The 343669-nt window shown below is 42.7% G+C and carries 242 protein-coding genes, 15 tRNA genes, 3 rRNA genes and 3 pseudogenes (1 of these 263 running past the window's edge); 173 read left to right on the top strand and 90 right to left on the bottom strand.

All coding sequences use genetic code 11. The features are described 5' to 3' along the window. The first annotated feature begins 363 nt into the window (after positions 1–363). The 31 genes and pseudogenes from PJIAN_RS10215 (at position 364) to PJIAN_RS10065 (ending at position 57581) form a co-directional block, all read left to right on the top strand. Positions 364–1889, top strand: a 16S ribosomal RNA gene (locus PJIAN_RS10215). Positions 1890–2081: 192 nt separating this feature from the next. Continuing rightward, positions 2082–2155 (top strand) — tRNA-Ile (locus PJIAN_RS10210). A gap of 89 nt (positions 2156–2244) precedes the next feature. Then, positions 2245–2317 (top strand) — tRNA-Ala (locus PJIAN_RS10205). Positions 2318–2630: 313 nt separating this feature from the next. After that, positions 2631–5515, top strand: a 23S ribosomal RNA gene (locus PJIAN_RS10200). Positions 5516–5626: 111 nt separating this feature from the next. Then, positions 5627–5738 (top strand): 5S ribosomal RNA (gene rrf / locus PJIAN_RS10195). The 16S, 23S and 5S rRNA genes sit together here with 2 tRNA genes alongside, the layout of an rRNA operon. Positions 5739–6138: 400 nt before the next feature. After that, the gene (locus PJIAN_RS10190) at positions 6139–7146 is read left to right on the top strand and encodes an efflux RND transporter periplasmic adaptor subunit (protein WP_172795602.1); all 1008 of its coding nucleotides are present in this window, start codon (positions 6139–6141) and stop codon (positions 7144–7146) included. A gap of 5 nt (positions 7147–7151) precedes the next feature. Continuing rightward, complete coding sequence (locus PJIAN_RS10185; RefSeq protein ID WP_068704623.1) at positions 7152–10271, top strand: efflux RND transporter permease subunit; 3120 nt, start codon at positions 7152–7154, stop codon at positions 10269–10271. 41 nt (positions 10272–10312) lie between these two features. Further along, positions 10313–11719 (top strand): TolC family protein, encoded by a 1407-nt coding sequence (locus tag PJIAN_RS10180; protein ID WP_068704621.1) that lies wholly within the window; start codon positions 10313–10315, stop codon positions 11717–11719. Between the two features lie 511 nt (positions 11720–12230). Then, on the top strand, positions 12231–16124 hold the full coding sequence (locus PJIAN_RS10175; RefSeq protein WP_068704618.1) for a hybrid sensor histidine kinase/response regulator transcription factor: 3894 nt from the start codon (positions 12231–12233) through the stop codon (positions 16122–16124). A gap of 646 nt (positions 16125–16770) precedes the next feature. Next, positions 16771–19992, top strand: a complete 3222-nt coding sequence (locus PJIAN_RS10170; RefSeq protein ID WP_236714397.1) for a SusC/RagA family TonB-linked outer membrane protein — start codon at positions 16771–16773, stop codon at positions 19990–19992. Between the two features lie 26 nt (positions 19993–20018). Then, the gene (locus PJIAN_RS10165) at positions 20019–21851 is read left to right on the top strand and encodes a RagB/SusD family nutrient uptake outer membrane protein (RefSeq protein WP_084252365.1); all 1833 of its coding nucleotides are present in this window, start codon (positions 20019–20021) and stop codon (positions 21849–21851) included. Positions 21852–22436: 585 nt separating this feature from the next. Then, positions 22437–23753, top strand: coding sequence for a family 8 glycosyl hydrolase (locus PJIAN_RS10160; protein WP_068704615.1), 1317 nt, complete (start codon positions 22437–22439; stop codon positions 23751–23753). A gap of 105 nt (positions 23754–23858) precedes the next feature. Continuing rightward, positions 23859–24767 (top strand): alpha/beta hydrolase, encoded by a 909-nt coding sequence (locus PJIAN_RS10155; RefSeq protein ID WP_068704613.1) that lies wholly within the window; start codon positions 23859–23861, stop codon positions 24765–24767. Next, on the top strand, positions 24764–25903 hold the full coding sequence (locus PJIAN_RS10150; protein ID WP_068704611.1) for an esterase: 1140 nt from the start codon (positions 24764–24766) through the stop codon (positions 25901–25903). Before PJIAN_RS10155 ends, PJIAN_RS10150 begins: the two co-directional genes overlap by 4 nt. A 143-nt stretch (positions 25904–26046) precedes the next feature. Continuing rightward, a complete protein-coding gene (locus tag PJIAN_RS10145) occupies positions 26047–27201 on the top strand; it encodes an esterase (RefSeq protein WP_068704720.1) in 1155 nt (384 codons plus the stop codon). Between the two features lie 8 nt (positions 27202–27209). Next, positions 27210–28283 (top strand): esterase, encoded by a 1074-nt coding sequence (locus PJIAN_RS10140; RefSeq protein ID WP_068704608.1) that lies wholly within the window; start codon positions 27210–27212, stop codon positions 28281–28283. Positions 28284–28384: 101 nt separating this feature from the next. Next, on the top strand, positions 28385–30304 hold the full coding sequence (locus PJIAN_RS10135; RefSeq protein ID WP_068704606.1) for an alpha/beta hydrolase-fold protein: 1920 nt from the start codon (positions 28385–28387) through the stop codon (positions 30302–30304). A gap of 14 nt (positions 30305–30318) precedes the next feature. Then, positions 30319–32055, top strand: coding sequence for a family 43 glycosylhydrolase (locus PJIAN_RS10130; RefSeq protein ID WP_068704604.1), 1737 nt, complete (start codon positions 30319–30321; stop codon positions 32053–32055). Between the two features lie 216 nt (positions 32056–32271). Then, a complete protein-coding gene (locus tag PJIAN_RS10125; RefSeq protein ID WP_101750749.1) occupies positions 32272–34332 on the top strand; it encodes an alpha-glucuronidase in 2061 nt (686 codons plus the stop codon). A 91-nt stretch (positions 34333–34423) separates the two neighbouring features. Continuing rightward, positions 34424–35236, top strand: a pseudogene (locus PJIAN_RS10120) (sialate O-acetylesterase); the annotation flags it as partial. 100 nt (positions 35237–35336) lie between these two features. Beyond that, positions 35337–36005, top strand: a complete 669-nt coding sequence (locus PJIAN_RS10115) for a hypothetical protein (protein ID WP_153802544.1) — start codon at positions 35337–35339, stop codon at positions 36003–36005. A gap of 34 nt (positions 36006–36039) precedes the next feature. Further along, entirely contained in the window at positions 36040–37989 is a 1950-nt protein-coding gene (locus PJIAN_RS10110; RefSeq protein ID WP_068704595.1) for a family 43 glycosylhydrolase, read from the top strand. Positions 37990–38022: 33 nt separating this feature from the next. Then, the gene (locus tag PJIAN_RS10105; RefSeq protein WP_068704594.1) at positions 38023–39582 is read left to right on the top strand and encodes a carboxylesterase/lipase family protein; all 1560 of its coding nucleotides are present in this window, start codon (positions 38023–38025) and stop codon (positions 39580–39582) included. 9 nt (positions 39583–39591) lie between these two features. Then, positions 39592–40128: a DUF3237 domain-containing protein gene (locus PJIAN_RS10100; RefSeq protein WP_084252364.1), complete on the top strand. Its 537-nt coding sequence runs from the start codon at positions 39592–39594 to the stop codon at positions 40126–40128. Between the two features lie 222 nt (positions 40129–40350). Further along, positions 40351–44223, top strand: coding sequence for a glycoside hydrolase family 3 C-terminal domain-containing protein (locus tag PJIAN_RS10095; protein WP_084252363.1), 3873 nt, complete (start codon positions 40351–40353; stop codon positions 44221–44223). Positions 44224–44371: 148 nt separating this feature from the next. Further along, positions 44372–46312: a glycoside hydrolase family 97 protein gene (locus PJIAN_RS10090; RefSeq protein WP_068704715.1), complete on the top strand. Its 1941-nt coding sequence runs from the start codon at positions 44372–44374 to the stop codon at positions 46310–46312. A 31-nt stretch (positions 46313–46343) separates the two neighbouring features. Then, positions 46344–48962, top strand: coding sequence for a xylan 1,4-beta-xylosidase (gene xyl3A / locus PJIAN_RS10085; protein ID WP_236714396.1), 2619 nt, complete (start codon positions 46344–46346; stop codon positions 48960–48962). A 23-nt stretch (positions 48963–48985) separates the two neighbouring features. Beyond that, a complete protein-coding gene (locus PJIAN_RS10080; protein WP_068704589.1) occupies positions 48986–52150 on the top strand; it encodes a glycoside hydrolase family 2 TIM barrel-domain containing protein in 3165 nt (1054 codons plus the stop codon). 24 nt (positions 52151–52174) lie between these two features. Further along, positions 52175–53551 carry a glycoside hydrolase family 43 protein gene (locus tag PJIAN_RS10075; protein ID WP_068704587.1) on the top strand — a complete coding sequence of 459 codons (1377 nt, stop codon included), beginning with the start codon at positions 52175–52177 and terminating at the stop codon, positions 53549–53551. 33 nt (positions 53552–53584) lie between these two features. Continuing rightward, positions 53585–54970, top strand: coding sequence for a glycoside hydrolase family 43 protein (locus PJIAN_RS10070; RefSeq protein WP_068704585.1), 1386 nt, complete (start codon positions 53585–53587; stop codon positions 54968–54970). 22 nt (positions 54971–54992) lie between these two features. Next, positions 54993–57581 carry a glycoside hydrolase family 31 protein gene (locus PJIAN_RS10065; RefSeq protein WP_068704711.1) on the top strand — a complete coding sequence of 863 codons (2589 nt, stop codon included), beginning with the start codon at positions 54993–54995 and terminating at the stop codon, positions 57579–57581. Positions 57582–57723: 142 nt separating this feature from the next. Here the strand turns inward: PJIAN_RS10065 and PJIAN_RS10060 are convergent, their stop codons facing one another. Further along, positions 57724–60603 carry a helix-turn-helix domain-containing protein gene (locus PJIAN_RS10060; RefSeq protein WP_068704583.1) on the bottom strand — a complete coding sequence of 960 codons (2880 nt, stop codon included), beginning with the start codon at positions 60601–60603 and terminating at the stop codon, positions 57724–57726. A gap of 498 nt (positions 60604–61101) precedes the next feature. On the opposite strand from PJIAN_RS10060, the gene PJIAN_RS10050 reads away from it, so the two are divergent. The 32 genes from PJIAN_RS10050 (at position 61102) to PJIAN_RS09895 (ending at position 115596) form a co-directional block, all read left to right on the top strand. Then, positions 61102–63549, top strand: coding sequence for a glycoside hydrolase family 31 protein (locus PJIAN_RS10050; RefSeq protein WP_068704580.1), 2448 nt, complete (start codon positions 61102–61104; stop codon positions 63547–63549). Positions 63550–63569: 20 nt separating this feature from the next. Next, positions 63570–64964 carry a family 43 glycosylhydrolase gene (locus PJIAN_RS10045; protein WP_068704578.1) on the top strand — a complete coding sequence of 465 codons (1395 nt, stop codon included), beginning with the start codon at positions 63570–63572 and terminating at the stop codon, positions 64962–64964. A gap of 14 nt (positions 64965–64978) precedes the next feature. Next, entirely contained in the window at positions 64979–67960 is a 2982-nt protein-coding gene (locus tag PJIAN_RS10040; protein ID WP_236714395.1) for a glycosyl hydrolase 115 family protein, read from the top strand. Between the two features lie 58 nt (positions 67961–68018). Beyond that, complete coding sequence (locus PJIAN_RS10035; RefSeq protein ID WP_084252362.1) at positions 68019–70415, top strand: alpha-L-fucosidase; 2397 nt, start codon at positions 68019–68021, stop codon at positions 70413–70415. Positions 70416–70644: 229 nt separating this feature from the next. Further along, a complete protein-coding gene (locus PJIAN_RS10030) occupies positions 70645–72435 on the top strand; it encodes an NPCBM/NEW2 domain-containing protein (RefSeq protein ID WP_068704574.1) in 1791 nt (596 codons plus the stop codon). A 196-nt stretch (positions 72436–72631) separates the two neighbouring features. Then, positions 72632–73828: an endo-1,4-beta-xylanase gene (locus PJIAN_RS10025; protein WP_201787356.1), complete on the top strand. Its 1197-nt coding sequence runs from the start codon at positions 72632–72634 to the stop codon at positions 73826–73828. A 319-nt stretch (positions 73829–74147) separates the two neighbouring features. Next, a complete protein-coding gene (locus PJIAN_RS10020) occupies positions 74148–76163 on the top strand; it encodes an NPCBM/NEW2 domain-containing protein (RefSeq protein WP_236714394.1) in 2016 nt (671 codons plus the stop codon). A 43-nt stretch (positions 76164–76206) separates the two neighbouring features. Beyond that, positions 76207–78606: a glycoside hydrolase family 127 protein gene (locus PJIAN_RS10015; RefSeq protein WP_068704568.1), complete on the top strand. Its 2400-nt coding sequence runs from the start codon at positions 76207–76209 to the stop codon at positions 78604–78606. Positions 78607–79067: 461 nt separating this feature from the next. Then, complete coding sequence (locus PJIAN_RS10010; protein WP_068704566.1) at positions 79068–81041, top strand: alpha-L-arabinofuranosidase family protein; 1974 nt, start codon at positions 79068–79070, stop codon at positions 81039–81041. A gap of 8 nt (positions 81042–81049) precedes the next feature. Further along, positions 81050–83149: a glycoside hydrolase family 43 protein gene (locus PJIAN_RS10005; protein ID WP_068704564.1), complete on the top strand. Its 2100-nt coding sequence runs from the start codon at positions 81050–81052 to the stop codon at positions 83147–83149. A 417-nt stretch (positions 83150–83566) separates the two neighbouring features. Then, positions 83567–85123, top strand: a complete 1557-nt coding sequence (locus PJIAN_RS10000; protein ID WP_068704562.1) for a glycoside hydrolase family 43 protein — start codon at positions 83567–83569, stop codon at positions 85121–85123. 41 nt (positions 85124–85164) lie between these two features. Beyond that, positions 85165–86811 (top strand): alpha-galactosidase D, encoded by a 1647-nt coding sequence (locus tag PJIAN_RS09995; protein WP_068704560.1) that lies wholly within the window; start codon positions 85165–85167, stop codon positions 86809–86811. A gap of 25 nt (positions 86812–86836) precedes the next feature. Beyond that, entirely contained in the window at positions 86837–88162 is a 1326-nt protein-coding gene (locus PJIAN_RS09990) for a family 43 glycosylhydrolase (protein WP_068704558.1), read from the top strand. A gap of 52 nt (positions 88163–88214) precedes the next feature. Beyond that, complete coding sequence (locus PJIAN_RS09985; RefSeq protein WP_068704556.1) at positions 88215–89339, top strand: glycoside hydrolase family 43 protein; 1125 nt, start codon at positions 88215–88217, stop codon at positions 89337–89339. A gap of 107 nt (positions 89340–89446) precedes the next feature. Continuing rightward, positions 89447–90568 carry an alpha/beta hydrolase gene (locus PJIAN_RS09980; protein ID WP_068704554.1) on the top strand — a complete coding sequence of 374 codons (1122 nt, stop codon included), beginning with the start codon at positions 89447–89449 and terminating at the stop codon, positions 90566–90568. 164 nt (positions 90569–90732) lie between these two features. After that, a complete protein-coding gene (locus PJIAN_RS09975; RefSeq protein ID WP_068704552.1) occupies positions 90733–91938 on the top strand; it encodes an alpha/beta hydrolase in 1206 nt (401 codons plus the stop codon). A 17-nt stretch (positions 91939–91955) separates the two neighbouring features. After that, positions 91956–93104, top strand: a complete 1149-nt coding sequence (locus PJIAN_RS09970; RefSeq protein WP_068704550.1) for an alpha/beta hydrolase — start codon at positions 91956–91958, stop codon at positions 93102–93104. Between the two features lie 12 nt (positions 93105–93116). Further along, the gene (locus PJIAN_RS09965; protein WP_068704548.1) at positions 93117–94331 is read left to right on the top strand and encodes an alpha/beta hydrolase; all 1215 of its coding nucleotides are present in this window, start codon (positions 93117–93119) and stop codon (positions 94329–94331) included. Between the two features lie 8 nt (positions 94332–94339). Then, complete coding sequence (locus PJIAN_RS09960; protein WP_068704546.1) at positions 94340–95518, top strand: alpha/beta hydrolase-fold protein; 1179 nt, start codon at positions 94340–94342, stop codon at positions 95516–95518. A gap of 220 nt (positions 95519–95738) precedes the next feature. Further along, positions 95739–96893, top strand: a complete 1155-nt coding sequence (locus PJIAN_RS09955) for an alpha/beta hydrolase-fold protein (RefSeq protein WP_068704544.1) — start codon at positions 95739–95741, stop codon at positions 96891–96893. Positions 96894–96902: 9 nt separating this feature from the next. Continuing rightward, positions 96903–98066, top strand: coding sequence for an alpha/beta hydrolase-fold protein (locus PJIAN_RS09950; RefSeq protein WP_068704542.1), 1164 nt, complete (start codon positions 96903–96905; stop codon positions 98064–98066). A 31-nt stretch (positions 98067–98097) separates the two neighbouring features. Then, positions 98098–100581, top strand: a complete 2484-nt coding sequence (locus PJIAN_RS09945) for a glycoside hydrolase family 95 protein (RefSeq protein WP_068704540.1) — start codon at positions 98098–98100, stop codon at positions 100579–100581. 410 nt (positions 100582–100991) lie between these two features. Beyond that, positions 100992–101306 carry a hypothetical protein gene (locus PJIAN_RS14920; RefSeq protein ID WP_153802543.1) on the top strand — a complete coding sequence of 105 codons (315 nt, stop codon included), beginning with the start codon at positions 100992–100994 and terminating at the stop codon, positions 101304–101306. A gap of 43 nt (positions 101307–101349) precedes the next feature. Continuing rightward, positions 101350–102510 (top strand): glycoside hydrolase family 43 protein, encoded by a 1161-nt coding sequence (locus PJIAN_RS09935; protein WP_068704536.1) that lies wholly within the window; start codon positions 101350–101352, stop codon positions 102508–102510. 35 nt (positions 102511–102545) lie between these two features. Next, positions 102546–103745 (top strand): alpha/beta hydrolase-fold protein, encoded by a 1200-nt coding sequence (locus PJIAN_RS09930; protein ID WP_068704534.1) that lies wholly within the window; start codon positions 102546–102548, stop codon positions 103743–103745. 122 nt (positions 103746–103867) lie between these two features. Continuing rightward, the gene (locus tag PJIAN_RS09925; protein WP_068704707.1) at positions 103868–104974 is read left to right on the top strand and encodes a glycoside hydrolase family 43 protein; all 1107 of its coding nucleotides are present in this window, start codon (positions 103868–103870) and stop codon (positions 104972–104974) included. A gap of 47 nt (positions 104975–105021) precedes the next feature. After that, the gene (locus PJIAN_RS09920; RefSeq protein ID WP_068704532.1) at positions 105022–107631 is read left to right on the top strand and encodes a glycoside hydrolase family 9 protein; all 2610 of its coding nucleotides are present in this window, start codon (positions 105022–105024) and stop codon (positions 107629–107631) included. 73 nt (positions 107632–107704) lie between these two features. Further along, on the top strand, positions 107705–109639 hold the full coding sequence (locus tag PJIAN_RS09915; protein WP_068704530.1) for a sialate O-acetylesterase: 1935 nt from the start codon (positions 107705–107707) through the stop codon (positions 109637–109639). 429 nt (positions 109640–110068) lie between these two features. Further along, the gene (locus tag PJIAN_RS09910) at positions 110069–111526 is read left to right on the top strand and encodes an MFS transporter (RefSeq protein WP_068704528.1); all 1458 of its coding nucleotides are present in this window, start codon (positions 110069–110071) and stop codon (positions 111524–111526) included. Between the two features lie 131 nt (positions 111527–111657). Further along, complete coding sequence (locus PJIAN_RS09905) at positions 111658–112779, top strand: endo-1,4-beta-xylanase (RefSeq protein WP_068704526.1); 1122 nt, start codon at positions 111658–111660, stop codon at positions 112777–112779. Positions 112780–112861: 82 nt separating this feature from the next. Then, positions 112862–113833: a glycoside hydrolase family 43 protein gene (locus PJIAN_RS09900; RefSeq protein WP_068704524.1), complete on the top strand. Its 972-nt coding sequence runs from the start codon at positions 112862–112864 to the stop codon at positions 113831–113833. A 425-nt stretch (positions 113834–114258) separates the two neighbouring features. Further along, positions 114259–115596 (top strand): site-specific integrase, encoded by a 1338-nt coding sequence (locus PJIAN_RS09895; RefSeq protein ID WP_068704522.1) that lies wholly within the window; start codon positions 114259–114261, stop codon positions 115594–115596. Between the two features lie 20 nt (positions 115597–115616). Here the strand turns inward: PJIAN_RS09895 and PJIAN_RS09890 are convergent, their stop codons facing one another. After that, positions 115617–116750: a hypothetical protein gene (locus tag PJIAN_RS09890; RefSeq protein ID WP_153802542.1), complete on the bottom strand. Its 1134-nt coding sequence runs from the start codon at positions 116748–116750 to the stop codon at positions 115617–115619. Positions 116751–117033: 283 nt separating this feature from the next. Between PJIAN_RS09890 and PJIAN_RS09885 the strand changes: the two genes are divergently transcribed. The 6 genes from PJIAN_RS09885 (at position 117034) to PJIAN_RS09860 (ending at position 125082) form a co-directional block, all read left to right on the top strand. Beyond that, a complete protein-coding gene (locus PJIAN_RS09885; protein WP_172795600.1) occupies positions 117034–117327 on the top strand; it encodes a helix-turn-helix domain-containing protein in 294 nt (97 codons plus the stop codon). 20 nt (positions 117328–117347) lie between these two features. Further along, a complete protein-coding gene (locus PJIAN_RS09880) occupies positions 117348–118040 on the top strand; it encodes a helix-turn-helix transcriptional regulator (protein WP_068704516.1) in 693 nt (230 codons plus the stop codon). Beyond that, complete coding sequence (locus PJIAN_RS09875) at positions 118024–118923, top strand: ATPase domain-containing protein (RefSeq protein ID WP_068704514.1); 900 nt, start codon at positions 118024–118026, stop codon at positions 118921–118923. Before PJIAN_RS09880 ends, PJIAN_RS09875 begins: the two co-directional genes overlap by 17 nt. 594 nt (positions 118924–119517) lie before the next feature. After that, the gene (locus tag PJIAN_RS09870; RefSeq protein ID WP_172795599.1) at positions 119518–121167 is read left to right on the top strand and encodes an ATP-dependent nuclease; all 1650 of its coding nucleotides are present in this window, start codon (positions 119518–119520) and stop codon (positions 121165–121167) included. A 112-nt stretch (positions 121168–121279) separates the two neighbouring features. Further along, the gene (locus tag PJIAN_RS09865; RefSeq protein WP_068704510.1) at positions 121280–123652 is read left to right on the top strand and encodes a type I restriction-modification system subunit M; all 2373 of its coding nucleotides are present in this window, start codon (positions 121280–121282) and stop codon (positions 123650–123652) included. Then, the gene (locus tag PJIAN_RS09860) at positions 123643–125082 is read left to right on the top strand and encodes a restriction endonuclease subunit S (protein WP_068704508.1); all 1440 of its coding nucleotides are present in this window, start codon (positions 123643–123645) and stop codon (positions 125080–125082) included. The genes PJIAN_RS09865 and PJIAN_RS09860 overlap by 10 nt, the downstream gene beginning before the upstream one ends. On the opposite strand, the pseudogene PJIAN_RS09855 reads toward PJIAN_RS09860, so the two are convergent. The 3 genes and pseudogenes from PJIAN_RS09855 to PJIAN_RS09845 form a co-directional block, all read right to left on the bottom strand. Then, positions 125079–125667: pseudogene (locus PJIAN_RS09855) on the bottom strand (tyrosine-type recombinase/integrase). The gene PJIAN_RS09860 and the pseudogene PJIAN_RS09855 sit on opposite strands and share 4 nt — an antisense overlap. A 112-nt stretch (positions 125668–125779) precedes the next feature. Further along, positions 125780–126091 carry a hypothetical protein gene (locus PJIAN_RS09850; protein WP_153802541.1) on the bottom strand — a complete coding sequence of 104 codons (312 nt, stop codon included), beginning with the start codon at positions 126089–126091 and terminating at the stop codon, positions 125780–125782. A gap of 10 nt (positions 126092–126101) precedes the next feature. After that, positions 126102–126431: an SH3 beta-barrel fold-containing protein gene (locus tag PJIAN_RS09845; protein WP_068704504.1), complete on the bottom strand. Its 330-nt coding sequence runs from the start codon at positions 126429–126431 to the stop codon at positions 126102–126104. 331 nt (positions 126432–126762) lie between these two features. Here PJIAN_RS09845 and PJIAN_RS09840 point away from each other — a divergent pair, with 331 nt between their 5' ends. Next, positions 126763–126999 carry a hypothetical protein gene (locus PJIAN_RS09840; RefSeq protein WP_068704502.1) on the top strand — a complete coding sequence of 79 codons (237 nt, stop codon included), beginning with the start codon at positions 126763–126765 and terminating at the stop codon, positions 126997–126999. Between the two features lie 135 nt (positions 127000–127134). On the opposite strand, the gene PJIAN_RS09835 is transcribed toward PJIAN_RS09840, so the two are convergent. The 7 genes from PJIAN_RS09835 to recA form a co-directional block, all read right to left on the bottom strand. Beyond that, positions 127135–127221: transfer RNA gene (locus PJIAN_RS09835), tRNA-Leu, on the bottom strand. Between the two features lie 9 nt (positions 127222–127230). Further along, positions 127231–127317: transfer RNA gene (locus tag PJIAN_RS09830), tRNA-Leu, on the bottom strand. Positions 127318–127355: 38 nt separating this feature from the next. Beyond that, positions 127356–127431: transfer RNA gene (locus tag PJIAN_RS09825), tRNA-Gly, on the bottom strand. 110 nt (positions 127432–127541) lie between these two features. After that, a complete protein-coding gene (nspC, locus tag PJIAN_RS09820) occupies positions 127542–128678 on the bottom strand; it encodes a carboxynorspermidine decarboxylase (protein WP_068704500.1) in 1137 nt (378 codons plus the stop codon). A 230-nt stretch (positions 128679–128908) separates the two neighbouring features. Then, positions 128909–129310, bottom strand: a complete 402-nt coding sequence (locus PJIAN_RS09815) for an energy transducer TonB (protein ID WP_068704498.1) — start codon at positions 129308–129310, stop codon at positions 128909–128911. 78 nt (positions 129311–129388) lie between these two features. After that, positions 129389–130591 (bottom strand): saccharopine dehydrogenase family protein, encoded by a 1203-nt coding sequence (locus tag PJIAN_RS09810; protein ID WP_068704496.1) that lies wholly within the window; start codon positions 130589–130591, stop codon positions 129389–129391. A gap of 16 nt (positions 130592–130607) precedes the next feature. Further along, complete coding sequence (gene recA / locus PJIAN_RS09805) at positions 130608–131624, bottom strand: recombinase RecA (protein WP_068704494.1); 1017 nt, start codon at positions 131622–131624, stop codon at positions 130608–130610. 231 nt (positions 131625–131855) lie between these two features. On the opposite strand from recA, the gene PJIAN_RS09800 reads away from it, so the two are divergent. Next, positions 131856–132563 carry a rhomboid family intramembrane serine protease gene (locus tag PJIAN_RS09800; RefSeq protein ID WP_068704492.1) on the top strand — a complete coding sequence of 236 codons (708 nt, stop codon included), beginning with the start codon at positions 131856–131858 and terminating at the stop codon, positions 132561–132563. Then, the gene (locus PJIAN_RS09795) at positions 132560–134602 is read left to right on the top strand and encodes a ComEC/Rec2 family competence protein (protein WP_084252360.1); all 2043 of its coding nucleotides are present in this window, start codon (positions 132560–132562) and stop codon (positions 134600–134602) included. The genes PJIAN_RS09800 and PJIAN_RS09795 overlap by 4 nt, the downstream gene beginning before the upstream one ends. A 4-nt stretch (positions 134603–134606) precedes the next feature. On the opposite strand, the gene argH is transcribed toward PJIAN_RS09795, so the two are convergent. The 3 genes from argH to pyrE are packed head-to-tail and all read right to left on the bottom strand — an operon-like array spanning position 134607 to position 137035. Continuing rightward, positions 134607–135947, bottom strand: a complete 1341-nt coding sequence (gene argH / locus PJIAN_RS09790) for an argininosuccinate lyase (protein WP_068704488.1) — start codon at positions 135945–135947, stop codon at positions 134607–134609. A gap of 27 nt (positions 135948–135974) precedes the next feature. Then, the gene (locus PJIAN_RS09785; protein ID WP_068704486.1) at positions 135975–136388 is read right to left on the bottom strand and encodes a hypothetical protein; all 414 of its coding nucleotides are present in this window, start codon (positions 136386–136388) and stop codon (positions 135975–135977) included. A gap of 5 nt (positions 136389–136393) precedes the next feature. Next, a complete protein-coding gene (gene pyrE / locus PJIAN_RS09780) occupies positions 136394–137035 on the bottom strand; it encodes an orotate phosphoribosyltransferase (protein ID WP_068704484.1) in 642 nt (213 codons plus the stop codon). A 262-nt stretch (positions 137036–137297) separates the two neighbouring features. On the opposite strand from pyrE, the gene mnmC2 reads away from it, so the two are divergent. From mnmC2 to rprY, 5 genes are all read left to right on the top strand, one after another. Continuing rightward, positions 137298–137957, top strand: coding sequence for a tRNA (5-methylaminomethyl-2-thiouridine)(34)-methyltransferase MnmC2 (gene mnmC2, locus PJIAN_RS09775; protein WP_068704483.1), 660 nt, complete (start codon positions 137298–137300; stop codon positions 137955–137957). 101 nt (positions 137958–138058) lie between these two features. Next, positions 138059–138589: a HEAT-like fold family protein gene (locus PJIAN_RS09770; RefSeq protein WP_068704481.1), complete on the top strand. Its 531-nt coding sequence runs from the start codon at positions 138059–138061 to the stop codon at positions 138587–138589. Between the two features lie 9 nt (positions 138590–138598). After that, complete coding sequence (uvrA, locus tag PJIAN_RS09765) at positions 138599–141430, top strand: excinuclease ABC subunit UvrA (RefSeq protein ID WP_068704479.1); 2832 nt, start codon at positions 138599–138601, stop codon at positions 141428–141430. A 271-nt stretch (positions 141431–141701) separates the two neighbouring features. Then, positions 141702–143204, top strand: coding sequence for a sensor histidine kinase (locus PJIAN_RS09760; protein WP_084252359.1), 1503 nt, complete (start codon positions 141702–141704; stop codon positions 143202–143204). Positions 143205–143206: 2 nt separating this feature from the next. Then, positions 143207–143908, top strand: coding sequence for a response regulator transcription factor RprY (gene rprY, locus PJIAN_RS09755; RefSeq protein WP_068704475.1), 702 nt, complete (start codon positions 143207–143209; stop codon positions 143906–143908). A gap of 70 nt (positions 143909–143978) precedes the next feature. Here the strand turns inward: rprY and PJIAN_RS09750 are convergent, their stop codons facing one another. From PJIAN_RS09750 to mutY, 7 genes are all read right to left on the bottom strand, one after another. Continuing rightward, positions 143979–144683, bottom strand: a complete 705-nt coding sequence (locus PJIAN_RS09750) for an SAM-dependent methyltransferase (protein WP_068704473.1) — start codon at positions 144681–144683, stop codon at positions 143979–143981. A gap of 124 nt (positions 144684–144807) precedes the next feature. Beyond that, complete coding sequence (gene sufB, locus PJIAN_RS09745) at positions 144808–146250, bottom strand: Fe-S cluster assembly protein SufB (RefSeq protein ID WP_068704471.1); 1443 nt, start codon at positions 146248–146250, stop codon at positions 144808–144810. A gap of 80 nt (positions 146251–146330) precedes the next feature. Continuing rightward, positions 146331–146960, bottom strand: coding sequence for a 4'-phosphopantetheinyl transferase family protein (locus PJIAN_RS09740; RefSeq protein ID WP_153802540.1), 630 nt, complete (start codon positions 146958–146960; stop codon positions 146331–146333). Positions 146961–146973: 13 nt separating this feature from the next. Continuing rightward, positions 146974–147540: a gliding motility lipoprotein GldD gene (gene gldD, locus PJIAN_RS09735; RefSeq protein WP_068704467.1), complete on the bottom strand. Its 567-nt coding sequence runs from the start codon at positions 147538–147540 to the stop codon at positions 146974–146976. Positions 147541–147550: 10 nt separating this feature from the next. Then, the gene (gldE, locus tag PJIAN_RS09730) at positions 147551–148795 is read right to left on the bottom strand and encodes a gliding motility-associated protein GldE (protein WP_084252374.1); all 1245 of its coding nucleotides are present in this window, start codon (positions 148793–148795) and stop codon (positions 147551–147553) included. Between the two features lie 192 nt (positions 148796–148987). Beyond that, positions 148988–149431, bottom strand: a complete 444-nt coding sequence (gene ssb / locus PJIAN_RS09725) for a single-stranded DNA-binding protein (protein WP_068704465.1) — start codon at positions 149429–149431, stop codon at positions 148988–148990. 18 nt (positions 149432–149449) lie between these two features. Continuing rightward, positions 149450–150565 carry an A/G-specific adenine glycosylase gene (gene mutY, locus PJIAN_RS09720; protein WP_068704701.1) on the bottom strand — a complete coding sequence of 372 codons (1116 nt, stop codon included), beginning with the start codon at positions 150563–150565 and terminating at the stop codon, positions 149450–149452. 204 nt (positions 150566–150769) lie between these two features. Between mutY and PJIAN_RS09715 the strand changes: the two genes are divergently transcribed. After that, on the top strand, positions 150770–151042 hold the full coding sequence (locus tag PJIAN_RS09715; RefSeq protein WP_068704463.1) for an HU family DNA-binding protein: 273 nt from the start codon (positions 150770–150772) through the stop codon (positions 151040–151042). A gap of 200 nt (positions 151043–151242) precedes the next feature. Continuing rightward, complete coding sequence (locus tag PJIAN_RS09710) at positions 151243–152817, top strand: Rne/Rng family ribonuclease (RefSeq protein WP_068704461.1); 1575 nt, start codon at positions 151243–151245, stop codon at positions 152815–152817. A 63-nt stretch (positions 152818–152880) separates the two neighbouring features. Here the strand turns inward: PJIAN_RS09710 and PJIAN_RS09705 are convergent, their stop codons facing one another. Continuing rightward, positions 152881–155817, bottom strand: a complete 2937-nt coding sequence (locus tag PJIAN_RS09705; protein WP_068704459.1) for a leucine--tRNA ligase — start codon at positions 155815–155817, stop codon at positions 152881–152883. A gap of 283 nt (positions 155818–156100) precedes the next feature. Between PJIAN_RS09705 and PJIAN_RS09700 the strand changes: the two genes are divergently transcribed. Then, positions 156101–157387: a DEAD/DEAH box helicase gene (locus tag PJIAN_RS09700; protein WP_068704457.1), complete on the top strand. Its 1287-nt coding sequence runs from the start codon at positions 156101–156103 to the stop codon at positions 157385–157387. 108 nt (positions 157388–157495) lie between these two features. Here PJIAN_RS09700 and PJIAN_RS09695 read toward each other — a convergent pair whose 3' ends face one another. Then, positions 157496–158164: a transaldolase family protein gene (locus tag PJIAN_RS09695; protein WP_068704455.1), complete on the bottom strand. Its 669-nt coding sequence runs from the start codon at positions 158162–158164 to the stop codon at positions 157496–157498. A gap of 193 nt (positions 158165–158357) precedes the next feature. Here PJIAN_RS09695 and PJIAN_RS09690 point away from each other — a divergent pair, with 193 nt between their 5' ends. Next, the gene (locus PJIAN_RS09690; RefSeq protein ID WP_068704699.1) at positions 158358–159260 is read left to right on the top strand and encodes a Ppx/GppA phosphatase family protein; all 903 of its coding nucleotides are present in this window, start codon (positions 158358–158360) and stop codon (positions 159258–159260) included. A 25-nt stretch (positions 159261–159285) separates the two neighbouring features. On the opposite strand, the gene PJIAN_RS09685 is transcribed toward PJIAN_RS09690, so the two are convergent. Together PJIAN_RS09685 and PJIAN_RS09680 are read right to left on the bottom strand one after the other, a co-directional pair. Then, positions 159286–159642 carry a DUF4890 domain-containing protein gene (locus tag PJIAN_RS09685; protein WP_068704453.1) on the bottom strand — a complete coding sequence of 119 codons (357 nt, stop codon included), beginning with the start codon at positions 159640–159642 and terminating at the stop codon, positions 159286–159288. A 34-nt stretch (positions 159643–159676) separates the two neighbouring features. After that, a complete protein-coding gene (locus PJIAN_RS09680; protein ID WP_068704451.1) occupies positions 159677–160717 on the bottom strand; it encodes an alpha/beta hydrolase in 1041 nt (346 codons plus the stop codon). Positions 160718–160908: 191 nt separating this feature from the next. Between PJIAN_RS09680 and PJIAN_RS09675 the strand changes: the two genes are divergently transcribed. Further along, positions 160909–161940: a sensor histidine kinase gene (locus PJIAN_RS09675; protein WP_068704449.1), complete on the top strand. Its 1032-nt coding sequence runs from the start codon at positions 160909–160911 to the stop codon at positions 161938–161940. Next, a complete protein-coding gene (locus tag PJIAN_RS09670; protein WP_068704447.1) occupies positions 161937–162641 on the top strand; it encodes a LytR/AlgR family response regulator transcription factor in 705 nt (234 codons plus the stop codon). The genes PJIAN_RS09675 and PJIAN_RS09670 overlap by 4 nt, the downstream gene beginning before the upstream one ends. On the opposite strand, the gene PJIAN_RS09665 is transcribed toward PJIAN_RS09670, so the two are convergent. The 3 genes from PJIAN_RS09665 to PJIAN_RS09655 form a co-directional block, all read right to left on the bottom strand. After that, complete coding sequence (locus tag PJIAN_RS09665) at positions 162621–163163, bottom strand: RNA methyltransferase (RefSeq protein WP_068704445.1); 543 nt, start codon at positions 163161–163163, stop codon at positions 162621–162623. The genes PJIAN_RS09670 and PJIAN_RS09665 overlap by 21 nt on opposite strands. 110 nt (positions 163164–163273) lie before the next feature. Continuing rightward, complete coding sequence (gene metG, locus PJIAN_RS09660) at positions 163274–165412, bottom strand: methionine--tRNA ligase (RefSeq protein ID WP_068704443.1); 2139 nt, start codon at positions 165410–165412, stop codon at positions 163274–163276. Between the two features lie 228 nt (positions 165413–165640). Further along, positions 165641–166846: a C1 family peptidase gene (locus tag PJIAN_RS09655; RefSeq protein WP_068704440.1), complete on the bottom strand. Its 1206-nt coding sequence runs from the start codon at positions 166844–166846 to the stop codon at positions 165641–165643. Positions 166847–167264: 418 nt separating this feature from the next. Between PJIAN_RS09655 and mce the strand changes: the two genes are divergently transcribed. The 5 genes and pseudogenes from mce to PJIAN_RS09630 all read left to right on the top strand — a co-directional run bounded on the left by mce (position 167265) and on the right by PJIAN_RS09630 (position 170809). Beyond that, positions 167265–167678, top strand: coding sequence for a methylmalonyl-CoA epimerase (gene mce, locus PJIAN_RS09650; RefSeq protein ID WP_068704438.1), 414 nt, complete (start codon positions 167265–167267; stop codon positions 167676–167678). A gap of 123 nt (positions 167679–167801) precedes the next feature. Further along, positions 167802–169364, top strand: coding sequence for an acyl-CoA carboxylase subunit beta (locus tag PJIAN_RS09645; protein ID WP_068704436.1), 1563 nt, complete (start codon positions 167802–167804; stop codon positions 169362–169364). 53 nt (positions 169365–169417) lie between these two features. Next, positions 169418–169573: pseudogene (locus PJIAN_RS09640) on the top strand (lamin tail domain-containing protein); the annotation flags it as partial. Positions 169574–169598: 25 nt separating this feature from the next. After that, on the top strand, positions 169599–170018 hold the full coding sequence (locus PJIAN_RS09635; RefSeq protein ID WP_068704432.1) for a biotin/lipoyl-containing protein: 420 nt from the start codon (positions 169599–169601) through the stop codon (positions 170016–170018). A gap of 116 nt (positions 170019–170134) precedes the next feature. Further along, positions 170135–170809 carry a phosphatase PAP2 family protein gene (locus PJIAN_RS09630; protein WP_084252358.1) on the top strand — a complete coding sequence of 225 codons (675 nt, stop codon included), beginning with the start codon at positions 170135–170137 and terminating at the stop codon, positions 170807–170809. Positions 170810–170888: 79 nt separating this feature from the next. Here the strand turns inward: PJIAN_RS09630 and tig are convergent, their stop codons facing one another. The 4 genes from tig to PJIAN_RS09610 form a co-directional block, all read right to left on the bottom strand. Continuing rightward, positions 170889–172232 (bottom strand): trigger factor, encoded by a 1344-nt coding sequence (gene tig, locus PJIAN_RS09625; RefSeq protein WP_068704428.1) that lies wholly within the window; start codon positions 172230–172232, stop codon positions 170889–170891. A 59-nt stretch (positions 172233–172291) separates the two neighbouring features. Then, the gene (locus tag PJIAN_RS09620) at positions 172292–173296 is read right to left on the bottom strand and encodes a beta-ketoacyl-ACP synthase III (protein ID WP_068704426.1); all 1005 of its coding nucleotides are present in this window, start codon (positions 173294–173296) and stop codon (positions 172292–172294) included. Positions 173297–173387: 91 nt separating this feature from the next. After that, positions 173388–173573, bottom strand: a complete 186-nt coding sequence (gene rpmF, locus PJIAN_RS09615) for a 50S ribosomal protein L32 (RefSeq protein WP_068704424.1) — start codon at positions 173571–173573, stop codon at positions 173388–173390. A gap of 11 nt (positions 173574–173584) precedes the next feature. Next, positions 173585–174154: a YceD family protein gene (locus PJIAN_RS09610; RefSeq protein WP_068704422.1), complete on the bottom strand. Its 570-nt coding sequence runs from the start codon at positions 174152–174154 to the stop codon at positions 173585–173587. Between the two features lie 531 nt (positions 174155–174685). Between PJIAN_RS09610 and PJIAN_RS09605 the strand changes: the two genes are divergently transcribed. The 19 genes from PJIAN_RS09605 to PJIAN_RS09515 all read left to right on the top strand — a co-directional run bounded on the left by PJIAN_RS09605 (position 174686) and on the right by PJIAN_RS09515 (position 193092). Continuing rightward, a complete protein-coding gene (locus PJIAN_RS09605) occupies positions 174686–177022 on the top strand; it encodes a TonB-dependent receptor (RefSeq protein WP_084252357.1) in 2337 nt (778 codons plus the stop codon). A 163-nt stretch (positions 177023–177185) separates the two neighbouring features. Then, the gene (gene rpsU, locus PJIAN_RS09600) at positions 177186–177377 is read left to right on the top strand and encodes a 30S ribosomal protein S21 (protein WP_068704419.1); all 192 of its coding nucleotides are present in this window, start codon (positions 177186–177188) and stop codon (positions 177375–177377) included. 55 nt (positions 177378–177432) lie between these two features. After that, positions 177433–178323 carry a tyrosine-type recombinase/integrase gene (locus PJIAN_RS09595; protein ID WP_068704418.1) on the top strand — a complete coding sequence of 297 codons (891 nt, stop codon included), beginning with the start codon at positions 177433–177435 and terminating at the stop codon, positions 178321–178323. A 2-nt stretch (positions 178324–178325) separates the two neighbouring features. Then, positions 178326–178631, top strand: coding sequence for a ribosome hibernation-promoting factor, HPF/YfiA family (gene hpf, locus PJIAN_RS09590; RefSeq protein ID WP_068704417.1), 306 nt, complete (start codon positions 178326–178328; stop codon positions 178629–178631). A 185-nt stretch (positions 178632–178816) separates the two neighbouring features. Further along, positions 178817–178890 (top strand) — tRNA-Thr (locus PJIAN_RS09585). Between the two features lie 103 nt (positions 178891–178993). Beyond that, a tRNA-Tyr gene (locus PJIAN_RS09580) sits at positions 178994–179076 on the top strand. A gap of 68 nt (positions 179077–179144) precedes the next feature. Next, positions 179145–179220 (top strand) — tRNA-Gly (locus tag PJIAN_RS09575). 65 nt (positions 179221–179285) lie between these two features. After that, positions 179286–179357 (top strand) — tRNA-Thr (locus PJIAN_RS09570). A gap of 55 nt (positions 179358–179412) precedes the next feature. Next, a complete protein-coding gene (gene tuf, locus PJIAN_RS09565; RefSeq protein ID WP_068704416.1) occupies positions 179413–180600 on the top strand; it encodes an elongation factor Tu in 1188 nt (395 codons plus the stop codon). Positions 180601–180735: 135 nt separating this feature from the next. Continuing rightward, a tRNA-Trp gene (locus tag PJIAN_RS09560) sits at positions 180736–180808 on the top strand. A gap of 19 nt (positions 180809–180827) precedes the next feature. Further along, a complete protein-coding gene (secE, locus tag PJIAN_RS09555) occupies positions 180828–181022 on the top strand; it encodes a preprotein translocase subunit SecE (protein WP_068704415.1) in 195 nt (64 codons plus the stop codon). Positions 181023–181032: 10 nt separating this feature from the next. Continuing rightward, positions 181033–181578, top strand: coding sequence for a transcription termination/antitermination protein NusG (gene nusG, locus PJIAN_RS09550; protein ID WP_068704410.1), 546 nt, complete (start codon positions 181033–181035; stop codon positions 181576–181578). 51 nt (positions 181579–181629) lie between these two features. Then, on the top strand, positions 181630–182070 hold the full coding sequence (rplK, locus tag PJIAN_RS09545) for a 50S ribosomal protein L11 (RefSeq protein WP_068704408.1): 441 nt from the start codon (positions 181630–181632) through the stop codon (positions 182068–182070). A gap of 18 nt (positions 182071–182088) precedes the next feature. Beyond that, positions 182089–182787 carry a 50S ribosomal protein L1 gene (gene rplA, locus PJIAN_RS09540; RefSeq protein ID WP_068704406.1) on the top strand — a complete coding sequence of 233 codons (699 nt, stop codon included), beginning with the start codon at positions 182089–182091 and terminating at the stop codon, positions 182785–182787. A 14-nt stretch (positions 182788–182801) separates the two neighbouring features. Next, on the top strand, positions 182802–183323 hold the full coding sequence (rplJ, locus tag PJIAN_RS09535; protein WP_068704405.1) for a 50S ribosomal protein L10: 522 nt from the start codon (positions 182802–182804) through the stop codon (positions 183321–183323). A 45-nt stretch (positions 183324–183368) separates the two neighbouring features. After that, on the top strand, positions 183369–183743 hold the full coding sequence (gene rplL, locus PJIAN_RS09530; protein WP_068704403.1) for a 50S ribosomal protein L7/L12: 375 nt from the start codon (positions 183369–183371) through the stop codon (positions 183741–183743). 280 nt (positions 183744–184023) lie between these two features. Beyond that, the gene (rpoB, locus tag PJIAN_RS09525; protein WP_068704401.1) at positions 184024–187836 is read left to right on the top strand and encodes a DNA-directed RNA polymerase subunit beta; all 3813 of its coding nucleotides are present in this window, start codon (positions 184024–184026) and stop codon (positions 187834–187836) included. Between the two features lie 99 nt (positions 187837–187935). Beyond that, the gene (rpoC, locus tag PJIAN_RS09520; protein ID WP_068704399.1) at positions 187936–192210 is read left to right on the top strand and encodes a DNA-directed RNA polymerase subunit beta'; all 4275 of its coding nucleotides are present in this window, start codon (positions 187936–187938) and stop codon (positions 192208–192210) included. 141 nt (positions 192211–192351) lie between these two features. Next, positions 192352–193092, top strand: coding sequence for an MBL fold metallo-hydrolase (locus PJIAN_RS09515; protein ID WP_084252356.1), 741 nt, complete (start codon positions 192352–192354; stop codon positions 193090–193092). Between the two features lie 102 nt (positions 193093–193194). Here the strand turns inward: PJIAN_RS09515 and fusA2 are convergent, their stop codons facing one another. Further along, positions 193195–195354, bottom strand: coding sequence for an elongation factor G2 (gene fusA2 / locus PJIAN_RS09510; RefSeq protein ID WP_068704395.1), 2160 nt, complete (start codon positions 195352–195354; stop codon positions 193195–193197). 262 nt (positions 195355–195616) lie between these two features. Between fusA2 and PJIAN_RS09505 the strand changes: the two genes are divergently transcribed. The 7 genes from PJIAN_RS09505 to PJIAN_RS09475 all read left to right on the top strand — a co-directional run bounded on the left by PJIAN_RS09505 (position 195617) and on the right by PJIAN_RS09475 (position 205022). Continuing rightward, entirely contained in the window at positions 195617–196855 is a 1239-nt protein-coding gene (locus tag PJIAN_RS09505; RefSeq protein ID WP_068704393.1) for a serpin family protein, read from the top strand. A 155-nt stretch (positions 196856–197010) separates the two neighbouring features. Beyond that, positions 197011–197442 (top strand): type II 3-dehydroquinate dehydratase, encoded by a 432-nt coding sequence (gene aroQ / locus PJIAN_RS09500; protein ID WP_068704697.1) that lies wholly within the window; start codon positions 197011–197013, stop codon positions 197440–197442. Between the two features lie 189 nt (positions 197443–197631). After that, complete coding sequence (gene pyk, locus PJIAN_RS09495; protein ID WP_068704391.1) at positions 197632–199080, top strand: pyruvate kinase; 1449 nt, start codon at positions 197632–197634, stop codon at positions 199078–199080. A 161-nt stretch (positions 199081–199241) separates the two neighbouring features. Then, complete coding sequence (locus PJIAN_RS09490) at positions 199242–201674, top strand: TonB-dependent receptor (protein ID WP_068704389.1); 2433 nt, start codon at positions 199242–199244, stop codon at positions 201672–201674. A gap of 126 nt (positions 201675–201800) precedes the next feature. Further along, the gene (locus tag PJIAN_RS09485) at positions 201801–202451 is read left to right on the top strand and encodes a DUF47 domain-containing protein (protein WP_068704387.1); all 651 of its coding nucleotides are present in this window, start codon (positions 201801–201803) and stop codon (positions 202449–202451) included. Between the two features lie 6 nt (positions 202452–202457). Beyond that, positions 202458–203501 carry an inorganic phosphate transporter gene (locus tag PJIAN_RS09480; RefSeq protein WP_068704385.1) on the top strand — a complete coding sequence of 348 codons (1044 nt, stop codon included), beginning with the start codon at positions 202458–202460 and terminating at the stop codon, positions 203499–203501. Between the two features lie 120 nt (positions 203502–203621). Next, on the top strand, positions 203622–205022 hold the full coding sequence (locus tag PJIAN_RS09475) for a DUF5723 family protein (protein ID WP_068704383.1): 1401 nt from the start codon (positions 203622–203624) through the stop codon (positions 205020–205022). Positions 205023–205060: 38 nt separating this feature from the next. Here the strand turns inward: PJIAN_RS09475 and PJIAN_RS09470 are convergent. Continuing rightward, positions 205061–205132 (bottom strand) — tRNA-His (locus tag PJIAN_RS09470). Between the two features lie 114 nt (positions 205133–205246). Between PJIAN_RS09470 and PJIAN_RS09465 the strand changes: the two genes are divergently transcribed. Next, entirely contained in the window at positions 205247–205936 is a 690-nt protein-coding gene (locus PJIAN_RS09465) for a DNA alkylation repair protein (protein ID WP_068704381.1), read from the top strand. A gap of 39 nt (positions 205937–205975) precedes the next feature. Here the strand turns inward: PJIAN_RS09465 and PJIAN_RS09460 are convergent. Beyond that, positions 205976–206048, bottom strand: a tRNA-Met gene (locus tag PJIAN_RS09460). A 312-nt stretch (positions 206049–206360) separates the two neighbouring features. On the opposite strand from PJIAN_RS09460, the gene PJIAN_RS09455 reads away from it, so the two are divergent. The 13 genes from PJIAN_RS09455 (at position 206361) to PJIAN_RS09395 (ending at position 223136) form a co-directional block, all read left to right on the top strand. Then, positions 206361–207170, top strand: a complete 810-nt coding sequence (locus tag PJIAN_RS09455) for a hypothetical protein (protein WP_153802539.1) — start codon at positions 206361–206363, stop codon at positions 207168–207170. Positions 207171–207173: 3 nt separating this feature from the next. Further along, on the top strand, positions 207174–209243 hold the full coding sequence (locus tag PJIAN_RS09450; RefSeq protein WP_153802538.1) for a ComEA family DNA-binding protein: 2070 nt from the start codon (positions 207174–207176) through the stop codon (positions 209241–209243). Between the two features lie 277 nt (positions 209244–209520). After that, positions 209521–210372, top strand: a complete 852-nt coding sequence (gene hisG, locus PJIAN_RS09445; protein ID WP_068704375.1) for an ATP phosphoribosyltransferase — start codon at positions 209521–209523, stop codon at positions 210370–210372. A gap of 31 nt (positions 210373–210403) precedes the next feature. After that, positions 210404–211723 carry a histidinol dehydrogenase gene (gene hisD, locus PJIAN_RS09440; RefSeq protein ID WP_068704373.1) on the top strand — a complete coding sequence of 440 codons (1320 nt, stop codon included), beginning with the start codon at positions 210404–210406 and terminating at the stop codon, positions 211721–211723. Between the two features lie 28 nt (positions 211724–211751). Beyond that, positions 211752–212894, top strand: coding sequence for a GTPase ObgE (obgE, locus tag PJIAN_RS09435; protein ID WP_068704371.1), 1143 nt, complete (start codon positions 211752–211754; stop codon positions 212892–212894). 29 nt (positions 212895–212923) lie between these two features. After that, the gene (locus tag PJIAN_RS15080) at positions 212924–213145 is read left to right on the top strand and encodes a DUF4834 family protein (RefSeq protein WP_068704368.1); all 222 of its coding nucleotides are present in this window, start codon (positions 212924–212926) and stop codon (positions 213143–213145) included. Between the two features lie 11 nt (positions 213146–213156). Then, entirely contained in the window at positions 213157–214155 is a 999-nt protein-coding gene (locus PJIAN_RS09425) for a geranylgeranylglycerol-phosphate geranylgeranyltransferase (RefSeq protein ID WP_068704366.1), read from the top strand. A 22-nt stretch (positions 214156–214177) separates the two neighbouring features. After that, positions 214178–214759 (top strand): Maf-like protein, encoded by a 582-nt coding sequence (locus PJIAN_RS09420; protein ID WP_068704364.1) that lies wholly within the window; start codon positions 214178–214180, stop codon positions 214757–214759. An 81-nt stretch (positions 214760–214840) separates the two neighbouring features. Next, positions 214841–214914 (top strand) — tRNA-Arg (locus tag PJIAN_RS09415). 35 nt (positions 214915–214949) lie between these two features. After that, positions 214950–215369, top strand: a complete 420-nt coding sequence (locus PJIAN_RS09410; protein ID WP_068704362.1) for an SPOR domain-containing protein — start codon at positions 214950–214952, stop codon at positions 215367–215369. 968 nt (positions 215370–216337) lie between these two features. Next, positions 216338–217459: a helix-turn-helix domain-containing protein gene (locus PJIAN_RS09405; RefSeq protein ID WP_068704360.1), complete on the top strand. Its 1122-nt coding sequence runs from the start codon at positions 216338–216340 to the stop codon at positions 217457–217459. Between the two features lie 583 nt (positions 217460–218042). Then, entirely contained in the window at positions 218043–221879 is a 3837-nt protein-coding gene (locus PJIAN_RS09400) for a glycoside hydrolase family 3 C-terminal domain-containing protein (protein ID WP_068704358.1), read from the top strand. Positions 221880–222185: 306 nt separating this feature from the next. Then, complete coding sequence (locus PJIAN_RS09395) at positions 222186–223136, top strand: beta propeller repeat protein (RefSeq protein WP_068704357.1); 951 nt, start codon at positions 222186–222188, stop codon at positions 223134–223136. A gap of 122 nt (positions 223137–223258) precedes the next feature. On the opposite strand, the gene PJIAN_RS09390 is transcribed toward PJIAN_RS09395, so the two are convergent. Continuing rightward, positions 223259–223801, bottom strand: coding sequence for an REP-associated tyrosine transposase (locus PJIAN_RS09390; RefSeq protein WP_068704351.1), 543 nt, complete (start codon positions 223799–223801; stop codon positions 223259–223261). Between the two features lie 17 nt (positions 223802–223818). Here PJIAN_RS09390 and PJIAN_RS09385 point away from each other — a divergent pair, with 17 nt between their 5' ends. Then, complete coding sequence (locus PJIAN_RS09385; protein WP_084252354.1) at positions 223819–224025, top strand: hypothetical protein; 207 nt, start codon at positions 223819–223821, stop codon at positions 224023–224025. A gap of 127 nt (positions 224026–224152) precedes the next feature. Here PJIAN_RS09385 and PJIAN_RS09380 read toward each other — a convergent pair whose 3' ends face one another. The 3 genes from PJIAN_RS09380 to PJIAN_RS09370 form a co-directional block, all read right to left on the bottom strand. Next, on the bottom strand, positions 224153–224695 hold the full coding sequence (locus PJIAN_RS09380; RefSeq protein WP_068704347.1) for an REP-associated tyrosine transposase: 543 nt from the start codon (positions 224693–224695) through the stop codon (positions 224153–224155). 103 nt (positions 224696–224798) lie between these two features. Then, a complete protein-coding gene (locus PJIAN_RS09375; protein ID WP_153802537.1) occupies positions 224799–225380 on the bottom strand; it encodes a hypothetical protein in 582 nt (193 codons plus the stop codon). Positions 225381–225754: 374 nt separating this feature from the next. Next, positions 225755–227776 carry a hypothetical protein gene (locus PJIAN_RS09370; protein ID WP_236714393.1) on the bottom strand — a complete coding sequence of 674 codons (2022 nt, stop codon included), beginning with the start codon at positions 227774–227776 and terminating at the stop codon, positions 225755–225757. 454 nt (positions 227777–228230) lie between these two features. Here PJIAN_RS09370 and PJIAN_RS09365 point away from each other — a divergent pair, with 454 nt between their 5' ends. Further along, positions 228231–230714 carry a glycosyl hydrolase 115 family protein gene (locus tag PJIAN_RS09365; RefSeq protein ID WP_068704339.1) on the top strand — a complete coding sequence of 828 codons (2484 nt, stop codon included), beginning with the start codon at positions 228231–228233 and terminating at the stop codon, positions 230712–230714. 215 nt (positions 230715–230929) lie between these two features. On the opposite strand, the gene PJIAN_RS09360 is transcribed toward PJIAN_RS09365, so the two are convergent. From PJIAN_RS09360 to PJIAN_RS09300, 13 genes are all read right to left on the bottom strand, one after another. Then, entirely contained in the window at positions 230930–232117 is a 1188-nt protein-coding gene (locus PJIAN_RS09360; protein WP_068704336.1) for an AraC family transcriptional regulator, read from the bottom strand. A 659-nt stretch (positions 232118–232776) separates the two neighbouring features. Next, a complete protein-coding gene (locus PJIAN_RS09355; protein ID WP_068704335.1) occupies positions 232777–232986 on the bottom strand; it encodes a hypothetical protein in 210 nt (69 codons plus the stop codon). Between the two features lie 10 nt (positions 232987–232996). After that, positions 232997–234328: a DNA recombination protein RmuC gene (locus PJIAN_RS09350; RefSeq protein ID WP_068704333.1), complete on the bottom strand. Its 1332-nt coding sequence runs from the start codon at positions 234326–234328 to the stop codon at positions 232997–232999. Between the two features lie 22 nt (positions 234329–234350). Next, positions 234351–237461 carry a golvesin C-terminal-like domain-containing protein gene (locus PJIAN_RS09345; RefSeq protein ID WP_084252353.1) on the bottom strand — a complete coding sequence of 1037 codons (3111 nt, stop codon included), beginning with the start codon at positions 237459–237461 and terminating at the stop codon, positions 234351–234353. A 106-nt stretch (positions 237462–237567) separates the two neighbouring features. Beyond that, the gene (locus tag PJIAN_RS09340; RefSeq protein WP_068704330.1) at positions 237568–237993 is read right to left on the bottom strand and encodes an HIT family protein; all 426 of its coding nucleotides are present in this window, start codon (positions 237991–237993) and stop codon (positions 237568–237570) included. Between the two features lie 28 nt (positions 237994–238021). Continuing rightward, positions 238022–238807, bottom strand: a complete 786-nt coding sequence (ygiD, locus tag PJIAN_RS09335; protein ID WP_068704328.1) for a 4,5-DOPA-extradiol-dioxygenase — start codon at positions 238805–238807, stop codon at positions 238022–238024. Between the two features lie 32 nt (positions 238808–238839). After that, positions 238840–239613 (bottom strand): C40 family peptidase, encoded by a 774-nt coding sequence (locus tag PJIAN_RS09330; RefSeq protein ID WP_068704327.1) that lies wholly within the window; start codon positions 239611–239613, stop codon positions 238840–238842. 123 nt (positions 239614–239736) lie between these two features. Next, complete coding sequence (locus PJIAN_RS09325) at positions 239737–240432, bottom strand: YjjG family noncanonical pyrimidine nucleotidase (protein WP_068704326.1); 696 nt, start codon at positions 240430–240432, stop codon at positions 239737–239739. A 44-nt stretch (positions 240433–240476) separates the two neighbouring features. Beyond that, positions 240477–241055: a dephospho-CoA kinase gene (coaE, locus tag PJIAN_RS09320; protein WP_084252352.1), complete on the bottom strand. Its 579-nt coding sequence runs from the start codon at positions 241053–241055 to the stop codon at positions 240477–240479. Between the two features lie 2 nt (positions 241056–241057). After that, positions 241058–242050, bottom strand: a complete 993-nt coding sequence (locus PJIAN_RS09315; RefSeq protein ID WP_068704322.1) for a CdaR family protein — start codon at positions 242048–242050, stop codon at positions 241058–241060. A gap of 12 nt (positions 242051–242062) precedes the next feature. Beyond that, entirely contained in the window at positions 242063–242386 is a 324-nt protein-coding gene (yajC, locus tag PJIAN_RS09310) for a preprotein translocase subunit YajC (RefSeq protein WP_068704320.1), read from the bottom strand. A 42-nt stretch (positions 242387–242428) separates the two neighbouring features. After that, a complete protein-coding gene (nusB, locus tag PJIAN_RS09305) occupies positions 242429–243358 on the bottom strand; it encodes a transcription antitermination factor NusB (protein WP_068704319.1) in 930 nt (309 codons plus the stop codon). Between the two features lie 135 nt (positions 243359–243493). Next, positions 243494–244684: a metallophosphoesterase gene (locus PJIAN_RS09300; RefSeq protein WP_084252351.1), complete on the bottom strand. Its 1191-nt coding sequence runs from the start codon at positions 244682–244684 to the stop codon at positions 243494–243496. Positions 244685–244958: 274 nt separating this feature from the next. Between PJIAN_RS09300 and PJIAN_RS09295 the strand changes: the two genes are divergently transcribed. The 9 genes from PJIAN_RS09295 (at position 244959) to PJIAN_RS09255 (ending at position 254417) form a co-directional block, all read left to right on the top strand. Further along, positions 244959–245570 (top strand): TetR/AcrR family transcriptional regulator, encoded by a 612-nt coding sequence (locus tag PJIAN_RS09295; protein ID WP_068704315.1) that lies wholly within the window; start codon positions 244959–244961, stop codon positions 245568–245570. 97 nt (positions 245571–245667) lie between these two features. Next, positions 245668–245739: transfer RNA gene (locus tag PJIAN_RS09290), tRNA-Arg, on the top strand. A gap of 141 nt (positions 245740–245880) precedes the next feature. Beyond that, positions 245881–246210, top strand: coding sequence for a PAS domain-containing protein (locus tag PJIAN_RS09285; RefSeq protein ID WP_068704313.1), 330 nt, complete (start codon positions 245881–245883; stop codon positions 246208–246210). Between the two features lie 19 nt (positions 246211–246229). Then, the gene (locus PJIAN_RS09280; protein WP_068704311.1) at positions 246230–248242 is read left to right on the top strand and encodes an OPT family oligopeptide transporter; all 2013 of its coding nucleotides are present in this window, start codon (positions 246230–246232) and stop codon (positions 248240–248242) included. Between the two features lie 86 nt (positions 248243–248328). Continuing rightward, on the top strand, positions 248329–249078 hold the full coding sequence (locus PJIAN_RS09275; protein WP_068704308.1) for a 5'-nucleotidase C-terminal domain-containing protein: 750 nt from the start codon (positions 248329–248331) through the stop codon (positions 249076–249078). Then, positions 249065–249877 (top strand): bifunctional metallophosphatase/5'-nucleotidase, encoded by an 813-nt coding sequence (locus PJIAN_RS09270; protein ID WP_084252350.1) that lies wholly within the window; start codon positions 249065–249067, stop codon positions 249875–249877. Before PJIAN_RS09275 ends, PJIAN_RS09270 begins: the two co-directional genes overlap by 14 nt. A gap of 87 nt (positions 249878–249964) precedes the next feature. Continuing rightward, positions 249965–251146 (top strand): pectate lyase, encoded by a 1182-nt coding sequence (gene pelA, locus PJIAN_RS09265; protein WP_084252349.1) that lies wholly within the window; start codon positions 249965–249967, stop codon positions 251144–251146. Between the two features lie 188 nt (positions 251147–251334). Then, complete coding sequence (locus tag PJIAN_RS09260) at positions 251335–252957, top strand: DUF6057 family protein (RefSeq protein ID WP_068704298.1); 1623 nt, start codon at positions 251335–251337, stop codon at positions 252955–252957. 2 nt (positions 252958–252959) lie between these two features. Further along, positions 252960–254417, top strand: a complete 1458-nt coding sequence (locus PJIAN_RS09255) for a TolB family protein (RefSeq protein WP_068704296.1) — start codon at positions 252960–252962, stop codon at positions 254415–254417. A 252-nt stretch (positions 254418–254669) separates the two neighbouring features. Here PJIAN_RS09255 and PJIAN_RS09250 read toward each other — a convergent pair whose 3' ends face one another. The 3 genes from PJIAN_RS09250 to PJIAN_RS09240 form a co-directional block, all read right to left on the bottom strand. After that, the gene (locus tag PJIAN_RS09250) at positions 254670–256376 is read right to left on the bottom strand and encodes a hypothetical protein (protein ID WP_068704294.1); all 1707 of its coding nucleotides are present in this window, start codon (positions 256374–256376) and stop codon (positions 254670–254672) included. A 79-nt stretch (positions 256377–256455) separates the two neighbouring features. After that, positions 256456–257658 (bottom strand): hypothetical protein, encoded by a 1203-nt coding sequence (locus tag PJIAN_RS09245; protein ID WP_068704292.1) that lies wholly within the window; start codon positions 257656–257658, stop codon positions 256456–256458. Positions 257659–257849: 191 nt separating this feature from the next. After that, the gene (locus PJIAN_RS09240; RefSeq protein WP_153802536.1) at positions 257850–258839 is read right to left on the bottom strand and encodes a TolB-like translocation protein; all 990 of its coding nucleotides are present in this window, start codon (positions 258837–258839) and stop codon (positions 257850–257852) included. Positions 258840–259212: 373 nt separating this feature from the next. Here PJIAN_RS09240 and PJIAN_RS09235 point away from each other — a divergent pair, with 373 nt between their 5' ends. Beyond that, positions 259213–261828, top strand: coding sequence for a valine--tRNA ligase (locus tag PJIAN_RS09235; RefSeq protein ID WP_068704695.1), 2616 nt, complete (start codon positions 259213–259215; stop codon positions 261826–261828). Then, positions 261825–262622 (top strand): inositol monophosphatase family protein, encoded by a 798-nt coding sequence (locus PJIAN_RS09230; protein ID WP_439951405.1) that lies wholly within the window; start codon positions 261825–261827, stop codon positions 262620–262622. Before PJIAN_RS09235 ends, PJIAN_RS09230 begins: the two co-directional genes overlap by 4 nt. An 80-nt stretch (positions 262623–262702) precedes the next feature. On the opposite strand, the gene PJIAN_RS09225 is transcribed toward PJIAN_RS09230, so the two are convergent. The 3 genes from PJIAN_RS09225 to radC form a co-directional block, all read right to left on the bottom strand. Next, on the bottom strand, positions 262703–263395 hold the full coding sequence (locus tag PJIAN_RS09225; RefSeq protein ID WP_068704286.1) for a YiaD family glycine zipper/OmpA-like lipoprotein: 693 nt from the start codon (positions 263393–263395) through the stop codon (positions 262703–262705). A gap of 323 nt (positions 263396–263718) precedes the next feature. Continuing rightward, the gene (gene efp / locus PJIAN_RS09220) at positions 263719–264282 is read right to left on the bottom strand and encodes an elongation factor P (protein ID WP_068704284.1); all 564 of its coding nucleotides are present in this window, start codon (positions 264280–264282) and stop codon (positions 263719–263721) included. A 150-nt stretch (positions 264283–264432) separates the two neighbouring features. Beyond that, on the bottom strand, positions 264433–265125 hold the full coding sequence (gene radC, locus PJIAN_RS09215; protein ID WP_068704282.1) for a RadC family protein: 693 nt from the start codon (positions 265123–265125) through the stop codon (positions 264433–264435). Positions 265126–265442: 317 nt separating this feature from the next. Here radC and PJIAN_RS09210 point away from each other — a divergent pair, with 317 nt between their 5' ends. From PJIAN_RS09210 to PJIAN_RS09180, 8 genes are all read left to right on the top strand, one after another. After that, complete coding sequence (locus tag PJIAN_RS09210; protein WP_068704280.1) at positions 265443–266036, top strand: RNA polymerase sigma factor; 594 nt, start codon at positions 265443–265445, stop codon at positions 266034–266036. 68 nt (positions 266037–266104) lie between these two features. Beyond that, positions 266105–266275 carry a hypothetical protein gene (locus PJIAN_RS14915; protein ID WP_153802535.1) on the top strand — a complete coding sequence of 57 codons (171 nt, stop codon included), beginning with the start codon at positions 266105–266107 and terminating at the stop codon, positions 266273–266275. 199 nt (positions 266276–266474) lie between these two features. Continuing rightward, a complete protein-coding gene (gene pepT, locus PJIAN_RS09205) occupies positions 266475–267704 on the top strand; it encodes a peptidase T (protein WP_068704279.1) in 1230 nt (409 codons plus the stop codon). Positions 267705–267746: 42 nt separating this feature from the next. After that, positions 267747–268841, top strand: coding sequence for a glycine cleavage system aminomethyltransferase GcvT (gcvT, locus tag PJIAN_RS09200; protein ID WP_068704693.1), 1095 nt, complete (start codon positions 267747–267749; stop codon positions 268839–268841). A gap of 115 nt (positions 268842–268956) precedes the next feature. Beyond that, a complete protein-coding gene (gene fdxA, locus PJIAN_RS09195) occupies positions 268957–269124 on the top strand; it encodes a 4Fe-4S ferredoxin (RefSeq protein ID WP_068704278.1) in 168 nt (55 codons plus the stop codon). Positions 269125–269195: 71 nt separating this feature from the next. Continuing rightward, on the top strand, positions 269196–269567 hold the full coding sequence (locus PJIAN_RS09190) for a GtrA family protein (protein ID WP_068704691.1): 372 nt from the start codon (positions 269196–269198) through the stop codon (positions 269565–269567). A 62-nt stretch (positions 269568–269629) separates the two neighbouring features. Beyond that, positions 269630–270043 carry an RNA-binding S4 domain-containing protein gene (locus PJIAN_RS09185; RefSeq protein ID WP_068704277.1) on the top strand — a complete coding sequence of 138 codons (414 nt, stop codon included), beginning with the start codon at positions 269630–269632 and terminating at the stop codon, positions 270041–270043. A 99-nt stretch (positions 270044–270142) separates the two neighbouring features. Then, on the top strand, positions 270143–270700 hold the full coding sequence (locus PJIAN_RS09180; RefSeq protein WP_068704275.1) for a DUF4924 family protein: 558 nt from the start codon (positions 270143–270145) through the stop codon (positions 270698–270700). A gap of 227 nt (positions 270701–270927) precedes the next feature. Here the strand turns inward: PJIAN_RS09180 and PJIAN_RS09175 are convergent, their stop codons facing one another. From PJIAN_RS09175 to radA, 20 genes are all read right to left on the bottom strand, one after another. Continuing rightward, positions 270928–271500: a DNA-3-methyladenine glycosylase I gene (locus tag PJIAN_RS09175; RefSeq protein ID WP_068704273.1), complete on the bottom strand. Its 573-nt coding sequence runs from the start codon at positions 271498–271500 to the stop codon at positions 270928–270930. Continuing rightward, positions 271497–272900 (bottom strand): sugar transferase, encoded by a 1404-nt coding sequence (locus PJIAN_RS09170; RefSeq protein ID WP_084252347.1) that lies wholly within the window; start codon positions 272898–272900, stop codon positions 271497–271499. The genes PJIAN_RS09175 and PJIAN_RS09170 overlap by 4 nt, the downstream gene beginning before the upstream one ends. A gap of 646 nt (positions 272901–273546) precedes the next feature. Further along, positions 273547–274203, bottom strand: a complete 657-nt coding sequence (locus PJIAN_RS09165) for a hypothetical protein (protein ID WP_068704270.1) — start codon at positions 274201–274203, stop codon at positions 273547–273549. Between the two features lie 1162 nt (positions 274204–275365). Then, on the bottom strand, positions 275366–276127 hold the full coding sequence (locus tag PJIAN_RS09160; protein WP_068704268.1) for a glycosyltransferase family 2 protein: 762 nt from the start codon (positions 276125–276127) through the stop codon (positions 275366–275368). Between the two features lie 47 nt (positions 276128–276174). Then, entirely contained in the window at positions 276175–277122 is a 948-nt protein-coding gene (locus tag PJIAN_RS09155; RefSeq protein WP_068704265.1) for a UDP-glucuronic acid decarboxylase family protein, read from the bottom strand. Between the two features lie 687 nt (positions 277123–277809). Further along, positions 277810–279231 (bottom strand): UDP-glucose 6-dehydrogenase, encoded by a 1422-nt coding sequence (locus tag PJIAN_RS09150; RefSeq protein WP_068704263.1) that lies wholly within the window; start codon positions 279229–279231, stop codon positions 277810–277812. A gap of 26 nt (positions 279232–279257) precedes the next feature. Then, a complete protein-coding gene (locus PJIAN_RS09145; protein ID WP_068704261.1) occupies positions 279258–280085 on the bottom strand; it encodes a glycosyltransferase family 2 protein in 828 nt (275 codons plus the stop codon). Then, positions 280082–280591: a putative colanic acid biosynthesis acetyltransferase gene (locus PJIAN_RS09140; RefSeq protein WP_236714392.1), complete on the bottom strand. Its 510-nt coding sequence runs from the start codon at positions 280589–280591 to the stop codon at positions 280082–280084. Before PJIAN_RS09140 ends, PJIAN_RS09145 begins: the two co-directional genes overlap by 4 nt. A gap of 221 nt (positions 280592–280812) precedes the next feature. Next, entirely contained in the window at positions 280813–280962 is a 150-nt protein-coding gene (locus PJIAN_RS14800; RefSeq protein ID WP_084252346.1) for a glycosyltransferase, read from the bottom strand. A gap of 24 nt (positions 280963–280986) precedes the next feature. Continuing rightward, positions 280987–282129 carry a glycosyltransferase gene (locus tag PJIAN_RS09135; RefSeq protein ID WP_068704257.1) on the bottom strand — a complete coding sequence of 381 codons (1143 nt, stop codon included), beginning with the start codon at positions 282127–282129 and terminating at the stop codon, positions 280987–280989. After that, positions 282126–283295, bottom strand: coding sequence for a glycosyltransferase family 4 protein (locus PJIAN_RS09130; RefSeq protein ID WP_068704255.1), 1170 nt, complete (start codon positions 283293–283295; stop codon positions 282126–282128). Before PJIAN_RS09130 ends, PJIAN_RS09135 begins: the two co-directional genes overlap by 4 nt. Beyond that, positions 283292–284623: a hypothetical protein gene (locus tag PJIAN_RS09125; RefSeq protein WP_068704251.1), complete on the bottom strand. Its 1332-nt coding sequence runs from the start codon at positions 284621–284623 to the stop codon at positions 283292–283294. Before PJIAN_RS09125 ends, PJIAN_RS09130 begins: the two co-directional genes overlap by 4 nt. Positions 284624–284665: 42 nt before the next feature. Next, entirely contained in the window at positions 284666–285910 is a 1245-nt protein-coding gene (locus tag PJIAN_RS09120; RefSeq protein WP_068704250.1) for a glycosyltransferase family 4 protein, read from the bottom strand. A 12-nt stretch (positions 285911–285922) separates the two neighbouring features. Further along, positions 285923–286516 carry an acyltransferase gene (locus PJIAN_RS09115; RefSeq protein WP_068704249.1) on the bottom strand — a complete coding sequence of 198 codons (594 nt, stop codon included), beginning with the start codon at positions 286514–286516 and terminating at the stop codon, positions 285923–285925. Position 286517: 1 nt separating this feature from the next. Next, on the bottom strand, positions 286518–287630 hold the full coding sequence (locus PJIAN_RS09110; RefSeq protein ID WP_068704248.1) for a glycosyltransferase: 1113 nt from the start codon (positions 287628–287630) through the stop codon (positions 286518–286520). A 9-nt stretch (positions 287631–287639) separates the two neighbouring features. Next, complete coding sequence (locus PJIAN_RS09105; protein ID WP_068704245.1) at positions 287640–288611, bottom strand: hypothetical protein; 972 nt, start codon at positions 288609–288611, stop codon at positions 287640–287642. Further along, complete coding sequence (locus PJIAN_RS09100) at positions 288608–289894, bottom strand: MATE family efflux transporter (RefSeq protein WP_068704244.1); 1287 nt, start codon at positions 289892–289894, stop codon at positions 288608–288610. The genes PJIAN_RS09105 and PJIAN_RS09100 overlap by 4 nt, the downstream gene beginning before the upstream one ends. Before the next feature lie 1465 nt (positions 289895–291359). Then, a complete protein-coding gene (locus PJIAN_RS09095; protein ID WP_068704243.1) occupies positions 291360–293756 on the bottom strand; it encodes a GumC family protein in 2397 nt (798 codons plus the stop codon). 76 nt (positions 293757–293832) lie between these two features. Continuing rightward, the gene (locus PJIAN_RS09090; protein ID WP_068704242.1) at positions 293833–294663 is read right to left on the bottom strand and encodes a polysaccharide biosynthesis/export family protein; all 831 of its coding nucleotides are present in this window, start codon (positions 294661–294663) and stop codon (positions 293833–293835) included. A gap of 720 nt (positions 294664–295383) precedes the next feature. Next, positions 295384–296757, bottom strand: coding sequence for a DNA repair protein RadA (radA, locus tag PJIAN_RS09085; RefSeq protein ID WP_068704241.1), 1374 nt, complete (start codon positions 296755–296757; stop codon positions 295384–295386). A 323-nt stretch (positions 296758–297080) separates the two neighbouring features. Here radA and PJIAN_RS09080 point away from each other — a divergent pair, with 323 nt between their 5' ends. From PJIAN_RS09080 to PJIAN_RS09045, 8 genes are all read left to right on the top strand, one after another. Next, positions 297081–298589: an LptF/LptG family permease gene (locus PJIAN_RS09080; protein WP_068704239.1), complete on the top strand. Its 1509-nt coding sequence runs from the start codon at positions 297081–297083 to the stop codon at positions 298587–298589. Between the two features lie 89 nt (positions 298590–298678). Then, on the top strand, positions 298679–299893 hold the full coding sequence (locus PJIAN_RS09075; protein WP_068704237.1) for a bifunctional 3,4-dihydroxy-2-butanone-4-phosphate synthase/GTP cyclohydrolase II: 1215 nt from the start codon (positions 298679–298681) through the stop codon (positions 299891–299893). Between the two features lie 905 nt (positions 299894–300798). Continuing rightward, positions 300799–303867 carry a SusC/RagA family TonB-linked outer membrane protein gene (locus tag PJIAN_RS09070; RefSeq protein WP_101750740.1) on the top strand — a complete coding sequence of 1023 codons (3069 nt, stop codon included), beginning with the start codon at positions 300799–300801 and terminating at the stop codon, positions 303865–303867. Positions 303868–303881: 14 nt separating this feature from the next. After that, positions 303882–305849, top strand: a complete 1968-nt coding sequence (locus PJIAN_RS09065) for a RagB/SusD family nutrient uptake outer membrane protein (RefSeq protein ID WP_068704232.1) — start codon at positions 303882–303884, stop codon at positions 305847–305849. 40 nt (positions 305850–305889) lie between these two features. Continuing rightward, positions 305890–308739 carry a SusC/RagA family TonB-linked outer membrane protein gene (locus PJIAN_RS09060; RefSeq protein WP_068704230.1) on the top strand — a complete coding sequence of 950 codons (2850 nt, stop codon included), beginning with the start codon at positions 305890–305892 and terminating at the stop codon, positions 308737–308739. A 23-nt stretch (positions 308740–308762) separates the two neighbouring features. Further along, a complete protein-coding gene (locus tag PJIAN_RS09055; protein WP_068704229.1) occupies positions 308763–310553 on the top strand; it encodes a RagB/SusD family nutrient uptake outer membrane protein in 1791 nt (596 codons plus the stop codon). Between the two features lie 36 nt (positions 310554–310589). Further along, positions 310590–311624: a DUF5627 domain-containing protein gene (locus PJIAN_RS09050; protein ID WP_068704227.1), complete on the top strand. Its 1035-nt coding sequence runs from the start codon at positions 310590–310592 to the stop codon at positions 311622–311624. A gap of 23 nt (positions 311625–311647) precedes the next feature. Next, positions 311648–313357, top strand: coding sequence for an endo-1,4-beta-xylanase (locus tag PJIAN_RS09045; RefSeq protein ID WP_068704689.1), 1710 nt, complete (start codon positions 311648–311650; stop codon positions 313355–313357). Between the two features lie 621 nt (positions 313358–313978). Here PJIAN_RS09045 and lgt read toward each other — a convergent pair. The 4 genes from lgt to PJIAN_RS09025 form a co-directional block, all read right to left on the bottom strand. Beyond that, a complete protein-coding gene (lgt, locus tag PJIAN_RS09040) occupies positions 313979–314797 on the bottom strand; it encodes a prolipoprotein diacylglyceryl transferase (protein WP_068704220.1) in 819 nt (272 codons plus the stop codon). 90 nt (positions 314798–314887) lie between these two features. After that, a complete protein-coding gene (nadB, locus tag PJIAN_RS09035) occupies positions 314888–316477 on the bottom strand; it encodes an L-aspartate oxidase (protein WP_068704218.1) in 1590 nt (529 codons plus the stop codon). Positions 316478–316957: 480 nt separating this feature from the next. Beyond that, positions 316958–317341, bottom strand: a complete 384-nt coding sequence (locus tag PJIAN_RS09030) for an NTF2 fold immunity protein (RefSeq protein WP_068704216.1) — start codon at positions 317339–317341, stop codon at positions 316958–316960. A gap of 242 nt (positions 317342–317583) precedes the next feature. Next, positions 317584–317991: a hypothetical protein gene (locus tag PJIAN_RS09025; protein ID WP_068704213.1), complete on the bottom strand. Its 408-nt coding sequence runs from the start codon at positions 317989–317991 to the stop codon at positions 317584–317586. A gap of 321 nt (positions 317992–318312) precedes the next feature. On the opposite strand from PJIAN_RS09025, the gene PJIAN_RS09020 reads away from it, so the two are divergent. The 4 genes from PJIAN_RS09020 to PJIAN_RS09005 all read left to right on the top strand — a co-directional run bounded on the left by PJIAN_RS09020 (position 318313) and on the right by PJIAN_RS09005 (position 322438). After that, positions 318313–318663 carry an MmcQ/YjbR family DNA-binding protein gene (locus PJIAN_RS09020; RefSeq protein ID WP_068704211.1) on the top strand — a complete coding sequence of 117 codons (351 nt, stop codon included), beginning with the start codon at positions 318313–318315 and terminating at the stop codon, positions 318661–318663. Between the two features lie 85 nt (positions 318664–318748). Beyond that, a complete protein-coding gene (locus PJIAN_RS09015; protein WP_068704687.1) occupies positions 318749–320449 on the top strand; it encodes an alpha-amylase family protein in 1701 nt (566 codons plus the stop codon). 87 nt (positions 320450–320536) lie between these two features. Then, positions 320537–320908 (top strand): GxxExxY protein, encoded by a 372-nt coding sequence (locus PJIAN_RS09010; protein ID WP_068704209.1) that lies wholly within the window; start codon positions 320537–320539, stop codon positions 320906–320908. Between the two features lie 105 nt (positions 320909–321013). Beyond that, positions 321014–322438: a glycoside hydrolase family 28 protein gene (locus PJIAN_RS09005; RefSeq protein WP_068704208.1), complete on the top strand. Its 1425-nt coding sequence runs from the start codon at positions 321014–321016 to the stop codon at positions 322436–322438. Positions 322439–322520: 82 nt separating this feature from the next. On the opposite strand, the gene PJIAN_RS09000 is transcribed toward PJIAN_RS09005, so the two are convergent. The 3 genes from PJIAN_RS09000 to PJIAN_RS08990 all read right to left on the bottom strand — a co-directional run bounded on the left by PJIAN_RS09000 (position 322521) and on the right by PJIAN_RS08990 (position 326131). Continuing rightward, on the bottom strand, positions 322521–323996 hold the full coding sequence (locus PJIAN_RS09000; protein ID WP_068704207.1) for a M56 family metallopeptidase: 1476 nt from the start codon (positions 323994–323996) through the stop codon (positions 322521–322523). A 1-nt stretch (position 323997) separates the two neighbouring features. Next, positions 323998–324360: a BlaI/MecI/CopY family transcriptional regulator gene (locus PJIAN_RS08995; RefSeq protein ID WP_068704685.1), complete on the bottom strand. Its 363-nt coding sequence runs from the start codon at positions 324358–324360 to the stop codon at positions 323998–324000. 214 nt (positions 324361–324574) lie between these two features. After that, positions 324575–326131 carry an NAD(P)/FAD-dependent oxidoreductase gene (locus tag PJIAN_RS08990; protein WP_068704206.1) on the bottom strand — a complete coding sequence of 519 codons (1557 nt, stop codon included), beginning with the start codon at positions 326129–326131 and terminating at the stop codon, positions 324575–324577. 272 nt (positions 326132–326403) lie between these two features. Here PJIAN_RS08990 and PJIAN_RS08985 point away from each other — a divergent pair, with 272 nt between their 5' ends. The 9 genes from PJIAN_RS08985 to PJIAN_RS08945 all read left to right on the top strand — a co-directional run bounded on the left by PJIAN_RS08985 (position 326404) and on the right by PJIAN_RS08945 (position 337316). Beyond that, on the top strand, positions 326404–328062 hold the full coding sequence (locus tag PJIAN_RS08985) for a S41 family peptidase (RefSeq protein WP_068704204.1): 1659 nt from the start codon (positions 326404–326406) through the stop codon (positions 328060–328062). A 6-nt stretch (positions 328063–328068) separates the two neighbouring features. Then, complete coding sequence (locus tag PJIAN_RS08980) at positions 328069–329364, top strand: glycosyltransferase family 4 protein (protein ID WP_068704202.1); 1296 nt, start codon at positions 328069–328071, stop codon at positions 329362–329364. Between the two features lie 88 nt (positions 329365–329452). Next, complete coding sequence (gene wecB, locus PJIAN_RS08975) at positions 329453–330568, top strand: non-hydrolyzing UDP-N-acetylglucosamine 2-epimerase (protein WP_068704197.1); 1116 nt, start codon at positions 329453–329455, stop codon at positions 330566–330568. Between the two features lie 15 nt (positions 330569–330583). Continuing rightward, positions 330584–331654 carry a non-hydrolyzing UDP-N-acetylglucosamine 2-epimerase gene (wecB, locus tag PJIAN_RS08970; RefSeq protein WP_068704194.1) on the top strand — a complete coding sequence of 357 codons (1071 nt, stop codon included), beginning with the start codon at positions 330584–330586 and terminating at the stop codon, positions 331652–331654. A 6-nt stretch (positions 331655–331660) separates the two neighbouring features. After that, positions 331661–333064, top strand: a complete 1404-nt coding sequence (gene wzx, locus PJIAN_RS08965) for an O-unit flippase-like protein (protein ID WP_068704191.1) — start codon at positions 331661–331663, stop codon at positions 333062–333064. A 25-nt stretch (positions 333065–333089) separates the two neighbouring features. Beyond that, positions 333090–334019 (top strand): glycosyltransferase family protein, encoded by a 930-nt coding sequence (locus PJIAN_RS08960; RefSeq protein WP_068704189.1) that lies wholly within the window; start codon positions 333090–333092, stop codon positions 334017–334019. Continuing rightward, entirely contained in the window at positions 334016–335041 is a 1026-nt protein-coding gene (locus tag PJIAN_RS08955; protein ID WP_068704188.1) for a glycosyltransferase family 2 protein, read from the top strand. The genes PJIAN_RS08960 and PJIAN_RS08955 overlap by 4 nt, the downstream gene beginning before the upstream one ends. A 14-nt stretch (positions 335042–335055) precedes the next feature. Beyond that, positions 335056–336159, top strand: a complete 1104-nt coding sequence (locus tag PJIAN_RS08950) for a glycosyltransferase family protein (RefSeq protein ID WP_068704187.1) — start codon at positions 335056–335058, stop codon at positions 336157–336159. 5 nt (positions 336160–336164) lie between these two features. Continuing rightward, a complete protein-coding gene (locus PJIAN_RS08945) occupies positions 336165–337316 on the top strand; it encodes a glycosyltransferase family 4 protein (RefSeq protein WP_068704186.1) in 1152 nt (383 codons plus the stop codon). Between the two features lie 2 nt (positions 337317–337318). Here PJIAN_RS08945 and PJIAN_RS08940 read toward each other — a convergent pair whose 3' ends face one another. The 4 genes from PJIAN_RS08940 to mfd form a co-directional block, all read right to left on the bottom strand. Then, a complete protein-coding gene (locus PJIAN_RS08940) occupies positions 337319–338326 on the bottom strand; it encodes a glycosyltransferase family 4 protein (protein WP_068704185.1) in 1008 nt (335 codons plus the stop codon). Further along, positions 338319–338654: a nitrous oxide-stimulated promoter family protein gene (locus PJIAN_RS08935; RefSeq protein WP_068704179.1), complete on the bottom strand. Its 336-nt coding sequence runs from the start codon at positions 338652–338654 to the stop codon at positions 338319–338321. Before PJIAN_RS08935 ends, PJIAN_RS08940 begins: the two co-directional genes overlap by 8 nt. Positions 338655–338662: 8 nt before the next feature. Next, the gene (locus tag PJIAN_RS08930) at positions 338663–339217 is read right to left on the bottom strand and encodes a glutathione peroxidase (RefSeq protein ID WP_068704178.1); all 555 of its coding nucleotides are present in this window, start codon (positions 339215–339217) and stop codon (positions 338663–338665) included. Positions 339218–339294: 77 nt separating this feature from the next. Further along, positions 339295–342636 (bottom strand): transcription-repair coupling factor, encoded by a 3342-nt coding sequence (gene mfd / locus PJIAN_RS08925; RefSeq protein WP_068704177.1) that lies wholly within the window; start codon positions 342634–342636, stop codon positions 339295–339297. 150 nt (positions 342637–342786) lie between these two features. Here mfd and PJIAN_RS08920 point away from each other — a divergent pair. The 3 genes from PJIAN_RS08920 to PJIAN_RS08915 form a co-directional block, all read left to right on the top strand. Next, a tRNA-Glu gene (locus PJIAN_RS08920) sits at positions 342787–342862 on the top strand. Between the two features lie 224 nt (positions 342863–343086). Next, on the top strand, positions 343087–343215 hold the full coding sequence (locus PJIAN_RS15040; RefSeq protein ID WP_262496836.1) for a hypothetical protein: 129 nt from the start codon (positions 343087–343089) through the stop codon (positions 343213–343215). Positions 343216–343326: 111 nt separating this feature from the next. Then, positions 343327–343669: the beginning of a phosphoenolpyruvate carboxykinase (ATP) gene (locus PJIAN_RS08915; RefSeq protein WP_068704176.1), read on the top strand. 485 nt of this gene lie beyond the right edge of the window; the window shows 343 of its 828 coding nt (coding positions 1–343); its start codon is at positions 343327–343329; the stop codon falls past the right edge of the window.

The raw sequence follows: 343669 nt of genomic DNA, 5'->3' as shown, positions 1-343669 counted from the left end.
CAAGTGATTTGGTAATGTCGGAAAAAGGGCGTTACTTTGCATCCGCTTTGAGAGACAAACACGGAGGTGTTTTTAAGGCTTAAAGCTGAGAAAGTTTTGAAAAAAAAGTTGCTGAAAAGTTTGGTAGTTCAAAATAAAGCAGTACCTTTGCAGTCCCTTTCGCTTCTAAAAAAACGAGGGGTCAAAACGAGAGATCTTTGAATATAATTGAAACAACAAAATGTAGTATAAGGAAAGGTTAGTGTGAGAGCTAACCGTCAATTTACTTAAATTACACCTTTAATAAAATAAAGGAAGTCATCTTGAGAAGACACGATAATTAATAGCGATATTAGTTATCACAAGGAACAAAAACTAATTTATACAATGAAGAGTTTGATCCTGGCTCAGGATGAACGCTAGCGACAGGCCTAACACATGCAAGTCGAGGGGCAGCACGAGGTAGCAATACTTTGGTGGCGACCGGCGCACGGGTGCGTAACGCGTATGCAACCTACCTGTAATTGGGGGATAGCCTTCCGAAAGGAAGATTAACACCGCATAAGACAATAGATCCGCATGGATTAGTTGTTAAATATTTATAGATTACGGATGGGCATGCGTCTGATTAGATAGTTGGTAGGGTAACGGCCTACCAAGTCTGCGATCAGTAGGGGTTCTGAGAGGAAGGTCCCCCACACCGGAACTGAGACACGGTCCGGACTCCTACGGGAGGCAGCAGTGAGGAATATTGGTCAATGGGCGAGAGCCTGAACCAGCCAAGTCGCGTGAAGGAAGAATGTCCTATGGATTGTAAACTTCTTTTGTAGGGGGATAAAAAAGAGTACGTGTACTCTCTTGTAGGTACCCTACGAATAAGGATCGGCTAACTCCGTGCCAGCAGCCGCGGTAATACGGAGGATCCAAGCGTTATCCGGATTTATTGGGTTTAAAGGGTGCGTAGGCGGGCTGTTAAGTCAGTGGTGAAAGGTTGACGCTCAACGTTAACATTGCCATTGAAACTGGCGGTCTTGAGTGCAAATGAGGCAGGCGGAATGTGTTGTGTAGCGGTGAAATGCATAGATATGACACAGAACACCAATTGCGAAGGCAGCTTGCTGGAATGTAACTGACGCTGAGGCACGAAAGCGTGGGGATCAAACAGGATTAGATACCCTGGTAGTCCACGCAGTAAACGATGATTACTAGCTGTTAGCGATAGAATGTTAGTGGCTAAGCGAAAGCGATAAGTAATCCACCTGGGGAGTACGTTCGCAAGAATGAAACTCAAAGGAATTGACGGGGGCCCGCACAAGCGGAGGAACATGTGGTTTAATTCGATGATACGCGAGGAACCTTACCCGGGCTTGAAATGCATCTGACGAACTTGGAAACAGGTTTTCTAGCAATAGCAGATGTGTAGGTGCTGCATGGTTGTCGTCAGCTCGTGCCGTGAGGTGTCGGCTTAAGTGCCATAACGAGCGCAACCCTTGTCATTAGTTACTAACAGGTTAAGCTGAGGACTCTAATGAGACTGCCATCGTAAGATGCGAGGAAGGTGGGGATGACGTCAAATCAGCACGGCCCTTACGTCCGGGGCGACACACGTGTTACAATGGAGGGTACAGAGGGTCGCTACCTAGTGATAGGATGCTAATCTCGAAAGCCTTTCGTAGTTCGGATTGGAGTCTGCAACTCGACTCCATGAAGCCGGATTCGCTAGTAATCGCGCATCAGCCATGGCGCGGTGAATACGGTCCCGGGCCTTGTACACACCGCCCGTCAAGCCATGGGAGTTGGGGGTGCCTAAAGATTGTGACCGCAAGGAGCGATTTAGGGCAAAACCAGTGACTGGGGCTAAGTCGTAACAAGGTAGCCGTACCGGAAGGTGTGGCTGGAACACCTCCTTTCTGGAGAGATGACGACGTAAGGCAAGTAAGTGACATACAGGTTAGTTATACATTAAACTTACCTTTACTACATTTGTTATATAATACGAGTTAAAAGTTGAATGTTCAAAGTTGAAAGTTGTAAAACCTTAAACTTTAGACCTTAAACTTGGAACTTGAAAGTAGAGCCTGGAAAGAGGCGCAAGAACAGCCAGTCCTATAGCTCAGTTGGTTAGAGCGCTACACTGATAATGTAGAGGGCGGCAGTTCAACTCTGCCTGGGACTACAAAAAAAACGAGCAAGTGAGAAAGTGAGACGGAGAGCAAGTGAGTTCACCTCACACCTGACCACCTGACTGACTCACCTACTAAATCGGGGGTATAGCTCAGCTGGCTAGAGCATCTGCCTTGCACGCAGAGGGTCAACGGTTCGAATCCGTTATTCTCCACAAAAAATATCATCACAAGCGAGTGATGAGAAGAAAGAACAAACATATTGACAAGAAACTTCAGATCCACAGGGGTGTCAGAAAGTGATAATCTGAGCGGTTATCAAATGAAAAGCGGTTCAACCCCGCAAAGTTTCACCACTGTTAAAGCGGTTAATTAAAAAAAAAACATTATTTATAAATCATTATCAAAAAGGTCTTTGACATATTGGAAAAGTAGAGTGATAACGAGTATAGTTAATTTTAATTAAAGGTAGCGATTCTATAATAATTTAAGAGCGCTTGTTAGTTGGCAACAATTATCCACACGAGAAGAATAGTAAGTTAGAGCGCAGGGTGGATGCCTTGGCTCTCGGAGGCGATGAAGGACGTGATAAGCTGCGATAAGCTACGGGGAGGTGCAAATGACCTTTGATCCGTAGATTTCCGAATGGGGCAACCCAATGCCGTGAAGCGGCATTACTTTCCTAATGGAAGGTGCGAACGCAGGGAACTGAAACATCTAAGTACCTGTAGGAGTAGAAAACAAAAGTGATTCCCTAAGTAGTGGCGAGCGAACGGGGAACAGCCCAAACCAACAGTGTTTCGGCATTGTTGGGGTTGTAGGACCACGACATATGATTGTAAAAGGAACAGGAATCGTAATGGAACTTTGTACCATAGAGGGTGATAGTCCCGTACTGGTAATGTTTACAATTGTTAGTGGTATCCTGAGTAGCGCGGGACACGAGAAATCCTGTGTGAAACTGCCGGGACCATCCGGTAAGGCTAAATACTCCCGAGAGACCGATAGCGAACAAGTACTGTGAAGGAAAGGTGAAAAGCACCTCGAACAGAGGAGTGAAAAAGAACCTGAAACCGTGCGCTTACAAGCGGTTGGAGCATCATTTATGGTGTGACAGCGTGCCTATTGCATAATGAACCTACGAGTTACTTTCACCGGCAAGGTTAAGCCCTTCAGGGGCGAAGCCGAAGCGAAAGCGAGGCTGAATAGGGCGCATTAGTCGGTGGGAGTAGACGCGAAACCAAGTGATCTACCTATGAGCAGGTTGAAGTTCCGGTAACACGGAATGGAGGACCGAACCGGTAAGCGGTGAAAAGCTTTCGGATGACTTGTGGGTAGGGGTGAAAGGCTAATCAAACTTGGAGATAGCTCGTACTCCCCGAAATGCCTTTAGGGGCAGCGTTAATATAGTTTACATGAGGTAGAGCGACTGATTGGATGCGAGGGTTTCACCGCCTATCAAGTCCTGATAAACTCCGAATGCATGTAAATGGTTATTGGCAGTGAGGGCATGGGTGCTAAGGTCCATGTCCGAAAGGAGAAGAATCCAGACCATCAGCTAAGGTCCCCAAATTAATGCTAAGTTGAACTAACGAAGTCAGACTGCAGAGACAGCTAGGATGTTGGCTTGGAAGCAGCCATTCATTTATAGAGTGCGTAACAGCTCACTAGTCGAGCGGTCAGGCATGGATAATAATCGGGCATAAGCATTATACCGAAGCTATGGATTCAATAAGAATGGTAGGGGAGCATTCCTGTACAGCGTCGAAGGTTCTTCGTAAGGAGGATTGGAGCGGCAGGAAAAGCAGATGTAGGTATGAGTAACGATAAGGGAGGCGAGAAACCTCCCCGCCGAAAGACTGAGGGTTCCTGATCAACGCTAATCGGATCAGGGTCAGTCGGGACCTAAGGCATACCCCTTGAGGGGGGAAGTCGATGGAAGAACCGGTTAATATTCCGGTACTACCTTATAGAGTGAAGTGGGGACGAAGAAGTGAAAGTCCGGCCAACTGACGGAATAGTTGGTTAAAGGGTGTAGATATTGAGAGGTGTAGGCAAATCCGCACTTTGAGTCGAACCTGACAGTACAGAGAGCCCTCGGGTGATCTGATAAGGACCTAATCAGGCTTCCAAGAAAATCCGCTAGCGTTAATCTATGAGGTACCCGTACTCTAAACGGACACACGTGGTCAAGTAGAAAATACTGAGGCGCTCGAGTGATTCACAGCTAAGGAACTAGGCAAAATAGCCCCGTATCTTCGGGTGAAGGGGCGCCAGCAGCAATGGTGGCCGCAGAAAATTGGCCCAGTCGACTGTTTAACAAAAACAAAGGGCTTTGCAAAATCGAAAGATGAAGTATAAGGCCTGACACCTGCCCGGTGCTGGAAGGTTAAGAGGAGAAGTCATCGCAAGAGAAGCTTTGAATTGAAGCCCCAGTAAACGGCGGCCGTAACTATAACGGCCCTAAGGTAGCGAAATTCCTTGTCGGCTAAGTTCCGACCTGCACGAATGGTGTAACGATCTGGGCACTGTCTCAGCTGTGAGCTCGGTGAAATTGTAGTATCGGTGAAGATGCCGATTACCCGCAACGGGACGGAAAGACCCCGTGAACCTTTACTGCAACTTTACATTGAATTTGGGTACTTAATGTGTAGGATAGGCCGGAGACTGTGAAGCAGGCGCGCTAGCGCAGGTGGAGTCAACCTTGAAATACGGCCCTTTAATTATTTGAATTCTAACTTCCGGATGGAAGGACACTGTATGGTGGGTAGTTTGACTGGGGTGGTCGCCTCCAAAAGAGTAACGGAGGCTCCCAAAGGTGCGCTCATGGCGATTGGTAACCGCCAGCAGAGTGTAATGGTATAAGCGCGCTTGACTGAGAGACCGACAAGTCGATCAGGTAGGAAACTAGGGCATAGTGATCCGGTGGTTCCGCATGGAAGGGCCATCGCTCAAAGGATAAAAGGTACTCCGGGGATAACAGGCTGATCATTCCCAAGAGCTCAAATCGACGGAATGGTTTGGCACCTCGATGTCGGCTCGTCACATCCCGGGGCTGGAGAAGGTCCCAAGGGTTGGGCTGTTCGCCCATTAAAGTGGCACGCGAGCTGGGGTCAGAACGTCGTGAGACAGTTCGGTCCCTATCTGTTGTGGGCGTAAGAAATTTGAGAAGATCTGACACTAGTACGAGAGGACCGTGTTGGACGAACCTACGGTTTACCGGTTGTTCCGCCAGGGGCTCCGCCGGGTATCCGCGTTCGGGCAGGATAAGCGCTGAAAGCATCTAAGCGCGAAACCAACTTCAAGATGAGATTTCTTCTAAGGGCCGTTGAAGACGACAACGTTGATAGGCTGTAGGTGTAAAGGCAGTAATGTCAAAGCCGAGCAGTACTAATCGCCCGAAACTTTTCTTCTCCTCAAACTCTTATTTATTATAGTAATGCTATCCAATTTAGCTTACGAGTTAACTCTCTTTCCAATACGTCAACAATATACAGTTGAAGACAACCTGAAACTGAAAACTTTTAGGTGGCTATAGCGCTGGGGTTCCACCTCTTCCCATTCCGAACAGAGAAGTTAAGCCCAACTACGCCGATGGTACTGCACACAATGTGGGAGAGTAGGTAGCCGCCACTTTTACAAAACGCTTTGCATCTTATGATGTGAAGCGTTTTTGCGTTTGTGTACCTACTTCCTTCTCTTGAAAGTATAGACTATAACGTTTATGCAAAAAAATACACATTCTGTTTTAAACCTTCTTTTTGTTTTATCATCATAGTTTTTATAGCCTCTTGATCCCGGTCTTTAATGAATTTGTAATAGAATAACTTAAATAAAAGGCGGACACTGTCGTTGAAAAGTTTTACATTTGTCGTATCTATTGGTATAACATAAACACACTATAGCTATGAAACAGTATGGTAACAGGTTGTCATTCATTTTCCTTTCTTTTTTTTTGTTGATTGTAGGACTGTTTTTCTCTTGTCAGAATAAAAAAGCGGATAAAGAGAAAAAAGGACCGTCAAAATACCAGGTTATGCTGGTTACAAGGGGGGATGCAACTGTCAGCACAAGCTTTGCAACGCAAATTGAGAGTGAAAATACTCTTGATATTTATTCTCGAGCAAATGGTTACATTGAACGTATCTATGTTAAAGAAGGGGATAATGTACGAAAAGGAAACCCGATTCTGAAGATCAGTGATGCAGATTACCGTCAGACTGTGAATTCGACTAGAGCGATCTATGACAATGCTCAACTTGAAGTGCGAAAACTGCAACCTTTGGTCGATAAAGGGATTATTAGTCCGTATCAGTTGCAGACTGCGCAAAGCAATCTTCAGGCTGCGAGGGCTGCATATGAAAATGCACGAATCAATTTGGGATATACCGTAATAAAAAGTCCGGTCTCTGGGGTTGTGGGGAGAATAACGCTGAAACCCGGAAGTCTTGTGACGGCGGGACTGGCCGCTCCAATAACAACCGTTGCTAGTAGTGGAGACGTTTTTGCCTATTTTTCTTTTGATGAAAAGAAATTAATCCAATTATGCAATAACTCATCGGGCACTCTGAAGCAGAAAGTTGCTAAAATGCCTCCTGTAGAACTGGTTTTGGCGGATGGACAGAAATATGAGTATAAAGGAAAATTGCAATTGGGAAGTAGTATTGTGGATCAAACTACAGGATCGTTGCAAATGAAAGCAGTTTTCCCAAATCCTCAGGCTTTGCTACATACCGGTACAAGCGGAAAGATCAACGTTCCTTCGTTTTACTCAAATGTGATATTGGTGCCGCAAAAAGCTACTTACGAAATTCAGGATAAAAAAATGGTGTTTGTGGTCGATCCTCATGGGATTATTCATGCAACTAACATTACGGTGGTAAATGCAACATCTGATCAGTACGTCGTGGAAGATGGAGTCAATGTGGGTGATAAAATTGTGGTGGATGGCCTTAATCGTTTGAAAGACGGAGATAAGATTATTCCGATATCAGCACATGATAGAAACAAAGGGGGCAAGAGAACTGTGGCTGCAAAAAATTAGACACAATGGTACAAAAATTTCTGAGTCGTCCGGTTTTATCTACAGTCATCTCTATCCTGATTTGTATTTTAGGGGTACTGGGCTATATAAGTCTTCCGGTGGAACAATTTCCTAATATTGCGCCGCCGATGGTTCGTGTAAGTGCTAATTTTCCGGGGGCAAATGCTCAAACGGTTTTAAGAAGCGTCGTTACACCATTGGAAGAGCAAATTAATGGAGTGGAAGGGATGACCTATATGGTGTCGAATGCTACAAACAACGGTAGCGCTAGCATTAGCGTCTATTTCGATTTGAGTACCGATCCCAATATGGCACAGGTCAACGTCCAAAACCGTGTTTCTGCAGCATTGAGCCAGCTACCTACCACAGTGACACAAAACGGCGTTACTACCCGCAAGATGATGAATAACCAACTTTTGGTTGCATCTCTGTATAGCAATAATCCCAAATTCGATCAGACTTTCCTGCAAAATTATGCTCGTATTAATATAGCTCCAGAGTTGGAGCGTGTTAATGGGGTGGGGCAGGTTAATATTTTTGGCTCACGCAACTATTCTATGCGTATTTGGCTTGACCCTGTGAAAATGGCTTCTTATAAACTGATGCCGAGTGATGTAATCAGTGCAGTTCAGGAACAAAATGTGGAAGCAGCTCCCGGACAATTAGGGTTGAACGGTAATCAACAGTTTCAATATACGCTGACTTATAAAGGAAAGTTTACGGAAGTTCCTGATTACGAAAACATCGTTATAAAGGCAAATGATGATGGGCGGATATTGAAGCTAAAAGACGTTGCTCGCGTAGAACTGGGTGGATATGATTATACCGTCGATACGAAGGTAAACGGGAGAGAAGGCGTTGGTATGTCGGTGTATCAGATGGCCGGATCTAATGCCCGAGACGTAGTAGATGCACTCAAGGCAAAGTTGGAAACTTTATCAAAACGTTTCCCTCCCGGAGTGAAATATGCGATTCCTAATGATGCCAATAAATTTTTAGAGGCATCTATTCATAAGGTAAAACGAACATTTATAGAGGCGTTTATTTTGGTCTTTTTTGTAGTGTTTTTATTCCTTCAGAACTGGAGATCGACGCTTATTCCCGGAATTTCGGCATTAGTTGCAATCATAGGTACATTCTTTGTCCTCAATTTGCTTGGATTTTCACTTAATTTATTGACTCTCTTTGCATTGGTTTTGGCAATCGGAATTGTGGTAGATGATGCTATTGTGGTGGTCGAAGCGGTTCATGCGAAGATGGATCATGACGAGTCGTTATCTACAGTGCAAGCTACGTCCAAAGCTATGGATGAAATATGGAGAGCAATTATCTCGATTACTCTGGTGATGGCTTTCGTATTTATTCCGGTGAGTTTTATGTCGGGGCCTGCCGGAACATTTTATCGTCAATTCGGACTTACGTTGGCTGTTGCAATTACCCTTTCTGCTATTAATGCTTTGACTTTGAGTCCGGTACTTTGCACTTTTTTTATCAAAAGGGCCTCAAATGAAGAAGAAAAAAAGAGTTTTATTTCCCGTTTACATGCAAACTTCAATGTGGCTTTTGACGCTACAGTCTATAAATACAAGAAATCTTTGAGTCTTTTCACAAAGCATCGATGGATTCCTGTTGCTGTAATCGTAACGTTTGCTTTGGGAGCCTATTTGTTGATCAAAATAACACCTACTGCATTTGTGCCTAATGAAGATCAGGGGATGATTAGTGCCGATGTGACTTTGCCGCCGGGAGCTTCTCTTGAGCGTACAAAAAGTGTGATGAAACAAATTGACAGTACGATGAATGTTAGTGATTTGTTTGCTGCACGTATGAGTATTGCTGGTCAAAGTATGTTGAGCGGAACAAACGGTAGTTCGCACGGAATGATGACCTGTTCGCTGGTGCCCTGGGAACAGCGCGGAGATACTTCGACCACGGATGTCATTGAAATGCTTAATAAGAAAACCGGAAAAATAAAGGAAGGGAAAATTATATTCTATGCTCCGCCTCCAATTCGCGGTTTTGGCTCTTCGGATGGATTCGAGGTGCAGGTGGAGGATAAAACAGGTGGAGATATTACCAAGTTTTATCAAGTTGTAAAAGATTTTATGAGTAACCTTTCGGCTCGCCCGGAAATCGATTTTGTTAACTCATCCTTTAATGTGAATTTCCCTCAATATCAATTTGATATACAAGTTGATAAATGTAAAATGGAAGGAGTCGCCATCAACGATGTCTTTCAGGCGCTTCAAGCCTATTACGGAGGTATGATGGTTTCTGATTTCAACCGTTATACTAAATATTGTCGGGTTGTAATGCAGGCTGCACCTGAAGACAGAACAGACCTCAATTCTCTGACCAAGGTGATGGTCCGTAATAAGTCTGGAAAGATGGTGCCGATCACGACACTCATTAACTTTTCAAAAGTGTATCGGCCGGAAACCATTACCCGCTACGATTTGTTTACAGCAGCCACCGTGCAGGGTAAACAAAAAAAAGGTTTTAGCTCGGGTGATGCTATAGCCGCTGTCCGGGAAGAGGCTTCTAAATTACCTGTCGGTTATGAAATAGAGTTTTCAGGCATGTCGCGCGAAGAGATTAAATCTGGAAGTCAGGCGATCTATATTTTTATTCTATGTTTCTTATTTGTATACTTTGTTTTGTGTGCGCAATACGAAAGTTACATGTTGCCTTTGTCTGTGATGTTGTCACTCACTATCGGTGTGTTTGGCGTATTTATGTTTATCAATATATTTGGTATCACCAATAATATTTACGTGCAGGTGTCGCTCATTATGCTGATCGGTCTTTTGGGTAAAAACGGTATCTTGATCGTCGAATTTGCCCGACAGCGGCGTGAACACGGTATGGGCATAGTCGAAGCTGCTATTGAAGGAGCAACTGCTCGCTTACGACCCATTCTGATGACTTCTTTTGCTTTTATTTTTGGAATGATGCCACTGATTCTTGAAACCGGTGCTGGTAGATCGGGGAATAATTCTATTGGAGTGGCAGCAGCTGGCGGTATGCTCATAGGAACCCTTTTCGGGATTTTCGTTATCCCTACCATGTACATTATTTTTGAGAATCTGGATGAAAAGATTCGGAGAAAAAAATGGCGTAATTAGCCGAGCAAGGGAATGATCAAATAAATTTCAATTGACGAAAGATGATGAAAAAGAATATTTATAGTGTGTTTGTTCTCTCTGGAATGATCGCTTTCTGTGCTTGTTCTGTACAAAAATATAACAGTCCCGGAATGGCAGGCTATAAAACGGTATTTCGTGATTCGATAAATGGGGATACCGCTAAAAATAGCGCTGCAATTGCCTGGAAGGATTTTTATGATGATCCGTATTTGCAAAAGTTGATAACTGAAGCTCTTGATAGTAATTTGAATATTCGGATGGCAATTGTAAAACTTAATCAGGCTGCACAGTCGGTAAAGCAAAGCAATGCCGCATTTCTTCCAACACTCAATGCAGGGGTGAGTGGTACTTTGTCCGATAATTCTAAATACGGAAATACAATGCCAGCGGCACATCCTCCATTTACGGATTTGAAATTGTCATTGTCGTCCAGTTGGGAGATCGATGTTTGGAATAAACTTTCAAGTGCTAAAAAGGCACAACAGGCGCTTTATCTGCAGCAACAATCCACAGTTAATGCGGTGAAAACGCAAATTGTTGCTAATGTTGCATCAGCATATTATCAGCTTATTATGCTGGATAAGCAAAAGTTGATAACGAATAGGAGCATTGATAGTTACACCAAATATTTGGAGACAGTTAAGAGCTTAAAAAAGTCAGCTCAAGCCACGGAGGTTGCTGTTTTACAGGCGAAAGCTCAATTAGCTACGGCAAAAGCATATTTGCCTCAGATTGAAGCGTCGATAGCAAATTACGAAAATTACCTTTGTGTGCTTTTGGGCAAAGCTCCTGCTGTTATTGATCGTTCTACCCAAATAGATTTAATGGCTTTCCATAACGAATTGCTGGCTGTGGGTCTTCCTGTTCAACTTTTGAGCAATAGGCCGGATGTGAAGACCGCTGAGCTTGTCTTGCGAGCAGCTCATGAGCAATTTAATGTGGCCACATCGGCCATGTATCCTCAGTTTATTTTATCAGGAGTGGTCGGTTCTGATGCCAAAGGCATTACAAACTGGTTTAATTTACCCAGTTCGTTGTTTTGGAATGCAATTGCAGGTCTTACGCAGCCTGTTTTGAACGGACGAACACTGAAAACTCAAAAAGAGATTGCTCGTTTGCAGGAAGAATCTGCTTTGCTGAATTTCAAACAGAGTTTACTCACAGCTGGAAATGAAGTGTCAAATGCCTTAGCGTCGATTCGATACAGTACGCAGCAGGCTGGATTCCAGAAAGAGCAGGTGGACGCACTGAAGAAGGCATATGAATATTCGCAGGAGTTATTAGTTAATGGATATGCAACATATCTGGAAGTTCTGTCTGCTCAAAATAGTGTCTTGTCGAGCGAATTGGCTCTTTATAACACTTACAATACAATAGTTCAGCAGAAAATTACTTTATATAGGGCGCTCGGCGGCGGATGGCGGTAAATGAATCTGTCGTTCGTCAATTAAAGTATAGTCTTTGAAAAAGACAACGATTGGTTGTTAAAAGAGGATATCTTTTGGGGTATCTTCTTTTTTTTTGTCTGTTGGAAAAGTTAAATATGATATATTTTTTAAGTTTTAGGACGGTGTTTTGAGGTTTGTTATAAAATAGAAATGGCTTTATTTCTGATGTTGTATTATGAAAAATTAACTACCATAAAAGATGTGTTTGTAAAGTGGTGCTTATTGTGTGAATCTAAATTTATATATTTGATAAAATTCCCTATTAATCGATATAGTAGCGTGTGTCTTTCTGTTTTAATTTTAATAATTGGATAGTAGAATATCTATTTTTAGAAGTCTGTGTGCGAATTTTATGAACATTTTTTCAGGATATTGTCTTTCGAATTATATATCTTTGCTTTTGCTATAGGGAAACACATGCTAATTTAAATATTTAATTAGTGTTGCATTGATTCTTTTAGAACTGAACGAATATAAGAAATTCTAGTCAATGAGATTCAGATATATTTTTTTATTTGTAACCATATTTTTCGGCACTGTATCAGCTGCGGATACAAAATTTTATAGCGTTAATTCCATCTACGACATTTCTGTGAGAGAAGCCTATTCCATTTGCAGCGATAAGAATGGATTTGTTTGGGCTTCTGCTAAAACAGGAATATTGAGACTGACGGAGAATGATTGTCGGCTATATAAATTACCATATGATATTGCATTTATTTCGTCAAGATTGCTCTATTCAAACAATGTTCTTTACGTTTGTGCAAATGACGGGCAAATGTTCTATTATAATGCGGTGAAGGATAAGTTTATCCCATTTGTCAATATTAGCAAATTGCTGAATGATAAATTTTTAGTTGTAAATGATATTCAGGCTGATGATAAAGGCGCATTTTGGATTGCAACTAGATTTGGCGGGCTTTACCGATACTACAAACAAAAAATTTCTTTAATTGGGAGGCAGCGAGTTGAGATAAGAGGATTTGCGTGGCATGATAAACGACATCTGATTGTTGGGTATTTCGATAATGTAAGATTATTAGATACAGAAACAGGCACAGATATGCCTTTAGTGAAGTTGGGTAATCCGAATGCTTTGTCGAAATTATATTTTGATAAGAACCAAAATAAACTCTGGATTGGAACTGTGTCAAGTGGTTTATACGAATATGACTTTAATAAACGTATACTTTCTCAGTTTAATGCCAATGTGTTTCCGCACCAACCGGTTTTGGCGATCACCGCCAATTCGGATTCCACTTTGCTTGTGGGTGTCGATGGGCAAGGGATCTGGAAAATAGACCGAAAAAAAGCAAATCGAATAATAGATATTTACAAGGAGGATATTGATAATGCATTCTCTCTTCATGGGGATGGAGTCTACGATATTTTTTGTGATCGCAATAATCGGATTTGGACAGCAACATATAGTGGCGGAATTTCGTTTTTTGATCAAAGACCGTCGCTTGTCACCCAAGTATCACATTTGGTGAATAACGCAAATTCTCTTTGTAATAATTTCATCAACAAAATAATAGAAGATTCAAGAGGTAATATTTGGTTCGCTACCAACAATGGAATTTCGAAGTGGGATGTTCGTTCTAATCGTTGGGCAACCTTTTATCATAACGAGAGAAAACAAGCACAGGTTTTTCTGGCGTTATGCGAGGATAATAAAGGAAACATTTGGGCAGGGACATATGCTTCAGGTGTTTATGTTTTGGACGGAACCTCGGGACGAGAAATAGCTCATTACGGTCAAAATACAGGTAAATCTCCATTTGTCAATAATTTTATTCATGATATTTATAAGGATTCTGATGGAGATCTTTGGATCGGAGGATCAGGAGGAAATATTGCCTGTTATATTGTAAAAGAAAATCGTTTTCGCATTTATCAGGAACAACCAGTGTCTGCGTTTGTTGAATATAAGCGAGGTACGATGTTGTTGGCTTGTTCCTACGGATTATGTTCTTTGGATAAAAAAACGGGAGTTGAAACGATCTTAAAACAGGGATTCTTAGCACAGGGGATGACAATCTCAAACGGAGAGACTTGGGTAGCAACTCGGGGTGATGGCTTGATAAGATTCAATTTGGCGACCAAGAAAATTGAGAAAATTACCACAGCGTCGGGTCTGCCATCTAATTTCATTAATGGTATAATGAAAATTGGCGATTGTTTTTGGATAGGAACAGAAACGGGACTCTGTAAGTTTAATCCTAAAAATTATAGTGTAACCACCTATTCGTCTCATTTGTCCTTAAGTAGGGCTGCTTATAATATTAATGCACAGTGTCAGCTCAGGAACGGAAGCTTGATTTGGGGGACTAATAATGGAGCTGTGATGTTTAGCCCTGCTGCTATTAGAAATGTCGTATCAAAAGCTGGCTTATATTTGCAAGACCTTACCATTTCAGGGGTTTCGATAAAGGATAATCCGAACTTTAAATTGAAGTATCCTTTGGATAGTTTGACCGAAATCAAGTTAAACTATAGTCAGAATACATTTTCACTTGAATTGTTAGCTTTGGGGCAAAATATTTCGGATTCCAAATATTCATATCTGTTGGAGGGTTTTGATAAAACCTGGAGTCAGCCTAATAGCCAAAAAATAATAACCTATACAAACCTCCCTAGTGGAAGCTATGTTCTGAAGATTCGATTGTATGACAATTCAATGGATCACGTCATTACAGAACGATCGATAAACATTCGTATTGTACCTCCTGTGTGGGCAAGATGGTGGTTTGTGATGCTCATGCTTTTGATAGTGGCAGGTGTAATATATGTCTTATCAAGATACTATCTCGAACATATTAAAAAATTACACATAGAAAAGAAGGTTCAATTTTTTGCTAATACAGCTCATGAGATCCGTACTGCACTTACTTTGATAAAAGCGCCTATTGAAGAGCTGAATAAAGATGTTGCGATTTCGGAGGCCGGGAAATATTATCTTCGATTAGCTTCGGAACAATCTAAGCGGTTATCCAAAGTTGTTACTCAAATAATGGATTTCCAAAAACTTGATGTCGGTAAAGAGCATCTCTCACTTTGCGATGTTGATATTGTGAATATGATTCAACTCCAGAAAATGATGTTTGAATCGTATGCTCAATCAAAAAACATTGAACTTATATTCAACACAAATGTACCGGCGTATAATTCAGGAGTTGATGAAACTATGATGGAAAAGGTGCTTGGGAATCTGATTTCAAATGCGATTAAATACTCGCATCCTAAAAGCCGTGTAACCCTGAATCTAAATTGTACCCCGGAGAACTGGTCGTTAGAAGTTATCGATCAGGGAATTGGTATTAGTGAGAAAGCGCAGCAGAGTCTGTTTAATGAATTTTACCGAGGAGACAATGCGGTTAATGCCAAAGTCATTGGATCGGGAATCGGATTAATGATTGCTAAAAACTATGTTTTGTTACATGGCGGTGAAATAAGTTGTTCTAGTAAGGAAAACGTTGGATCTTGCTTTAAAATCGTCATTCCATACAAAGACGTTGAACCTTGCAGTCAGGTAATTAAATTAACGACAAGCCAACAAGAAAACGATTTTTCTATAGAACATTCCGATTTGCCAATTGCAGATCAGCTTCCGGACGACAGCCACAAGAGAATGAAGTTACTTGTAGTGGAAGACAATATCGATCTAAGAAACTTTCTTCTTTTTACCCTTGGAAATGAATTTGAAGTACAAGCAGCTGAGAATGGTCAGATTGCTTGGGAAATAATTCAAAAAGATATTCCAGACTTGGTTGTGTCGGATATTATGATGCCGAATATGGATGGATTTGAGTTATGTTCGTTAATTAAATCAACATTTCAGACATCTCATGTCCCGGTAATTCTACTGACCGCGCTATCAGAACAAGCTGATCAACTTCACGGCTTAGGCTTAGGTGCCGATGATTATCTGACGAAACCATTTGATGTTCCCATTTTGTTGCAACGTATAAAATCAATAGTGCAAAATCGGGAAAATGTTAGGGGGAAAACCCTGAAAATGATTGACGGAGAAGCAGGAGAAGAACAGATTTTTGAAAACAAGAATAATGATCAGTTTGTGAAAAAAGCTTTGTCGGTTGTACGGGCGAATCTTGAAAAAACGGAATTTGGGAAAGACGAATTTGCATCAGCAATGAATGTGAGTGCTTCGCTATTGTATAAAAAATTAAAAACGCTAACCGATCAATCTCCGAACGAATTTATTAAGAGTATCAGGCTCAACTACGCTATAGAACTTTTAAAGTCCAGAAAATATTCAATTACGGAAGTAAGTGAACTTACAGGATTTGCAAGTGCCGGATATTTTAGCACAGTTTTTAAGAAACATTTCGGAAAGTCGCCTACCGATATTTTAGATGCATAGCTTCTTGTATAAATCTAATTGGATTTAGTCGTTATTGGATTGTGTGTCGTTCTTAAGTGATTGAAAATAACGACCTGTGATAACTATGCTGCTTTAACATTTGTTATTCTCAATGTGGGCTTTTATTCAAATTTGAAATATAAATATTCAAATTTGCAAGTTTAATATAATTTAAAATGCCATTTTTGCAACTTGCATATGAAAAAAATGTATGTTGAATGTTTAGTTTTTGTTTTTACTTTTTGATGATTGTGATTTTGGGGCAATGAACTTTTACATTAATTCAATTTTTCCTGTATTTAAATTGAACCATATAAATCGGGGGTTGAGTTTTTTGTTTTGATGACAATGTGAAATTCATGAATGATTAAGATAGATAGCGTATAGGAATGATTATTTATCATGAGTTGTTAACCAAGATTAAATTGAAAAACATGATGTACAATGACAGTTAAGATGTAGCTTTCGCTTGATAGTTAAAGCTATAAAAGCAAGTAGAACCAGTTTATAATACCAGCACCTTAAAGTGGTATAGTTATTAACCTATTTAATTTCTAATGCAATGAAGAAAAATTGTGAGATTTCATCAATTGGTTTCTTTCTAAAATTTAGAACCAAATCGATCCTGAAAAGAATTTGGATTTTAATGATGTTATCCGTGAGCATATGCACGTATGCTCAAAACAAACACGTAATCAAAGGTGTCGTTACCGACTCAAAACAAGAGCCTTTGATTGGAGCCGCCGTTATTGTCAAAGGCAATACCTCGCAAGGAACTGTGACAGATGTAAATGGTCAATTCACCCTTTCTGTTTCAGAGCAAAATCAAACTCTTATTGTTTCGTATATTGGGATGATGCAACAGGAAGTTGCAATTAACTCAAAAAGTCAGAATCTGAAGATTGTTTTATTAGAAGATAAAAAGCAATTGGATGAAGTTGTTGTTGTTGGCTACGGTACAGCAAAAAAGAGTGATATCTCAGGGTCTGTTGCTTCGGTAAGCAAGGACGTGATGATGAAAAAAAGTCCTACTAATATTTTGCAGGGACTACAAGGAGAAGCTGCCGGTGTAATGGTTACATCTCAGGATGGAGCTCCTGACGCCAATGCCGCTATTCGTATTCGTGGTGTGGGCACTATTACAGGTAATGCAAATCCTTTGTATGTAGTTGATGGTGTTCAGGTAGGGACAAATGCAAACTTCGTTAACCCGAGCGATATCGAAAGCATTGAAGTGTTGAAAGATGCTTCTGCAACTGCAATTTATGGTGCTGCCGGTGCTAATGGTGTTATTATGGTTACTACAAAACACGGTTCTGTTGGTGCCACACGTATTACTTTCTCAGCAGATTACGGTATTCAAACCTTAGGTAGTAAATTAAAAGTAGGAGATGCTGACCAATATGCTTTTGATGTTCGTGCAGCTCGTGCTAACGATGGAGCGAACTTAGCCAATCAGATTTTCTCTACAAACTATGACGGCAAGAGAAAAACGATTGATTGGCAAAAAGAAATGACTCGTGTGTCATTAAAGCAGCAATATAATCTCTCTGCTTCCGGAGGTTCGGAAAAAACTCAGTCTAACTTTTCTTTAGGATATTTGAATAACGATGGTATCGTTATCAATACTAACATGAACCGACTCACAGCGCGTGCAAATGTTATTACCAAGGTGGGAAAATTCCTGGAAATAGGTGGGGATATCAATTATGTTCATACAGAGTCGCACGGTAGTAATGCTGGTTTCGGAAACAATGGTAACCTGTCCTCTCTCCGTGATATGGCCTATATGTGTCCGACATTGGATTATGTTACTCCCAGTGGGACTTATGTAAGTCCGAATGTCAGAAATGCCAATGGAACCTATGGAACATCCATCCAAAGTTCAGTTGGATCTTATGATGGTGGTCCGAGTGACAACATGGTAGCCGTGCAGATGGAAAACAACGGTTTGACCAAAACGAATCAGACCCTTGTTAGTGCTTATGCCAATGTTAAATTGTTGAAAGGTTTGACATTCAAATCAATAGCATCTTATAATTTATGGACTTCCGACTATCAGAACTTTTCAGGGAACAAGCAACGCTATATGCCGGATGGCGTAACCAAGGTTGATCTGGCTAATTACGATGCCCGTTATCAATTGTCAATCAGTGGTTCTCAAAGCAATAACCTTGCCATTGAAAACTATATGACCTACAACTGGAAAAATAGTCTCCATAATTTAACATTGATGGCTGGGAACACATTGAGTAAGAGCTTCGGAGACTGGACCTCAGTTTCTGCTACAGATTTCCCTGCAGCTTCGATACGAGACATTAGTTTGACCAGCGATATTACGACAAAAAATGCAAGTGGCGCCTATAATGCAGAAACGAGAGGTATTTCTTATTATGGCCGTGCCATGTACTCGTTCAGAGATCGCTATATTTTGACCGGGACAGTTCGTCGTGATGGTTCTTCAAACTTTGGTTCTTCTAACAGATGGGGAACTTTCCCTTCTGCAGCTGCAGCATGGCGTATTTCAGAAGAAAGTTTCATGAAAAACTTTCCTACAATTACAAACTTGAAACTTCGTTTAGGCTGGGGACAGACTGGTAATCCGGGTAATATAGGCGATAAAGCTACACCAGCATTGACATCCAATACGATTGCTTACTATTATTATCAGCAGAATGGAGTTGCTGGTTTAGGTTCCAAAGCTCAAACCGCAAACGGTTATGCTATCCCATTGGTGGATCCTAATTTGAAATGGGAAACCAACGAACAAACCAATATCGGTCTCGACCTTGGTTTCTTAAAAAATAGCTTGAATATCACCGTAGATTATTTCATCAGAACCTCAAAGGATTTATTATTAGACATGAACATACGTCCCTCGGCTGGATATAGTAGTGTATATACCAACTATGGTGAAATTCAGAACAGGGGTCTTGAATTCAGTGCTAACTATAAGAAACAATTGAATAAGGATTGGAGCATCGGAGCTACCTTGACCGGTTCTACCCTGAAAAACAAAATTGTAAATATCGGAGCTGATATTTTGAATGACAACGAAGGAACTACCAATGACGGGTCTAACGTTGGTGCTGTAGCTGCTGCTTCTGGCGTACACTGGGATGGACACTCTATTTGCCGCAATGGTTATGCTGTAGGTTCATACTACGGTTATCAGGTGGAAGGTATTTTCCAGTCTAAGGCTGAAGTGGATGCTGCCAATGCTGCTGCTAAAGCAAAAGGGCACTCTCAGTATCAGAATGCAAATACTGGTGCCGGGGACTTTAAATACAAAGACCTCAATGGTGACGGGTTCATCGATTCAAACGATATGACCATTTTGGGGAATGGTTTCCCAAAAGTAAACTTCGGTTTGACATTGAATGCTTCTTACAAAAATTTTGATGTTTCAATTTATTCATATGGGGTATTGGGCCAAAAGATCAATTCTTACTCGGCGATGACCTTATCCAGCCTTTACCCGGGTGATAACGGAACAATGCCTAATATTTTGAAATCGTCTTCTGCTCAAATGTGGACTCCTCAAAATCACAGCACAACCTTGCCTAAGATGACTATTTTGGATTATAACTATAATATGCGTGCATCAAGCGCCTGGATTAAAAATGGCGATTTCTTGAAAATCAACACCCTTCAAATTGGTTATAATTTCAGCAAGAACCTGTTGAGACCGTTAAGTATTGAAAGTGCACGTATTAATTTTTCTATTCAGAATTTATTCTGCATTTCATCTTATAACAAGTATGGAGACCCTGAATGTGGTCAAGGAAGCGTACTTTATACCGGTTTGGATACAGGACGTTACCCAAATCCCCGTACTTATTCAGTAGGCTTGAATGTTCAGTTTTAACTGTTTAATTTAAATAGATTAACATTATGAAAAGCATATCAAAAATATTATTTACAGTTGGTAGTTTGTTATTGCTGTTAGGATTAAATTCATGCGGTGATAGCTATTTAAATGTGGACCATTATTCACTTTTACCAGCCGATCAAATGTTCAAATCTGACAAGGATGCTCAAGCAGGTCTTGTTGGTTGCTACGATATGATGCTCCCCGTTTCTGAAACGGATGGAGACTGGGGCTTTAAACCCAACTTGTTCATCGGCGGTCACCCAACCATGGATACACAGGCTACCGGATGGGATAAAGACTGGAATACTCAAAACTGGAATGCTGATACCCCTGAATTATTGAGCGGTTGGAGGCACTGCTATAAGGCAATTTCTCGTTGTAATGACTTTCTTGCAGGTCTTGGAGCTGCAACGAATATTACACCGTCGTTGAAAACTTCACTGGATGGTCAGGCCAGATGTGTTCGTGCATTTTTCTATATGTGGTTGGCAAAAGCTTTTGGTCGTGTACCTATGCTTGCCACGGGAGAAAACTATATTAATTCTCCCCAAAAAGCCCGTGCTAAAACATATACCGAAATGTGGGATTTTATTATAAATGACCTTAAAGCTGCAGTAACAGAACTAGACTGGGATCCATTAAACGGAGAATACGGTCGTTGTACAAAAGGTTTTGCTCTCTCGTATCTTGGGGAAGCTTATATGTGGAAAGCATATCGCGTTCCTGATCAGGCAACTGACAACTATAAACTGGCAGCAGATGCTTTGAAACAAGTAATTGACAGTAAGAAATATGAATTGAATCCTTCATTTACTACGTTGTTTGATCCGGGTGCAGTTTGGACCAAAGAGTGTATCTGGGAAGAAGTTCTCGATCAGGGATCTCAGTGGAACAGTTGGGCAAACCTGACCGATGCTCATGCATGGGTTACCTATTTTACCGCTTGTCCTGCAGCCGGTGGTTGGGGTTCTCTGTATCTTTCCTGGGAATGGTGGAGCTCGTATGAACAAGGCGACAAACGCCGTGATGCTTCAGGTATTACCGGCGCTGTTCCTGGTATCGATCCTAAATGGAAATCGGCTACAACTTATGGCTACAACCCATATTTACAGCAAAGTATTGTAACCGATGACGGTTTGACCTCTCACTACCATTATTATAAGGATGGTGAAGCAGCACCTGCCATCTGGAGTTTGAAATACTGGAGAACTTGTCGTGCCGACTGGAATGCGATGTGGGGCCCTCAACAAATTTATTACAAACGTTATTCAAACGTTTTGTTGGACTACGCAGAATGTCTCTTCCATTTGAACGGTGCTGATGATGCAACAGCATGGGGTTATATCAGCCAGATTCGTGATCGTGCATTCGGGAATCAGGAAGTAGGCAAAAAAGCTACTTTGACGGCTACTTACCTGCCATACTATCAGCAAATCGCAAGTTTCTATATAGGTAAGGGAGACAAGAAAGCCGTTGTGCCAACAGACTATCCGCAACCTTTCAATGAAACAGCTGTGACAGTGCCTGATGCCAAGACCTATTATACTCAGGTTAAATCAGCTAAAAACTTTACTTCTCCTGTATGGCTCGTTGCCCTCGGAATGGAACGTCGTAAAGAGTTCAATGCTGAATGGTGTCTTGCTCAGGATTTAATTCGTTCCGGTTTTATGGAAGATCATATCAATCATGATTATCCTCAAAATCAAGGATATCCTAATACAGATCCAAAAGTTCAGGATGCTTGGCAGACAAACCGTACATTTAACTATGTACCGGCAAAAATGGATATGCCAATTCCGACACAAGAATTGTTGAAAAACCCATTGTGTGATCAGAATGATGCTTATAAATAATTAAGACATTGTTTAGAACATCTATCAGAAATAGTAATGTTTACTTGACGCTTTAAGAAAGAAAGGGAAGATAGCCGTTACAAAGGTTTGGAATGGCTACTCTTTCCTTTCTTTTAATTTGATATTCCGATATCCGACAAAGATCTGTTTTTAATCCTTAGGACAAAGAGAAAAATAAAATTCTGATTGATTTATAGTGCAACCACAGGCTATATATGAAACATAAAATAAAGAGTTCGTGTATAGTCTTGAATGGAGCAGTCAAAGAATAAGTTGAATCGGGAATTGATATTCAATCTATGAAATTGCAGATATAGAGCATTTAGATGTGAATTACGAATAAAACCTTTTGCAATATCTTGACAGGTTATTGATGTGAAAAATTGATGTGTGAAAATTCATATTTTGTGTCCAAGATATAGGTATTAGTTTGGAACTAAGACTGTAGTTTAATTAGAAAGGTTTTTAAAAGAGACCTCTACGTGAGGTAGAGGTCTCTTTATTATTTTTTTGAATAAATGAAACAACGAGCCAAGATGGTTTTATGGCGCGTTTTTATATACTTTTGAAAAACAACAATAAACAATGAAAAAGATTGGATCTCTTATTTTTTTTACGTCCTTGATGTTCGGGATAATGTATGGACAACAGAACACAGTTACTAATTTAAAACAAGAAGTTAAAGATTCCAGAGGAGAAATGACTCCATGGTCTAAAGGAGCCTGGAAAACAGGCAAGTATCGTAATGTGTTTAAGGATGCTGGTTATAAACAGGCAGATATTAACGCCAAATTGGCAAAGGCATATTATGATGTGTTTGAAGGTCCTAATAAAGTTTATTTTGAGGTGGGCGATTCTATGGCCTATGTCTCGGATGTTAAAAATCATGATGCGCGTACAGAAGGTCTTTCGTACGGTATGATGGTTGCTGTGCAACTGAATAAAAAAGACGTTTTCGACCGTATCTGGAGATGGACAAGTAAATGCCTGCAACATCATGGTGGACCCCATGATGCTTATTTTGCATGGAGTGTCGATCCTAAAACTTTGAAACATAACTCAGAGGGATCTGCATCTGATGGTGAACTCTACTTTATAACAGATCTCTTATTTGCCTCCAATCGTTGGGGCAATGATACAGGTATAAATTACTATGCCGAAGCCAGAAAAATTCTTGATGCCATGTGGAGTAAAAATGGTACAGGAGGCGTGAAAAACATTATGAACGTCGAACATAAGCTCATTACTTTTACTCCGGACAATTATGGATATAATTGGACCGATCCTTCCTACAATTTACCTGCTTTTTTTGAAATTTGGGCTGAGTATGGCAAAGACGGGCACGAGCAGTTTTATCGCGATTGTGCCGATTCAGCCAGAGTTTATCTTCATAAGGCATGTCATCCTGTTACAGGGTTGAATGCCGACTACACCGATTTTGACGGCAAAATCCGTTCTACCCGTTGGATGCCGGCGGCTTTCCGATATGATTCCTGGAGAGTGCCGATGAATATTGCGATGGATTATTCCTGGTTTGCCAAAGACAATAAATGGCAACAAGATTACTCCAAAAGAATACAGAACTTTCTGTTTAAAGAAGGACTTGATTCATTTGTGGATCAGTATAATATGGATGGAACCCGTCCTGAGTTTATCTTGCAAGCCGGAGGATTTAAAAAATTACGTCACTCCATAGGCTTTGTTGCTACTGCTGCTGCCGCATCTATTATGGGGACACAGACCAAAAGCTGGAAGTTTGTGGATGCATTGTGGAATGCGAAACTCGAACCCTATGAGGATGGTTATTTTGATCCGTACTACGACGGATTGCTCTATCTGTTTGCTATCATGCACTTAAGTGGTAACTATCAGATAATTAAGCCTCAATTAAATCATAAATAATTATAACAAAATATCACAAAAGCTCTTTGACGGAATAATTGACTTGGTCTTGTTTCCGGCATGAACTTTACCCTTGTTTTTCAAGGGGTTCAATAATATATCCACATGAAAAAAGAATTATTAATCCTATTTGCTTTCATCCTTGTGGCCTTACCGTCGGTAGGTGCACAGGAAATTATTCCGTTATATAATGGAGTCGTTCCTAATTCGAAAACAGCCGAGACTACTTTGGTAAAAGAGAGTTTTGGTAATGGAATGTATCGTAATGTAACCACTCCTACGCTTGAGGTTTTTCTGCCCGAAAAGGGCAAGGAAACCGGAGCCGCAGTCGTTATTTGTCCGGGTGGAGGCTATAGTGTGATTGTGTATAGTGGCGAAGGGGTAATGAATGCCAAAGAGTTGGCCAAAAACGGAGTAGCGGCTTTCGTACTTAAATATCGTTTGCCGGATGATGCCATTATGAACGACAAATCAATCGGACCATTGCAGGATGCGCAACAAGCCATCAAAGTGGTACGTGAAAATGCTGCAAAATGGGGTGTTAATCCAAATAAGATCGGGATCATGGGTTTCTCGGCCGGAGGCCATTTAGCCTCAACTGAAGCAACTCATTTTAAGAAGGCTTTGATCGACAATGCAAACAATACCAGTTTGCGTCCCGATTTTCAAGTAGTTGTATATCCGGTCATTTCGATGCAGGAGAAGTTGACTCATCGCGACTCCCGGACGCAGTTGCTGGGAAATAGTCCCAAACAAGAAACGGTCGATCTGTTTTCTAACGAATTGCAGGTAGATGCAACTGCTCCGCCAGCTTACATTACTCATGCGGCAGATGACAGAACGGTGGATGTGGATAACAGTATTGGCTACTTTGAAGCATTGCGTCATAACAAAGTGCCGGTTGAAATGCACATCTACCCCAAAGGTGGTCATGGGTTTGTTTTCAGACAGCAGGGATGGATGGAACCGCTTCTTAAATGGATCGAAAGTACAACCTCATCTGCTGCAAAATGAAATTGAAACGGAAACACATTACGCGAATGTTGTTGTTAACCACAGCATTCGCGTGTTACGTTGCCTCCAATGCGCAGCAGGCCAGAAGACTTCCTGTCGAAGTAGTCTCTCCTCAAGTAAATCCGGACAACACGGTTGTTTTTCGATTCGTTGCACCACAAGCAAAAGAGGTGAAATTGAGTGCCCAGTTTGATAGATTGGCAGTGCCTATGACGAAAGACTCTTTGGGTGTCTGGAGTGTGACACGTGGTCCGGTGAAGCCCGATATGTATCCTTACTGCTTTATTGTAGACGGAGTTTCGGTAGCCGATCCGATGAATCAGGTGATCTTTCCAAACGAAGGATTCAAGAACAGCATTGTGGAGATAACCGGGAATACTCCGCTGATTCACACAGTGCAGAATGTCCCTCATGGCACGCTATCCTATCGCTATTATTATTCAAAAGAGCTCGGCATACGACCGGTTGTGGTTTATACACCTCCCGGATACGAAAATGATTCAAAAACCAACTATCCGGTACTCTATTTATTGCATGGATCTTCCGATACGGAGGAAACCTGGACAAAGGTAGGACGTGCCAATATTATACTCGACAATCTCATTGCACAAAAGAAAGCGGTGCCAATGATTGTAGTTATGCCTTACGGTAGAGCCTATCCGGTCATTAGTAAATCGGCAGGGAGCTTACGCACCTGGGAAAACCTGCAAGAGTTTAAGAAGGACTTTTTGGGTAATTTGATGCCTTTTGTGGAAAGTAACTATCGCATTAATAAAGAGAAGAATAGCCGGGCTATTGCCGGATTTTCGGGCGGTGGTGGCGAAACGTTGTATCTGGGCTTGAATAATCAGAACCTGTTCAGCTATGTATGTGGTTTCGCTCCGGGCATGATAAAAGAAGAGTTTGACAGAAACAACGCGGTTCCATTTGCCGATCCACAGTTGACGAATAAAAATATCAAACTATTGTGGTTTGGTGTGGGGAAAGAAGATATCACGTTCCGGGTTGTGAACGAGTATATGAAAGTGCTCGACCAAAAAGGAATCCGATATGAATATTTTTCGTCGGAAGGCGGTCATACCTGGATGAACTGCAAACTGTTCTTATCCACCATTATGCCAAAACTATTCAAATAAACGCGAATCACGCAATGAAGTCGTCTTGACTTTTTGCTTTTCGACCTCCAGCCCCCAAAAGGGGCTTTGGCGTTGTGAAATGAATGGAATTTTTCATTTTCATAGGCAAGAGAAGTCAGGATGAGTTCACAAAACTAATATGTATGAAACACTTTGCAAAACTAATATTTCTGTTGTTAGCATTGGGCATTGCGGTTGGTGTGCAATGTCAGCCCCCGCGAGGCCCGCTGGCTTTTCCGTACAGAATCAATGCTGACAAAACGGTCACTTTTCAATATTACTCGCATACGGCTACTGACGTTAAAATTAGTGCTCAATGCGAGAAAGCTCCCGTGAATTTGACGAAGAATGCTTCCGGCATGTGGAGCGTAACCATCGGTCCTGTAAAACCGGATATTTACCCGTACAATTTTATTGTGGATGGAATTCAGGTAATGGATCCTGCCAATGAATACTATTTCCCGAACGAACGCTTCAAAGGAAGTTTGCTCGATGTGCCGGGTGATTCGCCTCTCATCCATTCTATGCAGGATGTCCCTCACGGAACCGTAACCTACGAATATTACCCCTCAGCAGAAGGAACTACCGGTTCGCTGGTTGTGTATACTCCCCCGAGATACGAAAAAAACACCACAAAGAAATATCCTGTTTTTTATCTTATCAGTGGTACAACTGATACCGAAGAGACATTCTTCAAAGTGGGTCGTGCGAATTTGATTCTGGACAATCTTATTGCTCAGGGAAAAGCAAATCCAATGATATTGGTAATGCCCAATGGAAATGTGGCAGCTCAGATAGCAGACCAAAAAGGCGGTTTGAAACCCGGTGATCCCATGGGACGGGAGAGTGCTGAGGCTGTTGTTCGCTCCAAACAATTTGAAGACGATTTGATGAAGAACATCATCCCGTATGTTGAAAAGAACTACCGTGTAGTGGCCAATAGCCAGAATCGTGCAATTGGAGGTTTTTCGCGTGGCGGAGGTCAGACCCTCAGGGCGGCTTTTGGCAACATGGATAAATTCTCGTACGTGTGTGCCTACAGCTCCTACCTGACTCCCCAGGAGATAGAATCGAGTTATAAATACTTGGTTGATAATCCCAAACGGACGAATAAGATGTATAAGCTGCTTTGGGTAAGCGTGGGGAATGAGGACTTTTTGTACAAACAAACGGTTGAGTATATGGACTACCTCAAAGCTAAGAAGATTAATTTCAAGAATCTCATTACCACTGGTGGGCATACCTGGATGAACGTAAAAACTTATCTGGCTGCAACGGCACCATTACTTTTTAAATAAGCACTACGATGAATAAGATACAATTATTAGTTGCCATCCTGTTTCTCTCATTTTCGGCGCAAGCGCAGCGAAATCCTGTTGTCGTTTCACCCGAGGTGCATCCCAATCACAGCGTTACGTTTCGGTTCTCGGCAAAGAATGCGAAACAGGTTTCGCTGGAAGCTCAGTTTCTCAAGGATAAATTGCCGATGCAAAAGGACGCTTCCGGTGTTTGGAGTGTTACGGTAGATCCGGTAAAACCCGATATTTACCCATATTGTTTCTGGGTTGACGATACGCAGGTTACCGATCCGAATAATACCGTCGTATTTGCCAACGAACGTTTCAAATATAGTTTGGTGGATATTCCCGGGGATACACCATTGATTCATTCGCTTCAGAATGTTCCTCATGGAAAAATCAGTTACCGATACTACAATTCCAAAACATTGGGGACTACCCGCCCGCTGGTGATTTATACGCCTCCGGGATTCAATGTGAATGGAAAAACAAAATATCCGGTTCTCTACCTGATTCATGGCGGATCGGATACCGAAGAGACATGGACAAAAGTGGGCAAAGCCAACCTGATTGCCGATAACCTGATAGCTCAGGGCAAAGCCAAACCAATGATTATTGTGATGCCGTATGGCAATGTGCGTCCCAAATCGATGCCCGAGTTTACGCCGGATGTGATGAATGATGTAATTCCTTTTGTGGAAGCGAACTATCCGGTGTTGACCGATAGTCCAAACAGAGCCATTGCCGGTTTTTCGGTTGGCGGCGGCCAAACATTGAATATTGGTCTGACGAATACCGACAAGTTTGCTTACGTATGCGCCTATGCTCCTTATCCGGAAACAGAAGAGTTCAGAAAGAATTTTTCCAATTACGCTCCCGATGCCGAAAAGATGAACAAGCAACTGAAACTTTTTACTCTCAGTGTGGGAACTGAAGATTTTCTGTTCGAGAGTGTCAAAAAGAATATTGCGATGTTTAAAGAAAAGGGGTTGAAGCCAGTATCATATATTGTTGACGGCGGTCATACGTGGATGAATTGCAAACAATATCTGGCCACGACATTGCCGCAGTTGTTCAAGTAACAATTATGCACTCGGAATTTGCCAATGTGTTATCTGAAATTAAACCATTACTGTTTTTTTTAATCTAAACAAAGCTATAACATAATATATTTTTTGTTTCCATGAAAAAGCTTATCTCTTTTTTTATTGTATCACTGATACTTAACTGTACGGCATTTGCTCAAACTGTCGTATCTCCGGCTCCGTTAGGATTTGATGTTGTACAGACGAATATTCCACACGGAAAGATCGATACTATTAGTTACAAATCAAAAACGGTTGGTGCAGTTCGTAAAGCGCTGGTTTATACTCCTCCGGGATATTCTAAAGATAAAAAATATCCGGTTCTGTATTTACTGCATGGAATTGGTGGTGACGAAAAAGAGTGGTTCGAACAGGGACAACCGCAGGTAATTCTTGACAATTTATATGCTCAGAAACGTGTGGAGCCTATGATTGTGGTATTGCCTAACGGACGTGCCATGAAAGACGACCGTGCCGTAGGTAACATTTACGATGGAGTGAAGGTGCAAGCCTTTGCAACTTTCGAGCAGGACTTGTTGAAAGATTTGATTCCTTCTGTCGAAAAAAATTATCCGGCTATCAAAGACAGCCAGCATCGCGCTATTGCCGGGTTGTCGATGGGTGGCGGTCAGTCATTGAATTTTGGACTTGGAAACATGGATAAATTTGCCTGGGTTGGCGGTTTCTCATCAGCACCAAACACAAAGATGCCCAAAGAACTTTTGCCTAATCCTGAATTGGCCAAGCAAAAGCTTCAGTTGCTCTGGATTTCATGTGGCGATAAAGACGGTTTGATTTATAACAGCAAACGCACGCATGATTATTTGGTTGCCAATGGGGTCTCTCACATCTATTATGTTGATCATGGCTACCACGATTTCAAAGTATGGAAGAATAGTTTGTATATGTTTTCGCAGTTGCTGTTCAAACCGGTTGATAAATCGTCTTTCGACAAGATCAGTAATGCCGGTCGTCCCGCAGAGAGCAACATCCGTTCTGCTCAATATCCTCAGATTTTGCCTGACGGTCGCGCTGTGGTTCGTATTAAAGCCCCCGAAGCGCAAAAAGTGCAGCTTGATTTGGGTAAAAAGTATGACATGGTGAAGGGCGCTGGCGGTGTGTGGGAAGCCACAACCGACTCTTTGAGCGAAGGATTTCATTACTATACCATTAATGTAGATGGAGTTGGAGTGTGCGATCCTTCCAGCGAAACATTCTATGGCATGGGCCGTGAGGCCAGCGGAATTGAGGTGCCTTTCCGTGGCGACAGCTATTACGAAACACGGAACGTACCTCACGGTGACATCCGTATCAAACGCTATTATTCTGAAGTTACCAATTCATGGCGTAATTTCTATATGTATACCCCTCCGGGATATGATCAGAATACAAGCGAAAAATATCCGGTGCTTTACATCATGCATGGAGGTGGCGAAGATCAACGCGGCTGGGCTACTCAGGGAAAGACAGACTTGATCATCGATAACCTGATTGCAGAAAAGAAAGCTGTTCCGATGGTTATTGTAATGCCTGATGGAAATCTTCCGGCAGGTAATTTTGGAGAAGAAGGTCTGAAGATGTTTGAAAAAGAGATGAAACAAAGCATCATTCCTTTTGTTGAGAAAAATTACCGGGTAAAAACGGATGCTCAATCGCGTGCTCTTGCCGGCTTGTCGATGGGCGGCCTTCAAACACTTTACATGGGATTGTTTAATACCGACATGTTCGCATATCTGGGAGTTTTTAGCTCGGGTTGGATTCAGAATATGTTTGACGATGTGGCAAACAGACAGTATGAATATCTGCAAAACAATGTAGATAAAGTGAATGCAAACCTGAAAAAGCTCTGGATTTCTCAGGGAGGAAAAGAAGATATAGCATGGCAAAATTGCCAGACGATGCGTGGAAAGCTGGATGCTATGAAAATTAAATATGTTTACAGCGAATATCCCGGTGGACATACCTGGCCTGTTTGGAGAAACAATATCTACAATTTTGCGCAAGTGTTATTCAAATAAACCTTACCTAATCTATGCTACCATTCAGAAAAACATCCGTTATTTTTGCCTGTTTTCTGGGCACCTTTGCTGCATTCGGGCAAAATAAGCCAGTGAGTAAACCTTCTCAGACAACTATTTGCAACCCGATGAACCTGAGTTACCGGTTCTGTCTTGATGCTCCGTCAAGACGTGAGGCTGCCGATCCTACTATGGTTACTTTTAAGAATGAATATTATTTGTTTGCGTCCAAGTCGGGCGGATATTTTCATTCAAAAGATATGATTCATTGGGATTTGATAACGACAAATGATTTGCCGATAGAAGATTATGCACCTACGGCGGTGGTGATGAAAGATACTCTCTATTTCATGGCGTCAAAGAACGATGCTCCATTGACTATCTATAAAACAGGAGATCCCAAATCAGGGAAATGGAGCGTGGCCAATGCCGCTTTCCCTATTGGAATGACAGATCCCGATCTGTTTCTGGATGAAGACGGACGTTTGTATTTCTATTACGGCTGTTCGGATAAAAATCCGATTTATGCCGTTGAACTCGATACCAAAACATTGAATCCCATCGGCCAGCCAGTTGCTTTGTTCAATAGCAACAAGAAAGAGCATGGATGGGAACGTTTCGGCGATTACAATGAAAAGGACGATAGTCCATGGGTAGAAGGAGCGTGGATGACCAAACACAACGGGAAGTACTATTTGCAATATGCGGTTCCCGGAACACAGTTCAAGAGCTATTGCGACGGCGTGTATGTTTCAGACAAACCGCTGGGTCCGTTTACAGTTGCTGCACACAATCCTGTTTCTGCAAAACCGGAAGGATTTGTTGCGGCAGCCGGTCACAGCAGTACGTTTCAGGATATCTATGGCAATTATTGGCATATATCAACCATGACGATTTCTCAAAAACATATGTTTGAACGTCGCTTGGGCTTGTTCCCAACGTTTTTTGACAACGATGGTGTAATGTACGTTAATACCGGATTCGGAGATTTCCCGTATAAAGTGCCCAATAAGAAGATCAGCAGTCCCGAAGAGTTGTTCCCGAAATGGATGCTTCTCTCGTACAACAAACCCGTTGCTGCTTCCTCCGAGTTGCAGGGACATCCGGCACGTTATGCTGCCGATGAGGAGATCAGAACTTACTGGAGTGCCAAAACAGGAAACAAAGGCGAGTGGATTGCCCTGGATTTGCAAAAGCTGAGTACTGTCAATGCCGTGCAGATCAATTTTGCAGAAAATAACACCAAAACCATGGGGCGCAAACCGGGCATTTATTATCAATACCTGCTCGAATATTCTACCGATGGTACAAACTGGAAGCCGCTGGCGGATAAAACCAAAAATACGACGGATGTTCCCCACGATTATATCGAGTTGAAAATGCCGGTGAAGGCGCGTTATGTACGACTGACCAACTATCATATGGCAGACGGTACGTTTGCTTTGGCAGGGTTGCGCGTATTCGGAAATGCCGGAGGAAAAGTTCCGACAACACCCGATAAGGTCGATGCAGTACGCAGCCAAATCGATCGCTGTGTAGTGAAAATGAGCTGGGCTCCTAAACCGGATGTTGTAGGTTACAATGTCAGATACGGAACACAGAAAGATAAATTGTATAGCAACTATCAAATTCTGGGAAAGAACTCTGTTACAATCGGTAATCTAAACAGTAAGCAGAAATACTATTTTGTTGTCGACGCATTCAACGAAAATGGCATTACTAAAGGGGATAAAGTGATAGAGCTGGAATAAAATCTCCCTTATAATTATCCGAATTTAGAACAAAAATGTGGATAATTAGAAATGACAAACAGGATCTTCATCGACCTTTGTATTATAAAGTGCCGATGTCATCCTGTTTCCTTTTAATTGCGCCCAACAGTCGGGCATTGAAGGATTCAACTATAGCTGAATTTGCAGGGAATCCTGTGAAGTAATTACCCTTTTGTTCTAACCATGAAAATTGAGATGATAAAGATTGTATCGAGTTGCTTGATATTGTTTTTTCTTTCCGTGAATTTACAAGCCGAAAATGGCCATTCACTCTGGCTGCGGAGCCAGAGTTCCTCACCCGTTAGTGTTATATGTAGTAAAAAATCGATAGTAACAGAAATTGCAAGGCAAGAGTTACTGAATGGCTGGCAGGGACAACCTGGAGCTTCTATAAAACTTATCGTAAAACAGGATAAACAGGTAAAAGGAGATGGGTATAAATTGACTCCGGAAGGAGTTCAGGCAAATACCGATTTGGGTGTTTTGTATGGGGTGTATGATCTTTTGCGCCACCAGCAAACGGGAGAAACGATTAACCCGGGAATCTTTAATCCGTCATATGAGCGTAGAGTCTTGAACCACTGGGATAATCAGGATGGAACCATTGAAAGAGGATATGCCGGACGTTCGATTTTTTGGAGAAACACCAAAGACTCATTGAATGTCACGGAAGCCGATAAAAAGCTCTGGCGAGAATATGCACGGGCAAATGCATCAGTCGGCATAAATGGGGCTGTACTCAACAATGTGAATGCCAATGCAGATATATTGACAGATGTATATCTGAAGCGCGTTAAGGCAATTGCAGATGAGTTCCGCCCTTATGGTGTGAAGGTCTATTTATCCGCTAAATTTTCAGCTCCGTCTCAGGTTGGAGGCTTAAAAACCTGCGACCCTTTAGATCCTACCGTAATAAAATGGTGGCAGGCCAAAGTGAAGGAAATATACGCAATGATTCCTGATTTTGGCGGCTTTTTGGTGAAAGCCAACAGCGAAGGCCAGCCGGGTCCTCAGGATTACAAGCGAACCCATGCCGATGGCGCAAATATGATGGCAGATGCGCTGAAACCCTATGGTGGAATTGTGATGTGGCGGGCATTTGTCTATAGTGCGTCCGATAACGATCGTGCGAAGCAGGCTTATGAAGAATTTTTGCCGTTGGATGGGCAGTTTCGCGATAATGTAATCATCCAGGTGAAAAATGGGCCGGTTGACTTTCAGCCCCGCGAACCGTTCAGCCCGTTGTTCGGAGCGATGAAGAAGACATCGCTGATGCCGGAGGTTCAGATTACTCAGGAATATTTAGGACATTCCATCCATTTGGTTTTCCTTTCCACCATGTGGGAGGAATTTTTGAAAAGTGAGACCTATCAGGAAGGCGAGGGGAGCACTGTTGCCCGTTGTACGGATGGCAGCCTCTTTCCTCAAAAACATACAGCCATTGCGGGTGTTGCCAATGTGGGGTTAGACGTAAACTGGTGCGGACATCAGTTTGCTCAGTCCAATTGGTACGCTTTCGGTCGATTGGCGTGGGACAATAAACTAACGAGCGACCAAATTGCCGATGAATGGCTTAAGCTCACGTTCAAACGAAATGTAGCAGAAACAACAGATTGGCAGGATAATTTTCTGAAACCTGTAAAGCAGATGATGCTCGACAGTCGGGAAGCTGCCGTAAATTATATGATGCCGCTTGGTTTGCACCACATTATGTCTGCCAATGAGCATTATGGTCCCGGTCCGTGGTGGGCTCCGAAAAGAATGAGAAAAGACTGGACACCACCATATTATCATCAGGCAGATACCGTCGGAGTAGGATTCGACAGAACTCATACCGGTAGTGATGCCGTCAGTCAGTATCACGAACCATTACATACTTTGTTCGACAATATTCAGACTTGTCCTGACGAGTATTTGTTGTGGTTTCATCATGTGCCCTGGAGTTTTAAGATGAAGAATGGCTGCACTTTGTGGAATGAATTGTGTTATCGCTATAACAAAGGCCTACATCAGGTACGTGATTTTCAAAAGATCTGGGATAAGGTGCAACCGTATGTTGACGGAGAACGATTCGTTCAAGTCCAGAGTAAACTTCGGAGCCAAAGCCGGAATGCTCAATTGTGGAAAGATGGTTGTTTGCTTTATTTTCAGCAATTCAGTAAGATGCCGATCCCGTATGAAATCGAACGTCCGGTAAACAATCTGGAATATTTGATACGTAATGATACAACACGCCACCAAAACTACGAACAGTAAAGGGGCTCAAATCAACGATGTACAATTATCGTAAGATGAGTTTTAACAAACGATATATATGTAATTAAACGAAAATATGATCATGAAAAAAATGAAATTCTTTCTATTCTTCGGATTGTTTTTATTAAGCATAAATGGTTTTGCAAAAGATCCGAATTTCTATGTTTTCCTCTGTTTTGGACAATCAAACATGGAAGGTAATGCCCGCATTGAAGCTCAGGACACGATTGTTGATAGCCGTTTTCAGGTGTTGGAAGCAACCGACTGTGCTAATTTGGGACGTACTAAAGGTAAATGGTATCCGGCAGTTCCTCCTTTGTGTCGCTGTAAGACCGGACTCACACCGGCTGATTACTTTGGACGGACTTTAGTTGCAAATCTTCCTGAAAAAGTTAAGATTGGAATTATCAATGTGTCGATAGGCGGCTGCAAAATTGAATTATTTGACAAAGATCATTATCAGTCGTATTTAGCAACAGCTCCCCAATGGATGCTCAATATGGTAAAAGATTATGACGGAAATCCTTACGGACGTTTGGTTGAGATGGCAAAACTGGCTCAAAAAGACGGAGTTATTAAAGGGATTTTGATACATCAGGGCGAGTCGAACACAAACGATACTCTTTGGACTAAAAAAGTAAAGCTCGTTTATGATAACCTGATGAAAGATCTGAAACTGAAGCCTAAAAAAGTTCCTTTGCTGGCAGGCGAATTAGTTAGTGCAGATCAGGGTGGTGCTTGTGCAAGTATGAATGCCATTATAGGCACATTGCCCAAGGTGATCCCCAACTCGTATGTCATATCTTCAGCCGGATGTCCGGCAGCTAAAGACCACCTTCATTTTCTGGCCGAAGGTTACCGTACATTGGGCAAAAGATATGCTATCAAAATGCTTTCACTGCTAGGGTATCCTGTTGCTGATATAAAGTAAACGGTTATTCCGGAATTATTATAATGGATTGACGCTGATGTTATATATACGTAACAATTAAAATGATAACAGTATGAAAATCTTTGCGCTCATTTCTATGCTTTTCATAGGAGCTATACACTTGTGTGCTCAAAATGAATTAATGCTTCAGGCCTCCGATTTGCAGGACAAGGTGTTGCAGGATAGAGGTTTTACCAGTGAAGCTGGAATTGCAGGGACACCTTATGTTAACGAGACGAATACAGAAGGCTCGTTTTACTTATCAAACAAGACGGTAATAAAATCACTTACCCGGTTGAATTGCTATTATGGTAATTTTGAATTTGTAAGTAAAGGCAAAATTCATTTGGTAAATACGGCAGGTATTGATAGCGTAAAGCTTGACGGATCTGTATATGTTTATAGAAGCTTCAGCCCGGATGGGCAAAATCAACCCAAAGCCGTAAAGGTAATTGAGCGAAAGGGATCGAATGGCATTTACGAATACAGACAGGTGGAATACAAGCCAGAAGTGAAGGCCGGTGGTTTTATTGATCCAAAACCGGCATGTTTTGAATGGGTAGATCCGGTCTATTTGTTAGAGGTCAAGGATAAAATTGTTGTGCTGAAAAATGTGAAAAGCGTAACAGATCTGTTTCCAAAGAATGAAGAGGCGATTAAGAAATACATAAAGGAGAATCGTATAAATTTCAATAAGCCGGACAAATTAAAACGCCTTTTAGACTATATCAGTCAGCTTTGATAGCACAAACAATTCAAACATAATTTACATTCCAATGCGCAACTTATTATGCTCTCTTGCAGGAGCCTTACTTTTTTCTTCATTCTCTTGCTTGCAAGCACAATCCGGTTCGGATAAGTCAAATTTTCAACAAGTAAACACGTATGTTAATCCGGTGTTGCCCGGTGACCATCCGGATCCAACACTCTTAAAAGTAGGCGACGATTTTTATCATTGCGGATCGACATTTCACTTTAACCCTTACATGCCCATTTATCACTCCAAAGATTTGGTTCACTGGGAAGTAATCGGAAGAGTGTTGCCGCCGTCCAAAGCTGGTTGGGTCGCAGACCGTCCTTCTGCTGGTATCTGGCAGGGAGCAATTACTTATTTTTATGGCTCATACTGGATTTACTTTTCAGCCGGTGGTCAATGGTTTTGTAAAGCCGATTCACCAACCGGGCCGTGGTCAGATCCGGTTCAGGTAAAATCCAATCCGGAAACCGGACCTTTAGGATACGACAACTCTATCTTTGTGGATGATGACGGCACTCCTTATATGGTGATTAAGAATGGGCAGAAAACAAACCGCATACAAGCGCTTGGACGGGACGGTCAGTTGGCAGGTAAGGTTATTGACCTTGACTGGGTGAATAGAAAGCTCCAATATAGCTGGGCAGAAGGTCCTGTAATGTGCAAACGCAATGGTTATTATTTTTACTTCCCGGCGGGTGATGTTTCCGGAGGTCAATATGTACTGAGATCAAAAGAACTGACTGCCGATTCCACGAAATGGGAACGTCTGGGCGAATTTTTCAAACCAATTTCCGATCCTAATGTTGGCTTTCGTCGCCCCAACCACATGTCGGCACCGTACCAACTGGCAGACGGTACCTGGTGGTGTCTTGCTCAAAGTTACGAGAAATATGATAACGATGACTGGTCGGGAACCGGCCGTCAAACCTCGCTCTACCCTGTTATCTGGGAAGGTGATCGTCCCTGGGGTTTGGCACCTACCACTCAACCTATTGCAAAACCGAAATTGCCACAATCCGGAATTCTTTGGAGAAGCGCACAAAGTGATGACTTTGATGCAGATGTGTTAAGCAATAACTGGCATTTCCTTACAAAGAAGGCAGCAGCAACCTATTCGCTTTCGGCACGAAAAGGGTGGGTGAGACTAACTCCGGATTCAACCCGTACGCATTTGGTACAAAAAGAGACGGATCATTACTATACGGTTGTAACCAAGTTAGATTTGAATGCAATTAATGCTGCATCAAAAGCCGGTATTTACCTTACCAATGGTAATCAGAAAGAAATTGTCAGACTCTATACCGGATTTGATAATGGCAAGAAAATTATCCTAAACTTCAACGCTGAAACGCGTAGCATTGACAACCGGTTTGGTAACGTTGTGTGGTTGAAATTGGTACGTTATGAACACAATCTGACGGCATATTGCAGTGGTGACGGGCGAAACTGGATATCACTCGGAGTTCCCGTTAGTGCAGTTGAATTGGACAAAGTTCAGCCAAATTATAACTCCTGGGTGGGAACAAGTGTCGGTTTGTTTGCAGAAGGAAAACCGGCCGATTTTGACTTCTTCATTTGTAAAGATGGTTATTCGTCTATGCCGGCTATCGGATATAGCAACTATTATGGTGTAGAAAAACAGGTTAAAGGAAATTATAAATGTGTGACTAATACCTCGGTTGACGGAGGATGGTTTATGATATCCGGTGTCGAGCTGGGAAGAGGCACCGTAAAAGCAGTTCAACTGGAGGCCACCTCACAAACAAAAGGTATGATTGAGATTTGGATCGATGACCTGACAACCGGAAAGTTGATTGCAAAAATGCCGGTCAATGTAACAGGTGCAGCAGACTGGAAAACTTTTTCTGTACCGGTGCAACCTGTCTCGGGGCACCATGATGTATTTGTAAAATTCCCTCAGGGGAGTAAAGAACAAATATTCGTAAAAGCATTACAGTTTTCTAAGTGAAATGCGAATTAACCATAAATCATTCAGTAATATATGAAATATTTTTCTTGGATTGCAGCAGCGCTTTTGTTTAGTGCTCAATTCGTATCAGCACAACAACCGGCTCCGGTAAAAACAGACAAAGGCTTGGTTCAGGGCGTTTATGAAAACGGTCTGACGGTTTACAAAGGAATTCCTTTCGCAGCTCCGCCAGTCGGGGATCTTCGCTGGAAAGCTCCTCAGCCGGCAAAAAGCTGGGAAGGCGTAAAGCAAGCAGATAAATTTGCTCCGGCTCCTTTTCAGGGAGGAAACACTCCTTCAGGAAAGAGCGAAGATTGCTTGTATCTGAATGTCTGGACTCCTGCAAAATCGGCAGGTGACAAAATTCCGGTACTGGTATGGATTTACGGAGGCGGATTTAGTTTCGGGTCTACATCAGAACCGGGTTATTCCGGTGAAAAGCTTGCGCAAAAAGGGGTTGTTTTGGTTAGTATTGCCTACCGTGTTGGTCAGCTTGGGTTTATAGCCCATCCAGAATTGAGTGCCGAAAGTCCAGACCACGTTTCGGGCAACTATGGGTTACTCGATCAGATAGCAGCATTGCAATGGGTTAAGAAAAATATTGCAGCCTTTGGCGGCGATCCGAACAAAGTTACCATCTTCGGCGAGTCTGCCGGAGCTATTTCAGTCAGTATGCTTTGTGCATCGCCCCTGACAAAAGGACTTTTTCAGGGAGCAATCTCTCAAAGCGGTGGCTCTTTCGGGCCTACTCGTTTGGTCTCTTTCCCTGGCGAAAACATGCAAACGCTAAAACAGGCGGAAGCCGAAGGCGTGAATTATATGAAGAAAGCCGGCGTGACATCTCTTGCTGAGCTGCGGAAAATTGAAGCCGACAAACTTCCTATGGGATTCGGAATGCCCGGTGGCTGGCCGATTGTGGATGGCTTTGTAATTCCCGACGATCAGTATAAGTTGTACGAAGCCGGCAAATACAACGATGTTCCGGTGCTTATTGGCTATAATTCTGATGAGGGTGCCAGTTTCTCGCACGAAAAAAAGCCTGAAGATTATATTGCAGGAGTAAGAGCCCGTTATGGAAAATTTGCGGACGATCTTATAAAAGCTTATCCTGTGACAGAAAATTCGGTTCCTAAAACTGCCCGCGACTTAGCCCGTGATGCTGCCTTTGGCTGGCATACATGGAGTTGGGCTCGTCTTCAGACAAAAACGGGTAAGTCAAACGCCTTTTTGTACTACTTCGACCAACATCCCGACTATCCTAAAGAATCGCCACAATATGGCTTCGGATCGCCTCACGGACAAGATGTGGCTTACGTGTTTATGCACCTTGATCCATCTAATCCCCAAACTACAAAATCGGATCTTGCAATATCGGAAGCCATGGGGACTTACTGGACAAACTTTGCAAAATATGGGACTCCCAATGCAAAAGGAAGCGTAGAATGGCCAGCATTTAACGAGAATAAACCTTCGGTAATGTATTTGCAACAAACACCTCACGTTGGATCAGTGCCGAGTCTGGAGTCGCTCAAAGTGTTAGACAATTATTTCAAATGGAGAAGAAGCCCGGAAGGTGCAGCCTGGGGAAAATAATTCTGAAAGATGAAAAGACTAATTTATATCGCGGCATTTATTCTGTGTGCTTTTCAATGCATGAATGCGCAAAGCAGCAATTCGGTTAAACCCGATTCTTTGTACAAAGATTTCAAAACCGAATTTATGTGGGAAGCTAAGGTTAAAATTAGCGGCATGATTAATGTCGGTGAAAGCAAAAGAGGGACGAGACGTGTGATTCCTATAACTGGCGGCACTTTCAGCGGTCCGAAAATTAAAGGTGTGGTTTTGCCCGGAGGAGAAGACTGGCAGTTGGTTCGTCCAGATGGCGATACAGAACTGAATGCCCGTTATCTCATGAAAACGGACGACGGATACACTTTTCAGGTTCTTAACCAGGCCTTGATTCATGTAGATGCAGCAACAAAAGCGTTTTACTGCAAATCGGTTTTGGATTTTGAAGTACCCGAGAAAAGTCCGTATAGTTATCTGAATCACGCCATATTTCTGGGTACATTGAGAATGCCGGCATTAAAGCCCGGCGAAGAGCCATATGTAATAATCGGAGTTTATAAGGTTTTGTAAAAAATATTGACGGCAATATCCTTTTAGATTAGCGTCTTGCTTGGTGTTTCGCCTAAACAGTGCGATTGCTTTATTTGCCGAATCTTAGTCTCTTATTGTGGATGAAGAAGGGTGGCGTTTTACGGTTTTGTTATTCATAAAACAGTCCTTCTCTGAGTACTTAAACAAGCAAAAGTCGTGACGACTTGTATAATATTGAAATAACCATCTAATATCTATAAAATGAAACTTTTTTTTGTGTCGTGTAAAGATGAACGCTCCAATCTTTACAGACAAAGTTTTTTAATTCTCTTGTTAGTGTTGATCGGTTTCAATCCCCAAAGTTTTTTGGTAAAAGCCGAAAAGCCGAAGTTACCGATTTATCTCAATACAGCCTATTCTTTTAAAGAACGGGCCACTGATCTTGTTTCCCGAATGACACTGGAAGAAAAACAGAGTCAGTTGGGAAATACCATGCCTCCTATTCCTCGTTTAGGTGTCAAAAAGTATGATGTTTGGGGAGAAGCTCTCCACGGTGTTGCCGGCCGCAATGACAATAGCGGGATGACTTCCACTTCCTTCCCTAATAGTGTTGCCGTGGGCTGCACCTGGGATCCTGAGCTGATTAAACGGGAAACAAACGTTATTGGTAATGAAGCCAGAGGGTTTAACCACAACTATATTTTTACTCTCACATACTGGTCACCCGTGGTGGAACCTACCCGTGATCCACGTTGGGGACGTACCGGAGAAACTTTTGGAGAAGATCCTTTCCTGATTTCGCAAATAAGCAGCGGATTTATCCGCGGTTTGATGGGTGATGATCCGAAGTATTTGAAAGCGGTTCCTTGCGGCAAACACTTCTTTGCCAACAATACGGAGTTTAACCGGCATACGGGAAGTGCCAATATGGATGATCGCGATATGCGTGAATTCTATTTGTATCCTTACAAATCATTAATTGAAAAGGACAAGCTGCCAGCAATTATGACAGCTTATAGTGCTGTGAATGGTGTTCCAATGTCGGCAAGTAAATTTCTGGTTGATTCGATTGCACGTAAAACCTACGGATTGGACGGATATGTAACCGGAGACTGTGATGCGGTGGCCGATATTCTGAACGGTCATCATTATGCAAAATCGAAAGCGGAAGCTGCTGCTATGGGGCTCAAGACAGGTGTCGATTCCGATTGTGGCGGCATATACCAGTCCAGCGCACTGGAAGCGCTAAAGCAGGGATTGATTACCGAAGCCGACATGGACAAGGCGCTGATTAATCTGTTTGCCATCAGAATGAGACTGGGCGAATTCGATCCTCAGAATATTGTTCCGTTTGCTGGTATTCAACCCAACATTATCAACGATCCTTCCCATAACGACCTCGCCTTGGAAGTTGCCACCAAAACTCCGGTATTGCTCAAAAACAATGCCGTAGCGAAGACCAGTAAAAAGGCATTGCCTCTCAATGCTGCAACTATCAAACGCATTGCGGTGCTCGGTCCGCAGGCCGATAAAGTAGAGTTAGGCGATTATTCAGGTGAAATTGAGTCAAAATACAGAATAACTCCGCTCGAAGGCATAAAAAAATACCTTGCGGACAACAACTACACCACGGAAGTGGTTTCTAAAGCCGGTGGAAATACCGAAAAGCGTACAGATTTCTTCATGATGTCCGGATTTTCCACCATCACAACAAACAAAACCGTAAAACAGTTTGATGCAACCAAATTCGATGCTTCTGCTCCCGGTTTGATAGCTACCGAACGCTTTGGCAGTAAATCGATCAAAGGGATAAAAGACGGAGATTGGACCGCTTATAATAACGTGGATATAACCGATGTAGATTCAATTCGGCTGAATATGAATGTCTCTCCGGAAGGAGGAACGATCGAAATTCGTGTCGGATCAGCTACCGGTAATATTTTGGCTTCTAAGAAAATCGAGGGCACACCTCAGGCCAACGGTGGATTCATGGGCTTTGGAGGCAGACCCAAAAATATTCCGGTGAAGATCAATACACTGGGGATCACAGGTTCGCAAACCCTTGTTTTGGTTTATCACGAAGCCGAAGTTCCGGCTACCGATAAAGAAACGCTTGATATGGCAGCTTCGGCCGATGTTGCCTTGGTGTTTGTAGGCACCGATCAGACAACCGGGCGCGAAGAATCCGATCGTTTTTCCATCAATTTGCCGGGTAATCAGAACGAACTGATTAAGGCTATTTCATCTGTCAATCCGAATACAATCGTAGTGATTCAGGGTATGGGCATGGTGGAAGCCGAACAATTTAAAAACAATCCCAATATTGCAGGTCTTATTTTTACCGGATACAATGGTCAGAATCAGGGTGCTGCCATGGCTAAAGTGTTATTTGGTGAAGTAAATCCCGGCGGAAAAACAAGCGTTACCTGGTACAAATCATTGAACGATTTACCCGACTTTAACGATTATACACTGCGCGGCGCTACCGGTAAAAACGGTCGTACTTACATGTATTTCGACAAGGATGTTACCTACGAATTCGGATACGGACTCTCCTATACCACTTTTGCATACAGCAATTTCGGAATCAGCAAAAAAACGATTACTCCAAACGATAAAATTACCATTACTGCCGATGTTAAAAATACAGGAGATGTAGATGGTGATGAGGTAGTTCAGGTGTATGTTAAAACTCCGGAAAGTGCAGCTTCACTCCAAAGACCCATCAAACGCCTCAAAGGATTTAAGAGAGTGACCATTCCGAGAGGTCAAACACAAACTATTTCGATAGATATTGATTGTGCCGACCTTTGGTTCTGGGATGCTGCCAACAAACGGATTACCTTCGATCAGGGCAAATATGTCTTTGAAATTGGCGCTTCTTCCAGAGATATTAAAGGCGAAGTTTCGGCGAACATGAGCGGCACATACAAACCGGTTTTAACCACTGTTGTAGCCGAAGGCGACAAAACTGTTTTGCGTCCGGGCAATACTTTGCAAACCAGTGTGACGGCTTCGATGTCGGACGATAGCTTCTGCAACCTTGCCAAAGCTCAGGTAACCTACAAGAGCAATAACCCTGCGGTTGCCAGCGTTGACAACACCGGTAAAGTAACAGCTCAGAGTGCCGGAGTCGCATCGATCTTCGCTTCTGTAACAGTCGACGGAACCACTGTTTCCAATAGCTATCCGGTAAAAGTTATGCCTGATCTTACACCCAAATCGATCAAAATCAACGGGAAAGAAATTCAGGGCTTTAGCAAAGATGAGAAGGCATATAGTTATTTGCTGAAAAAGAACGCTAAACTGCCGGTAGTCAAAGCAACTGCCTTGGACAATAGCATTTCGGTGGATGTTGAACAGGCTAAAGAGATTCCGGGAACTGCAATTGTTAAGTTTATCGACAACAATACGTTTGAAACCAACACATATTATTTTAACTTTGATGCTGCTTCGGAAGGCGATGATTTCAATGCTGCCTCTGCCGGGAAACAATGGCAGTGGCTCAGAGAAAACGCTGCTAATTACAGCTTTACAAAAGTTCTGGGTTCGCTTACTATTACTACCGAAAAAGGCGATATATCCGAAGGTAGCAATGATGCAAAGAATGTTTTACTCCAAAGTGCAAACAACGACTGGGTGGCCGAAACGAAGCTGGTAGGTTCGAGAGTTCCGTCTCAGCCCGAAAATGCTGGTCTTGTTGCTTATCAGGATGATAACAACTTTGTAAAATTAATGCTTCGTGCGGTAACCAAGACTTCGCGTCAGGGACGTGGCCCCGGAGTACAAGCCGGAACTGTTGATCTGGTGGTAGAAGAGAACGGCATTGCTAAGTCGGCGGCTTCGTTCAACCTCCGAAAGGAGATTACGGGTAGCAACTCGTTGATTTTGAAACTTGAAAAGAACGGCGGCGCTTATACTGCTTATTATTCGCTGGATGGAACTAAGTTCGAGAAACTTGGCACAGCCAAAAGTTTCCTCAAAAACATAAAAGTAGGTTTGATCGCATGTGACGGAGTTATCATCCAAAGTATGAAAAATACATTCTGGTTCGATCCCGATACGACCAAACCTGCAACTCCGTTTGATGTTTCGTTCGACTATTTCCACATCACCAATAGCGGACGAAAATAACGCGATACACGGATAAGCTGAAGACTTGTGCTTTTAGTCAGGCAACCGGCTTTTACATAGATGCTTAAGTCTTTATATTACTCACATGAAACGATCTTGTTACACCGGGATCGTTTCATGTGCATTTAAACAAGAAAATTATATTCACATGAAAAACAGAAAGATTCCTGCTGTTTTACTGGCTTTTGCCTGTATGTTTTGCACTGAAGCATTTGCACAGAATGCAACACTAGTTTCTCCCAATCAAAAGGTTAGCGTTGAACTCTGTAGCCGCCAAAACTCGGATGCCGGGAGCTGGTATCTGAAGGTTTCTTACCAGAACGGAGTAAAACAGACGGAGGTCATTCCGCAAATCAACCTCGGTCTTTTGCGTAGCGATCAGGATTTCTCCAAAGCGCTGAGATTAGTCAGGACGGGCAAACCGGTTTCGATTCATGAAGATTATACGGCAGTGCATGGCAAACGTGCGCATTGCACCAATCAGGCTAATGAATTGACGGTTGCTTTTGAAACGCCGTCGAAAGCGAAATTGAACCTTATAATGAGAGCTTACAACGATGGTGTGGCTTTCCGTTATGAATTTCCCGAGAAATCGGGTTCGTTTGTGGTAAAAGACGAACTTACAGCTTATTCCATACCGGATAGTACGAAGCGATGGCTGGAAAAATTCAATCCGGCCAACGAAGGGCTTTACTCCTCAATGGTAGATGGAAAAGTGCAGCAGGACTGGGGCTATCCGGCTCTGTTCAATACTCCCGACAAATCGTGCTGGTACCTGATTCACGAAGCCGATCTCGACCGTAATTACTGCGGGTCGAAGCTTTCCAACGCCGGAACAGGTACTGAATATAAAATTACTTTCCCCGACCAATGGAACGGACGCGGGAAAGGCGAATCACAACCTACCGTTACCTTGCCCTGGAAATCACCATGGCGTGTGATTGTGGTAGGTAGCCTTGCAGATATTGTAGAATCAACGTTGGTTGACGATGTTTGTCCTCCTTCAGTCGTGACTAAAACCGATTGGATCAAACCCGGAATTGCATCGTGGAACTACTGGTCGGACAACCATGGCACGAAGGACTACAAAACGGTGTGCGAATTTGCTGACTTGGCCGCAGCAATGGGTTGGCCTTATACTTTGCTCGATTGGGAATGGGATGCAATGGGCAATGGCGGCAAGCTGGAAGATGCGCTTAAATACATCAAATCCAAAGGACTTAAGCCGCTGATGTGGTACAACTCCGGCGGAGATCATACCTGGGTGTCGGCTACGCCAAAAGATCGGATGCTGACCCACGAAAACCGCGTGGAAGAGTTTACTAAACTGAAGAACCTGGGAGTAGCAGGGGTGAAAATCGACTTTTTTGAAAGCGAAAAGCAGGACATGATTAAGTATTATCTGGACATTCTGGACGATGCAGCAAAGTTTGGGATGATGGTCTATTTTCATGGTTGCTTAGTGCCGCGCGGTTGGGCGCGCACCTATCCGCACCTGATGACATACGAAGGCGTGCGTGGTGCCGAATGGTACAACAACGGACCCGAATTCACCACGACAGCACCCGAACATAACACAGTATTGCCATTTACCCGCAACGTGGTTGGTGCAATGGATTATACGCCGGTAACGTTTACCAATTCCCAATTCCCTCACACCACGTCCTACGGACACGAGCTGGCATTGAGCGTTGTCTTTGAATCCGGAATAGAACATTTTGCAGACAGACCCGAAGGATATTACGCGTTGCCGGATGCTGCCCGCACTTTCCTGAAAGAGGTGCCGAATACTTGGGACAATACAAAACTGCTTGACGGTTATCCCGGTAAATACATAATTATTGCCCGTCAGAAAGGTAACGACTGGTACATTGGAGGCATCAGTGCCGAGAATATGCGCGAAAAGAGAACAAAGCTGGAATTCGGTTTTCTCCCTGAAGGGGTGAAATATAAGCTGACGTTGATTGCCGATGGCAAACATGATAAAGAGTTCTCTACGCAATATCTTGTGGTAGATAAATCATCATCGGTAGATATCAAGATGCTCCGGAGAGGCGGATTTGTCGCCAGTCTGAGGCCTTTGTTGTGATGCAAATAAATAGATAATTAATTACATATTCATGGAAACAGCAATGTTTAAAACTTTTGGGAAAGGCATTTGTGTATCTGCTTTTCTGTTGTTGTCTGCAACGTCCTGGGGTCAACAGTTGCCCTATCAAAATCCGAACCTGAGTTCCGAAGCACGCGCCAAAGACCTTATTTCGCGATTGACGCTTACCGAAAAAGCGACGCTGATGTGCGATCAGTCGGATGCGATTCCCCGTTTGGGAATTAAGAAATTCAACTGGTGGAGCGAAGCGCTTCATGGGTATGCCAACAACGATAGTGTTACCGTTTTTCCTGAGCCTGTGGGTATGGCGGCTTCGTTCGACGATAAGCTGTTGTACCGTATTTACAATGCTATTTCCGATGAAGGTCGTGCCAAATACAATTTGTGGTTGCAACGGGGCAATGAAAACAAGCGTTTCCTCAGCCTTTCGGTTTGGACCCCGAATGTCAACATTTTCCGTGATCCGCGCTGGGGACGCGGGCAGGAGACTTACGGAGAAGATCCATACCTCACTTCGCGAATGGGCGTGCAGGTGGTGAAGGGTTTGCAAGGGCCTGCCGATGCAAAATACCGCAAATTGCTGGCTTGTGCCAAGCACTATGCTGTGCACTCCGGTCCGGAATGGAGCCGTCACGAACTCAATCTGAACAATGTAAATCCACGCGAATTGTACGAAACCTACCTGCCGGCTTTCAAAGCATTGGTGCAGGATGCCGATGTGTGTCAGGTGATGTGTGCCTACCAGCGTCTGGACGATGAGCCGTGTTGCGGAAACACCCGCCTTTTGCAGCGTATCCTTCGCGATGAGTGGGGATATAAATACATGGTGGTTTCCGATTGTGGTGCCGTAACCGACTTCTTTACCAGTCACAAAGTGTCGTCGGATGCCGTTCATGCCGCATCAAAGGCTGTTTTGGCAGGAACCGACGTAGAGTGTGTCTGGGAAAACTATCCTTTCAAAGACCTTCCGGCCGCTGTCGACAAAGGCTTGATTAAAGAAAACGATATAAACAAAAGCCTGCTTCGTGTACTGACGGGGCGTTTCGATCTGGGTGATTTCGACGATAACTCCATTGTTCCCTGGGCGCAGATACCTGCATCGGTGCTGAACAATCAGGAACATCGCCAACTGGCGTTGGACATGGCCCGCGAAGCAATGACGCTGCTTCAGAATAAAAAGAACCTGTTGCCGTTGTCGAAAACGGGAAAGCAGATTGCCGTAATCGGTCCGAATGCAAATGACAAACCGATGCTTTGGGGTAACTACAACGGAACTCCGGTGCATACCATTTCTATCCTTGACGGGATCAAAACAAAGATCTCGGACAAAAAAATAGTGTATGACAAAGGCTGTGACCTGGTTGAAGATAAAGTAACGCAAAGCTATTTCGATCAGCTCTCGTCCGCTAATAAAAAAGGATTTAAGGTTACCTACTGGAACAATACCGACCGTAGCGGCGATCCCGTTGCTACCGTACAAATCTCCAACCCGATCAAAATGACGACTGCCGGTCAGCACGAGTTTGCGTCGGGCGTAAAACTGGAAGGATTTTCAGGCCTTTTCGAAGCCGAATTTACACCAAAAGTATCGGAAGAATTGGTGTTTAAGGGAGGTGCAACCGGCGATTACGAACTGATTGTAAACGGTCAGTCTCTTCAGAAATATAGCAACTGGCGTACATTGCCTTCGCGTATTCCTTTCAAGGTCGAAGCCGGTAAAACATACAAAATCGAGATCAGATATGCTCAGAAAAACAACTGGCAGGCAAACATTGAACTTGATTTTGGGAAAGAACTCAATGTGGATTATACCAAACTGATTGATAAGCTGAAGGGTGTTGAGACAGTAGTGTTTGTCGGTGGTTTGTCGGGAAGCCTTGAAGGAGAAGAAATGCCGGTGTCGTATCCGGGTTTCAAAGGAGGCGACCGTACCAATATCGATCTTCCGGCTGTTCAGCGTAACTGTCTGAAAGCATTGAAAGACGCCGGTAAGAAAGTGATTTTTGTCAATTGCTCGGGTTCTGCCATTGCGTTGACTCCCGAAACCGAATCGTGCGATGCCATTCTTCAGGCATGGTATCCGGGCGAATCCGGAGGACAGGCTGTTGCCGACGTGCTTTTCGGGGATTACAACCCTTCGGGCAAACTCCCGATTACCTTCTATAAAAGTTCCGACCAGTTGAAGGATTTTGAAGATTATTCGATGAAAGGACGTACTTATCGCTACATGACTGATGCACTCTTTCCTTTTGGTTACGGATTGAGCTATACCAAATTTGCTATTGGCAACGCCACCCTCGACAAAAATACGCTGAGTGCGAACGAAGATGTGAAGGTGACGATTCCGGTTTCCAATACAGGTAAACGTCAGGGAACGGAAATTGTGCAGGTGTATGTTCGTAAGGTGAACGATGTGGAAGGGCCACTCAAAACTTTGAAAGGATTCCAGCGCGTAAGTCTCAACGCCGGACAAAAAACAAATGTTACTATCGATTTGCCCGCCTCTTCTTTTGAATTCTACGACTGGAGCCAACGCAAGATGATGGTTACTCCGGGCGAATATGAAATCTTTTATGGCAATAGCTCGGATGCTAAAGACCTGAAAAAAACTACCGTTGTTGTTCGATAACTAAAATACAAATCAATATAGCTATGTCACGTTTAACGTTAATCTTAGTCTCGTTGTTTCTCTGTTTTTCCGGGACAATTACGACGGCATTTGCCGAAGATCCATTACAGTTGCGGTCGGGGATTGACTATCCTGCCGAAATTGAGAATCCCGAATGTTTGGGTATCAACAAAGAACCTTACCATGCAACCCTGATGCCTTATGGCAATTTGCAGGAGGCGTTGGTAGCCAATCGTCTGGCTTCATCGCAATGCCGCAGTTTGAATGGCAACTGGAAATTCAACTGGGTGCCAACCCCAGACAAACGTCCGAAAGATTTTTACAAAACCGATTTTGATGTTTCGGGCTGGAAAGAGATTCCCGTTCCGTCTAACTGGGAAGTGCATGGATACGGAACTCCGTTTTACCGCAACCTCGGCTATACCATCAAAAAAGACTTTCCACGTGTAATGAGCGAACCCGAAAAATGGTACACTTCCTACAAAGAACGCAACCCGGTAGGAAGCTATCGCCGCGATTTCGAAGTGCCTGCCGAATGGGATGGACGTCGCATTTTTATCACCTTCAATGGGGTGGATTGTGCCTTTTTTATCTGGGTCAACGGAGAAAGAGTGGGTTACAGCGTCAATAGCCGCAATGCAGCCGACTTCGACCTGACAAAATATGTAAAGCCCGGCAAAAATACGCTGGCCGTTGAGGTGTATCAATATAGTTCAGGTACCTGGCTCGAAGATCAGGATATGTTTCGTTTGCACGGAATTTTCCGCGATGTAACGCTTTGGAGTGCGCCACAGGTACACATCCGCGACTTCTTTGTAAAGCAAGATCTCGATAAAGATTATAAAAATGCTACTGTCGAGGTGTTGGCAAAACTGAAGAACTACGGCGATAAAACCGGAAAACCACAAACATTTACCGCTACACTATATGACAAGGCAGGAAACGTTATTGCCAAAGGGAATGCCGTGGGGAAAGCCCTTGCGTCAAAACAGGAAGAACAATTGACGGTAAAATTTACGGTGGACAATCCTGCAAAATGGACTGCCGAAACTCCTAATCTCTACACGATAGTGCTGGGCTGTTCGGAAGGAGAAATTCTTTCGTCCAAAGTCGGGTTCCGCAAGCTCGAAATCAAAGGACGTGTATTTACGGTGAATGGCGTGCCCATCAAACTGAAAGGCGTGAACCGTCACGAACACTGGTCTGACGTGGGACATGCCGTTACCGAGGCACAGATGATCCGCGACCTCGAAGTGATAAAACAGGGCAATTGCAATCACGTGCGTACCAGCCATTATTCTGATAATCCCCGTTGGTATGAGTTGTGCGACGAGTGGGGAATCTGGTTGGTGGCCGAAGCCAATTGCGAATGTCATGGGTATGATGGTCGTTTCGATGAAGAACCGACCATGAAAGCTGCCATTATTGACCGCAACGTTGCTAATGTTGAGAACTTCAAAAACCATCCGTCGGTAATAATCTGGTCGCTCGGAAATGAATGTGGCCGGGTCGGTTCCAATTTTGTTGCCGCCTTAAATACGGTAAAAAGTCTTGACCCTTCGCGTTTTGTGCACTACGAACGTTTTGGAACAGGTAAAAATAATCCAGCCGATTTCGATGGCAGAATGTATGGTACAGCTGCTGATTATGTCGATATGGTAAAAAACTGGGGGTTAACGAAACCTTTGTATATCTGCGAATTTGTTCACGCCATGTTCAACTCAATGGGTTCTCTTGACGAATACTCCAAGGCGTTTGATGAGAATCCCGAAATTTTGGGAGGTGCAATCTGGGAGTTTCAGGATCAGGCATTGTGGAACAAACGTGATCCCAAGCATCCGATATTAGCTTACGGCGGTGGTTTTGGTGAAGCTCCTAACGACCACTATTTCATTCACAAAGGAGTAGTGTCCTTCGATCGTACTACCGAAGGACCCAAAGTGAAACCGCATTATCCGGAAATGAAAAAAGCCTTCCAGTGGATCGATACGGAACTGAGCGATGCGGCTACGGGAGAGATTCGTATAAAAAACAAATACCAGTTTATTTCGCTGAATGGATTTGATGCAACTTGGAGCCTGACCGAAAACGGACAGGAAATTGACAACGGGCAGGTGAAAATGCGTCCTACCTGGAGCAAAGGAGTTTTTCAGGCCATGATTCCATACAAAATAGAACATCCGAAAGCCGGTGCTGAATACTTCCTCTGTATTTCGTACAAACAAAAAGAAAAAACGCTTTGGGCCGACAAAGGTTTTGAAGTAGCTTCTGCTCAGTTTAAGCTTCCGGTCAATACGCTACCTGTAGTAGATGCAAAAGCTACACAGCCTGTAAAACTTGTTCAAACAAAAGATCTCGCAACGATTTCGGGTAATGGCTTTTCTGTTGTTTTTGATAAGAAAACGGGCTTTATGAGCCAGCTCACTAAAAATGGAACCGATCTGTTGGCTTCCGATGGTGCACCCAAACTGCACTTCTGGCGCGCAGCTCACCGTACCGATGATGACTGGGCATTCCGTCAATGGGAGAAATTTGGCGTGAATGCGCTTCAATACTCTCTGGTCGATTTCAAAGCTGAGGTAGTGGATAATGCTTCCGTCAAGGTAATTGCCACCGTTAAGGCCGAAGGCAAAGAAGGTTTCGGGGCTTATCATACGGCAACTTACCTCATCACAGGCGATGGAAAGGTGAAAGTTGATAATAAAATTGAATTCACGGGCTTGCGTATTAATCTGGCAGAGATAGGGGTGCGTATGTTGCTGGATAAGAAACTCGACCGCATGGCTTATTTCGGACGTGGTCCGCAGGAGAATTATGCCGACCGCAAAAGCGCTGCTGATGTTGGTTTGTACGAATTGGCGGTAAACAATCAGTACGAATACGAAAAGCCGATGGAACAGGGCAATCATGAAGAAGTAAGGTGGGCAGAACTGAAAGGTACCGGCATGCCGCGTTTATTGGTGCAAGCCGACGAAAACCTGATGCAGGTGGCTGCATTGCCCTATACCGACGAGCAGATGAATCCGGTAGAATACAAAATTGATCTTCCGGCAAGTTCGGCAACAGTATTCAGAATTTCGACCAAAACAATGGGTGTGGGATCGAACAGTTGTGGTCCAAAACCCCTGGATAAATATTTGATTTGGTCGGATAATACCCGCTTTACCTATAGCCTTCAGTTGAAATAACAAGAATTTATTTTCGAAAAAGATATGTGTAAACTCAAAAATGCCATTATAGCTACTTCGGTAGCTTTGTTGTCGATGACAGCCGCAAAGGCCGACAATCCCATTATTCAAACCAACTATACCGCTGATCCGGCGCCAATGTTGTATGATGGAACGGTTTATCTTTATACATCGCACGATGAGGATAAAACGGTTCGTAATTTTTTTACGATGAACGACTGGAAATGTTATTCTTCGAAAGATATGGTGAACTGGACCGATCGGGGAACTATTTTTTCGTATAAAGGGTTCAGTTGGTCGCGCGGCGATGCCTGGGCAGGACAGTGCATCCCCCGAAATGGCAAGTTCTATTATTATGTTCCTGTTAACATGAAAAACGGAGGGAATGCGATTGGTGTTGCTGTGGCCGACAGCCCTACCGGTCCTTTCAAAGATGCCATCGGAGCACCTCTGCTTATCGGGTACGGCTACATCGACCCGACGGTTTATATCGACGATGACGGTCAGGCTTATCTTTATTGGGGAAATCCCAATTTGTGGCATGTAAAGTTGAACGAGGACATGATATCTTACGACCAGAAATTGGGTATTGTAAAAGAAGACCTGAAAGACGCAAATTTTGGCTATCGCGCCAAGAAAATAGATAACCGCACTGCTGCTTACGAGGAAGGCCCCTGGTTTTTCAAACGCAACGCGAAATATTACATGCTTTATCCGGCAGGTGGTGTCCCTGAACATTTGGCCTATTCTACCAGTAACGGTCCTACCGGTCCGTGGGTATATGGCGATACCATCATGCACGTGATTAAAAACCACGGAGCATTTACCAACCATCCGGGATATATCGAATTCAAAGGTAAATCGTATCTCTTTTATCATGATGGAGGTTTGCCCGGTGGTGGCGGATTCAAACGTTCGGTATGTATCGAGCCGTTCAATTTCAATGCCGACGGCTCTATCCCTTTGATTACCCCGACAAGTAAGGGCGTGGTTGAGAGTGCCGCCAATGTTGACCCGTACCAAAGAACAGAAGCCGAAACTATTGCCTGGTCCGAAGGCCTGAAAACGGCACAAGATCAGCAAAAAGGAGTGTATGTTACCGAAATTAGCAACGGCGACTATATCAAAGTGCGCAGCGTTGATTTTGGTAAAGGGGCAAAAACCTTTCTGGCAAGTGTTGCTGGAAAAGCATCAACAGGAACCATCGAAATCCGCATCGACAGCAAAGATGGTAAATTGCTCGGCACATTACCGGTAAAAACTACCGGCGATGATTTAAGCTGGAAAACGCAGTCGTGCAAGGTGAATGCAGTGAAAGGAGTCCACGATATTTTCTTTGTATTCAAAGGTGGAGATGGAAATCTATTCAATTTCGACTGGTGGAAATTTGTTGCCAAATAAATTATAATCTGATTATTAATCTCTAAGCTTGCGATGAAAAAATATATTGTATTTGCTTTGTTTTTAGTGTTTTTTTGTGGTGTTTCCAAGGCCGAAAACCCGATTATGCAAACTCATTTCGGACCCGATCCGGCGCCAATGGTTTATAACGGCACGGTGTATTCCTATGTGGGCGACGATATTCCTGGAACCGATTTTTATTATATGACCAAATGGCGAGTCCTGTCCACTACCGACATGGTGAACTGGACCGACCACGGTTCTCCAATTTCACTCGAATCGTTCAAATGGGCGCGCGATCGTGCCTGGGCTGCTCAGTGTATCGAACGTAACGGTAAGTTTTACTGGTACATCTGTGCGCAAAGTACCAAAAATGATATGGCAATCGGCGTGGCTGTTTCTGACAGCCCTACCGGCCCGTTCAAAGATGCACTCGGCAAGCCGTTGATTATGAATGGTAGCTGGTCGAACATCGACCCAACCGTATGGATCGACGACGATGGGCAGGCTTATCTTTACTGGGGTAACGGTAGTTTGTTTTACGTAAAACTGAACAAAGATATGATCTCTTATTCCGGAGATATTGTAACAGTTCCGGTTACAGTAGAGTCATTCGGTGGTACGAGAGGAAACAAAAGCGTGGAAAATCCCAACAAAGACATGTATGTGGAAGGTCCCTGGTTCTACAAACGTAACAATCTATATTACATGATGTATGCCGGAATGGGCAAAGGTGGCGAATGTCTTTCTTATTCTACCAGCAATGGACCTACTGGCCCCTGGAAATATCAGGGCAAGATCATGGAAAACCAAAAATTGAACAGCTTCACCAATCATGGTGGTATCATAGATTATAAGGGGAATTCCTACTTGTTCTATCATAGCGGTTTGCTGCCAAACGGTGGAAGTTATGGTCGTGCGGCCTGCGTGGAACAGTTTACCTACAATCCCGATGGTACCATTCCTGCTGTGACTGCAACGAAAGAAGGTCCGAAACCGGTCGGATTTATCGATCCGTACAAACGTCAGGAAGCAGAAACAATGGCCTGGTCGGAAAAATGTACTATCTCTCAAAATGATAAACTTGGAGTTTACGTGTCGTCAACACGCTTGAAAGGCTACATTAAAGTTCGTGAGGTGAACTTTGGAAATCAATCGCCAAAATCCTTTACAGCAACTTTAGCAGCAGGAGTAGACGGTGGGGTTTTGGAAGCCCGTCTCGATAGTGTCGGCGGACCGCTTATTGCTTTTGTTACTCTTCCACGCACAGGAGGTTGGGATAAATTTGTAAGTTTTACCTCCAACCTGAGCAAAGAGGTAACCGGTACGCACGATGTCTATTTCTATTTCAATGGACAGAATATCACAGCCGGACGTGAATTGTTCAATTTCGACTGGTGGAAATTCAACCAAAAATAAGAATCAATTTATTGAGATGACCATGAAGCTAAAAATAATCTTATTAACCGTCCTGCTTCCATTCATTTGTTTTGCTCAGGCAGTAAAAAGTTTCAAGCAAGATAAAAAAGGAGTGATTGTTACTCTAAATGAAGGTACGTTAACTCTTTGTCCGTTGACCGAAAACAGCGTGAGGGTGAAGTTGTGCAAAGGCGCAGAAGACAACTTGCAGGAACTTGTATTTACATCCAATGTTTCCACTCCTGCTTTTAAGATGCAGGAGTCGGCTTCTGCGGTGGAAGTGAAAGTTGCTAAAATAAGTGTCGCTGTAGATAAGCAATCGGGTAAGTTGTCGTTTTTTGATGCTACCGGTAAGCCTTTGGTGAATGAATCGGCAGGTTCCCGCAAGCTAGAGCTTGGCACAATTCAGGGTGAGCCCTGCTTTATGGTCGAACAAACATTTGACTCTCCAGCCAATGAAGCAATATTTGGGTTGGGCCAGTTTCAGGACGGGCATTACAACCTGCGCGGTGTTACCCGTCGTTTGACGCAGGTAAATACACAGATTTCGATTCCGTTTATCTATTCCAGTCGGGGCTACGGTTTGCTATGGCATCAGTACGGTCTCACCGATTTCAATCCTGCCGACAACGCTATTGCCCTGAATAAACAGGAGCAGGTGGCTACCGGCAATCAGGAAGCGGAAGTAACCACGACAGCTGGTACTCAAAAAGTTTCTCAAAACCAATCGCTTTATAATGGAAAGTTCAGCGTTCCCCAGAATGGAGAATACTCGCTATTCCTTGATTTAGGCGATATGGGGAATCGTCATTTTGTCACTATTGACGGTAAACCGGTTGTCGATCAGAGTAATATGTGGCTGCCGCCTACCGTGGGCGCGTTGGTGCAGCTAACAACCGGAGAGCATCAGGTGCAGGTGTTGTGCAAATCCGATAACACGCCGCGTTTGTCGTGGAAAGCGCTGTCAAATACTACTACCTTTCGTTCGCCTGTTGCCAAATCATTGGATTACGTGGTTTTTGCCGGATCGGCTGACGATGTTATAGCAGCTTATCGCAAGCTTTCGGGCAACGCTCCTTTATTTCCCAAATGGGCTTACGGCTTCTGGCAATGTCGCGAACGTTATTCCTCAGGCAAACAATTGGTAGAAACTGTAGAAGAGTTTCGGAAACGCAATTTGCCCGTAGATGTGATTGTGCAGGACTGGCAATATTGGGGCAATAATGGTTGGGGCGTGCCAAAATTCGATGAGAAGAATTACCCGAATCCAAAAGAATTTATTGGAAAACTGCATGATTTGAATGCTCATTTCAATATCTCAATCTGGTCGAATCCCGATAAAAATTCCGATATAGGGAAAGAGTTTGTTGCTAAAAACCGCTTTATCCCGAATACCAAATGGCTGGACTATTTCAATCACGAAACCAGAAAGGATTATTGGAATGTGTTGAAAATAAATATGTTCGATAATGGAGTGGATTCGTGGTGGATGGACGCTGTAGAACCTGAAAACGATGCCTTGAAAGGAGAAAAAACCACTTTTGGTCTTGGTGACTTTTACCGCCTGACTTATCCTTATTTTGTAAGTAAATCGGTGTATGAAGGCCAACGTGCAACATCCGACCAAAAGCGGGTGTGCATCCTGACCCGTTCGGCATATTTGGGGCAGCAACGCTATGGCATCATCAACTGGTCGGGCGATATTGGCGGAACCTGGGACACCTTTAAACGTCAGATTGTAGCCGGATTGAATTATTCCGTCACCGGATTTCCTTACTGGACAACCGATATCGGAGGGTTCTTCCGTCCGGGGCGTTCGCAATATACCGACGAAAAATATCAGGAACTGTTGACCCGTTGGTTTCAATGGGGTGTGTTCAATCCTGTATTCCGCATACACGGCTACATGACCGAAACCGAACCCTGGAGATACGGGCAAAAGGTGGAGGATAACATGCGCAAAGCATTGGATCTGCGCTATAGCCTGATGCCGTACATCTATTCCGAGGCATGGCAAATTACAAAAAATGGTTCCACGCTGATGCGCCCGCTGGTAATGGATTTTTGTAACGATGCTTCCGCTTTGCAGTATCCGTACGAATACATGTTTGGAAAATCATTGCTGGTAGCGCCTGTCACTGAAGCCGGAGCCAAAGAATGGAAGACCTATCTTCCGCAGGCTGCCGCATGGTATGATTTCCGGACAGGAGAGAAACTGGCAGGAGGCAAGGAAACCGTCAGTCAGGTTAGTCTGGATATGATTCCGGTTTACGTGAAAGCCGGTACTATTTTACCCATCGGTCCCAAAGTGCAGTATGCATCCGAGAAAAAGTGGGACGATCTCGAAATCCGGGTTTATCCGGGAACGAACGGCAGTTTTACTTTGTACGAAGATGAAAACGATACATACAATTACGAAAAAGGAGCGTACTCAACCATTCGCTTTGTGTGGAATGACAAAGCCGGAACGCTGACCGTTGAAAGTCGCAAAGGCACTTATCCGGGAATGATAGCAAACCGTCGTTTCCGTATTGTTTTGGTGAACGGCAGTCAGAAAAGTACTAAGACTTTGAATTATTCAGGAAAGCAGATACAATTGAAGTTACAGTAGTAATTGGAAAGAGGGAACGTTATTTCCCTTCATTGAATTTTGAAGCTATAATATGCAGGATCGTATCGTGGTGCGAATTGTCCTGATTGATAATAAAAGCGATGATGCCCTCCGGTTTAAAGAGGGTGTTGTCGCTTTTGTCCTATAGCTCAAACAGTTGTTGCACGATTTCGTCATTGGCATTGTCGCGATAGCGGGCCACAAAGTCCTTGGGCGACATGTTGAAATAGCTCTTAAACGATTTTGAAAAATAGGAAGGTTCTGAGAAGCCCACCTCGTAGGCAACCTCCGAAATGGATGTTTTGTCCTGAATAAGCATCAGTCCCGCTTTTTTCATGCGCACCGACTTTATAAGGTCGTTGGGCGAACTTCCGAATAGCTCCTTGGTACGCCGGTAGAGGTGAACGCGGCTCAAAGCGACTTCATGACTTAGTTCTTCTACCCCGAAATCCGCATCGGAGATGTGGCTCGAAATAGCATCCATCACTCTCTTTTTCCATTTGTCGTCTCCTGAATCGACGGACCTGGAAGGGTCAACCTGCTGCGTTTGTATTACGTTGAGGTAGTTCTCTTTGATACGAAGCATTTCGCCGATAACGGTACGTAAGCGTTTTTTGCTCCGCTGGCGTGTTTGATAGGTTCGGTATTGGCTGTATACGAGCGAAAGGAGAATGATAAAATAACACAGTTTGCTCCACCACGACCAATACCAGGGAGCGTTGATGATCACATCGATAGAGGCTTCGGTGGTTTGCAGGTTTTTCCCTTCGCTGATGCTTTGCACGCGGAGCGTATAGTGCCCCGGAGGCAGCTGGTTGTACACTGCCAGCGGATTGTCGGCAGTGGTGGAGTGCCACACGGATTCGTAACCTTTTAACTGATACACGTAGCGAAGTTGAGAGGACGCTGCATAGTTGGAGGTGGTAAAGCGAATGGAAAAGGAGTTCTGATTATAGGGGAGGGTGATGCGGGTTGCATATCCTATTGCCGCATCAAGAAAGTTGTGCCCGGCATTGAAGTCGTAGGTTATCGGTTTCCCGTTTACATTGAGCGAACTGAAGTGTATCGGATTCCATTCTGTTTTGCTGTTGATGATTGAAACCGGGTTGAAGGTAATAATTCCGTTATCGCCTCCGAATGCGATTGTTCCGTTGGCGTAGCAATATACGGCGTTGCTGTGAAAATCTCCTATTTTCCGGATGTCGTATGAAGCGAACAGGCGCATGCTGCCACTTTTGGGGTCAAACCGTACGATTCCCTTGTTGGTGCTCATCCAGATAGCATTGTCGTTGCCTGCAGCCAGTGCAAGCACCGAAATAGCTTTGTTGTCGGAGTCTAACGAATAGTGCCGGCATGAATTATTTTTGTCATTGTACACAAACAGACCGTTGTTTGTGCCGATATATATTAATCCGTTGCTTTCAAGAAAGGCGCGTACCGAACTGTTGTCGATTGTCTCCAGTCTGTAGTTGTACAGACGATTCGTCTTCGGATCGTAGCAGTCGCAGTTGGAGCTTCCTATCCATAAGCGCCCTTTTGAATCGAGCTTCAGTGCAAATACCCAGGGACTGGCAATTGCGATGTGGCTCATTTCACCCGAACGAAGGTCGATGCGGTTAAGCCCCGTGCCGATGTTGGCGATGTACAACACTTTGCGTGCCGGGTCGCATTCCAGATAGCAGCTGTTTTTGTTGATAATGTCTTTTGTGTCGGGAATCTTTTTTACGGCCCCGCGATCGTAGCAATAGAGCCCGCTTCCATAGGTGGCTATCCATATTTTTCCTGTAGGGTCGGTAACCATATGTTGTATGGCGTTGTTGCAGAAAGAGGGCAGGGGAAGTTGCTGAAGATTATCGTAGCTTTTACCGTAGAAAACGCCATTCCCGTCGGTGCAGACCATGATGTTTCCGTTATTGGCATGGTTAAAAGAGGTGATCGCCGATTGAATAGGGATGGAGGATGTGCCCGTAATTTGCTGAAAATTGAAATTGCCCGATGCCGATGGCACTACCAGCATGCCTTTTTGATAGATGCCAATGTAAAGATTTCCCCAGCGATCTTCAATCATGCTGTGGATTTTGCAATATGCCAGATCGAGCGGCGTATCTTGTATTTTGTAGTCGGTAATGGTATTTTGGGCAAGCTCTATTTTGCCGATGCCATTGCTTTCGCATCCAACCAGCAGCGTACCATCCCTGCGTTGTATCAGGCATTGAGCACTCGTGAATTTGGTAGGTTGCGATGTTAATTTTCTCAATTGACGTTTGCCTTCGTCGAAGACCAAAACCCCATTCCATTTATCGCATATCAGGAGTGTATGAGTCACTCTGTCTTCGAGGAAATCGGTGATTTCCATGTCGGACGATTGAATGCCGAATCCTTTGGAGTTGATTGGTAACGGGCGAAAACTCTTCAGGTCAATCACCTCCAGATTGGAGCCAACGACCCAGAGACGCGATTTGGAATCGATGTAGATGCGTCTTGGTACGATATTTTTCAGAGCTTGTCTGAGAGCGGCGGTGGCTTTCTCTGCCACTTTATGGGTTCGTATGTCGATAATGTAGAAGCCGTCTATTCCGCTGCCGAGCAGCAATTGCTTGCCACCAGGCAAAAGGATGATGTCGGAAATAGTGATTGCTTTCCCTTTTCGGGAGGTATTATCATCTTCGCCTTTTTCCAGACGAATGTGCTCAAAGGTCTCTTTTTCGGGATGAAACAGCTGTAAGCCGCGAGTGGTTCCAACCCAATATTGTCCCAGCGGATCGGTGGTTAAGCGGTAGACGCTGTTGCTTCGCAATCTGTTTTGGCCTCTTGCTTCATAAAAGGCTGTCAGGCCGAATCCGTCAAAACGGGCTAAACCTCCATAGTTGCAAATCCATATATTGCCTTTGCTATCCTGATTCATGAAGATGAACTGACTGCCCGGCAGGCCATCAGCGGAAGTAAACAGTCTTGCTCCCTGTGCCTGTACTTTGGCCAGCACACAGAATAAGAGCAGAGGTAGCAAAAGCTTGTATTTCATCCGTACAAAATTGTTTTTTTAGGTCAGATGGAATTGTGCTTGCGAATTGAAGCGAAGCTAACCCGCATGATGTTGTTCATTCGTGTTTGGTTTCTCAATAAACATGCTCGTTTCATAGTGACCAAAAATTGGAATGCTATTCCTGATGCTACGATAACGTGGATGAAATGGACCAGACAGAAGAAGCCATCCGACTCGTATTTGAGGCTTTCAAAGGTACGGATATATTGGAATAATTCAAGGCGATGAACTGCTGTTTTTAGGTGTTGCCAAAGGCTGAAAATGTGCAATAAATGCGTGTTAATGGTCTGAAATTGAAGAAGTGTAACAAATTCACCACTTTTCTGTAACATAAGTACAAGTGGGCGTCGCAACTAAAATGTACATTTGTGACGTGAAACATAGAGCGGAAAACATGAAAAGCGTCCGGTTTATGTTTTGGATATCGCAAACAATAAAAAGCTTTATATCGATTATTAACTCAAATCTAAAAACGTCATGAAGTGTATTTTCTCTCTGCTATGCTTAGTCATGGTGTCGGTAATGAGTTCCCAAGCTCAAATCTTCCAAAAAACCGACTGGGGTGCAAAAGCCGTCATTAATTCTACCGGAGTTGAGGTCCGGTTTTACTCTCCCTCCATCGTGCGAATACAGAAATGGCCTGCCGGAAGCGATTTCAACAAGCAAAGCCTTTCGGTGACAAAGACCCCTGAAAAAACAAAATTTTCCGTAGCGCAACAGGGTGATCGGCTTTTGTTGAAAAGCAGCAAAATGCTTGTGACGCTGAATCTGAAAGACGGAGCCGTGTCGTTTCAGGATGTTCGCGGCAATGCATTGCTGAATGAGAAGGCTCAGGGCGCATCGTTTACTCCTTTCAACGATGCCGGAACCAGTACATATAGCGTGGGGCAAGAATTTACACTCGATAAAGACGAAGCAATCTATGGCCTGGGCCAGCAGCAGGGTGGTAAAATGTCGCAACGCAATGTGACGCTCCACATGGTGCAGGGCAATACGGACGATTATGTGCCGTTTTTTGTCTCAACCAAAGGATACGGCCTGTTCTGGGATAACTATTCTCCCACCATTTTTGAAGATAAGCCGGAAACTACACTCTTTAAGTCGGATGTAGGCGATGGCATCGACTATTATTTTATGGTTGGCGGAAGTCTCGACGGATCGGTGGCCTGCATGCGCGACCTGACAGGCCAGGCTCCTATGTTTCCATTGTGGACGTTTGGTTTTTGGCAGAGCAAAGAACGATATAAAAGTCAGAACGAACTGGTGGGTGTTGTGAAAAAGTACAGAGAGCTTGGAGTGCCGCTCGATGGTATTATTCAGGACTGGCAATACTGGGGCAATAACTACCTGTGGAATGCCATGGAGTTTCTGAATACGGAATTCCCCGAACCGAAAAAGATGGTAGACGACATCCACAACATGAATGCACACCTGATTATTTCGATCTGGTCGTCGTTCGGCCCGCAAACAAAGCAATACCGCGAGATGCAACCGAAAGGGATGTTGTTGAACTTCGGCACATGGCCACAGTCGGGTATGGAAGCATGGCCGCCCAACCGTGATTATCCGTCGGGCGTACAACCCTATGATCCTTACAACCCGGAAGCTCGTGATATTTACTGGAGATACCTCAATAAAGGACTGTTCTCTCTCGGCATCGACGGTTGGTGGATGGACTCTACCGAGCCTGACCATTTGGATTTCAAACCTTCCGATTTCGATTTGAAAACTTATCTTGGCTCTTTTCGCAAAGTGCGCAACGCGTTTCCGCTGATGGCGGTTGGCGGAGTTTCCGAACATCAGCGAGGCGTAAGTTCCGACAAGCGTGTATTTATTCTTACCCGTTCTGCTTTTGCCGGGCAACAACGCTACGGAGCAAATACCTGGTCGGGAGACGTAAACTCATCCTGGCAATCGCTCCGAAACCAGATTCCTGCCGGTCTTAATTTTTCATTGAGCGGTATCCCTTATTGGAACACTGATATTGGCGGATTCTTTGCCGGTAGCTATAACCGGGGTTGGGGAGATGGAAGCGGAGCTAAAAACCCCTTGTATCAGGAGTTGTATGTAAGATGGCTTCAGTTTGGTACATTCACACCGATGATGCGTTCGCACGGGACTGATGTGCCGCGTGAAATATACAATTTCGGAAAGAAGGGCGAACCGATTTTCGATGCCATTGAGAAATCGATCAACCTGCGCTATGCCATGCTGCCTTATATTTATTCTACTGCATGGAGCGTGACGAAAGATCAGTCGACCATGATGCGTGCGCTGGCAATGGATTTTCAGGATAATAATGTCCGGAACATAAATGATGAATACATGTTCGGGAAATCTATATTGGTTGCACCTGTCGTGCATGCTCAATATACACCCGAAACGATAGTGAAAACAGACGAAAATTCGGGTTGGAATAAAGGAGATAAGAAAGATAATAAAGCCGTTGCAGTGGACTTTACCCAGTCGAAATCGGCAAAAGCATACCTGCCGGCCGGGACATCATGGTTTGATTTCTGGACGAATACAAAATATAACGGAGGACAGGAAATTACGCTGGCCACCACTATCGATAAAATGCCATTGTTCGTCAAAGCCGGAAGCATTATTCCTTTTGGCCCAAAAGTAAAGTTTGCTACAGAGAAAAAATGGGATGACCTTGAAATCCGCGTTTATGAAGGAGCAAACGGCGAGTTCTCTTTGTACGAAGATGAAAACGATAACTACAATTACGAAAAAGGAATTTACTCTACCATTAACTTCAAATGGGATGATAAATCGAAAACCCTGACTATTGCCGATCGCAAAGGAACATTTCCCGGTATGCTTGCAGAACGGAAATTTCACGTAGTGAAAATTGCAGCTAACGGCAATAAGACAGAAAAAGAGGTGGTCTACAAGGATAAAAAAGTGACGGTTAAATAATATCCACAGAAGAAAATCAAATGAACACAACATTGAAGGGTTTCGCATGCTTGTTGGCTTTGTTTTCATGTTTTTATAGCAATGCTCACAACCCTATTATACAAACCAAACATACGGCCGATCCTGCGCCGCTGGCATATAACGACACGGTTTTTCTTTACACAAGTCACGACGAAGATAATGCTGAGCGGTTTGTGATGCAAAACTGGATGTTATACACTTCTACCGATATGGTAAACTGGACTGACAGAGGAATCATTGCAGGTGTTTCAGAACCATATAAAACGTTCAAATGGGCAGATGGTCATAGCGCATGGGCACCTCAATGCGTAGCACGGAACGGCAAATTTTATTTATACTGTCCTACGATTTATCAGGGGAAAATGGCAATTGGAGTAGCAGTATCCAACAGTCCTTATGGCCCCTTTGTTGACGAGCTCGGGAAACCTCTCATCTACCGGTCTAACCCTGGCGATTACGATCCGACAGTGTTTGTGGATGATGACGGCCAGGCTTATATTTATTGGGGAGGAAACGGACCTTGCTATTATGCTAAATTGAAAGAAGATATGATTTCACTTGCAGGAGATATTCAGGTTGCTTCAATTGATTTTACCGGAACTCCGCCTGAAGCTTCATATACCGAAGGTCCGTGGTTGTGGAAGAAAAACAAGCATTATTATCTGGCATGGGCATCGCGTTGTTGTCCTGAAGGAATTGGATACGCTATGAGTGATAGTCCGACAGGCCCATGGAGATGCAAGGGAACGATTATGGATCCGGATCAAAGATCGTCAGGGAATCACCCCGGAATAGTTGATTTCAAAGGCAATTCGTATGTGTTCGGGTTCAATTATGCCATTACGAAACAAACCCTGGCCAAACATTATGAGCGTCGTTCGATATGTGTCGAGAAAATGACTTATAATGCCGACGGGACGATTCAGAAACTGCCGTGGTGGTCAACTACGGGTGTTAAGCAAATAGGCGCATTAGATCCTTACAAGCAAAACGAAGCAGAAACTATGGCTTACAGCGAAGGCGTAAAAACAGATAAATTACCAGTCTGGGAACGCGATGATATTTGGAACAGAGGGAAGAAACTTGGCGATATAATGTTTGTGACATCCATCCATAATGGCGATTACATAGAGGTTCAGGGTGTCGATTTTTCAAAAGGTTGCTCTTCTGTCGATTTAAGAGTCGCATCTCTTTATGGTGGCAAGATAGAAATTCGCTTAGATAAAAAGGATGGCCCGGTCGTTGGCATTGCTGATGTTGCAACTTCGGGAGAAGGTGACGTTTGGAAAACGATTACTGCCAAAGTAAAAAGCATTAAAGGTGTTCACGATCTTTATTTCGTTTTCAAAGGAGAAAAAGACCTGCTCAATTTCGACTGGTGGCAGTTTAAGTAACATCCAAAAATAGTATGATGAAAGGTAACAGTAACCTAACATATCTTTTCGTTCTTGCAGTAATTCTCTTGATTAAATCGTTGTCTGTTAGTGCATCAGATAAGGTCAATTTCAGAACTCCATCTCAATACATTCAACACGTTGCGACATCAAAATCTTTTAAAATTGTGGCTAATGGAGCTGCAGCACAGATTGTTGTCGATCCTGCCGACTGGAAAGGCGTTATACGCGCAGCGAACGACTTGGGCGATGATGTTCGCAAAGTTTCTGGTGTTGCTGCCAACGTTAAGCAAGCAGTAACTCCCGAACCAGGTTCCATAATTATCGGTACGATTGGTAAAAGCCGTGTAATTGACAAACTTATAGCTGATAAGAAAATAGATGTCTCAGATATTAAGGGGCAATGGGAATCATTTCTTATTCAGACAGTGGATGGGAACCTTGTCGTTGCCGGAAGCGACAAACGCGGGACTATTTATGGAATCTACGACATCTCCGAAAAAATAGGAGTATCTCCATGGTATTTCTGGGCTGATGTTCCTGCAAAAAAAAGTAACGCATTATATGTTAAGGGCGGTCGTTACGTGCAGGATTCTCCCAAAGTAAAATATCGAGGTATTTTTATCAACGATGAATCTCCATCTTTCACCGGTTGGTGCAACGCTAAATTTGGCGGTGTCAACTCCAAGATGTATGTAAATATGTTTGAATTGCTTTTACGGTTAAAAGCCAATTACTTGTGGCCAGCCATGTGGGGCAATGCATTTAATGAAGATGATCCAATGAGTCCGGTTTTAGCCGACGAATACGGTATTGTGATGGGAACTTCGCACCACGAACCTATGATGCGGGCTCAAAAGGAATATACCAAACGCAAGGACGAAATCGGCGCTTGGGACTTTATTACAAATAGTGCGAATCTTGAAAAATTTTGGTTTGACGGTCTTAGCCGGAACAAAAATTATGAGAACCTGATTACTATGAGCATGCGTGGTGACGGTGATGTGGCCATGGGAAAAGGGAATGACCTTGAAAATATCAAAACGTTGCAGGATGTAATAAAAAGCCAGCGGGATATTATCCAAAAGGTGTATAATGATGATCCCGCCAATCATCCTCAGTTGTGGGCTATTTTTACCGAAGTTCAGCGCTACTATGATGCAGGCTTCAACGTGCCGGAGGATATTACACTGCTGTTTTGCGACAACAACTGGGGGTATATTCGACGTATTTTGCCTCCAAAAGAAAAGAACAGGAAAGGTGGCGCCGGATTGTATTATCACATCGATATGAATGGAGGGCCAAATAACGACCGTTGGGTTAATACGACCACTATTCCGAAACTTCGTGAGCAGTTCAATCTGGCATACCAAAGCGGACTTGACCGTATATGGATCGTTAACGTAGGCGATTTGAAACCGAAGGAACTTCCTATCGACTTCATTATGCATTTTGCCTGGAATCCAAATGCTTATCCGGCAGACAAAGCATTGGATTATACGATTAACTGGGCTAAAGGTATTTTTGGCGAAGCACATGCCGAAGAAATTGCTGATATTGTTTCTAAGTATTCAAAATACAATCTTTTAAGAAAGGCAGAAGTTCAATCTCCCCAAATATTCAGCTATGTCAACTATAACGAAGCCGACCGAATGCTTAAACTTTGGCGAGATGTAGTGGCAAAAGCCGAAGCGTTGGAAGTGAAAATTGCACCTGAAGCAAAAGATGCTTACTACCAGTTGGTGCTTTATCCCGCCAAGGCTTCTGCCGGCATTGCCGAAATTTATCTTTCAATAGGAAAAAATCATCTCTATGCCAAACAAGGACGGGTTAATGCCAATGATTATGCCCAACGGGCAAGAGATCTTTTCAGTCTCGATAAAGAATTAAGTGATTATTATAACAATCAAATGTCCAACGGTAAGTGGAAAAACATGATGTCCGATATTCATATCGGTTACACTGGTTGGCAAATGCCCCGGGAAAGCAAACTGCCCGAAATGAAGAATGTAGCACCGCTTGCCGAACCAACTTTGGGTGTTGCTGTCGAAGGGTCAGAGGCTGCCTGGCCAGGCGGTGCCGGAAAACCTCAGCTTCCTGTATTTGAAAGACTTAAAAATCAATCATATTATATAGATATCTTCAATAGAGGTGTCGGTTCTTTTCTGTTTGAAGCAAAAACCAATAAGCCCTGGATTAAATTAAATATGACCAAGGGTAAGGTTGAAAAGGATGTGCGACTAATGGTAGATGTTGACTGGAAAACATTGCCCGAAGGCAAATCGGATGGCATTGTTGAAATAAGGAAAGGCAACGAGCTTGTTTCTGTATCGGTTAGTGCAGTAAAAGCAGCCTTGCCCAAAGTAAAAGAGCCTTATTTTGGTAACTTTACGGGTGAATTCACCATTCCTGCTGAGGAATTTAATGTTAGTACCCCGGGCAAAAATGCGAAATGGATTATTTTGCCTGATCTGGGAAAGGGAAAAGCTTGCATGGGTATTTACCCCGTAACCACCCCAAGTACTACAGCAGCTGATGGTCCGAAACTTGAGTATAAAGTATTCCTCCCAACTACAGGAAAAACTACTGTTTGTCTGGGTATCCTCCCAACTCAGGATGTCTATCCACAACGTGGGTTGAGAATCGCTGTTGCATTAGACGATCAGGAGCCGCTGGTATTGGATGCACGAAAAGGGTTTTATGATGAGTTTAAAGAATATACTCCCGAAATTCTGGCCAGATCAACGGTGTTGAAGCCTTATCCTCCACTCAACAAAAAAATTGCGTTAATTGGCGCCGGTCAATTTCGAAGAAATGAGATTTTTGACAATATGCGCTGGCTTGACTTTGAAGTGAATGTAAAAGAACCGGGTATTCATGCCCTGAAAATAATTATGATTGATCCTGAAGTGGTGGTTGAAAAGATCGTAGTAAATCCGGATAATAATCATCCCAGTTATTTCGGTGCACCCTCTATTCAGCATAATGCTAAATAAATCTATTGTTATAGGTGCGTAGATCGCAAGTACGGTCGGTAAAATATATAAACAAATAATGAGGAAACTTCATCACGTTCTTTTAGCTAATAAAATGATTGATATCTTTTTATGCGGAATAAGGTATTCCTTGTTGCTCTTAGCTTTTGTTTGTTCTGCTTTTAGCAATGCTAATGCTGCCAAAAATGTCAAGCTTGAAGCTGAAAAAGCCCGATTAATTGGTGGGGCACAAAAGATAAGCGATAGTTCTGCATCAGGGGGATTCATTGTAGGTTTGGTTAAACCGGATCAGGCTATACAATTTGCGAATCTCCCCAAAGCAAGTAAACTGTCGATAAAATACGCATCGGTTAATGTTGGTATAATAAGCGTAGTGATTGATAATCAGCCTGATGTTAAAGTAAATGTTCATTCGTCCGGAGCTAAATCGGGATCTTTCCTTAACGCAATAATCGATGTGGCCATTCCTTCAGGGGCTAAATTAGAAATTAGGAGTGACTCGTCGGATGTTGCCCTGAGCATTGACTACGTAATGGTTGGTGACGGAGATTTGGGTTTGCCCCCCGATAGTTGGAATTTACCTCCCTTAAAGGCCGCCGATGGCCCTTATAAAGCGGATTGGAAAGAAATCAGTCGTTTGTATACCGTACCGGCTTGGTGGCGTGAGGCAAAATTCGGAGCCTGGTCACATTGGGATCCGCAGTCTATGCCCGAACAGGGCGATTGGTATGCTCGTGGCATGTATATGGAAGGCGACCGGCAATACAACTACCATCTTCAACATTTCGGGCATCCGGCCGAATACGGTTATAAAGACATTTGCCACAATTGGGTGATTGACAAATGGAATCCCGAAGAGCTGATGAATTTATACGTGGAAATGGGTGTGAAATATTTCATGGCAATGGGAGTGCATCACGATAATTTCGATTGCTGGGATTCAAAATATCAACCCTGGAATTCGGTACATGTCGGTCCGAAAACGGACATTGTCGGCACATGGGAACGAATTGCACGACAGCATGGATTGCGTTTTGGTATTGGGTTTCACAATACTCCGGCACGCACCTGGGGCCAGTTTATGACCGTTCGCTACACCAGCGACAAAAAAGGATCGAAACAAGGCGTTCCGTATGATGCTCTTCAAACCATTAGCGATGGAAAAGGCAAATGGTGGGACGGAATGGATCCGGTTGACCTGTACGGACCTGCTCATGATAAAAGCAATCCGTTGCAGTCGCCTTTTGCCAATCAGTTTATGTGGCGGGTCGATGATGCAATTTCAAAATATCATCCCGATATGATCTATTTCGACGAACATGCTGGTGATTCGCAAGTGGATTTAGGGGTAAAGATGGGTCTTGGCTTTCTGGCTCCGACCCTCATCTCCAATTATTACAACAAATCATTGAAATGGAACCACGGGAAAATGGAGGCTGTTGTTAACCTCAAAGGGGTAGGCGGACAGTACAATAGCTTTAAGAACACGCCTGAACTTTTGCCATTTGTTGATCGGGCATTGGTGAAAAGTTCCGAATTTGTTATTGAACCCGAAATAATGGCGTATCCCTTTCAAACAGAAACCAGCATTTCCGACTGGCATTATCAAACGGGGCTGAAGTATATGGATGCGCTGAAAGTAGTTCAGTTGCTGATGGAGAATGTTTCCCGTAACGGCACTATGTTGCTGAATATTACTCAACATGGGCGTGGCGATCTTGATCCTGAAGCAATTCGCATTTGTAAAGATGTCGGTGCGTGGTTGAAAGTGAATGGCGAAGCTGTTTACGGTTCCCGTCCTTACGAAGTATGTGCAGAGAATTCAATCCGGTTCACCCGAAACAACGGTTGTGTTTACGCAACTATTTTGAATTGGAACGATAGCGTTCTTGTGATCAAGTCCCTTCGTTCCGGAGGAAATACGATCGGCAAAGTGACAAAAGTAGAACTTCTCGGTTCGGATGAAAAAATAGATTTCGTTCAGGATGAAAAAGGACTGAAAGTAATCCCTGCCGGAATTGCCCTACCGTTGGTTGGTATAGCCGATACACTTTTGACAAAACGAAGCCGGGTATTGCGCATTACGCACGATAAAGTCTGGTTCAATGATGATGATCCGGGCGTCGCAGCTCCCGGCTGGACTCGAAGCTGTAATCTTACAACCGGAGATTTTAATGATGATTTGACGACAAGTAATACGTCCGGCGATAGTTGGAGCACAACATTTACAGGCTGTAGCGTTTCTGTTATTGCTCCGAAAGAACCGGGTGCAGGGAAGATAGAAGTGCTCATTGATGAGAAAAGCCGGGGAATAATCGACTTGTCAACCAGCGGAGAACGGAAACCTCAGCAGATGGTGTTTGTAGAAAGTAATTTGCCGGCAGGGAAACATTCCATAGAGATCGTTAACAAAGGTGATGGGAGAGTGTCTGTTGATGCGTTGATAATCAGGTGAATGATATGGCGGTGGTTTGAAATGTGCTGTTTGTGTTGAAACTGTCTGTTAGCCGGTGAATTTGAATAAAATTTAGTGTAATTGAGTCAATTACAGATTTATAGAATCAGGCAAAAAGTGTATATTTGTTTCTCTTACGCCAGAAAAGACCAGGGGGAGCTCTACCGCGTCTCAGTAGCTTTCCTCTTGTCTGAATATTAATGAACAATTAGATATAAATTAACGAATTATGAACCTTAGATCATTCAAACTTCTTTGTGTGTTTTTGCTCGCAGGTTGCTGCATTTTACATGCGCAAACAACGCCCAAATACTGGCAATTTGCTGCAACTCCACCACTCGGATGGAACAGTTGGGATTGTTTTGGGACAACCGTTACCGAACAACAGGTGAAGGAACAAGCCGATGCGATGGCTAAATACCTTTTGCCAAGCGGTTATAAATATCTGACCGTAGACATACAATGGTACGAGCCCGAATCAAAAGGGCATGCCTACAAACCGGGAGCAATGCTTACGATGGACGAGTACGGTCGCCTGACTCCGGGTTTGAAGAAGTTTCCCTCCGCAGCCAATGGCAAAGGGTTCAAGCCTCTGGCCGATTATGTTCATTCCAAAGGATTGAAATTCGGTATTCACATCATGCGGGGTATTCCTCGTATAGCGGTCGATAAAAATCTGCCGGTATTGGGAACAAATGTTAAGGCTCAGGATATTGCCGTGAAAAGTTCTACCTGCGCCTGGAATCCTGATATGTACGGGGTGGATGCTACCAAACCGGAAGGACAGGCCTACTATTATTCCATTGTAAAAATGTATGCCGATTGGGGCGTGGACTATATTAAGTGTGACGATATATCACGTCCTTACGACAATGTGCAGAAAGCTGAAATTGAAGCCCTGCGCATGGCTATCGATAAAACCGGTCGTCCCATCGTGTTGAGCTTATCGCCAGGTGCAACGCCGGTGAAGATGGGCGAACACGTTATGAATCATGCCAACATGTGGCGTATTACCGACGATTTTTGGGATCGCTGGGGTGCTTTGCTGGCTATGTTCGAGCGGATGGATGTCTGGACTCCGTATCGCGGCGCCGGCCATTTCCCCGATGCCGACATGCTACCTATCGGACTGATCGAATTCAACCGTCCGACTCATTTCACAAAAGAGGAACAATATACTTTGATGAGCCTTTGGGCTATCGGTCGTTCACCGTTGATTTTTGGAGGCGACATGACAAAGATCGACGCTTTTACCAAAGAAATGCTGACGAACCCCGAAATGTTGAAAGTGAATCAACATAGCAAGAATAACCGTCAGGTATATCGCGATAAGAATCTGATAGTTTGGACTGCTGATGTGCCCGGTAGTAAAGATAAATACGTGGCGCTTTTCAATGCCCAAAGCAAAGGAGACAACATCGATTTTGCTAATGCCGACTATGCCAGTCCGGTAATTGCCGGCAAGGGACGTTCTCAAAAAGTGGAAGTGTCGATAAAAGACGGCAAACGACTGGTGCTTTTTGTGAAAGACGGCGGCAATGGTAACGATTGGGATCATGTGGCCTGGGTCGATCCTGTGCTTCACGGTCCGAAAGGCGATCTGAAACTGACCGATTTGAAGTGGATCAGTGCAACTGCCGGTTGGGGAGCTGCTCAGATAAATAAGGCTTGCGATGGTAAACCATTGCAGGTGAATGGTCAAGCAGTGAATGGCATTGGCACTCATGCCGAATCAACAATTATTTACGACTTGCCGGAAGGGTATGATACCTTCTCTGCAACAGGTTATGTAACTCAGGAAACGGGCTCGGTTGTTTTTGGAGCGCTTGTGGATAAAGGCAAAATAGACCTTCCGGACAAAGCGGATGTGAAGGTTAATTTTCAATCCATTGGCATCAAAGGAAACGCGAGAGTGCGTGACCTTTGGGCGCATAAGGATTTGGGCACTTTTAGCGGAGCATTCAGTCGGGAATTGAAACAACACGGCGCCGGACTTTACCGAATCAGTCCGCTACGTTGATTCCTGAGAGCTGCATTTGTTATTTATCCAGTTAAATAGAAAATGTGCTCTTGAATAAATCTCCAATAGTATTTGAAAAATATCTGTTGTCTTAAACCTTTCTGGATATTGACAATCCACATATGGCGTATATGCTATAATGAGGAACTATTAAATTGAATAGATAAATAATAACCAAATATAAATCTGATAAACTATGATGAGAAAACTTTTTATGGCAGGTTTTATCCTGATCGAGACTTTGGCTGTCTCTGGATATAGCCAGGACAATACATTGTCACAGAAGACTCTAAAGCAAGCATTTGCTGATAAATTTCTTATCGGCTGCGCTGATGATCTGACCTCGAATAACGAGGCCTATCAGGCAAGTATTAAAGCGCAGTACGACATTGTTACGCCGGAAAACTGCATGAAACCGCAGCCAATTCATCCGTCGGAAAATACGTATAATTTCAAAACTACCGATGCCATGGTTGATTGGTGTCAGAAAAACGGATTAAAAGTGTGGGGACATACCCTGGGCTGGCATTCACAAACTCCGGCATGGTTTTTCCAGGCAGTAAATCCGAAAACCGAAGAGGCTCAACCGGCAAGAGGACCGCGAATGAGCTTTGATCCGAAAGCACCGCGCCTCTCGATGGATGAGATGTGGGCACGCAGCATCAAAGGTGAGATGGCAAGTAAAAAAGTTGCGCTGAAACGGTTGGAGAAACATATCAAAACCGTGGTAGGGCGATACAAAGGACGTATCATTGGTTGGGATGTTTTCAACGAGTCCATTGCCGATGGTGGCGACGGTTCGACGGAAAATTTGCGCACTTTCAGTTGGTATAAAGTTGTCGGACCGGAGGTATTGACCAAAGCCTTTCAATGGGCGCATCAGGCCGATCCGAAAGCGAAATTATACTACAACGACTACAACATCGAACAGGGTGCGGTTGAAAACAAAGGAAAACATGCAAGTTCCATGTTGCTGCTGAAACGTCTCCTTAAAGAAGGAGCACCTATCACCGGTGTTGGAATTCAGGGTCACTGGCATTTGGATACCAACCTTGCCGATGTTGAAAAAGCCATTGAAGATTACGCGTCGCTGGGACTAAAGGTTTCTATTACAGAACTTGACGTAACCGCAACAGGCGAGAACAGTGGTGCTTTTAGCGTGAATCAGGGTGCTAAAAAAATCCCGGCTGAGAACTATATTAAACAGGCTGAGGTATATAAGAAATTATTCGAAATATTCATGCGCCATTCCGACGTAATCGAACGTGTAACCTTCTGGGGTTTAAGTGATACCCGTTCATGGCGACGTGGACAGGACGCGCTTTTGTTCGATGGACAATTGAATCCAAAACCAGCTTACAAAGCTGTTATTGAGACAAGTCAAACCAAATAATTTTTGATTTTAGTTTTATAAAACAGCAAACATAAGATGAAACAATAACGAGCTATCGCATCTCAATAGTATTGCCAATTATAGCCTGTTTGTTTTATCTTAGTTGGCTTTGTCCAAAATTTTTCAATGGAAGATGCTTTTGGGAGAAATTGGAAGTTCTGGCAGTAAGATACAACGGAGCAGAGAATTCTGAATATCTTGATGCAATGTAAATCATTTAAAAACTCCTGCAGATAGGAATCCTCAACCAACCGTAAAATCGCACAATCAGACAGAAGCGACAATATATATCAAAACCCATAAATAATCAATCAAAACAATGATGAAGAAACTTTTATATGCCATGGCGTTTTTCTTGTTAACGTTGAGTGTTAACGCTCAAACCGTCTGGCTCGACCAGTTGGATCTTAGTGCAGCCACGCAGGGTTACGGCGTTCCCGGAAAAAATAAATCGTTGGATGGCAAAACGATAACGATTGCGGGAAAAACATTCGAGCGTGGTTTCTCAACTCATTCGGTGAGTTCGTTGTTGGTTTTGCTTGAAGGCAAGGCGGTTAATTTTACTGCTCAGGTGGGGATTGACGATGAGGTTGCCGGCCACGATCCTGCGGTTGAATTTCAACTCTTTGGCGACGGCAAAAAAATATGGACCAGCGGTCTGATGAAACTGGGAGACGCAGCAAAGGCTTGCTCAGTACAACTTACAGGCATAAACAAGCTCGAATTGGTGGTAACCGATGGCGGCAACGGTAATTATTACGACCATGCCGATTGGGCAGATGCCAAATTTGAGGCAAAAGGTGTTACTATTTTCAAAACCTACAATCCGGTAAGCAGCGTTCCGTATATACTCACACCTAAAGCTTCGGACAAACCACGCATTAATAGTGCTGCGGTTTTCGGCGTACGTCCGGGCTCTCCGTTCCAGTATTTTGTTGCCGCAACCGGCGACCGTCCCATGACGTTCTCTGCAAAAGGTCTGCCCGAAGGTCTGAAACTGGACTCCAAAACCGGTATCGTCACCGGCTCGCTTACCAAAGCGGGAACATACGAGGTGATGCTTAGCGCTAAAAATGCAAAGGGAAAAGCAGACAAAAAACTCCGCATTGTTTGTGGCGATCGTATTGCACTCACTCCGCCGATGGGATGGAACAGCTGGAACTGCTTTGCAGGCGAAGTTTCGGCCGATAAGGTGAAACGGGCTGCCGATGCGATGGTAAAAAGCGGTCTTGTCAATCACGGTTGGACATACATTAATATTGATGACTTCTGGCAGAATCACCGCGATTCGAAAGATCAATCGTTGCGGGGTAAATTCCGCGATGAAGCCGGATATATTATTCCAAACGCCCGCTTTGGCGACATGAAACCGCTGGCTGATTATGTTCATGGCCTTGGTCTGAAAATCGGTTTGTATTCCAGCCCAGGCCCATGGACCTGCGGAGGTTGCGCCGGAAGCTATGGTTACGAAAAACAGGATGCCGAAAGCTATGCAAAATGGGGTTTCGACTACCTGAAATACGACTGGTGCAGCTATGGTAACGTGATTGACGGATTGCCTGAAAACGACCCGAACAAAGTGTCTTCTTTGTCGTACAAAGGCGGAAATGAATTGAATACAGCAATCAAACCATATAAAGTGATGGGCGAATACCTTCGTCAGCAACCCCGTGATATTGTGTACAGCTTGTGCCAGTACGGCATGTCGGATGTGTGGAAATGGGGCGACTCGGTGAGTGGCAATTGCTGGCGTACCACCAACGATATTACCGATACATGGGAAAGCGTGAGAAGCATTGCTCTCGATCAGGACAAATCTGCCGCATGGGCAAAACCGGGCAACTGGAACGATCCTGATATGCTGGTAGTAGGTACTGTCGGTTGGGGTAATCCGCATAAAAGCAAGCTGAAACCCGATGAACAATACCTTCACATTAGCCTTTGGAGTCTTTTCTCGTCACCACTTCTTATTGGTTGTGACATGGAAAAACTGGACGATTTCACCTATAGTTTGCTGACGAATGATGAGGTGATTGAAGTAAATCAGGATCCGTTGGGGAAAGAGGCAGTCTGTGTTCAGACGATGGGTGATGTTCGCGTTTACGTGAAAGAGCTCGAAGATGGTAGCAAAGCAGTTGGTTTTTGTAATTTCGGTCTTGATATAGCCCAACTTTCATACAAAGATTTTGCAAAACTCGGAATATCCGGGAAGCAGCTTGTGCGTGATTTGTGGAGACAAAAGAATGTATCCGTAATCAACGCCACGAACGGACAACTTTCGCTGAAAGTGCCTGTGCATGGGGTAGTATTTTATAAGTTTACCCCCGCAAAATAATCCGATTCTACGATAACAGTACTAAAATAAATCGAATTCCGGTATGAACAGACTTTTGAAAAAAACCGTTTTAGCATCATTGCTTTTTTCCTGTTTTTTAGCGGCATCCACCAATGCCTTCGCACAGACAAAACTATATCCCAACGAATTCCCATTGCGGGATGTGACCTTACTTGACGGTCCGTTCAAACACGCCCGCGATTTGAATATTCAGGTCCTGCTGAAATATGATGTTGACCGTCTGTTGGCAGGTTATCGCAAAGAGGCCGGATTGTCGGCGAAAGCGAAAAGTTATGTCAACTGGGACGGCCTGGACGGCCATGTGGGCGGCCATTATCTGTCGGCGTTGGCAATCAACTATGCTGCAACGGGCAATGCAGAATGCAAAAAACGGATGGATTACATGATTGCCGAACTGAAAGCCTGTCAGGATGCGAATACCGCTAAAAATAGCGACTGGGGCAAAGGGTATGTGGGAGCTGTTCCCAACAGCAAAGCCATCTGGAGCACTTTTCAGAAAGGCGATTTTGCGGCTTTTCGTGCGGCATGGGTTCCCTGGTACAATGTGCATAAGATGTATGCCGGACTCCGGGATGCCTGGTTGTATACCGGAAATGAGCAGGCCAAAACAATGTTCCTGAAATTCTGTGACTGGGCAATATCAGTTACCGCGTCACTTTCCGAAGCTCAGATGCAATCGATGCTCGATACCGAGCAGGGAGGGATGAATGAAGTGCTTGCCGATGCTTATCAGATGACCCACGATAAAAAATACCTCACTGCGGCAGAACGTTTTTCGCATAAAATGTTGCTCGATCCGATGTCGCAGAGAAAAGATAATCTGGATAACAAACACGCCAATACGCAAGTCCCGAAAGCAATCGGCTTTCAGCGGATAGGTGAGTTGAGCAATGATGCCGCTTACCTGCAAGCCGGAAAATTCTTTTGGGAAACGGTGACCACGAACCGTACCCTGGCATTCGGAGGCAACAGCCGTCGCGAGTTTTTCCCCAGCGTGGCATCCTGCATCGATTTTGTGAACGATGTGGAAGGTCCCGAATCGTGCAACTCGTACAATATGCTCAAGCTTACCGAAGATCTTTTCCGCCTGCATCCGTCGGCAAACTACGCCGATTATTACGAACGAACCATGTACAACCATATTCTTTCGACGCAACATCCCGATCACGGCGGATATGTCTATTTTACTCCGGCGCGTCCGCGTCACTACCGGGTCTATTCGGCTCCCAACGAAGGCATGTGGTGCTGTGTGGGTAGCGGCATGGAAAACCACGGGAAATACAGCCAGTTTATCTATACCCATCAACACGATTCGTTATTTGTCAACCTGTTTGTGGCTTCGGTGTTGAATTGGAAAGAAAAAGGGCTGAAAATCAAACAAGAGACCAATTTTCCGAATGAAGAAAAGACGAAATTGACGGTTACAGCCGGTAATACCCGTTTCAAGCTGATGATTCGTTATCCTTACTGGGTGGCCGACGGTGCCTTAAAAATCACGGTTAACGGAAAAGCGGTTGCCTATACCGCTCATCCGTCATCGTATGTTGCCGTAGAACGGACATGGAAACAAGGAGATGTGGTAGCGGTTGAACTTCCGATGCACAATTCGGTGGTGCAATTGCCCAACGTGCCTAATTACATAGCATTCATGCACGGCCCGATTGTGCTTGCTGCCAAAACCGGCACGAACGATCTGACCGGATTGGTGGCCGGAGATAGCCGCTGGGGACATATTGCCGGAGGTAAAAAGATGCCGTTGAATGAAGCTCCTGTCATTATTGAAGATGACGAGTCTACTCTGGCCGATAAGATTGTTCCTGTAACCGGAAAACCAATGACCTTCAGCCTGTCTGGTATTAAAATGGCGAATAAGATCGACGCGGTGCTTGAGCCATTCTATAAAATTCACGATGCCCGTTACGAAATGTACTGGATGCGGTTGTCCGACAGTCAGTATCGCTCTTTTGCCGATTCACTTGCTCAGGTAGAACAACAAAAGCTGGCCTTGCAGAAACGTACAGTGGACTTTGTTGCTCCGGGCGAACAACAACCCGAAGCCGACCATTTTATTCAGAAAGAGAATTCCAACACAGGTAACAATCAGGACGAATTTTGGCGCGATGCCCGCGACGGTGGTTATTTCAGCTATCGCTTGAGCACCAATAAAGAATCGAACCTGAGCCTGCTTATCAGATATTGGGGCAATGAAAGGGGGCCGCGCAACTTCGATATTTATATTGATGATGTGAAGCTGACTTCGGAAAATCTCTCCGGCAAATGGAACAGCAACAAGTTCCAGAACGTGGAATATCCGATTCCTGATGCTGCCGTTGCCGGTAAAGACTTTGTGAGAGTCAAGTTTGTCCCTCAACAAAAAAATATGACCGCATCAGTCTATTATATCCGATTGTTGAGAAAATAACCTGATTTTTCGTAGGTCATCACATAGTCAACTTAATGAAGCTGTCTTGATTTTTTATTTCTTGACCCCCAACCCCCAAAATGGGGGCTGTAACTTTATGAAATATACAAAGTTTACTGATTTTACGGGTTAGTTCCTCCCCATTTAGGGTAGGGCTGTTAAGTTCTGTAGTTTTGCCCGTTAGGGCATACATAGCAATAGAAAAAGAATATCGTCATTAGGATTTATTTCCCGTAGGGAATACACAATGAATGTCCTACGGACAATAATGTGCAAACTGAGACAATTTTTCTATTGATAGGAAAGCCCTCTGGGCTACAATTTGTCAGAACTTAACAGCCCTGCCATTTAGGGGAGGTTAGGAGGGGTCAGCAATCAAAATGTAGCAAATAATTCACTTCTATACATATTCTATCAAAAGACAATGGCTTTAATGCCATAAAACAAATTACATTCGATTTATGAATCTAAAATCTCATTCGCTGTTTGCGACAATTATTATTCTCTCGTTCTTCCTGTTTCTCTCGTTTTCTTCGCAGGCGGCCAAAGGGGGTAAAAAAATCAGCTCCGACCTTTTCGGGTTGTTTTTTGAGGACATCAACTATTCTGCCGATGGCGGGTTGTATGCCGAAATGGTACAGAACCGTTCGTTCGAGTATAATCCTACTGAGCAGAAAACATGGAATCCCTTTTCGTATTGGGAATATGTTGCTCCCGGATTTTCGTATGGCAGAATCAATGTGGAAACTACCGCACCCATTCATCCCAACAATCCGCATTACGTGGTTCTGGATGTCGAGCATATCGGACATGAGGCAAAATACACCGGGATTTCGGGGGTCGGAATCAAGAACTCCGGCTTTGAAGGTATGGTGGTAAAGGCGAACGACAAATATGATTTTTCGATGTTTGCCCGCCAACTTGGCAACGAGCCGGTGGCATTTACCATTTGCCTGCAAACATTGAAAGGGAAAATTCTTGCTCAGACAACAGTTTCGGTGGCTGCTTCCGACTGGAAAAAATATAGCGCTACTCTTATTCCTTCGGCGAATTGCGATACAGCTAATCTGGTTATTTTGGCGACTAATGCAGGGAAAGTGGGATTGGATCTGATCTCGTTGTTCCCGGAAAAGACCTTTAAAAACCGTCCGAATGGGATGCGTGCCGATTTGGCGCAGATGCTGGCCGACATGAAGCCGCGCTTTATCCGTTTTCCGGGTGGTTGTCTGGCGCATGGGGACGGATTAGGTAATATGTACCGCTGGAAAAACACCATCGGTCCGCTCGAAACACGCAAGGAGCAACGCAATATCTGGAACTACAATCAAACAGCAGGACTGGGCTATTATGAGTATTTCCGTTTTTGCGAAGACATCGGAGCCAAACCATTGCCCGTTTTGCCGGCAGCTGTAAGTTGTCAGAACTCGGGAGATACTTGGAGGGTTGGCGGAACCGGACAAAAGGCGTTGCCGATGAACGAAATGCAGGAGTACGTTCAGGAAGTGCTGGATCTGATTGAATGGGCTAATGGCCCCGTGACATCCGTTTGGGGTGCCAAACGTGCGGCAGCAGGTCATCCGGCTCCGTTCAATCTCCAGTATATCGGCATTGGTAACGAGGATAAAATTACTCCTGAATTTGAAGAACGTTTCAAAATGATTTTTGCAGCTGTCAAAGCCAAACATCCCGAAGTGACTGTTGTTGGAACGGTAGGCCCGGCTCCCGATGGTGAAGATTTTACCAAGGGTTGGAAATTGGCGGATGACCTGAAAGTTCCTATTGTGGACGAACATTACTATACCAGTCCCGAATGGTTTATTTCTCATCAAAACCGCTATGATTCGTATAAGCGCAATGCAACGGAGGTCTATCTGGGCGAATATGCTTCGTGGGGAAACAAGTTGCGTAACGCGATTGCCGAGGCGGCTTACATGACCTCGCTCGAACGTAATGGCGATGTGGTTCGTATGGCTTCGTATGCTCCCTTGCTGGCCAAGAAAGATTTCACACAGTGGAAAACCGACATGATCTTTTTTAATAATGTAAAAATCAATCCGACTCCCAATTACTATGTGCAAAAGATGTTCTCGGCCAATCAGGGTGATTACTATTTTGACAAGGTGATTTTGAAGGATGAAAAAGATCAAAACCTTGCAGCTTCGTGTGTTCGCGATAGCAAAACCGGCGACATTATAGTGAAAATGGTCAATTTCGGGAACGCTCCGAAACCGATGAAAATTAATCTGGGTAAGTTTGGTAGTATCGCATCACTGGCTGAACAGACTGTTTTGAGCGGAGAGGCCGATGCCGAAAACACACTCGATAACCCGCAAAAAGTGTCTCCGGTGTCATCAACGGTGAAAGTCGGTAAATCATTCAATTATTCAGCTCCGGCCATGTCGTTGACTGTGGTTAGAATCAAAACAAAAAAATAAGTATTGCCATGCACCATAGAAAGAGTCTCATTCTGATCGTTTTGTGTGTTTTTGCCTCCTGTATGTCGTATGCCCAGACGTGGACGGCCGATAATGGCAACGGGACCTACACCAATCCTCTGTTTTACGACGAGTTTTCCGATCCCGATATGATCCGTGTGGGAGACGATTTTTACCTTGCCGGTACCACCATGCATGCCATGCCGGGCGTGGTAGTGATGCACTCCAAAGATTTGGTCAACTGGGAATTCTTAGGTTATTGTTTCAAAAACCTCAATTTGGGAGATGATTTTAATCTCGAAAATGGCAAGGAGGCTTACGGGCAGGGAATTTGGGCGCCGTGTATCCGCTATCACAACGGCATGTTCTACATTTTTACCAATGTGAACAATCATGGAATGCAGGTGTTTATGTCCAAAGATCCGAAAGGGCCGTGGATACATAAACCGCTCAATATCGAGATTTATGATTTGTCCATTCTCTTCGACGAAGACGGGAAGATTTATGCTGTTTACAAATACAATGAGGTGCATTTGGTAGAACTGAAACCAGACTTTAGCGGCATTGTGGATGGTAGTGACAAGATTATTATTCCTGCCGGAAACAACATGGGCGAAGGACATCACATGTACAAAATAAAGGGGAAATATTACATTATCAGTGCCAATTATTCCCCCACAGGGCGGATGCAATGTGCCCGTGCTGATAAGCCTTACGGTCCGTATGAAACTACTGTTATCAGCGCAGAAGAAACTTTCGGGTTTCAGCGGGGATGGCTGACGGACAATGTTGGTCTCGGGTCTAAGGTTCCGGCTCCGGGCTTCAAGTTCCAACTTACACCGGCTGGCAACAACTATTTCGGGGCTGTGCCAATGCATCAGGGTGGTATTGTCGATTTGCCCAATGGCGATTGGTGGGGCTTTTCGATGATCGACTTTATGTCTGTTGGTCGCACCACATGCCTTTCACCGGTTACCTGGCAGGATGGCTGGCCCTATTTTGGGCTTCCGGGCAATTTGGGTCGCTCGCCCCGCACCTGGCTCAAACCGAATGTGGCTGCACAGACAAGTCCTTCGGCTCCTTACCAGCGCAATGACGATTTTTCAGGTCCGGCACTTCAATCCGTTTGGCAATGGAACCACAATCCGGTGGATGCCAAATGGGAGCTTAATAAGAAAAAAGGAGCATTGCGTTTGCATACTTTGCCTGCCAACGATTTTCTCTGGGCAAAAAACACCTTGACTCAACGCGTCATCGGCCCCGAATCGTATGCCACCGCAGTGCTGGATGCAAGTGCTTTGAAGTCGGGTGACTATGCGGGTTTGGCGTATCTGAACATGCCTTATGCCAGTTTGGGTATAGTGAAAAATAACGACGGCTTCGTCCTTCGATTCTACGATCAATACCAAAACAAAACGATTGAAGAAAAACTGACATCAGGAAAGATAAGCCTCCGTGCATCGGGCGATTACGAAAAAGACATTGCTCAGTTCAGCTATAGCGTCGATGGAATGAATTTTACCAATATCGGCGATTCTATCCGGTTGCCCTATCAGTTGAAGACTTTTCAGGGTTCGCGCTATGCTTTATTTGCCTATAATACGCAAGGAAAAGAAGGTGGATATGCCGACTTTGATAACTTCAGGGTGGTGGAACCGCTTGCCGACCGTTCGCACAATATTCCTGTCGGGAAAATCATTACTCTGACTAATTTAGGAACCGACGCTCCGGTATGGGCCAACCCGCACGGTATGATGCATTCAGCCGCCACAGGGTCGAAAGAGGCTCAGGGCAATGGTTGCCAGTTTCGGGTGCACGACCGCGGTAAGGGTAGGGTAGCACTCGAAGCATTGAACGGCACCGGTTTCCTGACTGTTGTGGGAATCGGTATTTCGGGCGATGTGCGGTTGATGAAGCAGGAGTCGGAAGGAAGCCTGTTCCAGTGGCAGGATATGTTGCACAACCAGTGCATGTTGCTGTCGTTGAAAACAAACCGCTATGTAGGTTTGACTCCGGGTACCGGCGAACCGTACGCTGCCGACCGTCCGGGAACACTGCCCAACCGTAAGGATGGAACGGTATTGAGCTGGACAATTGTTGGAGAATAGTTGTTGATAAGATTTGTTATAAAAAAACAGGAGCGCATTTAAACCAAGTGAAAGAAAAGCTATCTAACGAACAAGATGACAATTTGTCCGTTTAAGGTTTATCTGTTTATCAGATCTTAAACGGAAGAGTGATTTTTGCCCCGATCACGTGGGATTTTTGAAGATATAAACCTTTCTACTTACAGCGTATTATCCAAACCGGTTTGGTTGGCATTCATTCTTTGATGTCGGCTGATACACTTTATCGTACCGGGAATTGACTTGTGATGCAATCAGGTTATTGGTTGTTGCTGGTATCGTTCTTTTATACGCTTAATCGAATTTAATTTTAACTGAGCCAATGTGTTTGTAGTAATGCATTGGTCTGATTGGCATCGCATTACGCGATTATTTGTCAATTGATAATATATAATCAAAATGAAAAAAAATATTTTGTTGTTGTTCTCTTTTTTGAGTGTTTCAATGCTTTTTGCTCAGGGAAGTAAAGCCCATAATCCGATCATTTTTGCTGACGTACCCGATATGTCGATGATTCGGGTAGGCGACACTTACTATATGAGTAGCACCACCATGCACATGAATCCCGGGGTGCCTATTATGAAATCGAAGGATCTTGTCAACTGGAAGATGATAGGTTATGCATATTCTACTCTCGGCAGTATGGATGCCCTGGATCTGAATAACGGAAAAAACAATTATGGAAAGGGTTCCTGGGCAAGCTGTATCCGTTACCACAACGGACTTTACTATATTTCAACTTTTGCTCAAACAACGGGCAAGACGTACATTTTTACCACTAAAAATATTGAAAAAGGGCCCTGGACAGAGCATTCGTTCAAACCTTCGTTCCATGACCATTCTCTATTTTTCGACGAAGACGGTCATATCTATCTGGTTTACGGTAGCGGTAAAATTATGATAACCGAATTGAAAGCTGATTTGTCGGGTGTCAAAGAAGAGACCACACGGGTGCTTATTGACAATGCAAGCGCGCCCGGCGGTCCTATCATGCTTCCGGCCGAAGGATCTCAGTTGTTTCAGCACGATGGCAAATGCTATTTGTTCAATATTTGCTGGCCACGCGGCGGAATGCGAACTGTTCTTGTTCATAGAGCCGATAAACTTGCCGGACCCTGGGAAGGCAAAGTCGCTTTTCAGGATCAGGGTGTGGCACAGGGAGGTATGATAGATACCCCTGATGGAAGATGGTTTGCCTATTTGTTTCAGGATCACGGATCGGTAGGTCGTATTCCGTATCTCGTACCCATGAAGTGGGAAAATGGATGGCCGGTGATCGGTGTTAACGGGAAATTGCCGGAATCGCTCGACCTTCCAGCAAGTAAAGGCATCAATCCGGGCATTGTAGCATCCGACGAGTTTACCCGTAAACCCGGCGAACGCGCTTTACCATTGGTTTGGCAGTGGAACCACAATCCCGATAACTCTCTTTGGTCGGTCACCAAACGAAAAGGCTACCTGCGCCTGACTACCGGACGCGTCGATACCCTGTTCGTGCAGGCCAGAAATACGTTGACACAACGTACTTTCGGTCCGGTTTCTACAGGCATCACTGCTATTGATGTGACGAACATGAAAGATGGTGATTTTGCCGGACTTGCTCTGTTGCAGAAAAAGTTCGGACAGGTGGGAGTGAAGGTTGCCAATGGTGTAAAATCAATTGTAATGGTAAACGGTTCGGCACGGATTCCGGTTGAGGCACAATCTGTTCCCTTGACTCAGAAAACAGTCTATCTGAAAGCCGAATGCGATTTCAGGGATAAAACCGATATCGGATATTTCTTCTATAGTCTCGATGGTAAAACATGGCTGCCGATAGGCTCTCAGCTGAAAATGGAGTATTCGATGCCGCACTTTATGGGGTACCGTTTTGGCTTGTTTAATTATTCGACCAAAACTCCGGGTGGTTACGTCGATTTCGACTATTTCCGTATTTCCGATAAGATTTCCAAATAACTCCTTTGTAATCCTGATTGATATACAAACAAAAAACTGTTATGCGAAAATTAAGTCTTGGCCTGGTTGTTTTGTCTTTCTTGCTGGTAACGATGTCGGCGAATTCCAAAGGTAAATCACACACTTCAACTCCGCGTACGCCTTTGATGGGGTGGGCGAGCTGGAACCAGTTCGGAGCAAAAATCGATGAGGCTTTGATAAAACGGCAGGCCGATGCAATGGTTTCATCGGGGCTTGCCGCTGCCGGATTCCGGTATCTCAACATTGATGACGGTTTTTTTAATCTTCGCTATCCTAACGGAACCCTGCGTATCGATTCGATCAAATTTCCTCATGGAATGAAATATCTGGCCGATTATATCCATTCAAAAGGATTGAAAGCCGGGTTTTATAGCGAAGCCGGCGAGAATACCTGCGGGTCGCAGTATAGCGGACAACCCGGAGGTGTTGGCGGCGGACTTTACGGTCACGATCAGCAGGACATCGATCTCTTCTTCAAAACTTGGGGATTTGATTTCCTGAAAGTGGATTATTGCGGCGGCTTGAAGCAAAAACTCGATGAGAAAACCCGCTACACCGCTATTCGTAAAGCAATGAACAATACCGGTCGTATCGATATCAACTTCAACGTTTGCCGCTGGCAATTTCCCGGCACATGGGTGACCACGATTGCCGACTCTTGGCGTATGTCGCAGGATATCAACTTTGTTCCCGGTTCAAAAGCGCGATGGAAAAGTATTATCGGCATTATCAATCAGAATAAATTTCTGGCTCCGTATGCCAGTCCTGGGCATTACAATGACATGGATATGTTGGAGGTGGGACGTGGATTGTCGTTTGAAGAGGATAAAAGCCATTTTGCCATGTGGTGTATTCTCTCTTCACCATTGGCTCTGGGACTCGACATGACCAAAATCAGCGACGAAACCAAATCGATTATTACCAATCCCGAAGTAATTGCCATTAATCAGGATCCGACTGGTTTGCAGGCACATTTGCTGTTCGAAAAAGACAGTGTGCAGGTGTGGGCAAAACATCTCAACGGTCGCCAGAGCAAAGAGTTTGCGGTAGCGCTGCTCAATCTGAAAACAACGCCGACGTCGGCCTCCGTTAGCTGGAAAGATCTTAATATTGTAGGTTCTGCCAAAGTACGAGATCTTTGGGCTCGCACTGATTTGGGAACTATGGAGTCGGAATATACGGCTACCATTCCCGCACATGGCGTGTCGTTGGTGAAGGTGACGGCTCAAAAAACGAAGTTGCAGGAAGTCTTTGAAGCTGAATATGCCTGGATCAATAACTTTAACCTGACGGAGAATAGTGAAATTGTTCCCGATCAGGCAAGGCCGCTGACGGATGCGGCTTGTTCCGGAAGAACCAAAGTAATCAAAATCGGCAACCGTGAAGATAATTACATTGAATTCCGTGATGTGTATGCTGCGTCTGCCGGAAGTTATACGCTCGTTTTGTATTACACTTCCGAAGATACCAAAACCGCAACGCTTTCTGTCAATGGAAAGGCCTTTTCGCTTGCCGGTCTGAATTCGGGCGGAAAAGGTATTGTGGCGAAGAAGTCGCTATCGGTGAAACTGAACAAAGGATATAATGCGATACGGATTTCCAATGCAAAAGGATGGGCTCCTGATATCGACAAAATTGAAATTAACCTGAACAACAATAAATTGTAATAAATTTCTGATAACCATACTACAAATGAAGAACAATAAGATGAAGTTGATTTTTGGCGTTATGCTCGGACTTTTAGCTGTTTCTTTTGTGAACGCTCAAAACCCGATTATCCGCAACCAGTTTAGTGCAGACCCTACAGCACGTGTTTTCAACGGGAAAGTGTACCTCTATCCATCACACGATATACCAACACCTCAGGATAAAAACCTGCGGAAGGATTGGTTTTGTATGGCCGATTACCACGTATTTTCGTCCGATAATCTTACCGATTGGACTGATCATGGGGTGATTGTTACACAAACCAAAGTACCCTGGTTGACCAAGATTAATTACGATATGTGGGCACCCGATTGCGTGTTCAAAAATGGCAAATATTATTTCTACTTCCCGGTTGGCGGAAGAGTTGGCGTAGCTACAGCCGATAAGCCGGAAGGCCCTTATACTGTGCTGGATAAACCAGTTGAGGGTATCCGTGGTATCGACCCTTGCGTGCTTTTGGACAAAGACGGTAAGGCATACATTTTTACGGCAATGGGGCGTATCAGCGTTGCCAAGCTCAAAGATAACATGATTGAAGTGGATGGTCCGGTACAAACTATAGCAAATCTTCCAACCAAAGGCCTGATTGAAGGTCCGTTTGCGATGGAACGTAATGGCAAATATTACCTCACCTATCCCCACGTAGCCAACCAGATTGAACGTCTCGAATATGCCATGAGCGATAGCCCAATGGGTCCCTATCAACCGGTCGGAGTTATCATGGACGAATCACCATCTAACTGCTGGACGAATCACCATTCTATCGTCAATTACAAAAATCAGTGGTATCTTTTCTATCACGACCGCGACTACTCTCCCAAGTTTGACAAAAACCGTTCGGTAAGGGTTGATAGTCTGACCTTTAATGCCGACGGAACCATCAAAAAAGTTATTCCGACGTTCCGTGGTGTAGGTTTGTCGGATGCTACAAAAGAGATCCAACTCGATCGCTACAGCAAAATCAGTGAAAAGGGAGCTTCGATAGCTTTGCTTGATACGGCCGATACATTCAAAGGGTGGAAAACAATTTTCGATGCTCAGGGAGCATGGGTGCAATATAACGCAGTAAACTTTGCTAAGAAAGGAGGCAAATCACTTCAGGTTAGAGCACTTTCTGCAACGGGAGGTTCGCTGCAATTGAAACTTAACGATGTAAATGGAGTCGTTGTTGCCAAAATCAATGTTCCGAAAAGCAGTGCTTGGACAACCATCAAAGTCCCAGTTTCCGCCGTAAAAAAAGGAGTTTATAATTTGTGCGTTGTGTCTCAGGATAGCAAACCAGTAGAAGTTGATTGGATACGGTTCGAATAACGAAGATCGGCTCCGGCTTAGTTAATGTATTGAATCTGTTAATGTATATAGAATGAGGAGTATCAACCTGTTTCTTGTCTTGTTTGTGTTGTCGGTTTCCTGTTTTGCACAGGAAAAGGCGAATGCCGCCATATCCCCAGTCAAAGGGGCGAAGCATATTTTTCGGTATACCAACCCGATAACGCGGGACACGGCAATCTCCATGCGCGACCATTGCATCATTAAAGTGGGAGACAAATGGTATTGTACCGGAACCTCCAACCCTGTTTGGACAGGTCCTAATCCGGGCGTTCGCCTGCTCGAATCCGACGACCTTATCCACTGGAAACAGCATTCGTGGATTATTGATGCTGCTAAGTTGCCGGCCGATTGTCCTTATAACGGACGTTTCTGGGCTCCCGAAATTCATTTTATACAACACAAATACTACCTTACCGTTAATAGCGGAAAGGTGACAAAGGAAGATCCGAAGGGAATGAAGACTCATAGCGTCTGGTTGTTTGTTGCCGATAAGGTGACTGGTCCCTATAAACTTGTCAACGGACCGCTCACTCCGCAGTACAATAACGACGCTACCTTATTTGAAGACGAAGACGGACAGACTTATCTCTATTGCAGCGGCAACGGACTTTTTCAGGCCAGAATTGATTTAAACATCGGCAAACTTATGACTCCTATTCAGAAATTTCTGGATAAAAAGCAACCCGGTTGGCCGGAGTGGATGATAGGAGGTATTGAGGGACCGTTTGTGGTGAAAAAGGAAGGTACCTATTTCATGTTTTTCTCGACATGGACTCGTGGATACGAAGTTGGTTTATTGAAATCGAAATCGCCTCTCGGGCCCTGGGAATTAGCCTCTCCGAATCCGATATTCGGAACCCGAAAAAAAGGATATCGTCCCGAACTGGCTGCTGAAGGAGGATACTCGCATTTGAAATTTCAGGACACGCCCGATCCATATTCCGAGACGGGGCATAATGCGTTGTTTATTGGTCCTGATGGAAATTTATGGAACTCATGCCATTATATGATGTACGAAAAGCGTCCTTATCCCTATTGTCAGACGCTCGAACCGTGGGAGCCGATGCCTCAGATGGGTATCGAACCGGTAACTTATAAAGACGGAATGTTCTACATCCATGAACCAACATGGACGGAGCAGACGGTGGAATATTGAAACCGGATGAGCCCGGTATTTTAGACCATTATTGAAAATTTATCAAACAACAGATTCTTTTCCTGATCAGGAATTGATATGTATTATTATTAATCTAAAAAAACATCATGAAAATCAAAATGTTAGCTGTTGCTTTTGCGACGGTACTTACCAGTAGTTTTTGTTCGGCTCAGGCAAATCAGTCGGCCGTTATCGAAGATTTCAAACCTTCAACATGTAATCAACCGGGACAAATGTACCCGCAGGTAAATTCGCAGGGTTATGCACGTTTTCGCGTTATAGCTCCTAATGCACAAAGCATTGTGGTAAGCCTCGGACTAGGTGGCGCAAAAGGGGGAACTCCGCTTGCAAAAGCCGAAGACGGTTCGTGGATGGGTACAACTGCCGGTCCGATGGATGAAGGTTTCCACTATTATCACCTGACCATCGACGGTGGCGTATTCAACGATCCGGGTGCAATGAATTACTACGGTTCTACCCGTTGGGAAAGCGGTATCGAAATTCCTGCTCACGACAAGGATTTCTATGCGCTCAAAGATGTGCCTCACGGTAACGTACAACAAATTCTGTTCCCTTCAAAAAGCACCAACACTTCACGACGTGCGTTTGTCTATACTCCTGCCGGATACGATAAAAATACAAAGACAAAATATCCTGTATTGTATCTGCAACATGGTTGGGGAGAAGACGAAACAGCCTGGAGCAACCAGGGACATGCCAATCTGATTATGGATAACCTGATTGCCGAAGGTAAAATCAAACCGTTTATCATTGTGATGACTTATGGAATGACTAACGATGCCAAACCTGGCACTATCGGTAGTTTCAGCTATGTTCCGTTCCAGACGGTGCTTGTTGATGAACTGATTCCTTACGTAGATGCTAATTTCCGTACTATTGCTAATAAGGAAAACCGTGCTATGGCAGGTCTTTCGATGGGTGGTATGGAAACGCACGCGATTACACTTGCTCGTCCCGATGTATTTTCTTACTATGCATTGTTAAGTGGAGGTACTTACAATCCTGCAGAACTGAAAGGCAAAGCGAATCCTAAACTTATCTTCATTAGCTGCGGTAGCCGTGAAAACCCCGACATGGTTAAAAAAGCTGCCGTTACTTTGAAAGAAGCCGGTTATAACGCTGTCTCTTTTGTTTCCGAAAATACAGCTCACGAGTTTCTGACATGGCGTCGTAGCCTGAAAGAAGTGGCTCCGCTTCTTTTCAAATAAAACAAGCATCTGATATTTTGCCTGAAAGGCATTATTTTCATAACCGCAGGTCACTGACCTGCGGTGAATGGAAGCTTTCATATAATTACAGCCTGAAAGGTTGGACGAGGAAAGATATCCTATAATCTTTTGAATAATTCAATAACAGTATTAAAAATAAATTCATGAAATACAGATCAATAGCCGTTTTGTTGACGGCGGCATTAACCGGAGGAATTTGCTTGGCTCAGACTGCCGCGGTGGAAGATTTCAAAAAAACTCCTACAACCCAACAGGAGAAGGAATATCCTCAGGTAAACTCGGAGAGAAAGGTTCGCGTTAGTATTCCGGCACCTGAAGCTCAACGAGTACAACTCGATATCGGTGGCGTGAAATATGACCTGAAGAAAGACGAAAAAGGAGTGTGGACAGGCGAGTCTGCTCCGCAGGATGAGGGTTTCCACTATTACCAACTCAATATCGACGGAGCTTCGGTTCCAGATCCGGGAAGCTTGTACTATTACGGAGCAAGTCGTTGGGGAAGTGGTATCGAAATTCCGGCTAAAGATCAGGAGTTTTATGCCGTTAAAAATGTTCCTCATGGCCAGTTGCGCGAAACGCAATACTATTCAAATACAAGCAAAAGCGTTCGTCGTGTTTACATCTATACTCCGCCGGGATATGATAAAGACAGCAAAAAATATCCGGTGTTGTATCTTCAGCACGGTATGGGCGAAAATGAAACAGGTTGGGGAAATCAGGGACACGCAGGTTTCATTATGGACAACCTGATTGCCGAAGGAAAAGCCGTTCCTTTCATTATTGTGATGGAAAACAGCAGTATCAATATGAGCGGAATGCCACGTGGTCCGAGACCAGCCGGCGCTCCACGTCCTGGTGCCGGACAACCCAATGCAGCACCGTCGGCTCCCAGCAATGGTCCCCGAATGGCAGGTCCTGGTGGTGGAATGAACTTTGCCGCCGAATTTGAAAAAATACTTTGCAACGACCTGATTCCGTTTGTAGAATCTAACTTCCGTGTAGTTGGCGATCAGGCACACCGTGCAATGGCCGGGCTCTCCATGGGTGGAATGCAAACGCACTCCATCGTTGTGGCAAACCCCGACAAATTTGCATACGTGGGAATGTTCAGCAGCGGAACATTTGAGCCATCAGAAATCAAAGATATCGAATCGTTTAAGAAGAATACCAAAGTGGTGTTTATGAGCTTTGGTGGTCGTGAAGGTGGTGCTGCCCGTATCGGAGCAGCTGCTGATGCGTGGACAAAAGCAGGCATTAAAGGAGTTTCCTATGTTTCGCCCGAAACTGCTCATGAATGGCAATCATGGAGACGTAGTTTGCACGAATTTGCTCCGCTTCTTTTCAAATAATTCAAGACATTTGGCTCATGAATATCAAACATATTTTTATAGCTTTTGTTGCAGCTGCTTTTTGTCAAATGGCACCGGCTCAGACTGTAGTGGAAGATTTCAAACCGTCGTCGGTTAATCAGCCGGGGAAAATGTTTCCTCAGGTGAACTCCGAAGGACGGGTTCGGGTCAGCATTCCAGCTCCGAATGCACAGAAGGTGCAACTCGATATCGGCGGTGTGAAGTACGACCTGAAAAAAGACGATAAAGGCGTTTGGACCGGTGAATCTGCTCCGCAGGTTGAAGGTTTCCACTATTATCAACTCAATGTGGATGGTGCTTCGGTTCCCGATCCGGGAAGTCTCTATTTTTATGGTGCCAGCCGTTGGGGCAGCGCTATTGAAATTCCAGCACCCGATCAGGATTTTTATGCACAGAAGGATGTGCCCCATGGCTTGGTTAGTCAGAAAATGTACTTTTCAAAAGTTACTAACTCATGGCGTCGTTGCTTTGTGTATACTCCGGCCGAATACGATAAGAATCCGTCGAAACGTTATCCGGTGCTCTATTTGCAGCACGGAAGCGGAGAGGACGAAACCGGCTGGCCTACCCAGGGGAAAGCCAATCTGATTCTCGATAACCTGATTGCTGCAAAAAAGGCAGTTCCTATGATTATCGTCATGGATAATGGTTATGCAACCAAAGCAAATGCAAGCGCGCCAAGCAAAAGTGCTTTCCCGTTTGAAGAGGTGATGATTAATGAAATTATCCCGATGATCGACGCTTCTTTCCGTACGCTTTCCGATCGCGAGCACCGAGCCATGGCCGGTCTGTCGATGGGAGCCAACCAGACTATCACCATTACGATGAATAATCTGGATAAATTCTCTTACATCGCCGGTTTCAGTGGAACTTCCAACTATCCGCGTACCGAAGCCATTGATGTGGAAAAATTTATGGGTGGCAAGTTCAAAGACGGAGCAGCGTTGAATAAGCAGATCAAACTTTTCTGGCTAGGTTTGGGCACGGTAGAACCGGCTCCATTCCCGGGATCGGTGAAAGCTTTTCGTAATATGCTGGAAAAACAAGGCGTGAAATATACCTATTATGAATCTCAGGGCACGGCTCATGAATGGCTTACATGGAGACGTGATTTAAATCAATTTGCAGCGTTACTTTTCAAATAATCTAATAAAACGATGAAGAAAATTGTGATGGCAATGCTAAGTCTGGCTGTCAGTGCCGTTAGCTTTGCGCAAGAAAATAACTATCCGGCCGATACAAAACCGGCTTCGACAAACATTGTCGGACAGGATTATCCGCGCGTCGATTCTCAGCGACGGGTTTATTTCCGTTTTCGTGCTTCGGGAGCACAAACTGTTTCTGTAGGTCTGGGCAATACACCGCTCACCAAAGGTGAAGATGGTTTTTGGACCGGAGTAACAAAACCAGAAGATCCCGGTTTTCATTATTATACCCTGAAAATTGACGGCGTTGAGGTGGCTGATCCTTCAAGCGAATCGTTCTTCGGAGCAGGTAAAATGATGAGCGGTATGGAAATTCCCGAAGATGGTGTTGACTTTTATAACATCAAAAACGTGCCTCACGGTACAGTTAACTCTTTCTGGTACTTTGCCAAGTCTACAGGCGAATACCGTCATGCTTACATTTACACTCCGCCGGGATACGACCAGAATACCAAACAACGTTATCCGGTACTCTACCTGCAACACGGCATGGGAGAAGATCGTCGTGCCTGGTCGACTCAGGGACGTGCCAACTTTATCCTCGACAACCTGATTGCTGAAGGAAAAGCCAAACCGATGATTATTGTGATGGAAGATGGTGGCATTGCTGCCGGTATGGGTGGTGGTCCACGCCGTCCTGCAGGGCCACGGCCTCAGGGTCAGCCGGGAGCTCCGCAAGGTCAGGCTCCGCGTAGTCCTATGGGTGCACCTGCCGGGATGGTCTCTTTCTGGGATGGATTCGGAAAAGTGATGATTGCGGATCTGATTCCGACCATCGATGCAAACTATCGTACACTTTCCGATCGCGAACACCGTGCCATTGCAGGTCTTTCACTTGGAGGTACTCAAACATACGGTATTTCACAGGCTAATCTGGACAAATTCTCGCATATTGGAATCTTTAGCGCTCCATTTGGTTTCCCAGGTGTGGAAACCGGGTACAACGGGTTGTTGCAGAAACCGGCTGAATTTGCCAAATTAGTGAAGGTGTTTTTCGTAAGCATGGGTTCCAAAGAAGGTCCGAATTCCGGCCGTGCCATTCACGAAGCGCTCGACAAAGCCGGCGTGAAGAACGTATATTACGAAGCTCCTGGTACTGCTCACGAATTCCAGACATGGCGCAAGAGCCTGTACGGTTATGCCCAACTTTTGTTTCAGGATAAATAACTGATCCGATGAAAAAAACGATTCTGATCCTTTTGGCTGTTCTGTCGCAGACTGCTTTTGTCTGCTTCGGACAGGAGGCTGATAATTCGAAACCGGCATCAACGAATGTTGTCGGTGCCGATTATCCGCGTGTCGATGCACAGCACCGCGTGCTCTTTCGTATTAATGCACCAAAGGCGACAAGTGTTGTGGTGAGTCTTGGAAATACGGCGCTGACTAAAGGAGAAGATGGTTTCTGGACAGGTAGAACAGAGCCCCAGACTCCCGGATTTCTTTGCTATACGATCAAAATCGACGGTGTTGAACTCAACGATCCTTCGAGCGAAACATTCTATGATGCAGGCCATATTTACAGTTGTATTGAAGTGCCTGAGCAAGGCGTTGACTTTTACGACATAAAAGATGTGCCGCATGGCGATGTTCGCTCGGTTTGGTATAAAGCCAAATCGACCGGTGAAATGCGCCACGCTTATATTTATACTCCGCCGGGATATGACCAGAATGTCAAACAGCGTTATCCGGTTCTCTACCTGTTGCATGGTATGAATCAGGATCGTCGTGCGTGGGAGAGTCAGGGCAGAGCCAATTTTATTCTTGATAATCTCATTGCTCAGGGTAAGGCAAAACCGATGATTCTAGTGATGGAAGACGGAGGCCTTGCCGGAATTAATCTTGCGGCCCGCAGGGCTCAGAGTCCTGCAGGATCTGCTAATGCAGCTCAACGTCTGGGTGGAATGGATCCTTTCTGGAATGCTTTTGCCAAGATTATGATAGAGGATATTATTCCGATGGTCGATACAAGATACCGCACGCTTACCGATCGTGAGCATCGGGCTATTGCAGGTCTTTCTCTCGGCGGTGCTCAAACATATCAGATTTCCGAAACTAATCTCGATAAATTTGCAAGTATCGGTGTTTTTAGTGCCGCTCCTTTTGGCTTTGCTGGTATTGAGAAGGCTTACAATGGTTTGCTTACCCAACCGGATGCTTTTGCTAAGCAAGTTAAGGTATTCTATATCGGTCAGGGTTCGGCAGAGGGACCGAATGCCGGTCGTGCTATTCATGAACAATTACAAAAAAACGGAATAAAGCACGTGTATTACGAAGCTCCGGGTACTGCGCATGTCTTTCAGACCTGGCGTAAATGCCTCTATGGCTTTGCTCCCTTGCTATTTCAGGATAAATAATGCGGATCAGGAGTTGAAATAATTACTAAATATCGGATCATTAACTTGACCGTAGGTCATACATATCAAACAACGTTCAGCGAAGCTAATAGAAAATGTAATTCCCGCATTAATGCAACCCCGTATGGGATTGAACTCTGAGCACGGTATTTATTTTCTATTGATATATAAGTTCTAACGGACTATTTTCCACTTCTGATTCGTATAAATAATTGATTGGATGAGAAAAACGTTTTTATTGTTTTTTGCTGTTCTGTTGCAGACTTCCATTGTCTGCTTCGGACAGCAAGCTGATAATTCGGCACCGGCAGTAACCAATATTGCAGGGGCCGAATATCCGCGTATTTTGCCCGACCTGCGGGTTATGTTTCGGATAAAAGCACCCGAAGCTCAAAAGGTGCAGATCGATTTGGGCAAGAAATATGACATGGAGAAGGGAAGCGATGGTTTCTGGACGGTCACTACCGCTCCGCAGGTTCCCGGTTTTCACTACTACTCTCTGGTGATTGATGGCGTGGCTGTTGCCGATCCGGCAAGCGATACCTTCTTCGGTATGAGTCGAGAAGCAAGCGGCATCGAGATTCCTGAAGCGGGAGTCGATTTTCACCTTATTAAAGATGTGCCTCACGGAACGGTGCAAAGCAAACGCTATTTTTCGTCCAAAACAAACTCGTGGCGCAGAATTTTTGTCTATCTTCCTCCCGGATACGAACAAAATCTGACTAAGAAATATCCGGTGCTTTACCTGCAACACGGAGCCGGTGAGGATGAAACCGGCTGGGTGAAACAGGGTCATCTGGATATTATTATGGATAACCTGATTGCCGAAAAACAGGCCGTTCCGATGATTGTTGTTACTACCAACGAGTATGTTATTCGCAACATAGGAGCGGGTTACAACACCGAATCGACCAACCACTTCATGGATCTTTTCAAAGACGAATTGGTCGACGTGATTATCCCGTTTGTGAACCAAAATTATCGGATTGAGAACGATCGCGAACATCGCGCCATTGCGGGGCTTTCGATGGGCGGCGGCACCTCTTTCCGGATAGGAATGCTGAATCCTGATAAGTTTGCCTGGGTGGGAGCTTTCAGTTCGAGTGCTTTTCGCGGGACAAACGGCAATATCTTTGATGCCGAAAAACAAATTCCCGGCATCTTTACCAATCCCGAAAAATTTAACAAGCAACTGAAACTGCTTTATATCTCCAGCGGAGAGCAGGATCATTCGTACGAGTACACGAAAAAGACCATTGAAACATTTAAGGAGAAGGGTTTTAAACTGGAATACAACTATTTTCCCGGAGCTCACGAATGGCATGTGTGGCGGAAAGCGTTGCACGATTTTGTACCTAAATTATTCAAGAAATAGAAAACGATTATGATCCGGAAATTTATCACAACAGCGGTGCTGTTCTTCATTCTGATGATTTTACTGATCGGCAAGGTTAGTGCGCAAGAGGTGAACCCCGGCAAACCGGCTGCAACCAATATTGCCGGTGTCGAATATCCGCGTATTTTGGACAACCTGAGCGTTGTTTTCAAAATCAAAGCGCCCGACGCTAAAAAGGTGCAGATTGATTTGGGAAAACTGTACGATATGACCAAAGATGATCAGGGTTTCTGGACGGTTACCACAGCGCCTCAGGTTCCCGGTTTTCACTATTATTCGTTGGTGATCGACGGCGTGAAGGTTGTTGATCCTGCCAGCGAAACGTTTTACGGCATGGGGCGCATGGCTAGCGCAATCGATATTCCTGAGAAAGGTGCCGGTTTTTACGAAGTGAAAGATGTTCCGCACGGAGCGCTGAGTTCCAAATACTATTTCTCGAAGGTAACCAACAGCTGGCGCAGGTTGTTTGTCTATACTCCTGCCGGATACGATGTTAATGCAAAGGTAAAATATCCGGTGGTGTACATTCAGCATGGTGGCGGAGAGGACGAACGCGGCTGGGCAGTGCAGGGCAAAACGGATATAATCCTCGACAACCTGATTGCTGAAGGCAAAGCCAAGCCGATGATTGTAGTGATTTCTAACGGAAATGTAACTACAGGTAAAGGTGGAGGCGGGTATAGCAATGCTGCGATGGCTGCTTTCAAAGAAGAAATGACGAAAAATATTGTTCCTTTTATCGATAAAACGTACCGCACGATTGCCGATGCGAACCACCGTGCGTTATGCGGCCTTTCGATGGGTGGCGGGCAGGCTTTTTATGCAGGCTTGGGCAGCCTCGATTGTTTTTCTTCTGTCGGCGTTTTCAGTTCGGGAATCTTTGGTGGCATCGCCAATCCGAACGGGAAAGTGTTTGATGCGGATAAAGAAATTCCGGGTTTGCTGAGCAACTCAACGTCGTTCAATCAAAAATTGAAACTGTTCTACGTCTCTGTGGGCGAACAGGATCCCCGTTTTGAGTTTACAAAAAAGGAGGTGAAGAAATTTCAGGATAGCGGACTGAAGGTGCAGTTTGCCTCATTCCCCGGCGATCACGAGTGGCAGGTTTGGCGTAAATCATTGCACGACTTTGCCTCAAGGGTTTTTAAATGAGTGAAATGGTATAATCAATAAAATATTGAAAATGAGACTCTTTAAAGTAAGTTTTTTAGGTATTGCATTGAGTGTGTGCTTTTCGGTGCAATGGGTACAAGCTCAGCAAAATAAGCTGATTATGTGGTATGAAAAACCTGCCAAACAGTGGGTGGAAGCTCTTCCGGTCGGAAATGGCCGTTTGGGAGCGATGGTTTTTGGAGATCCGGCGAAGGAAACGATTCAGCTGAATGAAAATACCGTCTGGGCCGGGAGTCCCAACCGAAATGACAATCCGAATGCCAAAGCTTCATTGAGCGAAGTCCGGAAACTTATTTTTGAAGGCAAATATAAAGAAGCTCAGGATCTTGTCAATCAAAATTTCATCAGTAAAACTTCGCATGGCATGTCCTATCAGACGGTAGGAAATCTCCGACTGAGTGCTCCGGGCAACAGCAACTACTCCGGTTATTACCGCGAACTTGATTTGGCAAGAGCTGTTACGTCAACACGTTATACCAGGAACGGGGTTAACTTCAAAACGGAAACATTTTCTTCGTTTCCCGATCAGGTAATTGTTGAACGGATTACAGCCGATAAACGGGGCGCTATCAGTTTCACAGCTTCGATGGATCGCCCCACCGGAAGAGACCGCATTCCAACCTGCTCCGTAAAAACCAACGGTAAAAATGAACTGGTGTTGACGGGTATTACCAGCGATCAGGAAACGGTAAAAGGAGGGGTGAAATTTGAAGCAAAGGTGAAGATTCTCACTGATGGCGGTGTTGTATCTGCAACGGATTCGACTTTGAATATTGCCAATGCCAATGTGGTAACAATCTACATTTCCATGGCCAGTAATTTCAATAATTATCATGATATTAGTGCCGATGCCGGTGCGAGAGCGGATGCCTATTTGCAAAAAGCATTGAAAAAAAACTATGCAGAAATACTTAAAGCTCACGTGGCAGACTTTCAGAAATATTTCAACCGTGTAAGTTTCGATCTCGGAACTACCGATGCAGCAAAAAATCCGACGGATGTTCGGTTGGCACAGTTTGCCAAGGGCAACGATCCTCAGTTTGTCGCATTGTATTTCCAGTTTGGCCGCTATTTGCTGATTTCTTCTTCCCGACCCGGCGGTCAGCCCGCTAACCTTCAGGGTATCTGGGCCGATCAGCTGATGCCGGCATGGGACAGCAAATATACAGTGAACATCAATACCGAGATGAACTACTGGCCTTCCGAACCGACTAATCTGACCGAGATGAATGAGCCTCTGATTCAGATGGTGAAAGAGCTTTCGCAAACCGGTCAGCAGACGGCCAAAGATATGTATGGAGCCAATGGTTGGGTTTTGCACCACAATACCGATATCTGGCGTATCAACGGTCCTGTTGATGGTGCATTCTGGGGAATGTGGCCGATGGGAAGCGCATGGATGTCGCAACATCTGTTTTATAAGTACGAATACAGTGGCAACAAGGAATATCTCAAAACGGTTTATCCTGTCATAAAAGGAGCCGCGCAGTTCTTCCTCGATTTTCTGGTAGAAGAACCTAAAACCAAATGGTTGGTGATATCTCCGTCCGTTTCTCCTGAAAATGCCCCGACAGATCACCCCGATTATTCCATCTCGGCAGGAACAACCATGGATAATCAACTGGTATTCGATATTTTCAATATTACCGTAAAGGCGGCAGAAGTGTTGAAAGTTGATAATGAGATGGTGGCAAAAATTAAATCAACAATGAGCCGTCTAGCTCCGATGCAAATCGGTAAATGGGGTCAGTTGCAGGAATGGATGTACGACTGGGACAATCCGAAAGATAATCACCGTCATGTTTCTCATTTATACGGACTATTCCCTTCCGGTCAAATATCGCCTTACAGAACGCCGGCGTTGTTCGAAGCTGCCAAAACGTCTTTGATCGCCCGTGGCGACGAATCTACCGGTTGGTCTATGGGTTGGAAGGTAAACTGGTGGGCGCGCCTGCTCGACGGCAATCATGCCTACAAACTCATTACCGATCAGTTGACTCCTGCTATTCAGTCCGGTGGCAGACAAAAAGGAGGGACTTATCCTAATTTATTCGATTCACACCCGCCTTTCCAGATCGATGGAAATTTTGGCTGTACGTCGGGAATCACAGAAATGTTGATGCAAAGTTACGACGGAGCTATACAGCTGCTGCCTGCATTGCCTACTCTCTGGAAAGATGGAAGTGTAAAAGGCCTCAGAGCAAAGGGTGGTTTTGAAATTGATATTAAATGGGCAAAGGGAGAGCTTGCTGATGCTACCGTAAAAGCATCGATCGATGGTAATTGCCGTCTGAGATCCTACGTTCCGTTAACCGGAGCCGGCCTGAAAAAAGCAAACGGCAACAATCCGAATTCATTTTATGATGTTCCGAACATTATCACGCCTATCGTACATGCGACAACGGCAGCGGTAAAAAGTGAGATGAAGAAAATATATGAGTATGATGTATTGATGAAAAAGGGCGATGTTCTGAAAGTAAAAAAACAGGATTAAGAGCCAAAATGTGATTCCCGCATAACGGGAAATAGATTATAGAAAACCGGGCAAGGTATTCTCTGCAATGCAGTGATACTTTACCGGTTTTCTTGAATAGAGACACCTTATTTTCGATTGAAGGTTCAAAATCGGGAAGCGTTTTTCCTGTCAGGTATCTTCACCTTAAAGTTCGATTTTACGGTTTTGCTGTCGGTAGAACAGTAAGAAAATGGTCGTCGGAATTTGAGCCACAATTTTAAATTGTACAATAACGTCGTCAACCTGTAGTGACGGGCCTGAAAAAAAACAGAACCCTGCGTTATAACGGATTGTTTTTTTACTTACATTTGGTAATTAACATACAATTGTTTTGTTGTAAATACTTGTATGTTGCATATATTCAGCGTTTTAATTAACCTTTAAAATCCATGAAGAAGCTCGTTATTCTTGTCATGCCCGCCGTTTTACCGTCGGTTATGATGGCACAGACTTCGGAAAACACTTCGCAGTCGGTAATTAAAAAACAGCCGATTCCTACAGTAACTATTCCCTCCCAGCTGGGTTCTACAGGATTTGGAATGTCCCAAATCACCAAACCCACCAACGACAATGCTCCTGTTTCGCGTCCGATGAGCGCCAGCGCCTGCAACAGCAATCTCTTTGTTTTTACCGATTTTCTAAGGGGTCAAGCGACTTCCATGCCGCTTGGTTTTTATCTATCAAGTGACCGGCAAACCGCATAATTCCTATCAATAATACAAACTAATTTATTGCAGATACTTTACAATGATACGTTTAAAAAATAACTGGACAGGCATTCTGTTGGTTGCACTGTCGTTTACATCAATTCAGGAAGTCGCTACGGCTCAACAACACGATCAGCCGGAAACCCGGAGTAAAATCGTTCCCGGAGAACAGGCGCCTCCAGCCGATCCGGGGCAACGGAATTTTGGAGGAATGCTCCCTGCAACAGGCGCACCGAGACCAGCCAGACGGCCCATAACGCCGCGTCCCGAACCTAAAATTGAGACGGTGGCACTGGAACAAATCTCCATGAGCGATCCATATATTTTCCCTGACGAAAAGAGCCATACATATTATCTTACCGGAACCGGCGGTCGTTTGTACAAAAGCAAAGATCTGAAAATGTGGACAGGACCCTATTCTATAATCGATCTGTCGGGTACCTGGATGGACGGACTGTTTGTTGCAGCCGCTGAAATTCATCGCATCGGCAATAAATATTATTATGCCGGAACGTGGAGTGATCACAATCATCTGATCGAATATGTACCTCTTCGGTACAATGTGCCTCGCAACCAGACTCAACTGTTGGTGGCCGACTCGCCCGAAGGCCCTTACAAGCCCTTGGTGGCCGATCATGAGTTTTGTCTCGGCCCTGAAAACTGGGATATCATAGACGGAACGCTTTACGAAGAGAACGGCACTGCATACATGGTTTTTGTGCATGAATGGACACAACTTATCGACGGCACAATGGATTACATGCCACTCTCCAAAGATTTGACCCACCGTACCGCCGAGCCTACTACTATGTTTCGCGCCAGTGCAGCACCATGGTCGAAAGAGATGAACAGTATCGGCGAAGCAACATTTGGATTGAAGATGCCCGGTTGGGTGACAGATGGCCCCGAAATGTTCCGCACCAAAACCGGCAAATTGGGCATGTTGTGGTCGAGCTGGGGCGAACACCGGTATGCGCAGGGCATTGCTTATTCAACTTCTGGCAGCATCAAAGGTCCGTGGGTGCACGAGGCAGAGGCATTCAAGGGAGATAACTCCGGTCACGGAATGTTATTTACCACTTTTGAAGGCAAACGATTGTTTATTGTTCATCATGCTGAAGGTAACGGCCCGCGTAAACCCCAGATATGGGAGGTCGACGACTCGGGTGATAAACTTGTTTTGGGTAACAGATACCTTTAATTTATTACTAAATAGAACTTTAATAACTTATAATCATGAAAAAAATAACACTATTAATGGTGGCATTGGTTATGTGTGCCATCGCATCGGCTCAGTTTGCAGGTATTCAACAACGTGGCCCGCAGGAAGAAGCACTTCCCGAAGGTTTCAAACCGAGCGCAACCAATATTTTTCTGGCGCAGTATCCGGCCGTCAATGCTACAACACGTCAGGTGATGTTTCGTGTCAACGCTCCTACAGCTCAAAAAGTACAGATCGATTTGTGCAACAAAAAATATGACATGGTGAAGGACGAAAAAGGCGCATGGACCTGCACTTCCGATCCTCAGGTCGTGGGCTTTCACTACTATGCCGTACTTATCGACGGTGTTCCGGTAATGGATCGCAATACCGATGCCTATTTCGGTAGCAACTGGAAATCGTCGGGTGTAGAGATTCCCGAAGGACCGGAAGGTGATTATTACCGTTTCAATAAAAACATTCCTCACGGACAGATTCGTTCTTTATACTACTGGTCGGAACTTAACGGACTGGAACGTCACGTGAACGTATATGTGCCTGCCGAATACGAACAGAATCCGACCAAGAAATATCCGGTTCTGTACCTGCTTCATGGTTGGGGAGAAGATGAAAACGGATGGTCGAATCAAGGTCACATGGGCAACATTATGGATGGGCTGATCGCAGCTCAAAAGGCTGTTCCAATGATTGTGGTAATGGAAAGCGGCGATATCAAAACCAACCCGGATGTCCGCAAAGCTGCAACCAACGATGTTACTCAAATCTATGTGAAAGACCTGATGCCGTTTATCGAAAAGACATTCCGAACTCAGGCCGATCGTGACCACCGTGCTATGGCAGGTTTGTCGAGAGGCGGAGGTCAGACAACCTCAACCGTATTTCCCAATATGGATAAATTTGCATGGATGGGAACCTTTAGCGGTTTCTTTATGGGTATGAGAATGGGTGGCAACAATGCAGCTCCGGCTCCAGATATGAAAACACAGGTTGAAACTTCATTCAACGGAGTGTTTAAAGATGCTAAGGCTTTCAACGATAAAATGCACCTTCTCTTCATCAGTACCGGGACGGCTGAAAATAGTCCGAAAGCTGCTGTAGATGCACTCAAGGAGCATGGTATTAAGGTGGTTTTCCACGAATCGCAGGGAACTGCCCACGAATGGCTGACCTGGAGACGTGCTCTCAACGAATTTGCCCCCAGATTGTTTAAATAACGTCCATTTCTACAAGCCGGTCGATGGTTGGAGTAAGTTGCATTGAGGACGTAAAAACTCAATCAACTTATTCCTTTTGCAAGCCTCATGCGGCAATCATAAACATCTCAAATCCCAAAATCATGGTAAAGCACTATTCATTCCTTCTTTCGATCGTTTTCTTAAGCATACTCTTTTCTCTTTCCGGTTTTGCACAAGAAACAACTGCTGTTCCGCAGACCGGAATCGTTATCGTTCCCAAGGCTCAAAAGCCATTAAAACAGAAAAAGTTTAACGAGAAAGATCTGGCCGGTTACCTGCTGGTTTATTTCAAAGATCAGGATCAATCGGCCTACATGGCCATCAGTGCCGACGGATACACCTTTACGGATGTGAATGGCGGTAAACCTGTGTTTGTAGGCTCTCAACTGGCCGAACAGAAGGGCGTACGCGATCCGCATATCACACGTGGTCCCGACGGAGCCTTCTATCTGGCAATGACCGATTTGCATATCTTCGGCAAGCGTGCCGGTTATCGCGATACCGAATTTGAACGTCCTGCCGAAAAATACGGATGGGGAAACAACCGGGCGTTGGTACTTATGAAGTCGTACGATCTGATCCATTGGTCACATGCCGATTTTCGCGTTGACAAAGCCTTTCCCGAACTGGGAGATATCGACTGCTCGTGGGCTCCCGAAACCGTTTACGATCCTGTTGCCAAGAAAATGATGGTCTATTTCACGATTCGTTATAACAACAAATCCTGTCATCTCTACTACTCCTATGCCAATTCCGATTTTACCAAACTCGAAACTACACCCAAACAAATTACCGGAATCGATGGGTTGGATGGCGATATCACCAAGGTGGGTAACAACTACCAACTATTTTACGTAAACGATGCCAAAGTTCTACATGCTGTTTCCAATAAAATCAACGGCGATTATAAAGTCGAAGGTGGCCGTATCGATCCCGAAAAGGTATCGACCGAAGCTCCCAACCTCTTTCGCCGTCTTGGAACCGATGCCTACGTGTTGATGTACGATGTCTACGGTGCCCGCCCAAGCAACATGGGTTTCAGCGAAACTACTGATTTTGTTCATTTCAAAAATATCGGTCATTTCAACGAAGGTGAGATGAAAACGACCAATTTCAAAAGCCCCAAACATGGTGCCGTCACTTATCTCACAAAAGCAGAACTGAAAGCCGTGGCCGATCATTGGAAAATAGCTATCGATCTGAAATAAGTAGGGCGGCAGAACGTATTGCACTACCAATTTAATACCATTATCCCATGTATAACACAAGCCATAAACTCAAGAAAATCCTGCATGTTGTGGTTGCTCTGGCACTGTCAACAGCTTTCGGCTATAGTCAGCAGAGCGCCTTTCAACTGAATGATTTGGGCGTATTCAAAAAGCGGGGTGTCGATCTGATGATTTACAACGACTCGTACAATGCAGGCGGATTTTTTGATGAGAAGGTCAACGGGATAGAGATGATACAACATGGTGTGCGTACCGTAACCGGTGGAGCTGTCCGTCTCAGTCCTACGCCCGAACAGTGGGATCTGGTTCCAACGGCATCCGATCGCACTATCGATGCCAAAGGTAATTCGGTCTCGGTCTCCCTTTACTATAAGGAGTATGATTTTACCAGCAAAATTAAGGTGGAAGGCAAAGGCAACGGTTGCCTTATCACCGTTACGCTCGATAAACCTCTACCAGCAAAATTAGCAGGGAAAGCTGGTATGAACATTGAATTTCTGCCGGCTACTTATTTCAAAAAGACTTACCTGATGGATCAGAAAACCGGCATTTGCCCTGTGGTGGCAGCCGGTCCGACGGTAGCCGATGCCTTTTCCGAAAAGATTCCGCAGTTCAACAACCTGTTGACCAACGAACGCTTCGGAGATACCTACGCAAAGGTTGTACCGCTTGCTTCGGGTAAAAAGCTGACCCTTTCACCCGATGATCCTAAATCGTTGGTCTCGGTCGAATCGCTTACAGGCCAGATCAGCCTGCTGGATGGACGCAACCTTGCCCCCAACGGATGGTATGTGGTTCGCGAACTGATTCCTGCCGGCAAAACCGGGACGGTAGTTCAGTGGATGTTTACTCCCAATAGCATTGCCAATTGGGTGAAAGAACCCGTAATATCGCATTCGCAGGTAGGCTATTATCCCGATCAGCAGAAAGTTGCTGTAATTGAAATTGATCCCAACGACAAAGCGCTTGCTACGGCCTCGTTGTACCGCATGAATGAAAACGGCACACAGGAGAAAGTCCTGGATGGCAAACTGGCAAACTGGGGTAAATTCATGCGTTACAATTACCTCCGTTTCGATTTCTCTTCGGTCAAAGAAACGGGCATTTATCAAATCAAATACGGCAACGTCAGTTCCGATCCTTTCCCCATCGGCAAAGATGTGTATGCCAACATCTGGCACCCCACGCTCGATACCTGGTTGCCGGTGCAAATGGATCACATGTTTGTGAAAGAGGCCTACCGGGTATGGCATGGCAATCCGCATCAGGATGATGCGCTACAGGCACCTACAGACACGCTTATTCATGATGGTTACCGCATGGGACACACCACAGAAACCAAATATAAACCTTACGAACATATTCCCGGTTTGAATATAGGAGGTTGGTTCGATGCCGGAGATTTCGATATTCAGACAGGGTCGCACAATACGGTGGTCGGATATCTGGTTAGCGCATGGGAAGATCTGAAACTGAATCACGACGAAACTATGGTGGACAAAGAGCGCAAATATGTGGCCATTCATCATCCCGATGGAGTTCCCGATTTGTTGCAACAGATAGAACACGGAACGCTGGCACTGATGGCTCAGTTCCGTGCATTCGGACACTCCATCCGCGGTATTGTACAACCTCACTTATGGCAGTACGACATGATTGGCGATGCCGGAAATCTTACTGATGGATTGGTCTATAATCCAAACCTGAAACCTTTTCAGAAAGACGGTTTTACCTCCGGAACGATGGACGACCGGTGGGCATTTACCAGCCACAGTCCGATGGGCGATGTCGGTTCGGCCACAGCACTGGCAGCAGCCAGTCGTGCCTTAAAATCGTATAACAACAGGCTCTCTGCCGAATGTTTGGCTACTGCTCAGAAGGTATGGATCGACAATGTTTTGAATAAGCAGGAAACGCCGGTCGAAAACGATATGCCGGATTTTTCTCCGGCATTTATGAGATCGATGTCTGTCGGTCAGGAAGCTACGCTGACGATTGAATTGCTGTTGGCGACCAAAGACAAAAAATATTCCGATTTTCTTGCCAAAATATGGCCGGAAGTGAAAAAGAGTCTCGGTGGAGGTCAGCAGAGTATGTCCTTCGGAGCAAGTTCTCTCCGGACTTTGTTGAAGGCCATTCCTTTCATGGGCGAAGAGTATAAAAACGATTTGAGAACAATTGCCCAAAATACGAAGAGGGAGTTGGATGCATTGATTGATAAAAATCCTTACGGAGTGCCTCTGGGACAGGGTGGATTCTACTCTCCCGGCAGTAATTTCTCCATCGTCGACTGGTCGCTGAATAATGCAAAGCTGTACGAATACTTCCCCGATATTATCAGCAGGGAGTATGCCATCCGCGGATTGAACTATATTTTGGGTTGTCATCCGGCATCCAGCATTTCGTTTGTTTCCGGTGTGGGTGTCAATTCCAAACGGGTGACTTACGGCAACAACCGTGCCGACTTCACCTCTATTCCCGGCGGGATGGTTCCCGGTAACTACCTTATCAAGCCTGACTTCTACGAAAACAAAGAGGACTGGCCTTTTATTTGGTACGAAAATGAAGTTGTGGTCGATGGTTGTGCCGGTTACATTTATCTGGCAGCTCTGGTAGATCATCTGCTGCAGAAATAAATTCGTTTTAGTGAGAACAATACCGAAACGTAGTTCTTCTGTCGTTCTTTTGGTAGATTAAAATGGTAATTAAATGAAATTCAAATTATTAATCCTATCTGTGCTTTTAGCTTCAGTATCCGCTTTTGGAGAGGTAAAGCTTCCTAAACTGATTAGCGACGGAATGGTATTGCAACGAAATGCCAAAGTGAAAATCTGGGGTTGGGCTTCCGGCGGCGAAAAAGTAACGGTGCAGTTTATCGGAGCCACTTATCAAACAACAGCAAATGCTCTTGGAGAGTGGAGTATCATGCTTTCCGACCTTAAAGCGGGCGGTCCGTATACCATGCAAATAGACGGGAATAACTCGATAACAGTGAAGGATATTGCCGTTGGCGATGTGTGGGTGTGCTCCGGACAATCCAATATGGGGCTCTCTATGGGAGCACTGGCCTCGGTCTATCCAGATGATATTGCAAAGTCGGAGAATTCGTTCATACGTCAGTTTTATGTCCCGTCGGGGTACCGTTTCGATGGTCGCGATGTCGATTACAAGTCAGGGCAATGGAAAAGCGCTTCGCCTCAAAACCTGCGTATGTTTACGGCAGCCGGTTACTATTTTGCTTTGAACCTGTACCGGATTTACAAAGTGCCAATCGGATTGATTAATGCCTCGCTGGGAGGATCTTCTGCAGAAGCGTGGATTAGCGAGGAGGCCATCAAATCGTTTCCGAAATATTACGAGGATGCCTTGCGCTTCAAAGATCCCGGGTGGATGAAAAGAATCAATAAACAGGATAACGAGCGGGTTGTGAACTGGAATCACGCATTGCGGCAAAATGATGCAGGTTATAAAAGTGAACCGGCATGGACAGATCCGAAACTTAATACCTCCGACTGGTCTGTCATGCACGTTCCGGGTTATTGGCCGGAAAGTCAATTTGGTGCCGAGAACGGTGTATTCTGGTTTCGACGGGAGGTTGAAGTGCCGGCTTCTATGGCAGGTAAAGCCGCAAATATACGGCTGGGTCGAATCGTGGACGCCGATTCCGTCTTTATCAACGGGCGTTTTATAGGAGGCATTGGATCTCAATATTCGGAGCGAAACTATAAGATACCGGAGGGCGTTCTGCATGAAGGCAGCAATACGATTGTTGTCAGGATAATTAACTACATACGTCACGGAGGTTTTGTCCCCGGCAAAAAATACGAATTGACTACCGGCGGACAAACTATTAATCTGGAAGGCGACTGGAAATATAAAGCCGGTTTTGTTGCTGATCCTCTGGAAGAGCGTTTGTTTACCGGTAAAATTCCGACGGCACTCTTCAACAGTATGCTTGCTCCAATGCTGAATTATCGCATCAAAGGAGTTCTCTGGTATCAGGGCGAATCGAATACCAGCAAGGCATTCGAACATTTTTCGTTGTTCAAAACCTTGATAAGCGATTGGAGGAATCAATGGCAGCAGGGCGATTTTCCCTTTATTTACGCGCAATTGCCCAATTTTGTCGAAGTAAATATCGAGAGTACAAAATATGACTGGGCTTACCTGCGCGAAACCCAGCTCAAAACGCTTTCTGCTGTGCCGAATACAGGTATGGCTGTTAGCATCGACATCGGCGAATGGAACGATATTCATCCGGTGAATAAGAAAGATTTGGGTGCTCGTTTGGCCTTAGCTGCCCGAAAAGTAGCTTACGGAGAGAATAAAATCGTATATTTGGGACCGATTTACCGCACGCTGAAGATTGCAGGTAATCAGGTGATTCTGAGCTTTACTAATACCGGCAGCGGTATGGTTGCAAGGAATGGAAAAACGTTGAATTGTTTTGAAGTTTGCGGAAAAGACGGCAACTATCTTCCTGCCGAGGCTCATATTGTGGGCAATTCTGTTATTGTTAGCAGTAGTAAAGTCTCCCAGCCGGTAGCGGTGCGGTATGCCTGGAGTAACAATCCTGAAGGCGCCAACCTGTACAACAAGGAAGGCCTCCCGGCATCTCCGTTCAGAACAAGTGAGCTGTATTGAAAGTGGTTTCTGGTGGGAATGTAAGTTTGGGCAGAAAGAGGTTGCACCATTCTTTTCTAGGTTGAAAATTATTCAAAATCGAAACTGAATTACTCAAAATAAAAAGCCAGAACCATTATTTTATGGCATTTTTGTAGTCTTTGAGTATTTTGCCTGTTTCCGTTTATTTCGGATGCGATGAGAGAAACCGAATGTTCTGTCTTTGTTAAAGATACGATGCATTGTTCAATGTCTCCATGGAACCTATAGATGAAAATTGTATGGCACTTTTTGAAAAAGACTCTTTAGCAAGGTAAGGGGTATCAAGAATCGGGTTTGACAACCATGCCAGTGTACATGGTAGCTTGTTTGTAGCACAATTTTAGATAGAACAATAATATTCATTTAGCGTTGAATAAAAAACTATATACAAATAATTAAATTAATATCATGGATTTGAAATCTCAGAAAGTGTCTGTATTTGAAAAGATTGGCTATAGTCTTGGTGACTTGGCGGCCAATCTGGTTTTCCAAACTTTGATTACCTATTTAGCGTATTTTTACACGGATATTTATGGCCTGAAAAATACCGATGCGTCAATCATTATGCTTGCTGTAGGCTTAGTTGCAGCATTTATCTTCAATCCGATTATTGGAGCCCTCGCTGACAGAACAAACTCCAAATGGGGTAAATTCAGACCGTGGATTCTGTACACGGCGATTCCTCTCGGGGTTGTGGCATTTTTGGCGTTTTCAACTCCTCACTTTTCCTACAAAGGAAAACTTATTTACGCAGCTGTTACCTATACGTTCCTGTTGTTACTGTATGCTTCCAGCAACTTGCCTTATTCGGCATTGAGCGGTGTGCTAACCGGTGAAATGAGCGAACGAAACAGTATCTCTTCTTACCGGTTTATTGCCGTAATGTTTGCTCAGTTCTTTGTTCAGGTATTTATGTTGCCTATCATAGAATATGCCGGCCACGGAGATAAAGCCGTCGGGATTGAAGCCGTTATGACATGGTTAGCCATTGTGGGTACCGTTATGTTGCTCATAACCTTCTTTACAACCAGAGAACGTATCGTCCCCACAGCAGAGCAAAAATCCTCACTCAAGGAAGACCTTTCCGACCTTACGAAGAACAAGCCATGGTTGATCATGCTTTCATTGACCATTTTGATTTTTGTTACTCTTGCCATGAAGGGCGGATCTTACGTTTATTATTTTAATAATTATGTGGATAAAACGGCTCTGACAAACTTTATCAGTCCTATATTGGCTCTGTTAGGTCATTTGGGAATTAATATTTCGGGTTCCGATCCTGTGGCAACAGGTTTTGGACTGTTCAACGGTGGCGGCATCGTATTCCAGTTGATTGGTATCGGTCTGTCGAAAAAACTTGCTGATAAATATGGTAAACGGGATGTCTATCGTTTTGGTTTGTTCGTCTCTACCATCTTTATCCTGATTTTTTACTTCTTTGCACCAACCAGTGTGGCTTTAATGTTCTGTTCGCAAATTCTGCATGGCTTCTTCTACGGGATTACAGTTCCGGTACTTTGGGCTATGATTGCCGATGTGGCCGACTTTTCAGAGTGGAGAACAAACCGCAGAGCAACTGCAATTATCTTCTCTGCAATGATGGTAGGTCTTAAAGCCGGACTTTCAATTGGAGGTTCATTGGTTACATGGATTCTGCACCTCTACGGATATATTCCTAACGAGAGTGGTGCTGCCGGTCATGCACTTCAACCAGAATCGGTAGCTACCGGTGCCAGAATGCTTGTGAGTGTGTATCCTTCAATTCCCTTCCTGATTGGGGTTGGTTTGCTTTTCTTCTATGCGATTGACAAAAAAATGGAAGTTAAAATTGAAGCAGACCTGAAAGCTCGTCGCGCAGAAAAATAATTGAACAATACAATTCATATTGGTCATTTTATAGAATATATTAATCACGAATTTCGCACTTTTTTAAGGTCTGGAATTCGTGATTGACATAAAATACGATGCCCTAACGTAACCAAAAACAACTGATAACAATGAAAACAAGAACAATTTCCGCTATTATTGCGATGATTATTCTGGTATCGACAAACGTGTCGGCCAGAGAAACTTTAGCCAAAGCTACCAAAGGAAAATTCCTGATGGGTGTAGCGATTAATATGCAACAAGTTAATGGTGTTAATCCGGTTGAATCTGATTTGATAGCGAACGAATTCAGCGCAGTAGTTGCCGAAAATTGCATGAAACCACAACCTACCCATCCTCAGGAAAACAAATATGTTTGGGATGATGCAGATAAATTTGTCGCTTTTGGCGAAAAGAACAAGCAAACCGTTACAGGTCACTGTCTTATCTGGCATTCGCAAATCGGTCGATGGATGTTTGTAAATGATAGCGGCAAAGATGTTTCTCCCGAAGTTTTGAAAGAACGGATGCGTCAGCACATTTATGCTGTTGTAGGCAGATATAAAGGCCGTGTAAAAGGTTGGGATGTTGTGAATGAGGCATTTGAAGATAACGGTACATACCGCAAAAGCAAGTTCTACCAGATTTTGGGCAAAGATTTTATCAAATATGCTTTCCAGTTTGCACACGAAGCCGATCCTAACGCCGAATTATATTACAACGATTATAATGTTGAAACTCCGGCTAAATGTGATGCTATTGTTCAACTGGTAAAAGAACTGAAAGCTGCTGGTTGCCGTATCGATGCCGTAGGTTCGCAATCGCACATGCACATGGTCAATCCAACTCTGGAGGCTACCGAAACAAGCTTTAAGAAACTCAAAGCTGCCGGCGTACATATTTTGATTACCGAATGGGATGTCTCTATTCTTCCAAGTCCTTATGACGGAGCAAATATCTCTGCAAGTTTCAAATATTCAAAAGAGATGGATCCTTACCGTGATGGAGTGCCTGCCGATGTTCAGCAAAAATGGAACAAACGCGTACTGGATATGTTCGGTTTGTTCTTGAAATACAGCGATGTGGTAGATCGTGTAACCGTATGGGGATTGAACGATGCAGGAACGTGGCTCAATGGCTTCCCTATTCGTGGTCGTATGGATTATCCGGTACTCTTCGATCGTAAAAATCAACGTAAGAGCGTAGTGGACGAGATGATTAAAATGGCGCAAAAAACCAAAGTGAAAAAATAATACAATCGGGAGTTGTAACGTGGAATTCTGTTAGCCGATTTATTCAACTCCAGTTGTCCTTTACAATCAAAATTATATATAGATGAAACAGCCGAAATACTTAGTTGAGAATGATTTTATGGCCGATCCGGCGGTGCATGTTTTTGATGGTAAACTCTATATTTATCCGTCACACGACCGTGAATCAGGCATTCCGGAGAATGATAACGGAGATCATTTCGATATGAATGATTATCATGTTTTCTCAACCTCCGATATAGAAACCGAACCGGTAACCGATCATGGCGTTGTGCTGAAAGTAAGCGACATTCTTTGGGCTGGTCGCCAGTTGTGGGATTGTGATGTGGCCTGCAGAAACGGTAAATATTACATGTATTTTCCACTGAAAGACCAAAATGATATTTTCCGTCTGGGTGTTGCTATCGCAGATAAGCCAGAAGGTCCGTTTGTTCCACAGCCCGATCCTATTCGTGGTAGTTATAGCATCGACCCTGCTGTGTTTGAAGATACAGACGGCACTCATTACATGTATTTCGGAGGCTTGTGGGGTGGTCAATTGCAGCGTTACAAAGACAACAAAGCGCTCGAAAGTGCTTATTTGCCCGAAGGGGATGAACTGGCTTTGCCTTCAAGAATTGTACGTTTAACGGAAGATATGCTTGGTTTTGCAGAGGAACCACGTCCAGTCGTTATTCTTAATCAGGATGGAACGCCGATGAAAGCAGGACAAACCGAAAGTCGCTTTTTTGAGGCCTCGTGGATGCATCGCTACAATGGTAAATATTATTTCTCGTATTCTACCGGCGATACCCATTTGTTGTGTTACGCTATCGGGGATAATCCTTACGGTCCGTTTACCTATCAGGGTGTTATTCTGACGCCGGTAGTAGGGTGGACTACTCATCATGCCATCGCCGAATTCAAGGGGAAATGGTACTTGTTTCACCACGACAGCGTACCCTCAGGAGGTCGCACCTGGTTGCGTAGCCTAAAAGTACGAGAACTGGAATATGACGCTGATGGAAAAATAATTACTCTTGACGGATTAGCGTAGAGAGAAAACTTTTTTATTTCAAATATAACCGGCAAATGGCGAATCTTTATCGCTGTTTGCCGGTTTTTTTACGTGGAAGAGTTAATGATGTATGTACCTTTCAATTTTATGGGAAATAGAGATATTATGCAATACGAAAAACTATAATTCAATGTGATTGGGAATAATTCTGAAAATAAAAAATCCTAACTGATTTATAATCAATTAGGATTTTATTTTGATGGTACCCAGGATGATATTTGAAATATGAAATAGATTGAAATTGCTAATTTGCTTATTGAGTATCGTAAAACAATTGTATAATAGTCTTTTACAACGTATTTATTCTTTGCTTTTAATGCAGATTTAAGCATGATATTTTATATTATTGCATGTTTGTTGTGCAAAAATATTATATTTGCACAACCATCATTTATCATTGTATTATGGCTACAGTAAAGGCATTCATAAGAACATCCACTAAAAAGACAGAAAAAGTAAATGTTAGATTTCGTCTAAGCGCAGGTAGAGGAGTGCAACTTTTTTATAAGGCGAAGGATATTATGATTGAACCAGATCAGTGGGATTCCAAAGGAGAATCTATAAAAACTCGTTCTGTCTTTATGTATTCCGACACAGAAAAAGCAGAGTTCAAGGCTAAAATTACGAAAAGAAAGACGTTGATTGAAAAGATATATAACGAGGTAAAATTCAAAGAAGATTATACGTCTAATGATCTGGAATTAGATATAGATAAGGCGCTAAATCCAGAAAAGTATGCACCGATAACGAAACAGGAATCATTCTTTGATATTTTTGAGGAGTTTCTATTGAAACATCCAATGTCAGATGTCAGGAAAAAAAATTTTCGTGTTGTGGTGAGAGCTTTGCAGCGATATGAGTTATATGAACAAATTGAAAACCGTAATGCAAACTTCACATTATCTCTGGATGCAGTTTCACCAGATGATTTGCGAAATTTTACTGAGTTTTTAAGAGGAGAGTTTATTATATGTGAAACCCATCCTGAAATTTATGAACAAGTGTCTGAATCTCGAAAACCAAAATCAAGGGGACAAAATACAATAAATGGAGTTCTTGCTAAACTGCGGACGTTTTTTATTTGGTGTGCCGATAATGAAAAAACGTCAAACAATCCATTTCGTAAATTTACGGTAGAAGAATGCGTTTATGGAACTCCTTATTATATCAGCATTGAGGAACGCAATCAACTTTATTATACTGACCTTTCTAATCGTCCTGATTTAGAAGTGCAAAGAGATATTTTTGTTTTTCAGTGTTTGATAGGATGCCGTATATCAGATCTCAATCGACTTTCAAAGCAAAATGTAATAAACGGAGCTATCGAATACATCGCTCGTAAAACAAGAGATAACAGACCCGTTACGGTTCGGGTTCCATTGAATAAAATAGCAAATGAGATACTTGCCAAGTACAATAATTTTCAAGGAGAGTCGTTGCTCCCTTTTTCTTACGAGCAAGAATATAATATTGCTATCAAAGAAGCTTTTACTATTGCGAAATTAACCCGTTCTGTAATGATATTAAACCCGTTGACTCGTGAAAGTGAAATGCGTCCGTTAAATGAAATAGCTTCATCTCATCTCGCTAGACGTACTTTCATTGGCAACTTATACAAACAAGTCAAAGATCCTAATCTTGTAGGGTCTCTAAGTGGTCATAAGGAAGGGAGTAAAGCTTTTTCAAGGTACAGAGATATTGATGAAGAAATGAAGAAAGACTTAGTTAATCTTCTCGTTTAGATAATTCGACACTTTAATTCTTATCCCCTTAAAGCTTGTATTTTCTCAATGTCGGAATTTATAAGCTTAATAGCATCTTCAAACCCTCCTTGTATTAATAGGTCTTTCACTTTACTTAATTGATCTATTAAACCGTCTATCTCATACTTGTCTTTTGTGTCAATTTTGAACATGTTGTTAATTGTTTTATAGTATGAGTTGCTTTTTTGCTTTAATTTATCCCAGTTTTTTGAGGTCACAGCACAAAGTAGTCTTTGCATGATGTCTGCTTGGTCACCACTAAATTTCAAGACTCCGAAAGTATTCTGATCTTCTGTCGATAATGGAGGTATTGATAAAATTATATATTGAAGATAATAAGATGTAAGAATCATATTGACGTTAATTTGCATCTCCTGATCTATATATTGTTTAATATCTTCTTCGGATACTGTAATGTTAGCAGACTTTTTTAATGATTTGAAATGCTTCCAGATAGACAAAACCATAGTTGCATTATCTATAGTTTCATATTTCTTTTCAACTTCATCTATGGCTACATTGTATATGGCAGTTTCATCAAGAATCTCTTCAACGAAAAAGCCTTCTTCCCCCGTCTCAAGTTCTTCTCTTGTTTTAAGGTACGACTGATATATTGAGAGTATAAATTGCTGTTCATTTACACTATAACTGGAAAAGTCAGCTTCATTGGTTTGACGTAATTGGTCGCCATAGAGGCTAAAACTAGTTTCTTCTGATATTTCAGGTATTGTAAACTTCTCATATGTTCCATCGCCTACCGTTTGAATATCTTCATAATTTTCAAGATGTTCGAGCAGCTCTAAAGCTCTATTGAAATTATCTTCATTATAAGGTTTATAATGTGGATAATTATTGAAGGTGTCATTGAAGATTCTTTTATGGAAATGGGGAAGAAGATATTCTTCATAGAGTTCTTCTCTAATTACAACCCACCTTAGAGCATAGAGCCAATCAGCAACTTGCATTTTTCTGCAATATAACCCTTTTACATCATTAAAATTTGATGCAATATAGTTTACTAAACTTGAATATGAATGTTGATGCCCTAAGCCATAGATAAATTCTATAGATTCTTGAGGTGGGGTAGTGGCCTTTTTTAAATAATGTCGGAGGTTTTTATCGCTGTATAGCATAATATGCAGAATGATAGCTTTTTGCTCTTGTTTGAACAGTTAAAATAAAGCTTTTTGGAGTTAGGTTGAAGATTCTGAGGATAAAGTTAGGAAAAATTGAATTAGCATCATGCCAAAGTTGAAGAAATTTACAGCATAAAAAATTGGAGTTGAATAAAAGTTGATGTCTGTTGAATTGTCAAATGATGGGATAATCAGGAACTTTGTATCATAATCAAAACGAGTTGCGCAACATGCTTTTGATGTAATTTTTGTAGAGTATCAACTTAAAATGAAAAATGCTATGCTTATAGAAGATATAATGAAAAATGGCACAAATGTTTCGATTGCACTTTCAGCAAAAGATTTGCAAGAGGTAATAAACCAAACGGTAAAAGCGACACGTGAAGAAATTGAACAATTGATTGTTGATGACAAATCCGAAGTGTATTTGTCTCCAAAACAAGTCTCTGAGATGTTGGATGTTGATCTTTCAACTTTATGGCGATGGGATAAACGGAATTATCTTAAGGCGTATTCAATAGGAGGCAAAAAACGCTATCGGAAATCGGATATTAAAAACAAATTGAATTGTTGAATAAGTAATTGATTATCTGCATGAAAAATAATGATAAGGCTTTGTCTATACAAAAGGAAGATAAAGGAGATAAGATTTCTAGCCTAAAATATAACGTTATCACTCCTGTTAATTTAAGTTGTTTCCTTGAACCTGTTGAGTTAGCAATCTTTATTGCACTAATGCACCAGTGTAATGTGTCTAATAAGCCTATTTCGCTGTCTATGGTGGCAGGATTTACGGGATTGTCAAAATCACGAGTCTCAAACAATATTCAGAGTCTTGAAAGAATGGGACTTGTGTCTAAAGGACGAAAAACTCAAAATGGGACTTTTTATTATATCGAAACAGAGAATATTGTGAGATTTTTGAAGGAATATAACGATATAAAAGATCCAGTAACTAGACTCAAGATTGGTGATCTGATAAGAAGATTCAGTGGCTTAGAAACAAAGAATGTAAGTGCCATTAAATTGTTTGGATCATATAACGATATGGAAGTGTTTTCGACTGATAAAGACATTAGTCTGAATAACGAAAGTACATTCAATTCTTCAATTGATTTATTGAATGAATTTCTTAAGATTAAGACGAATGATACGTGGTTGACATATCAGATAAAACTGCATCTTGCTGGATGTCTAATAAGTAGAGCCGAGGAAATTGGAACGATGTTGAGTAAAAAAATTGAATATGATGAATTAAAAAACGAATACTATGGAAAGTGTAAATAAATACAATTACGATCTGGAAGAGCTAAGAATGAGCTACCAGAATTATCTTGAAAACCCATATAAGAGAGGATTAGAATGTGGAATTAAGGAATTCGACTCAATTGTACGATTGGCACCAGCTAGCTTTGCGATTTGGACTGCGACTGCGGGAGCTGGTAAAACGACGTTTATTAACTATTATAGTTATCTGATGGCTAAAAAATACAATTGGAAAACACTCTTCATTAGCTTTGAGACCCCTATTTATAGTCATATCAAAGACTTTTTACAAATGAAGACAGGAAAAAATTGTGATGGGCAGTCAATCGAAGATTTTCAGTCCAATGAGACCTTGTTTGAAAATTTGATATTTGTCAAAGCTGACTCCATTTCAACCATCGATCAAATTAGCCGTTGTATCAAATATTATGTTGATAACTATCAAATTAACTCCGTTGTATTGGATCCGTTTAATTATATAGATGTTGAAGGTAATATGGATACAAATAGCATCGGTAGAGCATTGAGGAGGTTGGCTAAAATACCCAAACGATACAATATACTATTGAATTTGGTTGCCCATCAACGTAAACTCCAAAAGGATGAGCCTAGTGGAGAAAATATATTGGGTTCTGTGCATTTCAAGAATATGGCCGATTTTATTATCGTACTTAAAAGAAACTTGGAAGGCAATTCAGTACTGATAACAGCAGATAAAATTAGGGATAATATAGATAAGGGAAAAATGGGTGAAACTGTTGAATTATTCATGAATACATCAAATAAGCACTTTACCTCAACGAAACCTGTAGTACAAAACAATGATCCAGACGCATTAGCCAGAAAATTATTAACGTTGGCGAAGAAGAAGAGGGAAAAAGAGCAACAGGGGCGAGTTGCTTAAGATAGAGAACACAGTTCTAATGGAGATTTAAATATAGAGGTTGAATTTTAAGGTGATGAAATTTGTTATGTGGTTTATTATCAGTGTTCTATTTTAGTAACAGGTAGTAATCCAAATACTATTCAAGTAGTGTTGTTTCAGTAACAGCAGAGTTATCAAAATCTATATAGAGTATATCTGTTTGAATACCAATGTATAACTATATAAAAGATATAGTTATATAAAGATATAAATACAACATCAACAGCTTTTTGAGTGAAGCTGTTTTGTTGTAAGAAGAAAGACTGGATGCTGCCTTTCCCTCCTCTTATTGAAGATCTTCCTATGGAGCCCCTCCCTTATGTGGAAGTCCTAATGGGGGAGGGAGGGGGTGATTTTGAAATCTTTAAAATTGAAATCCCCTAAATCCGAAGATAATGGAGGATGGAATGAAAAGGGCTTACGGTTTGCGGCGTATCTCAAAAAAAAATTTCCCAGAAAAAATCCATATTTTTCCTGAACTAGCTCATGATTTTATTGATAATATTCACTTTCTTTGTAAATGAATATTATTTTGGGGTATACAATAGATTTATCGTTAATTATCCAGTTTCAATGAAGATAATCCGTGTTAAAATCCAAAATTTTAGAAGCATTCGATCTATAGATATTGAATGTTCTTCAAAACTTAATGCCTTTATAGGAGAAAATAGTGTTGGTAAAAGTAATATATTTGATGCCATTAATTGGTTATTAGGGCCAGTTTATCCTTCCTTCAATTCTACATTGCCACAAGACCATTATTTAGGTTCCATTGATAATAAAATAAGTATTACATTATATTTTGATGATGGTAATTATTTACAACTTGCTGAAATATGGTACGATTTTAGACAAAATGAAAAGTCTGGATTAAATCTCTCGGGTAATTATATTACAGATATTGATAGGCAGCGGTATTGTTCTGCATATTTAGGTGTTGATAGAGCAATTGTTGATTATCTACCCTCAAATCGATGGAGTTTGCTGGGGAGAATTTTATTGGAAATAAATTCTCTGTTCAAAAATGAAGAGGTTTTGGATGAAACAACGGGTGAAATTATTAGCAAACCTGATTTATTCAAGAAAGAAATTGAAACAATTAGAGATACGATACTTTTCACAGTGAAAAATCGAGAAGGAACGGAAGTGATGAAATTGTTTATAGAAACACTTCAACGAGAAAGTGCGAAACAATTAAATCGGGCTGAGAGTGATTTTTCTGTTGATCTTAATCTTTATGACCCATGGAATTTTTACAGGACCTTACAGCTTATCGTTACAGAACCAGAAATTAATCTCTCTTTTCAAGCATCCAGTTTGGGTATGGGCATACAAGCATCTATATCCATAGCCGTATTGAAAGCATATTCACAAATCAAACTAAATAATAGCACACCTCTTTTTATTGATGAACCTGAACTTTACTTGCATCCACAAGCACAAAGATGCTTTTATAAAGTTTTACATGAATTGGCTGAGAGTGGAACTCAGATTTTCTTTACCACTCATTCTCCAGACTTTCTAAATGTGGGAAGATTTAATGAAATATTCTTAGTTAGAAAAAGTTCAACCGAAGGCACTTATGTGCGTTTTGCAAAGGCAATTGATTTTATTGAGGATCTTCATGTTCGGTTAAATATAACAACTAACGAGGATGATCTTATGCTTCATTATAAAAATGCATATGAAGAAACTGGTGATACACAAAAAGCAAATGAAGCTTTTTTTGCAAAAAAAATAATCCTAGTTGAAGGTCAAAGTGAGTCACTATGTTTACCGTATTTTTTTGAACTGCTAGGATTTGATTATATTGCGGAAGGGGTGACAATAGTTAGATGTGGGGATAAAAATGATATTGATAGATTCTATCGTTTATATAGTGAGTTTGGAATTCCTTGTTACGTGATTTTTGATGGGGATAAGAATCATTTTGGGACCAAACATCAAACAGATACAGTAAAAAAAAATAAAGCTATTCTAAAATGCCTTGGAATTGACGCTGATTTCCCAGACGGAGTAATACATGATAATTTTCTTGGATTTAAGAATTCATTGAATGAAGAAATTGGCTTTTCGTCAAGCAACAAAGGACTATCGCTATATAAGCAATTAAAATCTACTATTACATCAAGAGAACAAATACCAGATTGGGTGCCTCAATTAATTGAAAAAATTAAAAATATGAGTGAGATTGCCTCAAGTGTTTTATTAAAAGCCCACTGATGTTACAATGCTGGATCTATAGCGTGATTGTATTGTGAATAAGTATAATTGTCAATATGGCAAATATTTAACTGCTAAATTGGGTGAATGTTTCGTTTAAAAATTTTATCAGATGGATTTGAAATTAATTAAGAACTACTTAGATAATCAAGAAAAAAAAGTTGTTGAAACATACGACTTTGAAAATAAGAAAGTTAAATATTCAGATAAAATTACTGGATGGAAAATTGAAAAATTCCGTGGTGATGAAGAAATTGTACGAGCATTCATGCTTGCAAAATTGGTTAATGAGCTTGGTTATAAGCCAGAGAACATTGAGATTGAAAAGCAATATGATATTGGTCGTCCTAAGGTAAATAAACCACGAATTGATATTATAGTAAGAGATGAGAAAGGTGATGCTTTTTTGTATGTTGAGTTAAAAAGCCCTCAAGATTATGAAAAAGACAAAGATGAAATCATTGAAAAGCAATTGTATAATCTTGCTTCCCAAGAAAAAGGACAAGGGAAGAAAGTGAAGTATCTAATGCTTTATACAATAGAGGTTGGAGAGCATGATATCAAAGACAAATGCATTTTAATTGATTACGAAAAATTCAATTCATATGATTCTTGGAAAGAAGTACGAGATTTTACAGATTCAATTCCAGCAAATTATGGCAAGGCTCAGAAAGAACCTTTTATAAAAGGTGGAAAGAAAGATTTGGAAACTGATTTTTCACACGAACAGATAGATAGTTTGCGAACTAATTTGCACAATGTTCTTTGGGGAGGAGGGGGAACAGACGATAATGACGTTTTTTCTTCACTGGTAAATATTATTCTTGCTAAAATTCAAGATGAAAGTGAAAAAAGAACAGGGGAAAAATATGATTTTCAAATTTTTACTTTTAGAAATGGAGATAGTTTTGAAACCAACGAAGAACTTTTTGAAAGAATAAATCAGCTTTACCGTAGAGCATTAAAACAACGATTGAATATTATAGATGAGGCAAAGCTAAAGAAATCGTTTGTGATTGATGAGAATAAATTTTCATTGAGCAAATTAAAATATACTGTTTCTCAACTCGAAAGATATTCATTCGTTGATGGTAAAAATAGCTTCTCAGGAAAAGATGTTTTAGGAGACTTTTTTGAGGGGATTATTCGTGAGGGTTTTAAACAAAGCAAGGGTCAATTTTTTACGCATATTAATGTGGTAAAATTCTTGCTCTGGGGTTTGCAGCTTGATAAATTGGCAATTGAGCGAGTAAACAATGACTTGGAGATTCCGTATTTAATTGATCCAAGTGCTGGTAGTGGAACTTTTCTTATTGAATATATGAAGTTTATCACTGAAAATATCAAACGACGTTTTCATCACAAACTTGATGAAACAAGGGATGTCGATGATAAATTTCATCAATGGTTTATGCCTGACCATCGGGAAAATAAATGGGCAAAAGATTACATATATGGTGTAGAGATAAATTTTAATCTTGGTACGGCGACAAAAGTAAATATGATTTTACATGGCGATGGCTCAACTAATATCTTCGTAAAAGACGGACTTTTGCCCTTTAAATTTTATGACAAAGAAACTGCTCCGAATTTTTTGAAGCAGTTCACTCATGATGGAAAATATTATAACAAAGAGGTAAACGGACAATTCGATGTCATTATTACCAATCCTCCGTTTAGCGTAGATTTGGATAACGATACTAAGAAAAATGTAAAAACAGAGTTTTTGTTTGGAGATAAAAAAAATTCCGAAAACTTATTTATTGAACGTTGGTATCAATTACTCAAGCCTAACGGACGTTTTGGAGTAGTCTTGCCCGAAAGTGTTTTCGATACAACAGAAAACAAATATATTAGGTTGTTCATATATAAATATTTCAAAGTTAAAGCAGTTGTTAGTTTGCCACAACTTACTTTTGAACCATTTACCAGTACAAAAACCAGCTTGCTGTTTGCCCAGAAAAAAACTACAGACGAGATTGAAGATTGGGACAAACATTGGACGAAGTTTTCTAAAGAATGGAATACTTTGCAGACCAGATGCGAAAATCTCATGAAAGTTTATTTGGAAAGAAAAGAACGTAAGAAATTATCTTCTGTAAAAGATTTGACAGCACAAGATGAAAAAAATATCTTGTCGAGAATGTTAAAGAATTATTGGACAGATGAAGATAATGAACTTGCCAGCAAGGAAATAGTAGAAAAATATCGGGATGAACTAAAAGGAATGTGCGCATATGATAATGATACCAAAGATGTTTTTGGCTTTGTAAATACATGGTGGGTATTCGGAGAAGTTGCTAAGGAATTGAATTATAAGATTTTTATGGCAGAAGTAAAAGATATTGGTTATAAACGAACTAAGCGAATGTTCACACAAATGCCTAATGAACTTTATCGAGTGAACGAAATTGGTGAAGTTTTGGTTGATGATGGAGTAAAAGAAACAGCTTTGGATTTTTTAAGAGACGTAAAATGGGATTGAAGATATTTACCATAGATCAGAGTGACTTAGCGATAAGCATGCATTGTCGTTTAGATGAGAAATATTCATCTTTTACAAGGGTAGACAACTGGGTAATCTTTGATTCTCAATTCCCTCAGGTGCAAATATCGAATTTTCTTGAAGCTTTGGAAATAAGAAAACATAAAAAGGGGGATTTGGATGAGGAAATGTACTTGGTTAATATTTCAGATCAATCACAAAGGACTGGAGAGCTAGAGAACGTCGAATTAGTTAGCGAAATTGGATCTGACAAAAATGATTTATCGGAATCTGATATATTTATTTCAAAATTAGGTATGCCTAGAGGGTATGTTTTTCTAAATTCATACAAAGGAAAGAATCTTATTGGATCAACAGAATTTATACCATATAAGATCAAAAATTTTGATAGCAGGTTACTTTTGAGATACCTTTTGCTGCATCCCAAGGTTTTAAAAGCATATTCATTTCTAGAATCAGGCAAAACTCCCTCACATAGAAGAGTAAATCCATATGAATTTCTAAAAATAAAACTCCCTGCTATACCGACTCTCCAACAACAGCACATTGTTTCTTTAATAGAGCCTAGGGATAATAGAATTAATGAACTTAAATCTCAGATTACCCCACCATTGAGAATTATCAATCGAGTTTTTGCCCGTGAATTTGGGTTTGAGGAGAATCTTTACAATGAATTTGGTAAAGGAATGACTGCTGGGACTCAAATAGCTCAGGACAAAATTTTGCGTGTTTTCGATACAACTTTTGATGAATTTGCAAGAAGCGGTATTTTTAGGTTTTCTACAAGATTTCATAATGCTCCAACAAAAAAACTGATGGATTTTTTGGACAATATCAAAACACTTCAAGTAAAAGATGTTGTCGAAAGTTTTGAAAAAGGTCTTCAGCCAAAATATAATTCTGATGGCGATATTCCTGTCGTAAAAATTGCAAATCTCAAAAATGGATTTATTGATTTTTCTGATCCTGAATGTGTAACTGAAGAGTATTTCAAAGGTATAGATGAGAGGAAGAAATTAAAACAGAATGATATTATTATTTGTTGCACAGGAAAGGTCTCACTTGGCAAAATTGATTTCTTTGATTATGAACAAGAATCTATTACAACCGTTGATAATTATATTGTAAGATTAAGAGATAGCTATAATATGCTATTTTTTACATATTTCTTTAGAAGTATTTTGGGTTATTTTCAGGTTGAACGAGATTATACAGGAGCAACAAATCAAATTCATCTATATTGGGAAGAAATTTCAAATTTTAAAATTCCAGATATACCCTTATCCATACAACAAAAAATTGTGGATGAGATAAAAGGAGAATTGGACAGACAAGAAGAAATTAAGAAAGAAATCGAGAAAGAGCGAAAGAAAATTGAAGAAATAATTGAAGAACTTGTTTATTCCTAAAATGTCAACGAGTCGTACGTTTCCATTAATTCTTCATTTCTAAGTCCAAGATATTTTCTGGTTGTGCGAACATCGCTATGGTTAAATAACTCTGAAAGCTTTACAAGCGCAAATTCGGCATTATTTCCAGAATTGTTATAAACAGCTCGTCCGAAAGTTTTGCGCAAAGAATGGCTGCTAAAATGGTCAATCTTTAAGTTATAATTGACTTTGATCTCTTTCAGAATAATATTTATTCGCTGAATTGAATAAACAGTTCCTTTTTGGCTCAAAAAGCATTTGCTATCCATTTGGTGAGGATGAATTGAAGTATAGCATTCTTTAATATGCTTTTGCAATTGAAAATTGATTTTAATCTCCCTTCGTTTGCCAGTTTTTTTTTTCAATAATTTCAAAATGATCTTTATCTAAAATGTCTATCCAAGTCAGGTTTAGCAGGTCTGATATTCGTAATCCCCAAAATGATCCTAATGAAATTAGAAGGCTCATTTTATAATTGCCATCATTATATAGATTCCTGATTAATTTAAGCATAGAATTCCACTCGATAAAATCGCTTGTTGTATTGGAAAATTTGAGGCTCATAATATTCAATTTAATGTTATTTGAGACGAAGTGAATGTTTGTTTTGGTGATATTAATTGGGTGTGTTGGTATATGTCAAATAATTAAACGGTTATGAAAATATATTCAGTAATTACAAAAGTGAATATTCATCTCGTACCCGTTTCCCATAATCTTCAACCTTTTCAATATAACAATCCAGGGTGTCAATAAGCATATCAATTGACACGTTCAGGAATACATCGAGTATTTTTTTGTTTTTGATAAAATTAATGTAAAACAGATCCGTCCCTTCATTATATTTTATTTGCACAACGCCTTGAAATATAAATCCTTGCACATTAAATTGCAGTCCATCTCGAAGGTAAATAGGGGAGTTGAATCCCCAGCTCCAAACTATCATTTTTTGTGCAAGAAGACAGTTCATTATGTGTGATGCAATCATTTTTTTACGATTATAGAATTGATATTATAGATTCCCAACGGAACGAACGCCAAGCCCCTTTTTCGACATCAAAATACGCTGTTGTAAAAAATACTTCACGGCTAACCCCTCTGCCATTGATATACTTTGCAACAAGACTTTTGTTAAGTGTACCCCACGCCTCCCGAACTTCGCCACTTTTCTTTATAAAAAGGAAATGTGCGATACCATTTGCCATTTTTTCTTTTAATGATTGAATCAATACGGCTTTTGACCCTGCTATAAAGTCGTTATTTGTTCTAAGTCCTATGATTGCAGCCCTTGTAGCTGTCATTTCACTGATTGTTAATACGTTCAACATAGTTGCAAATATTTAATTATTTATTTAAGTTTCAGTGGTAAGCTCCAACCATTCAATTTGTACATCAACTCAAGCGCATGAATGCGTGATACACAACTTTCAATCTTATTTCCACTGGAAATTTCCCAAACGCCCCAGCCTGATCCAGAGCATGAAGCCTCAAATTTTCTTGGTTTAAATGTTGTTGAGTACATTATTGTTTTGTTATTAATTACAATGCAAATATATGACATATATTCAATATATGCAATATGCGTGAGTTAAATAAGATTAAAAATATTACATATAATCAATATATGCAATGTTTGGGCTATCTTTGCGATCTTGTTTAATGAAGAATATGGAGAAAAAAGAAAGGACAGTAATTCATGTAGAACTAGCGGATGGAAGACACTTCTACTTTGGAAGTCTTGCGGCTATATATACATTGTTTGAAGGCTCGGATATTGGTATTGGCTATGGAAGCCTAAGAAACTATGGACTTTCAGAAAGTAAACAATATCAGAATGCAAAGTGCATAATAAGAAAAGGGAGTTTGAGAACAATTGAAAAAGGAAGGGAGGTCTAAAGATTTTGGAGAGGCTATTTCCTTGTCAAGCGAGGGTGTAATTATGAGTTTTTGTTTGTTTGTTGTGCGGGTGTTGTGCAATTTGGCAAAAAGAAAAACGCTAACCATTTATAATTAAATGATTAGCGTTATGTTTGGTACCCAGGATGAGATTCGAACTCACACAAGATTGCTCTCACTACCCCCTCAAAGTAGCGTGTCTACCAATTCCACCACCTGGGTATTTACTGATGGTGCCCAGAACAGGACTCGAACCTGCACAGCCTTACGACCACTAGTCCCTGAAACTAGCGTGTCTACCAATTCCACCATCTGGGCATTAAAGAAAAAAAAGGCGGAAAAACCGCCAGATCACTTGGAGCGAAAGACGGGACTCGAACCCGCGACCCCGACCTTGGCAAGGTCGTGCTCTACCAACTGAGCTACTTTCGCGTTTGCGGATGCAAATATACGCTCTTTTTTTTAACTGACAAATATTTTCTGTAAAAAACTTCTTGTTTTGTGTAACTCGTTTATATTCAATTATTGTTGGATGTCTGAAATTAGGATAAGCGATTTTTGAAGTCTTCGTATCCGAATTTTTTTATTAGTTTGAACTCGTTTTCTTTCGTCCAAATGCCGATTGATGGGTGAGAAACACCGTTGAAGGTGGTAGTTTTTACCATTGTGTAGTGAATCATATCCATAAAAACGATGCGATCGCCAATCTTCAGTTCGTTGTCAAAGCTCCAATCGCCGAAATAATCGCCCGAAAGACAGCTGTTGCCTCCCATGCGATAGGTGGGTTTACCTTCCAGAGCGTCGATTGCACTCAGAATAGTCGGTTTGTACGGCATCTCCAGACAGTCGGGCATGTGGCAGGCAAACGAAACGTTGAGCATGGCAGTTTTGATGCCCTTGTTTTCGACGATATCTACCACCGATGATACAAGTTCTCCTGTTTGCCATGCAAAGGCGCTACCGGGCTCTAAAATGAGTTGCAGGTGCGGATATTTGGCATTAAAATTGCGGAGCAGTGCGATCAGATGTTCTGTATCGTATTCTTTGTGGGTCATCAGGTGACCACCACCCATGTTGAGCCATTTGATCTGAGAGAAGTACTTGCCAAATTTTTCTTCCACCACAGCCAACGTCTTCTCCAGATCGGTAGAGCGTGACTCGCACAAAGTGTGAAAGTGGAGCCCTTCGATACCTTCCGGTAGTTTTTCTCCCAGCATATCGGCTACAATGCCTAAACGTGAACCGGGCGCACAGGGATTGTAGAGATCAGTCTCTACGTCCGAAAACTCGGGATTGATGCGCAATCCGCACGAAACCGGATGTCCGGCTTGCTGGGTGACCGGATACAAACGTTCGAACTGGTTCAATGAATTGAATGTTACGTGACTGCTGTATCTGGCTATTGTCGGAAATTCTTCGTCGGTGTAGGCCGGGGCATAGGTATGGGCAAGGCTCCCCATCTCCTCAAATGCCAGTTGTGCTTCGGATAGCGAACTGGCGGTGGAGTAGGGAATGTATTCGCGTACAATCGGGAAGGCGCTCCACATGGAGAATGCCTTAAACGCAAGAATGATCTCCACACCGGCACGTTCTTTTACAGAACGGATCAGTTCGAGGTTGTTACGCAGACGAACTTCGTCGAGCACGAAGCAGGGAGAGGGTATTTGGTTGTAATCCATTTTGCTGATTGATAGTTGTTTTATTCGGGCTGCAAAGATAGTGAATTATATTGTGAAGGAGAGTGGGTTAAATGAGAATAGAATGCACTCTTGGGAATGTGAATTCCAAAATTTACGCCGATATTTGGAATACAATTCCAAATATTACGCTATAAATAAACACAAAGACCCTAAGACTCAAAAAATCTTCTTTGCGCCTTAGGGTCTTTGTGTCTTTGTCTTGAAAGAACTCAATATAACCGATATTCAACCGGAATAGTTACCCAAACTCTTACAATTTTTCCTTTCAATCTTCCCGGAATCCATTTGGGCATTTTTCGAACCACTTTTAAAGCTTCTTTGTCTATAAGAGGAGCAACGCTCCTTGCAATTATAATCTGGGACAAAGATCCGTCCATTTCTACAATACATTTCACAATAATTCGAGCCTGAAAATCATCCTCACAATTTGGATATTGTTTGTTTAGATCGATAAACTTCATCATAGCCTCTTTCCCTCCCGGGAACTCCGGCATTTTGTCTACGACTGTATAAACTGTGGTGTCCGAGGCAGCAATCTGTTTCTTTGGGTTTTTAGCAGAAGCACAAAATGCAGATAGAATGAGAATTGATAGGAAAAAATAGCGTTTCATGTCATCGTATTTAAAAACAAAGACACCAAAACCCGAAGAGAACTTAGAGTTTTAGTGTCTTTGTGTTGAGCTGAAAAATTACAGTTCCAGATCGATGTCAGTCAGCTCTACCCAAGGAAGACCCTGTTTGCCGAGCTGTTCGAGGAAAGGATCGGGATTGAACTCTTCCACGTTGAATACGCCCGGTTGACGCCATTGTCCGGTCATGAACATCAATGCGCCGATAGTAGCCGGTACACCGGTGGTGTAGCTTACTCCTTGAGTTCCGGTTTCTGTGAAGGCTGCCTCGTGACTACAGTTGTTGTAAATGTAGTAAGTCTTCGGTTTGCCATCCTTGATACCCGAGATGCGGCATCCGATGGAAGTCCAGCCGGTATAGTTTTCTCCCAGATCGCCCGGGTTGGGCAGTACGGCTTTCAGGAACTGGATTGGCACAATTTTTACGCCGTTGTATTCCACCTCGTCGATGCGAGCCATCCCGATGTTTTGGATTACGCGCAGGTGTGTGAGGTATTCCTGTCCGAAAGTCATCCAAAAGCGGGCGCGTTTTAGTGTCGGGAAGTTTTTAACCAACGATTCCAGCTCTTCGTGGTAGATCACGTACGACTCTTTCGGGCCTATTTCCGGATAGTTCAATGGTTTGTGAATTTCGTGTGGTTCTGTTTCAACCCACTGTCCGTTTTCCCAGTATTTGCCTTTTTGGGTTACTTCGCGGATGTTGATTTCCGGGTTGAAGTTGGTGGCAAATGCTTTTCCGTGGTCGCCGGCATTACAGTCAACGATGTCCAGATAATGGATCTCATCGAAATGATGTTTGGCGGCATATGCGGTAAATACACTTGTTACGCCCGGATCGAAGCCGCAACCCAGAATGGCGGTCAGACCGGCATCCTTGAAACGTTGCTGATAAGCCCACTGCCAGCTGTATTCGAAGTGAGCCTCGTCTTTTGGCTCGTAGTTGGCCGTGTCTAAGTAGTTTACTCCGGTAGCCAGACAGGCATCCATGATGGTCAGATCCTGATACGGCAGCGCCACGTTGATAACCAGTTCCGGTTTATAATCGTTGAAAAGAGCAATCAGTTCGTTTACATTGTCGGCGTCTACCTGAGCAGTAGCTACATTCACGCCGTAACGTTGTTTTACATCGGCGGCAATAACGTCGCACTTCGATTTAGTGCGGCTTGCCAGCATGATTTCGGTAAATACCGCGTGGTTTTGAGCCACTTTGTGCACAACGACGGTGCCCACACCGCCTGCGCCAATAATCAATACTTTTCCCATTTTCTATTTTCTGTTCTTATTTGGATTGTTTCAAAGCTTCTGTGATTTTTGCATCCAGTTCGGCGGCCAGTTCAGGATTGTCTTTGATGACATTTTTGGCAGCATCGCGTCCCTGGCCTATTTTGGTGTCACCATAGCTGTACCATGAACCGCTCTTTTTAACAATGCCATATTCGACTCCAAGGTCAACGATTTCACCGTTGCGTGAAATACCTTCACCGAACATGATGTCGAATTCGGCTTTGCGGAAAGGAGGTGCCACCTTGTTTTTTACTACTTTTACACGGGTCTGGTTACCGATCACCTCTTCTCCATCTTTTATTTGTCCGATGCGACGGATGTCTAAACGAACCGAAGCATAGAATTTGAGGGCGTTACCACCGGTGGTAGTTTCGGGATTGCCAAACATCACACCGATTTTTTCGCGTAACTGGTTGATGAAAATACAGCAGGTATTTGTTTTGTTGATATTTGCAGTGAGTTTACGCAAAGCCTGCGACATCAGGCGAGCCTGAAGACCCATCTTGGAATCGCCCATATCGCCTTCCAATTCGGCTTTCGGAGTCAGTGCGGCCACTGAGTCGATAACAACCAGGTCAATGGCAGATGAACGGATCAGTTGGTCGGCAACTTCCAAAGCTTGTTCTCCGCTGTCAGGTTGAGAAATAAGCAGGTTGTCGATATCCACTCCAAGTTTTTCGGCATAAAAACGGTCGAAAGCGTGTTCGGCGTCGATGATTGCTGCAATGCCGCCGGCTTTTTGAGTCTCGGCAATGGCGTGAATTGCCAATGTGGTTTTACCGGATGATTCGGGACCGTAAATCTCGATGACACGTCCACGGGGGAAACCTCCCACACCCAGAGCATTGTTCAAACCGATGGAGCCGGTAGAAATTACAGGAACTTCTTCCACTTTGGTATCGCCCATTTTCATAATGGTGCCTTTGCCATGATCTTTTTCAATTTTATCCATGGCTAATTGAAGGGCTTTCAATTTCTCAATGGAGGGTTGTTTGAGGGTCTGTTCTGACATAAATGTTTGCTATTAATTTATTTGTTTGTTCTGATGAAAATGTCTATCATCCTGACTGTAGCTGAGTTTGTTGATGTTAATTGCCACATCGTTCGGGATGAAGCACAATATACCAATTTGTAGTTCAAAGATAGATGATTTTTTTAGAACGACATATGAACGCAATATATTTTTGTGAACATTTGGAGTAATGTTTTAAAGAATTTATATTTGTATATAAAATATTGAAGTATGTTGTTCTATCCCAATATGTCACAGGAACGCCGCCGCTTTTTGCATGCATTGATCATCCCGATCCTGCTTTCATTGCTGCTTGTCCTGATTTATATCGTTCAGTGGGGGCTTCAGTGGGACGTCGAGGCGTGGGGTGTTGTTCCCAGAACGGTCTCCGGATTAAAGGGAATTTTATTACACCCTTTTGCTCATGCAGGCCTGTCTCATCTCTTCAATAATGTTTCAACTTTTCTGATTTTGTCCACTGCTTTGTATTATTTCTATCGTGATGTAGCTGGCAAAGTGCTTTTGTTATTATGGCCGATGACGGGAATTTTATTGTGGATTATCGGTCGCGATAGTATTCACATCGGAGCGAGTGGTATTATTTACGGGCTGGCGTTTTTTATCTTTTGGGGAGGTTTGCTGATGCGCAATATCTCTTTGCTGGCTATTTCCCTCGCCGTGGTCTTCTGGTACGGAAGTATGGTGTGGGACATGCTGCCTTTTTTGCCCAACGAATCCATTTCGTGGGAAGGACATTTGTCGGGCGCTGTTTCCGGATCGATACTCGCGTTTGTTTTCCGTAAAACCGGATGGCAACCGCAGGAAAGTGATTCGGAAGAGGATTCAGATAATGACGAATTGGAGGAAATAGCGATGAAATACGAAAAAGAGGGAGAGTTGATAGAAAAAGAAGAAAATAATCAAACCGACAACCAATGACCCGATTTGCACACAGGATTCCCTTTTTTCGTTTGTTTCTTGCATTGGCTGCCGGAATCTTTACGGGAAGTATGTGCGAAATTCCCGTGTGGCTCTATGTTTTGTTGTTAAGTCTTGCTGTTGCTGCGTTAGTTGTTTCCTCAACAATTAAAAATGTATCTCTTCAGTTTCGGTTCCGGTGGTTGTTTGGTAGCGGAGTTTTCTTTGCGTTCTATGTTTTGGGAGCATGGTCGTTTCAACAATCGCAAACGAAGATCCGCTTTCCATTGGACGGGATTAAGGGTGTGTTTGAAGTCGAAGTAAAAGAGGCTCCTATCGAAAAAGCAAAATCGACGTTGTACAAAGTGAATATCGTTCGCAGTCTGAAAGCAAATGAGGTTGTTAACGTAGACAAGGTTGCATTGCTATATCTCCCGAAAGATACATCCGGATCCCGGTTCGATTTTGGTGATCGCCTGATGGTTTATACTACTTTTTCCATACCAAAAGGGAATGGGAATCCGGAAGAGTTTCAATTTGGTCGTTATCTTCAAATGCACGGTGTCTCAGCTACAGCTTTCGCTTTTCGCGGAAGTTATCGAAAAATTGGGCATTCGTCTGCATTTTCTTTAAAAGCTATATCCTCTCATCTCCGGCAGAAATTGCTTGAAGTTTACAAACGTTATCATATTGAAGGTGATGAGTTTGCTGTTGTGGGCGCTCTGATGTTGGGTTATAACGATGCTTTGACCCGAGAGTTGCTTGATAGTTATAGCATTACCGGAGCGATGCATGTATTGTCGGTTTCCGGACTGCATGTCGCGATTGTTTGTGCGGTGTTCTATTTCCTGCTCGGTTTTATGGATAAACGTCGGTGGTCGTTTGTCGTCAAGCATCTTATTGTCATTGTGCTGTTGTGGGCTTTTGCCATCCTGACCGGTCTTGCGCCTGCTGTGGTTCGTTCGGCTCTGATGTTTTCTTTAATTGCTTTGGGCTACGTGGTTTCGCGCAAGCCGCAAATCTACAATACTATCTTCTTCTCGGCTTTCGTTATGTTGCTCTACGATCCGTGTTATCTTTTTGATGTCGGGTTTCAATTGAGCTATATGGCGGTGTTGAGTATTGTCTATTTTGAACCGAAATTCAAAAAGCTGATCGATGTCAAATTCAAACCCTTGAAATGGTTATGGGAATTGACCTGTGTGTCGATGGCGGCACAGCTCGGCACAGCGGCTTTGGGCGTGTTTTACTTTCATCGGTTTTCCAACTTCTTCTGGTTGAGCAATATGGTGGTGGTGCCACTTTCGGGATTTATCATGTATGCGGCAATGGCGTTGCTGTTGGTGGCTCCGTTTCCTGTAATTGCCGGTTGGGTGGCGCTCGCTTTGAAATGGATGTTGATCGGAATGAATGGCGCTATCCGGTGGATCGAACATTTGCCCTTGGCGGCCTATAATTTGTGGATTGATCAATGGCAATTGTGGGTTTGTTCGCTCGCTATTTTGTTTGCGGCAGGCTATTTTGCTACCCGGAAATATCTGCTGTTGCAGCTTGCTTTGGTCTGTGTGATGCTGTTTTTGGTGGATGATCTGGCTCGTAATTTCCAGTCGATGAACGAAAAAGAGGTCGTGGTTTGGGCTGACAGTAAAAATACGCATGTTCAATTTACGACAGGAAACCAAAGTTTTGCGGTTTCGTCCGACTCGTTAAAACTGAAGCAGCTATCATCAGGTTATCGCATAAAGCAAGGAATTGATGCGCAGCGATTTTGCAATCAAAAAGCAGTTGCGTTTTGCGGCAAGCATTTTCTGATTACCAACGATTCCTTGTTTCGTAGAAAATATTCCGAATCTAAAATGCCAGTGGATTATCTTATTGTCGGCAATAAAACACGTATTACCATGGACAAATTGTTGCGGTTTGTGGAGCCGAAACAGGTCATTGTCGATAATTCCATTTCAAAATGGTACAGTAATCGGTTGAAACAGCAATGCAATTCGCTCGGAATTGCATTTGTCGACACAAAAATCTCCGGTGCTTGCCGGTTGAGGATGGAGTGATTTCTTAGACAGACAGTAGTTTGTTGTAAGCCAGCTCTACTTTGTCAAAGTTGAATTGTCCTACAATTTCGTCCTTGTAAGTTGTGATTTCGTCGTTGCAAAGATTTCCTATGCTGCCTTCGTGCGTGTGGTGGATGTTTTTGTCCGGATGAAAATTCCCGGCTTCAATGTCTAGTCCCACTTTTTTGTAAGCATCGCGGAATGGCATTCCTTCGCGGGCAAGCTGGTTTACTGTCTCTACGCTGAAAATCAGGTCGTAGCGATTGTCGTCGAGGATGTGATCGTTGATGGCGACTTTGTCCATCATCGTAGTAGTCATGTCAAGGCAATCGTTCAGTTCTTCAAAAGTAGGAACGAAACACTCCTTGGTAATTTGCAAGTCACGGAAATAACCTGATGGCAGGTTGTTTACGATCATTGTAATTTGCTGGGGTATTGCCTGAATTTTATTGCATTTGGCGCGTGTCAACTCAAAAACGTCCGGATTCTTCTTGTGCGGCATAATGCTCGAACCGGTTGTGAAAGCATCAGGCAATTTGATGAATCCGAAATTTTGGTTCGAGAACATGCAGGCGTCAAAAGCCAGTTTGGATAGTGTTGCTGCTACTGAAGCAAGTGCGGTGGTTACTATCCGCTCCATTTTGCCGCGCCCCATCTGAGCATACACCACGTTGTAATTCATGGTGTCAAAGCCCAACAGGTCAGTAGTCATCTGGCGGTTGAGCGGAAACGATGAACCGTATCCGGCGGCCGATCCAAGCGGGTTGCGGTTGGCGATTTTGTAAGCCGAGAGCAAAAGTTGCAGGTCGTCGGCAAGGCTTTCGGCATAAGCGCCAAACCATAGTCCGAACGACGAAGGCATGGCTATTTGCAGGTGAGTGTAGCCCGGCATCAACACGTTTTTGTAGCGGTTGCTCTGGGCTATCAGTACGTCGAAGAGATCGCACACTTTGGTGACTGTTTTTGCTATTTCGGCACGGGCAAAAAGCTTCAGATCGAGCAGCGCCTGATCGTTTCGCGAACGACCGCTGTGGATCTTTTTCCCCATTTCACCCAATGCGCGGGTTAGCATTAGTTCTACCTGCGAGTGTACGTCTTCGATGCCTTCTTCAATTACGAAATCGCCCTTTTGGACGATTCCGTAAATATTTTTCAATTCCTTCAGAAGTTGTTGCAGCTCTTCTTTTTCCAAGAGGCCAATGCTTTCAAGCATCGTGATATGAGCCATTGAACCTAAAACGTCGTATTTTGCGAGATAGAGATCCATCTCCTGATCACGACCGATAGTAAACCGTTCAATCTCCTGATCGGTTTTAACTCCTTTGTCCCAAAGTTTCTGAGCCATTATTCTTCTTTCGGAATTTGTTGCGTGTTATTTGTAATTGATACCAGCCAAAGCTTCGGCAAACTGATCGACGAATTGCTGCATGCGTCCGCCAAACATCATTTTTACCATCGGCGGAATGTCGGCATGAGCATTGACATGTAGATTGGTCTGATTGTCTGATGCTTTGTTCAGGTGAATATTGACGTGGAAATCGATAGGTGCATTATCAGCTCCCAGCTTAATTAGCTTGTAGGGTTGTTTGTCGACAATAGACAGATCGATTTTTCCGATTGGATTCACTGTGAAATGGCATTTATCTTCGTAAAACTCAATGTCTTGAATAGTGTTTCCCGGAACCATGTGTTTCGATTGTTCAAGGTTTCTCAGGTCGGACAGAGTGCCATAAACTTGTTCTTCGTTTGAAGTGATGGTTTTTACTGTGCTTTCGAATGTTGCCATCTGTATTATTTATGAGAGGGTTGCCATTTTGCAGGATCATGGCGCCACTCTTGTAGTGTTTTAATTTCAGCTTCGTCAATATAGTCGGTTGCAAGAGCTACATCCAAAATAGCATCGTAATTGCTTAATGTCATGCAATTAACGTTAGCATCTTTGAATTGTTTTTCTGCAACAGGGAAGCCATATGAAAATATCGCCAGCATACCGATTACCTCGCTACCGTCGTTACGGATCGCTTCTACGGCTTTCAGACTGCTGCCGCCTGTGGAAATCAGGTCTTCTATAACAAGCACTTTGCTTCCGGGACGCAAATCACCTTCAATCAGGTTTTCAAGGCCGTGATCTTTGGGTTTTGAGCGAACGTATACAAAAGGCAAGCCGAGTTCTTCGGCAACCATAGCTCCCTGAGCGATAGCTCCTGTGGCAACACCAGCGATAGCTGTAGCTTCGCCAAAATGTTCGCAAACTAAGCGTGCCAGTTCTATTTTGATGAAATTTCTGATTTCCGGATACGAAAGGGTTTTACGATTGTCGCAATAGATAGGCGACTTCCAGCCCGAGGCCCACGTAAAAGGATTGTTCGGCTGTAATTTTACAGCTTTTACCTTCAATAGTTTTTCTGCAACAATTTGTTCTAAAAGTTTCATGAGAAGTGTAAGTGTAATATGGTGAAATCAAGAGAAATTGATCTTTGATTCAAATGCCTGATTAATAGTGATTTTGCTTTTGTTTGTCAGGGGTGCGTTTCGATTGCGTTCCAATTCACAAAAACTAGTGCAAAGATACTGATTTCATGGGCAAGTTTTATGTCCTGAAGACAAAAAAATATAGAACTAATTATTAACAACCTTAATCTGTCGGTTTCTTGGAATTATTATGGTTAATTTTGTAAGCTAAACTCGCTTTTTTATGCAAGAGATTCAATTTCAACTGACGGAGGACGGTTCGCACACTCTTTACCTGCCTGAAATGGATGAACATTACCATTCTGTTCACGGTGCTGTTCAGGAATCCCGTCACGTTTTTATTCGTGCAGGGTTTGAAGCCTGTCTCTCTCAGTCGCCCCGGATTTTTGAGGTGGGTTTTGGAACCGGACTGAATGCGCTTTTGACAGCCATTGAAGCAGAAAAATCAAAACGCAGGGTGGCTTATACTTCGGTCGAACTTTATCCTCTGTCGTCGGATCAGGCCGGGCAGCTCAACTATGGCGCGATGCTGAATGCAGATTCGCTTTTTGCCGGTTTGCATGATGCTCCGTGGAATGAGTGGAGATCTATCTCTCCCTGGTTTGACTTGAAAAAGGTTGAAGCTGATTTTTCTGTCATGCCAATGCCCGAAAATGAATATGATTTGATATACTTTGATGCGTTTGCACCAAACAAGCAGGAAGATTTGTGGAAACCCGAAATTTTTGACCGTCTTTTTCATAGTCTTAATCCCGGTGGTGTTTTTGTAACTTACTGTGCGAAAGGTGTTGTGAGAAGAATGTTGCAGTCTTCAGGATTTCTGGTGGAACGTATGCCCGGTCCTCCGGGAAAACATGAGATGTTGCGTGGAAAGAAGCCATAAGTTCGGGTCTTTTTTGCTATTTTTGTAGGTTGGTTTTGCCAAAAACAGATTAACGTAATCGTTAATTTTTCAGCGGTTTAATATTTTGATAGACAGTGCTTATGGTTAGTTGTGAGGCTTATTTATCCCAAACGGTACGTAGAAAAGAAATTGACTTTTTGGTGGAGGTGGTGGCTTCTGACCCTAAGCGATTACACGAACTTATTTGTCTCGTAGAGCACGAGAATCAGCAAATCGGGTGGCATGCGGCCTGGTGTCTGGAAAAACTGTTTGAAAAATACCCTGAATTTTTCACTTCTCAAATGCTGGACAGAATTACGGGAATTGCCATCGAAACAAAACGCGAAGGCACCCGGCGTCTGATGTTGAGTATTTTGAGAACAGCTGAATTGCCTGTCGTCTTGCCTGTTGAGCTCATTAATAAAGCTTTCGAATGGATATTGTCCGAAGTCTCGGCTATAGCGGTAAAGGCTTTGAGTATACATTATCTGCTGCGGGTTTGTAAGCGGGAGCCTGACTTGCTTCCCGAGCTTCAGCTGTGTGTATCACAATTACTGGATAATACAGATTCTCCGGGTATTCGTTCGGTGGCCAAAAAGGTAATGAAAGCCAACATCTTAAACTGTAAATAATTATTGTAAATGCAACAAAATATAGAAGAAAATGAGTTGATTGAGGTGTATGGCGCTCGGGTGCACAACCTGAAGAATATTGATGTGACCATTCCCCGCAATAAACTGACGGTGATTACCGGATTGAGCGGTAGCGGCAAATCATCCCTGGCTTTTGATACTATTTTTGCCGAAGGCCAACGCCGGTATATTGAGACTTTTTCTGCTTATGCCCGCAATTTCCTGGGAAATCTGGAGCGCCCCGATGTAGATAACATTACCGGATTGAGTCCGGTAATTTCTATCGAACAAAAGACGACCAACAAGAATCCCCGTTCTACAGTAGGAACTACAACCGAAATATACGATTTCTTCCGTCTGCTTTTTGCCCGTGCCGGAGAAGCTTATTCTTATGTAAGCGGAGAAAAGATGGTGAAATATACTGACGAAGAGATTCTTAGACTTATCTTTAAGCATTATGACGGTAAGAAAACCTATATTCTGGCGCCTTTGGTCCGAAACCGCAAGGGACATTATAAAGAGCTGTTCGAGCAGGTTAGAAAGAAGGGATACCTGCATGTGCGAATTGATGGGCAGATAAAAGAGATTATGCCGGGAATGAGGGTCGACCGCTATAAAAATCACGATATAGAGCTGGTGATTGATAAATTGGTGGTTGCCGAACAGGATGATCGCCGACTCAAATCCTCTATCGGAACGGGTATGCACCAGGGTAATGGAACTATAATGCTGTTGGACTACGCTACCGGCGATATCCGGCATTTTAGCCGTCAACTGATGTGCCCAACCTCCGGTATTTCTTACAGTGAACCGGCGCCTCACAATTTCTCGTTTAACTCTCCTCAGGGTGCCTGTCCTAAATGTAAGGGTCTCAGTTATGTCAATCAGATTGATATCGATAAAATTATACCGGATCGTACTCTGAGTATTGCGCAAGGTGGCATCGTTCCACTCGGGAAGCATAAAAATTCGCTCATTTTCTGGCAGATAGATGCTATTGGTGCGAAATATGGTTTCAATGAAAAAACGCCTATTTTGGAAATTCCCGAAGAGGCTCTCGATGAAATTCTGAACGGAACCAACGAACCTTTGAATATAAAAAATGGTTCACTCGGGGCTTCTAATTATTTTGCGTCATACGAAGGCGTGATTAAGTACATTGCTTTGCAAAACGATAGCGATGCTTCTGCTACCGAGCAGAAATGGGCTTCTCAGTTTGTAAAGACTACTGTTTGTCCGGAGTGTAAGGGCACCAGGTTGAATGTGGAGGCGCGCCATTTCCGTATCCACGACAAGACGATTTCCGATTTGGCGAACATGGATATTACCGACTTATATGAATGGTGTGGTACTGTAGAGCAATTCCTGTCAGACAAACAAAAAGCCATCGCAGTAGAGATTTTGAAAGAAATCCGTTCCCGGTTGCGATTCTTGCTGGATGTGGGATTGGGTTATTTATCTCTCAACCGTAATTCGATGTCGCTTTCGGGCGGCGAAAGTCAGCGAATTCGCTTGGCAACGCAGATCGGTTCGCAGTTAGTCAATGTTTTATACATTCTTGATGAGCCAAGTATCGGGTTACACCAGCGGGATAACGAACGGTTGATCGACTCGTTGAAAAAATTAAGAGATACCGGCAATTCGGTCATAGTGGTAGAGCACGACCGCGATATGATGCTGGCTTCCGATTACGTTATAGATCTTGGGCCACGGGCAGGTCGTCATGGTGGTGAACTGGTTTTTGCTGGAACTCCGGACGAAATGTTGAAATGCAGTACTCTGACATCAGATTACTTAAACGGTAAACGCAAAATTGAATTGCCGGCGCAACGTCGTAAAGGCAGCGGTACGTTCCTGACGCTGAAAGGAGCAACAGGCAATAACCTGAAAGGAGTAGATGTCTCATTCCCATTAGGAACGCTTATTTGCGTAACAGGTGTTTCAGGTAGTGGTAAGTCTACATTGGTGAATGATACCTTGCATCCGATACTGAGCCAGAAGTTTTACCATTCATTGCAGGATCCTCTTCCTTACGAGAGTATTGAGGGTTTGGAGCATGTGGATAAGGTGATTGATGTGGATCAGTCTCCGATCGGGCGAACTCCACGGTCCAATCCGGCGACTTATACCGGCATCTTCTCTGACATTCGTAACTTGTTCGTTACCTTGCCGGAGGCTAAAATAAGAGGGTATAAACCGGGACGTTTTTCGTTCAATATTGCGGGTGGTCGTTGCGAAACCTGTGGCGGGAATGGTTACAAGACAATCGAAATGAACTTTCTGCCGGATGTGCTTGTTCCCTGTGAAGAATGTCATGGTAAGCGCTACAACAGGGAAACGTTGGAGGTTCGCTATAAAAGCAAGTCTATTGCAGATGTGCTGGATATGACGATCAATCAGGCTGTCGAATTCTTTGAGGCGCTTCCTTCTATATCGCACAAACTGAAAGTGCTGCAGGATGTGGGGCTTGGTTATATAAAGGTAGGGCAACCATCATCTACTCTTTCGGGAGGCGAAAGTCAGCGGATAAAGCTGGCTGCCGAATTGGCCAAAAAGGATACCGGGAATACCTTATATATATTAGATGAGCCAACAACCGGGTTACATTTTGAAGACATCCGTGTACTATTAAGCGTTCTCAACCGTTTAGTAAACAAAGGTAACACGGTGATTGTGATTGAACATAATTCGGATGTGATTAAATCTGCCGATTATATTATCGATTTGGGACCCGATGGAGGGAAAGCCGGAGGCCGGATTATGGACACAGGAACACCCGAAGAAATAGTTCGAAAATCAAAGAGTTGCACAGCTGTTTTTCTGAAAAACGAATTGATTTAAGAAAAAAGCGGTGAGATAATGGCACAAATCATACATTTGTGTGTTACTTTTGAGGTCTAAATGTTAAAATAGAGGGTGTAAATTAACACAAATTCGTGCTTTTAACTATAAGGCAGGTTAAAAAGTTAAATCCAAGCCCTCATTTTCTGAAATGTTAAAATCTAGGCGCGTTAAATCTTGTTAAGTAAAAATCAATCCTTCTCTTTTACATTAATTTTGTCAGGTATAATATTGATGAAAAAATGTTGATTGGAGGAGAAAAAGAGGATTTATGAAGAAAATAGTGATTTGGATTCTCCTTGCAACAATGAGCATTACTTTCGTCGGGTTGGTGTTCATTCAGTTTCGTTATCTTTTGCAGATGTCTTCATTAATGGAGGAACAGTTTGACTCCAATGTGAAGAGAAGTCTTTATCAGGTAGCTCTCGATCTTGAAGAATCAGAGGCATCAAAATATCTGAATCAGGAGCTGGGAGCGGCAGAGATTGCAAAACTGGGAAAACTTACAACGTCGGCGCTGATGGATTCAAATCAGGTGGCCAGCGGAGTAAATATTGATACCACCTCATTTGGATCAAAGCCAACGGTTTCAATTTCGAATCCGGCATCGTCTATTCAGGCGACATCCAAATATAGACAGACTCTTTTAGCACAGGCATTTACTCATTCACGCAAATTGGTTGAGACGGTTGCCTGGCGAAGAATGAAAGAAGCAGCAGCTAAAGCGTTAGCTCAGCGCGTAAACATAAATGAATTGACAGCATTACTGCAGGAAGAATTAGCAAATAACGAAGTAATAACTCCTTATTATTTTCGTTTAATAGACAAAAAAGGGGATGAGGTCTATAATAGTTCGGCGGATAGTATTTCGGTGGTCCATAAAAATGAATACACCCAGAAATTATTTCCGAATGACCTTGTAACCGGCAAGTCAGCTTATCTGGCAGTAGGTTTCCCTATCAAGAAAAACATGTTTCGCAACTCTTTGACGTTATTATTACCATGGGCTATATTGTCGTTTATATTGCTGGTTTCGTGCATGGTTTCCATATGGTTGATTTTTAGGCAAAGAAGATTGAATGAAATAAAAAATGATTTTGTAAGCAATATGACCCATGAACTGAAAACTCCGGTTTCGACTATTTCATTGGCGGCTCAGATGCTTGCAGATCCGGCCGTGTCAAAAACGACGGACACGCTGAAATATTACACACGGGTAATTGTCGATGAAACAAAACGATTGAGCTTTCATATTGAGAAAGTCCTTCAGATGTCGACATTTGAACGTGGCAATGGGAACCTCAAAATGACCGAGCGGGATATCAATGATCTTCTGAATATGATCCTTGAAAATTTCTGGGTCAAGGTACATGCAAAACACGGACAGTTGATTGCAGACCTGGAGGCAGAAGAATCTTACGCTTTGGTTGATGAGACTCATTTTACGAATGTGTTGTACAATTTGATGGACAATGCTGTGAAATATACACCAAGCAACCTGGTGCTCACAGTGAAAACATGGAATGAAAAAGGGAATCTGATGATTTCCATTCAAGATAACGGAGTAGGAATCAAGAAGGAGTATCAAAAGCATATTTTTGATAAATTTTTCCGTGTGCCGACGGGGAATGTTCACAACGTGAAGGGTTTTGGTCTGGGTCTGGCTTATGTCAAACAGATTGTAGATGCTCATCATGGATTTATTAAAGTAGAAAGCGAACCAAATATTGGCACTAAATTTATTATCACACTACCAACTCTAAAACAAAATTAACTATGGACGAAAAGACCAAAATCTTGCTTTGCGAAGACGATGAAAATCTGAGCATGTTGTTACGGGAATATTTGCAGGCAAAAGGTTATGCAACTGATTTGGCTCCCGACGGTGAAGCCGGCTATAAGGCTTTTACTAAAGAAAAATATGATATCTGCGTGCTTGACGTTATGATGCCTAAAAAGGATGGTATCGAATTGGCAAAAGATATTCGTAATTTGCAATCCGATGTGCCTATTATCTTCTTGACTGCTAAAACAATGAAAGAAGATATTCTTGAAGGTTTCAAAGCCGGTGCAGATGATTATATTTCCAAGCCATTCAGCATGGAAGAACTTATCTTCCGTATTGAAGCTATCACCCGCCGTACAAAAGGCAAAAAGGTAAAAGAAAAAGATACCTATATCCTTGGCAAATATACTTTCGATACACAGCGCCAGATTCTTGCTTTTGACGATTCGCAAATCAAACTGACAACAAAAGAAACAGAATTGCTTACTTTGTTGGCTGCCAACGTGAACGAAATGGTAGAACGTAACTTTGCATTACGTACTATCTGGATTGACGACAACTACTTCAATGCACGTAGCATGGATGTTTACATCACTAAACTGCGTAAGCTTTTGAAAGAAGATCCTGAAGTTGGAATTATCAATATTCACGGTAAAGGTTACAAACTGATTGCTCCGAAAGCAGAAGAATAATTGGTTTTTCAATAACACAAAAACGGCTGTCACGAATAAAATCGGACAGCCGTTTTGTGTTTTAAATGTGTTATTTCCCCAGCAGAAATATAGTCGGTCTTTTTTGTATGTCAGGCAATTGGCGCTTCCATGCCGCTACCGTTTTGGTAACTATATACTCGGATTCGAGCGTAATGTCGGCGGCGATGCACAACTTGGTTTGCGGAGTGCAATTGCGGATGATCTCTTCCATCAGTTTGAGGTTCCGGTATGGCGTTTCGATGAAAATCTGGGTTTGGTTTTCAGAATAAACCTTTTTTTCCAGCATTTTTAGCGCCTTACCTCTTTCGTGAGGTTCGATTGGCAAATAACCGACAAATGCAAAATTCTGTCCGTTGAAACCGGATCCCATTAATGACAGTAAAATAGACGACGGACCAACCAAAGGCACTACTTTGATGCCTTTTTCCTGCGCCAGACGTACCACGTCGGCTCCGGGATCGGCGATGGCGGGACAACCGGCTTCGGAGATTACGCCCACATCTTTCCCTTCTAGTAGAGGTTTCAGCAGATCCCCAAATTCCGTGGCGCGTGTTTGTTCGTTAAGTGTGGCAAAGGTCAGCGAGTCGATGTCGATTTCGCGGTTCACCTTTTTGAGAAACCGGCGTGCCGTGCGGATATCTTCAACTATGAAATGTTGCAGCGCATTGACTACCGTTGCATTATAAGAAGGGAGAACGCGGTTTAGATCGCATTCTCCCATCGTTGTTGGTATAAGGTATAGAGTTCCGTACATTATAAGTGGTTAATTGTTAGTGATTAGTGGTTAGTTTGCTCCCGGTTGTTAATCCTGTTTAGCAAAAGATCATAGTGTTGACGTGTCACTAATAATTAACCATTAATCATTGATCATTAAAAAGTTATCCCACCGAGCCTTCCAGTGATATTTGTAATAACTTTTGAGCTTCAACTGCAAATTCCATCGGCAATTTGTTGAGAACATCCTTTGCATATCCGTTTACAATCAATCCGATAGCGTCTTCGGTAGAGATTCCTCGTTGGTTGCAATAGAAAATCTGATCTTCACCGATTTTTGAAGTGGTGGCTTCGTGTTCAATCTGAGCCGAGTCGTTGTTTACTTCCATGTAGGGGAACGTGTGAGCTCCGCATTCGCTTCCCAGTAGAAGGCTGTCGCATTGAGAGTAGTTGCGGGCATTCTCGGCTTTCTGCGAAACACGAACTAATCCGCGGTAGCTATTCTGGCTTTTGCCTGCCGAAATTCCTTTGGAAACGATATGGCTTTTGGTGTTTTTCCCAAGGTGAATCATCTTGGTGCCGGTGTCGGCTTGCTGATAGTTGTTGGTAACGGCAACAGAGTAAAATTCGCCGGATGAATTATCGCCAGCTAAAACGCAGCTGGGATATTTCCAGGTGATGGCAGAGCCAGTTTCTACCTGAGTCCACGATACTTTAGAGGCAACGCCCTTGCAAAGAGCACGCTTGGTTACAAAGTTATAGATGCCGCCTTTGCCGTTCTTGTCGCCGGGATACCAGTTCTGAACAGTAGAATATTTTACTTCGGCGCGGTCGTGAATGTAAATTTCAACAATCGCTGCGTGGAGTTGGTTTTCGTCACGCATCGGAGCCGTACAACCTTCAAGATAGGAAACGTAGCTGTCGTCTTCGGCCACGATTAGTGTACGTTCAAACTGTCCGGTGTTTTTTGCGTTGATACGGAAGTAGGTCGATAATTCCATCGGGCAACGTATGCCTCTTGGAATATAAACGAACGATCCATCGCTGAATACAGCCGAGTTGAGCGCCGCAAAATAGTTGTCGCGATAATAAACTACCGATCCCAAATATTTTTTTACCAGATCGGGGTAGTCTTTTACGGCTTCGCTGAATGAGCAGAAGATAATGCCAAGTTCGGCCAGCGTTTCGCGAAAAGTGGTTTTCACCGAAACACTGTCCATTACCGCATCCACGGCAATGCCCGAAAGTTGTTTTTGTTCGTTCAATGAAATCCCGAGTTTGTCGAAAGTCTTCAATAGTTCAGGATCTACCTCGTCCAGTGATTTCGGAGCATTCTTTTTTGGTGCTGCAAAATAAACGATATCCTGATAGTTGATTTCCGGGATTTTCAAATGAGGCCAGTGTGGCATCTCCATCGTCAACCAATGGTTGTATGCGTCGAGGCGGAACTGTAGTAACCATTCCGGTTCTTCTTTCTTTTGAGAAATTAGGCGAATGACATCTTCATTCAATCCTTTGGGGATAACGTCTGTCTCTATGTCGGTGACAAAGCCGTATTTATACTCTTTGTCGGTTAAGTCTGTGATGTTTTGAATGTTATCTGACATAATGTAAAATTCAGGTTCAAAGTTTCTAATACCAATGATTCCGGTTAAACGTTCGCTTGATTTTTATAGTCCTGCTGAGACTATATGTACATGCCCATTGTCAGTACATAGCTACTGGTAACCTCAAAATATATTGTAAACTCCTTTCTATCAGTAGTGTGATGTTCAGAAGCTTTTAGTTTTTTGTCTTCTAATTTAAATGGTTGGATTAAAATTTCCTTTTCAAAATCAACTCCTTCTCTCGAAAGAAGTTTGTAAACGGTCTCTTTTGCCGACCAATGCAGCAAAGATACGACAGGTTCACTACTCTTGTCAAGAGCTTCACGTTCTTTAATATTCATGAAGCGATGATTGATCCGGTGAGCTCTGTCGCTCATCACCTCAATGTCAACGCCGACAATCCGGTGTTTGTTGAGCGCGATAACGGCGTATCCTTTTGTATGAGAAATACTTATGTTGAACGATCTGTCAAGCAAAGCCGGTTTCCCGGAAGGCATATAAACTATCCTCTTTTCTGCTCCTGTCAGAAATTTGAAAAGAGCTCTTACTGCAAGTTTTTCGCATCTTTTAGTCGGATTGGAAACCTCTTTTATCTCTTCTAAAAGCGGGGTTGTTTCCTCAAAAAGCTGCAAAAATTGTTCTTCCGTTTCTTCGATTTTCCAGATACCGATCAACGTGCCGTCCGCAATTGTCTTTTTTTCAAGCAACATAATTGGCAACAGTTTATTTCCATCTGGTTGTTTCAATCAGACGAATAATATCTTTCCGAACATAATTGAGCACCGGAGCAATGGAGTCTTTGTTTGGGACAGCATCGAAATAGAGTGCACCCCGTAATACATGATGCGTGCTGTCTGTTAACATAAACTGAATTGGCGAAGCGGCATCTCCTTTGATTTCATAAAGAATTCCGTAAACTTTACGATCCGGATTTTCATACGGTTGCTCAGTAATTGCCTCCGCCTTTACCGTGTGTTTATAAACAAATTTACGGCAATCTTCGGCAATGGTTCTGAAGTTGTTCCTAACAGGCATGTAACTGCAATAGATACACCCTTTAAGTGCCGGATATTCAATATTAAGCCAATATTCACCCTGCTCATGTTTTACCGCAGAATCGACGGCAAATGTTGAAATATCAAATGAATAAGGATAGTTCTTGTCGAAGACACGGTAGTCGTTTGCCGGTAGTGCTATCCGAAAATATCCATAAGGCTTGGGTGTCGGGTGTGAACACGAAACCGTTATCAGGACGCAAAAGAGTAATGATGCTAAATATTTGAATTTCATGCTGTTTTATTTATTCTGATACCGGTTGATCCGAAAGCGTAAGTCGTACTTTAATAATGCGACGCTCGTCTACTTCAAGAATGTCGAAGGCGTATCTTCCGAACACGATGTGATCATCTTTACGGGGTAATTCTCCTGTTAATTCGAGAATCAGACCGGCAAGACTATCTACTTCCCCGATTATGTTGTCAAAATCGGTTTCTTCCACTTTGACCACCTTGAAAAAGTCGGTCAGCGAAATTTTTGCATCAAAGTCTATTGTGTGCTCATTTATTATGGTGTACGGAAGTTCAGTGTCATCATATTCATCGTCAATTTCTCCGACAACTTCCTCCAGAATATCTTCAAGCGTTACGATACCCGATGTTCCTCCGTATTCATCAACCACAACGGCTAAGTGATTTTTATTTGCCTGAAATTCCCTGAGCAAATCGTCAATTTTCTTCTGTTCCGGAACGAAATAGGGTTGACGTAACAGCACCTGCCATTTGAATGAGTCGCTTTTGTCAATATGAGGAAGTAAATCTTTGCTGTAAAGTATTCCTTTTATAGTGTCAATGTTGCCCTGATAAACAGGAATGCGTGAGTATCCCGACTCGATGACATGTTGCTTGACTTCTGCAAACGCAGATTTTATATCAATGGCGGCAATATCAAGGCGGGCAGTCATGATTTCTTCTACACTTTTGCTGCCGAACTTAATAATGCCTTCCAATATCTGTTTGTCGTCATCGTCACTTTTGGTGGTAAGTTCTAAGGCCTGCGATAATTCGTCAATAGACAGATTCTGAGTATTATGGCGAGCCAATCGTTTGTCTACCAGTCCGGACGATTTTACCAGCAGCAAAGCAAAGGGTTTCAGCGCTTTTGCTAAAAATCGTAGCATAGACGCAGAAAATCGGGAGAAACGTAAGGCGTTTTGCCGGGCATAAATTTTAGGTCCAATCTCTCCGATTAACAGAAGCAAAAAGGTGATTACAACCGTTTGTACCAGAAATCCGATCCATGGCGCAGACGAAAAATCGAACAAATGATTCACCAATAGCGTAGAAAGGATAACAACAGCGACATTGATGGTGTTGTTGGCTATCAGAATCGTCGCCAATAGACGCTCCGGTTGTTCTTTGAGGGACAATAGAATGCCATCCGAAGTGAATGTTTTTTTGTTGAGCTCGTTGATGTCGTGAGGATTGAGGGCAAAAAAAGCAACTTCAGAAGCAGAAATAAATCCTGTGATGATTAATAATAAAAGCATCAGGAGTATTATCCCGGCCGTTTCGATGGTAAACGGATGAACTATTATCTCTGAAAAAATAGTAGCTATATTCAATTGATTGATAATTAGATAAAAACAAATAAAGGACAGGCGTTAGCCTGTCCTTGCAAAATTAATAAAAAATGTCCACTGTGACACTGTTTATTGCAGAGCTATAGTGCTTTTTACATGTTAGAAAGGAAGATCGTCTGCCGAATCATCTGATGCAGGAGCTTCAAATGAATTTTGAGCAGCAGGAGTTTCCTGACTGTTTGAAACCGTTCCGTTATCTTGTCCTGAGTCGGCACGTTTCCCGAGGAATTGCATAACATCGGCTACAATTTCCGTTGTATAGCGCTTTACTCCGTCTTTCTCCCATGAACGGGTTTGAAGTTTTCCTTCAATGTAGAGTTGGCTACCTTTTTTTACATATTTCTCAGCCGTTTCTGCCAGCCCGCGCCATAGTACAATATTATGCCATTCAGTTCTTTCCGGCACTTCTATTCCCGTGGATGTCTTGTACCCTCTTTCTGTGGTAGCCAAAGGGAAATTAGCAACTGCGACATTTCTGTCAAGATATTTTACCTCGGGATCTTTTCCTACATTGCCTACTAAAATTACTTTGTTAACCGACATATTAATCTATTTAAAATGTTAATTTGCTGTAAAGATATATTTGTTTTTTGAACAAGACAAATTTTCGCTAAACTTTTTGAGGAATTTTTCAGTTAGCCTCGAAATAGGGTATTTATTTAGATGTTCGATCTTTACGGGTGTAAAGTGCGGCAATTGTAAAGCCGTGCTTTCTGTATTTACAACGTAAAAAACGGCATGAATTATTTGATGGCTCAATATATGTTTAATCTCTTTTGACTGATAACTTATATGTATAGGATGCAATCCCGCTATTTCGCTGATCCAGTTTTTCTCCATGAGAATCTCTTCAAAGCTACACAATTTAGTGCTTTCGTAAAGAGGAAATTCATACAAATTTTGCCAGATGTCTTTGTCTGATCTTTTGCTCAATAGCGTTTCTTCACCGCAAATGAAAACCAGATGGTGAAAAAAACGGTGTGTTACCCGTGTTTTCTTCTCTTTGACCGGTAGATCAGATATTTTGCCTTGTTCTTTTGCAAAGCAACTGGTTTCAAGCGGGCAGTTCATGCAGTCAGGCCCGGTTGGAGTGCATTGCAGAGCTCCAAATTCCATAATTGCCTGATTATGCAGGTCGGGCTGTAGTTTGTCGAGCAATAAGCCAGCCAGTTTGGCAAACTGTTTTTTGCCTGCTCCCGAGTCAATAGGGGAGTCTATGCCGAAATAACGGGATAAAAAACGAAAAACATTACCGTCGACAACGGCGTAAGGTTGTTTGAATGCAAACGAAGAAATGGCGGCGGCAGTGTACTCACCAATGCCTTTTAATGCTAAAATATCATCGTAATTGGATGGAAATTTGCCGTTATGTTGTGCCATTATCCGTTTGGCCGCGGCCTGCAGATTGCGCGCACGACTATAATAACCTAAGCCTTGCCAGCATTTTAATACCTCATCTTCCGGAGCGTTGGCAAGCGATTGGACATCAGGAAATTGTTGCGTGAATTTCAGGTAGTAGTCGTATCCCTGAGCTACTCTTGTTTGTTGCAGGATGATTTCTGAAATCCATATCCTGTAAGGATCATGGATGTTCCTCCACGGCAAGTCCCTTTTGTTTTTTTTGTACCAATCGGTCAAAACGGAAGATATATGCTGTAAATCGTCGTTTTCAATCATCGTAAACATTTTTGAGAGTAGTTAGATCCACATCCGAAAAATGGGTTTGCAAAGGTAAAGCGGAAGTTTAGAAAAAAAATATAGGGTCAGGAAAAAAAAGGAAAAAAGATTTTGTCGTTGAAAATTAATGCAATATCTTTGCAAGTCCATAAGCCAACAATATTTTTACACATTTAATGTATAACCCTTTTAATTTTTTCAACAATGACAAAAGCAGAAATTGTTAATGAAATTGCGAAAGAAACCGGCCTTGATAAGGTTTCTATCTTGAAGACTGTTGAGTCTTTCATGGAAAACGTAAAATCGTCTTTAGAAAAAGGTGATAACGTTTACCTGAGAGGTTTCGGTAGCTTCATCGTAAAACAAAGAGCACAAAAAACTGCTCGTAATATTTCCAAGAACACAACGATTGTGATTCCTGCTCACAAAATCCCGGCTTTCAAACCAGCTAAGACATTTTTTGAATCAGTAAAATAATACAACCATGCCAAGCGGAAAAAAAAGAAAAAGACATAAGATGTCTACGCACAAGCGTAAAAAAAGACTCAGAAAGAATCGCCATAAGAAGAAATAAAGTAAGCGGTCTTTATTAAGAACATACAAGAGCAAACCGGCGGCCTGAGACTGGCAGTAGGTTTGTTCTTTGTTTATTATAAGTATACTAAAACCAACAAAGTGTGAATAGTGAATTAGTCGTTGACGTACAACAACAAGAGATTACGATCGCGCTGCTGGAGGATAAAAATCTGGTAGAACTCAATAAAGAGGGGCGTTCGTTATCATTTATGGTTGGCGATATTTATGTGGGCAGGGTTAAAAAACTGATGCCCGGACTGAATGCCGCCTTCGTGGATGTTGGTTATGGCAAAGAGGCTTTTCTTCACTATCAGGATTTAGGTCCACAATTTCTTTCACAAACCGAATTTTTTAAACAAACCCAGGCTGACCGTAAACGCACACCTTCCATTATTAAAACCAAAACATTTGCCGATATCCCGAAGGACGGCACTATTTCGGATGTTTTGAAGGTGGGTCAAGAGTTATGGGTACAAATTGCCAAAGAACCTATTTCGACAAAAGGACCGCGACTGTCGGCCGAGTTGTCGATTGCAGGCAGGTATTTGGTGCTTATCCCGTTTTCCGACAAAGTTTCCGTATCGCAGAAAATTAAGTCGGCGGAAGAGCGAATGAGGCTCAAGCAGTTGATACAAAGTATTAAATCACGCAGGTTTGGTGTTATTGTTCGAACTGTAGCCGAAGATAAACGGGTAGCAGAACTCGATAATGAGTTACGAATTTTGGTAAAACGATGGGAAGAATCGGTTGCCAAGACTCAAAAAGCAAAAGGTATAGCGCCTGTCCTTGAAGAAATCGGACGAACAATCGGAATAATACGAGATATTTTTAATCCCGATTTCGAAAGTATTCATATTAATGACGAGGCGGTGTGCGCTGAAGTTCGCGATTATGTGGAGCTTATAGCGCCAGACAAGAAAAATATTATCAAACTGTATGATGGTAAATTGCCGATTTTCGATAATTTCGGAATTACCAAACAAGTTAAGTCCCTTTTCGGTAAGACCGTAACATTTAAACGCGGAGCTTATCTCATTATAGAACAAACCGAAGCTATGCACGTTATCGACGTGAATAGCGGGAATCGTTCGAAAGCCAATAACAACCAGGAAGATAATGCTCTGGAAGTGAATATGGCCGCTGCGAACGAAATTGTCCGTCAAATGCGTCTTCGCGACCTCGGCGGAATCATTGCCATCGATTTTATAGACATGATAAAGAGCGAACATAGACAACAGTTGTTCGATCATGTGGAAAAGCTGATGGAAAACGACCGGGCAAAACACCACGTGTTGCCTTTGAGCAAATTTGGCGTTATGCAGATTACCCGTCAAAGGGTTCGTCCGGCAATGTTTGTCGATACTGAAGAGAGCTGTCCGACCTGTTTCGGAACCGGCAAGATCAAAGCTTCCATTTTATTTACAGATACACTTGAAGGGAAGCTGGATTATTTGGTAAATACGCTTAATACCAAACAGTTTGTATTAAAAGTGCATCCCTATGTGGCTGCCTACATTAATTCCGGATTCTATTCATTGAAATGGAAATGGAAATTCCGGTTTGGCTTCGGCCACAAAATAGTACCATCTCAAGAATTCGGTCTGCTGCAATACGCGTTTATTGATGCAGCGGGAAATGAACTAGACCTGAAAGAAGAAATAGAAACTCGTCTATAACATCATGTTAATAAAAAAGCCGTTTCGGATTCCGAAACGGCTTTTTTTGTGCTTAAGTGTCGATTAGAGCACGATGTTTACAATTTTCTTCGGCACCACGATCACTTTTTTCGGGCTCTTGCCTTCCAGCCATTTTTGCGACTGTTCTTCTTTCATCACAATGGCTTCTACTTCGGCAGCCGGCATATCGGCCGGTAATTGCATTTGGTAGCGTACCTTTCCGTTGAAAGAAACAGCATAAGTGGCGGTATTTTCCACCAGATATTGCTCGTTGGCTTCTACCCATTGGGCATCGCAAACGGTTGTGGTGTGCCCCAGCGTGAGCCACAACTCTTCTGCAACGTGAGGTGCAAACGGAGCTAATGTGATAACCAGCGGTTCCAGAATGGCTTTCTTGTTGCACTTGAGCGACGTAAGCTCGTTGATACAGATCATAAATGCACTGATCGACGTGTTGTACGAGAAGTTCTCGATATCGGCTTTTATCTTCTTCAATAGTTTGTGCAGCGCCTTCAGTTCGTCGGCAGTCGGTTCTGCGTCAGTAACCAGCAACGATCCTTCTTTCCAGAAGAGGCTCCAGAGTTTTTTTAGGAAGCGGTGAACGCCGTCGATACCGTTGGTGTCCCATGGTTTCGATTGTTCGAGCGGACCGAGGAACATTTCGTAGAGGCGCAGGGTGTCGGCACCGTAGCGTTCCACAATGTCATCGGGATTCACCACGTTGTCCATTGATTTGGACATTTTTTCTATAGCCCAACCGCAAACATATTCTGTTCTGCCATTAATGATCTCATCAATGAATTGACAATTCGTAAATTCTTGATATTTGGGATGCTTTGCGAATTTTTCTTTGTCTAAAATGTCATTTGAAACAATGTTGACATCAACGTGTATCGGCTGTACTCGAAATCTAAGAGATTGTTTATCTGTTTTAAGACTGTCATATAATCTTAGAACAACATCAATTAGATCATCATTCACAATTCCTTGCTCTAAGTCATTTTTGTGTTTTAATGAGACTAAAATATTTGTAGCGATCCCATTTTCTCCACGCTTGAAGTCTTCCTGATTTTTATATAATAATATGCGATATACAAAATTGCTTCGTCCCTGAATCATTCCCTGGTTGATCAGTTTTTTGAACGGCTCTTCTTCGCAAACGACGCCGAGGTCGAACAGGAATTTGTTCCAGAAACGGCTATAAATCAAGTGGCCGGTGGCATGTTCTGTTCCGCCGATATAAAGGTCTACGTTGCGCCAATACTGATTGACATCCTGCGAAATCAAAGCATTGTCGTTGTGCGGATCCATGTAACGCAGATAGTAGGCCGAAGAGCCAGCAAAGCCCGGCATGGTATTCAGCTCGAGCGGGTAGCCCTCTTCTGTTTGCCAGTTTTTAGCACGTCCGAGAGGTGGTTCGCCTTTTTCGGTAGGCAGGTATTTGTCCACTTCGGGCAGTTCGAGCGGCAGTTTGCTTTCGTCGAGCATGTAGGGTTGTCCCTCCTTGTAGTAAACAGGGAAAGGTTCGCCCCAGTAACGCTGGCGGCTGAAAATAGCGTCGCGCAGGCGGAAGTTCACCTTCACGCGGCCCAGACTTTTTTCGGCAATATATTGTTTTGTTTTGGTAATGGCTTCTTTCACGGTCAGCCCGTTCAACACAAGCCCGTCTTCCATCTCTTTGCCGGGAGCCGGCGAGTTGGTGACAATGCCCTCTTTTGCATCAAAGCTCTCTTCGCTCACGTCGCAACCTTCGATCAGCGGAACGATGGGCAAGTTGAAATGTTTGGCAAAAGCGTAGTCGCGTGAGTCGTGCGCCGGAACCGCCATGATGGCGCCCGTTCCGTAACCAGCCAGCACGTAGTCGCTGATCCAAACTGGAATGGCATCGCCGGTGAGCGGGTTGATGGCATACGAACCTGAAAATACACCGCTGACACGTTTGTCGGCGATACGCTCGCGCTCGGTACGTTTTTTAGTGGCAACCAAATAATCAGCTACGGCTTGTTTTTGGTCGGCAGTGGTCAGTTGAGCCACCAGCGAACTTTCGGGAGCAAGTACCATGAATGTGACGCCAAAAACGGTGTCGGCTCTTGTTGTAAAGATGGTGAATTCGATATCGGAATCCTTGACCTTAAAGTTCATTTCGGCACCTTCGGAACGACCGATCCAGTTCTTTTGAGTCTCTTTCAGCGAGTCGGTCCAGTCGATGGTGTCGAGGCCGTCGAGCAGGCGTTGTGCATAGGCCGAAACGCGCAGGCTCCATTGGCTCATTACCTTTTGTTCTACCGGATGGCCACCACGAACGGAAACACCTTCACTCACTTCGTCGTTCGCAAGTACTGTTCCAAGCGCAGGACACCAGTTCACCATCGTATCCGCTTTGTAGGCGATGCGGTAGTTCATCAGTATTTCGCGTTGCTCTTTTTCGCTTTTGGCATTCCATTCGGCAGCAGTAAACGACATTTCGTTGGTGCAGGCAATGTGCATGCCTTCGGTGCCGACCTGGCTGAATGCGTCTGTCAGTTCGCTAATCGGACGGGCTTGTTGTTCGTCATAACAATAGTAGCTGTTGAACATCTGGATAAATGCCCACTGCGTCCATTTATAAAAATCAGGATTGCAGGTGCGCACTTCGCGACTCCAATCGTAGCAGAAGCCAATCTTGTCGAGCTGTTCGCGGTAGCGGGTAATATTTTTTTCGGTAGTAACGGCCGGGTGCTGACCTGTTTGTATGGCATACTGTTCGGCGGGAAGACCGTAGGCATCGTATCCCATGGGGTGCAGCACGTTGAAGCCCTGCAAGCGTTTGAAACGACTGTAAATATCAGAAGCTATATATCCCAGCGGGTGTCCGACATGCAGTCCGGCTCCCGAAGGATAAGGGAACATGTCCAATACGTAAAACTTGGGACGTTTTTCGTCCATTTCAACTTTATAGGTTTGGTTTTGCTGCCAAAACTCCTGCCATTTTTTCTCGATTTCCCTGAAATTGTATTCCATATCAACGATAGAGGTTGAGAGTCGGGTGCTTAATATCTTTACATCCAACCCTTTTTGTAGTTTAGATTTTCGGAGTGCAAATTTACGGAAAGTTTGATAAAAAACAGAATGATAACAGTATGAGAGCGATAAATAATCCGTTCGGAAGCGCCTTATTTTATGTCCGGTTTTACTGTTTTGTTTATCGTGAAAGTATAACAGGCCTGTTTCTCTCAATTGTATAGGTTTTCTGCTTCCCTACTTTTTGCGTACCTTTGAAAGTTATTAGAAAATTACAGACTTAATGAAGTTTACAGAACTCAATTTGAATGAGAGCCTGCTCGATGCCATTTCGTATATGGGATTTGATGAGGCTACTCCGATACAAGAATTTGCTATTCCCAGAATACTTGAAAACAAGGATATTATTGCCTGTGCGCAAACGGGTACCGGTAAAACAGCGGCCTTTGTTCTTCCTATTTTGCATAAGCTGATTGAGAAACCGGCTCATGGAACGAACACGCTGATTATTGTTCCCACACGCGAACTGGCCATCCAAATCAATCAGGAGATACAGGGCTTTTCCTATTTTGCGTCCATCGGGTCGGCGGCCGTGTATGGCGGTGGCGATGGTGGCGATTATGCACAACAGGAAAGTGCGCTAAAGGCCGGTGCTGATATTATTGTGGCAACTCCCGGTCGTTTGATTTCTCACCTTGCCATGGGCAACGGTAATTTCAAGCATCTGGAACATCTGGTGCTTGACGAGGCGGATAAGATGCTCGACATGGGCTTTCTGGATGATATTGAACGAATCATAACTCATTTGCCTAAGGAACGGGAAACGCTAATGTTCAGTGCAACCATGCCTCCAAAGATTCGATCGCTGGCAAAGAAAATTCTGGTAGATCCGGCCGAAATTTCGTTGGCTATTTCAAAACCGGCCGAAAAAGTGGTACAGCATGTTTGTCTGGCGCACGATGCCCAGAAGAATGCCGCGTTGAAACTGATTATAGATCGTCATCCTGATTATTCCAGCATTCTGATTTTCACCTCTGCTAAAAGTAAAGTGCACGAAATTGTACGCGATTTACGCAAAAACGGATACGCATCACGCGGTATTTCGTCCGATCTGGATCAGGAACAACGCGAAGATGTATTGATGGGATTCCGCTCCAAACGTACCCGCATTCTGGTAGCAACGGACGTAATCAGCCGCGGAATCGACATCAAGGAGATCAATATGGTAATCAATTTCGACGTTCCTCACGATGCCGAAGATTATGTACACCGAATCGGACGTACTGCCAGGGCCAATACCGAAGGAGAAGCTTATACGTTGGTCAACGAAAAAGATATGCAGAAAATGCACCGTATCGAGCAATTGATAGAAATGGAGCTTCCGCGTCTGCAATTGCCCGAAGAGTTCGGTCCTACTCCCGAATGGAGAACGGGCGATCCGAACAGAAAAAGACGTCCGTTCAATAATCGGCCTAAAAAAGAGGGAGAGAAAAGCAGTGGTGAAGCGAAGAGTAAAAACAAACGTCCTTTTCATAAAAAGAAAAAACCGAAGGCTCCGCCAGCTTCTTAGCACACGGAATACACAGAATCAGCGGATAACCGCGCTATAATAAAACACCGGTTTGGAATTCATAATGTTTTCCAAGCCGGTGTTTCCTGTTTATTCTGTGTGTTAGATTCAGAACTCGATATCGTAGAGGTGAGCTCCGTCTTTTTCGAATCCTTCGAGACTCAAGTCTGTCATCGGGTGGCTACGGAGACGTTCCAAAATCTCGTGGCTAATTGTAGCAGCATGACTTCCAACCATGCTTACACGGTGTACCTGGTCGACAGTCTTAAAGCTGGCTGCAAGCACTTTGGTGTCCAGTTTGAACTTGTCAATATTTTCAACAATGTGTTTTACAACTTCAATTCCGTGCGATGAGATGTTATCGAGACGGTTCACGTAAGGAGCTACCCAGTCGGCACCGGCTCTGGCGGCAACCAAAGCCTGTTGTTGGGTAAAAATGGCTGTAGCAGTAACGTTGATGCCTGCATCTTTCAGCATTGGCATAGCGCGGTAGCCTTCGGCCGAAACCGGTACCTTTGCAAAGAAATTGTCTCCGAGACCATATTTGAACTTGTAGGTCTTTGCTTCACGCAACATGTCTTCAGCCTGTCGACTAATCATTTGCACATGCAACATTCTTTTGTCACCAATGAGTTCGATGATTTCCTGCAGAATAACCGAAAGAGGTTTGTTTTCGGCACCAATAATTGTAGGATTGGTGGTGACACCGGCCAGCGGAAAATAATGCAGCAAACTTTTTATTTCTTCAAGGTTCGCTGTATCAGCTAGATAGATCATAATGTAATAGGTTTGTTTTCTTATTGCAAATTTACGCTAAAACATTTGAAATGAGATGGTTTGAAGAAAGAAGTTTTTATAAAATCTGTAAATGTCTTATTGCCGGCGTTGGATGTCTGCTTCTCTGAATCTCAATAAGGATGTAATTATTTTGGAACAAAATTTTATTCTCTTTGTGGTAAATAAATTTCAGATGGAAGAACAAAAGATTGCGGCAATAGATATAGGGTCAAATGCGGTGCGTTTGCTCATTTCTGTGGTGAATGAGGATGATGGCGGTATCTCTTTTAAAAAGCTGATGTTGCTTCGGGTACCGTTGCGTCTCGGAGAGGATACTTTTTCGGTTGGAAAAATTACGGACAAAAAGATCCGTAAACTGATCAAGTTGATGAAAGCTTTCAAACATTTGATGATGGTCTACGAGGTGGAATCGTATCGGGCTTGCGCAACGGCAGCTATGCGCGAAGCCCGCAATGCCGCCAAAGTGGTCGCGGTTGTGAAGGAAAAAGCGGAACTCGATATCGAAATTATCGATGGGACAGAAGAGGCGCGCACCATTTACGAAAGCCATGTGGAGGATCGTCTCGATCGTAACGGGAACTATCTCTATGTTGATGTGGGTGGCGGTAGCACCGAACTTTCGGTTATTTCCAGAGGCAAATTAGTCGAATCGGCATCGTTCAACATAGGAACAATCCGTATGTTACGTAATAAAGTGACCGGAGACGAACTGGAACGGATGAACGATTTCTTGCAATCGGTCAAGTGCCAATACTCAATCACGGAAATTATCGGTTCGGGTGGCAATATCAATAAGCTGCATAAGTTGGCGAAATTGCGAAAGGGAGATGTACTTGATATCGATAAGTTGCAGAATATTTATCAGGATATGAAGCAATTGAGTGTGGAAGAACGCATGACGCGCTTTGAATTAAACCCTGACCGGGCGGATGTTATCATTCCGGCTTCGGAGATATTTCTGCATATTGCCGACCAGACAAATATCCGTCAAATTTATGTGCCGACTTTCGGTTTGGTAGACGGACTGCTGCATACGATTTATAACACCACGCAGGTAGAAAAGATTCCGTTGTGACCTGACAACGGAATCTTTTAAATGTTTATTTCCTCAGAGACGAAATAAATTCCTTTTCTTTTTGCAAATACAAATCCATCTGTTCTTTAGTTAAAATAGAAGAGAATTCAGCATCCCTTTGTTTTTGGATGTTCTTGATCTTCTTTAATTTCTGTATTTTACCGTCATCACTTGTTTTTGCCTCTTCCAGCATGGAGGCATAACGCTGATTAATGGGGTTGATACGGACTGTCTGGTCGGGAGAAAGTTGCAAAGTTTTCTGCATCCATTCGGTATACGCTTTGGCTCTCTCTCCGGGAGTCAGTTGTTGCCTTTGGGTTTGTTGTCCCGCTATGGCAAACGATACAAGAATGAATGTGCAAAGCAAAAGTAGATTTTTCATATTGATAGTTGTTTATTGATTGAAGTGTTTATTGTTATTCGCAGTATCCGCTACGGGGATTGGACGTTGAATTGCAAGGAAACATATACCGGCTTTGAGGATAAAGTGGCAGGGGTGTGTCTGTCTCCACCAAAGGGGGCATTGTCTGTCCGTTGTAGCCGGGCATTGTTACCTGCTCCGTGCTGCCATTCCCGAGCGCCACTTTCTTGGTATCTGTATTCCCGTTGAAACTGTAATCGATCAGTGCATCCAACAACCGGTAAACCCCATAGTAATCATAAGCATCGTAAGCCGTGCGTGTATTTGGCAAGCTGTGATCCGCCACATAGCTGTAATTGCCTATAGTGCAACTCTTGATCAGAAGATAATCTTTTTCCGAAGCGGGAATGTTGATATGTTTGAAAATATCAATTGCCATGCGATGGTCATTTGTCGTATCGTCGTCGTAGACCTGCGTGATCAGTTTTGTGTTTGCAGGGAAGTTTTGCAACATTGTGTCGGTCAACTGATATGAGTACCATTGTGCCATGGCGAAGATAAACCGGCCGTTGATGCCCCATCCTTCGTTAACAAAGCCCTGGTAGGCCAAAGCGAAAGAGGCACCTCCTCCGAATGAGTGTCCCATGAAACCAACTTTGTGTGTGTCGATAATATTCGGATAATCAGTGACTGCTTTTTTGAAACTTTGCCACAGAGTGTTATATCGTGAGTCGACGGAAACGCCGAAGGTAGGGTAGGGAGCAAACACAACCGCATAGCCTTTCTTTGCAATAAATTCATAGAGCCCGATGTTGTAGGAGCTATCTTCTCCTCCATATGGATGAGAATAGAAGATAACCGGTACCGGCTTGGTAATTCCCTGAGGGTAAAAAATGACAACATCTTTGCCGGCATAGGTTGGACTCGGGAAGGTGACGGATGCAACTTTGTACGAACCATCGGCACCGTAGCCGGATGTCGGTTTCGCGATCGGACCGGAGAGGTCATTTGGGATAGACGTATCTTCTATCTCTTTCAGTTTCGAGCAACTTATCAGTAGATGAAATGCGACGAAATATAGAATCCATTTATTCATTGTTATTCGATTTTTTAAATTTGAACCTTGATGTCGTTTGATTGACAATGCAAAAATAGAACGATTTTCAAGGAAGTCTTCGGAACTTCAATGAACGACCTTCAAATATCAGCGAACGACCTGCCGCCTGTTTTTACCTCCCGTATTTTTTGCGTAAGTTTGCTTCTCACAATAGATAGTAATCCAATTGTATGGGCAAATTGCTTCCTAAAGGCCAAAACCGATTTTTTTATACCCATTCTATGATCGAAGTGATGACGGTTGCCGCAGTTTTATACGGACTGGCGCTGATCTCTTCGTTTTCGTTACACGTTCAGAAATTATTGGTATTGGTGGCTGTGAATGTGATGCTTTTGTATTTGAGTTATTCTTTTATTGCTCAGTTATTTGTTGATAGGAAAAATCGGGTAACCCCAATTGTGTGGCTGGTTGTTGCCGTAATAGTAACAGTAGGCTTGCGGGTTGCCGGAAATCAGGTTGTGATGAGCCGGTTCGGAGCTTCGCCGATGTACCTTATGTCAGAGCCGTTGCGTGCTGCGTTGATGCTGCTGGGTGAGACTTTGCTTGGTGTCTTTGCTATTCTATTACGCATAGGGGTCAACAGTATTCGCAACAGGTATCGTCTGGAGGAGCTGGAGAAATTACAACTGACTACCGAACTGCAATTTCTGAAAGCGCAGATGAGCCCCCATTTTCTGTTCAATTCCATCAACAATATTTATTCGCTGGTGTTGCTCAAATCCGATAATGCACCGGAAGCGTTGATGAAACTCTCTGATTTGTTGCGTTATTCGCTGTATGAGTGTCATGATAAAGTGGCTGTCAGTCAGGAGATAGATGCCATCAAATCGTATATCGAATTGTTCCGGCTGAAATTTGAAGAACCGGTTCCGATCGAGATGGATTTTGAGGAGTTGCCGGTTAAATACAAAATTGAGCCGTTGTTGTTTATCCCTTTGTTGGAGAATGCCTTGAAGTATTCCGGTATCGGCGTAAATTCCGGTGCGTTTGTACAGCTCCGTTTGGTTATGGAGAATGATATGCTGGTGTTTAGCGTGAAAAATAGTATTGGTGACATAGATAAAAATCAGTCAGCCAGTGGTATAGGTCTGGAAAATATACGAAAACGGTTAGCGAATATTTATGACCGGGCGGATTATGAATTTGATACCCGGCACGAGGAGACTTCGTTTTTTGTAACATTAAAAATACGAATGCGATGAAACTCTCCTGTGTCATAGTGGATGATGAATATCTGGCCATTAAAGTGTTGGAGGATTATGTGTCGCGTACCGATGAACTGACTTTGGCGGCATCATTCAAGAATCCGGAAGAGGCGCTTGCCTATTTGCAAGGCAATCCGGTCGATTTGTTATTGCTGGATATTCAAATGCCGCGTTTAGACGGTTTTGCTCTGTTAGCCCGTCTGGAGTCTCCGCCATTGGTTATTTTCACGACGGCCCGTCATGATTATGCGTTGAAGGCTTTTGATCTGAATGTGCTGGACTATTTGGCTAAGCCTATCTCTTTTTTGCGGTTTCAGCAGGCGGTAAGCAAGGCTGTTGAGATGTTGAATTACCGGAATTTGGCAGAGAAAGAACAGCGTGAGGAAGATCAGTTTCTGACGATTAATGCAGACTATAGCTCATATAAAATACCGTACATGGCAATACTTTATATCGAAGGTTTCGGGGAGTATGTCAAAATATTTACGGAGAAAAAGAGTTACATCACGCTCGCTTCGTTGAAATCGATGGAAGAGACGCTGCCGGACATCGATTTTTGTCGGGTGCACAAGAGTTATATTGTCAACGTCAAAGAGATTGCATCATTCAATCACCAAAAAATAAACCTCTTTGACGGTAAAGAAATTGCCGTGGGAAGAAGCTTTCGCAAGGCGTTTTTAGCGAGAATTAAGGGGTGATAAACCTCTAAAAAACTCCCAAATCACAATACCTGCCGTGACAGAGACGTTGAGCGAATGTTTGGTGCCGTATTGTGGCAGTTCGATGCAGCCGTCGCTGGCATTGACCACCTCCTGCTGTACTCCTTTCACTTCGTGGCCGAGAATTACGGCGTATTTACCATTCGGGTCTAATTGCAGATCGGTGAGCATGGTGCTCCCCTGAGCTTGTTCGATGGAGAAAACGGTGTAGCCTTCGGCTTTCAGTTGCGCTACGGCATCGAGTGTCTGCTCGAAGTATTTCCAGTCGACAGAAAACTCGGCTCCGAGTGCCGACTTGTGTATTTCGGCATGGGGTGGGGTGGAGGTGATGCCGCAAAGGTAAACGGCTTCCACCAAATAAGCATCCGAGGTACGGAACACCGACCCGACGTTGTGCAGGCTGCGCACGTTGTCGAGCACTACCACCAACGGTAGTTTGTCAGCCTGCTTGAACTCATCGGTCGAGAGGCGGTTTAGTTCGTCTATTTTGAGTTTACGCATATAATTTGGGTGAACACAAATGACGCAATCCCGAAAAAAACGGGAACGCAAATTACCACAAATAGATAGATGATATTTGCGATAATTTGCGTGATTTGCGTTCTGTAATTTTATTTTACTTCAACACCGTTGGTTACAGTCATTCTCGGTTGGATCAACACCAGTTTGCCATCAGCATCTTCGGCGGAGAGGATCATTCCTTCGCTCATGATACCGCGCAACTTGCGGGGTTCGAAGTTGGCTATAAAGCAAACCTGCGTACCGATCAGCTCTTCGGGGTTAGGATAATATTTGGCAATACCCGAGAGAATGGTGCGTTCTTCCAAGCCGTCGGCAATGCGGAACTGCAGCAGTTTGTCGGCCTTGGGCACTTTCTGGCAATCGAGCACGGTACCCACGCGGATATCCATCTTCATAAAATCTTCGAAAGCTACATTCTCTTTCACCGGGTTGGCTTTGTATGCAGCTGCTTCGTTGGCTTTCTTCGTGTCGAGCAATTTTTGTACCTGAGCTTCTATGACGCTGTCTTCAATTTTTTCAAACAACAATTCAGGAATTCCAATCGAGTCTCCAACATGAAGAATGGTTTTGTTATAATCTAATTGCTTTTCGTCTTCAACGATATTTCTAGACCAAGTAATATTTGAACTTTCAAAATCTTTATTTATGCCAAATGTATACCATTTTCCTTTAGTTTCAATATTTAAAATATTTGATAGTTTCTTTGCGGTGAAAGGAAGAAATGGCTCTACAACAATTGCTAGAATTGCGCAAATCTCTAAACAAATGTTTATATCGGTAGCGACTTGTTCTGGGTCATGAGGGTATATTTTCCATGGAGCCTGATTTTGTAGATATTTGTTACCTACTCTTGCGATATCCATAACGCAACGCAACGCATCTCTAAACCTATACTCAGAAAGAAATTTTTCTAATTCATATTTGGACGCATATACTTCGTACATCGTGTCTTTGTGATATGAAGAAAACCTGTTGCGATCAGGTACTTTGCCGTCAAAATATTTATGGGTCAACACCAGCGCGCGGTTTACGAAATTGCCGAAAATGGCCACCAGTTCGTTGTTGTTGCGCGCCTGAAAATCTTTCCAGGTAAAGTCGTTGTCTTTGGTTTCGGGGGCATTGGCGGTGAGCACGTAGCGCAGCACATCCTGTTTGCCGGAAAAATCCTGCAGGTACTCGTGCAACCAAACGGCCCAGTTGCGGGAAGTTGATATTTTGTCGCCTTCGAGATTCAAAAATTCGTTGGACGGAACGTTTTCTGGCAAAATATAGCTGCCGTCGGCTTTCAGCATCGATGGGAAGACGATGCAGTGGAAAACGATATTGTCTTTGCCGATAAAATGAACCAGTTTGGTTTCGGGGTCTTTCCACCATTTCTCCCAGTTGCCATATTTCTTCGGTTCTTTTTCGCACATCTCGATGGTGTTGGAGATGTAGCCGATGGGAGCGTCGAACCAAACGTAGAGCACCTTTCCTTCGGCACCTTCCACCGGCACGGGAACGCCCCAGTCGAGGTCGCGACTCACGGCGCGGGGTTGCAAGCCCATATCCAACCACGACTTGCACTGTCCGTAGACATTGGTTTTCCACTCCTTGTGGTTTTCGAGAATCCACTCGCGCAACCACGGTTCGTGCTTGTCGAGGGGCAGGTACCAGTGACGGGTCTCTTTCAATACCGGAGCACTTCCGCTGATGGCCGATTTGGGTTCAATCAGGTCGAGCGGACTGAGCGACGTACCGCATGCTTCGCACTGGTCCCCGTAGGCACGTTCGTTGCCGCAATGGGGGCATTTACCGGTAATGTAACGGTCGGCCAGAAACTGTTTGGCTTCCTCGTCATAGTATTGCTCCGATGTTTTTTCGATAAATTCTCCCTTGTCGTACAGAATGCGGAAAAAGTCGGAAGCGGTTTTATGGTGAATTTTAGAGGAGGTACGAGAATAGACATCGAAGGTGATACCGAACTCCTTAAACGAATCTTTAATAATGGTGTGGTAACGATCCACCACCTGTTGCGGAGTGATGCCCTCGTTGCGCGCCTTGATGGTGATGGGCACCCCGTGTTCGTCCGAACCGCCGATCATGACTACCTCTTCGCCCTTGAGCCGCATATAACGTGCGTAAATATCGGCTGGTACATAAACTCCGGCTAAGTGGCCGATGTGGACGGGTCCGTTTGCATAGGGCAACGCGGTGGTAATCAATGTTCTTTTGAAGTTCTTAGACATATCTCTTTGTTTAATCGTGTAATCGTTTCATTGTGTAATCGCAGAAACTCTGCTGACTATACAATTTTGGACTGCAAAGATACAAAATCTATGAGATAGTTTTTATTGCCTCAGAGATCATTTATCCTCATTTGGAGTGGCATTAGAATTCAATTCATGGACAAGAGAAACAAAACACGGGATAACCTTGCGATCATCCCGTGTCTGTTTCAAGAAAGCTTAGAATTCTTATTTTAAGCCGAGTTTTTTACGAATGTCCTTTGGAATCGCATCTTTATGAACAGCGAGGTCAATTGTTTTGTATTTTACAAAAGCTTCTGAAATATACCAGATACCTTTGTATTTGTTTTCAGTGCCCCATGAGTTTTTAACCATGTAGAATTTGTTGCCTTTCTGGTCTTTTGCGATACCGAAAATCTGCATTCCGTGGTCGTCTGTAGTTTCGTAATTGTCAAAGCCTTTCTGGCGTAAATCCTGTGTAATTTCTTTTTCCTTCACCGGTCCGGTTACTTTATACAGCATATCTTCTTTTTCTTTCGTGCTCAACCCGATCCATTTGGCTTCGTCTGTTCCCGCAGGAGCTTTGTTTGGATCCACATCAGGAATAACGCCGATGCCCTGACGGGTAAACCCTTTTTCGCTTACGTCAGCACCCCAAGCTACGGTGTAACCGTTGTTGAGGGCATTGTCAATAATCGCCATCATTTCGTCCATAGGTACGTTGTACGACTCTTCCCAGCGCCAGTTGTCTTCAATTTCAACGGCAAATTTGGTATAAAACGGATGATGAGTGAAAGAGGTTATTGAAATGTAATCGTCTGAATTTAAACCTAAAGATGCAGCAAACGATTTCGGGGTATATTTCTTACCGTTGTAGGTGAACTCTTCAGGTATTGTGCCCAGATATGCATTGAGAATTCCCTTGAAGCCGTCAAACCATGCGGTAGATAAATGTTGTTTGTTCGGATTCTTGATAATTGCATCCACGTATGCGGAGGTAACGGCATCCAGTTCACCGTGACGGTGTTTTTCTTCTCCGTAATTTAGTCCGCGCATTACGGTGTCGGGTACAATTCCGTATTCTTTTATAGCGTCTATTACATCAGCAAATGAACCACCGGCAGCAAAGTTGATTTTACCATGCATGCGTACATACTTTTGCGCTTTTTCCTGATAATTGTGGTGCACAATGAACATTTCCGACAGGTCATATTCAGGTTTTCCCATTCGCAGCAATTCCGATTCGAGGAACCCGATTCCGGAAAAGCTCCAGCAGGTACCCGAGCTGGCCTGATTCTTTACGGAAGTAATTTTGTTGGCTTTAACAGTGGTAAAAACAAAACCAACGCTGTCTTTTTTTTCTTTGGCTGCTTCCTGGGCAAAAGCAAAAGTACACCCGAGGCAAAGAGCCATGAGTAGAGTCATCTTCTTCATTTCAGTCTCAATTATTTAAATTAAAGTGATATTCTAAATCGCTTCGTCTGTTTTAGATCAACGATGCAGGAATTATTCGGCTGGAATGCAAAGTTAGGCAAACTTTTCATTCATCCAATAAATAGAGGGTTTTGGTGTGAATCTGGTCGCTGTAAAGTCGTTTAAGGCTACAAGTTTAATAAATACAAAGTTTAATGTTAGCAGTTTGTGTGGTAAATCATTTAATTGTAATGGTTTTGAAATGAGTTTGTTAGTCAAAGAAAAAATATGTTTGGAAATTTTGTAAAATTTAGCACTCGGACAAGAAAAAACCGACCGAGTTTTTAGGCGGTGTATAATTATTCCAGTAACTTTGCACGTCGAAAAATTAAATAAAGAAATTTTTCTATAAATCAAATCAAACTTAACTATATCAATTATGCAACCTTCACACATTGAACACATTGGGATTGCCGTTAAGAGCCTCGATGCTGTTATTCCTTACTACGAAAAAATGTTAGGCACCAAATGCTATTCTATCGAAGAAGTTCCTGAACAGAAAGTTAGAACTGCTTTCTTCAAAATTGGCCAAACAAAAATCGAATTGCTCGAATCAACAGATCCTGAAGGCCCTATCGGTAAATATATCGAAAAAAGAGGTGAAGGCGTTCAACACATTGCATTTGCTGTTGAAGGTTTGCAGGATCAACTCAATACATTGGCTGAAGAAGGTATCCAGCTGATCGACAAGCAACCACGTAAGGGTGCTGAAGGTCTTAATATCGCATTCCTTCACCCGAAATCTACTTTCGGTGTATTGACAGAACTTTGCGAAGATCCTAACAAAAAATAAATATAAACAGGAAACCTCTCCCCGGCCCTCTCCCAAGGAGAGGGAGCGAATCGGGCTTAACGATCGGTTTACTGGTTTTCTCCGATGGGGTAGGAGAGGTCTTTAATCTTAATATTATTAATTATGAGCAATCAACTCACTAAAGTGCAAGAACTTATTGACTTGCGCGCACAAGCTCGTCTTGGCGGAGGTCAAAAACGTATTGATTCGCAACACAAAAAGGGAAAATACACAGCTCGCGAACGTATCGACATGCTGTTGGATAAAGGTAGTTTCGAAGAATTCGATATGTTTGTAAAACACCGTTGTACCAACTTCGGTATTGATAAAGAAACTTACCTCGGCGACGGTGTGGTAACCGGTTCAGGTACCATCAACGGTCGTTTGGTTTATGTTTTTGCTCAGGATTTCACCGTATTCGGTGGTTCTTTGTCTGAAACTCTCGCGTTAAAGATCTGTAAAGTAATGGATCATGCCATGAAAATGGGAGCCCCTTGTATCGGTATCAATGATTCAGGAGGTGCTCGTATTCAGGAAGGTATCAATGCTTTGGCAGGTTACGCTGAAATTTTCCAACGTAACATTCTTGCTTCGGGCGTTATTCCTCAGATTTCTGCCATCTTCGGTCCTTGCGCCGGTGGTGCTGTATATTCTCCGGCTCTTACCGACTTCAACATCATGGCTAAAGGTAGCAGCTACATGTTCCTTACCGGTCCGAAGGTGGTAAAAACCGTTACCGGTGAAGATGTAACACAAGAACAACTTGGTGGTGCAAGCGTTCACGCTTCTAAATCAGGTGTTGCTCACTTTGCCGTTGATACTGAAGAAGAAGGACTCGAACTGATCCGTCACTTGATTAGCTTCCTTCCTCAAAACAACATGGAAGAAGCTCCGGTTGTTCCATGTACCGATCCTATCGATCGTCTGGAAGATTCGTTGAACGAAATCATTCCTGACAACCCCAACAAACCTTACGATATGTACGAAGTTATCGGTGCTATCATCGATAACGGCGAATTCCTCGAAATTCACCGCGACTTCGCACGTAATATCATCGTTGGTTTTGCTCGTTTCAACGGTCAGTCTGTTGGTATCGTAGCCAACCAGCCGAAAGTATTGGCAGGTGTACTGGATAGCAACGCTTCTCGTAAAGCAGGTCGTTTCGTTCGTTTCTGCGACGCATTCAATATTCCTTTGGTTACTTTGGTTGACGTTCCGGGCTTCTTGCCGGGTACAGGTCAGGAATACGCCGGTGTAATTCTTCACGGTGCTAAATTGCTTTACGCTTATGGCGAAGCTACTGTGCCTAAAGTAACAGTTACATTGCGTAAATCGTACGGTGGTTCTCACATCGTAATGAGCTGTAAACAACTTCGTGGTGACCTTAACTACGCTTGGCCTTCTGCCGAAATCGCAGTAATGGGCGCCGACGGTGCTGTTGAAGTATTGTACAGCAAAGAAATCAAAGCTGTTGAAGATCCGGAAGCTCAAAAAGCTATTGCAGAAGAAAAGAAGAAAGAATACAACGATTTATTCTGCAATCCTTTCAATGCTGCTAAATATGGCTATATCGAGGATGTAATCGAACCGCGTAACACCCGTTTCCGTATCATCCGTGGATTGTCTCAATTGGCTACCAAGAAAGTGACTAATCCGTTGAAAAAACACGGTAATATTCCACTTTAATTTTCATTTAATACTTATTCAAAATGAAAAAGAAAGTAACAATTGACGAAGCGGTTTATGCTGCCATCGGTTTGGCATTGCACGAACTGGCTGACGAAGTACATGACGTGGAAAGCAACGTTTTGACTATCAAACACGAAACTTTCAGCTACTCGCCATGGAGCTCCAAAGCTTTTTCAATGCGCCAACCTTACAACGTAAAGAAATAGTCATCACACAGAAAAATTATTCATCATGAAAGAATATAAATATAAAATAGCTGGTAAGGACTACAAAGTTGTTATCAACAAAGTGGAAGATTTCGTTGCTGAAGTTGAAGTGAACGGCGAAACTTATCAGGTTGAAATGGAGAAAGTTGAAAAAGCTGCTCCTGTAATTGTTCGTCCTGTTGTCGCTGCCGCTGCTCCTGTTGCCAGCGCACCTAAAGCTGCTACCGGTGCTGCCGGAGCCATCAAATCTCCGCTGCCAGGTATTATCCTCGAAATCAACGTAAATGTTGGTGATGTAGTGAAAGTAGGCCAGAAAGTGGCTATGCTTGAAGCTATGAAAATGGAAAACGCCATCAATGCAGACCATGAAGGTAAGGTAGTTTCAATTAACGTCAACAAAGGTGATTCTGTTTTGGAAGGTACCGATTTGATCGTTCTTGAATAATACCGGGCTTTTGAAGACTTAAATTGAAAATGTCTTTATATAAAAGGGAGCAGAAATGCTCCCTTTTTTCTTATCTTTGTGCGAATTAATAATAATCAAATCAAAGTACTGACTTTATGTATTTACCAGAACCACTCGTGGAGTGGGATAAACATTTATTGCTATTTATTAATCAGCACAATAGTTCATGGCTTGATAGCTTCTACTGGACTCTTTCCGGTTCTCTTTTCCCAATCGTGTTTGGAGTTGTTCTTTTGTTTTTGCTTGTTAAGGACAACGGCGTGAAAACTGTTTGGTATTTGATCTTTCTGGGACTTACTATTTTGCTTGCAGATAATATTTCATCGGCGATAATCAAACCTGTAGTTGCACGTTTGCGACCTTCCCATGATCCTTCCATCATGAATCTTTTGCATATTGTACACGATTACAGAGGAGGTATGTACGGGTTCGTTTCATCTCATGCTGCCAATACTTTTGGCGTTGCGCTTTTCCTGAGTCTTTTATTGCGAAACCATTTGCTGAGCTTTTCTTTCTTTATCTGGGCTGCTTTGACATCCTATTCGCGGATGTACCTTGGAGTGCACTATCCGGTTGATATTATTGGAGGAATGGTTGTCGGGCTGCTTTCCGGAGCTTGCTGCTTTTTGTTGATGGAAATGTTAGCTCCAAAGATTTTAAAGAGTCAGAATCTTGATACACCGCCTTATCTTCCGGTCAGAGAGCGGAGTTATTTCTTAATTGTGTACGGAGTGACGTTTTTGATTATCGCAATTAAGAGTTTCTTTTAAGAGCTGGTGATAATATATAAGAAACGGGAGCTATTTGATAACAAATAACTCCCGTTTTTCTTTATTGAAGTGGGTTCAATTATGCTTTGCCAAGTTGGTTGAACTCATCCAGAGAAACCTCTTTTGTATTCAGCTTAACTGCTGATTTTACAATTTCAGTCACTTTGTTTTCCAGTACGTGTTCAAAGTATTTTTCAGCAGTGCCTTCTTTTTTCAACGATTCTTTAGCATATTCAGCCAATAAATCATCAGGGAAATTGGTGATGCCGTATTGAGCATATTGAGCTTTCAGTACTTTCTGTGCATAAGCTTCGATATCTTCCATCTCAACTTTTACTTCGTTGGCAGTTGCAATTTTGTTGCGAATCAATTGCCATTTCAAAGCATCAAGCATTTGAGAGAATTCAGCTTCAACCTGTTCGGCGGTTACCTTTTCGTTGGTAGCCAAAACCCAGCGTTTCAGGAATGCTTCAGGGAATGCAATGCCGTCAAGTTTCTTGATTAAAGCAACACGGGCATCGTCAGAGAAACGGTAGAAACTGTTTTCGTCCAGAATTTCTTTGATTTCGGCAGACACTTTGGTACGGAACTCTTCTTCCGATTTAACTGTGTCCTTGCCGTAAAGCAAATCGAACAGTTCCTGATCGAGAGCATGTTCTTCGAAACGTGAGATTTCAGTAATTGTAAATGTGAAATCACTGGTAATTTCTTTTGCTGCTTCTTTGGAAATTTTCAAAAGAGAAGCAATTTCAGCTTCACTGGTGTATGCTTTTGAAGGGTTAAATGTAACCACATCGCCTACTTTTTTGCCAATGAAAGCAGCTTGTTGAGCTTCGTCTTTAATATATGAAGGCATGATTACAGCGTTTTCAACTGTAATTGCAGTTTCGCTGTCAGATACTTCAGCAACAGTACCTTTTACCATGTCTTTTTCGGCAACTTCTTCAACCTGAACTTGTTTGCCCATACGACCCTGGTGGTTTTTAACCTGATCTTCGATCATTTTATCGTCAACCTTGATGTCGTAGTAGTCAACCTTGTCTTTTTGTGAAAGTGCAACCTCAAATTCAGGTGCTACAGCCATGTCGAAAACGAACTCAAATTCTTCCTGAGTGTCAAAATCAATTGGTTTTTGATCTGTTTCGTTAGGAAGTAATTCGCCTAAAATATTGACATTGTTTTCTTTTAAGTAATTGTTTAATGCATCGCTCATTACCTTGTTTACTTCTTCAGCAAGAATAGCTTTGCCATACATTTTTTTCAACAAACCTACAGGTACCATGCCCGGACGGAATCCTGGGATGTTGGCTTTGCGTTTGTACTCTTTCAGGGTTTTTTCCACCTTCTCGGCGTAATCAGCCTTGCTGACCTGTACGGTCACTGTTGCATTTACTGCATCAATATCATTTCTAACGATATTCATATGAAACTAATGTTGAATTATTTTTGTTGAGCGATTGAGGTGTCCCAATGGCACTCGTTTTATGATTCTTTACCGTCGTAAGCCCAGATGATATAGGCTGCGCCCCAGCAAAAGCCGGCTCCGAATGTGGCTAAAACGATTTTGTCACCTTTTTTGAGTTTAGGTTCCCATTCGTTGAGACACAATGGTAAGGTTGCAGATGTGGTGTTGCCATATTTTTCAATATTCACCATCACTTTGTCTTTATCTACACCCATGCGGTTAGCAACGGCATCGATGATTCGCAGGTTAGCCTGGTGAGGTACAACCCATGCAATATCGTCGTGACTCAGATTGTTGCGTTCCATAATTTCTACGGAAACGTCAGCCATTTTGCTAACGGCATGTTTGAAAACAACCTGGCCTTCCTGATATATGTAGTGTTCTTTGTTGTCGATAGTTTCGTGAGAAGGAGGAATTGCAGATCCTCCGGCTTTCAGGTGAAGATGAGGATAGCCGATACCATCAGAGTAAAGTTTGCTATCAATAAATCCGATTTCTTCTTCAGTCGGTTCAAGTAATACAGCACCTGCTCCGTCACCGAAAATAGGAGCTGTTGCGCGGTTGGTGTAGTCAACAAATGAAGACATTTTGTCTGCACCTACCAATATTATTTTTTTATATCTACCTGATTCAATGAGAGCAGCAGCAGTCGTGAGTCCGAAAGTGAAACTGGAACAAGCTGCATTCAGGTCAAACGTGTATGCATTTTTAATCCCTGCCAATTCGGCTGTTAATACAGCAGTGCAAGGAAACATATGGTCGGGAGTAACTGTTGCACAGATCAATGCATCAATCTCTTCCGGTTTTGTATTGGTCTTTTTCAGCAATTGTTTAACGGCTTTACCTGCCATGTATGAAGTGCCAAGTCCTTCTTCTTTAAGAATGTGACGTTCTTTAACACCTATACGGGTCATTATCCATTCATCGTTGGTGTCCATCATTTGGGACAACTCGTCGTTTGTCAGGATGTAGTCGGGAACGTAAGCTCCCATGCCGGTTATTTTTGCATGTAATTTTTTCATTTGGTTTTGGTGTTAGTTAAAAAAATTCGCCCTAAAAACAACTTGTTTTAGGGCAAATTCTTTTTTGTCTGCACAATTGACAAACGACAAATTAAACGGTTGCAAGTTTCTCAATAGCTAATTTACCGCGATAGTAACCGCAAGCGCCGCACACTGTGTGATAAATGTGCATAGCACCACAGTTTGAGCAAACTGCTAAAGTCGGAGCAACGGCTTTGTCGTGAGTACGTCTTTTTGCTGTGCGTTGTTTCGAATGTTTTCTTTTAGGATGTGCCATTTTAAAATATTTTAATCGTTATCGAATATATCTTTCAACTTGTCCCAGCGGGGATCATTGCCGCTTTCTTCGTTGTCAGTTAAATCTTCATTCTCATCTTCGAGATTTTCATCATCGTTGTCATTTATGTTGCGGGCCCGGTGATTCCGGAGCTTCGCCGACATTGCCTTATTGCACTTGCCCGGGGCATGTACATGCTTTATTGGTATCGAAAGTACAATGAACTCGTACAGGAACCATGCAATGTTTATTTCGCCTTCGTCTTCAGGAACAATTACCACTTCATCTTCATCGGAAAAATCCTTACCGAATTTTACGCAAATCTTTTCTTTGCAAGAAATCGGTTGTTCCATATCGTCGAGGCAACGGTCACAAGGTAGTATTGCAATGCCATCCAAATTGAATGTTATTTCAAATGTATTCCCTGTTTTCTTTACGTTAACGACAGCTTTTATATCGCCTTTACGGACTTCAGGACTGTCGATCTTTGCAAAATAGTCGTTATTGAGCTGGTATTCAAAGCTGTGATTACCGGCACTTAAGGACTTTAACGGAATGATATATGTATCAAATTTTCCCACTTCGGACTCGACATTAAAAACCGTGCAAAGGTACGAAAAAAAAATTGTGATGCAATCACCTCTGTTCTTTTTTTGTTTTTGCCTCTCTCTTTTAACGAATTGGGTAATTGTGAAAACTAATTTTTTGAATTTGGACTTATTGATATTGATGGTTTTATGGTCTTGTTTTTCTTGGTTTTAGTGAAATTTGAATGCTAATTGACTAAATTTTTGAGGTGTTCTATTGTTTGAATGCTGGTTTTCTAATGAATGTAAAATTAAAATAAGTTAATATTGGATTTTCGTGGTTGAAGCTTGCAAAAAGTAGCATATCTTTGCGGTGTATTAATGAAGTAGTACACCAAAACAGAAATTCTGTTTGAGAGCAAAAATAAATAGTTGAATGATTAGGGTAGAGGGTGTTTGAACGGTCCTATTATTTAGGTGGCTCTAGTCAAATCAGAAGATAATAACATCAAACGAATGTGGGCTGTTTTGTTTTATAGAGAAATGTCGGATCGCTAAAGAGTTAAATCAATTAATTTAATAGGTATGGAGAGTAAACGTTTTTTCTTATCGTTATCTGTGTTGATAACTATTTGTGTAATGTCGGTATCTGCAAAAAGTGCAGCTGATATTTCGGCAACGGTAAAGGATAGCCAAACTAGGCAGCCAATTGAGTTTGCAACCGTAGAGTTGTTATCGGCGCACGACAGTTTGCTGATAGGGTGTATCACTGATTCAAAAGGATACTTTGAAATTACCCCACCGGCAAAGACCGGCAAAATCCGAATTCGCTATCTGGGATATAAGAATCTGGAGATGGCATTTAAGGATCGTGATCTGGGAACTCTTTTGATGGAAGAGGATTCTAAGCAACTAAATGAGGTTGCGATAAAAGGCAGCGCAAGGCAAAACAAGATTGATCGTGATGTTTTTACTATTACAAAAGAATTGAAGGCGGGCACAGCTTCGTCGCAGGAACTGCTGGGTAAGCTGAACGGGGTGAATTATAACCGGTATGACAAGTCAATCAGTGTCAACGGTAGTACAAAGGTGCTGATTTTGATTGATGGTGTTGAAAAAGATCAGCAAATGGCCAAGACCCTTTCGCCCGACCGGATTGAACGGGTTGAAGTGATAAAGGATCCGGTAGGTAAATATGCAACTGACGGTTATACGGCGGTTATTAATATTGTGCTCAAGAAAGATTATTCGGGGGTTGATTTCTATGTCGGAAATACTTCCTTTTTTGATGTGGCAGGCAGTAATGGTTCGCAGTGGTTCGTTCAGGATTATGGCAATATGAATCTTACCTATACCTATAAGAAATACAATATTTATATGTCGGGATGGGGGTATGGAAATAATTTTTGTTTGCCATTCGATAATATTAAGAAGTATGGTAATATAACGACAGCTTCGGATCCGTTTGATTTTGATAACCCTAATGGGCGGATAAAAGATGCCAGTGGAAGCGCAAGCCTGGGCGGTGACTATATGCTGAGTAAAAACCAGACAATATCTGCGGAGGTAAACTGGAGCGGAGATAAGCAAAATCAATCATTTCTTAATAATCTGACCAATTCAAATAACGGTGTTTTTCTTAGTCGAAGTACGTCAGAATCTATGCAGAAAGGGCATAATAATTCGCTTACCACAACAATTACCTATAACGGAAAATTCGGAGAAAAGAGTTCGTTGACATCGGATTTGCGTTATGGATTCGGAAGTGGAGTGTCGGATAATACATACGAACAGGATAACTTTTTGTCTGCGAGCAATATTAATAAATCCAGTAACTATATTCGTTTCAATGCAGGCTACACTTATCAGTTTAATCCGTTGTTGTCCATGGAGCTTGGATATGGTCTGAAAAGCCAAAGCAATACGAATAAATTATCAGGAACCTCCTTTTCGTATGATGAACTGAAAAATCGATTTTCGATGTATGTAAGTTACCAGCCGTTAAAAAAATGGAAGATGAAAGGTGGTGGAGTTTTGGAAACCTATCATCAGAATTATTTGGGTGAGTCAAGAAATGTAAGCGCTTTTCTTCCTTATTTTAACTTGCAGTATACGGCAAGCCCCAAATTTAATGTCGTGGCAAAATACCATACATTTGCGGATTATCCGTCCATGGATCAGCTGACTCCATTTAAGACGGCATCCGACTCTTTGACATGGAATGTGGGTAATCCGGATCTGAAAACTGCTATTTACCAAAAGCTTGGACTGGAATTTCATATAATGAATTTTATTACAATTGAGCCATATTATCATTTTGATAACAGACGGATTGCGTCTTTTGTTTCCAATGTAGGAAAGTATTATTACATCAGTAATGTAAATGCTGATTTGTATCAACGTTACGGTGTACAGCTCAATTTTACACTTCCTTTAAGCAAAACAATTTTCTGGCAAAACTGGATGGATTTTTATAAAAACCATCTTGAATTTAATGGCGTGGGCACGACCGTTAGAAACTCGTTGATTAATTCGACGTTGGTTTATGTAAATCCGAAAATCGGACTTACAGCCGGAGCTGTGTTACAAAAACAGTTGTGTAAAGATGCTGCTATTCAGGGATATACGTCAAACAATAATGATTTGATAGTTTTGTTTATCAATAAATCTCTGATGAAACAAAAGCTGAACATAACGCTCATGTATATGCCTCCTGTAAAAATGGGGTTGAAATATGAACAGACCAATGTTACCGAAGCTGGAAGCTATTACCAGATGTCGCGGGCAAGCTTGAATTTGATTAAGAACCTGACCTTTGTTGAAGTGAACTATCATTTTAATGCCGGTAAAGAGGTTAAGAAAAGAGAACCTGTGCCTGATGGTGACGCTGCTAAGAAAAAGTCAGGCGGAATTGGATTGTAATCCATTGAAAACCAATTCACATGATAGGATCGTAAATGTAGAAGAACGGAATTAATCGGAATCTGAGAAAATATTCTGAGAAAATATTGCAGAATCAAAAACCTTTCTCTACCTTTGCAGCCCGAAATAATCAGAAATAATATAAACACAATTCGCTAAAACAATGATTGTAGTTCCAGTAAAAGAAGGCGAAAACATCGAAAAAGCCTTGAAGAAATTCAAAAGAAAATTCGAAAAAACAGGTGTGGTAAAAGAATTGAGAAGACGTCAGGCTTTTTCGAAACCGTCAGTTGTTCGTCGTGAAGAGCTGATCCATGCTGCCTACGTTCAACAATTACATCAGAACCAAGAATAAACCGCTTTTTTATTTGCGGTTTTAGGTTATCTTTGCATCAAATCCATTTTGTTGCATGATCGACCTATTCATAGAATACTTACGGTATGAGAAGAATTCTTCTTCTCATACCGTTTTGTCGTATCATAACGACATAAAACAATTTGCCCGGTTCTTAGATCCGGAGTCAGACAGTTTTGATCCGCAGCAGGTGACTCCTCTTTCCATTCGCGAATGGATTATTAGCTTGATGGAAACTGGCGATAGTGCCAGAACCGTCAATAGAAAACTATCCGCTCTCAAGTCGTTCTACCGCTTTCTCTCACATAAAAGTCTGTGTACGAATAACCCAACAAAAAAACTCATTTCTCCTAAAATAAAAAAGCCATTACCTTTGGTTTTTCGGGAAAATGAAGTTAATTTTGTCTCAGAAAACATCATCGAGAATGATTTTGAACATTTGAGAGATAAGTTAATTGTCGAGCTTTTTTATCAGACTGGTATCAGGCGGGCAGAGCTTATAGGCTTAAAAGATGGTGATGTTGATTTGAACAAACGTACACTCAGAGTGCTGGGGAAACGAAATAAAGAACGCATTGTTCCTTTCGGCCAATTACTGGCAGATTTGATTGCCAGATATATTAAAGAAAGAGATGCTTTTTTAGAAGAAAATATTGCGGAGCGGCTTATAGTCCTTAATAATGGAGCCGAAGTTTATCCGAAATTCATATATAATAAGGTGCGAAATGCTTTTACCGGGGTTACTCCTGTAAAAAAGAGAAGTCCTCATGTGTTAAGGCATACATTTGCAACAACCTTATTGAATAACGGGGCAGAACTGAATGCGGTGAAAGAGCTGTTGGGACATAGTAATCTGTCGGCGACAGAGATTTATACCCATACGACCTTTGATCAGTTGCATTCCATCTATCAACAAGCCCATCCAAGGGCAAAAAAAAGGAGGTAACCATGACCATTAGAATTCAAGCCATCAAATTTGAGGCTAGCCAGAAATTGGAAGAACACATTACAAAGAAAGTATCTAAGCTCGACAGGTTCTTTGACGAAATACTGAGTGCGGAAGTTATTTTGAAAGTGGTAAAGCCGGAAGCTGTTGCCAACAAGGAAGCCTTGGTGAAAATTAACATCCCTGGAAATGAAATTTTCGCATCAAAAGTATGTGATACGTTCGAAGAAGCAGTCGATACTGCAGTGGATGCGATCGAAAAACAAGTGATTCGACACAAAGAAAAAATTAAACAACCCGCAAATTAATAAACAGTACAGTTGGAAATGTAGAATAGCTCTCTGATTTTTAATTAATTGAGAGAGCTGTTTTGAAAAATAAAATTTTTTGAAAGAAAAACCAAGGAAGATTTGGTACTTCTGAAAAAAACATCTACATTTGCAAGCCGTTTTAACGAAGTAGTTAAGACGGCTTTTGATTGAAAAATCGAGACGCCTCTTTAGCTCAGTTGGCCAGAGCACGTGATTTGTAATCTCGGGGTCGTTGGTTCGAATCCGACAAGAGGCTCGAAAGGAAATTGAACAGATAATTAAAGATAACGATCTTTTACATTTTTGGAAATTAATCTTCGATAGAAGATAATTGATTATCTTTTCTAATAAAGAATTTAGGGCAGTTACCAGAGTGGCCAAATGGGGCAGACTGTAAATCTGCTAGCTTACGCTTACGGTGGTTCGAATCCATCACTGCCCACCCCATTTGCGATTTGTCTTTATAAAGAGATACGTAAATTGTCAACGGATAAGTTGTTAATGTATTTTGCGGGAATAGCTCAGTCGATAGAGCATCAGCCTTCCAAGCTGAGGGTCGCGGGTTTGAGTCCCGTTTCCCGCTCCAGGTTTTACAAAAATTACTCCGGCTCAGGCCGGAGTAATTGTCAATAGACAAATGTAAAACACTTTGCTGTTGTAGCTCAGGGGTAGAGCACTTCCTTGGTAAGGAAGAGGTCATGGGTTCAATTCCCATCAACAGCTCAAACAGTACGATGGTAACCACATCTATTTATTAATAAATAATATTTTCTGAGTTATGGCAAAAGAACATTTTAACAGGACGAAACCGCACGTTAACATCGGTACCATCGGTCACGTAGACCACGGTAAAACAACGTTGACAGCTGCGATCACGACTGTATTAGCAAAAAAAGGTCTTTCTGAAATGCGTTCATTCGATTCTATCGACAACGCTCCGGAAGAAAAAGAACGCGGTATTACTATCAACACCGCTCACGTTGAATACGAAACAGCTAACCGTCACTATGCTCACGTTGACTGTCCGGGTCACGCCGACTATGTAAAGAACATGGTTACTGGTGCTGCTCAGATGGACGGTGCTATCATCGTAGTAGCTGCTACTGATGGTCCTATGCCTCAAACACGTGAACACATCCTTTTGGCTCGTCAGGTAAACGTTCCGAAATTGGTTGTTTTCATGAACAAATGCGATATGGTTGACGACCCTGAAATGCTCGACCTCGTAGAAATGGAAATGCGTGAATTGCTTTCTTTCTATGAATTTGATGGTGACAATACTCCTATCATCCGTGGTTCTGCTTTGGGTGGTTTGAATGGTGTTGCTGAATGGGAAGATAAAATTATGGAACTGATGGAAGCTGTTGATACATGGATTCCACTGCCTCCGCGCGATACTGATAAACCTTTCTTGATGCCGGTTGAAGACGTGTTCTCTATCACAGGTCGTGGTACTGTAGCAACAGGTCGTATCGAAACAGGTATTATCAAAACAGGTGAAGAAGTTCAGATCATCGGTCTTGGTTCAGAAGGTAAAAAATCTGTTGTAACCGGTGTTGAAATGTTCCGTAAAATTTTGGACGATGGCCAGGCTGGTGACAACGTAGGTTTGTTGCTTCGTGGTGTCGACAAAGACGAAATCAAACGTGGTATGGTTATTACTCACCCGGGTAAAGTTAAACCTCACACTCGCTTCAAAGCTCAGGTTTATATCCTGAAAAAAGAAGAAGGTGGTCGTCACACTCCATTCCACAACAAATACCGTCCTCAGTTCTACATCCGTACATTGGACGTAACTGGTGAAATCACTTTGCCGGAAGGAACAGAAATGGTTATGCCAGGTGACAACTTGACAATCACTGTAGAATTGATCTATCCGGTAGCTTGCGACTTAGGTTTGCGTTTCGCTATCCGTGAAGGTGGTCGTACAGTAGGTGCAGGTCAGATCACCGAACTGCTTGACTAATAAAGCAACTCAGGGTTTTTGAATCCATGGCGTTGAGCTATTGACAAAGATTCTGATCACAAATAAATCCTGACAGGAATTTTCCTGTCAGGATTATTCTCCAACTCTTCAGAAAAAGAAGAAATTAAAAAATACACGGGTGTAGCTCAGTTGGTAGAGCATCGGTCTCCAAAACCGAGTGTCGTGCGTTCGAGTCGTACCTCCCGTGCTAAAAAAAACACTTCGCTATGAAAAGATTCATCAATTATTGTAAAGAAGCTTACACCGAGCTCGTGCATAAGGTTTCATGGCCATCTTACAAAGAACTTACTAACAGTGCAGTCGTAGTTTTAGTTGCTTCCCTTGTTATTGCAGTGGTAGTATGGGTCATGGACTTAGGGTTCGAAAGTGTCATGAAGTTTATTTACAAACAGATTATCTAGGAGGTTGAAAATGGCTGAGTCTGCAAAGAAATGGTACGTGCTACGTGCTATTAGCGGCAAAGAGAACAAGGTAAAGGAGTATGTTGAGGCAGAACTCAAAAACACCAACCTTGGTCAATATGTATCTCAAGTCTTGATACCAACCGAAAAGGTAGTTCAAGTACGTAACGGAAAGCGGATCACGAAAGAGAGAAGCTATCTTCCCGGTTACGTTCTCGTCGAAGCTAACATTGTGGGCGACGTTGCTCACCGTCTCAGACAAATGCCTAATGTTTTAGGCTTTTTGGGCGGTACAAACGACCAACCCACTCCCCTTCGTTCTTCGGAAGTCAATCGTATTCTTGGAACAATGGACGAATTACAAGAGGCTGGTGAAGATATCACACTCGAGTATTCGATAGGAGAAAGTGTCAAAGTAACATTTGGCCCTTTCAGTGGTTTTAGCGGAATTATCGAAGAGGTAAATAACGAAAAGAAGAAACTCAAAGTTATGGTGAAGATCTTTGGGCGTAAGACTCCTTTAGAATTAGGTTTCATGCAAGTGGAAAAAGAGTAGTGGTTGTTACGAACCTCACTCTGGTAATAATTATTTTAATTTAATCAAATCATGGCAAAAGAAGTTGCTGGACTTATCAAATTACAGATAAAAGGCGGGGCTGCAAATCCATCGCCTCCCGTTGGCCCTGCACTGGGTTCCAAAGGGATCAACATCATGGAGTTTTGTAAGCAATTTAATGCCAGAACCCAAGACAAAGCAGGTAAAGTTTTACCTGTTGTTATTACTTATTACTCAGACAAGTCATTCGATTTTGTTGTAAAGACTCCTCCGGTAGCAATCCAGTTGATGGAAGCTGCTAAGTTAAAAGGAGGTTCTGCAGAACCAAATCGTAAGAAAGTAGCTGAAATCACTTGGGAACAAGTGCAGACTATTGCTTCTGACAAAATGGTTGACTTGAACTGTTTCACAATCGAATCAGCAATGACGATGGTTGCAGGAACAGCACGTAGTATGGGTATTACAGTCAAAGGAGAAGCTCCCGGTAAATAATTAAAAAGAAATTCAACAATGAGTAAACTGACGAAAAATCAAAAGTTGGCAAACAGCAAGGTTGAACCCGGGAAAGCCTATTCGCTTAAGGAAGCAGCACAATTGGTAAAAGAAATCACGACGACCAAATTTGATGCTTCTGTTGACGTTGACGTGCGTTTGGGAATCGATCCGCGTAAATCTAACCAGATGGTTCGCGGTGTAGTTTCTCTTCCTCACGGAACCGGCAAGCAAATAAGGGTTCTTGCTTTATGCTCACCTGATGCAGAAGCCGACGCGAAAGCTGCAGGCGCTGATTATGTTGGTCTTGACGAATATATCGAAAAGATTAAAGGAGGTTGGACTGATATCGATGTTATCATCACTCAACCTGCAATCATGGGTAAAATTGGTGCACTGGGTCGTGTGCTGGGTCCTCGTGGCCTTATGCCTAACCCTAAAAGTGGTACCGTTACCAATGAAGTAGGTAAAGCAGTACAAGAAGTCAAACAAGGTAAGATTGACTTTAAAGTTGATAAAAGCGGTATTGTTCACACATCCATTGGTAAAGTGTCGTTTGATGCTTCAAAAATTGCTGATAATGCTAAGGAATTTATCCATACGCTTATCAAATTGAAGCCTTCTACGGCTAAAGGTACTTATGTGAAGAGCATTTATCTTTCAAGTACAATGAGTCTTGGTATTAAGATTGACCCCAAATCGGTTGAAGAAAACTAAAAAAGTTGTAGTGTATGAAAAAGGAAGATAAAAGTGTCATCATAGAGCAAATCAAAGAAACAATCGGATCATACAGCCATTTTTATGTAACTAACAGCGAAGGACTTAACGCTGAAGATACAAGTAAGCTCCGTAAGGCTTGTTTTAGCAAAGAGATCAAATTGATGGTCGTTAAAAACAAGTTACTTATGAAAGCTCTTGAATCGACAGGCACAGATTTCAGCCCGTTGTTTGATTCATTGAAAGGTTCATCTGCATTGTTGCTTTCTAACACTGGAAATGCTCCTGCTAAATTGATCAAAGAATTTAGCAAAACTAATAAGCTGGAAAAACCTGCTTTGAAGGCAGCTTATGTAGAAGAAAGTTTCTATGTTGGAGCCGATCAGCTCGAAGCCTTGATTAACATCAAGAGCAAAAACGAACTTATCGCAGATGTTATTGCCTTGCTGCAATCGCCTGCTAAGAACGTGGTATCTGCACTCCAATCAGGAGGAAACACTCTTCACGGCGTATTACAAACGTTGTCAGAACGATAAAAAACAAAACAAAAAATCAATCCAAACTTTTAAAAATATCTCATCATGGCAGATTTGAAAGCATTTGCAGAACAATTGGTTAACTTGACCGTTAAAGAAGTAAACGAGTTGGCCGAAATTTTGAAAAACGAATACGGTATCGAACCCGCAGCTGCTGCTGTTGCTGTTGCTGCTCCTGCTGCAGGCGCTGCTGCTGCTGAAGAAGAAAAAACATCTTTTGATGTTATCTTGAAATCAGCTGGCGCAAACAAGTTGGCTATCGTTAAGCTTGTAAAAGAACTTACCGGCCTTGGTTTGAAAGAAGCAAAAGACTTAGTTGACGGTGCTCCTAGCGCAATCAAAGAAGGTGTTGCTAAAGACGAAGCAGAAGCTTTGAAAAAACAACTTACTGAAGGCGGAGCTGAAGTTGAGCTTAAATAACACACCCTGATTACAGGCATTTGGTTTAGAATCTCATGTTGATGAGATTCTAAACCTTTTTGCGTATAATGTTATTCATTTTGGTTTAATTAACTGGTTGCTTATAAAAGGCAATTTATTGAATATACATTTGTGCTATTAATTCAACAACTCGCTACGAAATTTGAACCTCAGTTTGTCTTTTTATCCTTCTTTTCCATCTTTATTTTTAGACTACAGTACTGAATTAATTTCTTAGCAGAGTATCGGCTAATTAAGTTCAATCAAACTTTCCTTCCCAATGATGTCCAATACAGCAAACCCAAGAATAAACTTCGCCTCAATCAAAAGTCCGTTAGATTATCCGGATTTTCTTGAGGTTCAACTAAAATCATTTCAGGACTTTTTCCAACTGGACGCTCCTCCCGAAAAAAGGAAAAATGAAGGCCTGTTTAACGTTTTTGCAGAAAATTTTCCTATTTCTGATACGCGAAACAACTTTGTCCTTGAGTTTTTAGACTACTTTGTAGATCCTCCGCGTTACTCTATTCCAGAATGTATTGAACGAGGCTTGACTCATAGCGTACCCTTAAAGGCTAAACTGAAGCTTTATTGTACGGATCCTGAACACGAAGATTTCGATACTGTTATTCAGGATGTATATTTGGGTACTATTCCCTATATGACAGAAAAAGGCACGTTTGTGATAAACGGTGCCGAACGTGTTGTTGTTTCGCAGCTTCACCGTTCTCCGGGTGTGTTCTTCGGTCAGAGTGTACATACCAACGGAACAAAATTATATTCAGCAAGAATTATTCCGTTTAGAGGTGCCTGGATTGAATTTGCAACGGACATCAATAACGTGATGTATGCTTACATCGATCGTAAAAAGAAATTACCTGTAACAACTCTGCTTCGTGCTATCGGCTACGAAAGTGACAGAGATATTCTTGAAATCTTTAATCTTGCAGAAGAAGTTAAGGTTAACAAAAGCAGCCTGAAAAAGGTTGTTGGACGCAAGCTCGCTGCTCGTGTCCTGAAATCATGGAACGAAGACTTCGTGGATGAAGATACCGGTGAAGTTGTTTCCATCGAACGTAACGAGGTGGTGATTGACCGTGAGGTTATTTTGGAAAACAGCCACATCGATGCGATCATTGATTCGGGCACCCAAACAATTCTTCTCCATAAAGAAGAACAAAATCAAAGCGATTTTAGTATTATTTACAATACACTGCAAAAAGACCCGAGTAACTCGGAACGTGATGCAGTTTTATATATTTATCGTCAGTTGCGTAGTGCTGAACCTGCCGATGATACTTCAGCTCGTGAAGTTATCAATGGTTTGTTCTTCTCTGACAAACGTTATGACCTCGGAGAGGTAGGTCGTTATCGTATTAACCGCAAACTGAACCTTACAACAGAAATGGATGTCAGAGTTCTGACGAAGGAAGACATCATTGAAATTATCAAATACCTCATCGAACTTATCAATTCGAAAGCTGAAGTGGATGATATTGACCACTTGAGCAATCGTCGTGTAAGAACTGTTGGCGAACAATTGTACAATCAGTTTGGTGTTGCACTTGCCCGTATGGCTCGTACAATTCGTGAACGTATGAATGTGCGTGACAATGAGGTGTTTACTCCAACTGATTTGATTAATGCGAAGACAATTTCTTCGGTTATTAATACGTTCTTCGGAACAAATGCGTTGTCGCAGTTCATGGACCAAACCAATCCTTTGGCCGAGATTACGCACAAACGTCGTTTGTCAGCTCTTGGGCCTGGTGGTCTTTCACGTGAAAGAGCAGGGTTTGAGGTTCGAGACGTACACTATACTCACTATGGACGTCTTTGTCCTATTGAAACACCTGAAGGTCCAAACATTGGTTTGATCTCTTCTCTTTGTGTGTATGCTAAAATTAACGATCTGGGCTTTATTGTTACTCCTTATCGTAAAGTTTCAGAGGGCAAAGTTGATATTTCTGGAACTGGTATTGTTTATCTGACTGCCGAAGAAGAAGATGGCAAGCTTATTGCACAGGGAAATGCTCCGTTAAATGAAGATGGTAGCTTTGTTCGTTCTCGCGTTAAGGCTCGTCAGGACGCTGATTATCCTGTAATTGCGCCGAATGAAGTTCAGTTGATGGATGTATCTCCGACTCAGATTGCTTCTATTGCGGCTTCATTGATTCCGTTCCTCGAACACGATGATGCTAACCGTGCGTTGATGGGCTCGAACATGATGCGCCAGGCAGTACCATTGCTTCGTAGCGAGGCACCTATCGTTGGGACAGGTATTGAAGGTCAGATGATTCAGGACTCTCGTACGCAAATCATGGCCGAAGAAGATGGTGTGGTTGAATTTGTTGATGCAAAACGTATCGTAATTCGATATGACCGCACTGAAGATGAAGAATTTGTCAACTTCGATGATTCGGTTAAAGAATATATTATCCCGAAATTCCAGCGGACTAACCAGGAAACAACGATGGACCTTCGTCCTATCGTTGAAAAAGGTACCCGTGTAACCAAAGGTCAGATACTGACAGAAGGTTACTCTACCGAACAAGGTGAACTCGCTTTGGGACGTAACCTGAAAGTGGCATTCATGCCTTGGAAAGGTTACAACTTTGAGGATGCTATCGTAATCAACGAACGTGTGGTGCGCGATGATATCTTTACTTCAGTTCACGTTACCGAATATTCTCTTGAAGTTCGTGAAACAAAACGTGGTATGGAAGAACTTACTTCCGATATACCAAACGTGAGTGAAGAAGCAACCCGTGACCTGGACGAAAACGGTATTATCCGTATAGGTGCCCACGTAGCTCCCGGTGATATCCTCATTGGTAAAATTACTCCAAAAGGGGAATCAGATCCTTCTCCGGAAGAAAAATTGTTGCGTGCTATTTTTGGTGATAAGGCTGGCGATGTTAAAGATGCTTCTCTCAAAGCGTCTCCTTCTTTAAGAGGAGTTGTTATTGGAAGAAATCTCTTTGCAAAAGCAATGAAAACCAGAAAATCGAGTCTTGCAGACAAGGCCGTGCTTCCTAAATTAGAAGAAGAATTCGAAAAAGAAGCAGCAGCTTTGAAAGCGAAGTTGATTGAGAAACTGGTAACCCTTACTCAGAATAAAACATCGCAAGGAGTGAAAGACTTTTTAGGTACAGACCTGATTCCGAAAGGAAGCAAGTTTACCCAAAAAGTAATGAACGATATTGATTATACTACGGTTCATGTAAGTCGCTGGACAACTGATACTCATCGTAACGAAATGATTCAGGCAGTGATTGTGAACTATTTGAAGAAATACAAGGAACTCGACGCTCAACTCAAACGTAAGAAATTCAATATTACGATCGGAGACGAGCTGCCTTCAGGTATCGTACAGTTGGCTAAAGTTTATATCGCTAAGAAACGTAAGATCCGTGTTGGTGATAAAATGGCCGGTCGTCACGGTAACAAGGGTATTGTATCAAGAATCGTGCGTCAGGAAGATATGCCGTTCCTTGAAGATGGAACTCCTGTAGATATTGTATTGAACCCGCTGGGTGTGCCTTCCCGTATGAACTTGGGACAGATTTTTGAAACTGTTCTTGCTTGGGCTGGTAAAAACCTGGGAGTGAAATTTGCTACACCTATCTTCGATGGAGCGACCCTTGAAGACCTTAACGCATGGACCGACAAAGCTGGTGTTCCTAACTATGGTAAAACATATTTGTATGACGGTGGAACCGGCGAACGTTTTGACCAAACGGCTACAGTTGGTATTATTTACATGCTGAAGCTGGGTCACATGGTTGAAGACAAGATGCACGCACGTTCTATTGGTCCGTACTCGTTGATTACCCAGCAGCCTCTTGGTGGTAAAGCTCAATTTGGTGGTCAGCGTTTTGGGGAAATGGAAGTTTGGGCTCTGGAAGCATTTGGAGCCGCCCATATTCTGCAGGAAATTCTGACTGTTAAATCTGATGACGTTGTAGGTCGTGCACGTTCTTACGAAGCAATTGTGAAAGGAGAGCCGATGCCGACTCCGGGATTACCAGAATCTCTGAACGTATTGCTGCACGAATTGCAGGGTCTCGGATTGAGTGTGCACTTGGAATAATTCCTCCTGTAGAACCATTCGGTAATAAATTACATTCTTCAAAAAACGAAAATTCTCTTGCCTCAAGAAGAGGCAGGAGAACTTTAATAAAATAAAACTATGGCTTTTATCAGAGAAAATAAGATAAAGAGCAATTTTAGCAAAATAACGATTGGTTTAGCGTCGCCCGAAGAGATGCTTGAAATGTCTCACGGCGAAATTCTGAAACCAGAAACGATCAATTACCGTACATACAAACCGGAACGCGATGGTCTTTTTTGCGAACGTATCTTTGGACCGGTTCGCGATTATGAATGTCATTGCGGTAAATACAAACGTATTCGTTATAAGGGTATCGTTTGCGACCGTTGTGGGGTGGAAGTAACAGAAAAGAAAGTGCGTCGTGAAAGAATGGGACACATCAGTTTGGTGGTGCCTATCGCACATATCTGGTATTTCCGTTCGTTGCCAAATAAAATTGGCTATCTGTTAGGTATGTCGACAAAGAAACTGGATTCTATCATTTATTATGAAAAATACGTGATTATCCAGCCGGGTATTCTTGAAGGAAGAGAAAACATCGTAAGAGGTGAATTGTTATCAGAAGACGAGTATCTCGATTTGATTGACGAATTACCACGCGAAAATCAACAACTGGACGATACAGATCCTAACAAGTTTCTTGCTAAAATGGGAGCTGACGCCATTTATGACATGCTTCAGACAATAGACCTTGACGGTCTTTCGTATGATCTACGTCATATTGGTAGTACAACTTCTTCTCAACAAAAGAAAACCGAAGCCCTGAAACGTCTTCAGGTGGTTGAAGCTTTCCGTGCTTCACGTCTACGCAATAAACCGGAATGGATGATTCTGAAAGTTCTTCCGGTTATTCCTCCCGAACTTCGTCCGTTGGTGCCTCTTGATGGTGGTCGTTTTGCAACTTCCGACCTCAATGATTTGTACCGTCGTGTGATTATTCGTAACAACCGTTTGAAACGTTTGATCGAAATTAAAGCACCGGAAGTAATTTTGCGTAATGAAAAACGTATGCTTCAGGAAGCTGTCGATTCATTGTTCGATAACTCACGTAAGGCAAGTGCGGTTAAGACAGATGCTAACCGTCCTTTGAAATCGTTGTCTGACAGTTTGAAAGGTAAACAAGGACGTTTCCGTCAGAACTTACTTGGTAAACGTGTCGACTATTCTGCTCGTTCGGTTATCGTCGTTGGTCCTGAATTGAAAATGCATGAATGCGGTTTGCCAAAAGATATGGCAGCCGAACTCTATAAACCGTTTATTATCCGTAAACTGATAGAACGCGGTATCGTAAAAACGGTTAAATCAGCTAAGAAAATCATTGATCGTAAGGATCCGGTGGTTTGGGATATTCTGGAATATGTAATGAAAGGTCATCCGGTATTACTTAACCGTGCTCCGACTCTTCACCGTTTAGGTATTCAGGCATTCCAACCTAAGATGATCGAAGGAAAAGCTATTCAGCTCCACCCGTTGGCTTGTACTGCGTTCAATGCTGACTTTGACGGTGACCAGATGGCTGTTCACCTTCCATTAAGCAACGAAGCTGTGGTTGAAGCTCAAATGTTGATGCTTGCTGCTCACAATATTTTGAACCCTGCCAATGGTGCTCCTATCACCGTACCTTCTCAGGACATGGTACTCGGTTTGTACTACATTACAAAACCGCGTCCCGGAGCAAAAGGCGAAGGTATGACTTTCTATGGTGTTGAAGAAGTAGAAATCGCTTTGAATGAAGGCCGTGTTGCTCTTCACGCAAAGATTAAAGTACGCCACAATGACCTGAATGAAAACGGAGAACTGGAAGAAATGCTGATCGAAACAACTGTCGGTCGTGTTATCTTCAACAAATGTGTTCCTACTCAGATGGGTTTCATTAACGAATTGCTTTCAAAGAAATCGTTACGTGATATCATCGGTAACATTATCAAGGTATGTGGTGTGGCTGTAACAGCTAAGTTCCTTGATGATATTAAGGATTTGGGTTACAAGATGGCGTTCAAGGGTGGTCTTTCCTTTAACCTTGGAGACGTTATCATCCCGGCTGAAAAAGAAGCGTTGGTACAGGAAGGTTATAACGAAGTTGAAGAAATCATGAATAACTACAACATGGGTTTCATCACTTATAACGAACGTTATAATCAGATTATCGACACCTGGACACACGTTAACTCGAAATTGTCAAATATTTTGATGAAACAGCTTTCGAGCGACAACCAAGGGTTTAACTCAGTTTACATGATGTTGGACTCAGGAGCTCGTGGTTCTAAAGAACAGATTCGTCAGCTTTCGGGTATGCGTGGTTTGATGGCTAAGCCTCAGAAATCAGGTGCCGAAGGTGGTCAGATTATTGAAAACCCTATTTTGGCAAACTTTAAAGAAGGTCTATCGGTGTTAGAGTACTTTATCTCTACCCACGGTGCTCGTAAAGGTTTGGCGGATACCGCTCTGAAAACGGCTGATGCGGGTTACCTGACTCGTCGTTTGGTTGACGTTTCACAAGATGTTATTATCAACGAAGAAGACTGTGGTACATTGCGTGGTCTGACAGCTGTTGAACTTAAGAATAATGAAGAAGTAATCGCTTCTCTCTACGAACGTATTTTGGGTCGTGTATCTTTGCATGATATTCAGCATCCGTTAACGGGAGATATCCTCGTTCGTTCAGGAGAAGAAATTACCGAAGATATTGCACAGGCTATTCAGGATTCTCCGATCGAACGTGTTGAAATCCGTTCGGTGTTGACTTGCGAGTCTAAAAAAGGTGTTTGTGCCAAATGTTACGGTCGTAACCTTGCAACCGGTAAGATGGTTCACAAAGGTGAAGCTGTTGGTGTTATTGCTGCTCAGTCAATTGGTGAGCCGGGTACTCAGCTTACGTTGCGTACATTCCACGTGGGTGGTATCGCTTCGAATATTGCTGCTGAATCAAATATCACTTCCCGTTACGACGGTATTGTCGAAATTGAAGAACTCCGTAGCGTTGATGCAATCGACGAAAACGGTAATCCATATCAGGTAGTAGTTGGTCGTTTGACCGAAATGCGTGTGATCGATCCGCGTACCAAGATTGTTTTGACCAATCAGCACGTTCCTTACGGTGCGAAATTGTATACAAAACATGGCGATTTGGTTAAGAAAGGACAGCTGCTTTGTGAATGGGACCCGTTCAATGCCGTAATTATTTCGGAAATGGGTGGTAAACTCGAATTTCAGGATATTATCGAGAATACAACGTTTAAGGTTGAATCGGATGAAGCTACCGGTTTGCGTGAAAAGATTATTATCGAATCGAAAGATAAGACCAAGATCCCGACCGTTCACGTGGTAGATAAAGACGGAACTCCATTACGTAACTACAGCTTACCGGTGGGAGCTCACTTGGTGCTCGATGAAGGCGATATGATCAAGGCTGGTCAATTGTTGGTTAAGATTCCTCGCGCTGTTGGTAAAGCGGGTGATATTACCGGGGGTCTCCCCCGTGTTACTGAGCTGTTTGAAGCTCGTAACCCGTCAAATCCTGCCGTTGTGGCTGAAATCGATGGTGAAGTTTCGTTCGGTAAAATCAAACGTGGTAACCGTGAAATCATCGTTACCTCTAAGATGGGCGAGGTGAAGAAATATCTTGTACCACTTTCAAAACAAATTCTTGTTCAGGAAAGTGATTATGTACGCGCAGGTACCGCTTTATCCGATGGAGCAACTACCCCGTCAGACATTCTGGCAATCAAAGGGCCGACCGCTGTTCAGGAATATATTGTGAACGAAGTTCAGGATGTATACCGTTTACAGGGTGTGAAGATCAACGATAAGCACTTCGAAGTAATTGTGCGTCAGATGATGCGCAAGGTAGAAGTTCTTGATCAGGGTGATACCCGCTTCCTCGAGCAACAAATGATCGATAAAAACGATTTCTTCGAAGAAAACGATCGTTTGTGGGGTAAGAAAGTGGTTGTTAATCCGGGTGATTCTCAAACTTTGAAGGCTGGTCAGATTGTAACTGCACGCAAGTTGCGCGACGAAAACAGTTCTTTGAAACGTAAAGACTTACGTTTGGTTGAAGCCCGCGATGCTATCCCTGCTACTTCAAGTCAGGTACTTCAGGGTATTACTCGTGCCGCATTGCAAACAAGCAGCTTTATGTCGGCTGCATCGTTCCAGGAAACTACTAAGGTGTTGAACGAAGCTGCTATTAACGGTAAGATTGACAAGCTGGAAGGTTTGAAAGAAAACGTTATTTGCGGCCATTTGATTCCTGCCGGTACAGGTCAACGCGAATTTGATAAGATGATTGTTGGTTCTGTTGATGAAATGGAACGCATTACTGAAGCTCGCAAGGCTGTATTGCCCGAATAATCTTCTTAATTAATATAAGATGAAAGCCGTCTCGAAAGGGACGGCTTTCTTGTTTTCTGGTGAAGAATATGTATTTTTGTCAGTGCAAAGGTTCTTTTTGGGGTAAACTGGGAAATAGTTGATGTTGCAATAAACGAAATAATGGAAATTTTTCTTAATGATTTACGGTATATGAAATTAACTTATGTATTTCATAGTTGTTTTGTAATTGAATCAACTGATATTACACTGATTTTTGATTATTACAAAGATTCTGCGAATAATTGGCTGATGCGACATTTGCCAGACCTAAAAGGAAAGGTATATGTGTTTGCCTCTCATGCGCACCACGACCATTTTAACAAGGAAATATTAGAGTGGAGCACTGTCAGAAAGGATATTCAGTATATTTTTTCCAAGGATATACTCGATGAAAAGCAATGCCTGTCATCTGATGGATTCTTTTTAAATAAAGGCGGGGTTTATCAGGACGACCGAATATATGTGAAGGCTTATGGGTCAACCGACCAGGGTGTTTCGTTTTATGTTGAAGCCGGAGGCAAAAAAATCTTTCATGCAGGTGATTTTAATGACTGGCACTGGAAAGAAGAATCGACGCCGGAAGAAATTGCAGACGCAGAAAGATTTTATCAGGATGAGCTAAATATTCTTGCAGGAGAAGTGCCTGTTTTGGATGTGGCGATGTTCCCTCTCGATCCACGCCTCGGAGCTGATTTCGCAGATGGGGTTATCTTGTTTTTGCAACGGATTAAAACGGGATTGCTGGTGCCGATGCATTGTCAGGGAGAACATACTTTTATTAATTGCTTTGGTGCCAAAGCTCAAAATTATGACAGCCAATATTTCTTCATTGAAAAGGAAGAAGATAGTTTTGAATTCTAAAATTTGGCAGTTGATGATTAGCAAGCCGCTTACTTAATTCGATAAAAAAGCCGTCTCAAATCACAGTTCGGGACGGCTTTCGTTTTATACAAGTAAAACAGACTATTCTCTTTCTAGCTGAGTAGCTTCGTATTCTTTCAGTAGCTTGTCTTGTACATCCATTGGTACGAGCTCATAGCTGGCAAACTTCATGGTAAATGAAGCACGACCACCGGTTAGCGAACTAAGCGTTGTAGAGTAACTTGAAAGTTCTTTTAGTGGAACTTTGGCGGTGAGCTTTTCAAAGCCTTTTTCGCTGTGCATACCCATGATAATTGCCCGGCGTCCCTGAAGGTCGCTCATAACGTCACCAAGACGATCGGAAGGAGCAAGTACTTCCACATCATAAATTGGTTCCAGCAATTTAGGACTTGCCTGCTTGAACGCTGTGCTGAAAGCATTACGTCCTGCCAGTCGGAATGATATTTCATTGGAATCTACAGGATGCATTTTGCCATCGTAAACAATTACACGAACGTCGCGGGCGTAAGAACCTGTAAGCGGGCCTTGTTCTATTTTGTCAAGAATTCCTTTTAGAATGGCAGGTAAAAAACGAGCATCGATCGCTCCACCGACAATACTGTTGATGAATACCAGCTTGCCGCCCCATTCAAGAGGAATTTCCTGTTTGTCGCGTACGCTGATTTTGAATTCCTGTCCGTTGAATTTGTAAAGATCCGGAGTGGGCATCCCTTCAAAATAAGGTTCGATAATGAGGTGGACTTCTCCAAACTGACCGGCTCCACCCGATTGTTTTTTATGGCGGTAATCGGCACGTGCTGATTTTGTGATTGTTTCACGATATGGAATTTTCGGTTCAATATAATCGATCATTACCTTATCGTTGTTTTCAATTCTCCATTTAAGTGTGCGAAGATGAAATTCGCCCTGACCATACACGATTGTCTGCTTCAGTTCTTTCGACATTTCAATAATCCATGTCGGATCTTCTTCGTGCATGCGGGTGAGAATTTCGCTGAGCTTTTCAGAATCGGCTTCGTTCTTGGCTTTGATAGCACGACGGAATTTTGGGTCAGGGTAGGAGATAGATGGGAATTCATACTCGCAACCCTTTGCATTGAGGGTATTTCCGGTGCGCGTTTCTTTTAGCTTAACAGTAGCTCCTATATCGCCGGCTACCAATTCTTCTACTTTGTCACGGAGAGAACCTGCAACGGAGAAGATTTGATTGATGCGTTCTTTGGTGCCACGGGAAACATTTACAAGGTCATCTCCTTCATGTACTTTGCCGGACATTACCTTGAAATAAGAAACTTCTCCGATATGTGGTTCTATGCTTGTTTTGAATACAAAAAGGCTGGTCGGTTTTGTGGCATCGGGAGCAACTTCTGTGCCGTCTTTCGTAACCGGTTTGGGAAGATCCTGTACGTAAGGAACCACGTTGCCCAGGAATTCCATAAGTCGGCGAACACCCATGTCACGTCCCGAACAAACGCAGAAAACAGGGAACATGTCGCGGTGCACAAGTCCTTTGCGAATCCCGAATCTCATTTCGTCTTCAGTCAAAGAACCTTGTTCAAAATATTTTTCCATCAGCTCTTCATCGTGTTCTGCTGCCGATTCTACGAGCTTGTTGTGTAGATCATCTGCTTTATCTTTATATTCGTTAGGAATTTCTAATTCTTCAGGAGCACCACCTTCGGGTTTCCAGCGGTACATCTTCATTTTCAATACATCGATAACAGCATTGAAGCCGGCACCGGTATTCAGAGGGAATTGAATCTGAACAACTTTTCCTCCGTATTGTTCTTTTAGTTGTTCAAGAAGTTGATCAAAATCCGCTTTTTCATGGTCTAACTGATTGGCGACAAAAATAACGGGTTTTGAAAATCGTTCGGTGTAACGAAGATGGTTTTGTGTTCCAACTTCTACACCATAAGGAGTATTAAGAAGAATAATTGCAGTGTCGGTCACATTCAGAGAAGTGATAACTCCGCCGATAAAGTCGTCGGAACCCGGGCAGTCAATAATATTGAGCTTTTTCCCGTTCCATTCGACATGTGTTACAGTTGAAAATACGGAATATCCATACTCGTGTTCTACCGGAAAATAGTCGGAGACTGTGTTTTGTCCCTCAACCGTGCCGCGACGTTTTATAATACCACTCTCATAGAGCATCGCTTCTATAAGAGTGGTTTTCCCGGATCCCGAACTTCCCAATAGTGAGATGTTCTTAATTTCATTTGATTGATAAACTTTCATAACTGTATAGATTTAAGTTTTACAATTAGTTATCAAGCAAAAATCGTCTTTCGAGGACTCAATTTTGCATATGCCAATATAGCGAGATTTGATTAAAAACTCCCTGTGAACCACATGTTTAACAACATTGTTTTTGGACATGAGATTAGTGGTTTGTTGTTTGGCGAAATATTTATGTTAAATAATGAGTTTTCAATGCAACATTTTGAAAATGAATGGCATCTTATTTTGTAATGAGGGATTGTCTAAAATTCTATCTATTATGAAAAACATTATTCTTTGTGCTGCATTAACAGGAATGCTGTGTGTGATTTTTTCCTGCAACGATTCGAAAAATGTCAATCAGGTGGTAAAGCCTTATGAGCCGATTGAACTCAGTGCTTCGCAAACGCAACAGGTTTCGGCCGATAATTCGTTTGCGTTCGATCTTCTCAAAAACGTTAACCGGTCAGAAAGCAACGGTAACTTTTTTATCTCTCCGTTAAGTATAAGTCAGGCTTTGGGCATGACATACAATGGTGCCGCCGGAACTACCAAAACAGCCATGGAAACTGCTTTGCGCCGCAATGGCTTCTCTTCCGACGAAATCAATGCCTATTATAAAAAATTGACAGATGGTTTGCTGGGTGCCGATCCGTCCACGCAGCTGAAAATTGCCAATTCGATTTGGACGCGGAAAGATTTTCCCGTTTTGCAGAGTTTCTACGACGTAAATGCCGCTTATTATGGAGCAAAGGCGCAGTCTCTCGATTTTGGACAACCTTCGTCAAAGGATATTATCAATAATTGGTGTAGCCAAAACACCAATGGTAAGGTTCCCCACGTAATCGATGATATTTCGAACGATGTGATGATGTATTTGATCAATGCCGTTTATTTTAAGGGAATATGGAAGTCTCAATTTAAGACATCGGATACCTTTAGCGGTAGTTTTGCTGCTCCTACCGGCTCTGTTCCTGTAAAATATATGAAGCAGGAGAATACGTTCAACTATTTTGGCAATGATAGTGTGCAGTGCGCCGAACTGCCCTACGGCAATGGAGCTTTTAGCATGGTAGTGGTGCTGCCTGCAAGCAACTATAGTGTCGACCAGATTGTAGATAAGATGAATAGTTCGACATGGAAGAACTGGCTGGGGGGAATGCATTCGATTAAGTTACATGTTGAACTACCTAAATTCAAACTTAGCTATAAAACGCTGTTGAATAATTCGTTGTCACAAATGGGAATGGGAATCGCTTTTTCTAATCTTGCTGACTTTTCAAAAATTGCAAATGGCGGAGGCTTGGCAATCAGCCGGGTTTTGCACAATACCTTTGTAACTGTCGACGAGGAGGGAACGGAGGCTGCAGCAGTAACTGTCGTTGAAATGGGCTATACATCTGTCGGACCGCAGATAGCTTCATTCATTGTCAACCGTCCATTTTTATTCTTTATCAAAGAGAAGAGTACCGGAACCATTTTGTTTGCCGGGAAGATACTCAAACCTGTCATCGAATAAATCTCATTGGTGTAGCCAAAGGTGCCTGTTTTTGAACAAGCAGGTGACGGAGATAAACAAATTGTCCCTTTTGTAATGAAAAGGTGGTTTTTGATGACCGAAAACCAAAAAATATTGCTATTTTTGTGGAAAATTCGAGCATATCGTTACCATTTATGAATATTCTCATTATCAATGGTCCTAACCTTAATTTGCTGGGCAAAAGAGAACCGGAAATCTACGGAACGTTGACTTTCGATGACGTTTTTTCTGATCTTACGGCCCGTTTTTCCGAACATAACTTCCACTATGTTCAATCCAACCACGAAGGCACAATAATTGACACGCTTCATGAGCATGGATTTACGATCGATGGCATTGTGTTGAATGCGGGGGCTTATACGCATACTTCCATTGCTATTGCCGATGCAATTCGTTCCATCACATCTCCGGTGATAGAAGTGCATATTTCCAATGTTTTTCGTCGTGAGGAGTATCGTCACCATTCTACTATCTCGGGCGCTTGCATGGGTACTATAGTCGGTTTCGGATTCGACTCGTACCGTTTGGCTATTGAAGCGCTGATAGAGCGGAACAAAAACAAATGAGTCTCAACTGGAGATTGGGGTTTGGTTGGTTTCATGGTAAATAACTGGCATCCCTTTTTCGGATATTCAAAAGTATATTTTGCGAAACACACTGGTTGGGTTTCGTAGTATCTTTGCTGGTAAGTTTGCCTTTTGTCGGAAAATTTACCTCTTGAAATTGATATTTAAAGACATCAACATATTACACTTATGATAAAATACACAAAGATTGTAGCCACGCTTTCGGACAAGCAATGTGATACAGCGTTTTTGCGCGAGTTGTTTAATGTCGGAATGAACGTGGTTCGCCTCAATACCGCTCACCTCGACGAAGCCGGACTGAATAAAATTGTGACAAACGTTCGGAAAGTATCGAAATATATCGGCGTACTGGTCGATACGAAAGGGCCGGAAGTACGTACTACCATAACCCCCGAAAATATTGATATCGAAACCGGAGATCGTATTAAAGTTGTGGGTAACCCACAGCAGCCGACCACCAAGGAGTGTATCTCTGTTTCGTACCCGTTCTTTGTTCGTGATCTGAAGATTGGCGACGATATTTTGATAGACGATGGTGAAATTGACCTCAAAGTGATCGATAAAACAGACGAATATCTTGTTTGCGAAGCGACCAATGCTGGTGTGCTGGGAAGCCGCAAGAGTGTTAATGTTCCGGGTGTGCGTATCAATTTGCCATCGTTGACCGATCGCGATCGCGAATTTATTCAGTATGCCATTAAACATGATATCGACTTTATTGCCCACTCTTTTGTGCGTAATAAGCAGGATATTCTCGATATTCAAAAGATCCTTGACGAACAGAATAGCCAGATCAAGATCATTGCCAAGATTGAAAACCAGGAGGGTGTCGATAATATTGACGAAATTCTGCAATATGCTTACGGTGTAATGGTGGCACGTGGTGACCTGGGTATTGAAGTGGCTCAGGAAAAGATTCCGGCAATTCAACGCCGTTTGATTCGTAAGTGTGTGATGGCAAAAAAACCGGTAATTGTGGCTACTCAGATGTTGCATACGATGATTAAAAATCCGCGTCCTACCCGTGCAGAGGTTACTGACGTGGCAAATGCTATCTATTCGCGTACGGATGCCGTGATGTTGAGTGGCGAAACTGCTTACGGTAAATATCCTGTTGAAGCGGTTCAGACGATGGCTCGTATTGCTCAGGAAGCCGAACAAGCCAAAATGGCGGAAAACGAAATTCCTATTTCTTACTCCAAAGATGAGTTTGATGTTACTTCGTTTTTGGCACACCGTGCTGCCGAAGCATCTTCAGAACTTGGTGTAAAAGCTATTATTACAGATACCTATACGGGTCGTACGGCTCGCTTTCTGGCGGCTTACCGCGGAACCAGTCCTGTGATTGCTATTTGCTATGACAAACGCCCAATGCGTCAGTTGATGTTGTCATACGGAATTATTCCTATGTATCAGGCTTTGAAAGAAGATCGCAGGGAATACTTCTTCGCAGCATTGCGCCTTTTGTTGCGTAAAGGATTGCTTAAACAAAACGACTTGGTAGCTTACCTGAGTGGTAGTTCCGGATTGGGTGGTGGAACATCGTTCCTGGAAATCAATCATGTGGGGACAATTCTTGCAAACGATAACGAATATATCCTTCCAACATTCCGATAAACTTAATCAGAACTTTAAACTTTATCGGGTTTTAAGGGTCTCAGTATTGATGAATGAATGATCATTTATCATCTGACAACAGGCTTCTCTGTTCAGAGAAGCCTGTTTGTTAATCGCAATATTGGAACGAAATATGAATAATAACTAAATGTGATTTTTGAATGAAAAGAAATGTGATTTTGTTGTTGGCCTGTCTTTTAAGTTTAAATGTTCTGTTTGCCGAGACGGTAATAAAAGGAATTATAAAAGATGCAGGTACCAATGGACCGCTTGGGTATGTTAATGTGGTTTTGACAAAGCCGGGTCAAAAGATTCCGGTTGCAGGTGCAGTGACTAATGATCAGGGCACTTTTTTGCTGTCTAAAGTAAATAATGGTAAATATCAGCTCGAAATTTCGTTTGTGGGATATACTCCTGTAAGTAAATTGATAACTGTTGCCGGAAAGACTGTTGATTTAGGTACTGTACTTTTGTCGGAAGACAGTAAAACACTCAACGAGGTTCAGGTTCGTGGGCAAGGTCCGCAAATGAAACTGGAGATTGATAAGAAAGTCTTTACGGTTGATCAAACAATTGCGGCCGCTGGATCGTCTACTTCTGAAATGCTTCGTAATATTCCTTCGGTCGATGTGGATAATGATGGAAATATTTCATTGAGAAATAATGCTAACGTCGAAGTGTGGATCAATGGTAAACCTTCTGGTTTAAGTGCAGATAACCGCGCACAAATACTGGAACAAATGCCGGCAGAAAGCATTGAAAAGGTTGAACTTATAACAAACCCTTCGGCAAAGTATAACCCTGAAGGATCTGCGGGTATTATTAATTTAATATTAAAGAAGAACCGGAAAGCAGGGTATTACGGATCTCTTTCGTCCGGAGTGATGATTCCAGAAAACGGTAAACTGGGATACAACGCTGGTGCAAGTATTAATTACAATAGTTCGAAAATTGATGCGTTTGCCAGTGTTGGAATGCGTGGAATGTCAATGTCGGGTGGGGGTTGGAGTAACAGATATACCATCGACCCTGCAACCAACAATGTATTGTCGCTTCTTAAGCAGACAAATGAATCGACCCGAAGCATGCATGGGCCTTTTATCAGGGGTGGCCTTGATTTTCATCTTGACGAAAAAAGCACTCTTGGTTTTTCCGGATTTATGATGTTTGGTTCGTCAGACGGACCATCGACAATCAACTATCAGTCATTTGATGCAAATAATAATCTGGTACGTCAGTTTTCAAGAGAAAATACTTCGTCTGGAAACCGGAATATGTTTAATATTGACTTAAACTATAGAAAAGAACTGGATAAAAAAGGCAGCGAATTGTTGGCTACACTCTCTTTTTCGAATCATCCTAATAGTTCTGATGCCGGACATATTCAGTATGACAATTTAGGGTTGATGACGTCGCAGCAATCCCAGCATACCAGCGGGAAAAACCCAGAAGCAGAGTTGAAGGTTGATTATACGAAGAAATTTTCTGAAAATAGCAGACTGGAAGCCGGGTTTGACGGAAACTATGAAGTGCGTAATTCTGACATCACAGGCTATACGAACGGGTTGTTTGATACGCGCTTAAGCAATGAATTTGATTATACAGAAAGAAATTATGCAGCTTATGCAACTTATGCAAGCAAATGGGGTAAGTTTGGTGCGCAATTTGGACTGAGAGGAGAACTTTCGGATATTAATTTTACTTCTGATGGTAAAGATTATTCAATTCATTACATACAGCCATTTCCCAGTGTTTATCTGAGTTATGCCATGGATAAAAGCAATGAATTTCAATTGAATTATACCCGTCGACTGAACCGTCCCCGTGGCCGCTCATTGAACCCGTTTATTGATACATCCGACTCAACAAGTTGGTACTTTGGAAATCCTACTTTGACACCGGAATATACGAACTCGTTTGAGCTGAACTATCTGAAAAGTTGGGAAATGCACTCGCTTTCCGCATCTTTGTATTATCGTTATACCACAGATGTAATGCAATCGGTACGTTGGCTGGAAGGTGGTATTATGATGAATACGACAATGAACGGAGCCAAAACAGAGTCTGCCGGTCTTGAAGTTGTTATGAAGAATAGCTTCTTCCGCATCTTGAGCCTGACGACTACGTTTAATGGATTTTACAGTAATTTGCACACGGGACAATACTTTGTAGACAATACAACGATCAATATCCCCGGTAAAGAAAGTTTTTCATGGAATGTGAAATCGATAGCCAATGTTATGTTGCCGGCCAATTATTCTATGCAGCTTATAGGTGCTTATAGTGCCCCTTATTATGTGTCTCAGGGAAAGAATAAAGGCAATTACTCTCTTGATTTTGGGTTGAGAAAATCGTTCTTTAATAGAAAACTGACTGCGAATTTGAATGTAAGAGATGTCTTTAATTCCCGTAAATTCCGTACAGATACTTGGGGAACCAATTTTACCCAGCAGTCTGAAAGTTATTTTAACGGCAGGGTAATCGGGGTAAATGTGTCTTATAATTTTGGCAACGGAAAAGCCTCCCGTAAGCAAAAAGGTAAGCAGTCCAATGAAGATATGAATAACAATGAGAATATGATGGATATGCAATAAATTAAATAATAGTAACATTATTTTCTTGTTACAATGGAATGTCCATGGTAACTTTGACGACAAAATGCCGGAGAAGTTTTCATGGACATTTTTATATCTAACTTACTATTATCTAACCACTACTGAATGAAATCAAATTTCTTTGCCAAACTCTTTATTCCAAAAGAAAGAGTTTTCTTCGACTTGTTTGAGGAAGATACCAATAACATTTGTTTAATCGCGCAATTGTTACTTCAGTTAGTAAATGAACCGGATGAGGTAAAGCGTCGTGAGATTAAAAACAAAATGCACGATGTGGAGCATGCTAACGATCAGGTTACTCATAAAGTCCTTGAAGAACTGGGCCGTAATTTTATTACTCCGTTTGACAGGGAAGATGTACATAGTTTAATCTCCGCCCTGGATGATGTGACAGACTTTATTTATGTAGCGGCTAAGAGTATGTTGCTGTATAAAGTAGACCCTACACACGATCAGACAATTGTTGCTACGGTGGATTTGATTCATAAGGCAGCGGAAGACCTTAATGTTGCTGTGCAGGGACTTCGTGATCTGAAGAAAACAGATCAGGTTGTAAAGGCTCTGGTGCATGTCAACAGCATCGAAAATCATGCAGACGATCTTTTGTATACTGGTCTTGAACGTCTGTTTGATCATGAAAAGGATATGGTACAGATCTTAAAAAGACGCGATGTTTATTATCAACTGGAAACGGTAACCGACAAATGTGAAGACGTTTGTGACGTTATCGAAAATATAATGATTAAATACGCATAACCAGCTATGAGTTTTACGTTATTAATCATCATTATTCTTGCCTGCTTTGTATTTGATCTGATCAATGGATTTCACGATGCCGCGAATTCTATTGCTACGGTTATTTCAACGAAGGTGTTGACTCCTTTTCAGGCCGTTTGCTGGGCCGCTTTCTTTAATTTTGTGGCTTTTTGGATCTTTGACCTTAAAGTAGCAAATACGGTGTCAAAAACCGTTCATCCCGAAACGATCAACCTGGTTGTAATTCTGGCGGGTGTCATTGCGGGTATTACCTGGAACCTGATTACGTGGAGGTTTGGTATTCCTTCCAGTTCGTCGCATACGTTGATGGGGGGCTTTGCCGGAGCGGCAGTGGCTCATGCCATGAGCTTTAGTGTGGTGAATTCGGAAGTGATCGAAAAAACAGTTTTGTTTATCTTCGCAGCACCACTTATTGGTATTGTGACCGGGTTAATTATTGCAACAATCGTGATAAATCTTTTCCGGCGGGTCAATTCCTATAAGGCCGATCATATTTTCCGGCGATTGCAATTGTTTACTTCTGCGTCTCTTAGTTTGGGTCATGGTGGATCAGACTCTCAGAAGGTAATTGGTATTATTATGGCAGCTTTGGCTGTTTATAACGGATACTGTGCGAAAAACGGGATATACGTTCCAGAGTGGCTTGCTCACAAGGATATGCATCATGTTCCGGAATGGCTGCCGATTTCATGTTATACGGCAATTGGCTTAGGTACTTTGATGGGTGGTATGCGAATTATCAAGACAATGGGAACGCGTATCACTAAAGTTACTCCTTTTGAAGGTATTGCTGCGGAGACAGCCGGTGCTATAACGTTGTACGGAGTTTCTCAGGGGCTTGGGGTGCCGGTAAGTACAACGCATACCATTGCAGGGTCTATTATGGGTGTTGGAATGCTGAAGCGTATTAGTGCGGTGCGTTGGGGAATAACCCGTCAGCTGCTTGTCGCCTGGGTAATCACTATTCCTATAAGTGGAATGATAGCTGCGATAGTCTACTGGATATTTAAAATATGCGGTGTGCATTAAATAGAAAAGTATAGAATGGAGACTGCTTGAGGTGTTATCTTAAGCAGTTTTTTTGTTTTTGTGGAACAATCTTGTTTTTTGTGGCGTTATTTTTGTATTCATCCAACTTTACTGAGTCGAATGAAAAAAAACAATTTTTGGCTATTTCTCTGCCTGGCTCTGCTGCTCCCTTGTGCTCTTCATGCGCAAGTAAATATGTTGTATTACATGGAGAATGTTCCGGCTCGCAACGTTCTGAATCCGGCGTTTATTCCCAGTCAAAAATTTTATATTGACTTGCCGGTTATTTCCGGTGTGGCTTTCAGTGTCGGCAATAACTCGGTTTCGGCACAAGATATTGTGGTGAAAAAAGGAGATGAATTGGTTCCTGAATTGCAATCTAATGCCGATCATAGTCCGTTTTTGAATAAATTGAAAACAACAACCAATATCACCTCGGAGTCCCGGGTGAACTTGTTGGGTTTTGGTTTTAGGTTGCCGGAGGGTTATTTTACATTTGGTATAAGTGAGCGGGATCGGGTAGGGATAAATATTCCGAAATCATTAGTCCGGCTTGGATTTGATGGCGCTCCGGTGGCTCTTGAAACCAAAAAATACAATCTTCATAAAATTGGTTGCGATGCATCGGCATATTTGGAAATGGCGTTCGGTTATTCCCGAAAAATAGATGACAGTTGGACTGTAGGCGGAAAAGTGAAAGTTTTATTTGGCGAGGCTCATGCAGATCTTTCTTTTTCAGAATTAGGACTTGATGTCGGAGATCAGTATATTGATTTGTATGGGAAAGGTAAGGCCCGATTTACATCCCCTGTTGCAGTCTCGCAGCGTAGTGACGGATTGCCTTATATTCGGCAGGAGGATGTCAAGCTGGATAAGATGCTTCATCCGGTAGGGTTTGGTCTGGGGCTTGATGCCGGAGCAGCTTATCGGTACGATGACAGGCTTCAATTTTCAGGATCTATAGATGACATCGGATTTATTCGTTGGAAAAAAAGTGATTGGGAGGGGAATTTGAATGCGCGTACATCTTATAAGAGCTGGGATTTTACTGTTGATAATGCAACTTCTAACTGGGGTCAGCAGGTGGGCGATTCGCTCAAAAATTCATATAAATCAACGTTTGATGCTGCGCATGGATATGTAAAGGCGCTGGCTGCAACGGTTCGTTTGGGGGCTGATTATGACCTGATAAAAAAGAAAATTAATCTCGGGTTGTTGTGTGTTAAAACGTTTGGGGGAAGATATCGATACAATGAAGTGCTGGCTTCTGTAAATTTCCGCCCGTTTTATTGGTTTAACGCTTCTGTGGGCTATGGATTGATAAATGGTAATATGGGGAGTTTGGGCTTGGGGCTGAACTTGATAGGAGGTCCGTTTAATTTTTTCGCAACAACGGATTATTTGCCACTCTCTTATACATCTAATAATATTCCGTACAAGTCAAAATATGTGAATGGCCACGTGGGAGTAGCTCTTACATTCAAAGATAGGGTACGTAAGCCTTTGTGTCATTGTGAATAAAAAAAGGAATAGTAATTATTACTATTCCTTTCAAAAAGGGTGGCAGATGGGGTTCGAACCCACGACCAATGGAACCACAATCCACTACTCTACCCCTGAGCTACAGCCACCGTTTATTTGCGGTGCAAAAGTAGTGTAAATATCGTTTGAAACCAAGCTTTTTGGGTAAAAAAAAATAGATAATTGCAAGTGTCAGTATTTTAATAGATTATAAATAGAGTGAGATGTCGAAATATATATATATCAGTGCAGAAACCGAGCGTCAATTGAAGCAAATTCGCCGTAGTATTTATCTTAAGATGAATGGTGTGACCGCTGATAGAATGGTGTCGGATGGTGTCGCTTACGCTAAAAATTATGGAGTGTCATTACCGGAATTGAAACAGATGGCGGGCAAAATACCACATGACAAGGGGCTCGCGGAAGCTTTGTGGCGAGATAAGGTTCGGGAGACAATGCTGCTGGCAACCTTTGTTTATCCGGTTGAGGAATTTGATGAAGACCGTGCCGCTGCATGGGTGGCGGATGTGATGACGTTGGAGCTTGCGGAAAATCTCAGCAAAAATTTGTTGGGAAAATTGTCATATATTGGTTCTGTGGCTGAAGCCTGGGTAAATTCTGAAAATTATTGGGTATGTGCGGTCGGCTTTTTTTCTGCGGCCTTTGCCGTTGAGCAGTTAACTCAGGAGCAAAAAAAAGCCTTGCTGTTGAAGGTGAAGCAATGTATTAAGGTTAATGAGGTGCCTGTTTGTCGCTCTATTGCTTTGTTTTTGCGTAAACTGGGCGGGCAGTCTCAGGAAGATGTGCGAACTGTTATGTCGTTTTTGAATGATTTCGCAATGTCTCAAGCGCGCGCGGAGCGATATGTTTATGAGGAAGTTAAAACCGATTTAGAATATCGGTTCGATATTTAAAAAGCAAAAGGGAAAGATTTAATCTTTCCCTTTTCTGTGTTGCGGAGGATGGACTCGAACCACCGGCCTCCAGGTTATGAGCCTGACGAGCTGCCAACTGCTCTACTCCGCGATTTTGTACTGCAAAGGTAAGGACTTTTTCCTATTTCGCAATAGCTGGCAATGAAAAAACAAAAATATTTTTTCATTGCCAGCTAATTTGTTTATATACAGTTGATAGTGTTGGTCCTATAGATCGTTTTTCTTTGTTTTGATGCCCTAAAGAGGAGGCTTTGTCGCTGCTTTGGGGTTTGAAGCCCTGTTTTCTTTCCGAAAAAATGGCTTTTGCCGGATGAAATGTGATTTGTTTTCTATTGTTAAATAGATTTATGTATCAAAATTACGTTATAATGAGAAAATAAAAAATATATATTATATTTACGGCATGAAAAAGTGTTTAGTTAATGTAGTATTTATACTGGTGAGTCTTTTTTGTCATTCTCAAACGGCAAGTGTATTGCCCAAATCTTATTTTGCAGGAGGAGTTTCTGTCACTCAAAAAGGTGATTGGCAGGGATTTGATAATCCGGCGTTGTTGGCAGTGCGGGAGCAGTGCGGACTTTCGTTGGTTTACGAAAATCGGTTTGCAATGAAAGAGTTATCAACGCAGCAACTTTCGTTTTCTTTACCGACTTCATTGATTAATATAGGAGTGGCAGTTTCTCGTTTTGGATATTCTTCTTATAATGAAAAACTTGCCGGAATTTCTTTTGCCCGCACTTTTGATGAATTGTTTTCCATGGGTGTGCAATTTAATTACTATATGGTTGCATTTTCTCGTTCTCTTGGGAGCAAGGGTGTTGTGGTGCCACAAATCGGCTTGTTTTCGGAAGTGACTCCGGAATTTTATCTTGGGTTGAATGTGTTTAATCCGATGCATCAGCAACTCAAGTACCAGGAAATCGTAAAGGATTTGCCTTGTTTGTTCACGATAGGAATGCAGTATCGGATGACTGACTCGTTTCGATGGTTGTTGCAATTTGATAAAGAGGTTAGTAGTCGGTTGATTGTCAGAAGTGGTTTTGAATATTATCCCACGCAGTCGATTGTGGTAAAATTGGGAGGATATGGCGCTCCACTAACACCGACTTTGGGATGTGGTGTGACGGTTGGTGGTTTTGTGTTTGATGTCAATTTTGAACGGCATCCCGTCTTGGGCATTACATCTGTGGGCGCATTAAGATATAATTTCTGAGAAATGAAGATGAGGAGAGTTCTGTTTGTCATGTTCTTTATATACATGTTGTGTTTTGGTTTTGTTCTAGCGCAGGATAAGCCCGAAAATACAGCCGCTGTTATTGAACGTATTTATGAGCAGATGACATCAGATGGCGAGGCTGATGTGGATTTAACTACTCTGGAAGACGATTTGAATTATTTTGCCCGCAATCCGATTAACATTAACAACACTAATAAAGAAGAGCTTGAAAAGTTGCAATTCTTGAGTGATAAGCAGATAGAGAATTTTCTTTACTATATGTACCGCCAGAAGCGTATGCAGACAATTTATGAGCTTCAGTTGGTTGATGGATTTGATATGTTTTTGATTCGTAATTTATTGCCTTTTGTCTATCTGGGTGATTCGGAGGGGAAGAAAGGTAGGAGGGAGTCACTCTCGAAAATGTTGAGAGATGGGATAAATGAGCTTTATATCCGAAGTGAGCGAACGCTGGAAAAGAAATCGGGCTATGAAAACACAATGGATAACGCCGGAGCGGAAGCAACTGATAAACGGTATTTGGGTGGTCCTGAGTACTTGTCTCTGAAATATTCCTTTCGCTATAAAGATAAAATAGATGCCGGCTTGATTGGCGAAACGGATGCCGGTGAGCAGGTTTGGGGACAATATCACAAAGGGTTTGATTTTTATTCGGGCTATCTGCAACTTGCCAATTTTGGGAAGCTGAAAACGTTGGTTGTTGGGAATTTCAGAGCTAATTTCGGAATGGGGTTGGTGATTCATCCGGAGCTGAACTTTGGAAAGTCCACGGACATTATGAATGTTCTGCCCAGAAATTCGGGTTTGCGGAAGAGTTCGTCTGTCGATGAGTATAATTTTTTACGAGGAACCGGGGTGACGCTTCGGTTTGGAAAGGCTGAGGTTTCAGGTTTTTATTCCTATAGGTTCATTGACGGCGATTCGGCGGGAAATACATTTTCGAGCATTAAAACAGATGGCTTGCACCGTACGTTGAGTGATCTGAATCGTAAAAATGTAATATCAATGCAGGTGTTTGGTGGTAATGTGAATTATCGGTTTTCTAACGCGAATCTCGGGATTACGGTGACAGATACGCGCTTGGGTAGAGATTTTCAGCCCGATCTAAAGCCATATAATGTGTTTTATTTCAGGGGGAATCATCAGTTGGCCGCGGGTTTAAATTACCGTTTTAAATGGAATAAATTTACGTTTTTTGGAGAAGAGGCGACTCAGTCGGCTGGCGGCTATGCTATTTTGAATGGATTTACGGTCTGTCCGGTGTCCACCGTTAGTTTTGTGGTGCTCTATCGTCTCTATTCTAAGCAGTATGACGTGTTGTTGTCAAATGCATTTGCGGAAGGTTCCAAAGTGAACAATGAGGAGGGGTTTTATCTCGGATTCGAGGTGCATCCCGTTAAGCGCTGGAAAATAACGGGGTACATGGATGTTTATTCTTTCCCCTGGTTGCGATATCTGGTGAGTCGGCCGTCCGACGGATATGATGCTATGCTTGAAGCTGATTTTCTGCTTAATAAGAAAGTGGAAATGCTCTGGAGAATCCGTTATGAGCAAAAAGAGAAAAATCAAACAGGATCGGAAACTGCTGATTTTACGGACAAGTATACAAAGGCATCTTTGCGTTACAAACTGCTGTTTTCTCCCAATGAACGTTGTGTGTTGAAAAGTACGATTGAGACAAATAGTGCATCGGGTAGGGATAGTGAGCTTGCATTTGGTTTTTTGTTTGCTCAGGAACTTTCTTGTTCTTTTCGAAAATTGCCTTTGTCATTTGACGTTAGGTATGAACTCTTTGATGCGGTTAACTACGAAAATCGTATTTATAGTTATGAACGCGACATCCTTTACGCATACTCGGTTCCGATGCTCTATGGAAGGGGTAGCCGGTGGTATTTGAATTGCCGGTGGCAGGTATCGAAAAATATATCCCTTTGGATGAAAGTTGCTGAGTCGTTGTATGCGGATCGATCAGAGGTTGGTGATGGTCTGGAAAAAATAGTAGGAAACCACAAAACCGATGTCAGAGCCATGATTCGATTCCGGTTTTGAAATAGAAAACCGCGGAAGTCGTGAATTTTTGATATTTTGAGATAAAAAGCTGTGTTTGACGCCGATATTTTTGTACCTTTGTGCTCTATTTCAGAGTAGAATGAATACGACCCTCAATTTATTATCGCATCATCATCAATGAGCTGCATCGCAACGGTGGGCAAATGGGATGTTGTACCTAATTGACTTGGCTTACCGTTAATCGGTGAGCTTTTTTTGTAAATGGCGGAATAGAAACAATATAAAATACTTTATAAACCCATTATTACAGACTATTATGTTACGAATAGCAGTTCAATCGAAAGGACGTTTGTATGAAGATACGATGGAGTTATTCTCCGAAATAGGTATTAAACTCAGTAGCGCAAAACGCACTTTGCTGATTGCCTCGACCAACTTCCCTGTTGAAGTCCTGTTTTTGAGAGATGACGATATTCCTCAATCGGTAGCCGATGGTGTTGCTGATGTGGGTATAGTGGGCGAAAACGAATTTGTAGAGCGAAATGAGAACGCACTTATTGAAAAACGCTTGGGTTTCAGTAAATGCCGTTTGTCTTTGGCTATCCCTAAAGAAGAAGATTATAAGGGTGTTAGCTGGTTTGAAGGAAAGAAAATAGCTTCTTCTTATCCTCATATCCTGAACACCTTTCTGAAAAAACAAGGCATTAGTGCCCACTGTCACGTTATTACGGGATCTGTTGAAATTGCTCCTGGTATTGGTCTTTCGGATGCTATTTTTGATATCGTAAGCTCCGGTAGTACACTGGTTAGCAATCATCTGAAAGAAGTTGAAGTGGTGATGAAATCGGAAGCTGTGTTGATTGGAAATCCTGAACTTTCTGCCGAAAAAAGAGAAATTCTCAATGAGCTGATGTTTCGTATTGATGCTGTGCAGGCCGCTGAAGGCAAGAAATATATTTTGCTGAATGCTCCGAATGATAACATTGAAGATATTATAGCCGTGTTGCCCGGTATTACCAGCCCGACCATTATGCCACTGGCAAAAGAAGGTTGGAGCTCGATGCACTCGGTATTGCCTGAAAAACGTTTCTGGGAGATTATCGGAAAACTGAAATCACTGGGAGCAGAAGGTATATTGGTATTGCCAATTGAAAAAATGATTATGTAAGAAAGCGCTTTCGCTTGTTAAGATAAGAATTATGCAAATTGTAAAAAAGCCGTCGAGACAGGAGTGGCCGGAACTGCTCAAACGCCCTGAAATAGATACTACCAGCCTGTTTGGTACTGTGGGTGAAGTTTTGGAAAATATTCGTCAGAACGGCGATAAGGCTGTTTTTGAATATGAACTGAAATTTGATAAGGTTCAGTTATCGGCGTTGCAGGTGAGTGCAGAAGAAATAGCAGAAGCAGAAACTTTGGTGCCTCATTTGTTGAAAGAAGCTATTTCGCAGGCAAAACGGAATATCGAAAAATTCCATGATGCCCAGAACGATGAGCTTCCTTACATGAATGTGATTCCGGAGGTGCGCTGCTGGCAAAAACGGGTTGCAATCCAAAAAGTAGGTTTGTATATTCCGGGTGGTACAGCTCCTCTGTTTTCGACAGTGTTGATGCTTGCTATTCCGGCTCAGTTGGCTGGTTGTGAAGAAATTGTACTTTGCTCTCCACCCAATGCCGAAGGTAAAATTCATCCAGCAGTTTTGTATGCTGCCAATTTGTGTGGTGTTACAAAAATATTCAAAATTGGTGGTGCACAGGCAATTGCAGCAATGGCCTATGGTACTGAAAGTGTGCCCAAGGTGTATAAAATATTCGGTCCCGGAAATCAGTACGTGACGGCGGCCAAGCAATTGGTAAGCCTGAAGAATACGGCAATTGATATGCCTGCCGGACCATCGGAAGTGGCAATTATTGCCGATCATACGGCCAAGCCGCGTTATATTGCTGCCGATCTGCTTTCGCAAGCGGAACATGGTGTTGATAGCCAGTCGATTCTTATTACGACTGATGAGGCGCTTATTGTGGGGGTTCAAGATGAGGTAAAATCACAGCTCGAACTATTGCCCCGCAAAGATTTGGCAGAAAAAGCACTGCAACATAGCAAGATTATCTATATCCCAGATATTGAAGAAGCTATCGAGTTTACGAATGAATATGCACCGGAGCATCTGATTATCATGACGCATAACTACACGGTAGTGGCTGAGAGAATTGTTAATGCAGGCTCGGTATTTTTGGGAGAATACAGCCCCGAAAGTGCCGGAGATTATGCCTCGGGAACAAATCACACGCTGCCTACCAACGGTTACGCAAAAGCTTACAGCGGGGTGCATCTCGACAGTTTTACCAAAAAAATAACTTACCAGGAACTATCCCGCGAAGGATTGTCGATGTTGAGCAACGCTATTGAGATAATGGCTGAAAATGAAGGACTTATTGCTCATAAAAATGCAGTTGAGGTACGCTTGGAAAGAGTGTACCGCGAAGATGATGATTACTCCGATTCATGGAGAAGATAAAAATAAAAAATAAAATCAACCGATTTATATGGCTGAAACCAATTTTGTAGATTATGTGAAGATTTTTTGCCGTTCCGGAAAGGGCGGTCAGGGATCGATGCACTTCCACCGCGAAAAATTTGTGCAGAAAGGAGGCCCGGATGGCGGCGATGGCGGTCGTGGCGGGCATATCATTATGCGTGCAAATAAAAATTACTGGACACTGATTCACTTGAAATATGCGCGCCACGTATTCGCCGGAGACGGTGGAGATGGCAGCAGTAGCCGTAGTTTTGGTAAAGATGGTGAAGACAGAGTTATTGATGTGCCTTGCGGAACCGTAGCTCACGATGCCGAAACAGGCGAATTTATTTGCGATGTAACGGAAGACGGGCAGGAAGTGATTCTCCTGAAAGGTGGTCGCGGAGGACTTGGTAACTGGCATTTTCGCACGGCTACCAACCAAACTCCACGGTTTGCACAACCGGGAGAACCCCGCGAAGAACGTCCGGTTATTCTGGAATTGAAAGTGTTGGCAGATGTTGGTCTTGTCGGTTTTCCGAACGCCGGCAAATCGACGCTTTTGGCCGCTATTACAGCTGCTAAACCCGAGATTGCCAACTACCCGTTTACAACGTTGGTGCCCAATTTGGGAATTGTGCCTTACCGCGACAATAAGTCGTTTGTAATGGCAGATATTCCAGGAATTATTGAAGGAGCACACGAAGGAAAAGGTTTGGGGTTGCGTTTTCTTCGACACATCGAACGAAATGCCATTCTGTTGTTTATGATTCCCGGTGATACAAAAGATATCGCCGAAGAATATAATGTCTTGCTCAATGAATTGAAACAGTTTAATCCTGAATTGCTTGATAAACAGCGGTTGTTGGCCGTTACAAAAGCAGATCTGCTGGATGAGGAACTGATTGAGGCTTTGAAAGCCGAATTGCCGGAAGTGAAATTTATATTTATCTCGGCAGTCACCGGCTTTGGTATTCCCGAACTGAAAGATATGATTTGGGAAGAGTTGAACGATGAGGCGAACCGTGTAATGACGATGACTCACCGTTTGCCTGAAAATGTGGTTCTTCCTTCCGAACACGAATCAGAGGAAGAAGATATGGGAGACGACGAAGAAGAAGATGAGGATGATTTTGACTATGAAAATCTTGACCCGGAAGCTTATCGTTAGTCTGTTTGCGTTAAATTTAATCTGAGTATATGGGATTTTTTCTTTTCCTGTTTTTATTCATACTTGTTCTTGGGCTTGCTGTAGTAGGCAGCGTACTTAATTTTTTCCTCCGATTGTTTTCTTTCGGCCGAAAGGGACATGCTTCGACGGCAAATCAGGGGGAAGGTACTTCTTCAACAGCACGGTCGGATCGGAAAGTTTTTAGTAAGGAAGAAGGTGAATACGTCGATTTTGAAGAAGTAAAAAATTAAGTCTGCTTGTTATGCATAATTATTTACAGCTGGTTAGATATAAAAATCTGATTATCATTTTATTTCTTCAGTGGGTAATGCATGCATGCGTTATAAAACCAGTGTTGCTACCCTTTAGAGTACCGTCGGCTACCCCGGAAATTGCTTTCTGGTTGTTGGTGTTGTCTACTATTCTGATAGCTGCCGGAGGTTACATTGTCAACGATTATTTTGATGTGAAGATTGACGAGATCAATCGTCCGGATAAGGTGATTGTTGGTAAGAATATCTCCAAAAAATCAACAATGAGGCTTTATCAGATATGCACGATAATTGGGTTGTGCATTGGTATTGGTCTTGCAATATGGGTGCGCAATGTTACGTTTGGTTTTTTATTCGTGGCAATCACCGGATTGCTTTGGTTCTATTCGGCCAGTTATAAGCGCCAGTTCTTAGTTGGCAACCTGATTGTGGGGGTGACAACGGCTTTGGTACCTTTTATGGTCGGTTTGCTGGAAGTATCATTTTTACATCGCACTTATGGCGAACTGTTAGACTTTACGCCTGTAGCGCCGTCCATTTTTTCGTGGATAAACGGGTTTGCCCTGTTTGCCTTTTTGGTAACTCTTATCCGCGAAGTGGTGAAGGATATGGAGGACGTTGAAGGTGACCGGGAGATGGAGTGTCGTACAATGCCCATTGTATGGGGAATATCGCGTTCCAAATGGGTCGTTTATGGATTGGTGGCAGTCGTAATCGCAGCGGCAGGGTTTTATGTGTCAAAGATTCATTTTGCCAACGACACGCTGACGATGCGTTATTACATATTGGGAATTGTAGTACCATTCATTTACTTTTTCTATCTCATTATAAGGGCGAAGCAGCAATCTTCGTTGCATCAGGCTGCCGGATTTCTTAAATTTATAATGGTAGTCGGCATTTGCTACAGTTTTGTCTTTTATTTCCTGCAGGCGCGGGCATACGGTTTCCCGTTGTTTGATTTGTTTATGATCAACCAGCCTGCGGTCTGAATCTTTGCTAAATTTTTTTATCGTGCTTTCCAATCTATCTTCCTACAATATCATTTTAGCGTCGCAGTCGCCACGTCGGCAAGAACTTTTAGCCGGTTTGGATGTCCCTTTTACGGTTCATGTGCTCCCCGATCTGGAAGAGGTGTATCCGGATACACTTTCGGGTGATGAGGTAGCTCTTTATCTTGCAAAACACAAAGCGTCGGCATATCAGCATTTATTAGATGGTAATACGTTGGTGATTACAGCCGATACCATCGTGTGGTGCGATGGTCATGTTCTTGAAAAACCTATCGACGAAGCCGATGCAAAACGTATGCTGGCTCATTTGTCGGACAAAACCCACACGGTGTTTACCGGAGTTTGCCTGCAATCGAAAGAAAAGCAGGTGGCATTTTCAGTTTCCACAGAGGTGCGTTTTGCCAAATTGACGGCAGAAGAAATAGATTATTATGTAAAGAAATACCGCCCGATGGATAAAGCCGGGTCGTATGGAGTGCAGGAGTGGATTGGTTATGTGGCGGTTGAATCAATTAATGGCTCCTTTTATAACGTAATGGGATTACCGGTTCAACGGCTGTATGCGGAACTGAAAAAATGGTAACCGTTTTTAATTGAACAAAATAGCCTCAGGCTATTGCGAATGTCGCAAAAAATCGCTTATTTTGCACCTCCAAAAGAAAAGGGTTCGGTAGCTCAGCTGGATAGAGCAACAGCCTTCTAAGCTGTGGGTCTTGGGTTCGAATCCCAACCGAATCACATTGGTTAAAAGCCATTTACAAAGCAATTTGTAAATGGCTTTTTTATTGCTTACATACAACTTTTCCGATTGTTTCGATTCGTTAAAGCATGTTGTTGAGAAGCTGAAACGACAAATTAATCCTAAGGCGGAAGTGTTGGTAGAGATAGAAGGCGCAGAGTCGGATTCTGATGAATATAAAAAAGGAGAAAGCCTGAAATTGGTGGTGAATAAAAATGAAAAACCTTTTGTTCAGTGTGTAAAAGGAGAATATGTTATTCAGGTTGCAGCTTTTAAATCGCTGGACAACGCATTGCGCGAAATGAGGAGAATCAAAGCGCGGTTTCCCGTTCGACTCCGTTGCTTTGTGGCTGAACTGGCTCATAATTTCTACAGAGTACGGGTAGGCTATTTTAAAAGCTATGGCGAAGCGATTGGCGTTTTGAACGCAATCAACCAGAGAAACAGCGATTAGCACACCATAAGTCCTGTAAGGGCGATTTAAGATTTAAGCCGTCCTTGCAGGACTTAAATCTGTTTGTTTGAATTGTACTCAAGGCTTCGCCATTGGGCTGAAATAGATATGACTTTCAGTCAATTTAGAACATAACTGCCCCACCTTTTTCATTGACCAAGCGCTCCAATGGCATCTAAGAACAGCCAAAATAAAAAAAATCGCGAACGTATCAACGCAGACTTAATCATCACAAATAAATTGATTATTTTTGCATTAGTGATATTTTTGGTGTGAAACTCGCCTTGACTTTTTTTGATAACATGTTTTATGCTCTATTTTGCCCACTGACCCCTCTCACGACAACCACCGACGATGTAATGTTCGGATCAAAGACTTTGTGCCGGAGTCAGATTGTAAATGCCGATATTTATCGTCTGGCCTAACCTTCCCAAACTCACCCTGTCATCAACTCCCTTCGGCCCATAGCCGTTCGTTCGGTCACTCGCTTCAAAATGAAGAGGAACGCCGAAAGAGTAGATATTTGGAAGGAAATTGGTCGCAAAATTGAGGAGATTTGATGCATATCACAATGTTACAGCCCTCCTTTGGAGATCCCCACGGTCAACGACCGACGGGAGTTAATGGCAGCTCAAAAAAAGTATAGATGACTTTACTCCTTGTGGTTCTTGCTTTTTTATATTGGGACGAGTATATGATAATTCTAGTTAGTTCTGATTTACCCTTGACTGTCAGATTAAATTGAAACTAATTAAAAATATTCGACTTGCAGGAATGCCTGAGGGGACGAAACACCCCCTCTAATCCTTGGGCTATTTCAATATACTCATGTCAACGAAAACCCAAAGTCAAACCCTTGAAAATTTTACTAAGCTGTCTGATAAGGTCGTAACTATTACAAATAGTACATGTGATTACATTTGTTCACTTGCACTATTTTAACTAATGCCATTTCCAAATTTCACATAATGCAGCATCTATATTTTGCATCTACCTTTGCTAGTGCATTGACTTTTTTGCTTCTATCTCTATTGCTTTTTTTTCGCCGTAAGGAAGGCGGTCGGGCACGTGTCATCCTTTTTTATATCGGCCTATTCTCTGTTGTAAATTACTTGACACGCTTTATTGCACTTTGCCATGGAGAAACACCTGAATCGGTTGTCTCTGTGCGCATGTTGTTACTTGCAATTTTCATGATCATCACCACGTCTGTGTATCCAATTGAGGTTATTTTTCCTGGTTGGCTTAATTTCAAGCGACTTCTGATGATATATTCTCCATTTTTTTTCTTGGTGAGCATATCTCTTATATCTGTTTGGGCTGGTGTAAAATATCAAACATTTTATTCGCTTGGGGATATGTTTCCCTATGTAGAACAATTCAATGTCTGGTTTCGTTTACTGCTGTTTTTGTTTATATTTTTGCCAGTTCTGCTTGTATTTTTCATGTTGTTCAAAAAACAGTGGAACAATAACAATCTTAAATGGTTAAAGAAGTATGCTCTTATTTTTACTATCGCCAATCTTGCGTATATTTTAGTCCTAATTTTCGAAAATTCAATTATCCATACTCTTTACTACTATGTGAGTATTGGAACCAAACTTTTTGTCATTTACATGGAGTTGTTTGTTCGTCCGATAGGCACGACAGAAGAGGAGGTGGCTCTTGGATCCACAAAAGATTTTTTAATGGACTGGCCAATTATTCATTATGCGAATCTTTCCATGTCTCCCAAGAAAAGCAATACGAAACAGAACAATATAGATCTGATTGACCGATTGAATACATATATGAAAGAACATTGTGCGTGGCGGGATCCCGATTTATCGCTCCAGATTCTATCATCTAAACTATGCACTAACCGTACTTCTCTTACTAATGCTATGCGTGATAAGGGATATGGAAACTATACATACTATATCAACAGATTACGTATTGAAGATTTCTTGCAACAGGTAAAACAGTCACAATCCCCAAATTTCCAGGATATTTTTTTTGAAGTAGGTTTTCGTTCACGCAGTGCAGCCCTACGGAACTTTAAGCTGTATACAGGAATGACACCCTCTGAGTATTTTGATGAGAACATATAGATTGGAGAAAGAGTTGGGTTCGCCCCTAATGGCATAAGCATGGCAAATTGACTAGTTCAAGTTTTCGGCGATAGCCGTAACTTGGACTGAACCAACGGTCAGCGAAGCTAAAAATTAACCAAGTTGTACTTGGTTGAAAGTTGGAAACTGTCCTTTATATTGGCGCTTAATCAGCCGATTAGCTATCAGTCGACATAATAAATGGTTGAAAACCGCTCTGGTTTAGTTTCTCTGATTTTCTGTTGTGATTGAAAACCACTCTGCTTTCCAGCATAAGATACCGCTTCGCTCAATCTTGCGCTGAATATCAGGTAAACTTGGACTAATAGAGGTATTAAAGAATAGACTCTTTCTTTTTAGTAACGCCCCAAAAGAGCTTTCTTCTCCAAAACAAAGATATTTAAACTATGTAAAGCAAGGACAGTCTAAAGCAAATAGATTTTGTGTCAATAATTTTACAGAATTCATCGGTATGCAATGGCACTCAATCGTATTGCATAAGTACCGGTTGTCACCCCAAAGAACAACTTGTACTAGACGTGGAAGAACGTAAACAATATAACCATTTCTTATTCAACTGTCCATGAAACACAAACTGATCGGAATTGCCTGCACAATTCTCTGCGGACTCGCTTTTACGGCGTTCAAACCCGCCCCACAAAAAACAAAAATTCCTATTTATCTGAACACAGCCTACTCGTTCGACGAACGTGCCGCCGACCTTGTCTCCCGGCTTACCCTCGAAGAGAAGGAGAGCCTTTTGGGCAACAACATGGCCGCGGTGCCACGCCTCGGTATTCATGCCTTCAATGTCTGGAGTGAAGCGTTGCATGGGGTTTCGTTCGGATTTACAAACGGAGCGAATTCGCCCTGCTCGTTTTCCAACAGCGCAGCCCTCGGCTCTGCCTGGGATCCGCACCTGATGCAGCGGGAAGCCGCCGCCATTGCCGACGAAGCCCGGGCGCTAAACTCACCCGTCATTACCGGACTTACCTACTATTCTCCCGTGGTAGAACCTATCCGCGACCCGCGGTGGGGACGCACAGGCGAGTCGTACGGGGAAGACCCATTCCTCGTATCGCAGATCGCAAGCGGATTTATCAAAGGGATGATGGGCAACGACCCGACCTACCTCAAAACAGTTCCCTGCGGCAAACACTATTTTGCCAATAACAGCGAGTTCAACCGACACGACGGCAACTCGGTGATGGACGGACGGGATATGCGGGAATTCTACATATCGCCGTACAAACAGCTGATCGAACAAGACAAGTTACCCTCTATCATGTCCTCCTACAACTCGGTGAACGGTGTGCCGACCTCTGCCAGCAAATTCTATCTCGACACCATAGCCCGCCGAACATATGGTCTGAAAGGATATATCACCGGCGACTGCTCGGCGGTAGAGGAGATCTACACGAGTCACCATTATGCCAAAACACCGGAAGAGGCGGCTGCCATGGGACTGAAAGCCGGAGTGGATATCGACTGCGGAAGCGTTTATCAACGTAGCGCCCTCAAAGCGCTCAACCAGGGATTAATCTCGGTTGCCGATATCGACAAAGCGTTGGTGAACATATTTGCCATCCGTATGCGTATCGGCGAGTTCGATCCGTCCGCAAAAGTACCGTATGCTCTCTATCCGAAAGAGTTGGTTGGTTCGAAAGCTCACTTGGAACTTGCTAAAGAAGTGGCAACCAAAACTCCCGTGCTGCTCAAAAACGACAACAGCACAAAAACGAACCAAAAGATATTGCCTCTCGATCCGTCCGGGCTGAAGAAAATCGCGCTGATCGGGCCGCAAGCCGACAAGGTGGAGCTCGGACCTTATTCGGGCAGACCTGCCAAAGAGAACATGGTTTCTCCGTATGCCGGCATCAAAAAATACATATCGGAAAAAGGACTTTCGACCGAGGTACTGCTCTCTTCCGGGGGCAATACGGCAAGTAAAAGCAACCTGCTCTATATCACAGGCTTCGAGCTTCACAAAGCTAACGGTACCGTGACCAAATACGATGCCACCAAATTCAGTTCATCGTCCAAAGGAATCACTACAGGAGCGGGGATGGGCACCGAATTTCAGGTACGCTCCATAGACGACGGCTCGTGGACAGCTTACGAAAATGTCGATCTGACGGAAGTCGATACGATCGGCATCAGCCTGAATATTCTTACCGAGGGCGGAATTATCGAAGCACGCGTCGGTTCGCCGGAAGGAAACCTGTTAACTACCCTGAACGCTACCGTGGCAGCCGGATTTAAAGCGGGCGGCCCTTACGGCGGAGGTAAACTGGCCAAAGTGAAGGTAAACAAGCTGGGGTTAAACGGGCCTCAGACGCTCTATTTTGTGTACAAAGCTCCGGCTGATGCCAAAGTGGACGAACAGGCCATTGCAACCGCGGCTTCGGCCGATGCTGCCGTCGTGTTTGTAGGAACGGACGAGAATACCGCTACCGAGGAGGCCGACCGCCTCTCACTGGTATTGCCCGGCAATCAGGTAGATCTAATCAAAGCGGTGGCAGCCGTCAATCCGAATACCATCGTGGTGATGCAAACGTTGGGATGTGTTGAAGTGGAAGAGTTCAAAAACCTGCAAAATATCCCCGGTATCATCTGGGTTGGTTACAACGGACAGGTGCAGGGCGAAGCCATTGCCGACATTCTGTTCGGCGATGCAAATCCGGGCGGCAAGTTGAACGGAACCTGGTACAAATCGGTCAAAGATCTGCCGGACATTACCGATTATACCCTCCGCGGTGGTAACGGTAAAAACGGACGCACCTTCTGGTATTTCAACAAGGATGTCACCTACGAATTCGGCTACGGATTGTCCTATACGACTTTCAAATACGGCAATTTCAAAATCAACAAAAACAGCATCACGCCTCACGATAAGATTACGGTGAGTGTAGATGTTACCAACACCGGGAATTGTGATGGCGACGAGGTGGTGCAGGTCTACATGAGAACTCCGGACAGTCCGGCAGCTATGCAACGCCCCATCAAACGACTGAAAGGATTCCAGCGGGTAACCATCCCCAGAGGCCAGACGAAAACGGTTAATATCGACATCAACTGCGCCGACCTCTGGTTCTGGGACATGGAGCACAACCGCATCACCTTCGATCAGGGCAACTACCTGTTTGAAATCGGAGCCTCTTCCAAAGATATTAAGGGTACCGTTTCGGCCACGATGAACGGAAGCTTCCAGCCGGAACTGAAGGTGGTGGTGGCCGATTGCAACACCGTTGTACTGAAGAACGGAGCTACCACGCAAACCAGCGTAACAGCGGCCATGACCGACGACAGTTTCTACGACATTAACAAGGCAAAGATTGTCTACACCAGCAACAATCCCGCCGTGGCAACCGTCGACAGCAAGGGTATGGTTACAGCCAAAGCGTCGGGCGTGGCAACCATTACCGCAGCGGTGACGGTAGACAACAAAACCGTAGCTGGCAGCTATCCTATCAAGGTTGTGCCCAATCTGAATCCGGTTTCAATCACCGTGAACAAGAAAGTGGTACCGGGCTTTAATGTTTCCACCATGCAATACAGCTACCTGCAAGGAAAACCGTCGGCCAAAGCGCCGGTGGTAAGTGCCGCGCCGTCCGACCCGGAGATCGTGGTTGAAACAGTACAGGCAAAAGGCATTCCGGGAACGGCTGCCGTATCGTTGACAGATTACAACACCTTTGAGACCAAAGAGTATGCCGTGAATTTCGGCATCAGGTCGACCAGCGATGAATTCGATGGCAACGCGTTGGGCAAACAGTGGCATTGGGTACGTGAAAACGCTTCTCAATGGAGCCTCTCGAAGAAGGCAGGTTCGTTGACCATCACCAGCGGCAAAGGTGACATTACTGAAGCAAGCAATAACGCCGAAAACATTTTGTTGCAAAGCGCAAATACCGACTGGACGATAGAGACAAAGCTCGTCTGTTCGCGCAAACCATCCGGATTCGCTCAAAACGCCGGAGTGGTGGCGTATCAGGATGACAACAACTTTGTGAAGTTAGCCTACAGAGCCGGTGGTGGCGGACGAAGAGGTATGATGAGACCCGGCGCGGGCGAACAACCGGGCTCGGTAGAGTTGTCGGTAGAGAGCAACGGAAGTCAGAAATCGGCTGTAACCTTTAGCATGGAGGGAATCATAAAGAGCGACAACACCCTGATTCTGAAATTAGTGAAGAAAGGTGCCGTCTATACCGCATCGTGCTCTGCCGACGGCGTCAATTTCAAACCCGTCGGAACAGCCGAAGTGGTGCTGAAAGATATTCAAAGCGGAGTGATGGTTTGCGACGGCGTTGCATCGGGCCGCATGGCAGGTTTTCCCAGAATGCAGCAGGCTCCGCAACCGACCACGCCGTTTGAAGTATCATTCGACTATTTCCGAATCACAAATAACGGACTGAAATAGAAAACATTCATCTTCAGCATCGGTTGTTTTAAAAACAGCCGATGCTGAAACTTTTAATAGCTATCCGCATAATAACCTAAGGCGTAACCCAATAATAACGCTCCGATTCATCGGGGTGTAAATACAAAAGAGAGTCAACATAACCGCGTAGCGGTTTCCCATTGGCAAGGAAACGCTTACAGCGTACTGCGAAATGTAACATTCCTCTACGTCGGGATTTATCCCGACGTTATTATTGGGATAACACCTCCGGTGTTTTGTGGATAATCATTATTAATTTTGTACAACCCCTACGATACATTTGTTATGGCCCTACGAAACCTGTTTTTTCTCACCTGTAGCCTCTTTTTCGTTCATTGCACCGTCAGCGTTGCGGCAAACAGTGCCGAAGCCAACCGATCCAAAGGGTACAACGCCGCGATAGCCTATGCCGACGGATTTGTGGTTGCCGGTACGGAAGGGAGAATCGACCGGCTCTCTAAGGCGGGGACTGTTATCAAATCGGAAAAGTTTGCAGGAATCGAATTCAACGCGTTGGTAGCACACGACCAGACGATAGTAGCCGCCGGAGAGAAAGGCAACCTGATGGTCTCGTCAAACAACGGCGGGTTCAAACCCATCGACAGCGGAACGGATAAAACCATTCATACCCTTGTCCTCTTCAACAACAAGATTATTGCCGGAACCGATCAGGGAGAACTTTTAGTGGGAACAGAAAATGGCTCGTTCAATAAAATTCAGCTGGCGCTGAAGGGAAATATCGTCTCTTTGTCTGCCAACAGCTCGGTATGTTACGGCGTGACCGACGAGGGAGAGATTATTCATTCGAAAGACGGGGTTCAGTGGGAGATTCTCAATTTTAATGCACTCTATGCCGGCTATTACAAGCCCTGTTCGTTTACCCGGGTACTCGCGGTGGATAGCCGAATTGCCGTAGCGGGAAAACGAGAGGACGGCGCGCCGGTACTCTTCTTCTCAACGCAGGGCAACGTGTGGACCGACCGTAAGCTCGACTACTCGGACGACGAGAGGCAAATGAGCAGTCCGACCGAGGCCCTCAACGACATTTACTACTACTATCCCGACGATCTCTATCTCCTTGCCTGCGACAAAGGATTTATGATGCAGATCCCCTCCTGCTCGCACTGCAACAAGCTGATCCCGATCGGCACCGACGATTTGCGCTGCATGGCTTCCAATGGCAATGTATTGCTCTGCGCCGGATCGAACTACAGCATCAAAGCCGTCGATATGTGATCCAGTTTCATCAGAATCAATGATAAGTGACGTTATCTCGTTTCGTCGGAACATGTTTCGTCGGATTTGCAATCCGACGACGGTAAAGAGTATTAGGATTTGTAATCCGATAATTTTGCCAATTATACCACCACTACAGGCAACAACCCTTTTCCACCGGCATAGTCGATAGCCGAACTATATCGATACTCGTGAGAATGGCTTACTATTTCTGCCTTGACGGGATTGTTGTGAATGTACTCCATTTTTTGCTCGAAATAATCGTTTAAGAATACCTCCTGAATGTCGGTTCCTTCCTGCCAGAATCTGTAGTTCTTTATCTTTTTATCGTTGCGACCGCTAAATTCAAACCGATCGAGCATCCATTCTCTCCGGCTTTCTGTTACTTCGTGTTGTAAGGTGTCGACCAGTTTTTTGCTGGTGTATTTCTTAAAATCGCGCACAATATCGGATACTGTGTTTTCTCCAGTAACTCCGATCAGCAAATGCAGATGATTGGTCATCAATACCCAGGCATAGACTTCCATACCTTTGTTTTGTATGCAATAATCTAACGATTCCAATACAATATGCTTATATACCGGACGAGTAAACAGATCGACCCAATCTTCTACCGTTGTAGTAACAAAGTAAACTTTCCCATTTATTCGGTGTTGAATATTCATAAGCTTTGTATTTTATTTTGCCGGATCACAGATCCTTATACTCCATTCCGTCGTCGGATTGCAAATCCGACGGGACGGGAGGATTTATGATGCAGATCCCCTCCTGCTCGCACTGCAACAAACTGATCCCGATCGGTACCGACGATCTGCGGTGCATGGCTTTCAATAACAATGTATTGCTCTGTGCTGGATCGAACTACAGCATCAAAGCCGTCGATATGTGATTGCAAATCTTCTCGTCGTAATCGAAGATCAGCGAAGCTAACTCGTTTCGACGGAACGCGTCTCGTCGGATTTGCAATCCGACGACGGTAAAGAGTATTAGGATTTGTAATCCGATAATTTTGCCAATTATACCACCACTACAGGCAACAACCCTTTTCCACCGGCATAGTCGATAGCCGAACTATATCGATATTCGTGAGAATGGTTTACTATTTCTGCCTTGACGGGATTGTTATGAATATACTCCATCTTTTGCTCGAAATAATCGTTTAAGAATACCTCCTGAATGTCGGTTCCTTCCTGCCAGAATCTGTAGTTCTTTATCTTTTTATCGTTCCGACCGCTAAATTCAAATCGATCGAGCATCCATTCTCTCCTGCTTTCCGTTACTTCGCGTTGTAAGGTGTCGATCAGTTTTTTGCTGGTGTATTTCTTAAAATCGCGCACAATATCGGATACTGTGTTTTCTCCGGTAACTCCGATCAGCAAATGCAGATGATTGGTCATCAATACCCAGGCATAGACTTCCATACCTTTGGTTTGTATGCAATAAGCTAAGGATTCCAATACAATATGCTTATATACCGGACGAGTAAACAGATCGATCCAATCTACTACCGTTGTAGTGACAAAGTAAACTTTTCCATTTATCCGGTGTTGAATATTCATAAGCTTTGTATTTTATTTTGCCGGATCACAGATCCTTATAGTCCATTCCGTCGTCGGATTGCAAATCCGACGGGACAAAATCGTTTGTTATAGGCTGTGTTTTTTATTTTCTTTCTCTTTCAAAATAATCAAAAAGAGGATTCATTACGTCTAAAATATGAAATCCATATATCAAAACTGAAGGCACAGCTGCATCAAATTTATAAATACTATCCAAATTATTTGGAATAGGATATCGAGCTCCCCATTTAATCATATCGCTCAAATGTAGTAAAATTCTTTCTAAACTTTCATAATCAGATTTATGTCTATACAGATTAATCTTAGAATCAAATATACCTGATATTTCAGCTAATCTTAGCAGATTATGTGTTTTACCAGCTTGTCCACCTATATTTTTTAAAATCACATTTTGACTTTTAATCTCAAAATCAATACTCTCTGGCTGATGCTTAATGATAATGCCTTTTAATCCGTTTTCAATCGCAATCCCATAATGATAATGTGCATTGCTCCACAATGATACAAATTCGCTATAATCTTTGTCATCTCTTAGCTTTGCCAGAAAATCCTTATCCAGAATACAATTATTTAGAATCTTCTCTGCTACATTTTTTTGACTCTTTGAATAATCGAACCACACATTGCAATCTCGCATTTTCTTTAAATACTCAGTTTTATCCATGTGCGTTTTTTTAATATTGTCCATAACACCAATATATACAAATACTCAAATTGGATATGCGAACAATGTGTTCATATATATCAGCGATGTCTTCTGTTTCCCCTCTGCGTCCTCCTGCTCTCTGCGATAATCGCGGTTAAGACTATGTTGCGGCTAATCCGCTACCAGCCATCACTTTATTTGCGTATAATCAGCCATCAAAACTACGAAAAACAATTCACAAAATAATTATTTGGTTAAATATATCTACTGTTGCCTGGGCGAGATCTTTTTATGTTAAACATGAACGGATACAGAAAAAGGCACAATCTCTTGTGCCTTTTCTTTGTTTGACGTATTCGTTGCTAATGGGTAGCAGCGTTTCGTTATGCGTATTATTCGGCGGGCGATAACACTACGTTGTAGGTTTTAACCACGCCGTTATAATCGCATTTCACCACAGCGGTACCTGTTTTCGAAGCGGCCTGGGTAATGGCTATTTTCACCGCAGGATTGCTTGCCGAGGCGGTTACGGTTGGCGTAGCCGTAGCAGCGGCCGGAACTTTGTAGGTAGCCTGATAAATATCATACCCTACAATACCGTTGGCATTGGTAGAGCGAACCGGAGTTTCGGGAACTACGATTGCTTCGCCGTTTACCTGAATGGTTACAACAGGCACTATCGGACGCACGATTTTCTTTTTGGCCGAGCTGAATCCCAGTCCGATTAAATCGAACAGACCTTCGGAGTCACCCCCTTCGGCAACAAGGTATACGGCGTGTTTTTTGCCTAATTTATCAACAATGGACGACACGTCGATCGTGAATTGGGTAGTTTTTTGTGTCGCGTTTGCGGGCACCTCTATCACCCCGATTTTTTTACCTTTCCAGATGGCATTGTTCCACGGTCCGTCTATCCAAACGTTGACCTTAAAGGCGTTTTTGGTTTTTGGGGTAAGGAAAAGGTTGAAAGCGGTTTTGTTACCTGCTTTTACACCTGCGAATGCTTTCAGCCCTTTGGTGTCTTTTGCCAGACCTCCAAAACCGAAGTACTTATACCCGATAATATCCCCATTTTTCACCCCAGTCACCGGCATATTGTTATCCCAGATATCCCACGAATCCTGTTGGCTGTTGACATTTGAAAGGTAGCAGGCATACCCTGCCGAATAGTATTGATACGGGTCAAGACCATACATATGGAAACCTTCCGAAGTTACTTCGGCTCCGGTATACTCTTTATTTTGGCTATCCTTAGCCGTCCATAGAGTGCCTTTTGCATAGGGGTCGTATGCACGGATAACGACTTTTCCGCCATCTGCCACCGATTTTTGATCGCATACAACTGAGATCGGCGCTACCATGGCCTGACGTGCAAAGCCAAACCCTCTTGGTGGTCTGTGATAGAACACGTACCACTGGCCGTTAATCAGCTGAATACTACCGTGAGTATTGTGCCCGGCATTGGTTGTTTCCAATTTGGTTCCATCCTCATTAAGCACGACGCCTCGCGAATCGACCAATACGCCACCACTTTTCCATGGACCCAGCGGTGAATCGCTAAAGGCATAACGTAAAGCTGAGTTCGTTCTGCTTAGTCCGTATTCCGGGCCGGAAAATCCGCTGTAAACCCAGACATATTTGTTGCCAATCTTGCGAATAGAAGCGGCTTCGAAGAAAGCAAACGAGGTTGCATCCTGATCGGGATAAATCTTGGTTTGGAAACGGTTGATGGGTTGGGTTCCCGGTTTGAGCGAGTACATGGTTTTCTGATCCAACTCACCTGCCGACGACGTTTGGAATCCCCAGTAGCCATAAACGCGGTATCCGGTGTTGTAATCCGGATCGTTCTTGTCGGTAACGTAGTCAATAAGGATACCCGGGTCAAATCCCAACGTACTTCCCGGAATGGTTTTGGTTCCCTCTGCATTGAGGTTGATCGGCGTAAACGGACCTGTCGGACGATCGCCTTTGCAAACCATTGCTTCTCTGCCTCGTCCGCGGCTGTGCGGATACAAATAATAGACTTTTTTGCCATCTTTTCCCTTCACCTCAACAAGGTCGGGAGCATACATCACATCCCACTGACCCTCTATCGGGTAGGTGAAGATAGGGCCTTCATCGGTCCATTTTGTCAAATCCTCAACAGGTGCCGACCAAGCTCTGGTGTCCGGTCCGCAATAGCTGCCAAACCGAACATCGTGCGACCCGATGATATAGACTCGGTATTTACCCGGATGATCGGGATCCTCGAACACACGCGGCTCTCCGTCCGGCAAATGTTCCCACAACGGCAAGTAGGGATTACCCGCCAAAGTATGAGTAAATTTCTTTCCCGGCTGCGCTTTCGCAGGCGGAGTGGTTTGCGCTTTTAATCCATTTGTGGCAAACAAAAACAGAGCGGTAAAAAGTGCCATTACCAATGTTCTTTTTAAAATGCAAAAGTTTCGTTTCATTCTTTGTTTTTATATGATGTTGACAATTAATTATTTTCGGAATAAAAGTTCTTAATTGGAGTTGTGAAAATTGACTACCTCAAAAATACCTATAATAGACTTCATTCACAACTATCAATTGACGATTAATCAGAGAGAAAGTTTAATATGTTTCCAACCAACGTATTCTCTCTTAACAATCAGCGTTCAAAACTACAGAGAATAAAGTGGTAATCGGCACAAAACATCAGGTAAACCTGAAACAAGTGGAGAGAAGCTGACGGCTTATAAAATAGCAATAGTCTTGCACGTAGCTTTAAAGAATGTCTGTTTTTGCCTAAATTTGAAGACCGGAATACTGCATTCCCGTGTTGAAGCTTGTTGTTGAAAAGTTTCTTTTCTAATTGTTTGATATACATGCCTTAAATGTATTTGTATGAAAAAATTATTACTATTTGTATTGTGTTTTCCTCAGGTCTTGTGGGCACAGATTGAAGTTTTGCACCAGTCTCAGGATAATAATTCGTTTCCTTTGGTTGCAGGGACAAAAGCCACGCGAATTTGTTTTGATGCAAACGATTATGAAGTTGTCAAGAAATCGGGTAATCTGCTTGCCACAGATATAGAACGGGTGACCGGTAAAAAGCCTCAATGTATTGCGACCGACAAAGCGTTTCCGGCAGATGAGGTGATTATTGTCGGTACGATAGCGGAAAACCGATTGATAAATCAGTTAGTTGCTACTAAGAAGCTGGACGTAGAGACGATACGCGGTCAATGGGAACGTTTTATCATTAAAACCGTCGAGAATCCTTTCCCCGGAGTGAAAAGGGCATTGATTATTGCTGGTAGCGATCGTAGGGGTACAGCTTATGGCGTTTTTTCGGTTTCGGAAGCCATGGGCGTTTCTCCCTGGTATTGGTGGGCTGATGTGCCGGTTGTTAAGCATTCGTCGTTGTTTGTTAAAAATCTGAATTATACATCTGCTTCTCCATCGGTTAAATATCGGGGAATCTTTATCAATGATGAAGATTGGGGCATTTTTCAATGGGCAAAGAAAACATTCGATCCCGGTTTTGGAAACATTGGTCCGAAGACTTATGAAAAAGTTTTTGAACTGATGCTCAGACTGCGGTTGAACTATATTTGGCCGGCAATGCATGAATGCAGTACGGAGTTCGGTTTGGTGTCCGAAAATGTAGCCCTGGCCGATCGGTATGGGATTGTAGCGGGTTCGTCGCATTGCGAACCTATGCTGTGCAATAATATTCATTGGAACACAAAAACCAAAGGACCCTGGAATTATAGTCTGAATCGCGATACGATACATGCATATTGGGCACAAAGTGTGGAGGATCGCCGATCAGAAGAGGCCGTATGGACATTGGGTATCAGAGGAATTCATGATCGGGGGATGGAAAAGCCTCCTGTTGAGATTCCGGATAGAATCAATCTTGTACAACAGGTATTTAACGACCAAAGAGCCTTGCTCAATCAAAATGTAACGAAAGAGTGGGGGGATGTTGCCCAGTGTTTTGTGCCGTACAAAGAGGTTCTGCCGCTTTATGATGCCGGACTGAAAGTGCCCGATGATGTGACGATTATGTGGGTGGACGATAATTTCGGATATATCCGCCGGTTGGGAGCTGCAGCCGAACGCACACGATCGGGAGGAGCCGGCGTTTACTGGCATTTATCTTATTATGGCGGTCCGCATTCTTATTTGTGGATGAATACGACACCTCCGGCTTTGATGTGGGAAGAGTTGCATAAGGCATGGGAAAACGATGCGCGTAAAATCTGGGTTCTCAATGTGGGCGATATTAAACCGATGGAGATCGGGATGGACTATTTTTCGCGGTTTGCCTGGAACATAAACGAGAAAAATATTGACTCGCAGCCTCAATTTTTACGCGATTTCGCTAAGATGCAGTTTGGCGAAAATGTAGGGCAACCGATTGCGGATTTGTTGGGTGAATTCTACCGGTTGGGCACTATCCGTAAACCGGAGGAGATGAACCGAATGTGGGCAGTCTCTCTGTCGCGGGAAGAGGCGCAGCAATTGAAACACGACTATCAACAGCTTTTGGATAACGAAGCAAAAATAGCTGCTCAGATCAACGGGAAAACAAAAGATGCCTATTTTGAGATGGTTGGATTTTCGGCAAGGGTTCTTGGTGCATCAGGGTTGATTTTTATGGCCGATCGGGATATTCAGTTGGGCAGTGATAGTGTTGCTGCAAAAAAGGAGATTGCGCGACTGTGTCAGTATATCGACAAGCAGGTTGCTTTCTATAATAACGATGTTGCGGGTGGAAAATGGAAGTACATGATGCCCGGCAAGGAGACTGAAACGGCTAAGAGTTTGATGGATTGGAATAGTCAGGTGCGCTGGCCATGGGGCGAAAAGGGATGGAGCACTTCCTCTGTTACTGCTAATCCCGATCGTAAATGGAGAGATGCCAATGCTGCCGATCGTCGATCGTCTTCGGGAAAGGCCAACTGGAAGATGATTCCGGGTTTGGGCGCAACCGGAAAAGCGTTGGTGTTAAAACCTGCCAGTTTAGAGTCGTCATGGAATGTGGGCGACAACTCAGCACCTTGTCTTGAGTATGATTTTCAGACAAAAGGAGGCGATAATACTGTGCTAATTAACTTTCTGCCCACTTTCAGAGTTTGCCCCGGTATGCAACTAAGAGTGAATGTGAACATTGATAATCAGATTTCACAGGTGGTTGAAGTGCCCGGATCGAGTGGTAAAGAAGATGAAAACGGTTCTGTCCGCAGCAATGGCATTATGAATAATTATGTGCAGGCAAAAGTCGAACTGAAAGGTCTTGTTCCGGGTAAACATACGTTGAAAATATATGCGGTCGATCCCGGAGTGGTTATTGATCGGATTTCATTTTCAATGGAATAACGAATTGTTCTGGTGTGGCAATATTATTGTGGAATGTTGCTCTTTTAAGACAGTACTTTGGGGCAAAAGTTGCGGATATGATCCCGATAATGATATTGCCGGCGAAGCTTTTTGCCTTGCTGATTGCCTGAAGTGGGAGAGCTTTTTAGCCTGTAATTTTTTGAAAACCGAATAATCCGTTAAATAGAGATATTCTTTTGGATAACGTCAGACCTTCATTTCTTTGTCGAATTCAGATATTCGGACGGAGTCATGGAGGTCATTTTTTTAAAGGATGCTATAAAGTTTTGCCGGTTTCCGAATCCGCATTGATTTGCTATTGCATCCAGCGTCATGGTTTTCATCATGTCAGACGAAATTAACTTCTTCGCATGGTCTACCCGTAGTTGATTTCTCCAGTCTGTGAATTTGAGATTCAGAATGTTGGAGAAATAATAGGAAAGATGGTGTAATGGTATTCCCGTTAGGTTCGACAGCTTAGAGCGGGATAAATCCAAATTGCAGTATTCTTTCTGTGTAACAACATCATGCAATTTTCTTTTAATTTCGTCAATATATTCATCAGTGAAGAGTAGTAAGTCGGGAGATCCACTGTTCTTTGTGTTTTCAGGGTTCTCTATAGCAGGTTGATCCTCTATGTCGTCGGTATTTGCCACATGCGAGGGAAGTCCATAAAGTATTTGCGGGCAAAACAAGAGAATTACATTGAGCACCATGTAAATCAATGGAATAATGATATGCTTTGGGCCGACTATGTCAGTTCTGTTGAAAGCTACTAATTGTATCGACGCAAGCAGATAAATAATGTAAAGTGCAATAGTACAGATAAAGGTTACGTTCAACCAAAGCTCTACACTCTGCCGTTGCTTGGATCTTAATAGCGAATGAGATCTGATTTGAGGTAGGTTTGTGTAAAAAAGCCAGCCGGCATAACCAATATAAACTATTGTAATCAAAGATCTTAGTAGGTTTATGTATGCCTGTGGGATAATACTGGGGAAACCGAAAAGGTATGCTTGTATTCCTTTGCTTATTTCTACGGCCAGAGAAACCTTGTGATCAAAACTCCAAAAATAATACTTCCATAAAACAATGAAGGTGACAATCACCGGCAGAAGATGCCAGAGGTCTTTTTTGTACAACCGGGCGGAGTTTGTCACAATACTTCTTGAATAAAGATAGAAAGCGGGGCCAATGAGGAAAAATACGGGTGCGAAATGATACAACATGACAGCCGCTATTACATGATTGTTCTCAACATGCAGCGCAACAATGGCAAACTCTTGAAGATTAAAAAGGAAAAAGAAGATAGCCAAATAGATATTCCCTCTGAAATGCAGGCGGGAATATAATGCTAACACTAACGAAAGTAACATTCCAAATCCGGTAATATAGAGTCCCATATTATAGTTTGAGCTTGTGTTTGCAATTGGTTTATCTGGTCAGAAAGACTCAAAAGAAAAGTCCATGTGCGTATACGTACTTGAAGCTTCTCTCAAGAAGTTTGCAAACAAAGTTATTAAAATAAAATTGGATTTACCAAATTTGAAAAGAAAACACAAAAAATAACGCCGAAGTTATTTAATAACTTCGGCGTTTCTCTTTAGATTTTGGGTTGAATGTAACACAGCACTCTGCTGTCTGAAAAACTATTTTTTGGTATGTGAAAATTTATTGATACTAATGTGCTATTATGACATCTACAAAATTAAGCCTTATGATTTGAATCGTTAAAGATAAATGCATGATTGTTGTTGCGTTTTTAAAAAATATTACATTGTTTTGTTTTGTGTAATATTCTGTATGATAACATTTTGTGAAAATTGTTCGTGTGGAGATTTTGAAAGAAGTCATTTATTTAATTATTTGTGGCTGTTTTGTTATTTTAAATGTTTGCCTCTTGATGAGGATAGCTTATAAAATAAAATCGACTTTTCCTTGACGCCTGATTGGGGATTACTCTTGGGGCATACATGCAGTAGACCTAAATGACAAAAGTGAGCAAATGATTCAATAAAGAAGCACAAAAGAGAGAATCAGAAAACATGGTCGGGTTGCCCGTTTATTTGCCAGATGCTTGTCCTGTTTCTTGCTCCTTTTGAGCCAATAACTTTTTAAGCTGCTTTAGTTCGTTTTGAACGGCATTATACTTTTGACGCGAGACGCTGTTTTCTTCAAGACGGATATATTTCTCGCGCAACTTTATATAACGGGGAACCAGATATATCAGGGCAATGGGGCAAAATATTGTGATAAGAATAAGCAGTTTCATAGAGAGAGATTTATCCGATTAGATCTTCCGGTAATTGCTTATTGCTTTTGGCACCAAGCTCTTTGATGCGTTCAGCAGTACGGAAAATATTGCCGTTCCCGTTTTGGAGTTTCTTCATAGCTTCGTCGTAAGAGTTTCCAGCCTTGTCGATGCTGTCTTTTATTTTTCCGAGGTCGGTTACAAATCCAGCCAGTTTATCGTACAGCGTTCCGCTCAGGCGGGCGATTTCCTGTGCGTTACGACTCTGGTTCTCCTGTTTCCAGATAGATGAGATCGTTCGCAGGGTGGCAAGCAGAGTGGTGGGGCTTACAATGACTATTTTCTTTTCCCAGGCATACGAAAATAGTTCGTTATCGGCCTGAACAGCAATAGAGAATGAGGCTTCGATGGGAACAAACATCAGCACGAAATCAGGTGTGTTGAGGTTGTGTGCGTTTTGGTAATTCTTTTCGCTGAGCAACTTTACATGGCTGCGCAATGACGCGATGTGTTCTTTTTGAAAGAGAGCACGTTGCTCGTCAGTTTCAGCGGCCATCAGTCGTTCATACGCAACAAGCGATACCTTTGAATCGACAATAATGTGCTTGTTATCCGGTAGGTGAAGGATTACGTCCGGGCGTTGCACACTCATATCCGCACCTTCAACAACCTCTTCACGTTCGTATTCCTGTCCTTTGGTCAACCCTGAACGTTCAAGCACACGTTCCAGGATAATTTCGCCCCAGTTGCCTTGCTTTTTGACATCACCTTTCAGAGCACGGGTCAGATTGTTGGCTTCTTCACTCACACGGGTGTTTAGTTCGGTCAGTTTTTTTACCTCTTCCCGCAGGCTGACTTTGTCGCGTAATTCCTTATCATAGGCTTCTTCCACTTTCTTCTCGAACGAAGCTATTTTTTCCCGTAAAGGATTGAGAATCTCTCCGATATTCTTCTCGTTGTGCTGAACAAATTCATTCGAACGTTCTTTCAGAATGCGGTTCGCAATGTTTTCAAATTCCGTCTGGAGTTTCTTTTGCAATTCGGCCAATTCGCTCTTTTGTTGGTCGAGTTGTTCCCTTAAATAGCTGTTTTCCGTACTGGTACGGGCAATTTTTTCGCTCTGTGAGGCAACAGAATTGCGAGCCGATTCCAAGTCGGCCGTCAGCCGAGCGTTTTCTTCGGTTTTGATACGCAGGGTTTCGTCTACGATCGATTTTTTACGGTCTGTTTCAGCCTGATCCAGCAGGAATTGTTTCTCTCTATCGGCAGCTGCATTGCGGGAGGCCGATAGTTGTTTGTTCAGCCATACGGCAACACCCAATGCGCCGATAACGAGTCCGATAAATAAAAAAGCGATGTTCATAATCCGAAATTTTAACGGGTTGTTATTTCTCAAAGAAACGTATTACTTTCTGCATCCAATCTTTGCGCTGTTCTTCAGTGCTGAGGGATTCGAACGGGAATCCGCAAACCACGGTTCTATAGCTACCTTTGTAAGCTACGGCCGCACTTATATTGCTTTCGGGATATAAAGCAATGGTGTGCGCGTTCGGAGCATTGTCTGCCGGATCAATGCCGTCGGCTGACTCAGCGGCGTATTGCTTGTTGTTGATCTGAGTACAAAAGTTCCATTGGCCTCCAAATGTAGCGTAAGGTAGTGTGACGCCCTGCAATTGTCCGGCAACGGATGCTTTTTCGTTGTGCCATTTGTATTTCAATACGGAAGTTGCAAAGTTAATGCCGGTAGAATCTATTTGACCATTATTCCATAAATCGGATCCGACGAAACTACCTGAAACGAAAAGATTTCCGCCTGCAATGCAATAACGGCGTAAGACCGCATTTAGTTTGTCTGTAAATGTTCTGAACGCTACATGGTTTACATTTCCTCCGAAAGGAACCTGTTTCTCTTTTCCGAGTATAAGATCAACCATTTTATAGTTGTTCAACAACTCTCCGTTTTCTTCCACAGCCGCCCGACTACAGGAAACAAAAGAATATCCGGCGGCCTTAAGCGCCTGCCCATGAATGTAAGGGAAGTCAAAGCTATTACCGGCAACACTTATATTTTCAAAATTGGCATCTGACGTACCAAAGGTAGCGGATTCCTGTCCTTTGAAATTCAGTCGGTTGAAATTGTTCTGCTTGCCGGTGTAGGAAATGTCCGCTTTGTCAGGCACCCCGTTATCGGTAAAACCTCCGTAAGAAGGAGTGTCGAACCATGTGGGTGCAGAAATGCGGTCAAACCCGTTGACGATCATCGCTACAGGCGTGCTTTTCCAGTTACGGCATACCGAAAGAGTTTCCGACGGCATACTTTCACCACCATCATTGACAGCGGTTACACGAAAACTGTAGATTTTTCCTTTCTCAACAGCAAGGGTCATGGATATGCCTTCTGTAATTTGTCCGTTGTCGAAACCTTCGCCTTCTACACGCGTGTAGACGATAAAGCGGTTTGGAATTGCCGTTGGTTCCAGTGAGTCGTTTTCTGCTTTCCAGGAGAGGTTAATGTGGGTGTCGTCCACAAACTCCGAAGCAAGGTGGCTGACCGGAAGTGGCTGAACCACAAACGGGCGATGATGTTGATAAGCCAGATACTTCAGTATAGCTTTGTAGATAGACCGGCTGACGGTAAACTTAAACCGAGGATCGAGGCCATATTTCATGTCGGCAAAATTCTCGTGGGATAATAGCTCCATCAACACGGAAGGAACATCCGTTTCTCGCGATTCGGCATACGAACGATCCCATAAGCCTCTTCGGGTCCAGTTTTTTACTCCCGTTTGATGCAGGTCATCGACTATCTGCGTTTGTATCATGTCGGCCAGATCGCGTGAAGTCATGCGGGTTTGTCCGGTACTGAACTGGCCGTTGTTGAGGGATGTCGTGTAAATGGCCAATGTGCCGACAATAGAATCTCCTTTGACTCTTCCGGCATCGGAATGGATAGCCATCGAGAGATCTATAGGCACTTTCAAACCGGTGGAAGCCGAGTCTTTGCCCGAATAAACAGAACCACCGTTAAGATAATTCACCCAATAAGGACGCGCCCAGATGTCTTCGTTGTAGTCGTTTGGTGCTTCGTCTTTGCGCTTATGATAGATATTTGTCGGCATACCAGCCCACTGAAGCCAGTAGCGGGCTCCTTCCAGATAACGGGGACGACCGCTTACGGAAACGTGTTTGGCTGTGTAACGCACGGTGTCGGTACTCAGACTGTCCTGAGGCATTTTTTCATCTGTAATGATGTTGTTGTTCGTAATGTTCGGCTCCTGAATGCGTTGCTGTGTCGTATCAATTTTAGCGGGGGCTGCAGGTTTGGAAGGCATTTTTTCATAGCTGAAATCCGGTCGGGCGATATTTCCCATTCCTCCTCCGAAGCGTACAGCATCGGCAGTAATAACAGTCCCTCTTCCTTTGGAAGTCCCTGTTAAAGTTACTCTGCCTGACTCGGAGTGGATGCCTTTTTTGAAGTAAAAATTGCCCAGGTAAATCCATGTTCCGCCACCCATTTGCTGATTTATCGAAAACTCGGTTTGGCCTCCGGTGTGATAAACTGTATAATGAGCATTTTTACTGCTGTTTGCTAACGTTTTGTAGGCGATTGACACGTAATACCAACCATCTTCCGGAATATCGGGAATCCATTCGAATGCTACATTTTCAGTAGATCGTGAACCAGATTTGCGGTAAGTACCCAGCGCAAAAGGATTCTCGGTGTTTTCAAGTTGTTTCTTTGTGAATCCGAATCCTGAATTGCCTCCGTTTTCAATGGTTGTGCCTCGTTCGCGATAGATGGATGCACCGGCAGATCCGTCATTATCCACAATCACTTCGTTGGTTTGGGTGTCTCGTTCGCGGGGCAAAAAAACATTCGCTCCTGCATTCTCCAGCATTGGCAACAGATAAGGCAGAACGTAGCTCATGGTGTATTTGTCTTCGACGGTTTGAAACACACGATCGCGTTGCCAGAGCCAGCGGTCGGTTCTGAGGCGGTAATACAAACCATGACTTTGCCAAAGTGCCAAATGACGGTTCTCCAGTCCTTGCGTGATAGTGTATGGCTTTGATAAGAGAGTCATCAGCGGTGTTCCCTGAAATTCTTTTTTAGGAAACCTGATTTTGTCCACGTACTTATCAGGCCTGAACATATTTGGGATGAGAGTACTGAGTTCTTTGCTTCCGGCAAAAACCTGTACTTTGTAGTCGGGCTGGCCAGCGTGGGTAAGGGAATCAAGCTGAGCGTACAGTTTTGAAACCACAGCCGGACGATAAGGGATATACGATAATGCTTCGCTGCAATAGATATTCACGTGCTTTTCGGCTGCGTTGATGGAGATTTCTTTCACGCGGAATTTTCCCAAACCGGCATAAGCGCGTTCGTAGCTTGCCAGAAGAGAATCCACCTGAGTCTTCATCTCTCTGGGTTGACGTAATGCCATGGCATTCGTGATATATAAAATACAGCAAAAAAATAATATTAATCGTTTCATTATAACCTTATTAAAAACAGAGCAAAGACTGAAAAGTCAGCCTTTGCTTTGAAGAAAGATAGAAGACGTGGTCTTCCGGTTCTTTATGTATGTTCAGGTGTTTTTCTTAGAGAGCTGCTTTGATCGCATCAATTACCTGAGTATACTCAGCATCGCTCAAATATTTCTGTTTTGGGTTCATTTCGAATACACCGCCCCAGCCAAATGCGCCCTGATATTTGGGGACAATGTGAAAGTGAATGTGAGATAGCGTGTCGGAATAAGCTCCGAAATTGATTTTGTCAGGGTGGAATGCCTTGTCCATTGCTGCAGCAGTTTTGGCAACATCAGCCATAAACGCGTTGCGATCTTCATCGCTCAGTTCAAAAAGCCCGTCCACATGGCCTTTATAGGCAACCAACGTACGACCATGATAGGATTGTTCTTTGAAAAGGAAAAGTTCAGAAACCGAAAGATCGCAAATTTTGATCATTAAGTCTTGTTGCGTCTTGTTTTTAGTGCAATAGAGGCATTCTGCCGGATTTGTTTTCATTCTATAATAATTTTTCGCTGTGACAATTTTATTGAATAATAAATGAGGTCATGGATAACGAACCCATTACTAATTTATCATTAAAGAAACGGATTGTTTCTTCGGGTTGCTTCAATGCTAATGCGTAAAGCAGTGGCCAAAAATGATCAGGGGTTGGAATTGCTCTCTGTACGTCGGGTCCGAGTTTGAGATAATTACACAAATCATCAACCTTGCCGGAAGTAATCAATTTTTTCATCAGGCTACTAACGGCTGTCGCCCAGTCGTAGCCAAACTCTTCATCATCTCTTTTGCTCCAATCGAGCATACGCAGATTATGAATAATGTTTCCACTGCACAAAATTAGCACTTTTTTGTTACGTAAAAAAGCTAATTGTTTGGCGAGTTCGAAATGTTTCTTTTCGGAAAGTGTTTCGTTCAGACTGAACTGGATGACAGGGACGTTTGCCTTGGGAAACATATGCGTTAAAATGCTCCAACATCCATGGTCATAGCCCCATTCCAGATCGCTTATTATATTTGCAGTCCTGACTGTATCTATAATCTCTTTTGCTAATTCAGGATTCCCCGGCGCTTCATATTTTACAGCATGGAGCTTTTCCGGAAATCCGCCAAAATCATGAATGGTGCGGGGATGGCGCGAAAGAGTTACACATGAGCCGCTTGTAAGCCAGTGAGCAGATATGCATACAATGGCATCCGGCGTCGGAAGCTGGCGTCCAAGCTCTTTCCATTGGCCTGTGAATTCGTTTTCTTCTACGGCATTCATCGGAGACCCATGTCCGACAAACAACACGGGGTAGGAGCTATTCATAGTAGTAGCTATTTGTGATTAAAAGACAGATTTTATAATATTCTCTTGATAACCCTAAGAGAGTGGGTGTATTTTCCGGTAAAGACAGATTTGATCCCCTGATTATCGATAGGGGCAATGTGGACCTCTCCTGATGCGTGCAAAATCTGGTGGTCGTTTAGCAAAATACCTACGTGGCTTATATATCCGTCGTCGTGGTCAAAAAAGGCAACATCGCCGGGCTGCGCTTCCGCCAGAAAGCTTACCTGTTCTCCGAATTCGATTTGCTGACGGGCGTTCCTCGTTAGTTGCTTTCCGCACATGAGAGCGGCTACCTGAACCAGTCCCGAACAATCTATTCCCATGATGTTTTTGCCGCCCCACAGATAAGGAGCGTGGAGGTATGTTAAGGCCTTTTCGACAAATTCGGACGAGGATGTGTTGAGGTTTGTGTCTTCAGAGGAAAATCCGAAAACGCGGTCACATATTGAAAATTGCTGTTTGTCCTTGTCATAGAAGGGAAGCAGGCTACCACCGGGTAGAGGCTGTTTTGTGCCGTCCTGAAGGGTCGCATACGAAAGAGGCTTCGAGACTACTACATGCTCCTGCCGGTTTAGTTGGTCGAATAACTGCTCGTCAATAGAAGTCATCATTTTGCGATCGATCCATCCGGTCTCGTTATCGCGGACGTTATGAATCCGAACCCAGCGTTCAATCACTTCTTCAACACTGAAATATTCGCCAAATAAGATTTGGGTGAGCTGTTCGCTTGCCTCATCTGCAGCGCTTCTTAACGGGATTAATCCGTTGAGATTGATACCAAACATACCTTAGTTTTTTAATCGATTATATACAAAGATACATATTCTTTTATTTAGTGTAACTACATAAATATAAAAATATGTGAATTATCTAAATAAAGCAATAAATATTAGTCCATTTGTATAAATTCACAAAAAAGAACAAAGCTCTGATAAGTTGTGGATGGTATATGTAGGCTGTTTGGTGAGTTTTTGAGATGAATCGGCAGAATAATACACCTGATCTATTCCAAAATTCATGGCGCCTTCAATGTCAGCTTCAAAATTGTCGCCAATTACGAGGCTATCTTTTTTTTTAGCATTTGAAACGGAAAACAGGTGTGCGAAAAATTCGGGTTTGGGTTTGTGATGCCCAACTTCTTCGGATAAGAAAATTTTGTTGAAGTAGCCGGATAGCCCTGATTTATTTAGTTTTTTGTATTGTACTTCTTTGAAACCATTCGAAATGATATAGAGATCGTAATGAGGTTTCAGATAGTCCAAAGTAGAAAATGTATTGGGCATAACTGCGGTTTTTTCGCAGCATTGTTCAAGATAAAACGTACTCATTTCTCTGGCAAGTGGCTCATTCAGAATGCCAAATTTTCTTAGCGGAGCTAAAAACCGTTCTGTGTTTAGAAATTCTTTGGTTATTTTGTCAGCCCCGTAAAGTCTCCAGAGCGCAGCGTTGTTTTCTTCGAACTGATTGAAATACGAATCGAATTCAGAATAGTACCGCTTGAGGTTGTAAGTTGTATAAACATCAAAAAGTGCAGAACGGGCATTCTCCGTAAAATTCCAAAGAGTATTGTCGAGGTCGAAAAAGAGGTGTTTGTAATGGGACATGTATTTTGTGATTCGTGTTTCGGGAGAATTGCTGGAAGTGTTTGCTATTGTGTGAGTTCCGAAATGATTTTCTCCGTTTGTTTGATTAGCGAATGTTGTCCGTCGTTGACGATGATAAAGTCGGATTTAAGCGCCTTTGCTTCTTCTGTCCATTGCTGGGCTATACGTTGCATCACCTGCTCCTGAGTGCACTGGTCGCGGCGAACAACCCGTTCAATTCTGATATCCAATGGGGCTGTTACCAAAATGACTTTGTGTGTTTCGCTATTAAAACCGCTCTCAAATAAAATGGCTGTTTCCAGAAAGACAACAGGATTTGATTGTTGTTTTGCCCATGCCTGGAAATCTCTTTTGACCGCAGGATGTACAATGGCATTCAGAGCCCGGAGACGTTCAGGATTGCCGAACACTTCGCCGGCAAGGTGCTGCTTGTTTAATTGGTTGTTTAAGTATGTGTTTTCTCCGAACTCCAGTTGCAACGCTTTGATTACGGATAAATCGTACTGCATGATCTTTTTTGCCTCCGCATCCGAGTCGTAGACGGGATATCCCATGGCAACCAGCAACTTTGATATTACTGATTTTCCGGATCCAATTCCTCCTGTAATGCCTACAATAACCATGATTATTTTTTTATTTCAAGAAGAAAATCTACCGTTTCGGGCGATACGTGATACCGGATAAGGTCGGATGACGTAGAAAATACCTGAATCCTGGCTTTTCCGGCGTTGATTCTGGACAGTGTATTGTAATTGACAACTGCCTGAATGCTTTCGGAGGTCAGTGTCTTGAAATGTGATATGCCAACTACGCAAATTACTTTAACGGTAGCGGGAAAAGTGCGCAGTAAATATTGATCGGGCAGGTTGATGCTGGTTACCGGAACCTCCAGTGTTTTTTCGGTAAATGGTTCTACCGCGGCATGCACTTTTACTCTGGGTTGTGACAGGTGTATGCCCCGGGGTACTTTGAGGTAGAATTCCGAATTAACGGAATCTTTGACGTCTTTAAGGTGTATTGGTTCAGTGTAAATGGCTTTGAGTGTGTCGAGATTTTGTTTGTTGCCATATACTTCCAGAAATGCCGGCGAAACCGAAATGCCGTGTGTAATTATGAATTGTTGTGCCGGCTGAATGTAGCCGTAAAACCGAACGGGAACAACCTTCTTGTATAACGAATAGTAGTTGATAATCAACGAATCGGGAGCGATGTGTATTTGTGTGGCAGTTGGCTTTAGTTTGTAGAATATCTGTCCCTCGTATTTATTGGTGGGAAGGGAAATGCGTCCCGTTCCTTTGAATTGCCCGGTCAGGTCAACTTTGAAAGGAGGTAATTCCTGTTTCAGTATGTAAGTAAAAAGAGCCGACCCTTTGTCCTTGAATTGTACGTTGAGGGTTTTAGGTAATTTGCCGACGAGTTCTACGTTGTTTGGGATGCCAACATATTCGATAGGAACTTTGACTTTAAGTTCCTGTACATGACTGACTTTGTAGAGGAACCAAAGTAATGTTGAAAAGATCAGAAAAGACAAAAAGACAAAAGCTTCTTTCGTTGGGAAAGGAGCTTTTGCCTTTTTACCTAAGCGTTTTATCTGCCGTATGGATTTTTTAGCAGACATATTGGTGCGATGTTATTTCTGTTGGGTATCGGCAGCAGTCGCAAAAACAGAGTTTTTGTCTACGCGGATACGTACGTTTTCGTCAACTTCCAAAAGAATTGTGTCGTCGCTGATTTCTTTGATGCGGCCATAGATGCCACCCGAAGTGATCACTTTGTCACCAACTTTCATTGCTGCACGAAAGTTTCTGATTTCTTTCTGACGTTTTGATTGCGGACGAATCATGAAGAAATAGAAAACGACAAATAGTAACACAATCATGATGATACCGGAGTAGTTGGCCATGCCGCCCGGTTGCCCGCCCTGAGTTTGTAAGATAAGAGCTAATGTGTTCATAATTAGAATTTAATTTGGATTATGTTTGTTTAATTCGATAATTTAGTTAGCTTTCATGAGAGTTCCCTCTTTTTTAAGATGGGATACTATCTTGTCGAGAACTCCGTTGACGAAAGTTCCGCTTTTGTCTGTGCTGTATTGCTTTGCTATTTCAATGTACTCGTTCAGTGTTACATTGACCGGAATGGATGGAAAATCGTTTAGCTCACCGAGAGCTACCATCATAATGATGACATCCATGTAAGCAATACGGTCTAATTCCCAGTTTTTTGTAAACTCTTCAATAAGAGCCTTGTATTCATCTCCGTGTCGGATAGTATTGAAAAACAGCTTTTGAGCAAATCTTTTGTCCTCATCGTGATTGTACATGGGCAACAAAGCCTGATTAGCTCCCTTGCTTTCGTCGAATTTTTTGATCGTCTTCAGTATGAAGCTTATCACAAAGTCGGCTTCGGCACACCAGTAGATGCTTTGTTCTTCGAGGGCAACTGCTAATGCTTCGTTGTTCAGTACTTCGTTACGGAAAATTTTGCGCCACAACTCTTTGTCGGCGGCATAATCATTCGTGTCACTTTCCATATATGATTTGTAGCATTCCGAGGAGATGATCGAATCATACAAAGATTTCACCACTTCGGGCGAGTCAATCCAGGAAAGATTTTTTTCTTCAACCCGTTCAACGAACATTTCGTTTGCTTCCAGTTGCGCAATGAAGCGGTTGTCCGCAAAACGTCTGTTAGGGTTTAGCTCTTCTTCCGTAGGTCTGTATTTTTGTAATCCGGCATCTATTTTGTTACGCGCATGACGGGTAACTTCGATGGCCAATAATAACAAGTGATAATACAGGTCGTAGGTTTTTTCAATACTGTGAAATAACTCTTTCTCGGCAACTCCGTAGTCTTTCTCTCCACTTTTGTAGTATGCAAATACAATCTGGACGATCTTGATACGAAGCAAAATCCTATTAATCATAATGGTAGCGCTTCTTCTATATATTAATGCAAAGATAGGGCATTTTTTGCGGATTGCAAAACGGTGATAAAGCTAAAGAATTAAGTTGTACTGCGAGATTGTAACTTGTAATCCGATAAGATTAGTTTTGCTTTATTACTTTGTTGTTAAAGTGATTACTGTTATTTCAGGCGGCATTCCCAAGCGCATCGGGATACCCAGGTAGCCTAATCCTCTGTTGACATATAATGATTTATTATTATACGAGTAGAGTCCGTTCCATTGCTTAAATACCCACTGTGCCGGTGACCAGTGTAATCCGAATTTGCGTATACCCAACTGCATTCCGTGTGTGTGTCCGGCGAGCATAAGCCGGATATTTTGGTATTTTACAACTTGTGTCATCCAGTGATTCGGGTCGTGCGATAGGAGTAAAACATAGGGGTAACGTTCTGTTCCTTTCATTGCTTTTGCGAGATTACCGTAGCAATGAAACGGAGGTTTGCTCCAATTCTGTACACCAGCTATAACCAGCGTGTCCTTGTCTTTTTGCACGAATAAGTGTTCATCCATTAGCAACCGGAATCCCATTTGTTTCTCTCTTTCTATTAAAGAGTCGAGATTTGCCTTTTTTGCTTCCGGAGAACTCCATTTGGTATAGTCTCCATAGTCGTGATTGCCCAGAATAGCATATTTGCCGGTGCGCGCATTTAATTGGCGAAACGTTTTAATTAGTTCAGGGGTGAGTTCTGAGGCAAAATTGTCCATCATATCTCCTGTCATTACCACCACATCAGGCTTTTCTCTGTTGCATAAATCAACTGCTTTTGCCCAGTAAGAACTGTTGGCTCCCAGACTGCCAATATGTAGGTCGGAAAGTTGCACGATTTTCAGTCCGTTGAATGCTTTTGGTAATGATGAACTTTTAATTTTAATGTGTGTTACTTCAGTGTCGAAACGGCCTATGAATGCTCCATACATAAAACCAAAAAATGTAATGACGGCCAGAAAAATTCCTGCGTAGGTTACGATTTGAAACTTTTTTCTGAAAAATGAAAAAATGGCTCCATTTAGCAGTGAAAAAAGAATTAAAAAGAATTTTGGTATATATATGGTTAAGAGCAACCAGTTAAACCAGATGAATAATTCAAGAAAAATTTCGTTTTGAATTTTGGGTAAAATGAAGAGCAATGCTAATATCCCGGCAATAAAAATGACATAAATAGTCCAGTGTAATTGTTTGAGCCATTTTTTTTTAGTTGGCTTTATCCATTTGATGAAAAGTACAATATCGCATAGAGTGGTTATTATCAAGAATATAATGATTATTATTATAGAGCTTCTCATGGTGAAGAAATTATAAAATTGTTTAATCTGAGTTAGTTGAACATTTGTGTGTTATAGAAATAAAAAAATATTTTTTTTTGTTGTTTTATTGGTGTATATCTGTTACTTTTGTCGGCCAAGAAAATCTACTCGAAAAAAACTGAAAAATAGATTTAATTGTTATCTTTGTAAGGTGTTTAACCTGATTCGAAAATACGAATACAAATATATTCGTTTTGAACAGAGTTTATTTTAATTGTGCTATATTTTAACTAACCAAATCAATTACACAACAATGAAGGGAATTAATACAGAGCATCGTATCCTGATGGCTGCTGAAGAAGTGTTCCTTGACAAAGGATTCAGCGCAGCAAAAACCACAGAAATTGCACGTAAAGCAGAAGTGAACCACGCTTTGGTTCATTATTACTTCAGATCTAAAGAAAATCTATTTGAAACAGTATTTATCAACAAGTACAAACAAGTGCTTGTGGTTCTTACCGAAGCTGTGGACGGTGAAAAACCTTATCTTGACAGACTTCATCAAATGATGGCTGCTCAGTTTGAGTTGTTTATTTCAAGTCCTAAAATGCCCTTGTTTATCGTTAATGAATTTTTGAACAATCCTCAACGTTTGAACTTCCTGAAACGTAAAATTTCTCTCTTTCCACAGGAAATTTTGATCCGTTTCGAAAGACAAACCAATGAAGCGATCGAACAGGGTATTATTCGTCCGATCGAAACAAAAGAATTACTCTTTAGCGTATTCTCTCTCCTGTTCTCGGTATTCATCAACCGTTCGTTCTCTCAGTACATTTTCAACTGGGATGGAATGGATTATCCTGAATTTGCCAAGAAAAGAGAAAAAGAAATTCTCGATTTCGTAATGAAAAGTTTACGTCCATAATTTTTTGACAACAGAAACGTCTTGTAAAAAAACAGAATAGAATCTGTACGCGGGAAGTGGAAATATCCACGAAAAAGTGTAATTTTGCACTCCGATTGGTCCTATAGTTTAATGGATAGAATGACAGATTCCGGTTCTGTTGGTCTGGGTTCGATTCCCGGTAGGATCACTTTTTATGAGACATATTACAATTATAACAAGCCGACTTTTACGAGTCGGCTTTTTTTGTGCTTTTCGGTGTAGTAAAGAGCGTATAAATAAACAAAAAGAATAAGCGTTTTTTTGTACATTTGCGCGCAAAGTGAATATTATGATAGACTACTGGAAAGAAACGGCCGCGGCTGTGACCGTGTGTGACAAAAATGGTGTTGTGGTATACTGCAATAACCGTTCTGCAGAACAATTTGCAAAATATGGCGATTTGTTGGGTAAAAATCTGAAAGATTGCCATAATAGTTCGTCCTGGGAAAAGATTTGCAACCTGATGGAACCCGGAGACAGTAATATATATACTGTTGAGAAGAGAGGAGTCAAAAAACTCATTCATCAGATGCCCTGGCGTAAAGACGGAGAAGTGAAAGGACTGATTGAAATCTCTTTCGAACTGCCAGCCGACATGCCTCATTTTGTTAGAGAATAAAAACAATCAAATAAATTTTATGGAACATACACAAGAACCAATTACAGGATTGCCCGAAAATGCTTTTCGGGAGTTGAAACCGGGAGAAAAGTATGAACCCCTTATGAGTCCTAAAAAGACTTATCCGGAAGTGAGTCGTTATTCCGTGGGGTGGGGTTTGCTGATGGCAATACTGTTTTCGGCAGCGGCAGCATATCTCGGATTGAAAATCGGACAGGTGTTTGAGGCCGCCATACCTATTGCGATTATTGCAGTTGGACTTTCTACGGCTACCAAACGCAAGAACGCGCTGGGTGAAAATGTGATTATCCAGTCTATCGGGGCAAACTCGGGCGTGATTGTGGCAGGTGCGATCTTTACGTTGCCGGCTCTGTATATCCTACAGGCAAAGCATCCTGATTTGTCGGTTGATTTCTTCCAGATTTTCCTGAGTTCTGCTTTAGGCGGATTTCTTGGAATCCTCTTCCTGATTCCTTTTCGTAAATATTTCGTGTCCGAACAACATGGAAAATATCCTTTCCCGGAAGCTACGGCTACCACTCAGGTACTTGTGTCCGGAGCAAAAGGAGGTAATCAGGCAAAACCGCTCATTTTTGCCGGAGTAATCGGTGGTATTTACGATTTCGTGGTGGCTACTTTCGGAGCCTGGAGCGAAACTTTCTCAACACGTGCCATTCCTTTTGGCGATGTGGTAGCTCAAAAAATAAAACTGGTGTTTAACCTGAATGTTGGAGCTGCGGTTTTAGGACTCGGATACATTGTCGGTTTACGTTACGCCGCTATTATTTGTGCTGGTTCTGCGTTGGTATGGTTTGTCATCGTACCGCTGTTGCCTTTGTTGGGCGACACAACCTTGCAATGGCTCACCCCGACCTATACTCCTGTTCCGGGTGGTGTTGACGGAATGACTGCTGAACAGGTATTCAAAACTTTTGCACGACACATCGGTATCGGGGGTATTGCTATGGCTGGAATTATCGGGATAATCCGTTCCTGGGAGATCATTCGTGGAGCTGTCGGACTGGCGGCTAAAGAAATCGGTGGTGGTAAAAATGCAGATGAAAAATCGGCTGTTTTGCGCACGCAGCGTGATTTGTCGATGAAGATTCTTGGTTTTGGAGTGATTGTAGCTCTGATTGCCATTTTTGCATTCTTCTTCTTCGGAGTGGTTCACAACCTTTTCTACGCTTTGGTGGGACTTGCCGTGATTGCGATCATTGCGTTCCTGTTTACGACAGTGGCTGCGAATGCGATTGCTATTGTAGGCACAAATCCCGTTTCCGGAATGACGCTGATGACACTTATCCTTGCTTCTGTGGTGATGGTGGCTGTCGGACTGAAAGGCACTGCCGGAATGGTGGCTGCTTTAGTTATGGGCGGTGTGGTTTGTACGGCTCTTTCGATGGCCGGCGGTTTTATCACCGACCTGAAAATCGGTTACTGGTTGGGTAGCACACCTGCAAAACAGCAGGGATGGAAGTTTCTTGGCGCTACATTATCGGCTGCAACCGTTGGCGTGGTAATGATGATATTGAACAAAACATACGGTTTTACAGGACCGAATGCCCTTGTGGCTCCTCAGGCCAATGCAATGGCTGCCGTTATCGAACCGTTGATGTCAGGCACCGGAGCTCCTTGGATTTTGTACGGTATTGGCGCTGCAATTGCTATTGTCTTGACAATGTTTAAGATTCCGGCACTGGCTTTTGCTTTGGGGATGTTTATTCCGATGGAACTCAACGCACCGCTGTTGGTTGGTGGCCTGATTGCCTGGTATGTTTCTACCCGTTCAAAAGAAGAAGCTTTAAATAAAGCACGCCTTGAAAAAGGAACCTTGCTCGCTTCCGGATTTATTGCCGGTGGTGCCCTGATGGGAGTGGTAAGCGCGGCCTTGCGTTTCGGTGGTATCAACCTAACGAACGAAGCCTGGGTGGAAAGTGTTGGTGCGCAGTGGCTCGGCTTGGTGATGTACGGTGCTATTATCGGATACCTTGCTTACGATTCGATGCGTGCAAAACCTGATAAACAGTAATCATAGTCCTCAGTTCACAGTTCTTCAGTACACAGTGGAATGTTGGAACCTGGAATTTGGAATTTTTGAATCTTTAATTCGTCGTTATGCGGAAATTTATAAACGCTGGTTTGCTGGCTTGTGCCTTGATGGTGCTCGGTTGTGGCCAGACTAAGCTTGTGCAATTACGAGCTACCCATATCCCGGTCGATCAGAATGCAGATGCAATTCAGGATCAGGGTATGGTAAAAGCGGTTAAACCTTATGCCGATATCGCCGTCAAAACTGCTGATGAGGCGATAGGTTATACGGATCAGGATTTGACTCCCGGCCGTCCGGAAAGCCTTTTGGGTAACTTCTTTGCAGATGTGATGTTGTCTTATGCACAGAAACACTCTACAGGCAGAGTTGATTTTGCGGTTACAAATCCCGGTGGTTTGCGCAAGCCGATTCGTAAAGGCGATATCAAAGTAGCGCACATTTATGAACTGATGCCTTTTGAAAATGCATTAGTAGTTCTCGATCTTAAAGGAGACCGGGTGCAGGCTTTGGCCGATAGTATTGCCGCACATCATGGAGGTCCTGTTGCCGGAATTCGTTTCGGAATCAACAACAGGAAAGCCGTCAATGTAACTATTGCCGGTGAACCCCTGGATGCCGGCAAAACATACAGGGTTGTTGCCAACGACTATATAGCAAAGGGTAACGATTTTTACCAGGAACTGACGAAAGCCTCTTCTGCTGAGTTTTTTACGGTTTCTTTACGGGCGGTTATCCTCGATTGGGTAAAGCAGGAGACAGCAAAGGGCAATCATGTTCACGCAACTTTAGACGGGAGGATCTATGAAGAAAAGTAGTATTTTAATAGTTTGCGTGATGGCCTTTATTCTGGCTTCATGTTCGGTTCAGAAATCGTTGGTGGTGTTGACTACAAACGATACGCACAGTCAGATTTTACCGGGTGATGACGGAACGGGTGGATATGCCCGTCGGTTGGGAATTATCGATACGGTCAGAGCCAATCACAAGTGTGTGGTGCTGGTCGACGACGGCGATTTTTCGCAAGGAACCATCTTTTTCAATTTCTTCAAGGGTGATGTGGAAGTGTTGGGTATGAATACGATGAAATATGATGCTGTAACCCTTGGTAACCACGAATTTGATAACGGACTTGATAGCCTTGCAAAACATTTATCTAAAGCAAAATTCCCGATTGTTTGTGCCAATTACGATGTAAAGGGGACGGCTCTCGAAGGTTTGGTGAAACCGTACGTCATCATTAAACGCGATGGCCTCAAAATCGGAATTTTTGGGTTAGGCATCAGTCCGGTAAATCTTATTGCGGACTATAATTTCAAAGGAATCACCTGGCTCAATCCTGAAGAAACAGCAAGCGCTGTTGCCGAAAAACTGAAGAAGCAGGAAAAATGCGATGTGGTGATTTGTATCTCGCATCTTGGAGTTGCCGAGAATGCTAAATTTTCCGATTGGACGATAGCGAAGAATTCACATTATATCGATTTGATTTGTAGTGGACATTCACATCTGGTTATCAATAAGCAGGTGCCGAATGCCGACGGAAAGCCGGTGCAGATTATTCAGGCCGGTAAAACCGGAGCTCAAATCGGGCGGGTGGATATGGTATTCAGGAAGTAAAAAGTCTTGGTTTTGCTCCGATGCCATTTGTCGCGATCATTTTAAGGAGCAATTTCAATATTTTACTAACCAAAAACCATTATTGTTTTGAAAACAATTAATTATCAACGATTGGCGGTGTTGTGTCTCTCTGTGGTCACACTCACTGCAATGCCTGTTTTGGCTCAAAAGAAGGAATCAAAAACGGGGCAGGCAACAATCTCAACCAACCCGTTCGGAGATAGTACCCGTCACTGGTATGGCATTGCCGATAAAGGTAATATCATCCAGTCTAAAAAAGATCAGCCGCGGTACAAAGAGTCGCAGGTGAAAGAGATTGCCGATAATATTTTGCTGTACCAGCGTAACAACGGAGGATGGCCGAAAAATTACGACATGCAGGCCATTCTTACATCCGAGCAGAAAGACAGTCTCATTCGTACGAAAAATATTCTGCATACCACCATTGACAATTCGACCTCTTATACACATGTTGATTACCTTGCACAAGCCTACAACCTGTTGAAGGACGAACGTTATAAAAAGGCAGCCGTTAAAGGAATTGAATTTCTGATTGCTGCTCAGTATCCCAATGGCGGCTGGCCTCAGTATTTTCCTATCGAACAGGGACGTTACAGTCGATATATCACTTTTAATGACGGAGCGTATATCGGTGTGATGAATTTGTTTAAGAAAATTGTAGACGGCAATTCTGATTTTGCCTTTTTGGACAATAAAGTTCGTCAGCAGGTAAAACTCTCTTTTGAGAAAGGATTGGATTGTATTCTCAAATGTCAGATCGTGGATATGGGAGTGCTCACCGCGTGGTGTCAGCAGCACGACAACACTGATCTGGCTCCGGCCTGGGCGCGTGCCTTCGAACCACCCAGCATTTGTAATGCCGAGAGTGCCGAGATTGTGCTATTCCTGATGAGCCTTGAACATCCGTCTCCGGCAATAATTAACGCAATTAAAAGTGCGGTTGACTGGTTCAGAGCTTCCGAAATTCACGGTGTTCGTGTAAAAACCGTACCTGCTCCTCCCGAAAAGTCTATTTATCATACGTTGACTACCGACCGTATTGTGGTGGAAGATTCACTCGCTCCTGTGATCTGGACCCGCTACTACGAACTCGAAACGCACCGTCCGTTGTTTTGCGATCGCAACAGTAAGTTCCTTTATAAACTTTCGGACGTGAGTCGCGAGCGTCGGGTAGGGTATGGTTGGTACACTTATTCACCTCAGAAGGTGCTCGATGCTTATCCAAAATGGTTGGAAAAACATCAATAGCCGGAGCCGCAAACATATAAATCAGAGCAGCATTTAATGGTTTCTCCATTAGATGCTGCTCTCTTTGTATTATATCGGTATCATTTGTAGCTAAAAAAGTATTAATGGAGGAATAATTTTTATTGTACATTTGCCAGTATCAAAGATAGATATCAGGCGACTGAGCCTGCGTTTCAATATTAATTACCATGAAGTCAAAACACCGAATTATTGCCATCTCTCTGGTTGCGCTATGGACTGTAGCCTGCTTTGTGTTTTTTCAGTTCTTCTACAAATACCATTTAGTTCACAGGCTCGATCTTCAGCTTTTTCTGTATTCTCAGGAGTACCTCAGCTCCTATTTTCATCATCCTGCATGGCTGGCATCTCTTGCAGGTGATTTTCTGACCCAGTTCTTTTATTTTGAAGTTGGCGGATCATTAATGTTGGTCACGTTGTTGCTTGCCTTGGGACTGCTGTTTTATTTGGCTACGGGGAAAGTGTTGTCTGCATGGACTAAAAGCGAACCAAAGCATAGAAGTGTCTGGTTTTGGCTGCGCGTCCTGCTCTCGTTTTGTGCGATGACGTGGGAAGCTCTTCGTAATTGTGATGTCGATTATCGCTTGTCGTCCACCATCGCCCTTATCGGTGGAATCGCACTGTTTCTTCTTTTTGCGTGCACTCCGTCCCTTTTCCGTTATCTTACGGGAGCGGTGCTGGCAGTGATTGCTTACTGGATGTTTGGTTATGGCATTTGGGCTTTACTGATCTTTATTTTGCTGTATGAATTGGGTTTGCGTCGTTATCTTTCGGCGTCGGGTTGTCTTGTTATTGCTTTGGTTACGCCTTTCGCATTGCGTCAGTCTTACTATTTAACAGTGAAACAGGCGTATCTGATTCCGACCAATAAATTTTGGAGCCAGCCCGATTTTATGATAGAGAAGCTGTTAAAACTGGATGTGCTGAGTGCCTCGGGCCAGTGGAACAAAGTGGCTGCGATGACGGAAAACGATTACCAAAATTCGGGGCTGGGAGCCTATTTTTACAACCTTTCTCATGGTATGAGGGGCGATTTACCAAACAAACTATTGAGTCAACCGCAGCCGGGGCCGTTGGGTTTATTGCTGCCGCTCAATCCCAAAATGTCGCCGTTGGCAATCTGGAGCAGTAACGAAGCCTGGTTTCAATTGGGCGATATGACCATGGCGGAACACTCTGCTCTGTTGGGTATGATATTTTCGGCCGACCACCGGAGTGCTCGTATGGTGAAGCGTTTGGCTGAAATTAATATGGTGAATGGAGATACCACTGCGGTGATGAAATATCTGGGGATGTTGCAAAAAACATGGTTGTATAAATCGTGGGCCGATGCGCGCGTGCCGGGAAGGGAAAGTCCTGCTGTCAAAGCCTGGCTGCAACGTAAGCGTTCGTTCGTTGCGCAGACGGATACTTTGCGCGATGCCGTCAATCCGGCAGTTTCGTTGCGACTTTTGCTCGACAGCAACAAGGAGAACAAACTGGCGATGGATTATCTTTTGTGTTACGATATGCTGGCAAAAGACATCGACGGTTTTATGTCCGACTACAACAAATATAAATTGTCCGGGAACGAACCTGCTGAATCTGTTTATGCTCAGGCGCTACTCGTCGGATTGGCACAACGCAAGACCCCGGCCGAAGAGGTGAAGAAATACATGATTGCGCCGGAGTTTTTCTCTGAGTTTACCAACTATACAAATCTCTACGAAAAGAATTATCTCGGCAGGGCTTATCTGGTGAGTCAATTCGGTAAAACATACTGGTTTTATTATCACTTCGCAACCTTTAAATAACCATGAGAACGATCCGTTTTATATACCTTGCCCTGTGTTGTGTTGGCCTGTTGGCATCCTGCTCTCCCAAGCCGAAGAATGTAACGCACACCGATAGTTTGCCTCCGATTTATCCCGATTATGCTGATGTGACGATCCCGTCTAACATCGCGCCACTCAACTTCCTTTTGCGGAACGGTGCGGATGGAGTGGAGGTGAAGGTGATTAGTCAGTCGGACAGTATTACGGCATACGGTTCAAATGAGATATGCTTTTCGGAATCTGCATGGAAACGTTTGCTCGCAAACGAGGCGGGTAAAAAGCTCACAGTGCGGGTGACGGCACGGGTTAACGGACAATGGATTGCTTACCGTCCGTTTACCTGGGATGTGGTAACGGATAAGCTCGACAGCTATCTGAGTTATCGTCTGATTGAGCCGAGTTACGAGGTGTGGAGTGACATCCGCATTTGCGAACGCAATATCGAAAACTTTGACGAACGGATACTGGCCGACAACAACCAGTTGGGTAACTCTTGTATGAACTGTCACATCTATGGCAACCAAAAGGGCGATCTGACCATGTTCCATTTGCGGGGCAAAGAAGGTGGAACCATTCTGAACCGCGACGGTAAAATGAGGAAGCTGAAACTGAAAACAGAGGGCATGATTTCTCCGGCGGTGTACGGTGGTTTTCATCCTTCGGGGCGTTACGGGGTTTTCTCTACCAATATCATTATCCCGGAATTTCACTCTCTGGGAAACAAAAGAATGGAGGTGTACGACACGGCTTCGGATCTGGTGGTGGCCGATTTTGACGCTAACCGCATGTTGACTTCGCCCCTGATTTCCAATCCGAACGTATTTGAAACGTTTCCGGTATTTTCTGCCGATGGGCGGTCTATCTATTTCTGCTCAGCCAAAAGCGTAGCCTTGCCCGCTGATGTGAAGAAGCTGAAGTACAGCCTGTGTCGCATAGCGTTCGATCCGGTAAAACGACAGTTCGGGACGACGGTAGATACGCTTGTAAATGCCCGCACTACCGGCAAATCGGTCTGTTTCCCGCGTGTGTCACCCGACGGTAAATACATTCTCTACACGGTGGCCGATTATGGTACTTTCCCTATCTGGCACCGCGAAACCGACCTGCAGATGATGAACCTTCAAACGGGAGTCGTTGATCCGCTTGCTATCGTCAATTCCAACCGATCGGATACCTATCACAGCTGGTCATCCAATAGCCGGTGGTTTGTCTTTGCCAGTAAGCGCGATAATGGCCAATACGGGAAACCCTATTTTGCCTACGTGGATAAAAATGGCAAAGCCCGCAAACCCTTTGTGTTGCCGCAAAAGCATCCGTCGCATTACGACGAAATTCTCTATTCGTACAATATTCCGGAGCTTTCGCGTAGCAAAGCCACATTCAAAGCGTCTGATATCGAAAAGATTTACGCGGGTAAAAAAGCGGAAGAGTTTAGGTAATGCTTTTCAGTCGGATTCAGGGACGTTAGTCCTGTTGTCTTGGTAGTAAAGTCGGGATATTGAAACCGGAGGAGCGTAGCTCTGATGTCTTCGGATATATAGTAGATGTCAGGACTACGTCCCTCCGTTTTTTGCTTTGTTCTGTTAGGCTACCAAGACGGCGGGGCTACGCCCCTTTCCTTTGGTTTGATCTTTCCGTCGGATTTGGCTATCGCTGATTTTTAATTGGAGATGGAACTGGGAGTGTTTTTGCTAAAGTCTTTTTAGGTATTTATAGTCATTCCCAGACTTAGCCAAAATATATTTGTCCCAGAAAGTCCTATTATTTAGATTTTCATAAGAAAAAGTCCAATCGGTAAGGGGGTTAATTTGCTCAACAACTTTACTGCCAAATTCTAAATTATCAGTTATAACTGTCGGGGCAAAATATGTCCATTCATAAATGTTATTGGAACCCGAAAATGCAACGTAATAGTGAATTGTTTGTATGCCATCTCTATTAGTAATTAATACGGGATTTATCACAACATCTCTTTCTTTTGGGAAAATCAAAGAGTGTTCAAAATACATTGAAAATTCAGTTGGGTTAGAGTTTTTCAATTTCTCATAAAAAGGTTTTAGAATAGTGTTTTTTATTTGTGTGTCAAATATTTTATTTTCTGATTCTTGCTTTTTTTTCATTACATCAGCTACAATTTCATACATTCCAACGTAATCTCTATTATTTGCTTCTTCTGTTTTCCAAATAGTTTCTCCATATTTATTCCAGTCTGGATCTTTTGTGAGGTCTTTTATTTTTTGAAACTGGTTTGTCTCCCAAAAGTCGGGATTGCAGTCAGTAGAATTTTCTTTGAAGAAATTCCATGTAGCTAAGTTGAAAAAGTATTTTTGCTTACCATCTTCTATATTCTTGGCTTCAAAGTAAGTGGCGTTATCTTTTTGATAATACCATTTGTCTTTATATTTTACCCCCTTTACAATGTAGGCGTATGTTTGGGGAATATCGTCTAAAAAGCCGGCATCTGTAATGTCTTTGCTTGAAATGATTTTTGTGCTTTTGTCTTTGTTGTTGTCCTTTAGTGATTTGAAGTTGTTGGGGACTGCTTTTTCTAGGTAAAACGCAATGAATTTAGTTCGGTTTTCATCAACTAAACAATTGTAAATAGATTGCCGGTTTATACTACTGTCATTTAGTAATATGATTTTGTTGATGAATGCTGTGTCGGACGGCGTCGAAAAGTAGTTGTTGATTAGTACATTGTAGCGTTGTTGTGCAAGTGATTTTTCTTTTTGAAGAGTCGGGTTGTCTTTTGCCACGATTTCAATAACCTCAGCTAAAGCTTGAGAAAGCGCATTGTTAATTGTGCAAATCAAAGAACTGTCCTGACAGGAAAATTCAAAACCTCGATTATTCCAGTCTCCAATAAATTCTTTATCCAAAAGAATCGCATTCTTTGTTTGGTCGTAAAGTTGAACAGAAACTGTTGCTTTGCTAATTCCTTCTTTGTAGAACTTTAGTTTTGGGAAATTGAGAATGTATTGAAAATGTTGAGTGTCAGCTATTTTTTTGAGGTCGAAAATGCTTCTGCTACACTTAATGTCTTTAAGAGTAATCAAAAGATTTGGAAATCTCTCAAAGAAGCGGTAAGTAAGATATTGCTCGGCAGTGTAAGATATTTGTTTTGAAAAGTCAAGCGTTTTGGAAAATGCAATTTCGTTTTGCATCATTATTTTAATATTCTCAGGTTGGTTTTCCATTTCGCCTGATTGTTGTTCTTTATTTCCAAGCTTTTGCGCGTTCTTAATTTCGCTATTGTGGCTGGCAATCTCTTCTTCAAAAATTTTGTCATAAGTTATTTCATTTGGAGAAAGAATTAGAATTTGAGGCTCAAAATTGGTCTGCCCGAAACCTGTTGTTGCAGCTAAAGCAAATACAAGTATTGTGAAAAGTGCTTTCATCGCTTGTTATTAATTTTTTTCTGTTTGATCGTCTCGTCGGATTTGCAGTCTGCTTCAACGCTGTTGGAACAGGGTATTCTCAATACACTCTTTTTGCACCGCCATACCCTAATTTGATACAGAGCGCGATGGTGTGTATCACGCCGTTCATGGAATCGTAACGGGACGAAAACCTAGTTTGTTGGATGGTATACCTGAGGTGATAAGAATAATATCCTCTTTTGTATTTGTTGGGGTAATTGTCGGGTGAAAAATAGCTAGAAAACTCACGACCAATCTCGAACCCAAAGCAAGGTGCTGCCTGTGAGTTTATTTCCACACTTTTAAGGCTGCTGTTTTTATCAATGTCGTCTTGTGGAGGCGATGCAGAAAACCAACTGATTCCCGCGATAGGCGACAATACGAACTTTTTGCCTAATTCGATCGGGTAACTGACCGATATTTCAGGCAGAAACAGTTGCGCACTTTCTCCGGTTGCCCAGGTGGTGCTTGCAAAAGGGAAGTCGGTGTGCAACGAGCTGAAAACGATACAAGCCCGTGTGTTGATCTGAACTTTGTCAATCCCCCAGATAAAGCCGAAACCGAAAATACCTCCGCTTGCAAATCCTTTGCGCAAGGCCGGGTTAAGGATGGAAGCGCCGCTGTAAAATTCAACTCCCAGCGAAAATCCTTTGGGAATATACTGGTAGCGGAGCACGTTTCTAACGTAGCCGTCATAGATGCTTCCCGGATATTGGTTCAGGTATTTGGTCGATGCCTGGTTGAGCGTCTGTTCGTAGTGTCCGTCGTTGGGAGTCACTAGCGCTTTCAATATCAGTTGTACAAAGCCTTTGTCCCGATTCGACAGATCGGGAGCACTGCTGATTTGGCTGTCCACGATCTCTTTTTGAGCTAAAAGCCGTTTGCTCAACTGCATGTACAGTTGATCTCTGCCGGGAAAAACGGCGTTCTTCCGATTGGCCATACTGGTCGAATCGCTGTTGGTAATATCGGAAATGATAAAATGAAAGTCGTTCAACAGATAGGCAATCATCCATTTCTCTGTCTGATACAGGGCGATGTAATTGTTATCGTCCAGTTGTTGAAGGATGTAATAGAAGTTCTCCCGTGTTTTTACTTTGTCGTTGGCAATGATATTGTCCAGCAGTATATTTCTGTATTTGGAGATCAGTTCCGATCTGCTCGGTTCCTGCATTTGAGGTTTTATAAACAACGAGTCGGACTGGCCGAAAAGCGAGGCACAAAAGAGAAACTGGAGAAATAGCAGGGTAAAAAAGCGCATATAATTTTTTGAATTAATTTTCGCAAATATATGCTTTTATTGTATTGCTTCAAAATAGAGGATAGGCTTGTTCCGTCAGATTTAGCCATCGCTGATTCCTGTCCCGTCGGATGCGTTTCAGTTTGGTTTCGGCACAGGTCGGGAGGCCTGCGCTAGCGTGTGAAAACAGGCACCCAACGTCGCAATTCAATTTACAAAATGTTCGGCAACGTTATTTTTTTTGTTTCATCATTTTTCAGGTCTAGTAATATCAAGTCTTTGTTTTGAATAAAAAGAACGAGATTACAATCCTTTGACCAATCAACTGCTCGTCCAATTATGTTATAATATTTTGTTGTTTTTATTTTATTGTCGAACAATACAAATTTGTTCAGGAATGAATAACCTAATAGACTATTACTTGAAGACCAAATTGAACTAAGAATTAAATCAACGTTTTCAATTAAGATACTGTCTTTACCTTGCGACAAATCAAATATATGCAATGATGCTTTTGGAAAGTTCGAAGTGCCTGTAAATGTCGAATGTGTAAAAAGAAAATATTTACTGTCCGGTGACCACGAAGTAATTGTCGTGTTTTTATCAGGTAGTTTTAGTTTGATTTGTTTTTTGTCTTTTATCGAATAAATGTAAGGCGTACCTAGTGGCATTTGTTTGTAGGCGATATAGTTCCCGTCTTGAGATATCTTTGGAGAAGTGAAATTGTAGTTTTGCTTTGAAATATTGGCAACTTTGTTTTCTCCCAGTTTTCTCGTTAGAACAGCAGGCTCTCGTCCATTTATTGATGAAATATAGTAGCTTGTCTGGCTTGTCCTATCAAACTCAAGCAGATATTCATTTGATTGTGAAGCTCCATTGGTTGTCAAAGTGTGTTTGTCAATGTCTAAAATATATTGTTGTGAAAGGCCATTTTGTTTTGATAAAAATAATATCTGGTTGTTATTTATCCAGTTTATTGAAGTTTTGTATTGCAGTCCGATATTCAGATCAGAAGAATTAGTTTCTCTACTTACAGAATCATTCTTCAAATGATAAATGAAAATATCCTCCACACTACCTAAAAAAGCGATAAAAGCAATTTTATCCCCATTCGGAGAAAATTGCCCATCTCTAATCTCAGTTATCTGAGAATAACAAAGATTTCCAAATAGAATTAATAGAGTCAATAGTCTGAATTTCATTGTCTTTTTGAAGTTCACTAACGTATAATTTTCTAACATTCGTAATTTTTCAACTTAGCTTATTGCGTATATGCAAATTGTGTTTAGTGATATTTCTTAGCTCAAGTATCAGCTAATCAGTTGAATGTATTTGTTTGTCAACCAATCTCTTTTCCGCATATTCGCAATAAGCTGTCTCGTTGTAAATATAAAAACTTTTTTTAGCATAAAACATAAGTTTTCTGTTGGAGTTTTCAACGGACATGTTTGCTGTGTTCTCTTTATTGACACATTAGCATATTGGTACATTGGCACATTTTCCTCGGATATTTTTTGTAATTTTGCAGGTCAAAACCGAAAGGTTATCTTGTTCACTAATAATCGCTTAACTTTTATGGAATTAGCAAGTAAATACAACCCCTCCGAAGTAGAATCGAAATGGTACCAGTATTGGCTGGATAACGGATTTTTCAAGTCGAAACCCGACGGACGGGAACCTTATACTATCGTCATCCCTCCTCCAAACGTAACCGGTGTGTTGCACATGGGCCACATGCTCAACAATACCATTCAGGATATTTTGGTGCGTCGCGCCCGTATGCTGGGCAAAAACGCCTGCTGGGTGCCGGGAACCGACCATGCTTCTATTGCTACCGAAGCCAAAGTGGTGGGAAAACTTGCTGCCGAAGGAATAAAAAAAACCGACCTCTCCCGCGATGAGTTTTTGGAACATGCCTGGGAATGGACCCGCAAACATGGCGGTATCATTCTGGAACAGTTGAAAAAGCTTGGTGCCTCGTGCGACTGGGATCGTACCTGCTTCACCATGGACGAAGCCCGTTCCGAAAGTGTTATCAAGGTGTTTGTCGATCTTTACAACAAAGGATTGATCTACCGCGGCGTGCGCATGGTCAACTGGGATCCGAAAGCGTTGACAGCTCTTTCCGACGAAGAGGTGATCTACAAGGAACAAAACGGGAAATTGTATTACCTGCGCTATAAAATCGAGGGAGAAGAGGGGTATGCCGTTGTGGCAACCACCCGCCCCGAAACCATCATGGGCGATACCGCCATGTGTATCAACCCGCACGACCCGAAGAACACGCACCTGAAAGGCAAAAAGGTGATCGTTCCTTTGGTGAACCGTGTTATTCCGGTGATTGAAGACGACTACGTGGACATCGAATTCGGTACCGGTTGCCTGAAGGTGACTCCGGCGCACGACGTGAACGACTACATGCTGGGCGAAAAATATAACCTGCCCTCTATCGATATTTTCAACGATAACGGAACATTGAGCGAAGCTGCCGGTTTGTATGTCGGCATGGATCGTTTCGATGTTCGCAAACAGATCGAGAAAGACCTGGCCGATGCCGGTCTGCTCGAAAAGGTGGAAGATTACACCAACAAGGTGGGTTTTTCCGAACGTACCAACGTGCCCATCGAACCGAAGCTCTCTATGCAGTGGTTCCTCAAGATGGAAGAACTCTCAAAACCGGCTCTCGAAGCGGTGATGAGCGACGAAATAAAACTGGTTCCCGCCAAATTCAAAAATACCTACCGTCACTGGATGGAGAACGTGAAGGACTGGTGTATTTCCCGTCAGTTGTGGTGGGGACATCGCATCCCGGCCTATTTTCTTCCGAAGGGTGGGGTAGTGGTTGGCGAAACCAAAGAAGAGGCTTATCAAAAAGCATTGGCCAAGGTTGACTATCCGTTGACCATCGATGAACTTCGTCAGGATGAGGATGTGCTTGATACCTGGTTCTCATCGTGGTTGTGGCCGATCTCTGTTTTCGACGGCATTAATCACCCCGAAAACGAAGATGTAAATTACTATTATCCTACCAGCGATCTGGTTACCGGTCCTGATATTTTGTTCTTCTGGGTGGCCCGTATGATTATCTCGGGTTACGAATACCGTCAGAAGCCTTGTTTCAACAACGTTTACCTCACCGGTATCGTTCGTGACAAGCAAGGCCGCAAGATGTCGAAATCGCTGGGTAACTCGCCCGAGCCGCTGAATCTGATCGAACAGTTTGGTGCCGATGGTGTGCGTATGGGGATGATGCTGGCAGCGCCTGCCGGTAACGACGTGTTGTTCGATGAATCGCTCTGCGAACAGGGGCGTAATTTTAATAATAAGATCTGGAATGCTCTCCGTCTTGTAAAAGGATGGGAGGTTGCCGATATTGCACAACCCGAATCGTCGAAGATTGCTATCAAATGGTTTGATGCCAAATTGAGCCAAACCATCGAAGAGGTGGACGATCTGTTCGGTAAATACCGTTTGAGCGAAGCTTTGATGGCGGTTTACAAACTCTTCTGGGACGAGTTTTCGGCCTGGTATCTCGAGCTCATCAAACCGGCTTACCAGCAACCGATCGACAAAGCAACACTGGATGCAACCATTGGCTTCTTCGAAAAACTGCTGAAGATGCTCCATCCGTTTATGCCGTTTATCACCGAAGAACTCTATCATGCCCTTGGCGAACGTGCCGAAACGGACAGTATCATGGTAAGTGCTATGCCGAAAGCCGGTGTAATCGATGAGGCATTGTTGGCGCAGTTCGAACAAACCAAAGAAGTTATTGCGGGTATTCGTACCATCCGTCTTGAAAAGAACATTCCGAACAAAGAACAACTGGCCTTGCAGGTGGTTGGAAACGACGCATTAGCTTTGCAGACAGTGGTGGAAAAAATGGCTAACCTTTCGGAAGTGGAAATAGTTGCTGAAAAAGTGGCAGGTGCAGGATCCTTTATGGTCGGTACTACCGAATATGCTGTGCCGCTCGGTGCTCTTATCGACGTGGAAGCCGAACTGAAAAAACAACAAGAGGAGATCGTTTACCTCGAAGGATTCCTTGTGTCGGTAAACAAAAAACTGAGCAACGAGAAATTTGTGGCCAATGCCAAGCCCGAAATTGTGGCTAACGAACGTAAAAAACTGGCCGATGCCGAAAGCAAGATTGCTTCGCTGAAAGAGAGCATTGCCGCATTATCGAAATAAGAATGGATTACGAAGAACTTTGCCTCTCCGTTTGCGAAATAGCCCGGAAAGCAGGCGGTTTTATAGCCAACGAGCGTAAGCATTTCAATCCGGATAAGATTGAAAGTAAAGGCTTGCACGATTTGGTGAGCTACGTGGATAAGACCTCTGAAAAAGTGATTATCGAAGCACTTTCGACATTGCTTCCCGAGTCAGGTTTTATAGCCGAAGAGGGTACTTCCAATAAAAAAGGTGACCGTTTCAACTGGGTGATCGATCCCTTGGACGGTACCACCAATTTTATTCAGGGCGTGCCGGTTTATGCCGTCAGTATCGGATTGCTCGAAGGAGAAGAGCTGGTGCTCGGTGTGGTCTACGAAATCTGCCGCGACGAGTGTTTCTTTTCTTGGAAAGGTGGCAAAGCCTATCTGAACGGCGACGAGATTCACGTTTCGAAAACCTCGGATATGCACGATGCTTTGCTGGCAACAGGATTTCCCTATTCCAATTTTTCACAACTCGATAGTTACATGGGCTTGTTGAAGTGGTCGATGACAGAAGCCCGTGGCGTACGTCGTTTAGGTTCTGCCGCTACAGATTTGGCTTACGTGGCCTGCGGTCGTTTCGATGCATTCTTTGAATACGACCTGAAGCCCTGGGATGTCGCCGCCGGTGCGTTTATCGTACAGCAGGGCGGAGGAAAGATTGCGGATTTCAACTGTGGAGAAAGTTACCTGTTTGGTGGCGAGATTATAGCTTCCAATGCTCCGTTGCTTGCTGAAATGCAGCAAAAAGTGGATGAATTTATGAATTGAAAAATCAATTTTCAAGGATACAAAAAGCGGTCGTTCTGCGTAAGCAAAACGACCGCTTTTTTATGTTGCAAACGTTCGGTTTATTTCAATGTGCCGTCGTTAGCTTGTTGAATCATAGTAGAGTTAGCTGAGATGAAAACTTCTACGCGACGGTTTTGAGCACGACCTGCTGCAGTACTGTTGTCAGCTACAGGATTGTCCCATGCTTTACCAATTGTTGAAAGACGAGCACTTTCGATACCACTGTTGTTCAGGTATTGTCCAACAGCATTGGCACGTTCCTGTGATAAGCGCTGGTTAAGTGCCAAACTTCCGGTATTGTCTGTATATCCATAGATGGTAACGTCTGTTTGAGCATTGTTCTTCAATGAAGCAGCAAATTTGGTAAGAGCATCTTTTGAAGAAGCGCTGAGGATACTTTTACCTGTGCTGAACAGAATTCCTTCAGCGAAAGTTACTTTGATAGCTTCAAGGTTGTTTGCGTCTTTTACGGATTCAACCTGAGCGCCCTGTATTTTTGCCAACTCTTCTTTTTGTTTGTCCATTTTCTTGCCGATTATTACACCGGTAGTTGCACCAACTGCTGTACCGACTGCGGCTCCAATAACAGCGCCTTTGCCTTTTCCGAACAAAGCGCCTACGCCGGCACCAAGTGCTGCACCTGCACCACCACCCAAAAGTCCGCCTTTAGCAGTATTGCTCATGCTTGCACAACCGGACACTAGAATAGCTCCACAAAGAGCTAACGAAATAATTACATTTGATTTTTTCATTGCAATATAAATTAATTAATGTTTGATTTTAATTTTGCATCTTTCGTATTATGCAAAAATACTGTTTGTTTTTTCTCTTTATTTTGTAAATTAATTACTTGTGCCTGTCTGTGGATGGCGTAATTTGAAAGTGGCACAAGTATAGCTTCAGTTTGCAAAAGTAAGGCAAAAAAGGAGGTTTTCTATTCAATTTTCATAAAAAATGATGAATTGTATTTGTAATTTTCTCCGGAGAGATATGTTTTTTGTTTGGATAGAGATAAAAAAAATAAGGCAGAAAGCTGAACATCAGCTTTCTGCCTTATGATGATTTTATTTGGCAATTATTTTGCTCTTTCTACGTATGAACCGTCACGGGTATCAACCTTGATCTTTTCGCCTGTTTCGATAAACAGAGGAACACGAACGGTAGCTCCTGTTTCAACGGTAGCCGGTTTCAATGTGTTGGTAGCGGTATCGCCTTTCAGACCCGGTTCTGTGTAGGTAATCTGCAATACAACATGAGTTGCAACGTCAGCATACAAAACAGTTTCTGATTCTGCATGTGTTACTACTTCAACAGATTCGCCTTCTTTCAAAAAGTCAACGCCATTGATTAATGATTTCTGAATGGAAATTTGTTCAAAAGTCTCGTTGTTCATGAAGTTGTAACCCATATCGTCCTGATAGAGGTATTGATAAGGACGGCGTTCGATACGGACTTCATCTACCTTGACACCTGAGTTGAAAGTTTTGTCGATTACGCGACCAGTTTGTACGTTTTTCAATTTTGTACGAACGAAAGCCGGACCTTTACCCGGTTTTACGTGAAGAAATTCAACTATGAAGTAAAATTGGCCCTCCATATCGAGGCACATTCCATTTCTAAAGTCAGCTGTTGTTGCCATAAAAGGTTACTGTAGTTTGATATTGTTAGCGTCCTGTCAAATCTATATAGTTTGATATCAGGTTACTATTGATTATTAAAATTGTTCGGATTTGGACGACAAAGATAGTTCTATTTGGCGAATTTACAAAGACTTTGTATGTTGAAATGCCTACAGCATTCCGTTGTCGGCAAAACTGTAATAAGTTTTGTGTCCGATTATCAGATGATCCAGAAGTGAAATATCAACGATTTTGCAGGCTTCCGAAAGCTTTTGCGTTATTTTGATGTCTTGCTGGCTTGGTTCTATATTTCCGGACGGATGGTTATGTCCCACAATGATACCGGCAGCCAGTTTGTCAATGGCTGTTTTCAGTACTAATGGTATTTCCACAACTGTCTGGCCTGTTCCTCCCTGCGTGAGTTTTACCTGTCCAATTATTTTGTTTGCCCGGTTGAGCAGTAGCATCCAGAACTCCTCGTGGGGAAGATCGGCCATTTTCGAATGCAGCACCTCAAATACATCTTCGCTGGCAAGCACTTTCTTTTTTTCGGCAGGTTGAGCAACTTTTCGCCGTCTTCCCAGTTCCATTGCGGCAGCAATTGTAATTGCTTTGGCGTTGCCAATGCCTTTGAAGTTTTTTATCAGGGATTGGATGCTTTGTTTGCCCAGCTCGTCGAGATTGTATTCTACGGAATGTAAGATGCGTTGCGACAACTCCACAGCCGACTCACAGGCATTGCCGGAACCTATGATGATTGCAAGCAGTTCGACATCGGAAAGCGATTGAGCTCCTTTTAATAAGAATTTTTCTCTTGGACGATCTTCTTCTTTCCATTCCTTGATATTCAGGTGTTTGTTCATTGGTATATGTGTTATTTACGCAAAGATAAAATATTAAGTTTAATATATAAGGCGCATATTGGTTAAGTTTGTGTCAAGGGTATTGTCGTAAATGAAATGTAATATGCTAAATTAATGGCGTAGTCTTTTAGTTGCGGGCTAAAACTGAAATGTTTAAATAATTTAAATAACATAAAAAGCACGTCTTTTACTACAGCTGGATGTTGGTTTGCTTTTAAGAAATTGTATCTTTGTTTCTCATAATTAATTGTTATTCACATTCTAATTCTACTTGCCTATTGACCGATATTTACTTTTGAACCCTAAATTTAAAAGTAATGCCTATCAATTTGTTGGAAAAGACAGATGATGAGTTGGTACACCTTTACTCCAAAGGTGATCATGATGCTTTTGCTGTGTTAATAAGCAGGCACAAGGATAAAGTTTATACGTACATTTACCTTCTCGTACGTAATCGTCAGTTGGCAGAAGATCTGTTTCAGGATACCTTTATAAAAGTAGTAACTTCTATCAAGCAGCAGCGTTATGCTGATAATGGAAAATTTGTGGCCTGGGTGAACCGGATTGCACACAATCTTATTATCGATTATTTCCGTCGCGAACAGGGCGAAAATACGCTTTCCCATACTGATTTTGACTATGACGTTTTTAATAATGTCAGGTTGAGCGATTCCACTGTGGAGGAGGAAATGGTACGTGAACAGCTGATGTGTAATGTTGCACGAATGGTTGATTTTCTGCCTGATACTCAGCAGGAAGTTGTCCGGATGAGGTTTTATGAAGACTTGAGCTTTAAGGAAATAGCTGATAAAACAGGCGTGAGCATAAATACGGCGCTGGGTAGAATGCGGTATGCACTTATCAATATGCGAAAGATGGCAGAGGAAAATAATATGGTTTTGAATATTTAACTTACTGAAAATAATATAAGCAGGGTTTGTGCGTTTATTGTATGTAACTAAAAACCAAAACCTTGCCTATGAGAAAAAAATACACTTCCCAACCACATTCAAATACGCTCAAAAAAGAAGTTCCGCCAATACAGTTATCGCCAAGTAAAGCTGTTGTAGACCGTATCCTCGCTTTTTCCTCTTCCTACTGGACAGCAAACGGTTTAGACGGAGTAAATGTGGAGCTTATTTTGAATTAAAGCACAAGATCGGGCTGCGAGCCTGAAATGTGAAATAAAAAATGTCGGTACAACTTATTTTGTGCCGACATTTTTTATCTTTGTAACCGTTTTCTTACAAATTGTAATTCAATACATTGAATTGTAACTTTCAGGTATATAGTTTGTTGCATTGCGTTCGTTTGGTGGAAATGTTTATAATTGCACAAAAAAAATAATTATGTATTCCAAATTAGTAGATCGTTTTCTGAAATACGTGTCGTTTGTGACTACATCCGACGAAAAAACAGGTCTGACTCCCAGCACTCCGGGACAGTTGATTTTTGCAAATTACCTTGCAGATGAGTTGAAAAACATAGGATTGATAGATGTTTCGGTAAGTGAATACGGATATGTGATGGGCACCCTGCCTGCCAATACAGATCTTGCTGTGCCGACTATCGGATTTATAGCTCATATGGATACTAGTCCTGACATGACTGGCAAACACCCAAAACCACGCATTGTGGCTCAATATGACGGTAGTGAAATTGTTCTGAACAAGGAAGAAAATATTGTACTTGCTCCGTCCGAATTCCCTGAACTGCTTCAGTATAAAGGGCAGGACATTATTGTGACTGATGGTAAAACCTTGCTGGGTGCCGATGATAAGGCTGGTATTGCCGAAATTATGACTGCACTTGAAAATCTGGTTGCCAATCCGTCACTGAAACACGGGAAAATCCGGGTGGCTTTTACGCCAGACGAAGAGATCGGGATGGGAGCTTCCAAGTTTGATGTGGAAAAATTTGCAGCAGACTGGGCTTATACGCTCGACGGCGGAGAGATCGGTGAGCTTGAATACGAAAATTTCAATGCGGCTGCGGCTACGGTTACGTTCAAAGGACGCAATGTTCATCCGGGATATGCAAAGCATAAAATGTTGAACTCTATGCGTGTAGCCAATCAGTTCGCGGGTATGTTGCCACGTCACGAAACTCCCGAGCATACTGAAGGATACGAAGGTTTTTATCACCTTACCTCCATGGAAGGGAATGTGGAGAAATCGACCCTAACTTACATTATCAGAGATCATGATCGCGATCGTTTTGAGAAAAGGAAAAAAGAAGTGCAACATTTGGTCAATAAAATTAACTCCGAATTTCCGGGTTGTGCTTCGGTAGAGCTGAAAGATCAGTATTTCAATATGCGCGAGAAAATTGAACCGGTGATGCACATTGTGACAATCGCGGAAGAAGCGATGAAGGAAGCGGACGTCAAACCGAACGTGAAAGCAATTCGCGGGGGAACCGACGGATCGCAGCTGTCGTTCAAAGGATTGCCTTGTCCGAATATTTTTGCAGGAGGCCATAATTTCCACGGTCGCTTCGAGTATGTGCCCATTCCATCGATGCAGAAAGCGGTAGATGTGATTTTAAAGATTGTGGAAAAAGTCGCAAAACTCAACTGATTCAATGTCTGATTTTGAAAATTCAACCCTTACAATAATATGATTAAGACAACTCCATTTACAGAGAAACACATCGCGTTGGGAGCTAAAATGGCTGCTTTTGCGGGTTATAATATGCCCATAGAATATAGCGGAATCACAGACGAACATATGACTGTGCGTCAGGGTGTCGGCGTGTTTGATGTGTCGCACATGGGCGAATTTTGGGTGAAAGGCGAAAAAGCGTTGCCTTTTCTTCAGCGGATTACTTCAAATGATGTGTCGGTATTGCCTGTTGGCAAAGCGCAATATTCCTGTTTTCCTAACGGGAAGGGCGGCATTGTTGATGACTTGCTGGTTTATCATTACGAACCTCAAAAATATATGCTGGTGGTGAATGCTGCCAATATTGACAAAGACTGGAACTGGTGCGTGCAAAATAACACGGAAGGTGCCGATTTGGAAAATGCGTCCGACCGTATGGCGCAATTGGCAGTGCAAGGCCCTAAAGCGGTTGAAGTGCTGCAAAAGCTCACCGCTGTCGATTTATCCTCTATCGCATATTATGCATTTACGACCGGCGAATTTGCCGGAGTGAAAGATGTTATCATTTCCAACACAGGCTATACGGGAGCCGGAGGTTTCGAGCTCTATTTCTATCCTGAACAGGCAGATATTATCTGGAATGCAATTTTTGAGACCGGAAAAGAGTATGGTATAAAACCAATAGGACTTGGTGCTCGCGATACATTGCGTTTGGAAATGGGTTTTGCGCTTTATGGCAACGATATTGATGATACCACCTCTCCAATAGAGGCCGGTCTTGGATGGATTACCAAATTTGCTGATGACAAGAATTTTATAGACAGACCTTTGCTGGAACAACAGAAGGCAGAAGGTGTTAGCCGTCGGTTGGTTGGTTTTATTCTCACAGAAAGAGGTATTCCGCGTCATGATTATCCGATTGTTGACGCAGAAGGCCGTGTTATCGGAAAAGTCACTTCGGGGACACAGTCTCCGGTTTTGAAAGCCGGTGTCGGGATGGGATACGTGGAAGTAGGGTTTGCGAAACCCGAAACGCAGATTTTTATCAGTATCCGGAACAAGCCCGTTGCAGCTAAAGTAGTTAAGCCTCCTTTCTGTAAAGGAGCGCTCTAAACCGACTTTTTGAGTTTTGCTTTTTTTGCAAAAATAAACGCTTTGGACTTGTATCTTGCTCCAAAATGCTTTATTTTTGTGTCGCAAATTAGTACTAATTAAAAATTTCACAAAAATGGCTCACGTAATTTCAGAAGATTGTATTGCATGTGGTTCTTGTATCAGTGAATGTCCTGTTGAAGCTATCAGCGAAGGCGATATCTATGTAATCGACCCGGATATTTGCACAGATTGCGGAACATGTGCTGATGTTTGTCCTTCAGAAGCAATTCATCCGGCATAACATGCACTATTGCAAACATTTAAAACCACCTCACGGAGGTGGTTTTTTTGTATCCGCATACCATTAAAGATATGTTAGCACAATTTGTAAAGTTTTGTGTGGTAGGAGCTTCCGGTACGGTGATCGATTTCGGTCTGACGTATCTTTTTAAAGAGAAGGTTCACCTCAATAAGTACATTTCCAATTCTATCGGGTTTCTCTCGGCGGCGACATCCAACTATATCCTGAACCGGATATGGTCGTTCGAGAACCACAATCCTGCTATAGGAGAGCAATACATGCTCTTCATGTCCATCTCTCTTCTGGGGCTTTTGATCAACAACGGCGTTATTTATCTGTTGACTAAAAAACTTCACATGAATTTTTATGTTGCCAAGGTAATTGCCACTGGAGTTGTTACGTTGTGGAACTTTGTGATGAATTATTTATTTACGTTCCGGTAAATTTCACTGTTTTTTCTTCGGGAAACAGCAGTTTTCTCTCTGATAGTTTTTTAATTTGCAATATGAAAAACGAAGCGCGTATAGATAAATGGCTGTGGGCTATGCGGTTGTTTAAGACACGCACCATTGCCGCCGAAGCTTGTAAAAAGGGTAGGGTGATGATTCTGCAAACAGCGGTAAAACCTTCCCGGAATATCAAAGTGGGTGATGTGATTCAGGTGAAACGTTCGCCGGTCGTTTATTCATTCAAGGTACTTGCTCTTACGGAAAACCGGCTGGGAGCCAAGCTGGTTCCCGAATACATGGAGAATGTGACAACGGCTGATCAGCTGGAGTTGCTCGAACTGTCGAAAGTGGCAGGCTTTGTGGGGCGCGACAGAGGAACCGGAAGGCCAACCAAGAAAGATCGCCGTGATCTGGATGCTTTTATGGATGATGAAGAGCCTTTCTTTGCTGATGAAGACTGGGAAGATTAAAATAATTCCAAATTTCAGGTTCCAAGATTGCAAACTCTGTTATCTGACTTAAATACATTTGTATCAACAGTATTAATTTCTTATTTTCAAATTGAATCTATGTTTATTGCACAGCAAAAGCGAAAAGACAATATTGCCGAATATGTTCTCTATATGTGGCAACTCGAAGATTTGATCCGTGCCTATAAGCTCGATATTGAATCAATTGCGGAAAATGTGATCAATAAAATGACTTACGGAGAAGAGGGAAAAGCTCAGATTCGCGATTGGTACGAAAGTTTGATTGAGATGATGCGTTTGGAAGGTGTGCAGGAAAAAGGGCATTTGCAAATGGTGAAAAATACCGTGTCGGATGTAACCGATTTGCATTATGCTTTGCTGAAATCTCCCAAATATCCCGGCTATAGTGCTCTTTTTTATCAGACTTTGTCGGTTATCGGGGCTTTTCGTCAACGACAGGATAATCCTGATGCAGAAGATATTGAGCTGTGTTTTGTTTTCCTGTATGGGGTACTGATGCTTCGTTTGCAAAAGAGAGAAATTTCGCAGGATACGCAGATAGCTCTCACCCAAATCAGTAAATTACTAGCCTTGTTGTCTCACAATTATAAGCTTTATCTGAATAACGAACTGGAATTGGACGAGCCGGAAGTCTAATTGATAATTAGTAATGCTAATCATGAGTTGCAATAATTACTAAACCATCTGATCATTAACTTGACTGTAGGCCATACATGTCAAACAACGTTCAGCGAAGCTAATAGAAAATGCAATTTCTGCATTAATGCAACCCCATATGGGGTTGAACCTTGGCCACGATATTTATTTTCTATTGATATATAAGTATTAACGGACTATTTTTAACTCCGGTTTCTCATTTCTCGTTACTCGTTACTGATATCATGTCTGAAGCAGCTCACTAAGTGATCGTTGATCATTCCGGCAGCCTGCATGTAAGCGTAGCAGATAGTCGTGCCAACGAATTTAAATCCCCGTTTTTTGAGGTCTTTGCTCATGGCGTCCGATTCTGAGGTAGAGACAGGCGTTGTTTTCATGTCCGTGATTCTGTGGTCAATGGTTTTGCCTCCGGTGAATTGCCAGATGTAACGATCGAAGGAGCCGAATTCTTTCTGTACCTGCATAAAGGCACGAGCGTTGGTGATAGTTGCAAGAATTTTAAGCCGGTTCCGGATTATACCCTCGTTGTGCATTAAAGCTTCAATTTTTGCTTCATCATAATCAGCTATCACGCTATAATCGAAATTATCAAAAGCCTTTCTGAAATTCTCCCGTTTATTGAGGATAGTATTCCAGCTCAGTCCAGCCTGAAAGCTGTCGAGTACTATAAATTCGAAATGGCGCGCGTCATCATGGAGCGGAACACCCCATTCGGTGTCGTGGTATTCAATTGCCAGCGTGTGATTTGCCGGCCAGGGGCAACGTTGTTTATCTTTCATCGTCCGTTTGCTTTCAATACTACACCAATCGTGGCAACCATTATCTTCAGATCCATATTTATCGACCAGCTGTCAATATAGTCCAGATCCATCTTCATCCACTCTTTGAAGGTTACCGTATGACGACCCCATACCTGCCAGCTGCCAGTAATGCCGGGCTTCATGCTGAGCCGTCTTATTTGGGGACGACTGTATTTCATAACTTCAGAGAGCAAAGGGGGGCGGGGACCCACAATGGACATTTCGCCTTTGAATACATTAATGAGCTGGGGTAATTCGTCAAAGGATAATTTACGGATATAGCGGCCAATACGGGTCATTCTGGGGTCATTCTCCATTTTGAATACAGGACCGTCAGCTTCATTCAGCTGCATCAGCGCTTGTTTTCTGGCTTCTGCATCTACTACCATTGATCGGAATTTTAAGCAGGTGAACCGTCTGCCGTTTTTGCCAATTCGTTCCTGTCTGAAAAGGACTGGCCCTCCATCTTCTAATTTAATCAATGCCGCAATCAGTAACATTAGAGGAGAGCCTATCACCAGTAAAAAAGCACTTGCTATGTGATCAAAAACTTCTTTCAGGTGCAGACAAATGTAATTGTTGGGGGTGGTTTGATAATCAATAAATTGCTCTTTGAACGGAATGTTATTTTTGCCAGTTTGTTGTTGATGTCTGGGGAAATAGTGAAGCATCATATGCAGGCTAACACCTATTTCATCTAACGAGCGGATGAGTTGGATGATATCAAACTGTTTGTTATTAATCGGAATACAATAAAAAATATCGTCCACTGCGTTTAGTGTTACGAATTTTAGCAGGCTTTCCTGATTGTCTATGAGAATCGCATTGGCGTATTTGTCTTTGATCTGCGGATCAGGAGTGATGATTTTGCTGATTTTATACCCCCAGTCTTTCGAATACATAAATGAGTTGATAAACGATTCGGATGATTTGTTGGCGATAATAATAATATTTCGGGTGTTGTGATTCCTGCTTCGAATGAAGTGCATAATGCTGTAAAAACTGCTTTTAAAAGCAATAAGAGAGATGAAATTGATTGCTCCAAAATAACAGATGTATAAAATTAGCAGTTTTTTATGGCTTAAAGCAGGCAGGAATGTAGCTTCCAATATGAAGAATGTGCACCCCAAAATTATAGTGGCCAGGTAGCCGCGGATCATACTGTAAAACGAAGAGTTTCTGAAAATAATACCCAGATGAAGATAATAAAAGCAGACACTCCATATTATGATAAGCTGGCTTATGAACATGGTAAAATGCTCTGGAGTCAGCATTTGAATAGAAAATAGACAGGAGGTGCTGATAAAAATTCCAGAAGAAAGGATGACCTGTAAAACGATCATCACTTTCGAAAGATTAGACTCCCTTTGGGTAAGCATAATTCGTTGATTAACCTAAAAGTGGTTATTCTTAGTTGAAATATTTAGATAAAATTCTCTTCAGATATAAAGGCAAAAATAAATAAACATTTCCATATTACGAATATATAATTATAAATTAAGTTTAAAAAAACAAGGGTTAATAAGATTTGTAATGTAAAGTTTGTGTTTTGTTTGTATTGGATGCGTTGTGTCAGAGAATCTGGCAGTTGAGTAATATTGAATATGAGTGTTGTGGGAGACAAAATGTTTAACTAAACCATTGACGATATTAGTTTGTGTGAGTAGGAACAAAATATAACTTAGGAGATCTTTCGGTCCGTAGGTTCGTGTTGCAAAAGCAATACTCTTACTGAATCAATATTATTAAGAGTAGAGTGAGTATGTAAATGCAAGTGGTTTTGATTTGCGCCATTTGCGTTCCAAATGCGTTTTTCACAGACAGACACATTAACTTATCCGATTGTTTGCTTACTCGTTTGTCCTGAGAAACTAGCTATAAATAACCCCGAATGCATCCAGGGTTATTTAAATTCAATCGCTCCGTGGTTAATCGTAGAACTATACCCCCGTTCTCCACCCGACGATTGCCGAGGTAAATGGAGAACGTTATAGGGACGATTTTGTCTATGTGTAAATGTGGATGTTATGGCCGCTTCGCACGGAAGTGGTAGGTGAGCCCCAACTGAAGTGATGCGATGCTTGTAAACGGTGTTCCATGTACAATTTCATTCATCAGCTCGCTTGTTATATTGTTAGCAAGCTCAATATTCATGTCCAGGCGGTGACTGATGTGAAGATTGCTTTGCATACCGAAGCGTACAATATAAGTTGTTAAGTCAGCAGAATAGTCTCCTTTGCTTCTGTATCCTATTCCAATTCCTCCAAAAATTGACATTGTAATGAAACGGGGCTTGTATCCGTTCCACCAGTTACTCAGATTTACGGTACCATCTAAAGCTAGATTGGTTCCGGTCGCTTTATATGTTTTATTTTGCAAGGTCGTCCATTTATAACCAGCATATCCGAACTCCATGCGAAATCCGATTACTGGCGAAATGTCATAACCAACGTACATCGTGGCTAAGGGGCTTCCGTTGTTTTTAAAAGATAAGACACAGGGCTTATCTAGTGGATCATTATATTCAGCAATGAATAAGTTGTAACCTGAATAAATACTCATGTACCATCCGGTAGCTGATACCGGAGCGCTTTGTTTGTCAGGCTGGTTCTTGTTGTTCTGGGCATTTGCCTTGAACGTGAAAGCCGACATCAGAATAATAGAGGCAATAATTGGTTTCATAGTTGATTCTCTTTATTGATTTTGGTTTAAATAATATCGTTGCAGGAGCTTGTATTCCTAAACGAAAGTCTCTCTCAATGGCTTTATCTCCTTGTGTTTTAGCGCTGGTTATTGTAACCCACTAAAACACAAAGCCACAAAGTATCTGAAAAGACGAACCAGAACCAACGTTGTGTATAAACCGGACTCTTTATTTTTCTCAGGGATGGATTCCATGTATAGAAAACTGTCTCCTTGTTGCTATTCATCCGTACGGAATCTTAGCATTTATTGCCTCCGGATAACTGTTCGTTTTTTTGTTGTAAATAATTATTAGAAAGATCGCTATAGGTGAATTGTGTAATTCTGTATTGACAAATATAAGGCTGGATTGTAAAAAAGATTCTTTTTGATAGTTAAATGTTCGATCTGAAAATATTTAACGAAAACACATAAATACATATTAATCTTAGGATTTTGTTTTATAGATCAGGCTTAAGCAGATTTGTGGTAGCAGCGGGATTCGTACCAGAGGATTTTTTCGGCTGAGGGGAGGATTTCAGAAGTTACACGGAGACCCGGTTGCGGTGTTTGGCTGGTTTGTAGAGCGAAAAAGGGGAGATGATTATCCTAAATTCTTTCGGTGTCGTTAACTCTTTCGTCTGCAAAGTCGATTTAACCCTGATCGAGTAGTGGATTGTATGAATCAACCGGCAATTGTTATCATTAGGGAAAAGAACAAGATGAAGCTATTGTTCTTCATGATGATAAGTTTTACCACGAAGAACACAAAGGTTAGTCACAAAGTTCTATCTTGAATTGTCTTATCATTCAGTTGTTCTTAGTGCAGTCTTCACGCGCTTTGAGGTTTGATGTTGCTTGTTGCGAATGAATTTGTTCTACCATTAAGGCATTAAGAGGATTAAGTCTAAATACGTTCCTAAAATTCTTAATGATAAGAAGTTATATTATTTTGAGCTTCTTGGTGTGATTCTTGGTGCGCCTTTGTGTTTGATATTGCTTGCTGCAAAGGGAATCAAATTTATCCACAGATTACACGAAATACACGGATTGATTGGTCTGTAAATCCCATTAAGAAATTAAGTGGGTTGAGAAGATTCTTCTTTTCTATTTTCTTAACTTCTTAATGGGTGAATATGCATTGTGATATTTACCCTGCCATTTATTCATATTGTATGAAACGGGGTAATATATATTGCGGAATCTTACGTCCGATTTTACAAAACAATGTAAAATATCCCCACAGCCGGTATTTTTTGATAATCTCCAGATCTTCACTCGATTTCTTTTGTTGTAAGGCAGCCGTGGTGCTTTTGCCTCCCATGCGCATTTTGACCACCCATTCGTTCAAAAAGATCTTTTTAATGTTATCGTTCAGAAACCATCGCAACGATATTTCATAATCACTGGCTATTCGGTATTGTGTTTCATATAATCCGTATTTTTCAAAAAGCTCCCGCTTTACATAAATGGTGGTATGCAGGGGAATCCATCCAAATCTCAAAAATCTTTTCCGGTACGATTTTGCCGGATAGATGCGCTTGACTGAGTTTGGATCCTGTTTATCTACATACTGGCCATTGGCATAAACTAGATCTGCTCCGGTTTGCTCAAAACATTTGGCCACTTTCGAAAGCGTATCCTGATCGTAGTAAAGATCATCCGAGTGTAGAATGCCGATTACATCTCCCGTGGCAGCTTTTATTCCTTTATTCAACGCGTCGTAAAGTCCTTTGTCTTTTTCGGAGATGTAAACAGCCAGATTTGGCCTGTAGGGTTCAATTATTTCTTGTGTGCCATCGGTAGACCCTCCATCAACAACAATGTGCTCTATATCCAGATATGTTTGAGACTGCACAGACTGAATGGCGTCGGTGATGCAATGCTTGTTGTTATAAACAATAGTAATAATGGAAATTTTCACAAATTCAATAGTATAGAGGGTGTTTGCTTAATGTATTTATTGGGAAATCAATTAAGTGTTTTCAGCAACTGATCAAAATATGCAATTGTTTTGTTTACGCCTTCTTTTAATTGCACTTTAGGAACCCATCCATTGAGTTGTTCGTTTGCCAAAGAAATATCAGGTTGACGTTGTTTTGGGTCATCTTGAGGAAGGGGATGAAAAATAATTTTAGACGAAGTCCCAGTAAGGTCAATAATGGTTTGAGCAAGTTCCAACATGGTAAATTCGTTCGGATTGCCAATGTTGACCGGCCCGCAGAAATCATCGGGAGTATTCATCATTCGCACCATACCTTCCACTAAGTCGTCTACATATTGAAACGACCGGGTTTGCATTCCATCTCCGAAAATCGTAATGTCTTCTCCTTTAAGTGCTTGTACGATGAAATTGGAAACCACACGGCCATCATGAAGATTCATGTTAGGACCGTAGGTGTTGAATATCCGTATTATTTTTATACGAACGTTGTTCTGATGATGATAGTCCATAAAGAGGGTTTCTGCGCAACGTTTTCCTTCGTCGTAGCAAGAACGTATTCCTACAGGATTTACATTGCCCCAATAACTTTCTACCTGAGGATGTATGAAAGGATCTCCATATACTTCGCTGGTACTTGCTTGCAGAACTTTGGCATGTACTCTTTTAGCCAGACCCAGCATATTGATGGCTCCCATCACTGAAGTTTTAACGGTTTTGATCGGATTATACTGATAGTGTACGGGACTTGCGGGGCAGGCCAGATTATAGATCTCGTCCACTTCAGCAAAATAGGGATGAGTTACATCATGCCGAACTACTTCAAAATAATGATTATCCATCAGGTGCACCACATTGCGTTTCGACCCTGTGAAATAGTTGTCCAGACAGATTACATCATTTCCGTCTTTTAATAAACGTTCGCACAAATGCGAACCGATAAAACCGGCTCCTCCGGTTACAAGTATCCGTTTCATTTCAAATTATTTTTTTGTGATTATCCGCAATGTGTCCTAATTCATATTCTAACCCCTCCGCTACGCTCGTCCCATTAACAAAAGGGGACACCACTATATGCTGTATTTCGTCTCAATTTATTGATTGAATTGCGAATGCAGATTAGCTTACGCTGACCGTTGGTTGGTCTCCCCGTCAGATGAAGGGGAGTGCCCGGAACGGGGGAGGGATTTGATGCAGTATAGCATATAGATTATGACAGTATGCGGATAATCATATTATTTTTTTAATTTTATAGATCAAATGGATTCTCAGGTTGCGACCAATCATCTTTTGGTAAATTGAATATTGAAAAGCAACATGTTTATCCCATTTCTGAATCATTTATTTTCTTGTGATAATTAAAATCAGAGCTAAGAACTCATCTTGACTTCTTAGCACTCAGACGATTTGTCATCATGAAAAGTTAGACTACTTTGGTGCATCAGCATGTGTCGTTCCGATGGAACTTTTCTCCTGATTGGCTGACCATTTACTACAAACCTGTCATGCTTATGGCATTTTAAGTCCCATCGGGACGATAGGTTTATAGAAAAGCCTGATTTGTGAAAAAATAAAGTACCGTAGGTACGACATTTTATCCTTCTTTTATAGCAAAATTGAATATGTTTCGAAAAGTCAAGACGGTTTCAATATAAAGTCTGATTCTAGTTGCCAATAGTATAAACTTCAAATCCTATTTTTGAGAGTTTATCTTTCTGTAAAAGATTTCGTCCGTCAAATACAAATGCAGGCTTGTACATTTTGTTGTATATAGCTTCCCAATCATACGAGCTGAACTCCTCCCATTCGGTCAATAGGGCAATCGCATGGGCTTTGTCCATTGCTTCATAAGGTTCGTTGTGTACATGTACCAAATCTTTTAGCTCTTTCGTAGTCATGTCACCGGCAATTCCCGTCATGTCGTTGGACCGATGGTGTTGTTTCATATAGTCGAGGTCGGCATAAATTTGTTCCGGCGTTACTTTGGGATCATACACATGTATTTCTGCCTTATCGCGCAGTAAGGCTGTAGTTACATAGATGGCTGCCGATTCGCGGGTATCGTTGGTGTCTTTCTTAAAAGCCCAGCCGAGACAGGTTATTTTTTTACCGGAAACGCTATTGAACAATGTTTCAATGATTTTATTGGCAAAGCGGCGCTTCTGGTAGTCGTTCATTTTGATCACATGTTCCCAGTAATCGGCCACTTCAGGTAGGTTGAAGTATCGGCAAAGATATACTAAGTTCAGAATATCTTTTTGAAAGCAACTGCCTCCGAATCCAACAGAAGCCTGCAAAAATTTTGATCCAATGCGGCTGTCGGTGCCAATGGCTTTTGCAATTTCAGAAACATTGGCTCCTGTTTGTTCGCAAAGAGCGGAGATGGAATTTATACTTGAAATGCGTTGCGCCAGAAAAGAATTGGCGGTAAGCTTCGACAGTTCACTGCTCCATACATTGGTTTGGATAATCCGTTCGCGTGGAATCCAACGGGCATAGATGGAGGTAAGGGTTTCGATGGCTTTCAACCCTTCGGGAGTCTGATCACCTCCTATCAATACCCGGTCGGGATGATATAAATCCTGCACAGCAGTGCCCTCTGCCAAAAATTCGGGATTGGAAAGTACCTGAAAAGAGAGGTTCTTCGCATTGTTGCTCAGGATGGTTTTCAAAGATTGGGCAGTACGCACCGGCAGTGTCGATTTTTCGACGATAATTTTTTCTCCATGGGCAATCTCGGCGATCTGGCGTGCACATAATTCCACGTATTTCAAATCGGCCGCCATGCCTTTCCCCACACCGTAGGTTTTGGTGGGGGTGTTCACCGCGATAAAGATAATATCGCCTTCGCGAATCGCATTTTCTACATCGGTGGAAAAAAAAAGATTCCGGTTGCGTGTTTTAGCAACCACGTCGGACAGTCCGGGCTCGAAAACCGGCAAGTTGGACAGGTCATCATCGTTCCATTGCGCAATACGTTGCGCATTGAGATCAACTATCGTTACGTCAATATCAGGACATTTATCGGCTATCACGGCCATGGTGGGGCCTCCCACATATCCTGCACCAATACAAGTTATTTTCATTATGTTCTCGATATTTTTTTTGAATCTTATTTTGTTTTTCTAAACTCTTCAATTTTTGTTTTGATCTGAAAGAAATAGTGAGCCTTGTAAAGTGCAATATAAAATCCGGCTCTCCCATCCATAAATCCCCTCATTAAGATATATGCCCCAAAAAAATAAATAACCGGCAAAAAGGGAGTTTTCATCAGATTGTATTTAATCTTTTGATGAAAGGTCATTTTACTGAAACCCTCTTTTTCGAGATGAAGAAACCGCCGGGCTTCCCAGGTGGAATAGGCATTGTGGCGCGCTATATAATGCTCGAGTCCTTTATAATCGTTGTGCAAAATGGCCTCCTGAAATTGGCCGGTTTCACCTTCTACTATCGGGTGCTCATGCACCTCCATATCCAGGTGACTCCACGAATCTTCGTCTATTTTTTCGTACTCTCCTTTTCCTTTTCGGATCAGGGGCAGTTTTTTAAATTCGTATCCATGGTTGAGCTGCTTGCCCATAAAATAGTTTTTGAATACTACCCAATAGCCATTTTTGGTCGGATCTTGTATTTTCACTTTCAGCTCTTCTATAAATTCGGGGGTTAGGTATTCATCGGCATCTACAAAAAGTACCCACTCGTTACGGATTTTGAGATTACGCAATGCCCAGTTACGTTTTTTGGGGAACTGTCCGTTCCATTGAAAATTGACATATTCGGCTCCGTATTCCTTTGCAATCTCAGGAGTTCGGTCGGTACTACCGGAATCGATTACGATTAATTGTTCAAAACCGTCCAGCTTATCCAGACAGCCGGGAAGATTTACTTCTTCGTTTTTAACGGGAACAATAACCGTTACAGCTATTTTAGATGTCATCATTTTGTTAGTTCTCTTTTCTTGATAAATTTTGCAGGATTCCCTCCAACTACATTCCAGGCTTCTATATCTTTAAATACAGCAGCACGGGCACCAACCACAGCACCTTCTTCTATAGTTACCCCCGGCCCGATAAAGGCATCGGCAGCTACCCATACCTGATCTTCAATTTTGATGGGCTGAAGTATTAGAGGGAACGTTGGTTGGTTTATATTATGTCCGGATGCGCATAAATATGCTTTTTGAGAAATAACTGTGTTGTTTCCAATGCTAATCTTTCCTTGATTATAACAGTCTACATGAGGGCCTAAGGTTGAATATTCTCCCATTGTTAGATTCCAGGGGGCCCAGATTTTTGCAGTTGCATAAATGTGGACATTCGAAGCAATCTGAGCGCCAAATAGTCGCAAAAGAACGTTTCGCCAACCTTTAAATAGCCCCAAGTTAAATGGACGAAAAAGCAACCAATAACAAGAATTCCAAAGGAAACGCCCAATCTTGTTTTTCATGCTAAACCGGTGATCGTATTTCGACAAATCAATCTTATTCCCGTTCATTGATTGTGAATGTTTGTATATAGTTTAATCATTTCTTTTGCAATTGCCTTGATGTCATATTTTTCTTCCACCAGTTTTCGTCCCCGTAATCCCATTTCTTTAAGTTGTTCCGGGGTTTTATTGGTTGCTTCCAAAATTGTCCTAACTAAATTCTCAGCCGATAAGTCGATCCACTAGCCGCACCGATTAGTTTCCAGTTCCTGCCAGGGTGTACCGGTAGTTGTAATTACCGGAAGCCCGGTTGCCAATGCTTCGGCAATCACTATCCCGAAGTTCTCACTATAAGTAGGCAGTACAAAGAGATCGGCATCGTGATATAGCATCCATTTTTATCGCCATAATCGATTTCAATCGAGAAAAACAAAATCCGGTTTTTTGCCTTTTTGTAAAATCCATTTGTAAAGCTCTATCATCTTATTAGCTACTATTTTTACGGAGTAATTATCTCGAATGAATGAGTGGCCCCGTTTTCCCATAGCGATTCTCTCTTCTTCGGGTATATAGATTGCTTTCTCCATTGTCTTTGATATCGATTCCACATCGTTATCGATCCACCAACCGCATTGATATGTTTCCAACTCCTGCCATGGAGTCCCTTTTGATGTAATGACCGGAATACCATACAATAAGGCTTCTGCAATTATCATCCCGAAATTTTCAAAATCACTGGGAACCACCAGATAAGAGAGAGATTGAATTGTTTTTTCTTTTTCTATACCACTCAAAAATCCGGTAAAAATCACATTTTTTAAACCTAAGCGCACCACTTCTGCTTTCAGAAAAGTTTCGTATTCAATATCTCCGCCTCCTATAATAACCAACTCACAATCTTTTACTTTGTCGCCCAGTATGTCCCAGGCATAAGGCAGTCGTTCTATATTTTTCCGTGGATGGATACGGCCTAAATATCCGAACCGTCTTACATCTTGTTTTTCAAGGATGTTTTCTTTGTCTTTTTCAGTATCTATGGGGTTTGGAATTACAGCAATGGGCGATGTAATGCCAAGATCACGCAAATGTTGCATCTCCTCATGGCAAGTCGCTTGCACACAAGCCGCTTGTTGTAAATCTCTCTTTAAAAACAGAGATAAAGCTAATTTTTTTATTCTGCCTGAACGTACAAATTCCTGAGGATAAAGCATCCCTCTTGGAGTGATTATATAGGGAATTCCTTTCTCGCGGGCAATTTTAGCCCCAATATAGGTCGGGTATTGCCAGATACATTGCAGATGATAAAGATCATAAACAGTGTGTTTGTTCAGAAACGAAGCAAATTTACCGGAGTAAGCCAGCTTTGCAATGGAGGGTATCGGTAATAAATGGATAAAATCTCCGTCAATGATCAAATTGTCTTTGGACGAAGCGAGTTGATAGCTCAATATTTCAGCATTTATGCCTTCATCCCGTAAACCTACGACGGTTAAAGAGGTGCTGAGAGGCGGACCTCCACTATTCACTCCTAAGCTGGATATAGTATGCAATACATTCATTTCTTCTGATTGACTATATTAAGATAAATCTGCTCTATTCGCTCTAAACAAATTATTGGATCAAATCTTTTGGCATTTTCCAAACCCTTATTTACTTCTTCATCTCTCTGGTCTTTATTTTGAGAGCAGATTTGGTTTAGTACAACTGCACAAGTTTTTGCCCAGTGATTAATCACCGATAGATTATTAGGCATTCGGGGAATCAGATATCCTGCATCTCCGGCCACTTCGGTCATTGGGGCTTCGTTCGTCGTGACAACCGGACAGCCGGATGCCATGGCTTCTGCAATAGGCCAACCAAAACCTTCTGCTAAGGATGGAAATAAAAAAACGGAAGCTCCCTGATAGGCTAATCGCAAGTCCGGGTCTCCTATTTTTTCCAAAAAATGGATCTCATGGTTATACCCGGATTGTTCGCAGAACTTGATTAATCTCGCTGAAGGGGAGCTGCCAATCATTAAAAGAGGTAATTGTTTATTGGAGTTGCTTCGCCAGGCTTTATATATTTCCAGCACACCTAATCTGTTTTTGTAAAACTGATTGCCACCCACATGAAGCAAATATCCATTATGAAGATTTATTCCAAGTTTGTCACTCAGCAAATTTCTTATCTGCTGTGGATTGCCGGGAGAAAACGTTTGATTTAATCCGTTATATACCACTTCGGAAATAGCCGGTTGCCTCTTCAAAAACCGGTGCAAATCCTGTCGGGTTTTTTCTGATATCGAAATAAAATTGCACCCTTGTCGATATCCTTTTCGGATATAGGCTTGATATAGGCGTCCGGTCCAACCCACCGGGTTTTCTTTCAATTCGCCCGATGCAGAACGTTGTGCCAAAAAATCGTGACAATGAATCACATGTTTTCTATGGGCAACCAAGGGTATCCATGGGCCTAATGCCTGGTCCGCAAAAACAAAAAGAGTAGTGTCATCACAACTCTTTAACCGTTTTTTTACGATTATCGGGAAGAGGATAAACTGATCGAGGTAGCCCATCCATTTTTTTAGAGAACATGGAACAGGCCAATTATAAAAAAAAGCTTTAGCCGTCCAGCATTCTACCCGATGGCCACGTGCTGACATACCTTCTGCCAGCATACGTGCATAACGGGGCATACTTTGAGAGCCGATGAAAGTGGGGTGAGTAAAAATAATCAGATTCATCTATTTTCTACAATTGAAATTTTCTTTTTTTCTTTTACTTTCATAGATGCTAATATCAATCCCCCTGAGAGAACAATAAAGCCTAAAGATGTGGGTTGTGCCCATTGAGCCTGCAAAATGTAAACAAAGCCAAAACTTGTTAAGAGCCATGGAAGTATATTTCCTTCTTTAATTTTTAGAAAGCTAGATTTTAATAAATTGATAGCCAAAAATAACCGGATTGCAATAACGGTACCTCCAAGAAAAACCCCCATCTCACCGATAGTTCGTAACCATTCAAAATCAATAAGTGCAAATTGATTATTCTTAATCAATGTTGAACCTACACTTGTACTAATTCCAAGCCCATATCCCCAAAAAGGTAAGTCTTGAACATTTGAAAATGCATTTAACATTGAACCAAAAAAACGATTTCCAATTACACCATTTACCAATCCTCCTTCTGAATTATTTGCATCGTTAAAACGAGAGGTAAATGCGTCTAATCCTGTTTGAAAAACAGGTATTTGCATCAAAATAATTGTTAGAGCAAAAATTATCAAAAGGATCAGGATAATTCGCCAAAAAAAGGTCGGCTTTCTGGAAACTGAAATCATTGTAAATAATAATGTCAATCCGATCGAAAAAAAAAGGGTCCGGCTGATTGAAAATGACATGGCACCAAATAATGCTATTGTAGCAGCAATCAATAATATTTTATTACCTAAAGCGGATTCTAACCAAAAAAACAGAAGGTAAGCTGCGACAAATCCCCAAAAACATACATTCCCATTCGTAAATGAGAAAGTACCCGGTGGGCGAAAATAGCCTAAAGCACCGCCAAAACCTGCTCCATCTATATCATTTCCCACACCTCGGTTAACCCATGCAGTTTGCGGACTATAAAATTGTAAAGCAATTAAAACAACCATTGGTAAAGCTATCCATAGTGTGACTATACCTATTTTTTTGACATCCTCCCGATTGAAGACCTTTCCGATTATAAAAATCAAAGGGAAATGAATCAATAAAGAACGTAAGCCAAAAAGAGCAACAAAAAGATTGCCATGAGCAAAAAGAATTGTTGTTAAAAAGGAGATAATAGCAACCAAAGTCATAATAATAAGATAGGGATTATCTCTTAACATGCCATTACGCCATGCTTTATAAACTAACCATAAGGCAATTGGATCTCTAACTACTAGAAGTATATTAGATAAATCTGGTAAAATCCATTTTCGCAAAGCGCCCTCAAATATGAGTAGAAAAAAATAAAGCCAAATCGCACTTTTTAACTGCTGATTTGTATTATTCCTTTTATAAGTATCAGAAAAAGAGTAATAATTCACTAATTATAAATTTAGAGCAGAATATATTTTACATAAACTATATTATCGATCATATTCCATTATCGCATTTGCTAATTCCTTTCCATATACTCTCCATGGACGTTTTCGTGCGGATTCCATAGCGGCGCGGCCAACTTTTTCAAGTATTTCCGGTGTTTCAATAATTTGTTCAATCATTACGCGAAGAGTAGATGGTATTCCGGCAGAAATTATCCAACCATTTTCTCCATGTTTGATCAAATCCGGGCCAGCCGATCTGTCCGATGCGATTACAGGAGTTCCTTGCGACATAGCTTCTGTGATTACCATACCAAAGCCATCAAAAAGAGAGGGAAAAACTAATATATCATGTTTTCTCATTAATAATAGGATTTCATCGTGAGGTAAGGTTTTCAAATAATGGTGGTTGGTTAATTCATGATTTAATTTTATATTTTGTATCGGTTTTGGCCCAACCAATGTAAGCTCAACATATTGTTCTAAACCCTTGATGGCGTCAAATAAATCTGCCAGTCCTTTTTGTTGAGTCAGTTTTCCTACAAATAACAATTTGATTTTTCTCATTTTCTCAAATCCTTCATATTCTCGATGCTCGAAAACAGGAGGAAACCCATAAGGTATTATTTTCACAGGAGGAAGTTTCCCCGGATATGTCTTCAACGTATCGGCTGTAAATTTACTGGCGACAAATACGACATCTGCAAGTGATAATTCTTTATCTTTTCGTTTTAATTTAATCTCCGAGTCTTTAAATCCAGTAAATGTATCAGCCCAATCCGGTTTTCGCTCAATTTCTTCATGCAATAATGCTCTTGAAGCACGCCAATATCCAGTCGGTAAATCGTAGAAGCAATCTAAACCTATCTGTTTTGCTATTGAAAATGAATATTCAGCTCCATCTTCATAAGCATAAATTCCCGAAATGGTATTTGTTTTACATGTCCTTTGTATGTTTGTGGCGATATAATTATCTAAACTGTGATAAATAGCATCAACACTGAATACCCCAGACTCGTGTTCAATAAGTTTTTGCCAACCTACTTTTAATGCAAACAATCGACCTATTTCACGCCATGGATAGGTATTGGTCATTGAACGAAGATTTGGATTGAATTTTCGTCTTCGCAATTCTTTTAAATATGATATTGATCCTAATTTGAACAGAACTGTCTCAGGAAAAACTGCAATGCAGGTATAGAATTTAAATAATATATTTGCTTTTGTCAAACCGTCAACGGCTTCTCGTACATTCGAGTTACCGGTAGGATGAGAAATAATTATTTTCATAAAGTAGATTATTTATCCAATTAACCAGGCTCTGTTCCCTGCCAGGAATTCACATGGATTATACCTTAAATCTTCCGTTCTTTTTTTTTGAATGGATTTTGCCGGATTACCAACTACTATTTCGCCGGGAGCAATACTTTTACTCACAACAGCCCCCGCTCCCACAACAGCACCTTTCCCAATAGTAACACCGGGTAATAATATGGCATTCGTAGCAATCCATGCATAATCTTCAATTATAATTTGAGCTTTGATCGATGACCAATCCGGATCTGAAATATCATGCGAAGCTGTCAATATCTGAACTCCGTCATTGATGCAAACTTTATCACCAATAATAACCTTTTCATGTAAAGCAATCCGAACCTTTCCAACAAACGAAAAAGCACCGATTGAAAGTTTCGATTTATGACCATCAACAACAGTCTCTCCAATTTCGGCAGTCGGATGTATAGAGGCTCCTTTACGTACTAAACCAGATCGTCTTTGATTTCTTTTAATCAATTCAGGTAAACACAAAATACGTTTTGCCCATGCACGATAAAATAAAACAGAAGAAAAGGGATATCTGGCTCTATTATTCCACAAGTATGTTAGAGTTGCCATATCAATTCTTTAAAATCAATGTATTCAGAAAGTCAGTACATACTTTTTGCAGCGAATTTGCAATAACTGTATTACGTTGCTCTAAAATTGTGTCATTAATCATTCCCGGATGAAAGATATTAATTCCCACCGGCAACCGATCTTTAGGGAACTTTTGGATATCCCATGATCTGGAGACACAAAGAACGGGCAAACTATGTTCTCGCATAGCTGCGATAGTTCCACTTTTCTCAGCAAGAAGTATTGGTGTTGTTGAAATACCCAAATGTGAGTTTTGCAGATATTCCGAAATCATATTTTCTGACATCTCTCCATTTTCGCAGACTACAAAACCATAGGCTTTTAATTTTGAGCTCCATGTAGACTGCTCATTGCTACACTTTCCAATAAAATCAACTTTAATCTTTATGTTTTCCTTCATTGAATATTGTTTCAAATCTTTACAGAATTCTTCAATAGGGGCGCCGTAATGAATATTTCCAAAAAAAATAATTGATAGGCGATCTCCTTTTGAATTTAATTTATAGGAGACTCTCTTGATTATTGGGATATTCCCAAATAAGGGCAGGTATTTAACGTCTAAACCGAATCTTCCAAGCTGCCATTGATAGAGCTTTGTTTGTGTATGTATAAAGGGATTTAAACTTTTAACAAGATTGAGAATTAATAGAGTTTGTATTCTTCCCCAGACTTTATTTTTTAATGTGGCTTCATCCTCCATTCCCACCCACAATTCATGGAACATAATATGCCATTTCCGGCCTTTGCCAATTCTTGCCAACCGTCTGCCCAAGCCAAATGGCAATCCTTTATTCTGAAAGGCAAAAGGAACATATTGAAGACTTAACCACTCAGGGTTCATTACTTCTATGAAATTTTTAGCTTCTAAAAATCTCTTCTTCGAACATAGCTTAGCTGATAAGCGCAATACCTTTACCTGTGTCCCTTCAGTCTCTTGAGATGTAATTTGAACATCCTTAAGCATTCGGTCATTCAATGCAATAATTGAGGATTGATGACCCTGACGGATCAGCTCTGCAGCTAGCCGCCGGGTATAATCCCCAACTCCATCTCTACCGGGTGCAAGTGAGCCGCAAATAAAAGTGATCTTCATACTTATAGTTTATCTCCGTCTATAAAAGCGGCCAATAAATGCGCAAATCTGGATTTCAAACACCTTAAATCTCATTTTACGTTTTGAATGTAAATAAATTGGGCCATTTACACATTTCCAATAATCTTTTAGTGTTACACTTGGAGAATACCCTTTAAGGGTACTTAATATGATATTATTGTCCCAAGGTTTTGGTATGCCTAATGCATGAGACATCATTCGTGCACCAGATTTAAACGCCATTGCCTCTTGCCCCATTATACTTGCATCCTTACTCCAGGCTTCTACGGTTGCATTGAGGGCATCCTGATCGGTTTTGCTAAAAGGTGCAAAGTCACTCTTATCTTCCTCAGACAAAGCTTTGCTATTTGTCAAAGCAGAACGATTAAGACCACCAATTCGAACAGCCATTGCTTCTTGAATTTGTTTCCACATATGAAGAAAACCAATTTCCTCTTTTTCCAATCCAACAAAACCACCATTTACATAAGCAGACTCCTTATAAGTCAATGCTATTGAATATTGGCTAAAATAATTGCGCCAAGCAATCCTTTTTGGATGATTTTTATGCAATGGAGAATTCACATCTTCACATAATGCAATCCCTGAACCGGCCCATGATTCGAATACTTTCCAGGGAGCGCAAACGACGATATCTGGATCAAAATAAAACATGCTCTGCGCGTCCTTTGCAGGACCATCCCATAACTCTAGCATGAAATCAGGCTTGTAATTTGTAAAATGGTAATCAGTAATAAGCGGCAAAAAATGCAATTTCAAACCCTCTCCAATCTCCAACGTCCTTGCTCCGTTCCAACTCAACCCGGAATCTTCTTTAGCATTTGCCGCCCAAAAAGGGAGCTCTCCTCTGTAACCAACATAAACAGATCCTCTAAATCCATTTTTATACAATGAATTAGACAAAGCTGCTACGCCATAGTGATAATGGCCTTCATATAAGGTACATATAGCTGTTTTCATATAGTAGTTTTAATTTTGTAAAGGCAATACCCACCATTAATAAGTAACTGAAAAAATGAAAGATAAATATTATACAATAGCACTCCTTGTAAAGAGGACATGTTAAAAATCAAAGCGCCAACTACTATTGATAATAAACTAAGAAAAATTGAAAAGACAGGATTTATAACCCAACCTCTACTTGTAAAAAGAGAAAAAGCTACTCCCGCAAGCAATCCTATACAACTTCCTATTATACTTAATATGAGTTCATTCTGAAGCCCAATATAGTTTTTTCCTAGTATCCATAAAATCGAATCGGAAAACAAATAAACTAATGCTACAATAATAAGAAGCACAAAAAATAGCAATATAAATATTTGGAAAAACCTTTCCAACAAGACCTTCTTTTTCTCCGATAATCTGGCAAAGCGAGGAATAATCAAAGTCCCCACCCAAACATTAAGTAGAGTCAACAACATTGCAAACCGCCCCAGCGCACCTAACTGTGCCACAGATGTCGTATTCCCCAAAATAGAGATTAACCATAAAGCAATCTGCCCGGATAAACAATAATAAATTGAACCAGGAAGAATTCTCCTTACCATTGATAAAATTTCTTTTCGGATCACTGGATCTAGTTGTTGTCTATCCGTAAATCCATAAGCTATCTTTCGCAACTGAATATTACCGTAAATACGGGGAATCCCACTTGCCCAAATAGCCACAAAAGTCCATGGAAAAACAAAAAGAGTGAGTCCTGTTAGAACTAAACGACCAATACCAACTCCAACCTGATTTTTTTGAAGCGGAAATATCGACTGATTCAGTTTGGGAACCATCTCTAACAATGAATCAGAAATAGCGGCGTAAAAAGCTGGTATCAAAGACATTACTATCAAAATAGAAGTCATCCAACTGGCTCCGTGATGCAACAGTAAATAGAATAAAATAGGAGTAGAAACTATCAAACTTCCCACCGCAAACTTTCGCCGCAGATCAAGTCCGGTAGCCAATACCACACCCAGTTTTTCCCGATCCTGCCACACTTTGCCACCCTGCGCCATGACGCCGGATGATATTCCACCATCAGCAAGAACAGTCATCGTGCCCAACATAGTATTTGCCAAGGTATACAATGCATATTCCTGAGTTGGTAATAAACGAATAATCAGAATACCTGTAACAAACCCTACTCCCTGAACAATTATTTGTGCCAGTCCGGTAATGGAGATGGTTTTAAACCAATAAAGGGCTTTATCGTAATAGGGATGGGATAATATGCGTTGCCTTAGGGCTTCCATGTATAATCAATTCTATTGTATTTCGTAGAGTTTATTTGTCTCTTACACAGAATAGCTCAATGTGTCCTCTGTGTAACACTGTGTTTGTTTTATTTCAAAGAGTTATACTGCGTTGTGTGGTCTCCGTTTCTGGTGTTGGTTTTTATGCCGTTTAATCACAGTCGATAGGGCATTATTCGGAGTGGTAAATGAAAAGGGATGGGTGTAAACGTGTTTTGCAGATAACAGCACATGAGCCGTATCTGCAAATGAGAATCCCGGAAGCCGGGAGTGTTTTGTTAAAGGGAAGAATATGTGGTTCGCAACAAAACAGTGATAATACACCTTCCATTATTAATACAATTGTCACTCTTAAATGAATTCAATTTTAATAAACTAAATGGCTTGCTTAGCCTTAATGATCCTGGTTAGTGTAATACCACCGTTTATTCTTTGGCTCTGAGGCCAAAGAATAACTTGTGCTAAAATTAGAACAAGGGTGGAGTCTTCTTCTCTTTAGATATTGAGTTGCAAAGGTAAAATTATTTTTGAACACGACCAGTAAATTACAAATATAATTTACTGAAAAATTAACCTAATGTAATTCGGTTGAAAGTCATTATAATTGTGTTTTAGGACTCTATTTGTAAATAAATAGGGGAGATTTGATGGAAAATATACAAATAGGTGCTTGTTTTTGTTATGTGACATACGAAATATAAATCATATATTTCGTAAAATGGGGATTAGGCATGATATAGATTAAGTCATTAGTAGTTGCAGACCTGTCTCGAGAGAGAGGGGCTGTTGAGTTCTCAATTGACTGAAAGTCATATTTATTTCAGCCCAATGGCGAAGCCTTGGGTACAATGCAAACAAACGGATTTAAGTCCTGAAAGGACGGCTTAAATCGTCCTTTCAGGACTTAAAATCTGCTTTATCAGGCAACCCAACGTTTCGCTTCGCTTTACGTTGGGTTGAATTGAAAATCGGCGGAGCCAAATAAACCACCACTCTGTGGTTAATATTAGAACTTAACAGCCCTGCTCCGGAAGAGGGGGTGATGAGAGGTCAAGTGCGAAAAGTAAGAAATAAACAAAACCATTGAGGCATTAAGAAACATGAAGCTTTCTCGCTACAACCTTAATGTCTTAATGGTTTGAATATGAATTTATAGTCCTTCCTTTCAGGTAGCATTGATTTAGGTCACTTGCGCCACCGGTCACAGTTTGCGATTATGAAAATCAGGCTTTTCAAGTCATTAGGTAAAATGTCAGCTGCTCATATTATTAAGAGTCTGGGCGATTTTGGAAATAAAAAAAGTTTTTGATTTGTGCGATTTGCGTAATGTGCGTTCCCAACTGGTTTGAAAACGCATTCTTGTCTTTTTTTCGAAATCCTTCCATCTGAGATTGTCGCAAAAAAAAAGCAGTACACGGTGATGTTATATCACTGTGTACTGCTTACTGCAGACTGTGTGCTCAATTTAGTTTTTCAGAAACGGGAATCTTTTAGCATCCTTCTTTTCTTTTTTATGACCGTAATATTTGCCGTAGCCGTAGCTGTATCCTTTGCGGTAGGAATAGCGGCGATGGTCTATATTTACGTCATTTACAACGAGGTAGAGATGATTCAGATTCTTTTCCTGATGCAGTCGGTTTACCAGTTCAATATTCCGTTTGTCGGAGTAGCCGGCACGGCAAACATAAAGCGTGGCGTGTGTTAGCCTGTTGAGAAGAAGAGTGTCAGATACGGCACCTACCGGAGCGGTGTCGAATACGATGTAGTCGTAAGCTTTTTTTAGCTCTTCCACCAACGTGTCGAGACGGTCCTTCATCATCAGTTCGTTAGGGTTGGGTGGTATCTGGCCTGCCGGGAGTATGTCCAGGTGGGGATAAGCTGCCGTTTGGTGAATAAGGTTTTTGTAGTCGGATTCATGGCCGGAGAGATAAGCCGATATACCGTCTTGTTTTATAATATTGAAGTACTTTGCAAGCTGTGGTTTTCGGAGATCCATTCCTATCAGCAATATTTTCTTGTCGGTGAGCGAGAGTGATAAAGCCAGGTTGATGCTAACAAAGGTTTTCCCTTCGCCCGGTTCTGTGGAGGTGACTATAATCACTTTTTCGGAGGGGTAGTCGAGTGCAAATTGCAGTTTGGTTCGCAATAGTCGGAATAGCTCGGCGTTGGTATTGGATTGCGACGTATGATCGATTAAAGAGGAGTCGTCATCATTATGTCCGAGTTCGGTGATCACAGGTAGTGAAGTGAGTTTTTCTACCTCCTTGCTGTCGCGGATGCTGGAATTCAGTAGGTCTCGGAAGTAGATAATAAGAATAGGGAAAGCGATACCCATCAACAGAAAGACAAATAGTATCATGTTGGTGCGTGGACTCTTATGAGTTGCTTTGTCGGGCGCATTTAACATCCTTCCTTTGGGTACAGTGACAGCCATGTTGAGCGAAGCCTCTTCCCTCTTTTGCAGGAGGAACAGATAGAGGCTTTCCTTTACCTGCTGTTGTCGTTTAATTTCGAGAAATTCTCTCTCCTGGCGAGGCAGCTGGTTAAGACGGGCCTTAAGTTGTGAATATTTGGAGTTGAGGTCGCCATTGCTGATCTGTAATCCTTTGCGGGAGTTCCCGATACTGACCTGAATGGCTCTTCGGGCAGTTTGTATTTGTTGGTTAAGGGTTTTTAGTGAGGGGTTATCGTCCGAAGAACTCCGGCGGATGCGATCGCGGGCAATTACCAGTTCGTTGTATTTCTGGATAACGGCTACCAGTCCCACATCGGTGAGTCCCAGGTTGGGAATCAGGGCTGTTTCGTTGGCTGGATCGTGAATAAACTGTTCTACATATTTGGCCAGATGTAGCTGTATTTCAGCTTCGTTGCGCTGCTGATCGTATGCGGTGCCCTGCTGAAGATAAACCTGAGCATCGGCATCCAGATCTGTCATGTGGTTGGCTTGTTTGTAGCTTTCCACATCTTTTTCCACGTTTGTCAGGTCTCCGGTCAGTAATTTTAGACGGGTGTCAATAAATGTGGCGGTGTTGACAGCCGAACGATTGACCTGTTCCACAGCATCTTTGTTGTAAATTTCTACTAATGCCTGGAGAATGTCTTTGCCCTTTCGGATGTTGGTGGAGGTGAGGGTGAGTTGGATTACATCCGCCTGTTTTCCTATGTCTGATTGAAGGGCATTTTTACAAAGATCCTGCGCGATGGTTGTAGGGTTGGATATGACAATGTCTATTTCGGTTTCAGGAATAGCTTTGCCCGGGCGTAGTTCCAGAGTCATTGCGCCAAGGGGTGTTTGGATAGTGGCAGGTAGGTGCTTTATCTCCTGATTGAATGTTTGATTGCCATAACTTCCATCAACTGAGAGGGAGCCATCTCCGGATGGGGTGACTTTTAGTTCGATGCTTTCGTCAATGTCAAGCTGACTGAGGATTTTGTAATCTGTCTTCAGGTGTAAAGGAGAGTCGGTGTAGAGATCTTCCTGTTTTAGAAAATGTTTGCCGGTATAGGAGGTGTGTAGTTCTAACTGATTGACGACCCTTTTCATCAATTCGGTGGAACAGAGAACCTGTTGTTCGTCATTGACCATGGAAGGGGTATTTCCGCCAATACCCATTGCATCGAGCTGTTTCAGCATGGACATTTCATTCATCTGTCCGTTTTTCGACTGGTCGATTACCAGCATGGATGCGTTGAATTCATATGTGTCTATTTGTGTTCGGGTGTAAATATAGCCGGCTATGAGGAAGAGAATGGCTGACGCAACAATCCATTTCCAATAAACCACGAAGCGCTCAAATACGTCTCTCCAGTTGATTGGTTTTTCCTGAAATTCCTGTTCAAACAGGTCTGAGTAGTTCTCCATAAATGATAGATTATTGATAAATTCGAACCGGAGTGGCGACTTCCGGTCTTGAATGATTGCAATGATGCTTAATTTGTTATTTTGATAATGTCACAATCAGTGACGCAAGTGATATAAGAGTGCCTACTACCGAGATGGATATTGTTTCTGCGGTGCTGAATCCCGAAGCTCTTGACTTTGGATTGTTGGGTTGTATGTACAATACATCATTTTGTTGCAGATAAAACCAGGAAGAGTTGATAAGACGGTTGTCTCTCAGGTCGATGCGTGTGGTTTGTCGCTTGCCGTCGTTTCCTTCCCGAATAAGCAGTACGTTGTCGCGTTTTCCGTAAATGGTCAGGTCGCCGGCAAGAGCAATGGCCTCAAAGAGTGAGATTTTCTCATTGTTGATGGAGAAAGCCCCGGGGCGGGTAACCTCTCCAAGAACGGAAATTTTGAAGTTGGCAAAACGTATGTTGACGATAGGATTCTCCTTGATGTATTTCGGATGTATTTGTTTTACGATGTAATCTGCCAGTTGATTTTTGGTCATTCCTACTGCATGGATTTTGCCTAAAACAGGAAAATTGATATTGCCTTGTGTGTCGATCAGATAATTTTGGAGGGTGCCGGAGCCAGTGCCTCCTGCTGATGAGATATTGCCACTGCTCGGATCGTAGTTGCCGGTATTGTTGCCCTGGCCGGGAATGAGTGGCAGGTTGAAAGGAAGAGCAGCTTCCGGGGTTGTTGCATTGACGGTGATAACCAGAAGATCGCCCTGTTTTAGTATTGGATCCGGTATTGAACAGTGTGTTGTGTCGGTGAAGCCGGCCAATCGTCCCGCGTCCTGTACATACACAATATCTTTGTAGGCGTGGCAGGAAGAGAGTAGCAGAATCAGGCAAAGATAGAATAATGTCTTGTTCACAAATAATGATTTTATGGAAAATTAGGGGGCAAAGGTAATCAAATGAATTTTAACAGTGTGTAAATCTCGCCTTTTATTAACATAATTTTTATCGGAAAAAATATATTTGCATCGTGTGATTAAATAGTGTAAAATAAAATAAACGGAAAAAGATGTGTAAAATAAGGGATTGCGCATTTAAGAATTTTGCAAAGAATGGACACTAAAATTTGTAACGAATGCTCTGTCAGATTAGAAGCGGCCTTGTGCGGTGAGCCAACCAACGGTCAGCTTAAGCTAAAACAAGAAAGGCATGCATAAAGTTGTCCATTGGTTGAAGCTCATGACGAAAGGAAGAGGCCATTTGGGGCCATTTAGCTTGACGAGCACCAGTTTTTTGAGCGAAGCGGGCACAGTCTTGACCTTTTTGTGGCAAGTGGAACATTCCGACCGTAGCGGCGGTACAAAGAGGAAATCGGGATTACAGTGACGGAAGCTCCTTGTTTAATTCTTAAATGCGTAATCCCTGTGTGTAAAACAGTAAGAGTTTGTTGCGCGCTAAACATTTCCTAAACAAGGAAGCCGTGTCTAATAGTTAGTACATAGCACCCCGATGGATGATGTATGCAAAATTGGAATAAGAAAGCTGCAATCAGAAATCAAAACAGGTAAGTCGCCTCCGACGGTCATTGAAAAGGAATGCGTGTATATATTCAACGCTAAACAAAGAGTGGTATCACATTATTGTTTCCCGAATAATACTCTAAAGGCGTCTTCCACTTTCTTGGCTTTGATTACTTCGATGGAGAAGCGGGTGTTTTTATCGGACTTATGAAGGTTGTAGTCAGGAATAATGATTTTCTTGAAACCGAGCTTTTCTGCTTCGAGAATGCGTTGTTCGATGCGGTTTACCGGACGGATTTCGCCTGACAGACCGACTTCGCCCGCCATGCAGATATGCCGTTCGAGTGCAATATCCATGCTGGATGAGAGGATCGAGGTGATAATAGCCAGGTCAATAGCGGGGTCGTTTACTTTCAGCCCGCCCGCGATGTTCAGAAAGACATCTTTTTGTGCAAGTTTGAATCCGGCTCTTTTTTCAAGGACAGCTAAAAGCATGTTCATACGGCGAATGTCAAACCCGGTGGACGAACGTTGTGGCGTGCCATAAGCAGCTGTGCTAACCAATGCCTGTGCCTCAATGAGAAAAGGACGGATGCCTTCGATGGCTGAGGCAATGGCGACGCCACTAAGACCTTCGTGATTCTGTGATAGCAGAAGTTCCGATGGGTTAGTTACCTCGCGCAGCCCGTTTTGCAGCATTTCAAAGATTCCAAGTTCGGCAGTACTTCCAAAGCGGTTTTTGTTGGCGCGGAGAATGCGGTACATATAGTTTTGGTCGCCCTCGAACTGAAGCACTGTATCGACAATGTGTTCCAGTACTTTCGGACCGGCAATACTGCCTTCTTTGTTGATATGACCGATAAGCAATACCGGAATGCCTGATTCTTTGGCGAATTTGAGAAGCGCGGCAGAACACTCCCGCACCTGCGTGACGCTCCCGGGTGATGACTCAGCATATTCCGTTGAAATGGTCTGGATGGAATCGATTACTACAATATCGGGTTGTACATTTTTGATGTGAACAAAAATCTGCTCGAGTGAAGTCTCGCTTACCACAAAGCATTCCGAAGCTGGTTTAAGCAGCCTTTCGGAACGTAATTTCAGCTGTTTTACGCTCTCTTCTCCCGAAACATACAATACTTTTTTATTGACCATGTTAAGGGCAACCTGAAGAATCAGGGTCGATTTGCCAATGCCGGGCTCTCCACCCAGCAAAACCAGTGAGCCACCGACCAAACCGCCACCCAGTACCCGGTTGAACTCGGCGGAATAGGTGTCCATACGTTGTTCGGTTGTGCTCTCTACTTCTTCAATACGAACCGGCTTTGATTGAGCCGTATCCACATTGTGAACGGCTTTCGATGGCGTTTCTTTTCGGATTACCTCTTCCACGTAGCTGTTCCATTCACCACATGAAGAGCATTTGCCGATCCATTTAGGCGATTCAGCTCCACAATTCTGACATACGTAAACCGATTTTATTTTAGCCATGTTCAAAAAAATATTTATTTGCAAAGGTAATTGTAATGTGTCAATAAGAGAGCAAAGAGTAAAGAACAAAGAGCAAAGATTTTAGAAAAGTCAGATTTGTGAGCTATTTCGGAGGTCAAAATAAATGAAAGTGATAATTTTTCTTTCTGTGATATACAGCCTAAAACTACAATCCGGTTGTGAAAGAAATTATGGTCGTTTCGCCTCCGGACTCGAATTGTATTGCGATGCCGTTCAGTCTTTGTTCTTTACTCTTTGTTCTTTATTCTCATCTTGTCATATTGATAGATTAACTGTACATTTGTTGCTGAAAGAATTATGTTATGCGAATACTAAAACGAATTGATTCATATACACTTGCTAATTTTATAAGGCTGTTTTCGGCAACCTTTTTTATCTGCCTGTTTGTCTTTTTGATGCAATTTCTCTGGAAATATGTTGACGATATGGTAGGAAAGGGGCTGGGCATTACTGTGCTTGCGGAATTTTTTATGTATGCCGCCGTGTCGCTTGTGCCGCTGGCATTACCGATGTCCATCATGCTTGCCTCGCTTATGTCGTACGGAAATATGGGGGAACAGCTCGAACTGTTGGCGATGAAATCGGCAGGAGTCTCTTTGTTTCGGATTATGCGGCCTCTTATCATTGTTATTTCAATGGTATGCGTGGGGGCATTTTTCTTTTCTAACTATGTGTTGCCCAAGAGCCAGACGAAGATGTTCACCCTCCTGCTCTCTATGCGGCAGAAATCACCCGAGTTGGAAATTCCTACCGGCGAATTTTATAAAGGAATCAGCGGCTATACTCTTTTTGTAGGCGGTAAAGACCTGAAGGGGCAGCTACTCAAAAATGTGATTGTCTACGATTTTTCCAACGGTTTCAGCAATGCATCGGTCATGCTGGCCGACTCTGGTCGTCTGGTGATGAGTAGTGATAAGCACTTTCTTACTTTCAGTCTTTATAGCGGTGAGTCGTTTGAGAACTTGCAGCAGCAACAAACGATGACGCCCGAGACCAAGGTTCCTTACCGGCGCGAGATATTCTCGAGAAAGCAGATCATTATTGATTTTGATGCCAGTTTTACCCGCTTTAACGAATCGCTACTGAAGAATGAGCAAATCAGTAAGAATGTGATTGAGCTGAATCATACGATTGATTCTCTTAATAAGGAAATAAAGCAGATAATAAAGAACCGGACTGTCGTTAATAATCAGAATCAGTATCTGAACCGGATAAACCATGTTCCATTCCATCAGGCAACAGCTAAGAATTTTAAGTTTGAAAAATACAATACCGACACGCTTTTTATGTCGCTTAGTCTGGATGAAAAGAAAAACGCGGTTAGCAATGCACTGAGTGAGGTAAGTCGTGCGAGAGGTGAAATGACCTTCTCAAACATGGATATAAAGGAAAAACAGATGAATATCCGCCGCCATTCAATAGAATGGCATCGTAAATTCGCACTGTCGTTTGCCTGCCTTATCTTTTTCTTTATCGGGGTTCCCTTAGGAGCTATTATCCGAAAGGGAGGTTTCGGTATGCCGGTAGTGATTTCTGTTTTGATGTTCATCTTTTACTATATTATTGACAATGCCGGTACAAAGATGGCAAGAGAAGGATTTTGGCCCGCTTGGCGAGGAATGTGGCTTAGCTCTGCTATTTTGTTGCCGATCGGAATATTTTTGACCTATAAAGCAGTGGGCGATTCCGTTATTATGAATCCGGATGCATATTTGCAGTTGATAAAGACCGGCCGAAAACGTTTGGCAGGCTATTTGCAACAAGGGAAAAGATATGTAAACCACCGCTTGCGCAAAAACTCAAAAAACTAATCAATGGTTGTGGAAGTCTCTGGTCACGACGTAGTGATTACTGATTGCGCCATAATTATTTTGCTTATTTATTCTATACTACATATAATATGGAACAATTTCAATTAAATACTATAGATGAGGCCATTGAAGAAATTCGCAATGGCAAATTTGTTATCGTGGTAGATGATGAAGATCGCGAAAATGAAGGCGATTTTATTTGTGCTGCCGAGTTGATAACTCCCGAGAAGGTAAACTTCATGATTACACACGGACGCGGTTTGGTGTGTGCGCCTCTTACCGAAGAACGTTGTGACGAATTGTCATTACCTATGCAGTCAGAGGATAATACCTCCATGCACGGTACGCCTTTTACGGTGTCTGTCGATTTACTGGAGCATGGATGTACCACCGGCGTTTCGGCATTTGACCGTGCGGCCACAATCAAAGCTTTGTGCGATCCGTCAATTCTTCCTACCGATTTAGGTCGTCCCGGGCATATCTTCCCGTTAAGAGCACGCAGTCGTGGTGTCCTACGCAGAGCAGGGCATACCGAAGCTGCTGTTGATTTGGCTCAACTGGCAGGGCTTTATCCAGCCGGAGTGTTGGTGGAAGTGATTAACGAAGACGGAACCATGGCGCGTTTGCCTCAGCTGCTGGAAGTTGCAAAGAAATTTGACTTGAAGGTCGTTTCTGTAAAAGACCTCATTACTTATCGTCTGGAACGTGAGTCGTTGGTAGAAAAAGGTGAAGAGGTGATGATGCCTACTGCTTACGGTGAGTTTCACCTGATTCCTTTCCGTCAGAAATCGAACGGACTGGAGCATGTTGCCCTGATCAAAGGAGAATGGAACCCGGATGAACCGATTCTGGTACGCGTACATTCTTCGTGTATGACCGGCGATATTTTCGGTTCAATGCGTTGCGAATGCGGCGAACAGCTTCACAAAGCCATGCAGATGATCGAGAAAGAGGGGAAAGGTGTTGTGGTGTACATGAATCAGGAAGGTCGTGGTATCGGCCTGATGAACAAGATAAAAGCTTACAAGTTGCAGGAAAACGGTATGGATACCGTGGATGCAAACCTTCATTTGGGTTTCAAAGCCGATGAACGTGATTATGGTGTTGGTGCGCAGATATTACGTGAGTTGGGTATTACACAAATGCGCCTGATGACCAATAATCCGGTAAAACGTATCGGTTTGGAATCATACGGACTTACTATTGTGGAAAATGTCCCCATTGAAGTTACTCCCAATGAACACAATGCATTCTACATGCACACCAAAAAAGAACGTATGGGTCATGTGTTGAAAAAGATATGATATAATGGCTAATGATCAATAATTGATCATCTCTGAAACGGGCGAACCTACACGAGTAGGTTCGCCCGTTTTTTTTTATTCATTGGAATTCTATGGGGCTTTTTCGCATTGGATTATAAGACCTACCAGAAAGGAAAAATTACAAACCACCATTTGTGGGAGAAGTCATATTCTTCCTTTGTTCATGATCTTCTGTTTTGCGTTAATCGGCTTTATAGACAAACCTTAATAATGAATTGTAAAAGCAGAGTCTTCTGCTTTCCATGTAATATTTCCATGTTAATTTTTGCATTAGTGTTTTCTGATCTCTATTGTTCTTTTTTTTATCACTTGGAATCTTGTGTGAAATATTGATATAGGTTTGTTAATTACAATAAAAGTCCTCAATAAATTAACAGATTCTGTTTGATTGAATAATTTAATGATTAGATATGCTCAAAATTGGAAATTAAATATCTAAAATCAAAAGATAAAAAGAGCGAAAAAATAGATTTTTGCAACATACATTAACCTTAAGTTTAGATACCGAAACACTATGCAAACCACACCTTTTATCCCCATTTATATGCGTAATTGGGCGCTTTTTTATCCCTGACGCATCTATTCTCCTACTTTCAAGGCATTTATCTCAAATGAGACCGTTCTGTTTTGTTCAAATAATCAATCTTAATTTTATGTAACAATGAAAACACTAAATGATGACAGTTGAGACAAAAAATGCTTTTTAGTGATAGATACTGTATTATCTATCCAAAAATTAATTAACCATACAAAATCATTGAATAGTAAATAGTTTAATATGTTAAATTTCTAATACAATGAAGCATAATTACAAAAATGTGCCAATTCGTTTTCTAAAAAATAATATTAGGAGAATGATACTGGTAAGATTTTTAATCTTATCTATGCTTTTTTTATGTTCTGCATTGCAGGCACAGGACAGGCGTACTGTTAAAGGTCAAGTACTTGATGAAAAAAAAGAACCTTTGATTGGAGCTACTGTAACGGTAAAAGGCAATAAGTCGATAGGTACGGTTACAGATGTTGACGGAAAGTTCATCCTGAATATTCCGGCAAAGCAACCCATTCTTGTTATCTCCTACGTTAGTTATGAAACTAAGGAGGTAAATACAACCGGCAAAAACAACATTTCGATAGAAATGACTAACAGTAGTGTTAGTTTGGAAGATGTGGTGGTTGTTGGTTATGGACAACAAAAGAAGACAACCCTTGTAGGAGCTATCACCCAGACAGACGGTAAGGTGCTCGAACGTGCCGGCGGGGTCTCGAATGTTGGTGCAGCATTGACCGGGAATTTGCCGGGTGTTGTTACCATGCAAACTTCGGGTGTTCCGGGAGAAGAAGATCCTAAGATTATAATTCGTGGAACCAGCTCATGGAACGGAAGCGACCCATTGGTACTTGTAGATGGTGTTGAACGTCCGATGACAGGAGTCGATATTTCTTCTGTTCAGTCAATTTCAGTATTGAAAGATGCTTCTGCAACTGCTGTATATGGGGTCAGAGGTGCAAATGGCGTGATTCTTATTACAACTAAACGCGGACAGGAAGGACGTGCTAAGATTGAAGTCGGATTTTCTTCAACAATAAAAGCACCATCAAAACTCCCTGGCAAATACGACTCATACGATGCTTTGGCTGCACGTAACGTGGCAATCGAGCATGAATTGGGTGTAAAACCGGATTCCTGGTCATATATGACCCCCCAGGAGATTATCAATAAATATCGTTATCCGGCTAATACTACTGAAGCAGAACGTTATCCGAACGTTGACTGGCAAAAACAGCTCTTTAAAAATTATGCAATATCCAGTAATGTTAACCTGAATATCAGCGGGGGAACAAACTTTGTGAAATACTTTGCAGCTGCCGACTTTGTACGTGAAGGTGACTTGTTCAGAGTATTGGATGCCGGACGTAATTATAAATCCGGTTATGGATACAATAGATTGAATGTACGTAGTAATCTCGACTTTCAGTTGACCAAGACTACAGGATTGAAGGTGAATATCTCCGGGTCAAACTCATTGAGTACTCGTCCATGGGGTAACACAAATACATCGGACTGGGCAGTAGCTCAACAGTGGGCCGGTGCATACAATATTCCGCCGGATGTTTTCCTTCCCAAATATTCAGATGGATCGTGGGGATTTTACCCTCTGACTTCCAATGTGACCAACTCGGCTCAGGCAATGTCGGTAGGTGGAGTGCAAACTCTTACAACTACACGTATTGCAACTGACTTTGCTTTGGAACAAGACCTTAAATTTATTACCAAAGGCTTGAACTTTAAAGGAACTTTGTCCTATGACAATACTTTCTCTGATGGTAGCCGTGGTGTGAATGACCTCTTCAATGATCCTGTAATGAAATGGATTGATCCTGCAACAGGAATTGCCACATACAAGGTGGAATTCAACCAAAACTCAAAATTTGACTATACTCAGGGCGTGCTTTGGAGTACATCGGGTGGTTCCGTAAATAACGGCGCAACTTACCGTAGTATGAACCTGCAATTACAATTAAACTGGGCTCGCAAATTTGGTGACCACAATGTAACAGCTATGGGTGTTTTCACCCGTCAGCAGAATGCTATGGGTAGTATGATTCCAAGTTATCGTGAAAACTGGGTGTTCCGTACAACATATAATCTGAAAGATAAATACTTTTTAGAATATAACGGTGCATACAACGGTTCAGAAAAATTTGCATCCCAAAACCGTTTTGGATTCTTCAACTCAGGTGCTGTGGGATGGTTGATTTCTCAGGAAAATTTCATGAAACCTCTCAAGTTTATTGACATGTTAAAAGTCAGGAGTTCATTGGGCGAAATCGGGGATGATAGCGGAAGCCGATTCCTTTACATGTCTCAATGGGCTTATGGAGGAACATCAACCCTTTCATTGAATCAGGGTGCCAGCCCATACAATTGGTACAGAGAAGCATCTGTTGGAAATCCTGATGCTCACTGGGAAATTGTTCGCAAATTCAATGTCGGTGTTGATTATGCTTTCCTGAAAGGATTAATTGCCGGTACGGTTGAAGTTTTCAACGACAATCGTAGAGATATTCTGGTTAACGGTGGAAGCCGTTCGGTACCTCCTTATTTCGGTCAAGATCCTCCGACAGCAAACTTAGGACGGGTACGCACAAATGGATATGAAATTGAAGTTCGTTTGAATAAATCTTTTCATAACGGACTGCGTTTATGGGGTAATTTTAGTATGACACATGCTAAAAACGTAATCATCAAGAAAGATGACCCTGCATTATATCCTGCATATCAGAAGGAAGCAGGTTATAGTATTGGCCAGACAAGGGCTTATGTCAGCACAGGTTATTTGAATACTTATGACCAACTCTATGGAAGTGTGCAGCATGATACCAATGACTTGTACAAATTGCCGGGTGACTATAATATCATTGACTTCAATGGGGATGGTATCATTGACAGTAAAGACCGAATTCCATACGGATTTTCTGATTCACCTCAAAACACTTACAATGCTACCATGGGATTCGAATGGAAAGGTTTTAGTGCCTTCGTTCAGTTCTATGGCGTTAACAATGTAACCCGCGAAGTAAACCTGACCAGTTTCTCAGGTATGCTTGATACCGTATACGATCAGGGTACCTGGTGGTCGAAAGATAATACTACAGCAGATATTACAACTCCACGTTGGGCTTCTACTCCAAGCTATAACAATGGTACTCAATATCTGTACGACGGATCTTATGTCCGCTTGAAAAATGCTGAAATAGCTTATACTCTCAGTGGCAAGGCTATAAAGAAATTAAAAATGAACAGTTTAAGAATATACCTGAATGGAAACAACTTGTGGGTATGGTCTAAAATGCCGGATGACCGCGAATCCAACTTCGGAGGTGCAGGTAGCCAGGGTGCATATCCAACCGTAAGACGTTACAATTTGGGTCTTAAAGTAACATTATAATAATATAGAGCGCTATGAAAAATATATATAAAGCATTTTTAGGGGGTGGAATATTCCTTATGATGATTGCATTTTCATCCTGCACATCATATTTGGATAAATCACCTGACTCAAATGTAGATCCGGCAACGGCATTTAAAAATTTCACAAACTTTCAGGGGTTTGTAGAGGAAATTTACAATTGTATTCCTGATAAGGAAAAATGCTATTGGACTACATCGTGGAACTGGGGAGATGATGAGCTCTTTAATACTGAAGGAGCATGGCACATGACTAATCAAGTGGATCTTGGAAACTTCTGGGCATGGCAGGCTGGAAATTTGGCTCAGGCCGGATGCTGGTTAGATAAACCATCAACCAACCCAACGTCTGGAAACAAATTTGATCATGCTCTTTGGCCCCATGCCTGGTATTGTATCCGCAAGGCCAACATGGGATTAGAGAATTTAGATAAAATGGCCGTGGCAACGCAGGAAGAAAAAAATCTGATTGCAGGTCAATTGTACTTTTTCAGAGCATGGTGGCATTTCGAATTGATGGAATATCTTGGAGGATTGCCTTATGTGACGAAAGTCTTACCTTCATCCGGTGCCCTGACATTGCCCCGTCTTACTTATCAGCAATGCGCTGACAGTGCAGCTGCGGATTTCAGAAAAGCAGCTGATTTGTTGCCGATCAATTGGGATAATACCACGGTAGGAAAAAGTACTCTCGGGAAAAACCAATTACGTGTCAACAAAATCATGGCTCTTGGATACTTAGGTAAAGATTATTTGTGGGCCGGAAGTCCGTTGATGAAAAACGGAGCTCAAACAGGTGGTGCTAAAACGTATGATTACGATGTTAATTATTGCAAAAAAGCAGCCGAAGCATTCGGAGAATTACTGACATTGGTGGAAAATAACCAGACTCAGTATTCGTTGGCGCAATTCAAATATAGCAATGTTTATGATCACGTGAAAACCAGCGATGCTACAAGTTGTTTTACCGATATATTCTATACAACAGGACAAGGTTGGTTGATGCCGGGATCTACAGAAGCAATCTTCCGTGGTCCTTCATCTGATGGTAATGGCAGTAACTGGAATACATCTAAGACATTCGGACCCAAAGTTAATGGTTTGGTTGAACATGATAACATTATCCATGTACCAACAGCTAACTATGTCAAATTGTATGGTATGGCCAACGGATTACCTTTGGACGATCCTAATTCAGGTTTTGATCCTACTCATCCTTTCAAGGGTAGAGATCCGCGTTTCTACCATGATATTATGTTCGACGGCTTTAAGTTTGTGAATGCTTCAATGCCGGCTGATCAGGAATATCTGCGTAACCTGCGCCTTTATACCGGAGGTCCGATGAGATCTGCAAACAATGGTAGTCGTACGGGTTATTTCATTCAGAAATTAGTACCTCATCAATGTAACAAATACGATGGTATGTATAACTGGGGTGGTAACTTCCACTGTTATTTGCCCTATATGCGTCTGGCAGATATTTACCTGATGTATGCTGAAGCTTGTGCTGCTGTGGGTGGTTCTACAGCTAAGGCTACTAATTTTAGCAAAACAGCAGTAGATGCAATTAATACTCTTCGCCAACGCGTAGGAGCCGATCCTGTTGGAGGTGGCCCGAGTGGAGATTTAAATCCGTCCTTGAGGACTGATCCTCATAAATTTATGGATGAGATAAGAAGAGAACGTGCTGTTGAATTATCTTTTGAAGGATTCCGTTTTAACGACTTGCAACGTTGGTTACTTCTTACAGAAGCTCCTTATAATGTTAAAACATCGCAGGAATTCGACCGGGTAGAAAGTGACGATTACTACAAAACGAATGATCCTAAAAATGCTCGTATAGCTAACTTTAGAGAACAGGTCGTATTGACCCGCCTTTTTGGTTCAAAGCATTATTGGTTCCCTCTGAAAATTAAAGATACTTCGCTGTATCCGCAATTCGGACAAAATCCCGGATGGTAATTCTAATAAACATCAATGTTTAACAACAAATGAATATACGATGAAATACATAAAAATAAGACTTACTTTATGTGCTTTGTTTGCCTTCTCCTCGCTGTTTTTAGCGACTGCGCAAACATCTGCAGATAATGAAGCTGTTTCTTCGAATAATGATGGAAACTCATTAGTTCAGGTGGCTTACAGGAAAGTGCCGCAAAGCGATTTGTTAGGAGGGGTTTCCGTAGTCGATATGGAAAATTTAATGAAGAAGAACTACAACACCTATAGTCTTGACAATATGCAAGGTTATGTGGGTGGGTGGACTGGTAATTCATTGTGGGGCATGGGTAGCGATTATTTAGTCTTAATAGACGGCGTTCCCCGTGATGCTAACAATGTTGATCCAACTGAAATTGATCAGATTACATTCCTGAAAGGTGCTTCCGCGATAGTGCTTTACGGTAGTCGCGCAGCCAAAGGTGTTGTGCTTATTACAACAAAGAGAGGTAAAGCCGGACCAAACAAAGTGGATGTGCGGGTTAATACTGGTATGTTTGTTTCCAAGCGCTACCCAACCTATCTGGGTTCTGCTGAATATATGTCGTTATACAACGAGGCTCGTACCAACGATGGTTTGACTCCTTTGTACAGTGCAAATGACATCTATAATTACAGCACAGGTCAAAATCCGTATCGCTATCCGAACCTTGATTTCTACTCTTCTGATTTTCTGAAGAAAGCTTATAATAAAACTGAAGCTGTTGCAGAGATTTCAGGTGGAAATAACAGAGCACGTTATTATACAAATATTGGTTATTATACTCAGGACGATCTGTTCAAAATTGGACAGGGAAAAAACAATAATATCAATCGCCTGAATGTAAGAGGTAACATCGATTTTGCAATCAATGATTTAATTAAGACGTATGTCAATGCAAATGCTACTTTCTATAATACCCGCAGTGCAAAGGGTGATTATTGGGGTGCTGCATCTACCTTCCGTCCTAATCGTTTGTCTCCGCTTGTGCCACTTAGTTTTATTGACAAAAACGATGTCAATAATCTGGCATTGATTAATAGCAGTTTGAATATTGTTGATGGTAAGTATTTCCTTGGTGGAACACAGGCTGATCCAACGAATGTTTTTGCTGATATGTATGCCGCCGGTTACAGTCAATGGACAAGCCGTCAGTTCCAGTTTGACACAGGACTCGATTTTGACTTGAAAGGAGTGTTGAAAGGTCTTTCCTTCAAAGGTATGTTTGCAGTAGATTATGCTACATCATATACGCTTTCTTACGATAACAGCTATGCAGTTTTTGCACCTACATGGGCTGCTTACAATGGTACAGATGTTATTAATACGATTACGAAATATAATGACGATAAGAAGTCTGGAAACCAGAATGCGAGCAATTCAGCCGACAGACAGACTATTGCATTTTCTGCTCAATTTGACTATAAGACAAAAATCAATGATGTTCATAATATTTCTGCAACATTATTGGCTGCAGGTTTTCAGCAGACACAATCAGGAACTTACCATAAACCCTCAAATGCCAATATCGGGTTACAGGTAAGCTATGATTACCAAAAGAAATATTTTGCAGATTTAGGCATTGCCGGAGTTCATTCAGCAAAGTTAGGAAGCGGAAACAGAGATGCTCTATCTCCGTCAATGACTTTGGGATGGAATGTGAAGAAAGAAAATTTTCTGGCGAATTCGCCGGTTGTAAATGATCTTACTTTGAGTGCGTCGGCAAGTATTCTGAACTCAGATTTGGATATTGCAAACTACTATTTGTACCAAGGTAACGTAACGCAAGCGGATGGAGCCTACTGGGGCTGGTATGACGGAGCGTCTGAAAAATCTACCAACGTTCGTCGTGTTGACAGTCCGAACCTGACTTTTGTGAAAAGAAAAGAATTTTCTGTCAACATGAAAGCTGCCTTGTTGAATAAACTGATTACAGTAGATGCTTCTTACTTTACAAATAGCATGAAGGGCCTTATTGTTCAGCCATCTACTCAATATCCAAGCTATTTTATTATCGGTTATCCTCAAACATCGTTTGCTCCATATGCTAACTTTAACAATGATGGACGTAATGGTTTTGATGTTAAACTCAATATCAATAAGAAAATTGGCAAACTGGATTGTTCTTTAGGTTTGATAGCAACATATTATATGGCTAAGGCTACGAAGAGAGATGAAAATTATCTGAATGCTTACCAAAACCGTGCAGGCAAACCGCTGGATGCAATCTGGGGCTTGAAAGCGCTTGGATTTTACACTAAGGATGAGGTTACTGCTATTGATGGTACGGCTGCTCATCCAAGACCAACCTTTGGTAATGTACAAGCCGGTGATATCAAATATCAGGATATGAACCAGGATGGTGTGATTGACGAAAAAGACCAGGTTAACTTGGGTCGTGGCGGTTATTCCGGAGCTCCTCTTGTTACAGGTGTAAACCTTACAATGAAGTATGGAAACTTTACTTTATTCGCTTTGGGTACAGGTGGTTTTGGTGCAAAAGCCATTAAAGGCGGTACATATTATTGGGTGTATGGAGAAGGGAAGTACTCGGATGTTGTTCGTGGACGCTGGACAGAAAGTACTGCAGCTACAGCCACATATCCAAGATTAACAACAGGAAGTGGAACTAACAATTTCCAAAATTCTGACTTCTGGCTGTACAGTACAGATCGCTTTGATTTGGCTAAAGTTCAGTTGACTTACGATGTTCCTAAGGCATTGTTGCAAAAGTTCTTTATCCATGAAATCTCAGCCTATATTAGCGGTTCAAACTTGTTGACAATCGCTAAAGAGCGTAAAATATTGGAAACGAATGTAACAAGCGCCCCACAAACCCGATTCTATAATTTAGGCGTTAAAGTGGCATTCTAATTCATAAAAAAAGAATTAAAACTATGAGAAATATATTGAAACTTTTGGTTCTTATACCTCTTTTGGTGGCATGTTCTGATTACTTTGAACCAGCCATTGAAAATAATCGATCTATCGACGCTATGTATCAGGAACCGGCATTCGCTCAGGGTTTGTTAGGTTCAGCATACATTCTTTTGCCTTATCAAAATGCTCCGGCTACTGATCTTGCATCTGATGACGCAGTCACGAATGATTTTAATAATGCATATTTGAGAATGGCAACGGGTTCCTGGACTGCCAGTACCGATGCTCAATCAAGATGGAGTGGATGTCGTGCTGCAATTCAGTATTTGAATCTTTTCCTTCAGAATTCAGATAAGGTGGCCTGGGCTAAAGATCCCAACCGTAAAACGATGTATAATGATCGTTTCAAAGGTGAGGCTTATGCATTACGTGCACTGCAACTGTTTACGTTGCTGAAAGCACATGGGGGTTGGACAAGTAGTGGACAGTTGTTAGGAGTGCCTATCGACACTATTCCTCAAACGACTTCAACCAATTTCAATGTGCCCCGTAATACGTTTAAGGAATGTGTACAGCAGATATACAAGGATATGTCAAGAGCTATGGCTTTGTTGCCTTTAGACTATACCGACATAGCGAATGCAAGCGGCATCCCGGCCAAATATCAGACAATGGGAGTGACAAAAATCACTGACTATAACGATGTATTTGGCAACATTATGAGAGGTCGTATCACTGGGCGTATTGTAGAAGCGATTAAATCGCAGGTTGCGCTTTATGCTGCCAGCCCTGCATTTAGTGCCGGAACCAATGCTTCGTATGCTGATGCTGCCGATTACGCTGCTGTCGTGATTGACAGGCTTCCAAACAAAGTGAACGATTTGCCCGCGAATGGTAATACCTGGTATACAAATACGTCAGATATTGACGCTATTGCTTCAGGTTCCAATCCAAGTGAAATAATCTGGAGATCGGATGTCGGTTCAAATCTCGATTTGGAGAAAGACAATTTTCCTCCATCTCTGTTTGGAAAAGGACGTGTGAACCCGTCACAAAATCTTGTTGATGCTTTCCCTGCATTGAACGGTTACCCTATTTCGGATTCAAATAGTGGTTATGCGGCTACCAATCCATATGCAAACAGAGATCCCCGTTTGGCGAAATATATTGTTGTGAATGAAGGAACTCAGGGTCCAAGTAGTACCAAGATTATTTCAGGAACGTACAATACGTCTAACAATGATGTTCTTAATAAGCAGAGTGGGGCGTCTACCCGTACCGGATATTATTTACGTAAACTGTTGCGTGCCGATTGTAATCCTGATCCTTCGAAAAATACAGGACAAAAGCATTATACTGCACGTATCCGCTACACCGAAATATTTTTGAACTATGCAGAAGCAGCCAATGAGGCGTATGGTCCTACCGGAACAGGTTCTCATTCTTACAGCGCCTATGATGTGATCAAGAAAATACGCCAAAGAGCAGGTATTACCGGAGGTGATGCTTATCTGGAAAGTATTAAGAGTGATAAGGCTAAAATGCGTGACCTTATTCGCAACGAACGCCGTATTGAAATGTGTTTCGAAAATCAACGTTTTTATGATTTGCGTCGTTGGAAAGTCCCGACAGCAAATCTGAATGAAACGGTAAAAGGAATGCAGGTCGATAAGTTGTCGGACGGAACATTGAAATATACTCCGATTAACGTTGAAGCAAGAAATTACAAAGATTACATGTATTTTGGACCAATACCTTACAGCGAAATACGCAAATTCAACTCGTTGGAACAAAACGCAGGCTGGTAATTTTAATTGAACAATAATTGAAAAATACATTAGAATATGAAACGAATAAATTTATTCTCTGTCCTGTGTACTGCAATTTTGGCATTGTTGGTTACATCTTGCCATAATCAGGATGCAGAGTTCCCTGACTTTGGTCGTACAACTGTATATTTTGCTTACCAATTTCCGGTCAGAACGATCGTGTTGGGAGATGATACATATGACACCAGTTTGGATAATGCTCATCAGTGTCAGATATATGCTACCATGGGAGGCGTGTACGCAAATAAGAAAAAGATTGATATCGACTTTTCTGTAGACAATTCGTTGTGCAATAATTTGCTTTTCACAACAGGAGGAGCTGCCGTAAAAGCGATGCCATCCAATTATTACACTCTTTCGGGTAACAAAATCTCTTTGGATCACTCGTTGATGGGATGTGTAGGTGTACAGTTGACCGATGCGTTTTTTGCAGATCCTCTTTCATTGCAGAATACGTATGTTATTCCTTTGCGTATGACTAAAGTTGCGAATGCAGATTCGATTCTCTCCGGAATACCCAAAGTAGCAAATGCGGCCAGAGCCAATTCTGCATTGTGGGATGTTCAGCCAAAGGACTTCGTTCTCTATTGCGTGAAATTTATCAATCAATATCATGCAAATTATCTCAGAAGAGGTAAAGATGTCATTACTTTGGGTTCTGCTACAACAACCAATATCCGTCACAACCAATATGTTGAAAAAGATGAAGTATGCAGTACAAGCACGGTTTCGCTGAACGCTGTTCAATTGCCGATAAAAGTGGTTGATGGTGGAGGAAATACAGTGGCTTGCACTCTTCTTCTGACGTTTGACAGTCAGGGAAAATGTACGGTTTCTTCATCAACGACCGGATTTACTGCAACAGGAACCGGAATGTTTGTTAAGAATGGAGAAAAGAAAAGTTGGGGTAATGTAGATCGTAGTGCAATCTATCTGAACTACAATATTACGATGGGGGCAAGTGGTAAGAGTTATCAAACCAATGATACCCTGGTAGTCCGTGATCGTGGAGTGAAAATGGAAACATTTTTACCGGTGAATAATAATTAAATCTTCATTTAGATCTTATGCTTATGAAAAGTATATATAAATTGATGATAACTCTTGTCGCAGTTGCTTTTTTTGCTTCCTGCGCGGACAACAGTGATCTCTTTAATTATGATGTGCAAAAACCTGATGGTCTTGCCCAGTTAGAATATTTGAAGAGTTATAAGGTGTTGAAAGAGTATGTTGATACTACAAAGTTCAGATTAGGAGCCGGAGTCTCAGCAACTGAATTTAATACAAAAGGTGCTCTTTACAGAATTATAAAATCGAATTTTACAGATGTGACTGCGGGTTATGAAATGAAACATGGGGCTGTTGTTCAAAATGACGGGTCAATGGACTTTTCTACCGTGGAAAGTTTTGTAAAAACCGCACAAGGCGCTGGTATTTCAGTTTTTGGTCATACTCTTTGCTGGCATGCAAATCAGAATGCGACCTATCTCAACAGTATCATTGCACCGACTGTTATTGTCGGAAGTGCTCCTGCAAGATGGGATCCGCTTTGGTCTCAGAACTTTGAAACCGACAATTCTTCGACTGCCGGATCTGTTTATTCTTACAATGCTAACGCAGTAAGAGGCTTTACAGCAGCAGGTGGAGGAAAAGACGGTATCGGTAGAGCTCTCACTATTACAAATGCTGCAGTTCGGACGAATGACTGGGATTGTCAGATATTTTTCACATTCCCGAAAGCTGTGAAACAAGGTGATAAGTTGCGTTTAACCATGGATATCAAATCGGATGCCAATGCTTCTTACCCAACTCAAGCCCACACGGCTCCGGGTGCATACAAATTTTACGATTTCTTTGGTACTCTCAGTTCAACACCGACATGGACAACCTACGTGAAAGAAATGACGGTTTCCAGCAGTCAGGATGGTTGTAACACCATAGCATTTAACCTTGGTAAAACGGCAACAACTTACTATTTTGATAATGCGAAAGTTGAAATCTGGAATCCGAATCCGGGTACTACTACAGTACCAAAAACCGATGCGGAAAAGACAGCTATTATTGACAAAGCATTAGAAAACTGGATTTCAAGCATGTTGGCAAAAACAAAAGGTTATGTCAAGGCATGGGATGTTGTCAATGAACCAATGTCGGATAGCGATCCTACACAAATCAAGACAGGTGTTGGCAAAACGCTGGCGGCTGATGAATTCTACTGGCAGGATTACCTGGGCAAGGATTATGCTGTTCGTGCTATTCAGTTAGCGCGTCAATATGGTAATGCCACTGACAAACTATTCGTTAATGATTATGGATTGGAAAATCCCGACCAAAAGAAATGTCAGGGTTTGATTCAGTACATCAATTATATTGAAAGTAAAGGTGTGAAAGTAGATGGTATTGGTACCCAAATGCACGTTACATTGGGTATAAATACAATAGAAGGAATCAGAGCGATGCTCACGAATCTTGCTGCTACTGGTAAACTGATTAAGATTACAGAATTGGATATGGGTATCAGACCTGCCGGTAGTATGGCTAATGTCAAAACCGCGGACGTAACCTTTGATCAGCTGAAACAGATGTCTGATTTTTACAAACAAATTGTGAAAGCTTATTTTGAGCTTATACCAGCCGCACAGCGTTATGGTATTACACAATGGTCTTTGGTCGATAGTCCGACCAGCTCTTCATGGAGACCGGGTGAACCTATCGGCCTTTGGGATGCAAATTACAACCGCAAACCTGCTTATGCTGGTTTTGCAGATGGTTTGCAGAAATAATATGTTGATATTTAGTGGAGACCTGCTTGCAGGTTTCTGCTAAATAGCTTCGTTGCTCAGAATATAATTAAGGAATTGGATAAAAGTTTCCTCTTTTCCTGATTTCTTAGAAAATACATTAGATATAATAGCCGGCCTTTATCCATTGGCAAATAAACCGGCGTTAACGTAAGCCTTGTAATGAGAGTCGTTTATATATCTGCTCTTATACAATTTTTTGACTAGAAATTATTATAGGCTTTGGAGAAGGTTCCTGCGAGAGCAGGAACCTTTTTGTTTTATATCATTATCGGTTATTTTGCTTATGGCTTGAAAAGCCCCATTCCCATAACCGCAGGTCTGTGACCTGCGTGTAAGCATAGCTTTAACCTACACGACCTGAAAGGTCGGACAAGATTCAAAGCAATGTTTTTTAGACAATATAAAGCACAATTGGGTGGCATATATAATAACATTGCAACAAGGCATAGAAAAACAGCCCGGCATAAGCATCAAATACTTATGCCGGGCTGTTTGTAAAAAAGACTATTCTATAAATTGGGTTCGTTTTGTGCCGTTCTTTCTTTACTTAGCAGCAAAACAATAGATTACTTGATAAAATACGGCTGAAATATATGGGTTTTACTTCTTCGTCTTAAGGCTTCTCCAAACCAAATAAGCTCCGATCAGCACGAAAGGAATGCTCAGCCACTGTCCCATATCCATAGTCATCGATTCTTCGAAAGCTACCTGACGCTCTTTCAAAAATTCAATAAAGAAGCGGGCAATAAAGATCAGCGCGATAGTGAGGCCGAAAAAGAAACCTGTTCCAACGCGGTTTTTGAATTTACGATACAGTACCATGTTTACAATAAAGATAAACAGGTAAGATAGTCCTTCGTACAACTGAGACGGATGTCGCGGCAACATGTCCACTTTTTCGAAGACGAAAGCCCAGGGTACATCAGTTGGTTTGCCGATAATTTCGGAATTCATCAGGTTGGCCATGCGGATAAAGAAGGCTGAAATGGGAGTAACTACAGCTACTAAATCGAGGGTGACCCACAAGCTGCGCTTTGTCTGATAAGTGAACAAGGCCAGTGCGATGATCAATCCGAGTGCACCTCCGTGACTGGCGAGCCCCTGAAAACCAGTAAAATGATAGCCGCCGTCGGGCAAATGCTGAATCGGGAGGAGGATCTCAACCGGATGGGCAAGGAAATACCCCGGTTCGTAAAAGAGACAGTGTCCGAGGCGTGCTCCGAGTACAATGCCCAACAGTCCGTAGAGCGTGAGCTTATCCCATTCTTTGGACGTGAAACCTTGCAGTTTTGCCATTTTTTCAAGCATCAGAAGCGCCAGAAGAATACCTCCGACAAAAAGGATTCCGTAATAACGCACCGATATGCCAAAGATCTTCACAATTTCAGGGTCAATGTTCCAGTGGATGAATAAGTTCATATTCTAAATTTACGATTTAAAGATTTACAATTTACGATTTACAGATCCAGACTCAAACTGAGAACTGTTTACTGAATACTGTGTGCTTTCTCACTTACTCGCTTCCTCACCACCTGCTTTACACGGGTCGGGATAGTCGATGGTGTAGTGCAACCCGCGGCTCTCTTTCCGTTGCATGGCTTGCTTGATAATCAGATAACCCACGCTGATGATGTTCCGCAGTTCGCATATTTCTTTTGATACCACCGAACGGTCGAACAGGCTTTCTGTTTCGCGGTAGAGAATTTCCAGACGCGATAAAGCTCTTTGCAGACGGAGGTTGGAGCGTACGATGCCCACGTAGGTACTCATGATCTGCTGTACCTCTTTGACACTTTGGGTGATCAGTACGTTTTCTTCGGGAAGCGATGTTCCTGAATCATCCCATGAGGGAAAATCTTTATAGGAATAGTTGTCCAGACGTTGCAATGCATGTTTGGCCACAGCATCAGCATACACTACTGCTTCAATCAGTGAGTTGGACGCAAGACGATTGGCTCCGTGAAGTCCGGTGCGCGAACATTCACCGGCAGCATAGAGTCGGTTAATGGTCGATTGTCCGTCCAGATCGACACTGATGCCTCCGCACAGGTAATGCGCCGCTGGAGCTACCGGAATCATATCTTTGGTGATGTCTATGCCCAGATCCAGACAGTGCTGATAAATGTTCGGGAAGTGGTTTTTGGTCTCTTCCGCATCTTTGTGACGAACATCCAGATACACGCAGTCGTCACCACGGTTTTTCATCTCGTTGTCAATAGCGCGGGCCACAATGTCGCGGGGAGCCAGAGCACCACGGGCATCGTATTTGTGCATAAATTCTTTGCCGTCGCTGGTGCGGAGCAGTGCTCCGTAACCGCGCATCGCTTCCGTAATCAGGAACGAAGGACGTTCACCGGGATGGTACAAAGCCGTCGGGTGGAATTGCACGAACTCCATGTCGCGAATTACACCTCTGGCACGGTGCACCATGGCAATGCCGTCGCCGGTGGCAATCACAGGGTTGGTGGTGGTGTGATACACGTTACCGATACCGCCGGTTGCAATCAGCGTTATTTTTGCCAGAAAAGTGTCGATATTGCGGGTGTTGTTGTCGAGCACATAAGCGCCGTAACATTCAATATCGGGCGTATGGCGAGTGACAATCTGTCCCAGGTGGTGCTGGGTAAGAATTTCGATGGCGAAATGGTTGTTGAAAACATCGATGTTCGGGTGGTGTTTCACCTGCTGAATCAGGCTTTCCTGAATTTCGCTTCCGGTAGTATCCTTGTGGTGCAGGATGCGGAATTCGGAGTGGCCGCCTTCGCGGTGAAGGTCAAAATTGCCTTTCTCGTCCTTATCGAAATCGACGCCCCAGCTGATCAGTTCCTTGATTTGGGCGGGAGCCTCTTTTACCACTTTTTCCACCACGTCGCGATCGCAAATGTTGTCGCCGGCTGTGATGGTATCCTGAATATGCTTCTCGAAATTGTCGGTTTGCTTCATTACCGAAGCAATACCGCCCTGAGCATACGATGTGTTAGCCTCTTCGAGAGACGACTTGCACAAAATGGCAACTTTCCCTTTGTCGGCCACTTTCAGAGCAAAGCTCATGCCGGCAATTCCGCTGCCTATCACTAAAAAATCGTATTGATGAACCATGATTGGAAAAGTACTCAGTAGTCAGTATCCGGTACTCGGCAGTTGGTAGAGTATAAGCTCCATCGGACTGTGCACCGGGTGCTGTTTACTTTTTTGTTGCGGCAAAGTTACTCTTTATTTTGCAAAAAGTAGCGATGCAACCTGCAACACCTGACGATCCATTAGATTTGTTATTTGGGCGTGCCCCTCCTTACGTCGGGTCGGGCTGTACGCTGCAAGTCCTCGCCTGCGGCTGAGGGCTTTCCGCTCCCATCCCTCACGCGGGCGGGAGGCACTGTGGGTGCATCTTGCGCGACTCGGAGGTCGCGCCACCCAATGGGACAAGCGGTTTTCTAACCGCTTGAAGGGCAATCATGCCTTCTGGTCTCTGTAATTGTTGCGGTTATGAGTTTCCCTGAAGCCTGCACGAAACCGGGATAAATAAATCCGACAGGGCGTGGCATATGGGTCTTGCGAATTCCGATTAGCAAAGGGTTTTAATTATTTTCCATGTCCTATTTTAACCACCTTCCCAGTTGAGGCTTCTAATAGAATTTCAAAAGTTCCACCACACATACTATATTTTGGTAATGAACCTGTTATGTACCAATATTCATTGATTTTGCCAATCTCATATGGACGTTCTTCTACGATTTTATCCTTCCCATAAACCTCAAATAGATAAGTCTCTGCAATTTTAACTGCCGTTGCAGTATCGGGAACTAAAACAGTGTTTTTGATAATAGAAGTGGCAGAATCATTTATAAGCCACGAGTAGTGTCGCTTTAAGGTTTCGCTATCTATCGGGATCCAATGTTTTTTATTACAACTACAAAAAGTGGCCATGGTCAGAACAATAATTGCGAAAATATTAAAATTTCTCATAGGCTAAATTCTATAATATAGACTCTCCTTTACCGATTTCGTTCCCCCGGATTTGCAATCCGGGGGTATTGAGAATTAGGATTTTTAATCCGATATGTATTTAATAAACAAGTTTTTGTGTTATTTTAGGATCACAGATCCCGAAGCTCCATTCCGTCGTCGGATTACAAATCCGACGGGACGGGATTAAGATTGAACGAATATTGCTATGTTTGCTCTCATTATCAATAATATACAAGTGTTTAAGGAATATGTAGAATGTCGAATTCTTGGATTTTTGCACTGTCATGTGTTTCAGAAAGTAATTTGCATCTACAACTATCAGGTATGCCAGGTCTTTCAGGCCCAGCTAAATAGTTCCGATAACTGATCCATATCTTTACATAATAAGAAGCGTATCCATATTTGCAAATTTCTCTTTTCAAAATTTGTTTTTCTTTGCAGTGAAGTAATCTATTTAGATACCCTCCTATATAGATGCAATAAATAGGTTGGTCTTTAATTGATTGAAAAATATTTAATTGCTTAAATTTTGTGCTATCTTTCTCTTTGACAGGAATAAAACGTATCATTTTGCGTGTGTCTTCACTAAAAAAAGCTACAGCATTACCTGTATAACTGATCGTATCTACCTTTGTTTTAACGGTCATTTGGCTATTGTCTTTTTTATTGTAACACGATGTTAAGCATAGAACAATCAACACAATAAAATAGGAAATCCTTAGATTCATGGTTTTGTATTTTAATTCCTTTGTCTTTCCTGCATAGAAATAATCCTGCTATTCGAAAGCTCTTCAAATGTACTAATATTTCTTCCAAACAAAATAGAGATAGTATTTTGTTATTGCATTGTCTGCAGCTCCAAGATTGCCTATTCAAGAAACATAGAGCAATGGAAAAATAGTTTTGCAATCCCATGCTTCAAAGATTTGCCGTATATTTGTTCTGCAAACCAATTCACTTTTTTGCGTATGGATATTATTTCTGCACGGGAGTTTTGCATTACATTGCCTCACACCGAGGAGACTTTCCCTTTCGGTGAAGAGCATCTGGTGTTGAAGGTGGGTGGCAAGATGTACGCCATTATTGCTCTCGACGGCGACTCCACTATTGCCCTGAAGTGTGATCCCGAATTGGCCATCGAACTGCGGGAGCAATATGCAGCTGTGCAACCCGGTTATCACCTTAACAAAAAGCACTGGAATACCGTTTTGCTCAACGATACGATCCCCGACGCGAAAATCGAAGAATGGATTCGTTTGTCGTACGAGTTGACCATCCAAGGACTAACGAAGAAAGTGAGAAATGAATTGATGTTGTAATTAAATCCTTGCCGCTAAACTCTTTCTGGAAATGTGAAATATGAGTCTTGATGTTAACCTCATGGCTCTTGTATCTAAAAATAGTATGTCTTCTAAATTTATTATATATCAGCTACTTCCCCGCTTGTTCGGGAATACTACTCATGTCAACCTGCCCAACGGGTCAATCGATATCAACGGATGCGGCAAATTCAACGCCATCACGGCAAAAGCTCTGAAAAGCATTCAGGAACTTGGCGTGACTCATGTTTGGTACACAGGAGTGATTGAACATGCTACCCAGACCGATTATTCGGAATTCGGAATACGCAAAGGCCATTCGGCCATTGTCAAAGGAAAAGCCGGTTCGCCTTACGCCATCAAGGATTATTACGACGTGGATCCCGATTTGGCAACCAATGTTCCTACCCGGATGCAGGAATTTGAGGCTTTGGTGGAACGAACCCATAAAGCAGGAATGAAGGTGTTGATCGACTTTGTGCCTAACCATGTGGCGCGTCAGTACGCTTCGGATGCCAAACCGGCCGGTGTTGCCGATCTGGGTGAAAACGACAATACCAACCATGCTTTCAATCCGCAGAATAATTTCTACTACATTCCCAATCAGTTTTTTGCGGGACAATTCAATCTGTTGAAAGACGAAAAAGCTCCTTACCATGAATACCCGGCCAAGGCGAGCGGCAACGACGTCTTTTCGGCTCATCCTACGGTAAGCGATTGGTACGAAACGGTCAAGCTAAATTATGGTGTGGATTATCAGGGCGGTCACACCAGGCATTTCGTTCCGGTTCCTGATACCTGGACTAAAATGCTGGACATTCTGCTGTTTTGGGCAGGCAAACAAATCGACGGATTTCGTTGCGACATGGCCGAGATGGTGCCGGTGGAGTTTTGGTCATGGGTGATTCCAAAAGTAAAGGAACAGTTTCCTCATATTATTTTTATTGCCGAAGCCTATAATCCGGCTGTTTACCGCAGCTATATCGATTTCGGCCATTTCGACTATCTCTACGATAAAGTGGGGATGTACGATACCCTGCGAAATATCACTTGCGGCAACGAATCGGCTCGACGTATCAGTGTGATGTGGCAGCGGGTGAATGATATTTTGCCCAAGATGCTCTTCTTTCTCGAAAATCACGACGAGCAACGTATTGCATCCCGTTTTTTTGCAGGTGACGCCCGGAAGGCTCTTCCTGCAATGATTGTAACGGCGACCTTATCGACTTCGGTGGTGATGGTGTATGCCGGACAGGAATTGGGCGAACCGGCTGCCGATGCTGAAGGGTTTAGCGGCGATGACGGGCGGACTACGATTTTCGATTACTGGAGCGTCGATTCTTTGCGTCGATGGTACAACAAGGGCAAATGCGGCGGAGCGCATCTGACGACAGAACAACAGGAGCTGCGGGCTTTTTACCAACAGCTGCTGAACGTTTCGTTGCAGGAGAAAGCCATCCGTGAAGGCGAAATGTTCGACCTGATGTACGTCAATTGCAGTAATCCCCGCTTCAATTCCGACCGGCAGTTTGCATATCTGCGCAAAGCCGGTGACGAACTCTTGCTGATTTGTGTGAATTTTGCGGATACTGCGGCAGAAGTGGCCGTGATTATTCCCAAGCATGCCTTCGATTATCTTGGTCTGCAGGAAAATATGCAGGTTGGAGCCGTTGATTTATTATCGGGGGTAGTAGAACCTGAACAACAATTTTCTTCCGAACATCCGTATGTGATAAAACTGGAAAAATATTCCGGTAAAATATTGAAAATACAAGAATCTGATTAAACCACAAAGGATCACCAAGTACGTCACAAAGGCACGCTAAGTTTATTACATACTTTGTGCTCTTTGTGGTAAAATAAAAAAAGGCACATGAACAGAGAAATTATCTTCAAACAAATTCTGGATTGTTCTTTTACTGTACATTCCGCTTTAGGTCCCGGTCTACTTGAAAGCTCTTATGAGGAGTGTCTATATTATGAACTTTCACAAGCGGGTTTAAGAGTTGAGAAACAGAAAGTTTTACCTCTGATTTATAAAGACGTAAAATTGGAAAGTGGATATCGCATTGATTTGATGGTGGAAAATGAAATTATTATCGAATTGAAATCAGTGGATGCTTTGTCTGATTTGCATTTTGCACAAATATTGACCTACATGAAATTGTCGGGTTGTCATCTTGGTCTTTTAATCAATTTCAATGTTAGACATTTAAAAGATGGCATTAAGCGAATGATATTATAAAATTTCTCTACTATGAAGGCACGCAAAGTGATTTATATCTTTGAGTTACTTTGTGAATGCCCTTTGTGTTCTTTGTGGTAAAATGTTGGATAAACATATAAACTCATGATCCAAAACCCTTCCAGAAGAAAATTTTTGAAAATTGCCGGTGCCGGTTTGCTTGCAGCTCCCATTGTGGCGTCCATTCCCGGAATTGCCGGCGCGCAGTCCGTAAAGAATAAGAAACAAACCAAGCCGGTGCAAAAAAGTGTCACCACATCAAAAGGAGTCAAGCTGAATATCCGTGATTTTGGCGCAAAAGGCGATGGTATCACCAAGGATACGGTTGCTATTCAGGAGGCAATTGACCGTTGTTGGGTGCTGGGTGGAGGCGAAGTGCTTGTGCCGAACGGTAATTACCTGATTGGCGGGATTGGTCTAAAATCGAATACGCTGCTTCGTTTGGAGAACGATGCAGTACTTACCGGTAGTCCCGATTTTGCAGACTATCCGGTGATGCAGGTGCGCTGGGAAGGTAAATGGATTCAGGGTCATGTAGGGTTGATTTATGCTGTCGATGCCGAAAATATTGGGATTGTTGGTCCCGGGAAAATTCAGGGATGCCATGCTCTGGGTGGTCGCCCCAATGCGCAAAATCCGCTGCGTCATCCGGCTCTGATCGAACCTCTTGGCAGTCGGGGTATTCGCTTCGAAGATTTCTCGACCGACTATCATCAGATGTGGTCTATTCATCCTACCTATTGCGAAAATATCACGATTAAAAACCTGACGATTCGCAGTACTGGCGGTAATGGCGACGGCATTGATGTTGATTCGTGCAAACATGTCACCATAGATCGTTGCGATATTGCTACCGGCGACGACTGTATCTCTCTGAAATCGGGTCGCGGAATGGAAGGCTATACTTTATTGCAGACTACCGAAGATGTCACCATCACCAACTGCACCTTTGCCGATTCGATTTTTGCCTGTATTGGTATTGGTAGCGAAACATCAGGTGGTATTCGCGATGTGGTGATTCGAAACTGCAAATTTACCTACGCTAAAACCCATGCCATCTACATCAAGAGCCGACCGGGACGGGGCGCTTTTATCGAAAATATTAAAGTGGAGGATATAGAGGTTGCCGGTACTGAAGGAGGATTTCTGCGTTTCAATTTGTTGGGAAGCGGTATTCAGGATCAGTTTCCGGTTTCAGGAATGGAGGGAATTCCGACCGTCAGGAATTTTAGCTTTTCGCGGGTGAAGGTGCATGTCGTGCCGGTTTTGGTAGACGGGACCAGCGTACATCCGCTAAAGCCATTGCAGGGCTTTACGCTGAGCGACGTGAGCGGAACCTGCAAAAAAGGAATATCGCTGGCCAATATCCGGAATGCCAACCTGAGCAATATCAACGTGAGCGGTTTCGTCGGACCCTTGTTGAGTATGAATAACGTGACGGGCAAAGGACTGGCCGGCGCAGTGAAGATTGATCCGCCGAAAGTGCCTGAGATGATCCATCCATTGAATCCATCGTATGAGTTGAAATAGGAATTGAGATGTTACAAATGAAAAAATCCTGCTGTAAGAACTGGTTTTCTACGGCAGGATTTTTTCATTTTACGGAAGGGAATTATTTTTCTTTTGATTTGATGATAATCACTCCGTTTTTGCCCTTTTTCCCGTAAGTTTTTATGGCTGTTGAATCTTTTAATATAACAACCGACTCAATATTATTCGGATTTACGACATTTATCGTGGACTCTATGACTTTCCCGTCCAAAATCATAAGGGGAGAACCTTGTTCTCCAGTTTTCTTGATAATGATAGTTTTGACAGTTGTTGTGTCTTTATTGTTGATTGTTGTTGTGACGAATGCATGTTTTGATGCCCGATCTGGATCTACAACAATAACCCGATTGACATTGCCTTTTTTATCGAATGTCGTTTTAATATTCTTCTTTGAAGTAATAACAATCACTCCGTTTTTCCCTTTGTCGCCAAATTTTGAAACAGCCAATGAGTCTTTGAAAACGTCAACAGAACTAAAGGTTTCAGGGTCAATCTGCTGCATCTCGGCTTTTGTTACCTTCTTGCCATCAATCAGAATTAGGGGTTCTGCGTGAGTGGAATCGCCCGGATGTTTAATGATGATTACTTCATGTTGTACTTGTTTGGTCGAATCGGGAGATACAACCGAGTCAGAAGACTGATTCTTTTCCGTAAAATCGGCATTGCTCCAGGCATCTTTCAGCTCTTTTGCGTTGACAACGAGTAGGGTGCCAATTAATAAAGGGACTACCAGCAGGTATTTGCTGGTCCACAGCGAGTGGGTGCGTTTTTTATTCATCATGATAATGCGTTTTTTTAAGTGTGAAATACTGAAATGTTGGGTGAGTGGCAGCGAGCTGCTTTGAGCCACTTTCAGCAGGGCATACTGGTATGCTTTCGGATCCTGTCCCGAGCGCAACACCTGTTGATCTGCCAAAAACTCAATGTTCTCGCGTACCGAACGTGCGAACCAGTAATACAACGGGTTCATCCATACCAACGATTGAAAAAACGCCACCAGCATCAGGTCGATTCCGTGCTTTTGATCGATATGAGCCTGCTCATGCCGGATGATTCTCACCAGTTCCTCTTCTGTGTACAGTTCCGGATTGAGGAATATCCGACCCTGGTACGAGAACGGATTAAGCTCTTTCGCAGGGACGTACACTTTCTGATTACCGTAGCAAACCACTCTGCAACGCCGCATTACCCACCATAGTTGTAAATAACGAAACAGCAAAAGCAGCAGACTGCCGGCAATTCCAACACAGAGCAACAGGTCGATTAATTGCATCGTGCTCAAAGAGAATGTTTCGGGACGAGCCAAATTATTCAGTGAATCGCCGACCAGCAGAATGACATACTGTACACTCTCTTTTTGCGGAATGAGAGCTGCGGGATGCAACAGCGGCAAAAGAGCCGATGCCACAATGATTCCCAGCAGATACACCCGCTTGGCTTTGTAAAAAGTGTCGCGGTGCAGAAACAGCAGGTAAAATGCAAACAGCAGGATAAACACCCCGTTTGCTTTCAACAGATAGAGCGTAAAAGGTGCCATACTATTTCTGTTTTTCGATCAATTTCACGATCTCTTCCAGATCATCGCGCGAAATCTTCTCATTTTTAGCAAAGAAGGCTACCAGCGAACGGTAGGAGCTTTGAAAGTAGTTGTCGATAATGCCCGAAAGCATTTTCTCCGAATAACTTTCGGAGCTCAACGCGGGTTCGTACCAGTAAACATTGCCATAGCGGCGACTTTTGACATACCCTTTCTTCTCCAGATTTTTCATTGTCGAAGCAAGAGTGGTGTAGGGAGGCTGAGGTTCGGGATAGGTTTCGAGAATATCCTTCACAACTCCGCCCTCCTTGAGTTTCCAGAGCGCCTGCATGGCTTGTTCTTCTTGTGGTGTCAGTTTTTCCATAATCGTTTTTTCTTTCTGTAATAAAACGGCCATTATTATCACGTCGCAAATCTACGAATGTTTCGTAATTAATGGTGCTGCGAGAAGTTGATTTTATATTCTTTTAATTTTTCAGGTGAAAATCAATTGAACGCGAGGTACATGAAAAACCCAAATTCACAGATGCTAATTTGTGAAAATTGGCTTAATTGGAGTCAGTTGCGTTCTTGCCAACTTATTCCAGATACCGTTTTGCAGCTGCTGCGCAATTCTCTCCGTCGATGGCCGATGAGGTTATTCCTCCGGCATAACCGGCTCCCTCGCCGCAAGGAAATAGTCCGGCAATCTGCACGTGTTGATAGGTTTCCATATCGCGTGGAATGCGTACCGGAGATGAGGAGCGTGACTCAACACCCACAATTAATGCTTCGTTGGTGAGGTAGCCATGCATTTTGCGGTCGAACTTTTTGAAGCCCTGCTGCAGGCGGCTCGAAATATGCTGCGGTAACCAAAAATGGAGTGGGGAAGAGAGTACCCCCGGTAGATAGGAACAGTCGGGTAGCGATCCGGAAAGCTTTCCTTTGACGAAATCGCCTACGCGCTGTGCAGGAGCGGTCAAACCCTTGCTACCGTTATTGAAAAAGGCCAGCTCTTCCACGTACTGCTGGAAGTGCAGTCCTGCCAACACGCCATATTGCTGATACTCGCCCAAATCCTCTGGGCGGATTTCAACCACCAGACCGGAATTGGCAAACGGTGAGTTGCGGTGCGAAGCAGACATGCCGTTTACCACCAGCTCTTTGGCTCCGGTAGAAGCCGGAACGATATGTCCGCCGGGACACATGCAAAACGAATAAACCCCGCGATCATCGACCTGTTCCACCAGATTGTAGGCGGCCGCCGGAAGAAATTCTCCCCGCTCGCGACGATGGTACTGAATGCTGTCGATCAGCTCCTGAGGATGTTCAACCCGCACGCCCATGGCAAAACCTTTGGCTTCGAGAGCAATATTGTTGTTGTGCAAAAGATGATAAACGTCGCGGGCCGAATGACCGGTAGCCAGAATCACCGCTTTGCTTTTCAGAGAGCTCCCGTCTGCCAGTTCCACCCCGGTTATTTGGGAATCTTCCACCTTTAGTCCGGTGACTTTGGTGTTGAAGCGTACTTCGCCTCCATGCTCCAAAATCGTTTCACGCATAGCCTTGATTACCTGTGGCAGACGATCGGTACCGATGTGCGGGTGGGTTTCGTACAAGATCTCATCCTGCGCTCCGTGACGGTGAAAAATGGAGAGAATGCGTTGTACATCCCCTTTTTTCTTGGATCGGGTATAGAGTTTGCCGTCGGAGAAAGCACCGGCGCCGCCTTCACCGAAACAGTAATTCGATTCTGGATTCAGCGTGTTGCTACGGATCATTTGGGCAAGGTCTCTTTTGCGTTCGGTTACCGCTTGTCCGCGTTCCAGAAGAATCGGTTTTAAGCCAAGTTCAATCAGTCGCAGTGCGGCAAACAAACCGGCAGGACCAGCACCCACCACGATCACTTCCTCCTTATTGGTTACATCCTGATAATGCAAGGGTATGGTATCGGAGGTGATGGGTTCTTTGCCGGTGAAAACTTCTACGGCAAGATTTATTTTGACGAATCGTCCCCGGGCATCAATTGATTTGCGTACAGGACGAATATGTGATATTTGTGTCGGAGGCAACGAAAGCGCTTTGGCTACAGCCTGTTTCAACAACTCGGGGGTGTGCGCCTGTTCGGGCGAAAGGGTCAGTTGAAGGGATTGCATAAACTATTTTATTAGAGAGTGCAAAGATAGGCATTAAACCTCCGATTCGTCAAATGTGTGTTATGTCCCATAATTTCAGGATTCTAATCATTCCAAACCAGAGGTATCTCCCCATTTTCGAATCTTGAAACCTTTGAATCCTGAAATTATTCTCAAGAGAGATGAAAGTTCTTTCTGTTAGGTGTTTAGCACTTAATCATTTTTACTTTTAACAAATAAGGTTTCCCGAAAATAATACGTACTTTTGCACAAATTTATAGCAAACTTACTACATGATTCGATTTAGTAAATTCTCCTTACTGATTATAACATTGCTCGTGGTATCCTTTGGGGTGATTGCTCAACAGGATGCTAATGAAAGACGTTTTTCTCTGAGCAAAAATATGGATGTGTTCAACAGTGTGGTTAGAGAGCTTGACGCCTTCTATGTTGATACACTGAACTATGATAAAACGATACGTTCCGGTATCGATAATATGCTGGAAGGCCTTGATCCTTATACGGTTTATATGCCAAAAGAAGAGACGGATGAACTCAAAATGATGACTACCGGCGAATATGCCGGCATCGGAGCTTTGATTGGAGGCAGATCGGGACAGGTATTTATTTCAGAACCGTATGAAGGAAAACCGGCGGCAAAAGCAGGACTTAAAGCGGGTGATGTGTTGGTTGAACTGGATGGCTTGAACCTGAAAGGAAAATCAACTTCGGAGGTTAGCGCTTTGTTGAAAGGACAACCCAAAACCATTGTAAAAATTAAGGTGCAGCGTCCGGGAGAAACCAAGGTGCGTTCTTTCGATGTGATGCGTGAACGGATTACAATTAATCCGGTGGTTTACTATGGAGTCGTTGGTAATAATACAGGATACGTGCTGCTCAATGAATTCACCAACAGCGCTGCAGAAGAAATGCGGGCAGCATTGCTGGAACTAAAGAATAAATACCACGTAACTTCGGTGGTAATCGACCTTCGTGACAATGGGGGCGGAATTATTGATGAGGCGGTGAAAATGGTAGGTTTCTTTGTCCCTAAGAATACAGAAGTGGTTTCGACACGCGGAAAACTCAAACAGTGGGATCGCACTTACCGTACTATCAACGAACCGATATTGCCCGACATGCCGTTGGCAATTCTGGTGTCACAAAATACAGCTTCGGCTTCCGAGATCTTAAGCGGTTCGCTGCAGGATTTGGATCGTGCTGTGATAATCGGGGTTCGTACTTTTGGAAAAGGGCTGGTACAGTCTATTCGCCAGTTGCCTTACGAAGGACACCTCAAAGTTACCACCGCTAAATACTATATTCCAAGCGGACGTTGTATTCAGGCGATTGATTATTCAAATCGCACGGATGACGGTACTCCTATACATGTTGCCGATAGCCTTACCCATGAGTTCAAAACAAAAATTGGCCGTACGGTGCGCGATGGCGGTGGAATCCGCCCCGATGTGGAAGTGAAAGATTCTATGAAAGTGAGCATTGCGTATTATCTGATGAACCAGAATATTATTTTTGATTTTGCCTCTCAATATGCTCTAACACACGCGTCTATTGCAGAACCGGAAAAGTTCAGAATTACGGATGCGGAATATGATCAATTCAAACAATTTACCAAGGATAAGAAGTTTACTTATACTCTTCAATGCGATAAATTGTTGAAGAATTTGATGGCGACGGCGAAAATTGAAGGTTACGATGAAGTGGCCGCTGCCGATTTCAAAGCGTTACAGGCTAAACTGACTCCGAATATTGACAAGGATTTAGATACTTTCCGTAAGGATATAACCAATCTTATCAATGCTGAAATTGTGAAGCGTTACTACTACCAGAAAGGCGTGGTACGTTATGCATTACCTCAGGATAAGACCTTGTTGAAAGCTGAAGAGTTGTTCAAAGATATGAGTGCTTACAATAAAATACTGGGGAAATAATTCGCTATGCGCAAAGTATTGATTATTACCTATTACTGGCCTCCTTCCGGAGGGTCTGGCGTGCAGCGATGGCTGAAATTTGCTAAATACTTACCTCAATATGGCTGGCAACCTGTAATTTACACTCCTGAAAATCCCGATTTTGCCATTGAAGACCAAAGTTTGTTGCAGGATGTATCGTCCGATACCGAGGTGCTGAAAACAAAAATCTGGGAACCGTATGAGATTTATAAAGCATTGACGGGCAACAAAGGGAAAAAGGTCAATGTGGCATATGCTGCCGGCGGCAAAAAGGGAGGTGCTATTCACAAACTGGCGCTGGCATTGCGTGGCAACCTGTTGATTCCCGATCCGCGTTGTTTCTGGATAAATCCTTCGGTGAAATACCTGTCCGAATATCTCAGTAACAATCCTGTGGATGCAATTATTTCTACAGGACCGCCTCATTCCATGCATATTATCGCACTGAAATTGCACCGCAAAACAAACATACCATGGATTGCCGATTTTCGCGATCCGTGGACCAATATCGATTTTTATAAAGAGCTGAATCTTACATGGCTGGCCGATAAATTGCATCATCGCCGCGAGCAGCAGGTGATTTCGGAAGCCGATTGCGTGGTGAGTGTAACCCCTACCTGGTGCTCCGAATTTGAAGCCAAGGGACCTAAGAAAATCGCTTTGGTGCATAACGGATACGACGAAGCCGATGTTGCCGGACAGGATGTTGCGGTCGATGAAGAGTTTTCTCTGGTGCATATCGGAAGTGTCAATGCAGCGCGTAACCCGAAAGTGTTGTGGAAAGCCTTGAGTGAACTGTTGCCCGAAAATAAAGAACTCGCATCGAAGATTAAAATCAAGTTGGTGGGCAATATCGAAGCGGTGGTTTTTGAAGATATTGAAAAATATCAACTAGGCGACTATGTCGAAAAAGTTGGCTATCTTTCTCATAAAGATGCGGTTGCATTTCAGCAGAAAGCGCAGATGTTGCTTTTGCTGATCAACAATACGCCTAACGCCAACGGAATTCTTACCGGCAAACTCTACGAGTATATGGCTTCGGGTCGCCCTACGCTGGCCATCGGACCGTCAGGCAGCGACATCGCAAAAGTGTTGAACCAAACCGGTTCAGGCGTGATTGTCGATTTCGACGATGTGGAAGGCATGAAAAAGATGCTACTTGATCTTTTCGCGAAATACCAAACCGGAACGTTGACCTCTTCGGCCAGCGGTTACGAACAATATTCCCGTCGTGCACAGTGTGGCGTGATGGCCGGGCTGCTCGATGATATAACAAAATAATAAAAGTCCACAGTTAGCACTATTCAGTATTCAGTACCAAATAAATATTAGTCTTGAATCTTGGTTCTTGGCTCTTTGTTCCCGAAAAATGAAAAAAATTATCCTTGTTTGCGGTGCGCGTCCCAACTTTATGAAAATAGCGCCTTTGATGCATGAACTGAAAAATCATCCTCAGCTCGAGGCTGTGTTGGTGCACACCGGACAACATTACGATACCCAAATGTCGGGCCGTTTCTTTGAAGAACTCGGCATTCCGGCTCCAAATATCAACCTCGAAGTAGGTTCTGCATCGCATGCCCAGCAAACCGCCCGAATAATGACGGGCTTTGAAAAAGTTTGCCTTGACGAGATCCCCGATTTTGTACTGGTAGTAGGTGATGTGAACAGTACTGCTGCCTGCGTTTTGGTGGCTGCTAAATTGAATATAAAAACAATACACTACGAAGCCGGCCTGCGCAGCAACGACCGTACCATGCCTGAAGAGATCAATCGTCTGGTGACCGACTCCATTAGTGACTATTTCTTTACCACCAGCGCCGATGCCGACGAAAACCTGTTGAAAGAGAACGTTGCGCAAGAAAAAATCTTTATGGTGGGCAACCTGATGATCGATACCCTTGAAGCCAATCTGGCAAAAGCTGCCGGAGCTCCGCAGGTATTCGGTCTGCTCAACAAACCGGGCAAGATCGATATCAACGACCTCTCGGCGAGCGGTTACGGCGTAATGACTTTCCATCGCCCGTCTAACGTGGACGAAAAAGCATCGCTGGAACGTTTAGTAAATATCTGGGGAGCGGTATCGCAGCAAATTCCACTCGTATTTCCCATTCATCCAAGAACATATAAAAATATTCAGCAGTTCGGTTTGCTGGAAACGATCTCGTCATTTCCGAACCTGTACCTGATTGAGCCGCTTGGCTACCTGGAATTTATCCATTTGGTGAGTCGTGCCAAATTTGCTCTGACCGATTCAGGAGGCATTCAGGAGGAGACCACCCATCTCAATATTCCCTGCCTCACAGTGCGCCCTAATACCGAACGCCCTGTGACCGTTTGGGAAGGCAGCAATAAGCTGATTAAGATCGACGATATCGAAGCCGAAGCGGCTGCTATTGTCAGGGGAGAAGGAAAGACCGGAAACAACCCGAAATATTGGGATGGCAAGACGGCACAACGCATTGTCGCTATTCTGGAAACGCTTTAATTTGATGAGTTGACCATGAAGCGCATTCTTACCATAGTAGGGGCAAGACCTCAGTTTGTGAAAGCGGCAGCTGTATCGCGGTCGCTAAAGCAGCATGGTATAGAAGAGATTCTGGTACACACCGGGCAACATTACGACGCCAATATGTCGGAGGTCTTTTTTGAGGAGATGGAGATCCCGAAACCAGCCTATAATCTCGACATTCATGGTTTGAATCACGGAGCGATGACCGGGCGCATGCTCGAAGGAATCGAAAACATTTTGCTCAAAGAGCAACCCGAAGCTCTGATGGTTTTCGGCGATACTAACTCTACTTTGGCCGGTGCACTGGCAGCTTCCAAACTGCACATTCATGTAATTCATGTAGAGGCAGGTTTGCGCTCGTTCAACCGGCAGATGCCCGAAGAGATCAACCGCATCCTGACCGACCGCATCTCCGATATTTTGTTTTGCCCTACCGATACTGCCGTTCAAAACCTTGACAACGAAGGCTTCCGTAATTTTGCGGTACAAGTGGTTCAAAGCGGAGATGTGATGCTCGATGCTGCGCTTTTTTATGCCAAGAAAGCAGCGTTGAAATCGACTATCATTGAGAATTTAGGTCTCAAAGAATTTGTACTGGCAACTATTCACCGGCAAGAAAATACCGATGATGTGCAAAAGCTACGTCAATTGATCGAAGGATTGAACGAGATTAACCGGAAAACTCCAGTGGTGTTGCCGTTGCATCCGCGTACCCGAGCTATTCTGCAACAAAACGGAATCGAATTGCAATGCCGTGTTATAGATCCGGTGGGCTATTTCGATATGATTCGGCTTTTACAACATTGCCAAATGGTTGTTACCGATAGCGGAGGTGTACAAAAAGAGGCTTTCTTCTTTGGAAAGCATTGCATCACCCTGCGCGAACAGACTGAATGGACGGAGCTCGTTACATGTGGATTCAACACACTGGTTGGTACCGACAAGGCATTGCTGATGGCCGCCTTTGAAAAAGCAAAAATGAATCAACCCGATTTCTCTATCAACTTATATGGCAATGGTCATGCCTCTGACATTATTGCCGACACAATTTCAAAAGCCTGATTTTGAATGGAACAAATTGGACGTAAAGATGTAATCTGGAACTTTGCCGGAACTTTCATGCGCATCGCCTCAGGTCTGCTTGTCCTTCCTTTGGTGCTTCATTTGTTGCCATCGAAGGAGGTCGGCCTATGGAATATTTTCCTGACCATCGGCGGATTGGCGGCGCTGCTCGATTTCGGATTTTCCAATGCTTTCTCCCGCAATATTACTTATGTTTTCAGTGGAGCCAAGGAATTGAAATCTGAAGGCTACGTTACGGTCGCTGAAAACGATAAATCTATTGATTATGGCTTGCTCAGGAGCCTGATTGCGGCTATGAGGCGTTACTATGCCATCATTGCCGGTATTTTTTTGCTTGTCTTTTTCGTGGCATCTCCTTTTTACTTGCCCTATATTTTTGAAAAAAACAATTATCAGGGAAATATTACCACGGTATGGATTGCCTGGATTGTTTATGGTATCTTAGTTGCTTATCAGCTTTATACATACTATTATAGCTCATTGTTGCTGGGGCGTGGTTTTGTAAAAAAATACCAACAGATCGTCATCATCGGTCATGGTTCACGCATCCTGTCGTCCGTTATCATGTTGTTACTGGGTTTTGGTCTTATTTCGTTGGTATTCGGGCAATTGATAAGCGATGTGGTGAATCGTATTCTTTGTTATTCGACTTTTTACGACAAAGAAACTAAGCAGCAGATGGCCTGCAGCAACAAGAAAAGCGTGAAAGAGATCATGGCGGTTATGACTCCGAATGCTCTTAAAGTGGGTGTGACGGTGATCCGGGGATTCCTGATGTATCAGGGTATTTTGCTGATGGCTCCTTTGTATCTTTCGTTGACGGTGATCGGCGAGTTTGGTACGACACGGCAGTTTATTGAACTGATTTCCAGTATTGGGATGATTGTTTTTAATACCTATTTTCCCAAAATGACGCATTATCGGGTAACCGGAGATATGGAGAGCCTGAAGCGATTGTGGTTGAAATCAAACACATTTTTACTGTTTTTCTACATCATAGCCGGTACCGGATTTGTGGTGATAGGCCCTTATTTCATGGCGCTTATTCATAGTAAAACCAATTTCCTGGCCAGTGGATTGATCGTGATTTACCTGATTATTTCATACATGGAAGTAAACAGCGGCATGTCGACCGCCTTTTTGACGATAAAAAACGAGGTGCCTTTCTTCAAATCCAATCTTATTTCGGGCTTTCTTGCATTTATTGCCGTATTTTTGTTGCTGCAATTCTCTACGTTGGGCGTGGCTTCCATTATTCTCGGAATTGGCTTGTCTCAGCTGGTTTACCAGTACTGGAAATGGCCTTTGGTGGTCAAAAAAGATTTGCAACTGACGGCCGGAAATTACTTTGGGTTTATCGGAAATGTAATTAAACACGGCTGGAAATAAATATTATTTGAATATCAGATAGTTTATGCTGACCCTTTTAACACACAACAGCACTGCATTTATATACAAGCTGAAACGGATTAAACGAAAACTTTTCGGCGAAGCAGCCTATACCCGTGGGCATGGCGCTGTTACGGCAGGGATTACCGATGGCCTCAATCGCTTGGGCGTTGAGTACAACATCAACGTAACCCGTCGTTCGGAGATCGGAGATCATGTTCATGTGTTATCCGGATTTGAGGCATTGAATTTTGCCCTTGGTCTTAAGAAAAAAGGTAAAATAAAACGACTGACGGTGGGTCCCAACGTGGCGGTTTCGTCGGCTGACGAAGGCGGAATAATTGCATCCGGGCTTGTCGATAAAATGCTGGTTCCATCGCAATGGGTCCTGGATGCGTTTGTAGAAGATAATCCTGCCGTGGAAGGTCGTATCGCGATCTGGTGTAGTGGCGTGGATCCCGACGAATGGAACCTTCCCAAACAATTGACGGCGGGGCACAAACGACGTTGTCTGCTCTATTTGAAATATCCGCAGAAAAAACTGGCGGAACAATGTAAGGCTTTGCTGGAAAGCATGAACATTGGTTATGAATCGATTGTTTACGGAAGCTATACCAAGGATGAAATGAAGGCAAAACTGGCAGGTGTCGACTTTGCCATTGTCTTTTCGGCAACCGAAACTCAGGGTATTGCCCTGTTTGAAATGTGGGCTTCCGATACCCCGACATTTGTCTGGAATCAGGGGAATTATCAATATAAGCTGAGAAACTATGCAGCATCAAGTGCGCCTTACCTAAGCGAGGAAACTGGCTGTTTCTTTAGAGACATGAAGGAACTCGAAGCGCTTTTGGTACAACATACTGACCTTTCCGTTTTTCATCCCCGCGAATGGATTTTGGCCAACGGTACGAATGAAATCTCGGCCCGCAGCTTTCTTAACCTGATTTCTGAATGAAAACAGATGCCTTGCAATACGGAAGCGTGGTTTCAATATTGGTGCCGGTCTACAATGTTGAGAATTATATTGCAAAGTGTGTGCATTCGTTGTGCGGTCAGAGTTATGAAAATATTGAATTTGTCTTTGTAAACGATTGTTCTATAGATAACAGTGTGTCTGTTTTGCAGCAAACGATCGAACAATATCCAGAACGAAAAGATCGGGTGCAAATCATTTCGCATGTTGCCAATAAAGGCATTGGCCAGACCCGGAACACCTTACTCGACGCAGCAACCGGCGATTACCTGTTGTGGGTCGATAGCGATGATTTTCTGGAACTGGATGCGGTAGAAATGTTAGTGCGACAGGCCGTGCAACAGCAGGCCGATATTGTGACTACCGATAGCTTTTTCTCTTATCGGGGAGAATCTCAGGTGTCTGTCGTGAAGCAGAATTTCCCGGAAACTTCGCAGTCGTATATCGAAGGACTTGCTTTTCACGAAACCCGTGCGGCTTTGTGGGGAACTCTTTACAAACGCTCGTTGTGGACTACGCACCAAATAAGAATGGCCGAAGGGATCAATTTCGGAGAAGATTATTTTGCTACGGTTCGGCTTTTTTATTTTGCCAAAAAGGTAGCAGTTTTCCATCATCCGCTTTACTATTACAATCAGTCGAATCAGGGATCATACAGCAGCGGAAGTAAGCAGGCTCTTCATTTCGAGTCGATGATACGGATGTTCGACTTGCTTCAGGATTTTTTTATTCAGCAAAACGATTTGCCGCGCTTTGAAAGCTATCTGGCCAAGGCGCGTTTGATGGATCGTGGGGCTTATCTTTTGCATACCACACCTGCTTTGCGCAGGAAATATGCTTCCCTTTTTGCCGATGTTGAAAAACGGCATCCGGAAATTAAATTGCCATTTTCTGCATGGCAACGTTTTTTGTTGAAAGTCATCACTTCACGCTTCTCTCTTGCAGGTGATTTGGCCATCACGATGGCGAAGGTATTGAGACGATATCCGGGCGTTAAATTTTAATTCGCAGCAATTCAATGAATATTCTATACTATTTTGCCGAAACGAGTGCGTATATGCAACAGTGGCAGCGGTTTCATCTGCTCGATGAATTAGAAAGGGCAGGGCATACTGTTACGGTGTATAATCCGTTGACTTTTAAATCGACAGATGAGGCAAATGAAAAGTTGATTCCATTTTTGCAAAAAGCAGGGAAAGCCTACGACTTGTTCATGAACTGTGTGCCTTCTCGCTTGTTGTATCCCGAAACCATGCGGCAGGTGAAAGCGTTGGGCATTCCATCTTTGCTGATTTGTTTTGATAATCTTCATGCTCCGTTCATCCATAAGGAGATAGCGCCTTATTTTGATTTGGTTTGGCTCACTTCCAGAGAGACGCAATACCTGTTTGACGGATGGAAATGCAACTCTGTTTTTCAACCGTACGCGGCTAATCCTCACCTTTTCAAACCTGATTTTGGAGAGGAAATGTTGTCGGTGGGATTTATTGGTACGCTTTATGACGATCGGGTGATTCGGGTCAATTCGCTGACCGAACATCAGATTCCCTGCACGTTGTATTCCGATGGCTTTTTTGCCGATGGAAAAGGTGGTGCCGGAAAATCGTTGACCTACAAAGATACCCTGAAGCTGCTGGCTAATTTGTCAACATTTGCCATCGGTCGCCGGGTGGCCTGCGGAACGGTGATGAATAAACTGTTTCCTGAAAAAAAGCAACTCCATCGTAATGATTTTCTGGAGCTGAAGCGTTCCGTACCTTTTGAACAGATGAACGCGGTTTATTCCAATCATGCGTTGTCGCTGGGAATTTCCGAATTGCGCAATACCTTTGTGCTGAAAAATCCGGTGCATAAAATACACTTGCGTACTTTCGAAATACCGATGTGCGGTGGCTTACAAATTGCGCCCTACCGTGAAGAACTGGCCGGCTATTTTGAAGATGGGAAGGAAATAGTTTTGTGTCGCAGCGATGAAGAATTTGTCTCAAAAGCGGCGTTTTATCTGAAGCCCGAAAATGCGGCATTGCGTCGCACTATGAAAGAAAATGCCCGCAAAAGGGCGGAGTCCGATCACACCTGGAACCGTCGTTTCGATGCGGTATTCGGTCGTTTGTTCAATTGAAGAAAATGAAAATCATCTATACAATATCGACAACTGCTGCTAAAGGCGGAGGCATGGAGCGGGTGGTGGTGCAGAAAGCTAATTACATGGCCGATGTGCTTGGTCATGAAGTGATTATTCTTACTACCGATCATAAAGGACAACCTTCTTTTTATCCTTTTTCTCCGAAAATACGGCATATTGAGCTTGATCTCAACTATCTGGAACTGGCTCAGGAAAAGAATTTTTTGAAGAGCTATTTTTTGTACCGTAAAAAGCTTCGTGAACATCGTCGTTTGCTGGAAGAGATATTGATGACTGAAAAAGCCGATATTGTGGTGTCTATGTCGCGTGACGAAAAAGAGTTTCTGTACAAGATAAAAGACGGCAGCAAAAAAATTCTGGAATCGCACCGTTGCCTGAAACCAAGGGCGAAAATTGAGTTTCGGAGAGCGACAAGTTGGTTGCAACGGGCGCGTATCCTCTACCGCCTGCGTCACGACTCGCACCTGCCGGTTCATTACGACCGGTTTATCGTGTTGACGGAAGAAGATAAACAATTTTGGCTCGAGAAACCAAATGTGGAGGTAGTGCCTAATCCGCTGCCTTTCACTACCGAACAACATGCTGATTACTCCGCTAAAAGAATTCTCACCATCGGACGAATTTCTTTTGACAAGGGAATTGACCGGTTACTGGATATTTGGGAACGGGTAGCTCCCAATTTTCCGGAATGGAAATTGTCGCTAGTGGGCGATGTGGTCGACAATGAATTGATAGACAGGATTAGAACTTCGTCTTATCGGAGCTCGGTGGAGATATTACCTCCTACGCCTCATATTTTTGAAGAGTATATCAGCAGTTCCATTTACGTGATGACCTCACGCTTTGAAGGCTTACCCATGGTGCTGTTGGAAGCCGTTGCCTGCGGATTGCCGATTGTTTCGTATGCTTTCAAGTGCGGCCCGCGCGATGTGATTCGCGACGGTGAAGATGGTTTTCTTGTTACGGAAGATGATGCCGACACTTTTGTTGAAAAGCTTTCGTTACTGATGGCGAACGATGCCTTGCGTCAACAAATGGGCCTTCAGGCAAAAATAAACAGCGATCGTTTTTCGATGAAAAATGTTATGAATCACTGGAATGAGCTCTTTATGCAGCTTTCAGGAACGAAGTGATTTTAATACTTTTCAATAGCCGTCAATAAAGCCTTGGTTCGCTGTTCCAGACTGAAAAGTTCCAGAATCCGGTCGCGGCACTCTTTTCGTTGTGCCGTAGTCTCCATAACTTCAAGTTGACGGATTTCTTCTGCTATTTTCGGCGCGTTTCGGGGAACAATTACTCCGGTTTTGCCGATCACTTCGGGCATTCCACCTTCATTGGTAACCAAAGGAATGCAATAATTGAGCATAGCTTCTCCGATGGCAATGCCGAAGATTTCTACCCGCGATAACTGACAATAAAACGAAGCTTTTTCAAAGTAAGAGGCGAGTTCTGCGTGCGGAAGGCGTTCAAATACAGATACGTTTTCAGGTAACGGTTTCGGAAATAATGCCATGGCGGCCTTATTCGGACCGATCAGTACCAGCCTGTAATCGGGGACGTGGGCGGCAAGTTCCAGAAACGTGTCAATTCCTTTTCGCAGGAACGTCCTTTGCGACTCGATCAGGGCAACGCATAAAATCAGTTTTTCTTTTTGCTTTGTGTTTTCGTTCGTCTGCATGTTGATGCAGTTGTAAATCATCTCGTGCTTTACTTTTGGAAACACAAAACCGACTTTCCGGCCGACGTATTGCGAGACGGTTAGGTTGACTGTGGCTTTTTTGATGCTTTGAGCGGTGAAGAATCCCCGAAATTTGGAGCAGAAAGCTCCGTAAGTAAGCGATCGTTCACGGCAAATATCGTAACCACCAATGACAAGAAACGACTTTTTTCCTAACAAGCGGGCAAACCAAACTGGTAGAAAAGAGTGGTAATCGGCAAACCAGATATAGGTTTTGTCAAATTTCCATCCGATCAATAGCAGAAAGAAGAACTGCTTCACCATTTCCAACGCGGTTTTACCAATACCTCTTACCGGACGGAAACAATAGTCGGTGATGTCATACTTTTCAGCAAGGATTTGCCTGTCGGTCTTTACAAAAGTTGACGGTTCCTTGTAAACGAACAGAATCTTCTCTCTATGCATGTTGAAAAATGAGTTTGAGATTGGTTTTTATTCCTTGTGCCAGATGTTTCAAAGTTAGTAGCGGATAATAGAAAAAAATCCGAGGGCCGGCATACCGCATTACTTCGCGGATTTGTTGACGTTTATCCGGTTTATAGCAATGAACCGTGCAATTTTTGCAAAACGGTTTGTTCGGAGCAAAGTGGCATTTGGATAAACGTTGCTGGGCATATAAAAGCAATGACCGGCATTCATCGCAAAGTTCGGGCTGTTTGTGCTTCCCTTTGCAATAAATGCTGATCATTGTATGAATTGTCTCTTTTTCGCGTTCTATCTTATCCGATGACATTCGTTCGTCTATTTTTGTTCTATCCAACTGATGATTTCAGGGCTGTCGGGTAGGGTTCGCGGCGGAATCACTTTGACCAGATAACCCTTGGCATCAATCAGGTATTTCTGAAAATTCCACTGTACCTCCGAATCCTGAAAACCGTTTTCTGCCTTTGTCGTCAGGTATTTGTAAATAGGATGCTGATCGTTGCCCTTCACCGATATTTTTTCCATCATAGGAAACGTGACTCCGTAGTTTTGTTGACAAAATTCGGCGATCTCGCTGTTACTGCCGGGCTCCTGTCCTGCAAAATTGTTGGCCGGAAAACCTACGATTACAAAATTTTGGTCTTTATATTTTTCATACAGAGCCTCCAAAAGCTTGTATTGGGGTGTCAGTCCGCATTTGGAAGCGGTGTTTACAATCATCACTTTCTTTCCTTTGAGGGATGAAAAATCAAAGGTCTTACCGTACAGATCGGTCACCGAAAACTGATAGATCGGCTTTGCGGACTGCGCGTGAACCGCACCGGTTATGCTCAAAACAATGAGCAAAAGAATAGAAATATGTCTTGTTTTCATATTGTTTTAAAATTAAATGGTTAACCGGTTTGTGACACCGGGACTACAAAGATACACTCAATCCCAACAAAACAGAATTAATCTCCCTGAGTAATGGTGGTCATCACATTGTAGGCCTCCATCACGCTGCGTACCGGCGTAATTACTACCGAACGTTTGTCTTTGTTCTCTTTTAACTGACATTTACGCGGATATTTGGCCATGTAATTAAGTACCTTCCCGAAATTATTCGATTTATAATAAGGCGATTGTGGATTGGTAACCAGGTAGGCAATCCATTTTTCGTTCTTCAAAACCAATTTCTCGATACCGTATTCTTTTGCCAACCACCGAAGTCGTACCACCTGAATCAGTTCCAACCCTTCCTGAGGAATTGATCCGAAACGGTCGTTCAGACGTTGTTCGAAATCGGTTAAATCGCGTTCGTTGGTAATGTTGTCCAATTCACGGTAGAGGTTCATCCTTTCGGGTATGCTTTCGATGTAGGTAGCCGGGAACATCAGTTCAAAATCCGATTCAATCTGACAATCGGTAACATATTCTATGGTTTTCTCTCCTTTTTCGGCTTCCACTTCGCGGTAAAGATCGGCAAACTCTTCGTCTCTCAATTCCTGAACAGCTTCGTTCAGAATCTTTTGGTAGGTCTCGTAGCCCAACTCTGCAATAAAACCGCTCTGTTCGGCACCCAACATGTTGCCAGCTCCACGGATATCGAGGTCCTGCATGGCGATGTTGAAACCACTGCCCAGATCGGCAAAATTTTCGATGGCCTGCAGGCGGCGGCGCGCTTCGGGAGTGATAAGATTGGTCGGTGGCGTCATCAGATAACAGAAAGCCTTACGGTTGGTTCGTCCCACGCGACCACGCAACTGGTGGAGGTCACTCAACCCAAACTGATGTGCACTGTTGATAATGATGGTGTTGACGTTTGGCATATCAATCCCTGACTCGAGAATGGAGGTCGCGATCATCACATCGTATTCATAATCGACAAAGTCCAGAATAATCTTCTCCAGCTTTTCGGGAGGCATCTGTCCGTGGCCGACGACTACACGTACTCCGGGGATCAGGCGTTTAACCAACGCTTCTATTTCGTAGATGTTGTGGATGCGGTTGTTGATGAAGAATACCTGACCGTTACGCTCCATTTCGAACGTAATTGCCTCGCGGATTACATCTTCGTTGAATTCGTAAAGCGACGTCTGCACCGGGTAGCGGTTGGGTGGGGGCGTGTTAATAATAGAAAGGTCGCGGGCTCCCATCAGCGAAAATTGTAACGTGCGCGGAATCGGCGTTGCCGTCATTGTCATCGTATCCACATTTACCTTGATCTGGCGAAGCTTTTCCTTTACCGAAACCCCGAATTTCTGTTCTTCGTCGACAATCAGCAATCCCAAATCTTTGAAATGTACGCTTTTGCCGATTAGTTTGTGCGTGCCGATCAGAATATCGATTTTGCCCTCTTTCAATCGGCTCAATAATTCCTTTGTGTCGGCAGCATTACGTGCCCGGCTCAGGTAATCGACAGTACAAGGCAGGTCTTTTAATCGTTCGCTGAAGGTACGGTAATGCTGGAGAGCCAGTACGGTGGTAGGAACCAGCACGGCCACCTGTTTTCCGTCAGTTGCAGCTTTGAATGCTGCGCGTACGGCCACTTCGGTTTTCCCGAACCCCACGTCACCACAAACAAGCCGGTCCATCGGCAAATCCGACTCCATATCCTGCTTTATATCGGCCGTTGCCTTGCTCTGGTCTGGAGTATCCTCGTAAAGGAACGAGGCTTCGAGTTCGTGTTGTAGGTAACTGTCGGGTGAATAGCGAAAACCTTTTTCTGCCCGACGTTTAGCATAAAGCTGAATCAACTCGCGGGCAATGTCCTTTACCTTTTTCTTTGTTTTCTCTTTCAGGCGTTCCCACGCTCCGGTACCGAGTTTATTGATCTTTGGAGGCTCGCCTTCTTTTCCCTTGTATTTTGAAATACGATGAAGGGCGTGAATGCTGACAAAAATAATATCGTCATCTTTATATACCAGCTTGATGACCTCCTGTTTTTTGCCGTTAACGTCCATCGTGAACAGACCGGCAAAGCGTCCGATGCCGTGGTCGACGTGAACAACGTAGTCACCCTGATTGAGCTGGTTGAGCTCTTTGAGCGTCATCACTACTTTCCCGGCGCGAGCGCTGTCGGAACGAAGCGAATATTTGTGATACCGGTCGAATACCTGGTGATCGGTATAGCAGCAGAGTTTCATATCGTGATCGACGAAACCCTCGTGCAGCGTCTTCAGTACCGGCGTAAAATTAATTTCATCCCCCCGATCGTTGAAAATTCCGGCAATACGGTCAGTTTGTTTCTTGCTATCGCTCAGAATGTAAATGCGGTATCCCTCCTTTATCGATTGTGTGAAGCTTTGACTTACCAGATCAAAATTTTTATGGAAGAGCGGTTGTATCGAGGTGCTGAATTCAATTTTTTCGTTGTCGGTAAAAGTGGCTTTGCTACCAATCTCTACTTTTCTGAAATTGATAACTTGCTCTACAAACAATTCTGAAGTCATCAAAGATGCTTCGAGATTGGGAATTCCCTGTTTGGCTTCGTTGGCTTTGATGAGCATGTCGTCGTACAAATCGCCGATGCGGCCGCTGGTAAAGCGAAAGTCGGTAAAGAATAACGTTGTCTCCGGTGATATGAATTCCAGAAAAGAGACTTTTTCCAGTGAATCTTGTTGTTTCAAGTCCGAAACGATCGAAACTTCGTTTCTGGTTTCTTTGGAGAGCTGGGTTTCGATGTCGAACGTACGGATGGTTTCCACTTCATCTCCGAAAAAATCGATACGGTACGGATATTCGAAAGAAAAGGAAAAAACGTCGATAATGCTTCCGCGTACCGAGAATTGCCCCGGTTCGTACACAAAATCCACTCGCGAAAAACCGTATTCGGTGAGCATGCTGATTACAAAATCGGTATTGACCCGTTCGCCTGTATGCAATGTGAGAGTACAATCGCTAAGAGCATTGTTGGCAATGACTTTTTCGATCAAAGCATCGGGGTAGGTTACGATGATGCCGGGTTCTTTCCGTGCAGCGAAGTTGAGTACTTCCGTACGGAGTATCTCGTTAGCAGAGTCGACTTGGCCGTATTTAACTCCTGTTTTATACGACGACGGCATAAAATAGACCGGATCGTTACCCAAAAGTTGCACCAGATCGTGATACGCGTAACCGGCTTCCTCCGCATCGTCAAGCACGAGCAACGCGTGGAAGGGTTGTTTAAAATAGAGAGATGCCACAACAAGCGCGCGGGCAGAACCGAGTAATCCCCCGATTTGCAGATTGCGTTTGCCTGATGTGAGCCATTTCCCTATCGTTGCCACCTGCGGATGAGCGGCATAATATGATAGAAATTCAGACAGTTCCATAAGTGATGCAAAGATACAAAAATAGATATATTACCGTCAAGATAATTTATAGTGCAGAGTCCACAGATTTGCCGATTTTGGTACGAAAATTAACAATAAAAAGGTTGTAAAACTTAAGAAGCTACTATACCTTTGCATTGTATAATCAATGGCGGTGTGGTGTAGTGGCCCAGCACGCAACTCTCTCACGGTTGAGACCCGGGTTCGATTCCCGACTCCGCTACCATACGAGGACTCATTACTTTTTTAAGTGATGAGTCCTTTCTTTTTGCATAAAGCAGTATATAATGGAAAAATAAATCTACTTTGGATTTGTCTGCTTTATGAATAATTAACGTGATGAAAAAATCTGGCTATTGACAATATTATTTGAAAAAATTATCTTTACTGTTTATAATTTTGTATTTGCAACAAGATTATTTATTGTAAAAATAATTTAATTTTACGACTATGAACGAACAAAGAGAAAAAAAAGAATGGATCTCTCCCGAAATTATTGATCTGGATGTGATGGAGACGGCAGGGACAAAATTAACTTATTTGTCCTCTGAATATGATACGTATACTGGTCCTAGTTGATTGATGCTTAATTTTGAATATATTTAAGGTCAGTATAACCATGCTTCCTTTTTTAGCACGCTAAATATTAAATTGTAAATCTGTATGCATTTACATTTTATCTAATATGTTATGGTATTTAGTTTTCCTCTCGATTTCGTTCAAATTGCTATAGAAAAAGAGAGAACTGAAATTGATTTAGATTCGTTATATACCAATCAGTCAATTCGGATTAATGAAACTGATTTTTGGCTTAAGATAGATAAAGTAGCTACTTATCGTGTTCAAAATGGATGTGAAATAACAGTATCTCCTTTTTCTGGAGTTGATACAGCGTCCATACAACTGTTTTTGAATGGTTCAGTTTTTGGAGCTCTTCTTCATCAGAAAGGGATCATCCCTTTCCATGGTTGTTCATTTGAACTGAACCAGAAAGGGACAATTATTTGTGGGTATTCCGGTGCTGGAAAATCGT

The sequence above is a fragment of the Paludibacter jiangxiensis genome (assembly GCF_001618385.1).
GTDB lineage: Bacteria > Bacteroidota > Bacteroidia > Bacteroidales > Paludibacteraceae > Microbacter > Microbacter jiangxiensis.
This window is presented reverse-complemented; position numbering and strand designations above follow the sequence as displayed.

Coding starts and splice junctions, on each gene's coding strand:
- PJIAN_RS10190 (WP_172795602.1), top strand. CDS start 6,139: ATGCTGGTTACAAGGGGGGATGCAACTGTCAGCACAAGCTTTGCAACG.
- PJIAN_RS10185 (WP_068704623.1), top strand. CDS start 7,152: ATGGTACAAAAATTTCTGAGTCGTCCGGTTTTATCTACAGTCATCTCT.
- PJIAN_RS10180 (WP_068704621.1), top strand. CDS start 10,313: ATGATGAAAAAGAATATTTATAGTGTGTTTGTTCTCTCTGGAATGATC.
- PJIAN_RS10175 (WP_068704618.1), top strand. CDS start 12,231: ATGAGATTCAGATATATTTTTTTATTTGTAACCATATTTTTCGGCACT.
- PJIAN_RS10170 (WP_236714397.1), top strand. CDS start 16,771: ATGATGTTATCCGTGAGCATATGCACGTATGCTCAAAACAAACACGTA.
- PJIAN_RS10165 (WP_084252365.1), top strand. CDS start 20,019: ATGAAAAGCATATCAAAAATATTATTTACAGTTGGTAGTTTGTTATTG.
- PJIAN_RS10160 (WP_068704615.1), top strand. CDS start 22,437: ATGAAAAAGATTGGATCTCTTATTTTTTTTACGTCCTTGATGTTCGGG.
- PJIAN_RS10155 (WP_068704613.1), top strand. CDS start 23,859: ATGAAAAAAGAATTATTAATCCTATTTGCTTTCATCCTTGTGGCCTTA.
- PJIAN_RS10150 (WP_068704611.1), top strand. CDS start 24,764: ATGAAATTGAAACGGAAACACATTACGCGAATGTTGTTGTTAACCACA.
- PJIAN_RS10145 (WP_068704720.1), top strand. CDS start 26,047: ATGAAACACTTTGCAAAACTAATATTTCTGTTGTTAGCATTGGGCATT.
- PJIAN_RS10140 (WP_068704608.1), top strand. CDS start 27,210: ATGAATAAGATACAATTATTAGTTGCCATCCTGTTTCTCTCATTTTCG.
- PJIAN_RS10135 (WP_068704606.1), top strand. CDS start 28,385: ATGAAAAAGCTTATCTCTTTTTTTATTGTATCACTGATACTTAACTGT.
- PJIAN_RS10130 (WP_068704604.1), top strand. CDS start 30,319: ATGCTACCATTCAGAAAAACATCCGTTATTTTTGCCTGTTTTCTGGGC.
- PJIAN_RS10125 (WP_101750749.1), top strand. CDS start 32,272: ATGATAAAGATTGTATCGAGTTGCTTGATATTGTTTTTTCTTTCCGTG.
- PJIAN_RS10115 (WP_153802544.1), top strand. CDS start 35,337: ATGAAAATCTTTGCGCTCATTTCTATGCTTTTCATAGGAGCTATACAC.
- PJIAN_RS10110 (WP_068704595.1), top strand. CDS start 36,040: ATGCGCAACTTATTATGCTCTCTTGCAGGAGCCTTACTTTTTTCTTCA.
- PJIAN_RS10105 (WP_068704594.1), top strand. CDS start 38,023: ATGAAATATTTTTCTTGGATTGCAGCAGCGCTTTTGTTTAGTGCTCAA.
- PJIAN_RS10100 (WP_084252364.1), top strand. CDS start 39,592: ATGAAAAGACTAATTTATATCGCGGCATTTATTCTGTGTGCTTTTCAA.
- PJIAN_RS10095 (WP_084252363.1), top strand. CDS start 40,351: ATGAAACTTTTTTTTGTGTCGTGTAAAGATGAACGCTCCAATCTTTAC.
- PJIAN_RS10090 (WP_068704715.1), top strand. CDS start 44,372: ATGAAAAACAGAAAGATTCCTGCTGTTTTACTGGCTTTTGCCTGTATG.
- xyl3A (WP_236714396.1), top strand. CDS start 46,344: ATGGAAACAGCAATGTTTAAAACTTTTGGGAAAGGCATTTGTGTATCT.
- PJIAN_RS10080 (WP_068704589.1), top strand. CDS start 48,986: ATGTCACGTTTAACGTTAATCTTAGTCTCGTTGTTTCTCTGTTTTTCC.
- PJIAN_RS10075 (WP_068704587.1), top strand. CDS start 52,175: ATGTGTAAACTCAAAAATGCCATTATAGCTACTTCGGTAGCTTTGTTG.
- PJIAN_RS10070 (WP_068704585.1), top strand. CDS start 53,585: ATGAAAAAATATATTGTATTTGCTTTGTTTTTAGTGTTTTTTTGTGGT.
- PJIAN_RS10065 (WP_068704711.1), top strand. CDS start 54,993: ATGAAGCTAAAAATAATCTTATTAACCGTCCTGCTTCCATTCATTTGT.
- PJIAN_RS10060 (WP_068704583.1), bottom strand. CDS start 60,603: ATGAAATACAAGCTTTTGCTACCTCTGCTCTTATTCTGTGTGCTGGCC.
- PJIAN_RS10050 (WP_068704580.1), top strand. CDS start 61,102: ATGAAGTGTATTTTCTCTCTGCTATGCTTAGTCATGGTGTCGGTAATG.
- PJIAN_RS10045 (WP_068704578.1), top strand. CDS start 63,570: ATGAACACAACATTGAAGGGTTTCGCATGCTTGTTGGCTTTGTTTTCA.
- PJIAN_RS10040 (WP_236714395.1), top strand. CDS start 64,979: ATGATGAAAGGTAACAGTAACCTAACATATCTTTTCGTTCTTGCAGTA.
- PJIAN_RS10035 (WP_084252362.1), top strand. CDS start 68,019: ATGAGGAAACTTCATCACGTTCTTTTAGCTAATAAAATGATTGATATC.
- PJIAN_RS10030 (WP_068704574.1), top strand. CDS start 70,645: ATGAACCTTAGATCATTCAAACTTCTTTGTGTGTTTTTGCTCGCAGGT.
- PJIAN_RS10025 (WP_201787356.1), top strand. CDS start 72,632: ATGATGAGAAAACTTTTTATGGCAGGTTTTATCCTGATCGAGACTTTG.
- PJIAN_RS10020 (WP_236714394.1), top strand. CDS start 74,148: ATGATGAAGAAACTTTTATATGCCATGGCGTTTTTCTTGTTAACGTTG.
- PJIAN_RS10015 (WP_068704568.1), top strand. CDS start 76,207: ATGAACAGACTTTTGAAAAAAACCGTTTTAGCATCATTGCTTTTTTCC.
- PJIAN_RS10010 (WP_068704566.1), top strand. CDS start 79,068: ATGAATCTAAAATCTCATTCGCTGTTTGCGACAATTATTATTCTCTCG.
- PJIAN_RS10005 (WP_068704564.1), top strand. CDS start 81,050: ATGCACCATAGAAAGAGTCTCATTCTGATCGTTTTGTGTGTTTTTGCC.
- PJIAN_RS10000 (WP_068704562.1), top strand. CDS start 83,567: ATGAAAAAAAATATTTTGTTGTTGTTCTCTTTTTTGAGTGTTTCAATG.
- PJIAN_RS09995 (WP_068704560.1), top strand. CDS start 85,165: ATGCGAAAATTAAGTCTTGGCCTGGTTGTTTTGTCTTTCTTGCTGGTA.
- PJIAN_RS09990 (WP_068704558.1), top strand. CDS start 86,837: ATGAAGAACAATAAGATGAAGTTGATTTTTGGCGTTATGCTCGGACTT.
- PJIAN_RS09985 (WP_068704556.1), top strand. CDS start 88,215: ATGAGGAGTATCAACCTGTTTCTTGTCTTGTTTGTGTTGTCGGTTTCC.
- PJIAN_RS09980 (WP_068704554.1), top strand. CDS start 89,447: ATGAAAATCAAAATGTTAGCTGTTGCTTTTGCGACGGTACTTACCAGT.
- PJIAN_RS09975 (WP_068704552.1), top strand. CDS start 90,733: ATGAAATACAGATCAATAGCCGTTTTGTTGACGGCGGCATTAACCGGA.
- PJIAN_RS09970 (WP_068704550.1), top strand. CDS start 91,956: ATGAATATCAAACATATTTTTATAGCTTTTGTTGCAGCTGCTTTTTGT.
- PJIAN_RS09965 (WP_068704548.1), top strand. CDS start 93,117: ATGAAGAAAATTGTGATGGCAATGCTAAGTCTGGCTGTCAGTGCCGTT.
- PJIAN_RS09960 (WP_068704546.1), top strand. CDS start 94,340: ATGAAAAAAACGATTCTGATCCTTTTGGCTGTTCTGTCGCAGACTGCT.
- PJIAN_RS09955 (WP_068704544.1), top strand. CDS start 95,739: ATGAGAAAAACGTTTTTATTGTTTTTTGCTGTTCTGTTGCAGACTTCC.
- PJIAN_RS09950 (WP_068704542.1), top strand. CDS start 96,903: ATGATCCGGAAATTTATCACAACAGCGGTGCTGTTCTTCATTCTGATG.
- PJIAN_RS09945 (WP_068704540.1), top strand. CDS start 98,098: ATGAGACTCTTTAAAGTAAGTTTTTTAGGTATTGCATTGAGTGTGTGC.
- PJIAN_RS14920 (WP_153802543.1), top strand. CDS start 100,992: ATGAAGAAGCTCGTTATTCTTGTCATGCCCGCCGTTTTACCGTCGGTT.
- PJIAN_RS09935 (WP_068704536.1), top strand. CDS start 101,350: ATGATACGTTTAAAAAATAACTGGACAGGCATTCTGTTGGTTGCACTG.
- PJIAN_RS09930 (WP_068704534.1), top strand. CDS start 102,546: ATGAAAAAAATAACACTATTAATGGTGGCATTGGTTATGTGTGCCATC.
- PJIAN_RS09925 (WP_068704707.1), top strand. CDS start 103,868: ATGGTAAAGCACTATTCATTCCTTCTTTCGATCGTTTTCTTAAGCATA.
- PJIAN_RS09920 (WP_068704532.1), top strand. CDS start 105,022: ATGTATAACACAAGCCATAAACTCAAGAAAATCCTGCATGTTGTGGTT.
- PJIAN_RS09915 (WP_068704530.1), top strand. CDS start 107,705: ATGAAATTCAAATTATTAATCCTATCTGTGCTTTTAGCTTCAGTATCC.
- PJIAN_RS09910 (WP_068704528.1), top strand. CDS start 110,069: ATGGATTTGAAATCTCAGAAAGTGTCTGTATTTGAAAAGATTGGCTAT.
- PJIAN_RS09905 (WP_068704526.1), top strand. CDS start 111,658: ATGAAAACAAGAACAATTTCCGCTATTATTGCGATGATTATTCTGGTA.
- PJIAN_RS09900 (WP_068704524.1), top strand. CDS start 112,862: ATGAAACAGCCGAAATACTTAGTTGAGAATGATTTTATGGCCGATCCG.
- PJIAN_RS09895 (WP_068704522.1), top strand. CDS start 114,259: ATGGCTACAGTAAAGGCATTCATAAGAACATCCACTAAAAAGACAGAA.
- PJIAN_RS09890 (WP_153802542.1), bottom strand. CDS start 116,750: ATGCTATACAGCGATAAAAACCTCCGACATTATTTAAAAAAGGCCACT.
- PJIAN_RS09885 (WP_172795600.1), top strand. CDS start 117,034: ATGCTTATAGAAGATATAATGAAAAATGGCACAAATGTTTCGATTGCA.
- PJIAN_RS09880 (WP_068704516.1), top strand. CDS start 117,348: ATGAAAAATAATGATAAGGCTTTGTCTATACAAAAGGAAGATAAAGGA.
- PJIAN_RS09875 (WP_068704514.1), top strand. CDS start 118,024: ATGGAAAGTGTAAATAAATACAATTACGATCTGGAAGAGCTAAGAATG.
- PJIAN_RS09870 (WP_172795599.1), top strand. CDS start 119,518: ATGAAGATAATCCGTGTTAAAATCCAAAATTTTAGAAGCATTCGATCT.
- PJIAN_RS09865 (WP_068704510.1), top strand. CDS start 121,280: ATGGATTTGAAATTAATTAAGAACTACTTAGATAATCAAGAAAAAAAA.
- PJIAN_RS09860 (WP_068704508.1), top strand. CDS start 123,643: ATGGGATTGAAGATATTTACCATAGATCAGAGTGACTTAGCGATAAGC.
- PJIAN_RS09850 (WP_153802541.1), bottom strand. CDS start 126,091: ATGATTGCATCACACATAATGAACTGTCTTCTTGCACAAAAAATGATA.
- PJIAN_RS09845 (WP_068704504.1), bottom strand. CDS start 126,431: ATGTTGAACGTATTAACAATCAGTGAAATGACAGCTACAAGGGCTGCA.
- PJIAN_RS09840 (WP_068704502.1), top strand. CDS start 126,763: ATGAAGAATATGGAGAAAAAAGAAAGGACAGTAATTCATGTAGAACTA.
- nspC (WP_068704500.1), bottom strand. CDS start 128,678: ATGGATTACAACCAAATACCCTCTCCCTGCTTCGTGCTCGACGAAGTT.
- PJIAN_RS09815 (WP_068704498.1), bottom strand. CDS start 129,310: ATGAAACGCTATTTTTTCCTATCAATTCTCATTCTATCTGCATTTTGT.
- PJIAN_RS09810 (WP_068704496.1), bottom strand. CDS start 130,591: ATGGGAAAAGTATTGATTATTGGCGCAGGCGGTGTGGGCACCGTCGTT.
- recA (WP_068704494.1), bottom strand. CDS start 131,624: ATGTCAGAACAGACCCTCAAACAACCCTCCATTGAGAAATTGAAAGCC.
- PJIAN_RS09800 (WP_068704492.1), top strand. CDS start 131,856: ATGTTGTTCTATCCCAATATGTCACAGGAACGCCGCCGCTTTTTGCAT.
- PJIAN_RS09795 (WP_084252360.1), top strand. CDS start 132,560: ATGACCCGATTTGCACACAGGATTCCCTTTTTTCGTTTGTTTCTTGCA.
- argH (WP_068704488.1), bottom strand. CDS start 135,947: ATGGCTCAGAAACTTTGGGACAAAGGAGTTAAAACCGATCAGGAGATT.
- PJIAN_RS09785 (WP_068704486.1), bottom strand. CDS start 136,388: ATGGCAACATTCGAAAGCACAGTAAAAACCATCACTTCAAACGAAGAA.
- pyrE (WP_068704484.1), bottom strand. CDS start 137,035: ATGAAACTTTTAGAACAAATTGTTGCAGAAAAACTATTGAAGGTAAAA.
- mnmC2 (WP_068704483.1), top strand. CDS start 137,298: ATGCAAGAGATTCAATTTCAACTGACGGAGGACGGTTCGCACACTCTT.
- PJIAN_RS09770 (WP_068704481.1), top strand. CDS start 138,059: ATGGTTAGTTGTGAGGCTTATTTATCCCAAACGGTACGTAGAAAAGAA.
- uvrA (WP_068704479.1), top strand. CDS start 138,599: ATGCAACAAAATATAGAAGAAAATGAGTTGATTGAGGTGTATGGCGCT.
- PJIAN_RS09760 (WP_084252359.1), top strand. CDS start 141,702: ATGAAGAAAATAGTGATTTGGATTCTCCTTGCAACAATGAGCATTACT.
- rprY (WP_068704475.1), top strand. CDS start 143,207: ATGGACGAAAAGACCAAAATCTTGCTTTGCGAAGACGATGAAAATCTG.
- PJIAN_RS09750 (WP_068704473.1), bottom strand. CDS start 144,683: ATGTACGGAACTCTATACCTTATACCAACAACGATGGGAGAATGCGAT.
- sufB (WP_068704471.1), bottom strand. CDS start 146,250: ATGTCAGATAACATTCAAAACATCACAGACTTAACCGACAAAGAGTAT.
- PJIAN_RS09740 (WP_153802540.1), bottom strand. CDS start 146,960: ATGTTGCTTGAAAAAAAGACAATTGCGGACGGCACGTTGATCGGTATC.
- gldD (WP_068704467.1), bottom strand. CDS start 147,540: ATGAAATTCAAATATTTAGCATCATTACTCTTTTGCGTCCTGATAACG.
- gldE (WP_084252374.1), bottom strand. CDS start 148,795: ATGCTTTTATTATTAATCATCACAGGATTTATTTCTGCTTCTGAAGTT.
- ssb (WP_068704465.1), bottom strand. CDS start 149,431: ATGTCGGTTAACAAAGTAATTTTAGTAGGCAATGTAGGAAAAGATCCC.
- mutY (WP_068704701.1), bottom strand. CDS start 150,565: ATGATTGAAAACGACGATTTACAGCATATATCTTCCGTTTTGACCGAT.
- PJIAN_RS09715 (WP_068704463.1), top strand. CDS start 150,770: ATGACAAAAGCAGAAATTGTTAATGAAATTGCGAAAGAAACCGGCCTT.
- PJIAN_RS09705 (WP_068704459.1), bottom strand. CDS start 155,817: ATGGAATACAATTTCAGGGAAATCGAGAAAAAATGGCAGGAGTTTTGG.
- PJIAN_RS09700 (WP_068704457.1), top strand. CDS start 156,101: ATGAAGTTTACAGAACTCAATTTGAATGAGAGCCTGCTCGATGCCATT.
- PJIAN_RS09695 (WP_068704455.1), bottom strand. CDS start 158,164: ATGATCTATCTAGCTGATACAGCGAACCTTGAAGAAATAAAAAGTTTG.
- PJIAN_RS09690 (WP_068704699.1), top strand. CDS start 158,358: ATGGAAGAACAAAAGATTGCGGCAATAGATATAGGGTCAAATGCGGTG.
- PJIAN_RS09685 (WP_068704453.1), bottom strand. CDS start 159,642: ATGAAAAATCTACTTTTGCTTTGCACATTCATTCTTGTATCGTTTGCC.
- PJIAN_RS09680 (WP_068704451.1), bottom strand. CDS start 160,717: ATGAATAAATGGATTCTATATTTCGTCGCATTTCATCTACTGATAAGT.
- PJIAN_RS09675 (WP_068704449.1), top strand. CDS start 160,909: ATGGGCAAATTGCTTCCTAAAGGCCAAAACCGATTTTTTTATACCCAT.
- PJIAN_RS09670 (WP_068704447.1), top strand. CDS start 161,937: ATGAAACTCTCCTGTGTCATAGTGGATGATGAATATCTGGCCATTAAA.
- PJIAN_RS09665 (WP_068704445.1), bottom strand. CDS start 163,163: ATGCGTAAACTCAAAATAGACGAACTAAACCGCCTCTCGACCGATGAG.
- metG (WP_068704443.1), bottom strand. CDS start 165,412: ATGTCTAAGAACTTCAAAAGAACATTGATTACCACCGCGTTGCCCTAT.
- PJIAN_RS09655 (WP_068704440.1), bottom strand. CDS start 166,846: ATGAAGAAGATGACTCTACTCATGGCTCTTTGCCTCGGGTGTACTTTT.
- mce (WP_068704438.1), top strand. CDS start 167,265: ATGCAACCTTCACACATTGAACACATTGGGATTGCCGTTAAGAGCCTC.
- PJIAN_RS09645 (WP_068704436.1), top strand. CDS start 167,802: ATGAGCAATCAACTCACTAAAGTGCAAGAACTTATTGACTTGCGCGCA.
- PJIAN_RS09635 (WP_068704432.1), top strand. CDS start 169,599: ATGAAAGAATATAAATATAAAATAGCTGGTAAGGACTACAAAGTTGTT.
- PJIAN_RS09630 (WP_084252358.1), top strand. CDS start 170,135: ATGTATTTACCAGAACCACTCGTGGAGTGGGATAAACATTTATTGCTA.
- tig (WP_068704428.1), bottom strand. CDS start 172,232: ATGAATATCGTTAGAAATGATATTGATGCAGTAAATGCAACAGTGACC.
- PJIAN_RS09620 (WP_068704426.1), bottom strand. CDS start 173,296: ATGAAAAAATTACATGCAAAAATAACCGGCATGGGAGCTTACGTTCCC.
- rpmF (WP_068704424.1), bottom strand. CDS start 173,573: ATGGCACATCCTAAAAGAAAACATTCGAAACAACGCACAGCAAAAAGA.
- PJIAN_RS09605 (WP_084252357.1), top strand. CDS start 174,686: ATGGAGAGTAAACGTTTTTTCTTATCGTTATCTGTGTTGATAACTATT.
- rpsU (WP_068704419.1), top strand. CDS start 177,186: ATGATTGTAGTTCCAGTAAAAGAAGGCGAAAACATCGAAAAAGCCTTG.
- PJIAN_RS09595 (WP_068704418.1), top strand. CDS start 177,433: ATGATCGACCTATTCATAGAATACTTACGGTATGAGAAGAATTCTTCT.
- hpf (WP_068704417.1), top strand. CDS start 178,326: ATGACCATTAGAATTCAAGCCATCAAATTTGAGGCTAGCCAGAAATTG.
- tuf (WP_068704416.1), top strand. CDS start 179,413: ATGGCAAAAGAACATTTTAACAGGACGAAACCGCACGTTAACATCGGT.
- secE (WP_068704415.1), top strand. CDS start 180,828: ATGAAAAGATTCATCAATTATTGTAAAGAAGCTTACACCGAGCTCGTG.
- nusG (WP_068704410.1), top strand. CDS start 181,033: ATGGCTGAGTCTGCAAAGAAATGGTACGTGCTACGTGCTATTAGCGGC.
- rplK (WP_068704408.1), top strand. CDS start 181,630: ATGGCAAAAGAAGTTGCTGGACTTATCAAATTACAGATAAAAGGCGGG.
- rplA (WP_068704406.1), top strand. CDS start 182,089: ATGAGTAAACTGACGAAAAATCAAAAGTTGGCAAACAGCAAGGTTGAA.
- rplJ (WP_068704405.1), top strand. CDS start 182,802: ATGAAAAAGGAAGATAAAAGTGTCATCATAGAGCAAATCAAAGAAACA.
- rplL (WP_068704403.1), top strand. CDS start 183,369: ATGGCAGATTTGAAAGCATTTGCAGAACAATTGGTTAACTTGACCGTT.
- rpoB (WP_068704401.1), top strand. CDS start 184,024: ATGATGTCCAATACAGCAAACCCAAGAATAAACTTCGCCTCAATCAAA.
- rpoC (WP_068704399.1), top strand. CDS start 187,936: ATGGCTTTTATCAGAGAAAATAAGATAAAGAGCAATTTTAGCAAAATA.
- PJIAN_RS09515 (WP_084252356.1), top strand. CDS start 192,352: ATGGAAATTTTTCTTAATGATTTACGGTATATGAAATTAACTTATGTA.
- fusA2 (WP_068704395.1), bottom strand. CDS start 195,354: ATGAAAGTTTATCAATCAAATGAAATTAAGAACATCTCACTATTGGGA.
- PJIAN_RS09505 (WP_068704393.1), top strand. CDS start 195,617: ATGAAAAACATTATTCTTTGTGCTGCATTAACAGGAATGCTGTGTGTG.
- aroQ (WP_068704697.1), top strand. CDS start 197,011: ATGAATATTCTCATTATCAATGGTCCTAACCTTAATTTGCTGGGCAAA.
- pyk (WP_068704391.1), top strand. CDS start 197,632: ATGATAAAATACACAAAGATTGTAGCCACGCTTTCGGACAAGCAATGT.
- PJIAN_RS09490 (WP_068704389.1), top strand. CDS start 199,242: ATGAAAAGAAATGTGATTTTGTTGTTGGCCTGTCTTTTAAGTTTAAAT.
- PJIAN_RS09485 (WP_068704387.1), top strand. CDS start 201,801: ATGAAATCAAATTTCTTTGCCAAACTCTTTATTCCAAAAGAAAGAGTT.
- PJIAN_RS09480 (WP_068704385.1), top strand. CDS start 202,458: ATGAGTTTTACGTTATTAATCATCATTATTCTTGCCTGCTTTGTATTT.
- PJIAN_RS09475 (WP_068704383.1), top strand. CDS start 203,622: ATGAAAAAAAACAATTTTTGGCTATTTCTCTGCCTGGCTCTGCTGCTC.
- PJIAN_RS09465 (WP_068704381.1), top strand. CDS start 205,247: ATGTCGAAATATATATATATCAGTGCAGAAACCGAGCGTCAATTGAAG.
- PJIAN_RS09455 (WP_153802539.1), top strand. CDS start 206,361: ATGAAAAAGTGTTTAGTTAATGTAGTATTTATACTGGTGAGTCTTTTT.
- PJIAN_RS09450 (WP_153802538.1), top strand. CDS start 207,174: ATGAAGATGAGGAGAGTTCTGTTTGTCATGTTCTTTATATACATGTTG.
- hisG (WP_068704375.1), top strand. CDS start 209,521: ATGTTACGAATAGCAGTTCAATCGAAAGGACGTTTGTATGAAGATACG.
- hisD (WP_068704373.1), top strand. CDS start 210,404: ATGCAAATTGTAAAAAAGCCGTCGAGACAGGAGTGGCCGGAACTGCTC.
- obgE (WP_068704371.1), top strand. CDS start 211,752: ATGGCTGAAACCAATTTTGTAGATTATGTGAAGATTTTTTGCCGTTCC.
- PJIAN_RS15080 (WP_068704368.1), top strand. CDS start 212,924: ATGGGATTTTTTCTTTTCCTGTTTTTATTCATACTTGTTCTTGGGCTT.
- PJIAN_RS09425 (WP_068704366.1), top strand. CDS start 213,157: ATGCATAATTATTTACAGCTGGTTAGATATAAAAATCTGATTATCATT.
- PJIAN_RS09410 (WP_068704362.1), top strand. CDS start 214,950: ATGGCTTTTTTATTGCTTACATACAACTTTTCCGATTGTTTCGATTCG.
- PJIAN_RS09405 (WP_068704360.1), top strand. CDS start 216,338: ATGCAGCATCTATATTTTGCATCTACCTTTGCTAGTGCATTGACTTTT.
- PJIAN_RS09400 (WP_068704358.1), top strand. CDS start 218,043: ATGAAACACAAACTGATCGGAATTGCCTGCACAATTCTCTGCGGACTC.
- PJIAN_RS09395 (WP_068704357.1), top strand. CDS start 222,186: ATGGCCCTACGAAACCTGTTTTTTCTCACCTGTAGCCTCTTTTTCGTT.
- PJIAN_RS09390 (WP_068704351.1), bottom strand. CDS start 223,801: ATGAATATTCAACACCGAATAAATGGGAAAGTTTACTTTGTTACTACA.
- PJIAN_RS09380 (WP_068704347.1), bottom strand. CDS start 224,695: ATGAATATTCAACACCGGATAAATGGAAAAGTTTACTTTGTCACTACA.
- PJIAN_RS09375 (WP_153802537.1), bottom strand. CDS start 225,380: ATGGATAAAACTGAGTATTTAAAGAAAATGCGAGATTGCAATGTGTGG.
- PJIAN_RS09370 (WP_236714393.1), bottom strand. CDS start 227,776: ATGGCACTTTTTACCGCTCTGTTTTTGTTTGCCACAAATGGATTAAAA.
- PJIAN_RS09365 (WP_068704339.1), top strand. CDS start 228,231: ATGAAAAAATTATTACTATTTGTATTGTGTTTTCCTCAGGTCTTGTGG.
- PJIAN_RS09360 (WP_068704336.1), bottom strand. CDS start 232,117: ATGGGACTCTATATTACCGGATTTGGAATGTTACTTTCGTTAGTGTTA.
- PJIAN_RS09355 (WP_068704335.1), bottom strand. CDS start 232,986: ATGAAACTGCTTATTCTTATCACAATATTTTGCCCCATTGCCCTGATA.
- PJIAN_RS09350 (WP_068704333.1), bottom strand. CDS start 234,328: ATGAACATCGCTTTTTTATTTATCGGACTCGTTATCGGCGCATTGGGT.
- PJIAN_RS09345 (WP_084252353.1), bottom strand. CDS start 237,461: ATGAAACGATTAATATTATTTTTTTGCTGTATTTTATATATCACGAAT.
- PJIAN_RS09340 (WP_068704330.1), bottom strand. CDS start 237,993: ATGAAAACAAATCCGGCAGAATGCCTCTATTGCACTAAAAACAAGACG.
- ygiD (WP_068704328.1), bottom strand. CDS start 238,807: ATGAATAGCTCCTACCCCGTGTTGTTTGTCGGACATGGGTCTCCGATG.
- PJIAN_RS09330 (WP_068704327.1), bottom strand. CDS start 239,613: ATGTTTGGTATCAATCTCAACGGATTAATCCCGTTAAGAAGCGCTGCA.
- PJIAN_RS09325 (WP_068704326.1), bottom strand. CDS start 240,432: ATGTCCCATTACAAACACCTCTTTTTCGACCTCGACAATACTCTTTGG.
- coaE (WP_084252352.1), bottom strand. CDS start 241,055: ATGGTTATTGTAGGCATTACAGGAGGAATTGGATCCGGAAAATCAGTA.
- PJIAN_RS09315 (WP_068704322.1), bottom strand. CDS start 242,050: ATGTCTGCTAAAAAATCCATACGGCAGATAAAACGCTTAGGTAAAAAG.
- yajC (WP_068704320.1), bottom strand. CDS start 242,386: ATGAACACATTAGCTCTTATCTTACAAACTCAGGGCGGGCAACCGGGC.
- nusB (WP_068704319.1), bottom strand. CDS start 243,358: ATGATTAATAGGATTTTGCTTCGTATCAAGATCGTCCAGATTGTATTT.
- PJIAN_RS09300 (WP_084252351.1), bottom strand. CDS start 244,684: ATGAGAAGCTCTATAATAATAATCATTATATTCTTGATAATAACCACT.
- PJIAN_RS09295 (WP_068704315.1), top strand. CDS start 244,959: ATGAAGGGAATTAATACAGAGCATCGTATCCTGATGGCTGCTGAAGAA.
- PJIAN_RS09285 (WP_068704313.1), top strand. CDS start 245,881: ATGATAGACTACTGGAAAGAAACGGCCGCGGCTGTGACCGTGTGTGAC.
- PJIAN_RS09280 (WP_068704311.1), top strand. CDS start 246,230: ATGGAACATACACAAGAACCAATTACAGGATTGCCCGAAAATGCTTTT.
- PJIAN_RS09275 (WP_068704308.1), top strand. CDS start 248,329: ATGCGGAAATTTATAAACGCTGGTTTGCTGGCTTGTGCCTTGATGGTG.
- PJIAN_RS09270 (WP_084252350.1), top strand. CDS start 249,065: ATGAAGAAAAGTAGTATTTTAATAGTTTGCGTGATGGCCTTTATTCTG.
- PJIAN_RS09260 (WP_068704298.1), top strand. CDS start 251,335: ATGAAGTCAAAACACCGAATTATTGCCATCTCTCTGGTTGCGCTATGG.
- PJIAN_RS09255 (WP_068704296.1), top strand. CDS start 252,960: ATGAGAACGATCCGTTTTATATACCTTGCCCTGTGTTGTGTTGGCCTG.
- PJIAN_RS09250 (WP_068704294.1), bottom strand. CDS start 256,376: ATGAAAGCACTTTTCACAATACTTGTATTTGCTTTAGCTGCAACAACA.
- PJIAN_RS09245 (WP_068704292.1), bottom strand. CDS start 257,658: ATGCGCTTTTTTACCCTGCTATTTCTCCAGTTTCTCTTTTGTGCCTCG.
- PJIAN_RS09240 (WP_153802536.1), bottom strand. CDS start 258,839: ATGAAATTCAGACTATTGACTCTATTAATTCTATTTGGAAATCTTTGT.
- PJIAN_RS09235 (WP_068704695.1), top strand. CDS start 259,213: ATGGAATTAGCAAGTAAATACAACCCCTCCGAAGTAGAATCGAAATGG.
- PJIAN_RS09225 (WP_068704286.1), bottom strand. CDS start 263,395: ATGAAAAAATCAAATGTAATTATTTCGTTAGCTCTTTGTGGAGCTATT.
- efp (WP_068704284.1), bottom strand. CDS start 264,282: ATGGCAACAACAGCTGACTTTAGAAATGGAATGTGCCTCGATATGGAG.
- radC (WP_068704282.1), bottom strand. CDS start 265,125: ATGAACAAACACCTGAATATCAAGGAATGGAAAGAAGAAGATCGTCCA.
- PJIAN_RS09210 (WP_068704280.1), top strand. CDS start 265,443: ATGCCTATCAATTTGTTGGAAAAGACAGATGATGAGTTGGTACACCTT.
- PJIAN_RS14915 (WP_153802535.1), top strand. CDS start 266,105: ATGAGAAAAAAATACACTTCCCAACCACATTCAAATACGCTCAAAAAA.
- pepT (WP_068704279.1), top strand. CDS start 266,475: ATGTATTCCAAATTAGTAGATCGTTTTCTGAAATACGTGTCGTTTGTG.
- fdxA (WP_068704278.1), top strand. CDS start 268,957: ATGGCTCACGTAATTTCAGAAGATTGTATTGCATGTGGTTCTTGTATC.
- PJIAN_RS09190 (WP_068704691.1), top strand. CDS start 269,196: ATGTTAGCACAATTTGTAAAGTTTTGTGTGGTAGGAGCTTCCGGTACG.
- PJIAN_RS09185 (WP_068704277.1), top strand. CDS start 269,630: ATGAAAAACGAAGCGCGTATAGATAAATGGCTGTGGGCTATGCGGTTG.
- PJIAN_RS09180 (WP_068704275.1), top strand. CDS start 270,143: ATGTTTATTGCACAGCAAAAGCGAAAAGACAATATTGCCGAATATGTT.
- PJIAN_RS09175 (WP_068704273.1), bottom strand. CDS start 271,500: ATGAAAGATAAACAACGTTGCCCCTGGCCGGCAAATCACACGCTGGCA.
- PJIAN_RS09170 (WP_084252347.1), bottom strand. CDS start 272,900: ATGCTTACCCAAAGGGAGTCTAATCTTTCGAAAGTGATGATCGTTTTA.
- PJIAN_RS09165 (WP_068704270.1), bottom strand. CDS start 274,203: ATGAAACCAATTATTGCCTCTATTATTCTGATGTCGGCTTTCACGTTC.
- PJIAN_RS09155 (WP_068704265.1), bottom strand. CDS start 277,122: ATGAAACGGATACTTGTAACCGGAGGAGCCGGTTTTATCGGTTCGCAT.
- PJIAN_RS09150 (WP_068704263.1), bottom strand. CDS start 279,231: ATGAAAATAACTTGTATTGGTGCAGGATATGTGGGAGGCCCCACCATG.
- PJIAN_RS09145 (WP_068704261.1), bottom strand. CDS start 280,085: ATGATGACATCTAAAATAGCTGTAACGGTTATTGTTCCCGTTAAAAAC.
- PJIAN_RS09140 (WP_236714392.1), bottom strand. CDS start 280,591: ATGAAAAACAAGATTGGGCGTTTCCTTTGGAATTCTTGTTATTGGTTG.
- PJIAN_RS14800 (WP_084252346.1), bottom strand. CDS start 280,962: ATGCTATATCACGATGCCGATCTCTTTGTACTGCCTACTTATAGTGAG.
- PJIAN_RS09135 (WP_068704257.1), bottom strand. CDS start 282,129: ATGAATGTATTGCATACTATATCCAGCTTAGGAGTGAATAGTGGAGGT.
- PJIAN_RS09130 (WP_068704255.1), bottom strand. CDS start 283,295: ATGAATCTGATTATTTTTACTCACCCCACTTTCATCGGCTCTCAAAGT.
- PJIAN_RS09120 (WP_068704250.1), bottom strand. CDS start 285,910: ATGAAAATAATTATTTCTCATCCTACCGGTAACTCGAATGTACGAGAA.
- PJIAN_RS09115 (WP_068704249.1), bottom strand. CDS start 286,516: ATGGCAACTCTAACATACTTGTGGAATAATAGAGCCAGATATCCCTTT.
- PJIAN_RS09110 (WP_068704248.1), bottom strand. CDS start 287,630: ATGAAGATCACTTTTATTTGCGGCTCACTTGCACCCGGTAGAGATGGA.
- PJIAN_RS09105 (WP_068704245.1), bottom strand. CDS start 288,611: ATGAAAACAGCTATATGTACCTTATATGAAGGCCATTATCACTATGGC.
- PJIAN_RS09100 (WP_068704244.1), bottom strand. CDS start 289,894: ATGGAAGCCCTAAGGCAACGCATATTATCCCATCCCTATTACGATAAA.
- PJIAN_RS09095 (WP_068704243.1), bottom strand. CDS start 293,756: ATGGAGAACTACTCAGACCTGTTTGAACAGGAATTTCAGGAAAAACCA.
- radA (WP_068704241.1), bottom strand. CDS start 296,757: ATGGCTAAAATAAAATCGGTTTACGTATGTCAGAATTGTGGAGCTGAA.
- PJIAN_RS09080 (WP_068704239.1), top strand. CDS start 297,081: ATGCGAATACTAAAACGAATTGATTCATATACACTTGCTAATTTTATA.
- PJIAN_RS09075 (WP_068704237.1), top strand. CDS start 298,679: ATGGAACAATTTCAATTAAATACTATAGATGAGGCCATTGAAGAAATT.
- PJIAN_RS09070 (WP_101750740.1), top strand. CDS start 300,799: ATGCTTTTTTTATGTTCTGCATTGCAGGCACAGGACAGGCGTACTGTT.
- PJIAN_RS09065 (WP_068704232.1), top strand. CDS start 303,882: ATGAAAAATATATATAAAGCATTTTTAGGGGGTGGAATATTCCTTATG.
- PJIAN_RS09060 (WP_068704230.1), top strand. CDS start 305,890: ATGAAATACATAAAAATAAGACTTACTTTATGTGCTTTGTTTGCCTTC.
- PJIAN_RS09055 (WP_068704229.1), top strand. CDS start 308,763: ATGAGAAATATATTGAAACTTTTGGTTCTTATACCTCTTTTGGTGGCA.
- PJIAN_RS09050 (WP_068704227.1), top strand. CDS start 310,590: ATGAAACGAATAAATTTATTCTCTGTCCTGTGTACTGCAATTTTGGCA.
- PJIAN_RS09045 (WP_068704689.1), top strand. CDS start 311,648: ATGAAAAGTATATATAAATTGATGATAACTCTTGTCGCAGTTGCTTTT.
- lgt (WP_068704220.1), bottom strand. CDS start 314,797: ATGAACTTATTCATCCACTGGAACATTGACCCTGAAATTGTGAAGATC.
- nadB (WP_068704218.1), bottom strand. CDS start 316,477: ATGGTTCATCAATACGATTTTTTAGTGATAGGCAGCGGAATTGCCGGC.
- PJIAN_RS09030 (WP_068704216.1), bottom strand. CDS start 317,341: ATGAGAAATTTTAATATTTTCGCAATTATTGTTCTGACCATGGCCACT.
- PJIAN_RS09025 (WP_068704213.1), bottom strand. CDS start 317,991: ATGACCGTTAAAACAAAGGTAGATACGATCAGTTATACAGGTAATGCT.
- PJIAN_RS09020 (WP_068704211.1), top strand. CDS start 318,313: ATGGATATTATTTCTGCACGGGAGTTTTGCATTACATTGCCTCACACC.
- PJIAN_RS09015 (WP_068704687.1), top strand. CDS start 318,749: ATGTCTTCTAAATTTATTATATATCAGCTACTTCCCCGCTTGTTCGGG.
- PJIAN_RS09010 (WP_068704209.1), top strand. CDS start 320,537: ATGAACAGAGAAATTATCTTCAAACAAATTCTGGATTGTTCTTTTACT.
- PJIAN_RS09005 (WP_068704208.1), top strand. CDS start 321,014: ATGATCCAAAACCCTTCCAGAAGAAAATTTTTGAAAATTGCCGGTGCC.
- PJIAN_RS09000 (WP_068704207.1), bottom strand. CDS start 323,996: ATGGCACCTTTTACGCTCTATCTGTTGAAAGCAAACGGGGTGTTTATC.
- PJIAN_RS08995 (WP_068704685.1), bottom strand. CDS start 324,360: ATGGAAAAACTGACACCACAAGAAGAACAAGCCATGCAGGCGCTCTGG.
- PJIAN_RS08990 (WP_068704206.1), bottom strand. CDS start 326,131: ATGCAATCCCTTCAACTGACCCTTTCGCCCGAACAGGCGCACACCCCC.
- PJIAN_RS08985 (WP_068704204.1), top strand. CDS start 326,404: ATGATTCGATTTAGTAAATTCTCCTTACTGATTATAACATTGCTCGTG.
- PJIAN_RS08980 (WP_068704202.1), top strand. CDS start 328,069: ATGCGCAAAGTATTGATTATTACCTATTACTGGCCTCCTTCCGGAGGG.
- wecB (WP_068704197.1), top strand. CDS start 329,453: ATGAAAAAAATTATCCTTGTTTGCGGTGCGCGTCCCAACTTTATGAAA.
- wecB (WP_068704194.1), top strand. CDS start 330,584: ATGAAGCGCATTCTTACCATAGTAGGGGCAAGACCTCAGTTTGTGAAA.
- wzx (WP_068704191.1), top strand. CDS start 331,661: ATGGAACAAATTGGACGTAAAGATGTAATCTGGAACTTTGCCGGAACT.
- PJIAN_RS08960 (WP_068704189.1), top strand. CDS start 333,090: ATGCTGACCCTTTTAACACACAACAGCACTGCATTTATATACAAGCTG.
- PJIAN_RS08955 (WP_068704188.1), top strand. CDS start 334,016: ATGAAAACAGATGCCTTGCAATACGGAAGCGTGGTTTCAATATTGGTG.
- PJIAN_RS08950 (WP_068704187.1), top strand. CDS start 335,056: ATGAATATTCTATACTATTTTGCCGAAACGAGTGCGTATATGCAACAG.
- PJIAN_RS08945 (WP_068704186.1), top strand. CDS start 336,165: ATGAAAATCATCTATACAATATCGACAACTGCTGCTAAAGGCGGAGGC.
- PJIAN_RS08940 (WP_068704185.1), bottom strand. CDS start 338,326: ATGCATAGAGAGAAGATTCTGTTCGTTTACAAGGAACCGTCAACTTTT.
- PJIAN_RS08935 (WP_068704179.1), bottom strand. CDS start 338,654: ATGTCATCGGATAAGATAGAACGCGAAAAAGAGACAATTCATACAATG.
- PJIAN_RS08930 (WP_068704178.1), bottom strand. CDS start 339,217: ATGAAAACAAGACATATTTCTATTCTTTTGCTCATTGTTTTGAGCATA.
- mfd (WP_068704177.1), bottom strand. CDS start 342,636: ATGGAACTGTCTGAATTTCTATCATATTATGCCGCTCATCCGCAGGTG.
- PJIAN_RS15040 (WP_262496836.1), top strand. CDS start 343,087: ATGAACGAACAAAGAGAAAAAAAAGAATGGATCTCTCCCGAAATTATT.